The organism is Sulfitobacter sp. M05 (genome assembly GCF_029285175.1).
Taxonomy (GTDB): domain Bacteria; phylum Pseudomonadota; class Alphaproteobacteria; order Rhodobacterales; family Rhodobacteraceae; genus Sulfitobacter.
The window spans coordinates 56630-508365 of record NZ_JABEDH010000002.1 but is presented as its reverse complement, the minus strand read 5'-3'; the positions used below and the strand labels follow the sequence as shown (position 1 = coordinate 508365).

At 57.5% G+C, this 451736-nt stretch carries 435 protein-coding genes, 4 tRNA genes, 2 pseudogenes and 5 riboswitches (2 of these 446 running past the window's edge); of the genes and pseudogenes, 248 read left to right on the top strand and 193 right to left on the bottom strand.

Annotation, left to right across the window (positions count from 1 at the left end; all coding sequences use genetic code 11):
• The 5 genes from gltB to HKX44_RS10595 all read left to right on the top strand — a co-directional run.
• Positions 1-3763, top strand: partial view of a glutamate synthase large subunit gene (gltB, locus tag HKX44_RS10615; protein WP_276151302.1) — the 3' portion only. 770 nt of this gene lie to the left of the window's left edge; only the last 3763 of its 4533 coding nucleotides appear in the window; the start codon falls outside the window, past its left edge; the stop codon is at positions 3761-3763.
• A gap of 130 nt (positions 3764-3893) precedes the next feature.
• On the top strand, positions 3894-4619 hold the full coding sequence (gene mtgA / locus HKX44_RS10610) for a monofunctional biosynthetic peptidoglycan transglycosylase (RefSeq protein ID WP_276151301.1): 726 nt from the start codon (positions 3894-3896) through the stop codon (positions 4617-4619).
• 57 nt (positions 4620-4676) lie between these two features.
• Positions 4677-5342 carry a glutathione S-transferase family protein gene (locus HKX44_RS10605; RefSeq protein WP_276151300.1) on the top strand — a complete coding sequence of 222 codons (666 nt, stop codon included), beginning with the start codon at positions 4677-4679 and terminating at the stop codon, positions 5340-5342.
• A 65-nt stretch (positions 5343-5407) separates the two neighbouring features.
• On the top strand, positions 5408-6436 hold the full coding sequence (queG, locus tag HKX44_RS10600) for a tRNA epoxyqueuosine(34) reductase QueG (protein ID WP_276151299.1): 1029 nt from the start codon (positions 5408-5410) through the stop codon (positions 6434-6436).
• A gap of 67 nt (positions 6437-6503) precedes the next feature.
• Complete coding sequence (locus tag HKX44_RS10595) at positions 6504-8507, top strand: hydantoinase/oxoprolinase family protein (protein ID WP_276151298.1); 2004 nt, start codon at positions 6504-6506, stop codon at positions 8505-8507.
• Positions 8508-8532: 25 nt separating this feature from the next.
• Here HKX44_RS10595 and msrA read toward each other — a convergent pair whose 3' ends face one another.
• Positions 8533-9042, bottom strand: coding sequence for a peptide-methionine (S)-S-oxide reductase MsrA (msrA, locus tag HKX44_RS10590; RefSeq protein WP_276151297.1), 510 nt, complete (start codon positions 9040-9042; stop codon positions 8533-8535).
• On the bottom strand, positions 9039-9482 hold the full coding sequence (msrB, locus tag HKX44_RS10585) for a peptide-methionine (R)-S-oxide reductase MsrB (RefSeq protein WP_276151296.1): 444 nt from the start codon (positions 9480-9482) through the stop codon (positions 9039-9041). Before msrB ends, msrA begins: the two co-directional genes overlap by 4 nt.
• Before the next feature lie 391 nt (positions 9483-9873).
• On the opposite strand from msrB, the gene HKX44_RS10580 reads away from it, so the two are divergent.
• Positions 9874-10392: a glutathione peroxidase gene (locus tag HKX44_RS10580; RefSeq protein WP_276153715.1), complete on the top strand. Its 519-nt coding sequence runs from the start codon at positions 9874-9876 to the stop codon at positions 10390-10392.
• A 33-nt stretch (positions 10393-10425) separates the two neighbouring features.
• Here HKX44_RS10580 and HKX44_RS10575 read toward each other — a convergent pair whose 3' ends face one another.
• Positions 10426-11415: a GlxA family transcriptional regulator gene (locus HKX44_RS10575; protein ID WP_276151295.1), complete on the bottom strand. Its 990-nt coding sequence runs from the start codon at positions 11413-11415 to the stop codon at positions 10426-10428.
• A 63-nt stretch (positions 11416-11478) separates the two neighbouring features.
• Positions 11479-12348 (bottom strand): DMT family transporter, encoded by an 870-nt coding sequence (locus tag HKX44_RS10570; protein ID WP_276151294.1) that lies wholly within the window; start codon positions 12346-12348, stop codon positions 11479-11481.
• A 250-nt stretch (positions 12349-12598) separates the two neighbouring features.
• Between HKX44_RS10570 and HKX44_RS10565 the strand changes: the two genes are divergently transcribed.
• From HKX44_RS10565 to HKX44_RS10555, 3 genes are read left to right on the top strand one after another with little or no spacing between them, the layout of a single operon-like run.
• Positions 12599-13342, top strand: a complete 744-nt coding sequence (locus HKX44_RS10565) for a hypothetical protein (protein WP_276151292.1) — start codon at positions 12599-12601, stop codon at positions 13340-13342.
• Positions 13233-14777 (top strand): DNA polymerase Y family protein, encoded by a 1545-nt coding sequence (locus HKX44_RS10560; RefSeq protein ID WP_276151291.1) that lies wholly within the window; start codon positions 13233-13235, stop codon positions 14775-14777. The genes HKX44_RS10565 and HKX44_RS10560 overlap by 110 nt, the downstream gene beginning before the upstream one ends.
• On the top strand, positions 14777-18085 hold the full coding sequence (locus HKX44_RS10555; protein ID WP_276151290.1) for an error-prone DNA polymerase: 3309 nt from the start codon (positions 14777-14779) through the stop codon (positions 18083-18085). Before HKX44_RS10560 ends, HKX44_RS10555 begins: the two co-directional genes overlap by 1 nt.
• 363 nt (positions 18086-18448) lie before the next feature.
• Here HKX44_RS10555 and HKX44_RS10550 read toward each other — a convergent pair whose 3' ends face one another.
• The 3 genes from HKX44_RS10550 to ade all read right to left on the bottom strand — a co-directional run bounded on the left by HKX44_RS10550 (position 18449) and on the right by ade (position 22198).
• Positions 18449-18739, bottom strand: a complete 291-nt coding sequence (locus HKX44_RS10550; RefSeq protein WP_276151289.1) for an HU family DNA-binding protein — start codon at positions 18737-18739, stop codon at positions 18449-18451.
• 139 nt (positions 18740-18878) lie between these two features.
• A complete protein-coding gene (locus tag HKX44_RS10545) occupies positions 18879-20339 on the bottom strand; it encodes an AMP nucleosidase (RefSeq protein WP_276151288.1) in 1461 nt (486 codons plus the stop codon).
• A gap of 62 nt (positions 20340-20401) precedes the next feature.
• Positions 20402-22198 (bottom strand): adenine deaminase, encoded by a 1797-nt coding sequence (gene ade, locus HKX44_RS10540; RefSeq protein ID WP_276151287.1) that lies wholly within the window; start codon positions 22196-22198, stop codon positions 20402-20404.
• Positions 22199-22247: 49 nt separating this feature from the next.
• On the opposite strand from ade, the gene HKX44_RS10535 reads away from it, so the two are divergent.
• The 7 genes from HKX44_RS10535 (at position 22248) to HKX44_RS10505 (ending at position 28107) form a co-directional block, all read left to right on the top strand.
• Positions 22248-22691 carry a glyoxalase gene (locus HKX44_RS10535; RefSeq protein WP_276151286.1) on the top strand — a complete coding sequence of 148 codons (444 nt, stop codon included), beginning with the start codon at positions 22248-22250 and terminating at the stop codon, positions 22689-22691.
• Positions 22688-23443: a class II aldolase and adducin N-terminal domain-containing protein gene (locus tag HKX44_RS10530; protein WP_276151285.1), complete on the top strand. Its 756-nt coding sequence runs from the start codon at positions 22688-22690 to the stop codon at positions 23441-23443. Before HKX44_RS10535 ends, HKX44_RS10530 begins: the two co-directional genes overlap by 4 nt.
• A gap of 24 nt (positions 23444-23467) precedes the next feature.
• Positions 23468-24430, top strand: a complete 963-nt coding sequence (locus tag HKX44_RS10525) for a sterol desaturase family protein (RefSeq protein WP_276151284.1) — start codon at positions 23468-23470, stop codon at positions 24428-24430.
• Positions 24431-24496: 66 nt separating this feature from the next.
• The gene (locus tag HKX44_RS10520; protein WP_276151283.1) at positions 24497-25747 is read left to right on the top strand and encodes a glycosyltransferase family 4 protein; all 1251 of its coding nucleotides are present in this window, start codon (positions 24497-24499) and stop codon (positions 25745-25747) included.
• A 42-nt stretch (positions 25748-25789) separates the two neighbouring features.
• Positions 25790-26644, top strand: a complete 855-nt coding sequence (locus HKX44_RS10515; protein ID WP_276151282.1) for an SDR family oxidoreductase — start codon at positions 25790-25792, stop codon at positions 26642-26644.
• Positions 26641-27243: an exopolysaccharide biosynthesis protein gene (locus HKX44_RS10510; protein ID WP_276153216.1), complete on the top strand. Its 603-nt coding sequence runs from the start codon at positions 26641-26643 to the stop codon at positions 27241-27243. The genes HKX44_RS10515 and HKX44_RS10510 overlap by 4 nt, the downstream gene beginning before the upstream one ends.
• An 81-nt stretch (positions 27244-27324) precedes the next feature.
• Positions 27325-28107, top strand: coding sequence for an ion transporter (locus tag HKX44_RS10505; protein WP_276151280.1), 783 nt, complete (start codon positions 27325-27327; stop codon positions 28105-28107).
• Positions 28108-28259: 152 nt separating this feature from the next.
• Here HKX44_RS10505 and dxs read toward each other — a convergent pair whose 3' ends face one another.
• The 5 genes from dxs to HKX44_RS10480 form a co-directional block, all read right to left on the bottom strand.
• Positions 28260-30188, bottom strand: coding sequence for a 1-deoxy-D-xylulose-5-phosphate synthase (gene dxs / locus HKX44_RS10500; protein ID WP_276151279.1), 1929 nt, complete (start codon positions 30186-30188; stop codon positions 28260-28262).
• Positions 30189-30196: 8 nt separating this feature from the next.
• Positions 30197-31063, bottom strand: a complete 867-nt coding sequence (locus HKX44_RS10495; protein WP_276151278.1) for a polyprenyl synthetase family protein — start codon at positions 31061-31063, stop codon at positions 30197-30199.
• 6 nt (positions 31064-31069) lie between these two features.
• The gene (locus HKX44_RS10490) at positions 31070-31312 is read right to left on the bottom strand and encodes an exodeoxyribonuclease VII small subunit (protein WP_276151277.1); all 243 of its coding nucleotides are present in this window, start codon (positions 31310-31312) and stop codon (positions 31070-31072) included.
• Between the two features lie 228 nt (positions 31313-31540).
• The gene (locus tag HKX44_RS10485) at positions 31541-32242 is read right to left on the bottom strand and encodes a response regulator (protein WP_276151276.1); all 702 of its coding nucleotides are present in this window, start codon (positions 32240-32242) and stop codon (positions 31541-31543) included.
• A complete protein-coding gene (locus tag HKX44_RS10480) occupies positions 32239-32751 on the bottom strand; it encodes a MarR family transcriptional regulator (protein WP_276151275.1) in 513 nt (170 codons plus the stop codon). The genes HKX44_RS10485 and HKX44_RS10480 overlap by 4 nt, the downstream gene beginning before the upstream one ends.
• A gap of 170 nt (positions 32752-32921) precedes the next feature.
• On the opposite strand from HKX44_RS10480, the gene HKX44_RS10475 reads away from it, so the two are divergent.
• Positions 32922-33791 carry a branched-chain amino acid aminotransferase gene (locus tag HKX44_RS10475; RefSeq protein WP_276151274.1) on the top strand — a complete coding sequence of 290 codons (870 nt, stop codon included), beginning with the start codon at positions 32922-32924 and terminating at the stop codon, positions 33789-33791.
• Positions 33792-33845: 54 nt separating this feature from the next.
• Here HKX44_RS10475 and HKX44_RS10470 read toward each other — a convergent pair whose 3' ends face one another.
• The 5 genes from HKX44_RS10470 to HKX44_RS10450 all read right to left on the bottom strand — a co-directional run bounded on the left by HKX44_RS10470 (position 33846) and on the right by HKX44_RS10450 (position 38102).
• Positions 33846-34793, bottom strand: a complete 948-nt coding sequence (locus HKX44_RS10470; RefSeq protein WP_276151273.1) for a cyclase family protein — start codon at positions 34791-34793, stop codon at positions 33846-33848.
• 85 nt (positions 34794-34878) lie between these two features.
• On the bottom strand, positions 34879-35475 hold the full coding sequence (cobO, locus tag HKX44_RS10465; RefSeq protein WP_276151272.1) for a cob(I)yrinic acid a,c-diamide adenosyltransferase: 597 nt from the start codon (positions 35473-35475) through the stop codon (positions 34879-34881).
• Between the two features lie 10 nt (positions 35476-35485).
• A complete protein-coding gene (locus tag HKX44_RS10460) occupies positions 35486-36460 on the bottom strand; it encodes a DMT family transporter (RefSeq protein ID WP_276151271.1) in 975 nt (324 codons plus the stop codon).
• Between the two features lie 79 nt (positions 36461-36539).
• Positions 36540-37643 (bottom strand): chorismate synthase, encoded by a 1104-nt coding sequence (gene aroC, locus HKX44_RS10455; RefSeq protein WP_276151270.1) that lies wholly within the window; start codon positions 37641-37643, stop codon positions 36540-36542.
• 111 nt (positions 37644-37754) lie between these two features.
• Positions 37755-38102: a hypothetical protein gene (locus HKX44_RS10450; protein ID WP_276151269.1), complete on the bottom strand. Its 348-nt coding sequence runs from the start codon at positions 38100-38102 to the stop codon at positions 37755-37757.
• Between the two features lie 409 nt (positions 38103-38511).
• Positions 38512-38611, top strand: a riboswitch (TPP riboswitch).
• Positions 38612-38644: 33 nt separating this feature from the next.
• On the opposite strand from HKX44_RS10450, the gene thiB reads away from it, so the two are divergent.
• The 3 genes from thiB to HKX44_RS10435 are packed head-to-tail and all read left to right on the top strand — an operon-like array spanning position 38645 to position 41836.
• Positions 38645-39625 carry a thiamine ABC transporter substrate binding subunit gene (gene thiB / locus HKX44_RS10445; RefSeq protein WP_276151268.1) on the top strand — a complete coding sequence of 327 codons (981 nt, stop codon included), beginning with the start codon at positions 38645-38647 and terminating at the stop codon, positions 39623-39625.
• Entirely contained in the window at positions 39601-41157 is a 1557-nt protein-coding gene (locus tag HKX44_RS10440) for a thiamine/thiamine pyrophosphate ABC transporter permease ThiP (RefSeq protein ID WP_276151267.1), read from the top strand. The genes thiB and HKX44_RS10440 overlap by 25 nt, the downstream gene beginning before the upstream one ends.
• Positions 41144-41836 carry an ATP-binding cassette domain-containing protein gene (locus HKX44_RS10435; RefSeq protein WP_276151266.1) on the top strand — a complete coding sequence of 231 codons (693 nt, stop codon included), beginning with the start codon at positions 41144-41146 and terminating at the stop codon, positions 41834-41836. The genes HKX44_RS10440 and HKX44_RS10435 overlap by 14 nt, the downstream gene beginning before the upstream one ends.
• A 36-nt stretch (positions 41837-41872) precedes the next feature.
• On the opposite strand, the gene HKX44_RS10430 is transcribed toward HKX44_RS10435, so the two are convergent.
• Complete coding sequence (locus HKX44_RS10430; RefSeq protein ID WP_276151265.1) at positions 41873-42319, bottom strand: 6,7-dimethyl-8-ribityllumazine synthase; 447 nt, start codon at positions 42317-42319, stop codon at positions 41873-41875.
• A gap of 77 nt (positions 42320-42396) precedes the next feature.
• A riboswitch (FMN riboswitch) is annotated at positions 42397-42540 on the bottom strand.
• Between the two features lie 61 nt (positions 42541-42601).
• On the opposite strand from HKX44_RS10430, the gene HKX44_RS10425 reads away from it, so the two are divergent.
• From HKX44_RS10425 to HKX44_RS10405, 5 genes are all read left to right on the top strand, one after another.
• Positions 42602-43243 (top strand): FMN-binding negative transcriptional regulator, encoded by a 642-nt coding sequence (locus HKX44_RS10425; RefSeq protein WP_276151264.1) that lies wholly within the window; start codon positions 42602-42604, stop codon positions 43241-43243.
• Positions 43244-43309: 66 nt separating this feature from the next.
• On the top strand, positions 43310-43921 hold the full coding sequence (locus HKX44_RS10420; RefSeq protein WP_276151263.1) for a glutathione S-transferase: 612 nt from the start codon (positions 43310-43312) through the stop codon (positions 43919-43921).
• A 178-nt stretch (positions 43922-44099) separates the two neighbouring features.
• Complete coding sequence (gene petA / locus HKX44_RS10415; RefSeq protein ID WP_276151262.1) at positions 44100-44660, top strand: ubiquinol-cytochrome c reductase iron-sulfur subunit; 561 nt, start codon at positions 44100-44102, stop codon at positions 44658-44660.
• A gap of 11 nt (positions 44661-44671) precedes the next feature.
• On the top strand, positions 44672-46015 hold the full coding sequence (gene petB, locus HKX44_RS10410) for a cytochrome b (RefSeq protein ID WP_276151261.1): 1344 nt from the start codon (positions 44672-44674) through the stop codon (positions 46013-46015).
• 11 nt (positions 46016-46026) lie between these two features.
• Positions 46027-46821, top strand: a complete 795-nt coding sequence (locus HKX44_RS10405) for a cytochrome c1 (protein WP_276151891.1) — start codon at positions 46027-46029, stop codon at positions 46819-46821.
• Between the two features lie 114 nt (positions 46822-46935).
• On the opposite strand, the gene mtaB is transcribed toward HKX44_RS10405, so the two are convergent.
• Together mtaB and dapF are read right to left on the bottom strand one after the other, a co-directional pair.
• Positions 46936-48189 carry a tRNA (N(6)-L-threonylcarbamoyladenosine(37)-C(2))-methylthiotransferase MtaB gene (gene mtaB, locus HKX44_RS10400; RefSeq protein ID WP_276151260.1) on the bottom strand — a complete coding sequence of 418 codons (1254 nt, stop codon included), beginning with the start codon at positions 48187-48189 and terminating at the stop codon, positions 46936-46938.
• Positions 48186-49019 carry a diaminopimelate epimerase gene (dapF, locus tag HKX44_RS10395; protein ID WP_276151259.1) on the bottom strand — a complete coding sequence of 278 codons (834 nt, stop codon included), beginning with the start codon at positions 49017-49019 and terminating at the stop codon, positions 48186-48188. The genes mtaB and dapF overlap by 4 nt, the downstream gene beginning before the upstream one ends.
• A gap of 104 nt (positions 49020-49123) precedes the next feature.
• Between dapF and HKX44_RS10390 the strand changes: the two genes are divergently transcribed.
• From HKX44_RS10390 to HKX44_RS10380, 3 genes are all read left to right on the top strand, one after another.
• Positions 49124-49199: transfer RNA gene (locus HKX44_RS10390), tRNA-Lys, on the top strand.
• A 390-nt stretch (positions 49200-49589) separates the two neighbouring features.
• Positions 49590-49868 carry a type II toxin-antitoxin system Phd/YefM family antitoxin gene (locus HKX44_RS20005; protein ID WP_346348243.1) on the top strand — a complete coding sequence of 93 codons (279 nt, stop codon included), beginning with the start codon at positions 49590-49592 and terminating at the stop codon, positions 49866-49868.
• The gene (locus HKX44_RS10380; RefSeq protein WP_276151257.1) at positions 49843-50793 is read left to right on the top strand and encodes a Z1 domain-containing protein; all 951 of its coding nucleotides are present in this window, start codon (positions 49843-49845) and stop codon (positions 50791-50793) included. The genes HKX44_RS20005 and HKX44_RS10380 overlap by 26 nt, the downstream gene beginning before the upstream one ends.
• A gap of 343 nt (positions 50794-51136) precedes the next feature.
• On the opposite strand, the gene HKX44_RS10375 is transcribed toward HKX44_RS10380, so the two are convergent.
• Complete coding sequence (locus HKX44_RS10375; RefSeq protein ID WP_276151256.1) at positions 51137-52120, bottom strand: hypothetical protein; 984 nt, start codon at positions 52118-52120, stop codon at positions 51137-51139.
• A 59-nt stretch (positions 52121-52179) separates the two neighbouring features.
• Here HKX44_RS10375 and HKX44_RS10370 point away from each other — a divergent pair, with 59 nt between their 5' ends.
• Together HKX44_RS10370 and HKX44_RS10365 are read left to right on the top strand one after the other, a co-directional pair.
• The gene (locus tag HKX44_RS10370) at positions 52180-52719 is read left to right on the top strand and encodes a hypothetical protein (protein WP_276151255.1); all 540 of its coding nucleotides are present in this window, start codon (positions 52180-52182) and stop codon (positions 52717-52719) included.
• A gap of 853 nt (positions 52720-53572) precedes the next feature.
• The gene (locus HKX44_RS10365) at positions 53573-56857 is read left to right on the top strand and encodes an ATP-binding protein (RefSeq protein WP_276151254.1); all 3285 of its coding nucleotides are present in this window, start codon (positions 53573-53575) and stop codon (positions 56855-56857) included.
• 91 nt (positions 56858-56948) lie between these two features.
• Here HKX44_RS10365 and HKX44_RS10360 read toward each other — a convergent pair whose 3' ends face one another.
• Positions 56949-57392: a flagellar motor protein gene (locus HKX44_RS10360; RefSeq protein ID WP_276151253.1), complete on the bottom strand. Its 444-nt coding sequence runs from the start codon at positions 57390-57392 to the stop codon at positions 56949-56951.
• 4 nt (positions 57393-57396) lie between these two features.
• The gene (gene motA / locus HKX44_RS10355) at positions 57397-58266 is read right to left on the bottom strand and encodes a flagellar motor stator protein MotA (RefSeq protein WP_276151252.1); all 870 of its coding nucleotides are present in this window, start codon (positions 58264-58266) and stop codon (positions 57397-57399) included.
• Positions 58267-58436: 170 nt separating this feature from the next.
• On the opposite strand from motA, the gene HKX44_RS10350 reads away from it, so the two are divergent.
• Entirely contained in the window at positions 58437-59045 is a 609-nt protein-coding gene (locus HKX44_RS10350; protein WP_276151251.1) for a flagellar motor protein, read from the top strand.
• On the opposite strand, the gene HKX44_RS10345 is transcribed toward HKX44_RS10350, so the two are convergent.
• The 3 genes from HKX44_RS10345 to HKX44_RS10335 form a co-directional block, all read right to left on the bottom strand.
• Positions 59042-60220, bottom strand: coding sequence for a flagellar motor protein MotB (locus HKX44_RS10345; protein ID WP_276151250.1), 1179 nt, complete (start codon positions 60218-60220; stop codon positions 59042-59044). The genes HKX44_RS10350 and HKX44_RS10345 overlap by 4 nt on opposite strands.
• Before the next feature lie 137 nt (positions 60221-60357).
• A complete protein-coding gene (locus HKX44_RS10340; RefSeq protein WP_276151249.1) occupies positions 60358-60816 on the bottom strand; it encodes a MucR family transcriptional regulator in 459 nt (152 codons plus the stop codon).
• A 285-nt stretch (positions 60817-61101) separates the two neighbouring features.
• Entirely contained in the window at positions 61102-61302 is a 201-nt protein-coding gene (locus HKX44_RS10335; protein ID WP_276151248.1) for a hypothetical protein, read from the bottom strand.
• A gap of 394 nt (positions 61303-61696) precedes the next feature.
• On the opposite strand from HKX44_RS10335, the gene HKX44_RS10330 reads away from it, so the two are divergent.
• The 5 genes from HKX44_RS10330 to HKX44_RS10310 all read left to right on the top strand — a co-directional run bounded on the left by HKX44_RS10330 (position 61697) and on the right by HKX44_RS10310 (position 65109).
• Entirely contained in the window at positions 61697-62395 is a 699-nt protein-coding gene (locus tag HKX44_RS10330; RefSeq protein ID WP_276153215.1) for a winged helix-turn-helix domain-containing protein, read from the top strand.
• 373 nt (positions 62396-62768) lie between these two features.
• Positions 62769-63215: a hypothetical protein gene (locus HKX44_RS10325; protein ID WP_276151246.1), complete on the top strand. Its 447-nt coding sequence runs from the start codon at positions 62769-62771 to the stop codon at positions 63213-63215.
• Between the two features lie 235 nt (positions 63216-63450).
• A complete protein-coding gene (locus HKX44_RS10320; protein WP_276151245.1) occupies positions 63451-63852 on the top strand; it encodes a flagellar biosynthesis regulator FlaF in 402 nt (133 codons plus the stop codon).
• Positions 63853-63857: 5 nt separating this feature from the next.
• The gene (locus HKX44_RS10315) at positions 63858-64277 is read left to right on the top strand and encodes a flagellar biosynthesis repressor FlbT (RefSeq protein ID WP_276151244.1); all 420 of its coding nucleotides are present in this window, start codon (positions 63858-63860) and stop codon (positions 64275-64277) included.
• A 7-nt stretch (positions 64278-64284) separates the two neighbouring features.
• Positions 64285-65109 carry a DUF1217 domain-containing protein gene (locus tag HKX44_RS10310; RefSeq protein WP_276151243.1) on the top strand — a complete coding sequence of 275 codons (825 nt, stop codon included), beginning with the start codon at positions 64285-64287 and terminating at the stop codon, positions 65107-65109.
• 19 nt (positions 65110-65128) lie between these two features.
• Here HKX44_RS10310 and HKX44_RS10305 read toward each other — a convergent pair whose 3' ends face one another.
• The 5 genes from HKX44_RS10305 to fliF form a co-directional block, all read right to left on the bottom strand.
• Entirely contained in the window at positions 65129-66160 is a 1032-nt protein-coding gene (locus HKX44_RS10305; protein ID WP_276151242.1) for a flagellar motor switch protein FliG, read from the bottom strand.
• Positions 66161-66247: 87 nt separating this feature from the next.
• The gene (gene fliP / locus HKX44_RS10300; protein ID WP_276151241.1) at positions 66248-67084 is read right to left on the bottom strand and encodes a flagellar type III secretion system pore protein FliP; all 837 of its coding nucleotides are present in this window, start codon (positions 67082-67084) and stop codon (positions 66248-66250) included.
• Position 67085: 1 nt separating this feature from the next.
• Complete coding sequence (locus HKX44_RS10295; protein ID WP_276151240.1) at positions 67086-67448, bottom strand: FliM/FliN family flagellar motor switch protein; 363 nt, start codon at positions 67446-67448, stop codon at positions 67086-67088.
• A 12-nt stretch (positions 67449-67460) separates the two neighbouring features.
• Positions 67461-68102, bottom strand: a complete 642-nt coding sequence (locus HKX44_RS10290; protein WP_276151239.1) for a FliH/SctL family protein — start codon at positions 68100-68102, stop codon at positions 67461-67463.
• Positions 68099-69757, bottom strand: a complete 1659-nt coding sequence (gene fliF, locus HKX44_RS10285; protein WP_276151238.1) for a flagellar basal-body MS-ring/collar protein FliF — start codon at positions 69755-69757, stop codon at positions 68099-68101. The genes HKX44_RS10290 and fliF overlap by 4 nt, the downstream gene beginning before the upstream one ends.
• Positions 69758-69936: 179 nt before the next feature.
• Here fliF and HKX44_RS10280 point away from each other — a divergent pair, with 179 nt between their 5' ends.
• From HKX44_RS10280 to HKX44_RS10265, 4 genes are read left to right on the top strand one after another with little or no spacing between them, the layout of a single operon-like run.
• Positions 69937-70623, top strand: coding sequence for a flagellar basal body-associated FliL family protein (locus HKX44_RS10280; RefSeq protein WP_276151237.1), 687 nt, complete (start codon positions 69937-69939; stop codon positions 70621-70623).
• A 10-nt stretch (positions 70624-70633) separates the two neighbouring features.
• Complete coding sequence (locus HKX44_RS10275; RefSeq protein WP_276153214.1) at positions 70634-71587, top strand: FliM/FliN family flagellar motor switch protein; 954 nt, start codon at positions 70634-70636, stop codon at positions 71585-71587.
• The gene (locus HKX44_RS10270; protein WP_276151235.1) at positions 71571-71927 is read left to right on the top strand and encodes a flagellar motor switch protein; all 357 of its coding nucleotides are present in this window, start codon (positions 71571-71573) and stop codon (positions 71925-71927) included. The genes HKX44_RS10275 and HKX44_RS10270 overlap by 17 nt, the downstream gene beginning before the upstream one ends.
• Before the next feature lie 3 nt (positions 71928-71930).
• The gene (locus HKX44_RS10265) at positions 71931-72587 is read left to right on the top strand and encodes a hypothetical protein (RefSeq protein ID WP_276151234.1); all 657 of its coding nucleotides are present in this window, start codon (positions 71931-71933) and stop codon (positions 72585-72587) included.
• Between the two features lie 103 nt (positions 72588-72690).
• Here HKX44_RS10265 and flhB read toward each other — a convergent pair whose 3' ends face one another.
• The 8 genes from flhB to HKX44_RS10225 form a co-directional block, all read right to left on the bottom strand.
• Positions 72691-73818 carry a flagellar biosynthesis protein FlhB gene (gene flhB, locus HKX44_RS10260; protein WP_276151233.1) on the bottom strand — a complete coding sequence of 376 codons (1128 nt, stop codon included), beginning with the start codon at positions 73816-73818 and terminating at the stop codon, positions 72691-72693.
• A 2-nt stretch (positions 73819-73820) separates the two neighbouring features.
• Positions 73821-74576, bottom strand: a complete 756-nt coding sequence (locus tag HKX44_RS10255; protein WP_276151232.1) for a flagellar biosynthetic protein FliR — start codon at positions 74574-74576, stop codon at positions 73821-73823.
• Positions 74577-74579: 3 nt separating this feature from the next.
• On the bottom strand, positions 74580-76682 hold the full coding sequence (gene flhA, locus HKX44_RS10250) for a flagellar biosynthesis protein FlhA (protein WP_276151231.1): 2103 nt from the start codon (positions 76680-76682) through the stop codon (positions 74580-74582).
• 1 nt (position 76683) lies between these two features.
• Complete coding sequence (locus HKX44_RS10245) at positions 76684-77325, bottom strand: transglycosylase SLT domain-containing protein (protein WP_276153714.1); 642 nt, start codon at positions 77323-77325, stop codon at positions 76684-76686.
• 154 nt (positions 77326-77479) lie between these two features.
• Positions 77480-77749: a flagellar biosynthesis protein FliQ gene (fliQ, locus tag HKX44_RS10240; protein WP_276151229.1), complete on the bottom strand. Its 270-nt coding sequence runs from the start codon at positions 77747-77749 to the stop codon at positions 77480-77482.
• Between the two features lie 35 nt (positions 77750-77784).
• Complete coding sequence (locus HKX44_RS10235; RefSeq protein WP_276151228.1) at positions 77785-78099, bottom strand: flagellar hook-basal body complex protein FliE; 315 nt, start codon at positions 78097-78099, stop codon at positions 77785-77787.
• Positions 78100-78109: 10 nt separating this feature from the next.
• A complete protein-coding gene (gene flgC / locus HKX44_RS10230) occupies positions 78110-78520 on the bottom strand; it encodes a flagellar basal body rod protein FlgC (protein ID WP_276151227.1) in 411 nt (136 codons plus the stop codon).
• A gap of 18 nt (positions 78521-78538) precedes the next feature.
• A complete protein-coding gene (locus HKX44_RS10225; RefSeq protein ID WP_276151226.1) occupies positions 78539-78892 on the bottom strand; it encodes a flagellar basal body protein in 354 nt (117 codons plus the stop codon).
• Positions 78893-78956: 64 nt separating this feature from the next.
• On the opposite strand from HKX44_RS10225, the gene HKX44_RS10220 reads away from it, so the two are divergent.
• On the top strand, positions 78957-80354 hold the full coding sequence (locus tag HKX44_RS10220) for a FliI/YscN family ATPase (protein WP_276153213.1): 1398 nt from the start codon (positions 78957-78959) through the stop codon (positions 80352-80354).
• Positions 80355-80518: 164 nt separating this feature from the next.
• On the opposite strand, the gene HKX44_RS10215 is transcribed toward HKX44_RS10220, so the two are convergent.
• From HKX44_RS10215 to HKX44_RS10200, 4 genes are all read right to left on the bottom strand, one after another.
• Entirely contained in the window at positions 80519-81340 is an 822-nt protein-coding gene (locus HKX44_RS10215; protein ID WP_276151225.1) for a flagellin, read from the bottom strand.
• A gap of 127 nt (positions 81341-81467) precedes the next feature.
• The gene (locus HKX44_RS10210; protein WP_276151224.1) at positions 81468-81959 is read right to left on the bottom strand and encodes a flagellar biosynthesis protein FlgI; all 492 of its coding nucleotides are present in this window, start codon (positions 81957-81959) and stop codon (positions 81468-81470) included.
• A complete protein-coding gene (locus tag HKX44_RS10205) occupies positions 81956-82285 on the bottom strand; it encodes a rod-binding protein (protein ID WP_276151223.1) in 330 nt (109 codons plus the stop codon). Before HKX44_RS10205 ends, HKX44_RS10210 begins: the two co-directional genes overlap by 4 nt.
• A complete protein-coding gene (locus HKX44_RS10200) occupies positions 82285-83442 on the bottom strand; it encodes a flagellar basal body P-ring protein FlgI (protein WP_276153212.1) in 1158 nt (385 codons plus the stop codon). Before HKX44_RS10200 ends, HKX44_RS10205 begins: the two co-directional genes overlap by 1 nt.
• Positions 83443-83598: 156 nt before the next feature.
• Between HKX44_RS10200 and HKX44_RS10195 the strand changes: the two genes are divergently transcribed.
• Complete coding sequence (locus HKX44_RS10195) at positions 83599-84303, top strand: response regulator transcription factor (protein WP_276151221.1); 705 nt, start codon at positions 83599-83601, stop codon at positions 84301-84303.
• Positions 84304-84315: 12 nt separating this feature from the next.
• Here HKX44_RS10195 and HKX44_RS10190 read toward each other — a convergent pair whose 3' ends face one another.
• The 4 genes from HKX44_RS10190 to HKX44_RS10175 form a co-directional block, all read right to left on the bottom strand.
• A complete protein-coding gene (locus HKX44_RS10190; protein ID WP_276151220.1) occupies positions 84316-85398 on the bottom strand; it encodes a flagellin in 1083 nt (360 codons plus the stop codon).
• Between the two features lie 9 nt (positions 85399-85407).
• Positions 85408-86826 carry a flagellar hook-associated protein FlgK gene (gene flgK / locus HKX44_RS10185; RefSeq protein ID WP_276151219.1) on the bottom strand — a complete coding sequence of 473 codons (1419 nt, stop codon included), beginning with the start codon at positions 86824-86826 and terminating at the stop codon, positions 85408-85410.
• A 22-nt stretch (positions 86827-86848) separates the two neighbouring features.
• On the bottom strand, positions 86849-88150 hold the full coding sequence (locus HKX44_RS10180) for a flagellar hook-basal body complex protein (protein WP_276151218.1): 1302 nt from the start codon (positions 88148-88150) through the stop codon (positions 86849-86851).
• A gap of 132 nt (positions 88151-88282) precedes the next feature.
• Complete coding sequence (locus tag HKX44_RS10175; RefSeq protein WP_276151217.1) at positions 88283-90052, bottom strand: hypothetical protein; 1770 nt, start codon at positions 90050-90052, stop codon at positions 88283-88285.
• Between the two features lie 146 nt (positions 90053-90198).
• Here HKX44_RS10175 and HKX44_RS10170 point away from each other — a divergent pair, with 146 nt between their 5' ends.
• The 5 genes from HKX44_RS10170 to HKX44_RS10150 are packed head-to-tail and all read left to right on the top strand — an operon-like array spanning position 90199 to position 93651.
• Positions 90199-90930: a flagellar hook basal-body protein gene (locus HKX44_RS10170; protein ID WP_276151216.1), complete on the top strand. Its 732-nt coding sequence runs from the start codon at positions 90199-90201 to the stop codon at positions 90928-90930.
• 23 nt (positions 90931-90953) lie between these two features.
• Positions 90954-91739 (top strand): flagellar basal-body rod protein FlgG, encoded by a 786-nt coding sequence (flgG, locus tag HKX44_RS10165; protein WP_276151215.1) that lies wholly within the window; start codon positions 90954-90956, stop codon positions 91737-91739.
• Between the two features lie 11 nt (positions 91740-91750).
• Positions 91751-92440: a flagellar basal body P-ring formation chaperone FlgA gene (gene flgA, locus HKX44_RS10160; RefSeq protein WP_276151214.1), complete on the top strand. Its 690-nt coding sequence runs from the start codon at positions 91751-91753 to the stop codon at positions 92438-92440.
• Positions 92437-93174: a flagellar basal body L-ring protein FlgH gene (locus HKX44_RS10155; protein WP_276151213.1), complete on the top strand. Its 738-nt coding sequence runs from the start codon at positions 92437-92439 to the stop codon at positions 93172-93174. Before flgA ends, HKX44_RS10155 begins: the two co-directional genes overlap by 4 nt.
• A gap of 30 nt (positions 93175-93204) precedes the next feature.
• Positions 93205-93651 (top strand): flagellar biosynthesis protein FlgH, encoded by a 447-nt coding sequence (locus HKX44_RS10150; protein WP_276153713.1) that lies wholly within the window; start codon positions 93205-93207, stop codon positions 93649-93651.
• A 17-nt stretch (positions 93652-93668) separates the two neighbouring features.
• Here the strand turns inward: HKX44_RS10150 and HKX44_RS10145 are convergent, their stop codons facing one another.
• The 12 genes from HKX44_RS10145 to HKX44_RS10090 form a co-directional block, all read right to left on the bottom strand.
• On the bottom strand, positions 93669-94340 hold the full coding sequence (locus HKX44_RS10145; RefSeq protein ID WP_276151211.1) for a flagellar hook assembly protein FlgD: 672 nt from the start codon (positions 94338-94340) through the stop codon (positions 93669-93671).
• Between the two features lie 13 nt (positions 94341-94353).
• Entirely contained in the window at positions 94354-96099 is a 1746-nt protein-coding gene (locus HKX44_RS10140; protein ID WP_276151210.1) for a hypothetical protein, read from the bottom strand.
• Position 96100: 1 nt separating this feature from the next.
• Positions 96101-96775: a sigma-70 family RNA polymerase sigma factor gene (locus HKX44_RS10135; protein WP_276151209.1), complete on the bottom strand. Its 675-nt coding sequence runs from the start codon at positions 96773-96775 to the stop codon at positions 96101-96103.
• Positions 96776-96964: 189 nt separating this feature from the next.
• Positions 96965-98008 (bottom strand): L-threonine 3-dehydrogenase, encoded by a 1044-nt coding sequence (gene tdh / locus HKX44_RS10130; RefSeq protein ID WP_276151208.1) that lies wholly within the window; start codon positions 98006-98008, stop codon positions 96965-96967.
• Positions 98005-99192 (bottom strand): glycine C-acetyltransferase, encoded by a 1188-nt coding sequence (locus HKX44_RS10125; protein WP_276151207.1) that lies wholly within the window; start codon positions 99190-99192, stop codon positions 98005-98007. The genes tdh and HKX44_RS10125 overlap by 4 nt, the downstream gene beginning before the upstream one ends.
• A gap of 97 nt (positions 99193-99289) precedes the next feature.
• A complete protein-coding gene (locus HKX44_RS10120) occupies positions 99290-99850 on the bottom strand; it encodes an XRE family transcriptional regulator (RefSeq protein WP_276151889.1) in 561 nt (186 codons plus the stop codon).
• A gap of 81 nt (positions 99851-99931) precedes the next feature.
• On the bottom strand, positions 99932-100315 hold the full coding sequence (locus HKX44_RS10115; protein ID WP_276151206.1) for a response regulator: 384 nt from the start codon (positions 100313-100315) through the stop codon (positions 99932-99934).
• The gene (locus tag HKX44_RS10110; RefSeq protein ID WP_276151205.1) at positions 100302-100745 is read right to left on the bottom strand and encodes a MarR family transcriptional regulator; all 444 of its coding nucleotides are present in this window, start codon (positions 100743-100745) and stop codon (positions 100302-100304) included. The genes HKX44_RS10115 and HKX44_RS10110 overlap by 14 nt, the downstream gene beginning before the upstream one ends.
• Before the next feature lie 83 nt (positions 100746-100828).
• A complete protein-coding gene (locus HKX44_RS10105) occupies positions 100829-103405 on the bottom strand; it encodes a PAS domain-containing sensor histidine kinase (RefSeq protein WP_276151204.1) in 2577 nt (858 codons plus the stop codon).
• A gap of 508 nt (positions 103406-103913) precedes the next feature.
• Positions 103914-104363, bottom strand: a complete 450-nt coding sequence (gene rpiB, locus HKX44_RS10100; RefSeq protein WP_276151203.1) for a ribose 5-phosphate isomerase B — start codon at positions 104361-104363, stop codon at positions 103914-103916.
• A 168-nt stretch (positions 104364-104531) separates the two neighbouring features.
• Positions 104532-105320: a 3-keto-5-aminohexanoate cleavage protein gene (locus HKX44_RS10095; protein ID WP_276153211.1), complete on the bottom strand. Its 789-nt coding sequence runs from the start codon at positions 105318-105320 to the stop codon at positions 104532-104534.
• On the bottom strand, positions 105317-106636 hold the full coding sequence (locus HKX44_RS10090; RefSeq protein ID WP_276151201.1) for an aspartate aminotransferase family protein: 1320 nt from the start codon (positions 106634-106636) through the stop codon (positions 105317-105319). The genes HKX44_RS10095 and HKX44_RS10090 overlap by 4 nt, the downstream gene beginning before the upstream one ends.
• Before the next feature lie 89 nt (positions 106637-106725).
• Between HKX44_RS10090 and HKX44_RS10085 the strand changes: the two genes are divergently transcribed.
• The 5 genes from HKX44_RS10085 (at position 106726) to HKX44_RS10065 (ending at position 113498) form a co-directional block, all read left to right on the top strand.
• Positions 106726-107619, top strand: coding sequence for a MurR/RpiR family transcriptional regulator (locus HKX44_RS10085; protein WP_276151200.1), 894 nt, complete (start codon positions 106726-106728; stop codon positions 107617-107619).
• Positions 107620-107647: 28 nt separating this feature from the next.
• Positions 107648-108616: a TAXI family TRAP transporter solute-binding subunit gene (locus HKX44_RS10080; RefSeq protein WP_276151199.1), complete on the top strand. Its 969-nt coding sequence runs from the start codon at positions 107648-107650 to the stop codon at positions 108614-108616.
• 104 nt (positions 108617-108720) lie between these two features.
• Complete coding sequence (locus tag HKX44_RS10075; RefSeq protein ID WP_276151198.1) at positions 108721-111327, top strand: TRAP transporter permease; 2607 nt, start codon at positions 108721-108723, stop codon at positions 111325-111327.
• Positions 111324-111761: a universal stress protein gene (locus HKX44_RS10070; RefSeq protein ID WP_276151197.1), complete on the top strand. Its 438-nt coding sequence runs from the start codon at positions 111324-111326 to the stop codon at positions 111759-111761. The genes HKX44_RS10075 and HKX44_RS10070 overlap by 4 nt, the downstream gene beginning before the upstream one ends.
• A 222-nt stretch (positions 111762-111983) precedes the next feature.
• A complete protein-coding gene (locus tag HKX44_RS10065; protein WP_276151196.1) occupies positions 111984-113498 on the top strand; it encodes an ABC-F family ATP-binding cassette domain-containing protein in 1515 nt (504 codons plus the stop codon).
• A gap of 19 nt (positions 113499-113517) precedes the next feature.
• Here the strand turns inward: HKX44_RS10065 and HKX44_RS10060 are convergent, their stop codons facing one another.
• Positions 113518-114105, bottom strand: coding sequence for an NAD(P)H-dependent oxidoreductase (locus tag HKX44_RS10060; RefSeq protein WP_276151195.1), 588 nt, complete (start codon positions 114103-114105; stop codon positions 113518-113520).
• 336 nt (positions 114106-114441) lie between these two features.
• On the opposite strand from HKX44_RS10060, the gene HKX44_RS10055 reads away from it, so the two are divergent.
• On the top strand, positions 114442-119748 hold the full coding sequence (locus HKX44_RS10055; protein WP_276151194.1) for a Hint domain-containing protein: 5307 nt from the start codon (positions 114442-114444) through the stop codon (positions 119746-119748).
• A gap of 40 nt (positions 119749-119788) precedes the next feature.
• On the opposite strand, the gene glpK is transcribed toward HKX44_RS10055, so the two are convergent.
• From glpK to leuC, 6 genes are all read right to left on the bottom strand, one after another.
• On the bottom strand, positions 119789-121276 hold the full coding sequence (glpK, locus tag HKX44_RS10050; RefSeq protein WP_276151193.1) for a glycerol kinase GlpK: 1488 nt from the start codon (positions 121274-121276) through the stop codon (positions 119789-119791).
• Positions 121277-121407: 131 nt separating this feature from the next.
• On the bottom strand, positions 121408-122514 hold the full coding sequence (gene leuB, locus HKX44_RS10045; RefSeq protein ID WP_276151192.1) for a 3-isopropylmalate dehydrogenase: 1107 nt from the start codon (positions 122512-122514) through the stop codon (positions 121408-121410).
• A 66-nt stretch (positions 122515-122580) separates the two neighbouring features.
• Positions 122581-123534, bottom strand: coding sequence for an endonuclease/exonuclease/phosphatase family protein (locus HKX44_RS10040; RefSeq protein WP_346348183.1), 954 nt, complete (start codon positions 123532-123534; stop codon positions 122581-122583).
• 17 nt (positions 123535-123551) lie between these two features.
• On the bottom strand, positions 123552-124394 hold the full coding sequence (locus HKX44_RS10035) for a hypothetical protein (RefSeq protein ID WP_276153210.1): 843 nt from the start codon (positions 124392-124394) through the stop codon (positions 123552-123554).
• A gap of 304 nt (positions 124395-124698) precedes the next feature.
• Positions 124699-125304 carry a 3-isopropylmalate dehydratase small subunit gene (gene leuD / locus HKX44_RS10030; RefSeq protein ID WP_276151189.1) on the bottom strand — a complete coding sequence of 202 codons (606 nt, stop codon included), beginning with the start codon at positions 125302-125304 and terminating at the stop codon, positions 124699-124701.
• 135 nt (positions 125305-125439) lie between these two features.
• The gene (leuC, locus tag HKX44_RS10025; RefSeq protein WP_276151187.1) at positions 125440-126846 is read right to left on the bottom strand and encodes a 3-isopropylmalate dehydratase large subunit; all 1407 of its coding nucleotides are present in this window, start codon (positions 126844-126846) and stop codon (positions 125440-125442) included.
• 350 nt (positions 126847-127196) lie between these two features.
• On the opposite strand from leuC, the gene HKX44_RS10020 reads away from it, so the two are divergent.
• The 17 genes from HKX44_RS10020 (at position 127197) to HKX44_RS09940 (ending at position 141295) form a co-directional block, all read left to right on the top strand.
• Complete coding sequence (locus HKX44_RS10020) at positions 127197-128483, top strand: mechanosensitive ion channel domain-containing protein (protein ID WP_276151888.1); 1287 nt, start codon at positions 127197-127199, stop codon at positions 128481-128483.
• A 61-nt stretch (positions 128484-128544) separates the two neighbouring features.
• Positions 128545-129279, top strand: coding sequence for a hypothetical protein (locus HKX44_RS10015; protein ID WP_276151887.1), 735 nt, complete (start codon positions 128545-128547; stop codon positions 129277-129279).
• Positions 129280-129493: 214 nt separating this feature from the next.
• Positions 129494-129862 (top strand): ribosome silencing factor, encoded by a 369-nt coding sequence (rsfS, locus tag HKX44_RS10010; protein WP_276151186.1) that lies wholly within the window; start codon positions 129494-129496, stop codon positions 129860-129862.
• 16 nt (positions 129863-129878) lie between these two features.
• The gene (gene rlmH, locus HKX44_RS10005; protein ID WP_276151185.1) at positions 129879-130349 is read left to right on the top strand and encodes a 23S rRNA (pseudouridine(1915)-N(3))-methyltransferase RlmH; all 471 of its coding nucleotides are present in this window, start codon (positions 129879-129881) and stop codon (positions 130347-130349) included.
• Between the two features lie 130 nt (positions 130350-130479).
• Positions 130480-130580, top strand: a riboswitch (TPP riboswitch).
• Positions 130581-130639: 59 nt separating this feature from the next.
• A complete protein-coding gene (thiD, locus tag HKX44_RS10000) occupies positions 130640-131449 on the top strand; it encodes a bifunctional hydroxymethylpyrimidine kinase/phosphomethylpyrimidine kinase (protein ID WP_276151184.1) in 810 nt (269 codons plus the stop codon).
• Positions 131446-132441, top strand: coding sequence for an FAD-dependent oxidoreductase (locus HKX44_RS09995; protein ID WP_276151183.1), 996 nt, complete (start codon positions 131446-131448; stop codon positions 132439-132441). The genes thiD and HKX44_RS09995 overlap by 4 nt, the downstream gene beginning before the upstream one ends.
• Entirely contained in the window at positions 132425-132622 is a 198-nt protein-coding gene (gene thiS / locus HKX44_RS09990) for a sulfur carrier protein ThiS (RefSeq protein ID WP_276151182.1), read from the top strand. The genes HKX44_RS09995 and thiS overlap by 17 nt, the downstream gene beginning before the upstream one ends.
• A 3-nt stretch (positions 132623-132625) precedes the next feature.
• Positions 132626-133399: a thiazole synthase gene (locus tag HKX44_RS09985; protein WP_276151181.1), complete on the top strand. Its 774-nt coding sequence runs from the start codon at positions 132626-132628 to the stop codon at positions 133397-133399.
• Positions 133396-133992 carry a thiamine phosphate synthase gene (locus HKX44_RS09980; protein ID WP_276151180.1) on the top strand — a complete coding sequence of 199 codons (597 nt, stop codon included), beginning with the start codon at positions 133396-133398 and terminating at the stop codon, positions 133990-133992. Before HKX44_RS09985 ends, HKX44_RS09980 begins: the two co-directional genes overlap by 4 nt.
• Positions 133989-134984, top strand: coding sequence for a HesA/MoeB/ThiF family protein (locus HKX44_RS09975; protein ID WP_276153209.1), 996 nt, complete (start codon positions 133989-133991; stop codon positions 134982-134984). The genes HKX44_RS09980 and HKX44_RS09975 overlap by 4 nt, the downstream gene beginning before the upstream one ends.
• Positions 134981-135919: an ABC transporter substrate-binding protein gene (locus HKX44_RS09970; RefSeq protein ID WP_276151178.1), complete on the top strand. Its 939-nt coding sequence runs from the start codon at positions 134981-134983 to the stop codon at positions 135917-135919. Before HKX44_RS09975 ends, HKX44_RS09970 begins: the two co-directional genes overlap by 4 nt.
• Positions 135919-136599 carry a thiaminase II gene (tenA, locus tag HKX44_RS09965; protein WP_276151177.1) on the top strand — a complete coding sequence of 227 codons (681 nt, stop codon included), beginning with the start codon at positions 135919-135921 and terminating at the stop codon, positions 136597-136599. The genes HKX44_RS09970 and tenA overlap by 1 nt, the downstream gene beginning before the upstream one ends.
• Positions 136596-137321, top strand: a complete 726-nt coding sequence (locus HKX44_RS09960; protein WP_276151176.1) for an ABC transporter ATP-binding protein — start codon at positions 136596-136598, stop codon at positions 137319-137321. The genes tenA and HKX44_RS09960 overlap by 4 nt, the downstream gene beginning before the upstream one ends.
• Positions 137318-138067 (top strand): ABC transporter permease, encoded by a 750-nt coding sequence (locus HKX44_RS09955; protein ID WP_276151175.1) that lies wholly within the window; start codon positions 137318-137320, stop codon positions 138065-138067. The genes HKX44_RS09960 and HKX44_RS09955 overlap by 4 nt, the downstream gene beginning before the upstream one ends.
• Positions 138068-138935: 868 nt before the next feature.
• A complete protein-coding gene (locus HKX44_RS09950; protein WP_276151174.1) occupies positions 138936-140417 on the top strand; it encodes a hypothetical protein in 1482 nt (493 codons plus the stop codon).
• Entirely contained in the window at positions 140395-140730 is a 336-nt protein-coding gene (locus HKX44_RS09945) for a hypothetical protein (RefSeq protein WP_276151173.1), read from the top strand. The genes HKX44_RS09950 and HKX44_RS09945 overlap by 23 nt, the downstream gene beginning before the upstream one ends.
• Positions 140731-140734: 4 nt before the next feature.
• Positions 140735-141295, top strand: coding sequence for a hypothetical protein (locus HKX44_RS09940; protein ID WP_276151172.1), 561 nt, complete (start codon positions 140735-140737; stop codon positions 141293-141295).
• A 234-nt stretch (positions 141296-141529) separates the two neighbouring features.
• On the opposite strand, the gene HKX44_RS09935 is transcribed toward HKX44_RS09940, so the two are convergent.
• Positions 141530-142249 carry a hypothetical protein gene (locus HKX44_RS09935; protein ID WP_276151171.1) on the bottom strand — a complete coding sequence of 240 codons (720 nt, stop codon included), beginning with the start codon at positions 142247-142249 and terminating at the stop codon, positions 141530-141532.
• A 63-nt stretch (positions 142250-142312) separates the two neighbouring features.
• Between HKX44_RS09935 and HKX44_RS09930 the strand changes: the two genes are divergently transcribed.
• Together HKX44_RS09930 and HKX44_RS09925 are read left to right on the top strand one after the other, a co-directional pair.
• On the top strand, positions 142313-142597 hold the full coding sequence (locus HKX44_RS09930; RefSeq protein ID WP_276151170.1) for a hypothetical protein: 285 nt from the start codon (positions 142313-142315) through the stop codon (positions 142595-142597).
• Positions 142598-142599: 2 nt separating this feature from the next.
• Positions 142600-142977, top strand: a complete 378-nt coding sequence (locus tag HKX44_RS09925) for a hypothetical protein (protein WP_276151169.1) — start codon at positions 142600-142602, stop codon at positions 142975-142977.
• Between the two features lie 272 nt (positions 142978-143249).
• On the opposite strand, the gene HKX44_RS09920 is transcribed toward HKX44_RS09925, so the two are convergent.
• Positions 143250-143326, bottom strand: a tRNA-Arg gene (locus HKX44_RS09920).
• A 122-nt stretch (positions 143327-143448) separates the two neighbouring features.
• On the opposite strand from HKX44_RS09920, the gene HKX44_RS09915 reads away from it, so the two are divergent.
• Positions 143449-144483 carry a LacI family DNA-binding transcriptional regulator gene (locus tag HKX44_RS09915; protein WP_276151168.1) on the top strand — a complete coding sequence of 345 codons (1035 nt, stop codon included), beginning with the start codon at positions 143449-143451 and terminating at the stop codon, positions 144481-144483.
• A gap of 11 nt (positions 144484-144494) precedes the next feature.
• Entirely contained in the window at positions 144495-145733 is a 1239-nt protein-coding gene (locus HKX44_RS09910; protein WP_276151167.1) for a crosslink repair DNA glycosylase YcaQ family protein, read from the top strand.
• Here the strand turns inward: HKX44_RS09910 and HKX44_RS09905 are convergent.
• The 4 genes from HKX44_RS09905 to HKX44_RS09890 form a co-directional block, all read right to left on the bottom strand.
• A complete protein-coding gene (locus tag HKX44_RS09905; RefSeq protein WP_276151166.1) occupies positions 145713-146486 on the bottom strand; it encodes an IclR family transcriptional regulator in 774 nt (257 codons plus the stop codon). The two genes, HKX44_RS09910 and HKX44_RS09905, sit on opposite strands and share 21 nt — an antisense overlap.
• A gap of 46 nt (positions 146487-146532) precedes the next feature.
• Positions 146533-147924 carry a TRAP transporter large permease gene (locus tag HKX44_RS09900; protein WP_276151165.1) on the bottom strand — a complete coding sequence of 464 codons (1392 nt, stop codon included), beginning with the start codon at positions 147922-147924 and terminating at the stop codon, positions 146533-146535.
• Positions 147924-148592 (bottom strand): TRAP transporter small permease subunit, encoded by a 669-nt coding sequence (locus HKX44_RS09895; RefSeq protein WP_276151164.1) that lies wholly within the window; start codon positions 148590-148592, stop codon positions 147924-147926. Before HKX44_RS09895 ends, HKX44_RS09900 begins: the two co-directional genes overlap by 1 nt.
• 111 nt (positions 148593-148703) lie before the next feature.
• Positions 148704-149936, bottom strand: coding sequence for a TRAP transporter substrate-binding protein (locus HKX44_RS09890; RefSeq protein ID WP_276151163.1), 1233 nt, complete (start codon positions 149934-149936; stop codon positions 148704-148706).
• A 117-nt stretch (positions 149937-150053) separates the two neighbouring features.
• On the opposite strand from HKX44_RS09890, the gene HKX44_RS09885 reads away from it, so the two are divergent.
• Positions 150054-151652: a choline dehydrogenase gene (locus HKX44_RS09885; protein WP_276151162.1), complete on the top strand. Its 1599-nt coding sequence runs from the start codon at positions 150054-150056 to the stop codon at positions 151650-151652.
• On the opposite strand, the gene HKX44_RS09880 is transcribed toward HKX44_RS09885, so the two are convergent.
• A complete protein-coding gene (locus tag HKX44_RS09880; RefSeq protein WP_276151161.1) occupies positions 151649-152341 on the bottom strand; it encodes an aspartate/glutamate racemase family protein in 693 nt (230 codons plus the stop codon). The genes HKX44_RS09885 and HKX44_RS09880 overlap by 4 nt on opposite strands.
• Before the next feature lie 170 nt (positions 152342-152511).
• Here HKX44_RS09880 and HKX44_RS09875 point away from each other — a divergent pair, with 170 nt between their 5' ends.
• From HKX44_RS09875 to HKX44_RS09840, 8 genes are read left to right on the top strand one after another with little or no spacing between them, the layout of a single operon-like run.
• Positions 152512-153759, top strand: coding sequence for an FAD-binding oxidoreductase (locus HKX44_RS09875; RefSeq protein WP_276151160.1), 1248 nt, complete (start codon positions 152512-152514; stop codon positions 153757-153759).
• A gap of 35 nt (positions 153760-153794) precedes the next feature.
• Complete coding sequence (locus tag HKX44_RS09870) at positions 153795-154784, top strand: TRAP transporter substrate-binding protein (RefSeq protein WP_276151159.1); 990 nt, start codon at positions 153795-153797, stop codon at positions 154782-154784.
• 54 nt (positions 154785-154838) lie between these two features.
• Positions 154839-155360, top strand: coding sequence for a TRAP transporter small permease subunit (locus HKX44_RS09865; protein ID WP_276151158.1), 522 nt, complete (start codon positions 154839-154841; stop codon positions 155358-155360).
• Positions 155361-155362: 2 nt separating this feature from the next.
• On the top strand, positions 155363-156673 hold the full coding sequence (locus HKX44_RS09860) for a TRAP transporter large permease subunit (RefSeq protein ID WP_276151157.1): 1311 nt from the start codon (positions 155363-155365) through the stop codon (positions 156671-156673).
• Between the two features lie 18 nt (positions 156674-156691).
• On the top strand, positions 156692-157627 hold the full coding sequence (locus tag HKX44_RS09855) for a hypothetical protein (RefSeq protein ID WP_276151156.1): 936 nt from the start codon (positions 156692-156694) through the stop codon (positions 157625-157627).
• Positions 157620-158357: a carboxyltransferase domain-containing protein gene (locus tag HKX44_RS09850; protein WP_276151155.1), complete on the top strand. Its 738-nt coding sequence runs from the start codon at positions 157620-157622 to the stop codon at positions 158355-158357. The genes HKX44_RS09855 and HKX44_RS09850 overlap by 8 nt, the downstream gene beginning before the upstream one ends.
• Complete coding sequence (locus tag HKX44_RS09845; RefSeq protein ID WP_276151154.1) at positions 158354-159382, top strand: urea amidolyase; 1029 nt, start codon at positions 158354-158356, stop codon at positions 159380-159382. The genes HKX44_RS09850 and HKX44_RS09845 overlap by 4 nt, the downstream gene beginning before the upstream one ends.
• 3 nt (positions 159383-159385) lie before the next feature.
• Positions 159386-160153, top strand: a complete 768-nt coding sequence (locus HKX44_RS09840) for a 5-oxoprolinase subunit PxpA (protein WP_276151153.1) — start codon at positions 159386-159388, stop codon at positions 160151-160153.
• Positions 160154-160429: 276 nt separating this feature from the next.
• On the opposite strand, the gene HKX44_RS09835 is transcribed toward HKX44_RS09840, so the two are convergent.
• Positions 160430-163321, bottom strand: coding sequence for an ABC transporter transmembrane domain-containing protein (locus HKX44_RS09835; RefSeq protein ID WP_276151152.1), 2892 nt, complete (start codon positions 163319-163321; stop codon positions 160430-160432).
• 236 nt (positions 163322-163557) lie between these two features.
• Between HKX44_RS09835 and HKX44_RS09830 the strand changes: the two genes are divergently transcribed.
• On the top strand, positions 163558-163947 hold the full coding sequence (locus tag HKX44_RS09830; protein ID WP_276151151.1) for a DUF3307 domain-containing protein: 390 nt from the start codon (positions 163558-163560) through the stop codon (positions 163945-163947).
• A 257-nt stretch (positions 163948-164204) separates the two neighbouring features.
• Complete coding sequence (locus HKX44_RS09825) at positions 164205-166355, top strand: DUF4214 domain-containing protein (protein WP_276151150.1); 2151 nt, start codon at positions 164205-164207, stop codon at positions 166353-166355.
• A 131-nt stretch (positions 166356-166486) separates the two neighbouring features.
• On the opposite strand, the gene HKX44_RS09820 is transcribed toward HKX44_RS09825, so the two are convergent.
• Positions 166487-166840 carry a hypothetical protein gene (locus HKX44_RS09820; RefSeq protein WP_276151149.1) on the bottom strand — a complete coding sequence of 118 codons (354 nt, stop codon included), beginning with the start codon at positions 166838-166840 and terminating at the stop codon, positions 166487-166489.
• A gap of 17 nt (positions 166841-166857) precedes the next feature.
• Positions 166858-167574 (bottom strand): DUF599 domain-containing protein, encoded by a 717-nt coding sequence (locus HKX44_RS09815; protein ID WP_276151148.1) that lies wholly within the window; start codon positions 167572-167574, stop codon positions 166858-166860.
• A gap of 81 nt (positions 167575-167655) precedes the next feature.
• Between HKX44_RS09815 and HKX44_RS09810 the strand changes: the two genes are divergently transcribed.
• The 6 genes from HKX44_RS09810 (at position 167656) to HKX44_RS09785 (ending at position 173993) form a co-directional block, all read left to right on the top strand.
• A complete protein-coding gene (locus HKX44_RS09810) occupies positions 167656-169104 on the top strand; it encodes an FAD-linked oxidase C-terminal domain-containing protein (RefSeq protein ID WP_276151147.1) in 1449 nt (482 codons plus the stop codon).
• Positions 169105-169165: 61 nt separating this feature from the next.
• Positions 169166-170284: an FAD-binding protein gene (locus HKX44_RS09805; protein WP_276151146.1), complete on the top strand. Its 1119-nt coding sequence runs from the start codon at positions 169166-169168 to the stop codon at positions 170282-170284.
• A 67-nt stretch (positions 170285-170351) separates the two neighbouring features.
• Positions 170352-171695, top strand: a complete 1344-nt coding sequence (gene glcF, locus HKX44_RS09800) for a glycolate oxidase subunit GlcF (protein WP_276151145.1) — start codon at positions 170352-170354, stop codon at positions 171693-171695.
• Between the two features lie 95 nt (positions 171696-171790).
• Complete coding sequence (locus HKX44_RS09795) at positions 171791-172579, top strand: trypsin-like serine protease (protein WP_276151144.1); 789 nt, start codon at positions 171791-171793, stop codon at positions 172577-172579.
• Positions 172576-173394 carry a trypsin-like serine protease gene (locus tag HKX44_RS09790; protein WP_276151143.1) on the top strand — a complete coding sequence of 273 codons (819 nt, stop codon included), beginning with the start codon at positions 172576-172578 and terminating at the stop codon, positions 173392-173394. The genes HKX44_RS09795 and HKX44_RS09790 overlap by 4 nt, the downstream gene beginning before the upstream one ends.
• Before the next feature lie 128 nt (positions 173395-173522).
• A complete protein-coding gene (locus HKX44_RS09785; protein WP_276151142.1) occupies positions 173523-173993 on the top strand; it encodes an Hsp20 family protein in 471 nt (156 codons plus the stop codon).
• A 123-nt stretch (positions 173994-174116) separates the two neighbouring features.
• On the opposite strand, the gene HKX44_RS09780 is transcribed toward HKX44_RS09785, so the two are convergent.
• Positions 174117-176027: a VWA domain-containing protein gene (locus HKX44_RS09780; RefSeq protein ID WP_276151141.1), complete on the bottom strand. Its 1911-nt coding sequence runs from the start codon at positions 176025-176027 to the stop codon at positions 174117-174119.
• Complete coding sequence (locus HKX44_RS09775; RefSeq protein WP_276151140.1) at positions 176024-176557, bottom strand: RNA polymerase sigma factor; 534 nt, start codon at positions 176555-176557, stop codon at positions 176024-176026. The genes HKX44_RS09780 and HKX44_RS09775 overlap by 4 nt, the downstream gene beginning before the upstream one ends.
• Before the next feature lie 122 nt (positions 176558-176679).
• Here HKX44_RS09775 and HKX44_RS09770 point away from each other — a divergent pair, with 122 nt between their 5' ends.
• A complete protein-coding gene (locus HKX44_RS09770) occupies positions 176680-177417 on the top strand; it encodes a hypothetical protein (RefSeq protein ID WP_276151139.1) in 738 nt (245 codons plus the stop codon).
• Positions 177418-177442: 25 nt separating this feature from the next.
• Here HKX44_RS09770 and HKX44_RS09765 read toward each other — a convergent pair whose 3' ends face one another.
• Positions 177443-178912, bottom strand: coding sequence for an NAD-dependent succinate-semialdehyde dehydrogenase (locus tag HKX44_RS09765; RefSeq protein ID WP_276151138.1), 1470 nt, complete (start codon positions 178910-178912; stop codon positions 177443-177445).
• Between the two features lie 278 nt (positions 178913-179190).
• On the opposite strand from HKX44_RS09765, the gene HKX44_RS09760 reads away from it, so the two are divergent.
• From HKX44_RS09760 to HKX44_RS09720, 9 genes are all read left to right on the top strand, one after another.
• Positions 179191-180462 carry an MFS transporter gene (locus HKX44_RS09760; RefSeq protein WP_276151137.1) on the top strand — a complete coding sequence of 424 codons (1272 nt, stop codon included), beginning with the start codon at positions 179191-179193 and terminating at the stop codon, positions 180460-180462.
• A gap of 115 nt (positions 180463-180577) precedes the next feature.
• Positions 180578-181654, top strand: coding sequence for a hypothetical protein (locus HKX44_RS09755; protein WP_276151136.1), 1077 nt, complete (start codon positions 180578-180580; stop codon positions 181652-181654).
• Positions 181629-181754, top strand: a complete 126-nt coding sequence (locus HKX44_RS09750) for a hypothetical protein (RefSeq protein WP_276151135.1) — start codon at positions 181629-181631, stop codon at positions 181752-181754. Before HKX44_RS09755 ends, HKX44_RS09750 begins: the two co-directional genes overlap by 26 nt.
• Positions 181754-182875, top strand: a complete 1122-nt coding sequence (locus HKX44_RS09745) for a hypothetical protein (RefSeq protein WP_276151134.1) — start codon at positions 181754-181756, stop codon at positions 182873-182875. The genes HKX44_RS09750 and HKX44_RS09745 overlap by 1 nt, the downstream gene beginning before the upstream one ends.
• 75 nt (positions 182876-182950) lie before the next feature.
• Complete coding sequence (locus HKX44_RS09740) at positions 182951-184888, top strand: ATP-binding protein (RefSeq protein ID WP_276151133.1); 1938 nt, start codon at positions 182951-182953, stop codon at positions 184886-184888.
• 10 nt (positions 184889-184898) lie between these two features.
• A complete protein-coding gene (locus HKX44_RS09735) occupies positions 184899-185813 on the top strand; it encodes a hypothetical protein (RefSeq protein ID WP_276151132.1) in 915 nt (304 codons plus the stop codon).
• The gene (locus HKX44_RS09730; RefSeq protein WP_276151131.1) at positions 185810-187186 is read left to right on the top strand and encodes a DUF6638 family protein; all 1377 of its coding nucleotides are present in this window, start codon (positions 185810-185812) and stop codon (positions 187184-187186) included. Before HKX44_RS09735 ends, HKX44_RS09730 begins: the two co-directional genes overlap by 4 nt.
• The gene (locus HKX44_RS09725) at positions 187183-187449 is read left to right on the top strand and encodes a hypothetical protein (protein ID WP_276151130.1); all 267 of its coding nucleotides are present in this window, start codon (positions 187183-187185) and stop codon (positions 187447-187449) included. The genes HKX44_RS09730 and HKX44_RS09725 overlap by 4 nt, the downstream gene beginning before the upstream one ends.
• 15 nt (positions 187450-187464) lie before the next feature.
• A complete protein-coding gene (locus tag HKX44_RS09720) occupies positions 187465-188094 on the top strand; it encodes a DUF1523 family protein (protein WP_276151886.1) in 630 nt (209 codons plus the stop codon).
• Positions 188095-188101: 7 nt separating this feature from the next.
• On the opposite strand, the gene HKX44_RS09715 is transcribed toward HKX44_RS09720, so the two are convergent.
• Positions 188102-189679, bottom strand: coding sequence for a DUF5928 domain-containing protein (locus tag HKX44_RS09715; protein ID WP_276151129.1), 1578 nt, complete (start codon positions 189677-189679; stop codon positions 188102-188104).
• A gap of 139 nt (positions 189680-189818) precedes the next feature.
• Between HKX44_RS09715 and HKX44_RS09710 the strand changes: the two genes are divergently transcribed.
• The 4 genes from HKX44_RS09710 to HKX44_RS09695 all read left to right on the top strand — a co-directional run bounded on the left by HKX44_RS09710 (position 189819) and on the right by HKX44_RS09695 (position 193364).
• On the top strand, positions 189819-190637 hold the full coding sequence (locus tag HKX44_RS09710) for a sulfotransferase family protein (RefSeq protein WP_276151128.1): 819 nt from the start codon (positions 189819-189821) through the stop codon (positions 190635-190637).
• Between the two features lie 113 nt (positions 190638-190750).
• A complete protein-coding gene (smpB, locus tag HKX44_RS09705; protein WP_276151127.1) occupies positions 190751-191239 on the top strand; it encodes an SsrA-binding protein SmpB in 489 nt (162 codons plus the stop codon).
• An 86-nt stretch (positions 191240-191325) separates the two neighbouring features.
• Positions 191326-192180, top strand: coding sequence for a 3-mercaptopyruvate sulfurtransferase (gene sseA / locus HKX44_RS09700; protein WP_276151126.1), 855 nt, complete (start codon positions 191326-191328; stop codon positions 192178-192180).
• A complete protein-coding gene (locus tag HKX44_RS09695) occupies positions 192180-193364 on the top strand; it encodes an amino acid aminotransferase (protein ID WP_276151125.1) in 1185 nt (394 codons plus the stop codon). The genes sseA and HKX44_RS09695 overlap by 1 nt, the downstream gene beginning before the upstream one ends.
• A gap of 101 nt (positions 193365-193465) precedes the next feature.
• Here HKX44_RS09695 and HKX44_RS09690 read toward each other — a convergent pair whose 3' ends face one another.
• Both HKX44_RS09690 and HKX44_RS09685 read right to left on the bottom strand, forming a co-directional pair.
• A complete protein-coding gene (locus tag HKX44_RS09690) occupies positions 193466-194740 on the bottom strand; it encodes an ammonium transporter (RefSeq protein ID WP_276151885.1) in 1275 nt (424 codons plus the stop codon).
• 75 nt (positions 194741-194815) lie between these two features.
• The gene (locus tag HKX44_RS09685) at positions 194816-195154 is read right to left on the bottom strand and encodes a P-II family nitrogen regulator (RefSeq protein WP_276151124.1); all 339 of its coding nucleotides are present in this window, start codon (positions 195152-195154) and stop codon (positions 194816-194818) included.
• A 254-nt stretch (positions 195155-195408) separates the two neighbouring features.
• On the opposite strand from HKX44_RS09685, the gene HKX44_RS09680 reads away from it, so the two are divergent.
• From HKX44_RS09680 to HKX44_RS09645, 8 genes are all read left to right on the top strand, one after another.
• Positions 195409-197616 (top strand): PBP1A family penicillin-binding protein, encoded by a 2208-nt coding sequence (locus tag HKX44_RS09680; RefSeq protein ID WP_276151123.1) that lies wholly within the window; start codon positions 195409-195411, stop codon positions 197614-197616.
• A 127-nt stretch (positions 197617-197743) separates the two neighbouring features.
• The gene (locus HKX44_RS09675) at positions 197744-199477 is read left to right on the top strand and encodes a type I secretion system permease/ATPase (RefSeq protein WP_276151122.1); all 1734 of its coding nucleotides are present in this window, start codon (positions 197744-197746) and stop codon (positions 199475-199477) included.
• Positions 199474-200784 carry an HlyD family type I secretion periplasmic adaptor subunit gene (locus tag HKX44_RS09670; protein WP_276151121.1) on the top strand — a complete coding sequence of 437 codons (1311 nt, stop codon included), beginning with the start codon at positions 199474-199476 and terminating at the stop codon, positions 200782-200784. Before HKX44_RS09675 ends, HKX44_RS09670 begins: the two co-directional genes overlap by 4 nt.
• A 135-nt stretch (positions 200785-200919) precedes the next feature.
• Positions 200920-201378, top strand: coding sequence for a RidA family protein (locus HKX44_RS09665; protein WP_276151120.1), 459 nt, complete (start codon positions 200920-200922; stop codon positions 201376-201378).
• Complete coding sequence (locus tag HKX44_RS09660) at positions 201375-202136, top strand: glycerophosphodiester phosphodiesterase family protein (protein WP_276151119.1); 762 nt, start codon at positions 201375-201377, stop codon at positions 202134-202136. Before HKX44_RS09665 ends, HKX44_RS09660 begins: the two co-directional genes overlap by 4 nt.
• Before the next feature lie 49 nt (positions 202137-202185).
• The gene (locus HKX44_RS09655; RefSeq protein ID WP_276151118.1) at positions 202186-203373 is read left to right on the top strand and encodes a GNAT family N-acetyltransferase; all 1188 of its coding nucleotides are present in this window, start codon (positions 202186-202188) and stop codon (positions 203371-203373) included.
• Positions 203370-203678, top strand: a complete 309-nt coding sequence (locus tag HKX44_RS09650) for a 4a-hydroxytetrahydrobiopterin dehydratase (protein ID WP_276151117.1) — start codon at positions 203370-203372, stop codon at positions 203676-203678. The genes HKX44_RS09655 and HKX44_RS09650 overlap by 4 nt, the downstream gene beginning before the upstream one ends.
• A gap of 20 nt (positions 203679-203698) precedes the next feature.
• Positions 203699-204544: a mechanosensitive ion channel family protein gene (locus HKX44_RS09645; protein ID WP_276151884.1), complete on the top strand. Its 846-nt coding sequence runs from the start codon at positions 203699-203701 to the stop codon at positions 204542-204544.
• 44 nt (positions 204545-204588) lie between these two features.
• Here the strand turns inward: HKX44_RS09645 and HKX44_RS09640 are convergent, their stop codons facing one another.
• Positions 204589-205077: a peroxiredoxin gene (locus HKX44_RS09640; RefSeq protein ID WP_276151116.1), complete on the bottom strand. Its 489-nt coding sequence runs from the start codon at positions 205075-205077 to the stop codon at positions 204589-204591.
• An 87-nt stretch (positions 205078-205164) separates the two neighbouring features.
• Between HKX44_RS09640 and HKX44_RS09635 the strand changes: the two genes are divergently transcribed.
• Entirely contained in the window at positions 205165-206373 is a 1209-nt protein-coding gene (locus HKX44_RS09635) for an FAD/NAD(P)-binding oxidoreductase (RefSeq protein ID WP_276151115.1), read from the top strand.
• Entirely contained in the window at positions 206370-206930 is a 561-nt protein-coding gene (gene rsmD / locus HKX44_RS09630) for a 16S rRNA (guanine(966)-N(2))-methyltransferase RsmD (RefSeq protein ID WP_276151114.1), read from the top strand. The genes HKX44_RS09635 and rsmD overlap by 4 nt, the downstream gene beginning before the upstream one ends.
• Here the strand turns inward: rsmD and HKX44_RS09625 are convergent.
• The 3 genes from HKX44_RS09625 to sfsA all read right to left on the bottom strand — a co-directional run bounded on the left by HKX44_RS09625 (position 206914) and on the right by sfsA (position 209784).
• The gene (locus HKX44_RS09625) at positions 206914-208125 is read right to left on the bottom strand and encodes a PLP-dependent aminotransferase family protein (protein ID WP_276151113.1); all 1212 of its coding nucleotides are present in this window, start codon (positions 208123-208125) and stop codon (positions 206914-206916) included. The two genes, rsmD and HKX44_RS09625, sit on opposite strands and share 17 nt — an antisense overlap.
• Before the next feature lie 99 nt (positions 208126-208224).
• Complete coding sequence (gene map, locus HKX44_RS09620) at positions 208225-209037, bottom strand: type I methionyl aminopeptidase (protein ID WP_276151112.1); 813 nt, start codon at positions 209035-209037, stop codon at positions 208225-208227.
• A gap of 33 nt (positions 209038-209070) precedes the next feature.
• Entirely contained in the window at positions 209071-209784 is a 714-nt protein-coding gene (gene sfsA, locus HKX44_RS09615; RefSeq protein WP_276151111.1) for a DNA/RNA nuclease SfsA, read from the bottom strand.
• Between the two features lie 46 nt (positions 209785-209830).
• On the opposite strand from sfsA, the gene HKX44_RS09610 reads away from it, so the two are divergent.
• Genes HKX44_RS09610 through HKX44_RS09595 form a run of 4 tightly spaced genes read left to right on the top strand, consistent with a single transcriptional unit; the run spans position 209831 to position 212779 of the window.
• On the top strand, positions 209831-210550 hold the full coding sequence (locus HKX44_RS09610) for a molybdopterin-binding protein (protein ID WP_276151110.1): 720 nt from the start codon (positions 209831-209833) through the stop codon (positions 210548-210550).
• Positions 210547-211266, top strand: coding sequence for a GNAT family N-acetyltransferase (locus tag HKX44_RS09605; protein ID WP_276151109.1), 720 nt, complete (start codon positions 210547-210549; stop codon positions 211264-211266). The genes HKX44_RS09610 and HKX44_RS09605 overlap by 4 nt, the downstream gene beginning before the upstream one ends.
• Positions 211267-211277: 11 nt before the next feature.
• Complete coding sequence (locus HKX44_RS09600) at positions 211278-211847, top strand: peroxidase-related enzyme (protein ID WP_276151108.1); 570 nt, start codon at positions 211278-211280, stop codon at positions 211845-211847.
• Complete coding sequence (locus HKX44_RS09595) at positions 211844-212779, top strand: OmpA family protein (RefSeq protein WP_276151107.1); 936 nt, start codon at positions 211844-211846, stop codon at positions 212777-212779. Before HKX44_RS09600 ends, HKX44_RS09595 begins: the two co-directional genes overlap by 4 nt.
• Before the next feature lie 15 nt (positions 212780-212794).
• On the opposite strand, the gene HKX44_RS09590 is transcribed toward HKX44_RS09595, so the two are convergent.
• Together HKX44_RS09590 and HKX44_RS09585 are read right to left on the bottom strand one after the other, a co-directional pair.
• Positions 212795-213514: a hypothetical protein gene (locus HKX44_RS09590; protein ID WP_276151106.1), complete on the bottom strand. Its 720-nt coding sequence runs from the start codon at positions 213512-213514 to the stop codon at positions 212795-212797.
• Between the two features lie 213 nt (positions 213515-213727).
• A complete protein-coding gene (locus tag HKX44_RS09585; protein WP_276151105.1) occupies positions 213728-214633 on the bottom strand; it encodes a LysR family transcriptional regulator in 906 nt (301 codons plus the stop codon).
• Between the two features lie 325 nt (positions 214634-214958).
• Between HKX44_RS09585 and HKX44_RS09580 the strand changes: the two genes are divergently transcribed.
• A complete protein-coding gene (locus HKX44_RS09580) occupies positions 214959-215933 on the top strand; it encodes a Hint domain-containing protein (protein WP_276151104.1) in 975 nt (324 codons plus the stop codon).
• 17 nt (positions 215934-215950) lie between these two features.
• On the opposite strand, the gene HKX44_RS09575 is transcribed toward HKX44_RS09580, so the two are convergent.
• Positions 215951-217978: an NADPH-dependent 2,4-dienoyl-CoA reductase gene (locus tag HKX44_RS09575; RefSeq protein ID WP_276151103.1), complete on the bottom strand. Its 2028-nt coding sequence runs from the start codon at positions 217976-217978 to the stop codon at positions 215951-215953.
• Between the two features lie 166 nt (positions 217979-218144).
• On the opposite strand from HKX44_RS09575, the gene HKX44_RS09570 reads away from it, so the two are divergent.
• Together HKX44_RS09570 and HKX44_RS09565 are read left to right on the top strand one after the other, a co-directional pair.
• Positions 218145-218627 carry an RNA pyrophosphohydrolase gene (locus tag HKX44_RS09570; RefSeq protein ID WP_276151102.1) on the top strand — a complete coding sequence of 161 codons (483 nt, stop codon included), beginning with the start codon at positions 218145-218147 and terminating at the stop codon, positions 218625-218627.
• On the top strand, positions 218627-219088 hold the full coding sequence (locus HKX44_RS09565) for a hypothetical protein (protein ID WP_276151101.1): 462 nt from the start codon (positions 218627-218629) through the stop codon (positions 219086-219088). Before HKX44_RS09570 ends, HKX44_RS09565 begins: the two co-directional genes overlap by 1 nt.
• Here the strand turns inward: HKX44_RS09565 and HKX44_RS09560 are convergent.
• From HKX44_RS09560 to nth, 3 genes are read right to left on the bottom strand one after another with little or no spacing between them, the layout of a single operon-like run.
• Positions 219085-219675, bottom strand: a complete 591-nt coding sequence (locus tag HKX44_RS09560) for a GNAT family N-acetyltransferase (RefSeq protein WP_276151100.1) — start codon at positions 219673-219675, stop codon at positions 219085-219087. The genes HKX44_RS09565 and HKX44_RS09560 overlap by 4 nt on opposite strands.
• A gap of 3 nt (positions 219676-219678) precedes the next feature.
• On the bottom strand, positions 219679-220668 hold the full coding sequence (locus tag HKX44_RS09555) for an adenosine kinase (RefSeq protein ID WP_276151099.1): 990 nt from the start codon (positions 220666-220668) through the stop codon (positions 219679-219681).
• A gap of 18 nt (positions 220669-220686) precedes the next feature.
• Positions 220687-221334: an endonuclease III gene (nth, locus tag HKX44_RS09550; RefSeq protein ID WP_276151098.1), complete on the bottom strand. Its 648-nt coding sequence runs from the start codon at positions 221332-221334 to the stop codon at positions 220687-220689.
• Positions 221335-221425: 91 nt separating this feature from the next.
• Here nth and HKX44_RS09545 point away from each other — a divergent pair, with 91 nt between their 5' ends.
• The 3 genes from HKX44_RS09545 (at position 221426) to HKX44_RS09535 (ending at position 223754) form a co-directional block, all read left to right on the top strand.
• A complete protein-coding gene (locus tag HKX44_RS09545) occupies positions 221426-222289 on the top strand; it encodes a bifunctional helix-turn-helix domain-containing protein/methylated-DNA--[protein]-cysteine S-methyltransferase (RefSeq protein WP_276151097.1) in 864 nt (287 codons plus the stop codon).
• A gap of 147 nt (positions 222290-222436) precedes the next feature.
• Positions 222437-223105 (top strand): OmpA family protein, encoded by a 669-nt coding sequence (locus HKX44_RS09540; protein WP_276151096.1) that lies wholly within the window; start codon positions 222437-222439, stop codon positions 223103-223105.
• Between the two features lie 112 nt (positions 223106-223217).
• Complete coding sequence (locus tag HKX44_RS09535) at positions 223218-223754, top strand: NAD(P)H-dependent oxidoreductase (protein WP_276151095.1); 537 nt, start codon at positions 223218-223220, stop codon at positions 223752-223754.
• Here HKX44_RS09535 and HKX44_RS09530 read toward each other — a convergent pair.
• Positions 223751-224200: a VOC family protein gene (locus tag HKX44_RS09530; RefSeq protein WP_276151094.1), complete on the bottom strand. Its 450-nt coding sequence runs from the start codon at positions 224198-224200 to the stop codon at positions 223751-223753. The two genes, HKX44_RS09535 and HKX44_RS09530, sit on opposite strands and share 4 nt — an antisense overlap.
• Before the next feature lie 42 nt (positions 224201-224242).
• Between HKX44_RS09530 and HKX44_RS09525 the strand changes: the two genes are divergently transcribed.
• On the top strand, positions 224243-225034 hold the full coding sequence (locus HKX44_RS09525; protein ID WP_276153208.1) for a MaoC family dehydratase N-terminal domain-containing protein: 792 nt from the start codon (positions 224243-224245) through the stop codon (positions 225032-225034).
• 89 nt (positions 225035-225123) lie between these two features.
• Here the strand turns inward: HKX44_RS09525 and HKX44_RS09520 are convergent, their stop codons facing one another.
• Positions 225124-226155 carry an FAD-binding oxidoreductase gene (locus HKX44_RS09520; RefSeq protein ID WP_276151883.1) on the bottom strand — a complete coding sequence of 344 codons (1032 nt, stop codon included), beginning with the start codon at positions 226153-226155 and terminating at the stop codon, positions 225124-225126.
• A 58-nt stretch (positions 226156-226213) separates the two neighbouring features.
• Between HKX44_RS09520 and mnmD the strand changes: the two genes are divergently transcribed.
• The gene (gene mnmD / locus HKX44_RS09515) at positions 226214-226888 is read left to right on the top strand and encodes a tRNA (5-methylaminomethyl-2-thiouridine)(34)-methyltransferase MnmD (RefSeq protein WP_276151092.1); all 675 of its coding nucleotides are present in this window, start codon (positions 226214-226216) and stop codon (positions 226886-226888) included.
• Positions 226885-227763 (top strand): DMT family transporter, encoded by an 879-nt coding sequence (locus HKX44_RS09510; RefSeq protein WP_276151091.1) that lies wholly within the window; start codon positions 226885-226887, stop codon positions 227761-227763. The genes mnmD and HKX44_RS09510 overlap by 4 nt, the downstream gene beginning before the upstream one ends.
• On the opposite strand, the gene HKX44_RS09505 is transcribed toward HKX44_RS09510, so the two are convergent.
• Positions 227719-229692 carry a lytic transglycosylase domain-containing protein gene (locus HKX44_RS09505; RefSeq protein ID WP_276151090.1) on the bottom strand — a complete coding sequence of 658 codons (1974 nt, stop codon included), beginning with the start codon at positions 229690-229692 and terminating at the stop codon, positions 227719-227721. The genes HKX44_RS09510 and HKX44_RS09505 overlap by 45 nt on opposite strands.
• A 137-nt stretch (positions 229693-229829) precedes the next feature.
• Here HKX44_RS09505 and dapA point away from each other — a divergent pair, with 137 nt between their 5' ends.
• A complete protein-coding gene (gene dapA, locus HKX44_RS09500; protein WP_276151089.1) occupies positions 229830-230705 on the top strand; it encodes a 4-hydroxy-tetrahydrodipicolinate synthase in 876 nt (291 codons plus the stop codon).
• Positions 230706-230787: 82 nt separating this feature from the next.
• Here dapA and HKX44_RS09495 read toward each other — a convergent pair whose 3' ends face one another.
• The 7 genes from HKX44_RS09495 to HKX44_RS09465 form a co-directional block, all read right to left on the bottom strand.
• The gene (locus tag HKX44_RS09495) at positions 230788-231660 is read right to left on the bottom strand and encodes a DmsC/YnfH family molybdoenzyme membrane anchor subunit (protein ID WP_276151088.1); all 873 of its coding nucleotides are present in this window, start codon (positions 231658-231660) and stop codon (positions 230788-230790) included.
• Positions 231660-232406, bottom strand: coding sequence for a 4Fe-4S dicluster domain-containing protein (locus tag HKX44_RS09490; protein ID WP_276151087.1), 747 nt, complete (start codon positions 232404-232406; stop codon positions 231660-231662). Before HKX44_RS09490 ends, HKX44_RS09495 begins: the two co-directional genes overlap by 1 nt.
• A 79-nt stretch (positions 232407-232485) precedes the next feature.
• Positions 232486-235299 carry a molybdopterin oxidoreductase family protein gene (locus HKX44_RS09485; RefSeq protein WP_276151086.1) on the bottom strand — a complete coding sequence of 938 codons (2814 nt, stop codon included), beginning with the start codon at positions 235297-235299 and terminating at the stop codon, positions 232486-232488.
• 10 nt (positions 235300-235309) lie between these two features.
• Positions 235310-236071 carry a sulfite exporter TauE/SafE family protein gene (locus HKX44_RS09480; protein WP_276151085.1) on the bottom strand — a complete coding sequence of 254 codons (762 nt, stop codon included), beginning with the start codon at positions 236069-236071 and terminating at the stop codon, positions 235310-235312.
• A complete protein-coding gene (gene pta / locus HKX44_RS09475; RefSeq protein WP_276151084.1) occupies positions 236068-237078 on the bottom strand; it encodes a phosphate acetyltransferase in 1011 nt (336 codons plus the stop codon). Before pta ends, HKX44_RS09480 begins: the two co-directional genes overlap by 4 nt.
• A gap of 39 nt (positions 237079-237117) precedes the next feature.
• The gene (gene xsc, locus HKX44_RS09470) at positions 237118-238899 is read right to left on the bottom strand and encodes a sulfoacetaldehyde acetyltransferase (protein WP_276151083.1); all 1782 of its coding nucleotides are present in this window, start codon (positions 238897-238899) and stop codon (positions 237118-237120) included.
• A 106-nt stretch (positions 238900-239005) separates the two neighbouring features.
• Positions 239006-240466, bottom strand: coding sequence for a PLP-dependent aminotransferase family protein (locus HKX44_RS09465; protein WP_276151082.1), 1461 nt, complete (start codon positions 240464-240466; stop codon positions 239006-239008).
• A gap of 272 nt (positions 240467-240738) precedes the next feature.
• Here HKX44_RS09465 and HKX44_RS09460 point away from each other — a divergent pair, with 272 nt between their 5' ends.
• A complete protein-coding gene (locus tag HKX44_RS09460; RefSeq protein ID WP_276151081.1) occupies positions 240739-241092 on the top strand; it encodes a BrnA antitoxin family protein in 354 nt (117 codons plus the stop codon).
• A 173-nt stretch (positions 241093-241265) separates the two neighbouring features.
• On the opposite strand, the gene HKX44_RS09455 is transcribed toward HKX44_RS09460, so the two are convergent.
• The gene (locus HKX44_RS09455; RefSeq protein WP_276151080.1) at positions 241266-241523 is read right to left on the bottom strand and encodes a glycine zipper 2TM domain-containing protein; all 258 of its coding nucleotides are present in this window, start codon (positions 241521-241523) and stop codon (positions 241266-241268) included.
• A 153-nt stretch (positions 241524-241676) separates the two neighbouring features.
• Positions 241677-243086, bottom strand: a complete 1410-nt coding sequence (locus tag HKX44_RS09450) for an aminotransferase class III-fold pyridoxal phosphate-dependent enzyme (protein WP_276151079.1) — start codon at positions 243084-243086, stop codon at positions 241677-241679.
• Between the two features lie 319 nt (positions 243087-243405).
• Here HKX44_RS09450 and HKX44_RS09445 point away from each other — a divergent pair, with 319 nt between their 5' ends.
• From HKX44_RS09445 to HKX44_RS09430, 4 genes are all read left to right on the top strand, one after another.
• Positions 243406-245169 carry a DUF4214 domain-containing protein gene (locus HKX44_RS09445; protein ID WP_276151078.1) on the top strand — a complete coding sequence of 588 codons (1764 nt, stop codon included), beginning with the start codon at positions 243406-243408 and terminating at the stop codon, positions 245167-245169.
• A gap of 360 nt (positions 245170-245529) precedes the next feature.
• Positions 245530-246531: an ABC transporter substrate-binding protein gene (locus tag HKX44_RS09440; protein ID WP_276151077.1), complete on the top strand. Its 1002-nt coding sequence runs from the start codon at positions 245530-245532 to the stop codon at positions 246529-246531.
• A 115-nt stretch (positions 246532-246646) separates the two neighbouring features.
• Positions 246647-247453, top strand: a complete 807-nt coding sequence (locus tag HKX44_RS09435; protein WP_276151076.1) for an ABC transporter ATP-binding protein — start codon at positions 246647-246649, stop codon at positions 247451-247453.
• A complete protein-coding gene (locus HKX44_RS09430; RefSeq protein ID WP_276151075.1) occupies positions 247450-248718 on the top strand; it encodes an ABC transporter permease subunit in 1269 nt (422 codons plus the stop codon). The genes HKX44_RS09435 and HKX44_RS09430 overlap by 4 nt, the downstream gene beginning before the upstream one ends.
• 147 nt (positions 248719-248865) lie before the next feature.
• Here HKX44_RS09430 and HKX44_RS09425 read toward each other — a convergent pair whose 3' ends face one another.
• On the bottom strand, positions 248866-250989 hold the full coding sequence (locus tag HKX44_RS09425; RefSeq protein WP_276151074.1) for a DEAD/DEAH box helicase: 2124 nt from the start codon (positions 250987-250989) through the stop codon (positions 248866-248868).
• A 370-nt stretch (positions 250990-251359) separates the two neighbouring features.
• Between HKX44_RS09425 and HKX44_RS09420 the strand changes: the two genes are divergently transcribed.
• On the top strand, positions 251360-251884 hold the full coding sequence (locus HKX44_RS09420; protein ID WP_276151073.1) for a MarR family transcriptional regulator: 525 nt from the start codon (positions 251360-251362) through the stop codon (positions 251882-251884).
• 613 nt (positions 251885-252497) lie between these two features.
• Entirely contained in the window at positions 252498-254675 is a 2178-nt protein-coding gene (gene selD / locus HKX44_RS09415; RefSeq protein WP_276153207.1) for a selenide, water dikinase SelD, read from the top strand.
• Positions 254676-254742: 67 nt separating this feature from the next.
• Here selD and mnmH read toward each other — a convergent pair whose 3' ends face one another.
• Together mnmH and HKX44_RS09405 are read right to left on the bottom strand one after the other, a co-directional pair.
• Complete coding sequence (gene mnmH, locus HKX44_RS09410) at positions 254743-255804, bottom strand: tRNA 2-selenouridine(34) synthase MnmH (RefSeq protein ID WP_276151071.1); 1062 nt, start codon at positions 255802-255804, stop codon at positions 254743-254745.
• A 210-nt stretch (positions 255805-256014) separates the two neighbouring features.
• Entirely contained in the window at positions 256015-256401 is a 387-nt protein-coding gene (locus HKX44_RS09405) for a hypothetical protein (protein WP_276151070.1), read from the bottom strand.
• A 177-nt stretch (positions 256402-256578) separates the two neighbouring features.
• On the opposite strand from HKX44_RS09405, the gene HKX44_RS09400 reads away from it, so the two are divergent.
• From HKX44_RS09400 to HKX44_RS09390, 3 genes are all read left to right on the top strand, one after another.
• Positions 256579-257226 carry a glutathione S-transferase family protein gene (locus tag HKX44_RS09400; RefSeq protein ID WP_276151069.1) on the top strand — a complete coding sequence of 216 codons (648 nt, stop codon included), beginning with the start codon at positions 256579-256581 and terminating at the stop codon, positions 257224-257226.
• Positions 257227-257482: 256 nt separating this feature from the next.
• The gene (locus tag HKX44_RS09395; RefSeq protein WP_276151068.1) at positions 257483-257812 is read left to right on the top strand and encodes a DUF2322 family protein; all 330 of its coding nucleotides are present in this window, start codon (positions 257483-257485) and stop codon (positions 257810-257812) included.
• Positions 257813-258711: 899 nt separating this feature from the next.
• The gene (locus tag HKX44_RS09390; RefSeq protein ID WP_276151067.1) at positions 258712-262503 is read left to right on the top strand and encodes an Ig-like domain-containing protein; all 3792 of its coding nucleotides are present in this window, start codon (positions 258712-258714) and stop codon (positions 262501-262503) included.
• Positions 262504-262603: 100 nt separating this feature from the next.
• Here HKX44_RS09390 and HKX44_RS09385 read toward each other — a convergent pair whose 3' ends face one another.
• A complete protein-coding gene (locus HKX44_RS09385; RefSeq protein WP_276151066.1) occupies positions 262604-263548 on the bottom strand; it encodes a LysR family transcriptional regulator in 945 nt (314 codons plus the stop codon).
• 533 nt (positions 263549-264081) lie between these two features.
• Here HKX44_RS09385 and HKX44_RS09380 point away from each other — a divergent pair.
• Both HKX44_RS09380 and HKX44_RS09375 read left to right on the top strand, forming a co-directional pair.
• Positions 264082-266991, top strand: a complete 2910-nt coding sequence (locus tag HKX44_RS09380) for an Ig-like domain-containing protein (RefSeq protein ID WP_276153206.1) — start codon at positions 264082-264084, stop codon at positions 266989-266991.
• A 150-nt stretch (positions 266992-267141) separates the two neighbouring features.
• Positions 267142-267696, top strand: coding sequence for a YaeQ family protein (locus HKX44_RS09375; protein WP_276151882.1), 555 nt, complete (start codon positions 267142-267144; stop codon positions 267694-267696).
• Between the two features lie 102 nt (positions 267697-267798).
• Here the strand turns inward: HKX44_RS09375 and HKX44_RS09370 are convergent, their stop codons facing one another.
• Positions 267799-269337 (bottom strand): alkaline phosphatase D family protein, encoded by a 1539-nt coding sequence (locus HKX44_RS09370; RefSeq protein WP_276151064.1) that lies wholly within the window; start codon positions 269335-269337, stop codon positions 267799-267801.
• Between the two features lie 303 nt (positions 269338-269640).
• Between HKX44_RS09370 and HKX44_RS09365 the strand changes: the two genes are divergently transcribed.
• The 11 genes from HKX44_RS09365 (at position 269641) to phoB (ending at position 280342) form a co-directional block, all read left to right on the top strand.
• Complete coding sequence (locus HKX44_RS09365; protein WP_276151063.1) at positions 269641-270789, top strand: ABC transporter substrate-binding protein; 1149 nt, start codon at positions 269641-269643, stop codon at positions 270787-270789.
• 57 nt (positions 270790-270846) lie between these two features.
• Entirely contained in the window at positions 270847-271923 is a 1077-nt protein-coding gene (locus HKX44_RS09360; RefSeq protein WP_276151062.1) for an iron ABC transporter permease, read from the top strand.
• Positions 271920-272693 (top strand): ABC transporter ATP-binding protein, encoded by a 774-nt coding sequence (locus HKX44_RS09355; protein WP_276151061.1) that lies wholly within the window; start codon positions 271920-271922, stop codon positions 272691-272693. The genes HKX44_RS09360 and HKX44_RS09355 overlap by 4 nt, the downstream gene beginning before the upstream one ends.
• On the top strand, positions 272677-273153 hold the full coding sequence (locus tag HKX44_RS09350; RefSeq protein WP_276151060.1) for a pseudoazurin: 477 nt from the start codon (positions 272677-272679) through the stop codon (positions 273151-273153). Before HKX44_RS09355 ends, HKX44_RS09350 begins: the two co-directional genes overlap by 17 nt.
• A gap of 193 nt (positions 273154-273346) precedes the next feature.
• A complete protein-coding gene (locus HKX44_RS09345; RefSeq protein ID WP_276151059.1) occupies positions 273347-274396 on the top strand; it encodes an ATP-binding protein in 1050 nt (349 codons plus the stop codon).
• 106 nt (positions 274397-274502) lie between these two features.
• Positions 274503-275534, top strand: coding sequence for a substrate-binding domain-containing protein (locus HKX44_RS09340; protein WP_276151058.1), 1032 nt, complete (start codon positions 274503-274505; stop codon positions 275532-275534).
• A 75-nt stretch (positions 275535-275609) separates the two neighbouring features.
• Positions 275610-276794: a phosphate ABC transporter permease subunit PstC gene (pstC, locus tag HKX44_RS09335; protein ID WP_276151057.1), complete on the top strand. Its 1185-nt coding sequence runs from the start codon at positions 275610-275612 to the stop codon at positions 276792-276794.
• Positions 276791-278119, top strand: a complete 1329-nt coding sequence (gene pstA, locus HKX44_RS09330) for a phosphate ABC transporter permease PstA (RefSeq protein WP_276151056.1) — start codon at positions 276791-276793, stop codon at positions 278117-278119. The genes pstC and pstA overlap by 4 nt, the downstream gene beginning before the upstream one ends.
• Before the next feature lie 10 nt (positions 278120-278129).
• On the top strand, positions 278130-278930 hold the full coding sequence (pstB, locus tag HKX44_RS09325; RefSeq protein ID WP_276151055.1) for a phosphate ABC transporter ATP-binding protein PstB: 801 nt from the start codon (positions 278130-278132) through the stop codon (positions 278928-278930).
• A 12-nt stretch (positions 278931-278942) separates the two neighbouring features.
• Positions 278943-279650: a phosphate signaling complex protein PhoU gene (gene phoU / locus HKX44_RS09320; protein ID WP_276151054.1), complete on the top strand. Its 708-nt coding sequence runs from the start codon at positions 278943-278945 to the stop codon at positions 279648-279650.
• 8 nt (positions 279651-279658) lie between these two features.
• Complete coding sequence (phoB, locus tag HKX44_RS09315) at positions 279659-280342, top strand: phosphate regulon transcriptional regulator PhoB (RefSeq protein WP_276151881.1); 684 nt, start codon at positions 279659-279661, stop codon at positions 280340-280342.
• 95 nt (positions 280343-280437) lie between these two features.
• Here phoB and HKX44_RS09310 read toward each other — a convergent pair whose 3' ends face one another.
• From HKX44_RS09310 to doeA, 3 genes are read right to left on the bottom strand one after another with little or no spacing between them, the layout of a single operon-like run.
• Positions 280438-281814 carry an aspartate aminotransferase family protein gene (locus tag HKX44_RS09310; RefSeq protein WP_276151053.1) on the bottom strand — a complete coding sequence of 459 codons (1377 nt, stop codon included), beginning with the start codon at positions 281812-281814 and terminating at the stop codon, positions 280438-280440.
• A gap of 28 nt (positions 281815-281842) precedes the next feature.
• Positions 281843-282841, bottom strand: a complete 999-nt coding sequence (doeB, locus tag HKX44_RS09305; protein WP_276151052.1) for a N(2)-acetyl-L-2,4-diaminobutanoate deacetylase DoeB — start codon at positions 282839-282841, stop codon at positions 281843-281845.
• Between the two features lie 3 nt (positions 282842-282844).
• Positions 282845-284032: an ectoine hydrolase DoeA gene (gene doeA / locus HKX44_RS09300; RefSeq protein WP_276151051.1), complete on the bottom strand. Its 1188-nt coding sequence runs from the start codon at positions 284030-284032 to the stop codon at positions 282845-282847.
• Positions 284033-284314: 282 nt separating this feature from the next.
• Here doeA and HKX44_RS09295 point away from each other — a divergent pair, with 282 nt between their 5' ends.
• Positions 284315-284656 (top strand): hypothetical protein, encoded by a 342-nt coding sequence (locus tag HKX44_RS09295; protein WP_276151050.1) that lies wholly within the window; start codon positions 284315-284317, stop codon positions 284654-284656.
• 62 nt (positions 284657-284718) lie between these two features.
• On the opposite strand, the gene HKX44_RS09290 is transcribed toward HKX44_RS09295, so the two are convergent.
• The 7 genes from HKX44_RS09290 to HKX44_RS09260 all read right to left on the bottom strand — a co-directional run bounded on the left by HKX44_RS09290 (position 284719) and on the right by HKX44_RS09260 (position 292421).
• Positions 284719-285864, bottom strand: a complete 1146-nt coding sequence (locus tag HKX44_RS09290) for an iron-containing alcohol dehydrogenase (protein WP_276151049.1) — start codon at positions 285862-285864, stop codon at positions 284719-284721.
• Positions 285865-285868: 4 nt separating this feature from the next.
• Positions 285869-287239 (bottom strand): aldehyde dehydrogenase family protein, encoded by a 1371-nt coding sequence (locus HKX44_RS09285; protein WP_276151048.1) that lies wholly within the window; start codon positions 287237-287239, stop codon positions 285869-285871.
• A gap of 3 nt (positions 287240-287242) precedes the next feature.
• Positions 287243-288607, bottom strand: a complete 1365-nt coding sequence (locus tag HKX44_RS09280; protein WP_276151047.1) for a glutamine synthetase family protein — start codon at positions 288605-288607, stop codon at positions 287243-287245.
• 70 nt (positions 288608-288677) lie between these two features.
• Positions 288678-289712 carry a TRAP transporter substrate-binding protein gene (locus HKX44_RS09275; RefSeq protein WP_276151046.1) on the bottom strand — a complete coding sequence of 345 codons (1035 nt, stop codon included), beginning with the start codon at positions 289710-289712 and terminating at the stop codon, positions 288678-288680.
• A gap of 53 nt (positions 289713-289765) precedes the next feature.
• Positions 289766-291091: a TRAP transporter large permease subunit gene (locus HKX44_RS09270; RefSeq protein ID WP_276151045.1), complete on the bottom strand. Its 1326-nt coding sequence runs from the start codon at positions 291089-291091 to the stop codon at positions 289766-289768.
• Entirely contained in the window at positions 291091-291660 is a 570-nt protein-coding gene (locus tag HKX44_RS09265; protein ID WP_276151044.1) for a TRAP transporter small permease subunit, read from the bottom strand. The genes HKX44_RS09270 and HKX44_RS09265 overlap by 1 nt, the downstream gene beginning before the upstream one ends.
• On the bottom strand, positions 291657-292421 hold the full coding sequence (locus HKX44_RS09260; protein ID WP_276151043.1) for an N-formylglutamate amidohydrolase: 765 nt from the start codon (positions 292419-292421) through the stop codon (positions 291657-291659). The genes HKX44_RS09265 and HKX44_RS09260 overlap by 4 nt, the downstream gene beginning before the upstream one ends.
• A 113-nt stretch (positions 292422-292534) precedes the next feature.
• Between HKX44_RS09260 and HKX44_RS09255 the strand changes: the two genes are divergently transcribed.
• Positions 292535-293407 carry a MurR/RpiR family transcriptional regulator gene (locus tag HKX44_RS09255; RefSeq protein WP_276151042.1) on the top strand — a complete coding sequence of 291 codons (873 nt, stop codon included), beginning with the start codon at positions 292535-292537 and terminating at the stop codon, positions 293405-293407.
• Positions 293408-293813: 406 nt separating this feature from the next.
• Here HKX44_RS09255 and thrH read toward each other — a convergent pair whose 3' ends face one another.
• From thrH to HKX44_RS09240, 3 genes are all read right to left on the bottom strand, one after another.
• Positions 293814-294434, bottom strand: coding sequence for a bifunctional phosphoserine phosphatase/homoserine phosphotransferase ThrH (thrH, locus tag HKX44_RS09250; RefSeq protein ID WP_276151041.1), 621 nt, complete (start codon positions 294432-294434; stop codon positions 293814-293816).
• 1 nt (position 294435) lies between these two features.
• Positions 294436-295065: a LysE family translocator gene (locus HKX44_RS09245; protein WP_276151040.1), complete on the bottom strand. Its 630-nt coding sequence runs from the start codon at positions 295063-295065 to the stop codon at positions 294436-294438.
• Positions 295066-295170: 105 nt separating this feature from the next.
• On the bottom strand, positions 295171-295920 hold the full coding sequence (locus tag HKX44_RS09240) for a 2OG-Fe dioxygenase family protein (RefSeq protein WP_276153712.1): 750 nt from the start codon (positions 295918-295920) through the stop codon (positions 295171-295173).
• A gap of 112 nt (positions 295921-296032) precedes the next feature.
• Between HKX44_RS09240 and HKX44_RS09235 the strand changes: the two genes are divergently transcribed.
• Together HKX44_RS09235 and HKX44_RS09230 are read left to right on the top strand one after the other, a co-directional pair.
• Positions 296033-296944, top strand: a complete 912-nt coding sequence (locus HKX44_RS09235; protein ID WP_276151038.1) for a LysR family transcriptional regulator — start codon at positions 296033-296035, stop codon at positions 296942-296944.
• A 92-nt stretch (positions 296945-297036) separates the two neighbouring features.
• Positions 297037-297876, top strand: a pseudogene (locus HKX44_RS09230) (IS5 family transposase).
• A 221-nt stretch (positions 297877-298097) separates the two neighbouring features.
• Here HKX44_RS09230 and HKX44_RS09225 read toward each other — a convergent pair.
• A tRNA-Ala gene (locus HKX44_RS09225) sits at positions 298098-298173 on the bottom strand.
• 94 nt (positions 298174-298267) lie between these two features.
• Positions 298268-298600, bottom strand: coding sequence for a TIGR02300 family protein (locus tag HKX44_RS09220; protein ID WP_276151037.1), 333 nt, complete (start codon positions 298598-298600; stop codon positions 298268-298270).
• Between the two features lie 125 nt (positions 298601-298725).
• On the opposite strand from HKX44_RS09220, the gene HKX44_RS09215 reads away from it, so the two are divergent.
• Entirely contained in the window at positions 298726-299412 is a 687-nt protein-coding gene (locus HKX44_RS09215) for a SprT family zinc-dependent metalloprotease (protein ID WP_276151880.1), read from the top strand.
• Here the strand turns inward: HKX44_RS09215 and HKX44_RS09210 are convergent.
• From HKX44_RS09210 to HKX44_RS09200, 3 genes are read right to left on the bottom strand one after another with little or no spacing between them, the layout of a single operon-like run.
• A complete protein-coding gene (locus tag HKX44_RS09210) occupies positions 299409-299726 on the bottom strand; it encodes a multidrug efflux SMR transporter (RefSeq protein WP_276151036.1) in 318 nt (105 codons plus the stop codon). The two genes, HKX44_RS09215 and HKX44_RS09210, sit on opposite strands and share 4 nt — an antisense overlap.
• A complete protein-coding gene (locus HKX44_RS09205) occupies positions 299723-299953 on the bottom strand; it encodes a helix-turn-helix transcriptional regulator (RefSeq protein WP_276151035.1) in 231 nt (76 codons plus the stop codon). The genes HKX44_RS09210 and HKX44_RS09205 overlap by 4 nt, the downstream gene beginning before the upstream one ends.
• The gene (locus tag HKX44_RS09200; protein WP_276151034.1) at positions 299950-300345 is read right to left on the bottom strand and encodes a hypothetical protein; all 396 of its coding nucleotides are present in this window, start codon (positions 300343-300345) and stop codon (positions 299950-299952) included. Before HKX44_RS09200 ends, HKX44_RS09205 begins: the two co-directional genes overlap by 4 nt.
• Before the next feature lie 124 nt (positions 300346-300469).
• Between HKX44_RS09200 and HKX44_RS09195 the strand changes: the two genes are divergently transcribed.
• The gene (locus HKX44_RS09195) at positions 300470-301120 is read left to right on the top strand and encodes a GntR family transcriptional regulator (protein WP_276151033.1); all 651 of its coding nucleotides are present in this window, start codon (positions 300470-300472) and stop codon (positions 301118-301120) included.
• Positions 301121-301307: 187 nt separating this feature from the next.
• Positions 301308-301760 (top strand): GNAT family N-acetyltransferase, encoded by a 453-nt coding sequence (locus HKX44_RS09190; protein ID WP_276151032.1) that lies wholly within the window; start codon positions 301308-301310, stop codon positions 301758-301760.
• Positions 301761-301776: 16 nt separating this feature from the next.
• Here the strand turns inward: HKX44_RS09190 and HKX44_RS09185 are convergent, their stop codons facing one another.
• Together HKX44_RS09185 and HKX44_RS09180 are read right to left on the bottom strand one after the other, a co-directional pair.
• Positions 301777-302739 carry an acetyl-CoA carboxylase carboxyltransferase subunit alpha gene (locus tag HKX44_RS09185; RefSeq protein WP_276151031.1) on the bottom strand — a complete coding sequence of 321 codons (963 nt, stop codon included), beginning with the start codon at positions 302737-302739 and terminating at the stop codon, positions 301777-301779.
• A 59-nt stretch (positions 302740-302798) separates the two neighbouring features.
• Positions 302799-303395: a LysE family translocator gene (locus tag HKX44_RS09180; RefSeq protein WP_276151030.1), complete on the bottom strand. Its 597-nt coding sequence runs from the start codon at positions 303393-303395 to the stop codon at positions 302799-302801.
• Between the two features lie 72 nt (positions 303396-303467).
• Between HKX44_RS09180 and HKX44_RS09175 the strand changes: the two genes are divergently transcribed.
• Entirely contained in the window at positions 303468-303920 is a 453-nt protein-coding gene (locus tag HKX44_RS09175; RefSeq protein WP_276151879.1) for an Lrp/AsnC family transcriptional regulator, read from the top strand.
• An 18-nt stretch (positions 303921-303938) separates the two neighbouring features.
• On the opposite strand, the gene HKX44_RS09170 is transcribed toward HKX44_RS09175, so the two are convergent.
• Positions 303939-304895 carry an L-malyl-CoA/beta-methylmalyl-CoA lyase gene (locus HKX44_RS09170; RefSeq protein ID WP_276151029.1) on the bottom strand — a complete coding sequence of 319 codons (957 nt, stop codon included), beginning with the start codon at positions 304893-304895 and terminating at the stop codon, positions 303939-303941.
• Positions 304896-305143: 248 nt separating this feature from the next.
• Here HKX44_RS09170 and dgcN point away from each other — a divergent pair, with 248 nt between their 5' ends.
• The 3 genes from dgcN to HKX44_RS09155 are packed head-to-tail and all read left to right on the top strand — an operon-like array spanning position 305144 to position 308031.
• The gene (gene dgcN, locus HKX44_RS09165; protein WP_276151028.1) at positions 305144-306145 is read left to right on the top strand and encodes an N-acetyltransferase DgcN; all 1002 of its coding nucleotides are present in this window, start codon (positions 305144-305146) and stop codon (positions 306143-306145) included.
• Positions 306146-306201: 56 nt separating this feature from the next.
• The gene (gene dgcA, locus HKX44_RS09160; protein WP_276151027.1) at positions 306202-307167 is read left to right on the top strand and encodes an N-acetyl-D-Glu racemase DgcA; all 966 of its coding nucleotides are present in this window, start codon (positions 306202-306204) and stop codon (positions 307165-307167) included.
• A 3-nt stretch (positions 307168-307170) separates the two neighbouring features.
• Positions 307171-308031 carry a D-amino-acid transaminase gene (locus tag HKX44_RS09155; RefSeq protein ID WP_276151026.1) on the top strand — a complete coding sequence of 287 codons (861 nt, stop codon included), beginning with the start codon at positions 307171-307173 and terminating at the stop codon, positions 308029-308031.
• A 39-nt stretch (positions 308032-308070) separates the two neighbouring features.
• On the opposite strand, the gene HKX44_RS09150 is transcribed toward HKX44_RS09155, so the two are convergent.
• Together HKX44_RS09150 and HKX44_RS09145 are read right to left on the bottom strand one after the other, a co-directional pair.
• On the bottom strand, positions 308071-308958 hold the full coding sequence (locus tag HKX44_RS09150) for a hypothetical protein (protein WP_276151025.1): 888 nt from the start codon (positions 308956-308958) through the stop codon (positions 308071-308073).
• Positions 308959-309059: 101 nt separating this feature from the next.
• On the bottom strand, positions 309060-309386 hold the full coding sequence (locus tag HKX44_RS09145; protein ID WP_276151024.1) for a DUF1244 domain-containing protein: 327 nt from the start codon (positions 309384-309386) through the stop codon (positions 309060-309062).
• A 197-nt stretch (positions 309387-309583) separates the two neighbouring features.
• Here HKX44_RS09145 and pyk point away from each other — a divergent pair, with 197 nt between their 5' ends.
• Positions 309584-311029 carry a pyruvate kinase gene (pyk, locus tag HKX44_RS09140; protein ID WP_276151023.1) on the top strand — a complete coding sequence of 482 codons (1446 nt, stop codon included), beginning with the start codon at positions 309584-309586 and terminating at the stop codon, positions 311027-311029.
• Positions 311030-311058: 29 nt separating this feature from the next.
• Positions 311059-311283, top strand: a complete 225-nt coding sequence (locus tag HKX44_RS09135; protein WP_276151022.1) for a hypothetical protein — start codon at positions 311059-311061, stop codon at positions 311281-311283.
• Positions 311284-311299: 16 nt separating this feature from the next.
• Here HKX44_RS09135 and HKX44_RS09130 read toward each other — a convergent pair whose 3' ends face one another.
• Entirely contained in the window at positions 311300-311677 is a 378-nt protein-coding gene (locus tag HKX44_RS09130; protein WP_276153711.1) for a nuclear transport factor 2 family protein, read from the bottom strand.
• Between the two features lie 211 nt (positions 311678-311888).
• Between HKX44_RS09130 and rpmI the strand changes: the two genes are divergently transcribed.
• The 3 genes from rpmI to HKX44_RS09115 all read left to right on the top strand — a co-directional run bounded on the left by rpmI (position 311889) and on the right by HKX44_RS09115 (position 312804).
• On the top strand, positions 311889-312089 hold the full coding sequence (gene rpmI, locus HKX44_RS09125; protein WP_276151020.1) for a 50S ribosomal protein L35: 201 nt from the start codon (positions 311889-311891) through the stop codon (positions 312087-312089).
• 15 nt (positions 312090-312104) lie between these two features.
• Positions 312105-312470 carry a 50S ribosomal protein L20 gene (rplT, locus tag HKX44_RS09120; RefSeq protein WP_025046027.1) on the top strand — a complete coding sequence of 122 codons (366 nt, stop codon included), beginning with the start codon at positions 312105-312107 and terminating at the stop codon, positions 312468-312470.
• Between the two features lie 257 nt (positions 312471-312727).
• Positions 312728-312804, top strand: a tRNA-Met gene (locus HKX44_RS09115).
• 242 nt (positions 312805-313046) lie between these two features.
• On the opposite strand, the gene HKX44_RS09110 is transcribed toward HKX44_RS09115, so the two are convergent.
• The 5 genes from HKX44_RS09110 to HKX44_RS09090 form a co-directional block, all read right to left on the bottom strand.
• Positions 313047-313361 carry a carboxymuconolactone decarboxylase family protein gene (locus HKX44_RS09110; protein ID WP_276151019.1) on the bottom strand — a complete coding sequence of 105 codons (315 nt, stop codon included), beginning with the start codon at positions 313359-313361 and terminating at the stop codon, positions 313047-313049.
• A 16-nt stretch (positions 313362-313377) separates the two neighbouring features.
• Complete coding sequence (locus HKX44_RS09105; protein ID WP_276151018.1) at positions 313378-313815, bottom strand: pseudoazurin; 438 nt, start codon at positions 313813-313815, stop codon at positions 313378-313380.
• Between the two features lie 98 nt (positions 313816-313913).
• The gene (locus HKX44_RS09100; RefSeq protein ID WP_276151017.1) at positions 313914-314441 is read right to left on the bottom strand and encodes a DUF2478 domain-containing protein; all 528 of its coding nucleotides are present in this window, start codon (positions 314439-314441) and stop codon (positions 313914-313916) included.
• A complete protein-coding gene (gene glp / locus HKX44_RS09095) occupies positions 314438-315709 on the bottom strand; it encodes a gephyrin-like molybdotransferase Glp (RefSeq protein WP_276151016.1) in 1272 nt (423 codons plus the stop codon). The genes HKX44_RS09100 and glp overlap by 4 nt, the downstream gene beginning before the upstream one ends.
• Before the next feature lie 81 nt (positions 315710-315790).
• Positions 315791-318463, bottom strand: a complete 2673-nt coding sequence (locus HKX44_RS09090) for a molybdopterin-dependent oxidoreductase (RefSeq protein ID WP_276151015.1) — start codon at positions 318461-318463, stop codon at positions 315791-315793.
• Positions 318464-318572: 109 nt separating this feature from the next.
• Here HKX44_RS09090 and HKX44_RS09085 point away from each other — a divergent pair, with 109 nt between their 5' ends.
• Complete coding sequence (locus HKX44_RS09085) at positions 318573-319286, top strand: response regulator (RefSeq protein ID WP_346348180.1); 714 nt, start codon at positions 318573-318575, stop codon at positions 319284-319286.
• Here HKX44_RS09085 and HKX44_RS09080 read toward each other — a convergent pair.
• Positions 319259-322039: an ATP-binding protein gene (locus HKX44_RS09080; protein WP_276151013.1), complete on the bottom strand. Its 2781-nt coding sequence runs from the start codon at positions 322037-322039 to the stop codon at positions 319259-319261. The genes HKX44_RS09085 and HKX44_RS09080 overlap by 28 nt on opposite strands.
• Positions 322040-322064: 25 nt before the next feature.
• On the opposite strand from HKX44_RS09080, the gene torT reads away from it, so the two are divergent.
• On the top strand, positions 322065-323021 hold the full coding sequence (gene torT, locus HKX44_RS09075) for a TMAO reductase system periplasmic protein TorT (RefSeq protein WP_276151012.1): 957 nt from the start codon (positions 322065-322067) through the stop codon (positions 323019-323021).
• A 479-nt stretch (positions 323022-323500) separates the two neighbouring features.
• On the opposite strand, the gene HKX44_RS09070 is transcribed toward torT, so the two are convergent.
• The gene (locus HKX44_RS09070; protein ID WP_276151011.1) at positions 323501-324112 is read right to left on the bottom strand and encodes a TetR/AcrR family transcriptional regulator; all 612 of its coding nucleotides are present in this window, start codon (positions 324110-324112) and stop codon (positions 323501-323503) included.
• Between the two features lie 176 nt (positions 324113-324288).
• Between HKX44_RS09070 and HKX44_RS09065 the strand changes: the two genes are divergently transcribed.
• Entirely contained in the window at positions 324289-327516 is a 3228-nt protein-coding gene (locus tag HKX44_RS09065; protein WP_276151010.1) for a carboxyl transferase domain-containing protein, read from the top strand.
• Between the two features lie 37 nt (positions 327517-327553).
• On the opposite strand, the gene HKX44_RS09060 is transcribed toward HKX44_RS09065, so the two are convergent.
• Positions 327554-328321 carry a DeoR/GlpR family DNA-binding transcription regulator gene (locus tag HKX44_RS09060; RefSeq protein ID WP_276151009.1) on the bottom strand — a complete coding sequence of 256 codons (768 nt, stop codon included), beginning with the start codon at positions 328319-328321 and terminating at the stop codon, positions 327554-327556.
• Positions 328322-328486: 165 nt separating this feature from the next.
• On the opposite strand from HKX44_RS09060, the gene HKX44_RS09055 reads away from it, so the two are divergent.
• From HKX44_RS09055 to HKX44_RS09030, 6 genes are read left to right on the top strand one after another with little or no spacing between them, the layout of a single operon-like run.
• Positions 328487-329455 (top strand): ABC transporter substrate-binding protein, encoded by a 969-nt coding sequence (locus HKX44_RS09055; protein ID WP_276151008.1) that lies wholly within the window; start codon positions 328487-328489, stop codon positions 329453-329455.
• Complete coding sequence (locus HKX44_RS09050) at positions 329455-331158, top strand: iron ABC transporter permease (protein ID WP_276151007.1); 1704 nt, start codon at positions 329455-329457, stop codon at positions 331156-331158. Before HKX44_RS09055 ends, HKX44_RS09050 begins: the two co-directional genes overlap by 1 nt.
• Positions 331146-332189, top strand: a complete 1044-nt coding sequence (locus HKX44_RS09045) for an ABC transporter ATP-binding protein (protein WP_276151006.1) — start codon at positions 331146-331148, stop codon at positions 332187-332189. The genes HKX44_RS09050 and HKX44_RS09045 overlap by 13 nt, the downstream gene beginning before the upstream one ends.
• A gap of 51 nt (positions 332190-332240) precedes the next feature.
• Entirely contained in the window at positions 332241-333257 is a 1017-nt protein-coding gene (locus HKX44_RS09040; protein WP_276151005.1) for an MBL fold metallo-hydrolase, read from the top strand.
• Entirely contained in the window at positions 333254-333799 is a 546-nt protein-coding gene (locus HKX44_RS09035; RefSeq protein WP_276151004.1) for a histidine phosphatase family protein, read from the top strand. The genes HKX44_RS09040 and HKX44_RS09035 overlap by 4 nt, the downstream gene beginning before the upstream one ends.
• The gene (locus HKX44_RS09030; protein WP_276151003.1) at positions 333796-334260 is read left to right on the top strand and encodes an HAD family acid phosphatase; all 465 of its coding nucleotides are present in this window, start codon (positions 333796-333798) and stop codon (positions 334258-334260) included. The genes HKX44_RS09035 and HKX44_RS09030 overlap by 4 nt, the downstream gene beginning before the upstream one ends.
• A gap of 19 nt (positions 334261-334279) precedes the next feature.
• On the opposite strand, the gene HKX44_RS09025 is transcribed toward HKX44_RS09030, so the two are convergent.
• The 7 genes from HKX44_RS09025 to HKX44_RS08995 all read right to left on the bottom strand — a co-directional run bounded on the left by HKX44_RS09025 (position 334280) and on the right by HKX44_RS08995 (position 342147).
• Positions 334280-335419 (bottom strand): ABC transporter permease, encoded by a 1140-nt coding sequence (locus HKX44_RS09025; protein ID WP_276151002.1) that lies wholly within the window; start codon positions 335417-335419, stop codon positions 334280-334282.
• Positions 335416-336648 (bottom strand): ABC transporter permease, encoded by a 1233-nt coding sequence (locus HKX44_RS09020; RefSeq protein WP_276151001.1) that lies wholly within the window; start codon positions 336646-336648, stop codon positions 335416-335418. The genes HKX44_RS09025 and HKX44_RS09020 overlap by 4 nt, the downstream gene beginning before the upstream one ends.
• On the bottom strand, positions 336614-337612 hold the full coding sequence (locus HKX44_RS09015; protein WP_276151000.1) for an efflux RND transporter periplasmic adaptor subunit: 999 nt from the start codon (positions 337610-337612) through the stop codon (positions 336614-336616). The genes HKX44_RS09020 and HKX44_RS09015 overlap by 35 nt, the downstream gene beginning before the upstream one ends.
• Positions 337613-337827: 215 nt before the next feature.
• Complete coding sequence (locus tag HKX44_RS09010) at positions 337828-338871, bottom strand: NADP-dependent oxidoreductase (protein ID WP_276150999.1); 1044 nt, start codon at positions 338869-338871, stop codon at positions 337828-337830.
• Between the two features lie 96 nt (positions 338872-338967).
• Positions 338968-339384, bottom strand: a complete 417-nt coding sequence (locus HKX44_RS09005) for an organic hydroperoxide resistance protein (protein WP_276150998.1) — start codon at positions 339382-339384, stop codon at positions 338968-338970.
• 53 nt (positions 339385-339437) lie between these two features.
• The gene (locus HKX44_RS09000) at positions 339438-340028 is read right to left on the bottom strand and encodes a TetR/AcrR family transcriptional regulator (RefSeq protein WP_276150997.1); all 591 of its coding nucleotides are present in this window, start codon (positions 340026-340028) and stop codon (positions 339438-339440) included.
• Positions 340029-340224: 196 nt separating this feature from the next.
• Positions 340225-342147, bottom strand: coding sequence for a DUF4214 domain-containing protein (locus HKX44_RS08995; protein WP_276150996.1), 1923 nt, complete (start codon positions 342145-342147; stop codon positions 340225-340227).
• A 196-nt stretch (positions 342148-342343) separates the two neighbouring features.
• Here HKX44_RS08995 and aspS point away from each other — a divergent pair, with 196 nt between their 5' ends.
• The 5 genes from aspS to HKX44_RS08975 all read left to right on the top strand — a co-directional run bounded on the left by aspS (position 342344) and on the right by HKX44_RS08975 (position 347801).
• A complete protein-coding gene (aspS, locus tag HKX44_RS08990; protein ID WP_276150995.1) occupies positions 342344-344194 on the top strand; it encodes an aspartate--tRNA ligase in 1851 nt (616 codons plus the stop codon).
• A 153-nt stretch (positions 344195-344347) separates the two neighbouring features.
• On the top strand, positions 344348-345277 hold the full coding sequence (locus tag HKX44_RS08985) for a DUF1800 family protein (protein ID WP_346348179.1): 930 nt from the start codon (positions 344348-344350) through the stop codon (positions 345275-345277).
• The gene (locus HKX44_RS20000; protein ID WP_346348178.1) at positions 345196-345729 is read left to right on the top strand and encodes a DUF1800 family protein; all 534 of its coding nucleotides are present in this window, start codon (positions 345196-345198) and stop codon (positions 345727-345729) included. The genes HKX44_RS08985 and HKX44_RS20000 overlap by 82 nt, the downstream gene beginning before the upstream one ends.
• A gap of 8 nt (positions 345730-345737) precedes the next feature.
• Complete coding sequence (locus tag HKX44_RS08980) at positions 345738-346904, top strand: DUF1501 domain-containing protein (RefSeq protein WP_276150994.1); 1167 nt, start codon at positions 345738-345740, stop codon at positions 346902-346904.
• A 171-nt stretch (positions 346905-347075) separates the two neighbouring features.
• On the top strand, positions 347076-347801 hold the full coding sequence (locus tag HKX44_RS08975; protein ID WP_276150993.1) for a GNAT family protein: 726 nt from the start codon (positions 347076-347078) through the stop codon (positions 347799-347801).
• A gap of 9 nt (positions 347802-347810) precedes the next feature.
• Here the strand turns inward: HKX44_RS08975 and HKX44_RS08970 are convergent, their stop codons facing one another.
• Complete coding sequence (locus HKX44_RS08970; RefSeq protein WP_276150992.1) at positions 347811-348530, bottom strand: response regulator; 720 nt, start codon at positions 348528-348530, stop codon at positions 347811-347813.
• Between the two features lie 129 nt (positions 348531-348659).
• Between HKX44_RS08970 and mce the strand changes: the two genes are divergently transcribed.
• Positions 348660-349064: a methylmalonyl-CoA epimerase gene (gene mce / locus HKX44_RS08965; protein ID WP_276150991.1), complete on the top strand. Its 405-nt coding sequence runs from the start codon at positions 348660-348662 to the stop codon at positions 349062-349064.
• Between the two features lie 3 nt (positions 349065-349067).
• The gene (locus tag HKX44_RS08960; RefSeq protein ID WP_276150990.1) at positions 349068-349361 is read left to right on the top strand and encodes a DUF1467 family protein; all 294 of its coding nucleotides are present in this window, start codon (positions 349068-349070) and stop codon (positions 349359-349361) included.
• On the opposite strand, the gene HKX44_RS08955 is transcribed toward HKX44_RS08960, so the two are convergent.
• From HKX44_RS08955 to trpS, 4 genes are all read right to left on the bottom strand, one after another.
• Positions 349294-350016: an EI24 domain-containing protein gene (locus HKX44_RS08955; RefSeq protein ID WP_276150989.1), complete on the bottom strand. Its 723-nt coding sequence runs from the start codon at positions 350014-350016 to the stop codon at positions 349294-349296. The two genes, HKX44_RS08960 and HKX44_RS08955, sit on opposite strands and share 68 nt — an antisense overlap.
• On the bottom strand, positions 350013-350591 hold the full coding sequence (locus HKX44_RS08950; protein WP_276150988.1) for a nitroreductase family protein: 579 nt from the start codon (positions 350589-350591) through the stop codon (positions 350013-350015). The genes HKX44_RS08955 and HKX44_RS08950 overlap by 4 nt, the downstream gene beginning before the upstream one ends.
• A 3-nt stretch (positions 350592-350594) precedes the next feature.
• The gene (locus tag HKX44_RS08945; protein ID WP_276150987.1) at positions 350595-351701 is read right to left on the bottom strand and encodes a class II histone deacetylase; all 1107 of its coding nucleotides are present in this window, start codon (positions 351699-351701) and stop codon (positions 350595-350597) included.
• A gap of 125 nt (positions 351702-351826) precedes the next feature.
• Positions 351827-352858: a tryptophan--tRNA ligase gene (gene trpS / locus HKX44_RS08940; protein WP_276150986.1), complete on the bottom strand. Its 1032-nt coding sequence runs from the start codon at positions 352856-352858 to the stop codon at positions 351827-351829.
• A gap of 337 nt (positions 352859-353195) precedes the next feature.
• Here trpS and HKX44_RS08935 point away from each other — a divergent pair, with 337 nt between their 5' ends.
• A complete protein-coding gene (locus HKX44_RS08935; protein WP_276150985.1) occupies positions 353196-353882 on the top strand; it encodes a rhomboid family intramembrane serine protease in 687 nt (228 codons plus the stop codon).
• Here HKX44_RS08935 and murJ read toward each other — a convergent pair.
• The 3 genes from murJ to HKX44_RS08920 all read right to left on the bottom strand — a co-directional run bounded on the left by murJ (position 353879) and on the right by HKX44_RS08920 (position 359493).
• Complete coding sequence (gene murJ, locus HKX44_RS08930) at positions 353879-355420, bottom strand: murein biosynthesis integral membrane protein MurJ (RefSeq protein ID WP_276150984.1); 1542 nt, start codon at positions 355418-355420, stop codon at positions 353879-353881. The two genes, HKX44_RS08935 and murJ, sit on opposite strands and share 4 nt — an antisense overlap.
• Before the next feature lie 99 nt (positions 355421-355519).
• Positions 355520-358291 carry a [protein-PII] uridylyltransferase gene (locus HKX44_RS08925; RefSeq protein WP_276151878.1) on the bottom strand — a complete coding sequence of 924 codons (2772 nt, stop codon included), beginning with the start codon at positions 358289-358291 and terminating at the stop codon, positions 355520-355522.
• A gap of 17 nt (positions 358292-358308) precedes the next feature.
• Complete coding sequence (locus tag HKX44_RS08920) at positions 358309-359493, bottom strand: penicillin-binding protein activator (RefSeq protein WP_276150983.1); 1185 nt, start codon at positions 359491-359493, stop codon at positions 358309-358311.
• Between the two features lie 86 nt (positions 359494-359579).
• On the opposite strand from HKX44_RS08920, the gene rsmI reads away from it, so the two are divergent.
• The 4 genes from rsmI to HKX44_RS08900 all read left to right on the top strand — a co-directional run bounded on the left by rsmI (position 359580) and on the right by HKX44_RS08900 (position 362799).
• Positions 359580-360440 carry a 16S rRNA (cytidine(1402)-2'-O)-methyltransferase gene (gene rsmI / locus HKX44_RS08915; protein ID WP_276151877.1) on the top strand — a complete coding sequence of 287 codons (861 nt, stop codon included), beginning with the start codon at positions 359580-359582 and terminating at the stop codon, positions 360438-360440.
• Between the two features lie 98 nt (positions 360441-360538).
• Positions 360539-360883: a YraN family protein gene (locus HKX44_RS08910; RefSeq protein ID WP_276150982.1), complete on the top strand. Its 345-nt coding sequence runs from the start codon at positions 360539-360541 to the stop codon at positions 360881-360883.
• 57 nt (positions 360884-360940) lie between these two features.
• On the top strand, positions 360941-361876 hold the full coding sequence (gene gshB, locus HKX44_RS08905) for a glutathione synthase (RefSeq protein ID WP_276150981.1): 936 nt from the start codon (positions 360941-360943) through the stop codon (positions 361874-361876).
• A 53-nt stretch (positions 361877-361929) separates the two neighbouring features.
• On the top strand, positions 361930-362799 hold the full coding sequence (locus HKX44_RS08900) for an alpha/beta hydrolase (RefSeq protein WP_276150980.1): 870 nt from the start codon (positions 361930-361932) through the stop codon (positions 362797-362799).
• Here HKX44_RS08900 and HKX44_RS08895 read toward each other — a convergent pair.
• The 4 genes from HKX44_RS08895 to cobU form a co-directional block, all read right to left on the bottom strand.
• Positions 362765-364279 carry a YifB family Mg chelatase-like AAA ATPase gene (locus HKX44_RS08895; protein ID WP_276150979.1) on the bottom strand — a complete coding sequence of 505 codons (1515 nt, stop codon included), beginning with the start codon at positions 364277-364279 and terminating at the stop codon, positions 362765-362767. The genes HKX44_RS08900 and HKX44_RS08895 overlap by 35 nt on opposite strands.
• Positions 364280-364386: 107 nt before the next feature.
• Positions 364387-365070: a glutathione S-transferase gene (locus HKX44_RS08890; RefSeq protein ID WP_276150978.1), complete on the bottom strand. Its 684-nt coding sequence runs from the start codon at positions 365068-365070 to the stop codon at positions 364387-364389.
• Positions 365071-365130: 60 nt separating this feature from the next.
• Positions 365131-365709: a histidine phosphatase family protein gene (locus tag HKX44_RS08885; protein WP_276150977.1), complete on the bottom strand. Its 579-nt coding sequence runs from the start codon at positions 365707-365709 to the stop codon at positions 365131-365133.
• Positions 365706-366218, bottom strand: coding sequence for a bifunctional adenosylcobinamide kinase/adenosylcobinamide-phosphate guanylyltransferase (cobU, locus tag HKX44_RS08880; RefSeq protein WP_346348177.1), 513 nt, complete (start codon positions 366216-366218; stop codon positions 365706-365708). The genes HKX44_RS08885 and cobU overlap by 4 nt, the downstream gene beginning before the upstream one ends.
• 103 nt (positions 366219-366321) lie before the next feature.
• Between cobU and HKX44_RS08875 the strand changes: the two genes are divergently transcribed.
• The 5 genes from HKX44_RS08875 to HKX44_RS08855 all read left to right on the top strand — a co-directional run bounded on the left by HKX44_RS08875 (position 366322) and on the right by HKX44_RS08855 (position 372077).
• Complete coding sequence (locus tag HKX44_RS08875) at positions 366322-367200, top strand: RNA polymerase factor sigma-32 (protein WP_276150975.1); 879 nt, start codon at positions 366322-366324, stop codon at positions 367198-367200.
• A gap of 101 nt (positions 367201-367301) precedes the next feature.
• Complete coding sequence (gene coaBC / locus HKX44_RS08870; RefSeq protein WP_276150974.1) at positions 367302-368501, top strand: bifunctional phosphopantothenoylcysteine decarboxylase/phosphopantothenate--cysteine ligase CoaBC; 1200 nt, start codon at positions 367302-367304, stop codon at positions 368499-368501.
• The gene (dut, locus tag HKX44_RS08865; RefSeq protein ID WP_276150973.1) at positions 368498-368950 is read left to right on the top strand and encodes a dUTP diphosphatase; all 453 of its coding nucleotides are present in this window, start codon (positions 368498-368500) and stop codon (positions 368948-368950) included. The genes coaBC and dut overlap by 4 nt, the downstream gene beginning before the upstream one ends.
• Entirely contained in the window at positions 368950-369990 is a 1041-nt protein-coding gene (moeB, locus tag HKX44_RS08860) for a molybdopterin-synthase adenylyltransferase MoeB (RefSeq protein WP_276150972.1), read from the top strand. The genes dut and moeB overlap by 1 nt, the downstream gene beginning before the upstream one ends.
• A 74-nt stretch (positions 369991-370064) precedes the next feature.
• Positions 370065-372077: a M3 family metallopeptidase gene (locus tag HKX44_RS08855; RefSeq protein ID WP_276150971.1), complete on the top strand. Its 2013-nt coding sequence runs from the start codon at positions 370065-370067 to the stop codon at positions 372075-372077.
• Positions 372078-372102: 25 nt separating this feature from the next.
• Here the strand turns inward: HKX44_RS08855 and HKX44_RS08850 are convergent, their stop codons facing one another.
• The 6 genes from HKX44_RS08850 to HKX44_RS08825 are packed head-to-tail and all read right to left on the bottom strand — an operon-like array spanning position 372103 to position 378668.
• Positions 372103-373038: a glyoxylate/hydroxypyruvate reductase A gene (locus HKX44_RS08850; RefSeq protein WP_276151876.1), complete on the bottom strand. Its 936-nt coding sequence runs from the start codon at positions 373036-373038 to the stop codon at positions 372103-372105.
• Positions 373039-373042: 4 nt separating this feature from the next.
• Positions 373043-374182 (bottom strand): rod shape-determining protein RodA, encoded by a 1140-nt coding sequence (gene rodA, locus HKX44_RS08845; RefSeq protein WP_276150970.1) that lies wholly within the window; start codon positions 374180-374182, stop codon positions 373043-373045.
• On the bottom strand, positions 374179-376122 hold the full coding sequence (gene mrdA, locus HKX44_RS08840) for a penicillin-binding protein 2 (RefSeq protein WP_276150969.1): 1944 nt from the start codon (positions 376120-376122) through the stop codon (positions 374179-374181). The genes rodA and mrdA overlap by 4 nt, the downstream gene beginning before the upstream one ends.
• 14 nt (positions 376123-376136) lie before the next feature.
• A complete protein-coding gene (locus HKX44_RS08835) occupies positions 376137-376676 on the bottom strand; it encodes a rod shape-determining protein MreD (protein ID WP_276150968.1) in 540 nt (179 codons plus the stop codon).
• Positions 376673-377569, bottom strand: a complete 897-nt coding sequence (gene mreC, locus HKX44_RS08830) for a rod shape-determining protein MreC (protein WP_276150967.1) — start codon at positions 377567-377569, stop codon at positions 376673-376675. Before mreC ends, HKX44_RS08835 begins: the two co-directional genes overlap by 4 nt.
• Positions 377570-377621: 52 nt before the next feature.
• Positions 377622-378668 (bottom strand): rod shape-determining protein, encoded by a 1047-nt coding sequence (locus HKX44_RS08825; protein WP_276150966.1) that lies wholly within the window; start codon positions 378666-378668, stop codon positions 377622-377624.
• Between the two features lie 170 nt (positions 378669-378838).
• Here HKX44_RS08825 and HKX44_RS08820 point away from each other — a divergent pair, with 170 nt between their 5' ends.
• Positions 378839-379426, top strand: coding sequence for a VOC family protein (locus HKX44_RS08820; RefSeq protein WP_276150965.1), 588 nt, complete (start codon positions 378839-378841; stop codon positions 379424-379426).
• Positions 379427-379597: 171 nt separating this feature from the next.
• On the opposite strand, the gene HKX44_RS08815 is transcribed toward HKX44_RS08820, so the two are convergent.
• Positions 379598-381166: a 2-isopropylmalate synthase gene (locus HKX44_RS08815; RefSeq protein WP_276150964.1), complete on the bottom strand. Its 1569-nt coding sequence runs from the start codon at positions 381164-381166 to the stop codon at positions 379598-379600.
• A gap of 272 nt (positions 381167-381438) precedes the next feature.
• On the opposite strand from HKX44_RS08815, the gene HKX44_RS08810 reads away from it, so the two are divergent.
• The 11 genes from HKX44_RS08810 to HKX44_RS08760 all read left to right on the top strand — a co-directional run bounded on the left by HKX44_RS08810 (position 381439) and on the right by HKX44_RS08760 (position 392047).
• Complete coding sequence (locus HKX44_RS08810) at positions 381439-382104, top strand: SDR family NAD(P)-dependent oxidoreductase (protein ID WP_276150963.1); 666 nt, start codon at positions 381439-381441, stop codon at positions 382102-382104.
• Positions 382098-383627 carry a cryptochrome/photolyase family protein gene (locus HKX44_RS08805; protein WP_276150962.1) on the top strand — a complete coding sequence of 510 codons (1530 nt, stop codon included), beginning with the start codon at positions 382098-382100 and terminating at the stop codon, positions 383625-383627. The genes HKX44_RS08810 and HKX44_RS08805 overlap by 7 nt, the downstream gene beginning before the upstream one ends.
• A 730-nt stretch (positions 383628-384357) precedes the next feature.
• A riboswitch (cobalamin riboswitch) is annotated at positions 384358-384565 on the top strand.
• 127 nt (positions 384566-384692) lie between these two features.
• Positions 384693-386558 (top strand): TonB-dependent receptor, encoded by a 1866-nt coding sequence (locus tag HKX44_RS08800; RefSeq protein WP_276150961.1) that lies wholly within the window; start codon positions 384693-384695, stop codon positions 386556-386558.
• Positions 386533-387393, top strand: coding sequence for an ABC transporter substrate-binding protein (locus tag HKX44_RS08795; RefSeq protein ID WP_276153710.1), 861 nt, complete (start codon positions 386533-386535; stop codon positions 387391-387393). The genes HKX44_RS08800 and HKX44_RS08795 overlap by 26 nt, the downstream gene beginning before the upstream one ends.
• On the top strand, positions 387390-388373 hold the full coding sequence (locus HKX44_RS08790; protein ID WP_276150959.1) for an iron ABC transporter permease: 984 nt from the start codon (positions 387390-387392) through the stop codon (positions 388371-388373). Before HKX44_RS08795 ends, HKX44_RS08790 begins: the two co-directional genes overlap by 4 nt.
• A complete protein-coding gene (locus HKX44_RS08785; protein WP_276150958.1) occupies positions 388370-389128 on the top strand; it encodes an ABC transporter ATP-binding protein in 759 nt (252 codons plus the stop codon). The genes HKX44_RS08790 and HKX44_RS08785 overlap by 4 nt, the downstream gene beginning before the upstream one ends.
• A complete protein-coding gene (locus HKX44_RS08780; protein WP_276150957.1) occupies positions 389125-389796 on the top strand; it encodes an adenosylcobinamide amidohydrolase in 672 nt (223 codons plus the stop codon). The genes HKX44_RS08785 and HKX44_RS08780 overlap by 4 nt, the downstream gene beginning before the upstream one ends.
• Positions 389789-390796: a hypothetical protein gene (locus tag HKX44_RS08775; RefSeq protein WP_276150956.1), complete on the top strand. Its 1008-nt coding sequence runs from the start codon at positions 389789-389791 to the stop codon at positions 390794-390796. Before HKX44_RS08780 ends, HKX44_RS08775 begins: the two co-directional genes overlap by 8 nt.
• 120 nt (positions 390797-390916) lie before the next feature.
• Positions 390917-391441, top strand: coding sequence for a MotA/TolQ/ExbB proton channel family protein (locus HKX44_RS19995; protein ID WP_346348176.1), 525 nt, complete (start codon positions 390917-390919; stop codon positions 391439-391441).
• Positions 391438-391764 (top strand): biopolymer transporter ExbD, encoded by a 327-nt coding sequence (locus HKX44_RS08765; protein ID WP_346348175.1) that lies wholly within the window; start codon positions 391438-391440, stop codon positions 391762-391764. The genes HKX44_RS19995 and HKX44_RS08765 overlap by 4 nt, the downstream gene beginning before the upstream one ends.
• Positions 391765-391837: 73 nt before the next feature.
• Positions 391838-392047: a hypothetical protein gene (locus tag HKX44_RS08760; protein ID WP_276153709.1), complete on the top strand. Its 210-nt coding sequence runs from the start codon at positions 391838-391840 to the stop codon at positions 392045-392047.
• Between the two features lie 948 nt (positions 392048-392995).
• Here the strand turns inward: HKX44_RS08760 and HKX44_RS08755 are convergent.
• The 3 genes from HKX44_RS08755 to HKX44_RS08745 form a co-directional block, all read right to left on the bottom strand.
• Entirely contained in the window at positions 392996-393412 is a 417-nt protein-coding gene (locus HKX44_RS08755) for a thioesterase family protein (RefSeq protein WP_276150954.1), read from the bottom strand.
• 106 nt (positions 393413-393518) lie between these two features.
• Positions 393519-393863, bottom strand: coding sequence for an antibiotic biosynthesis monooxygenase (locus HKX44_RS08750; protein WP_276150953.1), 345 nt, complete (start codon positions 393861-393863; stop codon positions 393519-393521).
• Positions 393860-394183 (bottom strand): NIPSNAP family protein, encoded by a 324-nt coding sequence (locus HKX44_RS08745; RefSeq protein WP_276150952.1) that lies wholly within the window; start codon positions 394181-394183, stop codon positions 393860-393862. The genes HKX44_RS08750 and HKX44_RS08745 overlap by 4 nt, the downstream gene beginning before the upstream one ends.
• Positions 394184-394255: 72 nt before the next feature.
• Between HKX44_RS08745 and HKX44_RS08740 the strand changes: the two genes are divergently transcribed.
• On the top strand, positions 394256-394936 hold the full coding sequence (locus HKX44_RS08740; protein ID WP_276150951.1) for a winged helix-turn-helix domain-containing protein: 681 nt from the start codon (positions 394256-394258) through the stop codon (positions 394934-394936).
• On the opposite strand, the gene HKX44_RS08735 is transcribed toward HKX44_RS08740, so the two are convergent.
• On the bottom strand, positions 394933-395733 hold the full coding sequence (locus HKX44_RS08735; protein WP_276150950.1) for a polyhydroxybutyrate depolymerase: 801 nt from the start codon (positions 395731-395733) through the stop codon (positions 394933-394935). The genes HKX44_RS08740 and HKX44_RS08735 overlap by 4 nt on opposite strands.
• Positions 395734-395911: 178 nt before the next feature.
• Positions 395912-397570 carry an NAD+ synthase gene (locus tag HKX44_RS08730; protein ID WP_276150949.1) on the bottom strand — a complete coding sequence of 553 codons (1659 nt, stop codon included), beginning with the start codon at positions 397568-397570 and terminating at the stop codon, positions 395912-395914.
• A 202-nt stretch (positions 397571-397772) separates the two neighbouring features.
• Here HKX44_RS08730 and HKX44_RS08725 point away from each other — a divergent pair, with 202 nt between their 5' ends.
• The 4 genes from HKX44_RS08725 (at position 397773) to HKX44_RS08710 (ending at position 402484) form a co-directional block, all read left to right on the top strand.
• A complete protein-coding gene (locus HKX44_RS08725; protein WP_276150948.1) occupies positions 397773-399161 on the top strand; it encodes a 2-isopropylmalate synthase in 1389 nt (462 codons plus the stop codon).
• Between the two features lie 44 nt (positions 399162-399205).
• Positions 399206-399607: a DUF1801 domain-containing protein gene (locus HKX44_RS08720; RefSeq protein WP_276150947.1), complete on the top strand. Its 402-nt coding sequence runs from the start codon at positions 399206-399208 to the stop codon at positions 399605-399607.
• A gap of 65 nt (positions 399608-399672) precedes the next feature.
• Positions 399673-401007, top strand: a complete 1335-nt coding sequence (gene gltX, locus HKX44_RS08715; RefSeq protein WP_276150946.1) for a glutamate--tRNA ligase — start codon at positions 399673-399675, stop codon at positions 401005-401007.
• An 85-nt stretch (positions 401008-401092) separates the two neighbouring features.
• Positions 401093-402484 carry an MATE family efflux transporter gene (locus HKX44_RS08710; protein WP_276150945.1) on the top strand — a complete coding sequence of 464 codons (1392 nt, stop codon included), beginning with the start codon at positions 401093-401095 and terminating at the stop codon, positions 402482-402484.
• Here the strand turns inward: HKX44_RS08710 and HKX44_RS08705 are convergent.
• Complete coding sequence (locus HKX44_RS08705; RefSeq protein WP_276150944.1) at positions 402464-403018, bottom strand: gamma-glutamylcyclotransferase family protein; 555 nt, start codon at positions 403016-403018, stop codon at positions 402464-402466. The two genes, HKX44_RS08710 and HKX44_RS08705, sit on opposite strands and share 21 nt — an antisense overlap.
• 90 nt (positions 403019-403108) lie before the next feature.
• A riboswitch (glycine riboswitch) is annotated at positions 403109-403194 on the top strand.
• A 142-nt stretch (positions 403195-403336) separates the two neighbouring features.
• On the opposite strand from HKX44_RS08705, the gene gcvT reads away from it, so the two are divergent.
• The 3 genes from gcvT (at position 403337) to gcvP (ending at position 407786) form a co-directional block, all read left to right on the top strand.
• The gene (gcvT, locus tag HKX44_RS08700; RefSeq protein WP_276150943.1) at positions 403337-404461 is read left to right on the top strand and encodes a glycine cleavage system aminomethyltransferase GcvT; all 1125 of its coding nucleotides are present in this window, start codon (positions 403337-403339) and stop codon (positions 404459-404461) included.
• A 20-nt stretch (positions 404462-404481) separates the two neighbouring features.
• On the top strand, positions 404482-404841 hold the full coding sequence (gene gcvH, locus HKX44_RS08695; protein WP_276150942.1) for a glycine cleavage system protein GcvH: 360 nt from the start codon (positions 404482-404484) through the stop codon (positions 404839-404841).
• A 98-nt stretch (positions 404842-404939) separates the two neighbouring features.
• The gene (gene gcvP / locus HKX44_RS08690; RefSeq protein ID WP_276150941.1) at positions 404940-407786 is read left to right on the top strand and encodes an aminomethyl-transferring glycine dehydrogenase; all 2847 of its coding nucleotides are present in this window, start codon (positions 404940-404942) and stop codon (positions 407784-407786) included.
• 52 nt (positions 407787-407838) lie between these two features.
• Here the strand turns inward: gcvP and HKX44_RS08685 are convergent, their stop codons facing one another.
• Genes HKX44_RS08685 through HKX44_RS08675 form a run of 3 tightly spaced genes read right to left on the bottom strand, consistent with a single transcriptional unit; the run spans position 407839 to position 411910 of the window.
• Positions 407839-408702, bottom strand: a complete 864-nt coding sequence (locus HKX44_RS08685; protein WP_276150940.1) for an inositol monophosphatase — start codon at positions 408700-408702, stop codon at positions 407839-407841.
• 26 nt (positions 408703-408728) lie between these two features.
• A complete protein-coding gene (locus tag HKX44_RS08680; RefSeq protein WP_276150939.1) occupies positions 408729-411245 on the bottom strand; it encodes an FtsX-like permease family protein in 2517 nt (838 codons plus the stop codon).
• A complete protein-coding gene (locus HKX44_RS08675; RefSeq protein WP_276150938.1) occupies positions 411242-411910 on the bottom strand; it encodes an ABC transporter ATP-binding protein in 669 nt (222 codons plus the stop codon). Before HKX44_RS08675 ends, HKX44_RS08680 begins: the two co-directional genes overlap by 4 nt.
• A gap of 48 nt (positions 411911-411958) precedes the next feature.
• Between HKX44_RS08675 and HKX44_RS08670 the strand changes: the two genes are divergently transcribed.
• From HKX44_RS08670 to preA, 3 genes are all read left to right on the top strand, one after another.
• Positions 411959-412615, top strand: a complete 657-nt coding sequence (locus HKX44_RS08670) for an arylesterase (protein WP_276150937.1) — start codon at positions 411959-411961, stop codon at positions 412613-412615.
• Positions 412616-412732: 117 nt separating this feature from the next.
• Positions 412733-414055 (top strand): NAD(P)-dependent oxidoreductase, encoded by a 1323-nt coding sequence (locus tag HKX44_RS08665; protein ID WP_276150936.1) that lies wholly within the window; start codon positions 412733-412735, stop codon positions 414053-414055.
• Positions 414056-414066: 11 nt separating this feature from the next.
• Entirely contained in the window at positions 414067-415368 is a 1302-nt protein-coding gene (gene preA, locus HKX44_RS08660; protein ID WP_276150935.1) for an NAD-dependent dihydropyrimidine dehydrogenase subunit PreA, read from the top strand.
• 14 nt (positions 415369-415382) lie between these two features.
• Here preA and HKX44_RS08655 read toward each other — a convergent pair whose 3' ends face one another.
• Both HKX44_RS08655 and HKX44_RS08650 read right to left on the bottom strand, forming a co-directional pair.
• The gene (locus HKX44_RS08655) at positions 415383-415769 is read right to left on the bottom strand and encodes a hypothetical protein (protein WP_276150934.1); all 387 of its coding nucleotides are present in this window, start codon (positions 415767-415769) and stop codon (positions 415383-415385) included.
• A 131-nt stretch (positions 415770-415900) separates the two neighbouring features.
• Positions 415901-416517, bottom strand: a pseudogene (locus tag HKX44_RS08650) (TetR family transcriptional regulator C-terminal domain-containing protein).
• Positions 416518-416672: 155 nt separating this feature from the next.
• Between HKX44_RS08650 and HKX44_RS08645 the strand changes: the two are divergent.
• Positions 416673-417923, top strand: a complete 1251-nt coding sequence (locus HKX44_RS08645) for a Zn-dependent hydrolase (protein WP_276150932.1) — start codon at positions 416673-416675, stop codon at positions 417921-417923.
• 138 nt (positions 417924-418061) lie between these two features.
• On the top strand, positions 418062-419522 hold the full coding sequence (gene hydA / locus HKX44_RS08640; RefSeq protein ID WP_276150931.1) for a dihydropyrimidinase: 1461 nt from the start codon (positions 418062-418064) through the stop codon (positions 419520-419522).
• On the opposite strand, the gene HKX44_RS08635 is transcribed toward hydA, so the two are convergent.
• Positions 419523-419936: a cupin domain-containing protein gene (locus HKX44_RS08635; protein ID WP_276150930.1), complete on the bottom strand. Its 414-nt coding sequence runs from the start codon at positions 419934-419936 to the stop codon at positions 419523-419525.
• A 40-nt stretch (positions 419937-419976) separates the two neighbouring features.
• On the opposite strand from HKX44_RS08635, the gene HKX44_RS08630 reads away from it, so the two are divergent.
• The 4 genes from HKX44_RS08630 to HKX44_RS08615 all read left to right on the top strand — a co-directional run bounded on the left by HKX44_RS08630 (position 419977) and on the right by HKX44_RS08615 (position 423685).
• The gene (locus HKX44_RS08630; RefSeq protein ID WP_276150929.1) at positions 419977-420801 is read left to right on the top strand and encodes an ABC transporter ATP-binding protein; all 825 of its coding nucleotides are present in this window, start codon (positions 419977-419979) and stop codon (positions 420799-420801) included.
• Between the two features lie 63 nt (positions 420802-420864).
• Entirely contained in the window at positions 420865-421785 is a 921-nt protein-coding gene (locus tag HKX44_RS08625; RefSeq protein ID WP_276150928.1) for an ABC transporter permease subunit, read from the top strand.
• Positions 421782-422624 carry an ABC transporter permease gene (locus HKX44_RS08620; protein ID WP_276150927.1) on the top strand — a complete coding sequence of 281 codons (843 nt, stop codon included), beginning with the start codon at positions 421782-421784 and terminating at the stop codon, positions 422622-422624. The genes HKX44_RS08625 and HKX44_RS08620 overlap by 4 nt, the downstream gene beginning before the upstream one ends.
• A gap of 65 nt (positions 422625-422689) precedes the next feature.
• Positions 422690-423685, top strand: coding sequence for an ABC transporter substrate-binding protein (locus tag HKX44_RS08615; protein ID WP_276151875.1), 996 nt, complete (start codon positions 422690-422692; stop codon positions 423683-423685).
• Positions 423686-423758: 73 nt separating this feature from the next.
• Here HKX44_RS08615 and HKX44_RS08610 read toward each other — a convergent pair whose 3' ends face one another.
• Positions 423759-424310 carry a L,D-transpeptidase gene (locus HKX44_RS08610; RefSeq protein ID WP_276150926.1) on the bottom strand — a complete coding sequence of 184 codons (552 nt, stop codon included), beginning with the start codon at positions 424308-424310 and terminating at the stop codon, positions 423759-423761.
• A 150-nt stretch (positions 424311-424460) separates the two neighbouring features.
• Complete coding sequence (locus HKX44_RS08605) at positions 424461-424667, bottom strand: cold-shock protein (RefSeq protein WP_007117950.1); 207 nt, start codon at positions 424665-424667, stop codon at positions 424461-424463.
• Positions 424668-425254: 587 nt separating this feature from the next.
• Between HKX44_RS08605 and HKX44_RS08600 the strand changes: the two genes are divergently transcribed.
• Positions 425255-425389: a hypothetical protein gene (locus HKX44_RS08600; protein WP_276150925.1), complete on the top strand. Its 135-nt coding sequence runs from the start codon at positions 425255-425257 to the stop codon at positions 425387-425389.
• Positions 425390-425451: 62 nt separating this feature from the next.
• Here the strand turns inward: HKX44_RS08600 and ettA are convergent, their stop codons facing one another.
• Positions 425452-427107, bottom strand: coding sequence for an energy-dependent translational throttle protein EttA (gene ettA / locus HKX44_RS08595; RefSeq protein ID WP_276150924.1), 1656 nt, complete (start codon positions 427105-427107; stop codon positions 425452-425454).
• 385 nt (positions 427108-427492) lie between these two features.
• Between ettA and HKX44_RS08590 the strand changes: the two genes are divergently transcribed.
• The 3 genes from HKX44_RS08590 (at position 427493) to HKX44_RS08580 (ending at position 430179) form a co-directional block, all read left to right on the top strand.
• Positions 427493-427933, top strand: a complete 441-nt coding sequence (locus HKX44_RS08590; protein ID WP_276150923.1) for a universal stress protein — start codon at positions 427493-427495, stop codon at positions 427931-427933.
• A 16-nt stretch (positions 427934-427949) separates the two neighbouring features.
• The gene (locus tag HKX44_RS08585) at positions 427950-429500 is read left to right on the top strand and encodes an alanine/glycine:cation symporter family protein (protein WP_276150922.1); all 1551 of its coding nucleotides are present in this window, start codon (positions 427950-427952) and stop codon (positions 429498-429500) included.
• Between the two features lie 67 nt (positions 429501-429567).
• Positions 429568-430179, top strand: coding sequence for a nicotinate-nucleotide adenylyltransferase (locus HKX44_RS08580; protein WP_276150921.1), 612 nt, complete (start codon positions 429568-429570; stop codon positions 430177-430179).
• Here the strand turns inward: HKX44_RS08580 and HKX44_RS08575 are convergent.
• The gene (locus tag HKX44_RS08575; protein WP_276150920.1) at positions 430162-430986 is read right to left on the bottom strand and encodes a DMT family transporter; all 825 of its coding nucleotides are present in this window, start codon (positions 430984-430986) and stop codon (positions 430162-430164) included. The genes HKX44_RS08580 and HKX44_RS08575 overlap by 18 nt on opposite strands.
• 84 nt (positions 430987-431070) lie before the next feature.
• Between HKX44_RS08575 and dacB the strand changes: the two genes are divergently transcribed.
• The gene (dacB, locus tag HKX44_RS08570) at positions 431071-432573 is read left to right on the top strand and encodes a D-alanyl-D-alanine carboxypeptidase/D-alanyl-D-alanine-endopeptidase (RefSeq protein WP_276150919.1); all 1503 of its coding nucleotides are present in this window, start codon (positions 431071-431073) and stop codon (positions 432571-432573) included.
• A 19-nt stretch (positions 432574-432592) separates the two neighbouring features.
• Here dacB and HKX44_RS08565 read toward each other — a convergent pair whose 3' ends face one another.
• Positions 432593-433015, bottom strand: coding sequence for a tellurite resistance TerB family protein (locus tag HKX44_RS08565; RefSeq protein ID WP_276150918.1), 423 nt, complete (start codon positions 433013-433015; stop codon positions 432593-432595).
• Positions 433016-433137: 122 nt separating this feature from the next.
• On the opposite strand from HKX44_RS08565, the gene HKX44_RS08560 reads away from it, so the two are divergent.
• The 3 genes from HKX44_RS08560 (at position 433138) to HKX44_RS08550 (ending at position 437653) form a co-directional block, all read left to right on the top strand.
• On the top strand, positions 433138-434718 hold the full coding sequence (locus tag HKX44_RS08560) for a lysine--tRNA ligase (RefSeq protein ID WP_276150917.1): 1581 nt from the start codon (positions 433138-433140) through the stop codon (positions 434716-434718).
• 55 nt (positions 434719-434773) lie between these two features.
• Positions 434774-435187, top strand: a complete 414-nt coding sequence (locus HKX44_RS08555) for a DUF4864 domain-containing protein (protein WP_276150916.1) — start codon at positions 434774-434776, stop codon at positions 435185-435187.
• A 177-nt stretch (positions 435188-435364) separates the two neighbouring features.
• Positions 435365-437653, top strand: coding sequence for a glycosyl hydrolase family 28-related protein (locus HKX44_RS08550; protein WP_276150915.1), 2289 nt, complete (start codon positions 435365-435367; stop codon positions 437651-437653).
• 56 nt (positions 437654-437709) lie between these two features.
• On the opposite strand, the gene HKX44_RS08545 is transcribed toward HKX44_RS08550, so the two are convergent.
• The 4 genes from HKX44_RS08545 to HKX44_RS08530 form a co-directional block, all read right to left on the bottom strand.
• The gene (locus HKX44_RS08545; protein ID WP_276150914.1) at positions 437710-438381 is read right to left on the bottom strand and encodes a hypothetical protein; all 672 of its coding nucleotides are present in this window, start codon (positions 438379-438381) and stop codon (positions 437710-437712) included.
• Between the two features lie 151 nt (positions 438382-438532).
• Positions 438533-438721: a PLDc N-terminal domain-containing protein gene (locus tag HKX44_RS08540; RefSeq protein ID WP_276150913.1), complete on the bottom strand. Its 189-nt coding sequence runs from the start codon at positions 438719-438721 to the stop codon at positions 438533-438535.
• A gap of 93 nt (positions 438722-438814) precedes the next feature.
• The gene (gene uvrB / locus HKX44_RS08535) at positions 438815-441019 is read right to left on the bottom strand and encodes an excinuclease ABC subunit UvrB (protein WP_276150912.1); all 2205 of its coding nucleotides are present in this window, start codon (positions 441017-441019) and stop codon (positions 438815-438817) included.
• 100 nt (positions 441020-441119) lie between these two features.
• Complete coding sequence (locus HKX44_RS08530) at positions 441120-441404, bottom strand: antifreeze protein (RefSeq protein WP_276150911.1); 285 nt, start codon at positions 441402-441404, stop codon at positions 441120-441122.
• Positions 441405-441545: 141 nt separating this feature from the next.
• Between HKX44_RS08530 and HKX44_RS08525 the strand changes: the two genes are divergently transcribed.
• The 6 genes from HKX44_RS08525 (at position 441546) to rplP (ending at position 444753) form a co-directional block, all read left to right on the top strand.
• The gene (locus HKX44_RS08525) at positions 441546-441857 is read left to right on the top strand and encodes an ETC complex I subunit (protein ID WP_276151874.1); all 312 of its coding nucleotides are present in this window, start codon (positions 441546-441548) and stop codon (positions 441855-441857) included.
• A gap of 255 nt (positions 441858-442112) precedes the next feature.
• Positions 442113-442955 (top strand): 50S ribosomal protein L2, encoded by an 843-nt coding sequence (gene rplB / locus HKX44_RS08520; RefSeq protein ID WP_276150910.1) that lies wholly within the window; start codon positions 442113-442115, stop codon positions 442953-442955.
• A gap of 3 nt (positions 442956-442958) precedes the next feature.
• Positions 442959-443237, top strand: a complete 279-nt coding sequence (gene rpsS / locus HKX44_RS08515) for a 30S ribosomal protein S19 (RefSeq protein ID WP_025045938.1) — start codon at positions 442959-442961, stop codon at positions 443235-443237.
• A 3-nt stretch (positions 443238-443240) separates the two neighbouring features.
• A complete protein-coding gene (gene rplV, locus HKX44_RS08510) occupies positions 443241-443621 on the top strand; it encodes a 50S ribosomal protein L22 (protein ID WP_276150909.1) in 381 nt (126 codons plus the stop codon).
• Entirely contained in the window at positions 443621-444328 is a 708-nt protein-coding gene (gene rpsC, locus HKX44_RS08505) for a 30S ribosomal protein S3 (RefSeq protein ID WP_276150908.1), read from the top strand. The genes rplV and rpsC overlap by 1 nt, the downstream gene beginning before the upstream one ends.
• An 11-nt stretch (positions 444329-444339) precedes the next feature.
• Entirely contained in the window at positions 444340-444753 is a 414-nt protein-coding gene (gene rplP, locus HKX44_RS08500; RefSeq protein WP_276150907.1) for a 50S ribosomal protein L16, read from the top strand.
• Between the two features lie 118 nt (positions 444754-444871).
• Here the strand turns inward: rplP and HKX44_RS08495 are convergent, their stop codons facing one another.
• Genes HKX44_RS08495 through HKX44_RS08475 form a run of 5 tightly spaced genes read right to left on the bottom strand, consistent with a single transcriptional unit; the run spans position 444872 to position 447326 of the window.
• Positions 444872-445360, bottom strand: coding sequence for a hypothetical protein (locus HKX44_RS08495; protein ID WP_276150906.1), 489 nt, complete (start codon positions 445358-445360; stop codon positions 444872-444874).
• Positions 445361-445362: 2 nt separating this feature from the next.
• On the bottom strand, positions 445363-445653 hold the full coding sequence (locus HKX44_RS08490; RefSeq protein WP_276150905.1) for a CcdB family protein: 291 nt from the start codon (positions 445651-445653) through the stop codon (positions 445363-445365).
• On the bottom strand, positions 445641-445895 hold the full coding sequence (locus HKX44_RS08485; protein WP_276150904.1) for a type II toxin-antitoxin system CcdA family antitoxin: 255 nt from the start codon (positions 445893-445895) through the stop codon (positions 445641-445643). The genes HKX44_RS08490 and HKX44_RS08485 overlap by 13 nt, the downstream gene beginning before the upstream one ends.
• 54 nt (positions 445896-445949) lie before the next feature.
• Positions 445950-446570, bottom strand: coding sequence for a TIGR02466 family protein (locus tag HKX44_RS08480; protein WP_276150903.1), 621 nt, complete (start codon positions 446568-446570; stop codon positions 445950-445952).
• Between the two features lie 3 nt (positions 446571-446573).
• Positions 446574-447326, bottom strand: coding sequence for an SDR family oxidoreductase (locus HKX44_RS08475; RefSeq protein WP_276150902.1), 753 nt, complete (start codon positions 447324-447326; stop codon positions 446574-446576).
• A gap of 232 nt (positions 447327-447558) precedes the next feature.
• Here HKX44_RS08475 and rpmC point away from each other — a divergent pair, with 232 nt between their 5' ends.
• The 11 genes from rpmC to rpmD form a co-directional block, all read left to right on the top strand.
• Positions 447559-447768, top strand: a complete 210-nt coding sequence (gene rpmC, locus HKX44_RS08470) for a 50S ribosomal protein L29 (RefSeq protein WP_025045931.1) — start codon at positions 447559-447561, stop codon at positions 447766-447768.
• 3 nt (positions 447769-447771) lie between these two features.
• Complete coding sequence (gene rpsQ, locus HKX44_RS08465; protein WP_276150901.1) at positions 447772-448002, top strand: 30S ribosomal protein S17; 231 nt, start codon at positions 447772-447774, stop codon at positions 448000-448002.
• Positions 448003-448081: 79 nt separating this feature from the next.
• Positions 448082-448450, top strand: coding sequence for a 50S ribosomal protein L14 (rplN, locus tag HKX44_RS08460; protein ID WP_025045929.1), 369 nt, complete (start codon positions 448082-448084; stop codon positions 448448-448450).
• A complete protein-coding gene (rplX, locus tag HKX44_RS08455; RefSeq protein ID WP_276150900.1) occupies positions 448450-448761 on the top strand; it encodes a 50S ribosomal protein L24 in 312 nt (103 codons plus the stop codon). Before rplN ends, rplX begins: the two co-directional genes overlap by 1 nt.
• Positions 448754-449317, top strand: coding sequence for a 50S ribosomal protein L5 (gene rplE, locus HKX44_RS08450; RefSeq protein ID WP_276150899.1), 564 nt, complete (start codon positions 448754-448756; stop codon positions 449315-449317). The genes rplX and rplE overlap by 8 nt, the downstream gene beginning before the upstream one ends.
• Before the next feature lie 18 nt (positions 449318-449335).
• A complete protein-coding gene (gene rpsN, locus HKX44_RS08445) occupies positions 449336-449641 on the top strand; it encodes a 30S ribosomal protein S14 (RefSeq protein WP_025045926.1) in 306 nt (101 codons plus the stop codon).
• A 12-nt stretch (positions 449642-449653) separates the two neighbouring features.
• The gene (rpsH, locus tag HKX44_RS08440; protein ID WP_276150898.1) at positions 449654-450046 is read left to right on the top strand and encodes a 30S ribosomal protein S8; all 393 of its coding nucleotides are present in this window, start codon (positions 449654-449656) and stop codon (positions 450044-450046) included.
• 10 nt (positions 450047-450056) lie between these two features.
• Positions 450057-450590, top strand: coding sequence for a 50S ribosomal protein L6 (gene rplF / locus HKX44_RS08435; protein WP_276150897.1), 534 nt, complete (start codon positions 450057-450059; stop codon positions 450588-450590).
• An 11-nt stretch (positions 450591-450601) separates the two neighbouring features.
• Positions 450602-450961 (top strand): 50S ribosomal protein L18, encoded by a 360-nt coding sequence (gene rplR, locus HKX44_RS08430; protein WP_276150896.1) that lies wholly within the window; start codon positions 450602-450604, stop codon positions 450959-450961.
• 147 nt (positions 450962-451108) lie between these two features.
• A complete protein-coding gene (rpsE, locus tag HKX44_RS08425) occupies positions 451109-451678 on the top strand; it encodes a 30S ribosomal protein S5 (RefSeq protein ID WP_276150895.1) in 570 nt (189 codons plus the stop codon).
• A gap of 3 nt (positions 451679-451681) precedes the next feature.
• A protein-coding gene (rpmD, locus tag HKX44_RS08420) for a 50S ribosomal protein L30 (protein ID WP_025045921.1) crosses the window boundary here: on the top strand, positions 451682-451736 show its 5' portion. Its footprint extends 134 nt past the window's final position; 55 of the gene's 189 nt are visible here — the first part of the coding sequence; the start codon lies at positions 451682-451684; its stop codon lies off the right edge, out of view.

The following is a 451736-nucleotide window of genomic DNA, read 5'->3' as shown; positions in this document are numbered from 1 at the left end:
GCCGTTCCGGATGTTGGCGCATAACGGCGAGATCAACACCCTAAAGGGCAACCTGAACTGGATGAAGAGCCACGAGATTCGCATGGCATCGGGTGCCTTTGGCGATATGGCCGAGGATATCAAACCGATTGTGGCGGCAGGTTCGTCGGATTCAGCGGCGCTGGATGCGGTGTTCGAGGCCTTGGTGCGTGCGGGACGTTCCGCACCGATGGCGAAAACCATGCTGGTGCCTGAAAGCTGGTCAAAGCAGGCGGTGGAGCTGCCGCAGGCGTGGCGCGACATGTATTCCTATTGCAACTCTGTGATGGAGCCATGGGATGGCCCTGCCGCATTGGCGATGACGGATGGCCGCTGGGTTTGTGCGGGCTTGGATCGCAACGGTTTGCGGCCGATGCGGTATGTGGTGACCGCCGACGGGATGCTGATTGCCGGTTCCGAAGCGGGCATGGTGCCGATGGATGAACCCAATGTCATCGAAAAGGGCGCGCTTGGCCCTGGTCAGATGATTGCGGTTGATATGAAGAAGGGCGAGCTGTTTCACGACGCCAAGATCAAGGACAAGCTGTCACAGGCGCTGCCCTTTGGTGATTGGGTTGGCAAGATTGTCGAGCTGGACGGGCCTCTGGCCAAGGTGACGGAGCAGCCGGTCTATACCGGTAATGACCTGCGCCAGCGTCAGGTTGCGGCGGGGTATTCGATCGAGGATCTGGAGCAGATTCTGGCCCCGATGGCCGAAGACGGCAAGGAGACGCTGGCCTCGATGGGCGATGACACGCCTTCGGCTGTTTTGTCGAAACAGTACCGTCCGCTAAGCCATTTCTTCCGTCAGAATTTCTCGCAGGTGACCAATCCGCCGATTGATTCCCTGCGTGAATTCCGGGTGATGAGCCTGAAGACACGGTTCGGTAACCTTAAGAACGTGTTGGACGAGGACAGCAGCCAGACCGAAATTCTGGTGTTGGATTCGCCTTTTGTGGGCAATGCGCAGTTTGACGAGCTGTTCAGCCATTTTAACGCTGATGTGGTGACAATCGATTGCACCTTTGAGGCGGGGGGCACCAATCTGAACGCCAGTCTGGCCCGTGTGCGCGCCGAAGCCGAAGATGCGGTTCGTTCCGGCGCGGGCCATCTGGTGCTGACCGATCATCTGAGCAGTGCGGACAAGGTCGCAATGCCGATGATCCTTGCGACCAGCGCGGTCCACAGCCACCTGACGCGCAAGGGTTTACGGACCTTCACATCGCTGAATGTGCGCTCTGCCGAATGTGTTGATCCGCATTATTTTGCGGTGCTGATCGGCTGCGGTGCGACCGTTGTTAACGCCTATCTGGCGGAGGATTCGCTGGCGGATCGGATTGAGCGCGGTTTGCTGGATCAAACGCTGACCGAGGCTGTGCAACGCTATCGTGAAGCGATTGATCAGGGTCTGCTCAAGATCATGGCGAAGATGGGCATCAGCGTTATTTCGTCCTATCGCGGCGGTCTGAACTTTGAGGCTGTGGGCCTGTCCCGTGCCATGTGTGCAGAGTTTTTCCCGGGGATGACCAGCCGAATTTCCGGCATCGGTGTCACCGGCATTCAGCGCAAAGCCGAAGCGGTTCATGCGCAGGGCTGGCAGGGGGACGGCACCGTCTTGCCCATTGGCGGGTTCTACAAGGCACGCAAGTCTGGCGAGACCCACGCGTGGGAAGCGTCGAGTATGCATCTGCTGCAAATGGCCTGTAACAGAGCCTCTTATCAGATGTGGCAACAGTATTCGAAAAAGATGCAAAGCAATCCGCCGATCCATCTGCGTGACCTTCTGGACATCAAACCGTTGGGCGAACCCGTGGCGCTGGAAGAGGTGGAAAGCATCACCTCTATCCGCAAGCGGTTTGTGACACCAGGCATGTCCCTGGGCGCGCTAAGCCCTGAGGCGCATAAGACGTTGAACGTGGCAATGAACCGGATTGGTGCCAAGTCGGACAGTGGCGAAGGCGGTGAAGATCCGGCGCATTTTGTACCCGAGCCGAACGGTGATAACCCGTCTGCCAAGATCAAGCAGGTCGCATCGGGGCGCTTTGGTGTGACTGCGGAGTATCTGAACCAGTGTGAAGAGCTGGAGATCAAGGTGGCGCAGGGTGCCAAACCCGGTGAGGGTGGGCAACTGCCCGGTATGAAGGTGACCGATCTGATCGCGCGTCTGCGGCATTCGACCAAAGGGGTGACGTTGATTTCACCACCGCCGCACCATGACATCTACTCCATCGAAGACCTTGCGCAGCTGATCTATGACCTGAAGCAGATCAACCCGCGCTGTAAGGTGACGGTGAAGTTGGTGGCTTCAAGCGGTGTTGGCACGATTGCCGCCGGTGTGGCCAAGGCCAAGGCGGATATCATCCTGATTTCGGGTCACAATGGCGGCACCGGTGCCAGCCCTGCGACCTCGATCAAATATGCGGGTTTGCCGTGGGAAATGGGTTTGACCGAGGCCCATCAGGTATTGTCGATGAACAACCTGCGGGATCGCGTAACCTTGCGCACCGATGGTGGTTTACGCACGGGCCGGGACATTGTCATGGCGGCGATGTTGGGGGCCGAGGAATACGGCATCGGCACGGCGGCATTGATCGCCATGGGCTGTATTATGGTGCGTCAGTGCCAGAGCAACACCTGCCCTGTGGGGGTTTGCACGCAGGACGAGGCGCTGCGCGACAAGTTCACCGGCAATGCGGATAAGGTTGTGAACCTGATCACCTTCTATGCCACTGAGGTACGCGAGATTTTGGCACGTATCGGTGCAAAATCGCTGGAGGATGTGATCGGGCGTGCGGACCTGCTGACACAGGTTTCACGTGGATCAGCACATCTGGATGATCTGGACCTGAACCCGCTGTTGATCACGGTCGATGGGGCGCATGAAAACGTCTATGACCGCGACAAGCCGCGCAATGTGGTGCCGGATACGCTGGATGCGCAGATCGTGCGGGATGCCGCGCGGTTCCTTGAAGATGGCGAGAAGATGCAGCTGTCTTATGCGGTGCAGAACACGCACCGGACCGTGGGCACGCGGGTATCAAGCCATATCGTGAAACAGTTCGGGATGCGCAACAGGTTGCAGCCGGATCACCTGACGGTGAAGCTAACCGGGTCTGCGGGGCAGTCGTTGGGCGCGTTCGCGGCCCCGGGACTGAAGCTGGAAGTGTCTGGTGATGCCAATGACTATGTTGGCAAAGGTTTGTCTGGCGGCACGATTGTTGTGCGTCCGCCGATGTCGAGCCGGATCACCGCGTCCGAGAACACCATCATCGGGAACACTGTTCTTTATGGTGCGACCGAGGGGCATCTGTTTGCTGCCGGACGTGCGGGCGAGCGGTTTGCGGTGCGCAACTCTGGCGCGAAGGTGGTTATTGAGGGCTGTGGCAGTAACGGGTGTGAATATATGACCGGCGGTGTTGCGGTGATCCTTGGGGCGATTGGTGCCAACTTTGGTGCCGGGATGACGGGCGGTATGGCCTATCTTTATGACCCGGACGGCGAAGCATCCCTGCTGATGAACCATGAAACGGTGGTGACATGCCCCGTGACTGTGGATCACTGGACGGCGCAGTTGAAAGGGTTGCTGGAGCGGCATCTGGAAGAGACCAACAGCGTCAAGGCGGCAGAAATCCTTCAGCATTGGGAGCAGGAAAAACAGAACTTCCTGCAAATTTGCCCGAAGGAGATGTTGACGCATTTGCCGGCACCGCTAAGCCTTGAACCCACGGCGGTTCCTGCGGAATAAATTTATGGCGGGCGTCGCAACCGCGGTGCCCGCTGATCCGCCTTGACCGGAAGGGCGCAGGGACGCTGGAAATGTCACTGCGGCATTCAATTACGTTCACAAAGCCGATCCCGCGCCCTATATCTGTGGGATGGCCCGCAAAGCGACATCAAAGAAGAAACCGGTCAAGAAGGCCGTTGGTCTGCCATGGCGCAAGCGGGTGCGGCGCTGGGTGTTGCGGGCCGTGGCGATTGTGTTTCTGGTAACGGTGGCGCTGGTGCTGCTGGGGGCGCTGATTAACCCGCCGACAACCGCCTATATGTTTACCGAAGGGCGCCGGTTGGGCGGTGTGAAACAGACATGGGTGTCGATTGATAAGGTCGCGCCGGTGATGGCGCGCGCTGCTGTGGCGGCGGAGGATGCGAATTTCTGTCAGCATTGGGGATTTGATCTGCCGGCGATCAAAATGGCGATTGAGCAGGGATCTGCCCGTGGGGCCTCGACGATCAGCCAGCAAACCGTCAAGAATGTTTATCTGTGGCATGGGCGGCTCTGGGCGCGCAAAGCAGCCGAAGCCCTGATTACCCCGTTGGTCGAGGCGATATGGTCAAAGCGGCGTATCATTGAGGTGTATCTGAACGTCGCCGAATTTGACGAAGGTGTTTTCGGGGTAGAGGCCGCCGCCCGACATTACTTTGGTGTTTCTGCCGCTGATTTGTCCGCAACGCAGGCCGCGCAGTTGGCGGCGATCCTGCCGTCGCCCAAGACGCGATCCGCCTCAAGACCCAGCGGATTCGTTTTGAAACGGGCGCGTCAGGTGCGTGACGGGGCGGCGACAATCGGCAAGGACGGGCGTGCGGCCTGTTTCGAGAGTTGAATTGCACGCCGTATACGGGCATTGAGTATTGAAATCAGTTCAGCATGAGACTTTGTAATGGCGCGCCTGTTCCACGTTCCCCTTTCCCCGTTTTGCCGCAAGGTGCGCCTGAGTCTTGCTGAAAAGAAGATCGAAGTGGAGCTGGTTGAAGAACGCTATTGGGAGCAGGACCCCGATTTTATGCGGCGCAACCCTGCTGGCAAGGTGCCGGTGCTGCGGCTTGACGGGATTATCATGTCGGAAAGTGCTGCGATCTGCGAATATCTGGAAGAGACCCGACCGGAGCCGTCCTTGTTGCCTTCTGATCCGTTAGAGCGGTTAGAGGTGCGCCGGCTGGTCAATTGGTTTGATGACAAGTTTCATGTCGAGGTGACATCCAAGCTGTTGTACGAGCGGGTGAACAAGAAGATGATGAAACAGGGGTATCCCGACAGTAAGAACGTCAAGGCCGGTGCCAAGGCGATCAAATACCATTTGGATTATATGACATGGTTGCTGGATCATCGCCGCTGGTTGGCGGGGGATAAAATGACATTGGCCGATTTCGCTGCGGCGGCGCATTTGTCGTCGCTGGATTATATTTCGGACGTGGATTGGAACCGGTCGGAAGTGGTGAAAGACTGGTATGCCAAGATAAAGTCACGTCCGGCGTTTCGTGCCCTGTTGGCGGATCAGGTATCGGGATTCCCGCCGCCGAAACATTATAACGATCTGGATTTTTAAGCGGTGGCCCACGCCAGTTCCTGTGCCTGCCGAGAGTGCGGACAGTATATAAGGCCAAAAAGAGAATGGACCTGAAGGCGCGGTTGGTTGAACAAGCTCTGAGCGAAGGGTTTGTTGCCTGCCGGATTTGTCGTCCTTGGGATGTGCCCGAGGTGCCAGCACGGCTGGAGGCCTTTGTGCAGGCCGGGTACCATGGGCAGATGGGATGGATGGCAGACCGGATGGCGTGGCGGGGTAACCCGGCGGCCCTGTGGCCAGAGGCAAAATCGGTGATCATGCTGGCCGAGAGCTATGCGCCGGAACATGATCCGTTGGCGGTATTGGCGCATCCCGAAAAGGCTGCCGTTTCGGTTTATGCGCAGGGGCGCGATTATCATGATATTGTCAAGAAGCGGCTGAAGCGGCTGGCGCGGTGGTTGATTGAGCAGCAGCCCTGCGAGGTGAAGGTTTTTGTCGATACAGCCCCCGTGCCGGAGAAAGCACTGGCACAGGCGAGCGGGTTGGGATGGCAGGGCAAACACACCAATGTAGTAAGTCGGGATTGGGGTAATTGGGCCTTTTTAGGGTCTGTATTTACCACATTGGATTTGGAGGTGGATGCCCCCGAGGTGGACCGTTGCGGTTCCTGCACGGCCTGTCAGGTGGCCTGTCCGACGGAGGCTTTTCCGGCCCCGTACCGGTTGGACGGGCGGCGCTGTATTTCCTATCTGACGATCGAACATAAGGGGCCGGTGGAGCATGAGCTGCGCGGCAAATTGGGCAACCGGATTTACGGATGTGACGATTGTCTGGCGGCCTGTCCCTGGAACAAATTTGCGGTTCAGGCGAGCGACATGCGGTATCACGGGGCCTTGCGCGAGGCGGCGGATCTGGAGGAACTGGTCGGACTGGATGATGCGGCGTTTCGGTTGCGGTTTTCAGGATCGCCTGTGAAGCGTATCGGGCGGGACCGTTTTGTGCGCAACGTGCTTTATGCCATTGGCAATTCCGGTTTGCCGGAGCTGGCGGAGGCGGCACGGGGATTGATGCATGATCCTGATCCAGCGGTTGCGGATGCGGCGGTTTGGGCGCTGGAGAAGTTGGCCGCGGGCTGACGCAAACAGGCTGGACCATTTTGTTCCATCCGATACACCTGATTCGAATGAAATGAGGGGAATGGCCATGGCGTTGCTTTTGGGCGTTGATACAGGCGGCACCTATACGGATGCGGTGTTGGTGCGGGATGAAGAGGCGGTGATTGCTTCGGCCAAGTCGTTGACCACGCGGCATGATCTTGCGCTGGGGGTGGGGGCCGCAGTGCAGGCGGTTCTGGCACAGGCCGATGTGGCCGCGTCTGACATTGCCTTGGCGTCGCTGTCGACGACGCTTGCGACCAATGCGCTGGTTGAAGGGCAGGGCGGGCGCGTTGCGCTGATCTATATCGGGTTTCGCGAGAAGGATTTGGCGGGGCACGGATTGGCCGAGGCGCTGAAGGGTGATCCCTATATCGTGCTGGACGGTGGTCATAATCATGCCGGTGGCGAGGCGATGGCGTTGGATGAAGCGGGGCTCATCGTCTTTTTAGAGACACATAAGGAAGAAGTCAGCGGGTTTGCTGTTGCCAGCCAGTTTGCCACGCGCAATCCGGCGCATGAGCTGCGGGCGGCAGAATTGGTTGCGCAAATTACCGGGCGGCCAGTTTCGGCGTCACATCAGTTATCGGCCAAGTTGAATGGCCCCAAGCGGGCGCTGACGGCGGTGTTGAACGCACGGCTGATTGGGATGATCGATCGGTTGATCGGGCGTGCCGAAGACACGCTGACAGCGATGGGGATCGAGGCCCCGCTGATGGTGGTTCGGGGAGATGGGGCGCTGATTTCCAGCGGACAGGCGCGCGAGCGGCCTATCGAGACAATCCTGAGTGGACCGGCGGCGTCGATTGTCGGGGCGCGATGGATGACGGGTGTGGATCATGCATTGGTCAGTGATATCGGCGGAACAACGACGGATGTCGCGTTGTTGCGCGATGGGCGTCCGGCGATTGATCCGGCGGGTGCCCGTGTTGGCCCCTATCGCACCATGGTCGAGGCGGTGGCGATGCGTACGACCGGCCTTGGTGGGGACAGTGAGGTTCATTTCATTGCGGAAGGGTTGCAGGGGGGCGTGACCCTGGGGCCAAAGCGGGTGCTTCCGGTATCGCTGGTGGCGGTTGATGCGCCAGAGGTGGTGCATACTGCGCTGGATGCGCAGCTGCGTGCGTCAACACCGGGAGAGCATGACGGGCGATTCGTGCGGGCGGTGCAGGGGCTGAGCCGGGAGGGTATCGGGCCGCGTGAAACACAGTTGCTTGAGCGAATTGGAGAGGGGCTTCATCCTTTGGGGGACATCTTGCGGGCGCGGGTTGAACAGGGCGCGTTGCAACGGTTGGTTGGGCGCGGATTGGTTCAGGTGTCCGGGGTGACGCCCTCGGATGCCAGCCATGTTCTGGGCCGGGTGATGGAGTGGGATGCCGGTGCTGCGCGCAAGGCGCTGCAATTGTTCGGGCGCAGGCGAACGGGATCAGGGACGGTTCTGTCGACCAGTGAGGATGACGTGGCGCAGATGATTGTGGATCGTCTGACCTACCAGACGAGTTTGGCTTTGTTAGAGACTGCTTTTGCCGAGGAGGATTTCCCATTTGATGCCGATCCGGCGGTTCTGGCCAGACATGTGTTGATGCAGCGCGGGATGGCGGGGCATCACGGTTTGGTCAAGTTAGAGACTGGTTTGAACGTCTCTGTTGTTGGGTTGGGGGCCTCTGCCCGCAGTTACTATCCGGCTGTTGGTGAAATGCTGGGCTGTGAGATGATCCTGCCGGAATATGCCGGCGTCGCCAATGCCATCGGTGCGGTGGTGGGGCGGGTCACGATGCGCCAAAGCGGGACGGTGACATCACCCAGCGAGGGGAAATATCGCGTGCATCTTTTGGACGGGCCTGTCGATTTTGCAGATCAAGACAGTGCATTGGCAGAGTTAGAGACTGTTTTGCGGCGTGACGCCACGGCTGAGGCGCAGATGGCCGGTGCCGAGGATATTCAGGTCTCGGTGCAGCGCGACATCCGGACAGCCGGTGTTGAATCGCGGGAGGTCTTTATTGAGGCGCATATCACTGTTGAGGCCGCGGGGCGCCCGCGCGTGGCAATGTAGGGCGGGGGTAACCCCGCCCAATCCGTTATTCAGCCGCGGCGCGTTTGGGCAAGACCCAGTCGGCGCGGGGGAAGTGGCAGGTATAGCCGTTGGGGGTCCGCTCAAGGTAATCTTGGTGTTCGGACTCTGCTTCCCAAAAATCACCAGCTGGTTCGACTTCGGTCACGACCTTGCCCGGCCACAGCCCCGAGGCGTCGACATCGGCGATTGTGTCCAAGGCCACGGCCTTTTGTTCATCGCTCACATAGTAGATGGCGGAACGATAGGAGAGGCCACGGTCGTTGCCCTGCCGGTTTTCGGTTGTAGGGTCGTGGATTTGAAAAAAGAACTCAAGCTGTTCACGAAATGAGGTGAGCGTGGGGTCAAAGACCACTTCGATGCCTTCGGCGTGGGTGCCATGGTTGCGGTAGGTGGCATTTGGCACGTCGCCACCGGTGTATCCCACACGGGTCGAAATCACGCCGGGGCGGCGACGGATCAGATCCTGCATCCCCCAGAAACAACCACCTGCCAGAACTGCGCGTTCGGTATTCATGCTACGTCCTCCACTTGAGTAATGTAATCGCCATAGCCTTCGTCAGCCATGTCATCGCGATGGACAAAGCGCAGCGAGGCAGAGTTGATGCAATAGCGCAGACCGCCACGATCTGGCGGGCCGTCGGGGAAAACATGCCCGAGGTGGCTGTCGCCGTGTTTGCTGCGCACTTCGGTGCGGACCATGCCCAGTGATGCATCGCGGTGTTCGGTCACGTTTTCGATGGGTTTGGTAAAGCTGGGCCAGCCGCAGCCGCTTTCGTATTTGTCGGAGGAGGCAAATAGGGGCTCTCCTGAAACGATATCCACATAGATGCCGGGTTCTTTATTACCAAGCAGCTTGCCGGTGCCCGGGCGTTCCGTCCCGCTTTCCTGTGTCACGTGATATTCTTCGGGTGACAGGTTGGCGACGACTTCGGCGCGTTTTTCATATTTTGACATGACGTCCTCCTTGGCGCTTTTGTTGTGCATTAGGGTCAGGACCCATTAATCCTGTATCGTCAGCGGCAATTTCACGAAATTTCAATGGTTTGGGCCGCGCCGTCAATAGTGGTTCTATTTGCAAGCGGTCCAAGACGCTGAAATGAAGTGAAATTCCCGCCGTGCGGGTTTGCCGCTTCCATCGTCACATCCATTTGAAATAGAACCACTATTTCTGCATAAGATGTTCCTTGTTAGCGAAAAAATCGGGCAAACTGACGGCACAGGATTAATGGGTCCTGACCTTAGATGGGGTGTGATCGTGAAATTCAAAGGGTTTCTGTCGATTGTGCAACTTCATGTGATCGGGCTGCGTGTCTGGCAGCAGAGATGGCGGAAAGGGGAGTTGAGAATGAAATGGGTTTTCGGATTGGTTCTTGCGATGCTGGGCACGGTGGTCTGCGCGGCACCCCGTGATGTGACCTTTGCCAGCATTGACGGAGGATCAATGAACCTGCGCGACTGGGCCGGCCAGCCGGTGCTGGTGGTGAATACAGCGTCACAATGTGGGTTTACAAAGCAATACGGTGGGTTGCAGGCCCTGTATGATACATTCAAAGGTCGAGGGCTGGTGGTGCTGGCCGTGCCATCGGATGATTTCAATCAGGAATTGGCCAGCGGCAGCGAAGTTAAGGAATTTTGCGAGGTTACTTTTGGGCTGGACTTGCCGATGGCGGATATCACCCATGTGAAAGGCCACCACGCGCATGGATTTTACAAAGCGGTGCGGGCGGAAACAGGGTTTGTGCCGCGGTGGAATTTCAACAAGGTGCTGATCGGGCCTGACGGGACGGTTGCGGGTACATGGGGTGCGATGGTCAAGCCGCAGTCACGGGCGATCCTTGACGCAATAGAGCCGTTTTTGAAGTAAGTCCGGTTCGTCGGGGGGCCGCGTTTTCGGGGGTTACCCCTTGGTGTTTCCTGACCACAGCACCTTGCCATCCGCCGCCTCGGTGCCCGGTGGATTGCCATAGGCGTTGCGGTAGCTTTTTGAGAAATGCGACAGGGATTTGAACCCGCAGGCGACACAGACGTCAGTCACACTCAGGTCGGTCTGGCGCAGAAGGTTGCGGGCTTTCTCCAGTCGCAGATGCAGGTAGTAGCGTTTGGGCGAGGTCGAAAGATAGCGTGCAAATAGGCGTTCCAGCTGTCGTGTGGACAGGTGGATCAGTTCGGCGATTTCATCGGGGCGCAGAGGATCTTCGAGGTTGTTTTCCATGATCTGGATAGTGAGGAGCAGCTTGGCGTTGCGCACCTCGGGGCGTGACAGCAAGGACATGCGTTGCCCCTGTGACTGCGCGCGCGGCGCGGTATAGACCATTTGATCAGCGACCCATGTGGCAAGGTCGGTGCCGTAATCGGCGCTGACACGGTACAGCATTAGATCCATAGAGGCCGCCCCGCCCGCCGATGTAAAGACGCGCCCGTCAACGGAATAAAGCGTGTCCTCCATGACAACATCAGGCAGCATTTCGGCCAGTGCGGTTTTGTATTCCCAATGGGTTGTAACGCGCTTGCCCCCGATCAAACCTGCGAGGGCCAGCGTATAGGTGCCAGAGGAAAGCGCCCCGTAATCCATGCCCTTGCGGGTTTCGCGGCGCAGCCAGTTCAGGACCGGTTTGGTACTGCCTTGGCCTGCGTTTTCACCAGCACAGACGATCAGGGTTTCATGCCGGTCCAACTCGGTCAGGGCGCAATCGACCTCGACGCGGACCCCGTTGTAGGCGGACACCGGATTGCCATCCGCCGACAGCATCCGCCAGTGGTAGAATTGACGCCCGGACGGGTGGTGGTTTGCAAGGGACAGGCAATCCAACGCACAGGAAAACCCCAGAGTTGAGAAACCCGGCAGCAGGAGGAAAGCATAGGACTTGGGTGAATCGTCTGGGTTCATCGCCCCAGCTTATACAGTGTGGCCTGTCGGCCAGACGCCGAACTGCGGCATGTTTTGTCGTGTTTAAGACCTGGGCTGGCGTGAGACCTGAACCGCGAGGATACCAGCGGTGATGATTGCCACGCCAAGGATGTCGCGTGCGCCCAGAGCTTCGGAGAGGAGAAGGGCGGCGATGGCGACACCAAAGAACGGGTTGAGAAAGTGGAAGGTTGCGGCGCGTGTGGCCCCAACCCGGTTGACCAGCCAGAACCAGATGATTGTCGCGGCAAGGCCAGGGAACAGGCAGGTGTAGGTAAAGGCCAATGCCAGCGGCACTGTCGGGTTTAGGCGTGGGGTTTCGAATGCAAGGGTGGCCAATGTCAAAGCGGCGCAGCCGACCAGCATTTGCAAGCCGACGATCATCAGGAAGTTCCCGCCAGAGGTGGCACCACGTACCAGCAGGGTTGCGGCGGTCAGCGCGATGACGCCCACCACACAAAGCCCGACGCCCGCCAGATCGACACCGCCATTAATGCGCGCGCCCATGATGATGCCGACGCCGATCAAACCGGCAAACAGGCCCGCGATGCCCATAGGGCGCAGCCGTTCGCCAAAGATCACCCAGACGGCGAACCCGACAAGCAGAGGCATGGTTGAAGCGATGATGGCGGCAAGGGAGGCTTCGACGGTTTGCATCGCGATAAAGTTCAGACCAAGGTAAACGGCGTTTTGCAGGATGCCAAAGATGATCGTGGCGCGCCATTGTGCCGGTGTCAGCCGCATGGACTGGCCAAGAGCCAGCGCAATGGTGACGCCCAATAGGCCCGAAATCAGATAGCGGCAGGACAGGGCGAACAGGGGCGACATGTCAGCAACGATGATGCGGGCAGAGGTAAAAGCCGATGACCACATGATCGCAAAGATCAGCCCCATCAGTATTGCGCGTATGTCCATGTGAAACCCCGTCCCTGAATGGCTGCAAACTCTGCCAAGACGAACGCAGGGGCAAGGGGGGTGTCTGTGCTTTGCGACGTGGGCTTGCCAGTCCCGTTCTATGTGGAACGTCAGACGAATTTGACCTTCACGTTAAAGATTGACCCAAAATCCTGAAAATCGGCATAGCTGACCTTCGCGCGGGTCGCGGCGAAGGTCTTGAAAGGGTCCAGAGTCACAGATGCCGAACAGTGCATGAACGTCCACTATTATGAATTTGCAAAAAAGAACAAAACATGAACAATGCTATTGGTGTATGACCTACGATTCTTTATATGGGCAAATTTTGCCGTTCCCTCAGCCTGTCACCTTTGGGCAACCTGCATTGACGGACGTTTTGTGTCAAAAATCCGCCGATGCGGGTGCAATTGGCGTTGTTTTGGCAGAATTAGGTCAAGTGGATATGCCTATTGTGTGGGTGCAGGATTATGCAGCACGCCGCGAAAACGGGCAGCTTTATGCACCGGGTCTGCGGTCCATGCAGATTACGCAGCCAATCTTGCGAGTCACTGTCAGTCATCCGCGCGATGTGCTGTGGTCAATGGAGGAAGCCGCAACATGTGCAGGTCTGACCGCTGTCATAGGCGAGGTGCATGGCGCACCCGCTGCACTAGACTTTACTGCCACCAAACGTCTGACGATGCGGGCAGAAGCGTCAGGCGTCCCACTGTATCTGATCCGCAGTGGCGATCCCGGTGTCTTAAGTGCGGCGCGCGCAAGATGGCGCGTGGTATCATTGCCGTCCCAGCCCAATCCGCACGATGCGCAGGCCCCAGGACAGGCGCAGTGGGATCTGGATTTATTTCGTGCGCGAGGCCGCAATCCGGGGCGCTGGGTCGCGCGTTATGACCCGCAAGCAAGCCGCGCCGCAGATCGTCTCAGTCTGGTTCCCCGATCTGACCTACGAACGCTGGAAACGGGTGATCAGCGCCTACCGGACAGTGCCAAGCCGTGATGTACCCGTGGTTTTATCGCGTGAAGGCACCCATGGCCCTGTCGTGTATAGCATTAATCAAGCCGCAAGAACGCGCGGCATCAACATCGGCGACCGTGTGGTCGATGCGCAGGCGATCCACACCGACTTACACGTTGAAAGTGCCGATCTAGATGGTGATCAGGCCCTGATGCAACGCCTTGTACACTGGGCACGGCGCTGGTGTCCGTGGACTGTGAAGGACGGGCCCGATGGGTTGTATTTGGATGTGACGGGGGCCACCCATTTGTTTGAGGGCGATGCGCGGATGTTGCGCGATATAGTACAACGTTTTGCCATACAGGGGCTGACAGCAAAGGTGGCGATGGCCCCGACACCGGGGGCCGCACAGGCTTTGGCGCGCTATGGTATCCCTTTTCAGATCAGCAGGTGTCGAGATGTGGCGTCGGCACTATCGCCGTTGCCCGTGAAGGCGTTGCGTCTGACGCCTGAGACGACACGCTTGCTTGATCGGCTTGGCCTTAAAACAATCGGCGCATTGGTCACTGTACCACGCGCCGCTTTAATGCAGCGATTCTCTACGATACCCGCAGACCAAAACCCATTGATGCTGATGGATCGCGCTTTTGGTGCCAGCCCTGATCCGTTGAACGCGCCCGCTGATCATGTGCAATTTATCGCCCGTGCGCGCCTGTCTGAACCTGTAATTGACCCTGTGCCGCACCTCAAAGGGCTTGTGGATGAGCTGTGCCAACACTTGGCCGATGCGGAACAAGGGGCGCGTCAGCTGCGCCTTATAATTTACCGCATTGATAGCGAATGCCGAACGGTGCAGTTGACTACGGCCAAGGCCAGCCGTGATAAGGCCCATCTGCTGCGTCTCTTTGATGGCAAACTCGACGGTATTGATCCCGGTTTCGGATTTGATCTGCTTACGCTTGAGGCTGTGCAGGTCGAACCTGTAATGCGCATCCAAGAAAACCTTGATGGCAAACGCGACGCACAGGCTGATATTTCAGGATTGATCGACAGGCTCACCGCGCGGTTGGGACGCGAGAACATCACGTGGTCCACATGGCGCGAAAGCCATATTCCAGAGCGGATTGAAGGCCGTGTGCCAGCCTTGCAAGGTGCGCCCACGCAAGCGCCTAAACTACCGCACGAGCGCCCCATCCGCGTCCTTGGTCCCCCTGAGGAGGTGCGCGTGATCTATGCGGTTCCCGAAGGCCCGCCATCGCAATTTCGCTGGCGCGGGGTGCTGTATAAATCGACACGCCACGCAGGACCGGAACGTATCGCGCCAGAATGGTGGCGCGACCGACCCGGCACGCGATTGCGTGATTATTACAAGGTCGAGGTTCAAGATGGTCGTCGCTTTTGGCTCTACCGTGAAGGCGTGTTGTATGACGGGCGCGGCGATGATCCACGTTGGTTTATGCATGGGTTCTTCACCTGATGCCGCTGCAAGAGGGAAATCCGCGCCGCACGTTGGAGGACGAAGGCTTCACGCCCAACCCGCCTAGCCCATATGTAGAGTTTGGCATGGCCAGTTGCTTTTCCTTTTTGCGGGCGGCATCTGACGCTGTGGATTTGACGGCGAAGGCTAACGTGCTGGGCTATGACAGTATCGGCATCGCAGATCGTAACACGCTGGCGGGAATTGTCCGAATACACACGGAAGCTGAAAAAGCATGCGTGCATCCGCTGATAGGGGCGCGTCTGGTGTTGCTGTGTGGAACGGAATTGCTGGCCTACCCACAGGATCGTGCCGCATATGCACGGCTATCTATGCTTTTATCACAGGGCAAAATGCAAACCGCAGACGGCGCGTGGCAGGACAAAGGCGAAACGCACCTGACGCTTGAGATGCTACGCGACCACGCCGAAGACCTGCACCTTATCGTCATGCCGCCCGAGAATTTAGATGTGTTCGCGGCGTGCCTGCCGCGTCTTATGAAGGCGTTGCCCGATATGGCTTATATCGGTGCGACGTATCTTTATCGTGGCGATGATCGCGTGCGGATCAACCGGCTTGATATGTTGGCTCGCGCGCATGGGTTGGCAATTCTAGCCACAAACGATGTGCTCTATCATGCACCTGACCGACGCCCCTTGCAGGACGTCATGGTCGCAATTCGTGAAGGCGTGACTGTACCCAAGGCCGGTTTCTTGCTGGGGGCAAACGCCGAACGCCACCTCAAATCCCCCACTGAGATGAGCCGTCTTTTCGCAGATTGGCCCCATGCGATCAAAGCCACGCGCACCTTGGCAGATACAATCACCTTCCAACTGACCGATCTACGCTACGAATACCCGCATGAGATCGTGCCGATAGGGAAAACCGCCCAAGACCAGTTGGAACAGCTCACATGGGAGGGGGCCAAAACCCGCTATCCAGATGGCACACCCGATCATGTGATCGCCCTGATCCACAAAGAATTTGCGCTGATCAAAAGCAAAGACATCGCGCGGTATTTTCTGACCATCAACGATATTGTCCGCTTTGCGCGGCATGAGGCACAGCCGCCAATTCTGTGTCAGGGACGCGGATCAGCGGCCAACTCTGCCGTCTGCTTTTGCCTTGGGGTTACCTCCGTCGATCCCAATGAAACAAACGTGCTATTTGAACGCTTCCTGAGCGAAGAACGGGATGAGCCGCCTGACATTGATGTTGATTTTGAACATGAGCGCCGCGAAGAGGTGATCCAATATATGTACGGTAAATACGGGCGTCATCGCGCGGGGCTATGCGCGACCGTGATCCACTACCGTCCCCGATCTGCAATCCGTGAGGTCGGCAAAGCGATGGGGTTGTCAGAGGATGTGACATCCAAACTCGCGGGCACCATTTGGGGCAGTTTCGAAGGGCAGATGGATGACGAGAGGGCCAAAGAAGCGGGGCTTGATTTGTCTGATCCCTATCTGCGGATTGTGCTAAAATTGGCCAAACAGATGATCGGTATGCCGCGCCATTTATCGCAACATGTCGGAGGTTTTATCCTGACTGAGCGCCCGCTGACGGAGATCGTTCCAATCGGGAATGGGGCTATGCCCGAGCGGAGTTTTATCGAATGGGATAAAGACGATATCGACGCTTTGGGCATCTTCAAAGTGGATATTCTGGCGCTTGGGATGCTGACTTGCATTGCCAAATGCTTTGATCTGATTGATGCGCATTACGATCAGCGGTTTGAACTCGCTACTGTTCCGCAAGACGACACGGCCACATATGATATGCTGTGCGAAGGTGACAGCCTCGGGGTGTTCCAAGTTGAAAGCCGTGCGCAAATGGCAATGCTGCCCAAACTGCGCCCGCGTGTGTTTTATGATCTCGTGATTGAGGTCGCCATCGTACGACCTGGTCCAATCCAAGGCGATATGGTGCATCCTTATTTGCGGCGGCGGCAAGGGATAGAGGAGGTCGATTATCCATGTCCAGGCCCAGACCATCCGCAGGACGAGCTTAAAAAAATATTAGAACGCACGATGGGCGTTCCAATATTCCAAGAACAAGCGATGCAAATTGCGATGGATGCGGCCAAGTTCACGCCCGCCCAGTCCAACGCCTTGCGCAAAGCGATGGCAACATTCAGGTCACGCGGCACGATTGAGCAGCTACAATCGCTGATGGTCGGGAATATGGTTGAACGCGGGTATGATCCCGTGTTTGCTCAACGCTGTTTTGACCAGATTAAAGGGTTTGGCGAATACGGCTTTCCCGAAAGCCATGCAGCGAGCTTTGCCAAACTGGTCTATGTCTCAAGCTGGATGAAGTGGCATTACCCAGCGGCTTTTGCTTGTGCGCTGCTGAACTCGCAACCCATGGGGTTTTATGCGCCAGCACAAATCGTGCGGGATGCCCGCGACCATGGCGTAGAAGTGCGCGACGTTGACGTGAACTATTCTGATTGGAATTGCACATTAGAACCTTGTGGCGACGGGTTTGCCTTACGACTGGGTATGCGCTTGGTTGATGGGCTATATGAAGACGCTGCAAACCGGATCGCCGCCATGCGTGACGCGCCCTACAGTGACATCGCCAACCTGAAAGAACGCGCAGGTTTGGATGTGAAAGCTATCGGTAAACTCTCTGCGGCGGACACATTGCGTTCTATGGGGATCGACCGCCGCCAAGCACTTTGGCAATCGCAGGCTCTGAAAGATGCCCCTGCCTTGCCGATTTTTGAACATGCAGCTGCCAGCACACGCGGGCCTGATCCAGATGTGGCGTTGCCCAAGATGCCCAAGGCCGAACACGTCGTTGCAGACTATCAAACCTTACGCCTATCACTCAAAGCGCACCCGATGTCGTTCTATCGTACCAGTCTGCACCAACAGGGGTTTGCCGCATCATCAGACCTGACACGCATGTATCATGGACAACGTGTCTCGCTCGCGGGATTGGTTCTGGTACGGCAAAAACCGGGGAGTGCCAAGGGCGTGTGCTTTATCACGCTTGAGGACGAAACCGGCGTCGCGAACCTCGTGATCTGGCCCAGGATGTTCAAAGTGTACCGCCCAACAATCATGGCTGCGCGGCTGCTGGTGGTCAAAGGGCGCCTGCAAACCGACGGGCGCGTGATCCACGTCGTTGCAGACGATCTACAAGACCGCAGTGAGCGCCTTGCAGGATTGTCGGACGTCGCCTTGCCTGAAATCACAACGCGCGGTGACCATCCAACGCATCCCATTCCGGGACAGGTAGGGATCAGAGGCCACCCGCGTAATGTACGTGTTATTCCAAAGTCCCGAGATTTTCACTAAGACCCGATCGTGGTCTTTTAAAAGCGGAGGTTGATGCAATCGCCGCGAAGGCACGCTTTGTCCCGCATCTGGATCCTGGAAGCTGGCGCGCGGAAGGGCTGGGCTGGGTCAGAAATGCTTGACGTTTGAGCCAGTATTGCGAGACGCGGGCATTGATCGGATTCGGGGTGTGATGGAGACGATTGACAGACCCGCCGCGACCCGCAAAAAAAGGGACCGCTTTTCAGCGCCCCCTTCATAGTATTTTCGCAAAAACCTCGCTTACCCAAGGCTGTCTGAAATTTCAGATTTCAACGCGATGGGTGGTGTGGTGTGCCTGAGGTGTTTCGAAAAACGTTTCAGTACCTGTGACGTGGTGAAGGCTTAGCCGTTCACGCTGTCCTTCAGTGCTTTCGCGATGGTCATTTTGACAACCTTGTCCGCGTCTTTCTTGAACTGTTCGCCTGTCGCAGGGTTGCGGACCATGCGCTCGGGGCGTTCGCGGCAATAGATTTTGCCAACGCCGGGAAGGGTCACGGCACCGCCGCCGGATACTTCGCGTGTGATCAGGTTGCAAACGGCATCAAGTGCTGCGCCTGCTGATTTTTTGTCAGAGCCCATTTCCTCGGCCAGTGCGGCGACGAGCTGTGTCTTTGTCATTGGTTTGGTTGCCATGTTCTTTTTCTCCTTAGACCGCCCGATGTTGGGCCTCATGGCCGGAAAGTAACGGTATGTTGTAGGAAAGCACAACGAATAATCAGGCGAGAATCAGTGAAAATAGCAGTTTTTCGCCTTTTTTCGGGGTGACAGCGGATCAGAGGAAGGCGGTTTCGTCGAACGACCGCAATTTTCGGCTGTGAATGCGTTCCAGTGGAGTTGAGCGCAGTATTTCCATTGCGCGGATTCCGATCATCAAGTGGCGTGACACTTGGGTCTTGTAAAAGTCGGAGGCCATACCCGGCAATTTGAGTTCGCCGTGAAGCGGTTTGTCCGAGACACATAGCAGCGTGCCGTAAGGAACACGGAAGCGGTATCCGTTGGCGGCGATGGTTGCGCTTTCCATGTCCAGCGCGATGGCGCGAGATTGACTAAGGCGCTGAACCGGGCCTGATTGGTCGCGCAGTTCCCAGTTGCGATTATCAATGGTGGCGACGGTGCCGGTGCGCATGATCCGCTTGAGTTCATAACCTTCCAGCTGGGTGACCTGCGCCACGGATTGTTCCAATGCGATCTGGATTTCGGCCAGTGCGGGGATTGGAATCCAGACGGGCAGGTCATCGTCCAGAACGTGGTCTTCGCGCAGATAGGCGTGGGCCAGTACGAAGTCGCCCAAGGCTTGCGTGTTACGCAGACCGGCACAGTGGCCCACCATAATCCAGGCGTGCGGGCGCAAAACCGCAATATGGTCGGTTGCGGTTTTGGCATTGGACGGGCCAACGCCGATGTTAACCAACGTGATGCCAGACCCATCAGCGCGTTTCAGATGATAGGTTGGCATCTGCGGTGTTTTCACCGTTTCAGGAATAGGGGTGTTGCCGTCGGTGATCTCGACATTGCCGGTCGAGACAAAGGAGGTGTAGCCGCTGTTCGGATCGTTCAGTTGCGCGCGGGCGTATTCCTCGAACTCGGTGACATAGAACTGGTAGTTGGTGAACATGACGTGACATTGGAAATGTTCCGGATCGGTGGCGGTGTAATGCGCCAGTCGGGCCAGCGAATAATCCACGCGCTGGGCGGTAAACGGGGCCAGCGGGCGCAGATCATCAACCGGTTGATAGGTGCCATTGACGATGTCGTCATTGGTGGTGGACAGGTCCGGTACATCGAAAATATCGCGCAGGGTGAAATCGGCAGCCCCGTCTTGGGGAATGTTCACGGCATTGTCGCCAGTGACGGCAAAATGCACCGGAATGGGCGTGTCTGACAGGCCAATTGTCACCGGCTGTTCGTGGTTTTCGATCAGCAGGCCGATTTGCTGGATCAGATAATTGCGGAACAGATCGGGGCGGGTGATTGTGGCCGCGAACCGTCCGGGCGATGAGACGTGCCCAAAGCTGAGGCGGCTGTCGACCTGCGCATAGCTGGAGGTGCTAAAGCGAACCTCGGGGTAAAACGCACGGATGCGGGTGTTGGTCACGGGGGTTTCCAGCACCTCGGCGAAATTGTCGCGTAGAAATGCGGTGGCCTGCATGTAAAGCGCAGTCAGGCAATCAACGGCCTGTGTCGCATCGGTAAATTCCTGCGGGTGTGGGGTATCAGGTGTCAGTATCTTCATTTTCGGTCTTTCTGTTCTTTTTGGGGCGGTCCTGCCCGTTTGGAGAATATGGCGTGTCGATGTTACGACACGATAACATCGGTAAATTCGAAGGTGCGCACATCGACCAGGCCAAGGTCGGAAATCCGCAATTCGGGGATCACGACGAGCGCCAGCAGTGAATGCTGCATATAGGCGTTGTTCAGGGTGCAACCACAGTCGCGCATGGCCTGCATCATGTCTTCGGTGGCGGCAGCGATGTCAGCGGCAGGTTGATCAGACATCAGCCCCGCGATGGGCAGTTTAACCAATGCCAGTTCAACACCGTCTTTGAAAATGGTGATGCCGCCGCCAACCTTACGCAAGCGGTTGGCGGCCAGTGCCATCTGTTCGCGATCGGTGCCGACAACAATCATGTGGTGACTATCATGCGCCACGGTCGATGCCATCGCCATGGCACCAGTATACCCAAACCCCGAGACAAAGGCGTTGACGACATTGCCGGTGGCGCGGTGGCGTTCGACCAATGCGATCTGCGCAACCTCGCGGGTGGCCTGAACCCGCCCATCCGTGACCGGCAGTTCGAATTGCAGCGCGCGTGTCGGGGCCTGATTTTCGACCACCCCGATGACATTGGCCGTGACACCATTGGCCCCATGCGGGGCGTGAATGGTAAAGTCATCTCTGCCTAGCGTCTTGCCCATGTTCACCGTCATGCGGGCAGTGTTGGGCCAGTCGTAATGCGGGCACTCAACAAGGCAAACGCCGTCTTGGGCGACAATCCGTCCCCGGGCAATAACAGTCTCTATCGGGAGGGTTTTGAGGTCTGATGTCAGGATCACATCGGCGCGCCGGCCTGGTGTGAGCGACCCGATGTCGCGTTCCAGCCCGAAGTGTGTCGCGGTGTTGATCGTGGCCATTTGCAGGGCGATCAAGGGATCACACCCGCAGTCAATCGCGTGACGGACGACCCGGTTCATATGGCCGTCGTTGACCAGCGTGCCCGAATGGCAATCATCGGTGCAAAGGATCATGTTGCGCGGATCAAGGCCGCGTTCAGTGATGGCGGTGATCTGTGTTTCAACGTCATACCATGCAGAGCCGAGCCGGATCATCGAGCGCATCCCCTGACGCATCCGCATGATAGCGTCCGCCTCGCAGGTGCCCTCGTGATCATCGGCGGGGCCGCCGGCCACATAGGCGGCGAAGGCAGGCCCCAGATCAGGCGAAGCATAATGCCCGCCCACGGTTTTGCCGGCGCGTTGCGTTGCGGCGATTTCGGCCAGCATCTTGGGGTCTGCGTTTGAGACGCCGGGGAAGTTCATCATCTCGCCCAGACCGATAATGCCGGGCCACTGCATCGCTTCGGCCACATCTTCGGCGCTGATTTCAAAGCCGGTGGTTTCCATCCCCGGCGCAGAGGGCGCACAGGAGGGCATTTGGGTGAAGATGTTGATTGGCTGCATCAGGGCTTCGTCATGCATCATCCGCACGCCCTCAAGGCCCAGCACATTGGCGATTTCATGGGGATCGGTGAACATGGAGGTTGTGCCATGGGGAATGACGGCGCGGGCAAACTCGGCTGGCGTCAGCATGCCGCTTTCGATGTGCATGTGGCCGTCACATAGGCCCGGGATCATGTAGCGGCCACTGGCCTTGATGATTTGGGTGCCCGGACCACGACAATGGCTGGCATCCGGTCCGACAAAAGCAATGCGTCCTGCGGTGATGGCGATGTCGTAATCTGGCAGGGCTTCGCGGGTGTGGACATTCACCCAGATGCCGCCGGTGATGATCATATCCGCAGGGGCACGTCCCGCAGCGGTATTGACGAGTTGCGGGGCGACATCGGGCCATGAAGGGAAAGGTTCTTGCGTCATGTCCAAAGGTGGCACAGTGTTTTGTCAGGTTCAAGCGGGAGTGCGTTGAATGGAATACGAAACGGTTGGGGCAGAGGAGTTTGGGGCGTCTTTGCGTGGCATTGGCCTGAACCTGCTGGTGCGCGACGTTAGGGTCGAAATTGCCTTTTTAGAGACTGTTTTCGATATGAAATCGTTCCAACCCACTGCGGATTTTGCGATCATGACCTATGGGGAACAGGTGTTTCAGATTCATGCCGATGGCACTTATCACGCCAATCCGTTGCTGGGGTTGTTGCCAGAGAATCCCCCACGAGGCGGCGGGATTGAAATCAGGCTGTATGACACCGACCCCGAAGTCGCCTGCGCCAAGGCCGAGGCAGCGGGCGGAACGGTACTTCAGGAACCAACAGACAAACCACACGGGCTGCGCGAGGCGTATATCCTGTGTGAAAACGGCTATGCCTGGGTGCCGAGCCGGATCAAGGATGGAACAGGGGAGAAAAATAAATGAGCGTGACACAGATGAAACCGAATATGGATCACTGGCAGGAACGTGTTGATCTGGCGGCGGCGTTCCGGTGGACGGCGCGGCTGGATATGCATGAAAGCGTGGCGAACCATTTTTCACTGGCGGTGAATGACAGCGGATCACAGTTTCTGATGAACCCGAACCAGATGCATTTCTCGCGGATCAAAGCCTCTGATATGTTGCTGATTGATGCAGATGATCCGCAAACCTATCAGGGTCCGAATGCGCCTGATCCGACGGCATGGGGGCTGCATGGCGGGGTACATGCGGCCTGTCCACATGCGCGTTGTGTGATGCATGTGCATTCGATCTATGCAACCGTGCTGGCCTGTCTGCAAGACAGCCGCCTGCCGCCGATTGATCAAAACGCCTGTACGTTTTTCAACCGGGTGGTGATTGATGAAGACTATGGCGGGCTGGCGTTTGAAGATGAGGGCGCGCGCTGTGCAAAGCTGCTGACTGATCCCAAGCAAAAGGTCATGGTCATGGGCTCGCATGGGGTGATGGTGATCGGAGATACGGTCGCGGATACCTTTAACAGGCTCTATTATTTCGAACGCGCCGCTGAGACCTATATCAAGGCGTTACAGACCGGATTGCCGCTGCGCCGTATCTCGGACGAGATTGCAGAAAAGACCGCGCGCGAACTGGAGGAATACCCGGAACAAGATGCGCGCCATCTGGCAGAGCTGAAGGCTATTCTGGACGGTGAAGGATCTGATTATGCGGTTTAGAGACTGTTTCAAAGGAAGTTTCTGATGGCCGAGTGGAATCACAGACCAGAGGTGCCAATCGCGGTCTCGCCGCTTTGGCAATGGCCACCCCAGCCGCTGCGCGTATTGAAATGGTATGCGGACGGCTGGTTCTTTCTGACCATCAATATGGCGATACTGGCGCTGGCTTTGATCAGTTACGCGTGGTTCAGTCCAACGCTTGAACAGGCTCTAACATGGGGGTTTGACTGGATTGCGCTGGTGTTCCTGCGGAACTTTGTCCTGATTTCAGTGATCGCGGGCGGGTTGCACCTGTGGTTTCATACCTATCGCGGGCAGGACGACAGGATGAAATACGACCCGCGCCCGTTTCCGCGCAAAGGGCGGATGTTCAGTTTCAACTCACAGGTGTTGGACAATATGTTCTGGACGCTGGCCAGCGGTGTCACGATCTGGTCGGCGTTCGAGGTGTTGTTCTGGGGATTGCTGGCCAAGGGGTATGCGCCAACCACCAGTTTTACCCAGACGCCGATCTGGTTCGTCGCCTTCTTTTTCGTGATCCCGGTTTGGGAGAGTTTCTATTTCTACTGGATACACCGCCTGTTGCACACCAATCTGTTCTACCGGTTTCACGCATTGCATCATCGCAATACGGATGTGGGGCCGTGGTCGGGATTGTCGATGCATCCGGTGGAACATGGGTTTTATTTCGGCACGGTGATTATTCACCTGATCCTGCCGACACACCCTGTACATCTGATTTTCCATTTGATGTTCTATGCTATTTTGGCCGTCACCACCCACACGGGTTTCGAGGGGCTGTGGTTTCGCAATGCTAAACGTGTGAATCTGGGTATGTTCCACCACCAAATCCACCATCGGTATTTTGAGGTGAATTATGGCAATCTGGATGTGCCTTGGGACAAGTTGTTCGGATCTTTTCATGATGGCACTGACGAGGGAAAGGCGCGGATGAAAGCGCGGCTGGCCGCACGCAACAGGCGGTGACGCGTTGCGCCTGCTGTGCGGTTTCGATTTACTGCGCGGTAAGGGAAATGCGTTAGGTCCGCCGATATGAACATACTTTTTGTGCATCAGAACATGCCGGGGCAATACCGCGAGCTGGTGCAATGGCTTGCGGCGCAGGGTGGGCACCGGATTTTCTTTCTCACGCAGAAGAAAGACGCGCCAAATCTGCCGGGAGTCGAGACGCGGATTTACAAGGCGCATCGCAAGCCGCTCGAGGATGCCTATGGGTTGTCCAAGATTTGGGAAGAGGCGACAGGCGCGGGCTTTGGCGCCGCCATGGCCGCGCGTCAGATCGAAGCCGAAGATGGGTTTGTCCCGGATATCGTCATCGGGCATGTCGGTTGGGGCGAATTGACCTTTTTCAAGCAAGTCTGGCCGGACGTGCCGATCATCGGGTTTTTTGAATATTACTATAACATGACCGGTGGTCTGGTCGGTTTTGATCCTGAAGAGAAAGTATCGGATCACGCGCCGTTTCTGATGGCGGCGCGCAACGCTGTTCCGCTTGCCAATATCGAGGTGGTTGATCAGGGGCATGTGCCAACGCGCTGGCAACGGGATCGTTTCCCGCGCAGTTTCCATGACCGGATGTATGTCTGTCACGACGGGATCAGAACGGACCGGTTACGCCCCGACCCTGCTGTCGAATTACATCTTGGCCGGTTGGACCAGCCGATCAAGAAAGGCGACGAGGTGCTCACCTATGTTGCGCGCAATCTGGAACGGGCGCGGGGGTTTCATGCGTTTATGCGTGCCCTGCCGCGAATCATGCGCGAACGGCCCAATGCGCGGGTTTTGATCGTTGGCGGTAATGACGTGTCCTATGGCGGCAAAAGCAGTGATCCGCAGGGGTTGCGCGGCGAGATGGAACGCGAGGTCGGTGAGGAGCTGGATTGGGAGCGGCTGCATTTTCTGGGGCGCATCCCCTATCCGGATTTTCAGAAACTTGTGCAGGTCAGCCGGTGCCATGTGTATTTGACCATGCCGTTTGTGTTGTCGTGGTCCCTGCTGGAAGCGATGTCGATGGGGGCAACCATTGTGGCGGCTGATGTGGCACCGGTGCGCGAGGCGGTCACCCATGGCGAAACCGGTATGTTGGTCGATTTCCATGATCCGCAAGCACTGGCCGCGCAGGTGGTGGATGTTCTGGGGCAGCCGGAGAAATACGCCCACCTTGGCGTTGCCGCGCGGGCACATGCGGTCAGGGAGTATGATTTCCTGACAAAATGTCTGCCGGAACATATCGCGCAGATTAACGCTTTGGTGCCGCAGGAAAAACGTATCGAAATCGGGTGATTGCCCCTTGTGGCGGGCGGCGGTGCGGGCCATTTTCGCCACATGGAAAAAACCCTGTTTTCATTCGGTCACGGTTTCAGTGCCCGCGCTTTGGCAGCCCGTTTGGTGCCGCAGGGCTGGCGGATCATCGGAACCACGCGTTCGGCGGATAAGATGGCCGAAATTTCTGCTACGGGGGTTACCCCGGTGGCGTGGCCCGGCACGGATATCATGCCCTTACTGCGCGAGGCGCGTTATGTGCTGATCTCGGCGGGGCCGGGACCAGAAGGCGATCCTGTACTGAACCTGTTGCGCGATGAGATTGCAGAGATTGCACCGGATCTGCGCTGGGCCGGGTATCTGTCGACCACCGGGGTATATGGCGATCATCAGGGCGGTTGGGTTGATGAGGATACGCCGCTGGTACCGGCGACCAAGCGCGGCCAATTGCGTGTTGAGGCAGAGGCGGCGTGGCAGGCCGTTCCCGATCTGCCGTTGCATATCTTCCGGTTGGCGGGAATTTACGGACCGGGACGCGGACCGTTTGCCAAGGTGCGCAAGGGCACGGCGCGGCGGATTATCAAGGCGGGGCAGGTGTTTTCACGGATTCACGTTGAGGACATCGCGCAGGCACTGGAATTGTCGATGGCCCGACCTGATGCTGGCGCGATTTACAATCTGTGCGACGATGATCCCGCGCCGCCGCAGGATGTGATTGGCCACGCGGCCGAATTGTTGGGGCTACCTCTGCCTGAGGCGGTCGCATTCGAGACGGCGGATTTGACCCCGATGGCGCGCAGCTTTTATGCCGAAAGCAAGAAGGTGCGTAACGACCGGATCAAAGATGCGTTGGGCTGGTGTCCGAAATATCCTGATTACCGGACAGGTCTGGCCGCCATGCTGGCGGAAAACACGTGACATCCGAGGGCAGTTTGCCCCGTGAATCTGATCGAACCCTGACGGCTTTGTTGGATGGGGTCGCGCATGTCGCACGGGGTGAGGTGGTGACCGTGGCGGATATGCTGGAGGAATTTGGCACGCGCGCAATCACTCCGCTTATTTTGTTGGTATCGCTGCTGTTGGTGTCGCCGTTGTCGGGCATTCCCGGGTTTCCGACGGTATGCGCCGTGATCATCATATTGTTGGCATCGCAGGCGTTGATTGGTCGTCGCAGACTTTGGTTGCCCGGGTGGTTGAAACACAAGAGCCTGTCGGCGGTGCGTGTGCGGCAGGCGGTGTCAATGATGCGCAGGCCCTGTGCGTTTCTCGACCGCCATTCACGCGCCCGTCTGCGGTTCCTGACCCGTGGGTTGATGCGCTGGGTTACCCTGCTAATTTGCGTGATCTTCCCGCTCAGCTGGCCGCCGTTGGAGGTGCTGCCGTTTTTCTCTTCATTTGCGGCAACCGTGATTGCGCTGCTGTCTTTTGGGCTTTTTACACATGACGGGATTTATGTTCTGGCGGGCTATGTGATCGTCGGGTTCAGCATCGGGGCCACAGTTGTGGCGTTGATCTGAGGTGATGCTTGTTCTGCCCGTCTGCTGGCTTCATAAAGAGCGCGACCTTCTCTAACTTCCTCTAACTTTGGATCATTCCTCGTGCGTCAGAAAATTCAAACGCTTCTGGAAAGTGCGCCTTTTGGTAGCTTTATCATGGGTGTTATCATCTTTAACGCCGCTCTTTTGGGGCTTGAGACATCAGACCGTGCGGTCAGCGCGTTCGGGCCGTTGATGTTGTTTCTGGACACTCTTTGTCTGACGATTTTTGTGGTCGAGTTGCTGTTGAAGATGTTTGTGTACCGGCTGCGGTTTTTCCGGGACGGGTGGAACATTTTTGATTTCATTATCGTGGGGATTTCATTGGCACCCGCCGCGGATGGTTTGTCGGCGCTGCGTGCGTTGCGAATTTTGCGGGTGTTGCGTCTGGTCAGTACGGCACCGCGTTTGCGCCGTGTGGTCGAGGGGTTCATTACCGCACTGCCGGGGATGGCATCTGTCTTCACATTGATGGCGCTGATCTTTTACATCGGGGCGGTGATCGCGACAAAATTGTTCGGCAGCGCCTTTGCGGAATGGTTCGGCACCTTGGGGCGCTCGGGATACTCGTTGTTCCAGATCATGACCTTGGAAAGCTGGTCAATGGGGATCGTGCGGCCCGTGATGGAGACCTATCCGCTGGCGTGGCTGTTCTTTATCCCGTTCATTATGGTCACCACCTTTGCAGTGGTGAACCTGTTGGTGGGTCTGATCGTCAACTCGATGCAGGACGCCCATGCCGAGGAAAGCAACGCCGAGACCGGGGCCTATCGTGATGATGTGGCGGCGCGGCTGGCGGCGATTGAACAGCGGCTTGATACCCTGATCGCGCGCCAGAAAGACTAAAGCCTCCCGCCTTACACATGATCGCTTTTCGCGGCCTCCCCCTTCGGGCGAACGCGAAAAGCGATATATCGTGGCTCAGGTTAAAGGCGGGAGGCTTTCGGGGCGGGCTTCAAGTTTTATTCGAAACGCTACAAATCCAGTCGCCGCGTCAATCAGGCCGTTTGTTTGCCGATCTGTGCGATGCCCAATGTGTTCAGTACCTTGGCCTCGATCTGTTCAGCGTTCATCCCGGCGACGGCGTACATGTCCGCGGGCGAGGCTTGATCAATAAATGTGTCGGGCAAGACCATGGAGCGGAATTTCAGGCCGGTATCGAACACGGTTTCCTCCGCCAGCAACTGGGCCACATGGGAACCGAAACCGCCAACGGCACCCTCTTCGATGGTGATCAGGGCCTCGTGATCGGCGGCCAGCGCGAGAATCATGTCGCGGTCCAACGGTTTGGCAAATCGGGCGTCGGCAACAGTTGGGGTGATCCCTTTGGCTGAGAGCGCCTCGGCGGCCTTTTCAACCTCCGCCAGACGGGTGCCGAAGGACAGCAGTGCGACGCGACTGCCTTTGGTGATCATGCGCCCCTTGCCGATTTCCAGCGGTATGCCGCGTTCGGGCAGGTCCACACCGTTGCCTTCGCCGCGCGGGAAGCGGAAGGCGATGGGGCCGTCGTCATGGGCAGCCGCAGTGGCGACCATATGTTTCAGCTCAGCCTCGTCAGCGGCGGCCATCACGACAAACCCGGGTAGGTTGGCAAGGAAAGCCACATCGAAGGCACCGGCATGGGTGGCCCCGTCAGCCCCGACAAGGCCGGCACGGTCAATGGCAAAGCGCACCGGCAAACGCTGGATTGCAACGTCATGCACAACCTGATCATAGCCGCGTTGCAGGAAGGTTGAATACATCGCGCAAAAGGGTTTCATCCCGCCGGCAGCCAAGGCGGCGCAAAAGGTCACGCCATGTTGTTCGGCAATGCCCACGTCAAAACAGCGCGAGGGGTAGCGTTCGGCAAAGAGGTTCAACCCTGTGCCATCCGGCATCGCGGCAGTGACGGCGCAAATCTTGTTGTCTGCGGCGGCTTCCTGCAACAGGCTGTCGGCAAAAACCGACGTATAGCTGGGCGCGTTCGAGGGCGCTTTTTTCTGCTCACCGGTGACGACGTTGAACTTGGATACACCGTGACCCTTGTCGCGGGCGTTTTCCGCCGGGCCATAACCTTTGCCTTTTTTGGTCAGCACATGGATCAGGATCGGCCCCGTTGCACGGGCCTTGACGGTGCGCAGGACCGGCAGAAGCTGGTCCATGTCATGCCCGTCTATCGGACCCAGATAAGAGAAGCCCAGTTGTTCAAACAAGGTGCCGCCGACCGCGATCCCCTTGAGCATATCCTTGGCGCGTTTCGCCCCCTCGCGGAAAGGTTCGGGCAGCAGGCTGACCGCGCCTTTGGCTGCGGCTTTGAAGTCCTGAAACGGCTCCTCGGCATAAAGCCGGCTGAGATAAGAGGACATCGCACCAACTGGCGGAGCGATCGACATTTCATTGTCGTTCAGGATCACAATCAGGCGCTTTTTGAGATGACCCGCGTTGTTCAGCGCCTCATAGGCCATGCCGGCAGACATTGAACCGTCGCCGATGACCGCGATGGCATCGCCGCTGCCCTCGGGCGGGGTGCCGCCCAGATCATGTGCCACGGCAAAGCCGAGCGCGGCAGAGATCGAGGTGGAAGAATGCGCCGCGCCAAACGGATCATAGGCGGATTCACTGCGTTTGGTGAACCCGCTAAGCCCGTCCTTTTGCCGCAGGGTGCGGATCCGGTCGCGCCGTTCGGTCAGGATTTTATGCGGATAGCACTGGTGCCCCACATCCCAGATGATTTTGTCGCGTGGGGTATCGAAGACCGCATGTAGTGCCACGGATAATTCCACCACGCCCAGGCCCGCGCCCAGATGTCCGCCAGTCACAGATACCGCTGAAACGGTTTCCGCCCGCACCTCATGGGCCAGTTGATGCAGCTCGGCATCGCTGAGCTGTTTCATGTCGGCAGGGCGCGTAACGCGGTCCAGTATCGGGGTTTCGGGTCGGTCGGTCATCAATTCCCTCAGTTCTTGCGGGCAACGACAAAGCGGGCGGCGTCGCGCAATGTATCGGCGTCCTTGCCATAAACAGTTAACGCATCACAGGCGTTTTGTATCAGATCATTGGCGCGGCTTTTGGCCCCATCCAGGCCCAGATGCGAGACAAACGTGGCCTTGCCGGCGGTTGCGTCTTTGCCTGTTGCCTTGCCCACGGTGGCGGCATCGCCCGTCACATCCAGAATGTCGTCGGCGATTTGGAACGCAAGGCCAAGCGCCTTGGCATAAGCCGCCAATGGTGCGGTATCTGCCCTGGCCATACGTGGCCCGGCCAGGGCGGACCAGGCGATCAATGCGCCGGTCTTGCCCTGTTGCAGGGCGGTGATCTGCGCCAACGACAGTGGCATGGGCGCGGTTTCTGCGGCAATATCCAGTGCTTGCCCCAATACCATGCCCTGCGCACCGGAGGCCACGGCAAGGGTGCGGGCCAGTCTGGCACGGATGTCGCCGCTGCCGATCTCCGGCGCAGTGACCAGTTCAAACGCCAGCGATTGCAGGGCATCCCCAGCCAGCACTGCCGTTGCCTCATCCCATTTGCAATGCACGGTTGGTTCGCCGCGCCGCAGATCATCGTCATCCATACAAGGCAGATCGTCATGCACCAGAGAATAGGCATGGAGCGTTTCGATTGCGGTGGCTGGCCAGATGGCAGCCGCAGGCCCAATGCCATGTAACCGCGCGGTTTCAAGCACCAGAAACCCGCGCAGGCGTTTGCCGCCCCGTGTGGCATGGGCCATCGCTTGCACAACCGGCACATCATCGATCTGCGCCAATACATGATCGAAATGCGCGGCAACACGCTGTGCCGCAGTGTTCAACGCATCCGCAAACACGAAACCTTACAGTCCCTCGACGGGTTTCAGGCCGGTCGGGGTGCCATCGCCGTCCAGCGTGATGGCGGCAACTTTTTCCTCGGCTTCTTTCAGCTTGGTCTCGCAGCGCGCTTTCAACGCCGCGCCACGTTCATAGAGCGCGATACTCTCATCCAGTGCCACGTCGCCCCGCTCCAGTTGGCCCAGAACCTTTTCCAGCTCGGCCATTGCTGCCTCGAAACTCATTTCTTCAATCGCTGTCTCAGACATCAACGCGCCTCTTACTTCTTCATTTAATGCATCCAGCCTTTACCCAGAAGCATTTCATATCCCCAATGTCCTGAGAACGCGCAGCGTGGCAGGGTATTGGTGATTCATGTTTAAGGTCGGCCGCTACAGAACTACAATAAACGGGAACAGCGCCCTTCGCCAGACACGGTTTTGCCTCTCTTTTTGGCTCTAAATACTGTCCGCACTCTCGGCCCGCGCCGGCAGGTGTTAATCTGGTGCCAACATATATCCCGCACCGCGCACGGTTTGCAGATAGCGCGGTTGTTTCGGATTGTCCTCTATCTTGCGCCGCAAGCGGGTGATTTGTACGTCCACCGCGCGTTCCTGCGCCTGACCACGATCACGGCCCAATTCCTCGACCAGTTTGGCACGGCTGAGCGGTTCGCCGGGTTTGGCGGCGAAAATCTTCATCAGCTGCACTTCGGTCGCGGTCAGTCGGACCAAAACGTCGCCTTCCCACATTTCACCGCGTTCCAGATCATAACGTATCGCGCCCAGTAACATTACCTTTGGGGCGATATCCTCGGCGCTGGTGTCGGGCATCCGGCGCAGGATCGCATTGATCCTGAGAAGCAGCTCCTTGGGTTCGAAAGGTTTTGCCAGATAATCATCCGCCCCGGCCTCCAACCCCTCGATCCGGTTTTCTGTTTCGCCCTTGGCGGTCAGCAGCAAAATCGGCGTCTGCAGGGTCTCGCGCAAGGAGGCGGTCAAGGCCAGACCATCCTCTCCGGGCATCATCACGTCCATCACGATCAGATCGAAATCCAGACCGGCCAGAATGCGCCGGGCATGTGCGGCGTCGCGCGCGGCGGTCACCAGAAAGCCGTGACGGATCAGGAATTTCTGTAACAACGTTCGGATGCGTTCATCATCATCCACAATCAGAAGGTGGGCGTCCATGTCGCTCAAGGGCTGGTCTCCCGCAATCTGGTGTAACTTTGGTGCATTTCGGGATCCATCATTGCCTCTAGCACAGTGCGGAACCCTGCGACAGCTTCGGGGCCGGCATCGCGGAAAGCAGCCCGCAACCGCGCCCGTTGTGCGTTCGATAATTGTTGTTCCAATGCGCGACCCTGCTCTGTCAATTCAAGATGTCGTTCGCGTTTGTCATTTCGCCCGACCTTGCTTTCGACCAGACCATCGGCAACCAGTGTGCGCAACACACGATTCAGCGATTGCTTTGTCACCCCCAGAATATTCAGCAGGTTATTGACCGTGGTGCCGGGGGCCCGCCCGATAAAGTGCAAGGCGCGGTGATGGGCGCGGCCATAGGCCATATCGGCCAGAATGCGATCAGGATCAGCGGTAAATCCGCGATAGGCGAAAAACATGGCCTCGCTGCCCTGACGCAACTGTTCGTCAGTCAGAAACAGCAGGTTTTCGCCGCGGGCGGGAATAGAGTGGCGTGTGTCGGCCATGGGATGCCTCGTTATCGGGTTTGTCTATATCTATGTGCCAAGTTTACGTCAGCCTTGTTGACACTCCAAGAGTGAAAGGCTAGGCAAACCCAGCTTTTGCGACAGGAAGTGTCCCGTTTTGACGTACCTGCGCAACTTTCACAAAAAGATCAGGGATCAGGAGAAATACCATGGCGGGTGCATATGACGATCGGGACGGCCAGATCTGGCTGGATGGCAAGTTGGTGGAGTGGCGCGATGCGAATATTCACATCCTGACCCACGCCATGCATTACGCCTCTTCGGTGTTCGAGGGCGAGCGCGCCTATGGTGGCAAGATTTTCAAAAGCCGCGCACATTCCGAACGGTTGATCCGCTCTGCCGAGATGGTTGATTTTACAATTCCGTGGACCGTGGATGAAATCGAGGCGGCCAAGGTTGAAACCCTTGCGGCGTCGGGCTTGCAAGACGCTTATGTGCGGGCAATTGCATGGCGTGGCGCGGGCGAAGACATGGGTGTGGCCTCTGCCAAGAACCCAGTGCGTCTGGCCATCGCAGTGTGGGAATGGGGTGCCTATTACGGGGATGCCAAGACCAAAGGTGCCAAGCTGGATATTTCCAAATGGAAGCGCCCGTCGCCGGAAACGATCCCGTGCCATGCAAAGGCGGCGGGTCTTTATATGATTTGCACGATGTCCAAACATGCCGCCGAGGCAAAAGGATGTTCAGATGCGATGATGTTCGATTATCGCGGGTATGTGGCCGAAGCGACAGGGGCGAATATTTTCTTCGTCAAGGACGGTGAGGTGCATACGCCTGATCCGGATTGTTTCCTGAATGGGATCACCCGCCAGACGGTTGTGGGGATGCTGAAGGAAAAAGGCATCAAGGTACACGAACGCCACATCATGCCGGAAGAGCTGGAAGGGTTCGAGCAATGCTGGCTGACTGGTACGGCGGCCGAGGTCACGCCGGTAGGGCAGATCGGCGCTTACACATTCGAGGTGGGCGCAATGACGCGGGACATCGCGGAAAGCTATGAGAAGCTGGTGCGGGTTTAATCCAAGCGACACGAAATGACAGAAGCGGGGCAGCAAAGGCTGCCCCGTTTTGTTTCAGTAAAGCGCGACCGGATTGATCATTGCCTGGACGCTGCCTTGAATGCGGGCCTGACCCAGCACGAACATAAATTCACTCACGCCTTCGCGCACCAGTGGTCCGACATTCATCGTTTCAAGGATGTAGATGCCGTTGTCTTTCAACAGCGTAACATGGCCGTAGAATACCTTGTCCCCTTTGGCAGGCGGTATAGCGTCAAGGCCCCATGTGTCCGCGCCCACGGCCATCGGGTTGAGGGAGGCCAGATATACGGCACCGGCGTTGGTCAGACCCGGTTCTGCCGCGCCCCATGCCGCAGGGTCGGACTTGAACATGCCGTCCGTCCAGCCGGTGTAAAACAGGATGATGTCGCCTTCGCCCAAGGTCACGCCTTGTGCCTTTGCTGCGGCTTTGATCTCGGGTTCGCCAAAGCTTTGGCCGGCTTGCATAACCTCGACCCCGGCCTGCGCGGCCATGTCCAGCACAACGCCACGCCCGACCAGAGGGGGAACGTCGTGGGTGCCCAGTTTGGTCAGACCGGTAATCTGGCTGATTTCTTTCTCGTCCAGACAGTTATAGTACATACCATCTTCGCCCAGATGGCCCAGACCGTCCAGTTGTGACCCGATGCCGATCCATGTTTGCAATATGTCGTCGTTGTAATTGCCTTCATAGCCAAAGCCCGACAGTTTCAGGCCGCCTTGCTGGTTTGGCTGTACAACTTGCAGGTTCAGTGAGCGGGGCGGAAATGCGGGGGTGTCGGTGCCGATGGTGATCCCAAGCGGCAGCGACTTGCCCTGCTTTACCAGTTTGGTGGCAGCCATTGTGCGTTCGGGGCTGACCAGATTGGCAGAGCCGATGGTGTCATCCGCGCCCCATTTGGAATGCGCGCAACCATCTGCCATCGCCCCTGATGCCGCCAGAGCAAATGCCAGAGCGGCACCGAAAATGTGAGTCTTGTTCATGATTTCCCTCCCTTAAAAGGTCAGGCTAACATGGATATTCCACCCTTAAGTGTAACGTCGCGTCATAGCGCCCGCCATGCGGCGCTTAGAAATCAACCCCGCGCTGGGCTTTGATGCCGGCTTTGAACGGGTGTTTCACCTCTGTCATTTCGGTCACCAGATCGGCGTATTCGCAAAGCTCGGGTTTGGCGTCGCGCCCGGTCAGGATTACGCCGGTGCGTTTATCGCGGGCATCCAGCCCTGCGATGACATCCGCCACAGACAGGTAATCATAGCGCATGGCGATGTTGATTTCATCCATGACGATCAGGTCGTATTCTCCGCTTTCCATCATCTCGCGGCCCTTGGCAAAGGCGGCCTGTGCTGCGGCGATGTCACGGTCCTTGTCTTGGGTGTCCCAGGTAAAGCCCTCGCCCATGGTGTGCCATGTGACCTCGCCCAGGCGGTCAAAGAACTGGCGTTCGCCGGTTTTCCATTTGCCCTTGATGAACTGGATTACGCCAACCTTTTGCTTCCACCCCAAGGCGCGCACGACCACGCCGAAGGCGGAGGATGATTTGCCCTTGCCTGCGCCTGTATGGATCAGAACCAGGCCTTTTTTGGGATCAACCAGCTCTGACACTTTCTTGCGCTGCTGGGTTTGGCGTTCCTGCATCTTTTGCTTGTGATCATCGTCAGACATGGGGAGTTCCTTAGTTGGGTGAGCCCGCGGGGGCGATGCTGGGTTTTGATTTACTGCGGTCCAGTCCCAGCTGGCGTTCGCGCCATATGATCAACACGCCGCCAGCAATGACAAGGGCGGCACCGATCAAAATTGTTGGTGTCGGGATTTCACCAAAGATCAGCCAGCCGATGGCGGTCGCAAAGATCATCGAGGAGTAGTCGAACGGGGCCAGCATGGAAGCGGTGCCAAAGCGATAAGACGAGGTGACCATGATTTGTGCCACGCCGCCAATAAGCCCGGCGCATATGATCAGCCCAAGGATGTCGAACCCGGGAAACGTCCAGGCCAGTGACGGAATTGGAAAGGCCAGCCCCAAGGGGAAGCTGAGCAATGATGCAACTGTGGCGGTAAGCGAGAAATAGAATACGATGGCCGAGGTGCTGTCGGTTTGTACCAGACGGCGCACATGGATTTGCACCAGCGCCCGCAGGATCGAGGCGGCAAGGACCATCAAGGCACCAAGGGTTGCGGTATCAGAATAGCTTTGGTTCAGGGACAGGCGCGGGGCGAGAACAATCATCACCCCGACAAGACCAAGCAAGACTGCAGACAGCCGGAACAGGCGCACTTTTTCCCCCAGAAGCACAGCGGCAAGGATCACGGTGAACATGGGTGTGGCATAGCCGATGGCGGTGACTTCGGGCAGGGGCAGCAGGGCCAGGCCGGCAAAGGTCAGCGCCATTGCGGTGGTGCCGAACAGCCCACGCCAGACATGGCCGAGGATGTTGTTGGCTTTGAAACCGTCGTGCAAGTGTCCCTGTTGCCAGAGCCAGATCACAATGATCGGCATCGCAAACAGAGATCGGAAAAACACGGCCTGACCGGGGGGAACGCCATCAGAGGCGGCTTTGATCAGCGCCGCCATCACCATAAACAGAAATACCGCGCCAGTTTTGAGTGCGATGGCACGGCCGGGTTGGTTATGGGTAAGGGATGCGGCCATGCGCCATTTAATGCGCCCTTGATCAGAGAAGTGCAAGGCGGGTTTGGTTGCGGGGCGGGGTTTCTCGCCGCGCCGCCTGTTAGCCGATCTTTCCGCGGTTTTCACCCACCTGTCCGCGGTGCAGCAACATGTGATCAAGCAACACGCAGGCCATCATCGCCTCGCCCACGGGCACCGCGCGGATACCGACACAGGGGTCATGGCGACCCTTGGTGATGATCTCGGTTTCCTCACCGGATTTGGTTATGGTTTTGCGGGTGGTCAGGATGGAGGAGGTTGGTTTTACGGCAAAGCGCAGAACGATGTCCTGACCGGTGCTGATCCCGCCAAGGATACCGCCCGCATGGTTTGACGAATAGCGCGGTTGGCCGTCGTTCCCCATATAGATTTCATCAGCGTTCAGCTCGCCGGTCAGCATCGCGGCAGACATGCCTTCACCGATTTCCACGCCTTTGACGGCGTTAATTGACATCATCGCGGCGGCCAAATCAGTATCCAGCTTGCCATAGACCGGCGCGCCCAGACCGGCGGGGACATTGCGCGCGGTCACTTCGATGATCGCGCCAACGCTGCTGCCGGATTTGCGCAGGCCGTCCAGGTATTCCGCCCAGTCGTTTGCTGCCTTGGCATCGGGAACCCAGAACGGATTTTGTTCGATCTGGCCCCAGTCAAAGCTGTTGCGGTCAATCTGGTGCGGTCCCATCTGCACCATGTAACCGGTGATTTGCAGGTTTGGGGCCAGCGCTTTGATCGCCTCGCGGGCCAGACCGCCGGCTGCAACACGCGATGCGGTTTCGCGGGCGGAAGAGCGCCCACCACCGCGATAGTCGCGGATGCCGTATTTCTGGTAATAGGTGATGTCGGCGTGACCGGGGCGGAACTTGTCCATGATGTCGCCGTAGTCTTTGGAGCGCTGATCGGTGTTTTCGATCATCAGCTGGATGGGCGTGCCCGTGGTGACGCCCTCGAACACTCCTGACAGGATACGCACCTCGTCGGCCTCGCGCCGCTGGGTGGTGTATTTGTTCTGGCCGGGTTTGCGCTTGTCCAGCCAATGCTGGATCATCGCCGCATCGACAGGCACACCCGGAGGGCAGCCGTCAACAGTGGCCCCCAAAGCCGGCCCATGGCTTTCGCCCCAAGTGGTCACGCGGAAAAGATGGCCAAAGCTGTTGATCGACATATGCGGTGCTCCTGTTGGGGAGAGCATTAACGGGACGGGAGGCGTGGCTCAAGGGGGGAGAGTGTTGCGGGGGTTCGCTGGAAGTCCGCTGTGCGGACGAAGTGACGGAGTTTATTTTGGCTTTGGATCACTATGGTAGCCATAGCCCAGCATTATTCTGTCAAGTTCGGTGACTGTCAGCGAAGCCACAGGAACAGCATCTTTTGTGTGGATAAATGGTACCCATCCTTTCACGGTTCCCATCCATGCAAATTCGCTTGGAATACACTCCGCGGGAATAAGGTAATCTGTGCCGTAAATTTCGCTAAGTATCTCATAAAATTCGCTAAAATCGTCTCCCCAAATCTCAAGATCAGTAACGATCTGAGAGTTTGGGTTGAGGCTTTCTAGCAGTCGTTCGTTTACTGCAAATCGCTTCAATGCTTGAAGTATTTTTTCAGGAACTTCTTGGCTCTGCATCGGGTTGCTCGTTCTATAATAACGCCTCATCATCCTATTGTTTTTTGATAAAGCGCTTCAAGTGAACCCAGTAACTAAGGGCTCGAAGCCGACCTTTGTCGCCCGGGAAACACTATCTGTGATGGTGAATAGCTACATCGCGTGACCTTGCAGCCTTAAATGATTGCTTCCCCAGCCCGGAATCAAGCCGCAGGCGGCGGGCCATCGCCTGCCCGCCCCTTGGCTAGGCGATTTGGTAAGGCCAGGTGAAAAATGACGGGTCACGCCAAGGCTGAGACATTTAGTGGTATGAGCAATTGTTCGGATCGCGGACCCCGGAAAGGCGCGGGCCGTCAGTTGATAGAAGGCGGGTCACGCATCCCTCACCACTTGCGCCCCCTTGCCAACCACCCTTCATCCTCCTATCCCTCTGGGCACCTCGGGGGACTCGCAAGAGTTGAGATAGCGCAAGCTGACCCGTCGAACCTGAACCGGTTAACACCGGCGGAGGGAAGGTTTTGGCAACTTCCAATACTTCTCATCGCCGCATTTTGGAGGATGCCATGAAGGCTCTTACACTTGCTGCTACCACCCTGATTGCCGCGACAGCAGCCGCTGCGGATACGCCTGAGCTTGTTGTTTATACCTACGACAGTTTTGTTTCCGACTGGGGCCCGGGGCCGCAGATCGAAAAGGCGTTTGAAGAAACCTGTGGCTGTGATCTGAAGTTTGTCGGCAATGGTGATGGCGCGGCCTTGCTGGCGCGGCTCAAGCTGGAGGGTGCGCGCACGGATGCTGATCTGGTGCTGGGCCTCGACACTGGCCTGATTGCGGCGGCCAAGGAAACCGGGCTGTTTGCCACGACCGAGGTCACGGCAGATTATGCGCTGCCGATGGAATGGGCAGACACAACATTTGCGCCATACGACTGGGGTTATTTCGCCTTTGTGCATAACAAGGATTTGGACGCACCGGCGAACTTTAAGGCGCTGGGCAGCAGTGATCTGAAGATCGTGATTCAGGACCCGCGTTCGTCTACCCCCGGTTTGGGTCTGCTGATGTGGGTTAAAGATGTATACGGTGATGAAGCGCCGGCCATTTGGGAAGGTTTGGCAGACAATGTTGTGACCGTGACCAAGGGCTGGTCAGAGGCCTATGGTCTGTTCCTTGAGGGCGAGGCGGATATGGTTCTGTCTTACACAACTTCACCCGCCTATCACATCATTGCCGAGGAAGACGAAACCAAAGCGGCGGCAATTTTTGATGAAGGGCATTATATGCAGATCGAGGTTGTCGGGCGTTTGGCCGGATCGGACCAGCCGGAATTGGCGGCAGAGTTCATGCAGTTCATGGTGTCGGATGCGGCGCAAACCATCTTGCCGACCACCAACTGGATGTACCCGGCGGTGATGCCGTCCGGCGGTTTGGCCAAAGGGTTCGAGGAACTGGTCACACCAGAGAAGGCGCGCCTGATTGATGCGGACAAAGTGCCCGCCCTGCGCGAAGAGGCCTTGGCCGAGTGGCTCTCCGCGCTTTCCCAATAAGCACAAAATCGGGGATCAGCGCGGCGGCCTTGGTCGTTGTGCTGATCCTTGGTGCCCTGCTGGCCGTGATGTCGCGGGCAGAGACGGGGGCGGGGTTTGTTTCCTCAGACTGGAATGCGCTGCGGTTTACGGTTTGGCAGGCATTTTTGTCGGCGCTGTTTTCGACTGTTTTGGCGGTACCATTGGCACGCGCCCTTGCCCGCCGGCGGTTTGTCGGGCGCGGTATTCTGGTCACGCTTTTGGGGGCACCGTTTATCCTGCCGGTGATTGTTGCGGTCCTTGGGCTGCTGACCATTTTCGGCAGAAGCGGCTGGTTGAACGCGGTGCTGGCGCAGGCCGGTTTGCCACCTGTGTCGATTTACGGGTTGCACGGTGTGGTGCTGGCGCATGTGTTCTTTAACCTGCCTTTGGCGACGCGGTTGTTATTGCAGGGGTGGCAGGCTGTGCCGGCTGAACGGTTTCGGTTGGCGGCGCAACTGCGATTGACGCCTTGGGCTGTGTTCCGGGTGATCGAGGCCCCGGTGTTGCGCCAGATCGTGCCGGGGGTGGCCGCGCTGATTTTTGTGATTTGCCTAACCAGTTTCGCGGTGGCGCTGACGCTGGGCGGTGGGCCGCGGGCCACGACGCTGGAACTGGCGATTTATCAGGCATTCCGGTTTGATTTCGATCTGGGGCGGGCGGCCTTGTTGTCTTTGGTACAGCTTGTTGTGGCGGGCGGCGCGGCAGTGATCGCGCTTTGGGTGTTGCCGGTGATTTCATTGGGCGGTGGTCAGGACCTGCCGCAGCGCCGATGGGACGCGCACGGTGGTGTGCAAAGGGGGCTGGATGGCGCGGTGATTGTGCTCGGCGCGGCATTTCTGGTCTTGCCGCTGATGGCTGTGGTGCTGCGCGGTGCCGCGGGTTTGACACAGATGCCGCCCGCGGTTTGGGCCGCCGCTGGTTCATCGCTCTTTGTGGCTTTGATCAGTGTTCTTCTGCTGGCGGTGCTGGCCCTGCCGATGGCGGGGTGGATCGCGTCAAAGCGGGCCGGCGGGGTTGAGGCGATTGGCCTTTTGGGATTGTCCGCTTCGCCGCTGATGATTGGCACGGGGTGGTTTATCCTGATCAATCCGGTGATGAACCCCGCCGATCTGGCCTTGCCGGTGACGGCGCTGGTCAACGCGCTGATGGCGCTGCCGTTCTGCTTGCGTATCATGGTGCCAAGGTTGCGGGACACGGTGCAGGATTTCGGACGGCTGAGCGCCAGTCTGGGGATGCAGGGCTGGCCGCTATGGCGCTGGGTGATCCTGCCGCGTCTGGCCCCGCAGATCGGGTTTGCGGCAGGTTTGACAGGGGCGTTGTCGATGGGAGATCTGGGTGTGATCGCCCTGTTCGCAGATGCAGAGCGGGTGACGTTGCCGTTGCAAATGTATCGTTTGATGGGGGCCTATCAGATGGAGGCGGCAGCAGGTGCGGCACTGGTATTGCTGGTGCTGGCCTTGGGGATTTTCTGGGCCTGTGATGCCATGGGGAGACGTTATGCTGCGGCTTGAGGGGGTTGAGGTTGTACAGGGCGCGTTTTGCATGGCGGCGGATATGGCGCTGGTGCAGGGGCGCAAATATGCGGTGATTGGACCGTCTGGTGCGGGGAAATCCACCTTGCTGGGGGCGCTGTGCGGTTTTGTGCCTTTGGCGCAGGGGCGTTTGTTCTGGCAGGAGCGAGAGATTACCAATGTGGATCCGGGTGCGCGACCGATGACGATGCTGTTTCAGGACAACAACCTGTTTCCGCACCTGAGTGTGACACAGAACGTCGGGTTGGGGATCAGACCCGATATGCGGCTGGGGAAACCAGATCAGGCGCGGGTGGCACAAGCACTGGATCGGGTTGGGCTGGCGGATCAGGCGGATAAGAAACCCGGTGCGCTGTCTGGCGGGCAGCAAAGCCGCGCGGCATTGGCGCGGGTTTTGGTGCAGGCTCGCCCTTGGGTATTGCTGGATGAACCTTTCGCGGCGCTCGGTCCGGCTCTGCGCAATGAAATGCTGGATCTCGTGCAGGATCTTGTGGCAGAAAACAATGCCGGTTTGGTCATGGTGACCCATGCCCCCGAAGATGTGCGGCGCATTGCCGATGAGGTGGTTTTTGTTGGTGCGGGGCGGGCCGAAGCACCGAAACCGGCGGTGGCGCTGATGGAGAATCCGCCGCCGGAGTTAAGAGCCTACCTTGGGTAGGGCGCGGGGTTTTGCAAACTCCGGCCCGCGTTCTTTTTAAGAAAGCGTCTCATGCGCTTTGAGGATGGCACGGGCGGCTGACGCAGCCTCGCGGCCCTTGGTGACAAAGTGATCACGGTAGATCGCATTGTGGTGGTCGGTTTCCTGATATTGGTGCGGCGTCAGAGAGACTGACAACACAGGCACGCCGGTATCAAGCCCGACGCGCATCAGCCCATCGACCACGGCGCTGGCCACAAAATCGTGCCGGTAGATGCCACCATCAACGACAAAGGCGGCGCAGATTACTGCGGCATACTTGCCAGTTTGCGCCAGCTTTTGCGCCATCAGAGGCATTTCGAATGCGCCGGGTACGTCAAAGGTTTCAATCTGGTCGAGAGGAATCGTTTCGCTGAAACCGTCCAGGCTGCGGTCGACGATGTCGGCGTGCCACTGGGCTTTGATAAATGCGAAACGGGCGGGGGCTTGCGCGCCATGTGTCATGGTATGATCTCCTTTAGGTTCAGACACGTCCACCCAAGGCGATCACGCGGCGAGGCACGGCAAAACCGGGCATCGACACGCACTCTCTTTCATCCGGACTATGACCGTCGGCTCTGGAGTTTGACCAGATCTGCTGACACCTTCGAAAAGGCCGCTCGCGGGCTTGCGAATTAACCCCGCCTACCGCCGGTGGGGAATTACACCCCGCCCTGAGAATTCTTGCACATTGCCGCCTGAATGTGATCTTTGCAAGGCCGGACGTACCGTCAGAGAGGTGACTTCATGCATCCCAACCCGATTTTTCACGATGCGGATTTTTCGCGCAACCTTGGCTTTGCCCGCGAGCGGGGGTTTGGCGTCTTGGCCGTGAATGGGGCCGATGGTCCGTTGATCAGCCATGTGCCGTTTCTGGTTAACGCAGAGGGGACAAGGGCAGAGCTTCATTTGGTACGCTCCAACCCGATTGCCCGGGCTTTGAAAGAGCCGGTGGCCGCACGGATCGCGGTTGTCGGGGGCGATAGTTATATTTCGCCGGATTGGTACGGGGTGCCGGATCAGGTGCCAACGTGGAATTACGTGGCGGTGCATCTGACCGGGATGCTTGAGCTGCGCCCGCAAGAAGAGTTGCAGGATTTGCTGGACCGGCAATCGGCGGCTTATGAAGAACGGTTGCTGCCGAAAGAGCCGTGGAAAACGGCAAAGATGTCAGATGGGGTGATGGACAAGATGATGCGGATGATTGTGCCCTGCCGGATGCAGGTGACCGGGATAGACGGCACGTGGAAGCTGGGCCAGAACAAGCCGGATGAGGTGCGCCTTGCCGCGGCGGATCATGTCAGCGCGCATGGGTTTGGAGCAGAAACGACGATATTGTCGGCGCTGATGCAGGGCGCAGGTAAGGATGAGCGCGGCCATAGCAAGTGAAATCCGGCGATTGCACCTTTTGCGTGTTCCAGTGATACTTGGATTAACGCAATCAGGAGCCAGCCCATGAAACTCGCTTATTCCCCGACCTCGCCCTATGTGCGCAAAGTGATGGTGGTGCTGCATGAAACCGACCAATTGGCGGATGTTGCACTTGAAACACGTGTGACCACGCCGCTTGCGCCGGACCAGTCCCTATTGTCCAGCAACCCATTGGGCAAGGTGCCTGCGCTGGAACGTGCGGAAGGGCCTGCACTGTATGACAGTCGGGTAATTTGTGCCTATCTGAATGATCGTGCCGGCGGGACGCTTTATGGCAGTGGCGCGCGGCATTGGGACATCCTGACGCTTGAAGCAACTGCGGATGGTATCTTGGATGCGGCGCTGCTGATGACCTATGAATGGCGGATGCGGCCCGAAGACATGCGCATGGACGAATGGGTCGATCGCCAGTGGGACAAGGTTGCGCGTGGATGTGCCGCGTTGAATACCCGCTGGATGAGCCATTTGGCAGGGCCTTTGGATATGGGGCAGATCGCTGTGGCCTGTGCGCTGGGGTATGTCGATTTTCGCCATGACGCGCGCGGTTGGCGGACTGGAAACGACGCTTTGGCCGCATGGTATGCGCAGTTTGATTCGCGCCCTTCGATGCAGGCAACGCGTCCGCCAGCGGCTTAACGGGTGCAAATAGGCTCAGTTTTCATGATCTTGCCCCCCTCCTGCGACCCTTTGCGCGTGATTGGCATCTAGACGCACGGGGGTCTGCGGGCTAGATACCGAAACAAATCAGGTGACGTCCGTGGCGTTGCCTTCATTGCTGGTGGTCCATTTGGACCCGAAAGATTGGAGAAAAGACGTGTCCAACGCAGAAGATCACGAAGGTACACGCAGGGACTTCCTGTATTATGCAACCGCCGGTACAGGCGCTGTCGCCGTGGGTGCCGCGGTTTGGCCACTGGCCAACCAGATGAACCCCTCGGCCGACGTTTTGGCCCTGTCATCGATTCGCGTCGATGTGGCTGATCTGGAAGTCGGTTCGCAGCTGACGGTCAAATGGTTGGGCAAGCCGGTATTTATCCGCCGCCGCACACCGGAAGAAATCGAAGCAGCCCGCGCTGTTGAGCTTTCCGATCTGCCAGACACCGGCGCGGAGAACGAAAACCTGCCAGCCGGCTCATCTGCTGAAGACGTCAACCGTACGCTGGATGAAGCGGGCGAATGGCTGGTGATGATGGGCGTTTGTACCCACCTTGGTTGTGTTCCTTTGGGGGATGCAGGTGATTTCGGCGGCTGGTTCTGCCCGTGCCACGGGTCACACTACGATACAGCTGGCCGGATCCGTAAAGGGCCTGCGCCGACGAACCTGCCGGTGCCTGTGGCTGCGTTCGTGGACGATACCACGATTAAACTGGGTTAAGGGAGCAAGAAATGTCCGGAATTCCTCACGACCATTACGAGCCAAAAACCAAAGGCGAAAAGTGGCTGAACAGCCGCCTGCCGGTTATTGGCCTCGTATACGACACATTGATGATCCCTACGCCCAAGAACCTGAACTGGATGTGGATCTGGGGCATCGTACTGGCCTTCTGTCTGGTACTGCAAATTGTCACCGGTATCGTACTGGCGATGCACTATACCCCGCATGTCGATCTGGCGTTTGCATCTGTTGAACACATCATGCGTAACGTGAATGGCGGGCATATGCTGCGCTATATGCACGCAAACGGCGCATCACTGTTCTTTATTGCGGTTTACGCCCACATCTTCCGCGGCCTTTACTATGGTTCCTACAAGGCACCACGCGAAGTGACGTGGATTGTCGGCATGTTGATTTATCTGCTGATGATGGCGACCGGTTTCCTTGGTTATGTTTTGCCTTGGGGCCAGATGTCATTCTGGGGTGCAACGGTTATTACCGGCCTGTTTGGTGCGATCCCATTCATCGGTGAAGGTTTGCAGACCTTCCTGCTGGGCGGACCTGCGGTGGACAATGCCACGCTGAACCGTTTCTTCAGCCTGCATTACCTGCTGCCGTTTGTGATTGCTGGTCTGGTGATCGTGCATATCTGGGCGTTCCATTCTACCGGCAACAACAACCCGTCAGGTGTTGAAGTGCGTCGCGGTTCGAAAGAAGAAGCCGAGAAAGACACGCTGCCGTTCTGGCCCTACTTTGTGATCAAAGACCTGTTTGCGCTGGCCGTGATCCTTGTGGTGTTCTTTGCGGTTGTCGGCTTTATGCCAAACTACCTTGGCCACCCTGACAACTACATCGAGGCGAACGCGCTGGCGACGCCGGCCCACATCGTTCCCGAATGGTACTTCTTGCCGTTCTACGCAATTTTGCGTGCCTTCACTTCTGAAGTCTGGGTTGTACAAATCGCGTCCTTTGTGACCGGTGGTATTATCGACGCCAAGTTCTTTGGTGTTCTGGCGATGTTCGGTGCGATTGCCGTGATGGCGTTGGTGCCTTGGTTGGATACATCGAATGTCCGTTCCGGCCGGTACCGTCCGATGTTCAAATGGTGGTTTGCCCTGTTGGTCATCGACTTCTTCGCCCTGATGTGGCTGGGTGCGATGCCTGCGGAAGAGCCCTATGCCAGCTTCTCGTTGATTGCGTCGGCTTATTGGTTTGGCTACTTCCTGGTGATCCTGCCGCTGCTGGGTGTGATCGAGAAACCATTGGCGCAGCCTGCGACCATCGAAGAGGCCGTTAAGGCAAATTACGCGAAACAGAATGGTGGCACGAATACCACCGCAACGCCGGCGGAGTGATTGAGATGAGCATGATCAAGAAACTAACCGTCTCTGCTATTGTTGCCCTTGGCCTTGGCACCTCTGCCATGGCCGCGGGTGGTGGCGACCAGCACATCGAAGATTTCGATTTCTCTTTCGAGGGGCCATTCGGTTCTTATGATGTGAACCAGCTTCAGCGCGGTCTGCAAATCTACACCGAGGTTTGCGCCGCCTGTCACGGGTTGAAGTTTGTACCGATCCGCACCTTGGGTGATGAAAACGGTCCAACGCTGCCCGAAGAGCAGGTGATTGAATACGCCAAGCAGTTCGAAGTCTATGACGGCGATCTGGAAGATTTCCGTCCGGCTTTGCCAACGGATCACTTCCCGGAATCGAATTTGGAAAACGCACCTGACTTGTCACTGATGGCGAAGAAGCGGGCAGGTTTCCATGGCCCTTACGGTCTGGGGATCAACCAGTTCTTCAAAGGGATCGGCGGACCGGAATATATCGCGTCGCTGATGACCGGCTATACTGGTGAAGAGAAAGAACAGGCCGGTGTGACCTTCTATGAAAACACCGCCTTTCCGGGTGGCTGGATCGCGATGGCACCCCCGCTGGGCGATGACTCTGTCGAGTTCGTAGACGGTCACGACGCAGATTTGCACCACCTTTCTGCTGATGTGTCGGCCTTCCTGATGTGGACTGCCGAACCTAAGATGATGGCTCGTAAGCAGGCTGGTTTTGCCGGTGTGATCTTTCTGACGTTGCTGTCGGTTCTGCTGTATCTGACCAACAAGCGTCTTTGGGCACCGGTCAAGCGGAAGTATAAAACAGACGTTTAATCGCGCCTGTTTCTGAATAGAAAAACCCCCGTAGCTGTGCTGCGGGGGTTTTTGTTTGTAGTGTAGTTTTTGCTGGATGCGTTTTCTTTGTAAGAAAACGGTCAGGACCCATGATCAGGCCATCAGATGGGTTTCAGACATACCGCGAATGGTGGCTGTAACGATCTGCCCTTCGATTTGGGGGCTATCGAAATGCACCTCGGTAAACTGCTCGGTTCGTCCCATGGTTGGATTTTCCATCAGAATATTGTGGCTGCGCCCCACTTGGGCTGCCAGATGACGCTGTACCTGCGTTACACCCGCCGCCCGTAATCGCGCAGCGCGTTCTTTGATGGCCTTGCCATTCACCGCGGGCATCCGCGCGGCGGGCGTGCCGGGGCGGGCGGAATAGGGGAACACATGCAGCCAGGTCAGGTCGCAGTCCTTGACCAGCGCAAGGGCGTTTTCAAACATCGCCTCGGTTTCTGTCGGGAAGCCGGCGATGATGTCTGCGCCAAAGGTCATATCGGGCCGCAGCGCGCGGGCTTCAGTGCAAAAGGCGATTGCATCATCGCGCAAATGCCGGCGTTTCATCCGTTTCAGGATCATGTCGTCGCCATGTTGCAAGGACAGGTGCAGGTGCGGCATCAAGCGTGGTTCTGTGGCGATGGCCGCCATCAGGTTTTCGTCTACCTCGATGCTGTCGATCGAGCTGATCCGGAGGCGGGGCAGATCGGGCACCAGCCGCAGAATGCGCATGACCAGATCCCCCAACCGCGGGGCGGCAGGCAGATCGGCCCCCCATGAGGTCAGATCAACGCCGGTCAGCACCACCTCGTTAAAGCCCTTGTCGACCAGACGTTTGATCTGATCCACTACGACGCCTGCGGGCACAGACCGGGAATTGCCCCGGCCAAAGGGGATGATGCAAAAAGTGCACCGGTGATCACATCCGTTCTGGACCTGTACATAGGCCCTGCTGCGGGTGCCGAATCCGTCAATCAGATGGCCGGCGGTTTCGGTCACTGACATGATGTCATCGACCTGCACGGTTTCGGTTTCCCCGATGAAATCAGCGGCCAGCCCGTTCCAGGTGGCCCCTTGCATCTTTTCGGTGTTCCCGATGACGGCATCAACCTCGCCCATGTTGGCGAATGTATCGGGTTCTGTCTGGGCGGCGCAGCCGGTGACGATCAGCCGGGCGTCGGGATGGGCCTTGCGCAGTTTGCGAATGTCCTGACGGGCCTTGCGCACGGCCTCGGCGGTGACGGCGCAAGTGTTTACGATTACCGCGTTTTCCAGGCCAGCCTGTTCGGCAAGATCTTTCATCGCCTCGACTTCATAGGCGTTCAGCCGGCAGCCATGGTTGGAGAAGACAGGGGCGCTCATTGGGGGGCCTCAAGGAATGCGGGCGTGAGTGTTCCGGTAAAGACATGGGCGGTCGGCCCGGTCATCCAGACGCCGTCGTCGCGCCAGTCGATGGTAAGTGTGCCGCCATCCAGGTCAATACGCACAGCACGCCCTGTAAGGCCCCTGCGGGCGGCTGCGACTGCTGTGGCGCATGAAGACGAACCGGACGCCAATGTGACGCCCACACCCCGCTCCCAGACCCGCATACGGATATGATCGGGCCCGACGATCTGGGCGAGTTGAACATTGGTGCGCTGGGGAAACAGCGGATGGTTTTCAATCCCCGGACCAAAGCTGGCCAGATCAACCGCCTCTACGTCATCGACAAAAAAGGTGCAGTGGGGATTGCCCATGCCGGTTGCCGTCGGGATGCCATCAATCGGCAGCTCCAGCGTGTCCATGGCGCGCGCCAGCGGGACGTCCTGCCAATCAAGCAGGGGGTGCCCCATGTTTACCGACGTAATGCCCTGGCCCATGTCACGCGCAGCAAGTTCGCCACGTTCTGTTGTCAGGCGCAGCGCGGTCTTGCCGCTTTCGTCCATCAGAAACCGTGCGATGCATCGCGTTGCGTTGCCACAGGCGGCGGCCTGCGATCCATCGGCATTGTAAAAGGTCAGGTGGGCATCACCGGCCCCGTTTGAGACGATTGCGAGCTGATCGAATCCGACCCCGAACTGCCGGTGTCCGATTCGCCGCGCCAAATCTGCGGTCATCAGCGACTCGCGCCCGCGCAAGTCCACGACAACAAAGTCGTTTCCAAGCCCGTGCATCTTCATAAAGGGCAAACCGCTGCTGAAATCACTGTTCATAGGGCGCATATAACGCCGCATGTGAAACTAATCCAGCAGGTGCCCGAAATTTAGAGATTTATGGGTTGACCGCCGCCGCGCACCTTTCTAGTACAGCGCCTAGTGGGCCTGTAGCTCAGTTGGTAGAGCAACTGACTTTTAATCAGTAGGTCTCCGGTTCGAACCCGGACGGGCTCACCACTTTTATTGTTTGTGTGACGACTCGTGATGTTTGATCATTTGGGTCATGTTTTTGATCATTTTGATCGCTAACTTTGACCATTCATCAATTTTCGAGCTTTTTGAAACACCTGACTTATTTGACGCTATGCAGTTATCGATCACTGCCCAAAAAGCGCGGAAATCGAGAGCTCGCCGCATCTGTTAGTCTACATTTCTTATGGGGAAGTAGACATTTAGAAACATCGCGGTCCTATCCGGAACGCAGTTTAAGCCGGATGGTTCCGACACGTGCACTATAAGGGCACCCCGCGATACGGACCGTTCGGGGTGCCCTCAAAGGTGGAAGCACTCACGAGCCCGACGGCCAGTTTACTCTATGTCGGAGGGTGTCAATTTCCCGCGGGTTGGATGCGATTGTCTTGTCGAAGGCGCAAACCGACCGAGAGGCAAAATCGCAATCACTTTTCATTCCGATTGCGTCCGATACCGGCCCCATGCATTATAGCCAAAATGGCTATAGTGGATCGAAACAGCATGAAAACCCTTTCAGCGCGAGAGGCCAAAAACCGCTTCGGTTATCTGATCGATACTGCGAGACAAGAGCCGGTTTCCATCGAAAAGCATGGTAGACCTGTGGTGGTTGTCGTTAGCATTGAGGACTATGAACGCCTACAGACCGGGTTTTGAAGACGTGTGCCGGGTCCATTTGTCTCCCGATTCCATAAACTGGTATGGGCACATTGCGGAAGCATCAGAAGAGCTGCGACAACAGATCAAGAGAATGCGACGGGACAGGATGAGCCCCAAGCAGTTTGGCCTCTATGTTAAGGCTCACCCTGACCGGCTTCTCATTACCGCCGCCAACAAGATGAGAGCCGGTGAAAGAATTGTTGTAAATCAGAACTTCAGCGGGCGAATTGTTGAGAGCTATCTCCTGCCGTTTGACAAAAGGATCAATGAAGAGAATGAGGCTCTGATTGCTGAGTACTGGCAGAAGAAATTCGGCTGTGCCGCATTGGAAGAGACCGGAAAGGGCTGGCTTGCAACAGATGCAAAGATTTCGGAGATAGAAGAGTTCCTCACGAAGTTTCGCAGTCATGCTGATTTTGCTGACCGCAAGGCTGCTGCGCTGAATTACCTCCGTGCTCTTTCAGACAAATACGATGCCGGGGATGTCCTGCTGATCTCGGTTTCAAAAAAGGGTGAGGACGCGGGCAACCACCTGCTTGGAACTCAGGAACGTACCAGTGCCCGTCGTGATGGAGACGCCTGGAGAACGAGCAAAGACCGCGTCGCCAGCCGCGGCGACGAAAAACTTGGACTGTCCGATTCACAAAAGCATGAGGCAGCTGCACTTGCGCGCGAGGATGGCGACGACAAGAAGCCATCAGACTTCCATTTCCGCTCAGCACGCAAGAAGCCATTGTTGATGGTCCATGTTCTCGGTCCAGTCGGGGGAGATCCTGATGCTCGCGTGCCGTCGTTCGGTCTCAGTTTCCCGCCGGGTCACTATCAAACCGAAGTTGAAGTCGTTGCAAACCAAGTGTGGATCGAGCGCATGCAAGGCGGATCGTTCGACACGCCCGACGAAGAGGAAGATTATGACGAGTAGCAAAGCACCATGGGATGAAATGAAGACCCCGGACAGGGATTATACTGTCCGATATGTTACCGCCCTTGGTGACGTTAACCATGCGGCATATTACATATATTGGCGAATGGCACACGCACCCCGCAGGTTCGTCAAGCCATCCGAGTGGTCTTGACAGAACGCTTCTTGGTTGGGTTGCAGATCTGCGGCAACTCTTCTTGATGCCGGGGTTGCTATTAATACTGGGGGATGACGGTTTGCGAGCTGTTTTGCAGAAGGAAGGATATTCGGGTGAAGGCCTTTTATAGAAATGACTGGCACATCATGGTTTAGAAGTAGACAGAGCTTAAAACCTATACTGAGCTTAGCTACCATCCTTATTTCGGTGAAGTTCAAAGTGATGCCAATATTGGTGAACTTTGTCGACTTTGATAGGTCGAAATGGCCAGAGATCACGCAAAACATCTGCATGCGGATGTCCATAGCTGCGATGCCCGGGATCTGAGCTAAAGATGCTGAGCCCAGGTTCGATCATGGACGCAAGACCGGTGAACCAATTGTTTTTGGAGCCATGATGGGGCACTTGAAACACTGTCGGCTGGAAGGACCGTTTGTGTCCTAAATATCCCGCCAATGACTGCCATTGATCGTCCGTGCTCAGATTCCCATCACCCGTATAGATCATAGAGCCGTCAAATTGACCCTCAAACCAGGGCCAATCGGTCTGCCAATGGCCGATGGGACCTCCATATAGGAATAGACTAAGATCGTTGAGCTGAGACTTCGGGAACGTCCGTACGTAATGATTCTTCAGATCGCGCAGCGCGTCTGCACGATCATTGTCGGAGCTGCTTAGAAGGGCATCGCGCAAATTATTCACACGCTCGACAAACCTTGCTTCGTTCTTTGGTCGGCTCGCTGGATCATTATAGGGCACGAATTCCCAGAGTCCCGGGACAAACGCTGTACCACGCGGATACATCATCAGCATTTGGCAACGATGCCGTGCGCCTGACAGATAAGACATCCATTCGGCCATCGCATCTTGATCGTCTTTTTCATAGTGGATCTCTGCTTCGGCTTCTATCTTCAAAGGCAGATCGCCATCAGGGGAAAAGTCAGGCTCACCGCCGCCGTCAGGATCAGCTGGTCCGTCACCATCAGAGAATGGTACAAAGACAATTTGTTCGAACCCGTCACCGGCTTGATCGACTAAGTATTGCGCCGGGTCGGTGTAGAAGGCAAATTCAGGATCATCAGGATCATCAGGATCATCAGGATCATCAGGATCGAGCCCCTGCGCGTATCCGATGACGATCCGATGCCAAAGCGGAGCCCAAGGCAGCATGAGGGTACTCCGCTCCCGTATCGCGGAAACCGTCCAATCAATGTACGATCTCGCGGATCATGTCGGATCCTCGCCGTTTTGTTGATCTGGACACAGGCCTGCCAAGGCGCTACGGGCTGGATAGCCAACTTGAATATCATCACCTCGCATTGACACTCGTTAACCCGGCGGTCGTGCAGGTCCGCGAACAGGTTGGCCCGCTACCTTTCATTGACGACAGTGGAAAGACCGCCAAGCATTTTATTGACCTAGTAATCCAAAATCAGGATGGCCGCCGCATCGCTGTCGCCGTTAAACCAACGGAGCGGTTGGCATCGGGTCGTTTCATCAGGGAGCTTGAGTGCCTCAAAGAAAGCATCGTTCCCAAGATTGCAGATGAGCTTCGTCTCGTTACAGAGCACTGTATTTCACGCGTCCATGCCTTCAACGCGATCATGTACCAGCGTTTCGCCCTCTGCCCTGATCAGGATGTCGATGCACGCGTGGCCGAGGTCTTGAAAAGCGTCCATGGTGACATCTCGATTTGTGATCTGACACGCTTGTGCCGCGCAGGGGGGGCGCGGGTTGACGCCTTCAAGACTCGCGTCTTACCCGGATGAAGTTGGGGTTCTATACGGACGATTTTTGAAAAGATGATAATTATCAATAAGTTGGAAATGGAGAAGACTCGGTTTCAGACCGGACTCAACACCGGTGCCGTCCAGCTTGAATCGCAACTTGTCCGGTGAGATCCACTGCTGACCTGCGATTTTTTCGCTGGTGCGGGATGGTTGTCCAGCGTTTGCAGCTTGAGGTTGCATCTGTCGGATTGAGGCTTGTTTACGCCGTGCCGATGATGCAAATCAGTCACATAGGGCGGGCGTCGACCATCGTCTCTGGGCGGCTATATTATCCGCTTTTCAGTTCTTTTCTCTTGCAGAGCGGTTTGCAGGCTATTTGTATAATAGCTTCGGATAGCCCAGTAGAAGCAAGAGATATCCTCTTATGATATTGATTTATAGTGATATTTTATGGTCAAGCTATGCTCGACCCTGGCTTTCAGTGAAGAGGGCAGTATGCAGGGTTACGCAGTAGGTGATTAAAGGGTGCCCAGACAAAAACCACCTCGCTCGTTTTCTCGAAATATCCAACTCTAACGTGAATATTGTTGCTGGAGGGGGCTAACTTTCTTCACATTCTCGTGTTAGGATTATGGGTAACCCAGGGTGATCTATTTGCGTTTGCTCAAGGGCCCTTTGCCAGAAGGCGAACAAGACTTCCTTGGTGGTGGTGCCATCAGGGGTAGCAGGCGGATCGGCCTCCGCGGCTGATGGCATCTATGCATGTTGGACGGATTTTAATCCCTTTCTTCAGCGCGCGGATAGCGCGGCAGGACACTTGCGGCTTTAGGTTGGCCATCTCCTTGTGCTTTGTTCAGCCCTGCGCTTCTCAAACGATCACGGGATGAGGGACATGCACTCTTTCATTTCTGTTTTGGATTCCACGCTCCAGCTGCGAAAGTTCTTTCTGTTTCGGGTTCTGCTGGTTTCCGTCACGCTGGCCTGTCTGGGGCCTGCCACTGCGCAGGATGTTGAGCCTGATGATTTGGAAATTACTGTGGGTGTGCTGGCGTCCGAAGGAGCAAGCAGGGCGCTTGAGGCTTGGGAACCGACCGTTTCGCTTTTGAACGAAGCGGCACAGGAACAAGACCGGCCTTTCAGTTTTCGCCTTGAGCCGCACAATCAGGCATCTTTGCAGGATGGGCTGAGCAGGGGGGCAATTGATGTGTTTTTCAGCGACCCTGCGGCCTTTGTCACCGCAGAGGTCGAAGAGGGCGCCCGTGCAATCCTTTCGGTTGCGCAAATGTGGGAAAACAACACCTACAATAAAACTGGTGCGTTGGTTTTTACCCGGAGTGACCGCCCGGTTGAGGGGTATCAGGGGCTGGCTGGCCGTCGCGTTATGGCGATGGCCCCCAACGAGCTGACGGGGTGGCGGCTTGCGTTGCAAGAGGCCCGCAAATACCGGGTCGATCCCGAAGGCATCAGTGCCGATCTCCTGTTCTCGGGGGGCAACCAACGCGAGGTGGTCTATGCCGTGAAAAACGGACTTGTTGATGTTGGTGTGATCCGAGCTGGTGTTCTGGAGAAACTGGCCGCAGAGGGTGCGGTCGAGATGAGGGATTTCCTGCCCGTGGCTCCCAGCGGGCACCCGGGCTATCCGTTTTGGGTCAGTACGCCGTTGTTCCCTGATTGGGTTATGGGGTCGATGCCTGATGTGCCGGACGATGCTCTAAGTCTTTTGATCGGAACGATGCTTTCTATTGGGGCAGACAGCCACGAATCACAGGCGGCGGGCGGTATCGTCTGGCAGGCACCACAGAGTTACCTGTCGGTACATGATTTGCTGATTTCCCTGCATGCGCGACCCTACGAGAATTATATCAAGCAGGCCGGCGCGCGGATTTATCGTTCTTACAAGTGGCCGACATTGGCGCTTGGTGCGGTGATCCTGTTGTCGATCCTGTTTCTGATTTATGAAATTCGCCGCTCTGCCCGTCTGGCCGGGGCGCATAAGAATGTGCTGGATTCCGAAGTACGTTCGAAACAGTTTTACCGCAATGCCATCGAAGACCACACGGTGTTTTGCATGTTGACCAAACGCGGTAAGATTTCTCATGTGAACGATCATTTTGTGTCCGCTTTGGATCGCCCCCGCAGCAGTCTGGTAAGCAGCTCCCTTGAAGATATCGTGGATGAAACAAACCAGGAGTTGATTGAGTCGCAGATCATGCCTGCAATGAAGGCTGGTGCCACCTGGCAGGGGGCGCTGCAATTGCGCAAGAAAGATGGCAAGGTTGCCTGGGTGCAATGTACATTTATTCCGGTTACAAGTACGTCAAACGATCTGAGCGAAATTGCCATTGTCGCCTCTGATGTGACGCAGACCCGGGCCGGTGTCTCGGAAGAGCGGTTTAACAATACGCTTGAGCTGATCCAGGATCAGGTGGTTGTTTTGCGTCCCGGAAATCTGGACATCCTTTATGTGAATACTGCCGCGGGCCGGCGCTTGATTGGCGACCGGATGGGCGGGGACTGGGCTGGTAAAAAGGCCGGCGACTTTATCACAAAAGAAGATTTGAAGCTGCTTAAACTGCGCGGTGAAGCATTGGCGGCTGGGCCAGAGCGTCGGGCAACCTGGGAAGTTTCTGCCAAGGGTGGAATTACCTATGAAATCAGCCTTGAATACGCGCAGCCGGACAATGAAGAGCCGCGCCTGATCGCGATTTACCGAGATATCTCAGAGCGTAAAGAGATTGAAAGAGCCAAGACAGAGTTCGTTTCGACCGTTAGTCACGAGCTTCGAACGCCACTGACATCCATCAAGGGTGCGCTTGGGCTGGCGCTTTCTGGTGCGGCGGGTGAAATGCCGACCAAGATGAGTTCACTGGTCAATATGGCGGCCAAGAACTGTGAAAATCTGGTTACTCTGATCAACGATATTCTTGACCTTGAGAATTTCGAGGCGGGCAAGATGACATATAAGCAAGAGGTCTTTGATCTGGCGCAAATGTTGTCCGAGGCGTTGAACGAAAATGCCTTTGGTGCGGACAAGTTCGGCGTTTCTGTAAAGCTTCTACCAAGTGAGCGGGAAGGGCCGGCGCTGACCTTTGGTGACGCGAAGCGACTGACACAGGCCATCAATAACCTGATGTCGAATGCGGCCAAATTCTCTGATGCGGGTTCTGAAATTCAGGTCTCTTTGAAAGAGGTTGCTGGACGCTGGCGGATCGCCATTCGTGATTTTGGCGAGGGCATTCCCGAACATGCGCAACCAACAATGTATGATAAATTTACCCAAGCTGACAGTTCTGATACGCGGTCGAAGGGCGGCACCGGTCTGGGGTTGTCGATTGTCAAAATGATTGTTGAACAGCACCAAGGGCGGATTGCGTTTGTGAGCAAAGAGGGCGTTGGCACAGAGTTTTTTGTGGATCTGCCGATTGTGGTTGGTGAAACCGTAATGCCCATTCCAACGGCGGCGCGCAGAGTGGAGCAACCTGACCGGTTTTCGGACGACCCGGAAGCGGGCCTGATTGATGGTCTGGATGATGTGGGTGAGGCGGTGACCGCGCGCTTGCTTGAGCAAGGGCGGGCCGCTGGTTTGGATGTTGAACTGACCGCCGGCGAATTTACGGCTCGACAGCTGGCCAAAGGCCAAAGCGATGACGGAATGCCGCTTGCGACAAACTGGTTCGGTGATGATGATCGTGGCATTCTGACCGATCTGATGTTGGAGGGGCAGGTAACGGACCGTGCGCTGTGCATGATCGAATGTCGCCATCGCCAAGATCCAAACAGCACAACCACCACACGTGGTATGGCGTTGATCGAGATGGTGCAAAAATGGCTGGATGATTGTCAGGATATGACGCCGGATGGTGCCGCGCCTGATCTGGTGGCCATGCTTAAGAACGGACCACTGAAGGTCTGGATCGAAGGCTGTGACATTCCTGCTGTATCCGTTGTTTCCGAGCTTGCCGGCGTGGGCGCGTCGCAGCGGCCTGATCTGGTGGCCCTGTATTCTGAGAATGATCAGGCGGCGACACTCTCACTTTATCCGATGGTCACGGGGAAACTGCCTGCGGATTGGCCAGCTGTTTTGATCGTGTCGCGTCTGGCTGGAATGGCCAGCGGCAAGGGTGTCGTATCGAAATTCCCAAGCAGTGGCGGCGGGAAAGCGCGCCGCAGAGCCTGACGGGCGCTATGCAATGGGGTAGGTCCTGGTGTGGTGCAGGTCTGTTGACACCGCTCCGCGTCAGTTAGTTTGATAGACAAGGGGGGCGGGTTTACCCAGGAATCTGTCCTGTCCGGGTCAGCATATACAAGGCACGGTCGGCATCATCCATCTGGGAGGCGGCCTTGCGGGCCGTTTCCTCGGTGATGTCGTTGTTGACCCGTTTCAGGATTTGTTCGGTTGTCTTGGTTTCCCGAAAGGCCGCAAACAGTTGTTCTTCACTTTGGGCCGCCTGCGCTGCTGTCGCCGCGCGGTCTTCTGCAAGGCCCTGCTGGATAACTTCTACGGAATTTAGGTATGCGGGCAGGAAGGCTCGGGTGTCTTCTGTGCTGTTGGCAGCTTCACGCAGGGCATCCGCGTGAAGTTCTGCGCTTTGATCTTCCAGTGCTTTTTCCTCCGCCCGCAGCTTTGCCAATTCGGCACCGATTGTCTCCATTTCGTGCTGCTTGATCCTGTCGATCAATTGCAAAGCTGCAAGGCGGTTTTTAAGTGCCATCTGCCTAGGCTGCTGCCGGCATGTTCTGGCGGGCTTCTTCCATTTCGTAGAAAGTGGGCTGAAGCGATGTCGGGATGTTGCCGCGACCAATTTCCGTACAGATCGCTGGCGAATGGTTGTGTAGGATCGCAATAAAGATGTCGCGGATCACGCCGTAATAAATGCCGTCCTGATCTTCGACGGCCTGCAACCGGTTGGCGACGGGTGACACAAAACAATAAGCAAGGAAAACCCCGAGGAAGGTTCCGACAAGAGCGCCCCCGATCATGGCACCAAGAACAGCCGGAGGTTTATCAATGGACGACATGGTTTTGATAACACCCAAAACGGCCGCAACAATCCCGATCGCGGGCAGGGCGTCTGATACAGTTGTCAGGCCATGCGGCGCGACAAGAGCCTCGTGGTGGTGCTTCTTGAGCTTACGGTTGATTACATCCTCGGCCTGATAGGGATCGTCGAACTGCAAGGCGAGCATACGGAAACTGTCGGTGATCAGATCAATTGCAAAGTGGTCTTTCTGGATCTTGGGATATTGTGAGAATATCGAGCTTTCTTCGGGGCTTTCGATATGCTCGTCCAAGGATAAAATGCCGTTTTGCTGGTACATGCGGGCCAGCGTGTACATCAGGTTTAGCAGGTCGATGTAGTCTGCCGGCTTCCATTTTGGCCCTTTCATCGCTTTTACAAGGCCTTTGCCCGCACCTTTTAGGTCGGAAAAGGAGTTTGCAGCGATGAAGGAGCCCAAAGCGGCGCCGCCGATCATCATGCCCTCAAAAGGCAGCGCGTGCATGATGATGCCCATTTCGCCGCCGGAAAGCATGTAGCCACCAAAGACCATGCCTAGAATAATGATAAAACCCAGAAGAATTGTCATGTTATGCCTGTTCGTTCATTTTCATGAACCATAGCCCTATTTTTTCGGGAAATTCAAGGATAGTTGGTCTTCACCGAAGTATAATTTGTTTTCAACAAATATAGTTGACACTTCTGGGGTGTGGGATACATGGTTAGTTACATCGACTTCAACACCGGAGGATCCGCGCCATGACCGACACATCAAGCATATTCGTGGTTCTCATCGACGCAGATGATATTAAACATGTCTTTTCGACCTGGCCTGATCACATCTGCCTCGCGGCTTGTCTGACCCGGGACGGGGATTGCAGCATGGTTGTGTTTCGTCGCGACGAGCGCCCTGTGGTGCCCCAACGCTTGCTTGAGATGTTGGATGTTGAGGCCCAGGACGTGTGCATCGTTCCGAAGGTGCGCGGGTTTGAAACGCGCCACTTCCTTTATTCCGACGAACGGCGTCTGATGGCTTTGGTCGCTTCTGATCCCGATCTGTTGGACGAGGCAATCGATTACTCGATGAACTATACCTATGCGCTGGAAGAGGGTCTTGAACCCTCTGTTGTTCTTGGGTTGAGCAAACCTGCCCCAGCCCGTGAGCCGCGCCAGCCCGCGACACCGGTTTCTGCGATGCGGCCACAGCCGACACCGCAGTCCGAACCGGCGCCACAATCGCAGATGCCTCAGGCTGCGCTAAGCCCTTTGTTGCCCGAGTTCCTGCGCAAGTCCGCTGAAGGATCGCACCGACCGAAGTTTGCAAGTGTGCGGCGATCCACCGAGGGGATGCTTGCCGCTGTGCATTAGCGCAGGGCATTTCGCAAATCCTGAAAGACCTTGTCGCCGATCGGAGCAGCCGCAGGTTGCGATAGCTTGGCGTGTTTCACCTCTTTCGGGGCGTCATGTTGCATCGGTGCCGGATCAGTTGCTTGCTTTGCTTCTTGCGTCGCAGGGGCAGACGCTTTGGTCGGGTCCTGATAGCGCACCATGATTGAAATACGACGGTTGGAGGGGTCCGTCGGGGCTTCCGGTTTGAGCAGCTGAGTATCAGCCATGCCGGACACGCGGATAATGCGGTCCCGCGATACGCCTGACGCTTCGAACACACGGCGTGTGGCATTGGCGCGGTCGGATGACAGATCCCAGTTGTCGTATTTGGAGCTGTCGGAGAACTGCACGGCATCGGTATGACCGGCCAGGACGATGGGGTTGGGCAGTGCCGCAAGTGAGGTGCCCAGATTGCTCAGCAATACATCGGTTGCACCAGCCATTTCGGCACGGCCGCTTTGGAACATCGGTTTGCCTTCCTGATCAATGATCTGGATGTGCAGCCCCTCTTCGGTCTCTTCGAAGATCACGTTTTGCTGCAACGGATCGAGATCCGGGTTGTCCTGCATTGCTTGCAAGATTTCGTTTTGCAGCTGCTCGAATTTCATTTGGTCGGCAGCATGTTCAGCATCGTTGGTGCCTTCGCCGGCTCCGGCAAGCTTGTTTTCGTTGTTTGCGTCGGCGGCACCTGGATTGCCTTGGGAAGCGCCAGCGCGTTGGTCCGCTTTGCTGAGGTCGGAGGCGGCAGGCATATCTTGGATACCCTCATGGGTCCCTTTCACCCGATCATCAGGATCCGAGGCGGAAGTAGTATCGCGCACTTCCCATTTGGCGGGAGATGGATCATCCATCTTGCCCAATTCCGAACCGCGGGCCACAACACTGCCGTTGGACGCGGTCAAGGTGCCGGGAGGGCCAAGTGTTGAGCCGTCCAGCAGGCCAATGCCGCCTGGCATGGTGGCGTCGGTGAAATATTCGGCAATGCCGCGAAGTTTCTGCTCATCCGAGCTGGCCAGAATCCACATCAATAGGAAAAATGCCATCATAGCGGTCATGAAGTCAGCATAAGCCACCTTCCAGCCACCACCGTGGTGGCCGCCGCCTTCGACAATTTCGTATTTCTTGAAAATTTTGGGCTGCGTATCAGCTGCCATTTGCTCTGCCTCATAACGCCGAAAGGATCGGTCGCTTTGCGGCGGTGCTTCTGCTACCCCGCGTTGAAGCTAGATATCGGCAGGGAAGATGCGGTTAACGCGGCTGAATTTAGGCGATTGTTGGGCATTTGCGTCGGTCAAAGCGGCGAGGTTGCATCCTGACCGGTAGGTTCATCGCGGGTATATTTTCCGAGGCCGATGCGTTTGGCATACTCTGCCTTGCGGATGGAGTAGTTGGGCGCAACCAGTAAATGGTCATCGTCCAGACCAAACATGGCGCGATATTGATTTTCCGACAGCCCATGTTCCGCCTTGAGGTGGCGTTTAAGCATGGTGAAGGATTTGCCGCAGCACAGACAAGTCACGGCGTCATCGGACACGGATTTCTCAATCGCGACTGCTGGTTTCACGGTGTTTGTGGCGGGCGCTGCAACCTGGGAGATGGCGGGCTTCGACTGTTCGCGGTTGTCAAGGATTGCGGGCAATTTGCCTGCCAAGGTTAGCACATCTTCGACGGTCGCGTTTTCGCGGGATGCAAAGCTGGAAAGTACTTGTAGAACGGCGTTGGATATCAACACGGCGTTTTCGTCTTCCATTTGCTGTCTCCTGCTCGATTTGCCCTACGGGGCCGGGTCGTATGAAAAGATCTGGACGAATGCCCTTCACGGTTCCGAAGTGTGGTTTCGACATAAAATTTCAACATGTCAAGAACCAGTGAAATATAGAGGCGAAAACCGGCCAGATTTCTATGCATAGATGATCCAGCTCTCCGTCCGCCCTGGGCAAACGGGGCCGGAAACCCTAGAAATACGCCGTTCTGGTCAACTGACCTGGATTAACATCACAACGTAAATCTGGCGGTTGGCGACCGGTTTGCCTGGCTAATGAATGGTCAGGCTGTTGGTTGTTCGGTGACGCGGGGAGGCATCTTCTTTCAAGATTCCCGATTGCATCACCACCAGATGGGCGCTGCGCATGGCCTGTAGCAGGTACAAGTCGTGTTTGTCTTGGGAAATGCTCGCTTTAAGGCGGTGTGCTGCGGCAAGCGCAATCTCGCGGGGGCTGTCTGTAACGTTTGTCATAAATCTACCTAGTTCCAGGTCCGATCAGGCGCTTCTGCGACCGTGACGCTTACTATGTAGCGCCAAAGGTTAACGGGTGGTTTCTTTTTGTGAACCCCCAAGAATAAATGCGGCCAATGTTTGCCTGATTTAAAATTTTCTTTGTCTGTCTTGAGGGCTGATTTCTGACCAGTCCGCAAGGCCGAGCGCTTATGTATTTGTTATCCTTAATTTTGTTCTTGAGCGCTGCATAACGTAACTCTGGCGTGTGCGATAGGGTTCCCGAACAGAGATAACGCAGATTTCAGTCAAAAAGAATTGAGTTTGGCGCTGGTTTGTAGCTCTATATAGCGACGTTCTGATTCTCGAGTTGTATTGTTTCCATACCTCCTGCCAATAGATAACGGGTGTTCAATTGAGCCAAGGCAAACCGACAACCCTTGTGGTTACCAGCCAAGGTAGGTTGCGGAATCCTTTGAGTTATTTGACTTCAGTTGTGCTGAAACATGATTTGGAAGTTGCTGAGGACGGGCCGGCAGCAAAGGAAGCTTTGGCACGGAACCCTTCGATCCAAGCGGTCATTGTTCATTTGCCTGGGCAGAAAGACGAAGTGCTGGACCTTATTCAAGGGATCAAATCGGAAGAGCCTTCGCCCGTTGTCATGGTGTTGTGTTCAAAAGAGGAAGAACTGTGTGTTCAGGCATTTCTGGCGGGCGCAAGCGATGTCATCGTCTGGCCATGCAGTTTACGAGAGCTGACGGTTCGCTTGTTTGTCCGTCTAGAGTTCCCATTGAACAACGAGCTGTTGCAGCCAGACGATGGAAGTTGGGATGAACGCGCCTATATCGCAGACAAGGCTGGCCTGACGATTTCCGAAGCGCAGGTGATGCATGTGCTGTATGCCCGTGATGGGGAAACGGTCAGTCGGGACGAGTTGAGTCTGGCTGTAGATGCGCGACCATGGCGATATGGTGACCGAAAATTCGATGTTCACGTTGCAAAATTACGCAAGAAACTCTTGGATAGTTTCGGGGACAAGATGTCTGTTTCGACCATAAGATCCACCGGTTACAGGCTGGTTACGAACGGCGCGAATATCTTCGATACCACCTGAAAATCTCCATTTTGGATTCGTCCCAAGGGGCAAATGGCTGTCAGTTTTTCGACTGCCTATTTATTGCTGGCTGCTTCGGTGGTTCCGCAACTGTAAAATTGTAAAGAATGTTAACGCCAACTTGGTGCTGCGCTTAGAATGCCGCACCATAGCTAGGCCAACCCAAAAAAAATGCCACTATATTTAGATAACTGTTAGTTAATGGAAATTTGCAACAAATCTCCTTAAGGTTGAAACTTGGCAGTCTAGACGCCTTGGTTTGCCGTTCAAAAACAGGATCGGCGCGAACCGCAATTATTAACAAATTTAGCGTTCAATCTCTCTTTAAACGGGAATATTCTGGGTAAACAGTAAGTGATTAGGGAGCGGTTATATGAACATCGTAGAGCATATCTGGAGTAACACGTTGGAGCTTCGCGAGCCGGCCAACCTCCCGCCGCTCAGCAGTATTCTTGCGTCTCTTCTAGCCGCGCCAATGGTCTGTTTCGCTTCCAAGGGGGCGGGGCTGGGTAAGCGGCCAATTGTCAGCTATGCAGGTGATGAAGTTTTGCCCGGTGCCAGTTTGGCGGACGTGCTGTTTGAAGAGTTTGGCATTGAAATCTGCGACCGTACGATTGTTTTGATCGAGCCCGTAGAAATGGGCGATACGGAAGGTCTTTCCAGTCAAAGCCTTGGTCAAGCCCTTGGTCAGGTGTTGGTTGACCTGTCGCAGCTCAATCAGGCCGAGCGCGCAGCGGTCGATACAGGAGAAAGTGTCGGGTTTGTTCACCGGGCAAGCCAGTCACGCCTGCGTCCCGAACTGGCGAATCTGGTCCAGTAAACCGATCATCACTATTTTGACAAACGCCCATCCTGACTTTCGTCCGGGTGGGCGTTGTGGTTGCAAGCATCGGATTCCAAATGTTTTTCCTGATATCGTGACAAATTTGGCACGATAATCCAGCGTCAGGACGTAAATCCAACGTCCAGCCAAAATTCTCAGAACGTTAAATTGGCCTTAACCGCGAAAGGTTAAGATTTGGTTCGAGGCAGAATAATAAATATAGGTGACGAGGATGAGTGTAACCGCGTACAAGCGGACCATCTCGCACACGGAAGCGCCGCGCCAGATTGAGCGTCGCATCCTTGCGCAGGTGACATCAGAACTGGAAACGCAGTATCTTGCATTTGACCGTGCTGAAAGAAGGTTAGAGCGCCTTCAGCTTTTGGCGGACGGGCTGCGGCATACTTTGCAGAAAAACCAGATGGTTTGGTCGGCCTTCAAGATGGATCTTGTTGATGGTGCAAACGGGCTGTCGCCCGAGCTGAAAGCCAGCCTTATCTCCCTATCGCTTTGGGTCGAGAGCCACACGCAGGGAGTTCTGGCCGGCGGCAAGCAGGTGAAACCTCTGGTCGACATTAATCGTAGTATTGTTGACGGCCTGAGTGGTCGCCAGCTTGAAACAGCGGCGGAGTAATCATCATGGCACTTCGACTGACTCTCAAGCCTAACGAACGTATTTTGATCAACGGGTGCGTAGTGCGCAATACCGACCGGCGACAGCTGTTGGTGATCGAAAATCACGCGGATATTGTACGTGAAGCGGACCTGTTGGATGAAAAAAGCGCGCGGACGCCGGTGAAAGAAGTGTACTTCTTTATTCAGGCGGCGCTGCTCGATGTGAATACGCGCAAAAAGCTGGTTCCGATTATCCAAACAAAGCTGGCACAGCTGGTTCCAGTATTTCACGACGAAGTTGGCGAACATATCTTTGAAGCGGCAAATCATGTTTCTATGGCCGACTTTTACAAAGCGATGCGCGCGCTGCGTCCTTTGATGGACTACGAAGATCGTCTGTTTGAAATGATTCATGAGAGGGCAGCCGCAACAGCGGCAGAATAGGATTGCGATGATTGGCATTTCTGGAATTGGAAGTCAGGCGGCGCTGCGTTTGATCGATGCGACGCGGGACCAGCAGTTGGAATCCATGCGCAACGAGGCGGCCAACAAGCGAAGCGAGGCTGCATTTCGCGAACGTATTGGCTCTATCACAACTCCGAAGGAGCTGGTCGCGGACTTTGAGGTATACAGTTTCGTAATGAAAGCCTTTGATCTGGAAGATCAGATTTTCGGCAAAGGCATGATCCGCAAAGTTCTGGAAAGCGACCCGGTTGAGCCATCCTCCCTGTTGAACCGGCTGACTGATACGCGGTTCCGAGAATTGCATCTGGCTTTGGGTTTTACCACGGAAAGCGGGCCGCAGGTGCCTGACTTCACCAATCCCGCCTTTCTCGACGAGATTTCAGACCGGTTCTATAATCGACAGTTCATCAATACGAATGATGAGCAGAATTCGACCGTTGGAACCGTTCTTGAGTTCCGCGAAACTGGTGGGGATATCTCAAGCTGGTTCGAGGTTTTGGGCAATAAAAAGCTGACAAACTTCTTTCAGGTCGCATTAGGGTTGCCGACGCAGATGTCCGGGCTGGATGTGGACCGGCAAGCCGAAATGTTTAAGGAAAAATTCGATCTGGCCGATCTGGTCGATCCTGCTGAACGTGAACGGCTTATCACACGATATGTGGCCATTTCCGATGTTCTTAACCCGCAGGGCTTTTCATCGGAGAGTGCTGCGGTGAATATTCTGCAAAATTCGCGAAACAACGGCCAGTTCGTCGCGTTTACGTTAGATATCGATATGGTTAACTTTAGCGCGTCGCGCCTTTACCGCTGATTTCGAACAGTGCCGCGGTTTACTCGGCCATTTCTTCCATCATTTCTTCGGTGGTATCCGCCAATTTGATCGTTCCGTCGTCCATCAGGCGCAGCGCGCCCTCGACGAGTTGCCCCTGAGCTTCTTTTACATCACGCAGTTTGATCGGCCCCATAGAAGACATTTCATCCTGCAACATGCCGCGCGAACGCGCCGGTAATGCAGAGAGGAAATGTTCGCGGATTTCCTTTTTGGCACCGCGCAATGCAAGTGGCAGGGTGGTGGCTGACACTTCGCGCATGATCTTGCCAAGGTCCATTTCATTGAATTCGACCAGATCGTCAAAGACAAACATTTTTTGTTTGATGCTGCCGAACTGTTCCGGTCTACTCTGTTCAAGTTCAGCAGAAATCTGTTCGAACAGATCGCCGTCCAGTTTGTTTAGAATCGACACCAGATGCCCTTCGATCTTGGCTTCTGGGCTGTTGTTTGCCTTAGCCAGAACATCTTCGCGCAGGGTATTTTCAATGTTCTGGATCGTATCATTGGGCAGGTTTTCCATCGCCATGATCCGTTCAACCAGATCGGGCGCGCGTTCGGTTCCGAGCAATGGCAGAACTTTGGCGGCGGCGTCAGGACGCAGACGTGTCAGGATCACCGCAACTGTTTGATTGTGTTCCTTGCGCAGGAACTCCACCAATTGTTTTTCATCCAGATCGGACAGGTCTTTCCAGACATTGCCGGATGTGTTGCCGTTGATTTCCTGAAGAATTTCCGCGACCCGATCTTCTGGAAGGAACTCGCTTAACAGGTTTCTTGCTGCGTCAATCGAACCAACAACGCCGCCCTCGTGGTTTAATTTCTCGTCAAATTCCTCAAGGATGCTTTCAACGATACCGGCATCAATTTCCCCCATGGTCGAGATTGCCGTTGTGATCTGGCGGATTTCATTCACATCCAGCTGCTGCATCAGTGCCCCGCCGCGCCCTTCACCCAAGCACAAGAACAGCACCGCAGATTTCTGCGCGCCTGACATCCGGCGGTGTTTACGAAGGGGAACGAACTGGTTCATGGAATGGGTATCCGGCTGGTATTGGCAGTGCTTACAAGAATAGAACAAATTATCCTTGGATTAAATCTAATTGTTTATAAAAACTGTCTATCCGGAAAGATATGATTGGATAAGCGATCCAGCCAGCATGTACCAACCGTCAATCAGGACAAAGAAGATCACTTTGAACGGGAGGGAAACAAGCACAGGGGGCAGCATCATCATACCCGCGCTCATCAAAACGGAGGCGACGATCAGATCGATCGCGACAAAGGGCAGGTAGATCAAAAACCCGATGGTAAAGGCGCGGCGCAGTTCGGAGATCATGAAAGATGGCACCAGAACGCGCCAGCTGGGGCCGGCATCCACGGCTTGGGCCACATCCCCTTCGTCGTCATCGTTCGTGTCGTTGGCAATGTCGGTGAACAGCTGGATGTCCTTGGGGCGGGTGTTCACGACCATAAAGTTGTAAAAGGGCTCGGTAATGTTCTGAATGGCCTGTTCTTCGGTAATCGTATTGGCCATCAGGGGCCTTAGGCCGCCTTCCCAGGCATCTTCGAACACCGGTTGCATGACAAAAAATGTCATAAAAAGCGCCATGGCGTTCAGCACGATATTCGGGGGTGTCTGGTTCAGACCCAAGGCCAGCCGCAGCATCGAAAAAACGATGACGAAGCGGGTAAAGCTGGTGGTCACAACCAGCAGGCCAGGCGCAACACTTAGCGCGGTGGTCAGAACAAACAGCTGGATCAGCCGCCCTGACAGGCTGGCACCGGCATCACTGCCCGGTTGCACGCCGCCCAGTTGCGACGACAATTCGCGGATCAATCCGCCGACCTCTGCATCCTGTGCCAAGGCAGGTGTGCCAAACGCAAGAATACCCAGCGCCAGCGTGCAAGCCGCTGTCACAATGGACTGTGCAGAAGGGGCCGGGGCGAAGCGCATTTTAGCTTTCTGAAACAAAATCTTTTACGATTTCACGCAGTGCAACACCCAGCATATCACCTTTGACCCGCACCAGATCGCCACGGGCGACCAGACGGTCATTGATCATCAGATCGACGGGTTCGCCGACACGCCGGTCCAGCTCGATCACAGAGCCTTTGGTCAGGTCAAGCAGTTCCGAAATCGGTATCCGGCTGCGCCCCAAAACGGCGCGCACATCCAATTTAACGCCGAAAATTGCATCAAGGTTCTTGCTTGATCCCGAGTTGCCGGCTTCTGCTTCTGCACCGGTTGCCTGATCCTTGCCGGCCTCGGGTTTTGTTGCCGCGTCGGTCGGATCTTTTACGTCATCGTTTTCCAACATGTTTTCAGCTTTCTACGTCGCTTCGTTATATTCTTCTGCTGCCTGCGCGAGCGCTTGCAGAATTTTGGTACAGGCCGCTTCGATGTCATACTCCAACCGGCCACCTTTCCAGCGCACTTTGGCCGAACCTTTGGGCATGTCGGGGTCTGCGCAGATGTCGATCTCCAGCCTGTTTGATGCCTCGGTCAGCCAGCTTGGTGTCTCTTCATCAAGCACGGCAACAACCTCGGGGCTGGCGCTGATTGTGAGTTCAGGATCGGTGCGCGTCTGTTGAACGGCTTGTCTGATCCGGTCCGCGGCCAAGGCAGGGCCGTATTGGGTGATCAGCTGCGGGGCCAGCCGGTCAGCAACGCCGAGAAACAGCTCGATAATATCGCGCTCTGTTCCTCTGTGCAGGCGGGTGTCCTGTTCAGCCAGCTGGGCCAATTGGGTCTGGATACTCTGGCGTTCTTGTTCAAACCGCGCGGCGGCTTCTGCGTCCAGTTCGGCCTTGGCATCCTGATGTCCGATGGTGCGCCCCGCCTCGAACCCCTCCTTACGAGCAGCCTCGAGTTGTTCTTTCAAATCGACGATCGCGCCAAGCGCGCTTGAGGCATCACGATGCACGGACCGTTCTGCCTCGACGTCAAAATTATGGTCGAAGAGGGAAATCATGCCTCAGCCTCAGTGGTCAGCCAGGACCGCATTACGCGCAAGACTTCTTCTGGTTTTTCATCTGCAAGGCGTTGAATTTTATCAATATTGCCTTTTTGAATGCTGCCCCGGATACCCTGTGTGCTGACGTATTGCTGATCATCTTGCGCCGCTCCGATCTGCTCAACGGCGGTTGCCGGAAGTTTTTGCTGCTCCGCGAGCGGTTGGCCCGGCATCCCGGAGGCCAAAAGCTTCGGGTCCCCGGTGGCGGCGCTCTGTGGCGCTTCAAGGCTTTCTTGGTCGTTTGCTGGGGCTTCCAAGGCGGGCTCTTCCACCACGTTCAGTGTATCAAGCTGGTTCAGCCGGCGCAGCAGCGGGCGCACACCGAGGATCATCACCAAGGCAACGATCAGCAGAGCAAGGATACCGCGGATGATCGGTACCACGCTTTCGGTCAAACGTTCCGTTATGCTTTGGTCAATCGGATCACCCAGATCCATCGAATAATCCATAAAGCGCATGCTATCCACGGAAACGCTGTCGCCACGGCCTTCTTCAAAACCGACAGCGGATTTAACCAATTCGGTCAGGCGGTTCAGTTCCTCGGGCGTACGTTCGACATAGGCCACATCAGAGCCTTCGACATTGTAGATGCCATTTACCAGCACTGCGACCGTCAGGCGGCGCACATCGCCGGCTTCGCGCACGATTTCGCGGCGGGTATTGCCGATCTCGTATTGCACCTGCTCGCCGGCTTCGTTGCGGTTGGATGTGGCACCGCCGCCTTCACCTTCGACAAGGGCGGTTGGAATGTTGTTTTCAACCCCAACGTTGCCGCCGCCTTCGGTGCCGGATTGGCTTTGGGTTTTGCTCTCGGTCGAGCGGACAACCTGCTGTTCGGGGTCAAAGCTCTGTTCGACGATCACTTCGCGCTGGGTGGTCAGGTCGACATTTACCCGCACGCGGGCGTTGCCAGCACCAACGCGGGCGGTCAGGATGTTTTGAATTTCTTGTGACAGGCGGTCCTCGATAGAGGTCTTGGCGGTCTGCATCCCGGTCTGGCCTTCACCGCCTGCTCCTTCTGCCAAAATGGTCTCGCCGCTGGCCGACAACACGGTAACCCGCGAGATTTCCAGTTCGGAAACCGAAGAGGCAACAAGGGTGCGCACGGCGATTGCTTGTTTGCGAGTGATGGCGCGACCAGCACTTGAGCGCAGAACAACGGAACCGCGCGGCGCGGCGGCTTCGCGTGAAAACGGCTCTCGGTCCGGCAATACAAGGTGGACGCGGGCAGAGGAGATGCCATCAAGCGTTTGGATCGAGCGAGCCAGCTCGCCTTCCATTGCGCGGACGCGGTTGATCTTTTGCAGGAAGGAGTTCATCGCAAGGCCGCTCTTCTCGTCGAACAGCTCCCATCCGGGATCGCCATCAACGGGCACCCCAGTTTCTGCCAACGCCATCCGTGCGCGTGCGCCGTCCGAGCGGGGAACAGATACGCTTGAACCATCCTCGGAAACCATCACGCGGAAACCGGCGTTGGTCAGGGTCGCCTCGATGGCGCTGGCCGAAGTCACTGACAGATTGGAATAGATCGGAGCGTAGTCCGGGCGCGCAATCGTATTCAGGCCAAACAACAGCGCCACAACCACAGCAACGGCTGTCCCTGCCAAGATCATCAATCTTTGGCGGCCCAAAGATAGCAAATTGTCAATTAATCCCTGCACGAAGGCCCTCACTGGTTGCTGTCGTGACTATACATCATTAATGGAAGATTAAGGCAAGTTTAAGTTAAAAGTAAACTTGTGTTCGAAGTAAAAAAAGGCGATTATCCTTGCGCAAGGAAAGACTGTAGAAAATGGCCGCTAAGACCGATACCAAAAAGAAATCGCCGGAAGAAGAAACGGACGATGCTGCGGCGGAAAAGCCGCGCGGTTCGCGCAAGATGTTGCTGGCCGCTGCTTTGATGTGCTTGGTCTCTTTGGGGGGCGGGTTCTTTCTGGCGCGCACCGCGTTCTTGCAGGACGCCGAAGAGTACGAGCCTGAGTATAAAGACACTGCTGATGCCGAGGAACATGCCGAAGAGGATGATGGTCACGGCGGAAAGAGCAAAGCGAAGCTTCGCAAGGATGTTGTCGATCCTCTGGCCAAGGGCGGGCATGATGCCGAGCAGGCCATGGCGCTGCAAGAGCAGGATGAAAAAGAGCATGGAAAGGCACCTGCGGATGGTGGGCTGCTGGACCTTGGTGACATGTTGACGAATATCCAAAGCATCAGTGCTGATGGTACGCCGGGCACCGCTTTTCTGAAGATCAACTTGGTTGTAGCCTATCGTCCCGATGCCGAAGCCGGTGCCGTGATGGCCGAACGTCAGCCGTTTATCCGTGACTTGTTCAACAGTTACCTGCGTGGGCTGTCCGAATCCGATGTGCGCGGTATGGCGGGCATCATGTATATCAAGGCCGAACTGCTTAAACGGGCGCGGGCCGCGGTGGGCAGTGACCTGCCGCAAGAAATCCTCATCAAAGATCTGATTGTTCAGTGAGAACCTGCAAGTGACTGAAACGCTGTCCCAAAACAACGCTGAAGGCGAAAACGCCAACCTGATTGACGAGATCATTCGCCAGTCGGACTTTACCTTTGACCGGCTGCCCATGCTGGATATCATCGGTGCGCGTCTGGTTGAAAACCTGTCTGATGCATTTTCGGATCTGACGCGGATCGGCTGTGAGGCTTCGCTTTTCTCGCTGGATTATATCACGATGGATCAGGTGCTTGCGGATATGCCAAGCCCGGTGTTGATGGCGGTTGGCGTGGGCAAGCCGTTTGATGGCGAAATTCTAATTTCAATCGACAAAGTATGCCTGTTGGCCACCAGCGAGCTGATGTTGGGCGGCAGCGCAAAGAGCCTTGAGCTTGAGAGCGTCGAGAGTTTTACCGCAATTGAACTTGGTTTTGGGGAGCGCGTGCTTGCCTCTGTTCTTGCAGAGCTTCAGCGCGCCCTGACGATGGTAAGCGCCGCCTCGCTTGAGCTGGACCGCGTTGAAAGTGACCCGGAAGATGCTGCGGTTGCCAAACCCAACAGCCTGTGCGCGCGGATCAAAGTGTCCATCTCGGTCGCCGGACACGTTGGCAGTATCGACATCATAATTCCATATGACGCACTGGAACCGATCCGGCCGGATCTGGGCAAAGTGTACTATGGCGACCGTGGCGAAGGGCAAAGCACTTGGCATGACATGATCGGCAGCCAGATCGAGCGCGCGCATATGCAGCTGGAAGTTCAGCTGGCGCAAGAGGCGATCCCGATACAGCGGATTATGTCGTGGAAGCCCGGCGATACCATCGAATTTGGCATCGAAGAAGGGCAGGACGCGACCATGACCTGTGCGGACACTCCAATGTTTAAGGTGTCCATTGGCAAGAAGAACAACGGTTTTGTCGCCGTTCAGATCACCGAAGAACTTAAACCGAAAAAGGAACTGGAAACAGATGGCGATGATAATTGACAGCGTAATCATTCTGCTTCTCATAGGCAGCGTCTCATACAGCTACATGGTGTCGCGCAAGCTGCGGTTGCTCATGGGGGTCCTGAAAGATTTGGAGCCTCTGGTTGAAGAGTTCTCTTCGGCAGTGGACAAATCTCAGGATTCAGTCAGTCAGATGCGGGACAACATTGAAATCGCAGAGCAGGCCCAACAGGCCGAACCGGAGCCAGAAGCGGCACCGCAAACTGCATTCGCCAGCCGCCGCGGTGCATCAGCGGAGACACCTGGTATGCGTGTTGTCCGCGACAAAAAAGAACTGGTGCGCGCGTTCTTCGACACTCAAAGCACTGCAAAGGTATAAATCATGCGCAATCTGTTAAGCGGAAAAATGATCCTTGGCGGATTGGGCGTGATGGTGTTTGCAAAGGCGGCGATGTCATTTCCCGAGTTGCCGTCCCTGACGGATGTAGCATCGGGCAAAGATATCGGCGTGGTTGCCGCCGCAGGAAAAGTAGAGGCGACTGTGGATTCTGCCACAGATTCACCGCCGCTGGTCGAGAACCTGCCAGAACCGATGGCAAAAGCGATAGATACGCCAGAGGAAATTCTTCTGTCATTGAAGCGCGAGCGAGAACTGGTGGCCCAGCAGAAGGCCGATATGGAAAAGCGGTTGGCTGAAATCGCGCTTTCCGAGGAACGGTTGCGGATCGAACGGGCCTCTCTGACAGAGTTGAAGACGTCCATCGAAGAGCTGCTGGCCCGTGTAGAAGCGTCACAGACTGATGATTTGGCGCGGTTGATTTCCTTTTACAAGAATATGAAGCCCGCGGATGCGGCACGGATCATTGATGATTTGGACATCGAAACAACAATCATGATCCTTGGCACCATGAACCCGCGCAGTGCGGCTCCGATTATGGCCAAGGTTTCGCCGGTGCGCGCACGGGCTGTTTCCAAGATCATTCTTGAGCGCTCACAGCTGCCCGGTGATCAGGATCTTGTCGGTATCAAGCTGAATTGACCTAAAGCTTTTCGAGTTTAACTTTAGATATCGGGCATCCCTTCTCGCGTTCGACCAAGTGGAGAGGTCGCGAACAAGTGATTCATGTAGTACTCGAAAAGCCCTAGTTCGGGCTGTCGCGCAGAACAGAACCTTTCGGTGCAACATGCGGTCTGTTCTCGTTCAGGGCAAAGACAAAGCTGATGATCTCGGCGACAATTTCCCAGTGTTCGACCGGCACCACCTGATCAATTTCGACAGTATCATATAACATGCGGGCCAGCGGCTTGTTCTCAACGATGGGGATATCGTTTTCAAAGGCAACCTCCCGAATACGCAGGGCAACCAGATCGGCACCCTTGGCGATGCAGATTGGTGCCATATCAATATCGGGGTCATATTTTAGCGCCACGGAATAGTGGGTGGGGTTGGTCAAGATAACACTTGCCGTCGGCACCACAGAGATGGTGCGTTGGCGCGACAGTTCTAGCCGGCGCCGCGCACGTTGACCGCGCACTTCAGGCGACCCTTCGCTTTCCTTCATCTCGTCGCGCAGGTCTTTCTGGCTCATCCGTTGCTTTTTGCGCCAGTCGAACCTGCGCCACAGGATGTCTGCAACTGCAATCGGCACCAGAAGCAGCGCTGCGGCCAAGAGCAGTTTACGGGACGCCGCGATGAGGTATCCGGGCAGGTATTCGGGCAGGAACCCTGCCATCATCCACACCTTCTGTACGGCCTCTAGGGTGAACCAGATTGCGAAGCCGCCAACGGCAAAGACTTTAACGATACTTTTGAGAAACTCGACGATCGAGTTGGCCGAGAACAGGCGCTTCAGCCCTTGTGCTGGTGAAATCTTGGACAGTTTCGGCTGGATGCGTTCAAACGAAATGACGGTTTCGCCCTGAATAACCGCGCCGATAAAGGCACCTGCCAACAACACGGCAAACATCGGCGCAATCGCAATGGTCAAGCTGAGGGTGAAATCGCGCATAATCTCGCCCAGACGCGCCACGCCGGTGGGGCCTGTGTCGACCGTCAGGGTGGGAGATTGTTCGATCAGGGCAAACAGGGCCGCCATTACCTTGGGGGTCTGCACCGGCAGGACGAATGAAATGATCCCAAGAAGGGCAAGAACCACCACCATATTTCCGGTTTCTTTGGAGGAAGGCACATCGCCCTTTTTACGGGCGTCCTGTAGCTTCTTCTCGGTCGGTTCTAGGGTCTTTTCTGTACTGTCGTTGTCCTCTGCCATGATCAGAACTTAAACCCGCCAAGCCATGTGCGAAACTCAGAAATATAGTAATCAAGGATCGTTGGCATGGCCATAGACAGGATCAACAGGCCGGAGGCAATCAACAGCGGAGCGGCGACAAAGAACACAGGCAGCTGTGGCATCATCCGGTTGGCCAGCCCCATGCCAAGGTTTAACACCACACCCATAATGAAAAACGGTGCGGCGATGGCTGTTCCGATGTAGAGGCTATGACCGGCCGCCTTCAGCAGTTGGTCGGTCATATCGGCCATGATGATCTGTCCGGGAGGAAATACCTCATAGCTGGACAGCAGGGCGCGCAGGATGATGTGATGTGTGTCAGTGATAAAGATCATGGCGACTGCGGTGATCAACATCAGGGTTGCCACCATGGTTGCGCCCTCGAACGATCCGAAAGACGGACCAAAGGCATTTGCCAGCCCGGAAACCTGACCGGCCTGAAAACCGGCGAACTGCAGGGCCGACAGTAGAATGCGTGCAGTCAGCCCGATCCAAAGACCGATTGTGATTTCGACCGCCAACAGCAAGGCGACAGCAATCGGGGCGGAGGGCATTGCGGCCTGTACCGGTGTCATGGGCAAGAGGGCGGCACAAAGGACCACTGCAAAAGACAGCCGTGCGCGGACCGGGATCTGCACCTCGCCGAAGGCGGGCATGAAGAGCAAAGCAGAGCCTAATCGGGCAAAAACAACGATATACGAAAAGACCAGAGAGGTGACAAAACTATCAAGTGACATCAGTCACTGCCCGACTGTTCCGACGGTGCGCAGGGACGCCTTGCGGTGGATTTCATTGTGGGAAATGACTTGGGTCATTGGGCTGACCCGTTCCAGTAAGGAGCGCACATAGGGTCGCGCACGCGGTGTGACCAGAATGGCGGGCCATTCATCGGCAGAGGAAAATTTCTGTATCTCCCGGCGCATCTCAAGCACGAATTCCTGTACACGCGACGGCGACATCAGGAATGTCTCTTCGCCATTGGTGGTGGAAATGCCATTGATCAGTTCTGTTTCCCAAGAGCCCGCCAAATTGATCACCGGTACATAACCCTGCGCATCGACAAGGGAATGGCAAATCTGTTTCGCCAGTTTGCCGCGGGCATGTTCGATTACGGTGCGGATGTTCTTGGTATTGGCGCTGGCTTCGGCCACGGCTTCGATGATCTTGGGAAGGTTGCGAATAGAAACGCGCTCGGCCAACAGCGCCTGCAACACATGTTGTAATGTGACCGACGGGTTGGTGTTTGAGCTATCGGCCAGAAGCTTCTGATAGTCCTTTTCCTGTCCCTCGATCAGCTCTTGTGTGGCTGCATAGGTCAGGATTTCCGGCATGTGTTCCTTGATCACTTCGGTCAGGTGCGTGGTGATCACACTTTCGGGGTCCACAACGGTCAGCCCTTGCAACTCCGCTTCGGAGGCGCGGGCCTCGTCGACCCAGATCGCTTCCAGGCCAAAGGTCGGTTCGCGGGTGCGCTTGCCGGGCAGGTCGATGTCCTCGCCGGTTGGGTTGATTACCATCATCATAATCGGATCGACTTCACCGCGTGCGGCCTCGACCCCTTGCAGGGAGATTGAATAAGTCATCGGCGGCAGGTCGGTGTTATCCTTGATACGCACCATCGGCAGGACAAAGCCGAAATCCTTGATGAACAGGGAACGCAGGCTTTTCACCTTGCCAGGCAGGGCGGCATTATTCGAGGTGATCATTGGCACCAGCGCCGTCCCCAGATCAAGCCGCACGTCATCGACGCGCAGCATGTCTGCCATGGTGTCTTCCTGCGCCGGCTGGGCGATTTCGCCGTCTTTTTCGGCCTGTTTTGCCCTGGCTTTTGTCTCGGCTGCCTGTTTTTGCATGGTATAGCCGAATGCGGCGAGACCAAGGGACATCGGCACAAAGACCGCGGCGGGGAACCCGGGCAGCCAACCAATGCAGAAGGTCAGGGCGGCCGCCATATAAAGCGCTTTGGGGAAATTGCTGAGCTGGCCCAGAACAGCGACGTTTGCCGCGCCGTGGGTGCCGCTTTTGGTGACCAGCAGGCCAGCGGCAAGTGAAACGATCAGTGCCGGAATTTGGGTAACAAGACCGTCGCCGATTGTCAGGACAGTATAGTTGCTCATGGCCTGCCCGACACTCAGGTTGTGGCTCATCATGCCAATCAGAATGCCACCGAACACGTTGATCAGAGTGATAATCAGGCCCGCAACAGCGTCCCCGCGGACAAATTTGGACGCACCGTCCATGGCCCCGAAAAAGGAGCTTTCCTCTTCAACCGTCTTGCGGCGCAGTTTGGCGTCTTCTTCTGTGATGGCACCTGCGGACAGATCGGCATCAATCGCCATTTGTTTTCCCGGCATCGCATCAAGCGAGAACCGTGCGGCCACTTCGGCGATGCGGGTCGAACCCTTGGTGATAACGATAAAGTTGATGATCACCAGAATGGTAAAGACAATAATCCCGATGACAAAATCGCCGCCAACGATAAAGCTGGCAAAGCCTTCGATCACGTTGCCGGCGGCCCCCGGCCCGTTATGGCCTTCGCTGAGGATCAGCCGCGTCGACGAGACATTCAGCGCCAGTCGCAACATGGTCACGACCAACAGCAGCGTCGGAAAAGAGTTGAATTCAAGCGGCGTCCCGATCCACAGGGCCACCATCAGGATCAACACCGAAAGCGACAGAGATATGGCCAGCCCAAGGTCCAGCAGGAAGGGGGGCAGCGGCACGAAGAGCATTCCGAGAATAAGCACAACACCGATGGCAAACGCGATGTCGCGGTTGTTGTGCCCGAACTTCAGAAGCCCGCCCAGTTGGAACGCGCTGGTGTTGGTGCTGTTCGCTGCCATCTTATTCTGCCTGTGCATAGGCAGGCAAAGCAGCCTGCAATGGGGACGTCGAATAGATCGACATGACGTTTTGTGTGTTTTGCGCGTTTCCGGTCATATCCGAGGTCCAGTTGACTGTAGGGGCGTACCATGGCGCTTGGTCATCTGCGGAGGCCTGCCTGACATAGCCGGCAGCCTGCTTGGTGAATGTCGAAAGATAGAGGTTCGCCAGTTGTTGGTTCTGGCTGAGCTTGTCCAGATAGATGGCCTTATAGCTTTCGGTTGAAGAGTGATAGCGGCCCGCGGCCTGCCACCAATCGCGGGTTTCGCCATATAGACCGAGCAGAAAGCGCGCGGCATAATCGACGTTTGCCCTTGGGTCTGTGGCTTCCTCAAGCGAGGTAAATTGATGGCCGTGCCATTTCTGGTTTACTTGCATACACCCGACATCTACCGACTGGGTGTCGTAATGCTGGGTTTGTTGCACCCATGCTTCTAGATCTTCTTTGGTGTTGAAAAAGACGCCTTTGCCCCGCGCATTTGCGGTCCATGGCCAAATTGTGATCTCGCCGTCCATCCGGCGCCCTGCTTCCTGAAGGCCAATCGCCAGCAACAGGTTGTCGGGAATGTTATAGCGTGCCTGCGCTTCCAGAATTTCTTTCATGCAAACCCCTGCGCCCGCTGGTGCGGAAACAGCCGGAGCCGCGGTCACCGTTGGGCGGTAAAACCCAAGCCAGCCGGAGGAGCCGTCGGCGAGGGCTGCGCCAGCCGATAAGATTACTGCAAAAAATAAGCCGGTTGCGCGCGCCTTCAGCATGTCAAACGCCGCCATTCACGATAAGGTCGAACACCCGGTTGGTCAGCTGGGTCAGTGTGGCAAAAATGAACGGCAAGGATAGGGCGATGGTCACAAAGATAGCCGCAATTTTCGGCACAAAGGTCAGTGTCATTTCCTGAATCTGCGTCAATGCCTGAAAAAACGCGATCATCAAGCCAACGATCAAGGCCACCGCCAGAACGGGGGCCGATGAGAGCAACGTGGCTTTCAGGGTTTGGCTGATGATTTCATAGGCTGCGACGGGTTCCACTATGCGGCCCTTGTGTTGAATAGACGGAAAGCGTGTCAGATCGGCATACGCATGATGTCTTGGTAGGCCTCGACCAGCTTGTCGCGCAGGGCGACAGAAACCTGAATCGTGCTTTCCATTGCCATGGTTGCCTCGACCACCTGTTGCAATCCGGCCTGACCGTTCAGGCCTGCAATCGCCATCCGGTCGCCAGTGCGCACCGTTTCAACCGCCTGAGCAGCGGCATTTGACACCATCGTCGAGAAGTCGGCAGCCGCTGGGTGGGTGCCGCTTGTCTTAAGCTTGGTGTCTGCCGACTTGGTATAGGCAGCTTGGACATAGGAGGAGCGAACAGAAGCAAAATCAGACATTTTCTAAATCCTATTTCAACATATCGACGAGTTGGCTGCGCATGTCGCGGGCGTTTTCCATCATCGACAGGTTTGCCTCGTAACTGCGCGATGCTTCTCGCATATTACTCATTTCAATCAGTGGGTTAACGTTCGGCAATTTGATGTAACCGTTCTTGTCAGCCGCTGGATGTGACGGATCAAAACGCAATTCGAACGGGCTTTCGTCGCGGCCGATCTCGCCGGCCTGAACAATTGCGGCACCTGTGCGGCTGTCCGTGGATGCCTCGAAGGACATTGTCTTGCGCTGGTAGGGATCGCCGCCGGGCTGCTGCGCCGTCGAGCTGGCGTTTGCCACGTTTTCGGACACTACGCGCAAACGGGCGGCTTGAGCGCGCATACCGCTTGCTGCTGTTTTTCCAATGCTGCTGAGAGGATCCATGCGACTTACTCCTTAGGCTTAGCGGCGGCCGGCGACCGTATACAGCATCTCGTGCGCCTTGCGGTACAGGTTCGCTGCAATCTTGAACTGCGAAGCGGTCGAGTTTGCTTCGATAATCTGCTCTTCCAGAGCGATGTTGTTGCCGGACATGTCCTCACCCCAGTTCACTTCTGTCTCGCTGACCACGGCCTCCGGCAGCGGCGCGCCAGCGCGAATGCCGTTTAGGTAGCTTTCGAAGGATTCAACGTCTTTGGCGCGGGCACCGCTGATGTCTGCATTCGCAATATTCTCTGAAACCACCTTTTGACGGTTTGCGAGCCATTGCAGGCGTTGTGGGGCCAATTCAAAGATAGATGTTGTTTCGGTATTCATTGTGGACTCGCTATTTATCCTTGCCTTATAACAAGGATAAATAGAATAGGAAAGTTTTAATCACATGCAAACTTTTGCGAAAATGCAAGATGTGATCTATTCATCTGCCAGTTCGAGGATCGTTGGAACAACCAAGGCGATCGTCGGGTTGACCTTGACTGTCGGTGGTTTGGAGGCGGTCGCCGGGATCGGCAGCCGGTGTCGCGTTTTGGGGCGCAAGGGTGTGGTCGACGGACAGGTCGTTGGCGCGCAGGGGGCTGATCTTTGTGTTTTGCCGTTCGGCGCATGGGACGGTGTTGCGGTTGGTGATCCTGTCGAGCTGATCGAGTTGGACGATATGGTCTATCCCGACGAAAGCTGGATTGGCACGGTTGTGGATGCCTTGGGGCAACCCCTGTCGCAATATGACCGCGCGCCACGCCCCCGCAAGAAATCGACACGGGCGGCGCAGCCCCCCAAGGCGTTCGAGCGCAAGCAGGTTGGCGAGAAGTTAGAAACACAAATCAAATGCATGGATGTTTTCACGCCGCTGTGCCGGGGGCAGCGCATGGGGGTCTTTGCAGGTTCGGGTGTCGGCAAATCAACGCTGATGGCGATGCTGGCGCGCAATACCGATGCGGATGTGATTGTGATCGGATTGATCGGTGAGCGCGGGCGCGAAGTTCAGCAGTTTATTCGCGAGGATTTAGGGCCCGAAGGGATGGCCCGTGCGGTTGTTGTTGTCTCCACCGGTGATGAAGCTCCGCTGTTGCGCAAGCAGGCCGCGCTGACCACCACGGCGGTTGCCGAGTATTTCAAATCTCAGGGCAAACAGGTGTTGCTGTTGCTGGACAGTGTCACGCGTTTTGCGATGGCACAGCGTGAAATTGGCCTCGCACGGGGTGAGCCGCCAACCCTGCGCGGGTACCCCCCTTCGGTGTTCAGCGAATTGCCGCATCTGCTAGAGCGCACAGGCCCGGGACGGGAAGGCGAAGGGGATATCACCGCGATTTACACGGTCTTGGTGGATGGTGATGACATGAACGAACCGATTGCCGATGCGGTGCGCGGCATTGTTGATGGCCATCTGGTGCTGGACAGGCGGATTGCGGAACAGGGGCGGTTTCCTGCCATTGATTTGCTGCGCTCGCTGTCGCGGATGTTGCCCGGGTGTCATTCACCAGAGGAGTTCGAAATCTGCAAAACTGCACGCCGGGCGTTGGGGCGTTATGCGGATATGGAAGATTTGATCCGCTTGGGCGCGTATAAGCCCGGATCGGACCCAGACACCGATCAAGCGGTTGCATTATTCCAGACAGTCAGCCCGTATTTATCGCAAAAACGCGGTGAATGCACCGGGTCGCGCCAGAGTTTCGCCGAGATTTACCGGATGATTTTGGAAGCGGGCATCGAGGATCCCCTGATCGGATTTTTTGCGCAGGATGGGGCGCAACCGGATGCAGGGCAGCCTGCTGCGGGCTAGAACACGGATCTGCGCGACAGGAAGCTGAAAACCAGAACACCGACCTGCCAAAAGGAAGGTCGGTGTTCATCGGCATAAAATGCGCCGCGCCCGGTCACGGATGGCTTACGCCAAACTGGGAGGAACCGGGCGGGGCTTTAGGCATTAACCCTGGTCAGTCCGAATTAACGGAACAGGCTCAGGATGTTCTGTGGTGCCTGGTTTGCAATCGAGAGAGACTGCGTCGCCAGCTGCTGCTGTACCTGATACGCTTGCAGGCGAGCGGCTTCTTCTTCCATGTTGGCATCAACCATTGAGCCAACACCGGAATCGAAGTTGTCGGTCAATTTGTCGAGGAACATCATCTGACCTTCCAGCGTGTTCTCTGTAATGCCCAAAGAAGTTGCTGCGCTGATAGAAGCGGCCAGCTGTCCTTCGGCTGTTGCCAGATCGGCTGCCAGGTCGGTGGATGTTGACAGGTTGATGGCGTCCATGGCTGTGTGGATTGCCTGAAGGTCAACGGAGTTGAAGTCGATGGTTGTTGTGGCAAATGAACCGCTTGAGCGGGATACACCTGTTACAACAGTCACAGCGGCTGCGCCGGTAACCAGGTCGTCGCCGTTAAAGGTAGACTGGTCGATAGCGGACTGCATGTTTGTAACCATCGCATCGATTTCCAGCTGAACTTCAGCTACGTCGATGCCACCGCTTTGGGCGAATGCAACGCGTTCAACGATCTGCTGTGACAGGTCCTTGACAGTTTCGGCACCAAGACGGGCTGTCGCGACGGAGTTTTTCGTCGCGGTCATGCCGTCATTCAGAGCTTTGAATGTTGCGCTGTCGCCTTTCATTGTCTCGGAAACCGAGAAATAAGCGGCGTTTTCCTTACCGGAGCGGATGGACAGACCGGTAGAGATACGTGTTTGTGTTTCGTTGAGGTTACGGTTCACGTCTGTAAGCGACGCGAGTGCGACCATGGCGGAATTATTGGTGAGAATGGACGACATTTAATGTTCTCCTTGGTTCTCGGATTTTTCAGTCTTCTGACTGAGGCAAGCTTGAAGCCAGCAAAAACCATTTAGGCGGCGAGGTTAACGGGTGGTTAACGAACGCAGTTTTTCACGCCTTCAGCGGCTAAAACTCCCGATCAATTCCCGTATCACCGCTGGAATTCGCGCTCATTTTCTTGCCCGACTTCCCATAGATATTTCCCAAGTCATTGCGGTTGCTGACTTTTTCAACTTCCCGCAGAATGGTTCGGGCAGCCACGGCCATGCGTGACAACATTATTCCATCTTCTTCAATATAATCTTTTAACTCGCCAAGGTGTTCTTTCACCTTCAGCTGCCTTGCGGCGTCGTGGTTCAGAAAGGGTTCGACCAAAGGGGTGCGCAGTTCAAGCCACTTGAGAATCTTTGACTTCTCTTCAAAGATGTTGCTGATGACCTCCAGTTCGCCTTTGTTGATTGCCTCAATTTCCTTGCGCAGGATGGCGACCGTCTCGCGGATTTTCTCGACATAGGCATCTAGATTGGCTTCGTCATCTGCCGTCAGGGCAATGGGGGCCTCGGTTTGTGTGTCCGGGGCGGGCCGTTCGCCAAAGTGAAACTTCTTCTTTAGTGTCATTTTTCAGACCTTCCACCACTTGCCAGAGAATTTCCCGCGCCGGTGTAGGCATCCATCATTTGCCGGACGCTTCCAGCGAGGCCCAAACCACCCTGATCGACCAGATGTTTGGCAACTGCCTCCGACATAAAGGACCGCCACATCTCGGCCTGCTCTTTCCCGCCAAAGGCTGTGTCGCCTGTGGTCTTCATCATTTCGTCGACAAACTGCGTCAGGAATACAGCTTCAAATTCCTTTGCGGTTTCGGCCGCCTTTGCCTGCTCCGTAACGGCTTTGCTCAATGCCGGCTGACCAGTCTGCGGCTGAAGTGGGGAAAGATTGCTCATCAGATAATCTCCAGATCAGCGTGCAGGGCACCTGCGGCCTTGATTGCCTGTAGAATGGCGATGGTCTGGCGGGCCCCGACGCCGATGGCGTTCAGTCCATTCACCAGTTCCTGAAGGCTGACATCGCCGCGCAGGATGGTAAAGCTGCCGTCTTTCTCTTCAATATCGATCTCGGTTTCGGGCACAACCACGGTTGATCCGCCGATCTGGATCGGGGCACCTGTGATCACTGCGGTTCCGCCACCAAAGCTAACCGGGCCAGGCTGGCTGACCTGATAGTTTTCCTGCACACGCACGGTCAGGCCGCCCTGACTGATCGCAACCTGCGCGATGCGGACATCCGCGCCCATGACGATGGTCCCTGATTTTTCATCCACCACCACGCGGGCAACCGAGTCCGGGGTCAGTGTCAGGTTTTCCACGGCCATGATGGTGTCTGCAACATTGGTCTTGCCGTTAACCCAAACCTCAACTGTCCCAGAATCGAGAACCTCTGCGGTTTTCGGGCCAAGGCGGTCATTGATTGCCTCGCGCATACGGTCTGCTGTTGTAAAATCCGGATCGCGCAGGGCGATGCGGATGCTGTCCAGCTGGAACAGATTGAAGTCGATCTCTTTTTCGACAATCGCCCCGTTTTCGATTTTGGCAATGGTGGGCACACCGTCAACGACGCTGGCTGCGTTTCCGTCAACACGATAGCCCGAGGTGGCGACAGCACCTTGGGCTACGGCATATACTGCGCCATCCGCCCCGGTAAGCGGCGTCACCAGCAAGGTCCCGCCGCGCAGGCTGGTGGCGTCGCCCAGTGATGACACGGTGATGTCAATCGGCGAGCCACGCCGCGCAAACGGGGGCAATTTTGCGGTGACCATAACCGCAGCGGTGTTCTTGGTCTTCAGTTCAGGGCCCTTAAGGTTGGCGACACCCAGCCGCTCAAGCATCCCGCGGATGGATTCACGCGTGAAGGGGCTGGAGTTCAGCTTGTCGCCGGACCCCAAAAGCCCCACGACCAAGCCGTAACCGATCAGATGGTTTTCACGCACACCTTCGAAATTGGCGATGTCCTTGATCCGCACTTCCGCACTGACCGGCAGCGGGCCGAAAGCAATCGCGCCAATCAGGGCGGCCCGCAAGAAAGTGTTCATAAAGGCACGCATCTACTTAACCTCATACCTGCAAGGACAGGCGTTCATTATCGTTCAGTTTTCTCTCACTTAGTGATTAACTCAAAATTAATCCACTATTTAATCATTGTAAAGAAAATCTATACTTGATAATTATCAAGGATAGTTTGAACGGGGGTTGGCAAACATATGAAAGCGTATGTTTACGAACAGCAGGAAGATCGCCGGCCAGGATTGGCGGCAGAGCTGCGCAAAGCGGGGATAGACCCGCAGTTTGTAGCGAGCGATTTCTTCGTCTCCGGTCTGGGTATCTTGACGCAGCAAGATCAGAAAAATCGTGCGATATTGCTGAGTGAATGCGACGAATTGCGTGATCATATCCGCGCGTTGCGGATGGCAAAATGTGTCAGCCCGATCATCGTGTTCCGAAACTTCCGCAATTCGCAGGATACATCCAGCCTGCTTGATTTAGGTGCGGATGACGTGATGGTCAGCCCGATCCGCGGCACCGAGGTTGTGTCACGGATGAATTCCGTGATCCGCAGGCTTTATGGTCATGCCGCTGACAGCATCGTCATTGGCGAGTTGACCGCGTATTTCGACGGGCGCGATCCGATCATTTCCGGCACGCGTATCAAGCTGTCCAAGCGCGAGCATTCGGTGTTCCAGCACCTTGCGTTGAACTCGAACAAGGTAATCTCGAAGGATGCGATCTATGACGCTGTCTATGGGTCAAGTATAGATCAACCCTTTGACAAGATTATCGACGTCTATATTTGCAAGCTTCGTAAAAAGATTGCAGCCGCTTCGAAAAGCGGCTGGCAATATATCGAGACTGTTCAGGGGCGCGGTTACCGGCTCATGTTGCCAGAGGCGATTTCCAAGGCCGGCTGATGCTGCGGGCCGCTATCGGAGGAAGTTCAGGATCGACAGACCTGACATGCGTGACGTGACCTCGTAGCTGGCCTGAAGCTGAAGCTCCAAACTTTTTACCCGTGTCGCCGCTTCGTAAGGGTCGACGTTTTCGTAATTGCCGATTTGTGTGCGTTGGATCAGGGACAGATCGGTCAGCTGGTTCTGGGCGGATTCAACGATCTGCTGATTAAAGCCGATCCCGGAAACCACCTCAAGCATGCCTTCTTGTGCGTTGCTAAGGGCCCCAATCACGTTCTCCATATAGGTCGCATAGGCGTCTTCGTTCATGGTGCTGACATCGGTAACAGCCAACATGGCCAGCCCCTTATAAGCCTCTGTAAAGGCAGGGTCGTTCGCCCGCACGCCATAGGTCACCTGCTGGCCTGCATTGACCCAGCCCTTAACGTGTTCTGATGGCTGTCCGCCGCCGTCGAGCGCGGGTGTGCCTTGATACATCGTCGCCTCGAAATTGCGGTTGGGGCTGCCAACATCGTTCGATGCAAACGCCAGGTCCATTTGGGCAGCGATGGCAGTCGCACCTGCTGCATCAACCGGGCCGGTGCCGTAGATCGAAGCAACGGCATCCTCGGGGGACAGGCCGGTCGTGGCGTTGGTATCTGACCAGCGCACCAAGGGGACGGAGTCTGAATCCAGACCGGAAAACAGGTGGTCGCCGTTGTGGCTGGTGTTCATCACCGCCACCAGTGTGTCCAGTGCAACGCGGGCATCACGCTGCAACGCTTCGGCATCGATATGTGGCCGGGAGGCGTTGGTCACCGCGCGTTCCAGGACGGATTGTACACTTTCGCGCGCTGTATTGACGGAAAGTTGCATCGCCTCAAGTTTGTTGCCCAGAACCTCGTTGGATTTCATGTAGGTTTGCGTATCCGCTTCACGGGCGCGTAATTTGATCGTTGAGACTGCATTTGATCCCAGATCGGCAAAGATGTCTGCCTTGCGACCGGTCGACAGTTCTTGACCGGCGCGTTGCAGCGCCTGAGAGGTGTTCTGGATGTTCCGCCGGTTGAACAGGCCGAATTGCAGGGTTGAAATACTGTTGATGCCTAAAGCCATCTTAAATCCTCACACTGCTGCGATTAATGTATCAATCATATTTGATACGGTGGTCAGCACTCTCGAGTTCGCAGCATAGCTCTGCTCGATCAACATCAGGCGCTGCATTTCGTCATCGATATTGACGCCCTCGGCATTTGATCGTGTGCCATTCACCATCTCTGCTGCCGTTTTGGCGGCGGAAAAGTTGTTTTGTGCCCGAACCCGTTCGGTGGACTGGCTGGTCGTCATTTCAGCCGCAAAGTCCTGCAAGGTGACCGAGGTTGCGATGCCCGTATTTGCAGAGGCCCCCATGGCGGCGTTGAACCCGCTGACAAAAGCCGCAATTTGGGTGGAGTCAGAAGCGGGCCCTTCGGCCGTAGCGCTAAGCCCGTCACGCATACGCCAGACCTCGGCATCGCCATTCAGGGATACCTTTTCATTCACCTGAAGCCGGCTTGCGAGGCCCGTCAGGTTGAGCGGGTCAAAGGCCGCGCCATTGTCGGTGAACAGACCGGCATCGCCGGGGGCAAGTGAGGTGTCCGAGCTTTCAAAGCTCTGGATCAGGCCGCGTGCGTATTCATCAAGCTGTGCGTTGAACTTTGGAATGACCGAGCGTTTCAGTTCCGATAGGCCGGCAAGGCTGCCGTGCTGCAATCCGCGCACGCCGTCCTTGAATGGGGTGATGTCCTGTTGGCCGGCCATCAAGGTGCCGTCGCCGGGATTAAATGTGACGTCCTGTACCGTTTGCCCTTCGATCAGGGCTGCGCCGCCGATGGTGTAAACGCTGACTGAACCGGTCGAAGAGAAAGAAACTCTTGTGTCGACAATCCCGGAAATCTGATCCAGCAGCCCGTCGATCTTTTCACCCATATCAGCCGCGCCTGCGGTGCCGGGTTCAAAGGCCTGCCTTTTGGCATTGAGATCCTTCAGCTGGTAAAGCGCCTGATTAAGGTCGGCGACCTCATAACGCATTTCCATATCAACTTCGCTGAGGGTGGTGCCCAGGCTGGTCGCCGCGCCGCGCACTGATTGCGCCAGCTCTTCGGCGGAAAGGACAGCACCAGCCTGCGCGCCATGCGAAGACGGCAGGTTCACCAATGTTGTCAGGCTGTTTTGGAAGGCGCTGAACTTGTCCGCCGGCGATGTGCCGTCGCCGGGTTGTCCCAGAAACGCAGTATATCGGCTCAGACCCTCATCAAGGACCTGATACCGAACCATTTTTCCGGTTTCCAGACGGGACATCCGTTGCAGTGACGCGTCTACGTCGCGGCGGATGTCTGCGATTGTGACGCCATGCTGGCCGGTGACGGTCGACACGACGGAAACGCTCCGTCGTGTGTATCCCGGCGTCAATGCATTGGCGACGTTGTCGGCCGCAACACTTGAGAGTGTCTGCGTTGTACGCAGTCCGGATGATGCGGTATTTAGTGCCCCTGTCAGACTCATGTCTTACTCCGGCATTAAGGGTTTAGCGTTTCAATCGGGTTGTTTCGTCCATCAACTCGTCAACCGTTGTGATCACCTTGGCGTTTGTCGAAAACGCCCGCTGAGCTTTGATCAGATCGGTCATTTCCTGAGCGATATCGACGTTGGACCCTTCAAGCGCACCGGCGTTTATCGCGCCAACGGTCGAGCTGTTGGCCCGCAACGCATTGAAAGAACCGGTTTCACCAGAGAGGTTATAGGCATTGCCCTTGGCCGCGATCAAACCGTTCGGATTGTCGACAATGGCGACCGGAATTTCATAAAGTGGGCGGCGCATGCCGTTGTCAAAGATGCCAAACAGCACCCCGTCCGGTGAAATCTCGCTGCGGACAAGTTCGCCCGCGCTTGACCCATCGCGGTCAAACGAGAGGCTGAAGTCGCCGGCGAATTGGGTGATCCCTTCGAATGAGCCCGGTGCGCCAAGCTCCAGTTCGAGAACCTGTGGTGTTGCCCCGTTGTCCAGCGTCAGCGTTGCAATGCCAGTTGCCGGATCAAAGGCAAAGGCGGCAGGCGCGGTCGCAGTCGAGGTGATTGCAGAATAAGTCAACGGAGAGCCGGCTTCGGGGCCGGAATCGTTAAACTCAACCGTCACCGTCCCAAGTGAGTTGCCATCCTGATCCGTCAGTTCGAGGTCCCAGGTGTTGGCTGTTGTGGTTGGCGTCCATGACTGACCGATCCGCTGGCTTTCACCCAACGGCGTGAACACTTCAGAAGAGGTAAGGAACGGGGCGCCGGGTACCGCAACGCCAGTATCTTGCGATGGCAGGTTGCCTGATGCGGCAACCTTGGTTGTTACCCCTGCAGAGATATTGATGTTGCCGGTATTCACGGTTTCCATCTGGTCAAAAGAACTGCGGTCAACCGAACCGATGGTTCCGTCCAACCCATAGGGGTAACCGGCAAGATAGTACCCAGCCGCGTTGCGCAAATCGCCGTTTTCGTCCGGCAGGAATGACCCAGCACGGGTAAGCAGGTAATTCGTCGCAACTGGGTCGTTCGGGTTGATCGACACCGGGAAAAAGCCGTTGCCGCCGATCGCCAGGTCGGTGGAGGACTGAGTGGAGATCAGGCCGCCGGCGGAGGAGATATCAACCTCATCCACGCCTGCAACGGACAAAACGCCTTCTTTGTTGCCGCCGGAGGCTGTCGTCGTGACCATATGAACAAAGCCACGGCGATAGCCTACTGTATTAGCATTTGCGATGTTTTCGGAAATGCTGCCTACTGCTTTTGAATTGGCCTGAAGGCCACTCACACCCGTTTGGAGTGCGCTTGAAATACTCATAGTCCCGCCTCTTTTGGTTTTTTTATTCTTGTCTCCTGTAACACACTTAATGAAGTGAAGTTTAAGGAGGGTTAAAGAATTGCTAATTGATGAACATTTTGAACTTGTTGAAGTTCGAGGTTAATCCCATGTTCATGGTGATCGGCTTGTATCCTTGATGGTCTGAAAGGCATCATCAAGGCTTTGAAGTCTTTCGGCCGCTTTATCTGCGCTGAGCGGCAGCAATGTCGCGGGGTCCGAATTCAGGCTTTCGGCCAGTGAGATCAGGGCCGCCGAGCTGGTCAGCTCTGGAAAGGCCCGTGCCACCTTGTCGATGGTGGCCGCATCATTTGACCGGTTGGCTGCAATCAAAAGCCGGGTCGCGTCCTCGAATGCAAATTCATAGGGATGGCCCCGCCATAGCCGAAGCAGGTGCGCCGTTGCTTGTGACCATTGCCCGTCATCAGATAGCGCCATGGCAAGATCACGTAAGTGGTCAGGCGTTGGGGTCTCGATCGCGGTTTCCAAAAGGGCAGGGCCGTCACCCATCTCGGACAGGACCTTTGCCGCCAGCATATTGCGCGATTTTCGCTGCGGGTCCTCTGCGCCCAGTTCCATGGCATCGAGTGTCGCCCGCGCCTGCGTCAACAGTCCGGCTTGTCGCTGGGCTTCGGCCAGTTTCAGCGTCAGGCGCATAACTTCTGGCTTGGTATCCGGTGTTTCCCGGTCTGACAGTCCATTGATAGCCCGGTGGTATTCCTTGGCTGCAAGGTCAGTAGCGCCCAACCCAAGCAGATAATCGGCAAATGTTTCGGTGTGGGCCGGAAACTCGGCAAAGCCGCCGTAAAGGGGGATGAGTTTCAAGTGTGCAGACATCCAGTCGGACAGTGGGTAACGGCCTTCGTGCCCCTTGAGATACAGCTCGCGCAAAAGCGCCTCTGCCTGTTTCTTGCCGCTCTTGGCTTCGCTTGATGTCGGAAAGCGCCGCAACATTTTGCCAAGCGCCAAAAGCTCTTCGACGTCATTGTCGGTCTCGGCATAGAGGCGGGCCGTCCGTTTGAGGATTTCCAGTTCGTATCGGTCGCCGCGCCACGCTTCGGCGCCGCTGTGCAGTACGCTTTGGGCTGCCAGCAAGGCCCCGGAACCTCCATCCTTCAAGGACATATCGGCAACCGCAAGGCGGGCGCGGGCGGCATATTCAGTCCAGCCTTCAGCCGCCAGAAAATAGGCCTTGAGCGCGGAGGAGTTGTTGCCCCGCCGCTCTTCGACCCGTCCGCGCAGGAAATGGCCGGTTGGAGAATTCGCCAGATCAGGCAGTTCCGCCAACAGCTTGAGGCCGGCGGCAGCATGAGCATGTTCTCCAAGTTCGGTTGCGGCCTCGATGAATACCGGCAACAGCTGCCTGAGCGCGGCCCGCGATTGAAGGCCCAGCCCACCAAAACTGTCACGGATATTGGCGCTTAGCAGGCCGGCGTCCGCGCTTGCGATGGCCTGAAGTGCGGACCAGAATGCCTGGTCGGGGCGGTCCGATGTAACCAATCGGGATGTTTCGAATGCCTCGACCGCCTTGCCGGACAGAAGGGATGTCGCGTCTTGCAGTGCCTCAAAGCGGCGGCTTTGTTCTGGTGTTTCGGGGGTGATGCCCTCTAGCGTGGAAGCCGCCTCATAAAGCAACATATGCGTCAGGTAGATTTCCGCGATGTCCAGCATAACCGCGCTTTTCGAGGCTCCGTGTGCAGCACTCAGCGCGGCGATAGAGGATGAAAGATCGGCGTGAAAGGTTGCGGTCTGCCAGTGCTGTAAATCAAGGTCGCTGTGCCAATCCGGTGCCCGCGTCACGGCCTTGGTTACGACAGCATGGGTATGGGGCGCTGTTTCTGCGACGCCATGCCCGGCGAGACAAGCAAGGATTAAGGCAGGCATTGCCCTGCGTAGATTAGACAGACACATTTATTCTTGCTCAACAGATTAAACCTTGCCTTAATCTTGTAGTTGTGAAATTTTGTTTTTGCAACAGACTGCCATCTGAATGATTATTTTCGGTGTCTGCCCCACCGAAGGAGACCACAATGAGTAATATTGGTTACGTTTCGCTGTCTCAGGCGACGGCGCTTGAACGCAGTATGAACATGACTGCGCATAATTTGGCGAATGCGACGACTTCAGGGTACAAGGCGATTAACCCGCTGTTGGAGTCTGTGGAAAGCAACTCCATTGATGAGGGTATCAGCTATGTCGTGGACAAAGGCACCTACTTGGACTTGTCCAACGGTCCGCTGACGCCAACAGGTAACCCGCTTGATGTTGCTGTGTCCGGTCCGGGCTGGTTGTCATTTCAGCTTGAAGGTGGCGGTACAGGCTATAGCCGCCATGGGCAGCTGGTGGTTGATGCGGATGGTCAGCTTAAGACATCCACAGGTTTGGCGCTGCTGGACGGTGGCGGCGGGCCGGTCACCCTGCCGGAAGATATCGGACAGAATGTTGTCATCACCACTGATGGCGCAATTACCGATCCCGATGGCGTGGTCCTCGGAACGATCGGTGTTTTTAATATCGAGCAAGAGGCGCGCATGACGCCTCTGGGCGGCGGCATGTATCAACTCCCGGGTGATGCCGCCGCCCCACAAGAAAGCGAAGACCCTAAGATCAAACAGGGCTTTGTCGAAGGCAGTAACGTGCAGGCGGTTATGGAAATGACGCGTCTGATCGACATTCAGCGGGCGTATGAAAATTCGGTCCGGCTGATGACAGCTGACGACACACTCACAAAAACATCCATCCAACGATTAGGCCGCGTCTGATCGCGAAGACTTAGGAACGACACATGAAAGCACTTGGAATTGCCGCGACCGGTATGCTGGCACAGCAAACCAACGTCGATGTCATTGCGAACAACATCGCCAACGCCAACACAACCGGCTTTAAAAGCGGGCGTGCCGCGTTTCAGGATCTGATCTACCAAGGTGTGAATAACGCCGGCGCGTTGACGTCCGAAGAGGGCACAGCGCGCCCTGTAGGCACCGATATCGGTCTGGGTGTGCAGGCCGCAGGTGTGATTCGCCACAACACTCAAGGCGGGTTGGTGCAGACTGAAAACCAGCTTGATATGGCGATTGACGGCAACGGATATTTCATCGTGAACCGCCCGGATGGCACGCAGGCCTATACCCGCGACGGAAACTTTCAGCTAAGTGGTGAAGGCCAGCTGGTGACGTTGAACGGTTACGAGGTGGAGCCGGCGATTGTCGTGCCAGAGCTGACTCGTCAGGTTGAGATCAACCAGAACGGTGTTGTCATGGCCTATGTAGAAAACCAAGCCGAGCCTGTTGAGCTGGGGCAGGTCACGCTGGCCACCTTCCTCAATCAGGCGGGGCTGAAACCGATGGGTGACAACCTTTTGGCCGCGACACCTGCGTCCGGTGAGCCGGTAGAAGCCACCCCGGGTCAGCCCGGTGTTGGTGTGACACGGCAGGGCTATCTTGAGAATTCCAACGTCAACATCATCCAGCAGATCACCGATCTTATCTCTGCCCAGCGGGCCTATGAGATGAACTCGAAAGCGATCGAGACTGCGGACCAGATTATGACCACAACGAACCAGATCAAATAGAAAGTAACCTGATGGCCCGTCGTTTCATGATGCGCGTGATCGTCCCGATGATGGTTTTATCCTGCTTGCTTCTGTCGGGTTTGCCCGCGGCGGCAAGTGCGATGAAGGTTGTCGATCTGATCGAAGAGCGCGCGCTGAGTGAATTGGACGCGCAGTTACCTGCCAATGGGCAGATCGAAATCCGGATGGCAGAGGGGGCTGTTTCCGAGGGCGAATTCATCAAGGAATTCTGGATCGACCCGGACAGCGGACAGTTCATCGCAAATATCTTTACCGAATATGGCGAAACCCATCGCGTTTGGGGCGTTGCCGTGATGACAATTCAGGTGCCTGTTCCGGCACGCCGCATCATGCCCGAAGAGATCGTCACCGCGGCGGATATTACCATGGTTGAAATGCCCATGCAGCGGGTTGGCAACTTTGCAATCAGCTCAGCCGAGGCTTTGGTCGGACAGCAGGTGCGGCGCATGTTGGTGCCGGGCCGCCCCGTACCTCGGCAATCGGTCATTCCCCCGATCATCGTTAGCCGGGGTGATAAAGTTAAGATCCTGCTCAGCTATGGTGGTCTGCAACTGACCGCAGTGGGGCGGGCCATGGCGGATGCCCACGCGGGCCAAGAAATACGGGTGGTAAACCTGTCGAGCAACAAAGCAATCTCCGCAATTGCGACCAAGCATGGTACTGTCGAGGTAACACAATGAACAAAAAAAGTACTTTCCGGCGTGCCCGTCTGGCGCTTGCGCTGCCTCTGTTTGTTTTGGGTGCTTGTGCCCAACTAGAGGAAAACCGCAATCCGCAAGTCAGCAATCTGGTGCTGGACCCGGCCAATATGAACGAGGTCAACCGGATCAGCGTGCCCATGGCACCGCGCCCGGTCAAGCTGCCGCCGAAACGTGCGGAGGCCGCCAGCCTCTGGTCCAATTCGACACCCAGCTATTTCACGGACCGTCGTGCCACCGCCGTTGGCGATCTTGTAACCGTGTTGATCGAGATCGACGACCGTGCGCAGTTGCAAAACAAGTCTGGACGCAGCCGCGGCGCAAAACAAGAGGTCGGCGACCCAGACATTCTGAACTTCGATTTGTCGACCGGCAGTGGCAAGATTCTGGGCCTTGAAAGCAGCTCTGAGTCCAGCGGTGAAGGCTCTATCCGGCGTAACGAGGCAATCAGCCTACGGGTTGCCGCCCTGATTATCGAAAAGCTGCCGAATGAGAACTTCGTGATTGCGGGCCGGCAGGAGGTCAAAGTGAACTCTGAGCTGCGCGAATTGCGCATCGCCGGGATCATTCGCGGGGCCGATATCAATGTGAACAACACGGTTGATTATGATAAGGTTGCCGAGGCCCGCATTTCCTATGGTGGCAGAGGTCAGATTTCAGCGGTGCAAAGCCCGCGGATCGGGGAAGATGTCCTTGAAGTTATCCTGCCCTATTAATCCCTTAGGCCGATGTTAAAGATTCTGATCATGGTTGTGATGGTCGCGGGTGCGGGGGCCTTGGGGTATTTCGGCGAGCGATTTTTCCGGGCCACCGAAGCCCCCGCCGGCGAGCATTCAGCGGCAGAAAAGGGCAATGGCCTGCTCTATAAAATGCCTTTGGGCGGGTTCACCATACAATTGCCGCAAGGTAAACGGATCCTGAATCTGATCTTTGACCTTGATGTCTATGTGATGGGGGCAACCGCGTTTCAGGAAATCAACGGGGCTGTTGGTCGTGCCCGTTTACGCGATGCCACGGTTGTGGCGATTGCCGATCTTGCTGAATCCGACGTGACTTTTCACGAGGCGATCACCGCCGAGGACGGCAAGGTTGCCCTTGCCGAAAAGATCGTGCGCAAGCTTTATGTGAATTTTCCGGCAGTCCGAACCGCCCGCATTAACAAGCTGCTTTCCGATCTGGGGCCTGATGAGTGACCGCTTAGGCCGCCCTCTTAGCTCGCTGCCTGTACCGTCACAGAGGAGACCACCTCGCCACCGCTCAAACCAAACAGAATCTGGCCGGATGTGAAGCGAACATCCTCCACGACCGCGCTGCGCGACACAACGCTTTCCACAGACGCGCCAGAGGCATCCTTTGCAACGATTTCAATGGAATAGTTCCCGTCAAGCATCGGTGTTCCGTTATCGTCCAGCCCATCCCAATCCACGGCAATTTTCTGGCCGGCGATGGTTGGTAGCCCGTTAAGGGTGCGGACAAGATTCCCGGTCGGGCCGGTGATGCGTGCCGAAACTTCGACCGCACCAGTGCCCAGCACATAGTCCGACTTAACCCCGCCGTTCTCAAGGTCCATGATGTTTGATTTCACGGAAACCTCACGCCCCAAAAGGTCTGTGCCGCCTAAATTCATCAGCGCGGACATTTGGGTATTCAGCACCTCAAGCTGGACGTTGGTCTGCACCGCCTGCTCAACCTGTGAAAGTTGCGCCAGCTGCGCGACGAACTGTGTGCTGTCGACGGGGGCCAGCGGGTCCTGATTGGAAATTTGCGCGGTCAGCAGGGTCAGGAACTTGTTATAGTCATCACCAAGCTGCGACAGCGAGGACGCACCAGAGCTTTGGCTGGTGGCACCAATTGTGTCCATAAGGGTAGGGTTGGTCAGCATCGGTTTGTCCTTCTTACGTCATGATATCAAGGTGGCCGTCCTGGACCACGTCACGGTGCGCCAGCTCCGGCTGTACCGCTGGCGCATCGGAAAAACCCGCGCCCCCTTGACCGGTGTTTTGCTGTTTCGCGTCGGATTGTTCGCCCGCACTGTGTTCTTGGAAATCAAGCAGACCGCTGTCGGATACACCGAGGGTCTGTGCCAGAACCTGCCGATCGTCACGTAGGGCCTGCAACACAACGGGGTTTTCAACCCGTACCACGATCTTGGCAGTTGCGTCGTTTTCGGACAGAACCTCAATCTCGATATTGCCCAAACCGCGCGGGATCAGATTCACAGTTGTGCGCCCCTGCGCGGCCTCGACCGATTTGATCTGCGCCATCACGGCCTCGGAAAAGGGTTTCACCGGTGGCTTCATATTGGCCTCTGACGGGGCCGCGGCTTCCTTGGCTCCTGACAGGGTGGTGCCCGCAGTGGACTGTATGTTGGCTTGCTCGATTTGCTCGGGATCGGCAAAACCCAGCGCTGCCAAGCCGGCATTCGCGGGCTTCTCCAGACCTGCCAGAACATTGTTCTTTGTCACGATCTCGGACATCGCGAGGGGCCGTTCCACACTCCGGTTTTCCGCCGTTGCAGCCTCTGCCTTGTCCTTCAGCCCAATCGCCGGTTTTGCTGGTGCTGTCTGTGGCGGGACGGGCAGGGGGGTGGTCTGACCGGCGGTCGCAATCTGTTCCGGTGTCTTTACCAAGGGTTGGCCCTGCGCAAGAGGCGCAGCCGAAGTTGCTTTCGCGGGGTCCTGTGCAGAGTTGGCAGCTGTATCAGGCATTGCCGGCGGGGAGAGCAGGTTTGTGGTTGGTCGGGTTCCTTCAGACCCCATCCGTGTCTGCTTGCTCGATGTGGAACTTGGCGCTGCGGGAACTGCTGGAACAGCTTGTGTGGTGATGTTCTGCGACACCTGTTGTCCGGTGGTTCCGGTTTCCGCGCTGGCCAGCTGTGGCGTGGTTGGCACCGGCAGCACCGCTGCGCGGTTTGAGCCTGTTGTGGCCGTCTGCGTCTGAACGGTTTGAGCGCTTTCGGGGGGCACACCTGCGCTTGCGGTTGCCTTGGGTGTGGTAGGCCCAGAGGCATCCGGGCGTGCGCTTTGGATTTGAGATTGGGTATTCTGCATCTGCATCTGCGGCTGGGTCTGTGCGGCCCGCGGAGATTGGGATGCCTCAGCGCCCTCTTGGCTTGGGGGTGTTTGGGCTGCGCTGGTCGCTGCGGGTGTGGCTGATGTCTGCGGACCCGTTGCTGTAACAGTGCCGGTTGCAAGCTGTGCGGCCAAGGTGGTTTTGTCGGATTGCGCCATCCCCGTGCTGTCTGTCCTTGCGCCACCTTGCTGTGGGGTGACAGCGTCTTGCGCGGTTGCCGCTCCGGAAGGGGCCTGCACAACATTGGGAACCAATTCCAGTTTGAGTTTGATTTCTGCCGCGTGCTGGGGTGCTCCGGCGGCAGGGCCAGCCTCTGTGTTTGCTTCTGCCATGTCGGTTGGGCTGGTTGCATCCAGCCCGTCAAGGAGAACCATCTCTCCCTCCCCCGCGACCATCTCGGCGCTATCGGTATGGGCCATGGTTGCGGCAGCACTTTCGCCGCCCGCTCCATTGGTTTCGGACGTGGGGGGGCCTTGCATAAGGGCCGCGAACCCTTCCGCAGCCGCGCCGGGTGCTTTGGCTGCGTCGGGTGATTTGGTTGAGGCCGTGGGGAATATTGTCTGGATCACGTTATACAGCTCTGCTTGTGGTGACACCCCGAGCCAACAGCTCGTTTTTCAGGCGCGACATTGCCCGGCGTTCGATCTGCCTCAATTTCGTGCTGTTCATCTTCAGCCGTGCGGCCAGATCGTCAAAAGTCTCTGACGGCTGTTTCAAGGCCCGGCTTGTCACAACGTCGCGGTCGACTTCGCCCAGCTCTTTGAGCGCCTCGGCGAGACGGGCCCGCATAAGATCACGAGATGAATTCGCAATCATACGCTCCTCGGGTGTCGGGTCATCACAGACCAACATTTCAAACACATCGGTGCTTTGCTTGACCTGCTGCCCGGCCTCGACCCGCACACCGGCAGGCATCTCGACAATCGACCTAAGCCGCTCAAAAGCGGACAGAACACTATTCTTGACCCACCAGCGGGCATAGGTAGAAAACCGGACCTCTTTAGCAAGATCAAACATGTCTGCTGCCTTGATCAACCCAAGGATACCCTCGGATACCATTTCTTCTTGTTCGGCTTTGTCTGCGCTTAGTTTCCGGACCCATGCGAAAACGATCCGCACATGGGACAAAAGCAATTTTTCAAGTGCAAATCTGTCTTTTTGGTTTTGCCAGCCTTCGATCAGCCGACGTTCATCCGCCCATTCAAGTATGGGCGCGCTCCTTGCGGTCGCGTAAGAAATTGTCATGTCACTGCCCAATAGTCGTTTTTTAGTCGTATTTTTTTAGAACAGAAACACGTTTCCCCAAGTTTGCAAAGATTATTCTGATTAACGGATGGTTAATCGCATGGTTTGCAAGCTTATTTTTCCTCACTCAAAGATTGAGTGGACCGACCTCACAATAATACCCGAGCGGGAAAATCGGCAGGCAGTCCTCTATGATTTGCGCCAGTCCAGCACCACCTTACCGGACTGTCCTGACTTCATCGCGGCAAACCCGTCCTCGAAATCGGCAAGGGCAAAGCGATGGGTGATTACGCCGGACACGTCCAACCCGTTTTGCAACATGGCGATCATCTTGTACCAGGTTTCGAAAATTTCGCGCCCGTAGATGCCCTTGACGGTGATGGCCTTGAACACAATCCGGCTCCAATCAACCGGGCTCTTGCCCGGGGGGATGCCCAGCAAACCAATGCGTCCGCCCATCACCATGGCCTCGACCATCTGATCCATCGCCGCCTGATTGCCGGACATTTCCAGGCCAACGTCAAACCCTTGTTTGATTTTCAACCGTGCCTGTACATCCGCCAGATCGTCCTTGGCCACGTTCACCGGTGTCACATCCGCGACTTTGGCCGCCAGATCCAGCCGGTTCTGGTTGATGTCAGTGATGACCACATTGCGTGCCCCAGCGTGGCGCGCGACCGCTGCCGCCATGATCCCGATCGGACCCGCGCCGGTAATCAATACGTCTTCGCCCAACAGATCGAATGACAGCGCGGTGTGGACGGCATTGCCCAGCGGATCAAGAATGGCACCGATGTCATCGCTGATGTCGTCGGGCAGGGGCACCACATTGAACGCGGGCAGGCGCAAATATTCAGCAAACGCGCCCTGTTCGTTCACCCCAATGCCGCGGGTTTCGGGATCAAGGTGGAATTTGCCACCACGGCTTTGGCGGGATTGTTTGCCGATCAAATGGCCCTCGCCGCTGCATCGTTGTCCAAGGTGCAGGCCTTGGACATTGCGCCCGATCTCGACAATTTCACCTGCGAATTCATGTCCGGTGATCAGGGGCACAGGCACGGTTTTCTGCGCCCATGCGTCCCAGTTCCAGATGTGGATGTCCGTGCCGCAGATGCCGGTCTTGTTGATGCGGATCAGCACATCATCCTGTCCGATGTCCGGCACAGGCGCGGTTTGCAACCAAAGGCCTTCGCGGGGGTGGGCCTTGACCAATGCGTTCATTTCATTGGTCATTTCAGGACACCCACGGCTTTGCCCGCGACTGCAAAAGCATCCAACGCGCGGTCCAGATCGTCAAAGCTTAGTGCGGCATTCATCTGGGTGCGGATGCGGGCCTGACCACGGGGCACCACCGGAAAGAAAAAGCCGCTGACATAGACGCCTTCCTCAAACAGGCGTGCCGCCATTTCCTGTGCCAGATGCGCCTCGCCCAGCATCACAGGGATGATCGGGTGTTCACCGGGCAGGAGGTCAAACCCGAGGGCACCTAGCCCGTTCCGCCAGTAGGCCGCGTTATTAAACAGCTGGTCGCGCAGGGCGTCGCCCTGTTCAACCAACCGGATGGCTTCGATCCCGGCGGCCACGATGGCGGGGGGCAGGGAATTGGAGAACAGATAGGGGCGCGCGCGCTGGCGCAGCAGGTCAATTACCGGCTGCGGGCCGGCGATATACCCCCCAACAGCGCCGCCCAGAGCCTTGCCCAGGGTGCCGGTCAGGATGTCGACATCAACGCCAAAATGCGCCGGTGTGCCCGCGCCTTTTGGCCCCATAAAGCCCGTTGAATGACAGTCGTCAACCATCACCAAAGCGTCATAGGTTTCGGCAAGTTTGGTAATCTCTGGCAGATTGGCAAGGTAGCCATCCATGCTGAACACGCCATCCGTTGCGATCATGATGAACCTTGCACCATCCGCCTTTGCGGTCTTCAGCTGGGTTTCAAGGTCGTCCATGTCGGAATTGGCATAGCGATAGCGTTTGGCTTTGCACAAACGGATGCCGTCAATGATCGACGCATGGTTCAGCGCATCAGAGATAATCGCGTCTTGCGGCCCCAAAAGCGGCTCGAACAGCCCGCCGTTGGCGTCAAAGCAGGCGGCGAATAGGATCGAGTCATCTTTGCCAAGAAAATCCGCAATTCGGGTTTCCAGCGCGCGGTGCAGATCTTGTGTGCCGCAGATGAACCGCACAGAGGCCATGCCAAACCCCTTGTCGTCCATTGCCCCTTTGGCCGCGCTGATCAGGTCGGGATGGTCGGCAAGGCCAAGATAGTTGTTAGCACAAAGGTTTATCACCGGTTTGCCGTTGGCGGTGACATGCCCCGCCTGTGCCGAGGTGATCAACCGCTCGGTCTTGGTCATTTTCTCGGCGTCGATCTGCGCCAGCGTCTCGTTCATATGGGTCAGAAATGCAGCGGTCATGGAATCCTCCGTTTTGAAGGATTTTACATGTTGGAAAAGTTTCCGCAATAGCGGATATGCGCAAAACTGGACGCACATCCGTGATGGTGGATTTTTGCTAAGCTCCGTTTACGACTAGGAATCCGCGTGCCGGACCGTTTGCCGTGATCCGGTGGGCCACGTCGGCGGGGTATCGCGCGGTGTCGCCCTGCGCCAACTGCTCAACGGCGTCGCCGCTTGTGACGGTCAGGCTGCCTTCGATCACGGTGAGATGCTCGCGCGCGCCTTGGGCGTGGGGCAGGCTGTCCAGCACCCCGTTTTCCGAGAACCGAAGGTCGTAGACTTCATGCCGCCCTGCTTCTTCGGGGGGCGAAAGGATGCGAATTGAACAGCCAGCACCGTGGTTTTCGATTGTCGGCACGCCGTCCCCGCGCAGCACCTCGATCCTGCTTTCCTGCCCGTCCTCCAAAAGCCCTGCAAAATCAACCTGAAGGGCTTTGGTCAGGTTCCACAGAGTAGAGATCGTCGGAGAGGATTCACCGCGTTCGATCTGGCTGACCATGCTGCGTGACACGCCCGACAGTTTCGCAACCGCATCAAGGGAAAGCCCCTTGGCGCGGCGGGCGTCTTTCAAACGGGTGGGGAGAAGTGATAGTATTGCGTCGGTGTTTTCCATAATAACGGAGGATACCGAAAAGCCTTTAGGTGCTGCAAGGTGGAAACGCAGGCGGCTGTCGGCCTCTGGCCGTGGAACGTCGCCTTACGGGGCTAATGCTGTTGCAACGGCGTCCAGCAGGGTCGATTTCTGAAAGGGCTTTTGCAGGAAGACCACCGCGCCACTTATTTCAGAAATCGCTGCGGTGGCCTCAAGGTCCATGCGGTGATGACCACCTGAAATGACAATGACTGGCGTGTCCTGATTATTCGATCGGATCATGTCGAGGATGGAAATGGAGTTCTCCCGACCCAGCCAAAAGTCAAGCACCGCCAGATCGAATGGCCCTTCCTGCGACAGACGCTTCAGCGCGGCAGGAACAGAGCCGGCAAGGACAATATCGTAGGGACCGGAAGATAGAAACGCCGAGATCATCTCGCGCATGTCGGGATCGTCCTCGACCAATAGGATTTTCTTATTCTGTGTCATCGCGCGACGTCTCTGAGCTGAGGGCAATGGAGCGGATGGATTTGATGAACTGGGCCTGTTCGTCTGGGGGCAGGGCGGAAATATGTCTTGCAGCGGCGCGTATCGGATCATCAGAAAGGGCAGCGCGGCCCCGCGGGGTCAGCGCGATTGATTTGGTTCTGCCGTCCTGCCCATTGGGATTCTGTGTGACAAAACCGCGGCGCTCAAGGGTTGCCGTCGCGCGGGTTACCGGAGCGCGGGTCAGGCCCAGGAACTGCGCGATCCAGCGTGCTTCGCAGCGGTCCACCGGCATGCGGTCAAGATAGCGCAGAATGGACCATTGCAGCGGCTGGATTTCGGAGGAGTGTTTTGCCTGATAGATGTCGCGGACAAACCGTTCCAACAACACAACAGAGGCGATCAGTTTTTTCTCGTCAATGTCATGTGTCATGCGCGCACGCAGTCCCCTATGTGCTTCAGTATTCCACATATTGCAGCAATGAGGCGGAGTTCTACTGAAAAGTTCAAGGGTTTTCAACTGTATGCCCCCGCTGTTCGGTGGCGCAATTTCAGCGCGCCTGACACGGCCCTAAGCAAATCGGTCCGGCTGACCGGTTTCGCCAGATGAATGTCCGGCATTTTGATTTGCGATGCAGGCGTCTCCGGCGCGCGCGTTGTCACACGGGGGCTGGTCTGTCCAGCGGCATAACCTGACAGAATAATGCAGGGTAAATCCGGCTGGACGGTTCGGAGTGCTTTGATCAGGGATCGGCCTTGTAAGGTGCCAGGCATCACCGCGTCAGACAACAGAAGATCGACAGTTTCGGCGGAATGGAACGCCTCAAGGGCATCCTCTCCATTTGCAGCGCTGAGGACCGAATATCCGGCGCTTTCCAGAAATTTTGTGATGACCGCCCGGACATCCGGTTCATCTTCAGCGACCAGAATGGTTGTGCCTGTCCCCGTGGCCGCGTGGGAGGCGATGGGTGGTATCACGGGATGCGGTGCTTTTGCTTTTGCTGCTTTGAAGTACAGTCTGAATGTGGTGCCTTTGCCCGGTGTAGAGCTGAGCCGGATCGTGCCGCCAGATTGCTCCATAAATCCCTGCACCATCGACAGGCCCAACCCGGATCCTTTGCCGCGCGGTTTGTCTGTGAAAAAGGGTTCGAACACATGCTTGATCTTGTCCGGCTCAATCCCGTGACCAGTATCGGCGATGGTCAGAACAACATACCGGCCCGGCGGGACATCGGGGTCGGCATAGGGGGCTTGGTCGGCACGGATTTCCTCATTCGTGGTTTCAACCCTGACGGTTCCCCCGTCCGGCATCGCATCACGGGCATTCAGAACAAGATTGATGATTGCGTTTTCGGCAGAGACTGCATCGACTTCTATGCCCCAAAGATCGCCAAACAGCGCCACTTCCACCGAGATGTTTGCCGGCAGAACGCCGGTCGTCCAGTCCAGCGTGCTTTCGCAGAGGCGGTTCAGGTTCAGGCGTATGGGATGAAGCGGTGCGCGGCGGGAGAAGCTGAGCAGGCTCTTTGTCAGGTCGGCACCCCGTATCGCGGCACTATAGGCCGTCGAAACCAGTTTTCTGCCTTCCTCATCCTTGCCCGTTTCGAGCCACAGCTCAAGATTGCCAAGGATGATGGCAAGCAGGTTGTTGAAATCATGGGCGATGCCGCCGGTTAGTGTGCCTATCGCCTCAATCCTTTGGGATTGGCGCAGGCGCATCTCGGCTTTGCGCAGATCGGTCAGGTCCAGACTGGTTCCGGTGTGGGCGACAATCCTACCGGTTTCGTCGCGGGTCGGTTCCTCGATCTGGCGAATATAACGAAGATCGCCGTTCTTGTGAAATGCACGATATTCAAAGGTTTGCGATTGTCCCTGATTGATCCGTTTGATTGCGTCAAGAATGGTTTGGCGATCGTCCTCATGTACGTGGTCCAGGCTGGGTTCTCGTCGATTGGCCCATTCTTTGAACTCCTCTGGCGTCAAACCCAATTGTCTGGCGTGTTGATCGGAGCAAAAACTGCATTCTCCGGTGTCCGTACTGAAAGTATAGAACCCGATACCGGCGATACGCACTGCCGTGTCCAGTCGCGTTTCCGCAACCACTTTGGTGCGTTCCGCTTCAACAGCGTCGGTGATGTCCTCATAGATGCCAACGATCTTTTCGGTTGGCCTGCCATCTTTGGGTTTGGTCGTCCAATAGGCGCGAATATGCCTGACCTTACCGTCGTTTCTGACGATCCGGAACACCGTCGGTTCATTCGGTGAGCCGCCATGCAAGGCGCGCTCCAGGGCCCTGATCTTGGTCTGTACGTCTTCTTTGAGAACGAATGATACCCATCGCTCAAGTGTCATCTTGCGCTGGTTCTCGGGAAGCCCAAGGATTTGGCAAACCCTTGTGTCGAATGTTACGCTATCCTCTTTCACGTTGCGTTCGAAGGTGCCCAGATTTTTCGCTTTAGCCACCAGTCTAAGTCTCTGCGATGGTTCCGTGTCGTTAGGTGCTAGGCGACTGATGGCAAATGTCAGATGAATTGCTGAACCCATAAAAAGGGTCGAAGCTGCGCCCGCCGCCATCAGCGGCAAGGCCGTCGCGGCGAAAGGGAGGTTCCCCTGTGTTGCATCTGCCCAGCTCGCAAGCTGTGTGGGGGCCAGAGACAAGACAGCGGCACCTGTGATCAGCCAGAGTTTCCCTGCCAGCGGAGTCTTTGGCCAAGCTGGCGTTGGCGTTACCTTGGCGATGGCGGCCCCGAATAAGGCGAGCAAACTGAGAGATACCATACCGGACCAAAGCTCGCTCCCGTTGATGCCATTGCCCGCCATCGCGCCGCAAGCGGTAGCGATCAGCGCTCCGATAGGACCACCAAGATAGCCAGAATAGACAAGAACGCCGGCCCTCGCGTCCAACGGAATTTGATGCCATTCAAGGTTATTTGGGGTTGCTGAAATCAAAAATATCGTCAGCCCCATAACCAGCCCAATAGCGACCTGACACCGCAGTTTATTGCAATCCGGCGTTACATTTGAGAAAACCGCATAAGCAGCAATTGCCGCAAAAGCGAGAAGAGCTGCGTTTTGCAGGATGGGGATAACCATTCAATCGTTTCCTAAACCACAACATACCAATTGCAGACAAACATAGTGCCAAGGTTGTGTTGGGAAAGAAAAAGATTGCAAAGGTTGAATTTTGGGCATCCTTCGCGGCCTGAAAAAACGGTAATTTTTATGCCGGTTTCCTGCAGGTGTTTTGTACTGTCAGTGCTAATCCATTGAAAGAATTGTATTGATTTGATGAAAATTCGTTGCTAGTGGCAATCATATCGGTTCGAAATATTGTCGGGGAAAAAATGAATAAACCTGGTCTAGATGCACTCGCTGAAACGCATGATGTACTGAACGGACTGCGACATTTTTTGTCTGCCGTAGAGAAATCAGCGAATTCAGATACAAACGCCGAATTGGGCAATATCGAGAAAAGTCTAGCTGCAGTGGCCCGGGAAATTGACGTCCTTACAAAAATGGATCGAAATAACGGTTCCGGGAAGGTCCCGTTATTCGACCGCCTTTGAAAGCTCTGCCCGGCCCGTGTTCGCCAGGCTGTGGATTAGTCTTCCATTTCTGTGATCATGTCTACGCGCAGGGCATGGCGGTCACCCTCGAATTGTGCATTCAGAAACGCATCAACGATATCAAGCGCCACTCCTTCGCCGACGACGCGCACACCGATGGACAGCATGTTGGCGTCGTTATGTTGGCGGATCATGCGGGCAGAGAACGTGTCAGTGCAAACACCGCAGCGGATGCCTTTCACCTTGTTTGCAGCCATCATAATGCCTTGACCTGTGCCGCACAGGATAATGCCAAGCTGGCAATCGCCGGATGCCACGCGCTGGGCGGCGGCGGCCCCGTGTTTGGGGTAATGCGTGCTTTCGGGGGTGGTCGGGCCGATATCCACGGCCTCCCAACCCAGCGCAGCAATGTGGTTGGCGATGGTCTGGCGCAGTTCGATGGCGGCATGGTCGCTGGACAGGACAATGCGTTTGTTTGCGGTCATGGGGATCGTTCCATTTCTTAAGCAGATGGCCGTAAATGGCAGAGGGGCAGCGTCGGCCCGTTTGCTGCGCCTCCGATACCATGAGGTGCGGGGCGATGCGAGTGCCTAACACCGACTGCGCGCGCAAATCTTGCCGTAGAAGGGCTGCTGGTCGAGCTGTTCAGTGGCTCAGTTTGTGCCTGTGATCTCGATCCGTTGTGCCAAAGCATAGACCTCTTTCACCCGTTCAGCATTTGAGGCCGCGATTGAGCCGTCTGCATTCCAGAACGAGTTTTCAAAGCCGACCCGCATTCGGCCCCCATGCGCCAGCGCTGCTGCCATGCAATCGGTCTCGCGTTTGCCAAAGGCACAGACCGCCCATTGGGCGGAGGGACAGTTTTGCTTCATCCATGCGACAAAGGGGACTAGATCGGCGGGGGTGCTTTGTTGCCCCTCTGTGTAACGCCCAAGGACAAAGATCAGCTGAAGGGCCTCGCGGTCGAGGCTGCCCGTATCGAGCAAATCCGACATCGCAAGCAGGTCTTTGGGCCCATAAAGGATATGTTGCACGGCAATATCCGCGTCACGGCAGCGGTGATAGAAAGCAATGGCTTCGTTTCGGTTCCCGTCCGCCAGCATTTCCGCCAACGATACCGAGGCTGCTTCGGGTTGGGCCTGTTCAATCACCTTGCGTTGCGCATCTGGTCCGTAAATTCCAACGGCTTCCGATGTGATCTGAAGCAGCATGTCCGGTACAACCGCGCGCAACCCATCAAGGGCCTCCCGGTACATTCCTGCATCCAGCACATGACCGCCGTTCCGGTCGCGCAGATGCAAGTGCAAACCATCCGCCCCCGCCGCGTGGCAGGCAATTGCCGTTGCAACCATCTCGTCCAGCGTAAGCGGCAGTGCGGGGTGGTCTGCCTTGGTTTTGCGTGCGCCGTTGGGGGCAACCATCAGTTTTGGCAATCTTCTCATAGCACTTTCGCAATCGCGATGCCCAGTTTGGTAACCACTTCGTCGATATGGTGATCCTCCATGATGAAGGGCGGGGCCAGCAGGATGTGATCGCCGTTTATCCCGTCGACCGTGCCACCCATCGGATAGCAGGCCAGACCGGCGGCAAAGGTCTCTTTCTTGAGCGCTTTGTGAATGGCGCGCGCTGGATCAAAGGGGCGTTTGTGTGCGCGGTCCTCGACAATCTCGATGCCGCGAAACAGACCACGGCCGCGTATGTCGCCAATGTTGGGGTGCTGTCCAAAGGCCTGTTGCAAGGCATCCTGTAGCTTCCCGCCCATCTCGGCACAGCGCCGGACCAGCCCGCCATCTGTTAACTTGGTCAGAACCGCAAGCGATGCGGCGCAGGCGGTAGGGTGGCCGACATAGGTGTGGCCATGCTGGAAAAACCCGCTGCCGTCTTCGATGGCACTGTATATCTCTGCGGAACACAGCATTGCACCGATGGGCTGGTATCCGGCACCCAGCCCTTTGGCGACAGCGACAATATCAGGGCTGATCCCTTCCTGTTCGCTGGCAAACAGGGTGCCGGTACGCCCCATGCCGCACATCACCTCGTCAAGGATCAGCAGCACGCCATATTGATCGCAAATCTCGCGGACCCGCTTGAAATACCCTTGCACCGCGGGCACCGCACCGGCGGTTGCCCCAACAACAGGTTCCGCGACGAAGGCAATAACCGTATCGGCACCAAGGCGCTGGATTTCCGTTTCAAGTTCGTTGGCGACGCGCTGGCCATATTCAAGCGTTGTTTCCTCGGCGGTTTTCCCGCGGTACTCAAAGCAAGGCGAGATATGCGTGGTCTCGACCATCAAAGGGGCAAAAGGGGCGCGGCGCCATTCATTGCCACCGGTCGCCAGAGCGCCCAGAGTATTTCCGTGATAGCTTTGTTTGCGGGCAATCACATGCCGCCGCTGGGTCTGGCCGGTTTCGACAAAATACTGACGCGCCAGTTTAAGCGCGGCTTCCATGGCTTCCGATCCGCCAGAGACGAAATAGACGCGGTCGATGCCGTCCGGTGCATGGCTGATAAGTTTGTCTGCCAGCTGTTCGGCGGGGTCGGATGTAAAGAAGCTGGTGTGTGCGTAGGCGATGTTATCAACCTGCGCTTTTATGGCGGCGATGACGTCCTGATCACCATGCCCAAGGCAGGACACCGCAGCCCCGCCAGAGCCGTCAAAATACTGTTTGCCTTCGCGGTCAAACAGGTACACACCCGCGCCGCGAACGGCGGTGGGCAGAATCGATTTCGTGTGTCTTGGAAAGACATGGGACATGCGGCTTTTCCTTTGATGTCCAGATTGCGGCCAATGAAACAGATGATTCTGATGTTGACAAGATATGAAACAGATGAAACATTCGGTGGATGGAAGATTTCCCGGGGGGGTGTCCAGAATTGCAATCGTCATTCGAGCAGCAGCTTTCCGGCAAGTATGCGTCGCTGAGTACCAAGCTGAAAGAAGCTGCGGATTTTGTAGTGGCCAATCCGATTGATGTCGCAACGCGCAGCCTGCGTGCCCTGTCCAAAGATGCAAACCTTTCACCTGCCACGTTTTCCCGCATGTCGACGGCATTGGGGTATGACAGCTATGAAGACCTGCGCGATGTTTTGCGTTTAGGCATCGAGCATCGGGGAAATTCGTTCTCGCATCGCGTTGAGGCACTTCAGCAACGCCATGGCAGTGGCGATCAGGAATTCCTGACCGAACACCTGCTGGAATGTGCCTCGAATTTGCAAAAGCTCGATACTGGTATCGACCGCGTTATGCTGGAAACCTGTGTGGAAAGGCTTCATGCCGCCCGCAATGTTCTGGTTGTGGGGGCGCTGGGGTCGACGGGCATCGCGGAATACATGACCTATATGGCCAGCTTCATTACCGACAACTGGTCAATGGCCAGCCGGATGGGGGCGTCTTTGGCCAGTGGTCTGGTTGGCATGTCGGATCAGGACGTGATGATTGTCATGACCAAGCCGCCGTTTGCCAGCAATGCGATCAACGCCGCCCGCGAGGCCCATGACGCTGGGGCCTTTGTGATTGTGATCACCGACACCCATACCTGTCCCGCGTTGGTTCATGCTTCGGCACATTTTATTGTTCCGACAGACAGCCAACATTTCTTCTCTTCTTATGCCGCAACTGTCGTTTTGTGCGAGGTACTTGTTGGTATGCTTGCGGGCAGGGCCGGTGCGCGTGCAATGGACCGCATCGCCGAAGTCGAACTTAGAAATCGTCGTCTCAGTGAAATCTGGGCCGGTTGAAAACACCACATCAAACATGGAGAAACTGATGTCAAAGAACCTTAAACGATCACTCGCAGCAATGGCTGTCGGTGTTATGATGGCGCCAGCGGCTTATGCCGAAGAGTTCATCACCATTGGCACCGGTGGCGTAACCGGTGTTTACTATCCAACAGGTGGCGCGATCTGCCGTCTGGTAAACAAAGGCCGCAAAGACCACGGCATCCGCTGTTCTGTAGAATCCACAGGCGGATCGGTCTATAACATCAACACCATCCGCGAAGGCGAGCTGGAATTTGGTGTGGCCCAGTCCGACTGGCAGTATCACGCGTTCAACGGTACGTCGAAGTTCGAAGAAGCCGGCGCTTTCGAAGGGCTGCGGGCAGTGTTCTCTGTTCACCCTGAACCCTTCACCGTTGTGGCCCGTGCCGATGCCGGCATCGCCAGCTTTGACGATCTCAAAGGCAAGCGTGTGAACATCGGCAACCCGGGCTCCGGTCAGCGCGGCACGATGGAAGTTCTGTTGGAAGCCAAAGGTTGGACCACGGATGATTTCGCACTGGCAACAGAGCTGAAAGCCGCTGAGCAATCTGCAGCCCTGTGTGACAACCAGATCGACGCGATGGTTTACACTGTTGGTCACCCGTCCGGTTCCATTCAGGAAGCAACAACAGCCTGTGACTCTGTTCTGGTTACCGTAAGCGGTGAAGAAGTTGACAAGCTGATTGCCGACAACCCGTTCTACCGTTCGGCCAAAATCCCCGGCGGCATGTACCGTGGCAACGACAACGAGACCGCCACATTCGGTGTGGGCGCAACTTTTGTCACCTCTGCTGATGTGTCTGAAGAGGCGGTTTATACTGTTGTGAAATCCGTGATGGAAAACATGGACGACTTCAAAAAACTGCACCCGGCATTCGCCAACCTTGATCCCAAAGAGATGGCAACAGCTGGTCTTTCTGCACCTCTTCATGCAGGCGCGATGAAGTACTACAAAGAAGCTGGTCTGATTGACTAAGCCAAGCTTTACTGACCGGAGGGGCGGCGTATTTCCGCCCCTCCATTACGACCCGAAAACATAAAAATGCAGTCTCAACTGCAAATCCAGGGGGAAATTAGGACATGGTGAATAAGACATCCGAAAACCGTGCGCTGACCGAAGAAGAACTACAGGACCTTGTTGCTTCTTCTGATTCAGGTGCCCGTGATCCGGCCGGTTCGGTCGGTACGTTACTGGCCATTGTTGCGGTTGTGTGGTCGCTGTTTCAGGTGGTGCTTGCCTCGCCTTTGGCCAACTATGTGCTGCCGGGGGATGTGATTAACAATTCGCGACAGATTCACCTGGCTTTTGCCGTCTTTCTAGCCTTCATGGCCTACCCCGCGTTCAAGTCGAGCCCTCGCACCTATATTCCGATTGCGGACTGGCTCCTTGGTTTGGTCGGTGCTTTCATCGCCATGTACGGGTTCTTTTTCTACCAAAAGATCGTTGACGCCGGCGGGCTGGCTGATGACATGGATAAGTGGTTCGCATTGGCCGGGCTGCTGATCCTGTTCGAGGGCGCGCGCCGCGCTCTTGGGCCAGCCATGGCAATCATTGCCACGATTTTTCTGGCCTATGTGTTCTTCGGATCTTCCGAAATCGTACCCGATGTCATCCGCTGGAAAGGTGCGTCGCTGAAGAAAGCGATGAGCCATATGTGGATCACCTCCGAAGGGGTGTTCGGCATTGCGCTGGGCGTTTCCACGAAATTCGTATTCCTCTTTGTGTTGTTCGGTGCGCTTCTCGATAAGGCGGGCGCGGGCAATTACTTTATCAAAATGGCCTTTGGCGCCTTGGGGCACCTCAAAGGGGGGCCAGCCAAGGCTGCGGTTGTCGGCTCTGCGGCGACTGGCCTGATCTCTGGCTCTTCCATTGCGAACGTTGTCACCACGGGTACATTCACCATTCCGCTGATGAAGCGGGTTGGCTTCTCCTCGGAAAAAGCGGGCGCGGTAGAGGTTGCTTCCTCTGTTAACGGGCAGATCATGCCGCCGGTCATGGGGGCTGCGGCGTTCCTGATGGTGGAATATGTCGGTATTTCTTATGTCGAGGTGATCACCCACGCCTTCCTGCCGGCGACAATTTCCTACATCGCGCTGGTCTATATTGTTCACCTTGAAGCGGTGAAGAACAACATGCCAACTCTGGGCAACCGCGTTGTGTCGATGGGCAAGACCATTGGCGGCATGGCGGCATTCTTTGTCGGTTTCGCGGCTCTGTGTTACGGGGTGCAATACCCGGTTGGCTGGGTTGTGGCCGCGATGCCGGGTGCCTCTGCACTGGTCATGTCATTGCTGATCTTCGCCACCTATGTCGGGTTGCTCTTTTTGGCCTCCAGCGTGCCGGATCTGGAACCGGATGATCCCAATGCCGAGGAAGTCGAGCTGCCGGTTGTTGGTGAAATCTACAAATCCGGTCTCTACTTCCTGCTGCCGATTGTGGTGCTGGTCTACTTCCTGATGATCGAACAGAAATCACCCGGTTTGTCTGCCTTCTGGGCCACGATGTTGCTGTTTGTGATCCTGCTGACCCAGCGTCCGCTCAAGTCGATTTTCCGCGGCGAGAGTGATATGGCAAATGCCTTTGTCGTGGGCGTTGCCGATTTGATCCAAGGGCTGATTGACGGCGCGCGCAACATGATCGGGATCGGTTTGGCCACGGCGACGGCCGGTGTCATTGTCGGCACGGTTACCCTGACCGGTGTCGGACAGGTCATGGCCGATCTGGTTGAATTCCTGTCAGGCGGCAATTTGATCCTGATGCTGGTGATGGTGGGGCTGTTGTCCCTGATCCTTGGCATGGGGCTGCCGACCACTGCCAACTATATTGTTGTGTCGTCTTTGATGGCGGGCGTTGTGGTGGAACTGGGCGCGCAATCGGGCCTGATTGTGCCCCTGATCGCGGTGCATCTGTTCGTGTTCTACTTTGGGATCATGGCCGATGTAACGCCCCCTGTAGGGTTGGCCAGCTTTGCGGCGGCGGCGGTCTCTGGCGGCGACGCAATCAAGACCGGTTTTGTGGCATTCTTCTATTCGCTGCGCACCGTCGCCCTGCCGTTTGTGTTCATCTTCAACACCGATCTGTTGTTGATAGATGTCGGGTGGCTGCAGGGGATCCTTGTTTTCGTCACCGCGTCGATTGCGATCCTTGTGTTCACTGCGGGCACGATGGGCTGGTTCCTGACCAAGAGCCGCATCTACGAAAGCGTGGCACTGGTGCTAATCGCCTTTATGCTGTTCCGTCCTGACTTTGTGATGGACCGGATACAGCCGCCCTTTGAACAGGTTGCGCCAGCCGCGTTCACCACCGCCTTGGGGAATGCGACGGAAGGGGATGAAATTCGACTGATCGTTTCCGGCCCGGACTTTGACACATCAGAGATCAAGGAAACCACTCTGGTGCTGCCTGTGGGTGCCGGATCGGCTGAGGACCGTCTGGCCGCCTCGGGCTTGTTGTTGCTGGAAGAAGACGGCGCGGTGAAAATGGACGAACCCTCGTTTGGTTCGCCTTTTGCCGATAGCCTGTCCAGTTTCGACTTTTATGGTGACGATCCGGTGCAGATTGCATCGGTTAAGGCACCTTCAAACCAGATGCCGAAAGAGCTGATGTTCATTCCGGCGCTGGTCTTCCTGCTGCTGATTGCCTTTTTGCAGCGGGCACGCATGTCACGCACAGGAGAACCATCATGAATACTTCGGTTTTATGCGCTGTCGACGTCAGCCATGGGGAAGAGGACCTGCCGGTGATCCGCCGGGCCGCACAGCTGGCGGCACTCGATGGTGCCCAGCTTGATGTGATCGCTGTGGTGCCGGATTTCGGGATGAGTTCGGTAGGTACCTTCTTTAGCAAGGACCATCACGAACAGTTGGAGGAAGAGGCCAAAAAGCAATTGCATGCGCTGATCACCAAGGCGTTGGACGCGGATCAGAATGCCAAGGTTCGACATGTGATTGCCACCGGTCGGGCCTATGAAGAAGTCCTGAAGCTTGCTAAAAAGATTGATGCCGCCTTGATTGTTGTGGGCGCGCAGAAAGCAGAATTGTCGGACTATTTGTTGGGGCCGAATGCGGCGCGGGTGGTGCGCCATGCCAGTTGCTCGGTCTATGTGGTGCGCCCGTCCTGACAGACGGGGTGCATTAAGCTTGACCAATTTACGCCAGCTGCCTAACTTCGGGCACAACGGTCACATATGAACAACGGAGGGCACAAGCTGAACATGCGTATCATCCGCCGACTTCAGCACGGTCCCCGTCCTGCCCTGCAAATCCGTTTGCAGGGCTGACCACTTTCCGGTCTGCCCTTCCTGCCGCTGCCTGCGGCCAATCTCGAATGTGCAGAGACCAGAATGAACATCATCAATATCCAATCCCTCGGGGTCACCCTGGGCAAACCGCTGTTTGCCGGGCTTTCATTTACCATTTCCAAAGGCGACCGCATCGGCCTTGTTGCTGCAAACGGGCGCGGTAAATCCACCCTGCTGGCCTGTTTGGCCGGCTGTTTTGAGCAGACCACAGGAGAGATCACCCGCGCCCGTGGTTTGCGGATTGGCCATGTCGAACAGAATGTGCCGACCAAAGCCCTGACGCAAACGCTTTATGATTTCGTCCTGTCAGGGTTGCCACAGGAACAGGCAGATTACGAAAGCTGGCGGGTGGATGTGGTGCTGGACGATCTGAGCGTGCCTGTTGATCTGCACCAGAAACCTTTGAAAGATCTTAGCGGTGGGTGGCAGCGCACGGCGCTGCTGGCGGCGGCATGGGTCACGGAACCGGATATCCTGCTGCTTGATGAGCCGACCAACCACCTTGATCTGCACCGCATTGCCCTGTTGCAGAACTGGCTGGAGGCGCTGCCGCGTGACGTTCCAGTGGTGACCATCAGCCATGACCGAGCGTTTCTCGACGCGACCACCAACCGAACGCTGTTTCTGCGCGCAGGGGGCAGCCGCGCCTTTCCCTTGCCCTTCAGCAAAGCGCGGCAAGCGCTGGACGAGGCGGACGCAGATGATGAACGCCGGTTCGCCAATGACCTGAACAAGGCCAGCCAACTGCGCAGGCAGGCAGCCAAGCTCAAGAACATCGGGATCAATTCTGGCTCTGACCTGCTGATCACCAAGACCAAGCAGTTAAGCGAACGCGCTGCAAAAATCGAAGCCGCCGCGCGGCCTGCGCATCAGGAAAAGGGGGCGGGTGACATCAAGCTTTCCAACAGTGGGACACATGCCAAGGCGCTGGTGACGCTGGCGGATGTGCCCGTAGCCACGCCTGACGGGCGGGCCCTGTACACGACCGGCACCAAGTGGATCACCCAAGGCGATCGGATCGTCCTGCTGGGCACCAATGGGACCGGCAAGACGCAGCTGATCAAAATGATCCATCGCGCTTTGATGGGGCAGGAAACCCCGATCAAATGCGCGCCCAGCGTGGCCCTTGGATATTCCGATCAGCACCTCAGCCAGCTTGAGGATGCCGATACCCCGATGACGGCGGTGGCGGGACAATTCGACATCGGTGATCAACGTGCGCGTGGTTTATTGGCCGGGGCCGGGGTTGATATTCAAATGCAAGATACAAGGATCGGGGCTTTGTCGGGCGGGCAAAAGTCACGGTTGGCGATGTTGGTGCTGCGGTTGCAACATCCCAACTTCTACCTGCTGGACGAACCCACCAACCACCTGGATATCGAAGGGCAAGAGGCGCTTGAGGAAGAGCTGACCAGTCACGGTGCCTCGTGTTTACTGGTCAGCCACGACCGCAGTTTTCTGCGCAATGTGGGCAACCGGTTTTGGCAGATCGAGCGCAAGCGGTTGATCGAGGTGGACGATCCCGAGGCCTTTCTGGCTGGCGAAATGGCGGGCTGACATTTGGCCGGGTTGGTCTTCAGACAGGCCCGGCCAAAGTGAACCCTGACTGATAGGCGGTGTCCAGCAGACGATCCCGTCGCGCGGCGGAACCTTTGGAGCCGTTCAGCACTTTAAGGTCTCGTCGGACGAATCCGAAATACCCAAAGGTGCCCGCCATCCACGCGGTTTCAAGTGCCGCGAGATACCCTTTGTCTTCCATTTCATCAGAGCGGGCACCGGCCGGAACCAGAAGTAAGCCGGTGCGCGGGCGTTGCAGCGATACCTCGGGATCATCCAGTTGGTCATAGGCCCAGCCCCATGACCAGACACGATCAACCCACCCTTTGGTCATCGCCGGCATGCCCCACCAAAACAACGGAAAGACAAAGCAAACGGCATCCGCACGTGCAATCCGTGTCTGTTCGCGCAGGACATCCGGCGGAACCGCGCCGCTGTCGTCGCCTTCGATATCTGCCATGCGCCAGCGTGGATCAAAGCCTTCGGCATTCAGATCGGCCAGTTCAGTGCTATGCCCTGCCGCTTCTGCGCCAGCGATAAACCGTTGGGCTATTGCGGCGCTGAACGAGGCCGGGTTGGGGTGATCAAGGATTGTCAGGACATGCATTAGCGCTTCGCACGCAATAAGATGAACGGGTGTGTTCTGTGGCCGGTTCGGCGGCACAAAGGGCGTGAAGGTGCAGCATTGGTCATGTCCGCTACACTGCCCCAGTGGTTTGCCTTCGGCAAGCAGCGCGCCTTTCTCCTTGGCCTTTTCAGTTGGAGTAAGGTGTTTGGACGTTCTGAAAACCCTGTTTCGACCCCAGTTCTGCCCCGTTTGGAACAAGAAGATCGGATTTAACCTGCCGTAACTGATGATTTCCGTCCGGCTCCGTTTGCGTGGGTTAGGGCCGGGAAGGTTGTGGATTTTTGGCTTTCGGCGTGTCGAAAGAGGGTTTGTGTTATGGCTATTCTTGATAATGCGGTTTGGATCAACAGCGGCTCCGGATATGCAGAAAACGGATCGACCGTTATCTCCGAAGGGGCAAACAGCACCACGGTCAACGCCAGTTTCACCGCGAACGGATGGGACACCACAGCAAACAACACCGGCGTTTCCTCGTTTGGTGCGGCTTTCATCACCGAACCGATCAATGCCAATTACGCTTTCACCAATCCGGTCGAGGATCTGTCCTTTACGCTTGAGCACGTCAGCTCTTCCGGGACGACCTATGATGATCAATTCACCCTCGCCATCTATGACGAGAATGGCGTTCTTATTCCTGCTGCTGATATCATTGCAGGGCTGACCGGTGTGACCGACGTGACGGTGTCTACGGATGCGAACGGGTTTGTCGTCATCGAGGCGGATAATTCCACACCTGAAAACATTGGCATTAACATAACCGGACACAAGGTTTCCGTGCTGGACGTGACGTTTGAAGTCGGCCCTGATGGCACCCAGACCGGCGGTGCCGGCCTGAGCGACTTTTCATTCACGGTGCCGGTTGCGCCGGATTACATTGTCGAAGGGACCGGCGGTGACGATCTGATTGACGGGGCATATGTGGACGACCCCGAGGGTGACAGGGTTGATGACAACGACAACGCTGCGGGAAACAACAATGACAGTATCGAAGCTGGGGCCGGTGACGATACAATCAACGCCGGGGCGGGGGATGATACCATCCTTGCAGGTGACGGTGACGACAGGATCATTGACAGCGCGGGTGATGACCTTGCCCAAGGCGGCGAGGGCCGCGACAGTTTTGAATACACGACCATCACCGGCGATGACACGGTTGTCGGCGGCGAGCTGAACGATACCACCGCCACCAACAGCGGTGACAAGCTGGACGCGCGCCAGTCGGTTGATGATCTGACCGTGGTCTTCACCGGCAACGAAGCCGGCACGATGACAGACGGAACCGGCACCGTGACGTTTTCCGAGATTGAGAACATAAGGGGCGGTCAAGGCGACGATGTGATCAATGCCGATGCCTCGAATATCCAGCAGATTCTGGATGGCGGTGAAGGCGCGGATACGATCACTGGCGGCGGTGGCAACGATATCATTTCCATGGGGCGGACGCAGGATCAATCCGCCACAGACGGCGAAAATGACACGCTGGTTCTGAACAACTCTTTCGGCAACGATCTGATCGAAAACTTTGAGGTGCCCACCGACCTTGGTGGTGGCACCTATGCTGGCAACGACCGGGTGGATGTCACCGCCCTGACAGACGGCAGCGGCGTGCCCGTGACCACTGATGTGGTGGTGGTCAGTGACACCAATGGCGACGGCACAGGAGATGCCATCCTGACCTTTCCCAATGGTGAAAGCATCACGCTGCGCGGTGTAAATGTTTCCGAAATCTCAAGCGAAGCACAGCTGGCCGCCATTGGTATTCCGCAGCCTGCGGTGCTTGATTACATCGTTGAAGGCACCGAAGCGGGAGAGTTGATCAACGCCGGATATGGCGGGGATCCCGATGGTGATCAGGTCGATAACAACGACCACTCTGACGGGTCAAACGATGACAGCATTCACGCCGGCGGCGGGGATGACACCGTCAGCGCGGGTGTTGGTGATGATACGGTCGATGCGGGCACTGGTGATGATATCGTCTATGCCGAAACCGGTGATGACAATGTGTCGGGCGGCGCAGGCGATGACTCTCTGTTTGGCGAAAGCGGTGCGGATACCCTGTTGGGTGGTGAAGGTGCCGACAGTCTGGATGGTGGCACAGGCAACGATCAGCTGACTGGTGGCGTGGGTAATGATACGCTGTGGGGGCAGGACGGCAATGATACGCTGGATGGCGGTGACGGCGACGACTTCCTGAACGGCGGCTACGAAGACGATCTGATACGCGGGGGGGACGGCAATGACTGGCTGGAAGGCTGGTACGGCAATGACACCATCGAAGGTGGCGCGGGCAATGATTTCATTGATGCCGATAACGACAGCGATCTGGTCTATGCGGGCGACGGCGACGATACCGTCGTGGGTGGTTATTCAATCAGCTCTGACACGATTTATGGTGGCGCGGGCAACGACAGCCTTGACGGGCAGGGCGGCGATGACCTGATCTATGGCGGTACCGGCAACGACCAACTGTTCGGCTCCGGTGATGACGACACGTTTTTCCTTGAGGACAACTTTGGCGCAGACACCATCGACGGCAGCAATCTAGACGAAGATGTTGGGGACACGCTGGACCTCAGCCTTGTCACTACGGCGACAACCGTTGATCTGCGCGATGCCAATGCCGAAAGCGGTACGGTCAGTGATGGCACGGATACCGCCAATTTCATGGAAATCGAAAACATCGTTCTGGGCGGCGGACGCGATACTATTGTGCTGGCGGACGGTTCAGGCGCGGATCGGGTGCAAGCCTTTGATCTGACGGACAGTGGTGACGGCAGCACAAACGATCAACTGGATGTGTCCAGCATGACAAGTGACGGCGGCACAACGCCGGTTACCACGGATGATGTCGTGGTTAGCGACACAAATGGTGACGGCACAGGAGATGCGATCCTGACTTTCCCAGGTGGGGAATCCATCACGCTTGTGGGGGTCCTTGCATCGCAGGTCGACAGCACCGCCGAGCTGGAGAGCATTGGCATTCCGGCACCGGTTGTAGGGCCTGATTACATCGTCGAGGGCACCTCGGGCGATGACATGATCGGCACTGGCTATGTTGGTGACCCCGAAGGCGATCGGGTTGATGCAAATGACAACGCAACCGGCACAAACGCCGACCGTATCGAAGCCGGCGACGGAGACGATACGGTGCAAGCCGGACTGGACAATGACACGGTTTATGCCGGCGATGGCAGCGATGTGATCTATGGCGGCGACGGTGATGATGTGGTCTTTGGCGGGGCTGACAGGGATTTGATCTATGGCGGGGCCGGGGCGGATACGCTGGACGGTGGCGCTGGCAACGACTTCATCAGCGGTGCAGATGGGGATGACTCTCTGATCGGTGGCGCAGGAAATGACGATTTTAATGCCGGAGACGGCAATGACACCGTCCTCGGGGGCGCGGATAACGACAACATAAGCGGCGATGCTGGCGACGACAGCCTTGGTGGTGGCACGGGCGACGATAGCATTTGGGGCGGCGACGGGTCTGACACGATTTCGGGCGGTGATGGGGTTGATGCCATTTATGGTGGCAGCGGCGATGACAATATCGACGGCGGCAGTGGGGGTGATTACATCCAGCTGACGGGGGGCGATGACACTGTTCTCGCGGGAGAAGATGCCGACCTGATAGACATCATCGCGCCGGACTATGCGGATGGTGCCGTGGTGACTGTCGATGGTGATACCACCGGTGTGGACAGTGACACGCTGCGCCTGAACGGTTGGAGCGGTTTTCGAAATCTTGTCCAGACTACTGACGCCGATGGCGACAGCACATCCGGCAGTGTCGAACTGGTGAACGATGATGGCAATTGGGTCACGGTCAACTTTTCCGAGATCGAGAGCCTTGTCCTGCCTGCGACGGATCTGACGCCGGACCACATTGTTGAAGGCACCGCCGGCAACGATACGATTGACACGGACTATGTGGGTGATCCGGAAGGCGACCGGATCGACAATCTGGACCACTCTGATGGATCGAACGACGATTCAATTCAGGGCTTTGGTGGCGACGATCTGATCGAGGCCGGTGCCGGCGATGACACGATTGACGGTGGTACCGGTAATGACACGATTATCGGGTTCGAAGGAAATGACAGTGTCTTCGGTGGTGAAGGCGATGATGACATTAATACCCGCACGAGTGTCGGCACGGGCCGACCCGATGAAGGCTATTTCGATGCATCCAATCCGGTGTTGAACTATGACGCGGATACGGACCCCAATAACGACCGTGATACTGTGGACGGCGGCGACGGCAATGACCGGATACGGACCGGAGATGATGATGATGTCATTATCGCAGGGACAGGCGCTGATACAGTGGACGGCGGCTTTGATGATGATTCCATCTCTGGTGGCGCCGGGGTGGATTCACTTGAGGGGAACGAAGGGAACGACACGATTTCCGGCGGTGCGGACGGTGATCTTATCTATGGTGATGTGTCGCCTGACAGCCCCGACTACCCGTATTACACACCTTATGACCTGGCAAATGACGGGTCAGATCAGGCCCCAGCGAACAACGCCGACCTGTTGAGTGGGGATGGCGGCGATGATACGATTTACGGTCAGGATGACGACGACACGATTTCCGGCGGTGCGGGGGATGACCTGCTAGACGGCGGAGGTGATGACGATGTGATTACGGGTGGTGCCGGGTCCGACACGATTATCGGTGGCTCTGGCAATGATACGATCGACGGCGGGGATGGTGACGACAGTTTGACCGGTGGCGAAGGCAATGATGTCTTTACCTATGGCGGCGGCAACGACACCATTTCCGACCTGAACTTTGGGGCCACCGGGACACTGGATGACGGTGATGACTCCAATAATGATTTTGTTGATCTGTCGGGGTATTATGACCATATTTCTGAGCTTTATGCGGATCAGGCAGACGACGGAATTCTGAACCAGTCGAACACGGCGGATTACTCGGATAACACCCAATTCGGAAGCGGGTCTCTTGTTCTGCAAGGGGTCACTGCCGACAGTTCCGGTCTGACGAGGGAAAACACCGGTGTGGTCTGTTTCACCGCAGGGACCAATATCCTGACGCAAGCGGGGTATCGCCCTATCGAAACGCTTGAGATCGGAGATATGGTACTGACCGAGGATAACGGATTCCAGCCAATCAAATGGATTGGCCAGCGGCGGGTGTCGGGCAATGGCAGGCTTGCGCCGATCTACTTGGAAAAAGGTGTCTTGAATGGTGCCAAGCGGCCGCTACTTGTTTCGCCGCAGCACAGGGTACTGCTGGCCGGATATGAGGCTGAGCTATTCTTTGGCGAACCCGAAGTCCTGATCCCTGCCAAGTTCCTTGTCAACGGAACAACGGTACGGCAGCAATACTGTGATGCGGTCACATATATCCATATCATGTTCGAACAGCATGAAATCGTCTACGCGGATGGGCAGGCGTCCGAGAGCTTTTATGCGAATGACACGGGGCTGGACGTGTTGTCAGAAGAAAGCCGTGAAGAGTTGTTCGCGATCTTCCCCGAGCTGCGTTGGAACAGCGGTGCCCATGGTGACACTGTGCGAAACTGTCTGAAGGCGCGCGAGGCGGCGATTTTCAAAGCCACTGCAAGAGGGGTCAGCAGCGGTTGAGCCCCACCACCCATGTGCCGGGCAACCCAACCCGGCACGGTTAGACCGCCATTGTTGCTTGAACCGCGCGTTTCCAGACGTCGTACCGCTGGGTACGCACCGCATCGCTCATGTCAGGGCGAAAGGTTCTTTCCACCGCCCAGTTTTCAGCAAAACCCTGCATGTCAGGGTAAAGTCCGGCCCGTTGACCCGCCAGCCATGCCGCACCCATTGCGGTTGTCTCCAACACCTGCGGGCGGTCCACGGGGGCGTCGATGATGTCTGCGAGGAATTGCATTGCGGGGTTGCTGGCCGACATGCCGCCGTCAACGCGCAAGGTGGCATCGGCACCGTGTCCCTGCCAATCAGCGCGCATCGCCTCCAGCAAATCGCGGGTTTGGAACCCAACGCTTTCAAGGGCTGCGCGGGCGAATTCCGCAGGGCCGCTATTGCGTGACAGCCCGTAAACCGCACCGCGACATTCGGCATTCCAATAGGGCGCACCAAGGCCGGTAAAGGCCGGCACGATGATGACGTTTTGCTGCGGGTCGGCACTGGCGGCAAGGTCTTGGGTCTCGGCTGCGGTGTTGATGATCTGCAACCCGTCACGCAGCCATTGCACCACGGCACCGGCGACAAAGATAGATCCTTCCAACGCATAGGTCGGCTTGCCATCCAGTTGATAGGCAATAGTGGTCAACAGTCGATTGGAGGAAGTCACAGGCGTGTCGCCGGTGTTCAACAGGGCAAAACAGCCGGTGCCATAGGTTGATTTCAACATGCCGGGTTTGAAACAGGCCTGCCCGATGGCGGCGGCCTGCTGATCCCCCGCAACACCGAGAATAGGCAGGGCGGCCCCGATGTGTTCCGGTGCGGTGGTGCCGAAATCGGCTTCGCAGTCTTTTACCTCGGGCAGCATCTGCATCGGGATGTTGAACAAATCACAGATGGTCTGGCTCCACCGGCCCTTGTGGATGTCATAAAGCAGTGTGCGCGCGGCATTGGTGGCATCGGTGACATGGGCGGCACCATTGGTCAGCTTCCAGATCAGAAAGCTGTCGACAGTGCCAAACAGAAGTTCGCCCTTTTGGGCGCGCTCGCGGGCCCCTTCGACGTTGTCCAAAACCCACTTAAGCTTGGTCCCGGAGAAATAGGGATCGGCCAGCAATCCGGTCTTGGCAGTGATCATTGTGTCATGCCCTGCGTCGCGCAGAGACCGGCAGTAATCGGCGGTGCGGCGGTCCTGCCACACGATGGCATTATAGACCGGATCACCGGTTTTTGCGTCCCAGACGACGGTTGTTTCACGCTGGTTGGTGATGCCGATGGCAGTGATATCAGCGGCGTTCAGGCCGGCCTTGGCAATTGCATCGCGACAGGTCTGCACCGTGGTGTTCCATAGGTCGCGCGGATCATGTTCAACCCAGCCGCTCTGTGGAAAATGCTGGGGGAATTCCTGCTGGGCGGTGGCGGCAACCTTGATGTTTGCATCAAAAACCAGCGCACGCGAGGATGTTGTGCCTTGGTCAATAGCAAGGATATGGGTCATAAGGTGCCTCCGGTTGCGAAGCGCGATCCTGCGGAAAACCGGGGGGGGATGTCAAGCCAAGATGTTAACGCAAACAGCCCGCAGATCAAAGAAGACCGGCGGGCTGTCATGTGGTTGTTTACGCGTGGTTCTTACAGGCTGGCGTCAAGCGCGCCAAGGATCAGGTCGCCCATTTCTGTGGTGCTGATTGGTGTGCCGCCTTCGGGGCCCATCAGATCAGCGGTGCGCGCACCATCAGCAAGAACTTTCTCTACTGCCTTCTCCAGACGTGTGGCTTCTTCCCCTTCATCAAAAGAATAGCGCAGCGCCATGGCAAAGCTGAGGATACAGGCAATCGGGTTGGCCTTGCCCTGACCGGTGATGTCGGGGGCGGAGCCGTGTACCGGTTCGTACATTGCTTTGGGGCGACCAGCGTCATTGGGCGCACCCAATGAAGCAGAGGGCAGCATACCCAGCGAACCGGTCAGCATCGCAGCACAATCGGACAGGATGTCGCCAAACAGGTTGTCGGTAACGATCACGTCGAACTGTTTGGGCGCGCGCACAAGCTGCATCGCGCCATTGTCGGCATACATGTGCGACAGTTCGACATCTGGGTAATCTTCGTCGTGGACCTTTTGCACGACTTCACGCCACAGGATGCCGGATTCCATTACGTTGGCTTTTTCCATCGAACAGACTTTGTTGCCGCGGCGGCGGGCCAGTTCAAAGGCTGAACGCGCAACGCGGTCGATCTCGGATTCGGTGTAGCGCTGGGTGTTGATGCCAACACGTTCGTTGCCTTCTTCGATGATGCCGCGGGGCTCGCCAAAGTAAACGCCGGATGTCAGTTCGCGCACAATCATGATGTCCAGACCGGCAACCAGTTCGGGCTTGAGCGAGGAGAAATCGGCCAGCGCGTCAAAGCACTGGGCCGGACGCAAGTTTGAAAACAGGTCCATTTCCTTGCGCAGGCGCAGCAGGCCGCGCTCTGGCTTTACGCTGAAATCAAGGTCATCGTATTTCGGGCCACCGACGGCACCAAGCAGAACAGCGTCTACTTCCAACGCGCGCGCCATTGTGTCGTCATGCAGGGGCGTGCCGTGTTTGTCATAGGCGGCACCGCCGACAAGGTCGTGTTCCACGTCAAAGGGCAAATCGCGCTTGGCACCGAACCAGTCGATGATGCGGGTTACCTGGCCCATGACCTCGGGGCCGATGCCGTCGCCGGCAAGGATAAGAAGGGATGGGTTGGCCATGGGACGCTCCTTGAAATAAACTGTTTAGCGGGGCGTAGCGCGATGGGGGCGAGGGGTCAAGAACGGCTAGCGTGTGAGGTCAACCCAGACAAGGGAATGGCGGCTGGCCGTGGGGGTTGGCGGGGTGACCTGCGCGGCCGTCACCCGCCAGTCGGCAGAGGGCAAAACATAGTCGACGCGCAACGGTCCGGTTTGCGCGAAAGTGACGGTGGGTTGGTCCGGCAAGGGGTCTTGCAGGCGCGGATCAGCCAGCAGGTTTGTCATCGCCCGGCCAAGGCCGTCGCCAGCGTTTGGGTCAAGATTGGCATCACCCAAGAGAATAAACGAATTGGCGGGCGCTGGTGGGTCAAATGCCCCGTTGAGATACTGCGTCCAGAACGCCGTTTCATCATGGTTGCGCTTGCCATTGCGGTCCTCGGGGCCGTCAAAGACTGGCGGAGTTGCGTGATATGTCAGGATGGTTATGCGGCCAAAAGTGGGGTGTTGGATGGGCACCACCCAATGGCCATGTGATGACAGCCGCTGAACCGCCTGCGCCGCGGCGCTGGGAAAGGGCGTGCCGTTGGTTTGCGGCAGCAGTGCATTGGGCAGGTCGCGCCACAGCAGGGGAGTGAAATCCTGAACCGCCTCTCTAAGTATCGGATATTTCGACAGTATCGCCATGCTGCCTTGACCGTAGAACCTGCCATAGCCTTGTGCGTCGGCCGCGTCGCCCAACTGTCCGTTGCCATCCAGATCAAGCGCGCTCATCAGGCCGGCATTTGGCGGGGCGGCGAAATAAAAGGGGTAATCCAGCGTATCGGCAAGGGCTGCCAGCGCCTGGTTTTGCAGGTCATAGTCGATGCCTTGCAGGGCAATTATGTCGGGTTTGGCGGCAGTAATCTGAGCGAAGACGGCAAGCAGTTGCGGGTCTTTTCCGGCAGCCACATCGCGTAGCAGGAGGCCGGGGCCTTTGCGCGACAGTTCGGTGTTATAGGTTGCGACACGTAGGGTTTCAGCGGAACAGAGGCTGGCAAACAGGCCAAACCAAAGGGCGATCAGGCCGCTTGAAAACCGTCTTCGGCTTCGGCGCTGGCATAGGTGCGGCGGCGCTTTTCCCCGATCATTTCGGCGACACGGTGCATCGCGATGCCGCGCATGATCATACTTGCGGGTAGAAAGGCCCATGCGCTGAAGGTCCAGATGATGGTTTGCGGGTTCTCTAGTGATACTGTGCCTATCAGATCGGCCATTGCCTTGACCACTGCGGGAATGACAAACGGCAGCAGGAAACCCAGAACGATGTTGATGCGCGCGTCCCGTTGCAGGCGTTCGACAACATCGCCGCCGGTTGTCGGATCAAACAGGGGCAGGTTCACCCAAACGTTAAATGCGCCATGGCGGGCCGGCCAGCCCAGCATGCGGACCGTGGCGAAAAAGACCAGCATTGAAATCACTGAAACGACATAGGCAATGCCGGCTGCGGTGCGCACGAATGACACCAGCGCCGGATCGGAATCGGTGGGCAGCATCAATACTATAAGGCGGACAGGGGAGTAGGGGAAGTCGACGGCATTGCCGAGGATTACACCGGCAGAGGTCAGGCCCGAAGTCAGCAAGGACGGTTCAGTCTGGCCTCTGAGGATCAGGCTGATCAGCAGGACAGAGACGGCCAGAGCAGTAAATCGGAGCCGGTTAAACGGCGGTGCGTCGCGAAATTCAACGATGCTGGGATAGTTGGAATTATATTCGACAAAGGTCAGGAACGCGGCGAGAAACGCAACCAAAACAGTGATTTGCGTGGAATCGCTTGCCACATCGGGCAGCAAAAGAGCCGGTGTTGCGATCAACACGGCCACCATCAGGCAGCGCGTTGCCGCGCCTGTCATTCGTCCAATCACTACTTTACCCTTCCAAACTGGCCAGACGCGATACGTGCCGCGGTCTTGTCCCAACTTGTCGCCCTCAGGGAGATGAGAGCTTGCCTCAATTCTGCCCAATTTGTGCCTTCTTTCGCCTTGATCCTCAAGTCACAGGTTAACGATCTGTAAAAGGTAAGGCGATTTGAAGGCGGGGGTGGTGCGTTCTTGCATCTATTTCAGGGCAGAAAATAGGCAGACCCCAAGATGTTGTGGGTGCCACAGAGGCACCCACAAATTTTGTTTTTCACATGACATAATTTAGCGCTGATTGCTTAACGCTTTGTCACACCCAGGGGCGGCTCTGCGATGCCGTGGCTTCGAAAGCGTCGATGGAGGCGGCTTTCTCCATGGTCAGACCGATGTCGTCGAGGCCGTTCATCAGGCAGTGCTTTTTGAAAGTGTCGATCTCGAAGGAAAAGACCTCGCCGTCTGATGTCGTGATGGTCTGTGCCTCAAGGTCGATATCCATCCGGGCGTTGGCCCCTTTTTCCGCATCCTTCATCAGAACGTCGACCTGTTCCTGTGGGAGGACGATCGGCAAGATGCCGTTTTTAAAGCAGTTATTGTAAAAAATATCTGCAAAGCTGGTCGAGATGATGCAGGTGATGCCAAAGTCGGCGATGGCCCAAGGGGCGTGTTCGCGCGATGATCCACAGCCGAAGTTATCGCCGGCGACAATGATCTGTGCATCCCGGTACTGCGCATTGTTCAGCACGAAATCGGGAATTTCGTTGCGGTCGTCGTCATAACGCATCTCGTCAAACAGGTTCACCCCAAGGCCTGAGCGCTTGATGGTTTTAAGGAATTGTTTGGGGATGATCATATCGGTGTCGATATTGATCAGCGGCATGGGAGCCGCGATGCCGGTCAGTTTGTCGAACTTGTTCATGTGGATGAACTCCTAATTTTGAACCACAAGATGTGGTGGTGTGAGGTGATGTTTCCGGGGGGTGCCTTGCGTACACCCTGCGTACACCCCCCATGCACCGCCGCAGCGCGGCATGTGACATGGGGGGAACATGCCTTACATCAAATCCCGCACGTCGGTCAGTTTGCCGGTGATTGCAGCGGCGGCGGCCATTCCGGGTGACATCAAGTGTGTGCGTCCGCCCCGGCCCTGACGGCCTTCGAAGTTGCGGTTCGATGTCGCCGCGCAGCGTTCGCCCGCTGACAGTTGGTCAGGGTTCATCGCCAGACACATGGAGCAGCCTGCAAGGCGCCATTCAAAACCGGCCTCTTTGAAGATGTCGGCAAGGCCTTCTTCTTCGGCTTGGGCACGGACCAGACCAGAGCCGGGCACAACCATGGCGCGGATGCCGTCTTTTTTCTTTTTGCCCTTGAGGATTTCCGCCGCGGCGCGCAGATCTTCGATCCGGCCATTGGTGCAGGAACCGATGAACACTGTGTCGATTTCAACGTCGGACAGCGGGGTGCCAGCGGTCAGGCCCATGTAATCAAGCGCACGCTGTGCCGCCTCGACCTTGCCGCCGTCAAAGGTGTCGGGGGCAGGTACATTTGCGGTGATCGGCAGCACGTCTTCGGGTGACGTGCCCCATGTCACAACCGGTGCGATGTCTTCGCCCTTGAGGGTGATGACCTCGTCCCATGCGGCATCGTCGTCGGAATAGAGGGTTTTCCACCAGTCCATCGCGGCCTCCCACTGGGCCCCTTTTGGTGCGTGCGGACGGCCCATGCAGTATTCGAATGTTTTTTCATCCGGTGCGATAAGGCCCGCGCGTGCGCCGCCTTCGATCGCCATGTTACAGACGGTCATCCGCCCTTCCATGGACAGATCGCGGATCGCTTCGCCACAATATTCGATGACATAGCCGGTGCCGCCAGCGGTACCGGTCACGCCGATCACGGACATGGTGATGTCCTTGGCGGTGACGCCGGGGCGCAGTTTGCCGGTGATTTCGACTTTCATGTTCTTGGATTTCTTCTGAATCAGCGTTTGTGTCGCCAGAACATGTTCTACTTCCGAGGTGCCGATGCCGTGGGCCAGCGCACCAAAGGCACCGTGGGTCGCCGTGTGGCTGTCGCCGCAAACCACGGTCATGCCGGGCAGTGTCCAGCCCTGTTCGGGGCCAACGATATGCACAATGCCCTGACGGACGTCGGAAACAGGGTAATAGTGGATGCCGAATTCCTTGGCGTTTTTGTCGAGGGCTTCGACCTGAATGCGGCTGTCTTCGGTCATGGTCGCGGCATTGGCGCGGTCCAGCGTGGTGGGCACGTTGTGATCCGGCACGGCGATGGTTTTATCCGGTGCGCGTACGGTCCGGCCTGTCATGCGCAGGCCTTCGAAGGCTTGCGGGCTGGTCACCTCGTGTACAAGGTGGCGGTCGATGTACAGCAGGCAGGTGCCATCATCGGCTTCATGGGCCAGATGGGCATCCCAGATTTTATCGTAAAGCGTCTTGGGGGACATGGGTCCACTCCCGTATTTGGTTTGAAAAACTGTCAGTGTGCGACGGCGGGTGTCGCAATGCCGGACTTATAGTCGGGAAAGCACCGTGGTGGTTGCCCCGAAGAAGCGTTCGCGCAGGCGGGCGCGGTCGCCGATGTTGATCATCCGTTTCATAAACTGTGGAATACACCTCTGCCAGCTGCGCTGCAAGCGCTGGTCGCTTTGCGGTGGAATGCCAGGGCCCTGCCCCTAGATCCAAGCAGGGTTGCACGGATTGTCCGGTTCTGCGACTCTTTGAACAGCGAGGTATGTGCATGAATGAACTGACCGACCCATTTGCCGATTTTCTTGCGACGCTCGAAGGGGCATGGATGTCGGTTCACGCGTTTCTGATCGGGGTGCTGACACCCGGGTGGCGACAGAATCAGGTGTTGATTGTTGTTGGTCTGGCCTTGCTGGCGTGGTTGATGAACGGGCGCTGTGTGCTTTTGCTTGAGCGTTATGTGCGGTCGCGCGAGGGCTGGGCCAAATGGCAGCTGCGTTTCATTGTGCAGCTCAAGCAGCGGCTGGGGTTGATCCTGTTTGCGGTGCTGGCCAGCGGTGTCTATTTTGTTATGCAGAATATCACCTGGCCGTCGCGGTCCTATCTGATTGGGTTGGCGGCGACGTTGACGGCGGTTTGGGTTGGCACCGCCTTTGCGGCGCAGTTGGTGCATGACCGGTTTATCAGGCGGATCGTCAGGTGGTCCTTGTGGATCTACGCGACGCTGTATCTGCTGAATGTCTCGGATGATGTTGCGGTGTTTTTGGATAATATCGCGCTGGAAGTGGGTGAATTCCGGCTGTCGGTCCTGACGTTGATTACGGCCCTGGTGGTGATCAGTGCGCTGTTGATGATGGCGCGGTTTGCCAGCAAAGCGACAGCCAGCACCATCCGCAAGAACGAGGATATCAGCCCGTCGATGCAGGTGCTGGCCGTAAAGGGCGTGCAATTGGCGCTCTATGGCATTGCGTTTTACATGGGGGTTAAGGCGGTTGGTATTGATCTGACCGGGCTGGCGGTGCTGTCTGGAGCGATTGGTGTCGGCCTTGGTTTCGGTCTGCAAAAGGTGGTGTCGAACCTTGTGTCGGGGGTGATTATCCTGCTGGATAAGTCGATCAAGCCGGGGGATGTGATTTCGCTGGGCGAGACCTTTGGTTGGATCCAGACACTGGGCGCACGCTATGCTTCGGTGGTCACGCGGGACGGTAAGGAATATCTGATCCCGAACGAGGATTTGATCACGGGGCAGGTGGTCAACTGGTCACATTCCGATGATTTTGTACGGCTCGATATCCACTTTGGCACGGCCTATGGCGATGATCCACATCAGGTGCGCAAACTGGCGATTGACGCGGCAGCCGGAGTCGACCGGGTGCTGAAGTTCAAGCCACCAGTGTGTCATATTGTCGGGTTTGGCGACAGCAGTGTGGATTACATTCTGCGTTTCTGGATCAAGGATCCGACCGGCGGGCTGACCAACATCCGGGGCAATGTGTTTCTGGCCCTGTGGGATACGTTTCAGGAACACGGCATTTCGATCCCGTTCCCGCAGCGCGAGGTTTTGATGCTGGAAGAGAGCAAACTGTCGATTGGTCGAAATGGCAACGCCCAGTAGCTTGCCTTGCAGCGCTGCTGGCCTATCTGCCAGACGGTAGCGGCAATAGGGGCGAAACGTGATGCAGGCCGGTGGCGTTGTTCTGATCATGGGAAGTGCGCCGAATGCGGTGGCGGCGCAGGACTGGCCGAAAGACTGGTTCGACCGGATTGTCGCGATTAATAACGCGTGGCGGTTGCGTCCTGATTGGGACCTGCTGGTGTTCCCCGAGGATTTCCCCGTGCAAAACCGGCCCCCCGAGGTGCGGTCCGGTCAGGCGCTTGTGCAGGCTGATGCTTTTGTGCCGACGCAGAACCAGTTTGGCGGGTTTATCCATGGCGGCGCGACCATGGGGTTTACCGCAGCTTATTGGGCGCTGGCGGCGCTGCGCCCGCGGGTCATGGCCTTTGTCGGGTGTGACATGGTTTACCCGGCCACGGGCCCGACCCATTTTTACGGGACCGGCACGGCGGACCCGTTGCGCGATGATGTCACGCTGCGTGATCTGGGGGCGAAATCGGCCCGCTTGGCGGTGATGGCTGCCAAAGAGGGATGCATCTGTCTTAACCTGTCACAAGCCGAATCGTCGCTGCTGTTTCCTGTGGCGCAACCGGACGCCCTGCGTGGCGAAATTCCGCCGGCCCGCATTGATGCAAAGCGCTACAGCGCCCTGCGGGCGCAAGAAGACGCATTGGGGTATCACACACCAGACGGGCGATATGTGAATGCTCCGCAAGCCTATGACATGGCGGCGCTTGCGCGCATAGATGCGCAATGGCGGGCACTTTTGGATCAATCAGATGCGCGATCGGGGTAGGGCACGCAGGGTTTATGCCCCCGGTGTCGACCCCTGATTGGCGAAAGGCTGGCGGGAATGCCACACCTTTCGCCTTGTCATTGAATTGTCAGGTTTGTGTTGCTAAATTGGGGAAAACCCCAGCGCCGGGGGCAAGGCGGCGCGCCTTAAGGAGGACAATGTCCTGTCACTACACACTGACGCATCCGTGCATGCGAAACCGGAGGCAGCGCTGATGGCGCGTACCTCTGATATGACGACAAGCAACGCCGTACTGGCCGCTATTCTGAATTCTCTGGAAGAAGACAAAGCCGAAGACATCGTGCAGATTGATCTGCGCGGGAAAACCGAAATCGGGGATCACATGATCATCTGTTCCGGTCGTTCCAGCCGTCAGGTTTCGGCCATCTCGGAAAAGCTGGCCCAGAAGGTCAAAGACGATTTTGGCCGTTCGCCCAAGATCGAAGGCAAGGATATTGGCGATTGGGTGCTGATCGACACAGGTGACGTTATCGTACATGTGTTCCGCCCCGAAGTGCGCGAATTCTACCAGCTTGAGAAGATGTGGATGGATGGCGGCGAAGTCGCATCCCCGCAAAACTGATCTTTAGGGCCGCGCAATGCGAGTACATATTTGCGCGGTGGGCCGCCTGCGGGCTGGTCCTGAAAAAGACCTTATCGACGATTATCTGACACGATTCGACAGAACGGGGCGGGCCTTGGGCCTTGGCCCCGCGCGTGTCGTGGAAGTTGAGGACAAGAAGGGCGGCGGCATGGCGGCCGAGGCGGGGTTATTGGACCGCGCCGTGCCCGCCGGTTCGTTGATTTGTGCGCTGGATGAGCGCGGCAAGGTTGAAACCTCGCCGGAGTTTGCCAACCGTCTGGGCGGATGGCGGGACATGGGGCGCAGCGATGTGGCGTTTGTGATTGGCGGTGCTGATGGCATCGACCCCAGCCTGCGCGCCCGAGCGGATCACAAGCTGTCGTTTGGCAAGATGGTCTGGCCGCATATGCTGGTGCGGGTGATGTTGGCCGAACAGCTGTATCGGGCGGCATCCATTCTTTCGGGCGGGCCCTATCACCGGGTGTGATTGCCCGCGCGGCGCGCTGATGGAGGCCGCAAGGGGCCGTATCTTTGACATTGCAATTGCGCGAATCCTGTCTTAGCACGAAGGCAGGAATACATTGTTTCGCGCATTCGACATGGCGAAACAGGAACGAAATTATCCGTCGGGGGGCCCTTTGGGGCTGAGAGGTGCTTGCACTGACCCGTCGAACCTGATCCGGGTTATGCCGGCGTAGGGAACGGGTAGATTGTGCGGACAATATCGCACGAGGCTCATTCTCGCGTTGTCACGGCCCATCTTATGGAGACGTGCCCGTGACGAAGACAACCACGATAGCCCTGACCATTGCGGGATCCGATAGTGGCGGTGGTGCCGGCGTACAGGCCGACATCAAGGCAATTTCCGCAAACGGGGCCTATGCGGCTAGTGTGATCACCGCAATTACCGCGCAGAATACCCTTGCTGTTACGGATGTTCACGAGGTTCCCGCCGGCATCGTCGGGGCGCAGATTGATGCGGTTTTGTCGGACCTCGATGTTGATGTGATCAAGCTGGGAATGCTGTTTTCGCAGCCGATTATCAAAGCCGTTGCGCAGCGGTTGGCCGGGTTTGACGGACCTGTTGTTGTGGACCCTGTGATGATCGCAAAGTCGGGTGATGCGCTTTTGCAGGATGCCGCGGTGGCGGCGATGGTCACGCATATCCTGCCCCATGCAACCTTGCTGACCCCGAATTTACCCGAAGCGGCACGGCTGTTGAACACCACCGAGGCCAACACACCCGAAGAGATGGCTGCGCAGGGGCAGCGGTTGATTGCGATGGGGCCGAAAGCGGTATTGATGAAGGGCGGTCATGCGATTGGCGGGACATGTACGGATGTGCTTGTCGATGCGCAGGGTGTTGTCACGACCTGCACGGCAGCGCGGATCGAAACCGGCAACACCCATGGCACGGGATGTACCTATTCGGCGGCCATTGCGGCACAGCTTGCCCAAGCGGTGGGTTTGAAAGAGGCAGTGAAGGCGGCACATAGCTATCTTCAGGCGGCCATCAAAGCGGCAGACAGTCTGACTATCGGTCAGGGCCACGGGCCGGTGCATCATTTTTACGGTCAATGGAAATGACCGCCGTTACCGTCATAGGGGCAGGTGTTGCCGGTCTTTGTGTGGCGCGGGCGCTGTTGGATCATGGGGCGGATGTCCTGTTGGTTGATCGTCATGCGGATACAGGTCCGCATGGGTGTTCATGGTGGGCCGGAGGGATGCTTGCCCCGTTTTGCGAGGGCGAAAGCGCGGAGGAACCCGTTGTCCGATTGGGCGCGCAGGCGGCCGATTGGTGGGCGGCCAAAACCGGTGGTGTGCATCGGTGTGGATCGCTGGTGGTTTCGCCGGCACGCGACAAATCCGATCTGGCGCGGTTCGCCCGGCGCACGACCGGTTACCGGAAGGTTGCCGGACCGGAGATTTCACAGCTTGAGCCGGATTTGGGGGACCGTTTCGCAAGCGGGCTGTTTTTCGAGACCGAAGCCCATCTTGCCCCGCGCCGGGCCCTTGATCAATTGCGGGCAGGTGTTCTGGCGGACGGGGCGCAGTTTATGCAGGAAGAGGCAGATCCGGAGGACCATGCGCGGCGCGGTTTGACGGTTGATTGTCGGGGGTTTCAGGCCAGAGACCAACTGCCGGATTTGCGCGGCGTGAAGGGTGAAATGTTGGTGCTGTCGTGTCCCGACATCACCCTGAACCGCCCGATCCGGATGCTGCATCCGCGTGTGCCGCTTTACATCGTGCCGCGGGGCGATGGTGTTTTTATGCTGGGGGCGACGATGGTCGAAGGCAAAGCGGGCCAGCATGTGCGTGCGCGCGCATTGCTGGAGCTGTTGAGCGCGGCATATGCATTGAACCCCGCCTTTGGCGAGGCCGAAGTTCTGGAGATCGGCGTGGACAGTAGGCCGGCCTTTCCCGACAACCTGCCGCGTATCCGGCGTGACGGAAATTTGATCATGGCGAATGGCTTGTTTCGGCATGGTTTTCTATTGGCCCCGGCTTTGGCGCAGATGGTGGCCGAGCATATTTTTCACAACAAAACTCCGGAGGTGATGGATGAGACTGCAGCTTAACGGTGCATCAATTGACACGCAGGCCGCGACCTTGAGCGCGTTATTGCAGGCCGAGGGGTTTGGCGACGCAAAGGTGGCAACAGCGGTGAACGGCACCTTTGTGCCGGCGCTGGAACGGGCGGATCATGCCCTTAATCCGGGGGATGCCATTGAGGTTCTTGCCCCCATGCAGGGGGGGTAGGGGATGCGTGATTTTTACGGTACGCGGCTGGCCAACGGTCTGATGCTTGGTACGGCGCAGTATCCGTCGCCGGCTATTTTGGCGGAGGCGTTCAGACGCAGCGGTGCCAGTGTGGCGACGGTTTCATTGCGGCGCGAAAGCGGGCAGGACCGCGCGGGACAGGATTTCTGGCAACTGATCCGTGACCTTGGCGTTCATGTTCTGCCCAACACCGCAGGCTGTCACAGCGTCAAGGAAGCCGTAACCACGGCCCATATGGCGCGCGAGATTTTTGATACCAAATGGATCAAGCTGGAAGTCATCGGCGAGGAAGACACGCTGCAACCGGATGTCTTTGGCTTGGTTGAGGCGGCGCGCATTCTGTCTGAGGACGGTTTTCAGGTTTTCCCCTATACCACCGAGGATTTGGTGGTTGCCGACAAGTTGCTGCACGCGGGGTGTGAGGTTTTGATGCCTTGGGGTGCGCCGATCGGTTCGGGACTTGGGTTGAACAACCTGTTTGGATTGCGGGCCATGCGGTCGCATTTTCCAGACGTGTCGCTGGTCATTGATGCAGGGCTGGGTTTGCCGTCGCAGGCGGCCGCCGCGATGGAACTGGGGTATGATGCGGTTCTGTTGAACACTGCGGTGGCAAAGGCCGGTGATCCTGCGGCGATGGCAGAGGCCTTTGCGACGGCGGTCAGGGCCGGTCAGCTGGGCTGTATTGCTGATCCGATGGAGCCGCGCGACATGGCTGCGCCCTCGACCCCGGTAATCGGAAAGGCGTTTCTAGAATGAAGCTGGATCGATTTTACCCGATTTTCGACAGTGCGGACTGGATTGAACGGCTTGTTCCCCTGGGGATCAAGCTGGTGCAATTGCGCATGAAAGATGTGCCGTCGGATGTGGTGGCCGCGCATATCGCACGGTCAAAGCGGGTCTGCGCGCAGTATGGTTGCACGTTGATTATCAACGATTACTGGCGGGCCGCGATTGATGGGGGCTGTGACTATATCCACCTTGGACAAGAAGACCTTGAGGATGCGGATATTGCGGCCATCCGTGCGGCTGGTCTTCGGTTGGGGATCAGCACCCATGACAAGGCCGAGTTGACAAGGGCGCTGGCGCTGGCCCCGGATTACATTGCGCTGGGCCCGATCTATCCGACGATCCTGAAAAAAATGAAATGGCACGAGCAGGGCATAGCGAAGTTGACCATCTGGCGTGAGTTGATTGGTAAGACTCCGTTAGTCGCAATTGGCGGCATGTCGGTTGAGCGTGCCGGTGGGGCGTTTGAGGCGGGTGCGGATGTTGTTGCGGCGGTGACAGATATTACCTTGCACGCAAACCCCGAAGACCGCGTGCGCACATGGCTGGCGGCGACACGATGAGCCGATACGCGCGTCAAACCTGCCTTGTCGGGGTTGGGCAATCCGGACAGGAGGCCATACGGTCCGCAGGTGTTCTGGTGGTTGGTGCCGGCGGGCTGGCGGCACCGGTTTTGCAATACCTGGTTGCGGCGGGTGTCGGGCGTATTTGCATTGTGGATGGCGATGTTGTGGCGCTGTCCAACCTTCACCGGCAGACCCTGTTTCGCGAGGCGGACATTGGCAAAGCCAAGGTTGATGTCGCCGTGCAGAGCTTGCGGGCGTTGAACAGCACTTGTGCCATCGAGGGCATTGATGCCCCGCTTGACCCTTTGAATGCCGCACCCCTTGTCGGGCAAAGCACCTTGGTGCTGGATTGTGCTGACAGTTTCGCCGTCAGCTATATTCTGTCGGATACGTGCAAATCCCTTGGTGTCCCGCTGATCAGCGCCTCGGTGTTGGAACATGCCGGATATGTTGGTGGGTTTTGTCAGGGCGCCCCGTCATTGCGTGCGGTGTTTCCCGATTTGCCGGATCGTGCCGCAACCTGTGCGACGGCGGGGGTCATGGGCCCCGTTGTGGGGATGATCGGTGCGGCACAGGCGCAGATGGCGCTGGCGTATTTGATTGGTCAACAGCCGTCCCCGCTTGGGCAGTTGATCCGTTTTGACATGCAGAATTTCCGGTCCAGCAGTTTCCGTTTTGATGCGGCTGCGGACCCTGTGGCGGACCTGAGATTCATTGCGGCCTGTGAAATTGGTGACACCGATTTCATCATCGAACTGCGTGACAGGGATGAAGCCGCAACACCTGTCGCCGCAACGGCCCAACGGCTGAGCGTGGCGCAGTTCGCGGATCAACGGCCAATGCCGGCCCTTGGGCAACGTGCCGTTTTTGCCTGCCGTTCCGGCCTGCGCGCATGGCAGGCGGCAACACATCTTCGTTCCTATTGGGACGGCGACATCACCTTAATTGCAACGGGCGATACGCCCTCAACTGAAAGACTTCCGATATGAAACTGACCTCCCTGACTGCCGCGTTTTCTTTCGCGGCGGCGCCTTTGATGGCTGCGGATGAAATGACCCTTTTGTTGGATTGGTTCGTTAACCCGGATCATGGACCGGTTATTGTGGCGCAGGAAAAAGGGTATTTTGCCGAACAGGATCTTGAGGTCGAAATTATCGCCCCTGCCGATCCGTCTGATCCGCCGAAACTGGTTGCAGCCGGCAAGGCGGACCTAGCGATTTCATATCAACCGCAGTTGCACCTGCAAATTCATGAGGGCCTGCCGTTGCAGCGTGTTGGTACCTTGGTCGCCACGCCGTTGAATTGCCTGTTGGCGCTTGCTGACGGGCCGATCAAATCGCCCGCTGATCTGGCGGGGCGCAAGGTTGGTTTTTCTGTCGGCGGTGTGGAAGAGGCGGTTTTGGGGTCGATCCTGCGCCACCATGGTTTGTCGCTGGATGATGTCGAACTGGTCAATGTGAATTGGTCGTTGTCGCCGTCTTTGATGTCAGGGCAGGTGGATGCGGTTATCGGTGCCTATCGCAATTTTGAACTGAACCAGATGGAAATTGAAAACGTCGAGGGCAAGTGCTTTTTCGTCGAGGAAGAGGGGCTGCCGCCCTATGACGAGCTGATCTATGTGGCCAATACCGACACCATGGACCGCGATATGATCGCCCGCTTTCTGGCGGCGACCGAAAAGGCGACGCAATACATCGTGAACCATCCCGAGGACAGCTGGCAGGTGTTTTCAGGGACGTCAGCGGAGTTACAAGACGCGCTGAATGCCAAAGCCTGGGTCGATACCTTGCCCCGATTTGCCCTGCGCCCGACGGCCATGGACACGGGTCGCTATGCGACATTTGAGGCGTTCTTGCATGAGGCGGGCCTGATCCCGGCGCAGAACCCAGTTTCCAAAATCGCCATTGATGTGACGGCAAACTGATGGCACCGGACTATGGAAAAACCTTCGCGCTTTGGCGCGAGGGGGCCAGGGGGCCGTGGCAGGAGTATACCCGTCACGCCTTTGTCGAAGGGTTGGGGGATGGCAGTTTGCCGCGTGCGGCGTTCCTGCACTACCTCATTCAGGACTATGTGTTTCTGGTTCATTTCTCTCGGGCGTGGTCACTGGCGGTGGTCAAATCCGAAACGCTTGAGGAGATGAAGATTTGCGCCGGCACGGTGGACGCATTGGTCAATCACGAGATGTCGTTGCATGTGAAGACCTGCGCTGCCGAGGGCATTGACGAACAGGCATTGTTTGACGCGTGTGAAGAGGTCGAGAACCTTGCCTATACCCGTTATGTGATCGACGCGGGTCTGCAAGGCGATTTTCTGGATTTGATGGCGGCACTGGCACCCTGCGTCATGGGGTACGGTGAGATCGGTTTGCGTCTGGCTGGGTGTCAGGCAGAGGGCACGCCCTATGCCGAGTGGATCGCAACCTATGCCGATCCAGAGTATCAGGCGGTTTGCAAAAATGTCGGCGAGATGATCGACAACGCGGTGGCGCGCCGGATCGGGGATCTAACGGCGACGTCGCGAGGGGCGGTTTTGCAAGACCGGTTCAGCACCGCAACAAAGCTGGAAGTCGGGTTTTGGCAAATGGGTTTGAAGGGCGCATGAGCGGATCGCCGGGCATCACGGTGAAAGGGCAACATCGCCTTGGTGCCCGGGTGTTGTTCAATACGGACCTGCACATCCCCGGGGGCCAGTGGACGTGTTTGCTGGGACGCTCGGGGGTGGGCAAATCAACGATCCTGCGGTTGATCCTTGGGCTTGATACCGGTGGGGTGTTCCACGGATCGTTTGATGCCACTGACGGGGACCCGCTGACGGGTCGCATCAGTTATATGGCACAATCGGATTTATTGCTGCCGTGGCTTTCGGTGGTCGACAACATCTGTATCGGGGGACGTTTGCGCGGTGAGGTCCCGTGGATCGCGCGCGCGCGTGACCTTTTGGACCGGGTTGGGCTGTCGGGCCATGCGGATCAGAAACCTGCGACCCTGTCAGGGGGGATGCGCCAACGGGTTGCCCTTGCCCGAACCCTGTTTGAAGACCGTCCGATCGTGTTTCTGGATGAGCCGTTTTCGGCGCTGGATGCAGGCACGCGCGCCGATATGCAGGAATTGGCCGCAGAGGTTCTACAAGGCCGCACGGTGTTGCTGGTCACCCATGATCCGGCAGAGGCTGTTCGACTGGCCCATCAGATTACCGTTTTGTCCGGGCAGGAAACGCAAAACTGGCCGGTCCCGGACACCACAGCTTTGCGGGACATCAACGCCAAAGAAACGCTTGCCAGCCAAGCGCGATTGCTGGCGCATTTACGCGGGATTGCAGCATGAAAATTCGCGATACTGTGCTGGCTTTGTTGATCGGCATCGGCCTGTGGCAGGTTTTGGTTGGGATCACTGGCGCCCCCCATTTTATCCTGCCCTCGCCGTGGCGGGTTGCGCAGGCCGCTTTCAAAAGCCGTGTGATCATCGCGGAAAATGCATGGGTTACAACGGTTGAGGTCCTGCTTGGCTTGCTGATAGGTACCCTGCTTGGCGTTGTGACGGCGGTTCAATTGGCACTGTCAAGGACGGCCGAGCGGCTGATGTTGCCGATCCTTGTCTTTACCCAAGCCGTGCCGGTTTTCGCGCTGGCACCTTTGTTAACGCTTTGGTTCGGCTATGGCATGGGGTCGAAAATTGTGATGGCTGTCCTGATCATCTATTTTCCCGTCACGTCGGCCTTTCATGACGGGTTGATGCGGATCGACGGCGGATATCGCGATTTGTCGATTTCGATGGGGGCAGGGAAGTGGAACTTCATGCGCCACATCCAAATTCCCCAAGCGCTTCCCAGTCTGGGCACGGGGTTGCGGCTGGCGGCGGTCTATGCACCGATTGGCGCGGTGATTGGTGAATGGGTTGGGGCCTCAAGGGGGCTTGGCTATCTCATGTTGCTGGCCAATGGTCGGGCAAAAATCGACCTGATGTTCGCCAGCTTGATCGTGTTGGCTTGTCTGACCGTGGTTTTGCACATCTCTGTCGGTTTTCTGGCGGCCCGTTTGACCCGCTATGCACAGGGCACGGGGGCATTATAAAGGTCTGAGATGTTGGAAAACGGCGGCTGACCGGGCCTTCTGGCAAAAAGAGAGGTGAGCAATCCCTGTGCCCCTCCAGTCAGGTTTCATACAAACCTCTTGGGCCACGGACGCTTACGGTTGTTCTCTACATGTTCGCACATGGATAATGAAAAATCCTGCACGATCTTGCAGAGTGGATCACACTTATTTCTGTAAGGTGTTGCATTTGTTTTGGCGACCCCGGCAGGAGGGGGTGGTTGGGAATACATACATCGCGTAATGCTTTGATATTATTTATTTTTTTATAGAGCTCGGTGGTGTGCCTAATTGGTGGTGTAACGGACACCACAGTTGCTGCTCGGTGGAATTCTAGGTATGCATGAGATAACCCGCGAGATGTTAACAGACGACGGCACGGTCTTTCTCCAGCGAAATCTGTATATAGTTCTAGGTTATTGTATAGACATTGGGTGACCTGAATACTTCTGCTTCGCCCCTGCCTATTGCTGTGACTAGTCGATACAAATGGCCATAGCCGACGTTTATCCTACGGTCGCAACGCTGCAGTCGCCACCCGCATTGCAGACATTCGTACATGCCGCAGCAATTTAGCTATTTCTATGACCTCTGAACGTGACTTCGTTGCCGTCAATGCGGACGGCAGCCTGAGCTGATAGGCGGTTTGAATAATTCAGGGGATAGCATATGTTCATACCATTTTCGTTATTTAAGCCCACAACCGCCACAGCGAAACAGTTTGTTTTTACCCTGCGGGATTCTATACAGACAATCGGACAGACTTTCGTTTTAGCAACTTGCGACTAGATGGTTGCCAAGCTACTCATTTCATTTTGTATGCCTTTAAAAGTGAGAATGGTATTGGCTAATGGATGACACCCCTCTCAGAAGGTTCCTTGGTGCATTTCAAGCTCGAAGTGCTCAGGCACGCGGCGTTGATCACGATGAGTACTTGGAAGAGAGCCGCCGAGAATATCGCGCACAACTTCAAAAGAACTGGAACCTTTCAGGGCAGGATTCTGAACGACGTGCTTCACTGCGCCGTGCAATTGATGAGCGGGTGCGAGCGAAGTTTCCGTCAGAGACACGCGGCCTTGAAATCCCCAAAGAACTGCAGCTTCTCTTGCTAAGGAAGAGGCGGGACTCAGTTGTTCTCGATAATCTTTTCCCACGCCGCCAAACGGAAAACGGGTGGTTGGACTTGCCAAAACGTGACCAAGACAGCTCAGAAACCATTGACCTTGAGAACTTTTCCTTCTTAGCCGACCCGATTGCGACAATGCAGGGTCTTCAGAAAATCTCCAAAGCGGAAGCAAGCGCTGCAGCAGTAACGCTCAATTTTCGGGACAAGTTCTGCCAAGATATTACGCCGTTCATGATATTACGTCTTATGTGGGACGATATGCTGCGCGTTTTTGACGGTGGGTTCATGGATTTGCCAATGCAGAAGGTACTTCATGCCGTTGGAATAACAGACGGTATGGACATTGATTTGGTTGGCCTTCGCGACCTAAGCGATGTTTGGGCATTTCCGCTAGAGCGTCGCCGAGATGCAGGGTCTTCGCAAAGTGAACGCCGGTTTGCGCAATTACAGAAGGCGGAGAAAGTCGCAGACCGGTTGTGCGATGCAATTGATAGTTGGCTTGGCAAATTAGACCCGCCTGAGGAACTCACTGATACTGGTTGGGTTGGGATACAGAGTATCCTTGCAGAAATGCTAAATAATGCCGAACGACACAGCGACGGGGAACGAGGGGATGGACGGTGGAATGTCAGTGGTTTTTTGGCGCGTCGAACGGATGACGATTCGGGAGAGACGCGGCTTCATGCGTATCTTGGAATCGTAAATCTTGGTGATACGTTCGCCGAAAGTCTCGGACGAGCCTCACCTGACCTTGCAGAAAAACTAGACAACTATGTTAAAAACGCCATCTCGGCGGGGGCTAAACAATCACGAGAGACACTTTTAACTCTAGCAGCACTGCAGGACGGCATAACGTGTGACCCAGAAAAATGGGAGAAAGAACAAGGTGGTGTTGGCCTACCTTCAATGCTAGATGTGGTGAGTGGTTTGGGTACGACGCTCTCCCAAGGTCATGCGCCGAAGATAACAATTCTATCAGGTCGGTCCTGTATTTCCCTACGTACACCCTATGTTAAAGGTCTGAGGGATAGCCCTGAAGCGCCGAGGACCTTGTGGTTCAACCCTAACAACGATAGAGGACACCCGCCGGACACCGATTTCGTTTATGATGTCCCTGTAGGGTTCCCCGGTACAATTATAAGCATGGGTTTTGTTCTAGACCCACTCAACTACGGAAGTGTTCATGATGGAGGCGATGATGACTGAAATACTGTTTTCTGAACTGACTAATGATGGCAAGGTCCGCAACCTTGTGGGCCATGAGCGTGGCGAGGATGCGCGCGAAAAGTGGATGCTTGACCATTTGGATGGTGATGATGAAACTGTCGATGTGGTCATTCCGGGCGAGCTACTGACATTGTCGAGTTCCTTCTTTCAAGGAATGTTCGCCCAATCCGTCAAAAAGTTGGGTAAGGAAGGCTTTTTGGCCCACTATCGCTTTCAGGCGTCCTCTATCGTTATGCAGCAGGTCGCGGAGGGCATCAGGGACTCTCTTATGAAGCGCAGCGCGTTAGGCTAGGTGTATGCCGCCTGAACATGTCACCAGCACGTTTGACCCACGTACTTTGACGGCCGTGATTGCGTTGCTTTCGCTGGCGCTTAACTTGTTCAATCTATGGCTGACGCGCAATGTAAGAATTGAATCTGAGCGTCGAGACAAAGAGATACGCGAAGCTAACTTGATGCGGGAACAATTCTGCGATAATTTCCAACGTCCTATCTACTTGATTCTTGATGAATTGGAAATGATAGGAGAGCGGCTGAACAGTATATCTGCCGCAGGCCAAATTTCTGAAAATGCCGATATTGGCGGATTGAACAGAGAATTTTGTGAGCTACATCTCAAGCTGCAGATTAATCTTCGAAAGGTGAGCGACAGCCAGTTTGCCAACGGGACGCAATGGGAGGCAATTACCCCGCACCATTTTGATGTGGCGGCAGACAAGTTCAATGCGGCTTACAACCCGAACTTGGGGGACGACGTAAAGTGTGCGGCACTCGAGACTTCCGCTCAACACATTGGCACCTTGTGTGCAAAGGTAAGGAAACAGTTGGAAGACGAGATTTTAAGCCGCCTGAAGTAGCGACAAGTCTACCGGCACAATTGTCGTAAATCGGGGAAGCGGATAGGCCAGATGTGTTGCGATGTTTGACGAAAGAGCGGACATTCATGTTGACTGAGATGAAAGTCCGCTTCCCGCCCACCGTGTGACACATATTGTACTCGTTCAGGTGGGCTTAAAACCAGTTTCAATCAAATGTCATCTATCCCTACCTGTGCAAAATGCACACCTAAGTGGTGCATGGCTGTTGCTGCTTCAGTGAACCTCTGGCCGATACTCAAGGTCGTTGTTCAGGTCTTGATCTGACACATCCTCCGAGAACTCATCGAACTCTCCAAGGCTAAGCCCAAGGTATTCCACCACGTCTGCCATATCGCGCTGACCCAGTGCTCGTTGGATGGCCTCCGCCTTGATCTCAACATCACGGATCCGGTTTTCCCTGATCGCCTCCGTGATCGAATTCGCGAGGGTCGCAATCAGGCGCTCCCTTTCGGCATCTTCTGGGGGCGTGAAGGTGCTCTCTTCGGGCCACTTGCGGTCCTGCCACCAGTCGCCTGAGGGTGTCTCCTTCGCCTCAACGAACTCTTTGAGCTTACTTCGCATGTTCGCAATAGAACGCTCTGATACACCAGAGGACTTCGCTAGTTGCGACTTGGATATTTTGTTTCTGTATCTGCGCACCAAGGCCCATGCGGCATCCGTCCGTTCCAATGGTGTCAACGGCAGCGCGTCCTTGGTATTGGCGCGCAAGGCAGCAAGTTCTGCTTCGATACGTGTACCTTTCGCAAGATGCGTTGGGATGCCCTTCCCCTCAATATGTCCTTCGGCAATCTCTGCCCGATAGGCGATCACCCGAAAGTGCCCATCAAGGAGCACTAAGCGGCCTGTTTCTTTCCCTTCGCCATCCTGTTCGCGCCATACAAGAATGGCATCAAGTGAGCCGCTGTTTCTCAATGCCTTACGAAGTGTCGCCAAAGGGTATCCGGTGTCCTGTCCATGAATGCGCAAAGATAGTTGACCGCTGGGTCCTGGTTCACTGTGATCATTCTTGTTGGTTTGGTCTGCATGTACGTCCTGGTGACGCTCTATCTGGTCATCCTGGCATCCAGCGTGATCACCGAGCTTGGAGATCATGTCATGTCGCGCGCAGGGATGCTGACTGAAAGAGCGAACACGATGAATCTCGAATCCAACGTGGTTGGCACGGTCGCAGCCGCCGGCGTTGTCACGAACCAAGCAGCCGCCGTGGGACGTGTGACAAAGGCCGGAGTTGGCCGTGGTGCGCAACGCCTTCTCAAAGGCCCGAAATCGAAAGGAAACTGATGATGAAAAAGATGATTATTGCAATGTTGGCATTGTCGGTTCTGTTCGGATGCAAAGACCGCAGTCCAACGGCTGACAATATTGAGCAAGGTTACCTGAACGGAATCGAGGCCGACAGAGCGGTCGCTTTGGCTCAGTATGGATCAATCGAAGACATGCCTGTTGGCTTGCAGTTCTCGCTGAGGATGCGCGCCAAGAACGTGGAGCTCACCTCGTGTGATGAGCACCCCACCGATGTCGGTTATCTAAACGACAGTGAAACCGTTCTTGCAGGTCCGTGCGCCGGTCTCGACCAGGATGCCTTCCTTCAGGAACGCGCGCACGGTTCGCTTGACGGTGGTCTCTCCAAGCTCGGTGTGTCGCTGGATCGTGCCCTTTGAACACCAGATACCTGAACCGTCGTCGCTGGCCTTGTCAGCCAGAAACATAATGATCTGCTTGCGCGTAGCGCTACCGAACTTCCGTTCCGCACATGTGTTGGCGACCCGCCAGCTCATTGGAAGGCCTCCAAAGGCGCAAAGACGTGCGAATTTTGTACAGGTTTTGTACGAGATTTCCGCCGTTTCAGCAGAATTCGGCGCGAAAGCTCACGGGACTTTCTGCAAGTGCCTGCACAAAGCCCTGTAAATAAGTCATATTCTTCAGGTGTTTTTGGTGACCCCGGCAGGATTCGAACCTGCAACCTGCCCCTTAGGAGGGGGCTGCTCTATCCAGTTGAGCCACGGGGCCATTCACGGCATTGTCTAACCGAGCTTGAAAGGCTTGTCATCGTTACAATGCGGCTTTGCACTGCGCTTGATCGCAGCGCATAGTTCACGCTAACTGGTGGCTGAACAAACAAGGTGTCCAAATTGACCACTCCTGCCAAACGTCCGCTTACACTTCGTGATGTCTCAGATGCCTGCGGGGTGTCGGAAATGACCGTGAGCCGTGTGTTGCGCAACCGGGGGGATGTTTCGGACGCCACCCGCAGCAAGGTTTTAGCGGCGGCCAAGGAACTGGGCTATGTGCCCAACCAAATCGCCGGTTCGCTGGCGTCACAGCGGGTGAACCTGGTGGCGGTGATCATTCCGTCCCTGTCCAACATGGTGTTTCCCGAAGTGTTGAACGGGGTGAATCAGATCCTTGAGGACACGCCGTTGCAGCCGGTTGTCGGGGTGACCGATTATATGCCCGAAAAGGAAGAGCGGGTGCTGTACGAGATGCTGTCCTGGCGTCCGTCCGGCGTGATCATCGCGGGGCTGGAGCATTCCGAGGCGACCCGCGCGATGCTGTCCAATGCGGGGATACCTGTGGTCGAGATTATGGATACGGATGGCAAGCCGGTGGATGCGATGGTGGGGATTTCGCACCGCCGTGCCGGCCGCGAGATGGCCAATGCGATCCTGAAGGAAGGCTATGAACACATCGGGTTTCTGGGCACCAAGATGCCGTTGGATCACCGCGCACGTAAGCGGTTCGAAGGGTTTACCGAGGCGCTGGCCAAGGCCGGTGTCGAAATCGAGGACCGGGCATTTTATTCGGGCGGATCGGCCCTGGCCAAGGGACGCGAGATGACGCAGGAAATGCTGGCACGGTCTCCGGACTTAGATTTTCTGTATTATTCCAACGACATGATCGGGGCAGGTGGATTGTTGCACCTGCTTGATAAGGGCATAGATGTGCCCGGTCGGATTGGCCTTGCTGGGTTCAACAACGTCGAGCTGTTGCAAGGGTTGCCACGGCAGTTGGCAACGATGGATGCCTGCCGGATCGAAATCGGACAGGCGGCCGCGCGCATTGTTTTGAACCAGACGCTGGACGAACCTGATGCGGAGGTGCCGCAGAATGTGACCCTGACACCGACCCTGTCTTTCGGTGATACGCTGCGCCGTCGCCGCCGTTAGGGGCAGAACGAATGGGACCTGACACCAGAATGCTGCGGCTGGAGAATGCGCAGGCAAGGCGGGTGTTTCTGGACCGTCACAGGCTGGCCGAGGCCCCGCAAGGGGGGGCGTCCGGTGATGATCTGTTGGCGATGATCGAAAGCCTTGGGTTTGTGCAGCTGGACAGTATCAACACGGTGGCGCGGGCGCATGATTTGATCCTGTTTGCGCGCCGGCCCCGTTATCGGCCTGCGGGGCTAAAAACGCTTTACGAAAAACAGCGGGCCTTGTTCGAACATTGGACACATGACGCGGCGATGATTCCGCTGGCGTTCTACCCGCAGTGGCACCTGCGCCGTCAGCGGGATGCAGAGCGGTTGCGGGGGCGCTGGAAGAAAGACCGGCGCGCCGGCTTCGAAGCACAGTTTCAAGTTATTCTGGACCAGATCAGAACCGAAGGGCCGGTGACCTCCGGTGATGTCGGTAAGGGCGAGGCACGCGGATCGGGGGGCTGGTGGGATTGGCATCCGTCCAAGACCGCCCTTGAATATCTTTGGCGCTCTGGAGCGGTCTGCGTGGTGGGGCGTGACGGATTCAAGAAACGGTATGACCTGACCGAACGGGTGTTGGAGAAACACCTGTGTGACGATGTACATGCGCCGGATGTGGGCGAGACGATCGACTGGTGCTGTGCGCAGGCCTTGGCGCGGTTGGGCTTTGCCAGCCATGGCGAGCTGGCGGCGTTCTGGGCCCATATCACCCCGGCAGAGGCGCGCCAGTGGTGCCAGAACGAACTGGCCGCCGGGCGGTTGGAGCAGGTGGAGATCACCGGGGCGGATGGCAGTGTGAAGCCGGCCTTCGCGCGGCCCGGATTGGATGAAGATGGCGCGCTGGAGGTGGAGCCGACAAACAGGCTGCGTATCCTAAGCCCGTTTGACCCCGCATTGCGGGACCGCAAGCGGGCGGAACGGTTATTCGGTTTCAACTATCGGATCGAGGTTTTTGTGCCGGAGCCGCAGCGCACCTTCGGCTATTATGTGTTTCCTATATTGCAGGGCGATCGGATTGTCGGACGCATTGATATGAAGGCGTTTCGGGACCAGAACGTGCTGCGCGTCAAGGCGTTGTGGTCTGAGGGGACTATCCGCTGGGGCAAGGCGCGTCAGGCGGCACTTGAGGCGGAGCTGGAACGGATCAGGCGGCTGGCCGGTGTTGATCGGGTGGAATTTGAGGACGGTTGGATGCGCGGATCAGCGCTGCATCATCTCTGACAGGTCGTCCGCGGCGGCGCGCAGGCGTTCCAAATGGGTTTCAAGGTCGGCGACGCTGACCCGTTGATCCGGTGCATGCAGCGAAATGGTGGACATCAGCCGGCCCAGGTCATCGCGGATCGGTACGGCAACGGCAACCATCCCGTCCATGAATTCCTCGTTGTCGGTGGAATAGCCGCGTTCCCGGATTGCGGTGATTTCTTCTGAAAGGCCTTCTGGTGTTGTCAGTGTCTTCCCGGTGTGGGCCTCCAGCGAGGCAGAGGCCAGAAACTTGGTCAGATGGCGCGGCGACAGGGAGGACAGGTACATCTTGCCGCTGGCCGTGCAATGGAACGGTACTGTGGTGCCAATGGGCAGCTGGATGCGCAACGGCCATTTGGTTTCGACACGGTCGATGTACAACATGCCTTCGCGGTCGGCGGTCGCAATGTTGCAGGTTTCACCGACGTCATCCGTCAAGGCATTCAGCACCGCAAGGCGAGCCACACGTATCCGCGACGAGGACAGCACATTGGCCGAGAGTTTGCGCAGCCGTTGGCCAGCGGAATAGGATCGCCCGTCGATGTCACGTTGCAGAAAGCCTTCCTCCTCAAGTCGGTGGAACAGGCGATGTACGGTTGGTTTGGGCAACCCCAGCACTTCGTTCGTGGCGGTGGGGGTCACGGGAATACCGACGCGCGCGACTTCTTCCAGCAGCAAGAGCAACCGCAGATTGGTTGGTATCGCTTTGTCTGAATCGTGCGCGTCGGGCATTGTCAGTGTCTCACCTTCTCATGGGCCTGCCATCGGGCAGCGGCCACTATCCGCCTCCACCTGACAGAATTTCAAAGATTCCGCCACCCGGAAGCAACGTCTTTGACAAGGAGGGCATCAGGGCGACACAGAACCAAACCGAAATCAGCGCGACCAGATAGAGCGTGGCATAGCGCAGAAGACGGAAATAGGGCACGCCCGTCACCCCCGAGGCCACATAGAGGTTCAGCCCATAAGGTGGCGTAATAAACCCGATCGACGCGCCCACCAGAAAGATCACCGCAAAGTGGATCGGATCAATGCCGACAGAGACGGCAATCGGGGCGAGGATCGGTGCCAGAATGATTGTGACAGGCAGGGATTCAAGGATCATGCCAGTGACAAAGACAATCGCCATCGAAGTGAACAGCACCGCGTAATAGCCGCCCATGCCGGTGACGAAAGCGCCGATGGTTTCCTTGGCCCCCAGCGACGACAGAACCTGTTGCATTGCCACGGACACTGCAATCAGCGGTACCAGAATGCCGGTGATCTGGGCCGAGCGGGACACAACTGCCGGTAGGCTGGGCAGGGTGAAGCCTTCGACGACAATCATCGACAACAGGCTTTTTTCGTTCACCGGTTGGTCAGGATCGCTGCCCATCAGTTTGTTCAGCGGAAAGCAGATCAATCCGACGATGATACAAAAGCCAACAGTAACACCCGCCGCTTCGGTGGGGGAGAACTTGCCGGTGTAGATGCCCCAAAGCACCAGACCGATGGCAAAGAAACCCAACCATGCCCCGACAGCGGTTTTGAACACCCGCCATGGTGACAGGGTAATCAGGAAGCCCCAGCTGTTGAGTGTGCAGATGATGAAGGCCGCTGTCATCATGCCCAGCACCATCAGCGCCCCGGGCACGATGCCCGCGATGAACAGTTCCGAGATCGGCAGGTTCATCAGAAAGCCGTAGACGATGAAGATGATTGAGGGCGGAATGATGATGCCCACGGTGCCGCCTGCCGCTGCCGTTGCGGCGGAAAAGCGTTCGTCATAGCCACCTTTGACCATTTCGGGGTGCAGCATCGAACCGATGGTAGCTGTGGTGGCAGAGTTCGACCCCGAGATCGCCGCAAAGAGCCCACAGGCCGCAATCGCCGCCATTGCCAGTCCACCACGCAGCCAACCGAGACAGGAATAGGCGAAATCAGACAGCCTTCGTGCAATGCCCGATTGGTTGATCAGATCCCCCGTCAGGATGAACAGCGGCATCGCCAGCAGGGCAAAGCCCTTGTTAAAGACGTTGAGCAATTCATTGCCGGTGTTGTCGAGCGGCAGGCCGATGACAAAACTGCACCCGATCACCCAATAAAAGATGACTAGCAAGACCGGTGTGCCAAGCATGAAAAAGACTGTCACACCCAGTGAAATAAGTGTGACCCATGTACCATCTGACATTAGACATCCCCCCCGATAACGGCTGTTTGCAGCATGTCTTTGCCAGCCCTGTAGTTTCTAAAATCGTCCAGCCAGTTGCCGACCACCCGACCCGACATCAGGACAAAGGCCACCGGCACTGTGATGTAAAACCACCATTTCATTGTGTTATCGACGCCATCGACCAGCTGAAAGTTATCCGCTGAATAGACGGTGAAACGGAGCGATGTTGTAATTGCGATCCAGCAAAAGCCGAACCACAAGGCCCCGTCGAGCGACAGCGCGGCCATCTGACCAGCGGGCCGCATCTTGGTGCGAAATTCGCTAAAGCTGAGGTGGGTGCGTAGGCGCACGTTATAGGAACACCCAAACCACGCCATGATCATAAACAGAAAGGGCGGAACAGTGGTGGAGCCGGACCATTGGTTCGAGAAAATGAACCGGTCGATAACGCCCCAGAAAATGATGGCGGCGATCATCAGATAGGTTGTGACGGCGATGCCGCGTTCCAGATGCTTGTCCATGAACGGCAGTCTTTTGAAAAACTGGTTGGCCAGAATGCCCCCGAACAATGTGATGAAAAAGCAGACGATCCACATCCCGTCGGTGTAGAATGCGTCGCGCATTTTCCAGGCGCTTCCGGCAAAAATTGCGGGAATGACGGCACCCGCTTCGGCCCAAATCGACATCCCAGTTCCTCCCTTAAAATACTGTCTTGCGCCACGCTTGCGATGGCAAAGTCAAAAGGGGCCGGCCCCCGCAAGAAGACCGGCCCCTGAATTCAGCCTACTAAGACTGCTTTACGATTTCCACCAACGGCGGGGTTCGACGTTCTCGGGGAGTGTATCTGCGGGCAGGACGCGCACCGAGTCATAGATTTCCTGATAGGTATCGTGACCGCCGGACCAGCCGTTAAGCCGCTCGCGCCATTCTTCCCACAGCTGTGGCTGATACTCGGGCGAACACATTTCTTCGGCCTTTTTGATCTCGGCGTCGGACAGGAAGGCGTTACGCACGTTGTTCTGCGCAAAGATGGTGCCGGGCAACTGCGGATCGGATTGACCCACGGTTTTAACCAGCGCCGCCTCGTTCGCCGCCTGAACGTGAACCTGTGCAAGGTAGGATGATTCCATCACCGCATCCTGCAATTCACCGCCAAGGCTGTCGAAGGCTTTGGCCGACATTGCAGTATGTTCTGTGCCGCAGAAGAAGTTCAGGTGAACCGACTGGGACACCACAGGGGACATATTGGCGTAGGCCACAGCGGAGGCCCATGTTTCCGCCCCGTCGATCAGGCCTTGCTTGAGACCATCAAGGGTTTCTTCCCATGCAACCGGAACCGGGTTCAGGTTCATTGCCTTCATGGCAATCCGGCCCAGTTGTGTGCCGGTGACGCGGTTCTTGGTCCCGGCCAGTTGTTCAACAGAGGTGACCGTGTCCTTGTCTTCCCAGGCTAGACCCAGCTGGATGCCGCGCAGTTCGGCGTGGGAGAACAGGAACTTCAGGCCGTGACGCTTTTCATAGGGTTCGCGCAACAGCTTGGCTGATTCCGGTGAATAGAGGAAGTGATACTGGTCTGCGCGGTTACGGAACATATAGGCGTAATCCAGCACGTTCAGGTAAGGCGCGCCACCGGCAGAGTTTTGTGTCGAGGCCGCATAGATGTCCACGATGCCTTGCTGGGTCTTTTCAACGCATGAGGTTTGTCCGCAAATCTGGTTGTCGCCAATGAATTCAACGCGGATCTCACCGTCTGTGCGGCTTTCCAGATCACGGGCGAATTCAAGGCAACCTGCGCGTTCAATCAACAGGTTGCGCTCGTTAAAGCCAGCTGCGCCAAACTTGAATGTGAACTTGGCTTCTTTCTTGAAGCGCTTGTCGTAAGACGACTCTGCCGCGCTTGCCAGATTGGCGAGGCTCATTGCGCCGCCAAAGCTGCCCGCGGCGAGCAATGTCGATGACATGCCGTATTGCCCTGCAACCCTGAACAGGTCGCGCCGCGAAATGCCCCTTAGTTTATCTGATACCTTCATGGTCTTCCTCCCGGTTTAAGTAGCTTGTCAATTAATGAGACTTTTAGTTTCAAAAAACACTAGCGATAAAACCAGCTTCTGTATAGAATTTTCTTTACCTAGGGGGAGGGATTTATAATGAAGGCCGATTTTATCGTTGTTGGGGCGGGGTCTGCGGGCTGTGTTCTGGCGAACCGGCTAAGTGCGAACCCTGCGAATAAGGTGATTCTGCTAGAGGCTGGCGGCCGCGACCTGAACCCGTGGATTCATATCCCGGTTGGGTATTTCAAGACGATTCATAATCCGAAAGTGGATTGGTGTTACAAAACCGAACCTGATCCCGGGTTGAACGGGCGGTCGATTGAATGGCCCCGTGGCAAGGTTCTGGGCGGGTCGTCCTCCCTGAATGGGTTGTTGTACGTGCGCGGTCAGGCACAGGATTACGACCGCTGGCGGCAGATGGGGAATGTCGGCTGGGGGTGGGACGATGTTCTGCCGCTGTTCAAGCGGGCCGAGAACAACGAGCGCGGCGCGGATGTGTTTCACGGGGATCAAGGGCCGCTTTCGGTAAGCAATATGCGCATTCAGCGCCCGATCACCGATGCCTGGGTCGCGGCAGCGCAGGCCGCCGGATACAAGTTTAATCCCGATTACAACGGGGCGGATCAGGAGGGGGTCGGTTTTTTCCAGCTGACTTCGCGCAAGGGCTGGCGCTGTTCGGCGGCGGTGGCCTATCTGAACCCCGTCAAGAAACGCCCGAACCTGCACATTATTACCAACGCCCAGGTTGATAAGGTTGTGATCAAAGGGAAGCGCGCCACGGGGGTGGTTTATACAGACCGCAGTGGCACGCAGCAGACTGTGACCGCCAACCGCGAGGTTATCCTGTCTGGCGGGGCAATCAATTCACCGCAGTTGTTGATGTTGTCGGGTATCGGATCAGCGCAGCAGCTGGGCGCACATGGCATCGCGGTTGCGCAAGAGCTGGAGGGTGTCGGCAAGAACATGCAGGATCATTTGCAGGCCCGGCTGGTGTACAAGACCCATGAGCCGACGTTGAATGACGAGGTTTCATCGCTGTGGGGGCAGGCAAAGATCGGGTTAAAGTTCGCGATGTTCCGGGCTGGTCCGATGACTATGGCTGCCAGCCTTGCCACCGGTTTCCTGAAAACCCGTGATGATCTGGAAACGCCCGACATCCAGTTCCATGTGCAACCCTTGTCAGCGGAAAACCCCGGCAAGGGGGCAGACCGGTTCTCGGCATTTACCATGTCGGTGTGCCAGCTGCGTCCAGAGAGCAAGGGCGAGATTAGATTGGCCAGTGGGAACCCGCGCAGCTATCCCAAAATCATTCCGAACTATCTGTCGACCAAGACCGATTGCGACACGATTGTGGAAGGGGTGAACATTGCCCGCCGGATTGCCCGCAACGCGCCGTTAACATCGAAGATTTCCGAGGAGTTTCGGCCCCACGCCGATCTGGATATCACCGATTATGATGCGACACTGGATTGGGCGCGCAACAACACCGCGTCAATCTATCACCCCACGGGCACCTGCAAAATGGGGAGTGATGCGGGGGCCGTCGTTGATGCGCGGTTGCGGGTGCATGGCATTGCCGGGCTGCGGGTGGCGGATTGTTCGATCATGCCCGAAATCGTGTCGGGCAATACCAATGCCCCTGCGATTATGATCGGGGAAAAGGCCAGTGACCTGATTTTGGAAGATATGGGTTAAAAGTTGCGCGGGGTCAGTCCCGCGTGAAACCATCGCAGATAGGTATAGATCGAGAACACCGGTCGTCCCGTCGCCTGTGCAATGTCGCCGGCGTAGGGCACCATATTGGTGCATTCCAGAACCAGCGCGCCGATGGCAGGATGTTGCGCCACAAGGGTTTGCGCCGCGGCTATCATCTCGTGCCGCGCTGCTGTCACGTCCAGCGTCGTCTTGTTGCCAAGGATGGTGTCGGCGAAGGTGCTGCCGTCCATGCCCTGCACCGGCGTTGCGATTGGCACACCCGCTGCACGCATGTGGGCGGGGGTTAATGTCGCCGCCGAGATTGTCAAAACGCCCAGTTGCTGATCCGGTGCCAGCATAGGGATGATCTGGCTGGCCTGTTCCAGCGCCGAGGCGGCCACCGGCACGCCCAAAGCTGCGGCTAGACGGGGGCGGATCAGCGCCAGAAAACCGCAAGTGGTTGCGATGCCGCGACAGCCCTGGGCGACCAGATCGTGCCCGACTTCAATGAAGGATTGCACAAAGGGTTCGATATCATCGCAGACAATCGCCTGTGGTGTTGCGCCTTTCACCACGCCGAAATGTACCGGGAACGGCCAGGTTTGCGCATTTCCGACATCCCCCAAAATGCGGGGGAAACCAGTGTCGAGCATCAAAATACCCAAATCGGCCTGTGTGTTTTCCTGCATGATCAATCCTTTGTCCGTTGCAAAACCTTTGCGCGGCTCGGCGGGGGGGAACAAGGAAAAATACAAACGATGACAATTTATAAACATTTTGTTGATGTTTGGATTTTCCGTGACATGATGCTGTCGGGGAGAATCAATTTGCAGAGACATCACAAATCCGAGGTGTGCGGATGACGCGCCATGTGGTTGTTATTGGGGCGGGGATCGTTGGCCTTTCTTCGGCGATCTGGCTGCGGCGTGCCGGTATCGAGGTCACAGTTATTGACCGTGGCACACCGGGCAGTGGCACATCGCATGGCAATGCCGGCGTATTGGCGGCCTGTGCGATGGTGCCTGTCACTGGGCCGGGTTTGTTGGCCAAGGCACCGGGCATGGTGTTGGACCGCAATTTCCCACTGTTCCTGCGTTGGGGCTATCTGCCGCGCATGTTGCCGTGGTTGCGCAAATATCTTTCCCACGCCAATGATGCCGATACCCGGCGGATTGCGTTGGGGCTGACATCAATTGTTGGCGATGCAGTCGAGCAGCACAAAAGCCTGTGTGATGATCTGGGGCTGGGCGAGTGGGTGAATGAAAGCGATTATTGTTTCGCCTATGCCAACCGTGCCGCCTTTGAGGCCGAAAGCTATACTTGGGCGTTGCGCAAACAGGCCGGTTGCGTCCCGACCCTGATCGAAGGTCAGGATGTGCGCGATTATGAACCTGCGCTGGGCCCTGACCTGCGCTTTATGGCGATCATGAAACATCATGGCTTTATCCGCAGTCCGAGCGGTTATGTGCAGGCGCTCGCGACAGCATTCGAAGGGATGGGTGGCACGATTTTGCAGGCAGAGGTCAAGGATTTCGACCTGAGTGGTGGCACCGTTTCAGCAGTGCATACCACGCAAGGCACCGTTGCCTGCACCGAGGTGGTGCTGGCCACTGGTGTCTGGTCGAAACCGATGATGGCCAAGCTGGGGCTGAACGTGCCGCTGGAAGCGGAACGCGGATATCATATCGTTTTTGAGGATGCGACAGGTGGCCCCGCGCGCCCGACGATGATTGCCAGCGGCAAATTTGTGGCGACGCCGATGGATCAGGGGGTGCGCTGTGCCGGCATTGTCGAATTTGGCGGGCTGGAGGCAGGCGCCTCAAAAGCGCCGCTCGCATTTTTGCGGCGACATGCGGCCAAGGCTTTCCCAAATCTCAAGGCCACATCAGAAATCGAATGGCTGGGCCATCGCCCGGCGACAACCGACAGCCTGCCTTTGATTGGACAGGTTGGCGAGACCAAGGTGTTTGCCGCATTTGGTCACCAGCACATTGGCCTGACTGCGGGCCCCAAGACCGGGCGTCTGGTTGCGGGGCTGATTGCTGGTGCGCAGGTGAACACCGATCTTGCGCCCTACCATCCGCAACGCTTTTCCAAGACGACCTAGATAATTGACGACCAAAAACCAAAAGGGAGACGACAATGAAACTGACAACAAAACTGATGACAGGTGTGGCCACTGCTGCTGTGGCACTGGCCGGCGCTTTGCCGGCAATGGCGGGCGAAAAATGGGACATGCCGATGGCCTATTCCGCATCTAATTTCCATTCCGAGAATGGTGTTGAATTTGCCAATTGTGTTGCGGCTGGCACCAATGGCGACATCGAAATCACCGTGCATCCGGGTGGGGCGTTGTTTGCCGGCGCGGACATCAAACGGGCGATCCAGACCGGGCAGGTGCAAATCGGCGAGCGTTTGCTGTCCGGTCACCAGAACGAAAACGCAGTTTTCGGATTTGACTCCGTGCCCTTCCTTGCGCCGTCATTTGATGACAGTGCAAAGCTGTTCAAAGCGGCCAAGCCTAAGCTGGACGAAGTGCTGGCCGAGCAGAACCTGACGATGCTTTATGCTGTGCCCTGGCCACCACAGGGCCTGTATTTCAACAAGGAAGTGAACAGCGTCGAAGACATGGCTGGCACCAAATTCCGGTCCTACAACTCGGCGACGGCCCGCCTGGCCGAGCTGACGGGAATGTTGCCGGTGACCATTGAAGCCGCAGAGCTGTCGCAGGCCTTTGCCACTGGTGTGGCGGAATCAATGGTGTCCTCCGGTGCGACGGGATACGATCGTAAGGTCTGGGAAAGCCTGTCACACTTCTATGAGGTCGATGCTTGGTTGCCGTACAACTATGTCATGGTGAACAACGATGTCTGGAGCGGTGTATCTGATGCCAACAAGGCGGCGATCACCACCTGCGCCAGCGAAGCCTCGGCACGCGGTTTGCAGGCCTCCAAGGACTATACCAAGTTCACCATGGACGGTCTGGCGGAAGGTGGCATGACAGTTGCGCCAGCAGGCGACGCATTGATGTCCGGTCTGCGCGATATCGGTGCGACGATGACGTCCGAATGGCTGCAAGCCGCAGGTGAAGACGGTGCTGCGATCGTCGATGGCTTTAAGGCGATGAAGTAAGTCAAATTGGGCGGTCCCGGTTCGGGGCCGCCCTTTGCATTTCAGGGGGCCAGCATGGGCGTGATCCGAAAAATTCTTGATTTCCTTTACCGTGCTGCAGGTGTCCTTGCCGCGCTTTGTTTGATTGCGATCCTGTCTTTGATCGTGGCCCAGATGATTGCCCGTTGGACCGGTGAAATCTTTCGCGGTGCGCCGGATTATGCAGGGTACGCCATGGCGGCCGCCAGCTTTTTTGCCTTTGCCAGCGCGTTGAACCGGGGGGCGCATATCCGCGTTTCGATTCTGCTGAACGCAGTGTCGCCGCGTTGGAAATACCCGCTGGAAATCTGGTGCTTTGCATTGGGGGCCGCCATCGCGTGGTATTTTACCTATTACGCTTATTGGTTTGTTTACTGGTCATGGAAATTCAACGAGGTCAGTCAAGGGCAGGACGCCAGCCTGTTGTGGATCCCGCAATCAGTCATGGTGCTTGGCGGGGGACTTTTGGCCATCGCATTGACCGACAACCTGTTTCACGTGCTGCGCAAGGGCACACACCGCATCGTTCGCGACACTGTTGAAAGCCACGGGGAATAACCATGACCGAACTCTATGCAATTGCCCTGTTTCTTTTTGTCTTGTTTTTGCTGCTTGGCACCGGTGTCTGGGTTGGCCTGGCCCTGATGGGGGTTGCTTGGGTCGGGATGGAGTTGTTCACGACGCGCCCTGTGGGTGACGTGATGATTACCACCATCTGGGCCTCGTCGTCGTCCTGGACATTGACGGCCTTGCCGCTGTTCATCTGGATGGGGGAGATCCTGTATCGAACACGGCTGTCAGAGGATATGTTCAAAGGGTTGTCACCATGGCTGGCGCGCTTGCCGGGGGGCTTGGTGCATACCAACATTGTGTCTTGCACTGTCTTCGCGGCGGTGTCGGGGTCTTCCGCTGCGACCCTGACAACCGTAGGAAAGATGGCGATCCCCGAGCTGCGTGCGCGCAAATACCCTGAGAAGATGGTGATCGGTACCCTTGCCGGTGCGGCCACCCTTGGTCTGATGATTCCGCCGTCACTGGCGCTGATTGTTTACGGGGTGACGGTAAATGAAAGCATCACCAAGCTGTTCTTTGCCGGTGTCTTTCCCGGTCTGGTGCTGGCGGGCATGTTCATGGGCTATGTCGCCTTGGTCAGCTTCACTTCCAAGGATTGGAACCCCACTGTCGAGAAGGGCATGAGCTTTTCTGAAAAAGTAGCGAATTCGCGTTTCCTCTTGCCGGTCTTTGCGCTGATCACCGTTGTTATCGGATCGATGTACGCGGGCCTTGCCACCGCGACCGAAGCGGCGGCCATTGGTGTGATCGGCGCGCTGGTTCTTGCACTTTTGCAAAAGTCCCTGACATGGGACAGCTTTCGCGAAAGCCTGATGGGGGCGACGCGGACCTCGGCGATGATTGCGCTGATCCTCGCGGGGGCGGCATTCCTGAAGCTGTCGATGGGGTTCACCGGATTGCCGCGTTCGCTGGCTGACGGCATTGCTGCGATGGAGTTGACACGGTTTCAGCTGCTGATGGCTCTTCTGGTGTTCTACATCATCCTTGGCATGTTCCTTGACGGTATTTCCGCCATCGTGCTGACCATGGCTGTGGTTGAACCCATGGTGCGCAGCGCGGGCATTGATCTGATCTGGTTTGGCATTTTTGTGGTGGTCGTGATCGAAATGGCGCAGATCACACCGCCGATCGGGTTCAACCTGTTTGTCCTGCAAGGTATGACCGATCATGAAATGGGCTATATCACCCGCGCGGCCCTGCCGATGTTCGGGATTATGGTGCTGATGGTTTTTGTGCTGATCTGGTTCCCCGAGATTGCGACATGGCTGCCTGAAAACATGCGGGCGGGGCCGGGATAAGGAGAGGGAGTATGCCGGATGCAACGCTTTCTTTGGCTTGCCTCGACCCATGCGCGCGCCTGTCTGATCCTTGGGCTGCTGGCGGGGCTGGCCATGCCCGGCTTTGCGGCGATGTTGGTGCCATGGCTGCCGCAAATGGTGGCGATCCTGCTGGCGGTTACCGCCCTGCGTATCGGGCACCGCGCCGCCGTTGGAGCGGTTGGCGATCTGTGGTGGGGGCTGAGCGCGGTTGCGTTGTTGCAGACGGGAGTGCCGTTGGCCCTGCTGGGGGCGCTGACGCTGGCAGGTTTGCAAGACACCCCCGCGACATTGGCGATTGTGCTGGCCTGTGCGGCCCCGGCGATTACCGGCAGCGTCAATCTGGCGTTGATGCTGCGGCTGGACGCGGGGCGGATGATGCAAATTCTGGTGCTTGGCACGGCGGCCTTTCCGCTGACGGTTCTGCCTGTGTTGGCGTTTCTGCCGCAAGCGGGATCGCCCGCTGTGATCATTTTGGCCGCGCTGAAACTGCTGGTCGTGATTGTGCTGGCGACAGGGATTGGCTTTGCCCTGCGCAGCCGGTTTTTTCCTCACCCCAGCGAAGGGCAGGTCAAGGCGCTGGATGGGCTGTCGGTGCTGGCGTTTTCCTTTATCGTTGTTGGGCTGATGGCCGCACTCAACCCGGCGCTGCGCAGCGATCCCACAGCGGTGGTGAAATGGGCGGTGCTTGCCTTTGCGATCAGTTACCTGTTGCAGCTGTTCACCCTGCTTGCCCTGCGGCGCAGCCCGTTGCGGGGTGTCGCGGGGCCGCTGGCAATTGGGGCGGGCAACCGCAATATCGCGATTTTTCTGGTGGCACTGCCTGCCGAGGTTCTGGCCCCGTTAATGATCTTCATCGGGTGTTGGCAACTGCCAATGTACCTGACGCCGATGTTATTGCCACGACTTTACAAATGGGCGCTGCGCGATGAGTGACTGGCCGAAAATCCGTACTGTTGGCCTGTCCGGGGTCTTGGTCACCTTTGCCGGTGAGATGTCCGAAGCTGCCAACCGCGCGGCCCTGGCCTTTCGCGCGGCAGTTGATCAAGCCCAGTGGCCGGAGGTCTCGGAAACCAGTACCTCGCTGGTCTCTACTTTCCTTGAGGTCGATCTTGCCACCACCTTTGCGCAAGACATGACAGAGCGCCTTGAAGAGGTGTTGAACAGCCGTGACTGGTTTGCCGCCGCGCTGCCGGCAGGGCGGACGCTGTGGCAGGTGCCGACACTTTACGGCACCGATCTGGCTCCCCAGCTTGAGGAGGCCGCCGAGGTCGCAGGTGTTGACCCTGATGAGGCGGTTGCGGAAATCTCGACCTCCCGCGTGCGGGTTTTGACCATCGGTTTCGCCCCCGGGCAGCCCTATATGGGGGCCTTGCCGGCAAGGTGGAATATCCCGCGCCAGCAGGGACTTACCAAATCGGTGCCCTCTGGCGCGCTGGTTGTCGCAGTGCAGCAGTTGATTGTTTTCACCAACGCGGCCCCCACCGGCTGGCGCCATATCGGGCAGACCGCCTTTCGCACCTTTCGACCTGATGCGGAGATGCCTTTCACGCTTGCCCCGGGGGATGAACTGACCTTTCCCGCGATCAGCCGCGCCGAATATGATGCGATCCTTGCCAAGGAGACTTCTGGCCTTGGCGGTGCAACGCGCGAGGTGCTGACATGACGCCACATCTGACGATAACCCAAGCGGGGCCGGCGTTAAGTGTGCAGGATCAGGGGCGTGCGGGGTTCCGTGCGCAGGGTCTGACGGTGGGCGGTGCCGCAGATCGGACAGCCCTGTTTGAAGGGGCGGCCCTGTTGGGCCAGTCACCAACCCATGCGGCGATCGAGATGGCCGGCAGTGGCGGCAGTTTCACCAGTGATGCGGATATCCGGATTGCGCTGTGTGGTGCGGAAATGGCTGCGAAGATTGATGGCGAACCCTTGGTTTGGGGGGCAAGCCATCTGTTGACGGCGGGTGCGACATTGACCATCGGCGGCGCGCGCAACGGCAGCTATGGCTATCTGCATGTGGGCGGTGGGTTTGCAACGCCCAAGGTGATGGGGGCACAGGGCAGCCATCTGGCAGGTGGGATTGGGGCGTTGTTGACAACTGGTGACACGCTGCCAATTGGGCCAGATGTCGCGCAAGAGGTGGCGATGACCCTGCCCAAGCCCGACCGGTTTGGCGGCGGCAAGATACGGATCGTGCAATCAATGCAAACCGCGACGTTCGATGCACAGACCATTGACCGGTTTACGGCGACGAAATTCCGCCGTGATGCCCGTGCCAACCGTATGGGTGTGCGTATGGAGCATGACGGGGCGGGCTTTGCCACGGCGGCACAGCTGAGCATCCTGTCTGAAGTTGTGGTGCCCGGCGACATCCAGATTGCCGGTGATGGTGCGCCCTATGTGTTGATGTATGAATGTCAGACCACGGGGGGATATCCGCGTATCGGATCAGTGCTGCCCTGTGATTTGCCCCGTGTGGCGCAGGCGCAGACAGGGGCTTTCCTGACGTTTGAGTTTGTCGGGATGGACGAGGCGGTTGCCCTGCAAGCGCGGTATCTGGCGGGGTTGAAGGCGCTGGCGTCACACGTGACACCTTTGGTGCGTGATCCGGCAACGATGCGTGACTTGTTGCGCTACCAAATGATCAGCGGCGCGGTTTCCGCTGTTGCGAACCCTTTTGAACAGGAGAGTTGAGCCATGCCAACCGTGGATCTGAATGCCGATATGGGCGAAAGTTTTGGCCCGTGGAAAATGGGGGATGACGCGGCTCTGTTGAAGATTGTGACCTCGGCCAATGTCGCCTGTGGTGGCCATGCGGGGGACGCGGATGTGATGGCGGCGACGATGGCATTGGCTCATCAGAACGGGGTCGGGATCGGGGCGCACCCGGGATTCATGGACCTTGCCGGTTTTGGCCGTAACCGGATGTCGGTGCCCTGTGCCACGCTGCAAAATCAGGTGCGGTTTCAGGTTGGCGCGGCCCTTGGGATGGCGAAATCTGTAGGGGCGCAGGTGCGACATCTGAAGCTGCATGGTGCCATGGCGAATATGGCATCCGAGGACGAAGTGATGGCGCGTGACCTCTATGAAGCGGCGCTGAGCGTGGACCCCGATCTGATTATCATGGTTCTGGCAGCCACGGCGCAGCAAAGCGCGGTTGAGGCATTGGGCTGTGCTTGGGCTGGCGAGATTTTTGCTGATCGCGCTTATAATGACGATGCCACACTTGTTGACCGGTCCTTGGAGGGGGCGGTGATCCATGACGCGGAATTGGCCGGTGCGCGGATGGTTGAGATGGTGAATGCCGGCGCGATTATCACGCAAAGCGGCAAGCATATCCCGACACGGATCGACACGATCTGCCTGCATGGGGATACGGCTGAAGCGGTGCAGATTGCCGGATCGGTGCGCCAACAACTGGAGGCGGCTGGGATCACGCTGGCGCAGTTCAGCGGGCAGGTTTAGGGTCAGGGCCCATTAATCCTGTGCCGTCAGTTTGCCAGATTTTTTCGCTAACAAGGAACATCTGTGCGGAAACCCCCTCTCGGGATGATCCTTTGGATGACCCTGCCGGGCATTAGGAAGCGGCAAAATCCGGCAAACCCGTAGGGCGGCGATTTCACTTCATTTCAACGTCTCGGACCGCTTGCAAATAGAACCACCATTGACGGCGCGGCCCAAACCATTGAAATTTCGTGGAATTGCCGCTGACGATACAGGATTAATGAGTCCTGACCCTAGTTAAGAGACGTATCCGGCGACGACCTGTAACAGTTTATAGGCCGTGCGGGCGTCGCTGCCGACCACATCCAGAAACTCCTCAGCGCCGATCCGCAGGCAGGTCAGCTCGCTTGCCGCTCGCATGTCCAGCGCGCGTGGTTCGTTGCGGATTAGGCCCAGTTCGCCAACCAGTTTGCCGGCACCGGAGGTGGCAATCAACAAATCGTCCTTGCCGTCGACAGGCAGTAACAGATCGGCTTGGCCTTCGGTGATCAGATAGGCCCCGCTGGAGGGGTCATCATCTTTGTGGAAAACATATTCGCCGGGCTTGGCATGATACCAGCGCGCGCTAAACGCCAGCAGGCGCAGCTGTTTACGTTCCAGACCGGCAAACAGATCGGTCTGTTCCAAGGCACGCAGCTTGCGGGCAAGATCGGCCCCAACGGTGTCGTCTTCTTCTACCGGTGTGGCGCTGGCAAGTGTGGAAATGCGCCCCTGTTGCAGCACGAACTGGGCGTCGAACCCGCTGATGTCGTCAAAGCTGGGTTGCAGGCAGATAATCGTTGTTTCGGGTAAAAGGCCGCGCAGGCGGTCGTGCAGCCCTGCACGGGTGGCGGCATCGAAGCTCGACAGCACATCATCGAGGATCAGAATCTGGGGCCGCTTGATCGTGGCGCGGCTGATGGCGAGGGTCTCGGTCAGCATGGCCGACAGGTTCGTGCCGCCCAGGGTCAGCGGCAGATCAAAGATCAGATCCAGCACCAACCCCTCAAGCCTGGCGGCATAGAGGGCATCCACTGCCACCGCGCGCAAGGCGTCCCCTTCGGGGCCGGCGGTTTCGGCCACCTTGCCAAACAGGGTGTTTTCCAGAACCGTCATGCCGGCAACGGGCGCGTCTGGGGTGATCGGGCTCATCAGGTCGGACAGGCTGTGTTGCAAATCGGCGGAATGGTTTTTGCGGATTTCCAACACCCGGTTGATGATTTTATCGGGAAAGGCGGCACCCAGCTTTTCCGCTGAAATGGCAAAGGTTACCGCCAGCAGTGAGGCCTTGTCGGCAAGGGCCAGTGTCGCCCCATCGCGTTGTTTGGCGCGCAAGTCGACGGCCGCTTCGAAGGTGGTGGGATCAAGCCCGAGTTTGCGAAACAGTGGGTGGTCGGTGCCGTCAACGCCAAAGGCTTGACGCAAAACATCCACTGTATCCGCGGCCAGTTGCAATAAATCCGGCTCAAGCCCCAATTTGGCAAGCAATTCGATGAAGCCGGTCTGCTCTTGCAGGAGTGCAGGGGTAATGGCCTGTTTGGGGGTGGCAAAGATCAGGTTTTCTGCCACGGGAAGTGCCGGATTGAACTGTTCCTTATCAAAGACATGGACATGTTTTGCGAGTTCCGAACTGTGCAGCCTTGCGGCAACTTCCGGACGCAGGTTGACCAGAGCGGCGGCCAGTTCGGGATGTGCATCGGCGATGAAACGCTGGTCTAACCCGCGCAGAAACAGGGTGCGGTCGATCCCCATTCCCTTGATCAGTGACAGCCACCATGCCCGCAATCCGGCTTGGCCGTCGATCTGCATTTCTTCCAGATCGAACCAGTCGGCATCCGAAGCATCGGTGCTGTTGCCCGCGCGCGCACTTTCTATGGCCAGCGGGGACCGGGCCATTTCACCGGCGGGGCGCAACCGCAGAGGCAGAACGACGTTGTCACCAAAGCTGCCCAGGAACATCACAGGCCGCGAGGTGGCGTGACCTACACGCTTGGCAATGGTTACTTGATGCAGCTCTGACAGGGGCAGTCCGGCAAGGCTTACCTTGCCCGATGTGGGGATAATCTCGCGCATCAATACCTCGGCAAAGGCGCGGCGGTCTTCATCACTGGACGCAGTGATGGCAGCGGTGCTGCCCTTGGCAAAACGCGCACTGATGTCTTCGAGAACCGGATTGCCGTCAGCGTCCTGAACGCTGATTGCGTCAAAGGTAACGTCGCCGGCAAGGGATGGGATGTCGCCCGGGTCGCTGCTGAACAGTTCCGATTTCACCATGCCGTGGGGGGCAAATCGTTCGGTGATCACCTCCCAGCGCAGAGCCATGTCCTGAGATTGATTGTAATAGGCCAGCAGCTCTTTCCACGGGCTGGAAAGGTCTTTGTAGGCGGCAAGGGCTGCAACCAAGGCACCAACGGTGACTTCGCCGGTGATGGTCAGATAGCCGCCAATGGAGTAAAAGAAAAACGGTGTCAGCTGGCCGATGAAGTTGTTGAGGAACTTCATGAAGAACTTCTTTTGGAAGATTTCAAACCGGATTGCATAAAGCCGGCCCAGACGTTCGGAAATAAGCGCCAGCCGGTAGCGCCAACCGCCATTGGTGCGCAGGGTGCTGGCCCCGGCAGCCCCTTCACCGATCTCCGAGGCAAGGGAGCGGATCTGGATCACCCGTTTCTTGTTCAGCAGGTTGATCTGTTTTTGCAGCTTGGGGATCAGCCAGGCCTGCAACGGGATTAGCGCACAGGCCGCAAGGCCAAAGGCAATGCTTTGCATGAACAGGAACACAAGAATGGTCAGCATCTGGCCGGCTTGCAGCACCGGTTGCGCCACGGCATCGCCCATCAGCCCACCCATTGGTTCAGACTCGGATGTGACCATGGACACCAATTCACCTTGGCTGGTGCGCTCGAAATAGGGGGTGGGAAAGCGCAAAATGCGGGCGATCAGGGTGTATCGCAGACGGCGCAGCAGGCGTTCGGCCAATACCCCTTTCATTGTGTTGATGCGCATTTTCATAATGCCATGCCCCAGCACGGACAGCAGGAACGCCCCGCATAAAAGCATCAGGAATGTGATCTGATCGACAGTAATACCAAAGAAGTTGATGTTGTCTGACGATGCCCCAATTGCATCGTTGATGATGCGCTTGGGCAATTCGAGGGTCAGGAACAGTAGCGGGAACAGGGTGAGCGTAACGGCCAGCAGGATAAGCTGGTCACGTTTGGAGTATTTCCAGATAAATGAAAATAATGAGCGTTCGATGAAAATGGTCCGGAAGTTATCAGGTCACAAGGAATATTGTAACAGACTTACCAAGAGCGGGGCTTTGAAATCAAATGAATTGCGCGCTGGTCTGAATTCACTACCATGAGCCGGGAGGGGAGAACATCGTGGATACGGCGCTGAACACGGCACTCTTGGTCCTGATACTTTTGCAGGGCAAGCACATGTTTGCGGATTTCTTTCTGCAAACCCCCCGTATGCTGTCGGGGCGCAGCATCTATGTGCATCTGGGCCGGGCGGAACATGCGGCGTTGCATGCTATACTGTCGTTTCTCGTGCTTAAGCTTTGCGGCGGCTCTTTGGTGTTTTGTGTTGTTCTCTGCGTGGTTGAGTGGGCTGCGCATTATCACATTGATTGGATCAAAGGGCGCTATTCGGAGCGCAAGAAACACGACCCGACAGATGCGGCCTATTGGCGGGCATTCGGCCTTGATCAATTGATGCACCAGCTGACCTATGTGGCAATGATCTGGGCGTTGGTGCGTTACGGAATCTAGGGTTTTCGACCGTAGACTGCCCTGAAAGTGGCCTCTCCGCCGATTTTATTGTTGCTGGCTGGCGAACAGTTTTGACTTGGTCTTGAAATTGTAAAGCCAGAAGTACGGCAATTTTGTCGAAAAGGCCATATTTCATCTATTATCAATGATTTGCTTGGAAGTTGGTCGTCAATTCTGGCATTTTCCAGACGGTGGGTGCCATAATTGTCGGGAATGGGAGTTCCCTTGGTTATGTGGTGAGGTGAGGTAATCCGCTGATGTCGGTATTGGTACTTTCGAGTCTTCAAAAATCAGGTCTGTTTGTGTCTTCGGATATGTTCGGGGCGAATGCGGTTTTTGGTTTGACTGACGATGGTGTCCCGACATCGGAATACGCCGATGCCGCGGCCGCGTTGGGTGTGCAGAACATTCGGTTCGGCGGTGGGCAGGCCGATCTTGATCCGCTTAAACCGAACGGGGCGGGTGAACTGCCGGTGCAGGGCGAAAACGCCATCAATATTGTCGAGATGCAAGACGGTGCATTGCGGTCCGAACTTGTCGATTTTCTGGACTGGTGTGAGCAGACCACGGCCAATGGTACGCCAACCAAGGCGACATTGATCATTCCCACCAAACACCTTGCGGCGGCGGACTATACCGCGTTTGCGCAAGAGATCGAGGATTTTACCACTCTGGTGATGCAGCGCTATGGGGACGTTATCGCGGCGTTTCAAATGGGGAATGAATATTGGGAGATGGGCGAGACCTCTTACGGGGTTAAGGCGTCGCTTGGTGCGGAAGCACTGGCGCGTGGAATGGTGGCGGCTGGGATTGCCGAGGCCGATCAGCCCGACATTCTGGTACAGATGGGGACGGCGGGCAATCTGGGGTCTGAGTTTCCTGCGGTGCCGGGTGTAAATGATTTTATGGCGCGCAATCAGGCGGCCAACAACCAGATCATCGACCAGCTTAGCGAAGAGGCCCGCGCGGCGATTGATGGGGTCACCGAGCATTATTATTACAACAAACTGGACTATGCGTTTGGTGATCTGGACAGCAGCGTAAAGAATATCAACAAGGATTTTGACATCTGGGCTGGTCGTCTGGGCGGTGACCTGGACCTGCATATTACCGAATGGAACGTTAAAACCACGGCGGAAACCCAACATGGTATGGTGGCGGGTTCCAGTATGGTGAAACAGTTTGAAAACATGATCGCAATCGGTGCTGACGGTGCGCATGTCTGGGCGTTGGATTACCATTCGCGCACTGCTTTGACGTTGGACACTGACGATGGTGTTCGGCTGGACGAACTGGGGCGGTTGACCAATTCGTCACAGGGGGCGGTTTTTGATCTGATGTCAGAAGCGCTGGTTGGCAAGGAACTGGTGACGGCGGGTTTCACGAACGGTCTGCCGGATATTTCTGTCACGGCCTATGCGGACCAGCAGGAAATGGTGTTTTACATCACATCACGCAGCCTTGAGATGGCTGAATTCACGCTGGACCTTGCAGCAAAACTGCCGGTCGCAGGGCCGGTTGAGGCGGTGCTGGTGTCCATGGACAGGGACAGTGCGAATGGCCTACAATGGAAGGCAGGCACAAAGGCCGACAGCGTGTTTGTGGATGGGCAACCTTATTATTACAACGAACATGATGTCGATGTGGTTCTGACGGATTTGGTGTTCACTGATGCCAGCCAGATTGATTTGGCGCTGAAACCCTTTGAAGTGATCGAGCTGACGGTGACGCTTGACACCGCGCCGGTGCCTGAACCGCCACGCATTCCGCCGGCACGGGTGGTTTCGGACAAGCACTATTTTCTAGGCGACGAAGCCGATAATATGATCCAGCTCACGGACAACATTGTCTTTATCGACAGCGGCGCCGGGATCGACACACTTTTTGTGGATGCTTTAAGATCGGAGGCGAGCGTCGGGTTTGACGGGTTCGGCCGGCCTGTGTTGAGTGCGGCGGGGTTTGCTCCTGAGGTCGTTTTGACACACGTCGAACGGATCGGGTTCAATGATGGCGTGCTTGCGCTTGATCTGGATGGCAATAGTGGACAAGCTTATCGCTTGTATCAGGCCAGCTTTGACAGGACCCCCGATCTGGAAGGTTTGGAGTTCTGGGTGCAGCAGTTGGACAGTGGCGCGCTGTCCCTTGAGGAGGTGGCCGAGCAGTTTCTTACCTCTGCCGAGTTCACGGGCACCTACGGCCAGAATGATGCTCTTGGAGATTCAGAGTTTATTGGCCTGCTTTATGAGAACGTGTTGGAGCGTTCGCCGGATGCCGCAGGGTATGATTTCTGGCTTGGGCAGGCGGAGCAGGATGTTGGCCGCGATCAGATTCTGGTGTCATTCTCGGAGAGTGGCGAGAACAAGCAATTGGTTGCGCCGTCTATTGATGACGGTATTTGGTTCGGCTGATTGCATCAGCGCCCGCAGGGTGGCGCAGCCTAGAGCGTCCCGCGATAAACATGGTTCGCTTGTTCGCGGCCTCTCTCTTTGGTCGAACGCGAAAAGCGGTAAATGATGGCTCAGGTTAAAGGCGGGCCGCTTTAGCGCAGTTTAATTCTCTTGATAGCGCTGCCCCAGCCTGTGGTGTTGTCACGCGCTTGAATACCGACTTCTTTGATGTCAGCGGGAATTTCCACGCCGGACAGAGAGCGAGTGAAGGGTTGTTCGTTGACGTGAGGATGCGCAAGGTTGCGCAGGCCCAGTTCGTTGCCGTCCTTGTCAACCACACGCCATGCATCGGCATAGTGTTCCCAACCGGTATCCGCATGTTTCAGGGTGACGTCAAAGGTCCAATAGCTGCCGGCCTTTCTGGCAGAGGCAGCTTCGATCTTTGGCGGGTCCGCAACAACGGCAGTGGCGGAGAAAGTCAGGGCAAGAAAAATTCGGGTAAACATGGCACCACCGATTCAATTCATGGGGTATGTAAACCGCTGTACTCTTTTTCCAAGAGGATGCCACGTGACTGTGACGCGAATTCCCGCCGCCAGATGACAATAAGTGTCATTATTGCACCAGTCAGCAGCAGGAACGGGCCGCCCAGCCAGCATACCGAGGCCAGAGCAAAGTATACGGCGCGCAGGCCACGGTTAAAGCTGCGCGCAGCGGTGACGTTCAATTCGCCGGCTTTGTGGGCCATTGCGGGCGCACGCGGGTCATTAGGATCGTTCGGCACGGCCCCCATCAGTACAGAGCAATAACCGAACAGGCGGTTCGACCAGACGAATTTCAAAAACGCATTGGTCAGGAAAAATACCACCAACAGCAGTTTGATTTCCCAGACGATTGGCGGATGCGCCATGAGCGTCAGGTCCTGTGCGACTGAGGCGAGGTTATTGGCGTTGCCGATCACTGCCAGCACGCCGCCGATTGCGATCATTGAGGTTGAGGCAAAGAATGAAGTGCCCTGACGTAGGGTTGCAATGGTCTGCGCGTCAAAAATTCGCGGGTCGCGGTCCAGCATCTGGCGCATCCATTCGCGGCGATAGTTGGCCATGATAGTCGAAACAGAGGGATGTTTGGCGCTGGGGTGTTCGATCCGCCAGCCCACGACCAGCCAGACGCAGAACAGGGTTGCAAGGGCGGCAAAATCCGCTGGCGAAAACAGGGTGAGGCGTTCGGTCCAGGTCATGCTAGGCTCATACTGCGGTAAATTGCATCTTGCCAGCTTTGAAAATTGGTAATATTAATTTACCAAAATTTGGAGGCTGCCATGGAAATGCCGAAACCAAACCCGGACGTGATTGCACGCAAGGCGCGGGTTGTGGCGCGATTGCTGTCTGTCCTGCCTGTGGACGCAGTAATCCATGACGAACGCGAGACGCGGGCCTATGAATGTGACGCGCTGACGGCCTATCGCTGTCCGCCGATGGTGGCGGTATTGCCATCAACCACCGGCGAAGTGTCAGATGTTCTGCGGATCTGCCACAGCGAGGGGGTGCCAGTGGTGCCGCGCGGATCGGGCACGTCGCTGGCGGGCGGTGCCCTTCCAACGGCCGATTGTGTGATCCTTGGCGTGGCGCGCATGAATGACGTGATCGAAACCGACTATGATAACCGGCTTATTCGGGTCCAGACAGGGCGCACCAATCTGTCTGTGACAGGTGCGGTTGAGGCGGACGGATTTTTCTATGCGCCGGACCCGTCGTCGCAGTTGGCTTGTGCTATCGCGGGCAATATCGCGATGAACTCCGGCGGCGCGCATTGTCTGAAGTACGGGGTGACCACCAACAACTTGCTGGGTGTCACCATGGTGATGATGGACGGCGAGGTGGTTGAGATCGGCGGCGGCCATATGGATGCGGGCGGTCTGGATCTGTTGGGGCTGGTCTGTGGGTCGGAGGGGCAGCTGGGTGTCGTGACCGAAGCAACCTTGCGGATTTTGCCCAAGCCTGAAGGCGCGCGGCCCGTGCTGATGGGGTTTGATGACAATGAGGTGGCCGGTGCCTGTGTCAGCGATATCATCAAAGCGGGTGTCTTGCCGGTGGCGATTGAATTTATGGACCGCCCTTGTATCGAGGCGACCGAAGCCTTTGCCAAAGCCGGCTATCCAATGTGCGAAGCCTTGTTGATTGTGGAGGTTGAGGGATCGGACGCCGAGATTGATCATCAGTTGAGCCTTATCATGGAGATCGCGCGACGTCATAACCCTGTCGAGCTGCGCGAGAGTAAATCAGCAGATGAATCCGCGAAAATCTGGCTGGGTCGTAAATCCGCCTTTGGTGCGATGGGACAGATCAACGACTACATGTGTCTGGACGGAACCATTCCGGTATCTTCCTTGCCGATGGTGTTGCGCCGGATTGGCGAGATGTCACAAGAATTTGGCTTGAAAGTTGGCAATGTGTTTCATGCCGGGGACGGCAACATGCATCCGCTGATCCTGTTTGATGCGAACAAACCGGGTGACCTTGAGCGTTGCGAGGCATTTGGGGCCGAGATTTTGAAGCTTTGTGTCGAGGTCGGCGGCTGTTTGACCGGTGAGCATGGGGTGGGGATCGAAAAACGCGATTTGATGTATGAGCAGTACAGCGCGGATGATCTGGAGGTGCAGATGGCGGTGAAAGATGTGTTTGATCCGGCGTGGTTGCTGAATCCGGCCAAGGTGTTTCCGCTGGACGCTTCTGAACGACGGCGTGCAACCGGATTGGCGGCAGAATGAGCGGGCCAAATCGGGGGCTAAGGGGGATGAGAGTGCGGACAGTATATAAGGCCAAAAAGAGATGATGGTCGCAGATGAACAAGAACTGGCGGCCTGTGTTGCTGATGCGGCTGAGCCCCTGTCGGTACGGGGGGGCGACACACGTGGTATGGCCGGGACTGGTGCGCCATTGTCGGTGGCAGGGCTGTCGGGGATCACGCTTTATGAACCCGGGGCTTTGACTATGGTGGTGCAGGCGGGAACGCCTGTGACAGAGGTGGAAGCGGCGCTGGCCAGCGAAAACCAGCGGCTGGCCTTTGAACCGGTGGATCATCGCGGGTTGCTAGGAGGAACGGGAACCCCCACCGTTGGTGGGATTTTTGCGGCGAATATCAGCGGGCCGCGGCGGATCGCGGTTGGCGCGGCGCGGGATTTCCTGTTGGGGGCACGGTTTGTTGACGGGCGCGGTGGCGTTGTGAAGAACGGTGGCAGGGTGATGAAGAATGTCACCGGCTATGATCTGGTCAAGTTGATGGCGGGATCGTTCGGGACGCTGGGTGTGATGAGTGAGCTGTCGTTCAAGGTGCTGCCGCAGGTCGAGACGCAAGCGTCCTTGGCGCTGCACGGGCTGGAGGTTGATCAGGCGGTTGTGGCAATGAGCCGGGCGATGGGCAGCCCGTTTGAGGTATCCGGGGCGGCACATGATCCGGCGGCGGGGCAGACGATTCTGCGGGTTGAGGGGTTCGAGGCCAGTGTGGCCTATCGGGTTGCGCAGTTGAAAGCGACGTTAAAGGCCTTGGCGGGGGAAATGACCGTTCTTACGGCAGCGGACTCTGGCGCGTTTTGGTCAACGCAACGCGATGTTGCCGCGTTTCGGGGCACCGACGGGGATGTCTGGCGGGTGTCTTGCAAGCCGTCGGATGCGCCTGCGTTGGTGCGCAGGGCCGGCAGTGCTGCCTATGTTATGGACTGGGCTGGCGGTTTGATCTGGTTGCGGATGGCGCAGGGCAGCGATTTGCGCGCACGATTGGGGATGTTTGACGGTCATGCCACGATTGTGCGGGCTGACAGTGAGACCAAAGCGCGCTTTGGGGTGTTCCATCCGCAAACCCCGGGTGTGGCAAGGCTGTCTGCCGGTTTGCGGGCGCGATTTGATCCCAAGGGGCTGTTTAACCCCGGATTGATGGCACCGTGCGGGTGACCCGCCGTGGCCGTCATTCTTTTCCAAGGGCAGCGCAGGCGTGCCCGATACAGTTACCGGAGCTACCATGCAGACGACATTCACCGACCAACAGCTGAGCGACCCGGCGATCCAGCGCAGTAACGAAATTCTGCGGGCCTGCGTTCACTGCGGCTTTTGTACGGCGACCTGCCCGACCTATCAGGTGCTGGGCGATGAATTGGACAGCCCCCGTGGGCGGATTTATCTGATCAAGGACATGCTGGAGAACAACCGCGACCCGGATGCCAAAACCGTCAAACACATTGACCGTTGCCTTTCCTGTCTGGCCTGTATGACGACCTGCCCTTCGGGGGTGCATTACATGCATCTGGTTGATCATGCGCGCGAATACATCGACCAGCGTTACAAGCGGCCGTTCACGGACCGTGCATTGCGTTGGGTGTTGGCCCGTATCCTGCCCCATCCGATGCGGTTTCGGGTGGCGTTGCTGGGGGCCAAGATCGGGCGGCCCTTTGCGCGGCTGATGCCGGATGCGCGGCTGCGGGCGATGCTTGAGATGGCCCCGAAAGTGATCCCGCCGGTCAGTCGCAATGACGATCCGCAGACTTTTGTGGCTGAGGGGCCAAAGCGCAAGCGGGTGGCCCTGATGACAGGCTGTGCGCAGCGGGCGCTAAACACCGATATTAATGATGCGACGATCCGTTTGTTGACGCGTTTGGGGGCCGAGGTTGTGGTGGCCGAAGGGGCCGGGTGTTGCGGGGCGCTGACCCATCACATGGGCAAAACTGGTGAAAGCCATGCGAGTGCGGCCAGAAACATTAAAGCATGGTGTGCCGAGATGGACGGCGACGGGTTGGATGCGATTGTGATTAACACCAGCGGCTGCGGCACAACGGTGAAGGATTACGGGCATATGTTTCGCAATGATCCATTGGCCGTGGATGCGGCCCGGGTGTCGGCGATTGCCCGTGATGTGTCCGAAGTATTGATCGACCTGACGCAAGAACGCCCGACGCAGGCCGGGACAACTGCGTTGCCGGAGAATATGACCGTTGCCTATCATGCAGCCTGCTCCTTGCAGCATGGCCAGCAAATCAAGACCTATCCCAAGGATTTGCTGAAACAGGCAGGCTTCACGGTGGTGGAACCTGCTGATCCACACCTGTGTTGCGGATCGGCCGGCACATATAATTTGATGCAGCCCGAGATTTCGGGGCAGTTGAAGGCCCGCAAAGTGCGCAGTTTGGAAGCCAAGAATCCGGACGTCATCGCGGCGGGCAATATCGGCTGTATGATGCAAATCGGGTCGGGCACGGGAACACCTGTGGTGCATACTGTTGAATTACTCGATTGGGCCTCCGGCGGACCGAAGCCGGCGGCACTTAGTGGCGGAAATAAGCCCGATCCGGCGATTCCACGCTTGCGGTAACAAATTTGCCCTAATTTTGCCGCAAGTCGTCTGTAGCTCGGGTGATATAGCAACAGCGGGGATGTTCAGTGCGGCGATGGGTGGCTCTTACCTTGATGATAACCGTCATCGCGACGGCGGCTTTTGCACAGGATGCACGGCTTAAACGGTTAAGTTCGGGCGTTGATGCAACAGCCTGGGAAGCGGTTGGTCGGTTAAACATTGGCGGCGCCGGTTTTTGTACCGGTGCCTTGATTGCGCCGCGTTTGGTGCTGACGGCGGCGCATTGCCTGTTTGATCGCGATACAAAAACGCGGATTGATCACAGCACCGTGCAATTCCTCGCCGGCTGGCGCAACGGACGGGCGGGGGCTTATCGTGATATCCGCCGCGCCGTGGTACATCCCGATTTTGTTTATGACGGGGATGTTTCCTCCGGGCGGGTGCGCAACGATCTGGCCTTGTTGGAACTTCAGCGGCCCATTCGTAACACCACAATCAAACCCTTCGGGACGGCGGCGCGTCCGCGTCCGGGCGATTCTGTGGGCGTTGTCAGCTATGCCAGAGACCGATCCGAGGCCCCGTCATTGCAGGAGGTATGCAAGGTCTTGGCCCAACAGGACGGTGTTCTAGTGACAAGCTGTTCGGTTGATTTTGGATCCAGCGGGGCTCCGATCTTTACCTTTCATGAAGGTGAGGCCCATATCGTTTCCGTTGTTTCTGCCAAGGCAGAGGTGGACGGAGAAAACGTGTCATTGGGCACGTCACTGGGCGCGCCGCTGGCAATTTTGCAGGCTGAACTGGTTGCAGGTAAGGGCGTGTTCCAAGGCGATGCACCCCGGCGGAAACGGGTGTTGGTTGGTCAGAATAATGCCGGCACTGGCGCAAAGTTTGTAAGACCATGAAGGGTATTGCACAGATAGCAGCGCTTGCGCTTTGTGCCATGGTTGCAGGCGGAGCAGTTGTGGCGGAAACGACCAAGCTGCGCAAATTGGGTACGAAAAACGACGCATTGGCCTGGCAATCGGTGGGCCGTCTGGACCTCGGGCGCAGCGGCTATTGTTCGGGCACGTTGATCGCGCCGGACATGGTGCTGACCGCGGCGCATTGTGTCTATCAGAACGGACAACTGATCTCTGCAGAAGAGGTGACGTTTCGTGCGGGGCTGACCAATGGCGATGCGGCTGCGAAGCGGCGGGTGTCGCAGATTGAGGCCCACGCCGGCTATGACCCGACAACGGGATTTGACGGCAACAACATCCGTCACGATCTGGCGCTGGTTCGTTTGGCAAAGCCGATCCCATCCCATCAGCTTGCGCCGTTTCGGGTGTTTTCAGGGGTGATGCCCAAAGGACCGGTAAGTGTCGTGTCTTACGGGCGCGGGCGCTCAGATGCTTTGTCGCGGCAAAACCAGTGTCAGGTGCTGGGCGCACGCGACCGTTTGCTGGTGCTGGATTGCGATGTCACCTTCGGGTCCAGTGGTGCCCCTGTGTTTACCCATTTGAACGGGCGGGGACAGATTGTCTCGGTCATATCGGGCATTGGCACAAGAGGTGGCAAGAAGGTGGCCTTTGGCATGGAGCTGCCACAGCTGATTTCCGACCTCAAACGCCAGATGCGTGCCAACAAGGCGCTGCCGGGTGCCAATATCCGACGGGTGACAGTGGGCAGTCGGAAAACATCCACGGGTGCAAAATTTGTCAGGGCGAACGGGTCTTGAAACCGTAATCCATCCTTCCCACATGAGTGACATCGAGATGCCTGATGAGGGTCTTGATGACTGAAAACAGGGCCTGTCCAATGGTGGAAGGTCCGGGCTTCAATCGCTCTAGAATGAGGATGAACACAATGAGAACTTACGATTTTGCACCGCTTTACCGTTCAAGTGTCGGCTTTGACCAGATTGCAAACATGATGGATCGTGCCCTGCGCGCCGACAGCACAACGCAAAGCTATCCCCCTTACAACATCGAAAAACTGGAAGATGATGCGTATCGCATTTCCATCGCGGTTGCCGGTTTTTCGGACAACGACCTGTCAGTCGAAGTGCGCGACAAGGCGTTGATCGTGTCGGCCCGCAAGGCGGATGAGGATGAAGGCAAGACTTTCTTGCACCGCGGCATCGCCACGCGCGCCTTTGAACGTCGTTTCCATCTGGCGGACCACGTTCAGGTGACAGGCGCAGAGCATGTCGATGGCATGTTGCATATTGAGCTGGAGTTGCAGGTGCCCGAAGCACTGAAACCCCGCCAAATTCAGATCGCTTCTGATGTGAAGCGGGTGGAGAAAGATGTCGTTGACGCGAAATCCGTCAACTAAGGCGTTAAGGGATTATCCCGAACGCTTGAGACGGTAACAGAGTTCTGATCCTCCTCCCCCGAGACAGACTCTGCAAGGTCCGGTGCTTCGCGCGCCGGACCTTTTTTGATATCTATGGGACGGTTACTGTGCAGACAGACTTTCTGCCAGGCGCATCAACTGCACCGCCTCGGCGCGGTAACCGAAGGGATCGTCGCCTTTGGTGTCATTCGCCAGTTTGATCGCGTCGGCATAGGTCCAATCGCCGGTATAGGTGCCGTCGCGCAGCAGATGGCCAAAGCCTGCGATGGCGGCGGCAAAACCTGCCTCTCCAGTGATGGTTGCCTGTATCGGTGTTTCAATCAAGGCGCTGGTCTCACTGCCCGGCGCTTTATAACGCAGGCGCAGAAAGGCGAGTTCGTCGCTGGCATTCTGGGTGATGACCGGTGTGTCATAGCGCAGTGGAGCGTTGCGTTCTGCCGGTGAGCCTTTTGGCGTGACCTCGTAAATCGCGGTAACCTGATGGCCGGCCCCGATGTCGCCTGCATCCACCTTGTCGTTGTTGAAATCCTCGCGTTTCAGGGCGCGGGTTTCATAGCCGATCAAACGGTATTCCGAGACTGTGGCCGGGTTGAATTCGACCTGAATTTTCACGTCATCGGCAATCGGGAACAGGGCACCGCCCAATTGATCCACCAGCACTTTCTGCGCTTCTGACAGGGTGTCGATATAGGCCGCCTGTCCATTGCCGTTCTGGGCCAGCGCCTGCATCGTCGCATCGTCAAGGTTGCCACGGCCAAAGCCCAGAACACTAAGGTAGGTGCCGCTGTCACGCTTGTCGGCGATGTAATCTTTTAATGCGTCAGGATCGTTCAGCCCGACATTGAAATCACCGTCCGTGGCCAAAATGATCCGGTTAACATCACCCTCTTCCGACATGGCGGCGGCGGTGGCGTAAGCTTGTTGCAGGCCAGCTTGGCCAGCGGTTGATCCACCCGCGCCAAGGTTGTCCAGCGCATTCAGGATTGTGGTGCGTTCCGATGCGGCAGTGGGGGCCAGAACCTCGCCTGCTGACCCGGCATAGGTCACGATGGCAACCTGATCCTCAGGGCGCAACTGGCCCAGCATCAAGCGAAAGCTCTGCTTGAGCAGGGGCAGTTTGTTGGGCTGCTCCATCGAGCCGGAGGTGTCGATCAGGAACACAAGGTTCAGCGGCGGGCGTTCCGCCAGATCGGGCAACGCGCCTTGGATGGCGATCTGCATCAGTTGCGTGTCGGCGTTCCACGGTGTCGGGGTTAGCGTGACGGTAGGTTGAAAGGCGTTCGTGCCGGTGGGCGCGGCATAGTCATAGGGGAAATAATTGATCATTTCCTCCACACGTACCGCATCTTTGGGCGGCAGTTGGCCATTACTTAGTGAGTTGCGGATGACAGAATAGGACGCCGTGTCCACATCGATGGAAAAAGTCGAAACCGGGTTTTGCGCTGTAACCTGAATGGGGTTCGTGTCGGCATTGGCAAAGGTCTCTGTGATGTTTTCCGGGAGGATCACCGGTGCATCCAGCATCATGCGGCCATTTGCGCGGGTGGACATAAGCGCAGGGCTGGCCGGGGGCAGGGCGGCGGCCGTACCATCGCTGGCCATCTCAGTCGCAACCATTGGTGCGACTTCAAGCTGTGGTGCCGGTTCGACCGGCGCGGTCTTGCGCTGGGCAATTGACGGTTCGACAGGCTGCGGCGCGGTCTGGAACGCGGTGTCGGTGGGGGGCGGCAACAGGTCATTGCCAAGGGGCGACAGCATCACAAGACCCACGGCAACAATGGCGGTGGATGCGGTAAGGCCGGCGCGGGAGGTAAGGGTGGACAACATGTTTCGTACTCCTGAGATAATGCCCGTTTTCGGGCGATCAGAAGTAAGACGCACGCCATCTCGCGATCCTTGGAGGTCGGCAAAGTTTTTTTGCGCCAAGGCAAGGTTTTCCGATTTCCGTGCGGCATCGGGGTGCGGGGTTGCCGCGTTCATCAGGGATTTCAGATCATCGAGGTCGTCGCTCATGGCGTGCCCTCCTTGCGCAGGGTTGCGAGGTGTTTCTTAGCTTGTGAGATGCGCCAGCTGACGGTGCCTTCTGAGATGCCCAGAATTTCGCCGGCCTGCGTATGGGTCATGTCATCAAGAACCAAGGCCAGCGTATCGCGCAGATCGTCCGGCAGGGCGCGCATGGCCTGTGTCAGCCAGTCCAGCGCCGCTTCGGCCTCAGCATCGGCTGCGCGGCGGTTGACCTCCCAATCGCCCCAGCCGCTGGCGGCTTTGGCGTGGGTGGCTGCGCGGCGGCGGCGATCGTGGGCGGCATTGACGCATAGACGGTAGGCCCAGGTGGTGAATGTGGCCTCGCCTTTGAAGCTGCGTAATTTCGCAGGTAGGGCGGCACAGATGTCCTGCGTCAGGTCCTCGGCCTCGGCCTGTGAACCGGTCAGCCGGAAACACAGACGGAACAGCCGATCATATTGCCGTTCCATCAGCGTGCCAAAAGCGCCGGCATCGCCGCCGGCTGCCGCAAGGGCAAGAGAGGTATCATCGGTTTGCATCAACATCACCTATGTATGACGCGCCTCCTGCGTCAATCCTTGGCTGTGTGGGAAATTTTATTTCTGAACGGCTTGGCAACCTTTCTGCGTCATAGAAGGGGGGGCACAATGTTGAGGTATTTATGCAATCCGCTTGGCGCATTCTGACCGTTGTTTTCACGGTGGTGATGGGTGGCACCGCCCATGCAGAGGCGGTTTCAATTCTTGGCGGCAGTGCGTTGAATGCTGGCCGGGGGAGCTTGTTTGCTGCGGCGCGAGTCACGCCGGCACGTCAGACTGCGGCGCTGTTTATTGGCCGTGATCACAGGGGCATGTTTTCGGACCGGCCCGCGCATAAGCCGGCCTATGCAACTGCGGTCCCGGCGATTTTACGCGGCTCTGACGTTCAGGTGATCCGCGCCCTAATCCAAGAGGCGGAATCGCGCCGTGACGGGTATGATGCGGTACAGTACGGTGCGCGGATCAAACCCACCAAACCACCAACACAGATGACATTGGCAGAGATATTTGCATGGATCAAAGCCACCCCCGGACAGCCACATGCCATCGGACGTTACCAGTTTATTCCAGTGACCCTGTGGCGGGTGGTGCAAAAAGCAGGGATCAAGCAAACACAACGGTTTAGTCCGGCAGTGCAGGACAGGTTGGCGGATGTGTTGCTGGCAGAGGCGGGCCTGCATCAGTTCCGGTCAGGAATTTTGGGCCGCACGGGGTTCATGAATAATTTGGCAAAAATCTGGGCGGGATTACCAAACTCTACAGGAAAGTCCCACTACGACGGGCTTGCTGGGAACAAGGCTTCCCTGTCGTGGATGCGGTTTGACAGGGTGATGGCACAGATTGATCCCCGGCGGGGGTAAGGCGGAGAAACCTCCGCCTTTTGCCTTATACACTCATGCAGATGTATTTCATCTCTAGATAATCTTCGATGCCGTGGTGGCTGCCTTCGCGGCCAAGGCCGGATTGTTTGACGCCACCAAACGGTGCCACCTCTGTAGAAATGATGCCGGTGTTCACGCCAACGATGCCGTATTCCAGCGCTTCGGCAACCTTGTACACGCGGCTGAGGTCTTTGGCATAGAAATAGGACGCCAGACCAAAGATCGTGTCGTTCGCCATGGCGATCACTTCGTCTTCATCGGTGAATTTAAACAAAGGCGCGAAGGGGCCGAACGTCTCGTCCTGTGCAACCTGCATGTCCTGTGTCACACCGGTGACGATTGTGGGCGGCAGGAAATTACCGTCCATCGCGCCATTGCCGCCTAGGATCACGGTGGCACCCTTGTTCACTGCATCGTCAATGTGTTCCTTGACCTTTGCACCGGCTTCGGCGTTGATCAGTGGTCCAAGGTCCGTACCTGTTTCAAGGCCGTCACCGATCTTCATCTGCTCAACGCGGGCCTTCAGTTTTTCGGCAAAGACGTCATAGACGCCAGCTTGGACATAAATCCGGTTGGCGCAGACACAGGTCTGACCGTTGTTGCGGAATTTGCACATGATTGCGCCTTCAACAGCGGCATCCAGATCCGCATCATCAAACACGATGAACGGTGCGTTGCCACCCAGTTCCATGGAACATTTCATCACCTGATCTGCGGCCTGTCTGAGCAGAATACGACCAACTTCGGTTGATCCTGTGAAGGTGATTTTGCGCACAGCGGGGTTTTCGCAGAATTCTTTGCCGATAGCAGAAGACGACGAAGAGGGCACAACATTGAAGACACCGGCGGGGATGCCGGCACGTTCGGCCAAGACACCCATCACGATGGCGCTCAGCGGTGTTTCCGCAGCAGGGCGGGCAACGAAAGAACAACCGGCGGCCAACGCAGGGGCGGCTTTACGGGTGATCATCGCATTGGGAAAGTTCCACGGCGTGATTGACGCGGCAACGCCAATGGGCTGTTTGAGAACGGTGATCCGCTTGTCGCGCTGATGGCCGGGAACGGTTTCGCCATAGATACGCTTGGCTTCTTCACCAAAGAACTCAATGAACGACGCGCCATAGGCAACTTCGCCTTTGGCTTCAGCAAGGGGCTTGCCTTGCTCGGCGGTCAGGATAGTGCCCAGATCGTCTTGGTTCTCGATCATTAGGTCGAACCACTTGCGCATTACGCCTGCGCGCTCTTTGCCGGTCCACTGGGCCCATTCTTTCTGCGCCGTTTCCGCTTGGGCAATGGCACCAGCAACCTGTGCGCGGCTCAGGTCGGCCACCTGGGCCAGGACATCGCCACGGGCCGGGTTTGTGACGTCAAATGTGCCATCTTCGCCGTCTACCCATTGGCCACCGACATAGGCGCGGGTTTCCAGCAAACTGGGGTCTTTCAACAGGGATTTGAGGTTGGTTACATTGCTCATAGCTAATCTCCACTTGGGTCGCGGGACATCTTTCAATTTTGCTCGGGGTTGTCCAGTTCTACTTGGTCGCAATTCCGGCGCGGTCTGGCAGGCGCAAGGGCTGCTTGTGCTTCAGGATTTTGTGGTGCTGCTACAGGAAGGGCTGGACGTGGGAAGGGATGCCCGTGAAGGTAGCGCAAACAGTCGTGAACAGGCCTTATTCAAATGGGTCGTAATCAACGGGACAACCTGAAAGAGGCTCTGGCCGCGCAGGTTTGTAAAGCGAAACGGGGACAATTTTGGCACCGACGGAAGACGCTACAACGCAGGGCCATGCGGCGACAGGTGATGAACACGGTGCCTTGAAGCGCAACCTGACGCTTTATCCGTGGTTCAAGTTTGCCCAGAACCTGACCTTCTGGCAGGCGATCTGGTTCTTGTTGTTTCAGAATACGCTTTCGGCCGCGCAGGCCATCCTGCTCTATGCAATTTACGATGTGGCAACCACGGTGATGGAAGTGCCGTCAGGCTATATGTCGGACCGTCTGGGCCGTCGGCGCACATTGATTGCTGCGGCGTTTTTCGGGGCGCTGGGGGCGGCGTTGGTTGCAGTCGGATCGGGGTTTGCGGTTTTTGCATTGGCGCAGGTCTGTCTGGGTGTAAGTGCGGCGTTCAGTTCTGGCACAGACAGCGCGTTGTTGTATGAATCCCTGAAAGTGCAGGGCCGCGCCGCAGAGGTTGAAGCGCAGGAAACCAGAGGCTGGCAGGCTGCGTTGATCGGATTGGCCTTGTCGGCGATCACCGGTGGTGTTCTGGCCAGCTATCATCTGGGATGGGCATTTGTCGCTGGTGCCGTGGCGCAGGTGCTGGCCTTGATCATTGCGTGGCGTTTTGTCGAACCACTGCATGAGAGGGGCAGTGTGGGCAGTGCCGGCCTGTCTGGCCAATGGCGGCATTTTCGTCAGGCAATGGGTCGGCCGGTGTTGGTCTGGCTATTTATACTGTCGGTGTTGATGTACGGGTTCAGCCATGTGCCATTTATCTTTGGTCAGCCCTTTATTGCGCAGGCCCTTGAGGGGTTAACATGGTCGCCGCCTATTGTCAGCGGCACGGTCAGTGCGATGATGATGTTGGTGTCGGTTCTGGCGTCCTTGGTGGCGTTGAAGTTGCGCCGACGGATCGGGTTAAGTGCAATCCTGCTTTTGGCCTTCGGCATTCAGATTGGGCTGATCGGGGTGCTTTCCCTAACCGACTCTGCTTTGGCGATTGCGGTGTTGCTATTGCGCATGGTGCCGAATTCCTTTGCGCGGCCTTTTATTGTCGCGCGGATGCAACCTTTGTTGGATGATGCCGGGCGGGCGACGTATCTGTCACTACAAAGTTTTGTCGGGCGGTTGTTGCTCGCGGGTAGTTTGTTGTTTGCCTCGGCGCGGGTGCAGCAGGATACAGTGATGGTATATGCCGATATTCAGGTAACCCTGGGTGGATATGCGATTGCGGGGCTGGTGTTTCTTCTGGCGCTGTCCGCTCTGGCCCGCTGGGCGAAGCTGGAGGGCGGCTCTAAGGGTTAGCCCTTTTCAACTCTTTGGGGTTTTGCCACAGTTCAAGAAACTACATGGTAAGGTGATGTAAATCGCTGTTACATTGCATATATAAAGTTTAACAGTTTTAGAAAGGGAGTGTCGTATGTCGAATTTGGACGCACAGGTCAGGGAATCGCAGACACAGGTGGCCGCGGCCCAGAGCAAGATTGCCGAGCTGACCAGCCGGATCGAAACCGCCCGCGCCAAGATGAAAGCCGGCGATGATGTGATGATCGACATCGAGAATGCCACGCTTGAGGATGTTCATGCCCATACCGATGTGATGAACGCCAATATTGCTGAGCTGATCATGGGGCTGGACGATGTGACTGCCGGGTTCAGCCGCGATTTCGACGAGATGCGCAATAAGACCGGCTGGGAGAGCTTTGTCGGGATTTTCGCGAGCGCTAAATCGGATGCAATGCGGCAGGAACGGGTGCGGTCAGCGTCGATTGACGACAAGTTGCAAGATTTGATTTCCAAGTCGGATACAATTGTCCAATTGCTTGAAGGGCAGTTGGCGATGCTGGAAGAGCAAAAGATCAAGGTTGAGGACAACCTGACCGGCACGCTGGACGAGCGAGAATTTACGGTCGGTGAGTTGGAAACCATCCGCGCGGATTTGCAAGGTATGGACCCGACAATCATCAAGCTGGAAAATGCCATTGCTTCGGAAACGGACGCAGCCAAACGCACCAAGCTGGAGACCGAGCTTGCCGAGGCCAATACGAAGTATAACGCTTTGGTTCAGGAGGAGCAGGTCAAGCTGGCGAAGTCGCAAACGCTGGAGCGGTATATCGAGAAGGGCAAGACCTGGATCGACTCGCTGCAAAATCAGGCGGCCACGCAGATGGTGTTGATCAACAAGTTGCAGACAGACACGAAACAACGTGTTGTCCTGTATGATGCTTTGACCAAATCACTGAAGACGGCGCAGCAGCAGGACGTGGCGCATCGGATCAACGAGATTGGCGTGAAGACGGATCAAGAGGCCCAGTCGGCGATGGCGGGGATTGGTGCGGCAACAAATGCCCGCATGGCCGAGATGATGGAGAAGCACGAGGACCACATGGTATTTGCCCGTGAGGTGCTGGAGGCCAAGGCCAAGGCAGACGAGCGGTTTGCGCGGCGGTTTCAGGCGATTGTCGAGAAACATGACAGTAATCAGTATGGGGCGTGAAAGCGTGCGGCAATCCGGTGAGCTGCGCCCGACTGTTGTGACGCGCCGGCTGGCGGAGTTCGTCACCGGATTGCGCAGCAGTTGCGGCTGGATTGTCTGATGTCCGACCTTACCCATGACCACGTTGGCCTGTCCGACACATATGCCTCGCGGCGGTATTTCCGTAAGTTTGAGGGTATTATGCAGCATATGCTGGACGTGTCCGGCGTCATGCGGGCGGAGGGCAAGCTGAACGAGGACGAGGTGGCAATTCTAACGCGGTACGCCGTCAAGCTGACCCACAGCTTCAACGCGCTGGGTTTGAAATATCTTTTGGCAGGGCGCGAGACGGGGCGGTTCTTTGGTTCGTTGACGATGGACAATCGGGACAGCGGTTTTCCGGTGGCCGAAGAGTTGATGACCATGGCCAATGATGCACAGCAGGCGGTCACCCATCTGGAGGAGATGGCATCGGTTGAGGCGTTGAAGGACCAGATGGTCCAGACCATCCTGAGTGCGCGCAAGGTGCCGACCAAGTTACAATTCTCGCTGTCACAACGGCTCTACTATGAGGAGTTGGCCAAGGGTGATTTGTTCTGGGTGCAGAATGATGTGCAACCACAGTGGTTGGGAAACCTTGCTGAAGGGCGGCGGCAGTTTCGTCTGCATTGGGCGACATATGACAGTCAGGTGAACCTGCCGGTGATCTATATCATGGAGCTTGAGGATTCCGGCAAGGTCGGGTTGCCCAAGGACCAGCGGCGTTGGCCCGAGGTGCAGGCGCATCTGAGCGCGCAGGCGCTGGGCGGGTTGAAGTTGTTGACCATTGCCAAGGGATTTGACGAGGATTTCGACGACCTGCATCCCAAGCGGCTACGGCGGTTCCATCTGGGCCCGATGTATTCGCACAGCTACACCCGTCAGGCGGGCCCTTTGCGTGAGGTTCTGGCAGAGGCCAAGGCCCCGGCGGGGCAGGACTGGGCCTTGGTCTGGACCGAGGAAGAGTTGGTTTCGGATCGGGTGGTTGCGCAGAAATCGGGGTGGTTTTCGACCGTGGAGCGTGAAGTTTTCGCGCTGGATCCTTTTGCCGGACAGGGGCCGGACCTGGGGGCGACACGGCAGGAACGCAGCATCATTCTGCCGCAAAGGGTGTTTCAGGCGTTGGATGAAAAACAACCGGCCGGTTTCGCTTCGGTGCGCAAATTTGTGGTCAGCGGCGTGGGGCGTGTGTTGCAGTATTGAACGCCGGCGAGGGGCGCAGGGTTCGTGAGTGCGGACAGTATTTAAGGCCAAAAAGAGAATAGGATTGGAGCAGCGATGAGCCAGACATCAGACACCATGGAGTTGCGAGAAGAGGATATCGCGGCGCATGTCGTTGTCGCGCAGGCGTTGCTTGAAGGGTTTGATCATACGCCGCGCATTGGGGTGGCCGTGGGGGCGGCACCGGTCGAGCGGTCCTCTGGGATCGGCACGCGGCGGCGGTTCCGGTCTACCACACCGGGGTTGGTGACGCAGAGGCGGGTGGCATCCGGTGCGGTGTCCTTGATTGCGCGGGTTGAAGGGGCGGATGGCGATGATGCGTTGATGTCGCCGTTGCAGTCGACAGTCTTGCATGGGTTGCGCCGCGCGATTGCGATTGCATTGGCGGTGGCCGGGAATGTGGCGGAGCAATCGGGGCTGGGTGATCTTAAGCGGGCGAATTTGGAGGGGGCTTTGCCTGCCGCGCGCAAGGCGGAGTTTGGCGAGTTGCTGGCGGCGGAGGCCTTGGTCACGCTTTATGTGTTCGGCAATGCAACAGCCTATTTGATGTCGGCGCATTTGCCTGAGGTTTCCGTGGATGTGGGAGAGGTTGAGGAGGTGTTGCTGGACAATGGGCAGACCGCCTTGCATGGCGTGCTGTGGGAACTTGATCAGGATATCGCCGTAAGTGGCAAGGATGATGCGCATGTGGTGGCGACCGTGGCGGGTTTTGCCGAGAGCCTGATGGAGAAAGTGGCATTGCGTGCGCAGAATATGCCGCAGTTGGAAGGGTTCCGATCGACAAGCTGGCGGGTGGCGGCGGATGATTTTACTGTTTCCGGCTTTACCCCCGCCCATAAGGCCAAATCGACCACGCTGACCATGACGTTCAAGAAACCCAATGAGGTCGTGGGCAACCATATTGCCAAATATCAGGCAATGAAGCTGGCTAAGATGTTGATGGCTTATGACTTTGACCGTCGCATGAACCCCTTTGCGGAAATGGGCGGTTTCATATTTACGTTCATGGGCGACGGCGCGCCGGGGACGGGGAAAACCACGCTGATCCAAATGATGGCGGGGTTGATTTCAGAGTATTGTTCGAATGCCGGCTATCCGTTCCGCTATCAGAACCTCAGCACGGATAATATCGACAGTTATCAGGGCAAATCGGGGCAGAACGCGAAGGCGTTTATCAATAATATCATTGATCCGTCGGTGATCGGCTTTGGCACAATAGATGATATTGACCAGTTGGCGGGCAAGCGCGGCGACAGGCAGTCATCCGCCGGGCAGCTGGAGATTACCGCTGTGCTGATGGAATCGTTTGCCGGGGCGAATACCGTTGTGCGCGGCAATTGCACCTTCGGGATGTTCTCGAATTACCCGGAGAATGTCGACGATGCCTTGCGCCAGCGGGCGGGGGCGCGGTTCCTTGTGGATGGGCCGCAGACGCGGGAGGATTATGTGGATATCCTGTTCCTGCTGATGGGCAAAAACCACGATATTCCGCTGGGCGATCATCAGGTGTTCGAGGCGCAGATGATCAAAAAGGCGGTGGCGGCGTCGTTCGAGGGGCATTCAAAACCGCATGAGGCGGGGTTGTTGACGGTCTATGAGGCCGTGCGGGGCGAGATTGGGGAGTTGGACACGATCAACAAGCTGGGCACCTATCTGAAGGCCATTCAGGAGGCCGATCCGCGTTTCACGGGGCGGGCGATCAAGAACATCACGGACGCGGTCAAGGTGCGGGCGATGGACTTTGAATTGCCGGATGAATGGATGGAGGAGCCGGAGTTGTTCCTGTTCAAAGGGTACGATGAGAAGAAGGCGATGATTGAGGAGATGCGCCAAGAGATCACGGTGGAGATGGTGGTGCAGGAGATCAACCGCTATGCGGACAGCGAGTTCCGCTATGCGGATAAGTCGGATGAGGTGGCGATTGATAATGCGGTGCGGGATATGCAGCGGATGGAGGCTGCGAAGAAGCGGTATTTGTCGGGGGGTGAGGGGTGAGGCCATTAGATTGCTGAAATCGATTGCCCAAAGGTTATTTAGCTGGTTCGAGTATCAAATCAGGCTCGTAAATGCAGGAATGGCGCGCGGTAATCCCCTGTTTATAGGTATCGGGTCAACAAAGCTATTCTTGGCTTTTTTGACTCTTCTCGCGCTATTGCCGCAGAGAGAAGGTAGTGAGTGGTCATGGAGGCTTTGGTCATTTTTTTTGGCACCTTCAAATGAAATAGGCGACACTCTCGCCGGTATTGCAGGTGCGCTAGCATTCCTTTGGATTATTGTGACTGTTATGCTGCAAAGTAAGGAATTGGCTGCACAGCGCGAGGAGCTTCAACTTACCCGTAAAGAGTTTCGTAGAATGGCTGAAGCTCAAGACCAGCAAGTTGCGCTCTTAGTTGAACAAGGTAAGATTTTTTCGAAAGAGCAAAAGCAGAGAGAACAGGAAGTCTATCATGATGTACTTGACCAAAAGTTGGTTGGTATTTGGTATCAGATGACGTCGGTGCCACTTTCTTGGGTATCATGGGTTATTCCGGAGAGTTGCTACGAAGACATGGACTATGATGACCAAGCTAAACTTTTCAACCTGCCGGAAACAGATGACATTCATCGGGTTGAAAAATTGGAAACACCAGAGGAGCGGGATTCACGGCTAAGATTGCAAGCTCACTTTCTCGGGGAACTTGTCGGTACACTTGATCAATGTGCGGTCGAGATACCAAAGGACCGTCTGCCTGAGAAACCTACAGCCTTGGATTTTCTTATCCGCGATATTAAAAAATTGATCGATTTAGAGGAATTCCTAAGTGAAGCTCAAAAAGAGAGGCTAAGGAACCTGCTTATTATTGAGACCTATTTTCATCTCCAAACGATTTCCGAAACAAAAGAATGGTGGAGTTCCGAAGTGGAGGTCACGCACGCATGAACCGCCTCATCCGCCACGGCCTCATGTTTGGCAACCTGTTCCATGTCTCCTCGCCCGCGCTGGTCGAACGCTACAACCGCGCGCTCGAGCACCTGACCGGCAAACGCACCGACCTCACCGATTTCCACATCGACATTTCGGGCTATTCCCCCGAGGTAGGCGATGACCTGAACGACCACGCATATCTCAACCACCAAGGGGTGAACCGGCAGTTTATTCTGCTCAGCATGGAGCAACGCACAGCGCCTTTGCTCAACATGAAATTCTCGACCTCACGCGCGATCCTGCAAGACTTCATCGCCGAAAACGAGGCGCAGCTGTTTGCCCTGACGGCAAGGGATGCGGTGGCGGGGGAGTTGGTGAACTCGGTCTATGACGTGGCCACGCCGGCGCGGCTGTTTGACATCCGGCGGGTGGAGATTGAGGCGGATACGACGGCGGGCACGGTGAAGGACGCGGAAAAGCTGGGCGCGATGGTGGACCGGTTCAAGACAGAGTCTGACGGCTGGTTTGATGATGTGCTGATTGCCGAAATGATCACGCTGGCGGGGAAAACCGGGGATGTGGTGCGCAATCCGGTGCGGTTGAAACAGATGGGGTTTGACCAGCGCAACTTTTGGACGGCGCATTTCGGCGGGCTGTATGTGTTTCAGGATCTGGCCCATCCGGCGGTGATTGCGCCATCGGGCAAGGGGCATTTGGGTGATCTGCCGATCAAATATACCTTTGATGCGAAGGACCGGAACCAGATTGCAAAGTTTTTTGATTACAACAGGTTGACCGAAACCATTGTCGAGGGGCGGCGCGATCATGCTGCTGCGATCCTGCGCCAGAAGATGGATTTTATTCTGGTCGATGCGGTGGCCGATCAGGGCGGCGATCTGAGTGGGGCGACACGGGCGGACATGCGGCGGTTGGCGCGACGCTATCATGATGCGTTGCCGGAGGAGTTTCATGCCTTGGGGGCGCTGGTGCGCTGGGCAGAGAACGGCGGCAAATGGCCCCGTATCTCATCGGATCATCCGGCGTATTTCTACACGCTGCGGGCCAGCGATACCAAAGACGCGGCACTGGTGAATATGTTGCTGGCAGAGCTTGCGCCGAAAGATGCGCGCCAGATGTTCATCTGTCACAAGGCGTTGTTTTACGCGACCTATGCGCGCTGGCCCGAGACCAAAAAGGCATACGTTGTGGATTTCCTTGTGGCCGAGTATCAGGTGGACAAGGCGGGCGCGCGCGATACGCTTTTCGGCCATGACGCCCCGATGGCAGAGCCGGAGCCCAGACGCGCCACCCCGGCCAGACGTGGTGGGCCGGATCGTGATCTGATTGCACGGGTTGGCCCTTGGGGTGCGGTAAGGAGGAACAGATGATCGGGTTTATCCGGCTTTTTGGGATGCTGTTTATCGCGTTGACGGTGATCTATGTGTCGCTGTCGTTTTATTCCCGTGCGGTGCGCAAATCGAAGCTGAAGAAGAAGTGGCACGCGGGCAAGCAGCTGGTGGATCGAGATACCTTTGTGCAGCGGGGGCTGGAACGCTATGATGGTTCGATCCGGCGCAAGCTGATCTTGCTGGTCTATGTGGTGCCCGTGATGGTGATTGCAGTGATCATCTATCTGACGAATTTTACCTAAGAGAGTGTGGCGATGTTGACGATGATCAAATGGGTTTTCTGGGGCACGATCTGGGTGCTGGTGATTGCGGTGTTTCATTATACCCTGCCGCAGGTGGATATCGTGCGGGTGACGGACACCTATGAGAAACGGATTGATCCGGGCGAGAATTCACTGTTCTGGGCACAGGCGGATATCGGGTCTGATGGCACGGTGGCGAACCGCGATGTGTTCTTTATCCAGACGCGGCGTGCCAAAGGGGATGTGATGGTCTACCGCAACGAGGATACCGGTTGGGGCTGGCCGCCCTATTTCAAATTCGACACGTCGAACCTGCAGGCCGAGGCGGCAGATGCCAAAACCACCGCCGGTGCCGCACAGTATTATGCGTTGAAGCATTACGGCTGGCGCAACGAGTTCTTTACGATCTTCCCGAATGCGGTTTCGATCCGCCCGGTATCTGGCCCGGATGCATCCAAGGGTATCCCATTCCTCAATATCTTTATCATTACGCTGTTTGCGGCGATTGCATGGGCGATCTGGGTGCGCTGGCGGCGGTTCCGCATGGCGCGGATTGATCCGACCCTTGAGGCGATCGAGGATGATATGGCAGAAAAGTCGGGTGCCATGCGGCGCTGGCTGGGCACGTGGAAGAAAAAGGCCTGAGGCGGCTTCAATCCGCGAACAGGTAGTCCGTCTTGGCGATTTCCTGCGCAGTCTCAACCGGGAGCGCAAGAAACGCGCCTAACGCCTCGGTGTTCTTTTCGATGTCTGCCCCCTCGCGCATGCGGGACAGGTTTTCGAAATTGGCGTCGCGAATGCGGTCGCTCTCGAACATCATGTCGTTGCGTATGGTTGGCAAGAGCCGCTCAAGCGTATCTGCTGAGGTCTGGTCCCCTGCCAACCCGACACGCATGGCGTGGCCGGTCAGGTAATCGTCGCTGAACTGACATTCGATTTCCATAATGCGGGTCACCGACCGGTCGGCGGCAAAATCGTTCAACAGATCAAGATTGGCCGGGTCCATACAGATGATCATCTTGTCTGTTTCGAAATAGTCAAACAGCATCCGCATCAAGGCGCGCCTGTGACGATGCCGTTTTTCCAGCGTGTTCTGGATGCCGCCAAGATCAGGCAGCGGCGTGTCCTCTTCGTTGAACAGATATTCAATGGCGGGCACATTGGTAACTTGCCGAATGCGGTCCAGCACCCGTTTGGCCACGTGCCATTTTTTGCAGACCACGATCAACAGCTCGCGCTCCCGGCCTAGCGTGCTTTCGGTTTCCCAGAAACGGGTTGCAAACCGCCGGCCATTGCGGCCTCTGCCGGACAGAAATTGGAACAGGCTGCGTCCTTCGTTGCTGATCTGGAATTGCACACCCTGCGCCACATAGAGCAAGCCGAGCCGGCGCTTGAGGTCCTGTGCTTCGGGGCTGATTTTGCGGGCGAACAGGTAATCCTGAGACAGCAAAAGATCATAGTGGTCGTTATAGAAAGTGACCGGCATACCGTAGTCAGTGAACATCAGGAAGGTGAGCGTGCGCGACCTGATTTCATGGCCCGGTACCAGATGGCGTACAAGTGTCTGGAAAAAGGTCTCATCGGGAATCCAGGTGGTGCGAAAGAAGCGTGCGACATCACGGCGCTCTTTGACGAATTCCAGTACCGCCTCGATGGTGCGCCGGCGCAGACACCACCATTGTGACCCGATCATGATCTGCAAATCTTCGGGAATTTTGCGGTGCAGGCCGAGACGTTTCTGCGTTTCGAAAAGGAAGTAGAACAGCCGTTTGTGTTCGCGTTCGTTGACAAAGTGGCGATAGATCAGGCGTTCTTCCTTCCAGCCGGTCTTGATCCAGTCGCTTTCGAAATAGTCGAAGCTTTCGATAAAATCGGCATCGTTGTCATCAAGGAACCCGTGGGTGTATTCGGCGGATTTGATTGCCATGCAATCCCCCGAAAGCATATAAAAATGCGAGGCGCGCGGGAAGTCATCAACCGCGGACTGAACTGCATTCAGCGTCGCTTGCACCAGTGACCATTCGCCCCAGCCGCATTTGATCCGTTTTTTCGCAAAGGTGACGTTGGGGTTGTCGGCCAGCGCCTGCTTGATCTGTTTGAAGTGGGCCGGATTGGCCGAGGCATCAAAGTGGATCGACATATAGTCCCCGACCGCAGTCAAGCGTTCGGCTTGCCGAATGACGGCCTCCGGGTCTTTGTGACACAATAATATATAGGCGATTTTTGCCATACCGGAGACGATGTGCCCTTTTGACTTTGATTGTTTCGTTGATAAGGGTGAAGAGAGATTGAATAAACACCATTAATTTGCTTTTTTAAGCCAAGACGGATCTGTTGTAAAAACAGTCACATGAGCAGAGGACGCGCATATGGGATTTCCCGGCACCTGGATGACAGAGAGCGAGAGCGTGGTGTACCGCGTTGTGCCAAAGTGCGCCTGTTCGACCATCGGCCAGATCATGTTCTATTCGGATCATGGCGCGTTCTTTGATGGTGACATCCATGACGCGCAATCAGGGATGCACAAATGGGCGCTTGAGCCGTCACAACTGCCGATCACCGCGAATGTCACCAATCATGCCTCTTATTCCTTTACCTGTGTGCGCAACCCCTACACGCGCATCCTGTCGTCGTTCTTTGACAAAATTTGTGGCATTCAGCGCAACGGCAAACGGTATCGCGGCAATCTTGTTCCTTTGCTGATCCAGAAATACGGTATCGAGGTGGGCGGTGAAGACGGCAAGCAGGAGTTCGACCAGATCAAGAGCTTCCGCCGGTTCTTGCTGTTTGCCCGTGACACCATCCGCTGGCGTCGGCCAATGGATCCAGACATCCATTGGTCTGCAATGTCGGGCCATGTCAGCACCTTCATCGTGAACGGGGGGCGCTATGACAAAATTCTGTGGACCGAAAAGTTCAACGATGGGATGCAAGACGTCCTGAACTCGATCAAGACACCCAATGCTGTGAACATCGAAGATATCCCGCGCTTTAACGAAAGCGAAGGGCATGGGCCCAAACGCGCGCATCCGGTTGAGGATTATTTTGACGACCTGTCGATCCATTTGGTGCGGGAAATTTACAAACGCGACTTTGATCTGTTCAAGTATGATTTCGACAATCCGGGCAACAAGATGCCTATCGGCGAGATTGATCTGGACGAGGTACATGCCAAACTGGGCGACTGATGCGGCTTGATCTGCGCTGACTGCGCCGCTTTCCCGCATGTTTTTAACCGAGTTTCAGCCTGCACCACCTCTGTGACTTGCACGCGGGGCGGTGGCGTCCTACATCCGGTGTCATGGCCCAGGTAAAATCATCATCCAAGTCAGACCCGAACTATAAGGTCATCGCCGAAAATCGCCGCGCGCGGTATGATTACGCGATCGAGGATGATATTGAATGCGGTATCATTCTTGAGGGGTCCGAAGTGAAGTCCCTGCGCATGGGCGGATCAAACATCGCTGAAAGCTATGCGGCGGTGGAAGATGGTGAGCTGTGGTTGGTCAACTCCTATATCGCGCCTTACAAGCAGGCCAAGACCTTTGGTCACGAGGAGCGCCGCCGGCGCAAGATGTTGGTCAGTCGCAAGCAATTGGCCGATCTGTGGAGCGCGACACAGCGCAAGGGCATGACGTTGGTGCCGCTGGTGATGTACTTCAATCATCGGGGCATGGCGAAGGTCAAGATCGGCATCGCCAAGGGTAAACAGAACCACGACAAACGTGAATCCTCGGCCAAACGTGACTGGGCGCGGCAAAAGTCGCGTCTGTTGAAGGACAACAGCTAGGGCGGAGCGTTTCGCACCGCATCTACCTTGCGAGTCACAGCTGGCGGCGGTAGTCAGGATTAACTTCCAGACGCAAAGGCCAGAGTATGACTGATGATCCCAAAACACTTGTTTCAACTGGATGGCTGGCCAAACACCTGAAAGACCCCGATCTGCGGGTTCTGGATGCATCTTGGTATTTGCCTGATGCAGGGCGCGACCCAAAGGCGGAATATGACGCGGCGCATATCCCCGGCGCGCGGTTCTTTGATATTGACGATATTTCGGATGGCCGGTCTGACCTGCCCCATATGGCACCACCAGTTGAAAAATTCATGTCCCGTATGCGCGCGATGGGTGTCGGTGACGGACATCAGGTTGTGGTTTATGATGGTGCCGGTCTGATTTCCGCCGCCCGGGTTTGGTGGCTGTTCAAGTTGATGGGACAGGACAACATCGCCGTGTTGGACGGTGGCCTGCCCAAATGGGTCGCCGAAGGCAACGCAACCGAGGATATGCCGCCGGTGCCGCGGGACCGTCATATGACGGTGCGGGTGCAAAACCACCTGGTGCGCGATGTTACACAGGTGGCCCATGCGTCAAAGCTTGGTGATCCGCAGATTGTCGATGCCCGTTCAGCAGAGCGGTTTCGCGGCGATGCACCCGAACCCCGCGAGGGGCTGCGCGCCGGCCACATTCCGAAATCACGTAATGTGCATTTCGAGACCCTGCTGAATGCAGATAAGACAATGAAAACCCCCGACGAAACCCGCGCGATCTTCGAGGCGGCAGGCGTGGATCTGTCAAAGCCGGTGATTACCAGCTGCGGATCGGGCGTGACGGCGGCAATTCTTGCGCTGGCACTGGAACGGATGGGCCATACTGATTGGTCCCTTTATGACGGATCATGGTCGGAATGGGGCATGTTCCCCACCGTGCCTGTGGCAACTGGAGAAGCCTGATGTTTGAAACACTGCAATCGCAACCCGCCGACAAAATTCTTGCCTTGATGCAGATGTACAAGGAAGACACGCGCACAACCAAAGTGGATTTGGGCGTAGGTGTCTATAAGGACGCAACTGGTTTGACGCCAGTAATGCGCGCGGTCAAAGCTGCCGAACAGCAAATCTGGCAGTCGCAGGACACCAAAGTTTATACCGGTCTTGCGGGTGATCCGGCCTTTGCCGATGCGATGGTTTCGCTGGTGTTGGGGGATGCGGTGCCGCGGGCAACTGTGGCGGCGGCGGCAACCCCCGGCGGGACGGGTGCAGTGCGTCAGGCATTTGAGCTGGTGCGCATGGCCAAGCCTGATGCGCGGGTGTTTGTGTCTGATCCGACATGGCCGAACCACCTGTCGATCCTGAAATATCTGGACATTGAAATCGTCCCTTACCGTTACTTCGATGATGAAACGCGCGGCGTGGATTTCGACGGGATGATGGCCGACCTGAAGACCGCCCATGCGGGGGATGTGATCCTGTTGCACGGCTGCTGTCACAACCCGACGGGTGCGAACCTGAACGCGGCCCAGTGGGACGAGGTGATCAAGCTTTTGCAGGACACCGGTGCAACGCCAATGATCGACATTGCCTATCAGGGGTTTGGCGACGGTTTGGATGCGGACGCCGAAGCGACCCGCAAGCTGGTTGCCGCCGTGCCCGAATGTCTGATTGCGGCAAGCTGTTCCAAGAACTTTGGCATTTACCGCGAACGCACCGGGTTGCTGATGGCGATCGCGGCCGACCCGGCGGCACATGCGCTTAATCAGGCGACGCTGGCGTTTTTGAACCGCCAGAACTTTAGCTTTCCACCGGATCACGGGGCGCGCATTGTCACCACCATTCTGAATGATGATGCGCTGCGGGCTGACTGGATGGCAGAGCTGGAAGAGGTGCGCGGTGCCATGCTGGGTCTGCGCACGCAGTTGGCCGGCGAGTTGCAGCGTCTGTCCGGTTCTGATCGGTTTGGTTTTCTTGCGCAGCACCGCGGCATGTTCTCGCGGCTGGGCACCACGCCGGAGAAGGTTGAAGAGCTGCGGGTCAAACACGGGATTTACATGGTTGGCGACAGCCGGATGAATATCGCCGGGTTGAACACTCAAAGCGTGCCGGTTCTGGCGGCTGCAATTATCGACGTGGGTATCTGAACCTGACAAGCGCGGCAGGCTGGCGCATTTCGGCGACTTCCCCGCTATATGAGTGAAAAGCCCGGGCGATCACCCGGGCTTTTTACGTTTCTGAAGGGGGGTCAGCTCTTGGAAAACTCAGGATAGGCTTCCATGCCCAGTTCAGTCATATCCAACCCGTTGATTTCGGCCTCTTCGCTAACCCTGATGCCCGTGACCGCCTTGAGGGCCAGCCAGACGGCACCAGAGGCCACGAAGACAAAGACACCAACGATCAGGATCGAATAAAGCTGTGTGCCAAGCGAGGCCTCGGGGTTGGTCAGAACCACCGCAATTGTGCCCCAGATGCCGCCAAAGAGATGCACAGGGATCGCACCGACAACATCGTCGATCTTGAGCTTATCAAGGAACGGCACGGTAAAGACCACGATCACACCGCCGATACCACCGATCAGCGTCGCCATTCCAAGGCTTGGTGTCAATGGCTCGGCTGTGATGGACACAAGGCCCGCCAGCGCACCGTTCAGAACCATCGTAAGGTCGGGCTTTTTGTAAAGCAGCTGCGTCAGAACCAGCGCCACAAAAGCACCACCGGCAGCGCCGGCATTGGTATTGGCGAAGATGCGCGACACGTCAGCGATGTCGCCGACTGACCCCATGGCCAACTGCGAACCACCGTTAAAGCCGAACCAGCCAAGCCACAGGATGAACATACCCAAGGTGGCCAGCGCAAGGTTTGAGCCGGGCATCGGGTTCACGCGACCGTCTTTGTATTTACCGATACGTGGCCCAAGGATCAGCGCGCCTGCCAAGGCAGCCCAGCCGCCAACGGAATGCACAACAGTTGAGCCGGCAAAATCGAGGAAGCCCATTTCATCCAGAAAGCCGCCGCCCCATTTCCACGAAGCCTGCAAAGGATAGATGATGCCGGTCAGGATCACGACGAAGATCAGGAAGGGCCACAGTTTGATCCGTTCAGCCAAGGCACCCGATACGATCGAAGCAGTGGCGGCACAAAACATCAGCTGAAAGAAAAAGTCGGATCCCGTCGAGGCATATTCGCCATCGTCCGCACCGGCCAAATCAATGCCCACCGCTTCCAGAACGCCGACGCCGAACACGCCCGACAGCACCCCTTCAATGGACCAGGTGCCCAAAGGGTACATCAGGTTATAGCCAAAAGCCCAATAGGCGATGGTTGCCAGTGAAAACAGGCCGACGTTCTTGGTCATTTGCATGGTGACGTTTTTGGAACGCACCAATCCGCCTTCTAACATGCAAAAGCCGGCGGCCATAAAGAACACCAGAAAGCCGCCGATCAAGAACAGCAATGTGTTCATGATCCAGACCATTTCTGCCGTTACCGCAGCGGTCTCTGCGTCTTGTGCCAAGCCCATCTGCGGCAGGGTGATTGCCGCCCCGGTGAGAAGTAGTTTTTTCGACAATGTCATTTCTTAATATCCTTCTTGAGCTTAAAGCGCGTCGTCGCCGGTTTCACCGGTACGCACGCGCATTGCCTGTTCCACGTCGATGACAAAGAGTTTGCCGTCCCCGATTTTGCCGGTCTGTGCGGTGCTTGAAATCACCTCCACGATCTGGTCCGCGATGGCATCGGCGACGACCAGTTCCAGTTTGACCTTGGGCACAAAGTTCACGACGTATTCCGCGCCGCGGTAAATTTCGGTGTGGCCGGACTGTGCGCCGAATCCCTTAACTTCTGTCACCATCAGCCCGCGTACGCCCGCGTCAGTCAGTGCCTCGCGCACCTCCTCCAGCTTGAATGGTTTGATTGTTGCAATGATGAGTTTCACTGATGATCTCTCTTTCGATAGGCAGGGTAGTCCTGCATTGTGCAACTGCAGAAACTTTCATTTTGGAGAAGGAAGGAAGGTTTTCCGTGGGATTTTAGGGGGTAAGATCGGAAAATTTGCGTATTATTTAGTCGTTCGATTAAAGTTGCTCAAAAAATGGTCGTCATATTGATCGTTTCGATGGCGCTAGTGCTAAACATTCCCGGCAAAGCGGGATAAGGTTTCAAAAAAAGAGCAGTCCGGCAGGCAGAGTTATGAGTGACACACCCAAGCGCAAGCGTCCTTTGGTGGCGGATAAACGGTATCCGTCAAAGGCCAAGCCCGCGGCCAAAAAATCTGCGAAGAAGCCCACGAAAAAGCCCGCCCCTGCACGGCGCAAGGCGGCCCCCAAGCGGGCAAAGCGTGGCGGCATTTCGGGCTTTCTTATGGCCGTTGTGTCATGGGTGTTGCGCCTGATCTGGAAGATCACTTGGCGGCTGACAGCGGTGGTCTGTCTCGTGTTGGCGCTGGCCGTGGGCTATTTCTACACGACGCTGCCCCCGCTTGAGGCCTTGTTGGACGGGCGGGCAAGCGGGTCGGTGACGATGCTTGACCGCAATGGCGTGGTATTTGCCCGGCGTGGCGACCAGTTTGGCGGGGTGGTCACGGCAAACTCTGTTTCGCCACATCTGAAACATGCGGTCATCGCGACCGAAGATAAACGGTTCTACCGCCATTTCGGTGTCAGCCCGCGCGGCATTGCCTCTGCTGTGCGCATTAACCTGTCCGAAGGGCGCGGGCCCCTGTCCGGGCACGGCGGGTCGACCATCACCCAACAGGTGGCCAAATTGATTTGTCTGGGCGAACCCTATGATCCGTCCAAGGGGATCTCTGAAAAGCAATACGAGGCCGACTGTCGCAGGGGATCAATCCGTCGCAAGGCGAAAGAGGCGCTGTTTTCGATGGCGATGGAGGCGAAGTATTCCAAGGACGATATCCTGTCGATCTACCTCAACCGTGCCTATATGGGCGGTGGTGCCTATGGTGCCGAAGCGGCGGCACAGCGGTTCTTTAGCAAATCTGCCGCCCGCTTGGGGCCGGCAGAAAGTGCGATGCTGGCCGGGTTGCTGACGGCACCGACGACGTTGTCACCCACCAACAACCTTGACCGCTCACAGAACCGGGCCGCCACGGTGATCCGTTTGATGCAAGAGCAGGGATATCTGACGAAAGCCGAAGCGGCGGATGCACAGGCAAATCCCGCCCAGCTTTCTGCCGAGGCGGAAAAGCAGGTGGGCGGGTATTTTGCCGATTGGATGATCTCAGAGATTCCCGACTTTATCCGTTCGACAACCTCGGACATGCAGATCACCACAACATTGGATCAGCGCATTCAACTGGCCGCCGAAGAGGGGCTGAAATGGGTGTTCGACAACAAGGTTCGCCAGGGCTCCAAGGCGCAGGCGGCGATTGTGATCATGTCTGCTGACGGCGCGGTGCGGGCGATGGTGGGAGGGCGCAAAACAAAAGTGTCCGGGGTGTTCAACCGCGCCACCCAAGCTTTGCGTCAGACAGGATCGGCCTTCAAACCCTTTGTCTATGCTGCGGCTCTTGATTTGGGGTATTCGCCCAATGATCTGATTGAAGATGCGCCCTATTGTCAGAATATCCCCGGATCTGGCGAATGGTGCCCGCGCAACTATACAAACACATTCAAGGGGATCGTGACGCTTACTGAATCGCTAAAGGACTCGTTGAACATTCCTGCGGTCAAGATTTCCGAAAGCGTTGGTCGCGAGTTGGTCAGTCGGGTTGCCTCGCAGTTTGGCATCCAAAGCGATCTGGCTGCTGGTCCGGCGCTGGCGCTTGGGGCTTCTGAAAGTACGCTGATTGAGATGACAGGCGCCTATGCCGGTATCCTGAATGGGGGATCATCTGTCACGCCTTACGGGTTGGTCGAGCTTTCCTTGAAAGGCGATCCAGAGCCGCTGATGGGGCGCGGGGGCGGTATCGGTGAACGGGTCATTCAGGAAGGTGCCGCGCGCCAGTTGGTCTATATGATGGAGAAGGTGATTTCGGAGGGGACTGGCAAACGGGCGCAGTTTGACGGGCGTGAACTGGCGGGCAAGACCGGCACAACCTCGGCGGCAAAAGATGCGTGGTTTATCGGGTTCTCTGCCGATTACGTCGCGGGCGTCTGGATGGGCTATGATGACAATACCCCGCTCAAGGGTGTCACGGGTGGGGGCCTGCCGACGGATATCTGGCGCGAGGCGATGATCCGGATTCACGCGGGTCTGCCGCAGAACCCTCTGCCGATGTCAGCACCTGTCCCGCTGAGCGGGATGGGGGAAACCGGGCCTGAACCGGCCCCGCAACCGCGACGTGACGAGGGTACCATTATTGATCAGGTCCTGCGCGACATCTTTGGTGGTGGTTCTGGTGGCGGTGGTGCTGGCGAACAGACCGGCGGCAACCGCTGAATATTGTGTTAACCTTGTTATGCGGCGCTTTGCTTATCGAAAGCCGATGTTAAGTTAAGCCTGATCTATATCCGCCTCGCATCGGTTTGCCTGTCCCGGCGTATCGGTAACAGGAGCAGTGGATATTATGATCGGGCAAAAGGCCCTTCGCGGACATGAAGAGCTGCGGACCATCCGGCAACGCAGTCGCGGGTTATTTTGGGCTGTCGGTGTGTTCAGTCTGTTTGCCAACCTGCTGATGCTGACCGGCCCCATGTACATGTTGCAGGTTTATGACCGTGTCTTAGGATCGGGGTCGGTTGAAACGCTGGTGGCCCTGTCGCTGCTGGTGGCATTTTTGTTTGCGGCGATGGCCGTATTTGATGCGGTGCGGGCGCGGATCATGACCCGGATCGGATTGCGGTTTCAACGTGATCTGGACGATCGGGTGTTTGATGCTGTCGCGCGAAAATGTGCAGTCAGTCCAGACACCGAGGCGCGCGCCGGGTTTGCCCATCTTGATGCTGTGCAGCGCCTGCTGGCTGCACCCGTGGTCATTGCGGGATTTGATTTGCCATGGACAGTGATCTTTTTCGGGGCAATTTTTGTGTTCCACCCTTATCTGGGGGTGCTGGCAGTGGCGGGGGCGGCCTTGTTGGTCACAATCACCATCGCCAACCAGCTGCTTTCAAAACGGGCGCAGGCCGCTGCGGGGCGTTTTGCACAGCAGGCCGATAGCATTGCGGAGCAGGTGATGTCAGAGGCGGAAACCGTTGAGGCCATGGGTATGCGTGGCGGTGCCCTTGCGCATTGGAAACAGCGGCGCAACGTGGCGCAATCCGAACAAATGCAGGCCATTGACGTTGGTGGTGGCTTTTCCGCGATAACCCGCACCCTGCGATTGTTCTTGCAATCCGCGATGCTGGGCACGGGGGCTTGGCTGGTGTTGAACAACCAGATGACGCCAGGCGGGATGATGGCGGGGTCGATTTTGTTGGGGCGCGCTCTGTCACCGATTGAAACCCTTGTCCATCAATGGCCGGTGGTGCAGCAGGGGGTTCAGGGCTGGCATCATCTGGCGGGTTTGCTGGCGGCTGTCCCGGTTGAGGAGGCGCGCCTGTCCTTACCAGAGCCGGCGGCGCGGCTGACGGTGAACGCCTTGACTGTGGTGCCGCCCGGTGATCGCAAGGCGGTCCTCAAGGCGGTCGGTTTTCAGGTTGCGCCGGGGCAAGCCGTGGGTGTGATTGGCCCGTCAGGGACTGGCAAGTCCAGTTTGGCACGGGCATTGACGGGTGTCTGGCGGCCCGCGGGCGGTGACATCCGGTTGGACGGGGCGACCTTGGATCAATACGGCGCGGTGCGGCTGGGATGTCACATCGGGTATCTGCCGCAACGCATCCAGCTGTTTGACGGCACGGTGGCGCAAAATATCGCGCGTCTTGCGCCAGCCCCTGACGAGGCCAAGGTGGTGGCCGCCGCCAGACGTGCGGCTGCGCATGATATGATCCTTGACCTGCCACAAGGCTATGACACGGTGGTCAGGGGCGGGGTGTTGCGCCTGTCCGGGGGACAGATGCAGCGGATAGCACTGGCCCGCGCGCTCTATGATGATCCGGTTGTCTTGGTATTGGATGAACCAAATGCCAACTTGGACAACGCTGGATCGCAGGCCCTGAACGAGGCAATCAAGGGCGTGAAAGCGCGGGGTGGCGCGGTGTTGATCATGGCGCACCGGCCCTCGGCCATTCAGGAATGCGAAATGCTGCTGGTTCTGGACAAAGGTGTGCGAGTGGCCTTTGGCCCGAAAGATGAAGTGCTGTCCAGCATGGTAAAGAACGTGGAGGCAATCCAGCGCCCCCGGAAAGCGGCGGGCATCACGTGAGCAAGGATGAATTGCCAGGCTTGTCGGCGCGCCGGCCCGTTTTGACCGGCATGGTCACAATCGGGGTGTTGCTTGCGGGTCTGTTTTATTGGGCAATGAGTGCAACAATTACCGGAGCGGTGATTGCCCGGGGTACCATTGAGGTCGAAAGACACCGCCAGATCGTGCAGCATCCGAGCGGCGGTGTGGCGGCTGCCGTGCATGTGCAAGACGGTCAGCTGGTCACCCAGGGCGACATCATGGTGGTACTGGACACCCGTCGACAACAGCGGGAACTTGCTTTTGCACAGGCCCAGTTGTTTGAACATGTGGCGCGTCAGAACCGCTTGAGGTCAGAGCAGGCGGGACACCAGACGATCGTTTTCGATCCCTGGTTGCTTGCGCAGGGTCTGGATGATCCGGCCCTCATGGCCCTGTTGGAAGGACAGCGCGCCTTGTTTCAGGCAAGCCTGCGTACCATTGCCATCGAAAGAACCAAGCTGGAGAACCGCAAGCAACAGATCGCTGCTCAGCTCACTGGCATCGCGGCGCAAAAGCAGGCCGTGCTGCGCCAGCTTGATCTGATTGCGCAAGAACTGACGACACAGCGCGCCTTGCGCACCCGCAAACTGACCTCCGCCGGTTCTGTCATCGCGCTTGAGCGGCAGGAGGCCAATTTAAACGGTACATTGGGCGAGGTAACTGCCAATCAGGCCGCAGCCCGGCAGCGGCTTGTTGAAACCGACCTTGAATTAGGGCGACTGGTGTTGCGTCATCTGGAAAAAGGGGCGGCAACGGCGCGTGATCTGGATGCCCCGGTCCGGCAATACCGGCGTGATATCCGCGCATTGGCTGATGAAATTGCGCAGGCGCGTATCCGGGCACCGGTCTCCGGCGTTGTTTACGGGCTGACCCTGCACAGCGCGCAGGCCGTTCTGCGCCCGGCTGAACCGCTGCTTTATCTCATTCCGCAGGATAGGCCGCTGATTGTCGCCATGCAGGTGGCGCCACAGCAGATTGATCAGGTGCGCCTTGGGCAACATGTCAAGCTTAGGCTGTCGGCGCTGGACCAACGCCTGACACCCGAAGTGCAGGGGCGGATTTCGCGACTTTCGGCTGATGCGATTATCGACGAGGGCGGCGGACCGACCTTTTACCGCGCCGAGGTGGTCCTGCCCGCCGCCGCGCTGGAACAACTGCCCAAAGGTGTGCGGTTGCTGCCCGGTATGCCGGTCGAGGCGTTTATCCGCACGGGCGAGCGTTCGCCGATGGCCTATATGATCAAGCCGGTGGCAGATTATTTTGCCCGCGCGTTGCGTGAAAGCTAGGTGCGAGCCTGGGTTGCACCCACAGACAGGGCGATATCCGACGTAAAGATGGTAAAGAACAATCCGGTTCTGGGGTTTTGGTTTTTGTCCATCGGGGGTAGCGTCCGGCGCAACATATTTGCAAAGGACAAAACCATGAGCATCACCGACCGCCTGACCGAAATGGGTGTGACCCTGCCAGACGCACCAGCCCCTGCCGCGAACTATGTGCCCTTCGTTCAAGTTGGCAATCTGGTCTATGTTTCAGGGCAGATTTCCAGCGGGCCGGACGGGTTGATTCTGGGCAAGTTGGGTGATGGCCTGACGGTAGAGGACGGTGCCACTGCAGCGAAATACTGCGCGATCAGTTTGCTGGCTCAGGTCAAAGCGGCCTGTGGCGGTGACATTGAACGCCTTGTGCGGGTGGTCAAGCTGACCGGTTTTGTGAATTCGACACCGGATTTCACCGATCAACCCAAAGTCGTCAATGGCTGTTCGGATTTTCTGGGAGAGGTCTTGGGGGAGAGGGGGCAGCACGCGCGTGCCGCGGTTTCTGCGCCGTCGCTGCCCTTGGGGGTGGCGGTAGAAATTGACGGTATCTTTGAAATCGCATGACCCTTTCACGTTCGTTTTTCGACGTTCCTCTTGCGCATCGGGCCTTGCATGATGTGAACGAGGGGCGCCCCGAGAACAGCCGCGCGGCGATCCGTACGGCGATTGCTGCAGGCTATGGCATCGAAATCGATGTCCAGCTAAGCGCCGATGGTGCGGCAATGGTGTTTCATGATTATGCGCTGGATCGGTTGACGGGACAGACCGGACCGGTGCGTCTGCAACAGGCAAAAGCACTGGCGGAAATCCCGCTGAAAGGCGGGGATGAGGGGATTCCGGATCTGCCCGAAGTGCTTGGGATTGTTGCGGGGCAGGTGCCGCTGTTGATCGAGCTGAAGGATCAGGATGGCGGGATGGGCCCGGATATCGGTGTTCTGGAACAGGCAACAGCAGATGCGCTGGCGGGGTATCAAGGGCCGTTGGCGGTGATGTCGTTCAATCCCCACTCGGTCGCACGTATGGCAGAGCTGTTGCCTGAGGTGGCGCGCGGGATCGTGACCAGCGCCTATCGGTACAACGATTGGCCGCTGCCGCGGGATACCTGCGACCGCCTGCGGGAAATCCCGGATTACGCCCGCACGCAGTCCTGTTTCATCAGCCATGAAGTCGACGACCTTTCAGCGCCTCGTGTTGCCGAACTTAAGCAGCAGGGGGCAATGATCTGTTGCTGGACGGTGCGCAGTGCCGCGCAAGAGGCCGTGGCGCGCAAAGTGGCGGATAATATCACGTTCGAGGGGTATGTTGCGGCGTTTGGCGCTTGAATCATCCGTCTTGCGCCACAAGTAGAGGAGCAGACAAAGAGGGCCGCAAATGAGTGCGCAAAGCATCGAAATCAGGTTGATCGGCGACATCGCCGAAATTGGCCAAGCCGATTGGGATGCCTGCGCCTGCCCGGAAGTGGCGGATGGCGGTCCACCACATGATCCCTTTACGACCTTCAGGTTCCTGTCCGCGCTTGAGGAAAGTGGTAGTGTCGGACCGGGCACAGGCTGGCAACAACAGCACCTTGCGGCTTTCATTGACGGGCATCTGATTGCCGTCGCACCGCTTTATGCCAAGATGCATTCGCAGGGTGAATATGTCTTTGATCACAATTGGGCTCATGCATTCGAACGGGCAGGCGGCACTTATTACCCCAAGCTGCAAGTCGCAGTACCGCACACGCCTGCCACAGGCCGACGGTTCCTGACCCGTCCGGGTTTTGAGGGTGTTGGCCGCCAAGCCTTGATGCAGGGCGCGGTGCAGGTGACGCAAAATAACAACCTGTCTTCAGCGCATGTGACCTTTTGCACGCAGGAAGAGGCACGGATTGGCGGAGAAATGGGGCTGATGGTCCGCAAGGGGCAGCAGTTTCACTGGCGCAATAACGGCTATGCGGATTTTGGCGGCTTTCTGGCCAGTCTCAACGCGCGCAAACGCAAGAACATTCGCAAGGAGCGTGCGCAAGCGCAGGGGTTTGGCGGGCATATCCACCAGTTTAGCGGTGAAGATATCCAGCCCGAACATTGGGATGCGTTCTGGCAGTTTTATCAGGACACCGGTTCCCGCAAATGGGGCACCCCTTATCTGACACGTGCGTTCTTTGATATCGCACAGGAATCCCTGCGCGAGGACATGGTGTTGGTACTGGCCGAAAAGAACGGGCGGTGGATCGCCGGTGCGTTGAACTTCATTGGCCGGGATACGCTCTTTGGCCGGTATTGGGGCTGTGTCGAACACCATCCATTCTTGCATTTCGAACTGTGTTACTATCAAGCCATCGACATCGCGATTGCCAGAGGGCTGGGCACCGTCGAAGCAGGGGCACAGGGCGAACACAAACTGGCGCGGGGATATTTGCCGACGGCGACATGGTCGTTGCATTGGATGCGCGACGCGGGTTTCGCGCGGGCGGTTGGGGATTACCTGCAAGCCGAGCGCGACGCAGTTGATCAGGAAATCGAGATTTTGACAGAATACGGGCCATTCAAACGCGCCCGGGTTGAGGAACAGGAATGACAGAGAAATTAAGCGAAGAGACACGGCATACGGTTCTGAAACCGTTGTTCGATACTGGTTGGTCGATGGTGGAAGGGCGCGATGCGATCCATAAAACCTTTGTATTCGGCAGTTTCGTCGAGGCCTTTGGCTGGATGACCCAAGTCGCCATATGGGCGGAGAAATGGGACCACCATCCGGAGTGGTGCAATGTTTACAAGACCGTGGATGTGACACTGACCACCCATGATGTGGACGGGTTAAGCGCGTTGGATGCCAAACTGGCGCGCAAAATGGATGGGTTGATCCATGGGGGTGGTTCCTGATGGATGAGGTGCAAAATACGATGGATTCCGTACTGACAACAGAGTTATGGCAAGGCAAATCCCTTTCTGACCTGCTGACGCTTGAGTTTTTGGCCAGCGCCGCCGGCTCTCTTTTGGGGGCGATTGCGATCCTTTTGCTGGGCTGGCTTGTCTCGGCATGGCTGCAACGGCGGGTGTCGAATTTGGGCCGCAAGAACAAGCATCTGGATGAAATGCTGTTCGATTTTCTGGCGTCGATCGTGCGCTATGTCGTCCTGGGCTTTACGCTGCTGTTTGTCCTCAACACTTTCGGGGTACAGACGACCTCGGTTGTGGCCGTTATCGGTGCTGCTGGTCTGGCGATTGGTCTGGCCTTGCAGGGTACCTTGTCAAACGTGGCCGCTGGGGTGATGTTGATCCTGTTCCGTCCGATCAAGATCGGTGATTTCGTCGAGGTCGCTGACGAGATGGGCACCGTTAAACAGATCAATCTGAATTTTACCGAACTGGCGGACCTCAGCAATGTGCAGGTGATTGTGCCCAACTCTGAAGTTTGGGGAAACGTGATCACTAACTACTCCACCAACGACAGGCGGCGTGCCGAATGGACCTTTGGTGTCGGTTACGGGGCCAACCTTAAGGATGCAGAAACCATCATCCGTGACACGATCATGGCTGACAATCGGGCTCATGCCGAACCGGCACCGTTCATTCAGGTGACCAATCTGGGCGACAGTTCGGTTGATTTTCTGGTGCGGGTCTGGTGCGATGCCAGTGAGTATTTCGCCTTTCGCGCGGACATGACCCGTCAGGTCAAAGAGGCGCTGGATGCCGGTGGGGTGGATATTCCGTTCCCGACACGGACCATGATTCAGGCAACCGGATAGGTTGGCAAACGCGGGGCGCGTATAAGCTGCGCCCCGCATTTTATTTACATGCTGGCAAGCAAGCCTTCGCCACCGGAAACGTCGCAAACACCGGGGTTCTCCTCCTCTTGCAGCAGGGTGATCTTGCCGTCATCCACCAGCATCGCATAGCGTTTGGAGCGTGCGATAAGACCGGCAGGCGCTGCGTCGAAATCCATACCGATGGCGCGTGTAAATTCGGATGAAGCATCAGCCAGCATGGTGATGCCGGCATCCGTCGCGCCCGTCGCTTCACCCCAAGCTTTCATCACAAAGGGATCGTTGCACGAAACGCAGATGATCTCGTCTACGCCTTTGGCATCAAAGTCGCCTTTGGTCCGCACAAAGCTGGGTACATGGGCGGAATGGCAGGTGGGGGTAAAGGCACCGGGCACCGCAAAGACAACAACTTTGCGGCCCTTGACCTTGTCGGCCATTTTCACGGGGGCTGGTCCGTCAGCGCCCATTTCAACCAGTGTCGCGTCGGGCAGGGTGTCGCCTTGGGAAATTGTCATAGCATATGCCTTTCATGTGATTGCCTATCTTGCGGCGCAGCATATAGGTTCCGCCGGTAAGGGCGACCAATAATTCGGAGAGAACACATGGCTCATGTAATTGTTATCGGCGCAGGTCAGGCGGGGTCGTCTTGTGTGGCCAAACTGCGTAACGGCGGGTTTGACGGCGAGGTGACCCTGATCGGTGCTGAACCAGTGCCGCCCTATCAGCGCCCCCCGTTGAGCAAATCCTATCTGATGGGGGATATGGCGTTGGAGCGTTTGTTCCTGCGGCCTGAAATTTTCTATGAAGAACTGGACATCACCCTGCGTCTGAACACCCGTGTCGACGCGATTGATACGCAGGCGCGTCAGGTTTCCGTCGACGGTGATATGCTGGTCTATGATGATCTGGTGCTGACCACAGGATCAGAGCCCAACCGCCTGCCTGCTGCCATCGGCGGTCAGCTGGACGGGGTGCATGTGGTGCGGGATCTGGCAGATGTGGATGGCATGGCTCCACGTTTTGTCAAAGGCGCGAAGGTACTGATTGTCGGCGGTGGCTACATCGGCCTAGAAGCCGCAGCGGTGGCGGCCAAGCAAGGGTTGCAGGTCACGCTGGTCGAGATGTCGGAGCGGATTTTGCAACGGGTCGCAGCGCCTGAAACCAGTGATTTCTTTCGCAGCCTACATCAGGGCCACGGCGTAGATATCCGCGAAGGTGTAGGACTGGAGACCCTGCTGGGCGAGGGGGCCGTCAGCGGTGCGCGCCTATCGGATGGCTCTGAGCTAGCGGTTGATTTTGTGATTGTCGGGGTGGGCATCCGCCCCGCGACGGGTTTGGCGCAGGCGGCCGGTGTCGCGCTTGACAACGGTATCAGCGTGGATGCACAGGGGCGCACCTCTGTCAGCGGCATTTGGGCCGCGGGGGATTGTTGTTCCTTTCCCTATCGGGGCGGGCGTATCCGGCTTGAGTCTGTGCCCAACGCGATTGAACAGGCAGAGCTGGTCGCGGAAAACATCATGGCGGCGGGCAAGGATTATGTCGCCAAGCCGTGGTTCTGGTCGGATCAATACGATGTCAAACTGCAGATTGCAGGGCTGAACACGGGATATGATCGGGTTGTGACCCGGCGCACGGATGCGGACAGCGTGGCCTTTTGGTACTACCGCGGCGAAGAACTTCTGGCGGTGGATGCGATGAATGATCCGCGCGGGTTCATGGTGGGCAAACGCTTGATCGAGGCCGGAAAATCGCCGGCACCGGATTTGGTCGCGGACACAGGCACGGATCTTAAGGCCCTGTTGAAGGCATGAGAATTATTGCTGGGAAATCCCGTGGCACGATATTGGCCGATGTGGGCAAGGGGGATGCCGCCGCCCATCTGCGCCCGACATCAGATCGCGTGCGCGAAAGCCTGTTTTCCATGCTGACGCATCACAATGTGATTAATGGCGCGCGGGTGCTGGATCTGTTTGCGGGCACAGGTGCCTTGGGGCTAGAGGCGTTGTCGCGGGGCGCGGCATCGGTGCATTTTGTGGAAAACGGCCGCGCCGGGCAACGCCTGATCGGCGAGAACGTCGCGAAACTGCGGGTTGCCGAACAGACCAAGCTGTTGCGCGATGACGCGACGCAGCTGGGGCCGTGGCAGCAGGCCCCGTTCGATTTAATCTTTCTTGATCCGCCTTACGGCAAAGGCATGGGGCAACTGGCGCTTGCCGCCCTACAGGCGGGCGGATGGCTGGCGGCGGGTGCGATGATCGTTTGGGAGGAGAACACCCCCCAATTCGCGCCCAAGGGGTTCACGCGTCTGGACAGTCGCAAATACGGCGACACCCATGTTACCCTGCTGGAGGTTACGCCAGATCCCTGATCGCCGCGCCCAAGCGCTGCATACCTTCGTTGATCTGGGCTTCATCCGCCAATGAATAGGCAAGGCGCAGGGTATTCGCGCCCGAGCGGTCGGCAAAAAAGGCTTGCCCCGGCACAAAGGCCAGTTTTTGTGTCTCAAGCGCATGGCGCAACAGCTCGCCGCCGTCGATGTTTTTTGGCAAAGTCACCCAGACGAACATCCCGCCTTCGGGTTTTGTCCATGTCACCCCTTCTGGCATATGCTCTTGCAGGGCGGCCAGCATGGTATCGCGCCGCACGCGGTAGACCCGGCGCAGGTTTGCGGTGTGATCGGCGAACAGCGCCCGCGCGACGGTGTTGATTGCCATCTGATTCAGCGTTGCGGAATGCAGGTCAGCGGCCTGTTTCATCAACACCATCTGGCTGATGACCTCTGACGCACCACAGACCCACCCAACCCGCAAACCGGGGGCAAGGGTTTTGGAAAAGCTGCCGCAATACAGGGTGCGGCAGGTGTCGATGCTGCCCTTGCGTTCGACCTCAAGCGCCAGCATTGGCGGCACCGGATCGCCATCATAACGCAGGGCCTGATAGGCGGAATCCTCGATCACCGCGATGTCGAGTGTTTCGGCCAGATCAAGGATGCTTTCGCGGGCGGTGCGGTCCAGTGTTTCGCCGGTGGGATTTGCGAAATCAACCGAGGCATAGGCGAATTTCACCTGCCCGCCTTTGTCTTTTGCCGTCTGTGCATAATCGGCGGCAGACCGGTTGCCGCGTGGGATCAACTGGTCGTAATTCGGTTCATAGGCGTTGAAGGCACCCAAAGCGCCCAGATAGGTCGGCCAGCCGATCAGCGCGGTATCATTTGGCGACAGCAACAGCTTGCCCAGATAATCCAGTGCCTGTTGCGAGCCCGAGGTGATCAGGATGTTGTCGCGGGTGCAGGGCACACCCAATGCCGTCATTTCGTCAACGATCCAGTCACGCAGCGGGCCATAACCTTCGGAGACGGAATATTGCAGCGCAGCGCTGCTGTTGGCTGGCGACAGCGCATCGGTCATCGCACCCTGAAATGCCTGCACCGGGAACAGGGCCGGATCAGGAATGCCACCGGCAAAGGAAATGATATCCGGCTGATCAAGCAACTTGAGCAGCTCCCGGATCTCACTTGCCTTCATTCGGCCCATGCGGGTGGCGAAAATGTCTTGCCAATTCATGTCAGAATCCCTTCCCTATTCAGGGCAAGACATCACAGCTCTGGAATTATGGCAACAATTATTACCTAAAACCGCAAGAAAAGACAGCAGCAAGGCGCGCTATTCATAGGTTGGATGGAACTTGCCGGCGGGCGAAAGGGTGAAAATCTCGACCCCGTCTTCTGTCACACCGACGGAATGTTCAAACTGTGCCGACAGAGATTTGTCGCGGGTTACCGCAGTCCAGTCGTCTGACAGGGTTTTGGTTTCAGCGCGGCCAAGGTTCACCATGGGTTCGATGGTAAAGAACATCCCCGGCTCCAGCACTGCACCCGTTCCGGGCTTGCCGTAATGCAGGACGTTGGGCGGCGAGTGAAACACCCGCCCCAGCCCGTGACCGCAAAAGTCAGTAACCACGGACATCCGTTGCGCCTCGACAAAAGTCTGGATCGCGTGGCCGATGTCACCAAAGGTATTGCCGGGTTTCACAACCTCGATGCCGCGCATCAGGGATTTATGTGTGATATCAATCAGCCGCTCTGCCTTGCGGGACAACTTGCCAGCGACATACATGCGGCTGGTGTCACCAAACCAACCGTCCACAATTACCGTGACGTCGATGTTCAGGATGTCGCCGTCTTTCAGCTTTTTGTCGCCCGGAATGCCGTGGCAAACCACATGGTTCACCGAAATACAGCTGGCGTGCTGATAGCCCTTATAGCCGATGGTCGCAGATTTCGCGCCGGCGGCATTCACCTTGTCTTCGATAATGCGGTCGATCTCGGCGGTGGTTTGGCCGACAAAAACATGCTCTGCGATTTCATCCAGAATGGTCGCGGCAAGGGCACCCGCCGCATACATGCCAGCAGAATCGGATGGGTCGTAAATGCGAATGCCGTCTTTCGTCTGGCGGCCACGGTGTTGTTCAGTCACCGGTTTCTCCAATCGGTTATTTTATGGGGCTTCCTAGCGCGTCGGGCGGTCAAGGGCCAGAGGGCCGGCAATTGTTACCGCCTGAGGTGTGATATGGGTGCCGATGCACAGGGTTTCCACCCCCGCGGCAGTCGCGGTTGCATGAGCGGCGGCATAGGTTGGATCAATATCGGCTGCCATCGCGACATGGGTGCAATCTGTACGTTGCACCAGATAAAGCAACACGGCACGCTGGCCTGCACGGGCCACTTCGGTCAACTCGCCCATATGTTTCGCCCCGCGCGCGGTAACGCTGTCGGGAAATTCTGCCAGTCCTTTTTGTCGCGAGAGGGTGACGGATTTTACCTCGACATAGGCGTCAGGCAGGCCGGGTTCGCTCAGCAGAAAATCGATGCGCGAGTTGGTGCCATACTTCACTTCGGGACGCACGGTCTTGTAATTTTCAAGCCCTGCGATGCCGCCTGTCTCAAGGGCGGCGCGTACCGCCTTGTTCGGCAAAGATGTATCAACACCGGTGAAATTCCCGTCCTCGTGATCGACAAGACGCCAGCCGTAATTCAGCTTTTTCTTTGGGTCGTCATTGGGTTCCAGCCAGATTTTGATGCCTTCATCGGCCAGACCCATCATGGAGCCGGGATTGGCGCAATGGGCCACGACCTCGGTTCCGTCTTCAAGCCGGCAATCGGCCAAGAATCGTTTGTAACGGCGGATCAGGCGGGCGGGAACAAGTTCGGTTTGAAAGCGCATGTAGCGCGGCCTATACCCTTAACAAAGCACGCTCAAGGAGAAGCCCATGTCTAACCCCACCGCCGCCATGATCGTGATCGGAGATGAAATCCTGTCAGGGCGCACCCGCGACAGCAATATGCATCATCTGGCGGGGCAACTGACCGAGGTTGGCATTGATCTGGAAGAGGTGCGGATGATCGGTGACAAACGCGGCACGATTATCGCAGCGGTACAGGCGATGTCGGGGGCCTATGACTATGTGTTCACCAGTGGCGGGATCGGGCCGACTCATGACGACATTACGGCGGATTGTATTGCCGCGGCATTTGGCGCGTCGATTGATGTGCGCGATGATGCGCGGGCGATACTGGCTGAACATTACGCAAAATCCGGAACCGAGCTGAACGCGGCGCGTCTGCGCATGGCGCGCATTCCGGAAGGGGCGACGCTTATTGACAATCCGGTCTCTGCCGCGCCGGGGTTCAGGTTGGAAAACGTGCATGTGATGGCTGGGGTGCCATCGGTATTCACGGCCATGGTTGCCTCTGTGCTGCCTACCCTTACAGGCGGCGCGCCCTTGATCAGCAAAACCATGCGCATCGAGCGGGGCGAGGGGGACATCGCGGGGCCTTTGGGCGATCTTGCCGAGGCCTTTCCACTGTTGTCGATGGGGTCTTATCCCTATCAGAAAGACGGCAGTTACGGGGCCCATATTGTGATCCGCGGCAATGATGCAGACCAGATAGACTCAGCGCTGGCGCGGCTTGAGGCGGCGTTTTCGTGACCCCGTCGTTGGCTGATTATTTCGCCGCCTCCGAGGCCACATGGCCTACGGCTCGCATCTGGGAGCAGGATGGTTTCAAACTGCGCGACGGGCAGGGGGGCGGACAACGGGTTTCTGCGGCGACGGCCTTAGGCACGGTGACAGATGCGCAAATCACAGCAGCCGAAAATGCGATGCAGGCCATCGGCCAGCGTCCATTGTTTTGCGAACGGGGTGACACGCCACAGCTGGATCAGGCCCTTGCCGCGCGCGGATATGTGGTGAAGGACCCAATAACTCTATACGCGCTGCCGATCGAAGATCTGACAAATGTTATAATTCCCCCGGTGACGGCTTTCTGCATCTGGGAGCCGCTGGCCATTATGAAAGAGATTTGGGCAACCGATGGCATTGGACAGGCGCGGCGCGATGTGATGGCGCGGGCTGCCTGCAAAACCGGGGTGTTGGCGCGGTGGAATGAAAAACCGGGCGGGGCCGCTTTTGCGGCGGTACATGCGGGCATTTGCATGGTTCATGGACTGGTCGTTTTGCCTCACCAGCGACGGCAAGGTGTTGCGGAATGGATGATGCGGCGTGCAGCCTATTGGGGGCAGGCGCAGGGGGCCACCCATATGTCTGTCATCTGTCTGGAGGATAATGTGGCGGGTAATACGCTGTATCGCGCTCTGGGCTTTGAGGCCGTGGGGCGATACCATTATCGCATATTACCCGATTGAAGGACCACACAATGCAAGACGATATGCCGACCGCCCTTGACCTGCCTATGGTGGACCCGCTGCCGGAAGCGACGCAAAAGTACTTTGATATCTGTCAGGACAAGCTGGGCATGGTCCCCAATGTGCTGCGCGCCCATGCCTTTGATGTGGACAAGTTGAACACGTTTACCGCGCTCTATAACAACCTGATGCTGGGCGACAGCGCGCTGAGCAAACTTGAACGCGAGATGATCGCGGTTGCGGTTTCATCGGTGAACAAATGTTTCTATTGCCTTGTTGCGCATGGGGCTGCCGTGCGGGAACTGTCCGGTGATCCGGCCTTGGGGGAGGCATTGGTGATGAACTATCGCGTTGCCAAGATTTCGGCGAAACAACGTGCGATGTTGGATTTTGCGGTGCAATTGACCCAGCACAGCGCATCCGTCGAAGAACAGGACCGGCAAAAGCTGCGCGACGTCGGATTTACCGACCGCGATATCTGGGACATTGCCAATGTGGCGGCGTTTTTCAACATGACCAACCGCGTGGCCAGTGGCACGGACATGCGCCCCAATCCTGAATATCACGCACAGGCGCGATGATCCGGGCAACCCTTGTCTTTTTGCTGATGTCGGCGGCGCCTTTGGGGGCCGTCGAATTAGACCTGCCCGCAACAGCGCGGCAGACCGTTGAACGCAACACCGGACCGGATGTTTACGAGGCACCTGTTGCGGTGTTTTCGGCGGGCGAGGTGGCGACGGTCACCCTTGAGGGGGATGTCCAGCGCGCCGCCTGGCGGCTTGATTCTCCGGGGCTGACGCCCTTTCAGGTGATGCGCCCGCTGCGGGAACAATTGCGCGCCGCCGGTTTCGAAATTGCGCTTGATTGTCAGGCCGTGACCTGCGGTGGTTTCGACTTTCGTTTTGCCACGGAAACCCTGCCGGGGCCGAATATGTACGTGAATATTCGCGCCTTTCAGTTCGTAACTGGGTTGCGTCTTGTCGAGGGCGACTTGCGCGAGGCGGTGACGATTTTGGCCAGCACCTCGGCGACGTCTGCCTATGTGCAAATCATCCGGGCGGGCACAGCGGCCAAGGACACACTGTCGGTCACGAGCAAAGCGGCGCTGCCAGTGGGCACGGCGGATGGTGGGGCAGATGACCTTGCGACAGTACTGTTGGCACGCGGGCACAAGGTGCTGAACGATCTGGATTTTGCCAGTGGCAACAGTGCCTTGGGCGAAGGGCCGTTTGAAAGTCTGACAAGCCTTGCTGACTTTCTGCGCGGCAATCCAGAATTGCGGGTGGCCTTGGTGGGCCATACCGATACCGTTGGGGGGCTTGAGGCAAATATTGCGGTGTCACGCGCCCGCGCCCGCGCTGTGCGCCAGCGGCTGATCGATGCTTACGGTGTTGATGCTGCGCGTCTGGATGCCGAGGGGGTGGGATATCTTACGCCTATCGCCAGCAACCTTGAGGACGCCGGTCGAGAGGTAAACCGGCGTGTCGAGGTGGTCTTGCTGGGGCGTCCCTAGGCTTGCGCCTTGTTGCTAGAGCAGAGTGATGTTGGATCGGGAGGATAGGGCGTCACGGGCCAGTTTCTCGGTGGCACCAATGTGCCAGTCCAGTCCGGTATGACCCGCCTGCGCGGCTGCCCGCAGATTTGCTGCGGCTTTTTGTGATTGCTGCGCAGTAGTCATCAGCGCTTCGGCCAGTTTGGCCCGGTCTCTACGGATGGCCTCGGCCTTTTTGTCATGGTTTTCCTTGCTGACCTGTCCCGCTGCAAAAGACAGAGACAGCCGGCTTAGCTCTGCGTCCTGCGCTGCCAGAAGATCGGGCAGAGAGGATTGGATCGAAGCCAGATTACCATTTGCCTTGCGCAGATTGCGCACCAGCGCATTGGGCGAGGCCAGCTTGACACGGCGCTGCACTTCGCGCTTGCCGGCTGCATTGCCGATCACCGCACCGCCGGCGGCACCCACGGCCGCAGCAGGGATACAGCTGCTTGCATTGCTGGCGGTAAGCACACCCAGACCACAGCCAACCGCAGCTCCGATCATCGCCCCCTTCAGGGTAGAGGCCCGCACAATCGCATTGGCGTGGGCGTTTAGCTCGCGGGCCTGTTCGGTCATGCCGTCAGACGACAACACGCTGGCGTGAAACCCCAGCGGACTGGTTTCTAGCCGTGTTGGTGCCTGCGGCCCGGTCTGGGTACAGGCAGTTACGGATAGAGCCATGATGCCAAGTAAAAATGCGCGGTGTTTGTTCATGGGCTTCTGTCCTGTTGTCTGCTTTACCGCGATCTACACAGGATATGTGGCCGCAATGAGGCGAAGCGCGGGCCGCAAGAGGGGGTAATCGTGGCTCTTTCGTAACAGGCTTTCCGGGATCAAATACACAATGCGAACGAAAAAACCCCCGATGCGCATGTGGCACCGGAGGAGAGTTTCACCGAGGGAGGCGGTGTAGTGTTCGGGATCTGGTTACCAGTCGCTGGGACCTTTTTCAGCGAATTCGTGAACCAGAAAATCAATAAAGGCGCGTACCTTTGGTTGTGTGAAACGGCCCGGCGGATAGACGGCATAAATGCCCTGTGTTTCCATCGGCAGGTCAGGAATGGCGTCTTCGACCAACCCTTTCTCCATCGCTTCCGCATAAAGAAAGCTGGGCAGATAGGCGATGCCAAGGCCGGAAATGGCGGCATTCAACAGGGACTGCCCATCGTTCACTGACAGCCAGCCGGCGGTACGAACCTGGCGTTTTTCGCCAGATGGGGCGGTCAGTTTCCAGACATTGCCACTGGATTGGTTCGAGTAGTGCAGCAGCTTGTGATCGTTAAGATCGTCGATCTTTTCAGGGCGTCCGTATTGTTCGAAATACTTGGGCGAGGCGATCATACGTTTGGTGGTGTCGGTCAGTTTACGCGCCCGCAACGTGCTGTCTTCCAGCTCACCGATACGCACCGCCATGTCAAAACCTTCGCTGATCAGTTCAACGTAGCGGTTGTTGAGAACCATGTTGACGGTGATGTCCGGAAAATCGCTGAGGAATTCCGACAGGGCCGGGGACAGGTGGTTCACACCGAAATCCGTTGCAACCGAAATTCGCAGCAGGCCGGACGGGGCAGATTGCATTGATGTGACCAATGCGTCCGCTTCGCCTGCATCATTCAGAACGCGGCGGGCGCGGTCGTAATAAGCAAGGCCAATTTCCGTAGGAGATACACGGCGTGTTGTGCGGTTTAGTAACCGTGCCCCCAATCTGGCCTCAAGCGAGGAAACATGTTTGGAAACGGCGGATTTTGAAATCCCCATCTTTTTCGCTGCATCGGTAAAGCCGCCTTGATCCACAACGGTGGCAAAGGCTTCCATTTCTGTCAGGCGGTCCATACCCGCTCCTTCACATCACTTCATTTGCAATCGTTATGAGGGCCAATTCAGGCAGGAAGGGGGCAGGGGTGGGACAGTAGCAAGGTATTTGCAGGGATCGTTCAGGGCATGGAAACAAGCATAAGGGCGATTTGCATCCAGCGGTTGGTTTCCGGCCCTGTCCTTGATGCTGGGCCGTCAGTGGCGACATCGCGGAAAGGGGGGCTATTGCCGGTCCGGTTCTTACTTTGTGGTTAACCTTAACAATGCCTTATTGCCGCCTCACTGGTTTCACGGGCCGCATCCAGATTGCATTTAAAGATCGTGCATCAACGGGAGGGTTAAGGTGGCGTTTCTCTATATTTATAGTCCAAGCGACTTTATCAACGCACCACCAGCCGAAGAGGGGGCGATGGCGGCTGGGACGCCGACATTCACCCTGCAATTGGCACCAGGTGCCACGCCGACTTTGGTCGAGATCACAGACAATGATACGGTCTTTGATGAAGTTGATAGCACGCAATCCCTCACCAATGCGATTAACCTGGACGGAACATCTTACGCTGCGGGAACGACGATCAACACAGCCTATGATCTGATCAATACAACAACGGGTCACAAGGTAACGTCATTTCATTTCGGCGGAGACGGTTATCAACAAGGGGCCGTTCAGGGCATCGTTTCGACCGTCCCGTTTAACGAAGGGCAGTCATATACCTTCAATACCGAACGCACATCGCATCAGCAGGACAATCAATATTCCGACTATTATGCCTGTTTCGCAGAAACGACGCTGATTGATACCCCAAAGGGTGGCATCCCGGCTGGGCAATTGCAGGCGGGCGATTTGGTAAAGACAATGGACCGCGGGTTTCAGCCGCTTTTGGGAGTGCTAAGCCAGAGGATTGGGGCCGTTGGCCCGATGGCTCCGGTTGTTTTTCCGCCCAATGTATTGGGAAACTCCGAGAAAGTTGTTGTTTCCCCGCAGCATCGCATGTTGTTGCAGGATTTCCGCGCAGAGATGTTGTTTGGCGAGGCCGAAGTGCTGGTTCCTGCGATCTATCTTGCCGAAATGGGAATCGGTTATCGCCAGATCGGCGGCACGATCCGGTATTGCCATCTGGTGATGGCGCAGCATGAAATTGTGTTTTCCAATGGCTGCCCCAGTGAGACCTTTCTAAGCGCAGACAGTCTGCATTTGCCTGATACGGTGCGTCAGGAACACAACGCCCTGTTTGGCCCTTCGGATAATCTCGCCCGAGAAATGCACGCCGCCCGTCCCTGCCTGCGCCGCTTTGAGGCGCAGGCGATGTTTGCATAGGTCGGTCTGGTCCGCGATTACAGTGCTGCGGCCAGTCGGGTGCCCTGATCAATCGCGCGTTTTGCGTCCAATTCTGCCGCGACATCGGCACCGCCAATGACGTGGCAGCTCTTGCCCTTGGCCTCAAGTGCGTCCGCCAGTGAACGGTCCGACAATTGCCCCGCGCACAGTACGATGGTGTCCGCCTCGACCAAGGTCGGGTTCTCGCGTGCTTCGCCGAAAGATACATGCAGCCCTTCGCTGTCGATCTTTTCATAGTTCACGCCGGCAATCATTTTGACCTCTTTCATGGTCAGGGATGCACGGTGAATCCAGCCGGTTGTCTTGCCCAAGCCTTTACCCACCTTGGTTGTCTTGCGCTGCAACATGGTGACCTCGCGTGCGGCCTTATGGGGCTGCGGGCCTTCGGGTGCCAGACCGGAGCGATGTTCGGCGGGGTCGCTGACACCCCATTCGCGCATCCATTCGGGCAGGTTCAAGGTGGTGCTTTCTCCCTCGTGGACCAGATGTTCTGATACGTCAAAGCCGATGCCGCCGGCCCCGATCACCGCAACCTTTTGACCTACCTTGGCGGTCCCGTTCAGCACGTCGATATAGCTGACCACATTGCCGGCGTTTTGGTCGGGGATTTGCGGGTCGCGCGGCACAACGCCAGTGGCAATGATGACCTCGTCGAAACCGTCCAGATCGTTGGCGCTGACTTCGGTGTTCAGGTTTACCGCCACGCCCATTTTGTCGACCATGGTGCGATACCAGTCGACAAAGCCCCAGAACTCTTCTTTGCCGGCCACTTGTTTGGCAAGGTTCAGCTGTCCACCGATTTCCGAGGCGCGGTCGAACACCGTGACCTTGTGGCCGCGTTCCGCAGCGGCGAGGGCCGCAGACAGGCCGGCCGGTCCGGCACCGACAACCGCGATGGTTTTTGGCGTTTCCACAGCGTCCAGCGTCAGTTCGGTTTCATAGCAGGCGCGCGGATTGACCAGACAGCTTGAGATTTTGCCGCTGAACGTGTGATCCAGACAGGCCTGGTTGCAGGCGATACAGGGTGCAATCTGTTTGGCTTCGTTGTCCATCGCTTTGCGCACAAAATCTGGGTCTGCCAGCATGGGGCGCGCCAGCGACACCATGTCAGCACAGCCGTCAGCCAGCACATCTTCGGCGACCTCTGGGGTGTTGATGCGGTTTGATGTGATCAGCGGGATCGACACTTTGCCCATCAGGTTTTTCGTCACCCATGCAAAAGCGGCGCGCGGCACCGAGGTTGCGATGGTCGGAATGCGGGCCTCGTGCCAGCCAATACCGGTGTTGATGATTGTGGCACCGGCTTTTTCAATCTCGACCGCCAGTTGCGCCACCTCGTCATAGGTGGAGCCGTTGGGCACCAGATCAATCATCGACAGGCGGTAGATGATGATGAAATCCTCGCCCACGGTTTCACGCACACGTTTCACCACCTCGATTGGCAGGCGCATACGGTTCTCATAAGAACCGCCCCAGCGGTCTTCGCGTTTGTTTGTGTGGGTGACCAGAAACTGGTTCAGGAAATACCCTTCCGACCCCATTACCTCGACACCGTCATAACCGGCGTCCTTTGCACGTCCGGCACAGGCGGCGATATCTGCGATCTGCTTTTCGATACCTGCCTCGTCCAGTTCTTTGGGGGCAAACATCGAGATCGGGGATTTGATGGCAGAAGGGGCAACACAATCGGGGCTGAAGGCATAGCGGCCTGCATGTAGGATCTGCATCGCGATTTTACCGCCTGCCTCGTGGACACGTTTGGTGACGATGCTGTGGTTCTTGACGTCCTCGTCCGACACCATCATCGCCGCCCCGAATGCGACTGATCCTTCTGGGTTCGGCCCAATGCCGCCGGTAACCATCAAGCCAACCTCGCCGCGGGCACGGGTTGCATAGAACTCTGCCACGCGGTTCCAGTCCTTGGTTTCTTCGAGGCCGGTGTGCATTGACCCCATCAGAACACGGTTCTTCAATGTGGTGAATCCGAGGTCGAGAGGGGCAAGCATATGTGGATAGCTGGACATGAGGCCGGGCCTTTCTGGCTGTAATCGTTTGGCGGTGACATCATCGCAATCACGCGGCCAAGTCACGCACAACGCCGCGTCATAGAGGGGCTATTGGATAACAGACGCGAACCTGAGACAAGGGGAGCAAGTGAAATGTACCATTCCGATTGAAGGACACACGCCCATGACCCCCGAAGAAATTGCCAAGCTGCCCTACCGCCCCTGTGCCGGTGTGATGTTGTTGAACGCCGACGGGCTGGTCTTTGTCGGGCAACGCAAAGACAACCATTCAGAGGCCTGGCAGATGCCACAAGGCGGGGTGGAAAAAGGCGAAGACGCTGGTGAGGCCGCCTTGCGCGAACTGGAAGAAGAAACCGGTGTCTCGCGGGATCTGGTCACTGTGGTTGCCCAAACCGCTGATTGGCTGCCCTATGATTTGCCGCATGATCTGGTGCCAAAGCTGTGGAAGGGCAAGTATCGTGGGCAGGAACAGAAATGGTTCCTGATGCGATTTCAGGGCACGGATTCGCAGGTCAATATTGTGACCGAGCATCAGGAGTTCTCTGCATGGAAATGGCTGCCTGTTGATCAGTTGCTGGACAGTATCGTGCCGTTCAAGCGTGGCGTTTACGAGGTGCTTTTGAACGAATTCCGGGCGCATTTGTGATGCGTGCGCTTGCTCTGGCAATCGCGCTTTGCGCACCGGTGCCGGCGCTGGCGCTGTCCTGTCTGGCCCCAAGTGTTGATCGCAGCTATGCGCAATTTGCCGCCGCAGAAGAAGCCTATGTTGTCATTCATGGCCGCCTCAAGCTGGATATGTCCGAGATGCCCGATGGCATGACCCGCCCGCCCCGGATGACGCGCGTACCTGCCAGATTGCGGGGCCATTCTCTGAATGCGTTGGGGTTTGAGGTGCCGTTCAACCGACAGATCACGCTTGAGGTGACCTGTTTGAGCCAGTGGTGCGGTCATGTGCAAACTGGTGACGATATCCTTGCTTTTGTGCGCAAGGACGCGTCCGGTTATGCGCTGCGTGTGACGCCCTGTGGCGGATCGGTGTTTGGCTCTCCCGAACCTGAGGCGCGGGAACAGGTGGCCCGCTGTATGGCGGGCCGGGGATGTCCCTAACGGATCAGCGGCACATGTGGTGCGCTATCGGTGGCGGACACCCCTGACAGCCGCGGATCGTCGTCGACTTCTACCTGACGGCGATAGGGAACAAAGCCGCTGCGCATATAGAATCCCAATGCCTGCGCGCTATCAAGTGTGCAGGTCTGTAAATGAAAGCGATTGATCGGGGCGGCCCAGGCCAGGCTGATTGCCTTGTTCATCAGGCACCGGCCAGCGCCACTGCCGATCAGTTTCGGGGTCAGCCCGAAATACCCCAGTTCACATTCCCCGTCTTTGCGGAAATCAAGTTCCAGCAAGGCCTCGTCCTGCCCATCACGTGACAGCGTAAAGAGGGCAACCTTGGGGTCATTCAGGATCGCCATCAGTTTGGCATCTTCATAGGTCCGTCTGCGGTACCATAACCACGGAGAACCGACGCGGTCAAAGATGTCGCGATACCATGGTAGATCCGGCGTGACCTGACGAAAGGTAATCCCCTCGGGCAAGGGAAGTTCGCGCAGCGGCGGGGGTGTTGTCATCTCAAGGTAGGTGACAACCATCGCAACCTTGCCGTTGGGTACTTCATGCAAGCCGTTGTTCAACATAACTTAAACCAATCCGTCAGATTTGAAGGCCGCAAGCATGTCCTTTTGGGGGCGCGGCCCGATGTGGCTAATGACCTCGCCGGCACAGAGGTTGCCCATACGGCCACAGGTTTCCAGATCATGGCCTTTGGCCAGCCCATATAGGAAACCGGCGGCAAATTGATCACCGGCACCGGTGGCATCAATGGGCGTCACTGGGGTGACACCGACGTCAACGCGGGTGCCGTCCTTGATCAGGGTGACGCCGTCCGCAGAGCGGGTGCAGACCACATTGGCACAGATGTCTGCGGTCTTGGACAGGGCGGTTTCGATGCTGTCGGTCTCGAATAGGGATTTCAGCTCGGCTTCGTTTCCGATGACAAAACCCAGATCGTTTGTGATCAATGACAAAAAGTCAGCGCGGTGGCGTTCGACGCAGAAGGGATCGGAGATTGCGATGCCGGCAATGCCGCCGCCGGCATTGGTTGCGCGCGCCGCTTCGCGAAAGGCGGTTTTGCCAGCGTCTTCGTCAAACAGATACCCTTCAAGAAACATCATCTTGGCGTTACCGGCCACATCCGCTGGCACATCCTGCGAGGACAGACCGGTCGACACCCCCAGATACGTGTTCATAGAGCGTTCACCGTCCGGTGTGACGAAAATCATACTGCGCGAGGTTGGGCGATCCGCGCCGGCAACCGGCGGGTTCACGAAATCAATGCCGTGATCCGCCATCGCACTGGCGTAAAACTGACCCAGAGAATCGTCGCGTACCCGTCCAATGAATGCGGTCTGCAATCCCAATGCACCGGCTCCGGCGATGGTATTGGCAACCGATCCACCTGGGGTCTGCACCCGATCCGTCATCGCCCCATAAAGCAGTTCGGCGCGGTCCTGTTCTATCAGCTGCATGATGCCTTTTTCGATGCCCATATGCGCCAGAAAGCTGTCGTCGGTCTGCGAGATCACGTCCACAACGGCGTTGCCGATGCCAACAAGGTCATAGGTTTTCATGTGGTCTTCCTTTGGGGATTAATGGACGGTCTTGTCCTCGAATGGACAGAGATCCTTAATAATACATGTCGGGCACATAGGTTTGCGCGCCTTACAGTGATACCTGCCATGCAGAATCAGCCAATGATGCGCGTGCAGCTGGAAATCAGCGGGGATATTGTCTTCGACGGCGCGCTCTACGGCATCCACGGTTTTGCCCGGTGCGATGCCGGTGCGGTTGCCGACGCGAAAGATATGGGTGTCGACGGCTTGGGCCGGCTGTTGCCACCACATGTTCAACACCACATTGGCGGTCTTGCGTCCGACGCCGGGCAGAGATTGCAACGCGGCGCGAGAATTTGGCACTTCGCCACCATATTCATCGACCAGAATCTGGCTTAATTTCATCACGTTCTTCGCCTTTTGGCGGAACAATCCGATGGTCTTGATGTGATCGGTCAGCGCCTCCAACCCCAGATCCAGCATTTTCTGCGGAGTATCAGCGACTTTGAACAGCTCGTTTGTCGCTTTGTTCACGCCGGCATCTGTGGCCTGTGCGGAAAGCGCGACGGCAACGACCAATGTATAGACGTTCACGTGGTCCAACTCGCCCTTGGGTTCGGGGTCGGCCTCTTGAAAGCGGGTGAAAATCGCGCGGATGGTATGATAATCGAGCTGTTTTGCCATGACAGCCGGTATGGGCGAAACCCGCGAGCGGGGCAAGCCGTTGCGCATGTTTCGGGTCGCATGGGGCGTTAGAGGTGCCTAGATTGGGGGTATGAACCAAACAACACAAATTCCCGCTTTCGATGATGGCTATCATTACAACGTCATGCGCCGCGCTATTGACCTGCTGGACGGGGCCGATGAGACCCTGACGCTTGAACAGATAGCCGAGGCGATGGGCATGTCGGCGGCGCATTTCCAACGGTTGTTTTCGCGCTGGGTTGGGGTGTCGCCAAAACGCTATCAGCAATATCTGATGTTGGGGCAGGCCAAGGAAATGCTGCGCGCGCGGGCGACCACCTTGCAAGCCGCCCATGAGGTGGGGCTGTCCGGTACTGGTCGGTTGCACGATATGTTCCTGCGCTGGGAAGCGATGAGCCCGGGTGAATTTGCCCGCGCAGGTGCTGGTCTGACAATTCGTTGGGGGTGGTTCGACAGCCCCTTCGGTTTGGCTTTGGTGATGGGAACGGACAAGGGGATTTGCGGTCTCGCACTGGCTGCGGAAATGGGCAAAGACGCGGCGATGCAGGATCTGGTCGGGCGCTGGCCTGAGGCGACATTTATCGAAGACCCGGAAATGTTGCGGCCTTGGGTCATGACCGCTTTCGGAACCGGGCAAGGCGGGGCGGAGAAAGCGCCGGTTTACCTGATCGGCGCACCCTTCCAGATCAAGGTTTGGGAGGCGCTGTTGCGGGTGCCGTCGGGCCAGGTCACCACCTATTCCGACATTGCAAGCGCCATCGGCAATCCCAAAGCGGTACGCGCGGTGGGCACCGCCGTGGGGCGCAATCCGGTTTCATGGTTGATCCCCTGTCACCGTGCGCTGCGCAAATCGGGGGCATTGGGCGGCTATCATTGGGGGCTGCCGGTGAAACGGGCGATGCTGGCATTCGAGGCGGCCCGCACGGAAATCTAGGCTTGCGACAGGAGATGCGGACCGTGGGTGTCGGCAAGATACTGCCGATCTATATTTCCCCGTGATTTTATCCGCCTGTCGCCCCATATATACCTCATTGAACAATGTGCCCTGCCCGAACGGGGCCTGAACATAAAGGCAGTAGCTATGATTTCTTCCAGACTTTCCTTGGCCGCAGCGGTCGCAGGTTCTCTTGCGCTTGGGGCCTGTACACAACCCGCCGGTATTCTGGCGCAACCGGGCGATCCGAATCAGAAAACCAAAAACGGCGCACTGATCGGGGCCGCCTCCGGGGCGCTGATCGGGGCGTTGGCCAAAGACGACAACCGCGGTGACGGCGCACTGGTCGGGGCTGTTCTCGGCGGCGCGCTGGGGGCGGGCATCGGGTATAACCTCGATAAGCAAGAGGCCGAGTTACGCCAGCAAATGGGGTCAAACGTGGCGATCAACAACACCGGTGACCGGTTGATTGTGACGTTGCCCAACAATCTGTTGTTCGCGACGGACAGCACGGTTCTGACACCAACCTTGCAGGGCGACCTGCGGGCGTTGGCGCAAAACGTGCAGACTTATGGCAACTCTACCTTGCAGATCATCGGCCACACCGACAGCGACGGGGATGCAGGTTATAACCAGACATTGTCCGAAGGCCGCGCCCGTTCAGTGGCGAATGTTCTGATCAACAGCGGTGTACCTGCGCAGCGGCTGAGTGTTTTCGGACGTGGCGAAAGCCAGCCGGTTGCCAGCAACCTGTCCCCCGCAGGCAAGGCGCAGAACCGACGCGTTGAAATCGTGATCCTGCCCAACCCGGTCTGATCCCAAACCTTTGCAAAAACGCACAAAGCCCCTGCATCTTGCGGGGGCTTCTTGTATTTAGTCATTCGGGGCGCAGGTATAGAGCATCTGAATTTCCACAAGGAGCTTTCCTATGACTACCCCCAAACTTCTCGGTATTTCCGGATCATTGCGCCGCGATGCAACCAACACCAAACTGGTGCGCGAAGCCGCCCGGTTGTTTGGCGATAGTGCGTTCGATCTGCTCGACATCCGCTTTCCGCTTTATGATGGCGATGATGAGGCGGCTGAAGGTGTGCCACAGTTGGTACAGGATGCGGCCGCGCGGATTGCTGCTGCGGATGCGGTGATTATCTCGACCCCGGAATATAACAAAGGCCCCTCCGGTGTTCTCAAGAACGCGCTGGACTGGATCAGCCGCACCGGTGGTACCCCGTGGAACGACAAACCCGTTGCGGTGATGTCTGCTGCTGCCGGGCGTGCGGGCGGTGAGCGTGCGCAGATGGTACTGCGCGGGTTCATGGTGCCGTTTCGCCCCCGTATTCTGCAAGGACCGGAGATGCATCTGGCCTCCAGCTCGGAGGCATTTGATGCCGAGGGCCGGCTGGTTGATGAAAGATACATCCGCGATTTAAGCCAGTTGATGACCTCGCTGCGGGGGATGATCTAGGACGCAATAGGACCCGTCCGTCCCGTGGTTGGCGGGGTGTCGCGCCGGACCGCGATTTCGATCAGGTTTTGATCGGGATCGCGGATGTAGATCGAGGTCAGCAGCGACACCGCGCCGGTGCGGGGGACGGGGCCTGCCTCGACCGGTATGCCAAGGGCGCTGAGGTGTTGCGCCCAATCGGCCAAAGCGGTCTCTGTCAGGAAACATAAATCCGCGCTGCCGGCTGTGGGACAGGCGGCCTTGGGATCGAATTCACGGCCTTGCTGGTGCAGGTTGATCTTTGAGGTGCCAAAACAAAGCGCCCAGCGGCTGCTTCCGTCCGCGACTTGGAATTCCTGCGCCGTCATGCCCATCACAGTTTCGTAAAACGCGCGGGTTGCAGGGATATGCGCAACGGTCAGAACAAGGTGATCCAGCGCGGAAACGTTTGGCCCGGCTTGCGACATCGTGGGGATTTCCTTTATCCAGTTGGGATGGATACTGATCACATGCACAGCATAAGTCAAAGTGACTCAATGGATGCGGCGCGGGCCAATGCATTGTGCATCGCTTTGGGGTTACCCGCTGAGATTACAATCGATAGTGCGCTGGCACCGTTTTTTCATCAGCTCTATTTCTGGGAGCCACAGCCGGCGGCAGTGTTGGGCCGGGATGGGCATCCGAAAGTTGGCGGCTTGATTCCTGACATGGGGTTGCCGCGCCGGATGTGGGCGGCGGGCCGGCTGGCGTTTCACGCGCCCCTCAGGGCGGGACATTCCGCAACCTGTGTCAGCCATTGCGAGCGTGTCGCGCACAAACAGGGCCGCAGCGGGCCGCTGGGTTTTGTGACTTTGCGCCATGAGGTGCATCAGGACGGGGTGCATTGCCTCAGCGAGTGGCAGGATCTGGTGTATCGCGAAGACGCAAAGCCTGACGCAGCCAAACCCACGGTGATTGCCGCGCGCACCGATGAAGAGCAGCGCCGCGAGGTTTCGTTTTCGTCAACCCTGTTGTTTCGCTATTCCGCGCTTACGTTTAATGGGCACCGCATTCATTACGATCTTGATTATGCCCGTGATATTGAGGGGTATGGCGGGCTGGTCGTGCATGGCCCTCTTTTGGCGCAACTGCTGATGCTGATGGCACAAGAGCAGCTTGGCCCGCTTGAAACCTTCCGCTTCCGCGCCACATCCCCGTTGATGCATTTCGAAACGGCAACACTGTGTAGCAAAGGGCGGGATTTTTGGGTGCGCGGGCCTGACGGGCGGCAATGCATGTCCGCGCAGGCCCATAGCGCCTGACCTTAAATTTGAATTCCCAATACTCTGACACGCGACGCGTTCGCGGGACATTGGGGATAGGAAACGCGTCAGGTTAGGGGCCGGACGCTTTAGAAATTCGCGGCAACACGAAAACCTTCTGGAATTTCGTCGCGCCCTTCCAGCATCAGATCGGCCATCACATCTGCGATTTTCGGGGCCATACCGAAACCGATTTTGAACCCGCCATTTGCGATAAAGTGGTTTTCGCGGTCCGGCCATGGCCCCAGCATCGGCGCACGGCTGCGCGCACGGGGGCGGATGCCGGCCCAGCGTTCCAGCACTGGCGCATCGGCAAGGACGGGCAGGGCGGCGCGGGCCTTGGCAATTACATCCTCCAGCTGGCTGTCGGTTTCCTTAATCGAGGTATAGTCGCGTTCTGATGTGGACCCGATGGCAACTGTGCCGTTGTTGTGCGGAATGACGTGAATGCCGTCGGCGTATAGTTGTGGCAATCCGCGGGCGTCGAAATCCAACAGCGCGGCCTGGCCTTTGACACCGCCGCCCATGCTGCGACTGTGTTGCGCGCTCAGCGCCTCAAGGCCCGCAATGCCCGTCGCCCAGAGGACCTTACCGGCGTCAGGGCCATTGTGCTGGAGGGCGACCCCTTGCGCCGCCAGTCCGGCCACCAGCGCCTGACAGGCCCGACGGGGGTGGACCAGCGCACTCAGGGTGTCGCGGATCACAAAGCCGGCGGGGCTGTGCGGTTCCCAGTCTGTGGATGTGGCAGGCAGAACCTCCCAATGTGCATGTTCTTGCCACAACTCCCGTGCTGTCTGGCCGCGTTTGCGGGCCAGTATCAGCGCATGATCATCGGCAATCGGTTGCAGCCGCCCGTTACGGGCATATCCGGCTGACAGGCCACTTGCGGCCTCGACCTCTGCCCAGAACCCTTTGGCCATTAACAAGCTGTCCAGCTGAAATGCCTTTTTCGGGTTCCAGTGTTCCGGTGCATGTGGGGCAAGGGCACCGACAAGGCCGCCGCTGCTGCCGGCCGCGGGGCCGAACGGATCAATGATCTGTACCCGGGCACCACGGGTGACTGCGGCCCAAGCGACCGATAGGCCAAAGATGCCCGCACCGCGAATTGTCAGATCGTATATTGCCAATGCCCATTCCTTCACGCATGCCTGCGGTGTGACCTCTTTACGCGGGAAGCCCATGCAAAACCAGACTGATCAGATCACGTGGCGGGACGGCGATGTGCCGGTTTCGACCCGTTTTGATGACCCATTTTTCAGCCTTGAGAATGGCGTGGCCGAGACGCAGCATGTTTTTCTGGACGGCAACGATCTGCCCGCCCGGTTTGCCCCCGGTTTTCATATTGCCGAACTGGGATTTGGCACCGGTTTGAACCTGCTGGTTGCCTGGGATGCATGGCAGAGGACCGGCCTTCAAGGGCCGCTGCATTTCACCAGTTTCGAGGCCTATCCGATGCCGCCCGCCGATATGGCCCGCGCGCATCAGGCATTTCCGTCGTTTGATGGCAAACGCGATGCGCTGACGGCAGCGTGGCAGGGCAGGGGCGCGGTGATCGAATTGCCTGGTCTGCACGCCGAAGTGATCGAGGGCGATGCACGACAGAGCTTGCCCGTATGGCAGGGCCGCGCCGATGCGTGGTTTCTCGACGGGTTTTCGCCAGCCAAAAACCCCGAGCTGTGGTCGCCCGAACTTATGCTTGAGGTTGGCGCGCATACGGCCCCCGGTGGCACCGCGGCGACCTATACCGCCGCGGGGTTTGTGCGGCGGGGCCTGAGCGCCGCAGGGTTCACGGTTGAGCGCAGCACAGGATACGGACGTAAACGCCATATGACCCGAGCAAGGATGCCGTCATGAGCCAAAGCAACAATATCCCCCTTGGTATCATCCTGATGATCGCCACCACCTTTGTGTTTGCGGTTCAGGACGGGCTGTCGCGCCATCTGGCGGGTGAATACAATGTTCTGATGGTGGTGATGATCCGTTACTGGTTTTTTGCCGCTTTTGTGATCGCCCTTGGACGGCGCAACGCCGGCAGTATTCGGGCGGCGGCCAAGACCGCCCAGCCGGTCTTGCAGATTTCTCGCGGGCTTTTGCTGGCCGCCGAGATTTGTGTGATGGTTGTGTCCTTCACCATTCTGGGGTTGGTTGAAAGCCATGCCGTCTTTACCTGTTACCCCCTGCTGGTGGCGGCCTTGTCGGGGCCGGTTCTGGGGGAAACCGTGGGCTGGCGGCGGTGGGCCGCGATTGGCGTCGGGTTCATCGGGGTGATTGTGATCCTGCAACCGGGCGGCGGCGTGTTTGAACCGGCTGCTGTTATTCCGCTGCTGGCGGCGGCGATGTTTGCGGTCTACGGGTTGCTGACCCGCTTTGCAGGCCGTCAGGACACCACCGCGACCAGTTTTTTCTGGACCGGTGTGTCGGGGGCGGTGGCGATGACGCTTGTCGGGATCTGGTTTTGGGAACCGATGACCAGCACCGACTGGATTTACATGTTGTTTCTGTGTGTCACAGGGGTGACCGGCCACTGGCTGTTGATCCGCTGTTATGAGGTGGCCGAGGCCAGTGCGGTGCAGCCCTTTGCCTATTTCCAGCTGGCTTTTGGCGCGATTATCGGGATCAGCATGTTTGGCGAAACGGTGCGCACCAATGTGGCCATCGGTGCGGCAATCATCATTGCGGCGGGGCTATTCACCTTCTGGCGCGAGCGCCTTAAGAGTCGCGCCGGTTAGCTCTTGTGAGAACGGAATGGGCAGCGGCTCTTTGCCCAGTCGTGCGCGGTAGATCGGCAGGCTTTCGGTCACCCGCATGATGTAGTTTTGGGTTTCGCGAAACGGCACCATTTCGACCCAGTCAACAATGTCAATGTCACCTTTGCGCGGATCGCCATAGTCCGCCATCCAGCGCGGCGGACGCGACGGGCCCGCGTTATAGGCAGCAGAAACCATCACGACATTGCCGTCAAACCGCTGGGCCATCTGCGACAGGTACTCCGCCCCCAGCCGCGCGTTATACACCGGATCGGCGGTCAAACGATCGGCGGTGTGCAAATCGCTGACACCCAGATCACGGGCCACATCACGTGCTGTCGCCGGCATGATCTGCATCAGCCCACGCGCGCCGACACCGCTTTGCACCACGGGGTCGAATTCACTTTCACGCCGGGCAATTGCAAGGGTCATTTCTGGCACCATCGGCAGGTCCATCTGCGTCAGAGGGTGCAGCGCGTAATAGGGGGCGGCAATCGTCAGGCCACGGCGCGCGGCACGTTTGCCAATCATCACCGCCAGATGCGGCTGGTCGGTATCAATCGCCGCCTGCCCCAGCATGGCGATATCTTCGGGTACCAGTTGTTCGGCAAGGTGGGTCCAGAAGCGTTCGGCAAGGGTCAATTCTCCTGAGGCCTGCAACAACATGCCTGCCTCAAACAGCGGCGCATTGGCCAGCGGGGAGTTGCGCCAGTATTGCGCAGGGGCCGCCCCTGTAAGGCCGGCATCAAACGGCACATTGGCGCGTTCTGCCGCCAGCAATCCGTAAAACGATGTCTGGTATTCCGCGCCCATCTCATAGGCCAGCTGTGCCTCCTCGGATTTGCCCATGGCCTCTAATGCGCGGCCCTGCCAGTATCCGGCGCGGCCCTGTGAAATGGGCGACTGCACAACGCTGTCGTGGTTCAGGAAATGCTGCAAGGCGGCTTCGGGGTCATTCAGAAACCGCAGGGCGATATAGCCGGACAACCACTCAAGATCGGCATAATGCGACCCGTCCTCAAGAAAATGTTGCGAGGCCATAGCATAGGCGCGTTTAGGATCACCCGAGCGCATTTCGCCCCGTGCCAGCGCACGCCGCCGGTTGGCCCATGCCTCGGGGCGGCCCAATGCATCGACGCTGGTTGACTGGGCCAGCAGCAACGCCTTGGCGCTGTCCACAAGGCCCTTGCGGATGCGCCATTCGAAACGGTCCGCTTGTAGCCCTGCATCGGCGGCTTGCGTGTCGGGCAGAGCGTCAATCAGATCATTCACATTACCGGCCCGCTTTTGCAGGGCGATACGGGCCTCTGCCAGTGCAATGGCGTCTTTGCTGACCAGATCAAACATCTGCCGCGCTTCTGCGTGTTCTCTTTGCCAGAGCAAGGCATCAAGCCGGGCCTCGTGATGAGGCTGTAACAGGGCGTCATGGGCCGCTAGAAACAGGGCCTGCGACGTCGGGTTCATGGGCATGGTGCGCCATGCCAGAACGACGTTTGCCTCGGCCGCACCGGCCTGGCCCGCGCGGGTTAACGCTGCCGCATGGGCCAGAACACCACGCGGGGTCTGCGCGGGCATCGCCGCGAAAAAGGCCAGAATCGCGGCCTCGTCCTGTTGGATCACCACCGCCTCTGACTGTTTGCGCAAATAGGCCTCTCCGGGCCAGTCCGGGCGACGGTCGAGAAAGGCGCGCACCTGCGGATAAGTGCCCCGTCCGGCGCGCAGGCGCTGCCATTCGATCACATCGGCGGCAACCTGTCCGTCACGCGCCGCCAATTGTGCTGCAACCTGCCAATTGCCGTTGCGCATGGCCTCCATCGCCCAGCCCAAGGGGCGGGGGCGTTCGGCTGACGCGCTAAAGGTTGTGAGGAAAACAAGCAGCACTGCGGTTAGAATCCGTGTCATCACTTGCATTTCCTGTCGGCAAAGGGCTAGAGCCTTGCATCATATCGAATAGGCTGGCGCAATCAAATCACAACGCCGGTATTGTCCCCGTCAGGCGAATGCCTGTCGTCACCGTCCAAGTTTGGCACAACAAAAGGAGCGTGCACATGTTCAAAGGCTCACTGCCTGCCCTCGTCACGCCGTTTCGCAACGGCGCGCTGGATTTGGAGACACTGAAGAAACTTGTGGAGTGGCATATCGGCGAAGGGTCGAACGGGTTGGTTCCTGTTGGCACCACCGGCGAATCGCCCACACTGACCCATGGTGAACATGAAACCGTCGTTGAAGAGGTGGTTAAGGCCGCCGCTGGCCGCATTCCGGTAATTGCCGGCGCGGGCTCAAACAACACGGTTGAATCCATCCGTCTGGCGCAACACGCTGAAAAAGTGGGTGCGGACGCGATTCTGGTTGTTACCCCCTATTACAACAAGCCGACACAGCGTGGTTTGATCGCACATTTCACCGCGATCCATGATGCCTGTGGCCTGCCGATCATCATTTACAACATCCCGCCGCGCTCGGTCATTGATATGACGCCCGAGACGATGGGCGAACTGGCCAAACTGCCGCGCATTGTCGGGGTCAAGGACGCAACCGGCGATCTGGCCCGTGTCAGCCTGCAACGGATCACCTGTGGTACCGATTTCTGCCAGCTGTCAGGGGAAGACCCAACCGCGCACGGGTTTAACGCTCAGGGTGGTGTCGGCTGTATTTCGGTAACGGCCAATGTCGCGCCACGTTTGTCCAGTCTGCTTCAGGCGGCCTGTGCCAAGGGTGACTATGCCGCCGCGCTGGAAATTCAGGACCGGCTGATGCCGTTGCATAAGGCGATCTTTACAGAGCCGGGTCTGGTCGGCGTGAAATACGCTATGTCACAGCTGGGTCTTTGCGCGGATGAAGTGCGCCTGCCGCTGACCAGCCTGCTGGACGAGACCAAGGTGCTGGTCGATGCCGCCCTGCGTCACGCCGGTTTGCTGGACTGATCTCAAAAACGCGTAAGGCGGGGATACCCCCGCCCTACATCACGATGTACCGCTGGGCGGGGTGTATCCTCGCCGCCGTGCCCTAGCGTTTGCCGTAGTACAGGCCGACAACATGTTCCGCCTGCGCAAAGAACAGCCAGCGCGCGGTCAGCACCCCGGCGACATGTGCCAGTACGGCAATCACGGCAATGATGTGGTTGAAGGGCAAAAGCAGCAGCACAATCGGCAGGATGCCCATCAGGATCAAGGCGATGATCCGCAGCTTTGAGGCGTGTTTGCGCCCGATCACATGTACAAATTCGCGCAGCAGATAGTTGGTGCCAGTATGGGGCGGCTCAAAAGCGCGTACCGTGCCGACATCCCCCAACTGTGTGGCCGAGGCCATGGTGGTGCCACTTTGCGCCAGCCGTTTGTCGCCGATCAACCATGTCGCGATTTGAAGGCAGGCGGCGATCAGGATCAACACCACAGCGCTTTGGACCTGTCCGGCCAACAGGGCCCCGCCAGCCAGTGAAAGCGACAGAAAGTTCAGTGGCGTCAAGGGCATATGCCAGCGCGGTACAGTCTTGAGCTGGGCATAGATCATCGAAGTGGTAAAGACGGTGCCGAGCGAAAACAGCGCCCCCAGAAGGCCCACAAGCGTCCAGCGGCTATCAAAGAAGACCAGACCAAGCCCGTAGATGCCCATCAGAACAAGGGCGGCAACCGCGCACCATGCTTCGCGGCTCAGCCAGCTTGAGCGCCACTGCGTAAACGCCTTGAGCGCACGTTCCGGATGGCCAAGGTGGAAGGTGGAAGAGATCAGCCCGCCTACTGCCAGAAGATAGGCGATGGTGAAAAACGCAAAGGCGGAAAAGCCGGTGACCGCCGGAATACCAAGGCCAAGCCAAGCCAGCAGGCCAAAGCCAAGCCCCGAGAAAACAGAGAAGAAAATTACGGAAGGTGCCGGATGCATCAGATTTTCTCCAGAGCTTTGTCGAGCCAACCAAGGAAGCCTTTGGGCTCGGCGATCACGGGTTCAAGGAAAGGGGCCAGAACATCAAATTCCGGTAATGCATCCTTGGGCCGGGGCGGCAGGTATTTGTTCACTGGCTTGGTGCCTTGTTCGGGCATCAGGTCGACGCCACCGCGTTCCAGCACCAGCTGGCTGACATCGCTGTCGGGATCTCCCAAGTCGCCAAAATGGCGGGCACCGGCAGGGCAGGTGCGCACGCAGCTGGGCACACGATCGACCTTGGGCAGGTTTTCGTTATAGATGCGATCAACGCAGAGCGTGCATTTCTTCATCACTTTCTCTTCCTGATCCATTTCGCGCGCGCCGTAAGGGCAGGCCCAGGCACAAAGCCCACAACCGATACAGTCGCTTTCGTTCACCAGAACGATGCCGTCTTCGACCCGTTTATAGCTGGCACCCGTGGGGCAAACGGTGACGCAGGGCGCGTCCTCGCAATGCAGGCAGGATTTGGGGAAGTGGATGAGTTGCGCGGCACCCTGTTCCGGCTGCACCTCATAGGAATGCACGCGGTTCAGAAAGGTGCCGGAGGGGTCCGCGCCGTAAGGGTCTTGGTCCGACAGGGGGGCACCGTAGTTTTCGGTGTTCCAGCCTTTGCAGGAAATCACACAGGCATGGCATCCGACACAGGTGTCCAGATCAATGACAAGACCGAGCTTTTTGTCGGTGGATTGGGGCAGGGTCGTCATGGGTGGCGCTCCTTGCTGAAGTGGGACTGGGGGCCAGCCCCCAGACCCCCGGAGGTTAATTTGCAAGATGAAGAGATGTTCATTTGCCGACCTTCCATGCCAATGTGTCGGGGCCCTGGCCGACAGGGGATTTGATTGGTGGATATTCGGGGCGGGATTCCTTCGGTGCAACGGCCTTTTTGATTTTGACCTTGAGGTCGAACCACGCCGCCTGCCCGGTAATCGGGTCAGAGTTGGCCCATCGCATACCGTCTGCCTTGGGGGGCAGAAGTTCGTGGATCAGGTGGTTGAGCAGGAAGCCCTTGGTCGCCTCTGGCGCGTCTCTATCCAGTGCCCATGCGCCCTTGCGTTTGCCGATGGCGTTCCATGTCCATACTGTATTTTCGTTCAGCGCAGCCATTTCCATAACTGGCACGGTGATTTCCCCATGTGGCGAGGAAACCTGTGCCCAATCGCCATCTGTCAGGTCGTTTTGGCGCATCAGTTTGGTCGGCAGGTACAGCGGGTTGCGCCCGTGCAGCTGGCGCAGCCATGCGTTTTGTGACCCCCATGAGTGGTACATCGCCATCGGGCGCTGGGTCAGCGCGTTGATGGTATAGCCTTCATTGCCTTCCTGATCCGTGTCGTACCAGATCGGCAGCGGTGACATGGTATCCTTGATCCGCTGGCGCAGATGTTCGGGCGGCTGGCGGTCGCCATGCCCTTCGGCGGCCAGCTGGAATTTGCGCATAGGTTCCACGTAAAGTGAGAACAGGTAAGGCTGGGGGCTGTCGAACAGTCCCATGTCGACGGCCCATTTTTGATAGCCCATATTCCACGGTTTATAGTAATTCGCCCCGTCGGGGATGTGTTCGACAAAGAAGCCGCCATTTTCGATATAGTTGTCGATCTGGCTGGCGTTCACCCCGCCGCGTCCTGATTGCAGGCCCTTTTCGCCCATGCGCCAACCAGCGAGCGGGCCAATGCCCGGACGGCGTTCGTGGTTGGTGATGTAATCTGCATAATCGGCGTATTTCTGACTGCCGTCGTCGTTCACAAAGCCTGGCAGACCCAGTTTCGCGCCCAGATCACAGAGTGCGGATTGGAACCCTTTGACGTTGCGGTCGGGTTCAACCACAGGCCAGCGGATGGCATCCGCCGCCGCATCCGCCTCGCAAATCGGGCGATCCAAAAGCGAGATGCAATCGTGGCGTTCAAGATAGGTGGTGTCAGGCAGGATAAGGTCGGAATAGGCGACCATTTCCGACGAATAGGCATCGGAATAGATGATATGCGGGATGACGTAATCGCCGTTCTCATCCTTGTCCGTCAGCATTTCCATCACGCCGCCGGTGTTCATCGAGGAGTTCCACGACATGTTCGCCATATACATGAACAGCGTATCGATCTTGTAGGGATCGCCGGCATGGGCGTTGGAAATCACCATATGCATCAAGCCGTGGCTGGACATCGGGTTTTCCCATGTGAAGGCTTTGTCGATGCGCGCAGGCGTGCCGTCGTCCTTGAGCGCCAGATCGTCCGGCCCATGAACAAATCCCAGATGCGGGCCGTTCAGGGGCGCACCCGGTGTCATCCCGACATGCGGCTTTGGGTGGGCCGTTGCGGGCTTGGGGTAGGGCGGTTTGAACCGGAAACCACCCGGCACTTCGACGGTGCCAAGGATGATTTGTAGGGTGTGCAGCGCGCGGCAGGTCTGGAAGCCATTGGCGTGGGCGGAAATCCCGCGCATGGAATGGAAAGACACCGGGCGGCCGGTCATCTTGGTGTGCTTTTCACCGCGGAAATCGGTCCATGCGTGGTCCAGCTCAAAGGCCTCATCGAAAGCGACACGCGCCAGTTCGGCGGCAATCGCGCGGATGCGTTTGGCCGGGATGCCACAGCGTTCTGCGACGGCCTCTGGAGCGTATTCATCGCTGAGGTACATTTCGGCCATCTTGTGAAAGACCGGCTTGTGCGTGACGCCCTTGGCGCGGTGGGTCGCGGAGAGGTCCGGTTTGACACCGGGGGTGTCATAGGCCGTCAGTTTGCCGGTCACGCGGTCCACCACCAGCTGTTTGCCGTTCTCGTCGCGCAGGTACAGGCCGAATTCGGGTGACTTTTCATCACCGTTCACCAGCACTGGCGCGTCCGTGTACTGTGCCAGATAATGCAGGTCGATCTTGCCCGCCTTCATCAGGCAATGGATCATTGACAGGATGAACAGCCCATCGGTGCCGGGGGTGATGCCAACCCAGTCGTCCGCCACCGCGTTATAGCCGGTGCGGATCGGGTTGACGCCGATCACACGCGCGCCGCGGCCTTTGATCTTGCCGATGCCCATTTTGATTGGGTTGCTGTCGTGATCCTCGGCGACGCCAAACAACATGAACAGTTTGGTGTGGTCCCAATCGGGCTGGCCAAATTCCCAGAAGGCACCGCCCATGGTATAGATGCCGGCAGCGGCCATGTTCACCGAACAGAAACCACCATGGGCCGCATAGTTTGGCGTGCCAAAGGCCTGCGCCCAAAGGGACGTGAAAGACTGCGACTGGTCACGCCCGGTGAAAAACGCCAGCTTTTCAGGGTTGTCCTTACGGATCGGTTCAAGCCAGTCTGCGGCGATCTGATATGCCTCGTCCCATGAGATTTCCTCGAATTCGCCCGATCCTCGTGGGCCAACACGTTTCAACGGGGACTTGAGACGCGAAGGCGCGTTGTGCTGCATGATGCCGGCAGACCCTTTGGCACAAAGCACACCCTTGTTCACCGGATGGTCGCGGTTGCCTTCGATATAGGCGACCTTGCCCTCTTTCATATGCACGTTAATCCCGCAGCGACAGGCGCACATGTAGCAGGTGGTCTTGCGCACTTCGTCTGATACCTTGGGGCTCAGGTCGATGACAGGCTGGTTCATATGCGTTCCTTCAAATGGCGCTGCGCACAAGGGATACGACGCCAAGGCCGATCAACAACGTGAGGCAGACACTGCGATAGTAGGGCTGTAATTTCGGTGTGAAAAGCTTTTGCCCCAGAAAGACACCGATCAGGCAGGGGACGAGAAAGAACAGCCCGCGTGTGGCGGCGGTCGCGTTCATTGTGCCGTAATAAAGATGGGTCAGCAGCGAGGTCACGGTGCCGAACAGCAAAAACGCGACCAATGTGGCCCGCATCACCCGCGGTTCGGCATCCCGCGCCAGTACATATAGGGCAACCACCATGCCGCCGACCCCGGCCAACCCGGTGACGATGCCGGCAATGAGGCCGGTTGTGGCGGTGCCTGTGGTGCTGTCGAGGGCGCGGATACGGATCTTCCCCAACTGTAGCGCGGCCAGCGCAATCAGGATGACCAAGGCAATTTGTTTGGAGACGGCAGGGTCCAGCGCGACGGTCAGGCCGACGCCGGCAAAGACACCAAGGGCGCTACCGGCGGTCAGGATGGCCGCGGCACGCAGGTCAGCACCGTCCCATCCGGCGCGGATCATCATCAGCGAGGCACCAATCTCAAGCCACCACATGATCGGGATCAACTCAATCGGGGGCAGGATCAATACGGCAAGGGCCAGACCAAAGGCCGACAGGGCAAAGCCGGTGAACCCGCGCACCAGCCCCGCCGCGACAAAGATTGCAGCCAAGGCGCAGGCCTGGGCTGGTGTCAGGGACAAAGCGTTCCAGAGGCTGTCCATCATGTGGGCTGCGACTGGCGGGCCTGAAGCACCGTAACAGCGATCATATTGGTGACATCCTCGGCATTACAGCCGCGTGACAGGTCGTTGGCGGGTTTGGCCAGTCCCTGTAAGACCGGGCCGATGGCACTGCACCCCCCGATACGCTGTGCAATTTTATAGCCGATGTTGCCGGCATCTAGGTTCGGGAAAATCATCACATTGGCCTGGCCAGCAACCGTTGATCCGGGGGCCTTGGAGGTGCCGACCGCGGGGGTAAAGGCCGCATCAAATTGCAGCTCGCCGTCCGCATCAAGGTCGGGATGTTGTTGTTTCAGGCGCGCGGTGGCCTCGGTCACCTTGGTGACATTGGGATGGGTTGCGCTGCCCATTGTGGAAAAGCTGAGCAGTGCGACCTTTGGCTTTTCGCCCAGCAACTGCTGGTGTGATGCTGCGGACGCCGCCGCGATGGCGGCCAGTTCTTCGGCGTCAGGATCAATCACCAGACCACAATCGCCAAAGGTCATTGCAGCGCGGCCAGAAGGGTGGCCCTGCGGCAATGCCATCAGGAAAAAGCTGGATACCAATGGTGCATCTTTGGCTTTGCCAATCACCTGCAAGGCGGCGCGAACGGTATCGGATGTGGTGGCGACTGCCCCGCCGACGGTGCCGTCCGCCTGGCCGTTGCGCACCATCATTGCCGCAAAGACGAGCGGGTCGCGAGCCTGTTCGGCGGCATAATCCTCGCGAATGTTCTTGTGTTTGCGCAGGTTGTAATAGCTTTGGGCGACCTCGGCGGTCAGATCAGATGTTGCCGGGTCTTCGATAGCGATTTCATCGCTGTCGGTGGCACCTGCATCAGTCAAAAGGGCCAACACCTTCGCGCGGGGGGCAACCAGTGTGACATGGGCAATCCCCGCTCGGGTTGCTGCAAGCGCACCGGCCACGATCCGGGGATCGTGACCTTCGCTTAGGACGATACGGGCAGGCCGTGACGCTGCGCGGTTGCGAAGCTCTTGCAGCATTGTCATGGCCTGTCCTTCTGTCGTTTTTGCCGGTTGTGGCAGTTCTCAGGTATGCACCTGCGGGCGCATGTCGTCTTTGCTGATGCCTGCCACTGACACCGGCTTTTTCATCGCATCGCGGCGGAAAGGTTCACCCAGTTCCTGGTTCAGGACCACTTCGATAAACGTGGTGACGCCATCGTTCATCTGTTCTTTCACAGCGGTGTTCAGCGCGGTTGTCAGCTCTTCCATGCCGGTGACCTGCACGCCCTTCAGGCCACAGCCATCAGCGATTTTTGCATAGTTCACGTCAAGGTTCAGTTCGGTGCCGACAAAGTTGTCATCGAACCACAGGGTGGTGTTACGCTTTTCCGCGCCCCACTGGTAGTTACGGAAGATCACCATGGTGATTGCTGGCCAGTCACCGCGGCCACAGGCGGTCATTTCGTTCATTGAAATACCGAATGCACCGTCACCGGCAAAGCCGATCACTGGCACATCGGGGCAACCGATTTTTGCGCCAAGGATCGCAGGCAGGCCATAGCCGCAGGGGCCGAACAGGCCGGGTGCCAGATACTTGCGGCCCTTGTCAAAGGACGGGTAGGCGTTGCCGATGGCACAGTTGTTGCCAATGTCAGAGGAAATGATTGCATCCTTTGGCATTGCCGACATGATCGCACGCCATGCCTGACGCGGGGCCATACGGTCTGGCTGGCGGTTGCGGGCGCGCTCGTTCCAGTCGATGCCTTCGTCGGTATCGTCTTCGTGATCCATCGAGGACAGTTCTTGTGCCCAGCGGGATTTTGTCAGTGCCACCAGATCTTTACGCTCTTGGCGGCCTTTGTCGCCGGCCCCGGCTCCGAGGTTCTCCAGCAGCTGTTCGGCAACCCGTTTTGCATCGCCCTGAATTGCCACATCGACCTTTTTGGTCAGGCCGATCCGGTCAGAGTTGATATCGACCTGGATGACTTTCGCTTCTGTGGGCCAGTAGTTCATGCCGTAGCCGGGCAAGGTGGAGAACGGGTTCAAGCGGTTGCCAAGGGCCAGAACAACATCGGCTTTCTGGATGATTTCCATCGCCGCCTTGGACCCGTTATAACCCAACGGGCCAACCGCCAGCGGATGGCTGCCGGGAAAGGCGTCGTTGTGCTGGTAGTTGCAGGCAACCGGCGCGTCCAGTGCTTCGGCCAGTCTGGCGCTTGCATCGATACCGCCGGACAGGACCACACCTGCGCCGTTCAGGATCACCGGGAATTCCGCTTCGGAGAGCAGTTTTGCCGCGTCCTGCACCGCTTGCTCGCCGCCCTGCGGGCGTTCAAGGCGGATGATCTGGGGCAATTCGATGTCGATCACCTGTGTCCAGAAATCACGTGGCACGTTGATCTGGGCGGGGGCAGAGCCGCGCCATGCTTTCTCGATCACGCGGTTCAGAACTTCGGCCATACGCGACGGGTCGCGGACCTCTTCCTGATAGCAGACCATGTCTTCGAACAGTTTCATCTGTTCGATTTCCTGAAAGCCGCCCTGACCGATTGTTTTGTTTGCAGCCTGTGGCGTGACCAGCAGCATCGGTGTGTGGTTCCAATACGCGGTCTTGATCGGGGTGACAAAGTTGGTGATGCCTGGACCGTTCTGTGCGATGGCCATCGACATCTTGCCGGACGCGCGTGTGTAGCCGTCCGCGATCATGCCACCAGAGGTTTCATGCGCGCAGTCCCAAAATTTGATCCCCGCCGCCGGAAATAAGTCAGAGATCGGCATCATGGCGGAGCCAATGATCCCGAATGCATTGTCGATGCCGTGCATCTGGAGGACTTTGACGAAGGCCTCTTCGGTGGTCATTTTCATAGCAGCTAATCCTTAAGATTTTGTAGGGGTGCGATTCTGGGGCAGGGTAGGCCCATGGTCGCGCGGGAGTTAGGACCAAATGACATCAGGTCGTAGGTCCAAATCATCAAGTGGCCGCAATTTCATGTGCAATCAGGTCTACGCCCTCACGAATGCGGGCGGTGGGGATTGAGGAATAGGCAAGCCGGTAATAGTTGGCGGGCTGGTGACTGCCGGCGAAGAACGGGCGGCCCGGTTCGATCAGCACGCCCTTTGCGTGCAACCGGCGGGCGAGGTCATCTGTGTTGACCTGATCGGGGGCGCGCATCCAGAAAGACGAACCGCCAAAATATCCCCGCCCCGAGATCCGTAGATCATGCGCGGCAAGTGCCTCTTCCATGATACGCCGGCGTTCGTGAAGGGCGGTGCCCATGCGCCGGATCAATGCATCGTAATGACCCAGCGACAGGAAATAGGAAGCGGTGCGCTGAATGTGGCCGGGGGCGTGACGCAAGACGGAGGCGCGCAGGGCGCGGGCCTCGCGGATGAAAGGTTCGGAACCAACCAGATATCCAAGGCGCAGCCCCGGAAACAGTGATTTTGAAAAGCTGCCGACATAGATCACCCGGCCATCCGTATCGAGTGATTTTAATGCCGGTGAGGGCGATTTGAGAAACGACATTTCGAACTCATAATCGTCTTCGACAATCAGCGCCTCCATCTCGCGGGCGCGGTCCAGCAAGGCGCGCCGGCGCTCCATCGGCATGGTCGCATTGGTCGGGCATTGGTGGCTCGGCGTGGTGAAAACCACATGGGTTTCGGGCGGAATTGCATCCGGCGGAAGCCCGTCCTGATCAACGCGAACAGGGGTAACATTGCATCGGGACTGAGAAAGTATGTCGCGCAGGGCGGGATAACACGGGTCTTCGAGGACCGCGTTTCGGCGCTGGGTCAAAAGCACCTGCGTGGTCAGCCAGAGCGCGTTCTGCGCCCCTAGTGTGATCAGGATTTGTTCCGGGCGGGCGGTGATACCCCGGCGCGGCAAGGTGTGGCGCGCGATGAATTCGATCAGCTGGGGATCGTCCTGATCATAGTAATCAGTGGTCAGCGCGGCAAAGTCTTTTTGCCCCAAAGCCTGAAGCGCGCAGAGCCGCCAGTTGGCGTGATCAAACAGTGATTGATCCGCCTGCCCGTAGATAAAGGGAAAGCGGAATTTGGCCCAATCCTGTGGCTTGGCCAGCCCTGCGCCGCCACTGAATTTCTGACCGATTGCGCGGGCCCAATCGACGGCATCAAGACTTTCTGGTGGGGCGGTAAAGGAGGGGGGAGTTGGTGCATTTTCGGAAACGAAATATCCCGATCGCCCCTTGGAGACGAGATAGTCATTGGCCAGTAATTCGGTGTAGGCGATGGTGACGGTGATGCGGCTGACGCCCAGATGAGATGCGAGTTTGCGTGTTGATGGCAGCTTTTCACCCTGCTGGAAACGGCCGGACAGAATGCCCTGCGCGATCATCTGCTGTATCTGTTGTTGCAGGGTGCCCTGTGCGTCAGGGTGAAGGAAAAAAGTCTCGACAGGAAGGGCCATGGTTTCACCCTATGCTGGACTGAACTGGCTTTCAATCTGGCATTACTGTATGCCGATAACACTTGCGCTATTTTATTAGAATACTCTGATCTTACCAAGTAGTAAATAATAAAAATGAGACATTTGGTATCAAAAACAGAGAATTTTGTGAGATTTTGCCCGGGCACCCTGCGTACACCCTCTGTGCGCCCCCCGTAAACCGTGCGGTGCATCCATCAGAAAGAAAGCTCAGGCGGGTTATAGATATTTGATGGAGTCATAAGGAGACAGGTGTGAACAAGAAAGATGCTTATGCGCAGATGATGTACGAGTTGGAGGACTTGCAGCTGGGTATGCGGGATGCGTGGTTGCAGGACAGTTTGCCGCTGGAGTGGGATGGTATGGAATACGGGTCGCCAAGTCCGCGGGCCAAAACGCGGGTCACGATCCGTATCGACAGCGACATGTTGCGGTGGTTTCGCAGGATGGGTCCGGGGTACGGTCCGCGCATGAACCAGATTTTGCGAATTTATTGGACCGCGCTGCTGGGCGGTGGGATCAAGGGGTTTCCCGATGACAATAACATACCGCGTCTGTTGAACCGTGGACATGTCCAGATGCGGGAAAGGTACAAAGGTTCCTCATAAGCGTCTGGGATTTCCAAAGGGGATTTGGTTCGGTTGAGGGGGGGGGAGCGCACGCCGAAGCGCCAGACCTTTATAACGCCAGGCCTTAAACATGTATCCCCGATACCCTGCCACGCTGCGCGTTCTCTGGATATCGGGGATACGAAATGCTTCAGGTTAGAAGGCGGGACGCTTTAGGGGCAAGCGGCGGTGTAACGCGAACCATCGGGGCGCTGGTAGATACAGGAGCCGGATTCGGTGCGCCCGACATAGCTGCCAGCGGCGGCACCCGCTGCGCCGCCCACAAGCGCGCCAAGAATTTTGTCATCTTCGCCGGAGACGGCGGCACCGGCAGAGGCACCGATTGCGGCACCTGCAAGGGTGCTGGTTTGCTGATCTGCACAGGCGGCCAGCGCGGCCATAAGGGGCACGGAAAGAAGGATCTTTTTCATGACGTTCTCCAAAAGTTGGTGTGTAGGGAGAACAGATGAAGAGGCGCATGGTTCCACAGGTCAGATGGGGCAGGCGGAATTTCGCACAACGGGGTAAATGCAAAAGCCCCGCACATCTGGCGGGGCTTTTATCTGTCGTTAAGGGGGGGCGGTTTAGCCGAAGACACGCCCCAAGGCACCATCCACAGAGGTGATGATCTGGTCGATGTCATCTTTGGTGGCGATCAGCGCAGGCGAGAAACACAATGTGTTGTTTTTGCCCGGTACGGAGCGGTTGGTCATGCCGATGATCACGCCCTGGTTCATGCAGTCGCCCACAACCGCAGCGACCATAGCCTCCTGTGCTGCATCGCGGGTGTCGCGGTCTGCGACCAGTTCGGCGCCAAGGAACAATCCTTTGCCGCGCACGTCACCGATGACGGCGTGTTTTTCGGAGAGGGCACGCAGCTGGTCGAGCATGTAGTCGCCCATCTGGAGGGTGTTATCGAGCAGGTTTTCTTCTTCGATGATCTTGAGGTTTTCAAGGCCTGCTGTCGGGCCTGCGGTGCAGCCGCCGAATGTTGAGATGTCGCGGAAATAGCCCATCGGGTCAGAGGCATCGTCCTTGAACATGTCAAAGACTTCTTCTGTGGTCACAAGGCAGGAGATGGCGGCGTAACCCGAGGCCACCCCTTTGGCCATTGTCACCATGTCGGGTTTGATGCCGTAGTTCTGGTAGCCGAACCATGTGCCGGTGCGGCCAACGCCACAGACCACCTCGTCTATGTGCAGCAGGATGTCGTATTTTTTGCAGATTTCCTGCACCCGTTCCCAATAGCCTTGTGGCGGGGTGATGACGCCGCCGCCTGCGGTGACCGGTTCAAGGCAGAGGCTGCCCACGGTATCGGGGCCCTCGGCGAGGATTACCTTTTCGATTTGGTCGGCGGCCCAGACGCCATAGTTTTCCTGCGGTGCGCCATCCTGTTCGAAGGCGCGGTATTCCATGCAGTGGGGCACGCGGACAAAGCCCGGGGTGAAGGGGCCGTATTGCGCATTGCGTTCATCCTGTCCGCCGGCGGATAGGGCCGCGATGGTGGTGCCGTGATAGTCGCGCTCGCGGTAGAGGACCTTGTGTTTCTTGCCGCCGTATTTTTTATGGGCGATCTGGCGGACCATCTTAAAGCCCTTTTCGTTCGCCTCGCTGCCGGAGTTGGCGTAATAGACGCGGCTCATGCCGGGCATTTTCTCGATCAGTTTTTCGGCGAAGTTGGAGCCGGGAATGGAGCCGGCGGACCCTGCGAAATAATTGAGTTTGATCAGCTGGTCGCGCACGGCATTGGCGATGCGTTCGCGGCCATAACCGACGTTGACGGTCCAGACCCCGCCGGAGACGGCATCAAGATGTTCTTTGCCTTTCTGGTCCCAGACGCGCATGCCTTTGCCTTCAACGATGATGCGCGGGTCGACCTGTTTTGCGGTGTCGTCGTTCATGTATTGCTTGTGCTGGCTGAGGTGGTGCCAGATGTGAGCGCGATCCGCCTCGACAACGCGAGAGATGTCATTTTCGTTGAAGTTGCCGTCCATGGGTCAGACCTTTCGATGTAAAGAATGCGCGAAATGGGGGTGTCTTGCCCCTTCTATCTTCAATCACTGCTGGTTTACGGCAGAATCAAGTAGGGCCAAAACTGAGGTAACCGTAGGGCCAGTATTTTGCCCTGTCCAGCCTGGCGCAAGAATGCCTGTGTGCCGGCGTCGGGGCCTGGGGCGGCGGATTGGGCGATTTGCGGGGTGAAAGAGGTGCCGATTTTCCCTGAGGATAGCTGTTGACAGCGGTTGTGTTGCCGCTTCCTATTCCCTTGCTGCTTTTATTGCCGCTGTCACCGCCTTGCACAAGGAATGCGCCATGATCCCGACCAATTCACCGTTGCTTGCAGGCTTGTCCCCGTATGAGCAATCGGATGTCTTCACGACAACAAATGTCACCTACAGTTTTCTGGGGGCTGGCGTAGAAATTGATCCGGGCAATGACAGTGGCGCATTGACCACGTCGCTGGATTGGAACGCGCAGCAGCGGGCGTTGGTGCAGGATCATTTCGCCTATATCTCGACATTGGTCGACCTGACGTTCCAGCAGGTGCCGGCAGGTGGCACTGTGAATATCGAATTTATTCATATCAGCCAGTTTGAAGATCCCTTTGTAACCGGCGTTTCCATTCCGCAGGCCCCGGGTGTTTCACAGATTGTTATTCCGACCGATTTTATCGGGCTGGATGATGTGACCGTGATACATGAGATCGGCCATTCCATTGGCCTGAGCCACCCATTTGACGGGCCGGCGAAATTGCCGGGCGTGGATACAGATGCTGATCTGGGAACGTTCAGCCACAACACCGAACTGGCGACGCGGATGTCCTATAATCCGGGGGCATCAAACCTGCACCCTGGTCTGGACATCACCGGCGAGCCGCTGGCCTTTGGCGCGTTGGATATTGCGGCGCTGCAACTGCTTTACGGGGCGAACACAACCACGGCTGCCGGGAATTCGGTTTACGGGATTGATCCGGCGCTGAATACGATCTGGGACACGGGCGGGCAGGACCGCATTGATTTTTCCAGCGCCAGCGATAACGCAGTGATTGATTTGCGGGCGGCCACGCTTGGGCTGGATGAGGGAGGGGGCGGTTACCTGTCCTTTGTCGGGTCCAATGGCGGTACGGTTGCCAATGGCGGATACACGATTGCCTTTGGTGTCGAGATTGAAGAGGCGCGCGGCGGGTCGGGCGCGGATGTTATTACCGGCAACGCATTGGCGAACATGCTAACCGGGAACGGCGGGGATGACGTGTTGAAGGGCGGTGCGGGGCTGGATACCGCAGTCTATTCAGGATCGCAGGGTTTTTATACGCTGACATTGGGTGCCGGTGGCACAACAATCGAAGATCGTCGTGGCAATGGTGACGGCACTGACACGCTGGAAGAGATTGAAGCCCTGACATTTGGCGATGCGGCCGTGGCACCGTTTGATCTGACAAAATTTGCCGGCACACAGGGTTTGAGCGAAACACAGATGGAAAGCGTGATCGAGCTGTATGTTGCCTATTTCAACCGTGCGCCTGATGCGGTTGGCCTGAATTTCTGGGGCACGGCCTTTGCCAATGGCACCACGCTGGAACAGATGGCGACGCTGTTTATTGATCAGGACGAGACACGGGCAACCTATGGTCCCGATCTGAGTAATGCGGATTTTGTCACAGCGGTTTATTCCAACGTTCTGGGCCGTGCGGGTGATCAGGCGGGGGTAGATTTCTGGCTGGGGCATCTGGAAGCCGGAACGGTTGGGCGTGACCAATTTATTCTGGGCGTCTTACAAGGGGCGAAGGCCCCGATTGATGGCGGCACCAGCGAACAGATTGCCCAACAAGGGGCCGATCAACAGTACCTCAGCACCAAAACTGACATCGGCGCATATTATTCTGTTACAAAAGGCATGTCTGATACGGATAATGCGTCAGCTGCGATGGCGCTTTTTGACGGGACGCAGGGCAGCGTCACAGAGACGCAAACGGCGATAGATGGCTATTTCGAAGCGGCAAGTGAAGCGGATAGCGGCATGTTTCTGATGCCATTGGTCGGTGTCGTGGATGATCCGTTTGCCGTGATGGCGTAAAGTAGTGTGAGTGGTTCAGTCCAGATCACTTGATTTGGTCTGAACTGGACTCATGTTACTGTCGCATGTGGCCGTTTTGGTTTGCCGGTTTCGGCAGCACTGTCATGACACGATGCGATGTTACGTGGATTTCTGAGGCGACGTGAGAAATTGGAAGAAAAGCCAGTCGGAATTGATTGCCCTAACAGGAAAGACGCGACATGGTGTTGCCGGATGGATGTGCTGATGGTGGGGAATTGAGATTCCAGGTTTCATTTCCCGCAGCATGTACTGTCTGCCAAACCAAGACCGGCAATGATGTCGGCGGAGTAATCGAGCCCCTGCAATCTTGCGGTGGGTATGTTCACTAGGGAGAACAAAATGATCAAGAAAACAACAACAGGCTTTGTCGCCGCTGCAGTTATGGCGATGACGGGTCAGGCTGCGTTTGCAGACGGCCACGGCGAAATTACCGTTGGCTATTTCCTTGAATGGCCGATGCCGTTTCTTGCCGCCAAAGCATCAGGTGCCTATGACGAAGCGCTGGGCATGAAGGTGAATTGGGTTTCTTTTGAAACCGGTACTGCGATGTCTGCGGCGATGGCATCAGGCGACGTACAGCTGTCTGTTTCACAGGGGGTTCCCCCGTTTGTTGTCGCAACATCCGGCGGGCAAGACATTCAGGTCGTAGATGTGGCCGTGTCCTATTCCGATAATGACAACTGTGTTGTGCGTTCAGAGCTGGAAATCGACAAGGATTCTGCTGGCGAATTGGCGGGCAAGAAAGTTGCCGTGCCACTGGGGACCGCAGCGCATTATGGTTTCTTGCGCCAGATGGATCACTTTGGCGTTGATGTTTCGACCTTGCAGGTTGTTGATATGGCCCCGCCGGAAGGTGCTGCGGCGCTGTCACAGGGCGCGGTTGATTTTGCCTGTGGTTGGGGCGGTGGCCTGAGCCGGATGAAAGAATACGGCAACATTCTGCTGACTGGTGCGGAAAAGACCGAACTGGGCATTCTGGTGTTTGATGTGACCTCTGCACCTGCGTCCTATATCGCCGAAAACGGTGATGTTGTGGCCAAGTTTGTCAAAGTGACAGCGGATGCTAATGCCGATTGGAACGCGAACCAAAGCGACGAGATGCTGGCGGTGATTGCCGAGCAGTCCGGTATGGATGTTGATGCCGCAAAGTCGTCGATTTCCGGGTTTGTTTTCCCGTCGATCGAAGAGCAGCTGTCTTCGGCCTGGTTGGGTGGCAACGCGGCCCCCTTCATGAAGGGCGTGGCGGATGTATTTGTTGAAGCGGGTTCCATCGATTCAGCGCTCGACAGCTATGCCGGTACAGTGAACACTGGTCCGCTGGAAGCCGCCAAAGGCATGTAAGCGACCTTGGTGCGGCCCTGCATCGGGGCCGCACCGCACTTGCGATTTTCGTATAAATGAAGCTGAGGTGGGGAAAACCCTGCCCTTAAACCCTGACAGGGGTGGGATCGTGGATATGACCGGACTTTCCATAGATAAACTTTCGATGCGTTTTGATCTGCCGGATGGCGGGCATGTGCAGGCTTTGCAGGATGTGTCGATAGACCTGAAGGCGGGCGAGTTGCTGAGCGTTTTGGGGCCGTCGGGCTGTGGTAAGACCACGCTCTTGAACATTGTTGCGGGGTTTCTGGCCCCGACCAGCGGTGTGATGACATTGAACGGGCATCAGATCACAGGGCCGGATGCGGAGCGCGGTATGGTGTTCCAGCAAGGGGCGCTGTTTGAGTGGATGTCGGTGCGCGAGAATGTCGGTTTCGGGCCGTCGATGAAGGGTATGCCGAAGAACGACAAGAACGAGATTGTGGATCACCTGCTGGATGTGGTGGGGTTGCAGGATTTCAAGGAAAAGGCGGTTTATGAGCTGTCTGGCGGGATGCAGCAGCGTGTGGCTTTGGCCCGCTGTCTGGCGAATGATCCCGATGTCATCCTGATGGATGAACCGCTGGGCGCATTGGATGCTTTGACCCGTGAAAAGATGCAGTCTCTGGTGTTGAAGCTGTGGAAAGAGACCGGCAAGACGATCATCCTGATCACCCATTCGGTGGAAGAGGCGCTGCTCTTGGGCGAACGTCTGATCGTGATGGCACCGCGTCCCGGGCGTATTCACAAGGAATACCGTCTGCCCTTTGCCGAGTTGGGTGTTGGCGCGGATCTGCGAGAAGTTAAGAAACATCCCGACTTTGGGCCCAAGCGTGAAGAAATTCTGAATATGATCTGGGACATGGAAGAAGAGATTATGGGCACCAAGGAGGACGCGGCATGATTCCTCTGATCATTTATGTGCTGATTTTTGCAGCGGCGTTTTTCATTGTCACCAAGGTGGTGCAAGGGCGCGGGGTCAAAGATTATACTTCGCTCAAGACCGTAACCTTCGGAGATGAAAGCGCAGTGCGGCCTAACCGTGCGGCGGGGATCATCTCGGTTCTGACGATATTCCTGATGTGGGGCATGTTCACAGGTTCAAGCCTGCTGCCGGGTTTCCTACATGCGCCGGCCCCGTTTCTGGGGACCACAAGTTTCACCTATACGGCTCAGGCCGAGGGGCAGGCCCCTGATGACGCGACGGTCACGGTTGTGGTTTATCCGCGCGGCGAAGCGGTAGACGCGCCCGCGGTTGAACCGGGGGACGGTTTCGCCAAGAACGATTCCGTTGCGATTGCACAGTGGCGCACCGGATTGGTTGCCGTGGACAAGAATGACGACCTGACCAAAAGAGACGGCGCGCGGGTGATTGCGATTGACGGCCAGAAGATTGCACCGGGCCAGACGGTAAAAACCGAAAACGGCAGTGTAACCCTGTCGGACAAGGGCACGCCCAATTTCGAACCCTCCAAAGGCTGGCAGATGCAGCCGCTGTATTTGCCATCACCGGAAGAAGTCTGGACACGGTCCTTGCAGATCGCATCGGAAGGGTTTCGCAATTTCACCTTGCTAGAGCATCTGGGGTTCTCGTTATTCCGGGTTGTTGTCGGGTTCCTGTTCGGTGCGGTTGTCGGCATTCCGCTGGGCTATGCCATGGGGCTGAGCAACTGGTTCCGCGGCTGGTTTGATCCGATTGTGGAATTCATGCGTCCCGTACCGCCGCTGGCGTTGATTCCGCTGGTGATCATCTGGTTTGGTATCGGCGAAGGCGGCAAGATCATCCTGCTGTTCCTTGCGGCGCTGTGGATTATGGCGATTGCGGCACGCTCGGGTGTGTCTGGCGTCAAGATTTCCAAGGTTCATGCGGCCTATTCGCTGGGGGCCAGCAAATGGCAGATCATGCGCCATGTGATTATCCCCAATTCCCTGCCGGAGATTTTCACCGGTGCGCGGGTTGCTATGGGAGTTTGTTGGGGCACGGTTGTGGCCGCAGAACTGGTCGCGGCGGAACAGGGGGCCGGTATGATGATCATGACGGCGTCCAAGTTCCAGAACACAGATATTGTGATCATGGGCATCATCCTGATTGGTGTGATCGGTTTTGGCATTGATATGATGATGCGCGCCGCCGAGAAGTTCCTGGTGCCATGGAAGGGCAAAGGCTGATCCGGTTTCGCGCTGGATCGTCAATGCCACGCAAAAAGAAAACGCCGAAGGTTTCCTTCGGCGTTTTTTTGTTTGTGCTATTTGGGACCGCTTTCTTTCAAAGAAAACGTACGGAAACTTTGAAAGTTTCCGTCCCTGTTGCTGCGGTTACTTGCCCCGGCGCGGGGTGGTGGCCCCACCTTTGCCCTTGGGTTTTCCGCCCTGCTTGCCGATCTTGTTGGGCGGGGTGAACCGCTTGGAGGGATCAGAGGCGCGCTTATAGCTTTTTGCGCCGGCGGGCGCTTCTTCGCGGGCTTTGAACGGTTTGCCACCCTTGGGTTTGGCACCACGTGGGGCATCCGCCTTGGGCCCGTCTTTTTTCCAGACCGCTTTGGCCTTGGGTTTTGCCGGTGCGTCGCCGTTTGATTTTGGCCTTGGGGTGGCACCGGGTTTCATCGGGCTGCGCTCGGTCTTGTGAGACTTGGGCGGGCGTTCGCCTTTGGGCTTGTCTGCGTGCTTGTGCTTTGGCTTGTCAAATCTTGGCTTGTCCGCACGTGCCTCGTCTGCATGGCCATGTGCGGCGGCGGGGCGTGGTTTGCGCGGAGCCGGTGCGGCGTCCGGGTCATAGCTGCTGGACTTGCGGTGCGGCGGTTTTGGCCCTCTGTCGGGACGGGGGCCGCGATCAGGACGGGGGCCGCGATCGGACCGGCCCCGTGGCAGATCGGGGGCCTTGTCGAGCTTGGTCACGATGGCCCCTTCTTCGACCACGCGGTCGGGGCCAAGGGCATTGATGAATTTATCCGCTGAAGAGGCAAGGATTTCGACAAAGCTGTGATCCTGTTGCACGCGGATTGCGCCGACATCATCCTTGGTCAGGTCGCCCTTGTTGCACAGCATCGGCAACAGGGTGCGCGGTTCGGCACCGTCGTTGCGGCCGGTCGAGACCGAGAACCAGACCGATGGCCCGAAGCTGGGGCGCGGGCGGTCGTCCTTGGTGCCCGGATCGGTCAGATCCTCGGGGGCCGAAGCGCGCGAGCGGTAGAGGTTGACGAAGGCAGTGGCCAGCTGTTCGGGGCTGAATTTCTCGGTCAGGGATGTCACGAAACCGGCAGCGTCTTCGGGGGCGGGGTTGGACCATGCGGGATCGGACAGCAGGCGCTCTTCATCGGCGGCGTTTACTTCTTCGGCAGAGGGGGCAGGGCCCCAATTTGCCGTTAGCTTGGCCCAGCCCAGCAGGCGGCTGGCCTTGGTTTTCATTTTGGCCGGCACGATCAGGGCAGAGACGCCCTTGCGCCCGGCGCGACCGGTACGTCCCGAGCGGTGCAGCAATGTGTCGGCGTTGCTGGGCAAGTCGGCGTGAATCACCAGTTCTAGGTTGGGCAGGTCGATGCCGCGCGCCGCCACATCCGTGGCCACACAGACGCGGGCGCGGCCATCGCGCAGGGCTTGCAGGGCGTTGGTGCGTTCGGATTGTGACAATTCACCGGACAGGGCCACAACCGAGAACCCGCGGTTGGTGAATTTGGTGGTCAGACGTGCCACGGCAGCGCGGGTGTTGCAAAACACGATGGCGTTCTTGGCCTCGTAAAAGCGCAGCACGTTGATGATGGCGTTTTCCGTGTCCCGCGGATGCACCTGCATTGCACGGTATTCGATATCGGCATGTTGTTTGGTTTCACCCACAGTTGCGATGCGCTGTGCATCCTTTTGGTAGGATTTGGCCAGCTTTGCGATGGGGGCCGGCACGGTGGCCGAGAACAACAGGGTGCGGCGGTCTTCGGGGGCTTCATCGAGGATGAATTCAAGTTCCTCGCGAAAGCCCATGTCGAGCATTTCGTCAGCTTCATCCAGGATCACGGCGCGCAATTCGCTGAGGTCGATGTTGCTGCGTTTGATGTGATCGCACAGGCGGCCCGGGGTGGCGACAACGATATGTGCCCCGCGGTCAAGGGCGCGGCGTTCGGTGCGTTGGTCCATGCCGCCGACACAGGTGGTCACGATGGCACCGGCCTTGGCGTAGAGCCAGCTGAGTTCGCGTGCCACCTGCATGGCCAGCTCGCGGGTTGGTGCGATGACCAGTGCAAGCGGAGAGGCGGCCGGGCCGAAGCGCGGTTCTTCGCCCAGAAGTGTGGGGGCGATGGCAAGGCCAAAGGCGACCGTTTTGCCGGAACCGGTTTGCGCCGAGACCAACAGGTCCTTGTCGGCCAGGGCCGCGTCGGTGACGGCCTGTTGTACGGCTGTTAATGTTTCATAGCCTTGCGCTTCAAGCGCATCTGCGATTGTCTGGATCACGTGTGTCGTCCTGTTCTGAGGGGGGCCGTGCAAGGGGCGCGGCAGCCTCAGGCGTCTGGCCGAGGCATGTGTTTCGCCCGCCTGTAAGGGGTCTGCGCATGAATGTACATGATTTTGTTGGCGCGACAGGGGCAGCGCACGGTTTACCTGCGGCTTAACAGAGATGTGCTTTGGCCTATGGGGTGAATGTGTTACTGTTGCCGTGTGGGGTTTTACCTGCGAAGATTGATGTTTAAAAAGCAGAGCTGTTGTTTTGGGCCTGCGATGCACGTTTATATTTGGGTAGCTGTTCTGGGCGACGTAAGGTCTGGTGCCGCTGATTAGTGACATTTGCGAGTATAGTTTATATCCGGCATTGCGGGAGAATGTTATGGCTGACGGATTTCAAGTTCCTTTTGATGCGTGCGAGGACGTGCGCAAATATACGGATGAACAGACTGTTGAGGACGTTTTTACATTTCGTTTGCATCGTCTGACCGCGATTTCCGAACGTGCGGCGCAGATTTGCGGCCAGAGTAGTTTTGACCTGAGTTTGAACGAGTGGCGTTTGTTGGCCTTGGTGAAGAGCCGTGCGCCGACCCGCGCTGGTGGCTTGGCGGATATCTTGCTGATGGACAAAAGTCAGACCAGCCGCGTGACAAAATCCTTGTTAAACAAAAGGTTGATCCGCAGTTTTCCGGATCCAGACGACGGGCGGGCAATTGCGCTGGAACCCACCGATGAAGGGCTTTTGTTGTATCACCGGATATTCGAGGATGTCATTCGCAGCAATGAAATGCTCCTGGATGTGCTGAGTGCGGAAGAGGTGCAGCTTCTTGATTCCATCCTTGGGAAGCTGACAGAACGGGGCAGCGACTTGCTTGAGGCGCTGTTGGCGCGTCCTTTGCTGCGCTAGGGTTTTCGCGGCTGTTTAACGACGGGCAGGTGCGGCTGCGTAAGGGGTCACCCTTGGGTGATTCTTCTGCGTGTGGCGATTCTTTTTCGTTCGGGTGTGCCGTCCTCACCTTTTGAATCATCGACAACAGGGCAAAGCAGGCCCTTGGATAGCACGAAAATCGCGGTCTTTTGTTGCTATTTTTACATGTCAGAGAAACAGGCCGCATCGGGTCAAGCGGATGTAATGCAGTAAACCTGTGGGTAGGGCCTCCACTTCCCGAAAACAGTGGGTAGAGGCAATGCAAGACGGGTCACAGAAGCGGTCAATGGCGAAACAATTCCCGCAATTTAAGCTGCGCACCTTTTTATGATCAGGTGATCGAGGTGGCGATTGTGCGACCGGGGGCGATTCCGACAGACATGGTGCATCCGTTTTCGTGCCGCTGGACAGTTTGGCGGGCATAAACATCCGCGTGATGTGGGCGTGATCCCCCAGTCGCGGGATTTTCATTAGCCCTGTGTTTGAGGTAGCTGTAACGCAAAGGTGCGGGCAAGCCCGCATTCGATTTGATAGATTGGAGGCTCTGCCTCCAAACCTCCGCAGGATATAAGGCCAAAAAGAGAATGAAACTGTGTTGAGCCCTGTGCCCTATACGCGTGATCTGGTGTTGGTCGGGGGCGGCCATGCCCATGCGCTGGTGTTGCGCAGTTGGGGGATGGATCGGCTGGCGGGGGCGCGGGTGACGGTGATTAATCCGGGGCCGACCGCGCCTTATACGGGGATGTTGCCAGGGCATATTGCGGGGCACTACGGGCGCGATGAACTGGAGATTGATCTGGTGCGCTTGTGCCGTCATGCGGGGGCGCGGCTGATTTTAGACAAGGCGGTGGGGATAGATCGGGACCGGCGCGAGGTGATCTTGGAGGGGCGCGGGCCGGTGGCCTATGATGTGGCGTCGGTTGATGTGGGGATTACGGCAGAGATGGATTTGCCGGGGTTTGCGGAACACGGGATCGGGGCCAAACCGCTGGATCGGTACGCCGCGTGCTGGCGTGAGTTTCTGGCGCGTGTGGCGGCGGGCGAGGTTGCGCCGGACGTGGCGGTGATTGGTGGCGGTGTGGCGGGGTGCGAGCTGGCGATGGCGATGGCATTTGCCCTGCGTGGGGCCGGTGTTGCAGCACGGGTGACGGTGATTGAAGCCGGGCGGCAGATATCGGGCATGGGCGCGGCGGCGCGGCGTAGGATGTTGTCGGTGATGGCGGGGCTGGGTGTTGAGGTGCGGGTGGCGGCGCAGGTGCTTGAGGTAGCGGCGGATCGCGTGGTTCTTGCGGATCAGCCGGCGGTGCCCGCTGCGTTTTGTGTGGGGGCGGCGGGCGCATTTCCGCATCGCTGGATTGCAAAGACGGATTTGCCGCAGCGTGATGGGTTCATCGAGGTGGGGGCGGATTTGGCGGTGCGTGGGGATGCGGCCCTGTTTGCAGTGGGCGATTGCGCGGTGATGCCCCATGCGCCGAGGCCCAAGGCGGGGGTGTTTGCCGTGCGCGCAGCACCGGTGTTACATCACAATTTGCGCGCCGCCCTGAGCGGGGGCAGGCGCAAGACGTGGAAGCCGCAAAAGCATTATCTCAAGCTGATTTCCTTGGGGGATAAATCGGCCATGGCCGAGAATTTCGGGCTGAGTTTGGCGGGGCCGCTGTTGTGGCGCTGGAAAGACCGGATTGATCGCAAATTTATGGACCGTTTGGCGGATTTGCCGACAATGGCCGTGCCGGCGGTGACGGGTGAGCTGGCGGCGGGTGTTTCCGAGATATTGGCAGCCAAGCCGCTGTGTGGTGGTTGTGGTGCAAAGGTCGGGCGCGGTGTTTTATCGGGCGGCTTGCAAGGCATTGCGGCGGTGCGGGGCGATGTCGTGACCGGGGCGGGGGATGATGCGGCGGTGCTGCGCCAGCCGGGCGGTGGGTTTCAGGTACTCAGCACCGATCATCTGCGGGCCTTGATTGAAGATCCCGCCCAGATGGCGCGGATCGCGGCGGTACATGCGCTGGGCGACATCTGGGCGATGGGGGCGCAGCCGCAGGTGGCGCTGGCGCAGATCGTGGTGCCGCAGATGGCGGCGGCCTTGCAGGAACGTAGTTTGCGCGAGGTGACGCAGCAGGCCGAGGCAGTGTTTCAGGCTGCGGGAGCGCAGCTGGTTGGCGGCCACACGACGATGGGGGCGGAGCTGACCATCGGGTTTACGGTGACGGGGACGCGGGCAGAGATGCCGCTGACGGTTGCGGGGGCGCAGAACGGGGATGTGTTGATCCTGACGCGGCCCATCGGGTCGGGGGTGATATTGGCGGCTGATATGGCGGGGCAGGCGGACGGGCGGGACGTGGCGGCCGCATTAGAGGTGATGGGCCAGTCGCAGCATCGCGCGGCGGCAGTGCTGGCTGGTGTGGCCCATGCGATGACGGATGTGACCGGCTTTGGTCTGGCGGGGCATGTGCAGGCGATTTGTGCAGCCTCGGGGATGGATGCGGTTTTATGGCGTGACAAGATACCGGTTTATGCAGGTGCGCGGGCACTGTCGGATGCGGGGGTTTCTTCAACATTGATGCCGTCAAACCGTGTGGATGCGCCGGTGAGCGGGCAGGATGATCCGCTGTTGTTTGATCCGCAGACCGCGGGCGGGTTGTTGGCGGCAGTGCCAGAGGCGCAGGCTGATGAGGTATTGGCGGATTTGGGTGCGCAGGGCTGTGTCGGGTATAAAATCGGGGCGCTGTCACAGGGCAGCGGGCGGATCACCCTTATCGCGTCCGGCCATTAACCTGAAACATTTCGTATCCCCGATGTCCCGAGAACGCGCAGCGTGGCTGGGTATTGGGGATTCATGTTTAAGGTCGGGCACTATAGCTAAATTGTCGCACCAGATCTTGGGCGGCTTGGGCCAAAGTGTTGTCTGCAAGGTCTGCCATGTCGATCTGTGCGATGGGGGGGGCTTTGATGGCAGCGGATTTGGCATAGCGCGGATCATAGTGTTCCCGGATCAGGCCTGCAGCAAGGGTTTGCCACTCGGCCGTATTGGCCTGTGTTTGCCATTGGGCGATCCGGCTGGCGGGGTGATAAGGGCGCAGGAGGTCGATCAACTTGCCAAGCTGCTGTGCGTTCTGGGTCAGGTCAGCATAGGCACGGCACAGAAAGTCGCTGCGGGCCGCGAGCGGGGCATCGATCCGCAGGCGGGGCGCATCGCCCATGCGCGCCCAGAGGGACGGGGGAATGATACGTTGGCCGACCTTGCTGCTTTCGGCTTCGACAAAGGTGATTTTCGCGGGATCGAGGGTGCTGAGTGCGCGCGCGACACGGGTTTCGAACATGCGTTGTGCGGGTTGCGGGCTGCTTAGCCCGCCAAACAGGGAGCCACGGTGTTCAGCCATGGCTTCGAGGTCGAGGATCTGTGCGCCGGCTTGCGAAAGATGGTGCAGCAGGGCGGTCTTGGCGGTGCCTGTGCCGCCATCGACCAGCATCAGGCGGTGGGGCAGGGGCGTGTCATAGAGCGTTTGCACCACGGCGCGCCGATAGCTGCGATACCCGCCCTGCAGCAACTGCACCCGCCAGCCGACTTGATCAAGGATCGTCGCAAAAGCACCGGAGCGTTGCCCGCCGCGCCAGCAATAGACCAAAGGTTGCCAGCCGCCGTCCTTGTCCGCCAATGCGTTTTGCAGATGGTGGGCGGTGTTTTGGGCCACCAATGCACCGCCGATTTTGCGGGCGTTGAACGGGGACACCTGTGTATAGACTGTACCGACGGTTGCGCGTTCTGCATCATTCAGGACCGGCAGGTTAATTGCACCGGGCATGTGATCCTGTGCAAATTCCGAGGGGGCACGTACGTCGATGATGGTGTCGGCTTTCAACCGATGTAAATCTGCCAAGGACGTCAGGGTGAAGGGGGTCATGATGTGCCTTTGTGCAACTATTGCCTCTTATGCCCTTGCACCGATGTTAGGGTCAGGATCCATGAATCCTGTATCGTCAGCGGCAATTCCACGAAAGTTCAATGGTTTGGGCTGCGCCGTCAATAGTGGTTCTATTTGCAAGCGGTTCGAGACGCTGAAATGACGTGGAACTGACGGCACAGGATTCATGGGTCCTGACCCTACAACCGATCAGCCGGCGATAAGCAACAGGGCAGCGCAGACAATCCAGACGGTCCAATGGGGCAGGCGCAGCAGGGAAGCCGCCGGGCGGTTGAGCCAGCGCAGCTGGATCACCCATGCCGCCGCCCAAGCGAGGTACAGGAGGCCGAAACCGGTGATAAAATTGGCTTCTTGCGGGCCCATGTCCCAGAGCGCGATGGCGAACAGGGCAAGGGCCACCGCCAGCAGGTCGACCGACAGCATCTGAAAGGCGCACATTGCCTGCACCCAATGGGGGGTTCGTTCCGTGTCTTGGGCTGCGGGGGCAAGGCTTGCGGTTTCACGGGTGCCGCCAATCAGGTGGGCGACGAAAGCCAGCAATGTGATGCAAGCGACGATAAGGACGGGGATGTTCATTGAGGTTCCTTTGAGGCCGAAGGTTTCTGGCAAAATCAGGGTATCAGCGGACAGAGCCGGCAGACACCGAGAACTATGTGCTGCGTCAGTCCGCCGCGAGGCGGGCAGGTGGTGGGGGAGCCGACCCTGCTCACGGGCTGCATTTTGCAAAGGCGATTCCTGTGATAGAGAAGACGCATGGAGCATCAGGTCATTCTGCGCGGTTATCGGTATAGTGTGTACAATCGCATTGCGCGTGTTGCCCTGCACGAAAAGCGCGTTGCCTATGAGATAGAAGAAATCGACCCCTTTGCGGCGCATGTGCCCGAGGATTATGTGAGGCGGCATCCGTTCGGGCGGGTGCCTGTTCTCAGCAACCGGGCGTTTGATCTATTCGAAACCTCCGCCATCACCCGTTATGTTAACGCCGCGTTTGAGGGGCCTGCGCTATTGCCCACAGATGCGCAATCACTGGCGCGGGTTGCGCAGGTGGTTTCGGTTGTCGACAGCTATGGTTATCTGCCGATGGTCCGTCAGGTTTTTGCCCATCGCGTGTTTCGGCCCGCTGTTGGGGAAGTGGCGGACGAAGCTGAGGTTACCGCCGGTCTTGATGCGTCGCATACTGTTTTGGCCGCGCTGGAGGGCATCGCGAAAGAGGGCCATGTGCTGGTTGGTCAGAACTTCACTCTGGCGGAGTGTCATTTGGCACCGATGATCGACTATTTTGTGCAAGCACCAGAAGGCGCTGAGGCGTTAAAGGCCTACCCGCAGCTTGCAGGCTGGTGGGCAGGGGCGTCACAGCGCAAAAGCCTGCGGATGACGGCACCCGGTCTGCCCGGGGAGTAATTCACCTTGCCAGCCGCTATTCTGCCGGATCTGAAACATGCCCCGCAATACCCTGACAGGATTCGTGTTTTCGGGGCATTGGAGGGCGGAGAACCCTCAGTTGAATGTCTTACATATCAGTGGTTTTCGGACAAAGCGGTGTCCGTTCGGTTGCAAGGCGCTTGTGAAACAACCGGCCTAGATTCATCGCCTGCCGCTTGATGAGGCAGATTTTTCGTGACAGTTCAGTGGGGCGGTACCCTATGAGGACATCACGATGATTCAACCAACGGCTTCGTTTAAAGACAACCTTCTGCTTTTGCCTTCAATTGACGGGCTGGCCGGCATTGAAATCGTCGGTGCCGACGGGGCAGTTATTGAGGTTATAGAGAACGCGGCGGGAAAAAAGGGATCGTTGGCGGTTTATCAATATCTTGCAGTGCAATTCGAGGCGGTGAATGCCGAAGCGGCGGCCCATGGTCTGGCACTCTTTGCAGAACATACAGAAGACGCGAAAAACCGGCCCGGAGCCCATCCCAACATCGACCGGTTGTTTCGGGTCGTTGAGGGCGGCGCAGCGTTTGGCATTCGGGTAAAGCGCCCTTAAACGCTCTCCGCGAATGCCCGAAACCCAGATCATCACCCGCTGGTTGGTATGCGTAACTTCAAGCGGCGTGTGGTATTTTCCGTTTTCAAGCAGTGCTGGAGCAGTGGACATTTTTCGTCAGGGCATGGGATGAATCTTCACAGGTTCTACTGTGCCGACTCTTTCAGGGCGAAAATCCTCTTTTGCGTTAACCTATGTGGCGGTTGCTGACGTGTCACTGTCGGCATTCCGCGACGTCACCGGAAAATTTCCTCTCGCGGATGCCCCTAACAATCCTTTTTCTTTCTTCCTCTGAAAAGCTTCTGGTTGGCGAAATTTCCCCGCTCGGCTCAACTCCGGGTTACGGCGGGTTTGGGCGGAGTTAACTAATAAATAAAGGCGTTTTTAGGTGCCGCTTCTCAACGGTATCTGACGGAAATAGCCAAACTTTCTCGGCCATTGTTAACGCGCGCTGATCCGGGGCAAGTGCCTGTTTGCAGTATGAAATACCAAGTTCCAATTCTTGCCCCAGTTTGGTCACACGGCTGCCCGTCTGGTTCAACTAGAACGATAAAACGGGTCTGAGGTGAGCAGTCAATTTCGGTCCCTGAACTGGGAAAAATGGGACGAGTACAATGAAGAGATTAGTGTTAGCAACCGGTTTACTGATGCTGAGCAACGCTCAAGGCTGGGCATTTGACGCAAATGGTCGCGATGACACATATGTTCAAAGTAGTTTGGGCAGTTGCAATGCAAATGGATACATCGCTGGAGCCCGCAAAACGGCCATCGTATGGATTGAGGGGCCGGAGTCGGGAAAGTACAGAACTCACTTTGCGGGTGGATCGTACTTCACTGGAGACCATGGAGCCGTAAGCGGGCGACCATTAGATCGAGACGCTATTGCCGCATGTTTGGGGGTGTCGCCGACCGATGTAACTAGCCTCAAGCAAGATGGCGCAGATGGCACCTTTGTATCCGACACCTATATGGGTTTTTCGTTCACCACGACAGCTGCTTCGAAGATTGATCCAGCACGCTACCCTGCCGGCAGCTATAAATTTGGCAGGTCCGGTTCTGGTACGCCCCAGAATACTGCCCCGACGGCCGATGCGGGCAAGTCGCGCAAAGTCTCCTCTGCCGCGAAAGTGGGGCTGGATGGAACGGCGTCTGACGCAAATGACGAGGGTCAGAAGTTGACCTATAAGTGGACCCAGACCGGCGGCGATCTGGTCAGGCTTTCAGGTGCCGACACAGCCCAGCCGAGCTTTGCCGCGCCAAAGCTGAATATGGGCGACGCCGATGCCGTGCTGACGTTCTCACTGGTGGTTCATGACGGTGCGGATACTTCCAAGCCTGATACCATGAATGTCACTGTGACGGCACCAACCAATACAGCACCAACTGCCGACGCGGGTAAGTCTCAAGAAGTGGCCTCTGCCGCGAAAGTTGGTCTGGATGGAACGGCGTCTGACGCGAATGACGAGGGTCAGAAGTTGACTTATAAATGGACCCAGACCGGTGGCGATCCGGTCAGGCTTTCAGGTGCCGACACAGCCCAACCGAGCTTTGCCGCGCCAAAGCTGAATATTGGCGATGCCGATGCCGTGCTGACGTTCTCGCTGGTTGTTCATGACGGTGCGGATACTTCCAAGCCTGATACCATGAATGTCACTGTGACAGCACCAACCAATACGGCGCCAACTGCGGATGCGGGCAAGTCGCGCACAGTCTCCTCTGCCGCGAAAGTGGGCCTGGATGGAACGGCGTCTGACGCGAATGACGAGGGTCAGAAGCTGACCTATAAATGGACCCAGACCGGTGGCGATCCGGTCAGGCTTTCAGGTGCCGACACAGCCCAACCGAGCTTTGCCGCGCCAAAGCTGAATATTGGCGATGCTGATGCCGTGCTGACGTTCTCGCTGGTGGTTCATGATGGCGTGGATACTTCCAAGCCTGATACCATGAATGTCACTGTGACGGCGCCCGGAAATACGTCCCCGACTGCGGATGCCGGTGAGGCGCAGAACGTCGCCTCTGCCTCCAATGTAACGCTGGACGGGACCGCGTCTGACGCAAATGACAAGGGTCAGAAGCTGACGTTTAAATGGACGCAAACCGGTGGCGATGCCGTCAAACTTTCAGGTGCCGATATCGCCCAGCCCAGCTTTACCGCTCCGACACTGAAAGCAGGAGAGGCCGATGCCGTGTTGACCTTCTCGCTTGTGGTTCATGATGGGGCAGAGGCCTCAACCGTAGAGACCGTGAAGATTACCGTTGCCGCGCCGGTGAAAAAGCTGCCAGTCAACAACGCTCCGACGGCAGATGCAGGTGAAGCCCAGAAGGTTGCCTCAAGTGCGAGCGTGACACTGGACGGCACCGCTTCTGCTGCCAATGACAAGGGGCAGAGCCTGACGTATAAATGGGCGCAGACCGGTGGTGATGCCGTCAAACTTTCCGACGCAGACAAAGCACAGGCAATTTTTGCCGCGCCGACGTTGAACGCAGGAGATGCAAATACTGTCCTGACCTTTTCGCTGGTGGTGCATGACGGGGTAGAGGCGTCTGTTGTTGATCGCGTCGAGATCACTGTTATTGCGCCGGTGAAGCAGGCACCGGTTAACGTGGCCCCGACCGCCGATGCCGGCACAGCGCAGAAAGTGAACCCGGCCACAACTGTCACATTGAACGGGGCCGCGTCTGACGCCAATGACAAGGGGCAGAGCCTGACTTACAAATGGGCCCAGACCGATGGCAATGCGGTCACGCTTTCTGGTGCCGATACTGCCCGCCCCAGCTTTACAGCTCCGGCGCTCAAGGCTGGTGATGCGGATGCCATTCTGATCTTTTCGCTTGTGGTCAACGACGGGGTACAGACCTCCGGGGCTGATGCTGTCAAAATCACCGTTACCGCGCCGGTGAAAAAGAAAGCGCCGAAGGTCCACGCCGGCAAACCGCAACGTGTGAAGCCTGCCCGGGTTGTGACATTGAACGGCACCGTTTCGGACGCCGGAGAAGCAAAACAGAAATTGACCTATAGATGGCGCCAGACCGGCGGGCCGGACGTTGTCCTTGAGAGGGCGGATACGGTGCAGCCAAGCTTTGTCGCGCCGGTGTTGAAAGAAGGTGATAAAGACGAAGTTCTGTCTTTCATGCTTATGGTCCGCGATGGCGAGGAAATCGTCACCTCAAGCAGTGCGACGGTCACCGTCACGGCCCCCGTTGACAGCACACCACCTGCTGTATCAATCGGCGCGCTCTCTGGTCCCGTCGAAGGTCAATACACAGCACAGATCACCCTGTCGGAAGCCGCGACGACTTTTGGCTCCGATGATCTGACGCTGGTAAATGCCAGCGCTGTTCTGAACGGCGGCGGCACCAGCTATACCGCGTTGGTGACACCGGCGGCTGACGGCGAAGTCACGCTTTCTGTGGCCGCGCGGTCCTTCACGGATGCGGCGGGCAATGACAACACAGCCTCCAACCGGGTGCGGGCAATCTATGACGGCACTGCGCCAAGTGTTGCGATTTCCGGTGCGCCGAAAGATGTGCCGGCGGGCGGTGGCTTTTCCGTCACGGTGACCTTCTCAGAGGCGGTGACAGGTTTTGACGTCAGCGATATCGCGGCGGCCAACGCCAAGGTGACCGGCGTGACCGGCAGCGGTTCCGGTTTCAAGGTTAGCCTGATTGCGGCGGGTACCGGTGACATCATGATCTCGATCCCAGCCAATGCCGCGATTGACCGGGCAGGGAACGGCAACCGGGCGTCCAACGTCATCAACATCGCTGATGTAACCGTTGAGCGCACCCAAGAGCTGGCGGCAGGCTTTATGCAGACCCGGGCAAACCAGTTGGTGCGCAACCAGCCCGGTTTGATTTCGATGATGGCTGGCAAGGATCGGGCCGCGTTCAATCTGTTGGTGACCCGTAGCGTTGGTAATTTCGATCTGTCCAATGGCCTGAAACACCCGATCTGGGTACGCGCAAAAGGTTCATGGACCAGTGATGGTGACAGCGAAAGCCGTTATGTCTTTGGTGCCATCGGCAGCCACAAAAAGATCACCGAGAACCTGATGATTGGTGCGATGCTGCAAGTCGATCACCTTGTTGAAGACACTGGTCAGGCTTCGGTCAAGGGTACCGGTTGGATGGCAGGCCCCTATGTGGTGGCGAAAACCCCGAACCAGCCGCTCTTCTTTGAAGGTCGCTTGCTCTACGGGCAGACCAGCAATGATGTATCTCCCTTTGGCATCTATGAAGATAGCTTTGACAGCGAACGTCTGCTTGCCCAAGTCAAGGTTGCCGGCGCGTTGAACTTTGGCACCACGACAGTGATGCCGTTTCTGGATGCATCCTATGCCAAGGACGATCAGGACGGGTATGTCGACAGCCTGGGCAATGCGATTGCAGAGCAGGGCATCACCCTTGGCCAGATCGAGCTGGGAATGGATTTCAGCAAGATGATTAACGTCGCCAGCGGTGATCTTGAACTGTGGGGTGGTGCATCTGCGATTTGGTCGCACACAAGCGGCAGCGGGTATGCCGCAACTGTCAGCCCATCTTACGAAGGTGGCCGGGGCCGTGTGGAGCTGGGGGTTAACTATGAAATTTCCGCCACGCAGCAGGTAACGGCGGCCACCCATTTTGACGGCATCGGTGCCAAGAACTACGAAAGCTACGGGATGAGCCTTGGCTATGGGCTGCAATTCTAATCTCTTGCAGGTGGCCCCCTGAACCGTTCTTATGAACGCTGTAACTGAAAAGAGCGTCGGTATCCGGCGCTCTTTTTGTCTGTGCCGTAGGGGCCTGACCCTAGGTGGCAGGACCAGTCGATAACAGCCTTTTTGCATCGACTTCCAGTTCCGCCACCCTGTCCGTGATGGTTTGGCGCAGCCATGCCAGCCCGGCATCACTGTCGTTCTTGCGGTGCCAGCTTAGGGTAATGTCCTGATTTAAAACATCAAAAGGCATCTGGAAATACCCCAGCCCGTAAATTGGGGCGATCTGTGTTACATAGAGCTTGGGCAGCATTGAAATGCAGTCACTGTCCGTCAAAAGCGCGGGCACAGAACGTATGCTGTGAACAAGGCACATGTAATCGCGCGAAACAGCTTGCGATACCTGCGCCTTGTCGAGGTTTTTGACCGCCCCTTTCTTGAGGTTGGGCGAAATTGTCCGGTATTTTGGCAAAGCGGCCAAAGGATTGGCTTCTTGCTGGATCGGGTGGCCCTTACGGAAGGCCAAGATCGGTGCAACCGGAAACAGTGGCTCGGCAGAAATTTCATGCATCATGGCCGCCTGCAGATGGACAACCATGTCGACATTGCCGGCCAAAATCGCATCTTCAATGGTGATCGACTGGGGCGAGACAAGTTCGAATGTGACATTCGGGTTTTCAAAGGTGAGCTTTAAGAGACGCGGCATCACGAGTGGCTCGACGAAGTCCGCAAGCAAGAGCCGAAAGTGCCGGGTGGAGTGCTTTGGGTCAAAGTCTTCCTTCGGGGTAAGGCTCATTTCCAGAAAGGTAATCGCATTGCGGATGGGTTCGGCAATGGACTCGGCATAGACCGTCGGCTCGACCCCGTTCCCCTTGCGGATAAACAGGTTGTCATCCAACTGATTACGCAATCGTTTCAGGGCGTGAGACATGCCCGGTTGGCTTAGGTCCAGCTGAACTGCGGCTGCGCTGATGGATCGGGCTTCGTAGATCGCATGGAACACGGTCAACAAATTCAAATCAATGTCTTTAATATTCATAAATTGTATAACTTCAGTCGTGAAACGAAACAGGCCGCGCTGATGGCGCAGAGGCTGACTGTCTTCTTAGCGGGAAATCGCCAAACAAGCAATAAAACCGAAGGATTTAAAAAGAAACCCGACATTTCAAATGTGTTTTAAAACAGATGGTTAGAATGGAGTATTCGGCGATATTCCTAATATGAATATCGAACATTCTGGCGGTCAGCTATCCAGCGCCCGCTTTGCTTTCTAAGCACAGGACAAGGTCGGGGGCTGTTCGCTTGGGGCGTCCCTTTATTCATTGATGTCCAGAGGATTCCATGTTCGCCAAATTTCGATGCGTTTTCCAGCGTAGCTTTGCTTTTCAACTGCTTGCTCTTTGTCTTTTGTGGGGGATGGCCAGCGCGCAGGCTGCTTTTGCGCAGACCAGTTGCCCAAACGCGAGCGTTCACGGCGGCACAAGCCCGGGTTGGGCATATGCCTATCAGACCGCAAATCGAGCGAACGGAACATGTTCGAATGCGGTAGCAATACCGGCCAATGGTTCACGCATGTTTGCCTCTCGTGCGGATTGTCGGGCTGGCCGGTTCGTTTTTGTTGGGGAGAACGGTGGAGGTATCCTTCCCTCGCCATTTACCTGTACAAATTGTACAGCAAAAGCATCCCGTGACGCGGTGATCGCCCCTAATTCTTCCGCCCAGATCTCGGCCTACTACACATATTCAGACGGGGTGCGGGTGCGCTATACCTCGACAATTTCGCGCGGACCAGCGGATGTAAACGGGTATACGCAATGCTCGATCTCCGGCGCGACAATGACAGGCGGAAGTTATGGCGGGGATGCGACCGCCCCAACGGCAAGCTTGGGGGCTGTATCCGGCCCGGTTGCTGGGCCTTTTGATGTGCCTGTGACGCTTAGCGAGGCAAGCACAGACCTGACCTTGGCGGATTTTCAACTGACCAATGCCAATGCGGTGTTGTCCGGGTCAGGGACAAGTTACACCTTATCGGTCTCTCCCGTTGCCAGCGGCAATTGGTCGGCGCAAATCAAGAACAAAAGTTTCACAGATGCGGCGGGGAACTTGAATATCGCGGCTTCGAACGTGGCGACGGGCAGCTTTACGGCAACCGCGCTGGGTGTGGTGATCGGTGCCTTTTCCGGGCCGCATTCTGGGGCCTATACAGCGGCGATTACCCTGTCTGCCGCTTCAACCGATTTTGTGCAGGGTGATCTGACAGTTGGCAATGGCACGGCAACGCTTGCAGGTTCCGGTGTCAATTATACTGCGACGGTCACACCTGCGGGCTATGGGGTGGTTTCCCTGTCGGTTGGTGCAGGCCGCTTTACGGACGCGGGTGGTGCAGCAAACACAGCCTCCAATGTAGCAAGTATCACCTTGGCCAAACCGGTTGTCCCGCCAACCCCTCCGAAAGTGCTGATTGGTGATTTGACCGGACCGGTTGACGGGGTTTTCACAGCACCAATCACCCTGTCGGAGCCTTCGTCGGATTTCGAATTGGCAGACCTTACAATAAGCAACGCCTCGGCAAACCTAGCCGGCTCTGGCAAGCAGTATACTGTGACGCTGACGCCATCGGGGGACGGGGTGGTTACCCTGTTTGTCGCGGCAGAGGCCTTCACGGATGTGGACGGGGATGCAAATGCGGCCTCTAACAAGGTGCAGGTGCGGTATGATGCGACGCCGCCCAGCGTCACGATCAGCGCCTTGTCCGGGCCGGATGCCGGTGTCTTTACGGCGACAATCACTCTGTCAGAACCCTCTGATGATTTTGACGCAGACGACCTGACGTTGCGCAACGCGACTGCGGTTCTGACGGGATCGGGCCGCGAATACCTTGCGACGCTCACCCCGAACGGGGACGGAGAGGTCAGCCTTTCGGTGGCCGCCGGGCGATTTACGGATGCCGCGGGCAATGGCAACACGGCCTCTAATTCTGCGACAACGACCTATGATGCAACGCCGCCGGAAATTACCATCGCGGCACTGACCGGCCCAACGGCTGGCACCTATACGGCGGTGATTACCCTGTCCGAGCCATCAAGCAACTTTGCTCTGGCCGACCTGACGCTGGTCAACGCCACCGCCACGCTGACAGGCACGGGCACCAGCTTCGTCGCGACGCTGACGCCAATCGCCGATGGCGAGGTCAGCCTGTCGGTTGCTGCTGCCCGTTTCACCGATGCGGCAGGAAATCAGAACATCGCGTCAAATTCGGTCGCTGCAACCTATGACGGGACAGCGCCAACCGTCGCCATAACCGGGGCACCGGGCACATCAGTGCCATTCAGCCCTTTCACGGTGACAGTGACCTTTTCGGAACCTGTTATCGGGTTTGCAGCTGAAGACATGATTGCCACAAACGCGACGGTCACCGCATTGACTGGTGGCGGGGCGGTGTATCAAGCCACGGTTAAGGGAAAGGGATCAGGTGACATCGCGCTTTCAGTTCCGGCCAATGCGGCATCAGACGCGGCAGGCAATGCCAATCTGGCGTCTGACGTCACGATGATTGTGGATATGACCGTGGTGCGGACACAGGAACTGATCGCGGGCTATATGCAAACGCGGGCCAATCAATTGCTTCAAAGCCAACCGGATTTGATCGGCTTCCTGTCTGGTGAGGGGCAGGGCGGTTTCAACCTGAATGTCACGCGGGGGCAGGGCAGCTTTGATTTTGCCACGGCCCCGGAAAAACCGGTTTGGCTGCGCGCCCACGGTACCTGGAGCAAGGCGGGTGAGCGCAAAAGCGAATATGCCTTTGGCGCGGTCGGCACCCATAGGGCAATCGGCGAGAACTTTCTTGTTGGGGCGATGGTGCAGCTTGATCACCTGAATGAAGAAACAGGCGCGGCATTTGTGCGTGGCACGGGTTGGATGGCTGGCCCGTATTTTGTTGCCAGAGCGGAAGGCCAACCGGTGTTTTTCGAAGGTCGTCTGCTCTATGGTGAAACCAGCAACGAGATCAGCCCGTTTGGCACATATACAGACAAGTTTGAGACCACCCGAATGCTGGCGCAGGTCAAGGTTGCCGGGGCGTTGGCCTATGGCAGTACCACGCTTATGCCGTTTCTGGATGCCTCCTATACGACGGATGATCAGCTCAGCTATGTTGATGGTGCAGGCAATACCATTGCGGCACAGGGTGTCGAACTTGGGCAGGTCGAGCTGGGGTTGGATTTTCGGAAACTGGTTTCCGGCGTTCCCGGCGAGCTTGAGCTGTTCGGCGGCGTGTCTGGTATCTGGTCACATACGGCCGGCAGTGGCTTTGCGTCGACCATCACCCCGGAATACGAAGGGGGCAGAGGCCGTGTGGAACTGGGCGTCAATCGCGTGTTCAAAGCGGGGCAGCGGGTCAGGCTCAGCGCTAATTACGACGGGATCGGCGCAAAGGGCTTTGAAAGTTACGGGGTGAACTTCGGTTACGAAATGCAGTTCTAAGGCCCTGACCCTAGGCCGGATCGATTGGGGCGGCGGGGCGGATCAACCGTTTTAAACGTTGCCCCCCCTTCAAGCGCTACGGCGTTATCTGCTTTCGGATCGTACTCAGACCGACTAGGCATTCCCCACGTGGCAAACGGGGAAAAGACCATGGCGCAAAAGGCCACTATTTACAAAGTCGAACTCTCTGTGAGTGACATGGACCGGCACTATTACGAGACCCATAAGCTGACTGTTGCCAAGCACCCGTCGGAAACCGACGAACGTATGATGCTGCGGTTGGTGGCATTTGCGTTGAACGCGGATGAACAGCTGGAAATGACCAAGGGGCTGTCAACCGATGACGAACCCGACATCTGGCAGAAAAGCCTGAGCGGCGAACTTGAGACCTGGATCACACTGGGATTGCCCAGTGACAAGATTGTCCGCCAGTCCTGCGGCAAAGCGGATCGGGTGATCATTTATGCCTATGGCGGCAATCCGGCAGAGACGTGGTGGGATAAGATCAAAAACAGCACCACCCGATTTGACAACCTGTCGGTGTTCAACCTGACGCAGATCGAGACAGCTGCCCTTGCAGGGTTGGCCGACCGTACCATGCGTTTGCAGGTGAACATTCAGGAGGGCGAGGTGATGGTCAGTGTCGGGGAAGGCATGGTTTATCTCACGCCTGTCGCATGGAAAGCCGCGGACCGCCGGGGCTAACATTGGCAAAATGATTGGGGCCTGTTGGGGGTAGACGCCATCATGGCAGGGCGCGGCAGCCTGATGGCGAGGCGACCTATACAGGCCGCCTCCGTACAGAAATCAGATCGTTGTCTTCGGCTCAAGCTCAACCGACCACAGCTCGATGTCGGCGCTGTCCATCAAGCGGACAGTCATGACGCCGGTGTCAGCAGCGATGTCGACCTTGCCAAAGAACTGCAACCCGTCGCTGGGTGGCAGGTTTGCCTTGCCTTCTTCGGGGTGTTTTGCGAACCGCACTTCTGGACCAAAGGTATTGTCATAATCGGAAGGTCCGAATGTGCCCGCATGAAGGGGCCCCGACACGAACTCCCAGAATGGCTCGAAGTCCTGAAACACCGCACGCTCGGGAGAATAATGATGGGCCGCAGTGTAATGCACATCTGCCGTCAGCCAAACGGTATTGGTGATGTCGGCGGATTTGATAAAGGACAGCACCGTCGCGATGTCGTTTTCACGGCCCAGCACAGGCCCGTCCCCATTTGCCGCGTTCTCCATATTGGTGTCCCCATCGCGCACCATCATGCCAATCGGCATATCCGAGGCGATGACTTTCCAGGTCGCGGTGGAATTGACCATCTCACGCTTGAGCCATGCAAGTTGCTCTGCCCCGAGAAACGGTGTGCCTTCTGCTTCGGTATTGGCGGTGTTGTCGCCACGATAGGTGCGCATGTCGATGACAAAGATGTCCAGCAGCGGGCCATAAGAAACCTTGCGATAGACCCGCATCGGCTCGGCCAAGACTTGGCGCGTGGGCATCATCTCGTGAAATGCGCGGGCCGCGCGTGATGACAACAGTTGCATGGACTTCACAGAATAGCGGTCGTCCTGCGCCAGCACTTCGTTGGGGTACCAATTGTTGGTGACCTCATGGTCATCCCACTGCGAGATCATTGGAACCGCAGCGTTAAAGGCCTGCACGTTCTTGTCCATGTAGTTGTAGAGATGCTGGCCACGGAATTCATCGAGGGTTTCGGCGACCTTGGTTTTGGCTGGCGTGACAATGTTCTTCCAGACCGTGCCGTCTTCCAAAGCGACTTCTTCTTTCAGCGGTCCATCTGCATAGACGGTATCACCTGAGTGCAGGAAGAAGTCCGGCATATGTTTTTGCATTGTGGCATAGGTGGTCATGCCGCCGCGGTCTTCGTCAATGCCCCAGCCCTGTCCGGCGGTATCGCCTGACCAGACAAAACTGACGTCGCGGTTGCCCATCGGTGCGGTGCGGAATTTGCCCGTCATCGGCTCCGAGGCGGTATTGTCGGCCAGATCAGTCATGGTGACGCGATAATAGATGTCCTGATCGCTTGGCAGGCCGGTCAAGGCAAGCTTGCCAGTGTAATCGGTGGGGGTGCCTACAGCCAGCGCCGGCACAGCGCGGGCATCAGACATGCTTTCGGTGGTGGCCCACTCGACAAACATTTTGGCTTCACGGTCGGCGCGGCTCCAGATGACTGCGCCGTCATGGGCAACATCACCGGACATCACACCATGTGTGATCAAAGGGCGCGATTGAGCGCGTGAAAGCGACGGGGCGGCCAGTGACGCCGCAAAGGCGGCGGTGCCCAATAGGGTTTGGCGGCGGGTGAATGAAATGCGTGGCATAGGTGGTGACTCCTGTGTGCGTGTAACAGCCACCGTATATGCCGCTCATGGTATCAGGTTTCTGACAGTGGAATGACAGTTAGGTAAATGTGGAAGGCCAGTCCGCATCGCAGATCTGCGAGGGCAAGGCAGCGGCGCAAATTACGCTAAATCGAATGGGCGCTGTTGATCCGGGGTGTTCTCAAACCACCTGTTCTAAGTGACTGTTACTCACCAATCAAAATTCCCGATAAAAAGACTTGGGTATTTCGTTTCATGCGGTTACAAGCCGACTCGCACTGATAAACCACATTGGAGACGCTCATGTCCTATGCGACATTTTTCGGCGGCTTCCTTGGTGCGGTAACAGCCAGCGTATTAACGATTGCGCAAGCCAGTGAAGCTCAAGCGGAAGCCCTCACTGTAACAGACATTGCCGGACGGCAGGTTACCTTCGACGAATTGCCCGAGAAAATCGTGCTTGGCGAAGGTCGCATGATGTACTCGATTGCGCCGCTGACAGAGGGTAACCCCTTTCGCAAGATCGTCGGCTGGAAGGACGATTTGATCCTTTATGATCCCGATGCGTTTCGCAAATATCAGGCCGCATTCCCCGAAGAAACAAAGCGTCTGATCAACTTCGGGAACCCCTACGCCGGCGATTTCAGTATCGAAGCGGTGTTGGAAGCGGAAACCGATTTGCTGTTGCTGGACGTGGGTAACCTGTTCAAAGCTGAAGAAACCGGCTTGATTGAAAAGATGGAAACCGCGGGCGTTAACGTGGCCTTTGTCGATTTCCGCCGCAATGCGACAGAGAACACCGTGCCGTCTTTGCTGATCATGGGGCGTATTCTTGGGGAAGAAAAACGCGCGGCAGAGTTTATCGACTTTTACATCGGGCAGATGCGCCGGGTGACAAATGTGGTTGACCAGATTCCGGCTGACGAACGCCCGCTTGTTGCGGTTGAAAACGCTGCCGGTTGGCAACCTGATTTTTGTTGCTGGTCCTTCGGGCCCTATAACTATGGCCGGTTTGTCGAACTTGCGGGTGGGGTGAACTATGGGTCTACTTTGGCCAATGCCTATAAGGTCGACATCAGCCTCGAAGGGCTGCTGGAGGCGGACCCGGACCATATCATCGGCACTGGCGCGAACTGGAAAGAGGCACGCCCCGAAGTCACCTCTACCTTGCTGGGCTATGATGGCGACCCGGCTGTGAACGCTGAGCGGCTTCAGGCGCTGGCGGACCGAACCGGTTTTGCCGACATGCGGGCGGTGAAAGAAGGCAAGCTGCATTCGATCTACCACCAGTTCTATAATTCTCCGTATCACTTCATTGCTGTGCAACAGATCGCAAAATGGCTGCACCCCGAAGCATTTGAAGACCTCGATGTGCAAGCGAACTTTGAGGAACTGCACGACAAGTTCCTGCCATTTGCTGCATCCGGTCAGTTCTGGACAAGCCTGAACTGATCTACCCAGGCCCACATGTCCTTACCCGCATGTGGGCCTGAAGAACCGGAGTATCCTATGACTGATCAAACCACTTTTTCCGGCCCCGATACTGCTCTGCTTGTCGATGCCTACAAACGTCGCAATCTGCGACGTGTCGGGTTGGTTGCTGGCGCTGCATTGATGCTGTGCGGCCTTATCGTGATTGACGTAATGACCGGCCCCGCCAATATGGGTTTTGGGCGCACCCTTGCGGTTATCCTTGATCCATCTATCGCCACGGTGAAAGAGCAGGTTGTGATCTGGCAGTTGCGCCTGCCGGTGGCACTGATGGCGGTCGCGGTTGGTGCCATGCTGGGGGTGGCAGGGGCAGAGATGCAGACGATTCTGAACAATCCGCTGGCGGATCCGTTTACATTGGGTCTGTCCTCGGCGGCGAGTTTTGGTGCCGCGCTGGCGATTGTTCTGGGCTGGTCTGTTGTGCCCGGCGTGGGCGGATTATTCGTGACAGCAAACGCTTTTGCGCTTGCGATGGTCACCTCCTGCTTCCTCTTTCTGTTCACGCGGTTGCGCGGCGTCACCCCCGAGGCGATGATCCTTGTTGGCATCGCCATGCTGTTCACCTTCAACGCGCTGTTGGCGTTCCTGCAATACGGGGCGTCGGAATTGCAGTTGGCGCAGTTGATCTTCTGGCAACTTGGCTCCCTTGCGCGGGCCTCATGGGCCAAGGTTGGCGTTTGCCTTGCGGTGCTGTTGATTGTGTTGCCCTATTTCATGAGCCGCTCTTGGGCGCTGACGGCGCTGCGCATGGGCGAGGACAAGGCGGCGGCCCTTGGTGTGAACGTGTCATTGCTGCGTCTGTCCGTGCTGGCCGGGGTGTCTTTGTTGTCGGCTGTGGCTGTGTCTTTTGTCGGTGCTGTCGCCTTTGTCGGTCTGGTAGGGCCGCATATCGCGCGGATGATTGTTGGTGAAGACCAGCGCGGATTCCTGCCGCTCTCCGCGCTTTGTGGGGCACTGATTCTCTCGGGCACCTCGATCGCGTCCAAGGCGATTACGCCGGGTATTATCTATCCGATTGGCATGATCACATCGCTGATCGGCATCCCGTTTTTCATCCTGCTTATTCTGGGGCAGCGCAAGAGGCACTGGCAATGACTGGCTTATATGTAAACGATCTGACTTTCGCCTACGGCACGCGCAAAGTCCTGACAGATCTTTCCTTTGCCCCTTTGGAACCGGGCAAGCTAACCGCGCTGATCGGCCCAAACGCGGCGGGAAAATCCACCCTGTTCCGGCTTATTGCGGGGCTGTCAAAGCCCGAGGCAGGCCGAGTGGTGCTGAACGGGCTGAACCTTGCAACGCTATCGACCCGTGAAAGGCTAAAGCGCATTTGTTTTATGCCACAGCATTTCTCGGCCAATGCAGCCCTGACAGTTTTTGATGTGGTGATGATGGCCCACAAGCAACTGCGCGGCTGGCGTGTCAGCGGGGATGACATGCAAACGGTGGCCGCGGTTCTGGCGCAAGCCGGGATTGGTCATCTGTCTGCGGCCTATGTCAGTGAACTCTCGGGGGGGCAGTCGCAGATGGTTTCGGTCGCGCAGGCGTTGATCCGCCGTTCCGATGTCTATCTGTTTGATGAACCCACTTCGGCGCTGGACCTGCGGCACCAGTTGGATGTGTTGACCCGCATGAAATCGGTCATGGCCGAGCGCCAGGCGATTGGCATCGTTGCCCTGCACGATCTGAACCTTGCCGCGCGCTATGCGGATCATCTGATCCTATTGGGGCAGGGTCGGATACTGGCACAGGGGCCGGCAGACAAGGTGCTGCGTTCTGACGCCATTTCACAAACCTATAAGGTCGAGGTCGAAACCAGCAGTGGCCCAAGAAAGGATCTGACTGTCCATGCATACGCGACGTAATTTTGTCCTCTCCCTTTCTGCGTTGGCGGCGGCCAGCACGGCTTGGGCCTGTCCGGTGCCAACAGCCGGCACAGGCGGAGCCCACGATGTTCTGATGTTGAATGCCGACTGCGGTGACAAGAACAAGCTGAACGTCTTTACCCCCGCTATCCTGCGCGTCGGGCAAGGGGACAGCGTGACCTTTGTGCCAACCGACAAGGGTCATAATTCTGCTTCCAAACGGGGCATGATCCCGGAAGGGGCCACCCCGTGGAATGGGGCCGTCGATGAAGTGTTGACGGTCCGGTTCACAGTACCGGGCGTCTATGGCTACCTTTGCCTGCCGCATTACGAGATGGGTATGGTTGGGTTGATTGTCGTCGGGGACGATGTGTCGAACCTTGCGCAGGTCAAAAAGGTTCGCCATGCGGGCAGCGCGCGCAAAGCGTTCCGCACTTTGCTGCAAGAACTGGACGCCTGAACAGCGGGGGCAGGCACTCTGCCGTTTGTACGGGCGTTTGTGTTCCTTGTTTGCCGCGTTGCGGGAAATCCTTGTGTGGAGGCGGCTCAACACCTTACCCGCGCTTGACAAAGAAAGGGCCAGTTGCTTTTGCTTTCGCAAGGTAGCCAAATTTACCCGCTTGGGCATTTTTGAACTCTCGAAAGGGCAACGGATGAACGACATTTCCGCCGGACCTCTTGTTTCTGCGCTGCCTTTTCCAACCCTTGTGATAGGGTCGGACCAGAAGGTCATCCATGCCAATGCCGCCGCTGCAGAGTTGTTGGGCGGGCAGGTTGTGAACCAGAACTTTGTCTTTTTGCTACGCCAGCCCGGCCTGATTGCCGCAATTGAAGATGCTGCTGCGACACTTGAAAAACGGGTCGGGAAATTTGCAACCACCGCCGGGCGCAGCGAAGTCCGGTTTGATGTGCATATCGCACCGGCAGACGGGAATTTGGTACTCACTTTCGAAGACACCTCGGAAGCCAAGGACCTTGCCTCGTTTCGACGCGATTTTGTCGCCAATGTCAGTCATGAACTGCGCACCCCGCTGGCGTCGGTTGTTGGGTTCATCGAAACCCTGCGCGGTGCTGCGCGCGACGACGCAGCTGCGCGCGACCGATTTCTTGACATCATGGAGCGCGAGGCAAGCCGGATGGCCGTTTTGGTGGATGACCTCTTGTCGCTCAGCCGGGTTGAGGAAAGCGAACGCAAACGCCCAACCACCGAAGTCGATATCGCTATGCTTGCCAATAGCGCGCTCAAACAACTTGATCCGTTGATCACGGCGGCCAAGGCAACCGTGACCTTTGAGGATCAGGGGCAGGGCGTCAAAGTCCTCGCTGATGAGGGGCAGATGCGGCAGGTCATTGGCAATCTGGTGGAAAACGCGATGCGATATGGTGCGCCCGCCGGAAACATCACGGTTGGCATCTACGGGCCAGCCTACGAGAGGCGATTGCGTCAGGAAGCGATCCGGCTGTCAGTGCGCGATGAGGGTGAGGGGATTGCGGCCCACCACTTGCCGCGCCTTGCAGAACGATTCTATCGGGTTGATTCTCATCGCTCGCGCGAGGTTGGCGGCACCGGTTTGGGCCTCGCCATCGTAAAACACATCGTTCACCGCCATCGCGGGCACCTTTTAATCGAGAGTATCGAAGGAAAAGGCAGCACTTTTACAGTTATTTTGCCAGTTTCTGACGTAAAGCCCGCGCTGTCATAAAACTCTTACAAAACTGTCACAAAAGCTTGTTCGAACACCGGCAAAAGCCGCAGCAGAGGCCGCGTGATGCGCACGGGTCTATGACTGGCAGACAGGAGCTTTTTAGATGTCCCTCATGAAAACGACCGCCACCACATTGGCGCTGACTTTGGTTTCGACAGCGGCTTTTGCACGTGACAACGTGCAAGTGGCGGGGTCTTCAACCGTTCTTCCTTACGCGGCGATTGTTGCCGAAGCTTTTGGCGAGAACTTCGAATTTCCAACGCCGGTTGTTGAATCCGGTGGCTCTTCTGCGGGCCTCAAGCGCTTCTGTGAAGGTGTTGGCGAGAACACAATTGATATCGCGAACGCGTCGCGCAAAATCAAAAGCAAAGAAGTGAAAGCCTGTGCGGAAGCCGGTGTTACAAACATCATCGAAGTGCGCATTGGGTATGACGGCATCGTTTTTGCTTCCGACATCAACGGCAACAGCTTTGAGTTCACACCAGCCGACTGGTATCTTGCCCTTGCTGCTGAAACACCAAAAGACGGCGCGATGGTTGCGAACACAACTGCAAGCTGGTCTGCGGTAAACCCAGCATTCCCCGATCAGCCCATTCAGGCCTTCATTCCGGGCACCAAGCACGGGACACGCGAAGTGTTCGAGGAAAAAGTGATCCTTGCGGGCTGTGAAGAATCTGGTGCAATGGCGCAGATTATGGAAATCAACGGCGGCGACGAAGACGCGGCCGAGGGGACCTGCATGGCGATCCGCACCGATGGCCGCTCGGTTGATATCGACGGCGATTACACCGAAACACTGGCCCGCATTCAGGCGGACGCCAACGGCATCGGCGTATTTGGTCTGGCCTTCTACGAAAACAACACCGACAAATTGCAGGTTGCAACCATGTCCGGTGTCCAGCCAACAACCGACAGCATTGCTGCGGGTGACTATCCTGTGTCACGTCCGCTGTATTTCTACATCAAAGCAGACCACATCGGTGTCGTGCCGGGCGTCAAAGAATTCGCAGAATTCTTCGTTTCCGACGACATGGCCGGCCCTGACGGCCCCCTGGCAGAGTACGGCCTTGTGTCTGACCCGGCTTTGGCCGAAGTGCAGGAAACTGTCACAAATGAAGTTGTGATGAACAAGTAATCTGCTTGTCATGAAATCCAGACGAGGGGCCCGCCGCGGCCCCTCGTTTTCAAACCAGATAAAGGCCAAATAGCGATGTCGCTTTCACTGTCCGTGCTGCTTGCAATCGCGCTAAGTGCCACTGCATTTCTCATGGCTCCGCGCCGTGCGTTGAACCTGGTCTCTGGCGACCGCCGCCAGCTTGCCTCGCTTCCCAAACAATTCGGCTTAAGTGCCGGATTGACGGTTTTCCTTCCGGCCATGCTGATTGCCTTGGTTGGTGGTTTGGGTGGTTTCTCGACAACCATTCTGCCCTACATCGTGATCGCCGTTGCTGTTGTTGCTCTGGTCGTGTCAGTCTGGCAGAGCCGTCCTGATTTCATCGCCCGAAACCGCGCGGAAAGCCTGATCACACTTGTGCTGATCGCCGCCTCCGGTGTCGCAATCCTGACCACTGTCGGCATCGTTATGTCGATGCTGTTCGAAACTACCAATTTCTTTCAGGACTATAACTGGAAAGACTTTTTCTTTTCAACGGAATGGTCCCCAAACTTTCGCGGTGACAGCGCGCTGGGCATCTTGCCACTGCTCTGGGGTACGCTCTACATCAGTTTTATTGCGCTGCTTTTCGCTGTGCCAATCGGTTTGTTTGCCGCGATTTACCTTTCTGAATACGCCGGCCCGCGCCTGCGCTCTTTTGCCAAACCGGCGATTGAAATCCTGGCCGGTATTCCCACCATTGTGTATGGTTTGTTTGCGCTGGTTACTGTTGGTCCGTTCTTGCGCGATTATTTCGCGACCCCGATGGGGTTCGGCCAAAGCGCGTCATCTGTGCTGACGGCGGGGCTGGTTATGGGGGTGATGTTGATCCCTTTTGTCAGTTCGCTGTCCGATGACATCTTTAACGCCGTCCCTCAGACCCTGCGCGACGGCTCGTTGGGGCTGGGGGCCACGAACTCGGAAACCATCCGGCAGGTTGTTGTGCCCGCCGCCCTTCCGGGCATCGTCGGCGCAGTCCTGCTGGCCGCGTCGCGTGCGATTGGTGAAACCATGATTGTGGTTCTGGGAGCAGGGGCCGCCGCGCGCCTATCACTCAACCCGTTCGAAGCGATGACAACGGTGACCGTTAAAATCGTAAGCCAGCTTACCGGCGATACTGACTTTGCGTCGCCTGAAACCCTTGTCGCCTTTGCCCTTGGTCTAACTCTGTTTGTCATCACCTTGGGGCTGAATGTCTTTGCGCTTTATATCGTGCGCAAATATCGGGAGCAGTACGAATGAGCTATCCAAGCAACTCCCTGTTGAGGGTTGATGACCGCATTCGCAAACGCAACGCCGCCGAGACCCGTTTCAAGGCTTACGGTATCACGGCCATTGTCATCGCTGTTCTGGCGCTGGCGGTGCTGTTGACCTCGGTACTGGGCAGCGGGTTGAGCGCCTTTCGCCAGACCTATCTGACGGTCAACGTGCAACTGCCCGAAGCCAAACTGGATAAATCCGGCGTTCGCGATCCGGCTGTGATGCGCAAGGTGACCACCATTGGCTATGCATCGCTGCTGCGCGACGGGCTGCTGGACACCATGCAAGACGCTGGTATCACCACCCAGATGTCCAAAAAGGACGTAGCCAAGCTGATTTCAAAAGAAGCGCCGGCGACTGTGCGCAATCATGTTCTGGCGAACCCGGAAGTGATCGGTACCACCATGACCTTTGATCTGCTGGCCCAAGGTCGGATCGACGGGTTTTTCAAGGGGCGCGTAACCCTGGAAAGTGCTGCCCTTGACGGCAATACCTCGCCTGAGGCGCTGATGCTGGCGCAGGAGCTGAAAGAGGCCGGGCTGCTGGAGACCCGACTGAATTGGGATTTTCTGATTGCACCGGATGCTTCGGACCAACGTCCCGAGGCGGCAGGGCTGGGTGTTGCCATCCTAGGCTCGCTCTACATGATGCTGGTGGTTCTGGTTCTGGCACTGCCCATCGGGGTTGCCTCTTCTATCTATCTTGAGGAATTTGCACCGAAGAACCGCTGGACCGATCTGATCGAGGTCAACATCTCGAACCTCGCGGCGGTACCGTCGATTGTTTACGGTATTCTTGGGCTGGCGATTTTCATCAACTTCATGGAGCTTAACCAATCCTCACCACTGGTTGGCGGGCTGGTTCTGACCCTGATGACCCTGCCCACAATCATCATCTCAACGCGGGCCTCGCTTAAATCCGTACCCCCTTCGATCCGCGATGCGGCACTTGGCGTCGGGGCGTCAAAGATGCAGGCGGTCTTCCACCACGTTCTGCCGCTCGCTGCCCCAGGCATTCTGACCGGGACCATCATTGGTCTTGCTCAGGCACTGGGCGAAACCGCGCCACTCTTGTTGATTGGTATGGTTGCCTTTGTGCGCGAATATCCCGCGGCCTTTTCACCGGATGCCGGATTGTTTGGCGAAGCCTCAACCGCACTGCCGGTTCAGATTTACAACTGGACCCAGCGCGCCGACCCCGGGTTTGTTGAGCGCGCCTCGGGGGCGATTATCACTCTGCTGGTGTTCCTGTTTATCATGAACATCATCGCAATCATGTTGCGCCGTAAATTCGAACGCCGTTGGTAGGATAAAGAACATGTTAGATCACAATCGTATGGACCTTGAAATGCACACCCAAACCAAAGTGAAGATCAGCGCCAAAGATGTGCAGGTTCACTACGGCGACACCCATGCCATCAAAGATGTAAATGTCGAGATTGAAGACAACGCCGTTACGGCCTTCATCGGCCCGTCGGGCTGCGGGAAATCGACGTTTCTGCGGTGTATCAACCGGATGAACGACACAATCGACATTTGTCGGGTTCAAGGTGACATCCGTATCGACAACGAAGACATCTATGACCGGCGCGTCGATCCTGTGCAGTTGCGCGCGAAGGTCGGCATGGTGTTCCAGAAACCGAACCCATTTCCGAAATCAATCTATGACAACGTCGCGTATGGGCCGCGAATTCACGGGCTTGCCAACAACAAATCCGAGATGGATCAGATTGTCGAACGCGCCCTGCGCCGTGGTGCCATCTGGGACGAGGTCAAAGACCGGCTGCATGCGCCGGGCACGGGCCTGTCCGGCGGGCAGCAACAGCGCTTGTGTATTGCCCGTGCCGTGGCCACCGAACCACAGGTGCTGTTGATGGATGAACCCTGTTCTGCGCTGGACCCGATCGCAACGGCGCAGGTCGAGGAGTTGATCTCGGACCTGAGCAAAAATTACTGTGTGGTTATCGTGACCCACTCGATGCAACAGGCCGCACGGGTCAGCCAGAAAACCGCCTTTTTCCACCTTGGGCATCTGGTTGAGTACGGCGATACCGACAAGATTTTCACCAACCCCGAAGACCCACGCACGGAAAGCTATATTTCCGGGCGGATCGGCTAAGGAGCGCACGTCATGAAAGAACATATCTCATCAGCCTATGACCGTGACCTTGAAGGTCTCATTATGCTGATCATGAAAATGGGCGGGCTGGTTGAAGAGGCCATTCTGGATGCCGCCAAGTCATTGGAACGTCAGGATATTGAGTTGGCCGAAACAGTGCGCCTCAAGGACAAGGCGATTGATGCGCTGGAACTTGAGGTCAATGACGTCGCAGCGACAGTGATTGCATTGCGGGCACCGGTGTCCAAGGATTTGCGCGTCATCCTGACCGTGCTGCGCCTCGCAGCCAGCCTTGAGCGGATTGGCGATTACGCCAAAAACATCGCAAAGCGCACATCGGCACTGAACGACATGCCGAATTCGGCCAGCTCGAATTCTTCGTTGCGCCGGATGTCGCGCGAGGTGCAGGTGATGCTGAAAGATGTGCTGGACGCATTTGTCCGCAAGGATGCGGAAATCGCCGAGGATGTGCGCCAGCGCGATCAGGAAGTAGATCAGATGTACAACGCCCTGTTCCGCGAGTTCCTGACCTTTATGATGGAAGACCCGCGCCAGATCACCTCCTGCATGCATCTGCACTTCATGGCCAAGAACATCGAACGCATGGGAGACCTGACCACCAATATGGCCGAACAGGTGATCTATCTTGTGACTGGCGAAATGCCTGAAGAGGACCGGCCCAAGTCGGATAGCACCGCCTATCTCAGCACATTGGACTAAGGGAACGCATCGTGCAGCCACATGTTTTGATCGTTGAGGATGAACCCGCGCAGCGCGAGGTCTTGCGTTACAACATCGAGGCCGAAGGGTGTCGTGTGACTCAGGCCTGCGATGGCGAAGAGGGGTTGATCTGCGTCAAGGAAGACCTGCCTGATGTGATTGTTCTGGATTGGATGATGCCGCGCCTGTCGGGTATTGAAGTGTGTCGCCGCCTGAAGGCAAGCCCGGCGACACGCGCCATTCCGGTGATCATGTTGTCGGCCAAATCCGAGGATATCGACAAGGTGCGTGGCCTTGAAACGGGAGCGGATGATTACGTGATCAAACCCTATTCGGTGGCAGAGCTGATGGCCCGCATCCGGGGCCAGCTGCGCCGTGTGCGTCCGACCACCGTCGGGGAAACCCTGTCGTTTGAGGATATCGTGCTGGATGCAGAGACCCATCGGGTGACCCGCGCGGGGGATGACATCAAGCTTGGCCCGACAGAGTTTCGTTTGCTCAGCACATTGATTGAAAAACCCGGGCGTGTGTGGACTCGCGAACAATTGCTAGATCGTGTCTGGGGGTTGGACAACTATGTGGACACACGCACGGTTGACGTTCATGTGGGGCGTTTGCGCAAGGCCTTGAGTGGCCGCAAGGGCGGCGACCCGATCCGCACTGTGCGCGGCACTGGCTACGCACTGGGATAGCTGCAATAGCGCCAGCCAGCCAGCCGCCGGTTTTCACTGGTGGCTGGTCTAAGGCTTTTCGAATTTCCCGCGCGATACGTGCGTAGAATCGGTCTTTACGAACCCAATACGCTGTCAACTGCGCGCACTGTTGCGGCAACGATGGTGTCCACCTCTTCGCGGCTCAGGCAGAAGGGCGGGGCAAAGCCCAGAATGTCGCCCTGTGGCATGGCGCGGGCAATCACCTTGTCCTGTGCCAGCAGGGCGGCGGACAACTGCGGGCCGATCTTGTCTGCCGGATCAAAGAAACCTCGGCTGTCCTTGTCTTTCACAAATTCAACCGCACAGAGCAGTCCCGTCCCGCGTACATCTCCGACATTGGGGTGATCTGCCAATGCCTCTTTCATGCTGGCATTCAGATAGGCCCCAACCTCGCCCGCATTGGTCATCAGGCCCAGATCATCAATCAATTTCAGGTTCGCCACCCCAGCGGCCGCACCAATCGGGTGGGCGGAGTAGGTCCAGCCGTGACCGATCGGGCCGTTCTCATCAGTGCCTTGTTCCAACACCTTCCACATCCGATCCCCGATGATAGAGCCGGACAGGGGGGCATAGGCTGATGTCAGCCCCTTGGCGATGGTGATGATGTCGGCTTCCAGCCCGTATTTGTCAGAACCGAACATGGTGCCTAATCGGCCAAAGCCGGTGACCACTTCGTCCACGATCAACAGGATGTCGTGCTTCTTCAGCACGGCCTGTATCGCCGGCCAGTACCCTTTGGGCGGCGGCACGATACCACCCGTGCCCAGCACCGGCTCCCCGATGAAAGCGGCAATGGTGTCGGCCCCCTCCCGGGCAATAAGGTCTTCCAGATCGGCCACGCAAGCTGCGGTAAACTGTTCTTCGGTCTGGCTCAGGTCATCGCGGCGGAAAAAGTCGGGTGCCAGTGTATGTTTGACCTGATCAATCGGCAGATCGAATTTCTTGTGAAACAGCTCCAGCCCGGTCAGCGAACCCGTCACAATGCCGGACCCATGATAGCCACGCCACCGCGAGATGATCTTTTTCTTTTCGGGGCGGCCAAGGATGTTGTTGTAATACCAGACCAATTTAACGTTTGTTTCATTCGCGTCCGATCCGCCAAGACCGAAATAGACTTTGGACATATTGGCGGGCGCGCGGTCCAAAATCATCTTCGATAGGGTGATCGACGCCTCGGTGCCGTGGCCCACATAGGAATGGTAATAGGCCAGCTCATGCGCTTGCGCGGCAATCGCCTCGGCAATTTCGCGGCGTCCGTATCCGACGTTAACACAATACAGCCCGGCAAAGGCATCCAGCAGCCTGTTACCGTCGCGATCTTCGATATGTACACCGCTTGCGGTCTTGATCACCCGCGACGGGCTTTCGCCGCGCGCATGTTGTGCCAGATGTGTCGAGGGGTGAAAAAAGTTGTCGCGGTCCCATTGATCCAGCTGGTCGTTCTTTAGCATGTCTACTCCTTTGGCCCTGGGGGGCGATTTAATCTGCGTCGATGCGATGGCCAACAACAGCCATACAATCCCCGGATTTGATTAATCCCGGGAAGTGGCGGCTGATCAGCAGGCCGGTTGTTTTGGCTTTGTATTCAAGGGCCGGCACACCCGTGCGGTCCACCGGCCAGATGCGGGCAATTACGTCACCCTGGGTCACGTCCTCGCCCAGATCGACCATCGGTTCGAACAAGCCATCGTGTTGCGCCAAGACAAAGCAATCCCCGTCAGGCATGTCAATGTTGACGGTTGGTTCCAATTGTATCTCGCCCTGTAAAATCCCCGCGTGGATCAACAGGTTGCGCAAACCTCTCTTGGCGATAGCTATGGATTTTGCACTTGCCGAACCGCCCCCACCCAATTCGGTTGAAACAAAGGTTTTGCCCATGGCCTCGGCGGCGGTATCGTACATGCCGACGTTGTCGATCTCCAACATCATCACCGAAAAGGGTGCGTTGAAGGCCTGCATCGCGTCATAACAGGCGGCCTGTTGCGCGGTATCCTCTAATACATGGGCCGCAGCGAAAGGCAGGAAATCAAGCGTCTTGCCGCCGGAATGAAAATCCAGAACGATATCGCTTTGCGGCAGGAGAACTCGCCGAAAGTAATCGGCAATTTTCTGGGTGACCGTGCCGTCAGCGGTGCCGGGAAATGATCGGTTTAGATTGCCTTGGTCGATGGGCGAGGTCCGCGTGCCGGCGCAATAGGCCGGATAATTGAAGGCAGGTACGATGATCACCCGTCCGGTGATGTCACTTGGCTGTAAAGTCACGGTCAGTTCTTGCAGCGCCACCGGTCCCTCGTATTCATCCCCGTGGTTGGCGCCGGTCAACAGGGCCGTTGGCCCCTCGCCATTCTTCACAACCGTGATCGGGATCATGATTGCCCCCCATGCGCTATCGTCGCGGCTATAGGGCAGGCGCAGAAAGCCGTGGTGGACGCCATCCACATCCAGCGGGATTGTCGGTTCAATCGGGGAGGGCTTCATCGCTTAGTCCTTTACCACCATCCTGCGCGGGACATCGGCCAGACATTCCGGCCCGTCCATACCAATGCGTATGCTTTCCGTGATCTCAAAGCCCCAGTCTTCCATCCACAGGCCAGTCATGAAGTGGAAGGTCATGTTTTCTTGTAGAACCGTTGTGTCGCCAGGGCGCAGCGACATCGTGCGCTCGCCCCAGTCAGGGGGATAGCTGACTCCGATGGGATAGCCGGTGCGGTTGTCCTTGGTGATGCCATGTTTCTTCAGTACCTTGAAAAAGGCCAGAGCAATATCCTCGCAGGTATTGCCGACACGTGCTTTTTCCATGCCCGCTTCCATGCCCTCCAACACCGCCTTTTCCGCGTCTATAAACGTCTGTGTCGGCTTGCCCAGAAACACTGTGCGCGACAAAGGGCAGTGATAACGTTTCACCACGCCTGCAATTTCAAAGAACGTCCCTTCACCGGCTCTCATCGGCTGGTCGTCCCATGTCAGATGCGGGGCAGAGGCATCGGCACCTGATGGCAAAAGCGGCACCAGCGCGGGGTAATCCCCGCCTGCGCCGATTTCGGGATCATAGCGCAAGGCCGCGTCATAAATCTCGGCCACCAGATCACATTTGCGCATTCCCACTTCGACCTTGTCAACAATGCGCTCATGCATCCGGCCAACGATCTTGCCGGCCTGACGCATCAGGGCCAGTTCGGCCTCGGATTTCACCGCGCGTTGCCAGTTGACCAGCCCCGTGGCATCCTGAAAGGAGACATTTGGCAAACTCGATTGCAGGGCGGCAAAAGCCGCCGCCGAGAACCAGTAATTGTCCATCTCGACACCGATAACCCCCTTGCCCAAACCACGATCGGTCAGTTGTGCGGACAGGTATTGCATTGGGTGCCGTTCGGTGGATTGTACATAGTGATCGGGATAGCCAAGGATATTGTCCGGCTGCATGAAGCAGGTGCGCAATGCCCCGTTTGCATCCTGTCCGCGCCCGAACCAGATCGGCTCCCCGTGCAGCGGCAGAACCACACATTGATGAACGTAAAACGACCACCCGTCATAGCCGGTTAGCCAGTTCATGTTTGACGGATCAGACACGAGTAAAAGGTCGATCCCGCGGTTTTGCATCTGGGTGCGTGTGGCCGCGATGCGGGTGTTAAACTCTGCGTGCGAAAAGTGGAGTAGGGGTGTCGGCATAGGCTTCTCCGGTGGCGAATTTATGCATGGTCGTGAACGCAGGCTCTGTCGCCTTGGACCGCATATCAGTGCAGGCTAGGGGGCTGCTGGGAAGCATCTTTTCTATCCGCGACATCTTTATGTCGCGGGATGGCGCTAACGGAAGGTCAAATGGGAACCGTTTGCCTGGGGGCATGGCTCTTCGGTCACGCTTGACTCTGGCGGGGTGCCCAACGAAGAGGGCAAAGCAGCGAAAGGCACCAAATGCGCGCGATCTTCATGTTTCAACTCTAGATTATTCAGATGCGATTAAAAGCTATTGACGCGATAGAGCAGCGCATTGCCACGGCGGTGAGCGAGAAAGGCCTGCCTATGGAGCAGGCGCTTGCCGAGGTTTGTTGGCAGGATGGTGACCTATGTGTGGATGTCGTGATGCTGGCGGCGGTGTCTGTGATCATCCGGTTGGATGATTTCGCCGGATTTAACGCTGAGAACACCATTGCTGCATCCTTGGCACGACATCGGGTGTTTGCCGCATTTGCGGCGGATGTGGCGTTGATTTCTGGCAAGCCGCGCAATTGCCGGTCCTTGCAAGAGGTGTGGCGGGAAACCGGCGACCGAATGTTTGCGCCCTCGCAGGGGTGATGCCGGCAGCTGCAAAAAAACCGGCTGAGTGAACAGCCGGTTTTCACGGTGGAAACTGATTGTTACAGGCAGGCCAACAAGAGTTTGGTGGTATTCTCGCGGGTCATTTCAACCGGATTGCCGCCGGTGCTGGGATCCTTGAGTGCCCCGGCCACAATCCTTTCGACGTCGGCGTTTTCGACCCCCAGACCGGCAAGGGTTTTGGGAATACCAAGCGACGCGTTCAAATTGTCGACATAGTCACAAAACCCGTCAAAGCCCCCGGAAATGCCGAGATAGTTGGCGGCATCTCCCATACGTTCTGTGATGGCGGGCCTATTGAATTGCAAGACCGCTGGCATACAGACCGCGTTGGTTGAACCGTGGTGCGTGTGATGGATCGCACCAATTGGATGGGACAGGGCGTGAATTGCGCCCAACCCCTTTTGGAATGCCGTCGCCCCCATGGCCGCGGCGGACATCATATGCGCGCGCGCTTCGATGTCGGTGCCGTTGGCATAGGCGCGGGGCAGGTAGTCTTTGACCAACCGCATACCCTCCAGCGCCATGCCCTGCGACATGGGATGGTAATGCGGCGAACAGAAGGCCTCGACACAATGGGCAAAGGCATCCAGTCCGGTGCCCGCTGTGATGAAAGGTGGCATACCGACGGTCAACTCTGGATCACAGATCACAACTGTGGGCAGGAATTTCGGGTGAAAGATGATCTTTTTCTCTTCGGTGACCGAATTGGTGATGACGCTGGCGCGGCCCACTTCCGATCCTGTGCCCGCCGTTGTCGGCACGGCGACAATCGGTGCGATGGCATCCGCGTCCGCACGGGTCCACCAATCGCCGATGTCTTCGAAGTCCCACAGCGGACGGGTCTGACCGGCAAGGAAAGCGACCAGCTTGCCCAGATCAAGACCGGAGCCACCGCCAAAAGCGATCACACCGTCATGGCCGCCCTCGTTAAAGGCTTTCACGCCAGCCTCGGCGTTTTTCTCGTTTGGGTTCGGGTCAACATCCGCGAATATGGCGCGGCCAAGGCCAGCGGCCTCCAGCAGATCGAGCGTGCGAGTGGTGATCTCCATCGAGGCAAGGCCGCGGTCGGTGACCAGCAGGGGTTTTTTGATGCCCGCAGCGGCGCAGGCATCTGCGATTTCAGAGATACGGCCAGCACCGAAACGGATGGCGGTGGGGTAGGACCAGTTTGCAGTGATGCTCATGGGATCAGGCTTTCTTGAGGTGGTAAGATTTCGGGCGTGTCAGGTTGTGATAGCCGATGACAGACAGGCCGCCACCGCGTCCGGTGTCCTTGCAACCGGTCCAGCACAACGCAGGATCTAGGTAATCAGCACGGTTCTGGAATACGGTACCGGTGTCGATCTGGTCTGCGATGGTTTCGGCGCGGGCCGTGTCGCGGGTCCAGACGGAGGCGGTGAGGCCAAAATCGCTGTCATTCATCAGTTTGATCGCCTCGGCATCGTCTTTTACCGGCATGATGCCAACAACAGGGCCAAAGCTCTCTTCGCGCATAACCCGCATGTCATGGGTCACACCTGTCAGGATTTGGGGCATCAGGTAGGCGCCGCCGTCCTGTGGAAAGTTGGCCGGATCAATATGCGCCGTGGCCCCTGCCGCAATTGCCTCGGCGGTTTGCGCCCGCACCTCATCGGCAAACCGTGCCTGCGCCATCGGACCAAGGGTGGTTTCCGGGTTCAATGGATTGCCCAGCTTGTAGCCATTCACAATCGCCACGGCCTTGGCGACAAATGCGTCAAAGTGCTGTTCCGCCACATAAATCCGTTCAATCCCGCAACAGCATTGCCCCGCATTAAACATCGCACCATCAATCAGCGTATCCACCGCCGCGTCGATGTCGGCATCATCGCAGACATAGCCGGGGTCTTTGCCACCCAGCTCAAGCCCGATACCGGTGAAGGTGCCCGCCGCGGCCTGTTCGATGGCCTTGCCACCACCGACAGAGCCGGTGAAGTTCACAAAGCCAAAGGATTTCGCGGCGATCAGATCGGATGTGGTCTGGTGATCCAGAAAGACGTTCTGAAACACCTCCTTAGGAACGCCCGCCGCGTGAAAGGCCTGTGCCAGACGTTCGCCAACCAGCGGCGTTTGCGAGGCATGTTTCAACATCACGGCATTGCCTGCAATCAGGGCGGGGGCGACGGTGTTGATGGCCGTCATATAGGGATAATTCCACGGCGCGATGACCAGCACAACACCATGCGGCACCCGTTTGATCAGGCGGCGGAAATTGACGCTGTCCTCAATTTCGATATCGGCCAAGGTATCCGTGGCGATCCCGGCCATGTAACTGGCGCGTTCGTTAAAGCCGCCAAATTCGCCGCCATAACGCACAGGACGGCCCATCTGATGGGCGATTTCCGGCACGATTTCATCGTTCATTTCACCGATTTTTGCGACGCCGTCCATGACACGCGCAATGCGGTCTTTCAGTGGCACGGCAGCCCAAGCGCTTTGGGCATTTTGGGCCGAGGCCACGGCGGCGCACGCCGCCTCGGCGCTCAAGGTTTCGCGGGTCGCATAGACAGAGCCGTCGATGGGGGAGGTACAGGTGATCATGGATTAAGCCCTTTCAAAGCCGCGTGCGATTTCCCAATCGGTCACGGTGCGGTCAAATTCTTCTTGTTCCCACTCCGCATTGCGCACGTAGTGAGCCACGACGTCATCGCCAAAGGCGTCACGCAGGAATGCGGAATTGCGCAGGGTCTCGGTGGCGGCGCGCAGGGTTTGTGGAATATCGGCAGCCTTGGCATCGGCATAAACGTCGCCGGTGGTGGGGGCGGCCAGTTCCATTTTTTCCTCAATACCCTTGATGCCGGCGGCGAGCATGGCGGCCTGGGCCAAATAGGGGTTCAAATCCGATCCCCCGATGCGGCATTCAACACGCACGCCCTTGCTGTCAGCACCACACAGGCGGAAACCGGCGGTGCGGTTGTCCACTGACCAGACGGTCTTGGTTGGTGCGAATGTGCCTTTGGCAAAGCGTTTGTAGCTGTTCACGTAGGGGGCCAGAAAGAACGTGTAATCGGGCGCATGGGCAATCAGCCCGGCCATATAGTGATCCATCAGTTTGGATTTACCCAGATCGGCCTTCTTGTCGAAGAACATCGGCTGGCCGTCTTTCCACAGCGATTGATGCACGTGGCTTGAACTGCCCACACGGTCCTTGTGCCACTTGGGCAGAAAGGATGCGGCATGGCCCTGCTGCCATGCAATTTCCTTGATGGCGTGTTTCGCGATTGAGTGGTTGTCAGCGCAATCAAGGGCGGCGGCGTAGCGGATGTTCAGCTCTTCCTGACCGGCTTCCGCCTCCCCCTTGGTGTTTTCGATGGGCAGACCTGCGGCAAACAGGTGATTGCGGATTGGCCGCATCACATGTTCCTCTTTGGTGGTCTGCAAAATATGGTAATCTTCGTTGTAGCCCGAAATTGGCGTCAGGTCCTGAAAGTTGCCTTTGCGGATTTCTTCAAAGCTTTTCTCGAACAGGAAGAACTCCAGCTCTGTGGCCATCATGGCGTCAAAGCCCAGCTTTTTCAGGCGCGCGATTTGTTTTTTCAGCATGGCGCGCGGATCATGGGGCACCGGCGCGTGGGTGTGGTGATCCAAGACATCGCACAACACCATTGCGGTGCCTTCCAGCCACGGGGTCAGGCGGATTGTCGACAGATCCGGTGCCATGACATAATCGCCATAACCGCTTTCCCAAGAGGTCGAGGCATAGCCGTCAGGCGTCGCCATTTCCAGATCGGTGGCCAGCAGGTAGTTACAGCAATGGGTCTCCTTAAACGAGGTTTCGACAAAGTTGACCGCATGAAACCGCTTGCCGGTCAGGCGGCCCTGCATATCCACGAAACAGGCCAAAACGGTGTCGATTGACCCGTCGGCGACGCGTGATTTCAGATCGTCAAAAGACAGTTTGCCAGTCATGGAAAATACTCACATTTGGGGATGGCGGGTAGAGTGGCGAGGGCGATCTGTGCCGCCCCCGCATTGGGGTTTAGCCGTAGCGGTAAGGACGGCCCGCTTTGACCATGTCTGCGTTGTATTTTTTGAAGATATCAACCACCCGACGTTTGACGTCAGACTCAGCGGCAATCTCTTCCCAGAAGTCCTGAGCGGCGGCCTCGACGGTGGCCCATTCTTCATCCGGGATCGTCGTCAGCTTCAGCTTGTCACCATTAACGCGCAAGTTGGCTTCGCCACCCCAGTACCACCACTGGCGGTAGTAGTGCGACTGGTCACAGCAGACGCGGAACAGGGTTTGCAAATCCTCCGGCAGCTCGTTCCAGCGTTCCATATTGGCATAGAACGATCCGGCCCAAGCACCGGAAATGTTGTTGGTCAGGAAGTAGTTGGTCACATCGGCCCAACCCACGGTATAATCTTCGGTGATACCGGACCATGCGATACCGTCCAACTCGCCGGTCTGCATGGCGACTTCGATGTCTTCCCAGGGCAGGTTCACCGGCACCACACCGAATTGAGTGAGGAAGCGGCCCGCAGTTGGGAAGGTAAAGATGCGTTTGCCCTTGAGGTCAGCCAATGAGTTGATCGGATCTTTCGTGGCAAAGTGGCAAGGATCCCATGCGCCGGCAGAGATGTGTTTGACGCCAACCTTGGAGTATTCTTCGTCCCAGATTTCATTCAGACCATATTGGTTGAACAGCACTGGCACGTCGAGCGAGTAACGCGAGCCGAAGGGAAAGTAGCCGCCAAAAACCGTGACTTCGGTGGGCGAGGCCATGGAGTCATCATCGGACTGCACCGCGTCGATGGTGCCGCGCTGCATCGCTTGGAACAACTCGCCTGTCGGGACCAGTTGATCGGCGTAAAACAGTTCGATCTGCATCCGGTCGCCGGCGATCTTGTTGAACATCTTGATGGCGGGCTCGATGACTTCCGCGGCGAGGGATGCACCGGCATAGGTCTGCATCCGCCATTTGATGGTGTTTTGGGCTACGGCTGGTGCAGCCAGCGCAGCGGCGGGGGCGGCAACGGCAGCCCCTTGGATAAACTTACGTCTGGTGGTCATGTCGTGTCTCCTTGTTGTTGAATTGCGCCGGTTGGCCCGGCTTTTTTTAGGGTTTAGTTTCCGTAAACATACTCAGGCAGCCACAGGGCCAGACCCGGAAAGAACATGACAAGGGTCAGCGCCAGCACCATCACCAGCACAAAGGGTGTCACCGAGCCATAGATGTCGCGCAGGGAGATTTCCGGCGGCGCCATTGCGCGCATCAGGAACAGGTTATAGCCGAAAGGCGGTGTCATATAGGCGATCTGTGTGGTGATCGTGTAAAGGATACCATACCAGATCAGATCGAACCCCAGCGCCCCGACCAGCGGCACATAAAGCGGAGCAACAATGACCAGCATAGCTGTGTCATCAAGGAAGGTGCCCATGATGATAAAGCTGAGCTGCATCAGGATCAGGATCATCCATGGCGACAGGTTGAGTTGTTCGGTGAACAGGCTTTCAATCGCTTTCACCGCGCCCAGCCCGTCAAATACCGCGCCAAAGGCGAGGGCAGCAAGGATGATCCACATGAACATGCAGGTGATGCCCAGCGTGTTGCGCACCGAGTTCTCGAACACTTCGCGGGTCATACGGCCCTTAAGGACAGCGGCCCCAAAGGCGGCAATGGCACCGATGGCAGAGCTTTCGACCAGCGAAGTCCAGCCGTTCACAAAGGGCACCATCATCACGGCAAAGATACCCAGCGGCAGCAGACCGGCCCGCAATAGGCGCAGTTTCTCCGCGCGCGGGATGTCACGCTCTTCAAGCGGCAAGGCAGGGCCGAGTTCCGGATTAATGCGGCAGCGGATTACGATGTAGATGATGAACATTGCCGCCATCATCAGTCCCGGAATGATCCCCGCAAGCCAGAGTTGCCCCACAGGTTGGCGTGCAATCATCGCATAAAGAACCAGCACAACCGAAGGCGGCACCAGAATGCCCAGACTGGAACCCGCCTGAATAACGCCAGTGACCATGCGTTTGTCGTAACCACGTTTGAGCAGCTCGGGCAGGGCAATCGTCGCACCAATTGCCATACCGGCAACAGACAATCCGTTCATCGCGGAAATTAATACCATCAGGCCGATTGTCCCAATCGCCAACCCGCCGCGCAGGCCGCCCATCCAGACATGAAACATCTTATAAAGATCATCGGCGATTTTGGATTCCGACAGGACGTATCCCATGAAGATGAACATCGGCAGGGTCAGCAGCGGATACCATTTCATCAGTTTCATCGCGGCGGAAAAACCAATGTCGAACCCGCCCTTGTCCCCCCAGAGCAACAAGGCGGCTACAACAGCGATAAATCCGATGGCCCCGAAAACCCGCTGGCCGGTCAACAGCATCAGCATCATCGAGGAAAACATCAGGGTGGCGATCATCTCGTGGGGCATTAGATTTCTTCGCCTTTTAGCCGCAGTACGTCTTTGCACAATTCCGATACGCATTGCAGCAACATCAACAGGAAGCCGACAATCATCACAGCCTTGATCGGCCACATGTAGGGACGCCATGCCGAGGAAGACCGCTCAAGCCGCCCGATTTCCTCGCTGCCGGTGACAATGCCGAACAGATAGGAGAACGGTTCAGTCTTCCAATATCCCAGCGCATAGGCGGTCGAACTAACCGCGCCATAAAGCAGGACGCAGAGATAGAAGATCAGAAAGCAGACTGTCAGCAGATCAAACCAGGCTTTGCGCCGGATCGACCAGTCACCATAGAGCAGGTCCATGCGCACATTTGATCCCAACTGGATCGAATAGGGGCCGCCAAGGATGTAATAGCCCACCATGACAAATTGCGCCATTTCAAGGGTCCAGAGGCTGGGCAGGAAAAAGGTCTTGCTGATTGAGGACCAGATCAAAATGCCCATCAAGACAAAAATACCATACATTGCGATGCGTCCGATGCGGTGGTTCATCCCATCCACACACCGGATGTAACTGCGCAGCACGCCGTTCATGTCGGATCTTTCGCGAGGGTCGCACAGGCATCTGACACCCAAGCGCTCAGCTGTTTGGCCATCAAGCTCTGTTCTGCGGGGGTCGCGATCAGATCGTTGCGTATTTCGAGCATCACGTTCGGATGTCCCCCAGAGACGCCATGTTCCAACAGGGTATGTGTGACCCCGTCCTGCGGGCCATACGGTTCGTTGCGTCGGGTGATATGCGGGCTGTGTGCCGCGCCGGTTTTTAACATGGCATCCGCCAGCCGCGTGTCGCTGTCATGCAGCACACCAATTTCAACGCTGCGGGGGGCACCGTGATAGATGGGTGTAAAGCTGTGAATTGTCACCAGAACCGGCTTTTCTTTCGCAGCCACAACGCTAGCCAGAGCGTCGCGAAAGGGCGTGTAATACTGCGCTGCGCGAGAGGCTCGTTCGACCGGTGACAGTTTGGCGTTCCCCGGAATGTCAAAGATTTCGCTTTTTGCAGGCATCGCACCGGCTGCGTCAGGTGGACGGTTGCAATCATATACCAGTCTGGACACGCAGGATGTTACAAGCACGGCGTCCAGCTCCCGCGCCATGTCTTGCGCCACGGCCATGGCACCGGGATCCCATGCGGCATGGCTTGTCAGTGGCGCGCCGCTCAAACCTAGATTGTCAAACTGTGCGGGGATGGCATGGCTGGCATGTTCGCAGACCAATACAATTGGTGATGCCCCAGCAGGATTAACCACTTTGAAAACGGTTTCCGAGTTGCCTTTTAACGTCTGATTCATGCTGCCTCCCGCGGATAAAACTCTTGCCAACCGAGCATTCTGTCAACACAATTGTGAAAAAATTATCACATATCGTTTCGGAATGATAAATTTATATGCAAAAAGAGGTGCCCATGTCAGAGGACATGCTGATGATTTCGGACCGGATTCAGAACAAACTGGATGACCTGACGCGCGCGGAACGCCAGCTTGCCCTGTCCATACTTGAAAACTATCCCGCCTCCGGTTTGGGAACATTGTCAGCCTTGGCCAAGGATGCTGATGTTTCGGTGCCAACCGTCGCAAGGATGGTGCAAAAACTGGGCTACAAGGGCTATCCGGAGTTTCAGGCCGAATTACGCGAAGAATTGCGCGCCAAGGCCAAGAGTCCGATTGCCAAACATGACACATGGGCCGAGGCCGCCCCGTCAGGCCATATGCTGAACCGGTTTACCGAGGCGGTGATCGACAACATCCGCCACACATTGGGCCAGATTGATCCGGTGTCCTTTGATGCGGCCTGTGCCTTGGTCGCGGATCCGTCACGCCATCTGTATATTGTTGGGGGGCGGATCACCCATACGCTGGCCGAATACCTGTTCCTGCACATGCAGGTGATCCGCCCCAATCTGACCCATGTGCAATCCACCTCGAATTCCTGGCCGCATTACCTGTTGAATGCGTCGGAAGGGGATGTGTTCATCATTTTCGACGTGCGCCGCTATGAAAACAACACGTTAAAGCTGGCCGAGATGGCCCATGCGCGCGGTGCGAAGATTATCCTGTTCACCGACCAATGGCGCAGCCCGGTGCATCAGCTGGCCGAACACAGCTTTTCAAACCGGATCGTTGTGCCCTCGGCGTGGGATTCGGCGGCGACAACCATGTTGCTGGTGGAAACTATGATTGCCTCGGTGCAGGATCAGCATTGGGAAGGCACAAAGGAACGTATGGAAGAACTGGAAGATATGTTCGACCGCACGCGGCTGTTTCGGAAATTTACGTGAGGGGGCCAGTGTGTTTCAGTGGCTGGGGTGTGCCCATAGCGTCTGGATCACAACCGTGTCGTGAAAGTTTCAGAGTTGTGAATATCTGTTCTTTGTTGTGCGCAGAAAGGACGGTCTTTCAGTTATGAAATGGATTGCGCTTTTAGGAGTACCGATTGCAGGTTTCGCATTCTACCCTCGAAGCTATCAAGCGAAGCGATCCCTCAAGAAGGCTTGATTATCACATATTCCGTGAGGCCGATGTTTGGGTTTCACAGTGATTTGAGGCGAGCTGTTAGCGTGAAGCATGGTGCAACAGAAATCCAACAAGACCTTTCTGAAGATACGGCTTGGTGGCGTGGGTCGCACCTTTATCTCCATAAGTCAGGTGGATACGGCCAGAAGAACATGGACCACTCAGTGCCCGCTAAGCATGTACATCAGCGAACGCTGAGAATTTAGGAAGCACCTGCTCAAGATTTCGGAGGACCGGTAGTTCTCCGGCTGAGCGGAGGGTCATGTCCGACGGATCAAATAGTATTCCAAGATCAGCGCGTCTCAGCATAGCGAGGTCATTAAATCCATCCCCGATAGCAAGCACCGGGGATTGTCTATCATGCAGGAACTCATAAACCCGTTCCTTGCCACACCCGATATGCCAGTAAAAGCAGTCAGCAGCAAAACCGTGACAATCAACCGTCAGATGGTTCGTGAAGACGCGGCTCACGGACAGTGCCTCAAGCGCGCTGTCGTTCATCGGGGCAAACGAATCTGTAACGATCACGACCTCGGCGAATGATTTGAGCGCTTCGATGAAATCGATTGATCCGGGCAAAAATGACAACCTAGATACGATCTCTTGAACATCGGCAAGTTGCACACCATTGCTGCGAAGTAGCTTAAGCCTTTGTGTCATTAATGTCGGATAGTCAGCGACTTCCCGTGTTGTGACTTCGAGCTTTCTATCGCCAATAGCGGATGCAATTGAGGGCCACATTTCCGGGAAGATAACACCTTCCAAATCAACGAGTGCGACGGGTTTAGGCATCTTATACTCCCAGGTCGTTCTTAAGTAGCAGAAAACAACCCAGCAGAAGCAACACCAAGCCAATCCCAACGTTAAACGCACGCTGGTTGCTGAGTATGCGCATGCGAATGGCAGGCGCGGACATGAACATGGAGACCGCGCTGAACCACAAGAGGTGAGAGGCCGCGATAAAAGCACCCCACAGCAGCTTGGCTTCCAACGATGTGTCTGGCCCGATGACCTGGCTGTAGAGACTGATGACAAACAAGGATGTTTTCGGGTTGAGGCTGTTGGTGAGCAAGCCCATCCCAAAGTAACGCCAGTTGGTGAGTTGATTGTCGCTTCCATCGCGCGCGTTCACCTGAATCGGTTTGGAGCGAACCATCGTTAGACCCAGATAGAGTAGATAACCGGCGCCGACGATCCGCACATATTCAAAGAACTCAGGGACGTATTGCGATATGAGTGCAAGGCCCAGAATCGCGTAAGCGACGTGTACAAAACAGCCAGAGGCAATTCCAACCGAAGAGGCAAGGCCAGCCCCTTGGCCGAAAAGTGACGAATTTCTTGAGACGACGGCAAAATCAGCCCCGGGACTGATGACGGCGAGCCAGGTTATGGTTGCGATGACCCATGCTTGTGTGATGTCCAAATTGGTATTCCTTTTGTTGACCAGCCACTGGACGGATTGTTGACCAGCCACCGGACGGATTGTTGACCAGCCACCGGACAGATCTGGTGACTGGTCGTTCTGCTGCTATTTGCGTTTGAACGTCGCAACGAGCATGTCGCGATGACCTTTGAGTTCGGCCGATGCGGGAAGAATGGCCGAGACACCATGTGCCACGCGCAAATCGTTGACCATGACGGCCTCAAACGGTTTGACAAGGGTAAACTGCGCGACTTCGTTGTTATCCGCGTCGAGGACGCGGGTGGTTCCATTGACGACATTGTGCCGGTCCACGAGAACCATGAGCACGTAATCAACACCGTCGCGATGGACGCCCTCCGGAGTGGGTTTCCCTCCGGTGGGTTGGGCATCAATGCGAAATTGATGAGTTTCGACATGCCAGTCATACATCGGCGACAGCATCCCAAAACTGCGCGACGCAAACGCAAGGATGTTTCTGAGAACTCTTCCATGTGCAACATGATCTTCCAGCGGCGCAAAGTGTCGCTGAACGCCGCCGTTTAGGCCGTTAAAGGTTGTGGTCTGGTAGTGAGACTGGTGAGTTTCATGTGCGATACCGCCTCCCGCACGTGTGGCTGAAAACGTGCCGTGCCGACGCCGACGGTAGGTGCCGCCATCCGCCATATACTGGTCAACTTCAAGACTATTCCAACTGTCCCGAAAGCTCTCCAATTCGTGCTGAGGCAGATCGTCTATCTCACGCAGAAACGTTTCGGGAGACAGATGAACAAAGTCATATTTGGCCAATTTTTCGCAATATATAGGCTGTGTTGTGATAGGGGTGGATGGTTGTGCCAACGTGGTAGGGGATTGCATTTCCATTTCCTCCAAGGAGCAATTAATACGCTAGGTGTTGCAACCGGAAATTGAAGCGTGACCGACCAAAGCACAAACGAAGAAAGATCATGCAGGACCGAGAGTTTTTCTCATGAAGGATCAAAAACGCCACAGGTATAAATGGAGCCTGAAAGCAATGCGCACATTCGAAGTGTGTGCAAGGCGCGGAAGTTTTTCCGCAGCGGCTGACGAACTCAGAATCACGCAGGGTGCCGTCAGCAAGCAAATTAAGGGGCTTGAAGAAAACTTGGGCTTGGCGCTCTTCCATCGCCAGGGCAACCGTATTGACTTGTCAGTTGAAGGCACCGAACTCGCGGAACATCTGTTCGAGATGTTCGAAGATTTGGATCATCTTGTGCACAGACTTGGGCCAGATCACGCGACCACTCCTCTCATTGTATCCTGCGAACCGACGATTTGTCTTAAACTGTTGATTCCGCTCGCGCCTACGATTGAGGAAGAAACGGGCATACAGCTCAAAATTCTATCAGGAGGCGGCGCTGTTGATTTCCACGGGCACGGCATAGACATTGCTATCCGCAGAAACGACTTTGATCTTGAGCCAAACCTTCACATCGAAACCATTGCAAAGGAATATGTTGGACCAGTTATGAACATGGACCTCTCATTTGGAAAAGGTTCGGAGCCGCAAAATCACACGCGCATCAGATCAGCGAGCCGCCCTGATGCTTGGCTGAGCTGGAATGATCAGACCCGGAAAGACACGCTGACGCGCGAGATCGAACACCAACATCACTTCCTTGCTTTGGAAGCGGCAGAGAATGGGCACGGCATTGCAATGATGTCGCTATATATGGTGGCCCGAAACATGGAAAATACCAGACTGACAGCCCCTTTCGGTTTTATTCCGGATGGGTCCAAATACATCTGTATATCAACGCGGCCTATTGATAACGACCCACGCAAGCGCGCGGTCGTTGATTGGCTGACAAAGAAGTTTCGCGACTACAAGAGCTACTTTGCCACTGAGGCTGCTGGGTAACAGGAGCAACGTTCATCTAGTCTCAGGACCCATTAACTGATTAAGCTTGTGGCGCTGTCATGCTTCACGGCCCCCAGTTTTAGGGGGATATGATGAGCAATCTTTATTGGCTGACGGAGGCGCAAATGCATCGGCTTCGGCCGTACTTTCCAAAGAGCCGAGGTCGCGCACGGGTGGATGATCGTCGTGTTTTGAGTGGCATTATTTTCATCGATCGCAATGGTTTACGCTGGTGCGATGCGCCCGCCGCGTATGGTCCGCCCAAGACGTTGTACAGCCGCTGGAAGCGCCCCCTCTCACACATGCAAGCATGTGTTGCCGGTCAACGGGAGTGACATGGGCGTATTCGCGCGGATCATGATGGGGCTGGCCGAGCAGGCCCCCGACAACAAAACCATCTCAATCGACGCCACCTACCTCAAGGCACATCGTACGGCCTCCAGCCTGCGGTTAAAAAAGGGGGGCGAGGACGCCTGATCGGGCTGACCAAGGGCGGTATGAATACCAAGCTGCACGCAATCACAGACACCAGCGGACGACCAATCCGCCTCTTCATCACAGCAGGACAAGTTAGTGATTATACTGGTGCAGCCGCCTTGATGAATGGTTAGCCTGAGGCTGAATGGCTCCTCGCTGACAGAGGGTACGATGCTGATTGGTTCCGTGAAGCCCTTGTGGACAAGGGCACAAGGCCCTGTATTCTTGGCCGCAAGTCGCGCAAGAAAACCGTCAAGTACCCCTCTCGTGACATTGCTGTGCAATGCACTGCCGGGCAAGGGACAAGCGCCGCTACAAACGACGTAATCGCATCGAGAGAATGTTCGGCAAGCTCAAGGACTGGCGGCGCATCGCAACCCGCTACGACAAATCAACAACCAGCCGTATTCCTCTCCGCAATCGCCCTCGCAGCAACCGTCATATTCTGGTTATGAGGCCTGAACCTAGTGTCCTTAGGCTGTTTCACATTGCATCCTTTCCATTATGTCGTTCGGCTTCCGATAATGCTTAAGGTGCCCGTGACTGCGACGGCATGCAAGTTGCCAACTTAGTCTGCTCAGCTGAATAGATTTGGTGAAATTGCCGGTTTCCCTGTAAAAAGGAAAAGCTACGCTGCCGCAAAGGAACTATTATGGGGTGCTTAACAGTAAAACCTTGGTGGAGCATAGCGGGATCGAACCGCTGACCTCCTGCATGCCATGCAGGCGCTCTCCCAGCTGAGCTAATGCCCCATTTGACCAATGGCCTAGGGTGGTGGCGCGTGATTAGAGCCAAGCGCGGACGGGATCAAGAGGAAAATCCGTTTTGATCCCGCCTTTTGTGAATTTAGTCGTCGTCGGGTGTTGCGACGTCAGCAATATCGTCCAGTGGGACAGTATCATCATCATCGTCGTCATCGTCCAGAATATCGTCGTCGAGATCCACATCAACGTCGTCGTCATCGTCGAGCACTACATCCTCGTCGACGTCGTCCTCCATTTTCTTTGCCTTGGCTGTAACGGCATCCTCGGCATCGGCCGCGATCATCCGTGATTTGGCCGCGTCGACCTCCAGCACTTCGCCGGTATACGGGCTGACGATTGGATCTTTGTTAAGGTCGTAGAACCGCTTGCCCGAGGTTGGGCAAAGACGTTTGGTTCCCCATTCTTCCTTGGGCATGATATACCCCTTTTTGGTAAATTGCGTTTGCGTGGTGATGTTGGTCTAGCTGATTCAGGCCAAGTGCCATATGAGGGGGCGATAGTCAAAGGCTTTAGCCCCCTGTTGCAATGAGAGACGCCCCGTTGAGCGATATCTATCTGCCCGGCACGCCCCCGATTCCGCTGATTTTGCGTCGGTCTGCGCGTGCGCGGCGGATCACTTTGCGCATTTCACAGCTGGACGGGCGGGTGACATTGACCATTCCCAAACGGCTTGCCGAACGCGAGGCAATGGCTTTCGCCCGCTCCAAGGAGGGCTGGATCAGAGAACACCTTGAGGCGCGGGGCGAAGACATTGTTGTCGGATTGGGATCGGCGTTGCCGGTGGGCGGGCGCATGGTGCAGGTGATTGCGGGCACCGGGCGGTCGGTGCGCATCGGTGCAGATGAAATCGCCGTTCCGGGGCCGGCGGACCGCGTGGGCGCGCGGTTGGGGGCTTATCTGAAACAGGTGGCGCGGGACAGGCTGGCGGGGGCATGTGATGATTATGCCGCGCGACTGGGCCGCCGGTATTCTCGCATCACCCTGCGCGATACGCGGTCGCGCTGGGGGTCCTGCACCAGTGACGGTGGGCTGATGTTCTCGTGGCGCTTGATCATGGCCCCGCCCGAGGTGTTGGATTACGTCGCCGCCCACGAGGTGGCCCATCTGGCAGAGATGAACCATTCGCCCGCGTTTTGGGCCGGGGTGGAAGAGATATATGGCCCCTACAAGGCCCCGCGCGGCTGGCTGCGCAAAGAGGGGAATCAACTGCACCGGTACAAGTTTTAGGCCAGTTTGAGGGCGGCGATTCCGGCGATGATCAAGCCAATGCCGACAAGGCGCTGTGGCGTGGCCGGATCGGAAAACATCACCATGCCCGCCGCGGCTGCTCCGACCACGCCGATCCCGACCCACACCGCATAGGCGGTGCCCAGCGGCAGGTCTTTCATTGCGGCAGCCAGCAGCCAGAAACTGGCAAAGGCGGCGATTCCGGTCAGGACGCTGGGCCCAATTCGGGTAAATCCGTCAGAGGCTTTCATTGAGGTGGCCCAGACGACTTCGAGCAGCCCCGCGAGAGCGAGTAAGGCCCAGGGTGATGTCATGTGATGTCCTTTTCGGGTGTTGCGGTTTCAGGGGCCAGTTCGAACAAGTCATGCAGGCTGACGTCCAGATGCCGGGCCAGTTTGAGGGCCAGTAAGGTGGAGGGAATGAAAACGCGGTTCTCTACGGTGTTGATGGTTTTGCGCGACACACCAATTGCCTCGGCAAGCTGTGCCTGCGTCAGGCCGGCCGCACGGCGATGTGCCGCCAGATGGTTGATCAGGCTCACTTCCAGCCCCGCAAATCCAAGGTGACCTGGCAGAAGAAGAACATGGCCGAAGCGCTGGTAAGTGTGATCGCCAGTTGCATCTGGCCACCAATGTCCAGCAGCCAAAGCGCGGTTCCGGTGCCAAGCGCGGTCCAGAACCCAAAGCCAGCCGCGGTCTTTTGGTCGCTTTGATAGCTTTCATCCAGCGCTGCGTTGGTATTACGTTTGCCGGCACTTAGGGCCGCGATGAAGAACACCACAAAGATGAAAATAGCAGTCGCGAGTGGCAACCAATGAGGCAGCTGGTGCGGGTTGACGCCGGCAAGGGCCGCAAGCGCATAGGTGGCGCAAATAATCCCGCCAAGCGCGAAGGCGAGGATTCTGACAATTGTGAGTGTTTGGGCAGAGATCATCCTGACATACTCCTGTTTAGGGAGTTTGTAACCTATGGGTGACTTTATTCAAGGAAAAAGTAACGCAAGGGTGACATGCGTGAAGATGTATTGACCGACGGGTGTTTTGTGATCACAAGATGATATGGCCCTAACTGCCCGCCCCTCTGATGCGACGACTGTCGCCCATGACCGTGTTTTTCGCCACCTGCGGAACCGGATCATGCATGGTGATCTGTTGCCGGCACAGGCACTGACTCTGCGCGGGATCGGCAAGGAATACGATGTGTCGATGACACCGGCCCGTGAAGCGGCGCGGCGTTTGGTGGCCGAAGGGGCGCTGACCATGTCGAATTCGGGGCGCATTGCCACGCCGGAATTGAGCAATGACCGGATCGAGGAATTGGCCGCCTTGCGTGCTTTGCTTGAGGTTGAGCTGGCCAGCCGCGCCTTGCCGCGCGCCCATATGGCGCTGATCGAACGGATGCAGACGATTAATGCGGTGATCGCAGACGCGGTGCAGCGCGGCGATGCGGTGGCCTATATCCGCACCAACCTTGAATTTCACCGCACGCTATACCTGCGCGCCCAAGCGCCGGCGATGCTGGCGATGGCCGAAACGGTCTGGTTGCAGATGGGCCCCACCATGCGTTTACTCTATGGGCGTTTGCGCCGGACCGAACCGCCGCAATTCCACCGGTTGATCATTGCCGCGCTCAAAGCGGGGGATGAACCTGGGCTGCGGCTGGCGGTGCGTTCGGATGTGACGCAAGGGCTGCGGATGCTGGCGGGGTAAGGTGCGGCCTGACGGCTGGGGCATTGACCTGTGGCTGTGGGCCTGTATGGATACGGGCATGTGTATGATGACAGATACCGGTTATTACCGCCGCTTCCCCTGAACGCGGCCCTTTTCCCTATTGCAGAAAGACCAGCCGCCACTTGCGCGGTATTTTCGTTTGTGGCGTCCAGTTTGGAGACCTCAAGTGACAGAATTAGCAATCAGAAATGTACAGGCTGCGGACTTGCCGCGGGTGCAGGAGATGGTGCGGAAACTGGCCGCGCATCATGGCGATGTGGCGCAGGTCAGCCTGACGGATCTGGAACGCGATTGCCTTGGGGCGGAGCCTTGGCTGCGGGTTTTGGTGGCGGTTCGAGGCGTGGAAATTTCGGGGTACGCCGCGCTTTGCTCGTTGGTGCAGATGCAGTTCGGTGTGCGGGGGATGGACATGCATCATCTGTTTGTCAGCGAAGAGGCGCGGGGCATCGGGGTCGGGCGTGCGCTGATTGACGCCTCGGTTGCGCTGACAAAATCGCTGGGTTGCCGGTATATGACGGTCGGTACGCACCCCGAAAACAAGGCGGCGGCCATGATTTATCAGGTGGCAGGGTTTGAGCCCTTGCCATCGCCCGGCCCGCGTTTTCGGATCAGGTTTTAGTGTTTGGAGCCTGAACCTAGGCCGCCAAACCCTTGCCGCCAATGTCGAGATATTTGCGACGCCGGTCGGTGATCAGCGCTTTGGCGTCCTTGCCGTCGAGGTCTTTCAACATGTCGCCAATCGCCAGACGGACCGATTCAATTGCGGCCTCGGGATCGCGATGTGCCCCGCCTTTGGGTTCGGGAATGATCTGGTCGGTGACACCAAGCTTGTGCAGATCGTTGGCGGTCAGGCGCATGGCTTCGGCGGCTTCGCGCATTTTCTCGCTGTCTTTCCACAGGATCGAGGCACAGCCTTCCGGCGTGATCACGGAATAGACCGAATGCTCCATCATCGCGACACGGTTGGCGGTGGCAAAGGCAACCGCACCGCCAGAGCCGCCTTCACCGATGATCACACTGATCAGAGGTACGCCGATTTGCAGACATTTTTCGGTCGACCGGGCAATCGCTTCGGATTGGCCACGTTCCTCGGCACCTTTGCCGGGATAGGCACCGGGGGTGTCAACAAGGGTGATCACCGGCAGGTTGAACTTGCCGGCAAGCTCCATCAGGCGCACGGCCTTGCGGTACCCCTCGGGTCGGGCCATGCCGAAATTGCGTTCGATGCGGGATTTGGTGTCATTGCCCTTTTCATGGCCGATTACGACAACCGGCTGGTCATTGAAGCGCGCCAGACCGCCCATCACAGCCAGATCGTCGGCAAAATTCCGATCACCGGCCAGGGGGGTATATTCGGTAAACAGCGCTTCGATGTAATCTTTGCAATGGGGGCGGTTCGGGTGGCGGGCCACCTGACATTTGCGCCATGGGGTCAGCGACCCGTAAAGATCATCGAGAATTTTCGCGGCCTTGGCGTCCAGCGCCTTTGCCTCGTCGGTGATGTCCATATCTTCGTTTGCACGGGCCAGGGCACGCAGTTCCTCTGCTTTGCCTTCGATTTCGGCCAGTGGTTTTTCAAAATCGAGATACTGGGTCATTGCTTACTCCGCCTTTGCGCTGCCCTTATATGGCGGCTGTGTTTTCGGTTTGCAATCGGTCAGCCCATTTGCAGCAGCGGATAAAGCGATGCAATTAACAGCACGGCCATGGTCCCGTTGAACAGGCGCAGGCGCGCCGGATTTGTCAGTAGGCGGGCCATCTGTTGGCCCATGACAGTCCAGAAGGATACCGAGGGCAGGTTCACGGTGACAAAACACAAGGCACCAATCAGCAGCATCCATACCCCGTTGTCGGCGACGTAAACAGTGATGGCGGTAAGGGCCATCGCCCATGCCTTGGGATTGACCCATTGAAAGGCGGCGGCTTGCAGGAATGTCATGGGTCTGCTGCCTGCGTCGCGTTCTTTGATCGGGGCGGCATTGGCGATTTTCCAAGCCAGATACAGCATATAGGCGACGCTGGCGATTTTCAGCAGGGTATAGCTGATGGGGAATCGCTCGAACACCTGCACAAGACCCAATCCGGCCAGCACCATCATCACGCCAAACCCGACGGAGATGCCCAGCATATGCGGCACAGTGCGCCGAAAGCCATAGTTGGCCCCCGAGGCCATGAGCATCAGGTTGTTTGGCCCCGGTGTTGCGGAACTGACAAAGGCAAAGAGCGCAAGCGCGGGGAGGATTTCCAGATTCATCCACAATGTTTGACATGGATTTGTGGGTGAGTGATTGTGAATATGCAGGAAATTCAGGGTAATTCACAACAAATGATGGTTTTGGATCAGATTTCGGAAAATATATTGCGCGAGCTTGGTCGCGACGGCCGGATCAGCAACATCGAGCTGGCGGATCGTGTCGGGCTGTCGCCCTCGGCCTGTTTGCGCCGTGTACAGGAGTTGGAACGGCGCGGCGTGATCACCGGCTATCGCGCAGTCTTGGATCGCACGGCGATGGGTTCGGGGTTTGTCGCTTATATCGGAGTCGGATTGAACGACCATTCCAAGGCCAGTCAGGAGGCGTTTGAAAAAGCGATTTCGACGGCCCCCGAGGTGCGGGAGTGTCACAATATCACGGGAACAATCGAATATCTGCTGCGTGTCGAATGTGCCGATCTTAAAGCCTACAAGAGATTTCACACAGATATGTTGGGGGCCTTGCCGCAGGTGAATGGAATCACCTCTTACGTGGTTATGGGGTCTCCCAAGGACGAGCGGGCCTAAGCCCGCCCGCAAATAGGCTTAGCCAGCCAGCATTTCGGACTGGTGTACGATGACTTCGGCTTGTTTGATGCTGGCGATGTCCACCAGACGGCCCTTATAGACAGTCGCGCCTTCTCCGTTGGCCTTGGCGGCTTCCATGGCAGCAAGGATTTCGCGGGCTTCTGCCACGGCTTCCTCGGAAGGGGTGAAGATTTCGTTTGCCAGTGCAATCTGCTTGGGGTGGATCGCCCATTTGCCAACCATGCCCAAAGTGGCAGAGCGACGGGATTGTGCGCGGTAACCTTCATCATCGGAGAAGTCGCCGAACGGACCATCCACCGGCAGGACGCCGTGGGTGCGGCAGGCGGCAACGATGGCGGCTTGTGCCCAGTGCCATGGGTCGGACCAATGCTGTGTACCATCGCGCAGCATGTAATAGTTCTCCTGCGTGCCACCGATACCAGTGGTCTGCATACCCATCGAGGCGGCAAAGTCGGCGGCACCCAAGCTCATCGCTTCGAGGCGGGGAGAGGAGGCGGCGATTTCTTCGACATGGGCGATGCCAGCGGCGGATTCGATGATCACTTCAAAGGCAATTTTCTTGCTGCGGCCTTTGGCGGCTTCGATGGCAGTTACCAAGGCGTCGACTGCATAGACGTCTGCGGCGCAGCCCACCTTGGGGATCATAATCTGGTCAAGGCGGTCGCTGGCGTTTTCGAGCAGATCAACAACGTCGCGGTACCAGTAAGGTGTGTCCAGCCCGTTAATGCGTACGGACAGGGTTTTATTGCCCCAATCGACGGTATTGATTGCCTCGATGACGTTTGAGCGGGCAACGTCCTTGTCTGTGGGGGCGACGGAATCTTCGAGATCAAGGTTGATCACGTCTGCCGCTGAAGCAGCCATTTTGGCAAACAATTTGGTGTTGGAACCGGGGCCGAACAGTTGGCAGCGGTTGGGGCGGGCCGGGGCGGCGGGTTGGAGGCGGAATGACATTTTCTGATCCTTGGCGAAAGATTGTTGCGGGATATAACTGTCATGGGGGTATTAAATTGCGCCTCTTGCCGCAAGAGTCATTTCGCAGGTGCAGCATTCGACATTTGAGATGGATGCAAAAATTTTGCGTATATATCGAAAAATATGCAATGAACTTGCAGTAAAATACTGAGTGCCCGCAATGATGCAATCGTCTTGCGCTGCGAATTGCTCAATATGGGGCGAAACCTTTTGTCGGAGTATTCGCAATGATCCAAACACCCTATTTGCTTTTTCTGGGCGATGCCCCTGACCAACTTTCTGCCAAGGTCGCGCAGGGCATCAAGGACTGGCGTCCTGAAAATGCTGTTGGCCAGTTTCGTATGGAAGGCTGTAAGGCTGATGTCGGGCTGACCGATTTGACGTTGCAAGAGGCGAAAGATGCCGGGGCCAAGACGTTGGTGATCGGCGTGGCCAACCGGGGCGGGGTGATCTCGCAGGCATGGAAAGAGGTGCTGATTGAGGCGCTGGGCATGGGGTTCGATTTGGCGTCCGGGCTGCATAATCTATTGGCGGAAGAGGGCGATCTGGTAGCGGCGTCGCAAGTGAGCGGCCAGACCCTGCATGATGTGCGGGTCCCGAATGTGCAGTATCCGATTGCAGATGGTACCAAGCGGACCGGTAAGCGGGTATTGGCCGTGGGCACGGATTGTTCGGTCGGCAAGATGTACACCGCATTGGCGCTGGATGAGGCCATGCGCAAGAAGGGTATGAAAAGCACCTTTCGTGCCACGGGGCAAACTGGCATCCTGATCACCGGTTCCGGTGTGCCGCTGGATGCGGTGATTGCGGATTTCATGGCGGGTGCAGTTGAATATCTGACGCCTGACAATGATGATGATCATTGGGATATCATTGAAGGGCAGGGCAGCCTGTTTCACGTTAGCTATTCCGGTGTCACGATGGCGCTGATCCACGGCGGCCAGCCGGATGCCCTGATTATCTGTCACGAACCGACCCGTGAACACATGCGCGGTCTGCCGGGCTATAAGTTGCCCAGTATGCAGGCGGTGAGCGATATGGCCTTGACGCTGGCGCAGGTGGCGAATGAAGGGTGTCAGGTTGTCGGCATTTCGGTGAATACACAGCATATGTCCGAAGATGAGGCGACCGAGTATTTGGCGAAGGTTGAGGCCGAAATGGGCTTGCCTGCGGTTGACCCATTCCGTCAGGGTGCGGCGCGTTTGGCAGATGCTATTGCGGCCCTCTGACACCTGTGCCGGTTGAGAGTGCGGACAGTATATAAGGCCAAAAAGAGGGGCAAGAGATGCGTATTGAAGTGACGTCAGATGTGTTCAAGCTGGCGGAGGTATTCACCATCAGTCGTGGATCGCGGACCGAGGCCAAGGTGCTGACCGTGCGGATAAGCGAGGGTGGCGTGACGGGCTGGGGCGAATGTGTGCCCTATGCCCGTTATGACGAAACGCTGGAATCGGTAACGGCGCAGATTGAAGGGCTGAGCGGGGCCGTGACCCGTGAGGGGCTTTATGATCTGTTGCCGGCGGGTGCTGCGCGCAATGCGGTGGATTGCGCCTTGTGGGATTTGCGGGCCAAACAGACGGGCAAGCGGGTTTGGCAATTGGCCGGGTTGGCCGCGCCGGGGCCGGAGATCACCGCTTTTACCCTGTCGCTGGCAGAGCCGGCGCAGATGCAGGCGCAGGCGGCAAAACATGCGCATCGGCCTTTGTTGAAGATCAAACTGGGTACGCCCGATGACATGCCTCGGCTTGAAGCGGTGCGGGCGGGGGCCCCGAAATCGACAATTATTATTGACGCAAACGAGGGTTGGTCAGCAGAGGTCTATGCCGATCTGGCTCCGCATCTGGTGCGCCTTGGCGTGGCCTTGGTTGAGCAGCCTTTGCCCGCCGGTGAGGATGGTGCATTGATCGGGATGGCGCGGCCCGTGCCGGTTTGTGCGGATGAATCTGCGCATGATTGCAGCACCTTAGAGAAGCTTAAAGGTAAGTATGACGTGGTCAATATCAAGCTCGACAAGACCGGCGGGTTGACCGAGGCGCTGAAGCTGCGCGCGGCGGCGCTGGCGCAGGGGTATGACGTTATGGTTGGCTGCATGGTGGGATCGTCACTGGCGATGGCACCGGCAACCCTGGTCGCACAGGGGGCAAAGGTGGTTGATCTGGACGGTCCGCTTTTGCTAGGCGAGGACCGCGAAGATGCATTGAAATTTGACGCGGAGGGGGTGCACCCGCCTGCCGCTGCGCTTTGGGGATAAAAGATGAGAACAGTTTATGTGAACGGTGCCTACCTGCCGGAAAATGAAGCGCAGATTTCGATCTTTGACCGTGGGTTTTTGATGGCGGACGGGGTTTATGAAGTGACTTCCGTATTGGATGGCAAGCTGATTGATTTCGACGGCCATGCGGTGCGGCTGGCGCGGTCCCTGTCTGAGTTGGACATGCGAAACCCGATCAGCAAGGAGGACCTGCTGGAGGTGCATCGCGAGCTGGTGCGGGTGAACGAGATTGACGAGGGGTTGATCTATCTTCAGATCACACGTGGCTCTGACGGGGATCGCGATTTTGCCTTTCCTGATCCTGAGACGACGGAACCGACAGTTGTGCTGTTCACCCAGAACAAACCCGGACTGGCAGATAACCCTGCCGCCAAGAAAGGGGCCAAAATCATCAGCATCGAAGATATTCGGTGGGGGCGGCGTGACATCAAAACGGTGCAATTGCTGTATCCTTCGATGGGCAAGATGATGGCAAAAAAGGCTGGATGTGACGATGCATGGATGGTCGAGGACGGTTTTGTGACCGAGGGCACCTCGAACAATGCCTATATCGTCAAAGGCAACAAGATCATCACGCGAGCGCTTTCCAATGAGATTTTGCATGGGATCACGCGGGCTGCTGTATTGCGGTTTGCACGCGAGGCGCAGATGGAAGTGGAAGAGCGCAATTTTACCATCGATGAGGCGAAAGAAGCGGATGAAGCGTTTACCACTTCGGCCAGCGCCTTTGTGATGCCTGTGGTCGAGATTGACGGCGTTGCCTTGGGGGATGGTGTCCCTGGGCGGGTCGCCCCGCGTCTGCGCGAGATCTATCTGGACGAAATGCGTAAGGCTGCTGTCTGACGCTGTTGTCCGGTTCGTGGCGATCCCGGACCTGCGGCCCTAGGCGGTCAGCAGGTCCGGTAAAGTTGCGACATAGGTCCGGATAAACGGGATGTCGGTTGGGGTCAGGCCGGATAGGGTGGCGACCTCTTGTTCTTCGACAAAGGCGCGCATCAGTTTGGTTTCGGCGTCAAATTCAAAGTTGACGGTTGGGTCGTCCGGTGTCTCGTCCAGAAACACCAGGCTGAACAGGTCATCGCGGAAATCGAAATCGGTGATCACAGCCGGCGCGCCGGGGGCATCCGAGGCCGTTGCCACGACAAAATTGTCGTGGCCTTCGCCGCCGGTCATGATGTCGCCGTCGTCCCCCACTAGCGTGTCATTGCCATAGCCAGCGTGGAGCGTGTCACTGCTGCCGGCCTCGTCGGTCGCGTCGATGCTGCCGTCGGGGTTCAGGCCGTCAACGGCGATGACCGTGTCGTTGCCTAGATCCCCGTGGATGTGATTGGTACCGTGCCCGTCAACCAGCATGTCATCGCCATCACCGCCGCGGATGAAATCATTGCCAGCATCTTGGGCGATGCCGGAAGGGGCCAAAGTTGTGTCATTGCCATCGCCAAGGAACACCTTGTCGTCGCCCGCGCCACCCAGCCCGACATCGTCGCCGGCACCGGTGAACAGGCGGTCGTCGCCGGCATCGCCGTAAAGGGTGTCATTCCCGTCAAGCCCGCCCAGAAGATCGTTGTCCTCACCACCAAAGATCAGATTGTCCAGTAGGTTGCCCTGCACATGTTCCTTGGCGGCAGTACCTTCAAAATCGGCGGTATCCTCGTCCAGAGTGATTTTGACCGGCGCGTCATCCTCATCGGAAGAGCCATCATTGCCGGACAGCATATCAATCGCAAGGCCGAGGCCCAGCAGGGAGGGGATGAGGAAAAGCTCTAACACGGACACACACCTTAAGAAATCGTTAACGCTTCTATATGGGGTGCTGATTGTGGCGAGAGCTTTGACAGAATGGGGCGATTGTGGGGTTGTTGGCGTGGGCGTCAGCCTTTTTCGACGTTTTGGGCGAAGGAAACCTTGAAGGCTTCTTGCTGCTCTGGTTTGGCCTCGGTCTGATACTTGGTTTTCCATTCGTCCATGGTCATCCCATAGAACAATTCGCGGGCTTCCTCTTTGCCGATCTCAATGCCGCGTTCGGCGGCGGCTTCCTGATACCAGCGTGACAGGCAGTTACGGCAAAACCCGGCAAGGTTCATCATGTCGATGTTTTGCACATCGGTCCGGTCTTGCATCAGGTGCTGCTGGAGCCGGCGAAAGGCGGCGGCCTGAAGTTCAATTTCCTGCGGGGTCGGGTTCTGGATGTCAGACATGGCGATCTCCTTTTGGGGCATTGCTGGGCTGCGGGCAGTGCCGTGTCAAGTTTCTGTACTGTAATCGGCGGTGGTAGAATTGTCATATTTGTGAAATCTTTGACAGACATGCTGATGATGTGTACTCGAAAGCGGGGCGCTTGTTAACGCTAACGGTGCGCCCGCAAGAATAACGCCAGACCAAAAGGACACTGTACATGAGACGCTTGCGCAACGTGAAGATAGTCGCAACGCTGGGACCGGCATCGGACAGCTATGAGATGATCGAGGCGCTGCACAAAGCCGGCGCAGATGTGTTCCGGTTGAACATGAGCCATGGCAGCCATGCGGAAATTCGCGAAAAGCACCGGATCATCCGCGAGGTCGAAGCAAACTTGAACAGCACCATCGGCATTCTGGCGGATTTGCAGGGGCCGAAGCTGCGGGTTGGTGTGTTTTCTGGCGACAGTGAGCAATTGGTTGTCGGCGCGCGGTTCCGTCTGGATTTGGACCCTGCGGAGGGGGATGCATCGCGCGTTTGTCTGCCTCACCCCGAGATTTTCGCGGCATTGAAACCGGGGGCCACCCTGTTGGTGAACGACGGTAAAATCCGGTTGAAAGTGGTCGACTGCGGCGCAGAGTTTGCCGATTGCGAGGTGGTAATTGGCGGGGTGATTTCGAACCGCAAAGGGGTGAATGTTCCTGATGTTGTGCTGCCTTTGGCGGCCTTGTCAGACAAGGACCGCGCCGATCTGGAGTTTGTTTGCGAGCTGGATGTCGACTGGTTGGCGTTGTCGTTTGTGCAGCGGCCCGAAGATGTGACAGAAGCGCGGGAGCTGGCCAGGGGGCGGGCGGCTATCTTGTCGAAGATCGAAAAGCCGTCAGCGGTTGAGCGGTTTGACGATATCCTTGAGGTCAGCGACGGCATTATGGTGGCGCGCGGCGATCTGGGTGTTGAATTGCCGGTGCAGAATGTGCCGCCGATCCAGAAGCGTCTGGTGCGCAAATGCCGGGCAGCGGCCAAGCCGGTGATTGTCGCAACGCAGATGCTGGAATCAATGATCGAAAGCCCGATGCCGACGCGTGCGGAAGTGTCGGATGTAGCTACGGCAATCTATGAAGGTGCCGATGCGGTAATGCTGAGTGCGGAATCCGCCGCCGGCGATTTCCCGATCGAGGCTGTTACCACGATGGACAATGTGGCCCGCGAGGTCGAGGTTGATCCGACTTATCGGGATATCATCGAAACCTCACGCAAAGCGGATCGGATGACCGTGGCGGATGGCATTGTTGCGGCTGCCCGCGAAATTGCGGAAACCACAGATATTACGGCGATTTGCTGTTTTACGCAAAGCGGCACAACCGCCTTGTTGACCGCGCGGGAACGACCGCGGGTGCCGGTCATTGCATTGACGCCACTGGTGGGGACGGCGCGGCGGCTGGCGCTAAGCTGGGGCACCAATTGTGTGATTACCGGTGACGTCGATCGGTTTAAAAAGGCGGTTGTCAGTGCGGTGCGCGCGGCCCGTGACGAAGGGTTTGCCGCAGAAGAGGACCACGTTGTTGTTACCGCCGGCGTCCCGTTCAATGTGCCGGGCAGCACGAATATTTTGCGGGTCGCCCCCTGTGACGAGCGTTTGATCTTTCCTGCCGATCCGGAGTAGTATCGTACAGGTTGTATCTGGAGAGCATAATGGACCCTGATTTGGCATTGTCCCTTGGCATGGTGATTGCCGCATTTTCGATTCCGTCCATATTGTCGGCATTCTCGGACAAACGCGCACCACGGGCCTCGGCGCTAACTATCCTGATCGGCGGGGCATTGATTCTCTATGCGGTGCAGACCAAGCCCGGCGGATATACCTTTGCGCAGTTGCCAGATGTATTGGTAGCTGTGCTGGCGCGTTATTTGCCATAGGCAATGGTTTTGCCGCTCAGGGCGCGGCACGCGGGGTGTCCTGGCTGAAGATGTTGATCCAGCCGCCGGCATCCTTTTGCCAGATTGAACTGATGTACATGGTTTCTGGCGGGGCTTCAGCGTGTCGCTGGAAATCGGCGCGATAACTTAGCAGGGCGTGATCCGGTCCAAGAGGGATCAGCCGTGTTTCTTGCATATCATAGCTGTGGATTGTCGCGCCGCCCTCCAATTGCCCGCAATGGTCTTGTTTGCCGGCAAACCCGTCGGGATAGACACCAAGGAAATGATCACTGAGCAAGGCGGCGTCCGCGGCGCGATCCCCGGAAACCAGCGCATTCCAAACCTTGCGTTCCTGCGCGGTGAGAATCTCAATGAGGAGTGGCTGTTCTGTCATGGTGCCCTTGGTGTGAGGTTGCTGGATTTGCCTGTCAGGCATGGTCAGACTGGGGTAGGGCCGGTAACAAGGCAAGGCGCGTGTGTCTTTTCAGACTGGGGTCTTGCCAAGGCGGGGTATCCCGCCTATACGCCCAACTTCCACCCGTACGTCCGGCCAGTGTGGCATGCCGAGTCGTACGTAAACCGAACCTAAAAATACGGAGACGGAAATGCCTAAGATGAAGACGAAATCGAGCGCCAAAAAGCGCTTTAAGATCTCGGCGACCGGCAAGGTCATCGCGGGTCAGGCTGGTAAACAGCATGGCATGATCAAACGGACCAAAAAGTTCATCCGTAACGCACGCGGCACGACAGCACTGTCTGCGCCTGATGCAAAGATCGTCAAGGGCTACATGCCCTACGACCGCTAAGATAGGAGACCTAGCATGGCACGAGTAAAAGGTGGGACAGTTACCCACGCCCGTCACAAGAAGATCGTCAAAGCCGCAAAGGGTTACTACGGTCGTCGCAAGAACGTCTTTAAGGTCGCCACGCAGGCGGTCGACAAGGCCAACCAATACGCAACCCGTGACCGCAAGAATCGCAAGCGCAATTTCCGCGCGCTGTGGATTCAGCGGATCAACGCTGCTGTTCGCTCACATGACGAAGCGCTGACATACAGCCGTTTCATCAATGGTCTGAACCTTGCCGGCATTGAAGTTGACCGTAAGGTTCTGGCCGATCTGGCCGTGAACGAGCCCGATGCCTTTGGTGCGATCGTGAAAACAGCGCAGGATGCGCTGGCAGCCTAAGCGCTGACATATAGAATTTTGTAGAAAGCCCTGCGCAAGTTGCGCGGGGCTTTTTGCGTTTCGAGGTGAAGTAATCGGGCGCTGTGGTACGGTTGCTCATCATCCCTGAGTCTCCGAATGCTGTCCTGATTTCAGTTTTGGGCCAGTGAGTCTTTGGCTCAAAACCGGCTTTTGGTTTGAGCCAAAACTAATTTGATGTCAGGGCTGTTTTTCCGCTTGTGGTCCCAATCCCATACTCTTATACGGAGCGAACTTGGCGCGGGATGGAGCAGCCCGGTAGCTCGTCAGGCTCATAACCTGAAGGTCGTAGGTTCAAATCCTACTCCCGCAACCAAAGTAATGACAAAGCCCGTGCAACATGCGCGGGCTTTGTCATTTCTGCGTTCCTAAAAAACCGGATGCGGTCCAAGTCTCGGCCAAGGTCGTGATGAGATCGGGGTTCAGCAGGCTGTTGCGCAGGGCGGTGGGCACTCGGTTCTCGATCAATCATGACGCGGTTGGTGCAGGTTGTGAGCATATCAACGGGTTCTGTAATGCCAGGCCCTGACATCAGTACAGCAGAGCCTGACTTGGCGGTCACGTGTCGGTAACGTCTGATATCCAGGTTCCAGCAGCGACCGCACGTGGCAAACCGAGCGGACCTATTGCCAATAGCGCAACCTGTTCGAGATCCCCTTTCGCAATCCCCTCGGCAAGCCCGCGCCGGGCATGTGAATGGACCGCGCCTTCAGAGCTTGCACCAATGGCAAGTGCAAGCTTGACCAAGCGGCGTTCGCGTTCGCTCAAATTACCAGCATTGGCGGTCGCTGCGCCGAGTTCGGCATAGGCTGTCCAGATTGATGGGTGGCTTTTGGCCAGATCACCGGCGGCACCGGGTAATTCATTGCTCATAACAGTTCCTTTCAGTTTAGCTTGCAGGCCCTTCTGCAAGTATTTCTTCAAATGTTGATTTGGCCCTTTTTGGCATCTTGGCTTCAAGGAAGCTGTCAGGTGTTTCGACCTCGCCCACCTTGATGACCATCACCATTCCCATGCCGAGGTGTGGTTTGCATTTCACTCCAATCAACCCATCGGCCGTAAGCTCAACGGAGACTTCCTTATTCATCTTTCCTTTGAATGCCTTTTGCCCTTCGGGGACCATGCCCTTGATGGTTTCGGCATTATGGCCCTTGTCTGTTGGCACGAAGACCACGGTATCGCCGATTGCGGCGGATACCATCCGGGGCTGGAATATCATTGCACCGGCGTCGCCTTTGTTGAGCATCTGGACTTCGATCGTGTCGGCAAAGGCCGAAATCGGGGCCAGGGCAAAAGCGGAGGCCGCGACGAGTGATGTTAGTTTCATTGTTTTTCCTTTCAGGGGGTTAATCGTGTTTCAGTAGATGTCCTGTGCGATACGTGGGGACCGGTGCGCACAAATGATCGAGGTGGATCGGCGAGGTTCTAGGCGGCATCGCGGGCCTCTTGAACCGTAGCGAACCAATGTAAAACAGCGGCTTGGTTCATTGGCAGATTACAGGCGATACCTTCTCCGAATTCTGACCAGCTTTGGGCATATGTCGGACGAACAGCGGTCAACACCGGCACGTCCAAGGCGATGGCTTTGCTGATAAGGTCGCGAAACCCGCGCCCTTCGCTTTCTCCACGGCCAAAGCGGTTGAGGATCAGCAGATCAGCGCCCAGTACCAGTTCACGCTCGATGAATTCGGAGCACTCTGCCAGCGCCCCGGGATGCAATCGGCAGCCGTGTGATCCGTTGCCCAAAGGTTGCGAGATACGGAAAGTCCGCAGGGAGCCAAACGTCGTGAGATCCATGTCAGCACAGTGACATTCACCGCCTGCCACACCACGGGTTTGCACCGCGCCGCGTACATTCAGCCCGCGCTTGGTCAGGGTTTTTGCAATTCCTTCGAGAAACGTATCGATATCGCCATGCTCAAGGCGGATGGCCGCAAGAGGAGAAAGGCTCATGATACAACTCCGGTATCATAGAAGGGACGCCAGAAAAGGGAGTCTCCTACCTGAATTTGGCTGGTTTCAGCCGAAACAATTGCAAGCCCATCCGCTCCGCTCAGCGGTAATAGAGTGGCTGATACTCTGCTGCCAAGGCTCTGTAATACAGGTAGGCCTGCGTCATTACATGTGCTCAGGCGCACAGGAAAAACCTCAGCGCGGCCCGGCTTGCGGGTCCACTCAAACCCAGCGACTGCCGGAACCGTGGCAAAAGGGGTTGGATCAGAGCCGAGCAGGCGCATGAGTTGCGGCAATACAAACATGTGGAAGCCCACATGCACCGCAAAAGGATTGCCCGGAAGACCGGTAAAACACGCCGTGTCCAGCGTGCCGAACATTACCGGTTTGCCGGGTTTCAATGCCACGCGCCAGCCGTGAACTGTGCCACCGGCGGCGACAAGAGCGTCGCGAATGTGATCCTTGCCACCCATTGATACCGCGCCGGAGGACAAAACCAGATCATATTGCGCGCCGATGCCATCAAGCGCTGCGGCGGTTGCATCGACCTCATCGGGCAGGATGCCCAGATCGGTCACTTCTGCGCCCGCTTCATGTGCCAGCGCAACAAGCATTGGACGGTTTGCATCAGGGATTTGATCAGGGGCGCGGGGGCCATGGCACAGCTCGTCACCGGTGGAAAACACCGCGACCCGAGGGCGTCGGATAGCATCAATTCTGGTGATGCCATTGCCTGCCAACAGGCCGATATGATGCGCCGCAATGCGGGTGCCCGCAGCAACCAAGATCTGACCTGCCGCTTGATCACTGCCTGCGCGGCGGATGTTTTCGCCCAAACCAGGGGGCTGCTCGATATGGACCTTGTGGGTTTTGTCAACGCAGGCCTCAATCATCACGATTGCATCGGCACCAGCGGGCAACGGCGCTCCTGTAAAAATGCGCAAGGCAGCGCCGTCCGGCAAGGCGCGCGCTGCATCGCCAGCGGCGACGGTGCCTGCAATAGGCAAACAACAACGCTCATTCAGATCAGCGCAGCGCAGGGCAAAGCCGTCCATGGCAGCATTGTCAAAAAAGGGCATCGCTTCGAGGGCTTTGACGGGGTGGGCAGCAGTTCGTCCAAGCGCATCAAAAAGGGAAACGGATTGCGTGTCTTTGATCGGGGCGACGAGCGCTAGGGCATTATCCAGCGCGTCGGTGACGCTCATCATATCGGTGGGAGACGAGAGGCTATCGCAGCCGCAGCCGCTCGCAATGTGAGCAATATGCATCTACATTGTCCTTAGAATTTTGTGGGAAACAGGGGTAGGAGGCCGGATAACCCGGCCCCCTTGGTTAGTGATTTGCACCAGTTACTTTGGTGCGTCAGCGGCGTTTTTCATCAGGTAGTCCATGACAAGTGCGGCTTCTTCTTCATCAAGGCCTGCACGTGGGAACATTGATGGTGTGATGCCTTTCCACTGTTGCTGAGTGAAGTGTGTGACTTCGCGTGGCGCGTGACACACGGTGCAGCGCTCAAAGAAGATCTTTTCGCCCGGAGCCATATCCGCATAGAGGCTCGCAGTCAGTGCTTCCAGGCGCTCAATGCCGAGTTTATCTTCGTCAATCTCGGTGATTTCCATGTCTTCAATGATTGGAGGCTTTTCATAGGCCATATTCGGGCCTTCGGGATCTTCACATTTGCGCATGCTACACAGTGTTGTGTTGGCAGTTGTCGCTTGGGACAGGCCTGAGGATCGCTGTGTCGACGTTAGGAAATTGACCAAACCGGAGTTACATCGACCTTTGCTATCAAGCGATGGCCAGCCTCCTTCGTAGATCGACACAACGCCCGGCATGATGTCATCGGACACCACGGCACCGGCAATCACTGTGCCACGTTCATTGTAGAGTTCGACCAGATCACCATCTTCGATGCCACGCGATGCGGCGTCTTCACTGTTGATCCGAACAGGTTCGCGACCCTGCACCTTGTAGAGTTTGCGCAGATTTTCTGACTGGTCCATCTGGCTGTGCAGGCGGAACCAAGGGTGGGGTGACACGACGTGCAACTGGCCGTCTTTGGCATTGCCGAGGTATTCGTGTTTTTCGATCCATTGCGGCATGCCTGGCATGTCGTTGATCTCAAGCTTGGCGAAGTCCTCGCAGAACATTTCAATTTTGCCAGACGTGGTGTGCAAGGGGCTGCCTTCTGGGTCGTTGTAGAACTCGCTGTGACGTGTCCATTGACGAGCTTCGTCGGGCACATCCATACGGGCGTAGCCTTTTTCCCAGAACTCTTCGAAAGGGGTGTGTTCTGCTGCTGAGGATCTCTCATAGGCTTGCTGGATGTGATACATCTTGTCTTCGCTATCCGTGAACTGGGCCCAGAGACCCAGCTTGTCGGCCAGACCTTCAAAAATTTCATAATCGGGCAGGCTGTCGCCGACAGGTTCGATCACTTTCTTCATCGCGTAGACACGGTCGTTGGAATAGGTACCGCCCGAGGTAATGTCATCCTGCTCCAGCGTAGAGGCCGCAGGCAGCACAATGTCGGCCCAACGGGTTGCGGCTGTCCACCAGACGTCGACACTGACGATGGTTTCCACCTTCTCAAGCGCACGGATCAGCCGGTTGGTATCCTGCTGGTGCGACATGAAGTTGTTGCCAGCGTTAAAGATCATCTTCACGTCAGGATAGGTGTGTGTGTTGCCATTATAGAAAACATCCATGCCAGGGTTTTCCAGCATTTCGGTGATCCGGCTGGCAGGGCAAACACCTTTAACGAAGTTCCGGCCCTGAGACAGGCCCGATGGGGTGGATTTGCTGGAAGCGGGCATGCCGCCATTACCATAGTGCCAGCTAAAGCCAACGCCTTGTCCGGGCTTGCCAATTTTGCCTGTCAGGGCGGCAAAGTTGATAATGGCCCAGTGTGTCATTTCACCGTGTTGCGCCCGTTGCAACGCCCATGCACCAGCAAATTCGGTGTTGGATGTAGCGAAAAGCTCTGCCAGTTCCTTGATCTTGGCCTCGTCCATGCCGGTGATGCCAGCCGCCCATGCGGGTGTTTTGGGGGTGTCGTCGGTTTCACCTTTTAGATAGGCGATCCATTTGTCGGCACCCACGGTGTATTTCGCCATATAGGCACGATCTTCAAGGCCGTTTTCCAGCACATGGTAAGCCATTGCGCAGAACAGGGCGACATCGGTGTTAGGCACGATTCTAACCCAATCGGCATTTAGATATTCATCAGAGGCGGTACGTTGCGGGTTAATTGAGATGAATTTCACACCTGCATCACGGATTTCTTCCCAATGGGCATACATCCCGTGGTCCGCTACGCGGTATTCGATGCGGTTGTTCTTGATTGGGTCACAGCCGACGAGAACAAACACTTCCGTGTTGTCGCGGATGGTTTCCCATGCGGACTGAGCTGAATAAACTTCCATGTCGCCGATGATATGCGGCAAGGACACCTGAGACGCACCGGCAGACCAATCGCCAGATGTGTTGGTGCAACCGCCCAACAGATTGAGCAGGCGACCCTGAAGCACGTTCGGACGGAAGGTGCCCGCATTGGACCAGCCGCCATAGGACGACGAGAAAATCGCTTCGTTGCCGTGGGTCGTGGCGGTGTCGAGCAGTGCCTTGGCGGTCAAGCTCCAGGCGGTGTCCCAATCAACCTTTACATATTCTTCTTTGCCCCGCAGCTCAGGTTTGATGTCGGCACTTTCCCAGCCCTCAAGGTAGGATTTGCGCACCATCGGATAGTTGATACGGGATTTGTCATAGGTTCGGTCTTTGACGCCGTAGCTAAGCATCTCGGTTGGACGGGCGTCCAGTTCCATGATGTTGTTAATGCCGACAAGTTTACCATCGCGCACCACTGCCTCAAACGGGCCGAAATGGGTTGCGTGAAATGTGCGTCCCGAGAATGAGTTCGGGTCTAGTGCGGCAAGCGCAGTTGATCCCATCAAGCTTGTTGCGCCGAACATGGCGGCACCACCTTGCAAAAACGCACGACGGTTCGGTTGATTAAATGACATGCTGACCTCCTGTAGCCAATTCAATTTAGAGTGACCTTAGGCTTTGTTGTTTGGGCAGGCCTTGATTTGATGCAAAGTGGGTTGTCCGAAAATGTAAAGAAATGTAACAATGGCCGACATGAGCCAACACATCTTGATTGTCGAAGATGATCGCACCACGCGCATGCGTCTTGCCGCCTATTTGCGCGAGCAGGGATATCGCGTCAGCGAAGCCGAGAACGCCGAACGCATGGAGAATACCATCAGCGTTGATCCGCCGGAACTTTTAGTGGTCGATATCAATCTTGATGGCAAAGACGGGCTGACCATCACCCGCGAGCAACGAGCGGTATCGCGGGTTGGAATTATCCTGTTGACGGCGCGAGATGATCAGGTCGACAAGATCGTTGGGCTGGAAATGGGGGCAGACGACTATATAACCAAGCCATTCGATAAACGGGAGCTGGCCGCTCGGGTAAAGAACCTTCTGATGCGGATTGCAGATATCGGACAGGCCCCACGAGGGCCGCCTCCGGTAGAAAATTTTGGCCCTTGGTGTTTTGATCGCATCCGGCGCAGGCTTGTTTCCGCAGCGCGATCCGAGGCGCTTACGAAACAGGAATTTGACGTGATGGCTGCACTGGCTGATCACCCCGGCCAAACGCTAAGCCGCGCACGGCTTGCCGAGATGATGGGCCGCAAGGCGATGCGCTCAAACGACAGAATGATTGATGTCGTCGTTGGGCGTTTGCGCAAGAAGCTGGAGAAAGATCCTGCCAAACCGGAGTGGATATTGACAGAGCACGGGTTGGGCTATCACTTTGTCGACCCAACGGCAGCCTGAGACATCGCACTCAAGACCGCTTTTTCCAGAATGATCGTGGCGTCTTGTGCTAACTCCAGCAATTGGTCTAGCAAGCCCTCATCCACGCCATCCTCAGCGGCCTCGATACGCGCCAATACGGCGCAAAGCCGTTCCAGCCGGAAGTTCGCCGCCGCGCCTTTCAATTTGTGTGCCGCCTTACGCTGAGCCTCCGCAGAGGCCAGCTGGATACTTTCGACTGCATGGGGCAGATCATCAAGAAATTCGCGAACGATTAATTCGGTGGTCTGCGGACCAAGGTCACTAATGTCTTCGCGGAGGCTTTTCAGGACAACATTGTGATCTGGGTCCCTCTCTACAGATGTGCTCGCGTCCAGAACTTCCGCAAGTGCCCGTGGCGAGATCGGTTTTGACAGAATACGCGCAACCTCAAGTTTGGCGCGGTTTTCAGGGGTGTCTTCGATCGAATGTGCTGTCAAGGCGACCAGCAGAGGGGCATCCTTGTTTTTAGCCATCTGTTTGGCAACTTCCTCACCGCGCATGTCGGGCAGATCAAGGTCGATGAGAACCAGGTCAAATCGACGTTCTGCATTGACCTTTAATCCGGAGGCTCCTGTGGCGGCTTCGCTGACCAGGCAGCCGAGCCGCTCCAGATAACCACGCGCCACCATGAGGTTTACCGCGTGATCGTCGATAACAAGTACTTCACTGCCCCGGTTCGCATTGGGCGCGCGCGCCTCGCTTTCTGCGGCCAGTTTCGGATCACCCCGTTTCAACGGCACTGTCAGCGTGAAACGGCTGCCAACGCCAGCTTTGCTTTCAACGCTGAGAGCGCCATTCAGCGCGTCGGTCAGGGTGCGGGATATGGCAAGGCCCAGCCCAATTCCCTCGATCCCGGCACGTTTGGCAGAATCGGCCCGCATATACGCATCAAACGCATGAGGGATCGCTTCACTGGTCATCCCGATACCGGTGTCAGCAACAGTAAAACTGACCACGTGGTGTCCGGTCTGTCCATCAATGGCGTGGTCGACGGTCAAAGTTACGGTGCCACGTTCGGTATATTTTACCGCGTTAGAAATCAGGTTTCCGACAATCTGACGGATTTTCACCACATCACCCAACAGGGCCAACGGCGCGGGCTCGGACAGGTCAATGATGGCCTCTAGCCCCTTGGGGGTCGCCAGAGACTGCAAATGAAAACCCATTTGCCCGACAAGTTCGCGCAACCGGAAATGCACGGGATTACTACGGTTCGACCTGTTCTCAGCGCTCGCGAAATTGAGGATATCGTTTGTGATGTCAAGCAACTCATGGGCAGAATTCAAGGCTGTAAGGGTTCGCCGCTTGCGGTCCGGGTCCGGCTCGTCGACCTCCAGCAGGTCAAGCATACCGATGATGCCGTTCAGTGGGGTGCGGATTTCATGGCTCATGCGCGCAAGAAACTCGGTCTTGCTGCGATTGGCAGATTCTGCTTCAGCGCGAGCCGTGTCTGAAGTGTGCATTTCACGCACTACATCACCTGTCCGCGCGATCACGGCGTCTTCCAGACTGTCGCGCAGCCGGGTGGCGTCGCGGGCACGGCGTCGCAAAATGTTAAGCGCCTTTTCCATGCGTCCGATTTCGTCATGGCCACTGATTAAGATAGGGGTGCCGTATTCTCCGCGAGCGACAGCAACGATACGCCGCGAGATGTTTCCCAGCCGCGCGACCAATTGCCTGCGGGCATAGAGCCATAGAACGGCACCAATGACCACCGCGCTTGCGACCACCACCAATAGCGCAAAGAGCAGGAAGGTTGATTTCTGCTTGGCGGCTGCAATTTGCGCCAGCCCTTCGGCTCGGACCACATCACGCGCGTGCCTTGCTCGTTCTGACAGGGCTGCGATAACACCTTGCAGCAGCACACGATCTTGCGTGATAGACGCCTGCAGCGCAATCCTATCACGTTGCAGATTGATCAAACCTCCCGCGTCCAAGGCCCTTTGTTGATGGTTTAAAAGCGAAGTGGCTTCCTTTGCAGCCAGAGGTGACGGCAGAAAAGCAACGCGACGCAGCGCCAAAGACAAGCGCTTTGATAACTCGGAACGCGCTATTTCAACCTCTTGCAGCGATGCAATTGTAGGCACCTGTTGAAACTGCAACCGTACAGCGTCGATCAAACGCGCTAATTCTGTCAGACGTTCGAATGCAAAAAAATGCCGATCAGCTAAGGCATCCAGCGCAGAGCGTGGATCCGCGTCAGGACTTAGATACAGATCGGCGATGCCAGCCGTGATCCTGAGACGGGCCAGATCGGTCTCCGCTTCAATCAGAGCATCCAACCGTGCGCCATCCCGCGTGAGGTTGTGAACCTCGGCGCGAATACTTTCCTCAAGAGTCAGGTTTTCAAGTGCGTTTGTGGTCATTCGGCCAACAATTTCCCGCGCTTGCAGGTATGGGGCGGCACCAGTGGCAGGCGGACCCATTTCCTCAAGCGTCCGCGTCCCGTCCTCAATACTCATGACTGTCCGTCCAAGCACTGCTGCGACTTGTTCAAGATCTTCGCGTGTATCGGCCTGCGCAAAGGCTGAAGCCAACGAACTCATCACCTCGGCTGACGCGCCAATCTTGCTGGCCAGCGTGATTGCAGGCATGTTGGTTTGAATAAGCGCGTCCTGTGTGCGAACCAGATATTGGTTGACGCCAATAGCAGCGATACCCACCATAATAGCCAAAGCCGCCATGGTGCTTAGGATCTGGATCAACCGCGTGTCAAAGTTTGTTCGTCTCATAATCCGACACTACGGGGTGGTCTTTGTGGGTACAATCATCGGATTCGGAGTAGCTCTTTCGCTCTTGCTTACGGCTGCTTCTGCCGGAACAAGGCCGCTTTTTTGCGTGCTGGTCCCGCACTTCAAAGATGAATATTGGCTCAGCGTCAGCTTTGGTTTGGAACAAGAAGCCGCGCGTCAGAGCGTAGAACTTTTGTTCTTCGAAGCGGGGGGCTACAGCGCCAGAGTTACGCAGATTGACCAGATCAATACTTGTGTAGAACGGGGTGCCGACGCGATCCTCATAGGGGCAGTCACGTCCGATCATCCAAGCCTATTGACTGCTATTGCACAGGTGGAGCAGACTGTACCTGTTTTCGGGTTGGTCAATGAATTATACGCTCCGACCTTAAGCGGCCGCATCGGCGTCAGTTGGAGAGGCATGGGATATCTCCTGGGCCAGCACCTGAGTCTTTTGCATCCGGCAGAGACACCGCCAAAAACCGTCGTTTTTCTGACCGGCCCCGCCGAAGCAGGCTGGACCGGGCCGCTCGAAACGGGGTTGCGCGACGGCCTCAGGGCAAGTTCAGTCAAGATTTTAGAGGTTTTCCGAGCCGATACCGGCCTTCGGGCGCAGTTGGACCTTGTCGAAACGGCCCTCGCGCGTCACCCGAACGTTGACTACCTAATTGGTGATGCTCCTGCGATCGAGGCCGCATTCGGTCTGTTCAATACGCAAACCTACCTGACCCAGCCGCTGCTGCTGTCGACCTATGTGAATCACTCTGTCCTGCGTGGCTTACAAAATGGCCAGGTTGTCGCGGCATCTTTCGACGATCCTGTGCAACAAGGTGTGTTGGCAATCCAACAGGCTGTTTCTGTCAATCCATCTATCTTCGAGGGTCGGATTTTTGGGCCAGATATCGCGTTGCTGACCCATACCGATAGGAGTTTCGACCACATCCGTATTTCGCCTGCCGATTATTTTCCGGCAATTCAATAACGCATGTCGGAAACCGATTTATCAACAGACTCTACATGCGCTACTTTGCCGAAAGGTGGCAAATGGGCTCTTTACCGCCTTCCTGCGTCGCGGTCGCCATCCTTTGAGATGAGATCTGGATGGAGTATCTCGTCTGACTGATATCGGCACGGTGTCACATCGGGGCTATAGCAAGGCATTAAATGTGACACCGTACGTGCAAGGGCTTTCTGCGGGGGCTCTAGGCGGTTGTGTCCCGCACGCAGCAGATCATCGCATAGTGCGCGGCGAACGGACATCGTTTTGGCGGAGACGCAACTGCCAGACACCGCAGCGATGGTAGGTTCTGACGGTTGGTCCTCCCGCTGCCACAGAGATGTTTAAGCGTCCGGCTTGTAAGCTGAAGCATTTCGTACCCCCGATGCCCTGAGAGCGCGCAGCGTGACAGGGTATTGGGGATTCTATTTTAAGGTCGGGAGAAATAGATTAACCATCTGTTTTCAGGTGTTATTGAGATAACCATAGAGAGTTTCACGCGCGATTTCGCGGGCAATATCCTCGGGTTTTTGCGGGCCGTTTGGGTTGTACCAGATGCCCACCCAGTTCACGGCACCCAGTATCACCAGACTTGACAGTTTGGGGTCAAGGTCGGCCCGCAAGGAACCGTCCTTCACGCCGTTGGCAAGCAAGTCCCGCATGATGGTATCAAGCCGGTCGCGGACAGCCCGAATGATACGCTGTTTCCCTGCCATGATCATCGGGCGGGTATAGATCCATAGGAACTGCATGTCGGGCTGCGTCATGGTAACGATATAGGCCTGAAGCCCGGCATCCAGCTTTTGGGCGGCAGTACCTTCAGGGGCTGTTGCGGCCTCGACGGCAGCAACCAAGCGGTCCATTCCGACTTCATAACACTGCATGAGCAGGTCGTTCTTGCTTGCGACGTAATTGTAGAGTGCGGCTTTGGTCACGCCAATGTCGCTTGCGATTGCATCAAGCGGGACGTTTTCGAAACCTTGGCTGCCAAATCGGGCCGCGGCACAGCGGATGATTTCGCGGCGTTTGAGGTCGCGCAGCTGTGATTTGGTCGGGAAACCAGAGACATCTTCCATCCTCTGACTATCGGACGCGTGTAAATTTCAGTCAATAGTGTCAAAAATGTGGCGTTGACGAATGGAATGCGAGAACGGTAGCGTCAGGATAATTTGGTAACCGTCGGTTACCAGACCGTCGTTTGGTCACCACTTTAGGCATCAAACGGGAAACGGGATGCTTGGGAGGGCTACCGATGATCGGGAAACTGTTGATCGCCAACCGTGGCGAGATTGCGATACGTATCGCGCGCAGTGCTGCGGGGATGGGGATCAAGACTGTTGCGGTCCACACCGTCGATGACGCAACTTCCTTGCATATAAAACACGCCGACGAGGTGCGCATGCTGCCTCTGGGCGGGGTTGCGGGATACTTGGATGCCACCGCGCTGATTGCGATAGCGTTGGAAAGCGGCTGCAACGCGGTGCATCCTGGATACGGTTTCCTGAGCGAGAGGGCAGATTTTGCGCAGGCCTGCGCTGACGCGGGGCTGGTATTCGTTGGGCCTGAGGCCGGGACGCTGCGGATGCAGGGCGACAAGGTTTCTGCGCGGGCGCTGGCGGAACGAGCGGGTGTTCCGGTGCTGCGCGGTTCCGATCCATTTGCGTCGGTATCAGATGCTGTGGCGTATTTTGACGCCCAAAAAGGCACCCCGTTGATGATCAAGGCGGTTAACGGCGGTGGCGGGCGGGGCATGCGTGTTGTCCGCCAGCGGGCCGAGATTGAGGCGGCATTCTCTCAAGCCACAACCGAAGCGGAAACCGCCTTTGGTGACGGGGCCCTCTATGCCGAGCAGCTTCTTGAGGGCGCGCGCCATATCGAGGTGCAGATTGTCGGGGATGGCAGTGATGTGACCCACCTGTGGGAACGTGATTGCTCGATGCAGCGCCGCCATCAAAAGGTGATCGAACTGGCGCCGGCACCGTTTTTGCCTGATGTGTCTCGTGCCGGTCTGCTGGATGCGGCAATCGCCATCGGGCGCGCCTGCCAGTATCGTGGCCTTGGTACAGTAGAGTTCCTGCTTGAGGCCAGTGGTGCGTTCCATTTCATCGAGGCCAATCCGCGCATTCAGGTCGAACATACCATTACCGAAGAAATCACCGGTCTTGATCTGGTGGAAATCCAGCTGGCGATTGCTTCGGGTGCGCGGCTTGCTGATGTTGGATTACAGGGTCCGCCGCCGGTCCCTGTCGGGTATGGTTTGCAGACCCGTATCAACACCGAGCGGCTGGAGAGCGATACCAGCTTTACCCCTACGGGAGGGCGGTTGACGGGCTATGCACCGCCCAGTGGTCCGGGGGTGCGGATCGACGGTTATGCCTATCCCGGCTACAGCACAAACCCGAATTTTGATCCGATGCTGGCCAAGCTGGTGGTGCATGAAAAATCCGGCGATCTGGGCCGGTTGTTTGCCAAAGCGGAGCGGGCGCTGTCGGAATTCCAGATTGCCGGTGTCGAAACCAACATCAACTTTTTACGTGGGCTTTTGTGCTTGCCGGTTGTCGCAGATTGGCGGGTTGATGTGCGTACGCTGGACACACAGATCACCGACCTGCTGAAAGCCAAAACCGGGCGGGAACGGTTCTTCAATGTGCAGGCCGAGGATGCTGGCAGTGCAATGGATTTGCCCGCTGGCACCGAAGCACTGCGCGCACCGATGCAGGCCATGATCCGAGAAATGCATGTCGAGGTTGGGGCTTGCATCGCGAAAGGACAGGCCATTGCCGTGGTCGAGGCCATGAAGATGCAGCATACAATGTTTGCCGAAGCTGGCGGAGTAGTGACAGATATTTTTGTTGGTGCTGGGGATACCGTTGCTTTGGGCGCGCCGGTTTTGACCTTTACGCCGGATGATAGGCTGGCCGAGATCTCGACTGAGGAGGCGTTGCCTGATCCGGATCATATCCGCGATGACCTTATGGCGCTGCGCGCGCGGGTGGCGCGGACGCTGGATGAAAACCGGCCCAAGGCCGTGGCGCGCCGTCGCGACAGGGATCAACGCACAACCCGCGAGATCATCGACGCCCTGTGTGTGGGCGGGGATTTCCACGAATACGGTCAGCTTGTGCTGGCCGGACAGCGCCGCAAACTGGGGCTGGAGGCGCTGATTGATGCCTCACCCGCTGACGGGATCGTTACCGGTGTCGGTTCGGTGAATGCTGGCCATTTCCCCGAGACACGTTCGCAGGTCGCCCTTTTGGCATATGATTCGACGGTGATGGCGGGAACGCAGGGGTTCTTTGGCCATCTCAAGACCGACAGGATGTTGGAAGTCGCCCGCGCGCAGGGGTTGGCATCTATTTTCTTTACGGAAGGTGGTGGCGGGCGCCCAAACGATGACGATTTCGCGCAGACCGTGCAGTCGGGGCTTAAGGTGACGACATTTGCGGAATTTGCGCGGTTGCGCGGTTGGGGCCCCAAAATTACCGTGAATTCGGGGTTTTGTTTTGCTGGGAACGCGGCGATTTTCGGCGCGGGTGATATCCGCATTGCGACGCGTAACAGCTGGATCGGTCTGGCCGGTCCCGCGATGATCGAAGCGGGTGGCATCGGCAGCTATCATCCCAAGGACATCGGACCGGCCTTGATGCATGCCAAGAACGGGCTGGTCGATGTTCTGGCACAGGATGACGATGAGGCCATCAGCGCAACGCGAAAGGTCTTGTCATATTTCCAAGGTGATAGTGCGGCCTGGGAAGCATCCGACCAGCGGCTTTTGCGCCATGTGGTTCCGGAGAACCGCAAGAAGGCATATTGCATTCGACCGGTGATCGAAGCCTTAGGGGATGTCGACAGCTTTATGGAACTGGGTGGACATCATGCGTTGGGCATGATCACCGGGTTTTTGCGCATAGAGGGGTGCCCCATGGGGGTGATGTCAAACAACCCCCAGCATCTTGGCGGTGCTTTGGATGCGGCGGCCTCGGCCAAGGGCGCGCGTTTTCTGACCCTTTGTGCAAAGTTCGATCTGCCGGTTTTGTCGCTCTGTGACACACCGGGGTTCATGGTGGGGCCCGAAAGCGAGGAACAGGGCGCGGTTGCTGCCGCTTGTGATCTGATTTCGGCAGGGGCAAACCTGACGGCCCCGATGTTCTTTGTCTGTCTGCGCAAGGCCTATGGCATCGGGGCGCAAGCGATGGCGGCGGGCAGTCTGGGCGAACCGGCGTTTGCGATTGCATGGCCGACAGGAGAATTCGGACCGATGGGACTGGAGGGGGCTGTGCAGCTTGGATATCGCAAGGAGCTGGAAGCGGAAACCGATCCGGTGGTCCGCGAAACCTTGTACAATCGTTTGGTTTCAGGGCTTTATGAACGTGGCGGGGCAATGAGTGTTGCGTCGACCCATGAAATAGACGCGGTGATTGATCCGGCTGAAACACGCGGCTGGATCGCCAAGGGACTGCGGATGTGCGTGCGCGGCTGAATTGTGTGCGGGTTGTGTATGGTTTGGCTGGTCTCTGTCAGACCTGAATGATCCGGCAGGCATTTTTGGCGCAGTTTCGCATAACATCCGCCGCGAGTTCGGCACTGGTTACGACAATATCGTACTGCCACAGGTGCACATGCTGGCAGGCCAGATCAAGGTTCGCCTTGCCGCTGTCGACAACCAAAATTGTTGTCTTGGCGCAATTCGAAATGGCCTTGCGGGCGGTAACCTCATCTGAATTATAGTCCATCACCGCGCCAGATGGCGACAGGCCGCCGCAGCTAAAGACCGCATAGTCCACGCGGTATTTCATAAAGAATTCAAGAGCGGCGGCGCCGATTAGGTCGAGGTCGCGCATACGCACAGCGCCGCCGGCCATTTCGACTGTGACCCCCGCAGCGTTTTGCAGGGCGCAGACTGCGTGAAGGCTGTTTGAGGCGACGAACAGGTTTTCGTGAGAAGCCAGAAGGCGCGCGCAATTCTCGACCGTGGTGCCGGTGCCAAGGGCGACCCGCGCGCCCGTCGGAATCAGGTTTTTAACAGCGAGGGCGATCCGTTGTTTTTCCTGACGCGCGATGCTTTCGCGGGGCAGGTAACCGATGTTTTCGCTTTGCTGGCGCAGGCGGACCTTGCCATTTCGCCGCAGCACCAATGCGGCATCATCCAATTCGCGAAGATCGGCCCGGATAGTTTGGACAGAGACCGAAAGACGGCCCGACAACTCAGCAGCGGACAGGGCGTCGTTCTGGGACAATAGCGTGATGATGCTGTCGCGTCGTTGGGTTAGGTCCGTCCGCCTCATGATTTTCCTTCGAAAACAACCTTGGGTTAAGTCGAGGTTAGGGTGTGGTCCGAAATACCGCAATATATTATTATTGTTACTTTTTTGTCATGAATCTGTTGCGAAAGGGGAGAATAAGGCAGCCGTGAACAGCTTTCGTACGAAAGCAAATTTCAGGAGAGCCCCATGAAAAACTTCCTTACCACAACAGCCTTTGCGCTTTTGGCCAGCACCGCAATGGCGGATACGATTACGCTATATACCTCGCAACCCAATGCGGATGCGCAAAAGACCGTTGATGCATTTATCTCCGCCAATCCGGGCACCGAAGTCGAGTGGGTTCGTGACGGCACAACCAAGCTGATGGCACGGCTGCGCGCCGAAATCGAAGCTGGCAACCCACAGCCGGATGTTCTGTTGATTGCCGATACCGTGACCTTGGAAGGGATGGCCCAAGACGGCCTTTTGACCGCCTACAAATCCCCCGAGGCCGCGCGGTATGACAGCGCGCTTTACTCTGCCGAAGGGTATTACCATTCGACCAAGCTGATCACGACCGGCATCGTTTACAACACTGGTATCGAAAACGCTCCTGCGTCATGGGGTGATCTGACCGACGCGGCGGTCAAAGGGCAAATCGCCATGCCATCCCCGTTGTACTCTGGTGCGGCGTTGATCCATCTGGCAACGCTGACAGGCGCAGATAGCCTTGGCTGGGGGTACTACGAGAAGCTGGCGGAAAATGATGCGCGGGCGCAGGGTGGCAACGGTGGCACCTTCAAGGCAGTCGCGTCAGGCGAAAAGCCCTATGGTATGGTTGTCGACTTCCTTGCCATTCGCAACAAGGCGCAAGGTTCCCCGATCGAATTCGTGTTCCCGAAAGAAGGCGTGTCTTATGTGACAGAGCCGGTGGCGATTATGTCCTCTGCCAAGAATGTGGAAGGGGCGCAGAAATTCGTCGACTTCTTGCTGAGCGAGGCAGGTCAGGATCTGGTGCTTGATATGGGATATATCCCGGCACGTGACGGCATGGGGGTGCCCGAAGGTTTCCCCGCGCGCGCAGATATCAAGCTGATGGATTTCGATCCTGCTGTCGCGCTTGAGAATGCGGATGCAAACAAAGCGAAATTTTCAGAGCTGTTTGGCGCTGAGTAATGAGTTTCGCGATGCAAAAAGGGGGCAGCCGGTCAGAGGGTCGGCTGCTTGGTGCTATTCTGGTGGTTGCGATCTGTTTGACGTTGGCACCGGTGCTGCGCCTGTTTGTCGAGGGGTTTGCGGATCAGGGGGCAATCGGCCTGACGCTTGCCTCCGAAGTGTTGTCCCAACCCGCGACCTTGACGGCGCTCAAGCATTCATTGGTTACGGCAGGGCTTGGGACGGTGGTGTCTCTGGTGCTGGGGGCGGCGTTTGCCTTTCTGGTGGCGCTGACAGATTTGCGGGCCAAAGGGGCCTTGGTGTTCTGTTTGATGATCCCGATGATGATCCCGCCCCAGATCACCGCGCTTTCGTGGACCCAGATCATGGGGCCGTCGTCGGTGCTTTTGAAAACATTGGGGATTGCGCCGCCGCTTGGGACGCCGCAACCTCTATATTCGGCAGAGGGGATCATCCTTTTGCTGGGTATTCAGCACATGTCGATCATTTTTCTGACCCTGCGTGCCGGATTGCGTTCAATCCCGCAGGATGTGGTCGAGGCCGCGCGGATCAGTGGCGCACGGGGATTGCGGACATGGTGGCAGGTGGTGATGCCGCTGACCCTGCCGAGCCTTGCCGCCGGCATCGCGATCACGTTTGTTACGGCGCTTGGTAATTTTGGCATCCCTGCGATGCTTGGTATTCCGGCAGGGTATGTGACGTTGCCGACGCTGGTTTATCAAAAGCTTGCAGGATTGGGCACCAGCGTGCTTGCCGAAGTCTCGGTTCTGGCCATGTTGATCGGTGTTGTGGCGGTTGTCGGCATTCTGGTGCAGCGGTTTTTCCAGACCCGGCAAAAAGTGTTTCTGGTTGGCGCGACGTCGCGTCCGTTGGCAATCCCTTTGGGGGCTGTACGGTTGCCGGTGGAAATCCTGCTTTGGGCGGTTGTCTGTGTGATCCTTGTATTGCCGATGTTCGGTTTGCTGGCGACGTCGCTGGTGCCGGCCTACGGCGTGCCGCTGCGTGTGGACACGGTGACGTTGACCTCGTGGTGGGAGGTTCTGTTTCGCCAACCGGTGACAACACGGGCCTTCGCAAATTCCTTTGGCCTCGCGTTTGGGGCGGCCTTTGTACTGGTGGTCCTTTGTCTGCCGCTGGCATGGCTGATGGAGCGAAATCCAACGCGACTTTCTCGGGTGTTCGATAGCCTGCTGGACCTGCCCTATGCTCTGCCCGGTGTTGTTTTGTCGATTGCGATGATCCTGTTGTTGATCAACCTGCCGTTCACCGAAGCGACGCTGTACGGTACGATCTGGATCATTTTCCTGGCCTATCTGGCGCGGTTTTTTGCGGTGATGTTCCGGCCCGTTCAGGCCAGCCTGAAACAGCTTGACCCGGCAATGGGCGAGGCCGCCCAATCGGTTGGGGCCAGCCTATTCCAGCGGTTGCGTGACGTGATCGTACCCTTGTCTGCCCCTGCCGCAGCGGCGGGCGGAATTCTTGTTTTTCTGACGGCGTTCAACGAGTTAACGGTATCGGCCCTGCTGTGGTCATCGGGGACAGAGACTCTGGGTGTCGTCATTTTCAATCTGGATGACAGCGGTGAAACCGCAATGGCCAGCGCATTGGCGATGACCATCGTTCTGGTGGTCATGGTGTTGATGATCGCTGTTCAGCTGTTGTCGCGTCGATTCCCGAAAGGAGTAGTTCCATGGCAAACATAGCCTTATCATCCGTCGGCAAAACGTTTTCGGGTGCGCCCGCGTTGCAAGACATCACCACATGTTTCGAGGATGGCGAGTTCATCGCGCTGCTGGGGCCGTCGGGGTGTGGAAAAACCACGCTGTTGCGGCTGTTGGCAGGGTTCGAGATGCCAAGCGCCGGTGAAATCCGCATCGGTGATCGGCAGCTTGCAAACGGGGATACCGGCATGATGGTGCCGTCGGAAGACCGCAATATGGGGTTTGTGTTTCAGTCCTACGCGCTTTGGCCGCATATGACTGTCCGGCGCAACGTGTCCTACCCGCTGGAAATTCGCCGATTTTCCAAGGCAGAGATTGCTGCTCAGACCGACGTGGCGCTAGAGGCGACGGGGCTTTCGGCCTATGCCGACCGGATGCCGTCAGAGTTGTCCGGTGGTCAGAGGCAACGGGTCGCGCTGGCACGTTGTCTGGTCTCTGATCCGGATGCGGTGTTGTTGGACGAACCGCTGGCCAACCTTGACGTTGCGTTGCGGGCGACGTTGCAAACGGTGTTTACCGATTTTCACAAACGCACCCGTGCAACGATGGTCTATGTCACCCATGATCAGGCTGAAGCCATGGCAATGGCGGATCGGATTGCGGTGATGGACCGTGGACAGATTCAGCAATTCGACACACCGCAAAACCTGTACGAGCGCCCAAAGAACCGTTTCGTCGCCGAGTTTGTAGGCCGCGGTACGGTTGTGCCGGTGCGCAGTGTTGAGACCTCGGATGTGGCCGCACACGGTCATGTGTTGGGGGCACGGGTGGAGGTTCAGAGCAATCATGAAAGGCCTAGTCACGTTTGTCTACGCCCCGAAAACCTGACCATCACCGAGACCGGCGATCTGCGCGCGCGCGTTGCACGGGTCACCTATCTGGGTGGGAAATACCTGCTGGAAACGGTGGCGGAGTGCGGCACCCGATTGATGGCAGAGACGCGGGCAAAATTCGATGTCGGGATGCAGCTTGGCCTGACGATAACCACCCCATGGGCGTTCTACGAGGAATAAATGCAAAGTGTAAGAGTACTCTCCGGTATCGGAGACAAGGGGCCTGCGTGCATGCAATTGAACACAGGCAATCGGCGTTGGTTACTGGACTGCGGCTTTGGTCCAGAGGCTCATGCCCAGTTCAATCCTGCATGGCTGGAGGGTGTCGACGCGGTCTTTATCACCCATGATCACATTGATCACATTGGTGGTGCGTCCCATGTGGTCGAAGCCGGATCGCCGATCTATGCAACGGCACGTACTGCTAAGGCATTGCCGCCGGCGGCTGTGGTCCGGCTGTTGCCCGAGCAGGGCGAAACGGTGATTGACGGGGTGCGCTTAAACACGGGACGCAACGGCCACGCCATGGGTGGTGTCTGGATGCATTTCGCCATTGGTGATGGATTGTTCTATTCCGGTGACTGGTCCGAGGAATCAGACTGGTTCCCTTTCGACGTCCCTCCGCCAGCGGCGACGGCTATTCTGGATTGCTCCTATCACCTTGACGATGTGCCCCAGACCGCCCGCTTTGCCGCGCTGGACAAGTTGATAGACGGGCTTGACGGGCAGGTGTTGCTGCCGGTGCCTCCTTCCGGGCGCGCGGGGGAGATGGCTCTGCATTTGATCCGTCGTTTCGGATCGGCCAGTGTCATGCTTGACCCGGAATGCCAGACCACTTTGCGGGCGGCATTGGCCAGTCCGGGGCTTGGCGTGCAGGTTCAGGAAATTGCACCGCTGCTGGAGCGCAGCCCGATGGAACATGCGCGTTTTCTGATCTGTGACACACCAAATGCGGATGGTGGTGCCGCTTGGGGGTATGTGCGGGCATGGCATGAAAGCGGACGGTTGGGCCATGATGCGCATGTCGTCTTTACCGGTCATATGACGGCCCACGCCCGTGGCATTTGCAGCGTGCCGGGGGGGTATTTTCAGCGCTGGAATGTCCACCCGCCGCTGCGGGACCAGATCAAGATGTTAAAGCGCCTTGGCGCGAAACGATTTGCCCCTGCCTTTTGCACTCAGCCGGAGGATTACCTTATCGAGGATCTGGGCGTAGAGGTTTTTATGCATGATCCGGTGCGCCTGTGACGGAGTGTTTTTTTCCAGCCAGAGATTTCTGCCTGATCCGCCATGGTGAAACCACCGCCAATGCGAACCAGATTATTGCAGGGGTGACGGATGTGCCGCTAAGCCCGCTGGGGCGCAGGCAGGCGCAGGCATTGGCGGATCAGGCGTGGCCTGACAGGATTGCGGTGTTTGCCAGCCCGATGGCCCGGGCTCAGGATACCTGCAAGTTGGCGTTTCCGGGGCGTGGCTTTGTCCTGAACGACGGGCTGAGGGAACGCAATTGGGGCGTGTTCGAGGGGTGCCCGATCGGGGTTCAACCACCGCGCAAGGACACGCCGGAAGGTGGCGAAAGCTGGCCTGCGATGTTGGCGCGTGTGCAGCAAGCCATATGCGAAATCTGTTCCGCAAGTGAGGATGCCCTGCCGGTTCTTGTCTGTCATTCCGGCATCATCCGCGTGGCGCGTGTGCTTTGGGGGAAGGGCTGTGTCGGGGACAGGCCACCGAATGCCACACCGATCCTATTCGAGAAACACGGCCATCACTTCGAGGAAAAGCAACTATGACTGTAACTGATCTGACACCCTGTGTCGTTTTTGATGTGGATGGCACATTGGCGGAATTTGACGCGCAACGGCTTGGACATCTTGTGCATGGGGTGGAAAAGCACTGGGATGAGTTTCACGCGGCAATGGCCACGGCCCCCCTGATCGAACCGGTTGCAAAGCTGTTGCGGCGGTTGAAAGAAAGCGGTGAGACGATTGTGATCTGTTCGGGTCGGCCAAGAGGGTGGGCTGCGCATACAATTGCGTGGTTGCGCATGCATGACCTGCCGTTCGACGGGGTGTACCTGCGTGCTGCTGACCAAGACGAAGCCAGCGATCCGGAAGTCAAACGCCGCGCCTTGGCTGAGATGCAGGCGGATGGGTTGGCACCGTGGTTGGTTGTGGATGATCGTAATTCGGTTGTCGAAGCATGGCGCGCAGAGGGGCTGGTGTGTCTGCAATGCGCACCGGGGGATTTTTGAACCCGGTGCCCAGGGGGCGCTATGGTTGCGGGTGTCTTTCCAGCCGCGTCTTGGTGAACGGGTAGATCGCAAAGGCCAACGCAGTATACCCGAAGGCCAGGATGATCTGGTGCTCCACGGCACCGATGATGTCTTGCGGTGCGGCGCCCATCTGGTTGACCGCGACAAAAGCGGAAATGGCGGTCGAGGAAGGCACCAGCATTGCGATATTCCGCAGTTGATCGGGAATTGCCTCGGCGGGCCATGCGATGCCAGATAGGAAGAACAGCGGTAGCCCCATCACCACCAAAAAGAACACCACGCCTTCGCGTGAGGGTATCAGCAAGGCGATGGCAAAACCCATGGCCGCGCAGGCACATAGGAACGGCAGGGCAATCAGCATCAGCGTGCCAAAATCCCCTGTGCGCGGGATGCCGTAGAACACCGGCAACATCAGCTGGGTAAAGACAACCCATCCCAGATAGAGCGTGATGTAGGCAATTGGTGTGGCCCACATGCGCATTCCAGTGGGCAGCCGGCGCCCTGCATGTAGCAGCCCGATGCCCATCATCAGGGTCTGTTGCAGGATCAGAACAAAGGAGGCGGGCACGATATAGCTGGCATAGCCGCCCTGTGGGTTGAACACGGGAATATTGGTCACTTTGACCGGGGACAGGGCCGCGCGGGCCTGTCCGGCGTCCATACCGGTTGCGGTTAGACGGTCAAAGTTGACTTCGGTGCCCATGGCACGGGCGACGCTGGTGACCGCGCCCATGATATTGGAGTAGACCAACAGGTAGCTGCCATCGCCGTAGGCCGCGATGGGGGACGGCACGCCGGCAGACAGATCGCGCTCAAAACCGGCAGGGATAATCACGATGCCATAGACATCACGGCGGAAGAACGCATCGCGGGCGGCGGCCATATTGGGCACTGTTGTGGCAATGGTGACTTGATCGGTGGCGTCGATCCGGCGCAAGAACTTGCGGCTTTCGGTCGAGTTGTCCTGATCAATCACGGCGACAGGCACATCGCGCACAACCTCACCGACGAAGGGCTGCGGATAAAGCGCGCTATAGATTAGGATGCCGGCAATCATCGTCATGCGCGCGCTGGAATCTCCCAACAGGTGACGGTAGGCGAGGGCAAGCGCGCTTGTGAACCGGTGCAGGGCAATCATAGGTCCACCTCTGATGTTGTGGCAGCAAGGCGTGCGGCCTTGCGCAGGGTGATCCATAAGAGGGTGGCGAAGACAACCAAGAGCGCAAAAAGAATGGCCATCGTTGGCAGGGAATATTCCAGCGGGGCACCGCGCAGGGTCTGATCCGTACGCAGCTCTAGATAAGGTGTCAGCGGAATAACCGCGCCCCATGCCTGCGAAAATTCGGTCATGCCGAAGCGTGGAAAGCTGACTCCGGCAAAGCCGAAAGCGGGGGCGACAATCACTGCCATCATGCCCAACGCACCGGTCGTATCCTGCGCAATCATTGCAATAAGGGCACCCAGTGCCTGACAGGCCAGAATAAACAGCAACCCGTTCAGGAAAAACACCGGCACATTGCCGCGAAAATCTGCGCCGAAGACGGTGAACAGCAGCACGTCACCGAACAAAAGAACCAGCGTACCCAGAACGGTATAGGGCAACAGCTTGCCGATGATTGCGTTGGTTGGTGTCTTTGCAAGGCGCATCAGGCGGGACATGCCGCCAGTCGAATGACGTTCACGCGAGAAGGACAAAACCGCAGCGGCGCAGATAAAAATCTGCATCACTGTCGGAACGATCGCCGACAAAAGGAACTGGATGTAGTCCAGCGAGGGGTTGAACAACGGGCTTTGCTGCACCGGGATCGGGGTGATCAGGTCCATCGCACGATCTGTGCCGATGCCCCGCGTTTCAAGCAGCCGCAGCGATGCCCCGGCCGCGAATGTAGACACAGAGGTGGCCATGCTGCGGGCGGCGGTTCCGCCAGATTGCAGGAACTGGCTGTTGGAAAAAATCACAACCTCGGGGCTTTGGCCAAGTTGCAGATTGCGTTCCAAATCCTGCGGGATCACCAGAATTGCATAGGCTTCGCGCGCGACAAGGGCCTGTCGCGCTTCGCTGAGATTTGGCACCTGTTGGGCCACGGCCACGTCAGAGGCGGCATCGACCATGCGCACCACCTGCCGCGACAGGGTTGTGCCATCAAGATCCACCACCGCCACCGGCAGTTCGCGCGGCAGACCCGGAGCAAAGACCGCCGCAAGCGCCAGAAAGATGATCATCGGCATTGGTGCCAGCATAAAGGCCAACGCAGGGCGCGTCGCAATCTGGCGCAATTCGCGGCCCAATATGCGGCGCAGGCCGGGGGGAGGCTGGCGGTCACGCACTGGATTAATCGGCGTTGCGGTTGGTGGTGGACCAGTCAACCAGCGCACTCATGCCCGGGCGCAACCCGACGATAGGCTCGACAGGTTGCGCACGGACGGAAAACGTACGCAGATCAAAATCGCCGGTCGCCTTGGTCGCGCGCCAGTTGGCATAGCTGCCTTCCACGTTGATGGCAGTAATCCGCGCGGGGATTGCGGCGTGGTCCTGTCCGAGTGCGGGAACACGGATTTCCAGCGGCTGGCCGATTTCCAGCCCCTGCAAAAGGTCTTCGCGCAGATTGAACGTGAACCATGCGTGATCCACGTCAACGATGGAAATCAACGGCGCGCCGGCGCTGAACAATTTGCCGACTTCGGCAGTGCGGGTGGTGACCTGACCGTCAATCGGGGAGGTGACTGTCAATTCATCGACATTGGCCTGAAGCTGGGCCAGATTTGCCTCTGCTTGTGTGACCTGTGCTGTGGCGACGGCCTTTTGCTCTGCGCTGGTGCCATTGCGTGCCTGATCCAGATTTGCCTGCGCTGCGGCCTGTGCCTGAACCGCGGCGTCCAGCGTGTTGGTGGCCCGGTCAAAGTTGGCTTGTGACACAACCGAATCCGCACGCAGTTTATTGATACGGTCAAAGTTACTTTGCGCCAGTTCGACATCGGCAACGGCCTTGGCCAGCTGGGCCTCGGCGGCGGCGATTGTTTCGGGGCGGGTGGAAAACGCCAGATCGCGGTTGGCTTGGGCCACACCGACACCGGCCTGCGCAGCAGAGAGCTGTGCCAGAAGTTGCGGGCTGTGCAGCTGAACAACGACATCGCCGGCGCGAATGCGGTCACCAAAGCTGACAGGGGTTTGTGCCACCCGCGCCGTGACCTGAGCTGAAAGGTCGATACGTGTCGCCTCTACCTCGCCCTGTACCAGGTAGGTTGTGGGTTGGCGTAGGGTCCAGATCAGCAGAGCGGCAACCGCCAAGACGGCCAGCACGGCCAGAATTGCGTTTCTAGTTGTCTTCATGGCGGGCGACCTCGGGCATGGCTGGTGGAACGGGAATGAAATCACGGTTCTTTGGATAAACGTGAGATACCGTGGTATTGAATAACTGATGCGGGATGCGCAAGGTGATGTGATGTCGCGTCACGCCCGAAATTTCCGGACGTGACCAGACAACCCGGGACCGGACGGCAGGTATTTCGTCCGTTTCAGCCCTAAGGTTGCTATTTCTCATGGGCTTAGGATTTTGCCAGTTGGCCGACGCGGATCACACGTTTGCCAAAGTTTTCACCCTTCAGCAAACCAATGAAGGCTTGAGGGGCATTCTCAAGGCCGTCGATGATCTCTTCGCGGTATTTGATTTTGCCGCTTTCGATCCATGCGCCCATTTCCTTTGCAAACTCTGGATAGAGATGTCCGAAATCGTCAAAGATAATGAAGCCTTGGACCTTTACTTTTTTGCGCAGGATCTGCCCCATCAGCCAGTTCATCCGGTCCGGCCCATCTGGCAGGCTTGTCGCGTTGTACTGTGATATCAAACCACAAACCGGCATCCGTGCGTTCGGGTTCAGCAGGGGGATCACCGCGTCTAGCACCTTGCCGCCGACATTCTCGAAGTAGACGTCGATGCCGTCAGGGCTGGCCTTGGCCAACTGGTCCGCGAAATCGGCGCTCTTGTGATCAATACAGGCGTCAAAGCCCAGCTCGTTCACCGCATAGGCGCATTTTTCCGCCCCCCCGGCCACACCGACAACGCGACATCCCAACAGTTTGCCGATTTGCCCAACAGTGGCACCAACCGGACCGGTTGCCGCAGCGACGACAATTGTTTCGCCTTTTTTCGGGGCACCGATCTGCATCAGACCAGCCCAAGCGGTAAAGCCCGGCATCCCCATGATGCCAAGCGCCCAAGACAGATGATCAGGTGATTGCGACAGCTTGGTCACGCCGGTGCCATCGGACAGGGCGTAGTCCTGCCAGCCGCTAAAGCTGAGGACCCAGTCACCGGCTGTAAACCCGTCGATGTTCGACGTGACAACCTGCGCCACTGTGCCGCCTTCCATCACCCCGTTGATTTCAACCGGTGCGGCATAGGAGGGGGCGTCGCTCATCCGGCCGCGCATGTAAGGATCAAGCGAAAGATACTCGACCCGCAGCAGCATCTGTCCGTCTCCGGCGGCGGGAACGTCACTTTTCAGCAGTTTCAGGGTGTCTTTGGTTGGTTCGCCTTTGGGGCGCTCGGCCAGCACCAGCTGCCGATTAATGTCGTTGGTCTGTGTCATTTGCGTCTTCTTTTGTGATGCCGTTTCAAGACCGGATGCGTACCATCGAGGCGGCATCGCGGTCTTGGCGTTATTGCAAGGGCCGGGCGCTGGGCCCTAGCTTGCGTCGGTTTTGATGTGCAGACGCACGTCGATGTTGCCGCGCGTGGCGTTAGAATAGGGGCAAACCTGATGGGTTGCTTCGACCAGCCGCTGTGCGTCGTCAGTATCCATGCCCGGCAGGTAAGCAGTAATGTCGAGGTCAAGCCCATAGCCGCCTTCGGCGCGCTGACCGATGCCAACTTCGACTGAGGTTTTGGCACCAGTGGCGTCAATCTTCAGCTGCTTTGCCGTCAGATCCATCGCGCTGTCAAAACAAGCGGCATAGCCAAGTGCGAACAGTTGTTCGGGGTTTACACCCGCATCTTTGCTGTCGGGGCGAACCATCTGAACAGAGTGGCTGCCATCATTCAGGGCAGAGGTGCCTGAGCGTCCACCAGTTGCCGTTGCTGCGGTTTTGTAAAAAATTTTCATCGGTTTTTCCTTTATTAGACCAGTCGTCTTGTGAGTTTGTTAACGTGTTTATGTTATGGGGCGGGGACAAGCGCCTCTGTTGATTTCATCGCAGCCTCAAGTGCGGCGTCACTGCGCGAGAGGCTGGCAACAAGGCTGGCCCCCAGCCACATGTGATAGATCGTTGCCGCGGTGGCGGCGGGCTTTTCAAGAGCCCCGATAGAGCTGTCCGCAATTCCCTGTTCAAGAGTTTCCGCCAGACGCGCGACAATGTCGGTCACACCGTTGCGTAAAATCCTGCTCATGTCTTCTGACAGGTCCGCGACCTCGGCAGAGAGTTTGACCACCAGACAGCGGTCCTCGGGGTTGTTGCTGAGTTGCTTGCAGCTCCAGTCCCGGAAATAGGTCAGGAACTTGTCGCGGCCATTCAGCTGCGGATTGTACAGGGAAGTTCGCAGGCGTTCTTTGTATTCGCGAATGAAGTCTTCTAGAACGGCGCAACCATAGGCCTCTTTCGATGGGAAATAGTGATAGAATGATCCCTTCGGCACGCCTGCTTGCTTCAACAGTTCGCTCAGGCCAACGCCGGTATAGCCCTGCTGCGCTGTGAGGCGGCGACCAACCGTCAGAATATGGCCGCGTGTATCTTGTCCTTGCTTGTTCATACCCGTGATATAGGTCGCACTAGACCAGTCGTCTAGTGGGCGCGCTGATTTTTCTGCGATGCGGCGATATGTTGATCTGTCGCTTAGAACGTATGCGATGGGAAATGCCGCAAAACGCAAAAGCGGCGGGGCACCGGAGTGTCAGCGGGCAATTCCCTGCCCGCTGTTGTTGGTCTTGATCCGGCTTGAAGCCCGGTTAGACCGCGAAGGGATCGTCGGCCACGCCCACCAGCTGCATCACCATTTCGCCACTGTCATCTGCCAAAGCCGCAGCATAGTCCGCGTCGATACGTTCGATCGCCGACTGGACAGAGGTGTCGGACCCGCGCACGAACAATTGCATCGCAGCAGAGGCATCGTTCACATCGGACAGGCCTTTGATCACACCGAAATAGGTGCCAAGGTCGGTTTTCGTGGACAGATAAGACCGGTCGGACAGTTGCAGATCAATGTCAGTCTGTGAGGCACCTGCGTCCAGATCAACCTTGGCCCCTTTCAGCACCTCAAGGATAAAGGCACCACGGCCAATATTGCCGCTGTCCAGTTGCCCTTGCCAAAAGGCCAGCCCGTCCACATCGGGACTGCGGCCCAAGACGTTCTGATAAACCTGAGAGGCGAATTCGAGGTTGCTGATATCCGGCGCATAGGTGGCACGGGTTTCATCCTGATCGAGAAACAGGTTCGCGATCTCTTCCAGCGAGGTGCCATTGGCAAACGCCGAGCCCCAGAAGTTCAGGCCAGCCGCATCAGGCGCGCGGTTGAAATAGGCGACGTAGAGTTCAACAAAAGTATTGATCTGATCGGCATCCAGCCCTGCGATGGCTTGAAACTGGCTTAGGTTGATGACGCCGTCGGCAAAGACCGACGCGCCACTGCCAAAGGACAGGGTTTCGATGCCGGTCAATAGATCGGTGCCTTCGCCGTCGGCGGAACGGTCTTGCACGGTGACGCTGCCGTCACTGGAAAACTGCAAGGTGAACTGTCCCAAACCGTTCAGGAAGTTTGCAACATCGCTGTCACCCTCGCCGCCGTTAATCTGGTCATTACCGCTGCCGCCGCGCAGCATATCATTGCCTGCGCCGCCAAAGAGGTTGTCAGCGTCGCCGCCGCCCAGCAGGCTGTCGTCACCTTCGAACCCGAAAAGCACATCGGCCCCGCTGCCGCCGTCAAAGCTGTCTGCCAGTTTTGACAGATAGAACCAATCGCCTTCGTCTGACCCTGAAACATCGCCTTGCGGGCTGACGATGAAAGTGGGGTCGGAATTGCGTGATCCGAAAATCAAGGTATCCAGTGCGTTGCCTAGGCCCGGGAGGGCCGAGACAAGCGCGTTGATTAATCCCTGAATCTGCGCAGTGGCCTGTGATTCTATATCTGTGGGATTGCTGGTGCCCTGTGTCGTTACCCGTGTCCCGATCTCTTGCAGTGCCTGTAGTGCTTGCGCGCTGGCGGCTTCTGCGGCATCGGTGGCAGCTGCAATCGCTGCGGGGTCGATGCCGTCGTTGGCCAGCTGGTTTAACAGACCGTCGCGGTTGCCAAGGAAGGACATGATGGCATTGCCAGCCGCTTCGCCCAGCAAGCTGAAGAATTCGGCCAAGGTGGTGCCGCTAAAGCCGGCGCTGCCTGATGACCAGACTCCGGTGTCCGGATCGACCGTAAAGGTAGGCGAGGCGAAAAGACCGTTGTCTTCGTTCCACAGCAATTCTGAAATCCGCGTCTCGGCATCGGCAAAGGCGTTTTCGATCCCTTCGATGCCGCCGCCGTCGGGGTCGAGGGCATCGCGCAGCAGCGTTTCCGCAGAATAGGGGGCCATCAGGGCCCGCACCTCGTTAAGCGGTTGTGTGATCTGTGAAAAATCGCCTGCCGACCATGCTTCGAGTAGCGCGCGCCCCTCAGCGTCCAGCTCGGCGGATAAGGTGGGGTCGTTCAGGATCATCGAGAACACTGAACGGTCAATTGACGTCAGCGCGGTTTCGGCGGCATCAACCAGCGCAAGGTAATCACCGACTGTCCAGTTCAATACGTCATCAGCCGAGGTTGGTACGGTCAGATTGCCGTAAGAGCCGATTGTGCCAAAGGTGGCGAAAGCCCGCGCTAGCGCGTCGGAAAAGTCCTGTTCCATGAGTAACGTCCAATTGGTTTTGTTTGAATACGCGAAAGGTATACGACAACATTCATTGATGTGAAGTGTCTTGTGACATAGCGGCGCGGATCATGCGCCGGATCAGCGCGTGCAGGGTGCGTTGTGCTGCCCTTGACTTTTGCGCTGTCAAAAGGTGTATCTGCGCCAACAAATCCAGCCCTCGAAAGGGACCGTCATGCACGCCTACCGCAGCCATACTTGCGCCGATCTTAACATCTCAAACAAAGGTGACGCTGTGCGCCTGTCCGGCTGGGTGCATCGCGTGCGCGATCACGGTGGTATCCTGTTTATCGACCTGCGTGACCACTACGGGATGACGCAGGTTCTGTGTGACCCTGATAGCCCAGCATTCAAGGACATGGAAAAGATCCGGTCCGAATGGTGTATCCGCATTGACGGTGAAGTGAAGGCGCGCGCCGCTGATCTGATCAACACAAAAATCCCGACCGGCGAGATCGAGGTTTTTGTCCGTGAGGTCGAAGTCTTGGGTTCTGCCGCGGAATTGCCGCTGATGGTGTTCGGCGAACAGGAATACCCAGAGGAAACCCGTCTGCGCTATCGTTACCTTGATCTGCGCCGCGAGAAGATGCAGCAAAACATGGTGCTGCGTTCCGATGTGGTTTCCTCGATCCGTAAACGTATGTGGGACAAGGAGTTCAAAGAATTTCAGACCCCGATCATCACGGCGTCCTCGCCGGAAGGGGCCCGCGACTTTTTGGTGCCGTCGCGCCAGCATCCGGGCAAGTTCTATGCTTTGCCGCAGGCCCCTCAGCAATTCAAACAGCTGTTGATGGTTTCGGGTTTCGACAAATATTTCCAGATCGCGCCTTGTTTCCGTGATGAAGACCCGCGTGCGGACCGGTCCCCGACAGATTTTTACCAGCTTGACCTTGAGATGTCCTTTGTCACCCAGCAGGACGTGTTCGACACGATCCAGCCAGTGATCGGTGGCATCTTTGAAGAGTTCGGCGGCGGTCGCAAAGTAGATGAAACATGGGAACAGATTTCCTATAAAGATGCGGCCCTTTGGTACGGTACCGATAAACCAGACCTGCGTAACCCGATCAAAATGCAGGTTGTCAGCGAACATTTCGCGGGTTCCGGCTTTGCAATCTTTGCCAAGCTGTTGGAGCAGGAAGGCACCGAAGTGCGCGCCATTCCGGCACCCACGGGGGGCGGGCGCAAGTTCTGTGACCGGATGAACGTATTTGCCCAAAAAGAAGGCCTGCCCGGCATGGGCTATATCTTCTGGCGTGAAAAAACAGCGGATGCCGTGGCGCAGGAACTGGGCATCACAGTGAAAGAAGCGCAGGCCAAGCTGAAATCAGGCGAGGTTGAAGGCGGCATGGAAGCGGCAGGACCGTTGGCCAAAAACATCGGACCAGAGCGTACCGAGGCAATCCGCCAGCAGTTGGGCCTGGGCATCGGTGATGCGGCGTTTTTCCTTGGCGGCAAGCCGAAAGCCTTTGAAGCGGTTGCAGGCCGCGCCCGGACTGTCATCGGTGACGAACTGGGTCTGACCGATCAAAACCGCTTTGCCTTTGCGTGGATCGTCGACTTCCCGATCTACGAAAAAGACGAGGAAACCGGCAAGATCGACTTTGAACACAACCCCTTCTCCATGCCGCAGGGCGGGATGGAAGCGCTTCAGGGCGATCCGCTTAAGGTATTGGGCTATCAGTATGATTTGGCCTGTAACGGTTACGAGCTGGTGTCGGGTGCGATCCGGAACCACAAGCCCGAGATCATGTTCAAAGCCTTTGAAATTGCCGGTTACGGTAAGGACGAAGTTGAGAAGCGGTTTGGCGGTATGGTTAACGCCTTTCAATATGGTGCCCCGCCGCACGGTGGCTGTGCCGCAGGTATTGACCGGATTGTGATGCTGTTGGCGGATGAACAGAACATCCGCGAGGTGATCCTGTTCCCGATGAACCAGCGTGCCGAAGACCTGATGATGAACGCGCCAAACGATCCTTCTTCGGATCAGTTGATGGAGCTGGGTCTGCGGGTCATTCCGCAGGAATAACGACACAAAATCAGGGGCTGGGGCCGTGGTGTGCGGCCCCTTTTCCTATTCGGTCCGGGCATTGCGTAAAATTGTCGTAAATCGCCGGATGAAATTTCGCGCAATTGTCGCTAGGCTCCCCGCAATGAAACCTGCATTGCACACGTCTTTCCGGTGAATTTCGACCCTGTCCTTGCCGAACACCGCTTTGGCTATGGTCGATCCGCGCGCATTGCAGCGCCTGAAAACGTCGCTGATATATTGGCAGAGCTGCGTGGCACGGATCAGGCCAGAAACGCGTTTCCGATCCCGCCATTTCATGTGTTGCAAGATGCTTTGGCGCTTAGAAACCGGTTCAACAGCTATGCCCGAAAGAACCCTGACACGGCAGCGGGGGTGGATGCCCGAAAAAAGGCCCGCCGGATTTTACGCGACATGCGCCGGGATCACAGCCAATGGTTTGTTCAGACGCAATTGCGCCGCATCAGTGCCCGTCACGGATTTCGGGAACGGTTAACAGCGTTCTGGGCCGATCATTTCACCGCGTTGGGTGGTGGTGGGCTGTTGCGGTTTGCCAGCCCGCTTTATGTCGAGGAAGCTGTGCGCCCCAATATCACGGGGGATTTTGGCAGCTTGCTGACTGCTTGTGTCTCTCATCCGTTGATGTTGCACTATCTTGATCAAAACACATCCGTTGGCCCCAACAGCCGCGCAGCACGGCGGCGTGGGCGGCAAGGTGGGGTGAACGAAAACCTGGCCCGCGAAGTGTTGGAGCTGCACACATTGGGGGTCGATGGGCCGTATACCCAAACAGATGTACGCGAGTTGGCCAAGCTGTTTACCGGTCTGGGGGCCACGCGCCACTACGGGTTTAAATTCCGCCCGGCCATGGTCGAACCGGGGCCGGAAACGGTTTTGGGCCAGACCTATGGCGACGCGGGGGGGCTGGCCACGATCCATGCGGCCTTACGGGATTTGCACGCCACCCCGCGACTGCCGCCCATATCGCGCGAAAACTGGCGGTGCATTTTGTCAGCGATGTCCCCCCTGACGATCTGGTGGGGCACATCACTGCCGCCTATCTGCGCAATGAGGGCGATTTGATGGCCTGTTATGCTGCGCTGTTGGAACACCCGCAAGCGTGGCAGCCGACCTGCACAAACATGCGCCCGCCGGACGAATTTGTCAGCGCCGCTTTGCGCGGCCTTGGGGTTACCGCCGAAAAACTTCAGCAGATGGAGTGGCGACAAATTCGCGAGGTTTTCTTTCAGCCTTTGCAACTGATGGGGCAGGGGTGGTTTGCTCCCTCCGGCCCTGATGGATTTCCTGAGGGGGATGATGATTGGGCCACACCGCAAGGCATTTCGGCGCGGTTGGATTGGGCGGTGAGCGCGCCGGCGCAACTGATGGATGATTTGCCGGACCCGCGTGAACTTGTGCATACCGTCTTGGACGGGCGGGTGACGGATGCAGTAGATTTTGCGGCCAATGCGGCAGAAACCCGCGCGGTTGCTGTCGGGCTGATCTTTGCCGCGCCAGCATTTCAACGGCGATAGGAGGAAGGATGCACGCCAAGCTGTCCAGACGGCAATTGTTGACCCGCGCCAGCGTTGTGGGCTGTTCCTTGGCGGCCAGCCCCTTGTTAACACCTGTGACCTTTGCAAGCGCCCCTTGGGACACGCGGCTGGTTGTGATTATTCTGCGCGGCGGGATGGATGGGTTGGATGTTGTGCGCCCCGTGGGGGATCCGGCCTTTGCCGTCTTGCGTCCGGGTTTGAATGCCTCGGGCAGCGGTCTGGATCTGGACGGTTTTTTTGCCTTGCATCCTGCGCTGGCCCCTTTGATGCCGCTTTGGCGGGCGCAGGAGCTGGGTTTTTTCCACGCCGTATCAACGCCCTATCGTGACCGGCGCAGTCATTTTGATGGTCAGGACATGCTGGAGGCGGGCACTGACCGCGTGCAAGGCGGGGTGCGGGACGGATGGTTGAACCGGATGTTGCAACAGGTGCCAGGGCTTCAGGCTGATACGGCTTATGCGATTGGAAACAACGACGTGAGGGTGCTGGATGGATCTGCGCCGGTGGCGAATTGGGCCCCCGACGCTCATCTGGGGCTTAGCCCGCAGGCGATGCGTCTGGCCGAACTGGTGATGGCGGATGATCCGGCCTTACATGCGGCGCTGGCCGAGGCGCAGATGCTGTCGACAGGGACAAATCCGGTTGCATCCAAGGGGCGGCCACACGCCAAAATCGCGGCTTTCGCGGCCTCCCGTTTGCAGCATGACGCGCGGGTTGCGGCCTTTTCACTGGGGGGGTGGGATACGCACCGCCGGCAGGACCGCAATATGGCGCGCAGTCTGCGCCAGCTGTCCGAGACGCTGTTGACCCTGCGGTCCGGCTTGGGGGCGGATGTCTGGGGAAAGACCGCGATTGTCGCCATGACCGAATTTGGTCGTACTGCCCGTGAGAATGGCAGTGGTGGCACCGATCACGGGACGGCAGGGGCGATGATCCTTGCCGGTGGCGCGGTGCGCGGCGGGCAGGTGTATAGAGAGTGGCCCGGTCTGGACACCGCGGCACTGTATCAAGAACGCGACTTGATGCCGACCGCAGATGTGCGTGCACCGGTGGCCTGGATTATGCGCGGACTTTTGGGGCTTGATCGTGCGGTGCTTGAGGGGGCGGTGTTTCCCGGTCTTGACCTTGGGGCTGATCCGAAAGTGCTGCGTTAGAGCGTCCCGCCTTAAACATGAATCGTTTGTTCGCGGCCTCTTCCCTTGGTCGAACGCGAAAAGCGATAGATCATGGCTCAGGTTAAAGGCGGGAGGCTTTAGTGGCCAAAGCGTGGTGGCCGGCGCGATTGGGGACTTGGCCTGCGGCGATGTTCCGCCTAACGTGCAGTTATGAATACTGAAACGTCACACTCCCGCCCCTTTGGCGCGCCGGTTTCCGACTGGACAGCGCCCGATGCACCCGTGGGTGACGTGCTTGCCGGTCGATATGTTGAACTTGCCCCGCTGTCCGCCGAGGCCCATGCTGCGCTATTGTATCGCGAGTTTGCGGGGCATGATGATGTCTGGGACTATATGCCAAATGGTCCGTTCTCCTCTGCCGCGCAGTATCACCGTTGGGTTCGCGATCACGAAGGATCGTCCGATCCGTTGTTTTATGCCATTCGCAATCTTGAAAGCGGTCAGTGGGAAGGGGTTGCCAGCTATCTGCGCATCGCTCCGCAAGCGGGGTCGATCGAGGTGGGCTATATCAGCTATGCGCCGGCGTTGCAGCGCAGCCGCGCGGCGACCGAGGCGATGTTTCTAATGATGAAATGGGCCTTTGACGCTGGGTACCGCCGGTATGAGTGGAAATGCAACGCGCTGAATGCGCCGTCGCGCAGGGCAGCACAGCGGCTGGGCTTCAGCTTTGAAGGGGTGTTTCGTCAGGCTGATGTGGTCAAGGGGCGTAACCGTGATACCGCATGGTTTGCCGTCATAGACAGGGAATGGCCAGCGTTGAAGGAAGCCTTTGAAGCATGGCTGGCACCCGCGAATTTTGACGAGAACGGCCAACAGCAGGAGCGGCTGGGTGACTTGACGCGTTTGGTACGGGTTGCCGGCGATCCGACACTTTAGTGATGGCGTTCAGATGGCCAGCTTTTCGGCCAGACGGGTTTGAATAATGCCGGCAATCTGTGCGGTTTCGGAGGCTGCGGTTTTGCCCATAGCGCGCTTGCGGGCCAAGGCCCTTGCCGCATTCTCCAAAACCGGATCATCGGCAGATCGTGCCAGACCACTTAAAAACTGGGCAATGTAGTCCAGCGTGTGATCGTCCAGACCTTCATCCAGAACATCCGCGATATGGGCCATGTCGTCCTGATAGGCCAGCCGGTCCGGCGCAACATCGGTATTGTCCACCTGTCGCGGCCCTTTCGGGCGTCGTTCAGGCGGCAACAGCCCCAAAATCTTTTCCTGAAACCCGCCGATGGACAAGATGGGTTTTTCCATAAATCCGTCGGCCCCTGCAGCAAGGGCGGCCTCCGCAAGCTGGGGATCACCGGAAATCGCCAGAATGCCATCCACCCGCGGCACGGCCTCGTGTAGTTCGGCAATCAGGTCGCTGCCATTGCCATCCGGCAGGCCTAGATCGATCAATACAACCGATGGCCGATAGACCCGAAAGTGGCGGCGCGCAGAGCGCAGGCAATCGGCGCGTCTGATCCGTGCGCCCGATTGCAGGCACAAAAGGCGCAACGCCTCGCAGGCAAAACGGCTGTCCTCGACGACCAACACCGTTAATCCCAAAAGGGGGCGGGCCGAGGTTGGCACCGGTATATTTGCGGCAAACGGGTTTATTGTGTCCATGATAGCCTCCAGCTGAACTTGTTTCATGGTTACCCATTGGTCACTAACAGCGGGTTAACATGACGCATTGCTCTTCAGTGTTCATGCGGCCATAAACGCCGCTACTGTGCTAAACTGAAGGAAGAGAAGATGATCGGACGTCTGAACCATGTGGCCATCGCTGTGCCTGATCTCGAAGCCGCAGCGGACCAATACCGCAACGCCTTGGGGGCCAATGTCGGGCCTGCGCAAGATGAGCCGGATCATGGCGTTACAGTCATTTTCATCGAACTGCCCAACACGAAAATCGAACTGTTGTATCCACTTGGCGACGACAGCCCGATTAACGGGTTCCTTGAAAAGAACCCTTCAGGCGGCATTCACCACATCTGTTACGAAGTTGATGACATCATCGCGGCGCGTGACCATCTGAAATCTACCGGGGCGCGTGTTCTGGGCACTGGCGAACCCAAAATCGGGGCGCATGGCAAGCCTGTGTTGTTCCTGCACCCGAAGGACTTCAACGGTGCGCTTGTCGAACTGGAGCAGGTGTAAACCATGGGTATTGTATCGGGATTGGTTCTGTTTGCAGTGATTTGGTCGATGGTGTTTCTGATTGCGCTGCCCATCCGTGTGCAAACGCAGGGTGATCTGAGCAATATCGTGCCGGGCACTCATGCGGGATCTCCCGAGCACCACCATCTGGGCAAAAAGGCGTTCTGGACCACACTTGTGGCGCTGGTGCTTTGGGGGATCGTGGCGACGATCATCCTGTCCGGCTGGATCACTGTGGATGATGTAGAGAGCCTGTTTCGGGTCGGGGATTGGTCAGGCCGTGAAATAGATGGGTAAATGTCGCTGCACCCAGAATTGGAATAATCAAGTTCAACAGCGGCACTGAAAGCGGCATCGCCATAAATACGCCCGCTAACCAAATGGTGCCTGCGAAACGGCGGCGCAGCTTCTTTGCTGCGACGCGGCCAACCCGGCGGATTGCCACCATGGTGAAATACTCGCGGCCCAGCAGGAACCCGTTGACGCCCCAGAATATGAATAGGGCCGCCGGGGCAAAAAGAACATACAGGACAATGGCCAATATGTTCACCCCGACCAGTAGACCCAGAAAGTTGATCGTATCGCGCAGGGCGTCGCCGAATGGCACTTTTGTCGGGGCGGGCAGTCCAGGGTAGTGCTCGTCCTCGACGGCTTCTGCGACATCATCCAGAAACATCGACGTGATGGCCGAGGCGACGGGGATCATCAGGAAAACCGACAGGAACATCAGCAAAAATGCCGACCCCCAGGAGACCAGATCACTGATCCAGCGTACCTCTCCCAAGATCGGCAACCAGACCTCTTCTGGGGTCACCCAGTTAATCAGCCCTGTAAACGCGGCGGTGAACCCGATCAGCAGGGCAAGGGCCAGCGCGATACCAATGAAAAACACGCGGCGAAAGCGCGGGTCTGACAACTGCCCCATGGCCAACAGGAATGAACGAAAGATCATGCAGGCATCCATGTGGTGATCTGCGCGATATCCGGGCGCGGGCGGTCCGGTGGCGCAGAGGTTTCGGTGCCGATGTGAATCAGACCGGCAATACGTTCGTGATCCCCAAGATCAAAGGCTTCGGTCAGAAAACCACGATCATGCGACGGCCAGCCGCTCAGCCAGTTCGCGCCCCAGCCCGCAGCAAGGGCGGCATTAAGCAGCGCAAGGCAAACGGCCCCGGCGGAATATGTCTGTTCGATTGCGGGAATTTTGGCAGATGGTTTTTGCACTTCGACAACGACAACAGCCAGATTGCCCTGATCGAATTGGTTGCGGCCTTTGGTGATTTGTTCAGGGTCCAGACCAAGGGCGGTGCCGCGTTCTTCTGCAGTCTCGGCCAGCCGCGCCATCGCGGGCTTTTCGACAACGATAAACCGCCACGGCTCCAGCTTGCCGTGATCGGGGGTGCGGGCCGCAGCGATCAACAGCGGGGCAAGCGCGTCACGGTCAGGGACTGGCGTGGTAAGGGTCTTGGCTGGACGCGAACGCCGCGTCTGTAGAAAGTTCAGGGCTTCGGAGTTTTGCTCAGGCATATGTCAAAGGTCCAGTTTTTGCGCCATGTCATCAATCGACTGACGAAGGAAACGATCAAAAGCTGGCGAAGGCTGGCGGTTGTTCAATGCGACGGCCAAGGGGTCAGGGGCATCAATGCTACTGCCTGACAGGTTGGCAATGGTCGCGTGGCCGCAGAAGGGCACGTAGACCTCGGAATAGCCACCCTCGTGGACAAGCACCAGCTTGCCTTCACACAGGCGTTCGGCGGTTTCCTTGATTTTGTGGGTCATTGCACCAAAGGTTTCGGCCGTGGCCTGCATCCGTGCCAGCGGGTCGATGATCGCGGCATCGTAGCCACAGGCGACAATAATGAGGTCGGGCTTGTAGGCTTCAAGTGCGGGAATAACGACGCGGTCCAGGGCGTGCAGGTATGCGGTATGGCCAGACCCTGCGTGCATCGGCAGGTTGATGTTAAACCCTGTACCATCTGCGGTGCCACGGTCGGCCAGATCGCCGCTGGTCAGGGGATAGTTACCTTCCTGATGCAAGGAAATGGTTAGAACGTCGTCACGGTCATAATAAATGGTTTCGGTGCCGTTGCCGTGATGCACATCCCAGTCAAGGACGGCAACACGCCGCGCCAGCCCTTTGGCCTTGGCCGCCTCGATGGCGATGGCGATATTGGCCAGCAGACAGAACCCCATTGGCGTTTCCGGTTCACAATGATGACCCGGCGGGCGGCTGAGGGCATAGGCGTTTTCAAGCGTGCCACTGGCCACCGCATCCACCGCCGCCACGGCAAGCCCTGCCGACAGGGTTGCCAGTTCAAAACCGCCACGCGCGAAGGGCACATTCGGGCCCATTTCGCCGCCACCAGCGTCAGACGCAGCTTTGAACGCATCAAGGTAGGAGGCCGGATGCACCCGTTCCAGCATTTCGCGGGTCGCGTTCGGGGCGCTTTGCGCGGCAAGTTCCGCCGTCAGGCCGGTCACGTCCATCAGGTTTTTCAGGCGGCGTTTGGTTTCGGGGTTTTCAGGAATACCACCGGCGGCCAAGGGTTGCACCAAGCCACCAAAGGGGATGGTAAAGGCATAGTTCCCGCCGCCGTGCCAGAAACAGCGTTCATCCCAGAAAAATCCGGTGGCCATTGTGGTGTTCCTTTTTGTTGATCAGAATCTGTGGGGTCGCGCGACCTGTTTCAACCTCTCCGGTGAAAATGAGCTGTGCCAAAAGATGAGCAACCCCCGCTTGAGGGGCCACTTATTTTACGGGCTTAGCCAACCATGCCGACAATTTCATAGGTTTTTTTCAAAATGGGTGCCGTGATTTCCCGTGCCTGTTCCGACCCTTTCTTTAGAATGCGGTCAATCTCGTCAGGTTCTGCCATCAATCGCGCCATCTCGGTCGAGATCGGTGCCAGTTTGGAAACCGCAAGCTCGGCCAGAGCAGGCTTGAACGTGCCGAACTGCTGCCCGCCGACTTCGCTCAGAACCTGCTCGACGGATTGTTCGCTTAGGGCGGCATAGATGTTCACCAGATTACGGGCATCCGGGCGTCCTTCCAGCCCTTCCACCTCGGAGGGCAGGGCATCGGGATCGGTCTTGGCCTTGCGGATTTTCTTGGCAATCGCATCCGCGTCATCGGTCATGTTAATACGGCTGGCATCGGATGGGTCAGACTTGGACATCTTTTTAGATCCATCGCGCAGCGACATCACACGGGTGGCTGCGCCTTCGATCACCGGTTCGGTAATGGGAAAGAAATCAACGCCGTAGTCATGGTTGAACTTGGCCGCGATGTCGCGTGTCAGCTCAAGGTGTTGTTTCTGATCGTCGCCAACCGGCACATGGGTTGCGTGGTAGATCAGGATGTCAGCAGCCATCAGCGCCGGATAGGCGAACAATCCCAGGGAGGCCGCTTCGGCATTCTTGCCGGCCTTATCCTTCCACTGGGTCATGCGCCCCATCCATCCCATTCGCGCCACGCAGTTGAAAATCCACGCCAGTTGCGCGTGTTCCGGGACCTGTGACTGGTTGATCAGGATTGACTTGGCCGGATCAATACCCGCCGCGATAAATCCTGCCGCTAATTCGCGGGTATTATGGGCCAGCGTCTTGGGATCAAGGAATTTGGCGGTGATCGCATGTAGATCGACCATGCAATAAACTGTTTCGTAATCTTCGTCCTGCATCGACACGAACCGTTTGATCGCACCCAGATAGTTGCCCAGCGTCAGACCGCCAGACGGTTGGATGCCAGAGAAAACGCGGGGGGTGAACGTGGTATTTGTGGGGGTGTCGGGCATATGCGGACCTCGAAGGCGTGTATGAACGGATGCCGGCGGCGTAACTTTGGGGGCGGGCGCCCCTATTTCGTGCCGTTAGCGCTTATTTCACGATATATCAGCGGTTTGCGCCCTAACGTCCATAGAGATTCTGTGGCGGTGGGCGGCAAGCGGTGTCGCAACATAGGGCGCGCAGGTCTTGTCGTCGCCGGGTTTTGGAGTTGGTTTGCGTCACATCTGCTTGAAATAGAAACACTATTCCGGCACTGATGCTGCTTGTCAGCGGTAAAGTCTGACATATCGGTGAGATATATTATTGGGGTTCGATGCCGGACCTTCATCGCGTCAAGGAGCGGCCATGCAAGATCCTGAATTCCAGCCACCGGTAAATCCCCTGCCGCCTATCGTCACCCTGACGTTTCTGGCGCTTGCCGGCATCGAGGCGGGCCTGTCGCTGGGGGAGGCGGGCATCATTGGTGGACCGGGGGCGGTGGGCTGGCGGCTGGGCCTGATCCGCGATTACGGATTTTCGGGCCAGATTTTTGATTGGATGGTGGCAAATGGGCAGTGGCCACTGCCTGAGGCCATCCGCGCCTTTACCTATCCGTTTATCCATCTGGGATTTACACATAGTTTATTTGCCATGGTCCTGCTTTTGGCATTGGGCAAGATGGTGGCCGAAGCCATGGGGCCGCTGACCTTTGCGGTGATTTTTGTGCTGGCCGGTGCCGGCGGTGCCGCGTTTTATGCGCTGTTGCTGGATGATCCTACTTGGTTGGTCGGGGCCTACCCCAGCGTTTACGGGCTGATTGGTGGCTATTCTTTTGTGATGTGGCGGCAGTTGGCTGGCACCGGTGCGCAGCAATACCGCGCTTTCACACTGATTGCCTTTCTGATGGGCATTCAGCTGTTTTGGGGGGTGTTTTTTGAAGTCGGAACCCAGTGGGTGGCAGAGCTGATCGGGTTCTTTCTGGGCTTTGGTTTGTGCTTTGTCATGGCTCCGGGGGAATGGGCGCGGATCGTGAACCGGATGCGGCGGCGTTAACCGCGCCGCATCGCCGCTTTGAACTCGGCCAACCGGAAGGCCCCGAACAACTGGCCCACACCAAAGTAACTGACCGCACCGATGCCAATCAGCAAGGCCAGCCCCAGACCGCGCCACCACGGGGTGTTTAACAGGGCTTCCAACAGGGAATTGCCCAGAATCAAGGCCACCCCCATCACCAGCGAGGCAGCGACGATCCGCCAGATGCGTTTGCGGAACCGGTCGTCAAATCGCGCCGCTTCGCCGTATTTGCGCGCACCGATGAAGAGGCAAACCACCATGGCCCAGCCCGCGAAAGTGGTGGCTATGGCCGGGGCGATCCAGCCGATAAACGGGGCAAGCCCCACCGCGAGCGCAATATTCACCACCATGGAGACAAGCGCAAAATGGAAGGGGCGACGGGTATCACCGCGGGCGAAATAGATAGGTTGCAGCACTTTTTGTAAGACAAAGGCGGGCAAGCCCAGCCCGTAGACCGCCACGGCTGTGGCAATGGCCGCTGTATCATCGACATCGGAAGCGCCGCGTTCAAACAGCACCGATACCAACGTCTGGGGCACCACCATCAGGGCGATGGCCGAGGGGATCGTGAGCGCCAGCGCGATTTCCCCCGCGCGGCTGAGGGCGATGCGGGCACCTGCGTCATCGCCGGCACGCAAACGGCGTGACAGATCGGGCAGCAGGACAATGCCAACCGCAATGCCAACCACACCCAACGGCAATTGATAGAGCCGGTCGGCAGCAAACAACCATGACACGGCCTTGTCATACTGGCTGGCAACAACTTGCCCCACGACCAGATTGATCTGCATGACACCAGACGCAAGGGCTGCGGGCAGGGCGATGACCACCATCGCTTTCATATCCGGTGACCAGCGCGGGCGTGACGGGCGCAGGGCAAATCCGGCTGCGGCTGCCGCGCGCCATGTCAGCGCCAATTGTGCCACCCCTGCAATGGGAACCGCCCAGATCAGCCATGTGATAACCGGCCCGCCGGTCAGCGCCCCGAGTGTCATTGCCCCAACCAACAGGATATTCAGCAACACAGGTGCGGCGGCGGCAACGGCAAACCGGCCTGTGGCGTTCAGGATGCCGGAAAACAGGGCCGCCAGTGACATGCATAGGATATAGGGAAACACCACACGGCCAAAGCCGACGGTCATGTCAAAACGTTCGTCGCCGGCGAATCCCTCGGCGGTGAGCCAGACAAAGGCGGGCATGAATACCATGGCCAACCCGACAAGGATCAGAACTGCAAACCCCAACCCGTTGAAAGCTTCTTGGGCAAAGCTCTGCGCGTCCTCATCGCCCTCCAGTTTCTTGGAAAACATCGGGACAAAGGCGGCGTTGAACGCACCCTCTGCAAAGAACCGGCGGAACATGTTCGGCAAGCGGAAGGCGGCGACAAAAGCGTCCATCACTGGACCGGGGCCAATCAATGCAATCAGCAGGGCCTCGCGCAGGAAACCCAGCACACGGCTGAGCAAGGTCCAGACGCCAACGGTGAAAAAGCCAGACATGAGACGGATGGGTTTCATCGGGTGCTTTCCATGCGGGAGGTCAGGCTGATTTAGCTTGCACGGCGGGTTTGCGCAATTGGCATCCTTGTGCGGCGCGATCCGTGCCTATCGCTTTGGTTATTTGTCGGCCCGTTCCACCCCTTCGGCAATGGCTTGTCGCAGACGTTTCTCCAGCGTCCGCTGTTTGCCCTCGGTGTAGTATTTCAGCCCGAACATATCCTTGACATAGAAAGTATCCACCACCTGTTCGCCATAGGTGGCGATGACCGCATTGGCGATATAGACATTGCTGGCGGCCAGACTGCGCGCCAGATCATAAAGCAGGCCGGGGCGGTCACGGGTGTCGACCTCGATGATGGTGTAGATTTCCGATCCGTCGTTATCAAAGGTGATATGCGTCGGCACCTTAAACGCCTTTTCGCGTTTCTTGATTTTGTCGCGGGACTTCAGGGCATCGCGGGCGACAACCTCGCCGCGCAGGGTCTTTTCGATCATCTTGCGCAGACGGGGCAGGCGCGAGGATTCATAGGCGTTGCCCTCTGCGTCTTGTATCCAAAAGGCGTCAGTAACAAATCCATCTTTGGTTGTATAACTGCGGGCGTCCACGACATTGGCCCCCACCAGAGCAAGGGCACCGGCAAGGCGGGAAAAGATACCGGGGTGGTCGGGCATCACAAAACAGGCCCGGGTGGCGTCGCGGTCTTCATCCGGGTGCAGGTCGATCCGCACGTCCTCGTTTCCGATTCCGCGCAGCAGGTTGGCAAAGGCCACATGTGCCGTGACATGCAGGCCCTGCCAGTAAGGATCGTAATGGCGCGATGTTTCTTTTTGCAATTCTTTGCGCGGCCAGTCCGAAAGCGATAGCCGCAACGCTTTTTTCGCTTCGGCACCGCGATTCTCGCGGTTCAGGTCTTCAAGGCCGGTTTCAAGGGCGCGCTCGGTCTGGCGATAAAGACCACGGATCAGCACAGCTTTCCAGTTGTTCCACGTGTCCGGCCCAACCCCGCGAATGTCACAGACTGTCAGCACACATAACAGGTCAAGCCGCTTGACCGTCTGTACGGCCTTGGCGAAATCACGCACCGTGCGCGGATCGGCAATATCGCGTTTCTGCGCCATGTCCGACATCAGCAGATGATAGCGGATCAACCATTCGACAGTGTCCACCTCGTCCTGTTTCAGCCCCAGGCGCGGGGCGACCTGACGGGCAATCTTGGCCCCTAGAATGGAATGGTCCTCTGGCCGTCCCTTGCCGATGTCATGCAGCAACAATGCGGTATAAAGTACCTTGCGGTTGACCCCGCGCGACAGGATGGAGGAGGCCACGGGCAGCTCTTCTTCCAGCTCGTGTTTCTCGATGCGGGCAAGGTTCGCAATGGTCTGGATCGTATGTTCGTCAACCGTATAGCTGTGATACATGTTGAACTGCATCATCGCGACGATGGGTTCGAATTCGGGGATAAACGCGCATAGCACGCCCAACTCGTTCATCCGCCGCAAGGCGCGTTCCGGATTGCCGTGTTTTAGCAGCAGGTCAAAGAAAATCCGCCGCGCTTCGGGAGTGGTGCGCAGGTCATCGTCGATCAGATGCAGGTTCGCTTTGACCAGTCGCATGGCGTCGGGATGGATCAACATGCCGGTGCGCAAGGCCTCTTCGAACAGGCGCAACAGGTTCAGCTTGTCAGAAAGGAATGCGGTCTCGTCGGGAATGGCGATGCGGTTATGCACCACGATGTATCCCTTTTTGATCTTGGGCCGGCGACGGAACAACCGTTCCAGCAAGGGTTCGGCCTTGACGTGGATTGCCTCCAGACTGGTCAGGAAAATTCGGGTCAGGTCGCCCACCGCAGTCGCATGACGAAAGAATGCCTGCATAAACACTTCGACACCGCGTCGGCCGCCGGTGTCCGTGTACCCCATGGCTTCGGCCACCTGTACCTGCATATCGAAGGTCAGCTTTTCTGTGGCGCGGTTGGTCAGCAAGTGGAGATGGCCGCGCACCGCCCAAAGGAAATCCTCAGCGGCCCTGAAGGTGGCATATTCTTCGGGGCGGAAAATGCCTTTCGCGACCAGCTCCGAAGAGTGGTTGACCTTGTAAATGAACTTGGCAATCCAGAACAGGGAATGCAGGTCGCGCAACCCGCCTTTGCCCTCTTTGACGTTCGGTTCGACCACATATCGTTGGCCCTGCTTCTCGTGGCGCTGGTCACGTTCTTCCAGCTTAGCCTCCAGAAAGTCGCGCCCGTCGCCTGAAAACAGTTGCATCTCAAGCGCCTGCTCCAGTCCGGCCTCAAGCGCGGTATCACCGGTGATAAACCGGTGTTCCAGCAAAGCCGTCTTGATGGTGTAATCCTCGCCGCCCAGCCGGACACAGTCCTGCACTGTGCGGGTCGCATGTCCGACCTTCAGTTTCAGATCCCACAGCATATAGAGCATGCTTTCGATCACGCTTTCAGACCATGCGGTGGCCTTGTAGGGTATAAGAAACAGCAGATCGACATCCGAAAACGGGGCCATCTCGCCGCGGCCATAGCCACCGACACCCATCACACAAAGTCGTTCGCCTTCAGTCGGGTTCGGCTTGGGGTGCAGGACCTGTGTCGAGAACTCTAGCGCGCAGCGCACAAGCTGGTCTGTCAGATAGGTATAAGCTCGGGTCATCGGACGCGCGTCAAACGGGGCGGCTGCAAAACTTTCAGCGATTTTGGCGCGCCCGGCCTTTTGTGCCGCGCTCAGAGTATTTACCGCGGCGGCGCGTTGGTCCGGCTGAGACTGGTCACTGGCGGCTTCATTCAGCGCCTCTTTGACCGCAGCGGTATCGAAAATCAGTTCGGGCGCGCAGATCAGGCGCGGCGGTGAAATCGCCGCGCCTGATTGTTGGTGTAAGATCGAAGGCAAGGCCAAGTCTAGAAACCAGCCCCGCCAAAGGCGCGCGGTGCAGCTTCCAGGATCACAACCGATTTATCGCGGATTGTTGCCACGGCCAGGCCACGCTCGTTGGTGCCGTCACGGCGTAGGCGGAAAATACCGGTCGCCCCGCGAAAACCCGCGCCCTGTGTCAGGGACGAAGCGGTCAGCGCGGAGGATTTGCCGGATTTTGCCAAGGCCCCGACTGCTGCAATGCCGTCAAAAGCAAGGCCGGCCAGCGGATGTGGTGCGCTACCGTAGGCGGCACTGTACTTCTGACTGAAGGCGGCGGTCGCGGCAGGGTCAGGCTTGGCAAACCAACCACCCTGAACCCCGGGCATATCCAACGTCTGTTTGGGGATGTCCCACCGCGTCAGGCCGACATACTGCGTCGATGCCGAGCTGATGCCAGCTTCGGGCAAAAGCTGGGCAAACAAGGGCAGAGCAGAGGCAGATGAGGTTGTTAGAAACAGAGCGTTTGCGTTACCGGACTGAACTGTTGCTTTGACGCGGGGAATGGCGGCAACAACCGATTCCTGACTAAGCGCATAGTCCACGGTTCCTGCCAGCGTTGCGCCGTTTGTCGAAATGGCTTGCTGAATTGCGTTGCGTCCCAACTGACCGGCGACATCGCTCGCATGCAGAACGACAATACGGTCCTTGCCGTTGCGTTTGGCATATCCAACCAGACGGTTCGCTGTGTTGGAAAAGGTCTGACCCAAGACAAACACATTGCCGCCCGCGATGGTCGGGTTGTTGGAGAAGGACAAGACATTCACACCCTGTTTTGCGACGGCAACACCCGCAGCATTGGCGGATTCGCCATAGACCGGCCCAAGGATGATCTTGGCACCGTCGTTGACCGCCTGAGCGGCCATGTTTGCGGCTGTGCCGGCATTGCCAGCGGTGCCATAGACGCGCAGATCAATCTTGACGCCATCCAGATCACGTATTGCCATACGTGCTGCATTCTCAAGGTTCTTGGCCAACAGGTTGTCGTTCTGCGTGCCGCCGCGTGGAATCAGCAAAGCCACAGGAACAGGCGCGTTGGCGTCAATTTTGACACCGCCTCCGGTGGACAGCGACCCGACCGTGGCCGGGTCACAGGCGGCTAAAAAAAGCGCGGCAAAAGGCAACATCAATAGCCGCAACTTCTTGCGGCTGGCGTTCAAAAAGGCAATCATCGGCACTCACTCCCCAAAGTTTGATGGATGCAGCCGCACCGCATCACTCGGACGTGATCATAGACGGTGCGAAAGGCGGGTCCAGCGTGAATTACCAAATGGTGCCATTGTCGGCTGGATTGTATTTTGTCGGTGTTCCCATCGGCACGGCGCGTGACATTACATTGCGCGCGCTTGACGTCTTGGCGTCGGCGGATGTGCTGGCGGCCGAGGATACAAGATCGTTGCGTAAATTGATGGATATCCATGGCGTGCCGCTGGGGAGCAGGCGCATTGTCGCCCTACATGATCACAGCGGCGCGGATGTTGCCATGCGGTTGGTCGAGGCGGTGAAAGAAGGCAAATCGGTAGCCTATGCATCAGAGGCTGGTATGCCGTTGATTGCGGACCCAGGGTTTGAATTGTCCCGGCTGGCAGTTGCCGAAGGGATCAACCCGACCTGTGCGCCCGGCCCGTCGGCGGTGCTGACCGCGCTGGCGCTGGGAGGGTTGCCGACCGACGCGTTTTTCTTCGCCGGTTTCTTGCCGAACACCACCTCGGCACGCGCAACGGCATTGGAAAAGCTTAAGGATGTTGCCGGAACACTGGTTTTCTACGAATCACCCAAACGCTTGGGCGCAATGTTGCGCGACGCCGCTTCTGTGTTGGGCGATGACAGGTCGGCGGCGGTGTGTCGCGAGCTGACCAAGAAATTCGAGGAAGTCCGTCGCGGATCCCTCAAAGAACTGTCCCAGATTTATGAAAAGCTGTCGCCGAAAGGCGAAATCGTTGTGCTTGTAGATCGGGGACATTCAGAAACCGTTAAGAATGTTGATATAGAAACAAGCCTGCGTGCGGCATTAAAGGAAATGTCGGTGCGGGATGCGGCGGATATGGTGTCACAAGCACATGATCTGCCGCGCCGCAAAGTGTATCAAATTGCCTTATCGCTGGACAACGAAGGGTAGGGGCACCAACAATCACGATTGTTCAGCGATGACGTGAAAGGCAGAGACCGGGCAAAAGGATTGTGACGTTGGCAACGGCAAGACATCATCGCGGACGCATGGCGTACCATGCAGGAATTGCAGCAGAACAACGGATTGCACAGGATTACGAACGGCGTGGTTTCGCAATTGCGCGGCGCAGATGGCGTAGCGCAGGCGGCGAAATTGATCTGATCGTGCGGGACGGCAACGGATTGATTTTTGTTGAAGTCAAGAAAAGCCGCAGCCTTGCCCGCGCGGCTGAAAGTCTTTCGTCGCGCCAGATGCAACGGATCTATGCCTGCGCAGAGGCGTTTTTGGGGACTGAGCCAATGGGCAGCCTGACAGAGGTGCGTTTTGATGTGGCTCTGGTGGATGGTTCCGGTGACTTGCAGATCATCGAAAACGCCTTTGGGCACGGCTGACCATTGCACCTGTGCCGCTGCTGCGCCATCTAAAGGGGACGCAGCAAGGATAGACTGATGAAAATTGCCTTTCAGATGGACCCCATTGGGGACGTCAATATTAACGCCGACAGCAGTTTCCGCCTCGCCGAAGAGGCGCAGGCCCGCGGGCATAGTTTGTTTTTCTATTCGCCTGACAAACTGGCCTATCAAGAGGGTCGCGTTACCGCGCGGGGGCATGACTTCACTGTACAGCGGGTGCAGGGGGATCACGCGCATCTGGGGCCGGAAGTCGAAGTTGATCTGGCGGATTTCGACGTGGTCTGGTTGCGACAAGACCCGCCTTTCGACATGCATTACATCACCTCGACGCATTTGCTGGATCGTTTGAAGGGGCAAGCGCTTGTGGTGAATGATCCGTTCTGGGTCAGAAACTACCCAGAGAAACTGATGGTTCTGGATTTCCCCGAGTTGACACCACCCACAACAATCGCGCGTGATCTTGATACGATCAAGGCCTTCAAGGAAAAGCACGGCGATGTCATTCTGAAGCCACTTTATGGCAATGGCGGCGCGGGGGTGTTCCGTCTGGATGCGCGCGACCGGAATTTGACCTCCCTGCACGAGCTGTTCACTGGCTTTTCCCGCGAGCCCTTGATTGTACAGAAATTCCTGCCTGCTGTGGCCAAGGGGGACAAACGCGTCATTCTGGTGGATGGGGAAGCGGTTGGTGCCATAAATCGCGTGCCAGCCGAAGGCGAAACACGTTCAAACATGCATGTTGGCGGGCGCCCTGAAAAGATCGGGTTGAGCGCGCGTGATCTGGAGATTTGTGCCGCCATCGGGCCTCTATTGAAAGAAAAGGGTCAGGTTTTTGTCGGCATTGATGTCATCGGGGACTACCTGACAGAGATCAACGTGACCTCGCCGACCGGTATTCAGGAACTGGAACGATTTGACGGTGGCAATATCGCGGGCAGAATCTGGGAGGCGATTGAAGGGCGGCTGGCGTGAGCTGGCGGGCCAGGCTTCTTAACATCTGGCTAAGGAACGTAGAGAAACCTGCGATGGCGCGGGCACAGGACCCCGCGCAGCTGCGCCGCCGCATCGAGATGCACGCGCGGTGGTTTTTTCGTATCCCGCGTGGCACCCGGACGCAGTGGCAGGCTCTGGGCGATGGGCAGCACCGCGTTGATACGCTTGATGTGGTGCCGCGCAATCTGAGCTCTGACAAGGTGGTGCTTTATCTGCACGGTGGCGGGTTTGTTTTTGGCAGTCCTAAGGTCTATGCCGCCTTGGCAGGTCAGCTGGCGCAGCGGTTGGGCGCGCGGGTGGTCCTTCCGCGTTACAGGCTGGCTCCGGAGCATATTTTCCCTGCCGCATCCGATGATGTACGTGCCGCATGGGACGGTTTGCTGCGCAGCGGAATTGCGCCGGATCGTATTGTAATTGGCGGGGACAGTGCCGGGGGTGCCTTGACGTTGTCGCTGCTGCATCGGTTGGGGCAGGAACAGGGCCTGATGCCCGCCGCAGCGTTTTGTTTTTCCCCTTTGACGGATTTGACGTTCAGCGGTGAGAGTTTTCGCAAAAATGCAAAAGTCGAAGCCGTCTTGCCCGCTGAACGGGCGCATTCCATGGCCGAGATGTACCTGCAAAACGGCAACCCGAAAGACCCGCAGGTCAGCCCCATTTTTGGGCATTTCAATGGGGCCGCACCGGTTTGGATCACAGTGGGGGATACTGAAATCCTATATGATGATGCCCGCCGAATGGTGCAGGTGCTGATCGAGAGCGGTGTTGATGTGACTTTTGTCGAGCAACAGGACTTGCCCCATGTCTGGCCGCTTTTCCACGACATCCTGCCCGAAGCGCGTCAGACGTTGAACAACCTTGCGGACTGGATCAGGCAAATACCGGCGCGGCAAGGCGAAAGCTGACCGCTTCAGCGATATGTGGGCGGCGGACATTGGCAGATCCGTCAAGATCGGCGATTGTACGGCCAACGCGCAAGATCCTGTGATACCCCCGGGCCGAAAGGTGAAACCGCTCTGCCACTTTGGTCAACAGCGCCCTTGCCTCGGCATCGGGAGTCGCGATTTCCTCCAGAATATCCCCCTGTGCATCGGCGTTGACGTGCATGTTCGCCTGCTCCTGAAACCGATTGGTTTGAACGTCACGCGCTTTGGCGACACGGGCCGCGACGATGGCAGAGGTTTCGCCGTTTGCGGGCAAATCAAGGTCGGTATATGCCACGGGCGGGACATCAACACGCAGATCGAACCGGTCCATCAAGGGCCCAGAAATGCGACCCAGATAGTCGTCGCCACAATCCGGCACACGGGCGCAGGCGCGGGCAGGGTCGGACAGATAGCCGCATTTGCAGGGGTTTGCCGCCGCAACCAGCATGAATTTGCAGGGGTATTTCACGTGTGCATTGGCCCGCGCGATCATTACCTCGCCGGTTTCGATCGGCTGGCGCAGGGTTTCCAGAACGGTGCGGGTGAATTCCGGGAATTCGTCCATGAACAACACACCGTTATGGGCAAGGCTGACCTCGCCCGGTCTGGCCATCCGGCCACCACCAATGATCGCAGCCATTGAGGCGGTGTGATGTGGTTCACGAAACGGGCGCATCCGCGAAATGCCGCCTTCGTCCAGCAGTCCGGCCAGAGAATGGATCATTGAGGTTTCCAGTGCTTCGCCGGCGCTAAGCGGCGGCAGGATGGTGGGCAATCGCGCGGCCAACATGCTTTTGCCCGATCCGGGGGGGCCGACCAGCATCAGGTGGTGTCGCCCTGCGGCAGCAATCTCAAGGGCGCGTTTGGCGCGTTCCTGCCCTTTCACCTCGCGCAGATCGCGGTCCGAGGCATCCAGTGTGACTTCGCCCGGTGTGGCGGGGGCCAGTGGGGTTTGGCCGGTGTAGTGGCGCACCACGTCACCCAACGACCGGGCGGCAATCACTTCGGCGTCGCCCACCCATGCGGCTTCGGCTCCGGAACCATATGGGCACAACAGGCCGCGTCCCTGCGCGGCGGCGGTCATGGCGGCGGGCAAGGCCCCGACAACCGGGATTAACGTGCCGTCCAGCGATAATTCACCCAAGGCTACGACCGATTGGGTCACATCGTCGGGCAAAATGCCCAGCGCGGCCAATAGGGCGACGGCAATCGGTAGATCGAAATGGCTGCCCTCCTTGGGCAGGTTGGCCGGGCTTAGGTTGACGGTGATGCGTTTGGATGGAAGGGCAATCGCCATCGCGTTAAGCGCGGTGCGCACCCGATCGCGGGCTTCGGAAACGGCCTTGTCTGGCAATCCGACGATGGAAAAGGCGGGCAGACCAGGGGTGACGGCGCATTGCACCTCGACCATCCGCGCCTCGACCCCCTGAAACGCGACTGTATAGGCGCGTGATACCATGAAATTGCTCCTGCCAGCCGCTGAAGGTGAAAAACCACATGCAAGGGTTAACCATCTTCAGGGGTAGGCAGGGATTGTTTAGGAATAGTTAATATTGGCAGCACCCCTCAGGTCACTGGCCATTCCCGTGTTGGCCCGCCGATGTCATAGGGAAAGGGATCATAGGTCACTTTCAGCCCTTCAGCGCGCCATGCCTTAAAAGCAGGATCGTTCAAGGTTGTCACGCAGTATGCTTTGGCATCCTCCGAGACTGGCAGCTCGTAACCAATGATACGGGCGACCACGGGGGCAAAAAACGCGTCTGCCAGTGAATAATCGCCAAACAGCCACGGGCCGTCTTTTGTACGTTGGGCGCGGGCATGATCCCACAAGACTTCTATCCTTGCCAGATCGGCCTGAACCTCTGGCGTGACGACAAAGCCCTGTATGACATGTTGTAGTTGCATCGCACAGCTCCCGCGCAGGGCCGAGAAATCGGCGCACATTTCAGCGCAGAGCCACCGCGCCGCAGCACGGGCCGCAGGATCGGCGGGCCACATGCCGGCGTCAGGGTGCCGTTCAGCAAGGGTTTCAGCCATGGCAAGGCTCTCGCCAACCACCATGCCCTCGGGGGTGCGCATGGCGGGGACCAATCTGGCCGGGGCAAGTGCGGCAAGTTCTGCCGCCATCGTACCACTGTAAAGCCCGACCAGATGTGCGCGGTAAGGCAGGTTGAATTTCTCCATCATCAGCCAGCCCCGCAAGGACCAGCTGGAGAAGGTACGATCGCCGATATATAGGTCATATGTCATGGGGTTCAGGGGTAAAGCGCACTGTCCCCTGCCGCAAATTCATATTTGTGCGCGGTACAATCACACAAGATGATTGATCTTCTCTACCTGCCAATCGCCGGTCTGATGGATCAGGGTGGTTACCGACAGATTGTCGATTTTATGGGCCATGGCCGCATAGGGGGTGACACCAAGCGCGCGCTGCACCTGTGTCAGGATCACGCCGAAATGCGCAACGGCGATAATATGTGTGTCAGGGTGGGCGGCATTCATCGCATCAACCACGCCATTCACCCGCGCGGCCGTCTGGTTCCAGCTTTCGCCGCCCGGGGCCTGCACGTCGCCGGGGGTTTCCCAATAGGCGCGCGACAGGTCGGGATCACGGGCGGCAACGTCTTTAAAATGCATCCCGTCCCAGACCCCGAAATGCATCTCGCGCAGGTCACGGTGGTGGGAAAGCCGGGTACGTGATTGCTGAAGTACATCAGCCGTCGCAGTGCAGCGGAGCAGATCCGAAGAAATCACCAGCGCCGTCTCTGGCAGGTGGTCCTGCAACCGCACTATCTGGGCCGCGTCGGACAGATCAGCCGGCACATCGCGCCAGCCGACAAAGGTCTTTTCATGGGTCGGCCCATGGCGCACCCAGTGCCAGACGGTCATGGTAAGGTTCCTTTTAAGACTTGCGGCAGGCCGGCAATCACCTGCACCGCCAATTCGGCCTCGGCGGCCAGTGCAATGTTCAAGCGGCCCTGCGCGTCACGAAATTGCCGTGCCAGCGCGTTTTCGGGCACAACCCCGTGGCCCACTTCGTTGGATACAATGACCCAAGGGGCGGGGCAGTTTCGCAAGGCGGCGATCAGCGCGGATTGCGCTTGTTCCAGATCATTCTGCGCCAACAGATGATTGCTGAGCCACATGGTGGCGCAATCAATCAGCACAACCTGATCGCGGGGCATGGCCGCCAGCGGTTTGGCCAGATCAAAGGGTTCTTCCACCGTGTGCCAACTGTTGTCACGACGATTTTTATGCACCGCAACCTTGGCCGCAACCTCGTCGTCAAATACCTGCCCCGTCGCGAGGTAGGTCATTGGTAAATCATATGATTTAACAAACTCTTCGGCCCAAAGAGACTTTCCCGAAGCGGCCCCTCCCAAGACAAACGTAGACATTGGTTGCATTTTTTTTACTCATCTGTGGAACCGAAACCGGGTTCGTTTGTTAACTGTACAAAGGTTTGCGAAATACACGCAATGTGGTCGGGGACAATTTAACATGGCTAAAGAAGAAGCGCGCGATTTTTCAATCACTCGTACTGCAATGAAAGCGGAAATGCTGGATGCGGAAACGGAGCTTTCTTTGGCAGTCGCTTGGCGCGATCACCGTGACGAGGCGGCGTTGCACCGATTGATTAACGCTTACATGCGGCTGGCGATTTCGATGGCTGGCAAATTTCGCCGCTACGGTGCCCCGATGAACGATCTTATTCAAGAGGCCGGTTTGGGTTTGATGAAGGCCGCGGAAAAATTTGACCCCGACCGCGGAGTCCGGTTCTCGACCTATGCGATGTGGTGGATCAAGGCCGGTATTCAGGATCACGTAATGCGCAACTGGTCTATGGTGCGCACCGGCACTACGTCCTCGCAAAAATCGTTGTTTTTCAACATGCGCCGCATTCAGGCCCGGATGGAGCGTGAGGCAAGCACAGCGGGACAGGAGCTGGACCGCCATCAGTTGCGCCAGATGATCTCGACCGAGATTGGCGTGCCATTGCATGATGTCGAAATGATGGAAGGGCGGCTGTCCGGGTCAGACTATTCGTTGAACGCGACACAATCGGCGGAAGACGAAGGGCGCGAGTGGATTGATGCGTTGGAAGATGATTCCGCTCAGGCCGCAGAGCAGGTCGAAAATAACCACGACACGGCACAGTTGCGCAGTTGGCTCTTGTCGTCGATGCAGGAACTGCGCGAACGCGAGCAGTTTATTCTGCGTGAGCGCAAGCTGCGTGATACGCCGCGCACGCTGGAAAGCCTTGGTGAAGAATTGAACCTATCCAAGGAACGTGTGCGCCAGCTTGAGGCGGCGGCGCTGTTGAAGATGCGCAAGTCCCTTGAGGGGCGTTCTCCCGAGGTTATGAACCTGCTTCAGTGATGCGATGTGCCCTTGTCCCACTGGCACAGGACGGTGAGGGCTGGCACTGGCCAAGCTTGGCGCTTATGGTTCCCTGAACCAAATCGTGAAGAGGGCGCATCATGCTGGCAGACAAGCACATTTTGCTGATCATCGGGGGGGGCATTGCCGCTTTCAAGTCACTTGACCTGATCCGCCGGCTGCGCGAACGCGGGGCGCAGGTCACACCGGTGCTGACACGCGCCGGAGAAGAATTTGTCACTCCGCTGTCTGTGTCTGCCTTGGCCGGGAAAAAGGTTTTTCGCGATCTCTTTGATCTGGGGGACGAGGCCGAGATGGGGCATATCCAGTTGAGCCGAGTGGCCGATCTCGTGGTTGTGGCCCCTGCGACCGCTGATCTGATGGCCAAGATGGCGCAGGGTTTGGCCAATGACCTGGCCTCGACGCTATTGCTGGCGACGGATACGCCCGTGATGATTGCCCCGGCCATGAACGTGCGCATGTGGGATCATCCGGCCACGCAACGCAATCTGAAAACCCTGCAAGGTGACGGGATCACAGTGGTTGGCCCGAACAAGGGCGATATGGCCTGTGGCGAACACGGGCCCGGGCGGATGGCTGAACCGATGGAGATTGTCGCGGCGATAGAGGCGCAGTTTGCCGCCGGGCCGCTGCGTGGCAAGCGCATCCTTGTCACCTCTGGTCCGACCCACGAGCCCATTGATCCTGTTCGATATATCGCCAACCGGTCGTCCGGGGCGCAGGGCGCAGCGATTGGTCAGGCCTTGGCCGCATTAGGGGCCGAGGTGATTTTTGTGACCGGTCCGGCCGACGTGCCCCCCCCCGCCGGGGTTGCTGTGGTTGCGGTGCAAACCGCACAACATATGCTAGAGGCGGTGCAGAGCGCTTTGCCTGTGGATGCCGGTATTTTTGCTGCTGCTGTGGCCGATTGGCGGGTTGAAGGGGCCAGTGACAGGAAGCTGAAGAAGTCCAAGGACGGGTTGCCGGTACTTGAGTTCGCGGAAAACCCCGACATCCTGAAAACGGTCAGCCGCATGGAAACGGGCCGCCCGCCGCTGGTCGTCGGGTTTGCGGCGGAAACCAACGACGTATTGGATCATGCAACGGCGAAACGTGAGCGCAAGGGCTGTGACTGGATTCTGGCCAATGATGTGTCCCCCGAAACCGGCATCATGGGAGGCAGTGAAAACGCCGTCATCCTGATTACGGATGAAGGTGCGGAAGACTGGCCGCGCATGTCAAAAGAGGCAGTGGCAGAGGCCTTGGCGTCACGGGTTGCACAGGCGCTGGAAACGAAATGACCACGATCAAATGCACATGGGCGGCGGGCGCGGATCAGGCGCTGGGCTTGCCGGAATATGCCACCACGGGCGCAGCGGGCGCGGATCTGCGCGCCAACCTGCCGGAGGGGCCGGTGCGGATTGCACCGATGGCGCGTGCGCTTGTGTCGACTGGATTACATATGGAAATTCCCCAAGGGTTTGAGGTGCAGGTCAGGCCGCGCTCCGGGCTTGCATTGAAACACGGGATTATGCTGCCCAACAGTCCTGGTACAATCGACAGCGATTATCGCGGGGTGGTTGGCGTGATCATGTTGAACGCGGGCACCGAAGCGTTCGAGGTGACCCATGGTATGCGCATTGCGCAGATGGTTGTGGCACCGGCCCCGCAGGTGGTGTTCGAAATTGCCGATATGCTTGGCCATACCGCGCGCGCTTCTGGCGGGTTCGGCTCGACCGGAGAAACCTGATGCTGCTGGTTCTGGTGATCGCGGCGGCGCTTTGGTTCGGGGGGCGTATGGTGGGCGTGCCCCGTGCGGCGCGCCTGTCGATGTTGGGGTTGCTGTTTGTTGCGGTCTTGGGGATGCAACTGGCCTTGCCCGAGGGGAATGGGTTGCGTCAGGCCACGGGGGGCAGTGCCGCGTTGTGGTTGATCCTTGGCGGATTTGCCGCGGTGATCTGGGCTTATCGGCGGGTGATTGTGCATTTGCGGGGCCGTGTGAGCGCAAAAATACCTGATGTGCCAACAAAACAAGGCAGTTTTTCCGAGACCGAGCTGGACCGCTATGCCCGTCATATCGTGCTGCGTGAGGTTGGCGGCGCAGGGCAGAAAGCGCTGAAGAATGCCAAGGTACTGGTCATTGGTGCCGGCGGGTTGGGGGCACCGGCGCTGCAATATCTGGCGGCGGCAGGGGTGGGCACCATCGGTGTTGTGGATGATGATGTGGTTGAAAACGCCAACCTGCAACGGCAGGTTATCCATCCCGATGGCAATATTGGTATGCCCAAGGTGTTTTCCGCCCAGGCGCAGATGGAAGCGCAGAACCCCTTTATCACCGTGCGTCCCTATCATCGCCGTTTGACAAATGACATCGCGGCGGAACTGGTGGGGGAATATGATCTGGTACTGGATGGCACGGACAATTTCGAAACCCGCTATCTGGTGAATGCGGCCTGTGTGGCGGCGGGGGTGCCGCTGGTGTCCGGGGCGCTGAGCCAGTGGGAGGGGCAATTGTCGGTCTTTGATCCCGCCAAGGGTGCGCCCTGCTACCGCTGCATTTTCCCGCAGGCCCCTGCCTCCCATCTTGCGCCAAGTTGCGCACAGGCGGGGGTGATCGGGCCCTTGCCGGGTGTGATCGGATCAATGATGGCGGTCGAGGCGGTCAAGGTGATCACCGGTGCCGGCACGCCGGCGCGCAGCCAGATGTTGATCTATGACGCACTTTACGGCGAGAACCGCACGATCCAGATCGCCCGCCGTGCGGATTGTGCGACCTGTGGCGGCAGCTGAGGCCGCTTGGTTTTCAGCGACGGATTGTAACCTGCCGCCCGCGCCCCTAGCTTGAGCGCAAAGGAGAATTTCCCATGACAAACCCCCTGTTGGCCGATTGGGCCACACCCTTTGAAATTGCGCCGTTTGATCGGATTTCAGACGATGATTTTGCGCCCGCGCTGGACGAGGCCCTTGCCGCGCATAACGCCGAGATTGAAGCGATTGCCAATAACCCAGAGGCCCCGAGTTTTGCCAATACCATCGAGGTACTGGAAGGTGTGGGGGAAGCGCTGAACAAAGTGCTAAGCGTGTTCTTCACCGTGGCAGGGGCGGACAGCAACCCGGCCCGCGAGGCATTGCAGCGGGAATTTTCCCCAAAGTTGGCCGCGCATTTTGCCGAAATTTCGGGCAATAAGGCGCTGTTTGAACGCATCGCTGCCGTTTGGGAGGCCCGCAATACCCTTGATCTGAGCGACGAACAGGCGCGGATTTTGATGATTGCGCACCGGGATGCTGTGCGTTCTGGTGCCGCCCTGATCGGGGATCAGGAAAAGCGGATGAAAGAGATCAAGGGGCGTCTGGCGGTGCTGGGCACGCAGTTCACCCAGAACCTGCTGGCGGACGAACGTGAATGGTTCATGCCGCTGGATGAGGCTGACCTTGAAGGGTTGCCGGAGTTTGTTGTCAGCGCGGCCCGTGCCGCGGGCAAGGAAAAGGACGCGGGCGGCCCGGTTGTCACCCTGTCGCGCTCTCTGATTGTGCCGTTTTTGCAATTCTCGCCGCGTCGTGATCTGCGTGAAAAGGCGTTTCGCGCCTGGGAGGCCCGCGGGGCCAATGGCGGCGAAACCGACAACCGCGCGATTGCTGCCGAAACGCTGGCTCTGCGTGAGGAACGTGCGCAGCTGTTGGGCTATGACAATTTTGCCAAGTTTAAGCTGGAAACCGAGATGGCCAAAACGCCGGACGCGGTGCGCAAGCTGTTGATGGATGTCTGGGAACCGGCCAAGGCACAGGCAAATGCCGATGCCGGGGTGCTGACCGGCATGATGCATGCCGATGGTGTGAACGGTGATCTGGCCCCGTGGGACTGGCGCTATTATGCAGAGAAACGCCGCGCCGCCGAGCATGATCTGGATGAGGCAGCGTTGAAGCCCTATTTCCAGCTGGACCGGATGATCGAGGCCTCTTTTGCCTGCGCTACCCGCTTGTTCGGGCTGGAATTCACGCCGCTGGATGTGCCGCTCTATCACGCGGATTGCCGCGCTTGGGAGGTGACGCGCGGGGGGGAACATGTGGCGGTGTTCATCGGCGATTACTTTGCCCGTGGTTCGAAACGCTCGGGGGCGTGGTGTTCGGCGATGCGTGCGCAGGCCAAGTATCCCAAGGTGCAAGCGCCCGTTGTGATCAACGTCTGTAATTTTGCCAAATCCGACCCGGCGCTGCTGTCTTATGATGATGCGCGCACCCTGTTTCACGAATTCGGCCATGCGCTGCACCAGATGCTGTCGGATGTGACCTACGAAAGCGTTAGCGGCACCTCGGTGGCACGTGATTTTGTGGAACTGCCCAGCCAGCTTTATGAACACTGGCTGGAAGTCCCTGAGGTGCTGGGTGAATTTGCCACCCATGCGACTACAGGCGCGGCGATGCCAAAAGAGATGTTGGACAAGGTTCTGGGTGCAGCCACTTTTGATATGGGGTTCCAGACGGTTGAATATGTCGCCTCCGCGCTGGTCGATCTGGAATTTCACGATGGCAAGCCGCCTGCTGATCCGATGGCGAAACAGGCCGAAGTGCTGGGCGCATTGGGGATGCCGGACGCCATCCGTATGCGCCATGCGACACCGCAGTTTGCCCATGTCTTTGCCGGCGACGGGTATTCCAGCGCCTATTACAGCTACATGTGGTCCGAGGTGATGGATGCCGACGCCTTTCAATCCTTTGAGGACGCCGGCGGGGCCTTTGATGCAGAGCGTGCCAAAGCGTTGGAAACGCATATTCTGTCCACTGGTGGATCGCAGGACGCGGCAGAGCTGTATGTGGCATTCCGTGGCCGTTTGCCCGGAGTTGAGGCCCTGCTGAAGGGCCGGGGGCTGGCTGCCTGATTTTCCCTGCTAAAGGCGGGACGCTCTAGTAGCCTAGGGCGCGGTCAACGAGGTTGATAAAGGGCTCATCCGCCTCACCACGGCGGATGTTTTCGACAATCACTTCGCTGGCCGTGCTGGCGCGGGTTTCGGCGGCGATATGCGGCGTGACTGTGACCTTGGGATGTGTCCAATAGGGATCGTCAGCGGGCAGGGGCTCAACCCGAAAGACATCCAATGTGGCATGGGCAATCTGGCCGCTGTCCAGCGCGGCAAGCAAAGCGTTGTCGTCGATCAACGGGCCACGACCGGGGTTGATGATAAAGGCACCTTTGGGCATCTGCGCCAGTGTTTCAGCATTCAGTGTGTTGTGGGTGGCCGGTGTGTCCGGCAGCAACAGCACCGCAATTTCGGCCCGCGATAGGGATTCTTTCAACCCAGCCGCGCCATGCAGGCAATCAATGCCGTCGACCTTCTTGGCGCTGCGGGACCAACCGGTGACCTGAAAGCCGAGACCGGCAAGCGTTTGGGCCACCGTAGCACCCAAGGCACCAAGGCCCAGTACAACCACCTGCCGTTCCTGTGCCAAGGGCGGCGTGCGCGGCATCCATTCGGGGGCGCTCCGCAAGATATCGGTGTCGATCCCCAGATGGTAACGCATGACATGGCCCGTGACCCATTCCACCATGCCCTTGGTCAGGCCAGGATCAACCATACGGGCCAACGGCATCGTCAGGGTATCATTTCCGACAATCGCCTCAACACCGGCCCACAGGTTCAGCACTGCCTTGGTACGTGTGTAGGGCGTGAAGTCCTGCAAGGGGCTGTTGGGGGCATAGACGATGTAATCAACATCTCGCGGGTTGATCTCTTGGGCGAGGTTGGCGTCACCAAAGCCTGCCTTGTCCAATGCGTCCCGCAGGGGGCGTTCATAGGTTTCCCAGCGTTCGGGGCGTGCGGCGAATAGGATGTTCAGGGGCATTTGGTTACCTCGGTCTGTGGACATGGGCAGATTGGACAAGGCCAAAGGCCAAAAGCAGCACCAGCATTGCAGAGCCGCCATAGCTGACCAGCGGCAAAGGCACGCCGACCACGGGCGCCATGCCCATCACCATCGACATGTTAACGGCAAAGAACAGGAAAAAGTTCAGCGCGATGCCCAGTGTCAGTAGGGAGGAGAAACGGTCTTTGTTGCGGATCGCAGTGACCACGCAGAAGATGATGATCAGCGCATAAAGCCCCAACAGGGATATTGCTCCGATAAAACCGAATTCCTCGGCCAAAGTGGTAAAGATGAAATCTGTGTGTTTTTCGGGCAGGAAGTTTAGCCGCGATTGGGTGCCTTGCATAAACCCCCGCCCGGTCCAGCCGCCAGAGCCCAGTGCAATCTTGGATTGGGTGATGTGGTATCCCGCGCCCAGAGGATCGGCGGCGGGGTTCAGAAACGTATCAATCCGGCGGTACTGGTAGTTGTTCAACAACTGCCATGTGGTGTCACGGGATTGAAATACCGCTGTGATCAGCCCGATGCCAGAGGCGATGACAACTGCGAAATACGCCCAATGCACACCGGCCAGAAACATCAGACCCGCACCAGCGGCCATTAACAGGATCGACGTGCCAAGGTCTGGTTGCTCCAGCACCAGCGCGGTGGGGGCAAGGATGATCAGCACCGGCAGCAGAACCCAAAACGGTTTGGACACTTTTTTCGCGGGCAACCAGTCGTAATAGGCGGCCAGAAACATCACCAACGTAATTTTCATCAGTTCGGAGGGTTGCAGATCAATGAACCCAAGGTCCAGCCAACGCTGCGACCCCTTGCGTTCATCCCCGATCAACGCGACCAGCACCAGCAGGATCAAGGACCCGCCATAGGCCACACCGGATAGGTTGCGCCACAGCCAGACCGGCACCATGGCCACCCCCATCATCAAGGCAAGGCCCAGGCCAAAGCGTTTGATCTGTGGTTCCGCCCAAGGGGTGAATGACCCGCCAGCGACGGAGTACAACATCAGGAAACCGACGCCGCAAACCGTGCCCAACAACAAGGCCAGCGGCCAGTTCAGGTGCAGAATTTTGCGAAACCCTGTCGGGACGGATTTGACCGTATATTCAAGATAGCTCATGCTTGATCTTTGCCCTTGATCGACACCTCGGGCTGCACATTGCGCAGGCGGTTCTGCTGGGTCTTGATGCGGGCGCGGGCACCGGTGGGATAGGCGTTCAACGGTGGTTCCCCACCGGCAAGCGCCTGCAACATGACATCCCGCGCGATGGGGGCCGCCGCGGTTGATCCGCCGCCGCCGTGTTCGACCAGCACCGACACTGCATAGCGTGGTTTGTCGTAAGGGGCGAAGCCGACAAACAGCGCATGGTCACGGCGTTCCCATGGCAAATCCGCGTTGCGCGTGACACCGCGCGCGCGTTCTGCGGCGGTAATGTTGCGCACCTGCGAGGTGCCCGTCTTGCCCGCCATGCGCCATTCGTCGGCAATGATCCGGCTGCGATAGGCAGTGCCGCGCCGGTCGTTCACAACCTCATACATGGCGCGCCGCATTTTGCGCAGGTTGTTGTCATTCATATCAAGCGCTGTGCCGTCGCCCAGCGGCTGTTCCACGCCGTCTCGTGATTTGATCAACCGCGGAGCCACAGCCCGCCCGGTGGCAATGCGCGCGGTCATCACCGCCAGTTGCAACGGCGAGGCCAGCATAAACCCCTGTCCGATCGAGGCGTTTACCGTATCGCCAATGACCCAATCCGCGCCGCGGGCCGTACGCTTCCAATCCTTGGTCGGGGTCAGGCCGGAATTGACCGACGACAGCGCGAGATCATGGCGGATGCCAAGGCCAAAGCGGTTTGCCATGGCGGTGATCTTTTCGATGCCGACCTTGAGCGCCAGATCATAATAATAGACATCGCAGGATTGTTTCAGCGAATTGGTCAGGTCAACCCATCCGTGGCCGGCGCGTTTCCAACAGTGGAACTTGCGTTCGGCAACTTCCAGATAACCGGGGCAGTACACCGTATCATCGGGGCTGATCAATCCGTCCTCAAGAGCGGCCATGGCCGTGATCATCTTGAAGGTCGAGCCGGGGGGATAGGCCCCCTGAACGGTTTTATTGACCAAGGGGCGGAATTTCGAATTCAGCAACGGGTTGTAATCTGCGGATGAAATACCGCCAATAAACAGGTTCGGGTCATAGCTGGGTGCAGAGGCGATAGCGGCCAGATCGCCGCTTTCGCAATCAATGATCACAACCGCCGCGCTTTCACTGCCAAGGCGTGCCTGCACATATCCCTGAAGTTTGGAATCGATGGTCAACTGCAAATCGGCACCGGACTGCCCCTCGCGCCGATCTAGTTCGCGCATCACGCGGCCGGTGGCGTTCACTTCGACCTGTTTGGTGCCCGCGACACCACGCAGGGCATCTTCGGCACGGGCCTCAACGTTGAGTTTGCCAATCTGGAAGCGCGGAATGCGCAGCACCTGATCGGGGTTTTCCAGCGCATCAAGGTCTTTCTGGCTGACCCGCCCGACACGCCCAACCACATGGGCGAAATCCGATCCGCGCGGATAGACCCGCGTCAGTCCGACTTCCGGCGTGACGCCGGGCAGGGCGGGGGCATTTACGCTGACCTTGCTGACCTCGTCCCAGCTGACGCCCTCTACGATGGTTACCGGCAGGAAGGGGGCCGAACGTTTCAGTTCTTCCAGCGCCCGTTCATAGGTTTCCAGATCAATCTCGATGATGCGACTAAGACGCGCCATCACGGCGTCAACATCGCCGGCATCCTCGCGCACCATGACAATCCGGTAGGACGGAACATTCTCGGCCAGACGCACACCGTTTCTGTCAAAAATCTCGCCGCGCGCAGGGGGGATAAGCCGGATGTTGATCCGGTTCTCCTCGGCCAGTAGTCGGAATTGATCGGCTTGATCAACCTGCAAATACCGCATTCTTGCGGCCAGACCGCCCATGAACAACAACTGCGCACCACCCAGCAAGGCTGCCCGCCGGGTCAGCTTGGCGTGGCTTGCATCGTTTTCCGCGCGGTTACGTCTCATGCGGCTGCTTCCCCCTAAATCCGATGCCCAAAACCGTCCAGATCACCCGGGCTGGCTTTGCGCACGCCCATGCCGACATGGGTGATCGCGACAACAATCGGATAGACCAGCAGGGTCAGAAACAGCTCTGACAGGCTAAGTGACAGGCTGGGCTGTTCGATCAACACAACGGCGTGGATGACCCGATACGCAACGGCGATCCCGACGATGATAATACTGACGCTGATCCATTCGGCGGCGAAATTGGCATCCCGCAATGACCGCGACCGCCCTTTCAGGTTTTCGCAACCGATCAACGCCAGAACCGCGCCCAGCCCCGGCGGACGTTGCAACAACAGATCGGCCAGCAGAAAGGCGCAGGCAAGGGCCAGCGCGGGCACATATTCGGGGCGGCGCATGCTCCAAGCCAGTGCAAAACACAACACCAGATCAGGCGCAGCCCAGCGGCGTGGCGTGGTTTCAAGCGGCAACAGATGGAAGAACAGGATAACGAGGGTCAACAGCAGAAAAGCCGCGCGCATCAACCAGAGGCGGGTGACAGACAGATCGTTCATTCGGTCGCGACCTCCTGAGCTTCTTCAAGCGGGCCGTTTTCGGTGATCACACGGGCCGTGTCCGTCACGCTTTCTGTGCCATAGTGGCGCAACACCCGCAGAAATTCGAGACGTTCGTAATCTGCGGCCAGACGCACCCGCAAGCGGCCACCGGGGTCGGCGGCAACTTGGCCGATCAGCAAGCCTGCAGGGAACACACCGCCATCACCAGAGCTGATTACGCGGTCGCCGGGCCGAACCAGATCGGGGTTTTCAAGGAAATCTATGGGCGGCGCGATGGTGTTGTCGCCGGCCACAATTGCGCGCTGGCCGGAGGGCTGGATCGTTGCGGGAATGCGGCTGGTGGCATCGGTCAACAGGATCACGCGGGCGGTGTTTTCGGCGACGCCAGAAATCCGCCCGACCAGCCCGATGCCATCCATCGTCGCCCAGCCATCGACCAACCCGTCGCGCGCGCCAACATTGAGCAGCACGGACTGGCGGAACGGAGAGCCGGAATCGGCAAGCACAACACCGGTGATAAAGGTCAGCCGTGGGTCCAGCCGCACCTTGTTAAGATCAAGCAGGCGGGCGTTTTCCTGTTCCAATTGCAGGGCGGCTTCTTTCCACGCCTGCATCTGGCGCAATTCGCTGCGCAGTTCCTGATTTTGCTCTGACAGCCGCTGATAAGACCGGAAGTCACGCAGCAAATTGATGGTGCCGGTGACAGGGGCCATGGCCCATTCGAGATTGGGCACCAGTCGATCCGTGATCTGGGCGCGGAATCGTTCAACACGGGGGCTGTCGATCCGCCAAAGCAGAAAAGTCGCGCTGAGCAGCAGGATCAGGACAGCAAGCAGCAGCCGCCGAAGGGGGGCGGAATAGTCAACGCTGTTTGAACGGTCGCTTGCCATATCCCTTGCGCTCCTGCCCAGGGTGCCATGCTTCCATCGAGACTAGCAATAATCAGCTGTCATAGTCGATGGCGTGGCGCAGTTGTTTTTCGTATTCCAGCGCTTTGCCGGTGCCAAGCGCCACGCAGTTCAACGATTCATCCGCGATGGAAACGGCCAGCCCGGTTTGCTCGCGCAGGGCCAGATCCAGATCGCCCAACAGCGCACCACCACCGGTCAGCATTACACCGCGGTCGACAATATCAGCCGCTAAATCCGGCGGGGTTGTTTCAAGGGCGGTCATCACCGCTTCGCAGATCTGCTGAACCGGTTCGGCCAGCGCGTCCGCGATTTGCGCCTGGGTGACTTCGATTTCCTTGGGCACACCGTTCAGCAGGTCACGGCCGCGAATTTGCATCGAGGTGCCGCGCCCGTCGTCGGGCATACGTGCGGTGCCAATAGAGGTCTTGATACGCTCGGCGGTGGTTTCACCCACCAACAGGTTTTGCTGGCGGCGCAGATAGCTGATGATCGCCTCGTCCATGCGGTCACCACCGACGCGGACGGAACGGGCATAAACGATGTCGCCCAAGCTAAGAACCGCAACCTCGGTCGTACCGCCACCGATGTCGACAACCATGTTGCCGGTCGGATCAGTGATCGGCATCCCGGCCCCGATGGCCGCGGCAATCGGTTCGGCAATCAGGCCGGCGCGGCGCGCTCCGGCGGACAGAACCGACTGGCGGATTGCGCGTTTTTCAACCGGTGTGGCACCATGGGGCACACAGACGATGATCTTGGGTTTGGAAAAGGTCGACCGTTTATGCACCTTGCGGATGAAGTGTTTGATCATCTCTTCAGCGGTGTCGAAATCGGCAATCACCCCTTCGCGCATCGGACGAATCGCTTCGATGGAGCCGGGGGTGCGGCCCAGCATCAGCTTGGCGTCTTCGCCGACGGCCAGTACTTTCTTGACACCATCCTTAATATGGTAGGCAACAACAGAAGGCTCTGACAGGACAATACCGCGGCCTTTGACGTAAACCAATGTATTGGCTGTGCCGAGGTCGATTGCCATATCGGATGAAAAAAGTCCACGGAGATTTCCAAAGAGGTTCATTTGCCTGCGTACCCTGTCAAAATATATTGGCCCGCGACTCTGACGAGGCGGGCTGGTGGTGCTTATAGGCTTGGCATAGCTTGGGTGAAAGGGGGTGTTTTTGCCTGTTGGGCATGTTGCCGCCTGCGCCCTATGTTTATTTTGACAGGTAACACAACAGGAGCGGCGAAATGAAGAAAATCCAAAGCCTTGGCCTTCACCACATTACGTTGATGGGGGCGGATCGGCAAAGTAGCATTGATTTCTGGGAAGGGGTTTTGGGCATGCCCTTTCTGTTCGATCAGCCGAATCTGGATGATCCGCAAGAGGGACATCTGTATTTCGATCCCGGAGACGGTAGGCTGATCACCATTTTCACCAATGAAAACCGCAAGCGGATGCACACCCGCACGCCTACGGACGCAGGATGTGTGCATCATATCGCGTTCGAAGTGGACCGCGCCATGTTTGATCAGGTGCTCGACCGGCTGGGGGCGCGCGGAATCGGTAATTCCGGGGTCAAGGACCGCGGTTTCATGCATTCGATCTATTTCAAGGATCCGCTGGGCCTGTTGATTGAGTTGGCTTGCTATACCTTCATCCCGCCGCGCGGGTCGAGCCACGCCGAAGTCATGTTGCAAGCCCATAAACTTCGGGTACAGCGTGGGGCAGTTGCGATTGAACGGGAACATCTGGCGGATGCGGCTGTGATGATTGTGGAGCGCGCGCAGGGTTCTTTAAGTGCTGATCGCGCGGCGAAGAATCCATTTGATACGTGACGGGGCAACGCAGCTGTTTCATGCGTGGCACGGTTGGAAATGAGTTTAAGGGCAAGATGAAGAGAGGCCCATGCCTTCATCTTGCCAATTAAACTCAATCCTGTCGCCCGCCGCACGCGCCACCTTAATGTTAGGGCGCAGGCAAGGTGGGCAGATTACCCACCCTTATTTTCAGTTTACGTCTTTATAGTTAATCTCGCGTTTGTCCGAGCCACCCTTTTCGCGACGCACCAACAGGCGATTCAGCGCGTGGATATAGGCGCGGGTGGAAGAAACAACCGTATCGGTATCGGCTGATTGGCCGGTCACGATGCGTCCGTCCTCTTCGATGCGAACAGAGACTGTGGCCTGCGCATCGGTGCCTTCGGTTACCGCATGTACCTGATAAAGCTGCAATCGCGCCTCATGCGGAACCAGAGCCTTGACGCAGTTGAAGGCGGCATCAACCGGGCCGTCGCCAGTCTGCTCTGTGGTGCCTTCGGTGCCGTCTATGTTCAGGGTCATGCGCGCCTGATTCGGCCCCTCGGTGCCGCAGATCACATGCATCGAAACCAGTTTAATGCGGTCCTCTTCGGGATCGGTTGAGGTGCGCATCAAGGCGATAAGGTCATCTTCATAGATTTCCTTTTTGCGATCAGCCAGTTCCTTGAAGCGTACGAACACATCCTTGAGCTGGTTGTCGCCCAATTCGAACCCGAGGTCCTCCAGCTTGGAGCGCAGCGCGGCGCGCCCCGAGTGTTTGCCCATTACGATATTGGTTTCGGTCAGGCCGACATCTTCGGGGCGCATGATCTCGAAGGTTTCGGCGTTTTTCAACATGCCGTCCTGGTGGATGCCGCTTTCGTGGGCAAAGGCGTTTTTGCCAACAATGGCCTTGTTTGGTTGCACCGGAAAACCCGATACAGTCGAGACGCGGCGCGAGATGTTCATGATCTTGGTGGCGTCGATGCCGGTTTGATAGGGCATGATGTCATTGCGCACGCGCAGGGCCATCACCACTTCTTCCAATGCCGTATTGCCGGCCCGTTCGCCCAAGCCGTTAATGGTGCATTCGATCTGGCGCGCCCCGGCTTCAACGGCGGCAAGGCTGTTGGCCGTCGCCATACCCAGATCATTGTGGCAGTGAGTGGCGAAAATGATCTCGTCCGCACCGGGTACGTTTTCAAGCAGTTTGCGGATCAGATCGGCGCTCTCGCGTGGGGCAGTATAGCCCACGGTATCAGGAATGTTGATTGTGGTTGCGCCCGCCTTGATGGCGATTTCCACCACGCGGTAGAGGTAATCCAGCTCTGTCCGTGTTGCATCCATGGGCGACCATTGCACATTGTCACACAGGTTGCGGGCATGGGTGACCGTTTCGTGGATCCGGTCGGCCATTTCATCCATGGTAAGGTTGGGAATGGCGCGGTGCAGCGGCGAGGTGCCGATAAAGGTGTGGATGCGCGGCTTGGGGGCGTGTTTCACCGCCTCCCAGCAGCGATCGATGTCACCGAATTGGGCGCGGGCCAAGCCGCAGATAACTGAATTTGTGGAGTTCTTCGCGATTTCGGAAACAGCGGCAAAATCCCCTTCGGAAGCGATGGGAAAGCCGGCTTCGATAATATCGACGCCCATTTCGTCCAGCAAACCTGCGATTTCCAGCTTTTCCGCATGGGTCATCGTGGCACCGGGGGATTGTTCGCCGTCACGCAAGGTTGTGTCAAAGATCATGACGCGATCTTGGGTCTGTGTATCTGTCATTATGATGTCTTTCGTTCTGCTTGTTCTAATCCATGGCGCGATGGCAAACCCTCTGAGCGGACGCGCCGGGATGGCACGCTCAGAGGCGGATTAGCAGCAGGAGGTTGGCACGCATAAGCACCGCGTCGATGCGCGATGGGGTCACAGTATGTGAAGCGTGTTTCATGGCGGTATTTATAGGCCCGGGATTTGAAATGGGAAGGGGGGAGTTTGATTTTGCTTTTTTTCACCGCCAACGTTGACCTGTGGCGTGCCCCGGCTAGGTCAGGAATATGGGAAAAACATTGATAATAGGCGCTTCTGGCGGCATCGGGGCCGCATTGGTGACGGCCTGCGCGGCAAGGGGTGAGGTGGTCACTGGTCTGTCGCGCAATGGGGATGGGTTTGACATAACCGACCCGGCCTCGGTTGCCCGGCATTTGGATGCGCTGGACAGGCCGTATGACAGGGTGGTGGTGGCGACGGGTGCCTTGGTCATTGAGGGGGCAGAGCCGGAGAAGACGATCAAGGCCATCGACAGCAAGGCGATGCTGGATCAGTTCAGGTTAAATGCGGTGGGGCCGGCGTTGGTGCTGGCGCGGGCGCATGGTATGTTGCCGCGCAGGGGGCGGGGCGTGCTGGCGGTATTGTCGGCGCGGGTTGGGTCGATCGGGGACAACCGGATGGGCGGCTGGATCAGCTACCGCGCGGCGAAGGCGGCGGTGAACCAGATCGTGCATACTGCGGCGATTGAGCTGGCGCGGTCGCATCGGGAGAGCATCTGTGTGGCGCTGCATCCGGGCACTGTGGAGACACCTTTCACCACCGATTATCTGGCGCGCCATCCGGCGGTTCCGCCAGCGGAGGCAGCGGAGAATTTGGTGCGCGTAATGGATGGTCTGACCCCGGCCCAGACCGGTGGATTTTATGATTGGGCAGGCAAGGAGGTGGCGTGGTGACGCGGCTGGTTCTGGTACTGGGCGATCAGCTTTCGCAGGGGCTTTCGGCGTTGCGAGAGGCGGACCGTTCGACAGACATTGTGGTCATGGCAGAGGTCGCTGAGGAGGCGGAATATGTCAAACACCACCCCAAGAAAATCGCCCTGATCTTTGCTGCGATGCGAAAATTTTCACAAGTATTACAGTCGGATGGCTGGGACGTGCGGTATGCCACGCTGGATGATGAAGAGAACGCAGGCAGCATTGTCGGAGAGCTGTTGCGCCGTGCGGAGGAAACCGGCGCGCAGGAGGTGATCTGTACCGAACCGGGGGAGTGGCGGCTGATTGAGAAGCTGAAATTTGCGCCGGTCAAAATGCGTATGCTGCCGGACGACAGGTTCATCGCCAGTCACGCGGAATTCGAGCGCTGGGCCGAGGGGCGCAAGGCGTTGCGGATGGAGTATTTCTACCGCGAGATGCGGCGCAAGACCGGCCTGATGATGGAAGGAGACACACCCGCCGGAGACAAGTGGAATTTCGACCATGACAACCGCAAACCGGCGCCTGATGATGTATCCGTAGAAGGGCCTTTGTGGTTCGAGCCGGACGCGGTTGTTGAAGAGGTTCTGGCGCTGGTCGAGGCGCGGTTTGGCGATCATTTTGGAGACCTGCGCCCCTTTGGTTTTGCCACCACCCGCGCGCAGGCTTTGCAGGCCTTGGAGCATTTTGTGAAACGCGCCCTGCCGCGGTTCGGAGATTATCAGGATGCGATGCTGAAAAGCCATGCTTTCCTCTATCACGCAGTGCTGTCGCCCTATATCAATATTGGCCTTCTGGACCCGTTGGAGGTGTGCCAGGCTGTTGAAAAGGCGTGGAAAAAAGGCGATGTGCCAATCAATGCCGCCGAAGGGTTCATTCGCCAGATCATCGGCTGGCGGGAATATGTACGAGGCATCTATTTCCTTGAGGGACCGGAGTACCCAAAGCGCAATATTTTGAAGCATGACAGGGATTTACCCGGGTTTTACTGGGGGGCAGAGACCAAGATGAACTGTGTGTCACATGCGGTGGCACAGACGCGGGAACATGCCTATGCGCACCATATCCAGCGGCTGATGGTGACGGGCAATTTTGCCCTGCTTGCAGGGGTTGATCCACACCATGTGCATGAGTGGTATCTGGAGGTTTATGCAGATGCGTTCGAATGGGTGGAAAGCCCCAACACAGTGGGCATGTCACAGTTCGCTGATGGTGGGGTGGTTGCGTCGAAACCTTACGTTTCTTCAGGGGCTTACATCAACCGGATGTCGGATTACTGTAAGGGATGTACCTATAAGGTGAGTGTCAAAACCGGTGCCGATGCCTGCCCGTTCAACCTGCTGTACTGGCACTTTCTGGATCGGCATCGTGACCGTTTCCAGAACAATGCGCGGATGGGTAATATGTACCGCACATGGGACCGGATGGATGGCGACCGGCGCGAGACTGTGTTGCTGGATGCGGAGCGCTGGCTGGCGCGGCTGGATGCGGGCGAGGTGGTCTGACGGGGCCGCGCGCGCAACGGTGATGGGCTGCGCAACAGGGGCAGTCCGTTTCGGGGGGCACCACTTGTACACCCCCCGTACACCTTTGGTACACCGCCCGGCGCATGTTTTGCGGGTTTTTAGCGTCGGCTTTAAATGCCTCGCAATACCCTGCCACGCTGCGCGTTCTTGGGGCATTGGTGAGACGAAACGCTTCGGGTTATCAGGTTAAAGGCCGGACGCTTTAATGCCGCGTTCGCGTACAAGGATTTCCTGGTGTGGAACGTTGCGCATCATTGACTCAAGGCGGCGGATTTTCTGAATCTTATCAGTGGGCCGCGTCGAGAAATATTGATCCAAACGTCAAGCATTTCTGACCTGAAACGGCCCTTCATCGTCGGATATGCCAAGGGGCAAATCGCGGACGAAGCCGCCTTTTGCAGATACGGCTATTGCTGACGCAGTATTGCGTTGCGTTGCAGCAGGGTTCCTGCCGCAACGCAACGCAAATCACTGAAGCGGTCATTAAACGTGGAGGGACTGGTGATCCAAAACCTTACCTTCGCGACAGCTGGATTAGACAACCAGGGAGCGGGCTTTGCAGTCATTTCGACACGCTCGCTAATGCCTGCTTGCGCATAATTGCATCGGGTAAAATTGGTTATGAGATTTCTTCCGTTCAATGCACCCACAAGGTTGGAAAAATACCGTAGAAATCTAAATTGATCCTTTCCAAATTGACCACCCTCTTGTAGCAATCGGTTGCTTCGGTCCGGGCGGTTCGCCGTCCGGTTAAAAGGGAACGTGGTTCGGCCAACTGGCCAAATCCACGGCTGCCCCCGCAACTGTAGGCGGAGAGCGAAGCCGGTATATGCCACTGTCACGCCTTGCGTGGTGGGAAGGTCCGGCCAAGCATCGACCCGCGAGTCAGGAGACCTGCCGAGGTGTTCACCCTGTCCGGGCGCGAGGGGCGTCAGGGCTGCGGAGCTTCCGCATGTGGTGTTTTCACCGTCTGCGGGGGGCTTTTCCCTCAAATGACACGTCAACGTCTATCGTCCCGATTGGGTCGAATCCGAGGGTTAATCTATGCTCCGTTCATATCTTCTGGCTTCTGTGGCCATCTCTCCATTCTTTTTTTCACCCGCGTCAGCCCAAGAAGTATTCGACTTGGGCGAAATTATCGTCAGCGGGGGGCTATCCCCGATTGAGGCTGATGCCCTGGGCCGTGCGGCCAGTGTGGTCACCGCACAGCAGATCGAGGAAGGTGGCATCGCGACGGTGCAGGATGCTTTGCGCGCTCTGCCGGGTGTGTCGGTCAACGGGTCCAGCAATACGTTTACCCAAGTTCGCGTCCGGGGCGGTGAGGCTAACCACACGCTGATCCTAATTGACGGGATCGAGGCAGCGGGGGGCGACGGCGAGTATATTCTAAGCGGGCTGGAAACAGCGAACATCGAGCGCATTGAAGTGCTGCGCGGTCCGCAGTCGGTTTACTATGGATCGAACGCATCGGCGGGGGTTGTCAACATCATCACCCGCAAGGGCGGGATCGGTGAGACCTATTCGGCCTCCTTGGAAGTTGGTGCCGCGACGACAGCGACCGCTTTTATCTCTCGCCGCAATGAACGCGGCGGGCTGTCCTTCTCGCTCTCGCACACGGACGATCGCGGCTATGACCAGTCGGGCGATGGTGGCGAAAAGGATGGGCTGGAACGCACCACAGCGGTTCTGTCGGGCGACTATCTGGTGACGGATGATCTGAAACTCGGGTTCACCATTCGCCGCGCTGATGAGGAATACGATACCGACCCATCCCCGTTCGGTGCGGTAGATGCTGCCAGCTACGTCGTTGACGACCCGACCTCCGGTGCCACCCGCGATGAATGGACCGCAGGTGTCTATGCTGAATACGCGATGATGGACGGGCAGCTGACGCATCGGTTATCGTTCGAAAAAACAGAATACGAATCCACATATAACGGTGGTGCACCAATCACGACAGACAGCGAGGCGCTTAAGTATCGGTTGAGTTTCGGTCTCGACGGGCGCGCAGTGTCCGATGCCGATCACCTACTGAATGTTCTCGTGGAAAACGAGAAGGATAGCAGCAGTTCCAACCCGCTTTATGGCCGGGAATCGACGTCCATCGCCTTGGAGTACCGGGGCAGCTTTTCGAATGGCCTTGACGTGCAGGCTGGCGCGCGCTTCGACGACAATGATGTGTTCGAGGATGCAACGACCTGGAACGTTGGGTTTTCCTATCAAGTACCGGAAACCGGAGTGCGGTTGCACGCGTCAGCGGGCACAGGCGTGGTGAACCCGTCCTATTTTGAGCTTTACGCCGACGCTTGGGGTTATACCGGTAATCCGAACCTGAACCCCGAGCGTAACAAGAGCTTTGACATCGGGACAGAGTTCGCTGTGTTTGACGGACGCGGCCTCATTGACGTCACCTATTTCAACGAGACGCTGACGAATGAGATTACGTCGGTCAGCACCGGGCCGGGGACTTTCACCTATGAAAACCAAGCTGGCGACAGCGACCGTCAGGGTCTTGAAGTGTCGGGAACCATGCAGGCGACAGACACTTTGGCCCTGCGGATGGCCTACACCTATATCGACGCGAAGAACCCTGACGGCAGCGTGGAAGTGCGCCGCCCCCATCACGAGTTTACTCTTGGGGCAACGTTCGATACCTTTGGCGGACGCGGCACGGTCTCTGCGGACTTGCGGCATGTGTCGGGCAACTTTGATACACAGTTCTTCGGATCCTTCGGCACGGCTGAATTGCCTGCATACACGACCGTCGATATTGCTGCACGGTATGAGCTGACAGACACGCTGACGCTGAACGGGCGCGTTACAAACCTGTTTGATGATGATGCTGTCGACGTCTGGGGGTTCGCATCACGGGGCCGGTCAGCTTATGTTGGCATCAGTGCGCGTTTCTGAAGCGATCCGGTCGGTTTGCCTTGCGGGCGCGCTGATCGGCACGCCCGTGGTCTCAATGTCTGACACACCGATCAGAGCCGTGTCGATGAACCTTTGCACCGATCAACTGGCCATGTTGGTGGCAGGTGAAGGGCAGCTGCTTTCTGTGTCCCATCTTGCCTCCGATCCCCGCAGCTCGGCGATGGTTGAACAGGCCGCGCATTTTCACAGCAATCGGGGCTTGGCCGAAGAAATATATTTGCTGCAACCTGATCTGGTCATCGCGGGTAGTTTCAGCACGCGGGCGACGGTTGATATGCTCAAACGGCTGGGCATTCCGGTGGTTGTGTTCGACCCGGCCTATTCGCTGGAGGATGTACGGGCTAGGCTGACACAGATGGGGGTGGTTCTGGACCAGCAAGACCGCGCAGCGCGGCTGATTAAAGATTATGATGCGTCATTGACGGCCTACAGGGCCGAAGTCACATCCCGCCCCCGCGCAGCGCTCTATTATGCCAATGGCTACACGTCTGGCGACAAGACGCTGGCAGGCCAAATCCTGAACATTGCCGGTTTGGACAACATTGCGGCAGAGCAAGGGTTCAGCGCGGGCGGGATCATCCCGTTGGAGGTTCTGGCGATGGCGCAACCCGATACCGTGATTACCAGCCGTCCGTATCGGGGTGCCTCGCGGTCCGAAGAGGTCAAGGGGCATCCGGTGATAGAGGCGCTGCGGCGCTCGCGTCCGGAGGCATCCATGACCGACGGTGATTGGGTCTGTGGCACACCGTTCGTCTTGCGGGCCATCGACGACATGGTGGCGCTGCGTCGAGAGATGCAGGATGTGCAGCAATGACGCGACTTGCGCTGAGCTTGACCGCTTTGGTTGTGGTGCTTTTCGTGGCCGCACTGGTGGTTGGTCCGGCCGATATCGAAGTTTTCCAAAGTCTGAAAGCGCTGTTTACAGGTGATGAAGGCCCGATGACGCTGGTTATGCGTGAAATCCGCCTGCCGCGCGCCCTGCTTGCGGTGGTGATCGGGGGCTCGCTTGGCCTGGCGGGGGCCGCGATGCAAGGCTACCTGCGCAACCCGCTGGCTGATCCCGGCCTGATCGGCGTGTCGGGGTCTGCCGCCTTGGGGGCGGTGCTGGCGATCCAGACAGGGATGGCCGCAAGCTTTACCTTTGGTCTCCCATTGGCCGCACTTGCCGGCGCATTGATCGGTGTATTTCTGGTGCTGATATTGGCTGGGCCGCGCGGCTCATCTCTGACGCTGATCCTTGCGGGTATCGCGATATCCGCGCTGGCGGGTGCGTTTACATCGCTGGTGCTCAACCTGTCGCCCAACCCCTTTGCCGCAAACGAAATAGTATTCTGGATGATGGGATCACTGGCCGACCGCTCCATGACGCATGTCTGGATCGCTTTGCCGCTGATCGTGCTCGGGGCGCTGTTGCTGGCGACACTCGCGCGCGGGCTGGACGCTTTGACGCTTGGCGAGGATGCGGCAGAGGCGATGGGGATCGGTCTGCGCCGGATGCGCCTAACGCTGATCTTTGGCACGGCCGCCGTAGTTGGGGCCTCGACCGCGGTGGCCGGGGCTATCGGGTTTGTCGGGCTGGTCGTGCCGCACCTGTTGCGCCCCTTGGTGGGCGCGCAACCGGGCAGGCTGTTGTGGGCCTCCGCCTTCGGAGGGGCCGCGATGCTGCTGGCGGCGGACATCGCTGTTCGGGTGATCCTACCCGCACGCGACCTGAAACTGGGTGTCGTGACCGCCTTGGTCGGTGCGCCCTTGTTCTTGCACCTGATCTACCGCACGCGGAGGGTAGGTCTATGAGCCTGCTGACCCTGACCGATTTCGGAGTTACCCGCCGTAAACGGGACATTCTGAGCAGGGTGAGCCTGAGCGTCGGAACCGGAGAGCTGGTCGGCATTATCGGCCCAAACGGTGCCGGAAAAACGACCCTTATGCGGGCCGCGTTGGGTCTGGTTGACAGCACGGGCCATAGTTCTTTGGGGGCTTTGCCCCCGCGTGCGCGGGGCCGTGCCGTTGCTTGGATGCCGCAATCGCGCGAAATTGCCTGGCCTGTGGATGTGGAAACGCTGGTGATGCTGGGCCGGACGCCGCATCTGGGTGCGAGGCAACGGCCCAATGATCAAGATCTAGCCGCCGTGGCGCGTGCGATGCAACGCATGGACCTGACCGAGTTCAAAGGCCGGACGGCAACGCGATTGTCCGGCGGGGAACAGGCGCGTGTTCTGATCGCACGGGCCTTGGCGCAGGAAACGCCCCTTCTGATGGCAGATGAACCCATTGCGGGCCTCGATCCCGCGCACCAGATTGCAACCATGCAGTCCTTCGCCAATCTCGCAGGGGAAGGCCACTCTGTGATCGTGTCCCTGCATGATCTGGGCCTTGCCGCCCGCCATTGCACCCGCCTGATCGTCATCGACAACGGTGGCATTGCCGCCGATGGCCCGCCCCGTGATGTGCTGACCCCCGCCCTTGTGCGCGACACCTTCGGCATCAGCGCCTATCTTGAAATCACGCCGGATGGCCTCGTGTTTCAACCGCTGAAGGTGGTGGCATGAGCGATGTCACCCTTGAGCGTCCGTGGCTGACGTTTGATCTGGGCCGCGACATGCGCATCCTCAGCTGGGCCATCAACCGCCCCGGTTTTGTTATCTCCCGGCGTATTGTCTGGCGCGAGGTCCGCAATGCCGACCTGCCGAAGGACATGGATGTGCGGGAATGGTTCGATGGGGCGTTGCAGTTGCAGGGATATGAGGATGCTGTGGCCTTTCTGACATCGCGTGATGTCTCGTTCTTTACCCAAAACTCCGCAAAGGTCGGGTGCACGGCGGCGCATTGTGTGGCGACCGTCGGATTGTCAAACGCCGAACGTGTCGGATCACGGGTGGACCGACAGGCGCAGGACTGGGGCACGATCAATGTGGCGGTGCGCTTGAACCGCGGGCTGTCGCAGACCGGTCTGATCGAAACCCTCAGCATCGCCACGCAGGCGCGCACGGCGGCAATCATCGACGCAGGTGTGCCCTTCGCCAGAGGGTTGGCGACTGGCACTGGCACGGATTGCATCGCGGTGGCGGCACCGAAAGGGCCGCAAGACTACGCAGGGCTCCATACGGATATCGGCGAGGCCGTGGGCTTGGCCGTCTACCGCGCAACGACGCTTGGTGCTCGGCAATGGAAATCGGATGTTGGATCAATTCAGAAAAGAGAGACGGGACATGCTTGATCTTGAGAACGTATTGGAAGGCGGTCTGCAACAGGCTGAGGCCGGATGGAACATGGGATCATTCGGTGCGATTGCGGAATTTCACCATGTTGGGGATGAAACCCCACCAGCGCGCACCGCGCCGCTGATGCAGGTGACAAAACGCGGCGGTGTGCGCATCGAACGGCTGGAGGGTGTGCGCCCCGTAGCCTACGAAACACTCAGCCCCCGCGCGCATCGCTGGTCGCAGGCAGTGTCGCTGTGTTTGCCTGAGGCAGAGGCGATGATGCACCAACGCGATGTCCTGACCGAAATTGGCCTCGACGATGCAGCCTTGCGGGATGAAGATCATGGCGCGGTCCTGTTTGACATGGGGTTGGCGCAGCCACAGGTCGACTTTTGCATCCGCACCGCTGACGAGGACTTGTTGGCGGTCCTGCGCGAAAACGCAGGCCGCTCTTTGATGGATCACGGCAACCCCGCGATGCCCGTGATCCTCAAGGCGCATCCGCATCGTGTTGCCTTGACCAAAGTGGGCCGTGTCGAGGTCTATCAGATGATCGGCGGGCCGGATACGGGCGGCACATCGCCAGAAGGACCGCACACGCACGTCCTGCCAAAGTTGCTGCGTGCGGGCCGAACCCATTCTGCGAATACGCCAATTCCCGAAGGCTGGGTGCCCTGTGCCGGGTTTAACCCCGAAAACCCGGTGTTCGGGCGGATGGGACAGGACAAGGATTTCAACCGTGCTGCCTTCGATGCGTTTCAAACCTTGCTGCAAGCATGGGGCCCGCAGGAATATCTGACAGCAAAAGCAACCTGTTGGGCGGCGCTGGAGCAGGGTCAGGAGCCGGAAAGTATATCCGAACCTGACACCCGCACAGGCCGCGCCGGACTGCGCAACGGATTGCGGCAATGGCGACGGTTGTATGGGGACAGCGCCCTGCTGGATCGGTGGAGCGCCGCCTTCGATGCCAGCACGATGCCGGAAGAGGCTGACGACGAAAATCCGGGGCATTGATCGTGGGGTTCGATATCTCTGGGGCACGACAATTTCTTGAAACCGGTGGTCCGGCCCTTGCCGCGATTGCGGTTCTGTCCGTTCTGACGCTGGCGATCATCCTGTGGAAGCTCTGGCCGCTTGCCTTGTCCGGGGCATGGTCGTCGCGCAAATCGCAGCGGATCATGGCAACCGGGAACGTCGAAACGCCTGTTCATCGCGGGCGCGCTCAATGCGCGCGAACTCCCCGACCAGCTGGCCCGCGAAGAGGTGACGCGCCTTGCGGCACATGAGCTTGCGGTTCTGCGTGGTGGATTGCGCCCGCTTGAACTGATCGCAACTATCGCACCACTGATTGGATTGCTTGGCACGGTTCTTGGCATGATCGAGGCCTTTCAGGCGCTGGAAACAAGTGGGGGGCAGGCCGATCCTTCCGCGCTTGCCGGCGGCATCTGGGAGGCGCTTTTGACCACCGCCGCAGGCATGGCCATCCCCGCCGCTGTCGCGCTCAGTTGGTTCGAGGGGGGGCGCCGAGCGTGTACAGATGGACATGGAAGATCTCGCAACACGGCTTTTCACACACGCGCCGGAGCAACAAAGGCAGTTGGCCTGATGTTCAGTTTCGCCAGCACCCGGCCCCGACGCAGGCCAAGCCTCACCCGATGATCGAGGTTGTGTTCCTTTTGCTGGTGTTTTTCATGTTGGCGTCGCAGTTCGGGCACGACAAGGCTTTGACCCTGTCGGCAGGGAGTGGCGGCACGGCCTATACCGGCCCCCCGAGGCTGATCGGCATCGGGCCGGACACCTTGCGCCTGAACGGCGTTGCCGTGTCGCTGGAGGACCTGGCCACGCGCCTTGGCCCCCTGATGCAGAGCCCTGACGACATCATCATCCTGCGTGGCGATGCCGACGCAACGCTGCAACGCCTTATAGATGTCGCGCAATCCTTGAAGACTGCGGGTTTCACGCATCTGTCGGTGGTCGAATAGCGATGCGGTTCACGCGCCCTCTTTAGACGTGACACTACCGCTTTCGGAAAGTGCCGCGACATTGGAGGAGGATATGACGCTCTACATTTCCCCCCAAGGCACAGTGGGCTTTCAAGGAGCAGTGGGAGCAAACGCCTGGGCCACCCTGCAACGCGTCGATACAGACCAGCGTCTGAGTATTCACGCTGACGCTGATTTGCCCACACCGAAACTCGCAAACGTGTTGGCTGGGCTTGCAGAAATCGGCATTCAATCTGTTGACCTCGCCGTGGGGAAACCATGAGGCAAGGCGTCGAATTTATCCTCTTTACGGCTGTCGCGGCAGCGGCGCATTTGGTGGTGTTTCAGCATGCACCAAATGGCGCGGCCCCGACCTTCAGCACGGACAGCCTTCCGGTCGTCGATACGACTGTGCCACCCCCGTCCACGTCGGCTGTTGTGGCATCGTTGCGCCCAGAAGAGCGACCTTCTCGGCCTACAAAACCGCGTTCTACACCTTCCGCCCCAGCTCAAACTGCGCCTCGACAGACCGCAGCCGGATCAGGTCAGAATCAAACATCCGGCAATGAAGGTGCCGCTGCGGTGCCAACCTAACAGACGTCACCGAACCCCGCCCTCATGGCACAATGGGGAAACAGCATCCGTTCCGCTGTGGAGCGCCGCAAAAGGTATCCCGCGGGCACACGCAACCGTGGGACCGTGATATTGTCGATTGCAGTTTCCTCTACTGGCGCATTGTCATCTGTCGCCGTGCAGGGATCTTCGGGGGACGCGCTGCTGGATCAAGCGGCTCTTTCCGCCGTGACGCGCGCCCGCTTCACAGCCGCACCTCATGGGCTGCCTTCTGGAGTGCATCGGTTTTCGCTACCGATCACTTTTAATCCTTAAACAAGCTGCTCTCAAATCGCTGATGTTCAGCTAACGTAGGATTTCGCACTTTCCCGCATACGACGCCTTTACTGTGGTTTGTTGGAATGACCACTTTTTTGTCAGGTGGCTGCAACCATATTTTCGCCCATGCAGCAATATCCACGCTGCGAGCGCGCGCAGCGAAAATTGGACACTTCTCCTCTGGGCTCTATTTTCTCGATCGCCGCATAATGCACGAAGGTTCGTTTTCCGTCTGACAGGCAACTTCGGTCAATGTCATGACGGAAAGGTCAAAGTCATCTGGCGTTTCACACCTGGGGGCATCAAGGCAGGGGCGCAGGGGCGTGATGCCCGCCCCGGCTCACTCTGTGACCAGCCAGCTGTCCAGAGTTTCGCGCACCTTGTCGGGCCATGGCATTGAGCTGTGCTTGTCCAGATCGGAGGCGGCAAGCACCTGTGTGCTGGTCCAGCGTTTTTCCCCTTCGCAGCTGATTTCGTGGCGCAGTGTCAGCGACGAGCGTCCAACCTTGATCACCTGTAGCTTGAAGGTGAGGGTCTGGCCGAACAGCGAGGGCACAGAAAAATCGCAGGTCAGATGCACGGTGGGCGTGCCCCAGCGTTCTTTCCAGATCATTTCGTGCCAAGGATAGCCGATATGGGTCCAGAATTCCTCGTTCACGCCATTCAGCAGGTCCAGATAGGACGGGAAGTAGGCGGTGCCCGAGATGTCGCAATCGCCAAAGCGCAATTCGCGGGTGGTGGTGAATGTTTTGGTCATGGGGCCGTCTTTTGTTCAGGGGTGTGGCCGTCTGTTTACGGGATATGAAGGATGAACAAAAGCCATCAGATAGCGGCGTTACGGGGGCGGGTGACCCGCCTCCGTGTTAACCATGGGATGCGCGGCTGTCCTTCGGGGCCTCGTCCCGGTCAAACATACCGTAGTCGCGGATCACATGGGCGATGCGCAGATGGTAGTCGGTAAAGATGCCCTTGCGCCCCTTGGCCTGTGCCTTGCGGTGGGCGGTGAGGCTGCGCCAGCGGGCGACGGCGGCTTCGTCCTCGAAAAACGACAGGGACAGGAGTTTGTCGGGGTTGGTCAGGCTTTGGAAGCGTTCGACGGAAATGAACCCCTCGACCTCATCCACCAAGGGCCGCATTTCGGCGGCGATGTCGAGATAGTCGGTTTTGTGGTCAGGGTCGGGCATGACTTCGAAAATTACGGCGATCATGTGCTGTCTCCATGGGGGGTGGAGGCCAGTGTCAGGAAGGTGCGATCCTCGCGCAACAGGAATTTCTCCGATTGGGCGAATGCGTAGTTTTCACGGCCCAAGGGATCGGCGGCGAGGCGTTCGCGATACTGTTCGTAAGCCGCAAGGGAGGGGATATTGTAAATACCATAGGCGAGGGTGGAGGAGCCTTCGTGCGGGGCGTAGTAACCGATGAGGTCAGCTCCGCAGCGCGGAATGGCGGTGCCCCAATTGCGGGCGTATTGGTTGAATTGTGCCTTTTTGGTCGGGTTGATGTGATAGCGTATGATGCAGGTGAGCATGGGGTGTCCTTTGCTGTTGATGCCTGTTCATAACGGGTTGATCGGCGCAGATGCTTCGGCTACGGTCGAAGTATGAAAGAAGGTCCGGATATATCCCGCATTGCAGCGCTGATCGGCGATCCGGCGCGTGCCAATATCCTGACGGCGCTGATGTCGGGCAAGGCGCTGACGGCGACGGAACTGGCGTCTGAGGCGGGGGTGACCGTGCAGACCACCAGCGCCCATCTGGCCAAGCTGGAAGCGGCAGAGATGATTGCCTGTCGCAAATCCGGGCGGCACAAGTATTTCACGCTGGGTGGGGATGACGTGGGCCATGCGCTTGAGGCGCTGATGGGGTTGGCGGCGGGTGCGGGGCATCTGCGCACACGCACCGGCCCCAAGGACGAGGCGTTGCGCGAGGCGCGGGTCTGTTACAACCATCTGGCAGGGGCCAAGGGCATTGCCCTTTATCAGGGTTTGCTGGGTAAAGGTTTGGTCGAGGAACGGGGTACGGATGTGGTTCTGACGGCAGAGGGTGCCTCGTTTCTGACGGCGTTTGGTGTGGATGTGGCGGATTTGCGCAAGTCCAAGGCGCCGCTGTGCCGGTCCTGTCTGGATTGGTCGGCGCGCCAGACCCATCTGGCGGGCAGTGTCGGGCGGGCCTTGCTGGCAAGGATGCAGGAAATCGGCTGGGCCGAGCGGGTGGAAGGCACGCGGGTGGTGCGGTTTTCGCGCGCGGGGGAAAAGGGATTTGCCGAGATGTTTGGCGGCTAGAGCTGGCCTGCCTCCATCAGGGCGGCAATGCCGTGGCCAAGGTATTCGGTGCGGAAGGAATGGCCGCCCTCGAACAGGCAATATTCGAGAACCTCGCCGGTGGGATTGCTGCGGTTGCGGCAGGTCAGCGGGCCGGTTTCGATTTGGCTTGCCGGGCCAAAATCTCCGAATTTTTCATACATTGTAAGGGCTTCTTCGATCTCGCCCTGTTTGGTTTCGCCGATGGGGCGGCCCTTGAGTGGCACGGTTTTGTCCCGGGTGCCGTGGATATGGACGATGCTGGACACCGGCGTTTTGCAGGTTTCGGGGGGCTGCAGCCAATAGGTGCCGGAGACGGGAATGAAACCCGCGAATTTTTCGGGGTGCGAACAGGCGAGGTTCCAGACCATCATGGCACCAGCGGAAAATCCGGCAGCGATAATACGGTTGGGAGCGATGGGATGGCGGGCGGTGGCATCCGCGATGATGGCGTCAAAATAGGCGAATTCGGATGATCCGTCGCTGTCCATGGTGCCGGGCCCATTCGGCAGATCCCATGTGCCATTGATGCCCTGTGCGGCGATCAGGGCAAAGCCGGCATCCGACAACATCCGGCGCAGAGAGCCGTTGCGCATGACCCCCGCCGCCGAGCCGCGATACCCATGTGCCCAGATCAGGGCGGGCACATGGGTGGTGCCGTCGTGGTTTGCGGGCATCGTGATACGGTAATGGCGGTCACCGACGGGGCAGTCGGTGTCGGGACCACAGGCAAGGGCGGGGCTGGTGAGCAGCAGGAGGCAGGTCAGGAGAATGCGCATGGGGTGATGATGGCGCGGTGGGCGGAGAGGCTCAAGTCACATGATTGTGCGGTCCGTGGCGTTGCGGATGGCGCGTGCGCGGTGCCCGGGTAGGATTGAGTTTAGGGGCAAGATGAAGCCCGGGCGCTGTGTCCGGAACAGCGGGCCGGGGTTGGTTGACGAGGGCGGGGCGGGGCAATCAGCTGGGATCGCGCCAGCGGTTGACGATGGGATAGCGCCGGTCGAGCCAGAAGGCGCCTTTGGTCAGGCGCGGGCCAGGGGCGGATTGGAAGCGTTTGTATTCTGAAATATAGATCAGGTGTTCGACCTTTTTGGCGGTGGCGCGGTCAAAGCCGGCGGCGACGCAATCCTCGATCGAGCCGTCCTGATCGACGAGGATATCCAGCATCGCATCAAGATCGGGGTAATCCGGCAGGCTGTCGCTGTCTTTTTGATCATCGCGCAACTCGGCTGTGGGCGGTTTGGTGATGATGGTTTCGGGGATCATGGTGCCGGCAGGCCCCATCATCCAGTCGCGGTGGTTTTCATTACGCCAGCGGCAGGTTTCAAACACCCGCGTTTTATACATATCTTTGATCGGGTTATAGCCGCCTGACATATCGCCGTAGATGGTGGCATAGCCGACGGCGACTTCGGATTTATTGCCGGTGGTCAGCAGCATTTCACCGAATTTATTCGACAGGGCCATCAGCAATAGGCCGCGCAGGCGGGATTGGATGTTTTCCTCGGTCAGCCCTTCGTCGGTGCCGGCGAATAGCGGGGTGAGTGTGTTGGTGATGGCCGCGCGGCCCTCGGAGATCGGCACGTAATCATAACGGCAGCCAAGCGCATTTGCGACCGCTTCGGCGTCATCCAGCGAGGCCTGAGAGGTATATTCGGAGGGCAGCATCACACAGCGCACATTTTCAGGGCCGATGGCATCGGCGGCGATGGTGGCGACGATGGCAGAATCGATGCCCCCCGACAGGCCGAGCAGTACTTTCTTAAAGCCGGTTTTGCGCATGTAGTCGCGCAGGCCCAGCATGCAGACGCGGTAATCGGCCTCATAGCTGTCCGGGTATTTGGCGAAAGCCTGTTCTACGACACGCCATCCGTCGGGGGTGCGTTCCAGATCGACATTTGTGGTGATTGCATCAAAGGCGGGCAGTTGCATGGCCAGCTTGCCGCCTGGGTTCAGGGCGAAAGAGGCACCGTCGAAAATCTGATCATCCTGACCGCCCACCATATTGAGGTAAATCAGCGGCAGGCCGGTTTCCACGACACGGGCGACCATGACGTTCATCCGGGTGTCCATCTTGTCCCGATAGTAGGGCGAACCATTGGGCACCAACAGGAATTCTGCACCGGTTTCAGCCAGCGTTTCGGAAACATCTGGATGCCATGCGTCTTCACAAATCGGAGAGCCAATGCGGGTATTGCCGACGGCGTAAGGACCGCCAAGAGGGCCGGAATCAAAGATGCGCACCTCGTCAAAGACGGTTTCATTGGGCAGGTTATGTTTCAACATGCGTGAGGCGATTTTGCCATTCTTGAGGATCAGATAGGCGTTGAACAGTTCCGTTCCTTCGGCCCATGGGGCACCGATGGCGAGGGGCGGACCGTCGGCGCAATCCGCAGCCAGTTTTTCAATATGGGCCATCACATCCAGCTGGAAAGCGCGTTTCATCACGAGGTCTTGGGCGTTGTAGCCGGTGATGAACATTTCCGGCAGGGCGACAAGATTGGCACCTGCATCCTTGCCCGCCTGCCATGCGTCAAGTGCCAGTGCGGCATTGCCGGCAAGATCGCCGACGGTCGGGTTTAACTGGCCCAGTGTGATGCGGAAACGGTCTGCCATAAGAGCGCCCTTTGTTTGTGTGTCTGCATGTGATGTAGCAGATCAGGGGCAGGGGGAAAGGGGATTTGGCCTTGGCCGGGTATTGGCGGCAGGCGAGGGCGCGCTGTGCGGGGCGCGCGGTTTTGAAAAGACATTGCCCCGTTGGCGGCCAGACTTTAGGCTGATGGTTAATTGCTCCTTAACGTCTGTGAATAGGTTTGCCATGTCCCTTCGCGCTTTTGCCCTGTGTATGATCCTGTTGCCCTTGCCCGCTTTGGCGCAGGACGTATCGGTGCAGACCAAACAGTATGATGACGGCGGCCTTTATGAAGGCAGTTTCAAGGACGGGCTTCAGGATGGTCAGGGCACGTATAAGTTGCCCAACGGCTATGAGTATTCCGGAACATGGGTCGCGGGCGAGATCAAGGGCGAGGGGGTTGCACGTTTTCCCAACGGATCGGTGTATGAGGGCAATTTTGAGCGCGGCAAGCCGGATGGTTTTGGCAAGATCACCTTTGCTGATGGTGGTACCTATGAGGGCGAGTGGCAGGCCGGTGCGATCATGGGGCAGGGCATTGCGATCTATGCCAACGGGGTGCGGTATGAAGGCGGGATGCGCAATGCCAAACACCACGGCAAAGGGGTGATGCAAAGCGTCGGGGGGTATGAATATAAGGGCGATTGGCTGGACGGAGTCAAACAGGGGGTTGGCACGATCACCTATCCTGATGGTGCGGTTTATGAAGGTGATATTGTTGCGGGCAAGCGCAGCGGCACGGGCACGCTGAAAATGCCGGACGGGTTGATCTATGTCGGCACGTGGCAGGACGGTCAGATCAACGGCTCGGGCACCCTGACCCAGCCCAATGGCGACGTATACGAAGGCCAGCTGGTGGCGGGTAAGCGACATGGCAAGGGCAAGGTCACCTATGCAAACGGTGATGTATATGAGGGTGATTTCAGCGATGACCGGCGCGACGGGCAGGGCACGTTCACCGGAACCGACGGATATGTTTATGCCGGATCGTGGGCTGGGGGACAGATCGAAGGCGTGGGCCGCGTGACCTATCCTGACGGATCGGTTTACGAGGGGCAGTTCCGCAATGATCTGGTCGATGGCACGGGCAAGATTACCTATCCGGATGGGTCAACCTATGAAGGGGAGTGGCGGGCCGGGGTGATCGAGGGCAAGGGGCGCGCGACCTATCCCAATGGCGTGGTTTATGAGGGGGCGTTCAAGAACGCCCGCATAGATGGCGAGGGGGTGATGACCTATGCGGATGGCTATCGCTATGAGGGGGGCTGGAAAGACGGGCAGCGCCACGGCATGGGCACGACGACCTACCCTGACGGGACCACCTATGCGGGATCATTCGTCGAGGGCCAGCGCCATGGCGAGGGCACGATCACCATGGCGACGGGGTTTAAATACGCAGGGGCCTGGGCCAATGGCGAGATCGAGGGCATGGGCACGGCGACCTATGCCAATGGCGATGTCTATGAAGGCATGTTCAAGGCGGGCAAACGTCAGGGGGCGGGCACCATGCGCTATGCCACGGGGGAGGAAACCAGCGGCGACTGGGTGGCCGGAGCGCTTAAGGAAGGTGGTTGACCTGAGCGTTTTTTTGCCGGCGCAGGGGGCGTTTGGAGGGGGAGATGCCGCAGGTAGAGCGTTTTCTGAGCGATGTGGCACCGGCACGCCGGCATATGGAGGCCGCGCGCCTAGATGCGTTTTTCCGCACAGTGACAGGGTGGCAGCCGGTTTTGTGGTCGGGAACGATGCTGGGCTATGGCAGCTATGACTATACCTATGCTTCGGGGCGCAGGGGCCGTTATTTCGCCACCGGATTTGCGCCGCGCAAGGCCAAGCTGAGTATATACATCATGCCGGGGTATACGGATTTTTCGGAGATCCTTGGTCGGTTGGGTAAACACAGTATTGGCAAATCCTGCCTGTACCTCAACAAGTTGGAAGATGCGGACATGGAGGTTTTGGCCGAGCTGGTGCGGGCGGGGTTGAGAAATCTGACTGGCATCTGGCCCGTAAATCCAAGCTGACTGGCAAGCGAACTGGACAATATCAAGCTGTTGTGAGAAGCCTGCGGCTCGCAAGGAGATCATGCATGGCCAGCCCGACAACCACCCGTTTCGCCCCGTCCCCCACCGGTTACATCCACGTGGGCAACTTGCGCACGGCGCTGATGAATTATCTGATTGCCCGCAAGGCAGGCGGCACGTTTATCCTGCGGATTGATGACACGGACCCGGAGCGTTCGAAGGAAGAATATGTTGACGGGATCAAGCGAGACCTTGACTGGTTGGGCCTGCATTGGGACCGGGTTGAACGTCAGTCCGAGCGGTTGGACCAGTATCACGCAGCGGCGGATGATCTGCGCGCCAAAGGCCGGTTTTATGAGGCATTCGAGACCCCGACCGAGTTGGACCTCAAGCGTAAAAAGCAGCTGAACATGAGCCAGCCGCCGGTCTATGACCGGTCTGCGCTGAACCTGTCGGATGCCGAGAAAGAGGCGTTGCGGGCCGAGCGTGGCGACGGGGTTTGGCGGTTCAAGCTGGACCGTGAGCGGATCGAATGGAAAGACGGCATTCTGGGCGATATCTCTATTGATGCGGCGTCGGTCTCCGATCCGGTGTTGATCCGTGGTGATGGCCAGATCCTGTATACGCTGGCCAGTGTTGTGGATGACACCGAGATGGGCGTGACCCATGTTGTGCGCGGATCGGACCATGTGACCAACACCGCGACGCAAATCCAGATCATGAAGGCGCTGGGCCATGATCATCCGGCCTTTGCACACCACTCGCTGTTGACCGGCCCGCAGGGCGAAGCCCTGTCGAAACGTCTGGGTGTTCTGGCCTTGCGTGATCTGCGTGAACAGGGTGTGCAGCCCTTTGCCTTGCTGTCGCTGATGGCGCGTTTGGGATCGTCCGATCCTGTCGAGCTGCGCACCGATATGGCCGAGCTGATCGACGGGTTTGACATCAACCACTTTGGTGCGGCACCAACGAAATTTGATGAACGGGATCTGTTCCCGCTGACCGGGCGGTATTTGCAGACGCTGGATGTGGCTGATGTGGCCGAGACACTGGACAAGCTGGGGGTGCCAGCGGCGCTGGCAGAGCCGTTCTGGGCGGTGACCCGCGAGAATATTGAAACATTGGGCGAGCTGGATGCATGGTGGGCGATGTTCCGCGATGGCGCTGAGCCGGTGATCGAAGAGGATGACAAGGCGTTTATCGCCGAGGCTATGGCGATGCTGCCCGAGATGCCGTTTGACGCCAGCACATGGGGCACATGGACAGCCGCGGTCAAGGAACAGACGGGGCGCAAGGGGCGTGGATTGTTCCGCCCGCTGCGCCTGGCGCTGACGGGGCAGGAACACGGGCCTGAAATGGCGGCGGTGATGCCGTTGCTACAGGTGATCAAGGCGCGCGGATGAGACCGGCGCGTCCTATTTGACCATAACATGAAGAAAGGGGCGGCGCATTTGCGTCGCCCTTTTGCGTTTGGGGAGGAACGGAAAAATGGCTGAGGCAAAGTTTCTGAAAGGCAACCTTTTTGGTCATGTGACGGTGATGTCGCTGACGGCGTCTTTGGGATTGATGGCCGTTTTCATCGTCGATTTTGTCGACATGATCTTTATCTCGATGTTGGGTAAAACCGAACTGGCGGCGGCTATCGGGTATGCCGGTGCGATTCTGTTTTTCACCACCTCCTTTGGCATCGGCCTTGGCATTGCGGCGGGGGCTTTGGTGGCGCGGGCATTGGGCGCGGGTGATGCAGTGCTGGCCCGAGAACGCACCACCCATGCGCTAAGCTATGGATTTGTTTTTGCATCTATATTTTCGATTGTGGTTTGGTTGTCGCTGGGCGGTCTGGTCGCGCTGCTGGGGGCCAGCGGTGAAACCGCCACACTGGCCGTGCATTTCCTTCAGATCATTGTGCCGTCGATGCCTTTCCTGATCCTTGGCATGATGGGCAGTGCGGTTTTACGCGCCCATGGAGATGCCCGCCGTGCGATGATGGCGACAATTGCCGGGGGTGTTGTGAATGCTGCGCTGGACCCGGTTTTGATCTTTGGTCTGAACCTTGAACTTACCGGGGCCGCGATTGCATCGGTGGCGGCACGTTTGACCATTTGCGCAACGGCGCTTTGGCCTTTGGTCAAGATTTATGGTGGCATCACTTGGCCCAAGCCGAAAGGCATGTTGCGTGACCTTGGCCCTATTTTGGCCATCGCGTTTCCCACCATTCTGGCGCAGATCGCGACACCTGTGGGGCAGGCGTTTGTGACCCGATCCATGGCGAGCTACGGCGAGGAAGCAATTGCCGGCATGGCAATTGTGGGGCGTCTGACGCCGGTGGCGTTTGGAGTGGTTTTTGCGCTTTCGGGGGCTGTTGGCCCGATCATCGGACAAAACTATGGCGCGGGAAACATGGCGCGGGTACGGGCCGGGTTCAACGCGGCGGTGATCTTTGTGGCGGTGGTGATTTTGCTGGTCTCGGCGATACTTTTTCTCGCGCGTGGTGCCATCGCTGACCTGTTTGGCGCAACCGGGCTGACGCGTGATTTGATCTATTTGTTCTGTGGCCCGCTGTCGCTGGCGTTCTTTTTCCCCGGCGTTTTGTTCGTGTCTAATGCAGCCTATAACAATCTGGGTCAGCCGTTTCTGTCGACCTTCACCAACTGGGGGCGCAATGCGGTTGCGTTGATCCCCTTGGTGTTCATCGGGTCCTGGGCTTTTGGCGCGCAGGGGGTGTTGATCGGACAGGCCCTTGCCGGGGTGATTTTTGGCGCTGTGGCATGGGTGCTGGCGTTGCGGGTGATTGATCGCGGTGGGGCACCGGTGCGGGACAAACAGGAGTTGTTTGGCCGCGAGGGACGTTTGATGACCCTATTCCACGCGCGCAGATAGCCGTGCAAGATGGTGATCGACCAGCGCGGTTTCCGTGGCGCTCAGGACCTTGTGGCGCGGGTATTGCGGCGCGGTACGGTCGTTCAGGATGGGGGTGTCCCAGCCGTCGGTGGTGTCGAAAAATGCCTGTACGCCAGCTTCGCCAAACTCGCGCAGGAAGCCTTGTACCACCACGTCGAGATAGCTGAGGATGATGGTATCGCGGGTGGTGTGCCCCTGCTGTGAAGCGGGCACAGCGTAATGCGCGATATCGGGTACCGGTGTCAGCGGATGGTTGACTGCATCGCCCGACGACAGCCGTGCATACCCTGTTTCACGGGAATCCAACGCGGCCCAATCGGCACCCGGCACAGCGGCGATGAGGCCGGAAATTGTTGTTTCAGTGTCTGGGGTTACGCTGAGGAATACCCGATCGAAGGCGGCAGAGCGAACCCAGGCGCGCCGCCAGCCGACCAATTCGGCGGGATGGGCATCGGGATAGCTGTGGGTGTCACGGTTCACAAGGCTGCCATAGCCGAAGAAATAGGGTGTCATCAGGATACTCGCGTTGATTTGTGCCACAAAAGCACGGGGCGGCGGCGGCGACAAGCGCTTGACGCATCGGGTTTGACCGGCGTACATCAGGGCCAGATCATGGGAGAATCAGCCACGCTGATGCCGAAGGAGCAACCGCCCCGGAAACTCTCAGGCCCACGGACCGTGATCTTGCGACGACACTCTGGAGAGTGGTGCAGGAGGCACCCGCCGAAGGGATAACGATCTCAGGCGAAAGGACAGAGGGGGCATCGGACGTCACATGGTGTGGCGTTGTGATGCCGGTGTTGCCAGAACATCCGGTCAGGGGAGCAACGGATGGACGATTTACACGCAACAGCGCTTTATGATTTGCACGTTAGCCTTGGGGCCAAGATGGTGCCCTTTGCAGGCTATTCCATGCCGGTGCAATATCCGCTTGGTGTGATGAAAGAGCATCTGCATTGCCGTGCCGCCGCGGGTTTGTTTGACGTCAGCCACATGGGGCAGGTGATTCTGTCGGGGGCCTCGTGGGAGGCGGTGGCGCTGGCGTTTGAAACGCTGGTGCCGATGGATGTGCTGGGGCTGGAGGATGGCCGCCAGCGGTACGGGTTTTTCACAAATGACGCTGGCGGGATCGAGGACGATCTGATGTTTGCGCGCCGGGGGGATGATCTTTTTGTCGTGGTGAATGCCGCCTGTAAAGAGGCCGATATCGCGCGGATGCGCGCGGGGCTGGCGCCGGATGTGACGGTGACAGAGTTGGCAGACCGCGCCTTGATCGCCTTGCAGGGCCCGAAGGCGGCTGATGTTGTGGCCGAAATGGACCCGCGCGCGGCAGAGATGGCATTTATGGATATTGCCGATCTGGATTTGGGGGGCATCGCCGTCTGGGCATCGCGTTCGGGGTACACTGGCGAAGACGGGTTCGAGATTTCGGTGCCCGCGTCACAGGCCGAGGCACTGGCGCAGGCTTTGCTGGCAAAGGACGAGGTCGCACCCATTGGTTTGGGCGCACGTGATTCCCTGCGCCTTGAGGCGGGGCTGTGTCTTTATGGAAACGATATTGATGCCGGCACCACTCCGGTAGAAGGGGCGTTGAACTGGGCCATCCAGAAGGTGCGCCGGTCAGGCGGGGCCCGTGCTGGCGGTTTCCCGGGGGCGTCGATCATTCTGGACCAGCTGGCCAGCGGTGTTGGACGTAAACGTGTTGGCTTGTTGCCCCAAGGGCGTGCGCCAATGCGCGAAGGTGTGGTGTTGTTTGACGCCGCCGAAGCCGGTCGGGAGGTTGGTGTTGTGACCTCAGGAAGTTTCGGGCCAACAGTCGCAGGGCCGGTTGCGATGGGCTATGTTTCCAAAGACGCAAGCAGTGTCGGTACATCGCTTTGGGGAGAGGTACGGGGTAAGAGATTGCCGTTGACCGTTGCCAAGCTGCCCTTTGTTGCGGCAAATTTTAAGAGATAACCAGAACAGGAAAACCACAGATGAAGTTTACAGAAGAGCATGAATGGCTGCGCGAGGAAGATGGCGAGATGGTTGTGGGGATCACGATCCATGCCGCCGAGCAACTGGGCGATGTGGTGTTTGTGGAGCTGCCTGACGAGGGCACCACAGTCAGCAAGGATGACGAGGTTGTGGTGATCGAGAGTGTGAAGGCCGCATCTGACATTCTGGCACCTGTCGATGGTGAAATCACCGAGGTGAACAGCACGCTGACCGACAATCCCGGCATGGTGAATGATGATCCGCAGGGCGAGGCGTGGATGTTCAAGATGAAGATCAGCGATGCGTCGCAGATGGACGATTTCATGGATGAAGCGGCCTATCAGAAATTCATCGGCTAGGGCCTGAGGGGCCTGCGGGATTGAGTTTAAAGGCAAGATGAAAGCGGGGGCTGCGCGTTTAGGGCGCGGTGCCGGCTTGCTTAAATGAGGATGACACGATGACTTTCAAGCCGACAGAATATTTGCCATATGATTTTGCCAACCGGCGTCATATTGGCCCCTCACCCGCAGAAATGTCGGATATGTTGGACGTCGTGGGGGCGGGATCGCTTGCCGCGCTGATCGACGATACCGTGCCCGAGGCCATTCGCATGGAGGGGCAGCTGGATTTTGGCAAGGCGATGTCGGAGCGCGAGGTGCTGGAGCATATGCGGGTCACGGCATCCAAGAACAAGGTGCTGACGTCCTTGATCGGGCAGGGCTATCACGGGACGGTCACACCGCCGGCAATCCAGCGCAATATTCTTGAGAACCCGGCGTGGTATACGGCCTATACGCCGTATCAGCCCGAGATTGCACAGGGCCGGTTGGAAGCCTTGTTGAACTTTCAGACAATGATTTCGGATTTGACCGGATTGGAAGTTGCCAATGCGTCCTTGCTGGATGAGGCGACTGCCTGTGCCGAGGCGATGACCATGGCGCAGCGCGTGTCGAAATCGAAGATGACCGCGTTTTTTGTTGATCAGGATTGCCATCCGCAGAATATTGCAGTGATGAAAACCCGTGCTGCACCTTTGGGTATTGAGGTGATTGTCGGTGATCCGGTGGATATGGATCCGGCAGCCGTGTTTGGCGCAATTTTCCAGTATCCGGGGACCTATGGCAATGTGCGCGATTTTACCGATCCGATTGCGGCGCTGCATGCACATAAGGGTATTGGCATTATTTCAGCGGATCCTCTGGCGCTGACGCTGCTGAAGGAACCCGGCGAGATGGGGGCAGACATCGCTGTCGGATCGACCCAGCGCTTTGGCGTTCCCGAGGGGTATGGCGGGCCACATGCTGCTTATATGTCGTGTAAGGATGCCTATAAGCGGACAATGCCGGGACGGATTGTCGGTGTGTCAATTGATGCCCATGGCAACCGGGCCTACCGTTTGTCCCTGCAAACCCGCGAACAGCATATCCGGCGTGAAAAGGCGACATCGAACGTCTGTACCGCGCAGGCCCTCTTGGCGGTGATGGCGTCGATGTACGCGGTATTCCACGGGCCGGAGGGGTTGAAGGCGATTGCCCAGCGTATCCATCGCAAGACCGTGCGTCTGGCCGAAGGATTGCAGATGGCGGGTTTTGAAATCCGTCCCAAAACCTATTTTGACACGATTACCGTTGAAGTTGGCCCGTTGCAGCAGGCGGTGATGAAATCCGCAGTAGACGAGGGCATCAACCTGCGGGCTGTGGGGGATACAAAGGTCGGGATCACGCTGGACGAGCGCAGCAAACCCGCGACAATCGAAGCGGTTTGGCGGGCCTTTGGCATTACCAAAGAAGACAAGGATTATACGCCGCATTATCACATGCCGGAAAAGATGGTGCGTACCACAACCTATCTGACCCATCCGATTTTCCACATGAACCGCGCCGAGACCGAGATGATGCGGTATATGCGCCGCCTTGCGGATCGTGATCTGGCGCTGGACCGGGCGATGATCCCGCTGGGCTCTTGCACGATGAAGCTGAATTCGGCGGCAGAGATGATGCCGGTAAGCTGGCGTGAGTTTTCGCAGATGCACCCGTTTGTGCCGGTTGATCAGGCGGCTGGTTATAAGGAAATGATTGACGATCTGTCATCAAAACTGTGCGACATCACCGGCTATGATGCGATTTCCATGCAGCCGAATTCGGGTGCGCAGGGGGAATATGCCGGGCTGTTGTCGATTGCGGGATATCACCGTGCCAATGGCGATGACCAGCGCAACATTTGTCTGATCCCAATGTCGGCGCATGGCACCAACCCTGCAAGTGCGCAGATGGTGGGGTGGAAGGTGGTGGTGATTAAGTCCGCTGCCAACGGCGATATTGATCTGGATGATTTCCGTGCCAAGGCTGAAGCGGCGGGTGACGAGCTTGCTGCTTGTATGATCACCTATCCGTCGACCCATGGGGTTTTCGAGGAAACCGTGACCGAGGTGACCAAGATCACCCATGACCACGGAGGGCAGGTTTATATCGACGGGGCCAATATGAACGCCATGGTCGGGTTGTCGCGGCCCGGTGATCTGGGCGGAGATGTCAGCCACCTGAACCTGCACAAGACATTTTGCATTCCGCATGGTGGCGGTGGGCCCGGCATGGGGCCGATTGGCGTCAAGGCGCATCTGGTGCCGCATTTGCCCGGCGATCCGAATGCGGGTGGCAATGCGGTATCGGCGGCCCCCTTTGGATCACCGTCGTTGTTGCCGATTTCATGGTCTTATTGCCTGATGATGGGCGGTGAGGGACTTACCCAGGCGACGCGGGTGGCGATTTTGAACGCAAACTACATCGCCAAGCGGTTGGAGGGGGCGTTTGATGTTCTCTACAAAGGGCCAACGGGGCGGGTTGCGCATGAGTGTATTCTGGATGTGCGTCCCTTTGAGGAAAGCGCAGGCGTGACGGTGGATGATATCGCCAAACGTCTGATTGATTGCGGTTTCCACGCACCGACAATGTCATGGCCGGTGGCGGGCACGTTGATGGTTGAGCCGACAGAGAGCGAGACCAAAGCCGAGCTGGATCGGTTCTGTGACGCGATGCTGGCGATCCGCGCCGAGATTGACGCGATCGAAAAGGGCGAGATGGATGCGCAGAACAACCCGCTGAAGAACGCGCCGCATACGGTTGAGGATCTGGTGCTGGAATGGGGCGAGCGGCCCTATTCGCGCGAGCAGGGTTGTTTCCCTCCGGGGGCGTTCCGGGTTGATAAGTACTGGCCGCCGGTCAACCGGGTGGACAATGTGCATGGGGATCGTAACCTGATTTGCACCTGCCCACCGCTGAGCGATTATGCGGAGGCGGCAGAGTAATCCTGCGCCAGTAGAAAAGGCAGTGGTGGCGGGGTGAACCCCCGCCCTACGGCTACTCCAGCAGGAAGGCGAAAACCTTTTTCAGACGGTTCCATGTTGTGCGATCCGGGGCGACCAGCAGGTGACCGCTGTGACGCTCTGCCGAATAAGGACCGCCATCCAGCATTTCGACATGTGCCCCTGCGCGTTCACAGATCAGCGCCCCTGCGGCATGGTCCCAGGGATGCAGAGATTCGGTTATCAGGAAATCGGCGTGCCCCTGTGCGATCATTCGGTACTCTTGGGCTGAACTGCCCAGTGAGTGGCTCCGGGCAAAGCCGGTCATGGCGGCGGCAATTTTCGCCTGTTTATCTTGCGCGAACAGATGCAGCGGGACATAGCCGATCAGCGCATCCAGCGATTTGCCCATGCTGGCCTTGATCTGGCGTGCGGTGTGGGTCGCGCTTTCCATGTTTGCCGGCCCTTCTTCATCGGCAATGACCCAGTCATCGGCAACCGGATCATAGATCAGCCCAAAGGCCGGCCTGCCAAAGCGTGTCACGGCAATGATCACACCAAAGACCGCGATGCCGTGGGCATAGTTCCACGTGCCGTCAATCGGATCGATGATAAAGGCCAGTTGTGCATTTGCGATCTTTTGCAACAGATCAGGTGCGGCGGCGACGGCTTCCTCGCCGATGACCAGCGCGTCGGGGAAGGCGATTTGCAAGGCCCGCGTGATCATCTGTTCGGTGGCGGTATCCGCAGCGGTGACCAGATCGTGGGCATTGGATTTGGTGTCGATGTCACCGGCAGCGAGATGGCGGAAACGCGGCAGTATCTCGGCCCGCGCGGCGCGGCGGACCAGGTTCACAATATGCTGCTGTTGCGCAAGGCTGACCGCCTTAGGCAGGGGCGCGGGAAGTGGGTGGGACATCGGTGTTCCTTCGTTGGTCGCTTTGGTTACTCGCGCGACCGCAGCACTTGGGCCGGGCGGGAGTTCAGGGATCTAAGGGCAAATCCGAGGCCGGCTAGAACGCAGGCCAGCACACCGCCGGCGATGATTGCCAGTGCAGAGGGCCAGATCAGGGTGAAATCGGTTTCCATGATGTAGGTGCTGACAGCCCAGCCCCCCAAGGCCCCCGCAAAAAGCGCAACTGTGCCGGCGAAGAGCCCCAAAAGGGCGGCCCGCAGGATGAAGCTAAGGGCGATCTGGGCGCGTGATGCCCCTAGGGTTTTCAGCACGGCGGCCTCGTAGGTGCGGGCATCGGCACCGGCCGCCGCTGCCCCGATCAGCACGATAAAGCCGGTCAGCAGGGTGGCAAGCGCGCCGTAGGATGTGGCCGCTGCAAGACCGGCCAGAACAGAGGCGACACGGTCAATGGCGTCACGCACACGGATGGCGGTGATATTGGGATAGGCGCTGGCAAGGTCGCGCAGAATGGCCGTTTCGGCCTGCTCTTCGGCATAAACGGTTGAGATAAAGGTATGGGGCGCACCGGCAAGGGCGGCGGGGTTCATCGTCAGGATGAACCCAATGCCAGCGGTCGAGAAATCAACTTCGCGGAAAGAGGTGATGGTGCCGGTGATGTCGCGGCCAAGGATGTTGATTGTCAGGCTATCACCAAGCTTTAGGCCCATTTCCTCGGCCTCCTCGGCGGCGAAACTGATCAGCGGCGGTCCGGTGTAATCTTCAGGCCACCATTCGCCTGCGGTGATCTTGGTCTCTGCGTCGGGGGTTGTGGCATAGGTCACGCCACGGTCGCCCCGCACAACCCAGTGGTCGCCTGCGACATCGGCGGCTGGTTGGCCGTTGATCTGGGTAAGCACGCCGCGCAGCATCGGCACACTTTGAATGCGCGAGACGGCAGGATCGTTTTCCAGACGGGCGGTGTAGCCGGGCATTTGGTCCTTCTGGATGTCGACAAAGAAATATGAGGGCGCGACATCGGGCAGATTGCCGGTGATGGCGCTGCGCAGATTACCGTCGATCTGACCCACAGCGGCCAGAACCGACAGGCCGAGACCCAGTGACAGCACCACTGCACCCGCCCCTTCCCCGGTGCCGGAAATTGCGGCAAGCGCCCATCGCAGGCGCGGATAGCCGCGTGTGGCCCGTGCGCCGCGGCGGGCAAGAAAGCGGATCAGCAGGGCGGCAAGGGACAGGATCAACAGGGCACCAGCGATGCCGCCAAGCGTCCAGAGCGTCAGGAACCATGAACCGTTGAACCAGCCGGCCAGCGCAATCAGGGTGGCGGCAATCAGCGTGATGACAAAGAGATAGCGGGCGGCGGGCAGGCGCGGGGTGCCGGACCATGCATCGCGAAAAAGAGTAGCGGCGCGCACGTCCTCGCTGCGGGCAAGCGGCCATAGGGTGAAGGCCAGTGCGGTCAACAGCCCGTAAAGACCGGCCTCGATCAAGGGGCGCGGATACAAGGCAAAGGCGGCGGGCAGGGGCAGGCGGGCCTCGATCAACGGTGACAGCAGCAGCGGGACAGCAGCGCCAAGCGTCAGGCCAATCGCGACGCCGAGCAGGGACAGGGCACCGATCTGGATGAAATAGGTCTGGAAAATCGTTGCGCGGTCAGCCCCCAGCGCCCGCAGGGTGGCGATGGTGCCGGTTTTGCCGTTCAGATAGGCGCGCACTGCCGCTGAAACGCCAACCCCGCCCACGGCAAGGCCGGAAAGCCCGACCAGCACCAGAAAGGCGCTGAGGCGGTTGACGAATTGCGCCACACCGGGGGCACCGTTGCGGGCATCGGTCCAGCGCATGCCGCTGTTGGTGAACTGCGCCTTTGCTGCGGTTTCCAGCGCTTCGAGATTTGTGTCGGGGGGCAGATCAAGGCGGTATTTGCTGTTGAACAGGGTGCCCGAGGCCAGCAGCCCGGCCCCGTCAAGCGCATCACGATAGAGCAGGGTGCGCGGGCCAAGGGCAAAGCCGCTGGCGGCGGAATCCGGTTCGCGGGTCAACAGGGCCGAAAACCGATACGTTTTGCTGCCCAGTTGGAAGGTGTCACCCGGCGAAAGGCCCAGCCGGTCGGACAGGGCGCGTTCCATCACCGCGCCGGCGATGCCGTCAGTTGTTGCAAGCGCCTGCGTCAGGGGCATGTCAGGCGACAGGGCAACCGTGCCGACCAACGGGTAGGCGTCATCAATCGCCTTGATCTGGGTCAGGGCGCGTTCATCGCCAACCACAGCCATGGAGCGGAATTCGGCGATTTCAGAGACCCGCGTGGCGCGGTCGCGCATCCATTGCTGTTCTTCGGGGGTGGCGAAACGGAAGGTGAAGTCCAGTTCGGCAGCGCCGCCTAGTATTGCGGCCCCTTCGCGTTGCAGCCCCGCCTCAATTGCGGAGCGCACGGAGCCGACGGCGGCGATGGCCGCGACCCCAAGGGCAAGACAGGCAAGGAACAGACGAAATCCACGCAAGCCGCCGCGCATCTCACGGCGTGCGAAACGGGCAGCAAGACGCAGGCTCATGCGATTTTCCCGTCGGCCAGATTAACCGCGCGGTCACAGCGTTGGGCAAGCGTTGGGTCGTGGGTGACCAGCACCAGCGTGGCCCCGTGTTGGTCGCGCAGATCGAACAACAGGTCCATGATGGCGGCACCATTGGTGCTGTCCAGATTGCCGGTAGGTTCATCCGCCAAGAGGATTGCAGGGCGGGGCGCACAGGCGCGGGCAAGGGCGACGCGTTGTTGTTCGCCCCCAGACATTTGCGCGGGATAATGATCAAACCGATGGCCAAGCCCGACGGTGTCCAACGCTTCGCGGGCACGTTCAAAGGCGTCTGGTGCCCCTTGCAGCTCTAGGGGGGTCGCGACGTTTTCAAGGGCGGTCATTGTCGGAATCAGGTGGAAAGACTGGAACACAATGCCCATGCGCCCTTGGCGAAAACGCGCCAACCCGTCTTCGGACATGGTGGTGAGGTTCTGGCCCAAAGCGGTGACGGTGCCGCCAGTCGCCTGTTCCAACCCGCCCATCACCATCAACAATGAAGATTTGCCGGAACCGGAGGGGCCGGTCAGGGCAAGGGTTTCGCCGGCTTGCACATCCAGTGAAATGCCGCGCAGAATGTCGACGGGTCCGGCATTGCCTTTCAGCGAAAGAACCACATCTGAAAGGTGAAATACGGGGTCGGACATGGGCAGCCTTTGTTTTGGGGTCCCTTTGGATATGGAGTATTAAGGCAGATGCGCAAGGCGTTGGCAGGGATTGTTTTTATTTTGGCGGGGCTGGCACAGGCAGGTGTTGCCCGTGCAGAGCAGGTTGTGATTGCAGCCCTTGGTGACAGCCTGACCCAAGGGTATGGGCTGCCTGCGGCGCAGGGGTTTGTGCCACAATTGCAGGCATGGCTGGATGCACAAGGGGCCGATGTGCGGCTGATCAACGCGGGGGTGTCGGGGGATACAACCGCCGGCGGGTTGTCGCGGGTGGCATGGACATTGACGCCGGAGGTGGACGGCATGATCGTGGCGCTGGGGGGCAACGATTTGTTGCGCGGGCTGGCCCCAGAGCAGGCGCGCAGCAACATTGACGGGATTTTGCAGGCCGCCGATACGGCCAAAGTAGAGGTTTTGCTGATCGGGATGGCGGCACCGGGAAACTTCGGGCCTGCGTATAAATCTCAGTTCGACGCCATCTATCCGGAGTTGGCAGCGCACTATGGCAGCGGGTATCTGGAGAGCTTTTTTGCCGGTCTGAGTGCTGTGGGCGATATTTCCAACCCTTTGACTTTGAAAGATTACTTTCAGGCCGATGGGGTGCATCCCAATGCGGAGGGGGTGGCATTGATCGTGACACAGGTGGGGCCGAAAGTGCTGGCGTTGATTGATGAAATAACAGGCTGACCGGGCCTTTGTCGCGGGCGGAAACTGACTTTTCTGCGTCAAAATAATTTTACCAGTTGATAAAAAAATCATTCCGTGTGAGCTTTTCCCTATCCAGCAAGCAATAGGGTGAGCCAGATGGGACCAGACGTTTTTCAAGAGGGCATTGTCGCGGGGCGTTTGGAGCCTGACAATTATGAGGCGCATTTTTCGGATTTGCATCCGCGTCTGGACCCGCATGAGGCGTTGGTGGCGGCGGATCGCTGTTACTTTTGCCATGATGCGCCTTGCATCACGGCCTGTCCCACAGACATCGATATTCCCTTGTTCATCCGTCAGATTGCCACGGGCACGCCGGATGCGGCGGCCAAAACGATCCTGACACAAAACATCATGGGCGGCATGTGCGCGCGGGTCTGCCCGACCGAGACCTTGTGCGAAGAGGCCTGTGTACGTGAAGCGGCAGAGGGCAAGCCGGTGCTGATCGGACAATTGCAGCGCTATGCAACCGATCATTTGCAGGAACAGGGGGTGCATCCGTTCACGCGGGCGGCAGCGACGGGCAAGACTGTGGCCGTGGTGGGTGCGGGGCCTGCGGGATTATCCTGTGCGCACCGCTTGGCGATGCTGGGGCATGATGTGGTGGTGATGGACGCCGCCGCCAAGCCCGGGGGGCTGAATGAATATGGTATCGCGACCTACAAAACCACGGGCGGATTTGCGCAGGATGAAGTCGTGTGGCTGCTGAAAATAGGGGGGATTACCATGCAATACGGTGTGGCGCTGGGTGACGGTGTGACGCTGGAGAAATTGCGAGCGGAATACGATGCGGTGTTTCTGGGCATGGGGCTGGGCGGTGTGAACGCACTGGGCGCAGATGGCGAGGATAAGGCCGGTGTGCTGGATGCGGTGGATTTCATTGCAGAGCTGCGGCAGGCGGGTGATGTGGCAAGCGTGCCCATCGGGCGCGACGTTGTGGTGATTGGCGGCGGGATGACGGCGGTGGATGCGGCGGTGCAAGCCAAGTTACTGGGCGCGTTGAACGTGACATTGGTGTACCGGCGCGGACGTGACCGGATGAATGCAAGCGTGTTTGAGCAAGACCTGGCCGCCAGCAAGGGTGTGCGGATCGTGACCCATGCGGTGCCGGTGGCGGTGCATGGCAATGGGACGGTGCGCGAGATTGAATTTGAATATGTCGATGATGCGATGAAGGGCACGGGGCAGATACTGCGCCTGCCGGCGGATCAGGTGTTCAAGGCGATTGGCCAGACCCTGAAAGGTGAGGGCCTGCCAGCGCTGGAGGGCCGCAAGATCAAGGTTTCTGAAACCGGGCAAACATCGGTGAAAGGCATCTGGGCTGGCGGGGATTGTGCCAGTGGTGGCGATGATCTGACCGTGACGGCGGTGGCCGAAGGCCGTGATGCGGCGATGGATATTCACGCGGCATTGAGTGTGTAGGGGAGAGAGAAATGGCTGATCTGAGAAGCGAATTTATCGGGATCAAATCCCCCAACCCGTTTTGGCTGGCCTCGGCACCGCCAACGGACAAGGAATACAACGTGCGCCGCGCCTTTGATGCCGGATGGGGCGGTGTGGTTTGGAAAACACTGGGCTTGGACCCGCATGTGGTGAATGTGAACGGGCCACGCTATGGCGCGATTTACGGGGCGGACCGGCGGTTGCTGGGATTGAACAACATCGAGTTGATTACAGACCGCCCGTTGCAGACCAATCTGGACGAGATCAAACTGGTGAAGCGCGATTACCCTGACCGCGCGATGATCGTTTCCTTGATGGTGCCCTGCGAGGAAGAGCCGTGGAAGTTCATCCTGCCGCAGGTGGAAGAAACCGGCGCGGATGGTGTCGAGCTGAACTTTGGTTGTCCGCACGGGATGTCAGAGCGCGGCATGGGCGCGGCCGTTGGGCAGGTGCCGGAGTATATTGAGATGGTGACGCGCTGGGTGAAGTCGCACACGCGGATGCCGGTGATTGTCAAACTGACGCCAAACATCACCGATGTGCGCAAACCGGCAGCGGCGGCGATGGCGGGAGGCGCGGATGCGGTTTCCCTGATCAACACGATCAACTCGATCACCAGTGTGGACCTTGATTTGTTTGCGCCAGAGCCGACCATTGACGGCAAGGGCGCGCATGGTGGCTATTGCGGGCCTGCGGTGAAACCGATTGCGCTGAACATGGTGGCGGAAATCGCGCGGGATGCAGAATTGCAGGGCCTGCCGATCAGCGGGATTGGCGGGGTGACCAACTGGCGTGACGCGGCAGAGTTCATGGCGTTGGGCGCGGGCAATGTGCAGGTTTGTACGGCGGTAATGACCTATGGCTTTAAAATCGTTGAGGAAATGATCAGCGGCCTGTCGGAATACATGGACGGCAAGGGAATGACATCGGTGGACGAAATCGTTGGCCGTGCGGTGCCCAACGTCACCGACTGGAACCAGCTGAATCTGAATTACGTGGCCAAGGCGGTGATCAATCAGGACCTGTGTATTTCCTGCGGGCGCTGCTTTGCCGCCTGTGAGGACACGAGCCACCAGGCGATTGCCATGTCTGAGGACCGCACGTTCAGTGTGGTGGACGACGAATGTGTTGCCTGTAACCTCTGTGTGAATGTCTGCCCCGTCGAGGACTGTATCACGATGGAGGCGATGGCCCCCGGGTTGACCGATCCGCGCACTGGAAAGGTGGTTCAGCCGGATTATGCCAATTGGACAACACACCCCAACAACCCGTCAGCGTCAGCCGCCGAGTAACCCTGTCACCGGCCCTATGCGACATCATTGTTCGGTTTCAGGAACGGGGAGGTTGGCAGCGGGTCGGGCATTTCGACGGCAGGCAGGTCAGGGCCAAGCGGCAGTTCGATCCCGTTGTCCCGATCGGTGTTGGCGCGGGCCTGTGCATTGATGACAGAACCGCCTGTGGCCTTGGCCGGTGGTGTCCATTTGGCCTTGTCGGCTGATTGAAACAGCGCCACATTCTCCGCTTGCCGGCTGGACCCTGCACCAGAACCGGTGAATGAGGCCGCGCTGTCGGAAGAACCTGTCGTACCGCCAGCAAGGACCGGCGTAATGGCTGCTGTTGCGGGGGGCTCTGCGGTCATGGCCGATGGTGCCGGCTGTGCAGGGAAAGGATTGCTTAGTAATATAGAACTCATTGGTAGCTCCAATCTTGATGTCTGGAGCCCGCCACCCGTGAGAAGTTTCGGGGATTTCTGTAAACGATTGCTTAACGTGTCCGTTAATCCGCGCTGTTGGTGAATGACCTGTAAAGAGGCTGGTACTGCCCCTAGGTCTGCAACAGCTTGCGAAACATGGCGTCCAGATGGCGGGCGGCACCGGCATAGGCGTCATCCGCATCCCCCAGCAGCAGCCCGACTTGAGATTCAAAGTCAGCGTAATGCTGGGTGCTGGCCCAGATTGAGAAAATCAGATGGCGCGGATCAAGCGGCGGCAGGCGTTTTTCGTCGACCCAACCTTGGATCAGGGTGCATTTCTCATAAAAAGAGGCTTTAGATTGCTTTCCAGTTCGGGGCGTATGCGGGGCGCCCCTTGCAAAATCTCGCCGGCGAAGAGGCGGCTTTCGCGGGGGAATTCCTGTGCCATGGCAAGCTTGCGCCGCACATAGCCGAGGATTTCCTCGACGGGGTCGCCATCTGCATTCAGTTCGACCAGCGGATCAAGCCAGTTTTTCATCAGTTGGCTGAGCAGGGTCACGTGAATTTCTTCTTTACCTGCAAAGTAATAGAGGATGTTCGGTTTGCTGAGGCCGGCCTGTGTCGCGATCTGGTCCAATGTGGCCCCGCGATAGCCGTGACGCGAGAAGACATCGAGCGCGGCATCCAGAATGACGCGGCGGTTTCGCTGTTGAATCCGGCTTGGTTTTTTTCCGGCATCCTTTGGCATCGGTGGTCTCCTGCAGTTGCCTGAAATTCGAGCATTTGCCAAACTGTGGCGCCTGCGTCCCTAAAGCAGTTCTTGACAGAGGCAAGCCTAACCGTAATCGTGGCTTTACCAAATGGTAAAATTTATTGCGCCACTGCCAGCCTAAGGAGCCAGCCATGCCCGCACCTGGAGAAAACCTCAAGATTAACCCGGATCGTTTGTGGGACAGCTTGATGGAGATGGCCAAGATCGGCCCCGGTGTCGCGGGGGGCAACAACCGTCAGACCCTGACAGATGAGGACGGCGCAGGGCGCGCCTTGTTTCAGAAGTGGTGTGAAGCTGCGGGATGTTCAATGGGGTTGGACCAGATGGGTAATATGTTTGCCCGTCGCGAGGGCACGGACCCGGATGCCTTGCCGGTTTATGTCGGTTCACATTTGGATACCCAGCCGACGGGCGGCAAATATGACGGTGTGCTGGGGGTGCTGGCCGGGTTGGAGATTATCCGCACCCTGAATGATCTGGGGGTGAAAACCAAACACCCGATTGTGGCGACCAATTTCACCAATGAAGAGGGCACGCGATATGCGCCGGCGATGCTGTCGTCGGGGGTATTTGCAGGCATTCATACACAGGATTGGGCCTATGATCGGGTGGATGCCGAGGACAAGAAATTCGGTGACGAGCTGAAGCGGATCGGTTGGCGCGGCGAGGAAGAGGTGGGCGCGCGCAAGATGCACGCCTTTTTTGAGCTGCATATTGAACAGGGGCCGATCTTGGAGGCCGAGGACAAAGATATTGGCGTGGTCACCCACGGTCAGGGGCTAAGCTGGACGCAGGTGACGGTGACGGGCAAGGACAGTCACACCGGATCGACACCGATGCCGATGCGCAAGAACGCGGGATTGGGCATGGCGCGGATTTTGGAAAAGGTTGAGGAGATTGCCTGGAGCCATGCGCCCCATGCGGTGGGGGCGGCAGGGCATATCGATGTCTATCCGAACTCGCGCAATGTGATCCCCGGCAAGGTGGTATTTACGGTTGATTTCCGTTCGCCCGAGTTGAGCGTGATTGAAGATATGGAGGCGCGGCTGCGTGTTGAAGGCCAGAAGGTCGCCGATGATATGGGGATGGAGATTGCGTTTGAAAAGGTCGGCGGATTTGATCCTGTGGCCTTTGATGCGGGGTGTGTGACAGCGGTACGCGATGCGGCGGAACGCTTGGGGTATTCCCACATGAACCTGATTTCCGGTGCCGGGCATGATGCCTGCTGGATCAACCGCGTGACCCCAACGGCGATGGTGATGTGCCCTTGTGTGGACGGGCTAAGCCATAATGAGGCAGAAGAGATTTCCAAGGAGTGGGCGCAGGCGGGCACGGATGTGCTGATGCATGCGGTTGTGGAGATGGCGGAGGTTGTTGGGTGAGGTTTCAGGTCAGAGACGTCGCAGGGATTTTGTAAAGGTCTTGCGGCTCCGGGGAGGGCAGCTTTGGTTGGGGAGGTTGACTGGGGCGCTGCCCCAGACCCCGGAGGTTAAAGGCAAGATGAAGAGGGGAGAAAGACGATGAGCAAGGTGATCAAAGGCGGGCAGGTGTGTACCGCGGACCGGACGTGGAAGGCCGATGTGCTGATCGAGGGGGAGACGATTGTTCAGATCGGGGAGGATCTGAAGGGGGATGACTATATTGACGCCGAGGGGGCCTATGTGATTCCTGGCGGGATTGATCCGCATACGCATCTTGAGATGCCGTTCATGGGAACCACCGCCGCAGAGACATTCGAGACCGGCACATGGGCGGCGGCCTGTGGCGGGACCACGATGGTGGTGGATTTCTGTCTGCCTGGCGCTGATGGATCAATCAAGAACGCGATCAATGAATGGCACCGCAAGTCAGCGCCGCAGATTTGTTCCGACGTTGGCTATCATATGGCGATTACTGGTTGGGACGAGAATGTCTTTAACGAGATGAAAGACGCCGTCGATATGGGCGTGAATTCGTTCAAGCATTTCATGGCCTATAAGGGCGCTTTGATGATCGAGGATGACGAGATGTTCGCGTCATTCAAGCGCTGTGCTGAACTGGGTGCGCTGCCGATGGTGCATGCGGAGAACGGTGATCTGGTGGCCGAGTTGCAGCAGAAGTATTTTGATCAGGGGATCACGGGGCCGGAGGGGCATGCCTATTCCCGGCCACCCGAGCTGGAAGGCGAGGCGGCGAACCGGGCGATTACGATTGCCGATACCGCCGGTGTGCCGCTTTATATTGTGCATGTGTCTTGTGAGCAGACCCATGAGGCAATCCGGCGGGCGCGCCAGAAGGGGATGCGGGTTTACGGCGAGCCGTTGATCCAGTTCCTGACCCTGGATGAAAGCGAGTACTTCAACAAGGATTGGGATCATGCAGCGCGCCGCGTGATGTCGCCGCCGTTCCGCAGTAAAGACCATCAGGATTCGCTGTGGGCGGGTTTGCAGGCGGGATCCTTGCAGGTTGTGGCGACGGATCATGCGGCGTTCAACACCGAGCAAAAGCGCGCGGGGCGCGATGATTTCAGGATCATCCCCAACGGGTCGAACGGGTTGGAAGAACGTCTGAGTGTGCTGTGGACCGAAGGGGTCGAGACCGGGCGGCTGACGCCGAACGAGTTTGTCGCGGCGACCTCGACCAATGTGGCGAAGATTTTGAATATCTACCCGCGTAAGGGGGCGATTGTTGAGGGGGCCGATGCCGATATTGTGGTGTGGGATCCGAAAATCACCAAGACGATTTCGCCCGCGAACCATCATTCGATTTTGGATTACAATGTGTTCGAGGGGTTCGAGGTGACGGCGAATGCGCGTTATACGCTGAGCCGGGGGGATGTGATCTGGGCCTGGGGGCAAAACAGCCAGCCGCAACCGGGACGTGGCAAATTCATTCCGCGTCCGGCCTTCCCGAGTGCAAACATTGCGCTGAGTAAGTGGAAGGCGCTGACCAGTCCGAAGATGATCAAGCGCGATCCGTTGAATATTCCGGCGGGGATCTAGTTAGTTTGGTACCGCAGCTTCCAGTTCCGGCGTCAGGACAACGCTTTCTTGTTCATGCGGATCGGTGCGCGAGATTACAGCGCTGGCCGGGGCGTCGGTCAGGTTCATTGGCAGATGGGGTGTGTCGGCGGGAATATAGATCATATCGCCAGCTTCTGCGGTCATGTGGTTTTCGAGGGTCTGGCCCCAGTACATTTCTACGCGCCCTTCCAGCATGTAAATTGCGGTTTCATGTGTCGCGTGTTTATGTGCCTTGGCCTTCGCGCCGGGTGGAATGGTCAGAAGGTGCATGCAAATCGCCTGTGACTGGGTTGTTTCGAGGGCGATCCCTTCGAAATAATCAAACCCCTGTTTGCCTGAATAGGTATTTGACGGGCGTAGCTTGCGGCATTGTGGGGTCTTGGGCTGAGACAAAGTAGAAGCTCCTGAAGAGTAAAAGTTAAGTTGGAATGAGATGCTAACCTTAGATAGAAATTCTGCGGACAACACCCCCAAAGCGTCAGCCGGGGCGGTTATTTCAGCCGAGGGTCTGGACCTCACTTTCCAGACCAATGATGGTCCGATCCATGCGCTTAAGGATGTGAATCTTGATATTCATGCGGGGGATTTTGTCAGCTTTATCGGGCCGTCGGGCTGTGGCAAAACAACATTCCTGCGGGTGATGGCGGATTTGGAACAACCCACCGGTGGCAGCGTTACCGTGAATGGTGTGAGCCCGGAGGATGCGCGCAAAAGCCGTGCCTATGGCTATGTGTTTCAGGCGGCGGGGCTTTATCCCTGGCGCACGATTGGCGGCAACATCCGGCTGCCGTTGGAGATTATGGGCGTGCCCAAGGCGGAACAGGCCGATCGGGTGAAGCGGGTGCTGGAGCTGGTTGATCTGGCGGGGTTTGAACGCAAGTTTCCCTGGCAACTTTCAGGCGGGATGCAGCAGCGGGCGAGCATCGCGCGGGCGTTGAGTTTTGATGCGGATATTCTGCTGATGGACGAGCCATTCGGGGCGCTGGATGAGATTGTGCGCGATCATCTGAACGAGCAGTTGCTGAAGCTTTGGGCGCGGACGGAAAAGACCATTGCCTTTGTAACCCATTCGATTCCGGAAGCGGTGTATCTGAGTACCAAGATTGTGGTGATGTCGCCAAGACCGGGGCGGATCACCGATGTGATCGAAAGTACCCTGCCACGGGAGCGCCCGTTGGAGATACGCGATACGCCCGAGTTTCTGGAGATTGCGCATCGCGTCAGGGAAGGTTTGCGGGCGGGGCATCTGGATGAATGATCGTTGCCTTTGCCGGACCTGCGGGATTGAGTTTATTGGCAAGATGAAGCCGGGGGGTGTTCTGTGAAATCTGTACTTCCGGTTATGACTGTGGTGGGGGCGGTTTTGCTGTTCTGGTTGGTGGCGGTTGTGCCGATGAACATGCATCTGGTTGCGGATCAGGCGCAGCGGGATGGGGTGTCTGTGGTGCCAGAGACGCCGGTGGAGCGGCAGGCGTACAGCGGTATCGGGCTGAGCCTGCGCAATCTGCATCTGGTGCCGCGCACCTATGATTTTGTGCGTCCGCGTTTGCCCGCACCGCAGCAGGTGGCCCGCGAGATGTATGCCACGATTTTTGAAAAGAAGATTACCTCGAAGCGGTCTTTAGTCTATCATGGCTGGGTGACGCTGGCACCGACCTTGTTGGGTTTTTTCATCGGTACCGGGCTTGGCATCCTGTTGGCGGTGGGGATTGTGTATTCGCGGGTGATGGACCGGTCGGTGATGCCCTGGGCGATTGTCAGCCAGACCATTCCGATCCTGGCGCTGGCCCCGATGGTGATTGTGGTGCTGGGTGCGATGGGCATACAGGGGTTGTTCCCCAAGTCGTTGATTGCGGCCTATCTGTCGTTCTTTCCGGTGGTTGTTGGGATGGTGAAGGGGCTGCGCTCGCCTGATGCGATACAGCTGGATTTGCTGCGGACCTATCATGCGTCGAACCGGCAGGGGTTCTGGGCATTGAGGTTGCCGGCATCAACGCCTTATCTGTTTGCTTCGCTCAAGATCGGGATTTCAGCTTCGTTGATCGGTACCATCGTAGCCGAGTTGCCGACAGGTGCAAAAGCCGGATTTGGGGCGCGGATGCTGGTCGGGGATCAATATGGCCAGCCGCTGGTGTCTTGGGCGGCGCTTTTTGCGGCGGCGTTGACGGCGGCGGCGCTGGTGGGGCTTTTTAGTGTGATGGAGCGGGTAACACTGCGTCGAATGGGGATGCGGACGGCATGATCTGGGCAAGTGCAGCGTTGATGGTATGGGCATTCGGCTGGTGGGTGAATGTCAGGCTGGCGAATGGCCCGATGTCGGAGAATGCCGGTGTAAAGGTATTGATCCCGGCGATTTTCGGTTTGACCCTTGTTATAGTCTGGGAATTTCTGGTGGTCGGGTTCGAGGTGAATCCGGTAATTCTGCCGGCACCCTCTGCGATTGTGACGCGTTTGCTGGCCGAGGGGCCGCGGCTTTGGGCGGATTTCCATCAGACCATCATCAAGGGGGCGATGACCGGATATGTGGTGGGGGGGCTGGCGGCCCTTGGTATTGCGATACTGGCGGATCGATCCGCGTTCCTGACGCGGGGCATTTTGCCAGTGGGCAGTTTCATGGCGGCCTTGCCGATTGTCGGAATTGCGCCGATTTTTGTGAAATGGTTCGGCAGCGACTGGGAGAGCAAGGCGGCGGTTGTTGCGGTGATGGTGTTCTTTCCGATCCTTGTAAACACGGTTGCGGGGCTGCGCGATACCACGGTGATGCAGCGCGATTTGATGCGCACCTATGGGGCGGGATATTGGCCGACCCTGTTCAAGCTGCGTCTGCCGGCGGCGATGCCGTTTATGTTTAACGGGTTGAAGATTGCGACCACATTGGCGTTGATTGGGGCGATTGTTGCTGAATTTTTCGGCTCGCCAACGGTTGGCATGGGGTTTCGGATCTCGACCAGCTTTGGCCAGCTTGCCTTGGATATGGTTTGGGCCGAGATTGTGATTGCGGCGCTGGCGGGCAGTGCATTTTATGGGCTGATGACATTGATCGAGACGCGGGTGACATTTTGGCATCCTTCGCAGCGCTAGACATTTGGAATGACCAAGACCTCGAAACGGGGCAATATGTTAACCAATAGGGGAGACGATAAATGATGAAGAAATTGATGATGGCCGCGGCTGTTGCCACTGGTTTGGGTGGGGCACCTGTCTTTGCTGACGGGCACGCAAACAGCGTTACATTGCAGTTGCAGTGGGTCACGCAGGCGCAGTTCGCCGGGTATTACGTGGCGCTGGACAAGGGGTTTTACGAGGAAGAGGGGCTGGAGGTAACAGTTTTGGCTGGTGGCCCTGATATTGCGCCGCCGCAGGTTTTGGCCGGCGGCGGTGCCGATGCCATGCTGAACTGGATGCCTTCGGCGCTGGCGGCGCGTGAAAAGGGGCTGCCGGTAGTGAATATTGCCCAGCCGTTTAAGACCTCCGGTTTGATGCTGACCTGTTGGAAGGATACCGGCATCACCGGCCCGCAGGATTTCAAAGGCAAGACGATTGGTGTCTGGTTCTTTGGCAATGAGTACCCGTTCCTGTCGTGGATGAGCCAAGAAGGCATTTCCACCGATGGGGGAGACGACGGGGTGACCGTCTTGAAACAGGGTTTCAACGTCGATCCATTGTTGCAGCGCGAGGCGGATTGTATTTCGACCATGACCTACAACGAATACGGTCAGGTGCTGGATGCGGGGGTGAACCCGGACGAGCTGGTCACGTTCAAATATGAAGAGCAGGGTGTGGCGACACTGGAAGATGGCATTTACGTGCTTGAGGAAAACTTGAACGACCCGGTGTTTGAGGACAAGATGGTACGTTTTGTGCGGGCGTCGATGAAGGGGTGGAAATACGCCGAAGAAAACCCGGAAGAAGCCGCCGGCATCGTGCTGGATAACGACGAGACGGGTGCGCAGACCGAAGCCGCGCAGGTGCGGATGATGGGCGAGATTGCCAAGCTGACCGCTGGTTCCAATGGTGCCTTGGTTGAGGCGGATTTCCAGCGGACGGTGGACACGCTGTTGGCGGGGGGCTCCGATCCGGTGATCTCCAAGCAGCCCGAGGGGGCATGGACGTCGGCAATCACGGATAAGGCGCTGAATTAATACGGTTTATGTTTTGGAAACGAGAAAGGCCGGTGCAACGGGCACCGGCCTTTTTCATGTCTGACGTCTGGGTTTAAAGAACCGTCACAACCGTGCCGACAGGCACGCGGTTGTAGAGATCAATCACGTGGTCGTTGATCATACGGATGCAACCATTGGAAACGGACCGGCCGATTGTGCTGGGCGCGGTGGTGCCGTGGATGCGGAAATAGGTGTCGCGGCCACCTTCAAAGAGATAAAGCGCACGGGCACCAAGCGGGTTACCGGGGCCGCCTTCTTGGGCTTCGGTATTGCCGATAAAGCGCTTGTAGGCCTGTGGGTCGCGTTCGATCATCTCGTCTGTTGGGCGCCATGTGGGCCATTCTTTTTTGACAGCGATGGTTGCGGTGCCGGTGAATTCGAGGCCAGCCTTGCCCACCCCGATGCCATAGCGCATTGCCTTGCCGGGGGCCGTCACGAAATAGAGATAGTGGCTGCGTGGCAAGACCAGCAATTGACCGGGCTGGTAGGTCGGCTTGATCGACACTTCCTGCGGTGTTGGGTCATAGGCGGCTGTTGTTGCGGACAGGACCTGTGGCAGGGCAGCAGCGGCCAATGTTGAGGCCAGAAAGGTGCGGCGGTGCATGGGGACGCTCCATAAATTACGTTGTGCAGATGGTTTAACTTCGCGAAAATGCGGATTTTTTCAACCCTACAGAAAGAAAAACCGACCCACTGTTGCCAGAGGGTCGGTCAAATTCTTGTGACAGGGACGCCGCAGCGCCCCGTCTAAGGCTTATGCCAGTGCGATGTTCGTTGCCGACTCGCGGCCATCACGGCCAGCTTCGATGTCGAACGTCACTTTCTGGTTGTCGGCCAGACCGGTCAGGCCTGCGCGCTCAACAGCAGAAATGTGAACGAAAACGTCCTTGCTGCCGCCATCGGGTGCGATAAAGCCGAAGCCTTTTGTTGTGTTAAACCATTTTACGGTGCCAGTAGCCATTCCGTAGTCTCCTAAAGCAGTGTTCCATCCGCGTTGTGCGATGGCGTGGCGTGGTCGGTCTGAGTTCGATCTGCGCCGTGTTAGGGAGACAGTGGGTCGAAATAGATAAACGTTAGCAATGCAGAATATAGGGCGAGACGGCGATTCGGACAAGGGCTGTGGGTAGGTGGGCGGAATTTGGCCGGAGATCGTGTAGGGATATGTTATCCCTGACTGGTGCAGACTGGGGGGATACCTCATTACATTCGACCCTGCGTTACCGGCGCAGTGCGTTGCTCACGGATCGAATTGCCTGTTGGGTGATGCGGTTAGGGCGACCAAGGCGGGACGGCCCTTCAAAATTGTGGCGATGGTTGTTTTGCCGGACCACCTGCATTGTATCTGGCGTTTACCGCGTGGTGACGGGGTTTTGGACGCCGCTGGGGCGCGAATATGGGGCGGTTTTCTATGGCTGTCCGGAGGGCGGGGCCGGTCCCGCCGGACTCGCCCCATTTGCGCAATGGCGGGGTGAACCCCACCCTACGGAAAGGGCGAGTAGGATTTGGCAGAAACGGTTTTGGGAGCATCATATCCGCGGGGAGGAAGAGTTGGCGCAGCATATACTCTATTGCCACCTCAATCCTGTGAAACACCGGTTGGTGGCGCGACCGAAAGACTGGCCTTGGTCCTCGGTGCATCGCGCGCGGCTGCTGGGTCAGGATGGCAACGTGGCATTTGCGTAAGGCGGGGGTGACCCCGCCTTGGCGTATTTTTGTAGGGGATAGGTGGCAGGGGGAACCTCGCCCTACCGAACGAACTTCTTATGCTTCAGTCGCTTCGGCTCTAGCGCATCGGCACCCAACCGGCGCTTCTTGTCCTCTTCGTAGTCTTCGAAGTTGCCCTCGAACCATTCCACATGGGCGTCGCCCTCGAAGGCCAGAATATGCGTACAAATCCGGTCGAGGAAGAAGCGATCGTGCGAGATAACAACCGCGCAGCCGGCGAAATCGACAAGGGCGTCTTCCAGCGCGCGCAGGGTTTCGACGTCCAGATCGTTGGTCGGTTCATCGAGCAGCAGCACGTTGCCGCCTTCTTTCAATAGGCGGGCCATGTGGACGCGGTTGCGTTCACCACCCGAGAGCAGACCGACCTTCTTTTGCTGGTCGCCGCCTTTGAAGTTGAAGGAGGAGCAATAGGCGCGCGAGTTGACCTCGGCGTCGCCCAGTTTGATCAGCTCGGCACCGCCAGTGATGGCCTGCCAGACGGTATCGTCATCGGCCAGATCATCGCGGGACTGGTCGACATAGGAGAGGTCAACGGTTTCGCCGTATTCAACCGTGCCGGCGTCGGGTTTTTCCTGACCGGTCAGCATCTTGAACAGAGTGGATTTACCCGCGCCGTTGGGGCCGATCACGCCGACGATGCCGCCGGGCGGCAGTTCAAAGCTGAGGTCTTCGACCAGCAGTTTGTCGCCCATGGCCTTGTTCAGGTTCGCCACCTCGATCACCTTGTTGCCAAGGCGCGGGCCATTGGGGATGACAATCTGGGCGCGGCTGAGCTTTTCGCGCTCTGATTGGTCGGCCATTTCGTTATAGGCGTTGATCCGCGCTTTGGATTTGGCCTGACGGGCCTTGGCCCCCTGACGCATCCATTCAAGTTCCCGCTCAAGCGTTTTCTGTTTGGATTTGTCCTCGCGGGCTTCCTGCGCCAGACGTTTGGCTTTCTGTTCCAGCCAGTCGGAATAGTTGCCCTCGTAAGGCACGCCCTTGCCGCGGTCGAGTTCGAGAATCCAGCTGGTGATGTCGTCCAGGAAGTAGCGGTCGTGGGTAACAATCAGAATGGTGCCTTTGTAATCCATCAGGTGCTGTTGCAGCCAGGCGATGGTTTCGGCGTCAAGGTGGTTGGTCGGTTCGTCAAGCAGCAGCATGTCGGGCGCTTCGAGCAGCAGTTTGCACAGCGCGACGCGGCGGGCTTCACCGCCCGAGAGGTCTTTGATGTTGGCGTCGTCCGGTGGGCAACGCAGGGCCTCCATCGACACGTCGATCTGGCTGTCCAGATCCCAGAGGTTCTGTGCGTCGATGTCATCTTGCAGCTTGGCCATTTCATCGGCGGTTTCGTCCGAATAGTTCATGGCAAGTTCGTTGTAACGATCAAGGATCGCCTTTTTCTCGGCCACACCCAGCATGACGTTTTCACGCACGGTCAGGGTTTCGTCCAGCTTGGGCTCCTGTGGCAGATAACCGACTTTGGCCCCTTCAGCGGCCCATGCTTCGCCCTGAAAATCCTTGTCGAGACCTGCCATGATCTTCAACAGCGTGGATTTACCAGCGCCGTTGACGCCGACCACACCGATCTTCACGCCGGGAAGAAAGTTCAGGTGAATGTTTTCAAAGGTTTTCTTGCCGCCGGGATAGGTCTTGGAGACGCCGGACATGTGGTAAACGAATTGATAGGCCGCCATGGGGGTTCCTGTCTGGTCAAATGAGGTTTGCACCGCAATATCGCGCCGGCGTCCCAAGATCAACGCAGACGTGACAAGCCTGTAAATGATGTGCTAGGGGGGGATTATGACGCAACGTTACGATGTCTAAGTGGTGTCGTGCTGGCGAAGAGTAATTCCTGTTGTTTACCTTGACGACAGCCGATTTGGCTGGAAAGTCGGTTAAAATCAGGCAAAAATTCTGCTATTCTTGGTATTTTTGGCCGTTACACTCGCGACGAACCTGTTATGCTTAATTCAACCTGTAGGGGGCGGCAATCTGTCACCTATACAGGGAAAATTGACTGCATCCGACCGGTCCGGAGCGACTGTGGGGGTGTGGTGGGACAACAGGGAACACTAAACAATGACAAAAGCCACTATTGTTGTGGGTCTGGATGGATCAAAGGCGGGTGCCCGAGCGCTTGCCTTTGCCAAACGGCAGGCCAAAGGGATCGGAGACTGCACCATCGCAATCTGCTATGTGATCGAATGGTCGCCGTTCAGCTTTCAAACCCCAGAAGAAAACGAACAACGTCACAAGCGGCGTGAAGAAGAGCTGAAGATGGCGCACGAGCGGGTGCTTAATCCGGCCGTGGATCAGGCAAAGGCCGAAGGTTTCGATATCGTTGGCGTTGTAAAGCATGGTGACGCCGCGGATATTCTGGACGCAACGGCCAAAGCGCATGGGGCAATGCAGATTGTTGTCGGGCGTGTCGGCGCACGTGGTTTGAAAGAGCGTGTGTTCGGTGGTGTGACAGGTCGACTGGCGGCTTCTGCCAGCGTGCCGGTTACCATCATTCCGTGAATTTGGGGGATTTAAAATGAAGCGATTTTTAGGAACGGGTTTGGCCGCAACTGCGCTGAGCCTGCCGACTTTGGCGGCGGCGCAAGAGGCCGTCAGCTTTGATCAGAAAGTGAATGATATCTTCTCCAGCTCGACGGGCTGGTTCGTGAATCTGATCTTTATGAGCCTGCCGGGCACAAACTTTCCGTGGATTGTTTTGTGGTTGGTTGTGGCTGCGTCGATTTTTACGATCTATTTCGGGTTCATCCAATTCAAGGCATTCGGCCATGCGATTTCGCTGGTCAAGGGTGACTATTCCGATCCGAATGACGCGGGCGAGGTCAGCCACTTTCAGGCTTTGACAACGGCGCTTTCGGGCACCGTTGGTTTGGGTAACATCGCCGGTGTTGCGGTGGCCGTGGGCATTGGTGGCCCGGGGGCGACATTCTGGATGGTGCTGGCCGGTCTTCTGGGCATGGCGTCCAAATTCACCGAATGTACGCTGGGTGTGAAATACCGGAACGAATACCCTGACGGGACGGTTTCGGGTGGTCCGATGTATTACATGACCAAAGGGTTCAAGGAGCGTGGCCTGCCTGGCGGTAAGGTTCTGGCCGTGATCTTTGCGATCTTCACCATCGGTGGTGCATTGGGCGGCGGAAACATGTTCCAAGCCAATCAGGCGCATGCGCAGATTACCAATATTGTCGGTGACTTTTCCGGTGTGATTACCGGCGTGATTTTTGCCGCGGTTGTCTTTGCGGTGATTGTTGGCGGGATCAAATCCATCGCCAGCGTGACCGAGAAAGTCGTGCCGTTCATGGGCATCATGTATGTTCTGGCTGCGCTGGTTATCCTGATCATGAATGCGGGCCAGATCGGTTGGGCCTTTGGCCAGATCTTTGAAGGTGCCTTTACCGGTCTGGGTGTTGCTGGCGGTTTCGTTGGTGCCTTGATCCAAGGGTTCAAACGGGCGGCGTTTTCGAACGAAGCCGGTGTTGGTTCCGCGGCGATTGCCCACTCTGCTGTGAAGACCAAAGAGCCGGTGACGGAAGGTGTTGTTTCCCTGTTGGAGCCGTTTATCGACACGGTTGTGATCTGTACGATGACGGCCTTGGTTATCACAATCTCTGGCGTGTTGGTAATGGACCCTGCGACAGGCACATTTGTTCTGAATGAAGCGGGCACAGCGATCAAAACGGTTGACGGATCAAGTGGCGTTGGCCTGACATCTTCGGCCTTTGCCGCCGGGTTTAGCTGGTTCCCCTATGTGCTGGCGCTGGCAGTGATCCTGTTCGCCTTTTCCACGATGATTTCATGGTCTTACTATGGTCTGAAGGCATGGACCTATCTGTTTGGTGAGGGCAAGACGACGGAGTTGGTGTTCAAGCTGATCTTCTGCTTCTTCATTATCGTCGGAGCGGCGGCACAGTTGGGCGCGGTCATCGACTTCTCTGATGCGATGATCTTTGCCATGGCGGTTGTGAACATCACGGCATTGTACTTCCTGATGCCGATCGTGAAGCGCGAGATGAACAGCTACTTTGAGCGCATCAAGTCGGGTGCGATCGTCAAGCACAACAACTGATCTGATTGACAAACCGGGCAGAAGCCCTTCCTTTCGGCCCCTGAAGTCATTCGGGGGCCGTTTTCTTTTGCGTTATCAGTTTCCATATGCGTCCAGCGGACAGGTGATCGGTCTGTTGGGGGGATCCTTTGATCCCGCGCATGAGGGCCATGCCCATATCACCCGCGAGGCGCTCAAGCGGTTCGGGCTGGACCGTGTGTGGTGGCTGGTCAGTCCCGGAAATCCATTGAAGAGCCGGGGGCCTGCACCGCTCGACGACCGGATGACGCGAGCCCGTCAGGTGATGCGGCATCCACGGGTCGAGATCACGGATATCGAGGCCCATCTGGGCACACGGTACACGGCGCAGACCTTGGCGCGGTTGCAGAAGATGTATCCGCAGGTGCGGTTTGTCTGGCTGATGGGGGCGGATAATATGGCGCAATTCCATCTCTGGCAGGATTGGCGCGGGATCATGCAAAGCGTGCCTGTCGGGGTTTTGGCGCGCCCAGGACAGCGTATTTCAGCGCGGATGAGTCGGGCTGCCGGACTTTATGCGTCCTACCGGATTGCGGGCCGCTATGGGCATTTGCTGGGGAGGGCTGATGCCCCGGCATGGTGTTTTGTGAATGTGCCGATGAATGCGGCGTCATCCACTGCGATCAGGGCGCAGGGGAAGTGGTCAGCGCAGGCGGGTTGATGCGATGCCGCTGGCCAGAATGACGGCAAGGCCGGCCCAAGTATAGGCATCTGGCAGGTCGTTGAAGATGCTCCACCCGAAACCGACGGCCGCGATCAGTTGGAAATACACGAGCGGCGCAAGGCGTGTGGCGTTGGCAATGCGGTAGGCATAGAGCAGCAGCAGATTGCCCAGCATCGAACAAAACGCTGAGGTCAGTGTAAGGGCCGCGATGGGCAGGGTTGTTTCAGGCAGGTTCAACAGACCAAGGGGCAGCAGCAATAAGGCGCTGATCAGCAGCTGCGTAAAGGTCAGGGCAATGGGGGTGCCAATGCCCGACAGCCAGCGCGACATGGTCAGGAATGTTCCGTAACACAGCCCTGCGCCTGCAGCCCAAAGTACGCCGGCCTCGCCCCCCATGCCGGGGCGCACGACCAGCAGGACACCGGCAAACCCGATGATAATCAGTGCCGAGCGTAACAGGGTGACTGGTTCGCGCAGAAATATGACGGCCAGCACATAAGAGAACATTGGCCCGACGAAGAAGGCGGCAAAGACTGTCGCGATATCAGCGGTTTGCAGGGCCATCTGGATAGAGCTGATGCCGCAGGCAAGCACCAGTGCGCGCACCCAGATGCGCCAGTCGCGTAGCAGACCAAAGGCAGAGGGCGAGATGAAGGGCAGGACCATCAATGCGCCAAGGGCAAATCGGGACCATGCGACAAATACCGGTGCGACCCCCAGTGTAGAGGTCAGCAATTTGCCAGCACTGTCACCCGCGGGGATCAGCGACATGGCGACAAACATGATTAGGGCGGCGCGTTGCATGCTGTCGCATACCACGCGTTGCAGGGGTTGCAAATGTATAACCGCGTGCTTGAAGCGGTGCGGTGATCAGGGTTATGTCAGGCTATGGAAAATAGGTTAAGCAGACGTGGGTTTTTGGGTTCTGTTGCGGCTTTCGCAGCGTTGGGGCAGGGCGCATTTGCCGCACCGCCAGCTGAATCGCTGCGTCCTGTGTTGCGGGATGCTGATTTCTACAAAAAGGCGATTCCCGAGGTTTCCCAGATCATCAATGGGCACAAACTGTCTGGACGTGTGGCCTTTGCGCTGGCGGATGTGCAGTCCGGTGCATGGCTGGAATGCGCGCATGAACATGTTGGCACGCCCCCAGCCAGTGTGACCAAGGCGATTACGGCGCTTTATGCCCTTGAGGTACTGGGCGCGGAGCATCGGTTCGAGACCAAGCTGGTGGCCACCGGCGGGATTGCGGATGGCGAGGTGCAGGGCGATCTGATCTTGGTGGGCGGGGGCGACCCGACGCTGGACACAGATGTATTGGCGCAGATGGCGGCGGATTTGAAAGTTGCGGGCGTGGTGGCCGTGAAGGGCGGGCTAAAGGTTTATCAGGGGGCGCTGCCCTTTGTGGCGCGGATTGATCCAGAACAGCCCGATCATGTGGGGTACAACCCGGCGGTGACCGGCATTGCATTGAATTTCAACCGTGTGCATTTCGAATGGCGGCGCAACAGCGGTAAATACACCGTCACAATGGATGGACGCTCAAAGAAATACCGGCCTGACGTGACCTTTGCGGCGATGCAGATCGAAGATCGGGCGACGCCGGTTTATACCTACCGCGACCAGGCGGGACGCGACCAGTGGAGCGTCGCGCGGGGGGCATTGGGCGGTTCCGGGGCGCGGTGGCTGCCGGTGCGCAAGCCCGCGCTTTATGCCGGTGAGGTCTTTGCCACCTTGGCAGGTGCCCATGGTATCCGGCTGGGTAAACCCGAGGTGATTGCCGCGTTGCCGGCGCATGAGGTTGTCGTGCGCCACGAAAGCCAAGGCTTGCGGATGATCCTGCGAGACATGCTGCGCTATTCAACAAACCTTACTGCCGAAATGGTAGGATTGGCAGCAACGCAAAAGCGCGTTGGCCGCGTTAACGGGTTGCAGGCATCAGCCGCGGAAATGAACCGTTGGGCGGTTGCGGCGCTGGGGATGCAGGCACCGAAGCTGGTTGATCATTCCGGGCTTGGCGATGCATCGACGCTGACGGCGCTTGATATGACGCGTGCCTTGCTGGCGGTGAAGGACGCCGATTTCCGGGCGATCCTCAAGCAGTTCGGGTTTCGGGATGGCAAGGGGCGGCCTGTTAAGGAGCAGGCGGTTGCGGTGGATGCAAAAACCGGCACGCTGAACTTTGTGTCATCATTGGCGGGATATATGACCGGGCAGGACGGTCGCGAGATGGCGTTTGCAATTTTTGCCTCTGATATGGGGGCGCGATCCCGGATCAGCCGCGCGGACCGCGAAAGCCCGGCAGGCGCGCGCACCTATAACAAGCGGGCGAAACGGGTGCAGCAGGCCTTGATCGAGCGCTGGGATGCGCTCTATGGGCGCAAGGGCGTCTAAGCCGCGCCGGATTGCCGGTTTAGCTTAGGTGGCGTGCCCGGGCACCGCGTTCGATTGCAGCGGCATGAAGCCGGTCGATTTCCAACTCATAGCGGATTTCTTCCAGCAGGCGCAGTTCGGCCTCGTCCAGCGTGCCATCGGCCGCAGCGACATCGCAGGCCAAGGCATAGGCTGTTTCATAAAGCCGCTCTGGCAAGGCTTCGCGGATGAGGCCGAACAGGGCGTCCAGCCCGTCTTCCTGTTCAAAGAGATCGAAGACGGTTTTACTCATCACAGTCAGGCGGTCGTTATCGTATTCTGCAAAGATTGGCAGCATGTTGACGGCGGACTGGATCTTGATCAGCTCGGCAGTGCGGATGTTCTCGTCCGAGGCGGAAACCGCAATCATCAGCGCGACAAGGCTGTCTTGTGCGCTGAGCGACAGGTAAGGGGCATTGGTCATTGGGCGTCCTTTGGGAGGAGAGTTGTTGCGGTGCAGAATATTGACGCACCTCAGGGGACGCAATAGGTACACGCGAGCCGGCGTGCATGGGGCACGGAATCGGCGGAAAATGGATGATACAAATGTCTGAGATGCGGGAAGCGGCGATGAGCAGCAAAGCGTGGCCTTTTGAAGAGGCCCGTGCGGTTTTGAAACGCTATGCGAAAGCCCCGCCGGAAAAGGGCTATGTGTTGTTCGAAACCGGCTATGGTCCGTCTGGCCTGCCGCATATCGGCACCTTCGGCGAGGTGCTGCGCACCACGATGATCCAGCGGGCGTTCGAGGAAATCAGCGATATTCCAACCAAGCTGGTGTGTTTCTCAGACGATCTGGACGGGATGCGCAAGGTGCCGGGCAATGTGCCACAGCAGGAAATGCTGACCGAGCATATGCACAAGCCGTTGACATCTGTGCCAGACCCGTTCGAGACACATGAGAGTTTCGGGCATCATAACAACGCGATGCTGCGCCGTTTTCTGGATACCTTCGGGTTCCAGTACGAGTTCTATTCCGCCCGCGAGTTTTACCGCGCTGGGCATTTCGACGAAATTCTAAAGCTGGCTTGTGAACGCTATGATCAGGTTATGGCGGTGATGTTGAAGTCGCTGCGCGAAGAGCGTGCGGCGACCTATTCGATCTTTCTGCCAATTCACCCCGAGACCGGTCGGGTGCTGTATGTGCCGATGAAGAATGTCGATGCGGTGAACCACACGGTTACGTTTGACGATGAAGATGGCAAGGAATGGACCTTGCCCGTGACCGGCGGCAACGTGAAATTGCAGTGGAAGCCGGACTTTGGTGCGCGCTGGGCGGCATTGGACGTTGATTTCGAGATGTACGGCAAGGAACACGCGACGAATACCGCGATCTATGACCGGATTTGCGAAATTCTGGGCGGCAAGAAGCCGAACCATTTCAGCTATGAGCTTTTCCTTGATGAAAACGGGCAAAAGATTTCGAAGTCCTCGGGTAACGGGATTTCTATCGACCAGTGGCTGACCTATGCCAGCACGGAAAGCCTGTCGTACTTCATGTATCAAAAGCCCAAGACCGCCAAGCGGATGCATTTTGATGTGATCCCCAAAGCGGTGGACGAGTATCATCAGCAGTTGCGGGCCTATGAGGGGCAGGACGCGAAGGCGCGGTTGAACAATCCGGTATGGCATATTCACGGTGGCGACGTGCCAGCGTCGGACATGGTTGTACCGTTCTCGATGTTGCTGAACCTTGCGTCGGTGTCATCGGCAGAGGATAAATCGCAGCTTTGGGGTTTTATCCAGCGGTATGCGCCTGAGGCTAGCGCGGAAACCCATCCGGGCATGGACGCAGCGGCGGGCCATGCAGTGCGCTATTTCAACGATTTTGTGAAGCCGCATAAGGTGTTTCGCGCCCCGAGCGATCTGGAGCGCGAGGCCTTGGAAGAGCTGCGCGACAATCTCAAGGTTTGGGAGGGTGGTCTGGATGCTGAAGGATTGCAGAGCATGGTCTTTGCGGTGGGCAAAGAGCGGTTTGACCCGCTGCGTGACTGGTTTACCGCGTTGTACGAAGTGTTGCTTGGTGCGTCGCAAGGGCCGCGTTTTGGCGGTTTCATCGCGCTTTACGGCGTTGAGGAAACGGTTCAGCTGATTGACGACGCGCTGGCGGGGAAACTTCTGGCGGACTGAAACTCTTGCCCTGCTGGCCGCGTGACTTAACGTATTGGTCAGCAGGGGGTGAGATATGTGGAAATGCGCAAACCGGATGTTGGGCGGGGTGATCCTTGCCTGCGTCCTTGCCTTTGGCACAGCAGCCCAACAGGATGCGATCACAGGCACAATCGACGCCCAGATCGAAGCCTTTCAGGCGGATGATTTCGAGCGGGCGTTTTCTTTTGCGACGCCCCGCTTGCAGCGCCTGTTCCAATCCCCACAGAATTTCCGGCGGATGGTAACGACGCAATACCCCATGGTCTGGCGCCCTGCGGATGTGCGCTATCTTGAACAGCGGGAGTATGATGGATCGGTATTTCAAAAGGTACAGATCACCGATGTTAAGGGTGTAACACACCTGTTGCTGTACCAAATGATAGAGACTGACAGCGGCTGGCGCATTGCCAGTGTACAGTTTCTGAACGCCCCGGGGGCCTCTGTCTGAGGGCGCGCGGCGAGAACGTAGGAAAGCGCGCAGAGCCCTAGTGTTGCGTCGGTCAGCGCTCGGTCGGCTTAGTCCCGTTTAACACATCATTGATATTTCCCTGTCCCGAACCGGCACCCGCCGGTGTGATGGCAACAACCGGAGTGCGACTGGCACCTCTGTGGAAAGGGAATTTTGATGAACAAGGCAATTACCGATGGTTTGGTGCTGACGCCGACACCTTTTGCGGCAGGTCTGGATGTCTGGTCAAGCGGCGATGGCACGGCGGGGTCTGACACCTATGAGAACGCGGCAAATGCCCTGTTTGTGGCGGCGGATCAGAATTTTGCCGGATCGTTGGAGTTGTTGAAGACCCAGAACACACAAAAATTGCGGTACATGGGGCAGACACCGATTTTGCCGGGGTGCTATTTGCAGATTTCAGTGCGGGTTAAGGCGGTGAGTGGTAACCTGCCGTCGGTGCGCATTGCCGGATATCCGGCCCATGGCAACGGGGCGCGGGTGAACGGGTTGCCTGAGTTCTCGACGTTTACGACTTTGCAGAATTACGGTGAAGTGGTTGAGGTAAAGGCCATTATTGGAACAGGTTCGCGCGGCGGGGTGGATCTGGTTTGGGGGACAGAGCCGGTCTATGGCCATTTCGGCATTGATCTGGTGGGGCCGAACGGCGGCATTATCCGCGTGGATGACATTCAGATCGAGGATGTGACATCGGTTTTTGTGCGCGATATGATTTCGATTGTGGATGTTGTGGATTACGGGGCCATTGGCAACGGGAACACCGATAACACCGCCGCTTTTGAGGCGGCAAATTCTGCGGCGAACGGGCGGACGGTGTTTGTGCCAGAAGGTAATTTCCGGCTGGCGCAGAATGTGACAGTCGACACGCCGGTGAAGTTTGAGGGGCGGGTCAGTATGCCCGACACGGCGGTTCTTTTGCTGCGGCGCAACTTTGATTTGCCGACCTATATCGAGGCCTTTGAGGATGAGGAGCTGGCGTTCAAGAAAGCGTTTCAGGCGCTGTTGAACAACTCGGATCACGAAACGCTGGATATGGGCGGGCGCAAGGTCAATGTGACGGCACCGCTGGACATGGCCGGTGCTGTGCCGGGCACGAATTCCTATGCGACGCGGCGGGTGATCCGCAATGGTCAGTTGGAAGCGGCGGCGGGGGCGGCGTGGAATACAGAGGTATTCACGTCCGGCGCGACCTATTCGGCAGGCAATTCCCGAACGTTGACCGATGTGACCAATGTGGCGAGCATTGCGGTGGGGTCACTGGTTGAAGGCACGGGGGTGGGGCGCGAGGTTTATGTGCGCAGCAAGGACCTGGCCCGTCAGGAAATCACATTGAACAAGCCGCTGTTTGATGCCGAGGGGCGGCAGAATTTAACCTTTCGCAAGTTCAAGTACCTGATTGATTTTTCGGGGTTCAATGCGCTGAGCAAGTTCGTGATGGCAGATGTGGAGCTGCAATGTAACGACCGCTGTTCGGCAATCATGCTGTCGCCGGGGGGGATTACATTTCATATCCGGGATTGTTTCATCAGCCGACCGATGGACCGGGGTATCACGTCGATCGGGACGGGGTGTCAGGGATTGATTGTGGATCGATGCCAGTTCCTGTCAGCCGAAGATGCGCTGGCGGTGCCTGCACGCAAGACCATTGGCTTTAATGTGAACCAGAATGATGCGAAAATCCGCAACAACCGGGCCACGCGGTTTCGCCATTTTGGTTTGCTGGGTGGGTCGAATAACATTTTCATCGGCAACCATTTCTTTCAGGGTGATGGGGTGGCGAATGGTGTGCGGTCTGCGGGGATTATTCTGGCCAGCACCAGCGTGGGCACCGTGATTTCAAACAATTACATTGATAACTGTTTCATCGAATGGACCAATGAACATGATCCCAGCCCGGCCTTCACGGGCGGTTTCTCGTTCAGCGCGCTTAGTGTGGCAGACAATATGTTCCTGTCGGGAGAGGTTGCGCCCTGGTTCAGTTACATCGTGGTCAAGCCGCACGGGGCGGGGCATTTCCTCAATGGTGTGTCGATTTCAGGCAATCGGTTTCGCAGCCTGAACGGGTTCATTGATCGTGCCGAGCGGGTGGATACCAGCTTTGCTGATCTGGACATGTCGCGGTGCAAGAATTTCACCATGGCGGCCAATTCCTTTCTTGGGGTGACGGCGCAACCTGTGAACCCTGCCTATGTTGATTTCACACAGGGCACGGTGGATGATAATTGGACCATTGATGTGGCTGAGTATCTGGCCTTCGGGGGAGAGGCCCTGTCGGTGGATGCGGTGACGGCCATCGGGCCGCTGCGCAATGGCAATAACGTCAAGCAATTCGAGACGCCATATGTGGATACGGTGCAGGGGGCGAACCGTGATCAGATCAGGTTGGTCTGGCCCAGCGAAGTGCGGGGTAAAGTTCAGGCGACGGTGAGAATGGACTTTCGCTAAAGCGCATTTGGAAGTTCCCGCGCCTCGGAGCGGGACCTTTGCTTGGGCGTTTGGCGTTAAAAGCTGTGCCAAACCCCGAGTTTCAGTGCCGCTTTGTCCCCTTCGTCAAAGGGGATTTGCGCCCCAAGCTTGATGCTGAATTTACCGTCCTTGGGCCGGATCAGGACCGAGGGTTCAACCGCGCCAAAGGTATCATCATTCTGCGAGGAATGGGTGACCTCTAACAGACCGGTGGTGATGCCGCCAAAGTGCAGGCCCAAAGTTGCGTCAAATTTGGTGATATGGCTGCCTAGGGTTGGTTCGTAGACATAGGCGGCGTCCATATTGATCCAACCATCGCGCGCGCGCAGTTGAAATCCGCGCCCCCAAGAGAGTGTGGTTTTCACCGAGGGCAATTGCCGTTCATTGCCCCAGAGCCCGCCAATCCCCAGCTCATAGGCCCATTTGCTGGGCCGGTCTGTGGGGCCGATGGCTCGGCGGATAAACAGGTTTCCAAAACCGTTACGTACATTCTGTGCATTGGTGAAGCTGCTGATATCAAGGCCAATGGTGGTTTTATTGCTAAGTCCGTATTCGACATAGAGCGCGTTTGTGGTTTCCGAGAATTCAGTGGCCCCGAAGCTGAGCGAAGCGAAACCCGTGCCTTTCTCGCGCAACCAAGCGCCGGCTTGCGCGTTGCTGGCAAGAAATTGCCATACCATTAACGACACTGCGAATAGAACTCTCATTGCGCCTCCTGACAACAGGGTTGCGGGCTGTTTGTTAACAAAAGGTTAACGTAAGCTCTTGAGATGAGCCGCGTGGCGGTTTTACCGCAAGCAAAAGCCCGACGCGATTGCGCCGGGCTTTGGTTCCTTGGGGTGTCACGCCGGTCAGGCGTTAGACGCGGACCGAACCGTTGCCGCGCGGGCCGGCGATCAACCAGATGATCAGGCCAATGACGGGCAGCAGCAGGATTGCGACGGTCCAGATGATTTTCGCCAGACCAGACGCGCCAGACGTAAGAACCTGATAAATCGCGTAAATGTTAGCGATCAGAATGATCAATCCGAAAATACCATATTCCATTTTTGTCTCCTTTGGGTGTCTCTGTTGTAGGGTCAACGCCAAACAGACGAATTGGTTCCGAACCTTTTTTGCGGCGCGGGCTGGGGTGATCGGCTACCGGCCCTTTCGGCGTTTCACCCCGCCACGCATGCCACCCCGGCCCATGGAGGAGCGACCGGAAGCTTTTTTGGCGTCATCCACGGCCTTGTCCACCGCGTATTGGCGGGCCATGGGATCATCCGCAATCGCCAGATCCACGGCTTCCAGCCGCTTTACCTCGTCGCGCAGGCGGGCCGCCTCTTCGAACTCAAGGTTTTCTGCGGCCTTGCGCATATCGGTACGCAGCCCTTCCAAAACGGTCTGCATGTTAGAGCCGGCCAGCTTGTTGTCGATCTTGGTGGTCACGCGGTTCATGTCGACGTCGCCCTTGTAGAGGCCGGCCAGAATGTCATCGACGTTCTTTTTCACGGTTGTCGGCGTGATGCCGTGTTCAAGGTTGTAGGCCTCTTGTTTGGCACGGCGGCGTTCGGTCTCGCCAATTGCACGTTCCATCGATCCGGTGATGCGGTCGGCGTACATGATTACCCGACCTTCGGCGTTACGCGCGGCGCGGCCAATGGTCTGGATCAGGGAGGTTTCCGAACGCAAGAAGCCCTCTTTATCGGCATCCAGAATGGCGACAAGCCCACATTCAGGGATGTCCAGCCCCTCGCGCAGCAGGTTGATCCCGATCAGTACGTCAAAGGCCCCAAGGCGCAGGTCGCGCAGGATTTCGATCCGTTCGATGGTGTCGATGTCACTGTGCATATACCGGACGCGAATGCCCTGTTCATGCATATATTCTGTGAGGTCTTCGGCCATGCGTTTGGTCAAAGTGGTACAGAGGGTGCGATAGCCGTCAGCGGCAACTTTGCGCACCTCATCCAGCAGATCATCAACCTGCATTTCGACCGGACGGATTTCGATCTTTGGATCAATCAGGCCGGTGGGGCGAATGATCTGTTCGGTAAAGACACCGCCGGATTGTTCGATCTCCCACGCAGCGGGGGTGGCGGAAACGAACACCGACTGCGGGCGCATGGCGTCCCATTCCTCGAACTTGAGCGGGCGGTTGTCCATACAGGAGGGCAGGCGGAACCCGTGTTCGGCTAATGTGAACTTGCGCCGATAGTCGCCTTTGTACATGCCGCCGATTTGCGGCACCGAGACATGGGATTCATCAGCAAAGACAATGGCGTTGTCGGGAATGAATTCAAACAGGGTGGGGGGTGGCTCGCCGGGGGCGCGGCCCGTCAGGTAGCGGGAATAGTTTTCGATGCCGTTACACACACCGGTGGCTTCGAGCATTTCGAGATCAAAGTTCGTGCGTTGTTCAAGCCGCTGGGCTTCCAGCAATTTACCGTCACCAACCAGCTGATCCAACCGCATACGCAGCTCTTTCTTGATGCCAACAAGGGCCTGTGACATGGCGGGCTTCGGCGTCACATAGTGGCTATTGGCATAGACTCTGATCTGTTCGAATGTATCGGTTTTTTCCCCGGTCAGCGGGTCGAATTCCGTGATGCTCTCCAGTTCTTCGCCAAAGAACGACAATCGCCAAGCGCGGTCATCAAGGTGGGCCGGAAAAATCTCAAGGCTGTCGCCGCGCACCCGGAAGGAGCCACGCACAAAGGCGGCATCGTTGCGCTTGTACTGCTGGGCCACCAGGTCGGCAATCACCTGCCGCTGGTCATAGGTCCCGCCGGCCTTAAGGTCTTGGGTCATCGCGCCATAGGTTTCAACCGAGCCGATACCGTAGATACAGGAGACCGAGGCGACGATGATCACATCGTCCCGTTCCAGCAGGGCGCGGGTGGCGGAGTGGCGCATTCGGTCGATCTGTTCGTTGATCTGCGACTCCTTCTCGATGAAGGTATCGGACCGAGCAACATAGGCTTCGGGTTGGTAGTAGTCGTAGAAGCTGACGAAATACTCGACGGCATTGTCTGGAAAGAAACCTTTGAACTCCCCATAAAGCTGTGCGGCAAGTGTTTTGTTTGGCGCGAGGATGATGGCGGGACGTTGGGTTTCCTCGATCACCTTGGCGATGGTGAAGGTTTTGCCGGTGCCCGTTGCCCCCAGCAGCACCTGATCGCGGTCGCCGTCGCGCACACCCTGGCTCAGTTCCTTGATCGCGGTGGGTTGGTCGCCGGCGGGTTCGAACTCTGTATGCAGGACAAAGGCCTTGCCGCCCTCTAGTTTGTCACGATTGCGCACATCCGGTGCCGCCGCAGCCATCATTGGCATCGTTTCGGAACTGTCGTTATGGGCATAAGGCATAGGGTGAGGTCCTGAAGATGTGTTGCCCACCAAGGTGACCTTTTTCGCCGGTGGTTCAAGTCCGCAAGCCCGCTTTGCTGTCAGAAACTGGCAGGAGGGTCTATTTCATCAGGCGTTTGCGGTTTGATGTGACGCGGCGGCTGACGGGGGCAATGGCGGCGGTCATGATCTGGTCGGGACGGCGGCCTTCCAGCATTGCTTTGTTTGCAGCGGCAAACGCCTTGGCCATTGCGGGCCCTTTTTCGTCAACCATCCGTTGGTTTTCGCCGCGTTTTGCCGGGATCGCGCCGCTCATTCCCATCAGGCGCAGGGCCATGACAGTTTGGGTCTCGGCCATGAGGGTGGTCAGCTTGAGCTGGAGGGAAAACAAATCACTGGGAAACATCGGGGAACTCCATGTTGGTATACCAAAGTTATTGCTGCGACGCAGCAATAACAAGCTTTCCTTTCGCCACGTTGCGCGGCTGCCCTTGCTTTGAGGGGGCAGATGCCCGATAAGACGTCGAGCAAAAGCAATGAGGCCCCCATGCGCGCACGTATTTTCCAACCTGCCCGGACGGCGATGTCTTCGGGAACAGCCAAGACCAACCATTGGGTTTTGGAGTTCGCCCCCAGTGAGGCTCGTGCCGTTGACCCGTTGATGGGGTGGACATCTTCTTCGGATACCCAGTCACAGGTGACATTGCAGTTTGATACCAAGGAAGCCGCAGTCGAATACGCCCGTGAACATGGCATCGACGCGCAGGTGCAAGAGCCCAACAAGCGCAAACCTAACATCCGCCCCGGCGGCTATGGCGAGAACTTTGCCACCGGACGGCGCGGGGCCTGGACGCACTAACAGCATTAAGGGGGCACGCCCCCTTGACCCCATGAACGTCAGCCCCTAAACGACCCTATCGGCATGGCCCCAGATTCGTCTGGGGCTTGTCTTTTGTCGCATTGCGGGACTGGTTCCACCTTGTGGCAGATCGGTAGAGCGGGGATTTCCCGTTGCACCACATCCATCGGGGACCTTCGGGGCCCTATAACCATCGGCAGGTATTGTTCCGGTAACGGGCAGATCTGCCGCGCAGCTAAACGGAAGACAGAGAACATGGCACTCAAGTCGTACAAACCGACGACGCCAGGCCAGCGTGGACTGGTACTGATCGACCGTTCGGAGCTTTGGAAAGGCCGCCCGGTCAAGGCCCTCACTGAGGGTTTGACCAAGAATGGCGGACGGAACAACACCGGACGGATCACAATGCGTCGCAAAGGTGGTGGTGCAAAGCGCCTCTACCGTATCGTAGATTTCAAGCGCAACAAGCTGGACATGTCCGCTGTCGTCGCTCGGATCGAATATGACCCGAACCGGACAGCATTTATTGCCCTGATCCAGTACGAAGATGGCGAGCAGGCTTATATCCTTGCCCCTCAGCGTCTGGCAGTTGGCGACAAGGTGATTGCATCGGCCAAGGCTGACATCAAGCCCGGTAACGCAATGCCCTTCAGTGGTATGCCTATCGGTACAATCATCCACAACATCGAGATGAAGCCAGGCAAAGGCGGTCAGATCGCCCGTGCCGCCGGTACCTACGCCCAGTTTGTTGGTCGTGACGGTGGTTACGCCCAGATCCGTTTGTCTTCCGGCGAACTGCGTCTGGTACGTCAGGAATGCATGGCCACCGTTGGTGCCGTGTCAAACCCCGACAACTCCAACCAGAACTACGGTAAAGCGGGCCGCATGCGTCACAAGGGCATCCGTCCTTCTGTACGTGGTGTTGTCATGAACCCGATCGATCACCCACACGGTGGTGGTGAAGGCCGGACCTCTGGTGGTCGTCATCCGGTTACGCCTTGGGGCAAGCCGACTAAGGGTGCAAAAACCCGGAACAAGAAAAAAGCGTCAAGCAATCTGATCATCAGATCGCGCCACGCCAAGAAGAAGGGACGCTAATTTATGTCTCGTTCAGTATGGAAAGGCCCTTTTGTTGACGCTTATGTCCTCAAGAAGGCCGAAGCGACACGCGAGAGCGGTCGGAATGAAGTGATCAAAATCTGGTCGCGCCGTTCCACGATCCTGCCTCAGTTTGTTGGCCTGACATTCGGTGTCTATAACGGTCGCAAACACATCCCAGTAAACGTCTCTGAAGACATGATCGGTCAGAAGTTCGGTGAATACTCCCCGACTCGCACCTATTACGGTCACGCAGCAGACAAAAAAGCGAAGCGGAAATAAGCCATGAGCAAGGATAAAAATCCCCGCCGCGTGGCAGACAATGAAGCACGTGCAAAACTGCGCATGTTGAAAACGTCGCCGCAGAAACTGAACCTCGTTGCTGGCCTGATCCGCGGCAAGAAAGTAGAGCGGGCTTTGACCGATCTGACTTTCTCGAAAAAGCGTATCGCGCAGGACGTGAAGAAATGTCTTCAGTCCGCAATTGCCAACGCAGAGAACAACCACAACCTGGATGTGGACGAGCTGATCGTGGCAGAGGCCTATGTCGGTAAGAACATGACCTTGAAGCGTGGCCGCCCTCGGGCGCGTGGCCGTTTCGGCAAGATCATGAAGCCGTTTGCCGAAGTCACCATCGTCGTACGTCAAGTTGAGGAGCAAGCATAATGGGTAACAAAGTAAACCCGATCGGCATGCGTTTGCAGGTCAACCGTACGTGGGACAGCCGCTGGTACGCTGACACGAAGGACTATGGTGATCTTCTGCTGGAAGATCTGGCCATCCGTGCCTTCATCAAGAAAGAGTGTCATCAGGCCGGTGTTGCCCGTGTGATCATCGAGCGTCCGCACAAAAAGTGCCGCGTCACGATCCACACAGCGCGCCCCGGTGTCATCATCGGCAAGAAAGGTGCGGACATCGAAGGTCTGCGCAAGAAGCTGGCGAACCTGACAGCCTCTGAAGTACACCTCAACATCGTTGAAGTGCGCAAGCCAGAGCTGGACGCGGCCCTTGTTGGTGAAAGCATTGCACAGCAGCTGGAGCGCCGGGTTTCTTTCCGTCGCGCCATGAAGCGTGCGGTTCAGAACGCCATGCGTATGGGTGCCCTGGGCATCCGTTGTAACCTTGCCGGCCGTCTTGGTGGTGCAGAAATCGCGCGTACCGAATGGTATCGCGAGGGTCGTGTACCTTTGCACACACTGCGCGCCGACATCGATTATGCCCACGTTGAAGCGATGACTGCCTATGGTATCATCGGCATCAAAACGTGGATCTTCAAAGGCGAGATCATGGAACATGATCCCTCCGCGCATGATCGTAAGTTACAGGAACTTCAAGACGGCCCAGCACCTCGCGGTGCAGGCGGCCGGCGTTAAGGAGTAGATAGATGCTACAGCCAAAACGGACGAAATTCCGCAAGCAGTTCAAAGGCTCGATCAAAGGTCTGGCGAAGGGCGGGTCTGACCTGAACTTCGGCACCTATGGTCTGAAAGCCTTGGAGCCCGAGCGGGTAACCGCACGTCAGATCGAAGCTGCACGTCGTGCCATGACGCGTCACATGAAACGTCAGGGCCGTGTCTGGATCCGTATCTTTCCAGATGTGCCTGTTACCTCCAAGCCTGTCGAAGTACGGATGGGTAAAGGTAAAGGTTCCGTGGACTTTTGGGCATGCAAGGTCAAACCTGGCCGCGTGATGTTCGAAATCGACGGCGTGAACGACGATATCGCACGCGAAGCCCTGCGTCTGGCAGCGATGAAGCTGCCGATCAAGACACGGGTCGTGGTACGCGAAGACTGGTAATCCCGTCGACCCCGCCCAGGCGGGGTCTGGCGCGCCGGAGGCAGGGTATCTTCTTGGGGATGCCCGTTCCGACACCGGTGAGTTTGAGAGCCCCTGCTGAGTGATCAGCGGGGGTTTTCTATTTGGTCCATTCGCCACTCCATGAGTTGTAAGCGACGAGGGGCGGGAACCAGACAGGGGTTCTTTCTGGTTCCCAAGGGTCTTGCTTGGCGAAAAATCTTGAGTAAACAACAACACAGTCATTAGGAGGCTTTTTCCGATTGGTGTTCAGGTCAGGCTGAACCAAAGCAATTAAAGCGCCTTCGGCCGCATCAAGGTCTGGTGCAATTTGTCGTTTCCTCTTTCCGGGAATTCCAGCAGTGGAAATCTCACCAATATAGTAGGCGCTGAGTGACGGGTCTCTTAATTTCGTGTGATTTTGAAGCCGTGTTGATGGATTCGTAGAAAGACCGATGTACCGGACATTTGCCATATTTGTTCCATCATCTCTCTTCTCCAATCCCATATACAGAACCTTGGAGCCTTTCTCCCAATCGCGAGCACCCACACGCAATTCAGCGTAGGTCTTGTAAGGGCCATACCAATCAACAACTACTGCAATAGGCATGTTCAAACCCCACCCATCAATACATCCACCGCCCGCGTAATTTCATCACCTTGACCCTCTGCACTCCCAACCTGCCGCAATCCAGATCGCCGAACAGCTGCAATCAGCCGCGTCGCCAGCACATATTCACCACCTTCATGCCGGATCACTGGATTGAGAAACGGAACGGCAGGGTAGCCAACCAACAAGGGGATCACCACAACCGCCGGATCAGGCGGCAGAAGGTCGCTTTCCACCACCACCATCAACACATCGCCATAGGCCACGATGTCGAAACGTTTCAGGCCTTCCAAGTCTCACCTGCCGGACCCATCATAATATCTGCAAGTGGGTGCCCGTTCGCCTCGTGCCATTCCGCTTGTGCCGCGAAGGCATCGGCGTTTTCGTCTAGCCATCTCTGTTGGCGGGCAGCGGCAACAGCCTGTTCAAGCGCCTTGTCCGCCACTGCGGAGACATTCACCCCAAACTCACGCGCGGCGTCCAATGTACTGGCGTTCAAGGTAAGGGACGTTTTGCGTTTTGTAACGGTCGTCATTAAGGTTTGCCTTATGAGATATACCGCATAAACATACCGCCACTATAGTGTGGATCAAGTCCACCCATAGTTAAAACTCACCGAAACCCGATCCTCCTCGACCATATTCATCGGGACCTCGTGGCGCAGCCAGCTTTCCCAGAGCAGCACATCCCCCACCTCGGGCGCGACATAAATGAACTGCCGCAACTCCTCTGGTGCATCCTTCACGCGCCCCGGTGAGGCCATCATCATCGCCAGACGCGGGTCTTCGAATTTGATCGCGCTCGCGCCTTCGGGCATGGTCACATAGGTGGTGCCCGAGATCACGGAATGCGGGTGGATGTGTGCAGTGTGAATGCCGCCCTCGGGCAGGATGTTGATCCACAGGCTGTCGAGTTTCAGTTTCCGCTCGCCAAGGTCAAAGGCCAGATCTTTGGCGAAGGCTTTGACATGTTTATCCAGCACCTTTTTCAAATCCTTGAAGATCGGAAAGCGGTAAGGCAGGTCGTCGAGAGACGCATAGGAGGTATAGCCAGCATAGCCGTTTTCCTCGCACCAGTCCTGTCCGGCCTCATCGTCGTTGGCGATGGCGATGCAGGAGGCTTCGAGTTCGTCGGGATTGATCGGTTTGCCGCGCTCGGCCAACTGGGCGTGATAGAGGCGGGTGGCAAAGAGGGATTTGATGTTGCTCATGGGTTAACTCCGTAATGCGGGAAGGCCGACGCCGGTGCTGTCAAACCCGCCATCTGCTGCGATGACCTGTCCGGTTACATAGCTGGCTTTGTCGGAACAAAGAAAAGTGATGACTTCGGCGATCTCGCGTTCTGATCCGTAACGGTTCAGCGGGATGGCGTCGTGATAGGCGTCGATGATGTCTTGGGTATGTACGGCCATCGCCAGCTTGGTGCGCACCGGGCCGGGGCAGACGCAATTGGCGCGGATGCCGTATTCGCCCAGCTCGGCGGCCTGTTGTTTGGTCAGCTGGATCACGGCGGCCTTGGAGGTGCCATAGGCAACCCGCAGCGTCGAGGCGCGCAGACCCGAGATAGAGGCGATGTTGACCATGGCCCCCTTGGTTTCTTTCAGGGCAGGGATCGCCGCCTGAGACACAAGGAAGACGCCATCAAGGTTGGTTTCCATCACCCGGCGCCAACGGGCGAAATCGGTTTCCTCGATTGGGCCGAAGTCCGCAACGCCGGCATTATTGACCACTGCGTCGATGCGGCCAAAGCTGGAATGTACCGCCTTGACCATCGCATCCACATCTTCGGGTTGGGACACATCATGTACAAAAGGGCTGGCCCCGTTGATCCCCTTGGCTGCAAGGGGCAGTTCGTCGCCGTCGCGATCCACCATGGCAACGCGCCAGCCATCCTCGATAAACAGTTTGGTGGTGGCCAGACCGATGCCGCGCGCGGCACCCGTGACAAGGGCAACTTTTTCGGACATGGATGAACCTCCGGTGGTTGGCTTTGATCCCCGTTTAGCGCAGTGTCCGCCCCGTGACGAGGCAGAGTTTGCACCAAACCGCTGCCTTGTGGGCACCTGTCACAAAACTCCTGTGGCAAAGGGGTTGCGCCCTATCCCTATCCCTCCTATACGGCGCACTTCGGAACAGACTCCACCAGAATCGGGGTGACGCATGTGCGGCCTGCTGGTGATGTTGAAAAGGAGATGGCACATGATTGCCAAAGAACTGCATGACAAGACGCCGGACCAGCTCCGCGACGAGCTTGTGAACCTGAAAAAAGAAGCTTTCAACCTGCGTTTCCAGCAAGCCACTGGCCAGCTGGAAAACCCTGCGCGTCTGCGCACGGTCAAGCGTGACGTGGCCCGTGTCCACACAGTGTTGAACCAAAAAGCTGCCGCAGCAGCAACCGAAGGAGCCTAACGAATGCCCAAGCGTATCCTGACAGGCACCGTAACATCGGATGCCAACGCCCAGACAGTCACCGTATCCGTAGAGCGTCGCTTTACCCATCCGGTTCTGAAGAAGACCATCCGTAAGTCCAAAAAATACCGGGCCCACGATGAGAACAACACATTCAAAGTTGGGGATTCTGTCCGCATCATCGAATGTCCGCCAAAATCGAAAACGAAACGTTGGGAAGTAATCACTGCGTAATCGCAGTGTTGCTGACCGTTAATCGAAACCCTGGGGGAGAAGGCCACGCATCGGCCCCCCATAGGTCGGGAGAAACCAAATGATCCAGATGCAGACCAACCTGGATGTTGCTGACAACTCCGGCGCTCGCCGAGTTCAGTGCATCAAGGTACTGGGTGGTTCCAAGCGTAAATACGCATCCGTCGGCGACATTATTGTCGTGTCGGTAAAGGAAGCCATCCCTCGCGGTCGTGTGAAAAAAGGCGACGTCCGCAAGGCCGTTGTTGTTCGCACAGCCAAAGAAGTCCGTCGTGACGATGGCACAGCCATCCGTTTTGACCGCAACGCCGCCGTCATCCTGAACAACAACAACGAGCCCGTAGGTACACGTATCTTTGGACCGGTTGTTCGCGAACTGCGCGGCAAGAACTTCATGAAAATCATCTCGCTCGCGCCGGAGGTGCTGTAATGGCTGCTAAACTTCGCAAAGGTGACAAGGTCATCGTGCTGGCTGGCAAGGACAAGGGTAAGACAGGCGATATCACGTCTGTTGATCCGAAGTCCGGCAAGGCCGTTGTGGAAGGGATCAATATCTCTATCCGCGCGACGCGCCAGTCACAGGAAAGCCAGGGCGGTCGCATCCCCAAAGCGATGCCGATCGATCTGTCCAACCTCGCAATTGTTGACGCCAACGGCAAAGCAACACGCGTAGGTTTCAAAATTGAAGGGGACAAGAAAGTCCGTTTCGCAAAATCCACGGGGGACGTGATTGATGCTTGATACTGCAGCCTATACACCCCGCCTTCTGAACGTCTATCGCGATGAGATCCGCGCCAAGATGAAAGAAGAGTTCGGCTATAAAAACGACATGATGATTCCGCGCCTCGACAAGATCGTGCTGAACATCGGTTGTGGTGCAGCCGCCGTGCGTGACAGCAAGAAAGCCAAATCCGCGCAGGAAGACCTGACGCTGATCGCCGGCCAGAAAGCTATGACGACAACCGCCAAGAAGTCCATCGCGGGTTTCCGCGTACGTGAAGAAATGCCAATGGGTGCGAAAGTTACCCTGCGCGGCGCACGTATGTATGAATTCATGGACCGTCTGATCACGATTGCAATGCCTCGTATCCGCGACTTCCGCGGCATCTCTGGCAAATCCTTTGATGGCCGCGGCAACTATGCCATGGGTCTCAAAGAGCACCTCGTGTTCCCAGAAATCGATTTCGATAAAATCGATGAAAACTGGGGTATGGACATCGTCATCGCCACAACGGCGAAAACCGACGCAGAAGCAAAAGCACTGTTGACAGCGTTCAACATGCCGTTCGCTCAGTAAGCGCGGGAAGGATTAGATATGGCTAAGAAATCCATGATCGCACGCGAGAAAAAGCGTGAAGCATTGGTCAAGAAGTACGCCGCAAAGCGTGCCGAATTGAAAGCAATCGTAAGCGACCAAGAAAAGCCGATGGAAGAGCGTTTCCGCGCCTCCCTGAAGCTGGCGAAACTGCCGCGCAACTCTTCTGCTGTGCGTTTGCACAATCGTTGCCAGCTGACCGGCCGTCCTCACGCTTACTACCGTAAATTGAAAATCTCGCGTATCGCGCTGCGTGATCTCGGCTCTTCCGGCCAGATCCCCGGCATGGTCAAGTCGAGCTGGTAAGGAGCGCATCAGATGAACGATCCTATCGCAGATATGCTGACACGCATCCGTAACTCTTCCATGCGCGGCAAATCCACAGTTATGACACCGGCTTCCAAGCTGCGTGCATGGGTGCTGGATGTGCTGGCTGACGAAGGCTACATCCGTGGTTATGAAGCAATGACAGGCGCCGACGGCCACCCTGCCATTGAAATCAGCCTCAAGTACTACGAAGGCGAACCTGTTATTCGCGAGCTGAAGCGGGTCTCCAAGCCCGGTCGCCGCGTTTACATGGGCTCGAATGACATCCCACAGGTCCGTCAGGGTCTGGGTGTGTCGATTGTCTCCACCTCTCAGGGTGTGATGTCGGATGCAAAAGCACGTTCTGCCAATATTGGCGGCGAAGTGCTCTGCACCGTATTCTAAGGAGTGCAAGATGTCTCGTATTGGTAAAAAAGCGGTTGACCTGCCCGATGGCGTAACAGCCACCGTTTCCGGTCAGTCCATCGAAGTAAAAGGCCCCAAGGGTGTCCGCACTTTCAAAGCAACAGATGATGTTGATCTGAAAGTTGAGGATGGCGCGGTTTCCGTGGTCCCACGTGGCAAGTCCAAGCGCGCGCGCCAGCAGTGGGGCATGAGCCGCACAATGGTCGCGAACCTGGTCACCGGTGTTACCGCCGGCTTCAAAAAAGAGCTTGAGATTCAGGGTGTTGGTTACCGTGCCCAGATGCAGGGCAATACATTGAAACTGAACCTCGGCCTGTCTCACGACGTCGACTATACCGCCCCTGAGGGTGTGACAGTTACGGCGCCAAAGCAGACCGAAATCGTTGTGGAAGGCATTGACGAACAGCTTGTTGGTCAAGTCGCTGCGAACATCCGCGCATGGCGCAAGCCCGAGCCCTATAAGGGCAAAGGCATCCGCTATAAGGGTGAATTCGTCTTCCGCAAAGAAGGCAAGAAGAAGTAAGGAACGCACAGATGGCAAACAGCAAAAGACAACTGTTCATCAAACGCCGCATGCGCGTTCGGAACAAGCTTCGCCGCACGAACCGGGGCCGTATGCGCCTCTCCGTGCATCGTTCAAACAAGAACATCATGGTTCAGTTGATCGACGACGTGAACGGCGTAACAGTCGCCGCCGCATCGACGCTCGAAAAAGACCTTGGTTTTGTTGGCAAGAACAACCTCGAAGCGGCTACCAAAGTGGGCACGGTTATTGCCGAGCGCGCCAAGAAAGCCGGTGTTGAGGAAGCATATTTTGACCGTGGCGGTTTCCTGTTCCACGGCAAGGTAAAAGCACTGGCCGAAGCGGCCCGCGAAGGCGGTCTGAAAATCTAAGTGGGTCGTACCTGTTCTACGTAGGGTGGGTACAATTCACGCTTTAACAGCGAAGAGGGCCGCGCCGGCCCTCTCGATAATCCGGGGGTCGCAGACCCACTTGGATTGAAACAACCGGGCACACGCCCGCATATCAAGGAGGCCACAATGGCCAGAGATGACAACCGCGGCGGCAACCGTCGTAACAACCGCGACGAGACCCCAGAATTTCAGGATCGCCTTGTCGCGATCAACCGTGTGTCCAAGACTGTTAAAGGCGGTAAGCGCTTTGGTTTTGCGGCACTCGTTGTTGTAGGTGACCAAAAAGGTCGTGTGGGTTTTGGCAAAGGTAAAGCCAAAGAAGTGCCCGAAGCGATCCGCAAGGCCACCGAGCAGGCCAAGCGTCAGATGATCCGCGTACAGCTGCGCGAAGGTCGCACGCTGCACCACGATATGGAAGGCCGTCACGGCGCCGGTAAAGTGGTTATGCGCACAGCACCAGAAGGTACCGGTATCATCGCCGGTGGTCCAATGCGTGCCGTTTTCGAAATGTTGGGTGTTAAGGATGTTGTGTCCAAGTCCATCGGTTCGCAAAACCCATACAACATGATCCGTGCCACCATGGACGGTCTGCGCAAGGAATCTTCCCCGCGCTCCGTTGCACAGCGTCGCGGCAAAAAGGTTGCTGACATTCTGCCCAAGACTGACGCACCAGCGCCAGCAACCGAGGAGGCCTAAACCATGGCTAAGACTATTGTCATCAAACAGATCGGCTCTCCGATCCGTCGCCCCGCAA

What these genes read in the sequence shown, in the direction of transcription:
- mtgA (WP_276151301.1), top strand. Translation starts at nt 3,894, where the DNA reads ATGGCCCGCAAAGCGACATCAAAGAAGAAACCGGTCAAGAAGGCCGTT.
- HKX44_RS10605 (WP_276151300.1), top strand. Translation starts at nt 4,677, where the DNA reads ATGGCGCGCCTGTTCCACGTTCCCCTTTCCCCGTTTTGCCGCAAGGTG.
- queG (WP_276151299.1), top strand. Translation starts at nt 5,408, where the DNA reads ATGGACCTGAAGGCGCGGTTGGTTGAACAAGCTCTGAGCGAAGGGTTT.
- HKX44_RS10595 (WP_276151298.1), top strand. Translation starts at nt 6,504, where the DNA reads ATGGCGTTGCTTTTGGGCGTTGATACAGGCGGCACCTATACGGATGCG.
- msrA (WP_276151297.1), bottom strand. Translation starts at nt 9,042, where the DNA reads ATGAATACCGAACGCGCAGTTCTGGCAGGTGGTTGTTTCTGGGGGATG.
- msrB (WP_276151296.1), bottom strand. Translation starts at nt 9,482, where the DNA reads ATGTCAAAATATGAAAAACGCGCCGAAGTCGTCGCCAACCTGTCACCC.
- HKX44_RS10580 (WP_276153715.1), top strand. Translation starts at nt 9,874, where the DNA reads ATGAAATGGGTTTTCGGATTGGTTCTTGCGATGCTGGGCACGGTGGTC.
- HKX44_RS10575 (WP_276151295.1), bottom strand. Translation starts at nt 11,415, where the DNA reads ATGAACCCAGACGATTCACCCAAGTCCTATGCTTTCCTCCTGCTGCCG.
- HKX44_RS10570 (WP_276151294.1), bottom strand. Translation starts at nt 12,348, where the DNA reads ATGGACATACGCGCAATACTGATGGGGCTGATCTTTGCGATCATGTGG.
- HKX44_RS10565 (WP_276151292.1), top strand. Translation starts at nt 12,599, where the DNA reads ATGAATTTGCAAAAAAGAACAAAACATGAACAATGCTATTGGTGTATG.
- HKX44_RS10560 (WP_276151291.1), top strand. Translation starts at nt 13,233, where the DNA reads ATGACCCGCAAGCAAGCCGCGCCGCAGATCGTCTCAGTCTGGTTCCCC.
- HKX44_RS10555 (WP_276151290.1), top strand. Translation starts at nt 14,777, where the DNA reads ATGCCGCTGCAAGAGGGAAATCCGCGCCGCACGTTGGAGGACGAAGGC.
- HKX44_RS10550 (WP_276151289.1), bottom strand. Translation starts at nt 18,739, where the DNA reads ATGGCAACCAAACCAATGACAAAGACACAGCTCGTCGCCGCACTGGCC.
- HKX44_RS10545 (WP_276151288.1), bottom strand. Translation starts at nt 20,339, where the DNA reads ATGAAGATACTGACACCTGATACCCCACACCCGCAGGAATTTACCGAT.
- ade (WP_276151287.1), bottom strand. Translation starts at nt 22,198, where the DNA reads ATGACGCAAGAACCTTTCCCTTCATGGCCCGATGTCGCCCCGCAACTC.
- HKX44_RS10535 (WP_276151286.1), top strand. Translation starts at nt 22,248, where the DNA reads ATGGAATACGAAACGGTTGGGGCAGAGGAGTTTGGGGCGTCTTTGCGT.
- HKX44_RS10530 (WP_276151285.1), top strand. Translation starts at nt 22,688, where the DNA reads ATGAGCGTGACACAGATGAAACCGAATATGGATCACTGGCAGGAACGT.
- HKX44_RS10525 (WP_276151284.1), top strand. Translation starts at nt 23,468, where the DNA reads ATGGCCGAGTGGAATCACAGACCAGAGGTGCCAATCGCGGTCTCGCCG.
- HKX44_RS10520 (WP_276151283.1), top strand. Translation starts at nt 24,497, where the DNA reads ATGAACATACTTTTTGTGCATCAGAACATGCCGGGGCAATACCGCGAG.
- HKX44_RS10515 (WP_276151282.1), top strand. Translation starts at nt 25,790, where the DNA reads ATGGAAAAAACCCTGTTTTCATTCGGTCACGGTTTCAGTGCCCGCGCT.
- dxs (WP_276151279.1), bottom strand. Translation starts at nt 30,188, where the DNA reads ATGACCGACCGACCCGAAACCCCGATACTGGACCGCGTTACGCGCCCT.
- HKX44_RS10490 (WP_276151277.1), bottom strand. Translation starts at nt 31,312, where the DNA reads ATGTCTGAGACAGCGATTGAAGAAATGAGTTTCGAGGCAGCAATGGCC.
- HKX44_RS10480 (WP_276151275.1), bottom strand. Translation starts at nt 32,751, where the DNA reads ATGGCCGACACACGCCACTCTATTCCCGCCCGCGGCGAAAACCTGCTG.
- HKX44_RS10475 (WP_276151274.1), top strand. Translation starts at nt 32,922, where the DNA reads ATGGCGGGTGCATATGACGATCGGGACGGCCAGATCTGGCTGGATGGC.
- HKX44_RS10470 (WP_276151273.1), bottom strand. Translation starts at nt 34,793, where the DNA reads ATGAACAAGACTCACATTTTCGGTGCCGCTCTGGCATTTGCTCTGGCG.
- cobO (WP_276151272.1), bottom strand. Translation starts at nt 35,475, where the DNA reads ATGTCTGACGATGATCACAAGCAAAAGATGCAGGAACGCCAAACCCAG.
- HKX44_RS10460 (WP_276151271.1), bottom strand. Translation starts at nt 36,460, where the DNA reads ATGGCCGCATCCCTTACCCATAACCAACCCGGCCGTGCCATCGCACTC.
- aroC (WP_276151270.1), bottom strand. Translation starts at nt 37,643, where the DNA reads ATGTCGATCAACAGCTTTGGCCATCTTTTCCGCGTGACCACTTGGGGC.
- HKX44_RS10450 (WP_276151269.1), bottom strand. Translation starts at nt 38,102, where the DNA reads ATGCAGAGCCAAGAAGTTCCTGAAAAAATACTTCAAGCATTGAAGCGA.
- thiB (WP_276151268.1), top strand. Translation starts at nt 38,645, where the DNA reads ATGAAGGCTCTTACACTTGCTGCTACCACCCTGATTGCCGCGACAGCA.
- HKX44_RS10435 (WP_276151266.1), top strand. Translation starts at nt 41,144, where the DNA reads ATGCTGCGGCTTGAGGGGGTTGAGGTTGTACAGGGCGCGTTTTGCATG.
- HKX44_RS10430 (WP_276151265.1), bottom strand. Translation starts at nt 42,319, where the DNA reads ATGACACATGGCGCGCAAGCCCCCGCCCGTTTCGCATTTATCAAAGCC.
- HKX44_RS10425 (WP_276151264.1), top strand. Translation starts at nt 42,602, where the DNA reads ATGCATCCCAACCCGATTTTTCACGATGCGGATTTTTCGCGCAACCTT.
- HKX44_RS10420 (WP_276151263.1), top strand. Translation starts at nt 43,310, where the DNA reads ATGAAACTCGCTTATTCCCCGACCTCGCCCTATGTGCGCAAAGTGATG.
- petB (WP_276151261.1), top strand. Translation starts at nt 44,672, where the DNA reads ATGTCCGGAATTCCTCACGACCATTACGAGCCAAAAACCAAAGGCGAA.
- HKX44_RS10405 (WP_276151891.1), top strand. Translation starts at nt 46,027, where the DNA reads ATGATCAAGAAACTAACCGTCTCTGCTATTGTTGCCCTTGGCCTTGGC.
- mtaB (WP_276151260.1), bottom strand. Translation starts at nt 48,189, where the DNA reads ATGAGCGCCCCTGTCTTCTCCAACCATGGCTGCCGGCTGAACGCCTAT.
- dapF (WP_276151259.1), bottom strand. Translation starts at nt 49,019, where the DNA reads ATGAACAGTGATTTCAGCAGCGGTTTGCCCTTTATGAAGATGCACGGG.
- HKX44_RS20005 (WP_346348243.1), top strand. Translation starts at nt 49,590, where the DNA reads ATGCGATTGTCTTGTCGAAGGCGCAAACCGACCGAGAGGCAAAATCGC.
- HKX44_RS10380 (WP_276151257.1), top strand. Translation starts at nt 49,843, where the DNA reads ATGAACGCCTACAGACCGGGTTTTGAAGACGTGTGCCGGGTCCATTTG.
- HKX44_RS10375 (WP_276151256.1), bottom strand. Translation starts at nt 52,120, where the DNA reads ATGCTGCCTTGGGCTCCGCTTTGGCATCGGATCGTCATCGGATACGCG.
- HKX44_RS10370 (WP_276151255.1), top strand. Translation starts at nt 52,180, where the DNA reads ATGTCGGATCCTCGCCGTTTTGTTGATCTGGACACAGGCCTGCCAAGG.
- HKX44_RS10365 (WP_276151254.1), top strand. Translation starts at nt 53,573, where the DNA reads ATGCACTCTTTCATTTCTGTTTTGGATTCCACGCTCCAGCTGCGAAAG.
- HKX44_RS10360 (WP_276151253.1), bottom strand. Translation starts at nt 57,392, where the DNA reads ATGGCACTTAAAAACCGCCTTGCAGCTTTGCAATTGATCGACAGGATC.
- motA (WP_276151252.1), bottom strand. Translation starts at nt 58,266, where the DNA reads ATGACAATTCTTCTGGGTTTTATCATTATTCTAGGCATGGTCTTTGGT.
- HKX44_RS10350 (WP_276151251.1), top strand. Translation starts at nt 58,437, where the DNA reads ATGACCGACACATCAAGCATATTCGTGGTTCTCATCGACGCAGATGAT.
- HKX44_RS10345 (WP_276151250.1), bottom strand. Translation starts at nt 60,220, where the DNA reads ATGGCAGCTGATACGCAGCCCAAAATTTTCAAGAAATACGAAATTGTC.
- HKX44_RS10340 (WP_276151249.1), bottom strand. Translation starts at nt 60,816, where the DNA reads ATGGAAGACGAAAACGCCGTGTTGATATCCAACGCCGTTCTACAAGTA.
- HKX44_RS10335 (WP_276151248.1), bottom strand. Translation starts at nt 61,302, where the DNA reads ATGACAAACGTTACAGACAGCCCCCGCGAGATTGCGCTTGCCGCAGCA.
- HKX44_RS10325 (WP_276151246.1), top strand. Translation starts at nt 62,769, where the DNA reads ATGAACATCGTAGAGCATATCTGGAGTAACACGTTGGAGCTTCGCGAG.
- HKX44_RS10320 (WP_276151245.1), top strand. Translation starts at nt 63,451, where the DNA reads ATGAGTGTAACCGCGTACAAGCGGACCATCTCGCACACGGAAGCGCCG.
- HKX44_RS10315 (WP_276151244.1), top strand. Translation starts at nt 63,858, where the DNA reads ATGGCACTTCGACTGACTCTCAAGCCTAACGAACGTATTTTGATCAAC.
- HKX44_RS10310 (WP_276151243.1), top strand. Translation starts at nt 64,285, where the DNA reads ATGATTGGCATTTCTGGAATTGGAAGTCAGGCGGCGCTGCGTTTGATC.
- HKX44_RS10305 (WP_276151242.1), bottom strand. Translation starts at nt 66,160, where the DNA reads ATGAACCAGTTCGTTCCCCTTCGTAAACACCGCCGGATGTCAGGCGCG.
- fliP (WP_276151241.1), bottom strand. Translation starts at nt 67,084, where the DNA reads ATGCGCTTCGCCCCGGCCCCTTCTGCACAGTCCATTGTGACAGCGGCT.
- HKX44_RS10295 (WP_276151240.1), bottom strand. Translation starts at nt 67,448, where the DNA reads ATGTTGGAAAACGATGACGTAAAAGATCCGACCGACGCGGCAACAAAA.
- HKX44_RS10290 (WP_276151239.1), bottom strand. Translation starts at nt 68,102, where the DNA reads ATGATTTCCCTCTTCGACCATAATTTTGACGTCGAGGCAGAACGGTCC.
- fliF (WP_276151238.1), bottom strand. Translation starts at nt 69,757, where the DNA reads ATGATCTTGGCAGGGACAGCCGTTGCTGTGGTTGTGGCGCTGTTGTTT.
- HKX44_RS10280 (WP_276151237.1), top strand. Translation starts at nt 69,937, where the DNA reads ATGGCCGCTAAGACCGATACCAAAAAGAAATCGCCGGAAGAAGAAACG.
- HKX44_RS10270 (WP_276151235.1), top strand. Translation starts at nt 71,571, where the DNA reads ATGGCGATGATAATTGACAGCGTAATCATTCTGCTTCTCATAGGCAGC.
- HKX44_RS10265 (WP_276151234.1), top strand. Translation starts at nt 71,931, where the DNA reads ATGCGCAATCTGTTAAGCGGAAAAATGATCCTTGGCGGATTGGGCGTG.
- flhB (WP_276151233.1), bottom strand. Translation starts at nt 73,818, where the DNA reads ATGGCAGAGGACAACGACAGTACAGAAAAGACCCTAGAACCGACCGAG.
- HKX44_RS10255 (WP_276151232.1), bottom strand. Translation starts at nt 74,576, where the DNA reads ATGTCACTTGATAGTTTTGTCACCTCTCTGGTCTTTTCGTATATCGTT.
- flhA (WP_276151231.1), bottom strand. Translation starts at nt 76,682, where the DNA reads ATGGCAGCGAACAGCACCAACACCAGCGCGTTCCAACTGGGCGGGCTT.
- HKX44_RS10245 (WP_276153714.1), bottom strand. Translation starts at nt 77,325, where the DNA reads ATGAAAGAAATTCTGGAAGCGCAGGCACGCTATAACATTCCCGACAAC.
- HKX44_RS10235 (WP_276151228.1), bottom strand. Translation starts at nt 78,099, where the DNA reads ATGTCTGATTTTGCTTCTGTTCGCTCCTCCTATGTCCAAGCTGCCTAT.
- flgC (WP_276151227.1), bottom strand. Translation starts at nt 78,520, where the DNA reads ATGGATCCTCTCAGCAGCATTGGAAAAACAGCAGCAAGCGGTATGCGC.
- HKX44_RS10225 (WP_276151226.1), bottom strand. Translation starts at nt 78,892, where the DNA reads ATGAATACCGAAACAACATCTATCTTTGAATTGGCCCCACAACGCCTG.
- HKX44_RS10220 (WP_276153213.1), top strand. Translation starts at nt 78,957, where the DNA reads ATGCAAACTTTTGCGAAAATGCAAGATGTGATCTATTCATCTGCCAGT.
- HKX44_RS10215 (WP_276151225.1), bottom strand. Translation starts at nt 81,340, where the DNA reads ATGTCGTCCATTCTCACCAATAATTCCGCCATGGTCGCACTCGCGTCG.
- HKX44_RS10210 (WP_276151224.1), bottom strand. Translation starts at nt 81,959, where the DNA reads ATGACACTAAAGAAGAAGTTTCACTTTGGCGAACGGCCCGCCCCGGAC.
- HKX44_RS10205 (WP_276151223.1), bottom strand. Translation starts at nt 82,285, where the DNA reads ATGAGCAATCTTTCCCCACTTCAGCCGCAGACTGGTCAGCCGGCATTG.
- HKX44_RS10200 (WP_276153212.1), bottom strand. Translation starts at nt 83,442, where the DNA reads ATGCGTGCCTTTATGAACACTTTCTTGCGGGCCGCCCTGATTGGCGCG.
- HKX44_RS10195 (WP_276151221.1), top strand. Translation starts at nt 83,599, where the DNA reads ATGAAAGCGTATGTTTACGAACAGCAGGAAGATCGCCGGCCAGGATTG.
- HKX44_RS10190 (WP_276151220.1), bottom strand. Translation starts at nt 85,398, where the DNA reads ATGGCTTTAGGCATCAACAGTATTTCAACCCTGCAATTCGGCCTGTTC.
- flgK (WP_276151219.1), bottom strand. Translation starts at nt 86,826, where the DNA reads ATGAGTCTGACAGGGGCACTAAATACCGCATCATCCGGACTGCGTACA.
- HKX44_RS10180 (WP_276151218.1), bottom strand. Translation starts at nt 88,150, where the DNA reads ATGAGTATTTCAAGCGCACTCCAAACGGGTGTGAGTGGCCTTCAGGCC.
- HKX44_RS10175 (WP_276151217.1), bottom strand. Translation starts at nt 90,052, where the DNA reads ATGCCTGCCTTAATCCTTGCTTGTCTCGCCGGGCATGGCGTCGCAGAA.
- HKX44_RS10170 (WP_276151216.1), top strand. Translation starts at nt 90,199, where the DNA reads ATGAGTAATATTGGTTACGTTTCGCTGTCTCAGGCGACGGCGCTTGAA.
- flgG (WP_276151215.1), top strand. Translation starts at nt 90,954, where the DNA reads ATGAAAGCACTTGGAATTGCCGCGACCGGTATGCTGGCACAGCAAACC.
- flgA (WP_276151214.1), top strand. Translation starts at nt 91,751, where the DNA reads ATGGCCCGTCGTTTCATGATGCGCGTGATCGTCCCGATGATGGTTTTA.
- HKX44_RS10155 (WP_276151213.1), top strand. Translation starts at nt 92,437, where the DNA reads ATGAACAAAAAAAGTACTTTCCGGCGTGCCCGTCTGGCGCTTGCGCTG.
- HKX44_RS10150 (WP_276153713.1), top strand. Translation starts at nt 93,205, where the DNA reads ATGGTTGTGATGGTCGCGGGTGCGGGGGCCTTGGGGTATTTCGGCGAG.
- HKX44_RS10145 (WP_276151211.1), bottom strand. Translation starts at nt 94,340, where the DNA reads ATGCTGACCAACCCTACCCTTATGGACACAATTGGTGCCACCAGCCAA.
- HKX44_RS10135 (WP_276151209.1), bottom strand. Translation starts at nt 96,775, where the DNA reads ATGACAATTTCTTACGCGACCGCAAGGAGCGCGCCCATACTTGAATGG.
- tdh (WP_276151208.1), bottom strand. Translation starts at nt 98,008, where the DNA reads ATGACCAATGAAATGAACGCATTGGTCAAGGCCCACCCCCGCGAAGGC.
- HKX44_RS10125 (WP_276151207.1), bottom strand. Translation starts at nt 99,192, where the DNA reads ATGACCGCTGCATTTCTGACCCATATGAACGAGACGCTGGCGCAGATC.
- HKX44_RS10115 (WP_276151206.1), bottom strand. Translation starts at nt 100,315, where the DNA reads ATGACACAGAATAAGAAAATCCTATTGGTCGAGGACGATCCCGACATG.
- HKX44_RS10110 (WP_276151205.1), bottom strand. Translation starts at nt 100,745, where the DNA reads ATGACACATGACATTGACGAGAAAAAACTGATCGCCTCTGTTGTGTTG.
- HKX44_RS10105 (WP_276151204.1), bottom strand. Translation starts at nt 103,405, where the DNA reads ATGGTTATCCCCATCCTGCAAAACGCAGCTCTTCTCGCTTTTGCGGCA.
- rpiB (WP_276151203.1), bottom strand. Translation starts at nt 104,363, where the DNA reads ATGACCGCAAACAAACGCATTGTCCTGTCCAGCGACCATGCCGCCATC.
- HKX44_RS10095 (WP_276153211.1), bottom strand. Translation starts at nt 105,320, where the DNA reads ATGAGAAGATTGCCAAAACTGATGGTTGCCCCCAACGGCGCACGCAAA.
- HKX44_RS10090 (WP_276151201.1), bottom strand. Translation starts at nt 106,636, where the DNA reads ATGTCCCATGTCTTTCCAAGACACACGAAATCGATTCTGCCCACCGCC.
- HKX44_RS10085 (WP_276151200.1), top strand. Translation starts at nt 106,726, where the DNA reads ATGGAAGATTTCCCGGGGGGGTGTCCAGAATTGCAATCGTCATTCGAG.
- HKX44_RS10080 (WP_276151199.1), top strand. Translation starts at nt 107,648, where the DNA reads ATGTCAAAGAACCTTAAACGATCACTCGCAGCAATGGCTGTCGGTGTT.
- HKX44_RS10075 (WP_276151198.1), top strand. Translation starts at nt 108,721, where the DNA reads ATGGTGAATAAGACATCCGAAAACCGTGCGCTGACCGAAGAAGAACTA.
- HKX44_RS10070 (WP_276151197.1), top strand. Translation starts at nt 111,324, where the DNA reads ATGAATACTTCGGTTTTATGCGCTGTCGACGTCAGCCATGGGGAAGAG.
- HKX44_RS10065 (WP_276151196.1), top strand. Translation starts at nt 111,984, where the DNA reads ATGAACATCATCAATATCCAATCCCTCGGGGTCACCCTGGGCAAACCG.
- HKX44_RS10060 (WP_276151195.1), bottom strand. Translation starts at nt 114,105, where the DNA reads ATGCATGTCCTGACAATCCTTGATCACCCCAACCCGGCCTCGTTCAGC.
- HKX44_RS10055 (WP_276151194.1), top strand. Translation starts at nt 114,442, where the DNA reads ATGGCTATTCTTGATAATGCGGTTTGGATCAACAGCGGCTCCGGATAT.
- glpK (WP_276151193.1), bottom strand. Translation starts at nt 121,276, where the DNA reads ATGACCCATATCCTTGCTATTGACCAAGGCACAACATCCTCGCGTGCG.
- leuB (WP_276151192.1), bottom strand. Translation starts at nt 122,514, where the DNA reads ATGGCCAACCCATCCCTTCTTATCCTTGCCGGCGACGGCATCGGCCCC.
- leuD (WP_276151189.1), bottom strand. Translation starts at nt 125,304, where the DNA reads ATGAACAAGTTCGACAAACTGACCGGCATCGCGGCTCCCATGCCGCTG.
- leuC (WP_276151187.1), bottom strand. Translation starts at nt 126,846, where the DNA reads ATGTCCCCCAAGACGCTTTACGATAAAATCTGGGATGCCCATCTGGCC.
- HKX44_RS10020 (WP_276151888.1), top strand. Translation starts at nt 127,197, where the DNA reads ATGTCGGTTCACGCGTTTCTGATCGGGGTGCTGACACCCGGGTGGCGA.
- HKX44_RS10015 (WP_276151887.1), top strand. Translation starts at nt 128,545, where the DNA reads ATGCAGGCCGGTGGCGTTGTTCTGATCATGGGAAGTGCGCCGAATGCG.
- rsfS (WP_276151186.1), top strand. Translation starts at nt 129,494, where the DNA reads ATGGCGCGTACCTCTGATATGACGACAAGCAACGCCGTACTGGCCGCT.
- rlmH (WP_276151185.1), top strand. Translation starts at nt 129,879, where the DNA reads ATGCGAGTACATATTTGCGCGGTGGGCCGCCTGCGGGCTGGTCCTGAA.
- HKX44_RS09995 (WP_276151183.1), top strand. Translation starts at nt 131,446, where the DNA reads ATGACCGCCGTTACCGTCATAGGGGCAGGTGTTGCCGGTCTTTGTGTG.
- thiS (WP_276151182.1), top strand. Translation starts at nt 132,425, where the DNA reads ATGAGACTGCAGCTTAACGGTGCATCAATTGACACGCAGGCCGCGACC.
- HKX44_RS09985 (WP_276151181.1), top strand. Translation starts at nt 132,626, where the DNA reads ATGCGTGATTTTTACGGTACGCGGCTGGCCAACGGTCTGATGCTTGGT.
- HKX44_RS09980 (WP_276151180.1), top strand. Translation starts at nt 133,396, where the DNA reads ATGAAGCTGGATCGATTTTACCCGATTTTCGACAGTGCGGACTGGATT.
- HKX44_RS09975 (WP_276153209.1), top strand. Translation starts at nt 133,989, where the DNA reads ATGAGCCGATACGCGCGTCAAACCTGCCTTGTCGGGGTTGGGCAATCC.
- HKX44_RS09970 (WP_276151178.1), top strand. Translation starts at nt 134,981, where the DNA reads ATGAAACTGACCTCCCTGACTGCCGCGTTTTCTTTCGCGGCGGCGCCT.
- tenA (WP_276151177.1), top strand. Translation starts at nt 135,919, where the DNA reads ATGGCACCGGACTATGGAAAAACCTTCGCGCTTTGGCGCGAGGGGGCC.
- HKX44_RS09960 (WP_276151176.1), top strand. Translation starts at nt 136,596, where the DNA reads ATGAGCGGATCGCCGGGCATCACGGTGAAAGGGCAACATCGCCTTGGT.
- HKX44_RS09955 (WP_276151175.1), top strand. Translation starts at nt 137,318, where the DNA reads ATGAAAATTCGCGATACTGTGCTGGCTTTGTTGATCGGCATCGGCCTG.
- HKX44_RS09950 (WP_276151174.1), top strand. Translation starts at nt 138,936, where the DNA reads ATGGATGACACCCCTCTCAGAAGGTTCCTTGGTGCATTTCAAGCTCGA.
- HKX44_RS09945 (WP_276151173.1), top strand. Translation starts at nt 140,395, where the DNA reads ATGATGGAGGCGATGATGACTGAAATACTGTTTTCTGAACTGACTAAT.
- HKX44_RS09940 (WP_276151172.1), top strand. Translation starts at nt 140,735, where the DNA reads ATGCCGCCTGAACATGTCACCAGCACGTTTGACCCACGTACTTTGACG.
- HKX44_RS09925 (WP_276151169.1), top strand. Translation starts at nt 142,600, where the DNA reads ATGAAAAAGATGATTATTGCAATGTTGGCATTGTCGGTTCTGTTCGGA.
- HKX44_RS09910 (WP_276151167.1), top strand. Translation starts at nt 144,495, where the DNA reads ATGGGACCTGACACCAGAATGCTGCGGCTGGAGAATGCGCAGGCAAGG.
- HKX44_RS09905 (WP_276151166.1), bottom strand. Translation starts at nt 146,486, where the DNA reads ATGCCCGACGCGCACGATTCAGACAAAGCGATACCAACCAATCTGCGG.
- HKX44_RS09900 (WP_276151165.1), bottom strand. Translation starts at nt 147,924, where the DNA reads ATGTCAGATGGTACATGGGTCACACTTATTTCACTGGGTGTGACAGTC.
- HKX44_RS09895 (WP_276151164.1), bottom strand. Translation starts at nt 148,592, where the DNA reads ATGTCGATTTGGGCCGAAGCGGGTGCCGTCATTCCCGCAATTTTTGCC.
- HKX44_RS09890 (WP_276151163.1), bottom strand. Translation starts at nt 149,936, where the DNA reads ATGAAGGTATCAGATAAACTAAGGGGCATTTCGCGGCGCGACCTGTTC.
- HKX44_RS09885 (WP_276151162.1), top strand. Translation starts at nt 150,054, where the DNA reads ATGAAGGCCGATTTTATCGTTGTTGGGGCGGGGTCTGCGGGCTGTGTT.
- HKX44_RS09880 (WP_276151161.1), bottom strand. Translation starts at nt 152,341, where the DNA reads ATGCAGGAAAACACACAGGCCGATTTGGGTATTTTGATGCTCGACACT.
- HKX44_RS09875 (WP_276151160.1), top strand. Translation starts at nt 152,512, where the DNA reads ATGACGCGCCATGTGGTTGTTATTGGGGCGGGGATCGTTGGCCTTTCT.
- HKX44_RS09870 (WP_276151159.1), top strand. Translation starts at nt 153,795, where the DNA reads ATGAAACTGACAACAAAACTGATGACAGGTGTGGCCACTGCTGCTGTG.
- HKX44_RS09865 (WP_276151158.1), top strand. Translation starts at nt 154,839, where the DNA reads ATGGGCGTGATCCGAAAAATTCTTGATTTCCTTTACCGTGCTGCAGGT.
- HKX44_RS09860 (WP_276151157.1), top strand. Translation starts at nt 155,363, where the DNA reads ATGACCGAACTCTATGCAATTGCCCTGTTTCTTTTTGTCTTGTTTTTG.
- HKX44_RS09855 (WP_276151156.1), top strand. Translation starts at nt 156,692, where the DNA reads ATGCAACGCTTTCTTTGGCTTGCCTCGACCCATGCGCGCGCCTGTCTG.
- HKX44_RS09850 (WP_276151155.1), top strand. Translation starts at nt 157,620, where the DNA reads ATGAGTGACTGGCCGAAAATCCGTACTGTTGGCCTGTCCGGGGTCTTG.
- HKX44_RS09845 (WP_276151154.1), top strand. Translation starts at nt 158,354, where the DNA reads ATGACGCCACATCTGACGATAACCCAAGCGGGGCCGGCGTTAAGTGTG.
- HKX44_RS09840 (WP_276151153.1), top strand. Translation starts at nt 159,386, where the DNA reads ATGCCAACCGTGGATCTGAATGCCGATATGGGCGAAAGTTTTGGCCCG.
- HKX44_RS09825 (WP_276151150.1), top strand. Translation starts at nt 164,205, where the DNA reads ATGTCGGTATTGGTACTTTCGAGTCTTCAAAAATCAGGTCTGTTTGTG.
- HKX44_RS09820 (WP_276151149.1), bottom strand. Translation starts at nt 166,840, where the DNA reads ATGTTTACCCGAATTTTTCTTGCCCTGACTTTCTCCGCCACTGCCGTT.
- HKX44_RS09815 (WP_276151148.1), bottom strand. Translation starts at nt 167,574, where the DNA reads ATGACCTGGACCGAACGCCTCACCCTGTTTTCGCCAGCGGATTTTGCC.
- HKX44_RS09810 (WP_276151147.1), top strand. Translation starts at nt 167,656, where the DNA reads ATGGAAATGCCGAAACCAAACCCGGACGTGATTGCACGCAAGGCGCGG.
- HKX44_RS09805 (WP_276151146.1), top strand. Translation starts at nt 169,166, where the DNA reads ATGATGGTCGCAGATGAACAAGAACTGGCGGCCTGTGTTGCTGATGCG.
- glcF (WP_276151145.1), top strand. Translation starts at nt 170,352, where the DNA reads ATGCAGACGACATTCACCGACCAACAGCTGAGCGACCCGGCGATCCAG.
- HKX44_RS09795 (WP_276151144.1), top strand. Translation starts at nt 171,791, where the DNA reads ATGATAACCGTCATCGCGACGGCGGCTTTTGCACAGGATGCACGGCTT.
- HKX44_RS09790 (WP_276151143.1), top strand. Translation starts at nt 172,576, where the DNA reads ATGAAGGGTATTGCACAGATAGCAGCGCTTGCGCTTTGTGCCATGGTT.
- HKX44_RS09785 (WP_276151142.1), top strand. Translation starts at nt 173,523, where the DNA reads ATGAGAACTTACGATTTTGCACCGCTTTACCGTTCAAGTGTCGGCTTT.
- HKX44_RS09780 (WP_276151141.1), bottom strand. Translation starts at nt 176,027, where the DNA reads ATGAGCGACGACCTCGATGATCTGAAATCCCTGATGAACGCGGCAACC.
- HKX44_RS09775 (WP_276151140.1), bottom strand. Translation starts at nt 176,557, where the DNA reads ATGCAAACCGATGATACCTCTCTTGCCCTTGCGGCAGCCGGCGGCGAT.
- HKX44_RS09770 (WP_276151139.1), top strand. Translation starts at nt 176,680, where the DNA reads ATGCAATCCGCTTGGCGCATTCTGACCGTTGTTTTCACGGTGGTGATG.
- HKX44_RS09765 (WP_276151138.1), bottom strand. Translation starts at nt 178,912, where the DNA reads ATGAGCAATGTAACCAACCTCAAATCCCTGTTGAAAGACCCCAGTTTG.
- HKX44_RS09755 (WP_276151136.1), top strand. Translation starts at nt 180,578, where the DNA reads ATGTCGAATTTGGACGCACAGGTCAGGGAATCGCAGACACAGGTGGCC.
- HKX44_RS09750 (WP_276151135.1), top strand. Translation starts at nt 181,629, where the DNA reads ATGACAGTAATCAGTATGGGGCGTGAAAGCGTGCGGCAATCCGGTGAG.
- HKX44_RS09745 (WP_276151134.1), top strand. Translation starts at nt 181,754, where the DNA reads ATGTCCGACCTTACCCATGACCACGTTGGCCTGTCCGACACATATGCC.
- HKX44_RS09740 (WP_276151133.1), top strand. Translation starts at nt 182,951, where the DNA reads ATGAGCCAGACATCAGACACCATGGAGTTGCGAGAAGAGGATATCGCG.
- HKX44_RS09730 (WP_276151131.1), top strand. Translation starts at nt 185,810, where the DNA reads ATGAACCGCCTCATCCGCCACGGCCTCATGTTTGGCAACCTGTTCCAT.
- HKX44_RS09725 (WP_276151130.1), top strand. Translation starts at nt 187,183, where the DNA reads ATGATCGGGTTTATCCGGCTTTTTGGGATGCTGTTTATCGCGTTGACG.
- HKX44_RS09715 (WP_276151129.1), bottom strand. Translation starts at nt 189,679, where the DNA reads ATGGCAAAAATCGCCTATATATTATTGTGTCACAAAGACCCGGAGGCC.
- HKX44_RS09710 (WP_276151128.1), top strand. Translation starts at nt 189,819, where the DNA reads ATGGGATTTCCCGGCACCTGGATGACAGAGAGCGAGAGCGTGGTGTAC.
- smpB (WP_276151127.1), top strand. Translation starts at nt 190,751, where the DNA reads ATGGCCCAGGTAAAATCATCATCCAAGTCAGACCCGAACTATAAGGTC.
- sseA (WP_276151126.1), top strand. Translation starts at nt 191,326, where the DNA reads ATGACTGATGATCCCAAAACACTTGTTTCAACTGGATGGCTGGCCAAA.
- HKX44_RS09695 (WP_276151125.1), top strand. Translation starts at nt 192,180, where the DNA reads ATGTTTGAAACACTGCAATCGCAACCCGCCGACAAAATTCTTGCCTTG.
- HKX44_RS09690 (WP_276151885.1), bottom strand. Translation starts at nt 194,740, where the DNA reads ATGGGCTTGGCACAAGACGCAGAGACCGCTGCGGTAACGGCAGAAATG.
- HKX44_RS09680 (WP_276151123.1), top strand. Translation starts at nt 195,409, where the DNA reads ATGAGTGACACACCCAAGCGCAAGCGTCCTTTGGTGGCGGATAAACGG.
- HKX44_RS09675 (WP_276151122.1), top strand. Translation starts at nt 197,744, where the DNA reads ATGATCGGGCAAAAGGCCCTTCGCGGACATGAAGAGCTGCGGACCATC.
- HKX44_RS09665 (WP_276151120.1), top strand. Translation starts at nt 200,920, where the DNA reads ATGAGCATCACCGACCGCCTGACCGAAATGGGTGTGACCCTGCCAGAC.
- HKX44_RS09660 (WP_276151119.1), top strand. Translation starts at nt 201,375, where the DNA reads ATGACCCTTTCACGTTCGTTTTTCGACGTTCCTCTTGCGCATCGGGCC.
- HKX44_RS09655 (WP_276151118.1), top strand. Translation starts at nt 202,186, where the DNA reads ATGAGTGCGCAAAGCATCGAAATCAGGTTGATCGGCGACATCGCCGAA.
- HKX44_RS09650 (WP_276151117.1), top strand. Translation starts at nt 203,370, where the DNA reads ATGACAGAGAAATTAAGCGAAGAGACACGGCATACGGTTCTGAAACCG.
- HKX44_RS09645 (WP_276151884.1), top strand. Translation starts at nt 203,699, where the DNA reads ATGGATTCCGTACTGACAACAGAGTTATGGCAAGGCAAATCCCTTTCT.
- HKX44_RS09640 (WP_276151116.1), bottom strand. Translation starts at nt 205,077, where the DNA reads ATGACAATTTCCCAAGGCGACACCCTGCCCGACGCGACACTGGTTGAA.
- HKX44_RS09635 (WP_276151115.1), top strand. Translation starts at nt 205,165, where the DNA reads ATGGCTCATGTAATTGTTATCGGCGCAGGTCAGGCGGGGTCGTCTTGT.
- rsmD (WP_276151114.1), top strand. Translation starts at nt 206,370, where the DNA reads ATGAGAATTATTGCTGGGAAATCCCGTGGCACGATATTGGCCGATGTG.
- HKX44_RS09625 (WP_276151113.1), bottom strand. Translation starts at nt 208,125, where the DNA reads ATGAATTGGCAAGACATTTTCGCCACCCGCATGGGCCGAATGAAGGCA.
- sfsA (WP_276151111.1), bottom strand. Translation starts at nt 209,784, where the DNA reads ATGCGCTTTCAAACCGAACTTGTTCCCGCCCGCCTGATCCGCCGTTAC.
- HKX44_RS09610 (WP_276151110.1), top strand. Translation starts at nt 209,831, where the DNA reads ATGTCTAACCCCACCGCCGCCATGATCGTGATCGGAGATGAAATCCTG.
- HKX44_RS09600 (WP_276151108.1), top strand. Translation starts at nt 211,278, where the DNA reads ATGCAAGACGATATGCCGACCGCCCTTGACCTGCCTATGGTGGACCCG.
- HKX44_RS09595 (WP_276151107.1), top strand. Translation starts at nt 211,844, where the DNA reads ATGATCCGGGCAACCCTTGTCTTTTTGCTGATGTCGGCGGCGCCTTTG.
- HKX44_RS09590 (WP_276151106.1), bottom strand. Translation starts at nt 213,514, where the DNA reads ATGAACAAACACCGCGCATTTTTACTTGGCATCATGGCTCTATCCGTA.
- HKX44_RS09585 (WP_276151105.1), bottom strand. Translation starts at nt 214,633, where the DNA reads ATGGACCGCCTGACAGAAATGGAAGCCTTTGCCACCGTTGTGGATCAA.
- HKX44_RS09575 (WP_276151103.1), bottom strand. Translation starts at nt 217,978, where the DNA reads ATGTCCAGCTATCCACATATGCTTGCCCCTCTCGACCTCGGATTCACC.
- HKX44_RS09570 (WP_276151102.1), top strand. Translation starts at nt 218,145, where the DNA reads ATGACCCCCGAAGAAATTGCCAAGCTGCCCTACCGCCCCTGTGCCGGT.
- HKX44_RS09565 (WP_276151101.1), top strand. Translation starts at nt 218,627, where the DNA reads ATGCGTGCGCTTGCTCTGGCAATCGCGCTTTGCGCACCGGTGCCGGCG.
- HKX44_RS09560 (WP_276151100.1), bottom strand. Translation starts at nt 219,675, where the DNA reads ATGTTGAACAACGGCTTGCATGAAGTACCCAACGGCAAGGTTGCGATG.
- HKX44_RS09555 (WP_276151099.1), bottom strand. Translation starts at nt 220,668, where the DNA reads ATGAAAACCTATGACCTTGTTGGCATCGGCAACGCCGTTGTGGACGTG.
- nth (WP_276151098.1), bottom strand. Translation starts at nt 221,334, where the DNA reads ATGGCAAAACAGCTCGATTATCATACCATCCGCGCGATTTTCACCCGC.
- HKX44_RS09545 (WP_276151097.1), top strand. Translation starts at nt 221,426, where the DNA reads ATGAACCAAACAACACAAATTCCCGCTTTCGATGATGGCTATCATTAC.
- HKX44_RS09540 (WP_276151096.1), top strand. Translation starts at nt 222,437, where the DNA reads ATGATTTCTTCCAGACTTTCCTTGGCCGCAGCGGTCGCAGGTTCTCTT.
- HKX44_RS09535 (WP_276151095.1), top strand. Translation starts at nt 223,218, where the DNA reads ATGACTACCCCCAAACTTCTCGGTATTTCCGGATCATTGCGCCGCGAT.
- HKX44_RS09530 (WP_276151094.1), bottom strand. Translation starts at nt 224,200, where the DNA reads ATGTCGCAAGCCGGGCCAAACGTTTCCGCGCTGGATCACCTTGTTCTG.
- HKX44_RS09525 (WP_276153208.1), top strand. Translation starts at nt 224,243, where the DNA reads ATGCACAGCATAAGTCAAAGTGACTCAATGGATGCGGCGCGGGCCAAT.
- mnmD (WP_276151092.1), top strand. Translation starts at nt 226,214, where the DNA reads ATGCAAAACCAGACTGATCAGATCACGTGGCGGGACGGCGATGTGCCG.
- HKX44_RS09510 (WP_276151091.1), top strand. Translation starts at nt 226,885, where the DNA reads ATGAGCCAAAGCAACAATATCCCCCTTGGTATCATCCTGATGATCGCC.
- HKX44_RS09505 (WP_276151090.1), bottom strand. Translation starts at nt 229,692, where the DNA reads ATGCAAGTGATGACACGGATTCTAACCGCAGTGCTGCTTGTTTTCCTC.
- dapA (WP_276151089.1), top strand. Translation starts at nt 229,830, where the DNA reads ATGTTCAAAGGCTCACTGCCTGCCCTCGTCACGCCGTTTCGCAACGGC.
- HKX44_RS09495 (WP_276151088.1), bottom strand. Translation starts at nt 231,660, where the DNA reads ATGCATCCGGCACCTTCCGTAATTTTCTTCTCTGTTTTCTCGGGGCTT.
- HKX44_RS09490 (WP_276151087.1), bottom strand. Translation starts at nt 232,406, where the DNA reads ATGACGACCCTGCCCCAATCCACCGACAAAAAGCTCGGTCTTGTCATT.
- HKX44_RS09485 (WP_276151086.1), bottom strand. Translation starts at nt 235,299, where the DNA reads ATGAACCAGCCTGTCATCGACCTGAGCCCCAAGGTATCAGACGAAGTG.
- HKX44_RS09480 (WP_276151085.1), bottom strand. Translation starts at nt 236,071, where the DNA reads ATGATGGACAGCCTCTGGAACGCTTTGTCCCTGACACCAGCCCAGGCC.
- pta (WP_276151084.1), bottom strand. Translation starts at nt 237,078, where the DNA reads ATGACAATGCTGCAAGAGCTTCGCAACCGCGCAGCGTCACGGCCTGCC.
- xsc (WP_276151083.1), bottom strand. Translation starts at nt 238,899, where the DNA reads ATGAAAATGACCACCGAAGAGGCCTTCGTCAAAGTCCTCCAGATGCAC.
- HKX44_RS09465 (WP_276151082.1), bottom strand. Translation starts at nt 240,466, where the DNA reads ATGGCCCTTCCTGTCGAGACTTTTTTCCTTCACCCTGACGCACAGGGC.
- HKX44_RS09455 (WP_276151080.1), bottom strand. Translation starts at nt 241,523, where the DNA reads ATGAAAAAGATCCTTCTTTCCGTGCCCCTTATGGCCGCGCTGGCCGCC.
- HKX44_RS09450 (WP_276151079.1), bottom strand. Translation starts at nt 243,086, where the DNA reads ATGGACGGCAACTTCAACGAAAATGACATCTCTCGCGTTGTCGAGGCG.
- HKX44_RS09445 (WP_276151078.1), top strand. Translation starts at nt 243,406, where the DNA reads ATGATCCCGACCAATTCACCGTTGCTTGCAGGCTTGTCCCCGTATGAG.
- HKX44_RS09440 (WP_276151077.1), top strand. Translation starts at nt 245,530, where the DNA reads ATGATCAAGAAAACAACAACAGGCTTTGTCGCCGCTGCAGTTATGGCG.
- HKX44_RS09435 (WP_276151076.1), top strand. Translation starts at nt 246,647, where the DNA reads ATGACCGGACTTTCCATAGATAAACTTTCGATGCGTTTTGATCTGCCG.
- HKX44_RS09430 (WP_276151075.1), top strand. Translation starts at nt 247,450, where the DNA reads ATGATTCCTCTGATCATTTATGTGCTGATTTTTGCAGCGGCGTTTTTC.
- HKX44_RS09420 (WP_276151073.1), top strand. Translation starts at nt 251,360, where the DNA reads ATGGCTGACGGATTTCAAGTTCCTTTTGATGCGTGCGAGGACGTGCGC.
- mnmH (WP_276151071.1), bottom strand. Translation starts at nt 255,804, where the DNA reads ATGACCCCCTTCACCCTGACGTCCTTGGCAGATTTACATCGGTTGAAA.
- HKX44_RS09405 (WP_276151070.1), bottom strand. Translation starts at nt 256,401, where the DNA reads ATGAACATCCCCGTCCTTATCGTCGCTTGCATCACATTGCTGGCTTTC.
- HKX44_RS09400 (WP_276151069.1), top strand. Translation starts at nt 256,579, where the DNA reads ATGGAGCATCAGGTCATTCTGCGCGGTTATCGGTATAGTGTGTACAAT.
- HKX44_RS09395 (WP_276151068.1), top strand. Translation starts at nt 257,483, where the DNA reads ATGATTCAACCAACGGCTTCGTTTAAAGACAACCTTCTGCTTTTGCCT.
- HKX44_RS09385 (WP_276151066.1), bottom strand. Translation starts at nt 263,548, where the DNA reads ATGAATATTAAAGACATTGATTTGAATTTGTTGACCGTGTTCCATGCG.
- HKX44_RS09380 (WP_276153206.1), top strand. Translation starts at nt 264,082, where the DNA reads ATGTTTGCCTCTCGTGCGGATTGTCGGGCTGGCCGGTTCGTTTTTGTT.
- HKX44_RS09375 (WP_276151882.1), top strand. Translation starts at nt 267,142, where the DNA reads ATGGCGCAAAAGGCCACTATTTACAAAGTCGAACTCTCTGTGAGTGAC.
- HKX44_RS09370 (WP_276151064.1), bottom strand. Translation starts at nt 269,337, where the DNA reads ATGCCACGCATTTCATTCACCCGCCGCCAAACCCTATTGGGCACCGCC.
- HKX44_RS09365 (WP_276151063.1), top strand. Translation starts at nt 269,641, where the DNA reads ATGTCCTATGCGACATTTTTCGGCGGCTTCCTTGGTGCGGTAACAGCC.
- HKX44_RS09360 (WP_276151062.1), top strand. Translation starts at nt 270,847, where the DNA reads ATGACTGATCAAACCACTTTTTCCGGCCCCGATACTGCTCTGCTTGTC.
- HKX44_RS09355 (WP_276151061.1), top strand. Translation starts at nt 271,920, where the DNA reads ATGACTGGCTTATATGTAAACGATCTGACTTTCGCCTACGGCACGCGC.
- HKX44_RS09350 (WP_276151060.1), top strand. Translation starts at nt 272,677, where the DNA reads ATGCATACGCGACGTAATTTTGTCCTCTCCCTTTCTGCGTTGGCGGCG.
- HKX44_RS09345 (WP_276151059.1), top strand. Translation starts at nt 273,347, where the DNA reads ATGAACGACATTTCCGCCGGACCTCTTGTTTCTGCGCTGCCTTTTCCA.
- HKX44_RS09340 (WP_276151058.1), top strand. Translation starts at nt 274,503, where the DNA reads ATGTCCCTCATGAAAACGACCGCCACCACATTGGCGCTGACTTTGGTT.
- pstC (WP_276151057.1), top strand. Translation starts at nt 275,610, where the DNA reads ATGTCGCTTTCACTGTCCGTGCTGCTTGCAATCGCGCTAAGTGCCACT.
- pstA (WP_276151056.1), top strand. Translation starts at nt 276,791, where the DNA reads ATGAGCTATCCAAGCAACTCCCTGTTGAGGGTTGATGACCGCATTCGC.
- pstB (WP_276151055.1), top strand. Translation starts at nt 278,130, where the DNA reads ATGTTAGATCACAATCGTATGGACCTTGAAATGCACACCCAAACCAAA.
- phoU (WP_276151054.1), top strand. Translation starts at nt 278,943, where the DNA reads ATGAAAGAACATATCTCATCAGCCTATGACCGTGACCTTGAAGGTCTC.
- HKX44_RS09310 (WP_276151053.1), bottom strand. Translation starts at nt 281,814, where the DNA reads ATGCTAAAGAACGACCAGCTGGATCAATGGGACCGCGACAACTTTTTT.
- doeB (WP_276151052.1), bottom strand. Translation starts at nt 282,841, where the DNA reads ATGAAGCCCTCCCCGATTGAACCGACAATCCCGCTGGATGTGGATGGC.
- doeA (WP_276151051.1), bottom strand. Translation starts at nt 284,032, where the DNA reads ATGCCGACACCCCTACTCCACTTTTCGCACGCAGAGTTTAACACCCGC.
- HKX44_RS09295 (WP_276151050.1), top strand. Translation starts at nt 284,315, where the DNA reads ATGCGATTAAAAGCTATTGACGCGATAGAGCAGCGCATTGCCACGGCG.
- HKX44_RS09290 (WP_276151049.1), bottom strand. Translation starts at nt 285,864, where the DNA reads ATGAGCATCACTGCAAACTGGTCCTACCCCACCGCCATCCGTTTCGGT.
- HKX44_RS09285 (WP_276151048.1), bottom strand. Translation starts at nt 287,239, where the DNA reads ATGATCACCTGTACCTCCCCCATCGACGGCTCTGTCTATGCGACCCGC.
- HKX44_RS09280 (WP_276151047.1), bottom strand. Translation starts at nt 288,607, where the DNA reads ATGACTGGCAAACTGTCTTTTGACGATCTGAAATCACGCGTCGCCGAC.
- HKX44_RS09275 (WP_276151046.1), bottom strand. Translation starts at nt 289,712, where the DNA reads ATGACCACCAGACGTAAGTTTATCCAAGGGGCTGCCGTTGCCGCCCCC.
- HKX44_RS09270 (WP_276151045.1), bottom strand. Translation starts at nt 291,091, where the DNA reads ATGCCCCACGAGATGATCGCCACCCTGATGTTTTCCTCGATGATGCTG.
- HKX44_RS09265 (WP_276151044.1), bottom strand. Translation starts at nt 291,660, where the DNA reads ATGAACGGCGTGCTGCGCAGTTACATCCGGTGTGTGGATGGGATGAAC.
- HKX44_RS09260 (WP_276151043.1), bottom strand. Translation starts at nt 292,421, where the DNA reads ATGAATCAGACGTTAAAAGGCAACTCGGAAACCGTTTTCAAAGTGGTT.
- HKX44_RS09255 (WP_276151042.1), top strand. Translation starts at nt 292,535, where the DNA reads ATGTCAGAGGACATGCTGATGATTTCGGACCGGATTCAGAACAAACTG.
- thrH (WP_276151041.1), bottom strand. Translation starts at nt 294,434, where the DNA reads ATGCCTAAACCCGTCGCACTCGTTGATTTGGAAGGTGTTATCTTCCCG.
- HKX44_RS09240 (WP_276153712.1), bottom strand. Translation starts at nt 295,920, where the DNA reads ATGCAATCCCCTACCACGTTGGCACAACCATCCACCCCTATCACAACA.
- HKX44_RS09235 (WP_276151038.1), top strand. Translation starts at nt 296,033, where the DNA reads ATGAAGGATCAAAAACGCCACAGGTATAAATGGAGCCTGAAAGCAATG.
- HKX44_RS09220 (WP_276151037.1), bottom strand. Translation starts at nt 298,600, where the DNA reads ATGCCCAAGGAAGAATGGGGAACCAAACGTCTTTGCCCAACCTCGGGC.
- HKX44_RS09210 (WP_276151036.1), bottom strand. Translation starts at nt 299,726, where the DNA reads ATGACATCACCCTGGGCCTTACTCGCTCTCGCGGGGCTGCTCGAAGTC.
- HKX44_RS09200 (WP_276151034.1), bottom strand. Translation starts at nt 300,345, where the DNA reads ATGATCTCTGCCCAAACACTCACAATTGTCAGAATCCTCGCCTTCGCG.
- HKX44_RS09195 (WP_276151033.1), top strand. Translation starts at nt 300,470, where the DNA reads ATGGCCCTAACTGCCCGCCCCTCTGATGCGACGACTGTCGCCCATGAC.
- HKX44_RS09185 (WP_276151031.1), bottom strand. Translation starts at nt 302,739, where the DNA reads ATGACCCAGTATCTCGATTTTGAAAAACCACTGGCCGAAATCGAAGGC.
- HKX44_RS09180 (WP_276151030.1), bottom strand. Translation starts at nt 303,395, where the DNA reads ATGAATCTGGAAATCCTCCCCGCGCTTGCGCTCTTTGCCTTTGTCAGT.
- HKX44_RS09175 (WP_276151879.1), top strand. Translation starts at nt 303,468, where the DNA reads ATGATGGTTTTGGATCAGATTTCGGAAAATATATTGCGCGAGCTTGGT.
- HKX44_RS09170 (WP_276151029.1), bottom strand. Translation starts at nt 304,895, where the DNA reads ATGTCATTCCGCCTCCAACCCGCCGCCCCGGCCCGCCCCAACCGCTGC.
- dgcN (WP_276151028.1), top strand. Translation starts at nt 305,144, where the DNA reads ATGATCCAAACACCCTATTTGCTTTTTCTGGGCGATGCCCCTGACCAA.
- dgcA (WP_276151027.1), top strand. Translation starts at nt 306,202, where the DNA reads ATGCGTATTGAAGTGACGTCAGATGTGTTCAAGCTGGCGGAGGTATTC.
- HKX44_RS09155 (WP_276151026.1), top strand. Translation starts at nt 307,171, where the DNA reads ATGAGAACAGTTTATGTGAACGGTGCCTACCTGCCGGAAAATGAAGCG.
- HKX44_RS09145 (WP_276151024.1), bottom strand. Translation starts at nt 309,386, where the DNA reads ATGTCTGACATCCAGAACCCGACCCCGCAGGAAATTGAACTTCAGGCC.
- pyk (WP_276151023.1), top strand. Translation starts at nt 309,584, where the DNA reads ATGAGACGCTTGCGCAACGTGAAGATAGTCGCAACGCTGGGACCGGCA.
- HKX44_RS09135 (WP_276151022.1), top strand. Translation starts at nt 311,059, where the DNA reads ATGGACCCTGATTTGGCATTGTCCCTTGGCATGGTGATTGCCGCATTT.
- HKX44_RS09130 (WP_276153711.1), bottom strand. Translation starts at nt 311,677, where the DNA reads ATGACAGAACAGCCACTCCTCATTGAGATTCTCACCGCGCAGGAACGC.
- rpmI (WP_276151020.1), top strand. Translation starts at nt 311,889, where the DNA reads ATGCCTAAGATGAAGACGAAATCGAGCGCCAAAAAGCGCTTTAAGATC.
- rplT (WP_025046027.1), top strand. Translation starts at nt 312,105, where the DNA reads ATGGCACGAGTAAAAGGTGGGACAGTTACCCACGCCCGTCACAAGAAG.
- HKX44_RS09110 (WP_276151019.1), bottom strand. Translation starts at nt 313,361, where the DNA reads ATGAGCAATGAATTACCCGGTGCCGCCGGTGATCTGGCCAAAAGCCAC.
- HKX44_RS09105 (WP_276151018.1), bottom strand. Translation starts at nt 313,815, where the DNA reads ATGAAACTAACATCACTCGTCGCGGCCTCCGCTTTTGCCCTGGCCCCG.
- HKX44_RS09100 (WP_276151017.1), bottom strand. Translation starts at nt 314,441, where the DNA reads ATGAGCCTTTCTCCTCTTGCGGCCATCCGCCTTGAGCATGGCGATATC.
- glp (WP_276151016.1), bottom strand. Translation starts at nt 315,709, where the DNA reads ATGCATATTGCTCACATTGCGAGCGGCTGCGGCTGCGATAGCCTCTCG.
- HKX44_RS09090 (WP_276151015.1), bottom strand. Translation starts at nt 318,463, where the DNA reads ATGTCATTTAATCAACCGAACCGTCGTGCGTTTTTGCAAGGTGGTGCC.
- HKX44_RS09085 (WP_346348180.1), top strand. Translation starts at nt 318,573, where the DNA reads ATGGCCGACATGAGCCAACACATCTTGATTGTCGAAGATGATCGCACC.
- HKX44_RS09080 (WP_276151013.1), bottom strand. Translation starts at nt 322,039, where the DNA reads ATGAGACGAACAAACTTTGACACGCGGTTGATCCAGATCCTAAGCACC.
- HKX44_RS09070 (WP_276151011.1), bottom strand. Translation starts at nt 324,112, where the DNA reads ATGGAAGATGTCTCTGGTTTCCCGACCAAATCACAGCTGCGCGACCTC.
- HKX44_RS09065 (WP_276151010.1), top strand. Translation starts at nt 324,289, where the DNA reads ATGATCGGGAAACTGTTGATCGCCAACCGTGGCGAGATTGCGATACGT.
- HKX44_RS09060 (WP_276151009.1), bottom strand. Translation starts at nt 328,321, where the DNA reads ATGAGGCGGACGGACCTAACCCAACGACGCGACAGCATCATCACGCTA.
- HKX44_RS09055 (WP_276151008.1), top strand. Translation starts at nt 328,487, where the DNA reads ATGAAAAACTTCCTTACCACAACAGCCTTTGCGCTTTTGGCCAGCACC.
- HKX44_RS09050 (WP_276151007.1), top strand. Translation starts at nt 329,455, where the DNA reads ATGAGTTTCGCGATGCAAAAAGGGGGCAGCCGGTCAGAGGGTCGGCTG.
- HKX44_RS09045 (WP_276151006.1), top strand. Translation starts at nt 331,146, where the DNA reads ATGGCAAACATAGCCTTATCATCCGTCGGCAAAACGTTTTCGGGTGCG.
- HKX44_RS09040 (WP_276151005.1), top strand. Translation starts at nt 332,241, where the DNA reads ATGCAATTGAACACAGGCAATCGGCGTTGGTTACTGGACTGCGGCTTT.
- HKX44_RS09030 (WP_276151003.1), top strand. Translation starts at nt 333,796, where the DNA reads ATGACTGTAACTGATCTGACACCCTGTGTCGTTTTTGATGTGGATGGC.
- HKX44_RS09025 (WP_276151002.1), bottom strand. Translation starts at nt 335,419, where the DNA reads ATGATTGCCCTGCACCGGTTCACAAGCGCGCTTGCCCTCGCCTACCGT.
- HKX44_RS09015 (WP_276151000.1), bottom strand. Translation starts at nt 337,612, where the DNA reads ATGAAGACAACTAGAAACGCAATTCTGGCCGTGCTGGCCGTCTTGGCG.
- HKX44_RS09010 (WP_276150999.1), bottom strand. Translation starts at nt 338,871, where the DNA reads ATGACACAGACCAACGACATTAATCGGCAGCTGGTGCTGGCCGAGCGC.
- HKX44_RS09005 (WP_276150998.1), bottom strand. Translation starts at nt 339,384, where the DNA reads ATGAAAATTTTTTACAAAACCGCAGCAACGGCAACTGGTGGACGCTCA.
- HKX44_RS09000 (WP_276150997.1), bottom strand. Translation starts at nt 340,028, where the DNA reads ATGAACAAGCAAGGACAAGATACACGCGGCCATATTCTGACGGTTGGT.
- HKX44_RS08995 (WP_276150996.1), bottom strand. Translation starts at nt 342,147, where the DNA reads ATGGAACAGGACTTTTCCGACGCGCTAGCGCGGGCTTTCGCCACCTTT.
- aspS (WP_276150995.1), top strand. Translation starts at nt 342,344, where the DNA reads ATGCACGCCTACCGCAGCCATACTTGCGCCGATCTTAACATCTCAAAC.
- HKX44_RS08980 (WP_276150994.1), top strand. Translation starts at nt 345,738, where the DNA reads ATGCACGCCAAGCTGTCCAGACGGCAATTGTTGACCCGCGCCAGCGTT.
- HKX44_RS08975 (WP_276150993.1), top strand. Translation starts at nt 347,076, where the DNA reads ATGAATACTGAAACGTCACACTCCCGCCCCTTTGGCGCGCCGGTTTCC.
- HKX44_RS08970 (WP_276150992.1), bottom strand. Translation starts at nt 348,530, where the DNA reads ATGGACACAATAAACCCGTTTGCCGCAAATATACCGGTGCCAACCTCG.
- mce (WP_276150991.1), top strand. Translation starts at nt 348,660, where the DNA reads ATGATCGGACGTCTGAACCATGTGGCCATCGCTGTGCCTGATCTCGAA.
- HKX44_RS08960 (WP_276150990.1), top strand. Translation starts at nt 349,068, where the DNA reads ATGGGTATTGTATCGGGATTGGTTCTGTTTGCAGTGATTTGGTCGATG.
- HKX44_RS08955 (WP_276150989.1), bottom strand. Translation starts at nt 350,016, where the DNA reads ATGATCTTTCGTTCATTCCTGTTGGCCATGGGGCAGTTGTCAGACCCG.
- HKX44_RS08950 (WP_276150988.1), bottom strand. Translation starts at nt 350,591, where the DNA reads ATGCCTGAGCAAAACTCCGAAGCCCTGAACTTTCTACAGACGCGGCGT.
- HKX44_RS08945 (WP_276150987.1), bottom strand. Translation starts at nt 351,701, where the DNA reads ATGGCCACCGGATTTTTCTGGGATGAACGCTGTTTCTGGCACGGCGGC.
- trpS (WP_276150986.1), bottom strand. Translation starts at nt 352,858, where the DNA reads ATGCCCGACACCCCCACAAATACCACGTTCACCCCCCGCGTTTTCTCT.
- HKX44_RS08935 (WP_276150985.1), top strand. Translation starts at nt 353,196, where the DNA reads ATGCAAGATCCTGAATTCCAGCCACCGGTAAATCCCCTGCCGCCTATC.
- murJ (WP_276150984.1), bottom strand. Translation starts at nt 355,420, where the DNA reads ATGAAACCCATCCGTCTCATGTCTGGCTTTTTCACCGTTGGCGTCTGG.
- HKX44_RS08920 (WP_276150983.1), bottom strand. Translation starts at nt 359,493, where the DNA reads ATGATTGCCTTTTTGAACGCCAGCCGCAAGAAGTTGCGGCTATTGATG.
- HKX44_RS08910 (WP_276150982.1), top strand. Translation starts at nt 360,539, where the DNA reads ATGGCGTACCATGCAGGAATTGCAGCAGAACAACGGATTGCACAGGAT.
- gshB (WP_276150981.1), top strand. Translation starts at nt 360,941, where the DNA reads ATGAAAATTGCCTTTCAGATGGACCCCATTGGGGACGTCAATATTAAC.
- HKX44_RS08900 (WP_276150980.1), top strand. Translation starts at nt 361,930, where the DNA reads ATGGCGCGGGCACAGGACCCCGCGCAGCTGCGCCGCCGCATCGAGATG.
- HKX44_RS08895 (WP_276150979.1), bottom strand. Translation starts at nt 364,279, where the DNA reads ATGGTATCACGCGCCTATACAGTCGCGTTTCAGGGGGTCGAGGCGCGG.
- HKX44_RS08890 (WP_276150978.1), bottom strand. Translation starts at nt 365,070, where the DNA reads ATGACATATGACCTATATATCGGCGATCGTACCTTCTCCAGCTGGTCC.
- HKX44_RS08885 (WP_276150977.1), bottom strand. Translation starts at nt 365,709, where the DNA reads ATGACCGTCTGGCACTGGGTGCGCCATGGGCCGACCCATGAAAAGACC.
- cobU (WP_346348177.1), bottom strand. Translation starts at nt 366,218, where the DNA reads ATGTCTACGTTTGTCTTGGGAGGGGCCGCTTCGGGAAAGTCTCTTTGG.
- HKX44_RS08875 (WP_276150975.1), top strand. Translation starts at nt 366,322, where the DNA reads ATGGCTAAAGAAGAAGCGCGCGATTTTTCAATCACTCGTACTGCAATG.
- coaBC (WP_276150974.1), top strand. Translation starts at nt 367,302, where the DNA reads ATGCTGGCAGACAAGCACATTTTGCTGATCATCGGGGGGGGCATTGCC.
- dut (WP_276150973.1), top strand. Translation starts at nt 368,498, where the DNA reads ATGACCACGATCAAATGCACATGGGCGGCGGGCGCGGATCAGGCGCTG.
- moeB (WP_276150972.1), top strand. Translation starts at nt 368,950, where the DNA reads ATGCTGCTGGTTCTGGTGATCGCGGCGGCGCTTTGGTTCGGGGGGCGT.
- HKX44_RS08855 (WP_276150971.1), top strand. Translation starts at nt 370,065, where the DNA reads ATGACAAACCCCCTGTTGGCCGATTGGGCCACACCCTTTGAAATTGCG.
- HKX44_RS08850 (WP_276151876.1), bottom strand. Translation starts at nt 373,038, where the DNA reads ATGCCCCTGAACATCCTATTCGCCGCACGCCCCGAACGCTGGGAAACC.
- rodA (WP_276150970.1), bottom strand. Translation starts at nt 374,182, where the DNA reads ATGAGCTATCTTGAATATACGGTCAAATCCGTCCCGACAGGGTTTCGC.
- mrdA (WP_276150969.1), bottom strand. Translation starts at nt 376,122, where the DNA reads ATGAGACGTAACCGCGCGGAAAACGATGCAAGCCACGCCAAGCTGACC.
- HKX44_RS08835 (WP_276150968.1), bottom strand. Translation starts at nt 376,676, where the DNA reads ATGAACGATCTGTCTGTCACCCGCCTCTGGTTGATGCGCGCGGCTTTT.
- mreC (WP_276150967.1), bottom strand. Translation starts at nt 377,569, where the DNA reads ATGGCAAGCGACCGTTCAAACAGCGTTGACTATTCCGCCCCCCTTCGG.
- HKX44_RS08825 (WP_276150966.1), bottom strand. Translation starts at nt 378,668, where the DNA reads ATGAACCTCTTTGGAAATCTCCGTGGACTTTTTTCATCCGATATGGCA.
- HKX44_RS08820 (WP_276150965.1), top strand. Translation starts at nt 378,839, where the DNA reads ATGAAGAAAATCCAAAGCCTTGGCCTTCACCACATTACGTTGATGGGG.
- HKX44_RS08815 (WP_276150964.1), bottom strand. Translation starts at nt 381,166, where the DNA reads ATGACAGATACACAGACCCAAGATCGCGTCATGATCTTTGACACAACC.
- HKX44_RS08810 (WP_276150963.1), top strand. Translation starts at nt 381,439, where the DNA reads ATGGGAAAAACATTGATAATAGGCGCTTCTGGCGGCATCGGGGCCGCA.
- HKX44_RS08800 (WP_276150961.1), top strand. Translation starts at nt 384,693, where the DNA reads ATGCTCCGTTCATATCTTCTGGCTTCTGTGGCCATCTCTCCATTCTTT.
- HKX44_RS08795 (WP_276153710.1), top strand. Translation starts at nt 386,533, where the DNA reads ATGTTGGCATCAGTGCGCGTTTCTGAAGCGATCCGGTCGGTTTGCCTT.
- HKX44_RS08790 (WP_276150959.1), top strand. Translation starts at nt 387,390, where the DNA reads ATGACGCGACTTGCGCTGAGCTTGACCGCTTTGGTTGTGGTGCTTTTC.
- HKX44_RS08785 (WP_276150958.1), top strand. Translation starts at nt 388,370, where the DNA reads ATGAGCCTGCTGACCCTGACCGATTTCGGAGTTACCCGCCGTAAACGG.
- HKX44_RS08780 (WP_276150957.1), top strand. Translation starts at nt 389,125, where the DNA reads ATGAGCGATGTCACCCTTGAGCGTCCGTGGCTGACGTTTGATCTGGGC.
- HKX44_RS08775 (WP_276150956.1), top strand. Translation starts at nt 389,789, where the DNA reads ATGCTTGATCTTGAGAACGTATTGGAAGGCGGTCTGCAACAGGCTGAG.
- HKX44_RS08765 (WP_346348175.1), top strand. Translation starts at nt 391,438, where the DNA reads ATGATCGAGGTTGTGTTCCTTTTGCTGGTGTTTTTCATGTTGGCGTCG.
- HKX44_RS08760 (WP_276153709.1), top strand. Translation starts at nt 391,838, where the DNA reads ATGACGCTCTACATTTCCCCCCAAGGCACAGTGGGCTTTCAAGGAGCA.
- HKX44_RS08755 (WP_276150954.1), bottom strand. Translation starts at nt 393,412, where the DNA reads ATGACCAAAACATTCACCACCACCCGCGAATTGCGCTTTGGCGATTGC.
- HKX44_RS08750 (WP_276150953.1), bottom strand. Translation starts at nt 393,863, where the DNA reads ATGATCGCCGTAATTTTCGAAGTCATGCCCGACCCTGACCACAAAACC.
- HKX44_RS08745 (WP_276150952.1), bottom strand. Translation starts at nt 394,183, where the DNA reads ATGCTCACCTGCATCATACGCTATCACATCAACCCGACCAAAAAGGCA.
- HKX44_RS08740 (WP_276150951.1), top strand. Translation starts at nt 394,256, where the DNA reads ATGAAAGAAGGTCCGGATATATCCCGCATTGCAGCGCTGATCGGCGAT.
- HKX44_RS08735 (WP_276150950.1), bottom strand. Translation starts at nt 395,733, where the DNA reads ATGCGCATTCTCCTGACCTGCCTCCTGCTGCTCACCAGCCCCGCCCTT.
- HKX44_RS08730 (WP_276150949.1), bottom strand. Translation starts at nt 397,570, where the DNA reads ATGGCAGACCGTTTCCGCATCACACTGGGCCAGTTAAACCCGACCGTC.
- HKX44_RS08725 (WP_276150948.1), top strand. Translation starts at nt 397,773, where the DNA reads ATGTCCCTTCGCGCTTTTGCCCTGTGTATGATCCTGTTGCCCTTGCCC.
- HKX44_RS08720 (WP_276150947.1), top strand. Translation starts at nt 399,206, where the DNA reads ATGCCGCAGGTAGAGCGTTTTCTGAGCGATGTGGCACCGGCACGCCGG.
- gltX (WP_276150946.1), top strand. Translation starts at nt 399,673, where the DNA reads ATGGCCAGCCCGACAACCACCCGTTTCGCCCCGTCCCCCACCGGTTAC.
- HKX44_RS08710 (WP_276150945.1), top strand. Translation starts at nt 401,093, where the DNA reads ATGGCTGAGGCAAAGTTTCTGAAAGGCAACCTTTTTGGTCATGTGACG.
- HKX44_RS08705 (WP_276150944.1), bottom strand. Translation starts at nt 403,018, where the DNA reads ATGACACCCTATTTCTTCGGCTATGGCAGCCTTGTGAACCGTGACACC.
- gcvT (WP_276150943.1), top strand. Translation starts at nt 403,337, where the DNA reads ATGGACGATTTACACGCAACAGCGCTTTATGATTTGCACGTTAGCCTT.
- gcvH (WP_276150942.1), top strand. Translation starts at nt 404,482, where the DNA reads ATGAAGTTTACAGAAGAGCATGAATGGCTGCGCGAGGAAGATGGCGAG.
- gcvP (WP_276150941.1), top strand. Translation starts at nt 404,940, where the DNA reads ATGACTTTCAAGCCGACAGAATATTTGCCATATGATTTTGCCAACCGG.
- HKX44_RS08685 (WP_276150940.1), bottom strand. Translation starts at nt 408,702, where the DNA reads ATGTCCCACCCACTTCCCGCGCCCCTGCCTAAGGCGGTCAGCCTTGCG.
- HKX44_RS08680 (WP_276150939.1), bottom strand. Translation starts at nt 411,245, where the DNA reads ATGAGCCTGCGTCTTGCTGCCCGTTTCGCACGCCGTGAGATGCGCGGC.
- HKX44_RS08675 (WP_276150938.1), bottom strand. Translation starts at nt 411,910, where the DNA reads ATGTCCGACCCCGTATTTCACCTTTCAGATGTGGTTCTTTCGCTGAAA.
- HKX44_RS08670 (WP_276150937.1), top strand. Translation starts at nt 411,959, where the DNA reads ATGCGCAAGGCGTTGGCAGGGATTGTTTTTATTTTGGCGGGGCTGGCA.
- HKX44_RS08665 (WP_276150936.1), top strand. Translation starts at nt 412,733, where the DNA reads ATGGGACCAGACGTTTTTCAAGAGGGCATTGTCGCGGGGCGTTTGGAG.
- preA (WP_276150935.1), top strand. Translation starts at nt 414,067, where the DNA reads ATGGCTGATCTGAGAAGCGAATTTATCGGGATCAAATCCCCCAACCCG.
- HKX44_RS08655 (WP_276150934.1), bottom strand. Translation starts at nt 415,769, where the DNA reads ATGAGTTCTATATTACTAAGCAATCCTTTCCCTGCACAGCCGGCACCA.
- HKX44_RS08645 (WP_276150932.1), top strand. Translation starts at nt 416,673, where the DNA reads ATGCCCGCACCTGGAGAAAACCTCAAGATTAACCCGGATCGTTTGTGG.
- hydA (WP_276150931.1), top strand. Translation starts at nt 418,062, where the DNA reads ATGAGCAAGGTGATCAAAGGCGGGCAGGTGTGTACCGCGGACCGGACG.
- HKX44_RS08630 (WP_276150929.1), top strand. Translation starts at nt 419,977, where the DNA reads ATGCTAACCTTAGATAGAAATTCTGCGGACAACACCCCCAAAGCGTCA.
- HKX44_RS08620 (WP_276150927.1), top strand. Translation starts at nt 421,782, where the DNA reads ATGATCTGGGCAAGTGCAGCGTTGATGGTATGGGCATTCGGCTGGTGG.
- HKX44_RS08615 (WP_276151875.1), top strand. Translation starts at nt 422,690, where the DNA reads ATGAAGAAATTGATGATGGCCGCGGCTGTTGCCACTGGTTTGGGTGGG.
- HKX44_RS08610 (WP_276150926.1), bottom strand. Translation starts at nt 424,310, where the DNA reads ATGCACCGCCGCACCTTTCTGGCCTCAACATTGGCCGCTGCTGCCCTG.
- HKX44_RS08605 (WP_007117950.1), bottom strand. Translation starts at nt 424,667, where the DNA reads ATGGCTACTGGCACCGTAAAATGGTTTAACACAACAAAAGGCTTCGGC.
- ettA (WP_276150924.1), bottom strand. Translation starts at nt 427,107, where the DNA reads ATGGCGGCCTATCAATTCGTTTACCACATGTCCGGCGTCTCCAAGACC.
- HKX44_RS08590 (WP_276150923.1), top strand. Translation starts at nt 427,493, where the DNA reads ATGACAAAAGCCACTATTGTTGTGGGTCTGGATGGATCAAAGGCGGGT.
- HKX44_RS08585 (WP_276150922.1), top strand. Translation starts at nt 427,950, where the DNA reads ATGAAGCGATTTTTAGGAACGGGTTTGGCCGCAACTGCGCTGAGCCTG.
- HKX44_RS08575 (WP_276150920.1), bottom strand. Translation starts at nt 430,986, where the DNA reads ATGCAACGCGCCGCCCTAATCATGTTTGTCGCCATGTCGCTGATCCCC.
- dacB (WP_276150919.1), top strand. Translation starts at nt 431,071, where the DNA reads ATGGAAAATAGGTTAAGCAGACGTGGGTTTTTGGGTTCTGTTGCGGCT.
- HKX44_RS08565 (WP_276150918.1), bottom strand. Translation starts at nt 433,015, where the DNA reads ATGACCAATGCCCCTTACCTGTCGCTCAGCGCACAAGACAGCCTTGTC.
- HKX44_RS08560 (WP_276150917.1), top strand. Translation starts at nt 433,138, where the DNA reads ATGTCTGAGATGCGGGAAGCGGCGATGAGCAGCAAAGCGTGGCCTTTT.
- HKX44_RS08555 (WP_276150916.1), top strand. Translation starts at nt 434,774, where the DNA reads ATGTGGAAATGCGCAAACCGGATGTTGGGCGGGGTGATCCTTGCCTGC.
- HKX44_RS08550 (WP_276150915.1), top strand. Translation starts at nt 435,365, where the DNA reads ATGAACAAGGCAATTACCGATGGTTTGGTGCTGACGCCGACACCTTTT.
- HKX44_RS08545 (WP_276150914.1), bottom strand. Translation starts at nt 438,381, where the DNA reads ATGAGAGTTCTATTCGCAGTGTCGTTAATGGTATGGCAATTTCTTGCC.
- HKX44_RS08540 (WP_276150913.1), bottom strand. Translation starts at nt 438,721, where the DNA reads ATGGAATATGGTATTTTCGGATTGATCATTCTGATCGCTAACATTTAC.
- uvrB (WP_276150912.1), bottom strand. Translation starts at nt 441,019, where the DNA reads ATGCCTTATGCCCATAACGACAGTTCCGAAACGATGCCAATGATGGCT.
- HKX44_RS08530 (WP_276150911.1), bottom strand. Translation starts at nt 441,404, where the DNA reads ATGTTTCCCAGTGATTTGTTTTCCCTCCAGCTCAAGCTGACCACCCTC.
- HKX44_RS08525 (WP_276151874.1), top strand. Translation starts at nt 441,546, where the DNA reads ATGCGCGCACGTATTTTCCAACCTGCCCGGACGGCGATGTCTTCGGGA.
- rplB (WP_276150910.1), top strand. Translation starts at nt 442,113, where the DNA reads ATGGCACTCAAGTCGTACAAACCGACGACGCCAGGCCAGCGTGGACTG.
- rpsS (WP_025045938.1), top strand. Translation starts at nt 442,959, where the DNA reads ATGTCTCGTTCAGTATGGAAAGGCCCTTTTGTTGACGCTTATGTCCTC.
- rplV (WP_276150909.1), top strand. Translation starts at nt 443,241, where the DNA reads ATGAGCAAGGATAAAAATCCCCGCCGCGTGGCAGACAATGAAGCACGT.
- rpsC (WP_276150908.1), top strand. Translation starts at nt 443,621, where the DNA reads ATGGGTAACAAAGTAAACCCGATCGGCATGCGTTTGCAGGTCAACCGT.
- rplP (WP_276150907.1), top strand. Translation starts at nt 444,340, where the DNA reads ATGCTACAGCCAAAACGGACGAAATTCCGCAAGCAGTTCAAAGGCTCG.
- HKX44_RS08495 (WP_276150906.1), bottom strand. Translation starts at nt 445,360, where the DNA reads ATGCCTATTGCAGTAGTTGTTGATTGGTATGGCCCTTACAAGACCTAC.
- HKX44_RS08485 (WP_276150904.1), bottom strand. Translation starts at nt 445,895, where the DNA reads ATGACGACCGTTACAAAACGCAAAACGTCCCTTACCTTGAACGCCAGT.
- HKX44_RS08480 (WP_276150903.1), bottom strand. Translation starts at nt 446,570, where the DNA reads ATGAGCAACATCAAATCCCTCTTTGCCACCCGCCTCTATCACGCCCAG.
- HKX44_RS08475 (WP_276150902.1), bottom strand. Translation starts at nt 447,326, where the DNA reads ATGTCCGAAAAAGTTGCCCTTGTCACGGGTGCCGCGCGCGGCATCGGT.
- rpmC (WP_025045931.1), top strand. Translation starts at nt 447,559, where the DNA reads ATGATTGCCAAAGAACTGCATGACAAGACGCCGGACCAGCTCCGCGAC.
- rpsQ (WP_276150901.1), top strand. Translation starts at nt 447,772, where the DNA reads ATGCCCAAGCGTATCCTGACAGGCACCGTAACATCGGATGCCAACGCC.
- rplN (WP_025045929.1), top strand. Translation starts at nt 448,082, where the DNA reads ATGATCCAGATGCAGACCAACCTGGATGTTGCTGACAACTCCGGCGCT.
- rplX (WP_276150900.1), top strand. Translation starts at nt 448,450, where the DNA reads ATGGCTGCTAAACTTCGCAAAGGTGACAAGGTCATCGTGCTGGCTGGC.
- rplE (WP_276150899.1), top strand. Translation starts at nt 448,754, where the DNA reads ATGCTTGATACTGCAGCCTATACACCCCGCCTTCTGAACGTCTATCGC.
- rpsN (WP_025045926.1), top strand. Translation starts at nt 449,336, where the DNA reads ATGGCTAAGAAATCCATGATCGCACGCGAGAAAAAGCGTGAAGCATTG.
- rpsH (WP_276150898.1), top strand. Translation starts at nt 449,654, where the DNA reads ATGAACGATCCTATCGCAGATATGCTGACACGCATCCGTAACTCTTCC.
- rplF (WP_276150897.1), top strand. Translation starts at nt 450,057, where the DNA reads ATGTCTCGTATTGGTAAAAAAGCGGTTGACCTGCCCGATGGCGTAACA.
- rplR (WP_276150896.1), top strand. Translation starts at nt 450,602, where the DNA reads ATGGCAAACAGCAAAAGACAACTGTTCATCAAACGCCGCATGCGCGTT.
- rpsE (WP_276150895.1), top strand. Translation starts at nt 451,109, where the DNA reads ATGGCCAGAGATGACAACCGCGGCGGCAACCGTCGTAACAACCGCGAC.